This window comes from Streptomyces sp. LS-MS-L19 (assembly GCF_058382285.1).
The window spans coordinates 115344-571989 of sequence record NZ_JBYCLL010000001.1; the positions used below are offsets into that span (position 1 = coordinate 115344).

At 71.6% G+C, this 456646-nt stretch carries 404 protein-coding genes and 1 pseudogene (1 of these 405 running past the window's edge); 208 read left to right on the forward strand and 197 right to left on the reverse strand.

Features of this window, described 5'->3' with window-relative positions; genetic code table 11:
- Positions 1-149: 149 nt before the first annotated feature.
- Positions 150-794, reverse strand: coding sequence for a TetR/AcrR family transcriptional regulator (locus AC2XR2_RS00490; RefSeq protein ID WP_491513863.1), 645 nt, complete (start codon positions 792-794; stop codon positions 150-152).
- Between the two features lie 144 nt (positions 795-938).
- On the opposite strand from AC2XR2_RS00490, the gene AC2XR2_RS00495 reads away from it, so the two are divergent.
- Positions 939-1544 carry a TetR/AcrR family transcriptional regulator gene (locus AC2XR2_RS00495; protein ID WP_491513864.1) on the forward strand — a complete coding sequence of 202 codons (606 nt, stop codon included), beginning with the start codon at positions 939-941 and terminating at the stop codon, positions 1542-1544.
- A gap of 46 nt (positions 1545-1590) precedes the next feature.
- Here AC2XR2_RS00495 and AC2XR2_RS00500 read toward each other — a convergent pair whose 3' ends face one another.
- The 4 genes from AC2XR2_RS00500 to AC2XR2_RS00515 form a co-directional block, all read right to left on the reverse strand.
- On the reverse strand, positions 1591-2958 hold the full coding sequence (locus AC2XR2_RS00500) for a dihydrolipoamide acetyltransferase family protein (RefSeq protein WP_491513865.1): 1368 nt from the start codon (positions 2956-2958) through the stop codon (positions 1591-1593).
- A gap of 5 nt (positions 2959-2963) precedes the next feature.
- Positions 2964-3989: an alpha-ketoacid dehydrogenase subunit beta gene (locus AC2XR2_RS00505; RefSeq protein WP_491513866.1), complete on the reverse strand. Its 1026-nt coding sequence runs from the start codon at positions 3987-3989 to the stop codon at positions 2964-2966.
- A gap of 5 nt (positions 3990-3994) precedes the next feature.
- On the reverse strand, positions 3995-4999 hold the full coding sequence (locus AC2XR2_RS00510) for a thiamine pyrophosphate-dependent dehydrogenase E1 component subunit alpha (RefSeq protein WP_491513867.1): 1005 nt from the start codon (positions 4997-4999) through the stop codon (positions 3995-3997).
- A 96-nt stretch (positions 5000-5095) separates the two neighbouring features.
- On the reverse strand, positions 5096-5551 hold the full coding sequence (locus tag AC2XR2_RS00515; protein WP_381303064.1) for a VOC family protein: 456 nt from the start codon (positions 5549-5551) through the stop codon (positions 5096-5098).
- A gap of 155 nt (positions 5552-5706) precedes the next feature.
- Here AC2XR2_RS00515 and AC2XR2_RS00520 point away from each other — a divergent pair, with 155 nt between their 5' ends.
- The 4 genes from AC2XR2_RS00520 to AC2XR2_RS00535 all read left to right on the forward strand — a co-directional run bounded on the left by AC2XR2_RS00520 (position 5707) and on the right by AC2XR2_RS00535 (position 10009).
- Complete coding sequence (locus AC2XR2_RS00520; RefSeq protein WP_491513868.1) at positions 5707-7014, forward strand: aromatic ring-hydroxylating oxygenase subunit alpha; 1308 nt, start codon at positions 5707-5709, stop codon at positions 7012-7014.
- Positions 7015-7043: 29 nt separating this feature from the next.
- Positions 7044-7835, forward strand: coding sequence for an SDR family NAD(P)-dependent oxidoreductase (locus tag AC2XR2_RS00525; protein ID WP_381303063.1), 792 nt, complete (start codon positions 7044-7046; stop codon positions 7833-7835).
- A 46-nt stretch (positions 7836-7881) separates the two neighbouring features.
- On the forward strand, positions 7882-9618 hold the full coding sequence (locus AC2XR2_RS00530; RefSeq protein WP_381303062.1) for a PEP-utilizing enzyme: 1737 nt from the start codon (positions 7882-7884) through the stop codon (positions 9616-9618).
- Between the two features lie 76 nt (positions 9619-9694).
- A complete protein-coding gene (locus AC2XR2_RS00535) occupies positions 9695-10009 on the forward strand; it encodes a putative quinol monooxygenase (RefSeq protein WP_381303061.1) in 315 nt (104 codons plus the stop codon).
- A 36-nt stretch (positions 10010-10045) separates the two neighbouring features.
- Here the strand turns inward: AC2XR2_RS00535 and AC2XR2_RS00540 are convergent, their stop codons facing one another.
- Genes AC2XR2_RS00540 through AC2XR2_RS00555 form a run of 4 tightly spaced genes read right to left on the reverse strand, consistent with a single transcriptional unit; the run spans position 10046 to position 13016 of the window.
- A complete protein-coding gene (locus AC2XR2_RS00540) occupies positions 10046-11071 on the reverse strand; it encodes an NADP-dependent oxidoreductase (RefSeq protein ID WP_491513869.1) in 1026 nt (341 codons plus the stop codon).
- A gap of 4 nt (positions 11072-11075) precedes the next feature.
- Complete coding sequence (locus AC2XR2_RS00545; protein ID WP_381308936.1) at positions 11076-11291, reverse strand: transposase; 216 nt, start codon at positions 11289-11291, stop codon at positions 11076-11078.
- Between the two features lie 7 nt (positions 11292-11298).
- A complete protein-coding gene (locus AC2XR2_RS00550) occupies positions 11299-11625 on the reverse strand; it encodes a 2Fe-2S iron-sulfur cluster-binding protein (RefSeq protein WP_491513870.1) in 327 nt (108 codons plus the stop codon).
- Complete coding sequence (locus tag AC2XR2_RS00555; protein WP_491513871.1) at positions 11610-13016, reverse strand: aromatic ring-hydroxylating oxygenase subunit alpha; 1407 nt, start codon at positions 13014-13016, stop codon at positions 11610-11612. The genes AC2XR2_RS00550 and AC2XR2_RS00555 overlap by 16 nt, the downstream gene beginning before the upstream one ends.
- A gap of 305 nt (positions 13017-13321) precedes the next feature.
- On the opposite strand from AC2XR2_RS00555, the gene AC2XR2_RS00560 reads away from it, so the two are divergent.
- The 4 genes from AC2XR2_RS00560 to AC2XR2_RS00575 are packed head-to-tail and all read left to right on the forward strand — an operon-like array spanning position 13322 to position 18044.
- Positions 13322-14461 carry a sugar ABC transporter substrate-binding protein gene (locus AC2XR2_RS00560; protein ID WP_491513872.1) on the forward strand — a complete coding sequence of 380 codons (1140 nt, stop codon included), beginning with the start codon at positions 13322-13324 and terminating at the stop codon, positions 14459-14461.
- Positions 14458-15969 (forward strand): sugar ABC transporter ATP-binding protein, encoded by a 1512-nt coding sequence (locus tag AC2XR2_RS00565; RefSeq protein WP_491513873.1) that lies wholly within the window; start codon positions 14458-14460, stop codon positions 15967-15969. Before AC2XR2_RS00560 ends, AC2XR2_RS00565 begins: the two co-directional genes overlap by 4 nt.
- Position 15970: 1 nt before the next feature.
- Positions 15971-17041: an ABC transporter permease gene (locus tag AC2XR2_RS00570; RefSeq protein WP_491513874.1), complete on the forward strand. Its 1071-nt coding sequence runs from the start codon at positions 15971-15973 to the stop codon at positions 17039-17041.
- Positions 17001-18044: an NAD(P)-dependent alcohol dehydrogenase gene (locus AC2XR2_RS00575; protein WP_381308952.1), complete on the forward strand. Its 1044-nt coding sequence runs from the start codon at positions 17001-17003 to the stop codon at positions 18042-18044. Before AC2XR2_RS00570 ends, AC2XR2_RS00575 begins: the two co-directional genes overlap by 41 nt.
- An 87-nt stretch (positions 18045-18131) precedes the next feature.
- Here the strand turns inward: AC2XR2_RS00575 and AC2XR2_RS00580 are convergent, their stop codons facing one another.
- Genes AC2XR2_RS00580 through AC2XR2_RS00590 form a run of 3 tightly spaced genes read right to left on the reverse strand, consistent with a single transcriptional unit; the run spans position 18132 to position 20945 of the window.
- Entirely contained in the window at positions 18132-18902 is a 771-nt protein-coding gene (locus AC2XR2_RS00580) for a ThuA domain-containing protein (protein WP_381308613.1), read from the reverse strand.
- A 3-nt stretch (positions 18903-18905) separates the two neighbouring features.
- Complete coding sequence (locus AC2XR2_RS00585; protein WP_381308610.1) at positions 18906-19670, reverse strand: SDR family NAD(P)-dependent oxidoreductase; 765 nt, start codon at positions 19668-19670, stop codon at positions 18906-18908.
- A gap of 39 nt (positions 19671-19709) precedes the next feature.
- Complete coding sequence (locus AC2XR2_RS00590; RefSeq protein ID WP_491513875.1) at positions 19710-20945, reverse strand: acyl-CoA dehydrogenase family protein; 1236 nt, start codon at positions 20943-20945, stop codon at positions 19710-19712.
- 197 nt (positions 20946-21142) lie between these two features.
- On the opposite strand from AC2XR2_RS00590, the gene AC2XR2_RS00595 reads away from it, so the two are divergent.
- The 5 genes from AC2XR2_RS00595 to AC2XR2_RS00615 all read left to right on the forward strand — a co-directional run bounded on the left by AC2XR2_RS00595 (position 21143) and on the right by AC2XR2_RS00615 (position 26569).
- Positions 21143-22681 carry an AMP-binding protein gene (locus AC2XR2_RS00595; protein WP_491513876.1) on the forward strand — a complete coding sequence of 513 codons (1539 nt, stop codon included), beginning with the start codon at positions 21143-21145 and terminating at the stop codon, positions 22679-22681.
- A gap of 36 nt (positions 22682-22717) precedes the next feature.
- Positions 22718-23323 carry a histidine phosphatase family protein gene (locus AC2XR2_RS00600; RefSeq protein ID WP_381308603.1) on the forward strand — a complete coding sequence of 202 codons (606 nt, stop codon included), beginning with the start codon at positions 22718-22720 and terminating at the stop codon, positions 23321-23323.
- A 175-nt stretch (positions 23324-23498) separates the two neighbouring features.
- The gene (locus AC2XR2_RS00605) at positions 23499-24689 is read left to right on the forward strand and encodes an acetyl-CoA C-acyltransferase (protein ID WP_491513877.1); all 1191 of its coding nucleotides are present in this window, start codon (positions 23499-23501) and stop codon (positions 24687-24689) included.
- Positions 24690-24708: 19 nt separating this feature from the next.
- Positions 24709-25662 carry a PDR/VanB family oxidoreductase gene (locus AC2XR2_RS00610; RefSeq protein ID WP_491513878.1) on the forward strand — a complete coding sequence of 318 codons (954 nt, stop codon included), beginning with the start codon at positions 24709-24711 and terminating at the stop codon, positions 25660-25662.
- 46 nt (positions 25663-25708) lie between these two features.
- On the forward strand, positions 25709-26569 hold the full coding sequence (locus AC2XR2_RS00615) for a 3-hydroxybutyryl-CoA dehydrogenase (protein ID WP_491513879.1): 861 nt from the start codon (positions 25709-25711) through the stop codon (positions 26567-26569).
- 26 nt (positions 26570-26595) lie between these two features.
- On the opposite strand, the gene AC2XR2_RS00620 is transcribed toward AC2XR2_RS00615, so the two are convergent.
- Positions 26596-26958, reverse strand: a complete 363-nt coding sequence (locus AC2XR2_RS00620) for a winged helix-turn-helix transcriptional regulator (RefSeq protein WP_381308594.1) — start codon at positions 26956-26958, stop codon at positions 26596-26598.
- Between the two features lie 83 nt (positions 26959-27041).
- Here AC2XR2_RS00620 and AC2XR2_RS00625 point away from each other — a divergent pair, with 83 nt between their 5' ends.
- Positions 27042-27950 (forward strand): NAD(P)-dependent oxidoreductase, encoded by a 909-nt coding sequence (locus tag AC2XR2_RS00625; protein ID WP_491513880.1) that lies wholly within the window; start codon positions 27042-27044, stop codon positions 27948-27950.
- A gap of 98 nt (positions 27951-28048) precedes the next feature.
- Here the strand turns inward: AC2XR2_RS00625 and AC2XR2_RS00630 are convergent, their stop codons facing one another.
- From AC2XR2_RS00630 to AC2XR2_RS00640, 3 genes are all read right to left on the reverse strand, one after another.
- The gene (locus tag AC2XR2_RS00630; protein WP_491513881.1) at positions 28049-28579 is read right to left on the reverse strand and encodes a cupin domain-containing protein; all 531 of its coding nucleotides are present in this window, start codon (positions 28577-28579) and stop codon (positions 28049-28051) included.
- A gap of 156 nt (positions 28580-28735) precedes the next feature.
- Entirely contained in the window at positions 28736-29788 is a 1053-nt protein-coding gene (locus AC2XR2_RS00635) for a phosphotransferase family protein (protein WP_491513882.1), read from the reverse strand.
- A complete protein-coding gene (locus AC2XR2_RS00640) occupies positions 29785-30789 on the reverse strand; it encodes a C-terminal binding protein (RefSeq protein WP_491513883.1) in 1005 nt (334 codons plus the stop codon). Before AC2XR2_RS00640 ends, AC2XR2_RS00635 begins: the two co-directional genes overlap by 4 nt.
- A 726-nt stretch (positions 30790-31515) precedes the next feature.
- On the opposite strand from AC2XR2_RS00640, the gene AC2XR2_RS00645 reads away from it, so the two are divergent.
- On the forward strand, positions 31516-32784 hold the full coding sequence (locus tag AC2XR2_RS00645) for an MFS transporter (RefSeq protein ID WP_330269373.1): 1269 nt from the start codon (positions 31516-31518) through the stop codon (positions 32782-32784).
- Between the two features lie 72 nt (positions 32785-32856).
- Here the strand turns inward: AC2XR2_RS00645 and AC2XR2_RS00650 are convergent, their stop codons facing one another.
- A complete protein-coding gene (locus AC2XR2_RS00650; protein ID WP_491513884.1) occupies positions 32857-33636 on the reverse strand; it encodes a fumarylacetoacetate hydrolase family protein in 780 nt (259 codons plus the stop codon).
- A gap of 184 nt (positions 33637-33820) precedes the next feature.
- On the opposite strand from AC2XR2_RS00650, the gene AC2XR2_RS00655 reads away from it, so the two are divergent.
- Positions 33821-34852: a LacI family DNA-binding transcriptional regulator gene (locus tag AC2XR2_RS00655; protein WP_491513885.1), complete on the forward strand. Its 1032-nt coding sequence runs from the start codon at positions 33821-33823 to the stop codon at positions 34850-34852.
- Positions 34853-34938: 86 nt separating this feature from the next.
- Here the strand turns inward: AC2XR2_RS00655 and AC2XR2_RS00660 are convergent, their stop codons facing one another.
- Positions 34939-35532 (reverse strand): NADPH-dependent FMN reductase, encoded by a 594-nt coding sequence (locus AC2XR2_RS00660; RefSeq protein WP_491513886.1) that lies wholly within the window; start codon positions 35530-35532, stop codon positions 34939-34941.
- A 271-nt stretch (positions 35533-35803) separates the two neighbouring features.
- Here AC2XR2_RS00660 and eno point away from each other — a divergent pair, with 271 nt between their 5' ends.
- From eno to AC2XR2_RS00690, 6 genes are all read left to right on the forward strand, one after another.
- On the forward strand, positions 35804-37114 hold the full coding sequence (gene eno, locus AC2XR2_RS00665) for a phosphopyruvate hydratase (protein ID WP_491513887.1): 1311 nt from the start codon (positions 35804-35806) through the stop codon (positions 37112-37114).
- Between the two features lie 61 nt (positions 37115-37175).
- The gene (locus AC2XR2_RS00670; protein ID WP_491513888.1) at positions 37176-38180 is read left to right on the forward strand and encodes a VOC family protein; all 1005 of its coding nucleotides are present in this window, start codon (positions 37176-37178) and stop codon (positions 38178-38180) included.
- Positions 38181-38204: 24 nt separating this feature from the next.
- Entirely contained in the window at positions 38205-38756 is a 552-nt protein-coding gene (locus AC2XR2_RS00675; RefSeq protein WP_491513889.1) for a carboxymuconolactone decarboxylase family protein, read from the forward strand.
- Positions 38757-38805: 49 nt separating this feature from the next.
- Complete coding sequence (locus tag AC2XR2_RS00680; RefSeq protein WP_491513890.1) at positions 38806-39906, forward strand: alcohol dehydrogenase catalytic domain-containing protein; 1101 nt, start codon at positions 38806-38808, stop codon at positions 39904-39906.
- A 136-nt stretch (positions 39907-40042) separates the two neighbouring features.
- Positions 40043-40948 (forward strand): LysR substrate-binding domain-containing protein, encoded by a 906-nt coding sequence (locus tag AC2XR2_RS00685; RefSeq protein WP_491513891.1) that lies wholly within the window; start codon positions 40043-40045, stop codon positions 40946-40948.
- 143 nt (positions 40949-41091) lie between these two features.
- Entirely contained in the window at positions 41092-41982 is an 891-nt protein-coding gene (locus AC2XR2_RS00690) for a 3-hydroxybutyryl-CoA dehydrogenase (RefSeq protein ID WP_491513892.1), read from the forward strand.
- Positions 41983-42179: 197 nt separating this feature from the next.
- Here AC2XR2_RS00690 and AC2XR2_RS00695 read toward each other — a convergent pair whose 3' ends face one another.
- The 8 genes from AC2XR2_RS00695 to AC2XR2_RS00730 all read right to left on the reverse strand — a co-directional run bounded on the left by AC2XR2_RS00695 (position 42180) and on the right by AC2XR2_RS00730 (position 49701).
- Complete coding sequence (locus AC2XR2_RS00695; protein WP_491513893.1) at positions 42180-42860, reverse strand: GNAT family N-acetyltransferase; 681 nt, start codon at positions 42858-42860, stop codon at positions 42180-42182.
- Between the two features lie 156 nt (positions 42861-43016).
- A complete protein-coding gene (locus AC2XR2_RS00700) occupies positions 43017-43982 on the reverse strand; it encodes an electron transfer flavoprotein subunit alpha/FixB family protein (RefSeq protein ID WP_491513894.1) in 966 nt (321 codons plus the stop codon).
- Between the two features lie 33 nt (positions 43983-44015).
- The gene (locus tag AC2XR2_RS00705; RefSeq protein ID WP_491513895.1) at positions 44016-44798 is read right to left on the reverse strand and encodes an electron transfer flavoprotein subunit beta/FixA family protein; all 783 of its coding nucleotides are present in this window, start codon (positions 44796-44798) and stop codon (positions 44016-44018) included.
- 25 nt (positions 44799-44823) lie between these two features.
- Complete coding sequence (locus AC2XR2_RS00710; RefSeq protein ID WP_381302562.1) at positions 44824-45999, reverse strand: acyl-CoA dehydrogenase family protein; 1176 nt, start codon at positions 45997-45999, stop codon at positions 44824-44826.
- A gap of 21 nt (positions 46000-46020) precedes the next feature.
- Positions 46021-47247 carry a CaiB/BaiF CoA transferase family protein gene (locus AC2XR2_RS00715; RefSeq protein ID WP_491513896.1) on the reverse strand — a complete coding sequence of 409 codons (1227 nt, stop codon included), beginning with the start codon at positions 47245-47247 and terminating at the stop codon, positions 46021-46023.
- A gap of 60 nt (positions 47248-47307) precedes the next feature.
- A complete protein-coding gene (locus AC2XR2_RS00720; protein ID WP_381302560.1) occupies positions 47308-47736 on the reverse strand; it encodes a PhlB family protein in 429 nt (142 codons plus the stop codon).
- 184 nt (positions 47737-47920) lie between these two features.
- Positions 47921-48808, reverse strand: a complete 888-nt coding sequence (locus AC2XR2_RS00725; protein ID WP_491513897.1) for a helix-turn-helix domain-containing protein — start codon at positions 48806-48808, stop codon at positions 47921-47923.
- Positions 48805-49701 carry a peptidoglycan-binding protein gene (locus AC2XR2_RS00730; protein WP_491513898.1) on the reverse strand — a complete coding sequence of 299 codons (897 nt, stop codon included), beginning with the start codon at positions 49699-49701 and terminating at the stop codon, positions 48805-48807. The genes AC2XR2_RS00725 and AC2XR2_RS00730 overlap by 4 nt, the downstream gene beginning before the upstream one ends.
- A 347-nt stretch (positions 49702-50048) precedes the next feature.
- Between AC2XR2_RS00730 and AC2XR2_RS00735 the strand changes: the two genes are divergently transcribed.
- Positions 50049-51692 carry a peptidoglycan-binding protein gene (locus tag AC2XR2_RS00735; RefSeq protein WP_491513899.1) on the forward strand — a complete coding sequence of 548 codons (1644 nt, stop codon included), beginning with the start codon at positions 50049-50051 and terminating at the stop codon, positions 51690-51692.
- 30 nt (positions 51693-51722) lie between these two features.
- On the opposite strand, the gene AC2XR2_RS00740 is transcribed toward AC2XR2_RS00735, so the two are convergent.
- From AC2XR2_RS00740 to AC2XR2_RS00760, 5 genes are read right to left on the reverse strand one after another with little or no spacing between them, the layout of a single operon-like run.
- Positions 51723-53126, reverse strand: a complete 1404-nt coding sequence (locus AC2XR2_RS00740) for an MATE family efflux transporter (protein ID WP_491513900.1) — start codon at positions 53124-53126, stop codon at positions 51723-51725.
- A 37-nt stretch (positions 53127-53163) separates the two neighbouring features.
- The gene (locus AC2XR2_RS00745) at positions 53164-54192 is read right to left on the reverse strand and encodes a cysteine synthase family protein (RefSeq protein ID WP_491513901.1); all 1029 of its coding nucleotides are present in this window, start codon (positions 54190-54192) and stop codon (positions 53164-53166) included.
- A 32-nt stretch (positions 54193-54224) separates the two neighbouring features.
- Entirely contained in the window at positions 54225-55553 is a 1329-nt protein-coding gene (locus AC2XR2_RS00750) for a type III PLP-dependent enzyme domain-containing protein (protein ID WP_491513902.1), read from the reverse strand.
- A complete protein-coding gene (locus AC2XR2_RS00755) occupies positions 55544-56548 on the reverse strand; it encodes an ornithine cyclodeaminase family protein (RefSeq protein WP_491513903.1) in 1005 nt (334 codons plus the stop codon). Before AC2XR2_RS00755 ends, AC2XR2_RS00750 begins: the two co-directional genes overlap by 10 nt.
- Before the next feature lie 49 nt (positions 56549-56597).
- Positions 56598-57590: a TauD/TfdA family dioxygenase gene (locus AC2XR2_RS00760; RefSeq protein ID WP_381302551.1), complete on the reverse strand. Its 993-nt coding sequence runs from the start codon at positions 57588-57590 to the stop codon at positions 56598-56600.
- 312 nt (positions 57591-57902) lie between these two features.
- On the opposite strand from AC2XR2_RS00760, the gene AC2XR2_RS00765 reads away from it, so the two are divergent.
- The 6 genes from AC2XR2_RS00765 to AC2XR2_RS00790 all read left to right on the forward strand — a co-directional run bounded on the left by AC2XR2_RS00765 (position 57903) and on the right by AC2XR2_RS00790 (position 65334).
- On the forward strand, positions 57903-59456 hold the full coding sequence (locus tag AC2XR2_RS00765; protein WP_491513904.1) for an ABC transporter substrate-binding protein: 1554 nt from the start codon (positions 57903-57905) through the stop codon (positions 59454-59456).
- Positions 59441-60445, forward strand: coding sequence for an ABC transporter permease (locus tag AC2XR2_RS00770; RefSeq protein WP_491513905.1), 1005 nt, complete (start codon positions 59441-59443; stop codon positions 60443-60445). Before AC2XR2_RS00765 ends, AC2XR2_RS00770 begins: the two co-directional genes overlap by 16 nt.
- A complete protein-coding gene (locus AC2XR2_RS00775; RefSeq protein WP_491513906.1) occupies positions 60442-61302 on the forward strand; it encodes an ABC transporter permease in 861 nt (286 codons plus the stop codon). The genes AC2XR2_RS00770 and AC2XR2_RS00775 overlap by 4 nt, the downstream gene beginning before the upstream one ends.
- Complete coding sequence (locus tag AC2XR2_RS00780) at positions 61299-62834, forward strand: ABC transporter ATP-binding protein (RefSeq protein WP_491513907.1); 1536 nt, start codon at positions 61299-61301, stop codon at positions 62832-62834. Before AC2XR2_RS00775 ends, AC2XR2_RS00780 begins: the two co-directional genes overlap by 4 nt.
- Positions 62835-62930: 96 nt before the next feature.
- The gene (locus AC2XR2_RS00785; protein ID WP_381302546.1) at positions 62931-63506 is read left to right on the forward strand and encodes a PadR family transcriptional regulator; all 576 of its coding nucleotides are present in this window, start codon (positions 62931-62933) and stop codon (positions 63504-63506) included.
- Positions 63507-63609: 103 nt separating this feature from the next.
- Positions 63610-65334 (forward strand): acyl-CoA dehydrogenase family protein, encoded by a 1725-nt coding sequence (locus AC2XR2_RS00790; protein WP_491513908.1) that lies wholly within the window; start codon positions 63610-63612, stop codon positions 65332-65334.
- A 94-nt stretch (positions 65335-65428) separates the two neighbouring features.
- Here AC2XR2_RS00790 and AC2XR2_RS00795 read toward each other — a convergent pair whose 3' ends face one another.
- The 8 genes from AC2XR2_RS00795 to AC2XR2_RS00830 form a co-directional block, all read right to left on the reverse strand.
- Entirely contained in the window at positions 65429-66415 is a 987-nt protein-coding gene (locus AC2XR2_RS00795) for an anti-sigma factor RsbA family regulatory protein (RefSeq protein ID WP_381302543.1), read from the reverse strand.
- Positions 66412-67194 carry an MEDS domain-containing protein gene (locus AC2XR2_RS00800; protein ID WP_381302541.1) on the reverse strand — a complete coding sequence of 261 codons (783 nt, stop codon included), beginning with the start codon at positions 67192-67194 and terminating at the stop codon, positions 66412-66414. The genes AC2XR2_RS00795 and AC2XR2_RS00800 overlap by 4 nt, the downstream gene beginning before the upstream one ends.
- A gap of 160 nt (positions 67195-67354) precedes the next feature.
- Positions 67355-68449 (reverse strand): tartrate dehydrogenase, encoded by a 1095-nt coding sequence (locus AC2XR2_RS00805; RefSeq protein WP_381302540.1) that lies wholly within the window; start codon positions 68447-68449, stop codon positions 67355-67357.
- A gap of 112 nt (positions 68450-68561) precedes the next feature.
- A complete protein-coding gene (locus AC2XR2_RS00810) occupies positions 68562-69461 on the reverse strand; it encodes a LysR family transcriptional regulator (RefSeq protein WP_491513909.1) in 900 nt (299 codons plus the stop codon).
- A gap of 42 nt (positions 69462-69503) precedes the next feature.
- The gene (locus tag AC2XR2_RS00815) at positions 69504-70655 is read right to left on the reverse strand and encodes a glycerate kinase (protein ID WP_491513910.1); all 1152 of its coding nucleotides are present in this window, start codon (positions 70653-70655) and stop codon (positions 69504-69506) included.
- Entirely contained in the window at positions 70655-72067 is a 1413-nt protein-coding gene (gene dctA, locus AC2XR2_RS00820) for a C4-dicarboxylate transporter DctA (protein ID WP_491513911.1), read from the reverse strand. The genes AC2XR2_RS00815 and dctA overlap by 1 nt, the downstream gene beginning before the upstream one ends.
- Before the next feature lie 177 nt (positions 72068-72244).
- Complete coding sequence (locus tag AC2XR2_RS00825) at positions 72245-73267, reverse strand: SDR family oxidoreductase (RefSeq protein ID WP_491513912.1); 1023 nt, start codon at positions 73265-73267, stop codon at positions 72245-72247.
- 98 nt (positions 73268-73365) lie between these two features.
- Positions 73366-74415, reverse strand: coding sequence for an aldo/keto reductase (locus tag AC2XR2_RS00830; RefSeq protein WP_491513913.1), 1050 nt, complete (start codon positions 74413-74415; stop codon positions 73366-73368).
- A gap of 75 nt (positions 74416-74490) precedes the next feature.
- Here AC2XR2_RS00830 and AC2XR2_RS00835 point away from each other — a divergent pair, with 75 nt between their 5' ends.
- Positions 74491-75027 carry a TetR/AcrR family transcriptional regulator gene (locus AC2XR2_RS00835; protein ID WP_449351067.1) on the forward strand — a complete coding sequence of 179 codons (537 nt, stop codon included), beginning with the start codon at positions 74491-74493 and terminating at the stop codon, positions 75025-75027.
- Between the two features lie 84 nt (positions 75028-75111).
- Here AC2XR2_RS00835 and AC2XR2_RS00840 read toward each other — a convergent pair whose 3' ends face one another.
- Complete coding sequence (locus tag AC2XR2_RS00840) at positions 75112-76059, reverse strand: ADP-ribosylglycohydrolase family protein (RefSeq protein ID WP_491513914.1); 948 nt, start codon at positions 76057-76059, stop codon at positions 75112-75114.
- A gap of 158 nt (positions 76060-76217) precedes the next feature.
- Here AC2XR2_RS00840 and AC2XR2_RS00845 point away from each other — a divergent pair, with 158 nt between their 5' ends.
- From AC2XR2_RS00845 to AC2XR2_RS00875, 7 genes are all read left to right on the forward strand, one after another.
- On the forward strand, positions 76218-77534 hold the full coding sequence (locus AC2XR2_RS00845; protein ID WP_491513915.1) for an alpha/beta hydrolase: 1317 nt from the start codon (positions 76218-76220) through the stop codon (positions 77532-77534).
- A gap of 122 nt (positions 77535-77656) precedes the next feature.
- Complete coding sequence (locus AC2XR2_RS00850; protein WP_381302530.1) at positions 77657-78181, forward strand: P-loop nucleotide/nucleoside kinase family protein; 525 nt, start codon at positions 77657-77659, stop codon at positions 78179-78181.
- A 297-nt stretch (positions 78182-78478) separates the two neighbouring features.
- A complete protein-coding gene (gene xynC / locus AC2XR2_RS00855) occupies positions 78479-79789 on the forward strand; it encodes a glucuronoarabinoxylan endo-1,4-beta-xylanase XynC (protein WP_491513916.1) in 1311 nt (436 codons plus the stop codon).
- A gap of 93 nt (positions 79790-79882) precedes the next feature.
- On the forward strand, positions 79883-80644 hold the full coding sequence (locus AC2XR2_RS00860) for a ZIP family metal transporter (protein WP_381302527.1): 762 nt from the start codon (positions 79883-79885) through the stop codon (positions 80642-80644).
- Positions 80645-80985: 341 nt separating this feature from the next.
- Entirely contained in the window at positions 80986-81651 is a 666-nt protein-coding gene (locus AC2XR2_RS00865; protein WP_449351081.1) for a response regulator, read from the forward strand.
- The gene (locus AC2XR2_RS00870; RefSeq protein WP_491513917.1) at positions 81648-82808 is read left to right on the forward strand and encodes a sensor histidine kinase; all 1161 of its coding nucleotides are present in this window, start codon (positions 81648-81650) and stop codon (positions 82806-82808) included. Before AC2XR2_RS00865 ends, AC2XR2_RS00870 begins: the two co-directional genes overlap by 4 nt.
- Positions 82809-83082: 274 nt before the next feature.
- Positions 83083-85128, forward strand: coding sequence for a sensor histidine kinase (locus tag AC2XR2_RS00875; RefSeq protein WP_491518382.1), 2046 nt, complete (start codon positions 83083-83085; stop codon positions 85126-85128).
- Between the two features lie 34 nt (positions 85129-85162).
- Here AC2XR2_RS00875 and AC2XR2_RS00880 read toward each other — a convergent pair whose 3' ends face one another.
- The 6 genes from AC2XR2_RS00880 to AC2XR2_RS00905 form a co-directional block, all read right to left on the reverse strand.
- On the reverse strand, positions 85163-86056 hold the full coding sequence (locus AC2XR2_RS00880) for an SMP-30/gluconolactonase/LRE family protein (protein ID WP_491513918.1): 894 nt from the start codon (positions 86054-86056) through the stop codon (positions 85163-85165).
- A gap of 149 nt (positions 86057-86205) precedes the next feature.
- Entirely contained in the window at positions 86206-87180 is a 975-nt protein-coding gene (locus tag AC2XR2_RS00885; protein WP_381302524.1) for a sugar kinase, read from the reverse strand.
- Positions 87177-87797 (reverse strand): bifunctional 4-hydroxy-2-oxoglutarate aldolase/2-dehydro-3-deoxy-phosphogluconate aldolase, encoded by a 621-nt coding sequence (locus tag AC2XR2_RS00890; RefSeq protein ID WP_491513919.1) that lies wholly within the window; start codon positions 87795-87797, stop codon positions 87177-87179. Before AC2XR2_RS00890 ends, AC2XR2_RS00885 begins: the two co-directional genes overlap by 4 nt.
- A gap of 47 nt (positions 87798-87844) precedes the next feature.
- Positions 87845-88990: a galactonate dehydratase gene (gene dgoD / locus AC2XR2_RS00895; protein WP_491513920.1), complete on the reverse strand. Its 1146-nt coding sequence runs from the start codon at positions 88988-88990 to the stop codon at positions 87845-87847.
- Complete coding sequence (locus AC2XR2_RS00900; RefSeq protein WP_381302521.1) at positions 88987-89733, reverse strand: FadR/GntR family transcriptional regulator; 747 nt, start codon at positions 89731-89733, stop codon at positions 88987-88989. The genes dgoD and AC2XR2_RS00900 overlap by 4 nt, the downstream gene beginning before the upstream one ends.
- A gap of 56 nt (positions 89734-89789) precedes the next feature.
- Positions 89790-90533 carry an SDR family NAD(P)-dependent oxidoreductase gene (locus tag AC2XR2_RS00905; protein WP_491513921.1) on the reverse strand — a complete coding sequence of 248 codons (744 nt, stop codon included), beginning with the start codon at positions 90531-90533 and terminating at the stop codon, positions 89790-89792.
- 168 nt (positions 90534-90701) lie between these two features.
- Here AC2XR2_RS00905 and AC2XR2_RS00910 point away from each other — a divergent pair, with 168 nt between their 5' ends.
- From AC2XR2_RS00910 to AC2XR2_RS00920, 3 genes are all read left to right on the forward strand, one after another.
- Positions 90702-92045 (forward strand): ABC transporter substrate-binding protein, encoded by a 1344-nt coding sequence (locus AC2XR2_RS00910; protein ID WP_381302518.1) that lies wholly within the window; start codon positions 90702-90704, stop codon positions 92043-92045.
- Between the two features lie 64 nt (positions 92046-92109).
- Entirely contained in the window at positions 92110-93021 is a 912-nt protein-coding gene (locus AC2XR2_RS00915; protein ID WP_330269325.1) for a carbohydrate ABC transporter permease, read from the forward strand.
- The gene (locus tag AC2XR2_RS00920; RefSeq protein ID WP_491513922.1) at positions 93018-93947 is read left to right on the forward strand and encodes a carbohydrate ABC transporter permease; all 930 of its coding nucleotides are present in this window, start codon (positions 93018-93020) and stop codon (positions 93945-93947) included. The genes AC2XR2_RS00915 and AC2XR2_RS00920 overlap by 4 nt, the downstream gene beginning before the upstream one ends.
- A 62-nt stretch (positions 93948-94009) precedes the next feature.
- On the opposite strand, the gene AC2XR2_RS00925 is transcribed toward AC2XR2_RS00920, so the two are convergent.
- Positions 94010-96058, reverse strand: coding sequence for a glycoside hydrolase family 2 protein (locus AC2XR2_RS00925; RefSeq protein WP_491513923.1), 2049 nt, complete (start codon positions 96056-96058; stop codon positions 94010-94012).
- Positions 96059-96214: 156 nt separating this feature from the next.
- Between AC2XR2_RS00925 and AC2XR2_RS00930 the strand changes: the two genes are divergently transcribed.
- The 4 genes from AC2XR2_RS00930 (at position 96215) to AC2XR2_RS00945 (ending at position 101134) form a co-directional block, all read left to right on the forward strand.
- Entirely contained in the window at positions 96215-97492 is a 1278-nt protein-coding gene (locus AC2XR2_RS00930; RefSeq protein WP_491513924.1) for a cellulase-like family protein, read from the forward strand.
- 32 nt (positions 97493-97524) lie between these two features.
- Positions 97525-98064 (forward strand): GNAT family N-acetyltransferase, encoded by a 540-nt coding sequence (locus AC2XR2_RS00935; RefSeq protein WP_491513925.1) that lies wholly within the window; start codon positions 97525-97527, stop codon positions 98062-98064.
- Between the two features lie 165 nt (positions 98065-98229).
- Positions 98230-99903: a glycosyltransferase family 2 protein gene (locus AC2XR2_RS00940; RefSeq protein WP_491513926.1), complete on the forward strand. Its 1674-nt coding sequence runs from the start codon at positions 98230-98232 to the stop codon at positions 99901-99903.
- Between the two features lie 268 nt (positions 99904-100171).
- Positions 100172-101134 (forward strand): SGNH/GDSL hydrolase family protein, encoded by a 963-nt coding sequence (locus AC2XR2_RS00945; RefSeq protein WP_491513927.1) that lies wholly within the window; start codon positions 100172-100174, stop codon positions 101132-101134.
- Between the two features lie 95 nt (positions 101135-101229).
- Here the strand turns inward: AC2XR2_RS00945 and AC2XR2_RS00950 are convergent, their stop codons facing one another.
- Positions 101230-101769: a lamin tail domain-containing protein gene (locus AC2XR2_RS00950; protein WP_491513928.1), complete on the reverse strand. Its 540-nt coding sequence runs from the start codon at positions 101767-101769 to the stop codon at positions 101230-101232.
- Positions 101770-102569: 800 nt separating this feature from the next.
- Here AC2XR2_RS00950 and AC2XR2_RS00955 point away from each other — a divergent pair.
- Entirely contained in the window at positions 102570-105683 is a 3114-nt protein-coding gene (locus tag AC2XR2_RS00955) for an RICIN domain-containing protein (protein WP_491513929.1), read from the forward strand.
- Between the two features lie 59 nt (positions 105684-105742).
- Here the strand turns inward: AC2XR2_RS00955 and AC2XR2_RS00960 are convergent, their stop codons facing one another.
- Positions 105743-107806, reverse strand: a complete 2064-nt coding sequence (locus AC2XR2_RS00960; RefSeq protein WP_491513930.1) for an alpha-L-fucosidase — start codon at positions 107804-107806, stop codon at positions 105743-105745.
- A gap of 193 nt (positions 107807-107999) precedes the next feature.
- Positions 108000-108914, reverse strand: coding sequence for a helix-turn-helix domain-containing protein (locus AC2XR2_RS00965; RefSeq protein WP_491513931.1), 915 nt, complete (start codon positions 108912-108914; stop codon positions 108000-108002).
- Between the two features lie 106 nt (positions 108915-109020).
- Between AC2XR2_RS00965 and AC2XR2_RS00970 the strand changes: the two genes are divergently transcribed.
- Together AC2XR2_RS00970 and AC2XR2_RS00975 are read left to right on the forward strand one after the other, a co-directional pair.
- Positions 109021-109887: an SDR family oxidoreductase gene (locus AC2XR2_RS00970; protein ID WP_491513932.1), complete on the forward strand. Its 867-nt coding sequence runs from the start codon at positions 109021-109023 to the stop codon at positions 109885-109887.
- 38 nt (positions 109888-109925) lie between these two features.
- Positions 109926-110687, forward strand: a complete 762-nt coding sequence (locus tag AC2XR2_RS00975; protein WP_491513933.1) for a nuclear transport factor 2 family protein — start codon at positions 109926-109928, stop codon at positions 110685-110687.
- A 15-nt stretch (positions 110688-110702) separates the two neighbouring features.
- On the opposite strand, the gene AC2XR2_RS00980 is transcribed toward AC2XR2_RS00975, so the two are convergent.
- Positions 110703-111548 (reverse strand): phosphotransferase, encoded by an 846-nt coding sequence (locus AC2XR2_RS00980; RefSeq protein ID WP_491513934.1) that lies wholly within the window; start codon positions 111546-111548, stop codon positions 110703-110705.
- A gap of 34 nt (positions 111549-111582) precedes the next feature.
- On the reverse strand, positions 111583-112377 hold the full coding sequence (locus AC2XR2_RS00985) for an alpha/beta fold hydrolase (protein ID WP_491513935.1): 795 nt from the start codon (positions 112375-112377) through the stop codon (positions 111583-111585).
- Between the two features lie 62 nt (positions 112378-112439).
- On the opposite strand from AC2XR2_RS00985, the gene AC2XR2_RS00990 reads away from it, so the two are divergent.
- Together AC2XR2_RS00990 and AC2XR2_RS00995 are read left to right on the forward strand one after the other, a co-directional pair.
- A complete protein-coding gene (locus AC2XR2_RS00990) occupies positions 112440-112862 on the forward strand; it encodes a MarR family winged helix-turn-helix transcriptional regulator (RefSeq protein ID WP_449353526.1) in 423 nt (140 codons plus the stop codon).
- Positions 112863-113021: 159 nt separating this feature from the next.
- Complete coding sequence (locus AC2XR2_RS00995; RefSeq protein WP_234021688.1) at positions 113022-113177, forward strand: DUF6131 family protein; 156 nt, start codon at positions 113022-113024, stop codon at positions 113175-113177.
- A 109-nt stretch (positions 113178-113286) separates the two neighbouring features.
- Here the strand turns inward: AC2XR2_RS00995 and AC2XR2_RS01000 are convergent, their stop codons facing one another.
- From AC2XR2_RS01000 to AC2XR2_RS01020, 5 genes are all read right to left on the reverse strand, one after another.
- Entirely contained in the window at positions 113287-115767 is a 2481-nt protein-coding gene (locus tag AC2XR2_RS01000; RefSeq protein WP_491513936.1) for a carbohydrate binding domain-containing protein, read from the reverse strand.
- A 188-nt stretch (positions 115768-115955) separates the two neighbouring features.
- Entirely contained in the window at positions 115956-116834 is an 879-nt protein-coding gene (locus AC2XR2_RS01005; protein WP_491513937.1) for a glycoside hydrolase family 43 protein, read from the reverse strand.
- A 441-nt stretch (positions 116835-117275) separates the two neighbouring features.
- The gene (locus AC2XR2_RS01010; RefSeq protein ID WP_491513938.1) at positions 117276-118190 is read right to left on the reverse strand and encodes a carbohydrate ABC transporter permease; all 915 of its coding nucleotides are present in this window, start codon (positions 118188-118190) and stop codon (positions 117276-117278) included.
- Between the two features lie 15 nt (positions 118191-118205).
- Complete coding sequence (locus AC2XR2_RS01015) at positions 118206-119078, reverse strand: carbohydrate ABC transporter permease (protein ID WP_381307314.1); 873 nt, start codon at positions 119076-119078, stop codon at positions 118206-118208.
- Between the two features lie 130 nt (positions 119079-119208).
- On the reverse strand, positions 119209-120477 hold the full coding sequence (locus AC2XR2_RS01020) for an ABC transporter substrate-binding protein (protein WP_491513939.1): 1269 nt from the start codon (positions 120475-120477) through the stop codon (positions 119209-119211).
- Between the two features lie 390 nt (positions 120478-120867).
- Here AC2XR2_RS01020 and AC2XR2_RS01025 point away from each other — a divergent pair, with 390 nt between their 5' ends.
- Positions 120868-121890, forward strand: coding sequence for a LacI family DNA-binding transcriptional regulator (locus AC2XR2_RS01025; RefSeq protein WP_449351887.1), 1023 nt, complete (start codon positions 120868-120870; stop codon positions 121888-121890).
- Positions 121891-122082: 192 nt separating this feature from the next.
- Here the strand turns inward: AC2XR2_RS01025 and AC2XR2_RS01030 are convergent, their stop codons facing one another.
- Complete coding sequence (locus AC2XR2_RS01030) at positions 122083-122499, reverse strand: hypothetical protein (RefSeq protein WP_491513940.1); 417 nt, start codon at positions 122497-122499, stop codon at positions 122083-122085.
- A gap of 136 nt (positions 122500-122635) precedes the next feature.
- Here AC2XR2_RS01030 and AC2XR2_RS01035 point away from each other — a divergent pair, with 136 nt between their 5' ends.
- On the forward strand, positions 122636-123121 hold the full coding sequence (locus AC2XR2_RS01035; RefSeq protein WP_330269302.1) for a DUF2975 domain-containing protein: 486 nt from the start codon (positions 122636-122638) through the stop codon (positions 123119-123121).
- Positions 123121-123354, forward strand: a complete 234-nt coding sequence (locus tag AC2XR2_RS01040) for a helix-turn-helix domain-containing protein (protein WP_381307328.1) — start codon at positions 123121-123123, stop codon at positions 123352-123354. Before AC2XR2_RS01035 ends, AC2XR2_RS01040 begins: the two co-directional genes overlap by 1 nt.
- Positions 123355-123464: 110 nt before the next feature.
- On the opposite strand, the gene AC2XR2_RS01045 is transcribed toward AC2XR2_RS01040, so the two are convergent.
- Positions 123465-124214 (reverse strand): GNAT family N-acetyltransferase, encoded by a 750-nt coding sequence (locus AC2XR2_RS01045; protein ID WP_491513941.1) that lies wholly within the window; start codon positions 124212-124214, stop codon positions 123465-123467.
- Positions 124215-124721: 507 nt separating this feature from the next.
- Between AC2XR2_RS01045 and AC2XR2_RS01050 the strand changes: the two genes are divergently transcribed.
- The 5 genes from AC2XR2_RS01050 to AC2XR2_RS01070 all read left to right on the forward strand — a co-directional run bounded on the left by AC2XR2_RS01050 (position 124722) and on the right by AC2XR2_RS01070 (position 130952).
- Positions 124722-125030, forward strand: coding sequence for a substrate-binding domain-containing protein (locus AC2XR2_RS01050; protein WP_491513942.1), 309 nt, complete (start codon positions 124722-124724; stop codon positions 125028-125030).
- A gap of 88 nt (positions 125031-125118) precedes the next feature.
- On the forward strand, positions 125119-126429 hold the full coding sequence (locus AC2XR2_RS01055; RefSeq protein ID WP_449353519.1) for an ABC transporter substrate-binding protein: 1311 nt from the start codon (positions 125119-125121) through the stop codon (positions 126427-126429).
- A gap of 76 nt (positions 126430-126505) precedes the next feature.
- Positions 126506-127462 carry a carbohydrate ABC transporter permease gene (locus AC2XR2_RS01060; RefSeq protein ID WP_381307338.1) on the forward strand — a complete coding sequence of 319 codons (957 nt, stop codon included), beginning with the start codon at positions 126506-126508 and terminating at the stop codon, positions 127460-127462.
- On the forward strand, positions 127459-128313 hold the full coding sequence (locus tag AC2XR2_RS01065; protein ID WP_356465776.1) for a carbohydrate ABC transporter permease: 855 nt from the start codon (positions 127459-127461) through the stop codon (positions 128311-128313). Before AC2XR2_RS01060 ends, AC2XR2_RS01065 begins: the two co-directional genes overlap by 4 nt.
- Before the next feature lie 80 nt (positions 128314-128393).
- Entirely contained in the window at positions 128394-130952 is a 2559-nt protein-coding gene (locus AC2XR2_RS01070; protein WP_491513943.1) for a CBM35 domain-containing protein, read from the forward strand.
- A gap of 65 nt (positions 130953-131017) precedes the next feature.
- Here the strand turns inward: AC2XR2_RS01070 and AC2XR2_RS01075 are convergent, their stop codons facing one another.
- Both AC2XR2_RS01075 and AC2XR2_RS01080 read right to left on the reverse strand, forming a co-directional pair.
- On the reverse strand, positions 131018-132157 hold the full coding sequence (locus tag AC2XR2_RS01075; protein WP_449353538.1) for a glycosyltransferase family 39 protein: 1140 nt from the start codon (positions 132155-132157) through the stop codon (positions 131018-131020).
- 146 nt (positions 132158-132303) lie between these two features.
- Positions 132304-133527: a bifunctional glycosyltransferase family 2/GtrA family protein gene (locus AC2XR2_RS01080; RefSeq protein WP_491513944.1), complete on the reverse strand. Its 1224-nt coding sequence runs from the start codon at positions 133525-133527 to the stop codon at positions 132304-132306.
- 80 nt (positions 133528-133607) lie between these two features.
- Between AC2XR2_RS01080 and AC2XR2_RS01085 the strand changes: the two genes are divergently transcribed.
- Entirely contained in the window at positions 133608-133898 is a 291-nt protein-coding gene (locus AC2XR2_RS01085; RefSeq protein ID WP_491513945.1) for a hypothetical protein, read from the forward strand.
- A 229-nt stretch (positions 133899-134127) separates the two neighbouring features.
- Here AC2XR2_RS01085 and AC2XR2_RS01090 read toward each other — a convergent pair whose 3' ends face one another.
- Together AC2XR2_RS01090 and AC2XR2_RS01095 are read right to left on the reverse strand one after the other, a co-directional pair.
- Entirely contained in the window at positions 134128-134634 is a 507-nt protein-coding gene (locus AC2XR2_RS01090; RefSeq protein ID WP_330269293.1) for a SigE family RNA polymerase sigma factor, read from the reverse strand.
- 203 nt (positions 134635-134837) lie between these two features.
- Positions 134838-135599 carry a FadR/GntR family transcriptional regulator gene (locus AC2XR2_RS01095; protein WP_381307346.1) on the reverse strand — a complete coding sequence of 254 codons (762 nt, stop codon included), beginning with the start codon at positions 135597-135599 and terminating at the stop codon, positions 134838-134840.
- Between the two features lie 303 nt (positions 135600-135902).
- Here AC2XR2_RS01095 and AC2XR2_RS01100 point away from each other — a divergent pair, with 303 nt between their 5' ends.
- The 7 genes from AC2XR2_RS01100 to AC2XR2_RS01130 all read left to right on the forward strand — a co-directional run bounded on the left by AC2XR2_RS01100 (position 135903) and on the right by AC2XR2_RS01130 (position 143471).
- Entirely contained in the window at positions 135903-137267 is a 1365-nt protein-coding gene (locus AC2XR2_RS01100) for an ABC transporter substrate-binding protein (RefSeq protein WP_491513946.1), read from the forward strand.
- Complete coding sequence (locus AC2XR2_RS01105; RefSeq protein WP_491513947.1) at positions 137264-138178, forward strand: carbohydrate ABC transporter permease; 915 nt, start codon at positions 137264-137266, stop codon at positions 138176-138178. Before AC2XR2_RS01100 ends, AC2XR2_RS01105 begins: the two co-directional genes overlap by 4 nt.
- A gap of 88 nt (positions 138179-138266) precedes the next feature.
- Entirely contained in the window at positions 138267-139121 is an 855-nt protein-coding gene (locus tag AC2XR2_RS01110; protein ID WP_491513948.1) for a carbohydrate ABC transporter permease, read from the forward strand.
- Between the two features lie 8 nt (positions 139122-139129).
- On the forward strand, positions 139130-141109 hold the full coding sequence (locus AC2XR2_RS01115; RefSeq protein WP_491513949.1) for a DUF8034 domain-containing protein: 1980 nt from the start codon (positions 139130-139132) through the stop codon (positions 141107-141109).
- On the forward strand, positions 141106-141453 hold the full coding sequence (locus tag AC2XR2_RS01120; RefSeq protein ID WP_449353512.1) for an L-rhamnose mutarotase: 348 nt from the start codon (positions 141106-141108) through the stop codon (positions 141451-141453). The genes AC2XR2_RS01115 and AC2XR2_RS01120 overlap by 4 nt, the downstream gene beginning before the upstream one ends.
- Before the next feature lie 18 nt (positions 141454-141471).
- Positions 141472-142377, forward strand: a complete 906-nt coding sequence (locus AC2XR2_RS01125) for an amidohydrolase family protein (RefSeq protein WP_491513950.1) — start codon at positions 141472-141474, stop codon at positions 142375-142377.
- A 125-nt stretch (positions 142378-142502) separates the two neighbouring features.
- Complete coding sequence (locus AC2XR2_RS01130; RefSeq protein WP_491513951.1) at positions 142503-143471, forward strand: aldo/keto reductase; 969 nt, start codon at positions 142503-142505, stop codon at positions 143469-143471.
- Positions 143472-143560: 89 nt separating this feature from the next.
- On the opposite strand, the gene AC2XR2_RS01135 is transcribed toward AC2XR2_RS01130, so the two are convergent.
- On the reverse strand, positions 143561-146254 hold the full coding sequence (locus tag AC2XR2_RS01135) for an RICIN domain-containing protein (protein ID WP_491513952.1): 2694 nt from the start codon (positions 146252-146254) through the stop codon (positions 143561-143563).
- A gap of 266 nt (positions 146255-146520) precedes the next feature.
- Here AC2XR2_RS01135 and AC2XR2_RS01140 point away from each other — a divergent pair, with 266 nt between their 5' ends.
- The gene (locus tag AC2XR2_RS01140; protein ID WP_491513953.1) at positions 146521-148953 is read left to right on the forward strand and encodes an ATP-binding SpoIIE family protein phosphatase; all 2433 of its coding nucleotides are present in this window, start codon (positions 146521-146523) and stop codon (positions 148951-148953) included.
- 6 nt (positions 148954-148959) lie between these two features.
- On the opposite strand, the gene larE is transcribed toward AC2XR2_RS01140, so the two are convergent.
- From larE to AC2XR2_RS01180, 8 genes are all read right to left on the reverse strand, one after another.
- The gene (gene larE, locus AC2XR2_RS01145) at positions 148960-149790 is read right to left on the reverse strand and encodes an ATP-dependent sacrificial sulfur transferase LarE (protein ID WP_491513954.1); all 831 of its coding nucleotides are present in this window, start codon (positions 149788-149790) and stop codon (positions 148960-148962) included.
- Entirely contained in the window at positions 149783-150955 is a 1173-nt protein-coding gene (larC, locus tag AC2XR2_RS01150; RefSeq protein WP_491513955.1) for a nickel pincer cofactor biosynthesis protein LarC, read from the reverse strand. The genes larE and larC overlap by 8 nt, the downstream gene beginning before the upstream one ends.
- Positions 150952-151644: a nickel pincer cofactor biosynthesis protein LarB gene (larB, locus tag AC2XR2_RS01155; RefSeq protein ID WP_491513956.1), complete on the reverse strand. Its 693-nt coding sequence runs from the start codon at positions 151642-151644 to the stop codon at positions 150952-150954. Before larB ends, larC begins: the two co-directional genes overlap by 4 nt.
- Positions 151641-152921 carry a nickel-dependent lactate racemase gene (gene larA, locus AC2XR2_RS01160; RefSeq protein WP_491513957.1) on the reverse strand — a complete coding sequence of 427 codons (1281 nt, stop codon included), beginning with the start codon at positions 152919-152921 and terminating at the stop codon, positions 151641-151643. Before larA ends, larB begins: the two co-directional genes overlap by 4 nt.
- Entirely contained in the window at positions 152918-153820 is a 903-nt protein-coding gene (locus AC2XR2_RS01165) for an amidohydrolase family protein (RefSeq protein WP_491513958.1), read from the reverse strand. Before AC2XR2_RS01165 ends, larA begins: the two co-directional genes overlap by 4 nt.
- Complete coding sequence (locus AC2XR2_RS01170) at positions 153817-154974, reverse strand: aldo/keto reductase (RefSeq protein ID WP_491513959.1); 1158 nt, start codon at positions 154972-154974, stop codon at positions 153817-153819. Before AC2XR2_RS01170 ends, AC2XR2_RS01165 begins: the two co-directional genes overlap by 4 nt.
- Positions 154974-155825 (reverse strand): fumarylacetoacetate hydrolase family protein, encoded by an 852-nt coding sequence (locus AC2XR2_RS01175; RefSeq protein WP_491513960.1) that lies wholly within the window; start codon positions 155823-155825, stop codon positions 154974-154976. The genes AC2XR2_RS01170 and AC2XR2_RS01175 overlap by 1 nt, the downstream gene beginning before the upstream one ends.
- Before the next feature lie 231 nt (positions 155826-156056).
- Positions 156057-156767 (reverse strand): FadR/GntR family transcriptional regulator, encoded by a 711-nt coding sequence (locus AC2XR2_RS01180; RefSeq protein WP_381306787.1) that lies wholly within the window; start codon positions 156765-156767, stop codon positions 156057-156059.
- 308 nt (positions 156768-157075) lie between these two features.
- Here AC2XR2_RS01180 and AC2XR2_RS01185 point away from each other — a divergent pair, with 308 nt between their 5' ends.
- The 6 genes from AC2XR2_RS01185 (at position 157076) to AC2XR2_RS01210 (ending at position 165840) form a co-directional block, all read left to right on the forward strand.
- The gene (locus tag AC2XR2_RS01185; RefSeq protein ID WP_491513961.1) at positions 157076-158383 is read left to right on the forward strand and encodes an enolase C-terminal domain-like protein; all 1308 of its coding nucleotides are present in this window, start codon (positions 157076-157078) and stop codon (positions 158381-158383) included.
- Complete coding sequence (locus AC2XR2_RS01190; protein ID WP_491513962.1) at positions 158380-159138, forward strand: SDR family NAD(P)-dependent oxidoreductase; 759 nt, start codon at positions 158380-158382, stop codon at positions 159136-159138. The genes AC2XR2_RS01185 and AC2XR2_RS01190 overlap by 4 nt, the downstream gene beginning before the upstream one ends.
- Before the next feature lie 62 nt (positions 159139-159200).
- Positions 159201-160271 carry a sugar ABC transporter substrate-binding protein gene (locus tag AC2XR2_RS01195; RefSeq protein WP_381306780.1) on the forward strand — a complete coding sequence of 357 codons (1071 nt, stop codon included), beginning with the start codon at positions 159201-159203 and terminating at the stop codon, positions 160269-160271.
- Between the two features lie 20 nt (positions 160272-160291).
- Positions 160292-161800, forward strand: a complete 1509-nt coding sequence (locus AC2XR2_RS01200; protein WP_491513963.1) for a sugar ABC transporter ATP-binding protein — start codon at positions 160292-160294, stop codon at positions 161798-161800.
- On the forward strand, positions 161793-162833 hold the full coding sequence (locus AC2XR2_RS01205) for an ABC transporter permease (protein ID WP_381306775.1): 1041 nt from the start codon (positions 161793-161795) through the stop codon (positions 162831-162833). Before AC2XR2_RS01200 ends, AC2XR2_RS01205 begins: the two co-directional genes overlap by 8 nt.
- Before the next feature lie 115 nt (positions 162834-162948).
- A complete protein-coding gene (locus tag AC2XR2_RS01210) occupies positions 162949-165840 on the forward strand; it encodes a glycosyl hydrolase family 95 catalytic domain-containing protein (protein ID WP_491513964.1) in 2892 nt (963 codons plus the stop codon).
- A 46-nt stretch (positions 165841-165886) separates the two neighbouring features.
- Here the strand turns inward: AC2XR2_RS01210 and AC2XR2_RS01215 are convergent, their stop codons facing one another.
- A complete protein-coding gene (locus AC2XR2_RS01215; RefSeq protein WP_491513965.1) occupies positions 165887-166792 on the reverse strand; it encodes an AraC family transcriptional regulator in 906 nt (301 codons plus the stop codon).
- A 131-nt stretch (positions 166793-166923) separates the two neighbouring features.
- Between AC2XR2_RS01215 and AC2XR2_RS01220 the strand changes: the two genes are divergently transcribed.
- The 3 genes from AC2XR2_RS01220 to AC2XR2_RS01230 are packed head-to-tail and all read left to right on the forward strand — an operon-like array spanning position 166924 to position 169973.
- Entirely contained in the window at positions 166924-167703 is a 780-nt protein-coding gene (locus tag AC2XR2_RS01220) for an MBL fold metallo-hydrolase (RefSeq protein WP_491513966.1), read from the forward strand.
- Positions 167704-167744: 41 nt separating this feature from the next.
- Positions 167745-168686: an SMP-30/gluconolactonase/LRE family protein gene (locus tag AC2XR2_RS01225; RefSeq protein ID WP_491513967.1), complete on the forward strand. Its 942-nt coding sequence runs from the start codon at positions 167745-167747 to the stop codon at positions 168684-168686.
- Positions 168687-168710: 24 nt separating this feature from the next.
- The gene (locus AC2XR2_RS01230) at positions 168711-169973 is read left to right on the forward strand and encodes a multidrug effflux MFS transporter (RefSeq protein ID WP_491513968.1); all 1263 of its coding nucleotides are present in this window, start codon (positions 168711-168713) and stop codon (positions 169971-169973) included.
- Positions 169974-169982: 9 nt separating this feature from the next.
- On the opposite strand, the gene AC2XR2_RS01235 is transcribed toward AC2XR2_RS01230, so the two are convergent.
- Positions 169983-170966, reverse strand: coding sequence for an acyl-CoA dehydrogenase family protein (locus AC2XR2_RS01235; protein ID WP_491513969.1), 984 nt, complete (start codon positions 170964-170966; stop codon positions 169983-169985).
- Positions 170966-172144, reverse strand: coding sequence for an acyl-CoA dehydrogenase family protein (locus AC2XR2_RS01240; protein WP_491513970.1), 1179 nt, complete (start codon positions 172142-172144; stop codon positions 170966-170968). Before AC2XR2_RS01240 ends, AC2XR2_RS01235 begins: the two co-directional genes overlap by 1 nt.
- A gap of 103 nt (positions 172145-172247) precedes the next feature.
- On the opposite strand from AC2XR2_RS01240, the gene AC2XR2_RS01245 reads away from it, so the two are divergent.
- From AC2XR2_RS01245 to AC2XR2_RS01255, 3 genes are read left to right on the forward strand one after another with little or no spacing between them, the layout of a single operon-like run.
- The gene (locus AC2XR2_RS01245; RefSeq protein WP_449352178.1) at positions 172248-173036 is read left to right on the forward strand and encodes an SDR family oxidoreductase; all 789 of its coding nucleotides are present in this window, start codon (positions 172248-172250) and stop codon (positions 173034-173036) included.
- A 51-nt stretch (positions 173037-173087) separates the two neighbouring features.
- A complete protein-coding gene (locus tag AC2XR2_RS01250) occupies positions 173088-173675 on the forward strand; it encodes a TetR/AcrR family transcriptional regulator (protein WP_330269843.1) in 588 nt (195 codons plus the stop codon).
- 26 nt (positions 173676-173701) lie between these two features.
- Complete coding sequence (locus tag AC2XR2_RS01255; RefSeq protein ID WP_381306753.1) at positions 173702-174859, forward strand: acetyl-CoA C-acetyltransferase; 1158 nt, start codon at positions 173702-173704, stop codon at positions 174857-174859.
- Between the two features lie 26 nt (positions 174860-174885).
- Here the strand turns inward: AC2XR2_RS01255 and AC2XR2_RS01260 are convergent, their stop codons facing one another.
- The 4 genes from AC2XR2_RS01260 to AC2XR2_RS01275 are packed head-to-tail and all read right to left on the reverse strand — an operon-like array spanning position 174886 to position 178328.
- On the reverse strand, positions 174886-175941 hold the full coding sequence (locus AC2XR2_RS01260) for an NAD(P)H-dependent flavin oxidoreductase (RefSeq protein ID WP_491513971.1): 1056 nt from the start codon (positions 175939-175941) through the stop codon (positions 174886-174888).
- On the reverse strand, positions 175938-176708 hold the full coding sequence (locus AC2XR2_RS01265) for a CoA-transferase subunit beta (protein ID WP_491513972.1): 771 nt from the start codon (positions 176706-176708) through the stop codon (positions 175938-175940). Before AC2XR2_RS01265 ends, AC2XR2_RS01260 begins: the two co-directional genes overlap by 4 nt.
- Complete coding sequence (locus AC2XR2_RS01270) at positions 176705-177568, reverse strand: CoA transferase subunit A (protein WP_491513973.1); 864 nt, start codon at positions 177566-177568, stop codon at positions 176705-176707. Before AC2XR2_RS01270 ends, AC2XR2_RS01265 begins: the two co-directional genes overlap by 4 nt.
- A complete protein-coding gene (locus tag AC2XR2_RS01275) occupies positions 177561-178328 on the reverse strand; it encodes an enoyl-CoA hydratase family protein (protein ID WP_491513974.1) in 768 nt (255 codons plus the stop codon). Before AC2XR2_RS01275 ends, AC2XR2_RS01270 begins: the two co-directional genes overlap by 8 nt.
- Before the next feature lie 78 nt (positions 178329-178406).
- Here AC2XR2_RS01275 and AC2XR2_RS01280 point away from each other — a divergent pair, with 78 nt between their 5' ends.
- From AC2XR2_RS01280 to AC2XR2_RS01290, 3 genes are all read left to right on the forward strand, one after another.
- Complete coding sequence (locus AC2XR2_RS01280; protein WP_491513975.1) at positions 178407-179183, forward strand: SDR family oxidoreductase; 777 nt, start codon at positions 178407-178409, stop codon at positions 179181-179183.
- Between the two features lie 36 nt (positions 179184-179219).
- A complete protein-coding gene (locus tag AC2XR2_RS01285; RefSeq protein ID WP_449352183.1) occupies positions 179220-180131 on the forward strand; it encodes an SDR family oxidoreductase in 912 nt (303 codons plus the stop codon).
- Positions 180132-180206: 75 nt separating this feature from the next.
- Positions 180207-181070, forward strand: coding sequence for an alpha/beta fold hydrolase (locus tag AC2XR2_RS01290; protein ID WP_491513976.1), 864 nt, complete (start codon positions 180207-180209; stop codon positions 181068-181070).
- Positions 181071-181150: 80 nt separating this feature from the next.
- On the opposite strand, the gene AC2XR2_RS01295 is transcribed toward AC2XR2_RS01290, so the two are convergent.
- Positions 181151-181432, reverse strand: coding sequence for a GlsB/YeaQ/YmgE family stress response membrane protein (locus tag AC2XR2_RS01295; RefSeq protein ID WP_381305853.1), 282 nt, complete (start codon positions 181430-181432; stop codon positions 181151-181153).
- Between the two features lie 227 nt (positions 181433-181659).
- On the opposite strand from AC2XR2_RS01295, the gene AC2XR2_RS01300 reads away from it, so the two are divergent.
- Positions 181660-182277: an SRPBCC family protein gene (locus tag AC2XR2_RS01300; RefSeq protein WP_449352184.1), complete on the forward strand. Its 618-nt coding sequence runs from the start codon at positions 181660-181662 to the stop codon at positions 182275-182277.
- 36 nt (positions 182278-182313) lie between these two features.
- Positions 182314-184605: an FdhF/YdeP family oxidoreductase gene (locus AC2XR2_RS01305; protein WP_491513977.1), complete on the forward strand. Its 2292-nt coding sequence runs from the start codon at positions 182314-182316 to the stop codon at positions 184603-184605.
- A gap of 67 nt (positions 184606-184672) precedes the next feature.
- Here AC2XR2_RS01305 and AC2XR2_RS01310 read toward each other — a convergent pair whose 3' ends face one another.
- Positions 184673-185779, reverse strand: a complete 1107-nt coding sequence (locus AC2XR2_RS01310) for a hypothetical protein (RefSeq protein ID WP_491513978.1) — start codon at positions 185777-185779, stop codon at positions 184673-184675.
- Between the two features lie 2 nt (positions 185780-185781).
- The gene (locus AC2XR2_RS01315; RefSeq protein ID WP_491513979.1) at positions 185782-186831 is read right to left on the reverse strand and encodes a hypothetical protein; all 1050 of its coding nucleotides are present in this window, start codon (positions 186829-186831) and stop codon (positions 185782-185784) included.
- Between the two features lie 211 nt (positions 186832-187042).
- Between AC2XR2_RS01315 and AC2XR2_RS01320 the strand changes: the two genes are divergently transcribed.
- The 3 genes from AC2XR2_RS01320 (at position 187043) to AC2XR2_RS01330 (ending at position 192523) form a co-directional block, all read left to right on the forward strand.
- Entirely contained in the window at positions 187043-187888 is an 846-nt protein-coding gene (locus AC2XR2_RS01320; protein ID WP_381305839.1) for an RNA polymerase sigma factor SigF, read from the forward strand.
- A gap of 51 nt (positions 187889-187939) precedes the next feature.
- A complete protein-coding gene (locus AC2XR2_RS01325) occupies positions 187940-190381 on the forward strand; it encodes a SpoIIE family protein phosphatase (protein ID WP_491513980.1) in 2442 nt (813 codons plus the stop codon).
- A gap of 168 nt (positions 190382-190549) precedes the next feature.
- Positions 190550-192523 carry a protein kinase domain-containing protein gene (locus tag AC2XR2_RS01330; protein ID WP_491513981.1) on the forward strand — a complete coding sequence of 658 codons (1974 nt, stop codon included), beginning with the start codon at positions 190550-190552 and terminating at the stop codon, positions 192521-192523.
- Between the two features lie 36 nt (positions 192524-192559).
- Here the strand turns inward: AC2XR2_RS01330 and AC2XR2_RS01335 are convergent, their stop codons facing one another.
- Complete coding sequence (locus AC2XR2_RS01335; RefSeq protein WP_449352190.1) at positions 192560-193075, reverse strand: hypothetical protein; 516 nt, start codon at positions 193073-193075, stop codon at positions 192560-192562.
- Between the two features lie 409 nt (positions 193076-193484).
- On the opposite strand from AC2XR2_RS01335, the gene AC2XR2_RS01340 reads away from it, so the two are divergent.
- Entirely contained in the window at positions 193485-194294 is an 810-nt protein-coding gene (locus AC2XR2_RS01340) for a class I SAM-dependent methyltransferase (protein WP_491513982.1), read from the forward strand.
- Between the two features lie 21 nt (positions 194295-194315).
- On the opposite strand, the gene AC2XR2_RS01345 is transcribed toward AC2XR2_RS01340, so the two are convergent.
- Positions 194316-194816, reverse strand: coding sequence for a GNAT family N-acetyltransferase (locus AC2XR2_RS01345; RefSeq protein ID WP_491513983.1), 501 nt, complete (start codon positions 194814-194816; stop codon positions 194316-194318).
- A gap of 269 nt (positions 194817-195085) precedes the next feature.
- Here AC2XR2_RS01345 and AC2XR2_RS01350 point away from each other — a divergent pair, with 269 nt between their 5' ends.
- The 5 genes from AC2XR2_RS01350 (at position 195086) to AC2XR2_RS01370 (ending at position 199196) form a co-directional block, all read left to right on the forward strand.
- Positions 195086-196231 (forward strand): serine hydrolase domain-containing protein, encoded by a 1146-nt coding sequence (locus AC2XR2_RS01350; protein WP_381305858.1) that lies wholly within the window; start codon positions 195086-195088, stop codon positions 196229-196231.
- A gap of 133 nt (positions 196232-196364) precedes the next feature.
- Positions 196365-197561 carry an MFS transporter gene (locus tag AC2XR2_RS01355; RefSeq protein ID WP_381305822.1) on the forward strand — a complete coding sequence of 399 codons (1197 nt, stop codon included), beginning with the start codon at positions 196365-196367 and terminating at the stop codon, positions 197559-197561.
- Positions 197562-197659: 98 nt separating this feature from the next.
- Positions 197660-198502, forward strand: coding sequence for an NAD(P)H-binding protein (locus AC2XR2_RS01360; protein ID WP_491513984.1), 843 nt, complete (start codon positions 197660-197662; stop codon positions 198500-198502).
- Between the two features lie 77 nt (positions 198503-198579).
- The gene (locus AC2XR2_RS01365) at positions 198580-198819 is read left to right on the forward strand and encodes a hypothetical protein (protein WP_330269242.1); all 240 of its coding nucleotides are present in this window, start codon (positions 198580-198582) and stop codon (positions 198817-198819) included.
- Entirely contained in the window at positions 198819-199196 is a 378-nt protein-coding gene (locus tag AC2XR2_RS01370) for a fic family toxin-antitoxin system, toxin component (protein ID WP_491518383.1), read from the forward strand. The genes AC2XR2_RS01365 and AC2XR2_RS01370 overlap by 1 nt, the downstream gene beginning before the upstream one ends.
- A 59-nt stretch (positions 199197-199255) precedes the next feature.
- Here AC2XR2_RS01370 and AC2XR2_RS01375 read toward each other — a convergent pair whose 3' ends face one another.
- Entirely contained in the window at positions 199256-200005 is a 750-nt protein-coding gene (locus tag AC2XR2_RS01375; protein ID WP_491513985.1) for an SDR family oxidoreductase, read from the reverse strand.
- 136 nt (positions 200006-200141) lie between these two features.
- Positions 200142-201047, reverse strand: coding sequence for an AraC family transcriptional regulator (locus tag AC2XR2_RS01380; protein ID WP_491513986.1), 906 nt, complete (start codon positions 201045-201047; stop codon positions 200142-200144).
- A 144-nt stretch (positions 201048-201191) separates the two neighbouring features.
- Here AC2XR2_RS01380 and AC2XR2_RS01385 point away from each other — a divergent pair, with 144 nt between their 5' ends.
- On the forward strand, positions 201192-201518 hold the full coding sequence (locus AC2XR2_RS01385) for a putative quinol monooxygenase (protein WP_491513987.1): 327 nt from the start codon (positions 201192-201194) through the stop codon (positions 201516-201518).
- Positions 201519-201591: 73 nt separating this feature from the next.
- Positions 201592-202569: an alpha/beta hydrolase fold domain-containing protein gene (locus tag AC2XR2_RS01390; protein WP_491513988.1), complete on the forward strand. Its 978-nt coding sequence runs from the start codon at positions 201592-201594 to the stop codon at positions 202567-202569.
- 42 nt (positions 202570-202611) lie between these two features.
- On the opposite strand, the gene AC2XR2_RS01395 is transcribed toward AC2XR2_RS01390, so the two are convergent.
- Positions 202612-203103, reverse strand: a complete 492-nt coding sequence (locus tag AC2XR2_RS01395) for an ATP-binding protein (RefSeq protein WP_330269241.1) — start codon at positions 203101-203103, stop codon at positions 202612-202614.
- Positions 203104-203265: 162 nt separating this feature from the next.
- On the opposite strand from AC2XR2_RS01395, the gene AC2XR2_RS01400 reads away from it, so the two are divergent.
- The 5 genes and pseudogenes from AC2XR2_RS01400 (at position 203266) to AC2XR2_RS01420 (ending at position 212677) form a co-directional block, all read left to right on the forward strand.
- Positions 203266-203646, forward strand: coding sequence for an STAS domain-containing protein (locus AC2XR2_RS01400; RefSeq protein ID WP_381305806.1), 381 nt, complete (start codon positions 203266-203268; stop codon positions 203644-203646).
- Positions 203647-203890: 244 nt separating this feature from the next.
- Entirely contained in the window at positions 203891-208165 is a 4275-nt protein-coding gene (locus AC2XR2_RS01405) for a HAMP domain-containing protein (protein WP_491513989.1), read from the forward strand.
- A 59-nt stretch (positions 208166-208224) separates the two neighbouring features.
- Positions 208225-210684 (forward strand): SpoIIE family protein phosphatase, encoded by a 2460-nt coding sequence (locus tag AC2XR2_RS01410; protein WP_491513990.1) that lies wholly within the window; start codon positions 208225-208227, stop codon positions 210682-210684.
- A gap of 74 nt (positions 210685-210758) precedes the next feature.
- A pseudogene (locus tag AC2XR2_RS01415) lies at positions 210759-210962 on the forward strand (hypothetical protein).
- Between the two features lie 11 nt (positions 210963-210973).
- Entirely contained in the window at positions 210974-212677 is a 1704-nt protein-coding gene (locus AC2XR2_RS01420; RefSeq protein ID WP_491513991.1) for a RecQ family ATP-dependent DNA helicase, read from the forward strand.
- On the opposite strand, the gene AC2XR2_RS01425 is transcribed toward AC2XR2_RS01420, so the two are convergent.
- From AC2XR2_RS01425 to AC2XR2_RS01470, 10 genes are all read right to left on the reverse strand, one after another.
- Entirely contained in the window at positions 212646-214109 is a 1464-nt protein-coding gene (locus tag AC2XR2_RS01425) for an aminotransferase class I/II-fold pyridoxal phosphate-dependent enzyme (RefSeq protein WP_491513992.1), read from the reverse strand. The two genes, AC2XR2_RS01420 and AC2XR2_RS01425, sit on opposite strands and share 32 nt — an antisense overlap.
- A 117-nt stretch (positions 214110-214226) precedes the next feature.
- The gene (locus AC2XR2_RS01430) at positions 214227-216443 is read right to left on the reverse strand and encodes a S9 family peptidase (protein WP_491513993.1); all 2217 of its coding nucleotides are present in this window, start codon (positions 216441-216443) and stop codon (positions 214227-214229) included.
- Complete coding sequence (locus tag AC2XR2_RS01435) at positions 216416-218200, reverse strand: N-acetylglutaminylglutamine amidotransferase (RefSeq protein WP_491513994.1); 1785 nt, start codon at positions 218198-218200, stop codon at positions 216416-216418. The genes AC2XR2_RS01430 and AC2XR2_RS01435 overlap by 28 nt, the downstream gene beginning before the upstream one ends.
- Before the next feature lie 170 nt (positions 218201-218370).
- The gene (locus AC2XR2_RS01440) at positions 218371-219549 is read right to left on the reverse strand and encodes a carboxylate-amine ligase (protein WP_491513995.1); all 1179 of its coding nucleotides are present in this window, start codon (positions 219547-219549) and stop codon (positions 218371-218373) included.
- 129 nt (positions 219550-219678) lie between these two features.
- Positions 219679-220221, reverse strand: coding sequence for a DUF1360 domain-containing protein (locus AC2XR2_RS01445; RefSeq protein ID WP_381305784.1), 543 nt, complete (start codon positions 220219-220221; stop codon positions 219679-219681).
- Entirely contained in the window at positions 220205-221161 is a 957-nt protein-coding gene (locus AC2XR2_RS01450; RefSeq protein WP_491513996.1) for a Rieske (2Fe-2S) protein, read from the reverse strand. Before AC2XR2_RS01450 ends, AC2XR2_RS01445 begins: the two co-directional genes overlap by 17 nt.
- A 48-nt stretch (positions 221162-221209) precedes the next feature.
- Positions 221210-221350 (reverse strand): hypothetical protein, encoded by a 141-nt coding sequence (locus AC2XR2_RS01455; RefSeq protein ID WP_491513997.1) that lies wholly within the window; start codon positions 221348-221350, stop codon positions 221210-221212.
- A 214-nt stretch (positions 221351-221564) separates the two neighbouring features.
- Positions 221565-221858 carry a hypothetical protein gene (locus tag AC2XR2_RS01460; protein ID WP_449352207.1) on the reverse strand — a complete coding sequence of 98 codons (294 nt, stop codon included), beginning with the start codon at positions 221856-221858 and terminating at the stop codon, positions 221565-221567.
- A gap of 63 nt (positions 221859-221921) precedes the next feature.
- Positions 221922-222056, reverse strand: a complete 135-nt coding sequence (locus tag AC2XR2_RS01465; protein WP_449352208.1) for a hypothetical protein — start codon at positions 222054-222056, stop codon at positions 221922-221924.
- A gap of 194 nt (positions 222057-222250) precedes the next feature.
- A complete protein-coding gene (locus AC2XR2_RS01470; protein WP_491513998.1) occupies positions 222251-222688 on the reverse strand; it encodes a MarR family winged helix-turn-helix transcriptional regulator in 438 nt (145 codons plus the stop codon).
- 424 nt (positions 222689-223112) lie between these two features.
- On the opposite strand from AC2XR2_RS01470, the gene AC2XR2_RS01475 reads away from it, so the two are divergent.
- The 5 genes from AC2XR2_RS01475 to AC2XR2_RS01495 all read left to right on the forward strand — a co-directional run bounded on the left by AC2XR2_RS01475 (position 223113) and on the right by AC2XR2_RS01495 (position 226673).
- Positions 223113-223919: an MBL fold metallo-hydrolase gene (locus AC2XR2_RS01475; protein ID WP_491513999.1), complete on the forward strand. Its 807-nt coding sequence runs from the start codon at positions 223113-223115 to the stop codon at positions 223917-223919.
- A 2-nt stretch (positions 223920-223921) separates the two neighbouring features.
- Positions 223922-224338: a nuclear transport factor 2 family protein gene (locus tag AC2XR2_RS01480; RefSeq protein ID WP_491514000.1), complete on the forward strand. Its 417-nt coding sequence runs from the start codon at positions 223922-223924 to the stop codon at positions 224336-224338.
- Between the two features lie 38 nt (positions 224339-224376).
- The gene (locus tag AC2XR2_RS01485) at positions 224377-224757 is read left to right on the forward strand and encodes a nuclear transport factor 2 family protein (protein ID WP_330269223.1); all 381 of its coding nucleotides are present in this window, start codon (positions 224377-224379) and stop codon (positions 224755-224757) included.
- Positions 224758-224880: 123 nt separating this feature from the next.
- Positions 224881-226032, forward strand: coding sequence for an ABC transporter substrate-binding protein (locus AC2XR2_RS01490; RefSeq protein ID WP_491514001.1), 1152 nt, complete (start codon positions 224881-224883; stop codon positions 226030-226032).
- A 311-nt stretch (positions 226033-226343) separates the two neighbouring features.
- The gene (locus tag AC2XR2_RS01495; protein ID WP_491514002.1) at positions 226344-226673 is read left to right on the forward strand and encodes a hypothetical protein; all 330 of its coding nucleotides are present in this window, start codon (positions 226344-226346) and stop codon (positions 226671-226673) included.
- 637 nt (positions 226674-227310) lie between these two features.
- Here AC2XR2_RS01495 and AC2XR2_RS01500 read toward each other — a convergent pair.
- On the reverse strand, positions 227311-227721 hold the full coding sequence (locus AC2XR2_RS01500) for a winged helix-turn-helix transcriptional regulator (RefSeq protein ID WP_491514003.1): 411 nt from the start codon (positions 227719-227721) through the stop codon (positions 227311-227313).
- A 119-nt stretch (positions 227722-227840) separates the two neighbouring features.
- On the opposite strand from AC2XR2_RS01500, the gene AC2XR2_RS01505 reads away from it, so the two are divergent.
- The 3 genes from AC2XR2_RS01505 to AC2XR2_RS01515 are packed head-to-tail and all read left to right on the forward strand — an operon-like array spanning position 227841 to position 230026.
- Entirely contained in the window at positions 227841-228548 is a 708-nt protein-coding gene (locus AC2XR2_RS01505) for a DsbA family oxidoreductase (RefSeq protein WP_491514004.1), read from the forward strand.
- A gap of 56 nt (positions 228549-228604) precedes the next feature.
- Positions 228605-229249 (forward strand): FMN-dependent NADH-azoreductase, encoded by a 645-nt coding sequence (locus AC2XR2_RS01510; protein ID WP_381303390.1) that lies wholly within the window; start codon positions 228605-228607, stop codon positions 229247-229249.
- 36 nt (positions 229250-229285) lie between these two features.
- Positions 229286-230026 carry an NAD(P)-dependent oxidoreductase gene (locus AC2XR2_RS01515; protein ID WP_381303392.1) on the forward strand — a complete coding sequence of 247 codons (741 nt, stop codon included), beginning with the start codon at positions 229286-229288 and terminating at the stop codon, positions 230024-230026.
- Between the two features lie 314 nt (positions 230027-230340).
- Here the strand turns inward: AC2XR2_RS01515 and AC2XR2_RS01520 are convergent, their stop codons facing one another.
- The 4 genes from AC2XR2_RS01520 to AC2XR2_RS01535 all read right to left on the reverse strand — a co-directional run bounded on the left by AC2XR2_RS01520 (position 230341) and on the right by AC2XR2_RS01535 (position 233673).
- On the reverse strand, positions 230341-230634 hold the full coding sequence (locus AC2XR2_RS01520; RefSeq protein WP_381303394.1) for a putative quinol monooxygenase: 294 nt from the start codon (positions 230632-230634) through the stop codon (positions 230341-230343).
- Positions 230631-231419 carry an ATP-binding cassette domain-containing protein gene (locus tag AC2XR2_RS01525; protein ID WP_381303396.1) on the reverse strand — a complete coding sequence of 263 codons (789 nt, stop codon included), beginning with the start codon at positions 231417-231419 and terminating at the stop codon, positions 230631-230633. The genes AC2XR2_RS01520 and AC2XR2_RS01525 overlap by 4 nt, the downstream gene beginning before the upstream one ends.
- Positions 231416-232450: an ABC transporter permease gene (locus AC2XR2_RS01530; RefSeq protein WP_123758529.1), complete on the reverse strand. Its 1035-nt coding sequence runs from the start codon at positions 232448-232450 to the stop codon at positions 231416-231418. The genes AC2XR2_RS01525 and AC2XR2_RS01530 overlap by 4 nt, the downstream gene beginning before the upstream one ends.
- Before the next feature lie 104 nt (positions 232451-232554).
- Positions 232555-233673: a substrate-binding domain-containing protein gene (locus tag AC2XR2_RS01535; protein ID WP_330269201.1), complete on the reverse strand. Its 1119-nt coding sequence runs from the start codon at positions 233671-233673 to the stop codon at positions 232555-232557.
- A gap of 149 nt (positions 233674-233822) precedes the next feature.
- Here AC2XR2_RS01535 and AC2XR2_RS01540 point away from each other — a divergent pair, with 149 nt between their 5' ends.
- Positions 233823-234878, forward strand: coding sequence for a LacI family DNA-binding transcriptional regulator (locus AC2XR2_RS01540; protein ID WP_381303399.1), 1056 nt, complete (start codon positions 233823-233825; stop codon positions 234876-234878).
- 66 nt (positions 234879-234944) lie between these two features.
- Here the strand turns inward: AC2XR2_RS01540 and AC2XR2_RS01545 are convergent, their stop codons facing one another.
- The 7 genes from AC2XR2_RS01545 to AC2XR2_RS01575 form a co-directional block, all read right to left on the reverse strand.
- The gene (locus AC2XR2_RS01545; RefSeq protein ID WP_330269199.1) at positions 234945-235808 is read right to left on the reverse strand and encodes an oxygenase MpaB family protein; all 864 of its coding nucleotides are present in this window, start codon (positions 235806-235808) and stop codon (positions 234945-234947) included.
- 18 nt (positions 235809-235826) lie between these two features.
- Positions 235827-236315, reverse strand: coding sequence for an MSMEG_6728 family protein (locus AC2XR2_RS01550; protein ID WP_491514005.1), 489 nt, complete (start codon positions 236313-236315; stop codon positions 235827-235829).
- A 10-nt stretch (positions 236316-236325) separates the two neighbouring features.
- On the reverse strand, positions 236326-236562 hold the full coding sequence (locus AC2XR2_RS01555; protein WP_491514006.1) for a hypervirulence associated TUDOR domain-containing protein: 237 nt from the start codon (positions 236560-236562) through the stop codon (positions 236326-236328).
- Between the two features lie 108 nt (positions 236563-236670).
- Positions 236671-237279, reverse strand: coding sequence for a phosphatase PAP2 family protein (locus AC2XR2_RS01560; RefSeq protein WP_449352232.1), 609 nt, complete (start codon positions 237277-237279; stop codon positions 236671-236673).
- On the reverse strand, positions 237272-238774 hold the full coding sequence (locus tag AC2XR2_RS01565; RefSeq protein ID WP_491514007.1) for a diacylglycerol/lipid kinase family protein: 1503 nt from the start codon (positions 238772-238774) through the stop codon (positions 237272-237274). The genes AC2XR2_RS01560 and AC2XR2_RS01565 overlap by 8 nt, the downstream gene beginning before the upstream one ends.
- 168 nt (positions 238775-238942) lie before the next feature.
- A complete protein-coding gene (locus AC2XR2_RS01570; RefSeq protein WP_491514008.1) occupies positions 238943-240601 on the reverse strand; it encodes a catalase in 1659 nt (552 codons plus the stop codon).
- A 173-nt stretch (positions 240602-240774) separates the two neighbouring features.
- On the reverse strand, positions 240775-241041 hold the full coding sequence (locus AC2XR2_RS01575; RefSeq protein WP_330269194.1) for a DUF5133 domain-containing protein: 267 nt from the start codon (positions 241039-241041) through the stop codon (positions 240775-240777).
- A 275-nt stretch (positions 241042-241316) separates the two neighbouring features.
- Here AC2XR2_RS01575 and AC2XR2_RS01580 point away from each other — a divergent pair, with 275 nt between their 5' ends.
- On the forward strand, positions 241317-241760 hold the full coding sequence (locus AC2XR2_RS01580; RefSeq protein ID WP_381303412.1) for a DUF4383 domain-containing protein: 444 nt from the start codon (positions 241317-241319) through the stop codon (positions 241758-241760).
- Positions 241761-241790: 30 nt separating this feature from the next.
- Here the strand turns inward: AC2XR2_RS01580 and AC2XR2_RS01585 are convergent, their stop codons facing one another.
- From AC2XR2_RS01585 to AC2XR2_RS01600, 4 genes are all read right to left on the reverse strand, one after another.
- A complete protein-coding gene (locus AC2XR2_RS01585) occupies positions 241791-242546 on the reverse strand; it encodes a DUF4097 family beta strand repeat-containing protein (protein ID WP_491514009.1) in 756 nt (251 codons plus the stop codon).
- Between the two features lie 48 nt (positions 242547-242594).
- A complete protein-coding gene (locus AC2XR2_RS01590; RefSeq protein WP_381303470.1) occupies positions 242595-243716 on the reverse strand; it encodes a DUF475 domain-containing protein in 1122 nt (373 codons plus the stop codon).
- Between the two features lie 111 nt (positions 243717-243827).
- Complete coding sequence (locus tag AC2XR2_RS01595; RefSeq protein WP_491514010.1) at positions 243828-245552, reverse strand: PP2C family protein-serine/threonine phosphatase; 1725 nt, start codon at positions 245550-245552, stop codon at positions 243828-243830.
- 193 nt (positions 245553-245745) lie between these two features.
- Positions 245746-246636 carry a helix-turn-helix transcriptional regulator gene (locus tag AC2XR2_RS01600; protein WP_491514011.1) on the reverse strand — a complete coding sequence of 297 codons (891 nt, stop codon included), beginning with the start codon at positions 246634-246636 and terminating at the stop codon, positions 245746-245748.
- 109 nt (positions 246637-246745) lie between these two features.
- Here AC2XR2_RS01600 and AC2XR2_RS01605 point away from each other — a divergent pair, with 109 nt between their 5' ends.
- Entirely contained in the window at positions 246746-247051 is a 306-nt protein-coding gene (locus tag AC2XR2_RS01605) for a hypothetical protein (protein WP_491514012.1), read from the forward strand.
- A 163-nt stretch (positions 247052-247214) separates the two neighbouring features.
- Positions 247215-247889: a hypothetical protein gene (locus AC2XR2_RS01610; RefSeq protein WP_381303422.1), complete on the forward strand. Its 675-nt coding sequence runs from the start codon at positions 247215-247217 to the stop codon at positions 247887-247889.
- Positions 247890-247919: 30 nt separating this feature from the next.
- Here AC2XR2_RS01610 and AC2XR2_RS01615 read toward each other — a convergent pair whose 3' ends face one another.
- From AC2XR2_RS01615 to AC2XR2_RS01635, 5 genes are all read right to left on the reverse strand, one after another.
- Positions 247920-248354, reverse strand: a complete 435-nt coding sequence (locus tag AC2XR2_RS01615) for a hypothetical protein (protein WP_491514013.1) — start codon at positions 248352-248354, stop codon at positions 247920-247922.
- 123 nt (positions 248355-248477) lie between these two features.
- On the reverse strand, positions 248478-249251 hold the full coding sequence (locus tag AC2XR2_RS01620; RefSeq protein WP_449352304.1) for a chitosanase: 774 nt from the start codon (positions 249249-249251) through the stop codon (positions 248478-248480).
- A gap of 367 nt (positions 249252-249618) precedes the next feature.
- Positions 249619-250065 carry a response regulator gene (locus AC2XR2_RS01625; RefSeq protein WP_381303424.1) on the reverse strand — a complete coding sequence of 149 codons (447 nt, stop codon included), beginning with the start codon at positions 250063-250065 and terminating at the stop codon, positions 249619-249621.
- On the reverse strand, positions 250062-251672 hold the full coding sequence (locus AC2XR2_RS01630; protein ID WP_491518384.1) for a sensor histidine kinase: 1611 nt from the start codon (positions 251670-251672) through the stop codon (positions 250062-250064). The genes AC2XR2_RS01625 and AC2XR2_RS01630 overlap by 4 nt, the downstream gene beginning before the upstream one ends.
- A 41-nt stretch (positions 251673-251713) precedes the next feature.
- Positions 251714-252907, reverse strand: coding sequence for a PP2C family protein-serine/threonine phosphatase (locus tag AC2XR2_RS01635; RefSeq protein WP_491518385.1), 1194 nt, complete (start codon positions 252905-252907; stop codon positions 251714-251716).
- A 500-nt stretch (positions 252908-253407) separates the two neighbouring features.
- On the opposite strand from AC2XR2_RS01635, the gene AC2XR2_RS01640 reads away from it, so the two are divergent.
- Together AC2XR2_RS01640 and AC2XR2_RS01645 are read left to right on the forward strand one after the other, a co-directional pair.
- The gene (locus AC2XR2_RS01640) at positions 253408-253725 is read left to right on the forward strand and encodes a hypothetical protein (RefSeq protein WP_449352237.1); all 318 of its coding nucleotides are present in this window, start codon (positions 253408-253410) and stop codon (positions 253723-253725) included.
- Between the two features lie 266 nt (positions 253726-253991).
- A complete protein-coding gene (locus tag AC2XR2_RS01645; RefSeq protein WP_491514014.1) occupies positions 253992-254900 on the forward strand; it encodes a glycoside hydrolase family 16 protein in 909 nt (302 codons plus the stop codon).
- On the opposite strand, the gene AC2XR2_RS01650 is transcribed toward AC2XR2_RS01645, so the two are convergent.
- Together AC2XR2_RS01650 and AC2XR2_RS01655 are read right to left on the reverse strand one after the other, a co-directional pair.
- Complete coding sequence (locus AC2XR2_RS01650) at positions 254863-255783, reverse strand: LLM class flavin-dependent oxidoreductase (protein ID WP_491514015.1); 921 nt, start codon at positions 255781-255783, stop codon at positions 254863-254865. The two genes, AC2XR2_RS01645 and AC2XR2_RS01650, sit on opposite strands and share 38 nt — an antisense overlap.
- 376 nt (positions 255784-256159) lie before the next feature.
- Positions 256160-257179, reverse strand: a complete 1020-nt coding sequence (locus AC2XR2_RS01655) for an aldo/keto reductase (RefSeq protein WP_491514016.1) — start codon at positions 257177-257179, stop codon at positions 256160-256162.
- Between the two features lie 146 nt (positions 257180-257325).
- On the opposite strand from AC2XR2_RS01655, the gene AC2XR2_RS01660 reads away from it, so the two are divergent.
- On the forward strand, positions 257326-257898 hold the full coding sequence (locus AC2XR2_RS01660) for a TetR/AcrR family transcriptional regulator (protein ID WP_491514017.1): 573 nt from the start codon (positions 257326-257328) through the stop codon (positions 257896-257898).
- Positions 257899-257976: 78 nt separating this feature from the next.
- Here the strand turns inward: AC2XR2_RS01660 and AC2XR2_RS01665 are convergent, their stop codons facing one another.
- Both AC2XR2_RS01665 and AC2XR2_RS01670 read right to left on the reverse strand, forming a co-directional pair.
- A complete protein-coding gene (locus AC2XR2_RS01665; protein WP_491514018.1) occupies positions 257977-259695 on the reverse strand; it encodes a cellulase family glycosylhydrolase in 1719 nt (572 codons plus the stop codon).
- Between the two features lie 220 nt (positions 259696-259915).
- The gene (locus AC2XR2_RS01670) at positions 259916-262387 is read right to left on the reverse strand and encodes an ATP-binding protein (protein WP_491514019.1); all 2472 of its coding nucleotides are present in this window, start codon (positions 262385-262387) and stop codon (positions 259916-259918) included.
- 183 nt (positions 262388-262570) lie between these two features.
- Here AC2XR2_RS01670 and AC2XR2_RS01675 point away from each other — a divergent pair, with 183 nt between their 5' ends.
- The 4 genes from AC2XR2_RS01675 to AC2XR2_RS01690 all read left to right on the forward strand — a co-directional run bounded on the left by AC2XR2_RS01675 (position 262571) and on the right by AC2XR2_RS01690 (position 267130).
- On the forward strand, positions 262571-263026 hold the full coding sequence (locus tag AC2XR2_RS01675; RefSeq protein WP_381303440.1) for a carboxymuconolactone decarboxylase family protein: 456 nt from the start codon (positions 262571-262573) through the stop codon (positions 263024-263026).
- Between the two features lie 250 nt (positions 263027-263276).
- Entirely contained in the window at positions 263277-263735 is a 459-nt protein-coding gene (locus AC2XR2_RS01680) for an iron chaperone (RefSeq protein ID WP_491514020.1), read from the forward strand.
- Between the two features lie 41 nt (positions 263736-263776).
- Positions 263777-264664, forward strand: coding sequence for a PfkB family carbohydrate kinase (locus AC2XR2_RS01685; RefSeq protein WP_491514021.1), 888 nt, complete (start codon positions 263777-263779; stop codon positions 264662-264664).
- A 117-nt stretch (positions 264665-264781) separates the two neighbouring features.
- The gene (locus tag AC2XR2_RS01690; RefSeq protein WP_491514022.1) at positions 264782-267130 is read left to right on the forward strand and encodes a glycosyl hydrolase family 95 catalytic domain-containing protein; all 2349 of its coding nucleotides are present in this window, start codon (positions 264782-264784) and stop codon (positions 267128-267130) included.
- 10 nt (positions 267131-267140) lie between these two features.
- Here AC2XR2_RS01690 and AC2XR2_RS01695 read toward each other — a convergent pair whose 3' ends face one another.
- Positions 267141-267347 carry a hypothetical protein gene (locus AC2XR2_RS01695; protein WP_381303480.1) on the reverse strand — a complete coding sequence of 69 codons (207 nt, stop codon included), beginning with the start codon at positions 267345-267347 and terminating at the stop codon, positions 267141-267143.
- Between the two features lie 248 nt (positions 267348-267595).
- On the opposite strand from AC2XR2_RS01695, the gene AC2XR2_RS01700 reads away from it, so the two are divergent.
- The 3 genes from AC2XR2_RS01700 to AC2XR2_RS01710 all read left to right on the forward strand — a co-directional run bounded on the left by AC2XR2_RS01700 (position 267596) and on the right by AC2XR2_RS01710 (position 275894).
- The gene (locus AC2XR2_RS01700) at positions 267596-272791 is read left to right on the forward strand and encodes a family 43 glycosylhydrolase (RefSeq protein ID WP_491514023.1); all 5196 of its coding nucleotides are present in this window, start codon (positions 267596-267598) and stop codon (positions 272789-272791) included.
- A gap of 209 nt (positions 272792-273000) precedes the next feature.
- Positions 273001-274644, forward strand: coding sequence for a glycosyl hydrolase family 28-related protein (locus tag AC2XR2_RS01705; protein ID WP_491518386.1), 1644 nt, complete (start codon positions 273001-273003; stop codon positions 274642-274644).
- Positions 274641-275894, forward strand: a complete 1254-nt coding sequence (locus tag AC2XR2_RS01710) for an alginate lyase family protein (protein ID WP_491514024.1) — start codon at positions 274641-274643, stop codon at positions 275892-275894. Before AC2XR2_RS01705 ends, AC2XR2_RS01710 begins: the two co-directional genes overlap by 4 nt.
- Positions 275895-275936: 42 nt before the next feature.
- On the opposite strand, the gene AC2XR2_RS01715 is transcribed toward AC2XR2_RS01710, so the two are convergent.
- Complete coding sequence (locus AC2XR2_RS01715) at positions 275937-277142, reverse strand: glycoside hydrolase family 88 protein (RefSeq protein ID WP_491514025.1); 1206 nt, start codon at positions 277140-277142, stop codon at positions 275937-275939.
- Between the two features lie 155 nt (positions 277143-277297).
- Positions 277298-278110, reverse strand: coding sequence for an SAM-dependent methyltransferase (locus AC2XR2_RS01720; RefSeq protein ID WP_381303452.1), 813 nt, complete (start codon positions 278108-278110; stop codon positions 277298-277300).
- A gap of 164 nt (positions 278111-278274) precedes the next feature.
- On the opposite strand from AC2XR2_RS01720, the gene AC2XR2_RS01725 reads away from it, so the two are divergent.
- A complete protein-coding gene (locus AC2XR2_RS01725; RefSeq protein ID WP_491514026.1) occupies positions 278275-279582 on the forward strand; it encodes a PP2C family protein-serine/threonine phosphatase in 1308 nt (435 codons plus the stop codon).
- Between the two features lie 34 nt (positions 279583-279616).
- Here AC2XR2_RS01725 and AC2XR2_RS01730 read toward each other — a convergent pair whose 3' ends face one another.
- Positions 279617-280015: an ATP-binding protein gene (locus AC2XR2_RS01730; RefSeq protein ID WP_123758563.1), complete on the reverse strand. Its 399-nt coding sequence runs from the start codon at positions 280013-280015 to the stop codon at positions 279617-279619.
- Between the two features lie 306 nt (positions 280016-280321).
- Here AC2XR2_RS01730 and AC2XR2_RS01735 point away from each other — a divergent pair, with 306 nt between their 5' ends.
- The 4 genes from AC2XR2_RS01735 to AC2XR2_RS01750 all read left to right on the forward strand — a co-directional run bounded on the left by AC2XR2_RS01735 (position 280322) and on the right by AC2XR2_RS01750 (position 283130).
- Positions 280322-281197, forward strand: coding sequence for a Sco1979 family transcriptional regulator (locus AC2XR2_RS01735; RefSeq protein WP_381303456.1), 876 nt, complete (start codon positions 280322-280324; stop codon positions 281195-281197).
- Positions 281194-281445: a DUF397 domain-containing protein gene (locus tag AC2XR2_RS01740; RefSeq protein ID WP_037708986.1), complete on the forward strand. Its 252-nt coding sequence runs from the start codon at positions 281194-281196 to the stop codon at positions 281443-281445. Before AC2XR2_RS01735 ends, AC2XR2_RS01740 begins: the two co-directional genes overlap by 4 nt.
- 112 nt (positions 281446-281557) lie before the next feature.
- Positions 281558-282376 (forward strand): SAM-dependent methyltransferase, encoded by an 819-nt coding sequence (locus AC2XR2_RS01745; protein WP_381303458.1) that lies wholly within the window; start codon positions 281558-281560, stop codon positions 282374-282376.
- Positions 282377-282389: 13 nt separating this feature from the next.
- Positions 282390-283130: an SDR family NAD(P)-dependent oxidoreductase gene (locus AC2XR2_RS01750; protein WP_491514027.1), complete on the forward strand. Its 741-nt coding sequence runs from the start codon at positions 282390-282392 to the stop codon at positions 283128-283130.
- A gap of 32 nt (positions 283131-283162) precedes the next feature.
- On the opposite strand, the gene AC2XR2_RS01755 is transcribed toward AC2XR2_RS01750, so the two are convergent.
- From AC2XR2_RS01755 to AC2XR2_RS01770, 4 genes are all read right to left on the reverse strand, one after another.
- Positions 283163-283843, reverse strand: a complete 681-nt coding sequence (locus AC2XR2_RS01755) for a response regulator transcription factor (RefSeq protein WP_381303462.1) — start codon at positions 283841-283843, stop codon at positions 283163-283165.
- A complete protein-coding gene (locus AC2XR2_RS01760; protein WP_491514028.1) occupies positions 283840-285084 on the reverse strand; it encodes a sensor histidine kinase in 1245 nt (414 codons plus the stop codon). The genes AC2XR2_RS01755 and AC2XR2_RS01760 overlap by 4 nt, the downstream gene beginning before the upstream one ends.
- A gap of 7 nt (positions 285085-285091) precedes the next feature.
- Positions 285092-287323: an MMPL family transporter gene (locus AC2XR2_RS01765; protein WP_491514029.1), complete on the reverse strand. Its 2232-nt coding sequence runs from the start codon at positions 287321-287323 to the stop codon at positions 285092-285094.
- Between the two features lie 202 nt (positions 287324-287525).
- Positions 287526-288770 (reverse strand): ROK family transcriptional regulator, encoded by a 1245-nt coding sequence (locus AC2XR2_RS01770; RefSeq protein WP_330269162.1) that lies wholly within the window; start codon positions 288768-288770, stop codon positions 287526-287528.
- A gap of 223 nt (positions 288771-288993) precedes the next feature.
- On the opposite strand from AC2XR2_RS01770, the gene AC2XR2_RS01775 reads away from it, so the two are divergent.
- From AC2XR2_RS01775 to AC2XR2_RS01795, 5 genes are all read left to right on the forward strand, one after another.
- Positions 288994-290373 carry an extracellular solute-binding protein gene (locus AC2XR2_RS01775; protein WP_381303468.1) on the forward strand — a complete coding sequence of 460 codons (1380 nt, stop codon included), beginning with the start codon at positions 288994-288996 and terminating at the stop codon, positions 290371-290373.
- Positions 290370-291311, forward strand: a complete 942-nt coding sequence (locus tag AC2XR2_RS01780; protein WP_449352251.1) for a carbohydrate ABC transporter permease — start codon at positions 290370-290372, stop codon at positions 291309-291311. Before AC2XR2_RS01775 ends, AC2XR2_RS01780 begins: the two co-directional genes overlap by 4 nt.
- Positions 291311-292204, forward strand: coding sequence for a carbohydrate ABC transporter permease (locus tag AC2XR2_RS01785; RefSeq protein WP_381308025.1), 894 nt, complete (start codon positions 291311-291313; stop codon positions 292202-292204). Before AC2XR2_RS01780 ends, AC2XR2_RS01785 begins: the two co-directional genes overlap by 1 nt.
- A 25-nt stretch (positions 292205-292229) precedes the next feature.
- Positions 292230-295283, forward strand: coding sequence for an alpha-mannosidase (locus AC2XR2_RS01790; protein ID WP_491514030.1), 3054 nt, complete (start codon positions 292230-292232; stop codon positions 295281-295283).
- Between the two features lie 158 nt (positions 295284-295441).
- Positions 295442-296227 carry a S1 family peptidase gene (locus AC2XR2_RS01795; protein ID WP_491514031.1) on the forward strand — a complete coding sequence of 262 codons (786 nt, stop codon included), beginning with the start codon at positions 295442-295444 and terminating at the stop codon, positions 296225-296227.
- 7 nt (positions 296228-296234) lie between these two features.
- On the opposite strand, the gene AC2XR2_RS01800 is transcribed toward AC2XR2_RS01795, so the two are convergent.
- Positions 296235-298226 carry a S9 family peptidase gene (locus tag AC2XR2_RS01800; protein WP_491514032.1) on the reverse strand — a complete coding sequence of 664 codons (1992 nt, stop codon included), beginning with the start codon at positions 298224-298226 and terminating at the stop codon, positions 296235-296237.
- 161 nt (positions 298227-298387) lie between these two features.
- Here AC2XR2_RS01800 and AC2XR2_RS01805 point away from each other — a divergent pair, with 161 nt between their 5' ends.
- Positions 298388-299512: a glycoside hydrolase family 53 protein gene (locus tag AC2XR2_RS01805; RefSeq protein ID WP_381308016.1), complete on the forward strand. Its 1125-nt coding sequence runs from the start codon at positions 298388-298390 to the stop codon at positions 299510-299512.
- A gap of 157 nt (positions 299513-299669) precedes the next feature.
- Positions 299670-301076 carry a cytochrome P450 family protein gene (locus AC2XR2_RS01810; RefSeq protein WP_330269155.1) on the forward strand — a complete coding sequence of 469 codons (1407 nt, stop codon included), beginning with the start codon at positions 299670-299672 and terminating at the stop codon, positions 301074-301076.
- A gap of 74 nt (positions 301077-301150) precedes the next feature.
- Here the strand turns inward: AC2XR2_RS01810 and AC2XR2_RS01815 are convergent, their stop codons facing one another.
- The 3 genes from AC2XR2_RS01815 to AC2XR2_RS01825 form a co-directional block, all read right to left on the reverse strand.
- Entirely contained in the window at positions 301151-301819 is a 669-nt protein-coding gene (locus AC2XR2_RS01815; RefSeq protein WP_381308011.1) for a YceI family protein, read from the reverse strand.
- Between the two features lie 108 nt (positions 301820-301927).
- Positions 301928-303520: a solute symporter family protein gene (locus AC2XR2_RS01820; RefSeq protein WP_381308008.1), complete on the reverse strand. Its 1593-nt coding sequence runs from the start codon at positions 303518-303520 to the stop codon at positions 301928-301930.
- A complete protein-coding gene (locus AC2XR2_RS01825) occupies positions 303514-303981 on the reverse strand; it encodes a DUF485 domain-containing protein (protein ID WP_381308007.1) in 468 nt (155 codons plus the stop codon). The genes AC2XR2_RS01820 and AC2XR2_RS01825 overlap by 7 nt, the downstream gene beginning before the upstream one ends.
- 510 nt (positions 303982-304491) lie before the next feature.
- On the opposite strand from AC2XR2_RS01825, the gene AC2XR2_RS01830 reads away from it, so the two are divergent.
- The 6 genes from AC2XR2_RS01830 to AC2XR2_RS01855 all read left to right on the forward strand — a co-directional run bounded on the left by AC2XR2_RS01830 (position 304492) and on the right by AC2XR2_RS01855 (position 314754).
- A complete protein-coding gene (locus AC2XR2_RS01830; RefSeq protein ID WP_491514033.1) occupies positions 304492-306033 on the forward strand; it encodes an acyl-CoA carboxylase subunit beta in 1542 nt (513 codons plus the stop codon).
- A gap of 25 nt (positions 306034-306058) precedes the next feature.
- Positions 306059-307759: a fatty acyl-AMP ligase gene (locus AC2XR2_RS01835; RefSeq protein WP_491514034.1), complete on the forward strand. Its 1701-nt coding sequence runs from the start codon at positions 306059-306061 to the stop codon at positions 307757-307759.
- A complete protein-coding gene (locus AC2XR2_RS01840) occupies positions 307756-311730 on the forward strand; it encodes a beta-ketoacyl synthase N-terminal-like domain-containing protein (protein ID WP_491514035.1) in 3975 nt (1324 codons plus the stop codon). The genes AC2XR2_RS01835 and AC2XR2_RS01840 overlap by 4 nt, the downstream gene beginning before the upstream one ends.
- Positions 311731-311752: 22 nt before the next feature.
- Positions 311753-312676: an alpha/beta hydrolase gene (locus tag AC2XR2_RS01845; protein ID WP_491514036.1), complete on the forward strand. Its 924-nt coding sequence runs from the start codon at positions 311753-311755 to the stop codon at positions 312674-312676.
- A 122-nt stretch (positions 312677-312798) separates the two neighbouring features.
- Positions 312799-314031 (forward strand): PucR family transcriptional regulator, encoded by a 1233-nt coding sequence (locus AC2XR2_RS01850; protein WP_381307993.1) that lies wholly within the window; start codon positions 312799-312801, stop codon positions 314029-314031.
- A gap of 81 nt (positions 314032-314112) precedes the next feature.
- Complete coding sequence (locus AC2XR2_RS01855; protein ID WP_381307991.1) at positions 314113-314754, forward strand: cutinase family protein; 642 nt, start codon at positions 314113-314115, stop codon at positions 314752-314754.
- 88 nt (positions 314755-314842) lie between these two features.
- Here AC2XR2_RS01855 and AC2XR2_RS01860 read toward each other — a convergent pair whose 3' ends face one another.
- On the reverse strand, positions 314843-316552 hold the full coding sequence (locus AC2XR2_RS01860) for a hypothetical protein (RefSeq protein WP_491514037.1): 1710 nt from the start codon (positions 316550-316552) through the stop codon (positions 314843-314845).
- A 95-nt stretch (positions 316553-316647) separates the two neighbouring features.
- Complete coding sequence (locus AC2XR2_RS01865; protein ID WP_381302309.1) at positions 316648-317607, reverse strand: helix-turn-helix transcriptional regulator; 960 nt, start codon at positions 317605-317607, stop codon at positions 316648-316650.
- Positions 317608-317818: 211 nt separating this feature from the next.
- On the opposite strand from AC2XR2_RS01865, the gene AC2XR2_RS01870 reads away from it, so the two are divergent.
- Positions 317819-318190 carry an ANTAR domain-containing protein gene (locus AC2XR2_RS01870; protein WP_381302311.1) on the forward strand — a complete coding sequence of 124 codons (372 nt, stop codon included), beginning with the start codon at positions 317819-317821 and terminating at the stop codon, positions 318188-318190.
- A gap of 210 nt (positions 318191-318400) precedes the next feature.
- Complete coding sequence (locus tag AC2XR2_RS01875; protein WP_491514038.1) at positions 318401-319564, forward strand: alanine--tRNA ligase-related protein; 1164 nt, start codon at positions 318401-318403, stop codon at positions 319562-319564.
- Positions 319565-319567: 3 nt separating this feature from the next.
- Here the strand turns inward: AC2XR2_RS01875 and AC2XR2_RS01880 are convergent, their stop codons facing one another.
- On the reverse strand, positions 319568-321916 hold the full coding sequence (locus tag AC2XR2_RS01880; protein WP_491514039.1) for an ABC transporter permease: 2349 nt from the start codon (positions 321914-321916) through the stop codon (positions 319568-319570).
- The gene (locus AC2XR2_RS01885; RefSeq protein ID WP_491514040.1) at positions 321913-322605 is read right to left on the reverse strand and encodes an ABC transporter ATP-binding protein; all 693 of its coding nucleotides are present in this window, start codon (positions 322603-322605) and stop codon (positions 321913-321915) included. Before AC2XR2_RS01885 ends, AC2XR2_RS01880 begins: the two co-directional genes overlap by 4 nt.
- Before the next feature lie 254 nt (positions 322606-322859).
- Here AC2XR2_RS01885 and AC2XR2_RS01890 point away from each other — a divergent pair, with 254 nt between their 5' ends.
- Positions 322860-324239 carry a sensor histidine kinase gene (locus AC2XR2_RS01890; protein ID WP_491514041.1) on the forward strand — a complete coding sequence of 460 codons (1380 nt, stop codon included), beginning with the start codon at positions 322860-322862 and terminating at the stop codon, positions 324237-324239.
- Positions 324224-324916: a response regulator gene (locus AC2XR2_RS01895; RefSeq protein ID WP_491514042.1), complete on the forward strand. Its 693-nt coding sequence runs from the start codon at positions 324224-324226 to the stop codon at positions 324914-324916. Before AC2XR2_RS01890 ends, AC2XR2_RS01895 begins: the two co-directional genes overlap by 16 nt.
- Positions 324917-324970: 54 nt before the next feature.
- Here AC2XR2_RS01895 and AC2XR2_RS01900 read toward each other — a convergent pair whose 3' ends face one another.
- Positions 324971-325423 carry a flavodoxin family protein gene (locus AC2XR2_RS01900; protein ID WP_449353540.1) on the reverse strand — a complete coding sequence of 151 codons (453 nt, stop codon included), beginning with the start codon at positions 325421-325423 and terminating at the stop codon, positions 324971-324973.
- Between the two features lie 99 nt (positions 325424-325522).
- Between AC2XR2_RS01900 and AC2XR2_RS01905 the strand changes: the two genes are divergently transcribed.
- A complete protein-coding gene (locus tag AC2XR2_RS01905) occupies positions 325523-326158 on the forward strand; it encodes a class I SAM-dependent methyltransferase (RefSeq protein ID WP_491514043.1) in 636 nt (211 codons plus the stop codon).
- Positions 326159-326248: 90 nt separating this feature from the next.
- The gene (locus AC2XR2_RS01910; protein ID WP_491514044.1) at positions 326249-326737 is read left to right on the forward strand and encodes a GNAT family N-acetyltransferase; all 489 of its coding nucleotides are present in this window, start codon (positions 326249-326251) and stop codon (positions 326735-326737) included.
- Here AC2XR2_RS01910 and AC2XR2_RS01915 read toward each other — a convergent pair whose 3' ends face one another.
- The gene (locus AC2XR2_RS01915) at positions 326738-329767 is read right to left on the reverse strand and encodes a glycosyl hydrolase (protein WP_491514045.1); all 3030 of its coding nucleotides are present in this window, start codon (positions 329765-329767) and stop codon (positions 326738-326740) included.
- A 78-nt stretch (positions 329768-329845) separates the two neighbouring features.
- Complete coding sequence (locus tag AC2XR2_RS01920) at positions 329846-332377, reverse strand: AfsR/SARP family transcriptional regulator (protein WP_491514046.1); 2532 nt, start codon at positions 332375-332377, stop codon at positions 329846-329848.
- A 115-nt stretch (positions 332378-332492) separates the two neighbouring features.
- On the opposite strand from AC2XR2_RS01920, the gene AC2XR2_RS01925 reads away from it, so the two are divergent.
- Positions 332493-333377 carry an alpha/beta fold hydrolase gene (locus AC2XR2_RS01925; protein WP_381302324.1) on the forward strand — a complete coding sequence of 295 codons (885 nt, stop codon included), beginning with the start codon at positions 332493-332495 and terminating at the stop codon, positions 333375-333377.
- Positions 333378-333505: 128 nt separating this feature from the next.
- Here the strand turns inward: AC2XR2_RS01925 and AC2XR2_RS01930 are convergent, their stop codons facing one another.
- Positions 333506-333742 carry a hypothetical protein gene (locus AC2XR2_RS01930; protein WP_362666239.1) on the reverse strand — a complete coding sequence of 79 codons (237 nt, stop codon included), beginning with the start codon at positions 333740-333742 and terminating at the stop codon, positions 333506-333508.
- A gap of 230 nt (positions 333743-333972) precedes the next feature.
- On the reverse strand, positions 333973-335505 hold the full coding sequence (locus tag AC2XR2_RS01935) for a helix-turn-helix domain-containing protein (RefSeq protein ID WP_381302326.1): 1533 nt from the start codon (positions 335503-335505) through the stop codon (positions 333973-333975).
- Positions 335506-336014: 509 nt separating this feature from the next.
- Between AC2XR2_RS01935 and AC2XR2_RS01940 the strand changes: the two genes are divergently transcribed.
- Positions 336015-336635 carry an L-threonylcarbamoyladenylate synthase gene (locus tag AC2XR2_RS01940; RefSeq protein ID WP_381302327.1) on the forward strand — a complete coding sequence of 207 codons (621 nt, stop codon included), beginning with the start codon at positions 336015-336017 and terminating at the stop codon, positions 336633-336635.
- Between the two features lie 124 nt (positions 336636-336759).
- Complete coding sequence (locus AC2XR2_RS01945; protein WP_381302328.1) at positions 336760-337515, forward strand: dienelactone hydrolase family protein; 756 nt, start codon at positions 336760-336762, stop codon at positions 337513-337515.
- On the opposite strand, the gene AC2XR2_RS01950 is transcribed toward AC2XR2_RS01945, so the two are convergent.
- The 3 genes from AC2XR2_RS01950 to AC2XR2_RS01960 all read right to left on the reverse strand — a co-directional run bounded on the left by AC2XR2_RS01950 (position 337512) and on the right by AC2XR2_RS01960 (position 341252).
- The gene (locus AC2XR2_RS01950; protein WP_491514047.1) at positions 337512-339674 is read right to left on the reverse strand and encodes a S9 family peptidase; all 2163 of its coding nucleotides are present in this window, start codon (positions 339672-339674) and stop codon (positions 337512-337514) included. The genes AC2XR2_RS01945 and AC2XR2_RS01950 overlap by 4 nt on opposite strands.
- Before the next feature lie 69 nt (positions 339675-339743).
- Positions 339744-340307 (reverse strand): dihydrofolate reductase family protein, encoded by a 564-nt coding sequence (locus AC2XR2_RS01955; RefSeq protein ID WP_449352269.1) that lies wholly within the window; start codon positions 340305-340307, stop codon positions 339744-339746.
- A 57-nt stretch (positions 340308-340364) separates the two neighbouring features.
- Positions 340365-341252, reverse strand: coding sequence for a phosphotransferase (locus AC2XR2_RS01960; RefSeq protein ID WP_491514048.1), 888 nt, complete (start codon positions 341250-341252; stop codon positions 340365-340367).
- A gap of 159 nt (positions 341253-341411) precedes the next feature.
- Between AC2XR2_RS01960 and AC2XR2_RS01965 the strand changes: the two genes are divergently transcribed.
- A complete protein-coding gene (locus AC2XR2_RS01965) occupies positions 341412-342152 on the forward strand; it encodes a DUF6193 family natural product biosynthesis protein (RefSeq protein WP_491514049.1) in 741 nt (246 codons plus the stop codon).
- A 65-nt stretch (positions 342153-342217) separates the two neighbouring features.
- Here the strand turns inward: AC2XR2_RS01965 and AC2XR2_RS01970 are convergent, their stop codons facing one another.
- From AC2XR2_RS01970 to AC2XR2_RS01980, 3 genes are all read right to left on the reverse strand, one after another.
- Positions 342218-342658: a VOC family protein gene (locus AC2XR2_RS01970; protein WP_449352271.1), complete on the reverse strand. Its 441-nt coding sequence runs from the start codon at positions 342656-342658 to the stop codon at positions 342218-342220.
- A 65-nt stretch (positions 342659-342723) separates the two neighbouring features.
- Positions 342724-343824 (reverse strand): ABC transporter substrate-binding protein, encoded by a 1101-nt coding sequence (locus AC2XR2_RS01975; RefSeq protein WP_491518387.1) that lies wholly within the window; start codon positions 343822-343824, stop codon positions 342724-342726.
- A gap of 35 nt (positions 343825-343859) precedes the next feature.
- Complete coding sequence (locus AC2XR2_RS01980) at positions 343860-344501, reverse strand: TetR/AcrR family transcriptional regulator (protein ID WP_381302335.1); 642 nt, start codon at positions 344499-344501, stop codon at positions 343860-343862.
- 45 nt (positions 344502-344546) lie between these two features.
- On the opposite strand from AC2XR2_RS01980, the gene AC2XR2_RS01985 reads away from it, so the two are divergent.
- Both AC2XR2_RS01985 and AC2XR2_RS01990 read left to right on the forward strand, forming a co-directional pair.
- Positions 344547-345470 carry an ABC transporter ATP-binding protein gene (locus AC2XR2_RS01985; protein ID WP_491514050.1) on the forward strand — a complete coding sequence of 308 codons (924 nt, stop codon included), beginning with the start codon at positions 344547-344549 and terminating at the stop codon, positions 345468-345470.
- The gene (locus AC2XR2_RS01990) at positions 345457-346218 is read left to right on the forward strand and encodes an ABC transporter permease (protein WP_491514051.1); all 762 of its coding nucleotides are present in this window, start codon (positions 345457-345459) and stop codon (positions 346216-346218) included. The genes AC2XR2_RS01985 and AC2XR2_RS01990 overlap by 14 nt, the downstream gene beginning before the upstream one ends.
- A gap of 121 nt (positions 346219-346339) precedes the next feature.
- Here AC2XR2_RS01990 and AC2XR2_RS01995 read toward each other — a convergent pair whose 3' ends face one another.
- On the reverse strand, positions 346340-347113 hold the full coding sequence (locus AC2XR2_RS01995; RefSeq protein WP_491514052.1) for an SDR family oxidoreductase: 774 nt from the start codon (positions 347111-347113) through the stop codon (positions 346340-346342).
- Between the two features lie 274 nt (positions 347114-347387).
- Between AC2XR2_RS01995 and AC2XR2_RS02000 the strand changes: the two genes are divergently transcribed.
- The 3 genes from AC2XR2_RS02000 to AC2XR2_RS02010 all read left to right on the forward strand — a co-directional run bounded on the left by AC2XR2_RS02000 (position 347388) and on the right by AC2XR2_RS02010 (position 350943).
- A complete protein-coding gene (locus tag AC2XR2_RS02000; protein ID WP_491514053.1) occupies positions 347388-348293 on the forward strand; it encodes an MHYT domain-containing protein in 906 nt (301 codons plus the stop codon).
- 43 nt (positions 348294-348336) lie between these two features.
- On the forward strand, positions 348337-349839 hold the full coding sequence (locus AC2XR2_RS02005) for a metallophosphoesterase family protein (protein WP_491514054.1): 1503 nt from the start codon (positions 348337-348339) through the stop codon (positions 349837-349839).
- Between the two features lie 75 nt (positions 349840-349914).
- On the forward strand, positions 349915-350943 hold the full coding sequence (locus tag AC2XR2_RS02010; protein ID WP_449352277.1) for an LLM class flavin-dependent oxidoreductase: 1029 nt from the start codon (positions 349915-349917) through the stop codon (positions 350941-350943).
- A 37-nt stretch (positions 350944-350980) separates the two neighbouring features.
- Here the strand turns inward: AC2XR2_RS02010 and AC2XR2_RS02015 are convergent, their stop codons facing one another.
- A complete protein-coding gene (locus AC2XR2_RS02015; protein WP_491514055.1) occupies positions 350981-351946 on the reverse strand; it encodes a TauD/TfdA dioxygenase family protein in 966 nt (321 codons plus the stop codon).
- 84 nt (positions 351947-352030) lie between these two features.
- Between AC2XR2_RS02015 and AC2XR2_RS02020 the strand changes: the two genes are divergently transcribed.
- On the forward strand, positions 352031-352564 hold the full coding sequence (locus tag AC2XR2_RS02020; RefSeq protein WP_491514056.1) for a hypothetical protein: 534 nt from the start codon (positions 352031-352033) through the stop codon (positions 352562-352564).
- Here the strand turns inward: AC2XR2_RS02020 and AC2XR2_RS02025 are convergent.
- The 3 genes from AC2XR2_RS02025 to AC2XR2_RS02035 all read right to left on the reverse strand — a co-directional run bounded on the left by AC2XR2_RS02025 (position 352503) and on the right by AC2XR2_RS02035 (position 357505).
- Positions 352503-355157 (reverse strand): MFS transporter, encoded by a 2655-nt coding sequence (locus tag AC2XR2_RS02025; protein WP_491514057.1) that lies wholly within the window; start codon positions 355155-355157, stop codon positions 352503-352505. The genes AC2XR2_RS02020 and AC2XR2_RS02025 overlap by 62 nt on opposite strands.
- 263 nt (positions 355158-355420) lie before the next feature.
- Complete coding sequence (locus tag AC2XR2_RS02030) at positions 355421-355876, reverse strand: MarR family winged helix-turn-helix transcriptional regulator (RefSeq protein ID WP_491518388.1); 456 nt, start codon at positions 355874-355876, stop codon at positions 355421-355423.
- Between the two features lie 90 nt (positions 355877-355966).
- The gene (locus tag AC2XR2_RS02035) at positions 355967-357505 is read right to left on the reverse strand and encodes a glycoside hydrolase family 32 protein (RefSeq protein ID WP_491514058.1); all 1539 of its coding nucleotides are present in this window, start codon (positions 357503-357505) and stop codon (positions 355967-355969) included.
- A 161-nt stretch (positions 357506-357666) separates the two neighbouring features.
- On the opposite strand from AC2XR2_RS02035, the gene AC2XR2_RS02040 reads away from it, so the two are divergent.
- Genes AC2XR2_RS02040 through AC2XR2_RS02055 form a run of 4 tightly spaced genes read left to right on the forward strand, consistent with a single transcriptional unit; the run spans position 357667 to position 362282 of the window.
- The gene (locus tag AC2XR2_RS02040; protein ID WP_381302348.1) at positions 357667-359076 is read left to right on the forward strand and encodes an extracellular solute-binding protein; all 1410 of its coding nucleotides are present in this window, start codon (positions 357667-357669) and stop codon (positions 359074-359076) included.
- Complete coding sequence (locus AC2XR2_RS02045) at positions 359073-360035, forward strand: carbohydrate ABC transporter permease (protein WP_381302349.1); 963 nt, start codon at positions 359073-359075, stop codon at positions 360033-360035. The genes AC2XR2_RS02040 and AC2XR2_RS02045 overlap by 4 nt, the downstream gene beginning before the upstream one ends.
- 16 nt (positions 360036-360051) lie before the next feature.
- Positions 360052-360906 carry a carbohydrate ABC transporter permease gene (locus tag AC2XR2_RS02050; protein ID WP_123758622.1) on the forward strand — a complete coding sequence of 285 codons (855 nt, stop codon included), beginning with the start codon at positions 360052-360054 and terminating at the stop codon, positions 360904-360906.
- On the forward strand, positions 360903-362282 hold the full coding sequence (locus AC2XR2_RS02055; protein WP_491514059.1) for a glycoside hydrolase family 32 protein: 1380 nt from the start codon (positions 360903-360905) through the stop codon (positions 362280-362282). The genes AC2XR2_RS02050 and AC2XR2_RS02055 overlap by 4 nt, the downstream gene beginning before the upstream one ends.
- On the opposite strand, the gene AC2XR2_RS02060 is transcribed toward AC2XR2_RS02055, so the two are convergent.
- Positions 362245-363309 (reverse strand): LacI family DNA-binding transcriptional regulator, encoded by a 1065-nt coding sequence (locus tag AC2XR2_RS02060; RefSeq protein ID WP_381302352.1) that lies wholly within the window; start codon positions 363307-363309, stop codon positions 362245-362247. The two genes, AC2XR2_RS02055 and AC2XR2_RS02060, sit on opposite strands and share 38 nt — an antisense overlap.
- A 95-nt stretch (positions 363310-363404) precedes the next feature.
- On the opposite strand from AC2XR2_RS02060, the gene AC2XR2_RS02065 reads away from it, so the two are divergent.
- Both AC2XR2_RS02065 and AC2XR2_RS02070 read left to right on the forward strand, forming a co-directional pair.
- Positions 363405-364235, forward strand: a complete 831-nt coding sequence (locus AC2XR2_RS02065; RefSeq protein WP_491514060.1) for an aldo/keto reductase — start codon at positions 363405-363407, stop codon at positions 364233-364235.
- Positions 364236-364260: 25 nt separating this feature from the next.
- Positions 364261-364848, forward strand: coding sequence for a DNA polymerase ligase N-terminal domain-containing protein (locus AC2XR2_RS02070; protein WP_356459313.1), 588 nt, complete (start codon positions 364261-364263; stop codon positions 364846-364848).
- A 4-nt stretch (positions 364849-364852) separates the two neighbouring features.
- On the opposite strand, the gene AC2XR2_RS02075 is transcribed toward AC2XR2_RS02070, so the two are convergent.
- Complete coding sequence (locus AC2XR2_RS02075; RefSeq protein ID WP_491514061.1) at positions 364853-365236, reverse strand: VOC family protein; 384 nt, start codon at positions 365234-365236, stop codon at positions 364853-364855.
- A 135-nt stretch (positions 365237-365371) separates the two neighbouring features.
- On the opposite strand from AC2XR2_RS02075, the gene AC2XR2_RS02080 reads away from it, so the two are divergent.
- The gene (locus tag AC2XR2_RS02080; protein WP_381302355.1) at positions 365372-365806 is read left to right on the forward strand and encodes a cupin domain-containing protein; all 435 of its coding nucleotides are present in this window, start codon (positions 365372-365374) and stop codon (positions 365804-365806) included.
- Between the two features lie 9 nt (positions 365807-365815).
- Here the strand turns inward: AC2XR2_RS02080 and AC2XR2_RS02085 are convergent, their stop codons facing one another.
- From AC2XR2_RS02085 to AC2XR2_RS02100, 4 genes are all read right to left on the reverse strand, one after another.
- Positions 365816-368164, reverse strand: coding sequence for a SpoIIE family protein phosphatase (locus AC2XR2_RS02085; protein WP_491514062.1), 2349 nt, complete (start codon positions 368162-368164; stop codon positions 365816-365818).
- A gap of 64 nt (positions 368165-368228) precedes the next feature.
- Positions 368229-368696 (reverse strand): peroxiredoxin, encoded by a 468-nt coding sequence (locus tag AC2XR2_RS02090; RefSeq protein ID WP_449352285.1) that lies wholly within the window; start codon positions 368694-368696, stop codon positions 368229-368231.
- On the reverse strand, positions 368693-369073 hold the full coding sequence (locus AC2XR2_RS02095) for a DoxX family protein (protein ID WP_449352286.1): 381 nt from the start codon (positions 369071-369073) through the stop codon (positions 368693-368695). The genes AC2XR2_RS02090 and AC2XR2_RS02095 overlap by 4 nt, the downstream gene beginning before the upstream one ends.
- Before the next feature lie 71 nt (positions 369074-369144).
- The gene (locus AC2XR2_RS02100; protein WP_381302362.1) at positions 369145-369894 is read right to left on the reverse strand and encodes an AraC family transcriptional regulator; all 750 of its coding nucleotides are present in this window, start codon (positions 369892-369894) and stop codon (positions 369145-369147) included.
- A gap of 54 nt (positions 369895-369948) precedes the next feature.
- Between AC2XR2_RS02100 and AC2XR2_RS02105 the strand changes: the two genes are divergently transcribed.
- Positions 369949-371109: an MFS transporter gene (locus tag AC2XR2_RS02105; protein WP_491514063.1), complete on the forward strand. Its 1161-nt coding sequence runs from the start codon at positions 369949-369951 to the stop codon at positions 371107-371109.
- 3 nt (positions 371110-371112) lie between these two features.
- Here AC2XR2_RS02105 and AC2XR2_RS02110 read toward each other — a convergent pair whose 3' ends face one another.
- From AC2XR2_RS02110 to AC2XR2_RS02135, 6 genes are all read right to left on the reverse strand, one after another.
- Complete coding sequence (locus AC2XR2_RS02110) at positions 371113-371628, reverse strand: MarR family winged helix-turn-helix transcriptional regulator (protein WP_491514064.1); 516 nt, start codon at positions 371626-371628, stop codon at positions 371113-371115.
- Positions 371629-371775: 147 nt separating this feature from the next.
- Positions 371776-372948, reverse strand: a complete 1173-nt coding sequence (locus tag AC2XR2_RS02115; RefSeq protein ID WP_491514065.1) for an NAD(P)/FAD-dependent oxidoreductase — start codon at positions 372946-372948, stop codon at positions 371776-371778.
- Entirely contained in the window at positions 372945-373139 is a 195-nt protein-coding gene (locus AC2XR2_RS02120; RefSeq protein WP_356459322.1) for a ferredoxin, read from the reverse strand. Before AC2XR2_RS02120 ends, AC2XR2_RS02115 begins: the two co-directional genes overlap by 4 nt.
- A 118-nt stretch (positions 373140-373257) precedes the next feature.
- Positions 373258-374478, reverse strand: coding sequence for a cytochrome P450 (locus AC2XR2_RS02125; protein WP_491514066.1), 1221 nt, complete (start codon positions 374476-374478; stop codon positions 373258-373260).
- Positions 374479-374741: 263 nt separating this feature from the next.
- Positions 374742-375464, reverse strand: a complete 723-nt coding sequence (locus AC2XR2_RS02130) for a response regulator transcription factor (RefSeq protein ID WP_449352289.1) — start codon at positions 375462-375464, stop codon at positions 374742-374744.
- Positions 375465-375522: 58 nt separating this feature from the next.
- Positions 375523-376191, reverse strand: coding sequence for a TetR/AcrR family transcriptional regulator (locus tag AC2XR2_RS02135; RefSeq protein ID WP_381302369.1), 669 nt, complete (start codon positions 376189-376191; stop codon positions 375523-375525).
- Between the two features lie 237 nt (positions 376192-376428).
- Here AC2XR2_RS02135 and AC2XR2_RS02140 point away from each other — a divergent pair, with 237 nt between their 5' ends.
- Both AC2XR2_RS02140 and AC2XR2_RS02145 read left to right on the forward strand, forming a co-directional pair.
- Positions 376429-377913 carry an MFS transporter gene (locus AC2XR2_RS02140; RefSeq protein ID WP_381302370.1) on the forward strand — a complete coding sequence of 495 codons (1485 nt, stop codon included), beginning with the start codon at positions 376429-376431 and terminating at the stop codon, positions 377911-377913.
- 354 nt (positions 377914-378267) lie between these two features.
- Positions 378268-378951, forward strand: coding sequence for a response regulator transcription factor (locus tag AC2XR2_RS02145; protein ID WP_330269093.1), 684 nt, complete (start codon positions 378268-378270; stop codon positions 378949-378951).
- 94 nt (positions 378952-379045) lie between these two features.
- On the opposite strand, the gene AC2XR2_RS02150 is transcribed toward AC2XR2_RS02145, so the two are convergent.
- Positions 379046-379735, reverse strand: coding sequence for a TetR/AcrR family transcriptional regulator (locus AC2XR2_RS02150; RefSeq protein WP_381302372.1), 690 nt, complete (start codon positions 379733-379735; stop codon positions 379046-379048).
- Between the two features lie 122 nt (positions 379736-379857).
- On the opposite strand from AC2XR2_RS02150, the gene AC2XR2_RS02155 reads away from it, so the two are divergent.
- From AC2XR2_RS02155 to AC2XR2_RS02170, 4 genes are all read left to right on the forward strand, one after another.
- Entirely contained in the window at positions 379858-380607 is a 750-nt protein-coding gene (locus AC2XR2_RS02155) for an SDR family oxidoreductase (protein ID WP_391197055.1), read from the forward strand.
- A 738-nt stretch (positions 380608-381345) separates the two neighbouring features.
- Positions 381346-382326 carry an ATP-dependent DNA ligase gene (locus AC2XR2_RS02160; RefSeq protein ID WP_491514067.1) on the forward strand — a complete coding sequence of 327 codons (981 nt, stop codon included), beginning with the start codon at positions 381346-381348 and terminating at the stop codon, positions 382324-382326.
- Between the two features lie 129 nt (positions 382327-382455).
- The gene (locus AC2XR2_RS02165) at positions 382456-383235 is read left to right on the forward strand and encodes an NPP1 family protein (protein WP_381302375.1); all 780 of its coding nucleotides are present in this window, start codon (positions 382456-382458) and stop codon (positions 383233-383235) included.
- A 153-nt stretch (positions 383236-383388) separates the two neighbouring features.
- Entirely contained in the window at positions 383389-384414 is a 1026-nt protein-coding gene (locus tag AC2XR2_RS02170) for a questin oxidase family protein (protein ID WP_491514068.1), read from the forward strand.
- Here AC2XR2_RS02170 and AC2XR2_RS02175 read toward each other — a convergent pair.
- Complete coding sequence (locus tag AC2XR2_RS02175) at positions 384411-385400, reverse strand: ArsR/SmtB family transcription factor (protein ID WP_381302378.1); 990 nt, start codon at positions 385398-385400, stop codon at positions 384411-384413. The genes AC2XR2_RS02170 and AC2XR2_RS02175 overlap by 4 nt on opposite strands.
- 112 nt (positions 385401-385512) lie before the next feature.
- Here AC2XR2_RS02175 and AC2XR2_RS02180 point away from each other — a divergent pair, with 112 nt between their 5' ends.
- The 4 genes from AC2XR2_RS02180 to hemC are packed head-to-tail and all read left to right on the forward strand — an operon-like array spanning position 385513 to position 388679.
- Positions 385513-386712 (forward strand): MFS transporter, encoded by a 1200-nt coding sequence (locus tag AC2XR2_RS02180; protein WP_491514069.1) that lies wholly within the window; start codon positions 385513-385515, stop codon positions 386710-386712.
- Between the two features lie 7 nt (positions 386713-386719).
- Positions 386720-387238 carry a hypothetical protein gene (locus tag AC2XR2_RS02185; RefSeq protein ID WP_491514070.1) on the forward strand — a complete coding sequence of 173 codons (519 nt, stop codon included), beginning with the start codon at positions 386720-386722 and terminating at the stop codon, positions 387236-387238.
- Positions 387235-387702, forward strand: a complete 468-nt coding sequence (locus AC2XR2_RS02190) for a GNAT family N-acetyltransferase (RefSeq protein ID WP_491514071.1) — start codon at positions 387235-387237, stop codon at positions 387700-387702. Before AC2XR2_RS02185 ends, AC2XR2_RS02190 begins: the two co-directional genes overlap by 4 nt.
- Positions 387703-387743: 41 nt before the next feature.
- Complete coding sequence (hemC, locus tag AC2XR2_RS02195) at positions 387744-388679, forward strand: hydroxymethylbilane synthase (RefSeq protein WP_330269083.1); 936 nt, start codon at positions 387744-387746, stop codon at positions 388677-388679.
- 30 nt (positions 388680-388709) lie between these two features.
- Here hemC and AC2XR2_RS02200 read toward each other — a convergent pair whose 3' ends face one another.
- From AC2XR2_RS02200 to AC2XR2_RS02215, 4 genes are all read right to left on the reverse strand, one after another.
- A complete protein-coding gene (locus AC2XR2_RS02200; protein WP_381302382.1) occupies positions 388710-389225 on the reverse strand; it encodes a hypothetical protein in 516 nt (171 codons plus the stop codon).
- Positions 389226-389430: 205 nt separating this feature from the next.
- Positions 389431-390273 carry an ABC transporter permease gene (locus AC2XR2_RS02205; protein WP_381302383.1) on the reverse strand — a complete coding sequence of 281 codons (843 nt, stop codon included), beginning with the start codon at positions 390271-390273 and terminating at the stop codon, positions 389431-389433.
- Positions 390233-391054: an ABC transporter ATP-binding protein gene (locus AC2XR2_RS02210; RefSeq protein ID WP_381302384.1), complete on the reverse strand. Its 822-nt coding sequence runs from the start codon at positions 391052-391054 to the stop codon at positions 390233-390235. The genes AC2XR2_RS02205 and AC2XR2_RS02210 overlap by 41 nt, the downstream gene beginning before the upstream one ends.
- The gene (locus AC2XR2_RS02215; protein WP_381302385.1) at positions 391051-391506 is read right to left on the reverse strand and encodes a MarR family winged helix-turn-helix transcriptional regulator; all 456 of its coding nucleotides are present in this window, start codon (positions 391504-391506) and stop codon (positions 391051-391053) included. Before AC2XR2_RS02215 ends, AC2XR2_RS02210 begins: the two co-directional genes overlap by 4 nt.
- 273 nt (positions 391507-391779) lie before the next feature.
- Between AC2XR2_RS02215 and AC2XR2_RS02220 the strand changes: the two genes are divergently transcribed.
- Complete coding sequence (locus tag AC2XR2_RS02220; RefSeq protein ID WP_381302386.1) at positions 391780-392568, forward strand: SigB/SigF/SigG family RNA polymerase sigma factor; 789 nt, start codon at positions 391780-391782, stop codon at positions 392566-392568.
- 27 nt (positions 392569-392595) lie between these two features.
- Here AC2XR2_RS02220 and AC2XR2_RS02225 read toward each other — a convergent pair whose 3' ends face one another.
- Complete coding sequence (locus AC2XR2_RS02225; RefSeq protein ID WP_491514072.1) at positions 392596-392928, reverse strand: ANTAR domain-containing protein; 333 nt, start codon at positions 392926-392928, stop codon at positions 392596-392598.
- A gap of 169 nt (positions 392929-393097) precedes the next feature.
- Here AC2XR2_RS02225 and AC2XR2_RS02230 point away from each other — a divergent pair, with 169 nt between their 5' ends.
- Entirely contained in the window at positions 393098-393901 is an 804-nt protein-coding gene (locus AC2XR2_RS02230) for a VOC family protein (RefSeq protein ID WP_330269076.1), read from the forward strand.
- 60 nt (positions 393902-393961) lie between these two features.
- Here AC2XR2_RS02230 and glgX read toward each other — a convergent pair whose 3' ends face one another.
- Complete coding sequence (gene glgX, locus AC2XR2_RS02235; protein WP_491518389.1) at positions 393962-396058, reverse strand: glycogen debranching protein GlgX; 2097 nt, start codon at positions 396056-396058, stop codon at positions 393962-393964.
- 43 nt (positions 396059-396101) lie between these two features.
- Positions 396102-396596 (reverse strand): pep a2, encoded by a 495-nt coding sequence (locus tag AC2XR2_RS02240; protein ID WP_381307412.1) that lies wholly within the window; start codon positions 396594-396596, stop codon positions 396102-396104.
- 289 nt (positions 396597-396885) lie between these two features.
- Here AC2XR2_RS02240 and AC2XR2_RS02245 point away from each other — a divergent pair, with 289 nt between their 5' ends.
- The 6 genes from AC2XR2_RS02245 to AC2XR2_RS02270 all read left to right on the forward strand — a co-directional run bounded on the left by AC2XR2_RS02245 (position 396886) and on the right by AC2XR2_RS02270 (position 405764).
- Positions 396886-397185 (forward strand): DUF5133 domain-containing protein, encoded by a 300-nt coding sequence (locus tag AC2XR2_RS02245; protein WP_381307410.1) that lies wholly within the window; start codon positions 396886-396888, stop codon positions 397183-397185.
- A 76-nt stretch (positions 397186-397261) separates the two neighbouring features.
- Entirely contained in the window at positions 397262-399238 is a 1977-nt protein-coding gene (locus AC2XR2_RS02250; RefSeq protein WP_491514073.1) for an alpha-1,4-glucan--maltose-1-phosphate maltosyltransferase, read from the forward strand.
- Positions 399235-400953 (forward strand): maltose alpha-D-glucosyltransferase, encoded by a 1719-nt coding sequence (gene treS / locus AC2XR2_RS02255; protein ID WP_491514074.1) that lies wholly within the window; start codon positions 399235-399237, stop codon positions 400951-400953. Before AC2XR2_RS02250 ends, treS begins: the two co-directional genes overlap by 4 nt.
- Positions 400954-400979: 26 nt before the next feature.
- A complete protein-coding gene (locus tag AC2XR2_RS02260; RefSeq protein WP_491514075.1) occupies positions 400980-402344 on the forward strand; it encodes a maltokinase N-terminal cap-like domain-containing protein in 1365 nt (454 codons plus the stop codon).
- Between the two features lie 3 nt (positions 402345-402347).
- Complete coding sequence (glgB, locus tag AC2XR2_RS02265) at positions 402348-404567, forward strand: 1,4-alpha-glucan branching enzyme (RefSeq protein ID WP_491514076.1); 2220 nt, start codon at positions 402348-402350, stop codon at positions 404565-404567.
- A gap of 108 nt (positions 404568-404675) precedes the next feature.
- On the forward strand, positions 404676-405764 hold the full coding sequence (locus tag AC2XR2_RS02270; RefSeq protein WP_491514077.1) for a glutamate--cysteine ligase 2: 1089 nt from the start codon (positions 404676-404678) through the stop codon (positions 405762-405764).
- 5 nt (positions 405765-405769) lie between these two features.
- Here the strand turns inward: AC2XR2_RS02270 and AC2XR2_RS02275 are convergent, their stop codons facing one another.
- On the reverse strand, positions 405770-406003 hold the full coding sequence (locus AC2XR2_RS02275; RefSeq protein ID WP_381307396.1) for a DUF6480 family protein: 234 nt from the start codon (positions 406001-406003) through the stop codon (positions 405770-405772).
- Positions 406004-406155: 152 nt separating this feature from the next.
- Here AC2XR2_RS02275 and AC2XR2_RS02280 point away from each other — a divergent pair, with 152 nt between their 5' ends.
- Complete coding sequence (locus AC2XR2_RS02280) at positions 406156-408060, forward strand: AMP-dependent synthetase/ligase (protein WP_491514078.1); 1905 nt, start codon at positions 406156-406158, stop codon at positions 408058-408060.
- Positions 408061-408145: 85 nt separating this feature from the next.
- Positions 408146-408619, forward strand: coding sequence for an ATP-binding protein (locus tag AC2XR2_RS02285; protein ID WP_330269066.1), 474 nt, complete (start codon positions 408146-408148; stop codon positions 408617-408619).
- Between the two features lie 15 nt (positions 408620-408634).
- Here AC2XR2_RS02285 and AC2XR2_RS02290 read toward each other — a convergent pair whose 3' ends face one another.
- Positions 408635-408994, reverse strand: a complete 360-nt coding sequence (locus AC2XR2_RS02290; protein WP_449351484.1) for a PRC-barrel domain-containing protein — start codon at positions 408992-408994, stop codon at positions 408635-408637.
- Positions 408995-409259: 265 nt separating this feature from the next.
- On the opposite strand from AC2XR2_RS02290, the gene AC2XR2_RS02295 reads away from it, so the two are divergent.
- The 3 genes from AC2XR2_RS02295 to AC2XR2_RS02305 all read left to right on the forward strand — a co-directional run bounded on the left by AC2XR2_RS02295 (position 409260) and on the right by AC2XR2_RS02305 (position 413236).
- Positions 409260-410636 (forward strand): NAD(P)/FAD-dependent oxidoreductase, encoded by a 1377-nt coding sequence (locus AC2XR2_RS02295; RefSeq protein WP_449351483.1) that lies wholly within the window; start codon positions 409260-409262, stop codon positions 410634-410636.
- Between the two features lie 93 nt (positions 410637-410729).
- Positions 410730-410942 (forward strand): DUF4287 domain-containing protein, encoded by a 213-nt coding sequence (locus tag AC2XR2_RS02300; RefSeq protein ID WP_491514079.1) that lies wholly within the window; start codon positions 410730-410732, stop codon positions 410940-410942.
- A gap of 62 nt (positions 410943-411004) precedes the next feature.
- Positions 411005-413236, forward strand: coding sequence for an FUSC family protein (locus AC2XR2_RS02305; protein WP_449351482.1), 2232 nt, complete (start codon positions 411005-411007; stop codon positions 413234-413236).
- Between the two features lie 39 nt (positions 413237-413275).
- On the opposite strand, the gene AC2XR2_RS02310 is transcribed toward AC2XR2_RS02305, so the two are convergent.
- The 5 genes from AC2XR2_RS02310 to AC2XR2_RS02330 all read right to left on the reverse strand — a co-directional run bounded on the left by AC2XR2_RS02310 (position 413276) and on the right by AC2XR2_RS02330 (position 416377).
- Complete coding sequence (locus AC2XR2_RS02310; RefSeq protein ID WP_330269061.1) at positions 413276-413710, reverse strand: VirB8 family type IV secretion system protein; 435 nt, start codon at positions 413708-413710, stop codon at positions 413276-413278.
- A gap of 28 nt (positions 413711-413738) precedes the next feature.
- Entirely contained in the window at positions 413739-414578 is an 840-nt protein-coding gene (locus AC2XR2_RS02315) for a DUF1206 domain-containing protein (RefSeq protein ID WP_491514080.1), read from the reverse strand.
- Between the two features lie 50 nt (positions 414579-414628).
- A complete protein-coding gene (locus AC2XR2_RS02320) occupies positions 414629-414847 on the reverse strand; it encodes a DUF5133 domain-containing protein (protein WP_449351480.1) in 219 nt (72 codons plus the stop codon).
- A gap of 20 nt (positions 414848-414867) precedes the next feature.
- Positions 414868-415728, reverse strand: a complete 861-nt coding sequence (locus AC2XR2_RS02325) for a SigB/SigF/SigG family RNA polymerase sigma factor (RefSeq protein ID WP_330269059.1) — start codon at positions 415726-415728, stop codon at positions 414868-414870.
- 205 nt (positions 415729-415933) lie between these two features.
- Positions 415934-416377, reverse strand: a complete 444-nt coding sequence (locus AC2XR2_RS02330; protein ID WP_330269058.1) for an ATP-binding protein — start codon at positions 416375-416377, stop codon at positions 415934-415936.
- 212 nt (positions 416378-416589) lie between these two features.
- Between AC2XR2_RS02330 and AC2XR2_RS02335 the strand changes: the two genes are divergently transcribed.
- The 3 genes from AC2XR2_RS02335 to AC2XR2_RS02345 all read left to right on the forward strand — a co-directional run bounded on the left by AC2XR2_RS02335 (position 416590) and on the right by AC2XR2_RS02345 (position 419049).
- Positions 416590-416829 carry a hypothetical protein gene (locus tag AC2XR2_RS02335; RefSeq protein ID WP_449351479.1) on the forward strand — a complete coding sequence of 80 codons (240 nt, stop codon included), beginning with the start codon at positions 416590-416592 and terminating at the stop codon, positions 416827-416829.
- A gap of 30 nt (positions 416830-416859) precedes the next feature.
- Positions 416860-418338, forward strand: a complete 1479-nt coding sequence (locus tag AC2XR2_RS02340; protein WP_491514081.1) for an aminotransferase class I/II-fold pyridoxal phosphate-dependent enzyme — start codon at positions 416860-416862, stop codon at positions 418336-418338.
- A gap of 255 nt (positions 418339-418593) precedes the next feature.
- Positions 418594-419049 carry a cyclic nucleotide-binding domain-containing protein gene (locus tag AC2XR2_RS02345; RefSeq protein ID WP_330269055.1) on the forward strand — a complete coding sequence of 152 codons (456 nt, stop codon included), beginning with the start codon at positions 418594-418596 and terminating at the stop codon, positions 419047-419049.
- Positions 419050-419052: 3 nt separating this feature from the next.
- Here the strand turns inward: AC2XR2_RS02345 and AC2XR2_RS02350 are convergent, their stop codons facing one another.
- Together AC2XR2_RS02350 and AC2XR2_RS02355 are read right to left on the reverse strand one after the other, a co-directional pair.
- A complete protein-coding gene (locus AC2XR2_RS02350) occupies positions 419053-420351 on the reverse strand; it encodes an MFS transporter (protein WP_491514082.1) in 1299 nt (432 codons plus the stop codon).
- Between the two features lie 110 nt (positions 420352-420461).
- Positions 420462-421079, reverse strand: coding sequence for a LysE/ArgO family amino acid transporter (locus tag AC2XR2_RS02355; protein ID WP_449351475.1), 618 nt, complete (start codon positions 421077-421079; stop codon positions 420462-420464).
- Positions 421080-421148: 69 nt separating this feature from the next.
- Between AC2XR2_RS02355 and AC2XR2_RS02360 the strand changes: the two genes are divergently transcribed.
- Positions 421149-422039: a LysR family transcriptional regulator ArgP gene (locus AC2XR2_RS02360; RefSeq protein ID WP_491518390.1), complete on the forward strand. Its 891-nt coding sequence runs from the start codon at positions 421149-421151 to the stop codon at positions 422037-422039.
- Positions 422040-422097: 58 nt separating this feature from the next.
- Here AC2XR2_RS02360 and AC2XR2_RS02365 read toward each other — a convergent pair whose 3' ends face one another.
- A complete protein-coding gene (locus tag AC2XR2_RS02365) occupies positions 422098-422802 on the reverse strand; it encodes a TetR/AcrR family transcriptional regulator (protein WP_381307371.1) in 705 nt (234 codons plus the stop codon).
- 124 nt (positions 422803-422926) lie between these two features.
- On the opposite strand from AC2XR2_RS02365, the gene AC2XR2_RS02370 reads away from it, so the two are divergent.
- On the forward strand, positions 422927-424147 hold the full coding sequence (locus AC2XR2_RS02370; protein WP_449351473.1) for a saccharopine dehydrogenase family protein: 1221 nt from the start codon (positions 422927-422929) through the stop codon (positions 424145-424147).
- 109 nt (positions 424148-424256) lie between these two features.
- Entirely contained in the window at positions 424257-424511 is a 255-nt protein-coding gene (locus AC2XR2_RS02375; protein ID WP_123758683.1) for a WhiB family transcriptional regulator, read from the forward strand.
- 126 nt (positions 424512-424637) lie between these two features.
- Here the strand turns inward: AC2XR2_RS02375 and AC2XR2_RS02380 are convergent, their stop codons facing one another.
- From AC2XR2_RS02380 to AC2XR2_RS02400, 5 genes are all read right to left on the reverse strand, one after another.
- Positions 424638-425090, reverse strand: coding sequence for a DUF6098 family protein (locus AC2XR2_RS02380; protein WP_491514083.1), 453 nt, complete (start codon positions 425088-425090; stop codon positions 424638-424640).
- A 71-nt stretch (positions 425091-425161) separates the two neighbouring features.
- Positions 425162-426976 carry a sensor histidine kinase gene (locus AC2XR2_RS02385; protein ID WP_491514084.1) on the reverse strand — a complete coding sequence of 605 codons (1815 nt, stop codon included), beginning with the start codon at positions 426974-426976 and terminating at the stop codon, positions 425162-425164.
- Complete coding sequence (locus AC2XR2_RS02390; protein ID WP_491514085.1) at positions 426973-427674, reverse strand: response regulator; 702 nt, start codon at positions 427672-427674, stop codon at positions 426973-426975. Before AC2XR2_RS02390 ends, AC2XR2_RS02385 begins: the two co-directional genes overlap by 4 nt.
- Before the next feature lie 19 nt (positions 427675-427693).
- On the reverse strand, positions 427694-428437 hold the full coding sequence (locus tag AC2XR2_RS02395) for a L,D-transpeptidase family protein (RefSeq protein ID WP_491514086.1): 744 nt from the start codon (positions 428435-428437) through the stop codon (positions 427694-427696).
- A 41-nt stretch (positions 428438-428478) separates the two neighbouring features.
- Complete coding sequence (locus tag AC2XR2_RS02400) at positions 428479-429864, reverse strand: M1 family metallopeptidase (protein WP_491514087.1); 1386 nt, start codon at positions 429862-429864, stop codon at positions 428479-428481.
- Positions 429865-430004: 140 nt separating this feature from the next.
- Here AC2XR2_RS02400 and AC2XR2_RS02405 point away from each other — a divergent pair, with 140 nt between their 5' ends.
- Positions 430005-430355 (forward strand): DUF488 domain-containing protein, encoded by a 351-nt coding sequence (locus AC2XR2_RS02405; RefSeq protein ID WP_491514088.1) that lies wholly within the window; start codon positions 430005-430007, stop codon positions 430353-430355.
- 18 nt (positions 430356-430373) lie between these two features.
- Here AC2XR2_RS02405 and AC2XR2_RS02410 read toward each other — a convergent pair whose 3' ends face one another.
- Together AC2XR2_RS02410 and AC2XR2_RS02415 are read right to left on the reverse strand one after the other, a co-directional pair.
- Positions 430374-432047: an FAD-binding dehydrogenase gene (locus AC2XR2_RS02410; RefSeq protein WP_449351468.1), complete on the reverse strand. Its 1674-nt coding sequence runs from the start codon at positions 432045-432047 to the stop codon at positions 430374-430376.
- Positions 432048-432064: 17 nt separating this feature from the next.
- Entirely contained in the window at positions 432065-432691 is a 627-nt protein-coding gene (locus AC2XR2_RS02415; RefSeq protein ID WP_330269043.1) for a TetR/AcrR family transcriptional regulator, read from the reverse strand.
- Between the two features lie 115 nt (positions 432692-432806).
- On the opposite strand from AC2XR2_RS02415, the gene AC2XR2_RS02420 reads away from it, so the two are divergent.
- The 3 genes from AC2XR2_RS02420 to AC2XR2_RS02430 all read left to right on the forward strand — a co-directional run bounded on the left by AC2XR2_RS02420 (position 432807) and on the right by AC2XR2_RS02430 (position 435731).
- Positions 432807-433436, forward strand: coding sequence for an alpha-ketoglutarate-dependent dioxygenase AlkB family protein (locus AC2XR2_RS02420; protein ID WP_491514089.1), 630 nt, complete (start codon positions 432807-432809; stop codon positions 433434-433436).
- A 266-nt stretch (positions 433437-433702) separates the two neighbouring features.
- A complete protein-coding gene (locus tag AC2XR2_RS02425) occupies positions 433703-434449 on the forward strand; it encodes an MBL fold metallo-hydrolase (RefSeq protein WP_449351466.1) in 747 nt (248 codons plus the stop codon).
- Positions 434450-434489: 40 nt separating this feature from the next.
- A complete protein-coding gene (locus AC2XR2_RS02430) occupies positions 434490-435731 on the forward strand; it encodes a DUF4032 domain-containing protein (protein WP_381305177.1) in 1242 nt (413 codons plus the stop codon).
- A 1-nt stretch (position 435732) separates the two neighbouring features.
- Here the strand turns inward: AC2XR2_RS02430 and AC2XR2_RS02435 are convergent, their stop codons facing one another.
- A complete protein-coding gene (locus tag AC2XR2_RS02435; RefSeq protein ID WP_330269039.1) occupies positions 435733-436605 on the reverse strand; it encodes a universal stress protein in 873 nt (290 codons plus the stop codon).
- 58 nt (positions 436606-436663) lie between these two features.
- Between AC2XR2_RS02435 and AC2XR2_RS02440 the strand changes: the two genes are divergently transcribed.
- From AC2XR2_RS02440 to AC2XR2_RS02460, 5 genes are all read left to right on the forward strand, one after another.
- Positions 436664-437017, forward strand: a complete 354-nt coding sequence (locus AC2XR2_RS02440; RefSeq protein ID WP_381305173.1) for a VOC family protein — start codon at positions 436664-436666, stop codon at positions 437015-437017.
- A gap of 120 nt (positions 437018-437137) precedes the next feature.
- The gene (locus AC2XR2_RS02445) at positions 437138-438814 is read left to right on the forward strand and encodes an NAD(P)/FAD-dependent oxidoreductase (RefSeq protein WP_491514090.1); all 1677 of its coding nucleotides are present in this window, start codon (positions 437138-437140) and stop codon (positions 438812-438814) included.
- The gene (locus AC2XR2_RS02450; RefSeq protein ID WP_491514091.1) at positions 438811-440271 is read left to right on the forward strand and encodes an ATP-binding protein; all 1461 of its coding nucleotides are present in this window, start codon (positions 438811-438813) and stop codon (positions 440269-440271) included. The genes AC2XR2_RS02445 and AC2XR2_RS02450 overlap by 4 nt, the downstream gene beginning before the upstream one ends.
- Complete coding sequence (locus AC2XR2_RS02455; RefSeq protein ID WP_123758699.1) at positions 440268-440621, forward strand: UBP-type zinc finger domain-containing protein; 354 nt, start codon at positions 440268-440270, stop codon at positions 440619-440621. The genes AC2XR2_RS02450 and AC2XR2_RS02455 overlap by 4 nt, the downstream gene beginning before the upstream one ends.
- A 138-nt stretch (positions 440622-440759) precedes the next feature.
- Positions 440760-443702 (forward strand): helix-turn-helix transcriptional regulator, encoded by a 2943-nt coding sequence (locus tag AC2XR2_RS02460; protein ID WP_491514092.1) that lies wholly within the window; start codon positions 440760-440762, stop codon positions 443700-443702.
- Here the strand turns inward: AC2XR2_RS02460 and AC2XR2_RS02465 are convergent.
- Genes AC2XR2_RS02465 through AC2XR2_RS02480 form a run of 4 tightly spaced genes read right to left on the reverse strand, consistent with a single transcriptional unit; the run spans position 443699 to position 450304 of the window.
- Entirely contained in the window at positions 443699-444931 is a 1233-nt protein-coding gene (locus AC2XR2_RS02465) for an SGNH/GDSL hydrolase family protein (protein ID WP_491514093.1), read from the reverse strand. The two genes, AC2XR2_RS02460 and AC2XR2_RS02465, sit on opposite strands and share 4 nt — an antisense overlap.
- Positions 444928-447270, reverse strand: coding sequence for a glycosyl hydrolase family 95 catalytic domain-containing protein (locus tag AC2XR2_RS02470; protein ID WP_491514094.1), 2343 nt, complete (start codon positions 447268-447270; stop codon positions 444928-444930). Before AC2XR2_RS02470 ends, AC2XR2_RS02465 begins: the two co-directional genes overlap by 4 nt.
- 20 nt (positions 447271-447290) lie before the next feature.
- A complete protein-coding gene (locus AC2XR2_RS02475) occupies positions 447291-449096 on the reverse strand; it encodes an alpha-galactosidase D (RefSeq protein WP_491514095.1) in 1806 nt (601 codons plus the stop codon).
- 29 nt (positions 449097-449125) lie between these two features.
- On the reverse strand, positions 449126-450304 hold the full coding sequence (locus AC2XR2_RS02480; protein ID WP_491514096.1) for an ROK family transcriptional regulator: 1179 nt from the start codon (positions 450302-450304) through the stop codon (positions 449126-449128).
- A gap of 92 nt (positions 450305-450396) precedes the next feature.
- On the opposite strand from AC2XR2_RS02480, the gene AC2XR2_RS02485 reads away from it, so the two are divergent.
- The 6 genes from AC2XR2_RS02485 to AC2XR2_RS02510 form a co-directional block, all read left to right on the forward strand.
- Positions 450397-451665 carry a serine hydrolase domain-containing protein gene (locus tag AC2XR2_RS02485; protein WP_491514097.1) on the forward strand — a complete coding sequence of 423 codons (1269 nt, stop codon included), beginning with the start codon at positions 450397-450399 and terminating at the stop codon, positions 451663-451665.
- Between the two features lie 114 nt (positions 451666-451779).
- The gene (locus AC2XR2_RS02490) at positions 451780-453258 is read left to right on the forward strand and encodes a CAP domain-containing protein (protein ID WP_491514098.1); all 1479 of its coding nucleotides are present in this window, start codon (positions 451780-451782) and stop codon (positions 453256-453258) included.
- Between the two features lie 70 nt (positions 453259-453328).
- On the forward strand, positions 453329-454006 hold the full coding sequence (locus AC2XR2_RS02495) for an AIM24 family protein (protein WP_491514099.1): 678 nt from the start codon (positions 453329-453331) through the stop codon (positions 454004-454006).
- 209 nt (positions 454007-454215) lie between these two features.
- Positions 454216-455256, forward strand: coding sequence for a tetratricopeptide repeat protein (locus tag AC2XR2_RS02500; protein ID WP_491514100.1), 1041 nt, complete (start codon positions 454216-454218; stop codon positions 455254-455256).
- On the forward strand, positions 455253-456233 hold the full coding sequence (locus AC2XR2_RS02505) for a polyprenyl synthetase family protein (protein WP_491514101.1): 981 nt from the start codon (positions 455253-455255) through the stop codon (positions 456231-456233). Before AC2XR2_RS02500 ends, AC2XR2_RS02505 begins: the two co-directional genes overlap by 4 nt.
- An 81-nt stretch (positions 456234-456314) precedes the next feature.
- Positions 456315-456646, forward strand: the 5' end (the start) of a protein-coding gene (locus AC2XR2_RS02510; protein WP_491514102.1) for a threonine ammonia-lyase. Its footprint extends 628 nt past the window's final position; the window shows 332 of its 960 coding nt (coding positions 1-332); the start codon lies at positions 456315-456317; its stop codon lies beyond the right edge, outside the window.

Genomic DNA, 456646 nt, shown 5'->3' on the forward strand with positions numbered 1-456646 from the left:
GTGCGGAACGGTGACGTGCTAGGGAACCCCGGCGCTGTTCACCGACCCTTCCCGAGGGCGACGGGACGACGGGCGGGCTGTTCGCCGACCGCAGGCCACTGCCCTGGTGAACGGCCCGGGCCGGTGGCGCATTGCGCCTGCCTCTGCGGCTAGTCCGCCTTCTGCTCGGCGGCGACGATGCGCAGCGCCAGGGACCGGACCGCCTCCAGTACGGACCGGGAGGGCAGCTGGGACAGCGGTCCGCCCTCCGCCCGCAGGGCGGTGACGAGCATGGTCGTGCTGATCAGGGTGCGGACGGCGAGGGCCTGTGCCGCGTGCCGGGCCTTGGCGGCGCGGGGGCTGCGGGTGGTGCCCTCGGGCAGGTAGTCGTAGCCGCGCTGGATGTGCCGCTGCTCGAACTCGTCCCGGAGCACCTTGACGTTGCCGTTGGCCGAGGCGACCTGGACCTGGTAGAGCCGGGCCTCGTCCGGGTTCTTCTCCACCCACTCCCACACGGCGTCGATGACGCGCACCAGACCCTCCGCGTCACCGGGCTCGGACTCCGGCCGGGCCGCCTCCACGACCGCGTTCAGCTGGTCGAAGACCCGGCGCATGGAGAGCTCGAGCAGTTCCTCCTTGCCGTCGAAGTGGTAGTAGACGGCGGTGGGGACCACCTGGGCCTCGTCGGCGATGTCCTGGACGCTGGTCTCCGCGAAGCCGTTACGGCCGAACACCCGCACGGCGGCGGTGATGATGTGCTGCCGCCTCGAGGGTCGGTGGGCGGGCTGCTTGCCGTTCTTCGTCGTGGCCGCCATCATGCTCCCTGCCCGCCGCCGTGAACCCGCGTTCTCCGGGTCGTTCCGTACTGACAGTGTATCCAGTAACTCCGACCCTCCGTCGGCATAATTCCTGCTGCGCGTTGGCCTCCGGGACACCGCCCGACCGGCATACTTGACAGCATGACGACATCCGGAACGCGCGCAGCTCACCGCCCCTCGCGCAAGCAGTGGGTGATCGAAGCGGCGACGGAGCTGTTCGCCACCCAGCCGCCGGACGAGGTGACGGTGGCCGACATCGCGGCCCGCGCCGAGATGACCTCGGCGGCGGTGTACTACCACTTCTCCTCCAAGGACCAGGTCCTGGCGGAGACCATGCGGGCGTTCGCCGCCGCGCTGCGCGAGCAGTTGCAGACGATCACCGAGGCGCATGAGCCCGGCTCGGACATCGGCGTGGCGGTCACCGCTCTGCTGGCCTGGATGGGCGAGCACCGCTCCGCCGCCACCGTGTTCTTCGTGTCGTCGGCCGGCATGAGCCAGGACGCCGAGGCGCTGCGCCAGGAGAGCCGCACGGAGGTGCTGGACGAGCTCGTGCGGTTGATCCGCAAGGCCCACGGGTCCGTCTCCGACGCCGAGGCGGCGGTGATCGGCCTCGGTCTGCTGGCGCTGCTGGAGACCGCGGCGATCTCGCAGGTCCGGGGGGACGACGTGTACCGGTCGCTGGGGCACCGCGCGTTCGTCCGCGAGGTCGGCGAGCTCGCTGAGCGGATCGCCGAACCGGCCAGCTAGACCAGCCCCCCGGTCGGCCACGCCCCCCGTGACCGACCGGGCCGGCTCACACCAGCAGGCGAAGGGGCTTGCTCAGCAACTCCCCCAGTGTGCGCAGGAATTCGGCGGCCGGTGCCCCGTCGACGGCGCGGTGGTCGAAGGTGAGGCTCAGGGTGAGCACCCGCGTCCGCAGCGGCCTGTCGTCCGCCCACTCGACGCCGTCCCTGAGCCTGCCCACCCCGAGGATCGCGACATTGCCGGGATTGATCACGGGAGTGAAGAAGTCGACGCCGTAGCCGCCGAGCGAGGTGACCGTGAACGTCGCCCCCTCCAGCTGCGCCGGGGAGATCCGCCCGGCGCGCGCGGCCTCGGCCAGGGTCCTGGCCCGGCCGGCGATTCCGGTCAGCGACAGCGCGGCCGCGTCCTCGATCACGGGAACCATGAGGCCGCCCGGTACGGCCACCGCGAAGCCCAGGTGGATGTCGTCGAGCAGATGGATGCCGTCGTCCCGGACCGTCGCGTTGAGCAGCGGGTGCACGCAGAGGGCCAGGGCTGCGGCCTTCAGGAGGAAGTCGTTGATGCTGGGCACCGGCAGGTCGCTGCCGGCCCACTCCTCCTTGAGCCGGTCCCGCAGCGACACCACGGCGTCCATCCGGACCTCGTAGCCGTGCGTCAGCTGGGCCATCTCCTGGAGGCTGGCGTGCATCCGGCGGGCGATGGTGCCGCGCATCCCGGTGAGCGGGATGACCTCGCCGGAGCGGGCGGGGGCGTGCTCCACGGGTGCCGGGGAGCCTGCCGGAACGACTGCCTCCAGATCGGCCCGGCGGATACGGCCGCCCGGCCCGGTGCCGTTCACCTCGGAGAGGTCGATGCCCCGCTCCTTGGCCAGCTTGCGCACCAGCGGCGAGGAGGACGTGCCGCTCGGCGGGAGGGACGCGGCGAGCGCCGCCACGTACTCTTCCACGTCCTCGGAGACGATCCGGCCGCCGGGCCCGGTGCCGCGTACGACAGCGAGGTCGACGTCGGTTGCCGCGGCGACGCGTCGGGCGTTCGGGGAGGACAGCAGGCGGTCACCGACGCCGTCGACGGAAGGGGCGGCGGCCACCCCGGCCGCGGCGAGCGGGGCCGTAGACGCGCGGGTGCCGGGGACGGCAGCCGTGGGCCGGGCGGGCGTGCCCGCGTCCCCCGGTGGCTGCTCGCCCTCCGCCAGCAGCCACCCGATGAGAGCCCCGGCGGGGACGGTGGTGCCCGCCGGGACCACCGGGTGGAACAGTCCCCCGGCCTCCGCCTCGACGTCCACGTCCACCTTGTCGGTGGCCAGCCGCAGCAGCGCCTCGCCCTCCGCGACGGGGGCGCCGGTGGGCACCAGCCATTCGTCGATCGTGCCTTCCTGCATGGTCAGGCCGATCTTCGGCAGCAGAACCTCGACCGCCACGTCGGTCACGACCTTTCGAGCAGGCGCCGGCAGCCCTGGGCGATGCGGGCGCGGTCGGGCACGTACGCCTTCTCCAGGACCGGCGAGAAGGGCACGGGTGAGAAGGGAGCGCCGATGCGCAGGACCGGCGCGTCGAGGTGGTCGAAGACCTCGTCCTGGATCTGGGCGGCGATCTCCGCGCCGAGCCCGCCGAAGGTGACGGCCTCGTGCACCACGAGCACGCGGTTGGTGCGGCGGACGGAGGCGAACATCGTCTCCGTGTCCAGCGGCTGCACGGTGCGCGGGTCGATCACCTCGATCTCCACGCCCTCGGCGGCGAGTTCGTCGGCCGCCGCGAGGGCCTCGCCCACCATGCGGCCGAGCGCGATGACGGTGACGTCGGAGCCCTGGCGCGCGGTGTGCGCCTGGCCCAGGGGGATGCCGTAGATCTCCTCGGGGACCTCGCCGACGCTGCCGAGCAGGACCTTGTTGAGCATGACGACGACCGGGTTGTCGTCCCGGATGGCCGAGACGGTCAGGCCCTTGGCGGTGTACGCGTCGCACGGCATCACCACCTTGAGGCCGGGCACGTGGGCGAGCCACGCCTCCAGGCTCTGGCTGTGCTGGGCGGCGGCGCCGAGGCCCGCTCCCGAGGCGGTGGTGATGGTGAGCGGCACCGACAGGGCGCCGCCGAACATGTACTTCATCTTCGCCGCCTGGTTGACGATCTGGTCGAGGCAGACGCCGATGAAGTCCATGAACATCAGGTCGACGACCGGGCGCAGGCCCTGGGCGGCGGCGCCCACGCCGAGGCCGACCAGGGCGGCCTCGGAGATCGGGGTGTCGATCATGCGGCGGGAGCCGAACTCGTCGAGGAGGTTGTCGAACATGCGGAACACACCGCCGTACCCGGCCACGTCCTCGCCGGCGACGAAGACGTTCTCGTCCTCGCGCATGGCCTGGGCGAGTCCTTCGTTGAAGGCCTTGACGTAACTCAGCTTGCGGGCCCCGGCGTTCGGGGCGACGGCCGGTGCTTCGGAGATCGTGGTCATGGCGGTCATCCCGAGTAGACGTTGAGCAGCAGGTCGGCGGGGTCGGGCAGGGGGCTCGCCTCGGCGTACGCGATGGCGTCGGCGATCTCGTCGCGGGTGCGCCGCCACACGTCGTCCAGCTCGGCGCGGGTCGCGGTGCCGTCGGCGACCGCGCGGGCCTCGATCAGGTCGATGGGGTCGCGCGACTTCCACTCGGCGACCTCCTCGTCCGAGCGGTAGGGGTGCCTGAGGCCCTTGACGCCCTGGTGGTCGAAGAAGCGGTAGGTCTTGGCCTCGATCATCATGGGGCCCGCGCCGGCCCGGGCCCGGGCGACGGCCTCGGCGGCGGCGCGGTGGACGGCGACCGCGTCCATGCCGTCGACGATCACGCTGGGCATGCCGTAGGCGGCGGCCCGGTCGGCGACGTCGGTGAGGAGCATGTGCCCGGACTGCGGGGTGAACTCGGCGTAGCCGTTGTTCTCGCAGACGAAGATCACCGGCAGGCCCAGGATCGCGGCCATGTTGACGCCCTCGTGCCAGGCGCCGATGTTGGTGGCGCCGTCGCCGAAGAAGCTGACGGCGACGCTGTCCTCGCCCTTGTAGCGGGCGGCGAAGGCGGCGCCCACGGCGATCGGGACGCCGGCGCCGACGATGCCGTTGGCGCCGAGCATGCCGCGGCTCAGGTCGTTGATGTGCATGCTGCCGCCGCGGCCGAGGCAGGCGCCGGTGACCCGGCCGTACAGCTCGGCGTACATCGCGCGGAAGCCGACGCCCTTGGCCACGGCGTGTCCGTGGCCGCGGTGGGTGGAGGTGATCTGGTCGTCGTCGCGCAGGGCCGCCATGACGCCGGCGGCGACGGCTTCCTGGCCGACATACAGGTGCAGGAAGCCGGGCAGCTTGCCCGCCTCCATGAGCTTTCCCGCCTCGGTCTCGAACAGCCGGATGCGCACCATGCGTTCGTGCAGGTCCTTGACGACCTGTGTGCTGACCTGCGTGGTTTTCTTCGACGCCGTCGACGCTCGTTGAGCCATCGTCCGCCCCTTCGTCCGAGGGAGGTTGCCAAGCAATCGGACTTACTTGCGCCGGTCTACAGTAACCGGCTGGGGGCACCTTACTGAAGAGCGTCTCTAATTACTATGCCCAGGCTCCGGGCGGCCGCCCCGGCCGTCCACCAACTCGACGACGTTGCCCTCCGGATCGGCCCAGAAGCTGATCCGGCGACCGCCCGCGCGGACCGCGAACGGGTCCGACAGGGGCCGGGCACCGGCGGCCGACAGTGCCGCCACCACCGGGTCCAGGTCGTCGACGTGGAAGGTGAGATACGACAGGCCGGCGCGGCCCGGCGACCAGGGCGTCACAGGTCCCGGCACCGGGGCCGACCGGGGAAGGATCAACTTCACGCACCCTCCCGAGGGCACCCGCAGCCAGACCACCGCCAACGCCCCACCGAGCCCGGCTGGACCGCCAACCGACTCCGGGACCCGCGAGCGGCGCTCGACGCGACAGCCGATCACGTCGCCGTAGAAGCGCTCCATCAGTTCCAGGTCGCGCACCACCACGCCGACCTCGAACGGCAGGGTCATGACCATCGCACCCACCCCCACGGGACACCGAGCGGCAACTTCGACACTTTCTATTGACAGACCACACTAAGTCCTGTTGCAGTTTCGGACACAACCCAGCCGTCGCATCACGAAGCCGGTCACCGGCTCGCGGCTGGGAGGATTGTGAGGACATCGTGGTCCAGACCAGTTCGCCGGAGCTCCGGGAAACAGCCAGCGGGCCCGGGTCACCGGCCCCGGTTCCGGCGGCTCCCCCGACCCCCGAATACGCGTCGTGGATCAGCCAGGACCGGTCCACCGACGCGGCGGCCGTGACGATGCGCAGGGAGGCGGCCGAACTCGTCGAGCGGGTGCTGGCGCACTACCGCGCCAACACGACGCACGAGGCGGACGGCCAGTGGACGGAACCCGTCGCGAACTACCTCGACGCCGACCGCTGGCAGCGCGAGACACAGGCCGTGCACCGCAGCGTGCCGCTGCCGCTCGCCATGTCCGCCGAGCTTCCCGGCCCGAACACCTACAAGGCGATCGACGTGCTCGGCATCCCGGTGCTGATCACCCGTGACCGGCAGGGCGTCGTCCACGCGATGATCAACGCGTGCCGGCACCGAGGCGCCAGGCTCCTCGAGGCCGGCTGCGGGGTGTCGAAGCGGCTCACCTGCCCGTACCACTCCTGGTCGTACGACCTGGCCGGGGAGTTGCGGGGCGTGTACGCCGAGAAGACCTTCGGCGAGGTCCCGCGCGAAGGCCGCAGCCTGGTCAGGCTCCCGGCCGGGGAGCGCGCGGGGATCGTCTTCGTCTCCCTCGACCCGGCGGCCCAGCCCGACCTGGACGACTGGCTCGGGGACCTGCAACCCCTGCTGGAGGGGCTGCGCCTCGCGGAGTGCCACCACTACTCCACCAGCGAGCTGACCAGCCCCAACTGGAAGGTCACCCTCGACGGGTACCTGGAGACGTACCACTTCGCCTCACTGCACCCGAAGACGGTGTTCGAGACGAACCTGTCGAACATGATGGCCCACGACACCTGGGGCCCCCACCAGCGCATCGCCCCGGCCCTGCGCCCCATCGCGCGGGCGGCCGAACTGCCGCCCGAGCAGCGCGACCCCGGGGACTGCGTCGGGCCCATCTACTGGCTCTTCCCCGGCCTCGCCATCGCCGGCGGCTGGCGCCAGAAGATCGCCGTCTCCCTGGTGCTCCCCCGCACGGCGACCGAGTCGGTGACGCAGCAGATCATCCTGCTGCGCGAACCGGCGGTCACCGACGAGGAGCGCCAGGCCGCCGACCGGTTCGGCGAGTGGTTCCACGAGGTGGTCCGCGACGAGGACTACGCGACCACCTACGGAGTACAGAAGGGCCTCGAGGCCCTCGCCGGGACCGACTTCGTCTTCGGACGCAACGAGCCCGGACTCCAGCACTTCCACCGCACCATTCACCAGCACCTGGACCAAGGCGCCTCAGCAGCCGCCAGAGCCACCAGGTGACCTACCAACCAGAATCGCGGGAGAACACCATGGTGGCTACGGGCAGCCTCGACGGACGTGTCGCGGTGATCACGGGCAGCACGCGCAGCATCGGCCGCGCCATCGCCGAGGCCTTCCTGGCCGACGGCGCCACGGTCGTGGTCAGCGGCCGCAGCGAGATCAAGGGCAAGCAGGCCCTGGAGGAGATGAACGCCGGGGACCGGGCCGTCTTCCACCCCTGCGACGCGGGCCGCCAGGAGGACATCGAGGCCCTCGCCGACTTCGCCGCCGAGCGCTTCGGGCGGCTCGACATCTGGGTCAACAACGCCGGCGGCAGCTCCGGCTTCGCCCCGATCCACCAGCTCAGCGACGAGGCCTGGCACGCCGCCCTCGACATGAACGTCAACAACTACTTCTACGGCACCCGCCGGGCACTGCCGAAGATGCTGGACGGCGGCTGGGGCCGCATCATCAACATCTCGTCGGTGGAGGGCAAGCAGGCCAACAAGCCCGCGATCAGCCACTACATCACCAACAAGCACGCCATCCACGGACTGACCAAGGCGACCGCCTTCGAGTACGGCACCCAGGGCATCACCTGCAACGCCATCTGCCCCGGCGCCGTCGACACCGACCTCATGCGGGCCGCGGGTCCCGCCGCGGCGGAGGCCGAGGGCATCTCGTACGAGGAGTGGCTGGGCCGGTTCGCCGAGCACGCCGCCACCAAGAAGATCACCACCGTGGAGCAGATCGCGGCCGTCGCCTCGCTGCTGGCGAGCGACGCCGGGGCGGGTATCACCGGCACGCTGATCAGCGTCGACGGCGGAACGGCACAGTGGTAGACGGGGCACGGGCAGGCGCGGGTACGGACAGCGGGAGATCTCGGTCATGAAGAGCTGGATCACGGACTGGCAGCGCAGTGAGCGGCTGCCGCACTACACCCGGGCCAACGCGGGCGAGACCCTGCCGGACCCCGCGAGCCCCCTGGGCTGGACCCTGGTCTGGGGACGGGGCCTGCAGGGCTGGCGCGACGGCTTCGTCGGGTTCGGCATCTACCGCGAGGAGGAAGTGGCCGGTCCCCGCCCGCCGTTCGTCGGCATGTTCGGCGGCCACTTCTATCTGAACCTGTCCCACATGCGGCTGTTCGGCATCCGTATGGGCCAGACCGCCGACCAGATCGACGCGGCCTTCGTCGGCCAGCGTTCCGACACCCCGGTGTACGTGGCGCACCCGGACGACCAGGACGAGGAGCTGACCGCCAAGGCGGGCGCGACACTCCAGCGGATGCTCGGCCAGACCTCCTTCCCGGAGGCCGACGCCGACCGCGAGCGGCTGCGTGCCCTGCGCCGCTCGCGCCCGGACCTCACCCAGCTGTCCGACGCCGAACTGGTCGCGCACGCACGGTCGTTGCTGGACGAGGTGGAGACGACCTTCCAGCGGCACGTGGAGTCCTCGCTGCCCGCGTCGGTCGGGCCGGCGATCCTGGGCCCGCTGTGCGCGGGCGTGGACCGGCCCGGCGCCATGCTCGACCTGATCGGCGGTCTCGGCGACGTCGACTCCGCCTCCCCGTCGACCGGACTGTGGACGTTGTCCCGTCAGGTGGCGGCCTCGGCGGAGCTGACCGCGCTGTTCGACCGGGGCCCGGCCGCGGTGGAGCAGGCGCTCGACGCCGCGACCGGTGACGTGAAGGCGTTCCGGGACTCCTTCGAGGAGTTCCTCGCGGAGTCCGGCGACCGCGGCCCCAACGAGTGGGACATCCACGCGCTGTCCTGGGAGGCGGCCCCGGTCCAGGCCCTGGCCCTGGTCGACCGGATCCGGCACAGCCCGGCCGACGACTCCCCCGCCGCCCGCCGCGAGCGCCTCACCGAGGGGCGCGAGCGGACGGCACGCGAGATCAGGGCCCTGCTGCCCGAGGAGACGCAGCCCCTGTTCGACGCCGGTATGCACGCCTCCCAGGTGTGGATCCCGGCCCGCGAGCGCACCAAGGCGAACTGCGTCACCGTCGTCAACGAGATCCGCATGGCGGTACGGGAACTCGGCCGGCGCGGCGTCGAGGCGGGCCTGTTCGGCCGCCCCGAGGACGTGATGATGCTGCTGGACACCGAGCTCGACGACTATGTCGCGGCCCCGGAGTCCTTCGGCCCGGTGATCGCGCAACGGCTTGAGGAGTACGCGGGCCTGTACGAACTGGAACCGCCGTTCTTCGTCGCCGCCGACGCGCAGACCGAGATCGACGGCTGGCCGCGACGCGCCGAGGAGCGCACCCCGGCCGCCGTCGAGGGCGATGTGCTCAGCGGGGTCGGCGGCAGCCACGGCACCTACACCGGCACCGTGCGGGTGGTCACCGACCCGGCCTCCTGCGAGGCTCTGGAGCCGGGCGAGGTGCTGGTCGCGCCGATCACCGACGCGGCCTGGACACCGCTGTTCCTGGTCGCCGGGGCGGCCGTCGTGGACGTGGGCGCGCTCAACAGCCACGCCGTGGTGGTCTGCCGCGAACTGGGCATCCCGGCGGTGATCTCCGTCGAGGGCGGGACACGGCGGCTGCGGGACGGCATGGTGATCACGGTCGACGGCGAGCGGGGCACCGTCACCGTCGACAGTGTCCCGGTGGCGCTCGGCAGTTGAGTACGCCGCGGGCCCGTCGCTGACTCCCCATCAGCGGCGGGCCCGCGGTCATGACCGCGAAAGGAACGTGTGACGCATGGCTGAGGCAATCATCGTCGCCGGCTGGATGGACTACGAGCCCGGCGACCGCGACACGATGCTGGGGCATCTCGTCGCACTGGGACACCGGACCCGCGAGGAGGAGCCGGGCTGTCTCGACTACGCCATGACGGCGGACCCGGACGACGGGCGGCGTATCCGGGTCTATGAGCGGTGGGTCTCGCGACAGGCCCTCGACGAGCACTTCGAGGCCGCGCACATGAAGGACTTCAGGGCGGCGTCGGCCGGGCTGACCCGGGTCGGCGTCTCGTTGGACGTCCACACGATCGCCGAGTCCCGGCCCATGCGCTGAGACGGCGCCCCCCGATCGGGGGGCGCCGTCTCTGTCTCAGTCACCCAGCCGCACCAGCATCTTGCCGACATTGCCGCCACCGAGCAGCGACAACAGCGCCCCCGCGGCGTTCTCCAGACCGTCCACGACCGTCTCCCGGGCGGTGATCCGGCCTTCGGCGAGCCAGCCCGCGACCCGTTGCTCGAACTCCGGCCGCAGGTCGTCGTGGTCGCGGACGATGAAGCCGCACAGGGTCAGCCGCTTGAGGACGGCCTGGATCAGATGGTTGATGTCCACGGTCCGCCGGTCGCCGCCGAACTGCGACATCATGCCGCACAGGGCGACCCGGCCGCCGGTGCGCAACGCGTGCAGTGCGGCGGCGAGTTGCTCACCGCCGACGTTGTCGAAGTAGACGTCGATGCCGTCGGGCGCGATCCGGGCCAGTGCGTCACGGACCGGCTCGGCGCGGTAGTCGGCGGCGGCGTCGTAGCCGAACTCCTTCACCAGCAGGGCGCACTTGTCGGGACCGCCGGCGGTCCCGACGACGCGGTCCGCGCCCAGCAGACGGGCGAACTGTCCCGCGGCGGTGCCGACGGCCCCGGCCGCCGCCGACACGAACACGGTGTCGCCGGGACGCAGCGCCGCGATGCGGGTCAGTCCCACGTAGGCGGTGAACCCGGTCTGGCCGAGCAGGCCCAGCCAGGTGGGCAGCGGGGCGAGCCGCGGGTCGATGCGGCCGGCACCGTCGGTGTCGGCCGCGTCCAGCACGGCCCGCTCCCGCCAGCCGAGTTGATGGCGTACGTACGTGCCCGGCGGCACCGACGCGCAGCGGCTCTCCTCCACCACGCCGAGGGCGCGGCCGTCGAGGGGCGAGCCCGGGGTGAAGTTGTGCGTGTAGTGCTTCTCGGTGCTCTCCAGGCGCCCGCGCATGGACGGGTCGACGCTCATGTAGAGGTTCCTCACGAGCAGTTGGCCCTCTCCCAGGGACGGCAGGGGGCGGTCCTCGACGGCGAAGTCGGCAGGGAGCGGTTCTCCGTCGGGGCGGCGCACCAGGCAGACCGCCCGGGTGGTACGGGGTGTCACGGGGTCACTGCTCCGGCTGCGGGGGCGTACGGCGCTGGGCGAGGCGGCCGACCCAGCCGGCCATCTGGAGGTCGGCGTGGCGCAGTTCGCCCGACTGCCAGCGGGCCTGGAAGTCGAAGAGGCCCTGCGCGCCGGTCGCGGGGTCGGTCACCTCGACCAGTCCGTCCTCGGTGAGCCGGTACACATGCCCGGTCAGGGGGTGGATCACTTGCTTGGGCATGGGGGCCTCACTCCTGCACTCGGCGGCGGACGCCGCGCTTGGTCACGGTCACCGGGCCCTGGACCCGGAGCCGGCAGGCGAGCCGGGTCAGGCCGTCCACCGGTCTGCGCAGGGACTCGATGCCCTCGCGTTCCAGCGGGCCCACGGGGGAACAGTTCTCGGCGCCCTCGTCGACCTGGACGAAGCAGGTTCGGCAGGTGCCCTTGCCTCCGCACAGGGTGGGCCAGCGGTAGCCGAGGCGCTGGGCGGCGGTGAACAGGTCCTCGCCGTCGAGGACTTCGAGCTCGACGCCCAGGGGTCTGACCGCCACCCGGTGGGTCACTTGTCCATCCACTGGTCGAGCGTCCGGTTGAAGTGGCGGATGCGGCTCTCCTGGTAGTTGGCCAGGGTGATCCCGGGCTTGCGCATCGCCTTCAGGCCCTGCTGGACGTAGGGGAGGTTCTCGCAGTCCTGGTCGAAGACGGGCCCCAGCACGCCCAGTTCGGGGATGTCGGCGAAGAGCATGTCCTCGGGCACCCAGCGGATCTTCGCGGGGGGCGGCACCTCGCCGGGCTGCTTCGGGGACGACATGAAGATGATCTCGGCGGTGCACGAGTCCGGGTCGAGGCCGTTGGGCCGGAACCGGTAGATGATGTTGGACTTGGCGCCGCCCCAGGGGTTGAAGTTGGGGAACAGCAGGTAGTTGATGGCGTCCAGCAGCTCGGTGTCCGGGGTCTTTGAGAAGTCCTGCGCCGAGGTGGACGCCAGCTGCGCGCGCATGCGCTCGGCGAGGACCTGGCGGGCGGTGCCGCCGGGCGGGATCGGCGGCAGTTCGTCGCCCTCCTGCATGACGAGGTCACGGCCCTGCGCGGCGGCGTAGAAGGCGCGGGAGTCGTAGAAGGTCTCCAGGACGTCCTCCTCCGTCACGGAGTCGGCCACGTGCGGGCTGGGAGCGCCCTGGATGTTGATCATCCGGTTCCAGTTCGGCTGGTCCGCCATGACGTCGTACTGCGAGTTGGCGTCGGCGAGCCACGGCAGCATCTGCGGGTGGGTGGCGATCACGTGGAAGGACTCGATGAACGCGTCCTGGGCGACCTTCCAGTTGCAGGGCAGCACCTTGGCGATGTGCAGCGACTTGTAGCGGTTCTCCAGCGGCCAGATGTAGTAGTCGTCGAAGGTGCCGCGGTAGCTGTCGAAGGATTCGGCGTACGGGTCCATGTTGATGAAGACGAAGCCGCGCCAGGTGGCCACCTGGGCTTCGGGAAGGGCGAACTTCTCGGGGGTGACGTGCGGGAAGTCCCAGGCGCAGGGCGGGGTCTGCATGGTGCCGTCGAGGTTCCAGGCGAAGCCGTGGAAGGAGCAGCGGAACTCGCTGACGTTGCCGCCGCCGGTGCGCAGTTTGCGTCCGCGGTGCAGGCAGACGTTGACGAAGGCGCGGATCTCCTCGGGGGCGGTGCGCACGACGATCAGGGAGTCGTCGCCGATCTCGTAGACCTCGTGGTCGCCGACCTCGGGGATCTCGCTCTCCAGGCAGGCGAACTGCCAGACGCGCCGCCAGACCTGCCGCATCTCGCGTTCGGCCCAGTCGCGGGAGGTGAAGCGGGCGGTGTCGATGTCCTCGCTGCCGAGGTGGTCGTTGTGCTCGTACCGCAGGGCGGCGGGTACCGGGCGGCTGTCCTGGTCGAGGTAGTCCTGGACGCTGGGCCCCGGGCATCGGGCAGTGGCCGGCTCCGATGTTTCGTCCATCATCTCTCCTCCGGCAGAAACTTTAGAAGGAGTGTAGTTACCGGCGACGCTCATGAGCAACAGTCGAGCCGGTCGACGAGCCCGCCCCCCGCACGTCTACGGCCTCACTAGCTGGGAACCAGCAATTTTTTGCGGCGACCCTCTCCCCAAGGCTGCCGGAGCGTGTCACACTCCGACCCACTTGAGGCTGTAGTGCCTCAAAAGTTTCTCAACGGATTTCCCCTTCCGGGACGGTCTCTGCCCTCCCGGCCACGTCCCCGCCGCGCCTCTCGCTCCGGGGCGACACACCACGGGAGTGCTCAACGATGAGTTCCAGACCCCGTCGCGCGGTCCGCCGCGCTCTGACCGCGATCGTCCCCGTCACCGCCCTGCTCGCTCTCGCGGGCTGTGGAAGCGGGACGACACCGGCCGCCGACTCCGCCAAGGCGGCTCCGGACTCCCCCGGCCTGATCGCCGCCCGCAAGGCCGTGGCGAAGTACTCCGCGCACCCGGCCGAGATCCCGGTCACCCAGCCGGTGGGCAAGCCGATCCCCGCGGGCAAGACCATCGACTTCATCCTGTGCGGCGTGCAGTCCTGCCAGGACCTGGCCAACTTCTTCACCGCCGCCGCCAACCAGCTCGGCTGGCACGTCCGTACGATCTCCACCCAGGGCACACCGGAGTCCGTCCAGAGCGCCTACGAGCAGGCGCTGCGCGACAAGCCCGACGCCGTCGTCTCCTCCGGGTTCCCACGCGCCGTGTACGCCAAGCAGCTCGCCCAGCTCAAGGCGGCGGGCATCCCCGTCCTCCAGTCGAACGCCGACGACGTCGTGGGCGACGGCATCTCCCTGCTCAAGAACGGGCCCCAGGACGTCGCCGTCCAGGGCGAGATGCTGGCCTCCTGGGTGGTGTCGGACAGCGAGGCCCAGGCCGACACCGTCTACTTCGACCTGCCCGCCTACACCATCCTCAAGCCCGTCAAGGACACCTTCGCCGCCAAGTACAAGGAGTGGTGCGCGGGGTGCGGGCTGGACACCGTGGACGTGCCGATCACCGCGATCGGCAAGGACATGCCGGACCGGGTGGTGTCGTATCTGCGCTCCCACCCGAAGGTGGACCACGTCGTGTTCTCACTGGGCCTGCTCAACGTAGGCGTGCCGACCGCGCTGAAGACCGCCGGCATCACCGGCAAGCACCTCGCCGTGAACGTCGGGGACGGACAGAACTACCAGTACATCCAGAGCGGGCTCAGCGACGCCGCGATGGCCCTGAACTCGCACGAGGCCTCCTGGCTGCAAGTCGACGCGCTGGCCCGCCACTTCACCGGCCAGTCCATGGACGTGGACCAGAAGGCGGTACTGCCCAACATGCTCATCACCAAGGACAACCTGCCCAAGACCATCGGGGACTTCCCGATCGTCGAGGACTACCAGGCCCAGTTCAAGGCACTGTGGGGCGTGAGTTGAGCAGGCCCGTGCTGCGGGTGGCCGCCCTGTCGAAGCGATTCGGCGCCACCCGGGCCCTGACGGACGTCGACCTCGAGGTGGCGCCCGGCGAGATCCACGCCCTGATCGGGCCCAACGGCTCCGGCAAGTCCACCCTGATCAAGATCCTCGCCGGGTACCACCACGCGGAGCCGGGTGCGGTGGCCGAACTCGACGGCGAGCCCTTCGACCTGAGCCAGGTGGCGGCCTCCCGCCACGACCGGCTGCGCTTCGTCCACCAGGAGCTGGGCCTGGTGGGCGAGATGAGCGCGGTCGACAACCTCGCCCTCAGCCACGGCTTCGCCCGCACCGCCTTCGGCAACATCCGCTGGGCGGAGATGGAACGGCGCACGCACGCCCTGGTCGAACGCTTCGGCCTCGGCATCGACGTCCGCCGGCCGCTGTCGACGGCCACCCCCGTCCAGCGCACCGTGGTGGCCATCGCCGCCGCGTTGCAGGGCTGGGAGGGCCGCCGCGGCGTCCTGGTGCTCGACGAACCCACCGCCGTGCTGCCGCCGGGCGAGGTGGCCCGGCTCTTCGACATCGTGCGCGAGGTCCGCGACGCGGGAGCCGGCGTGCTGTACGTCTCGCACCGCATGGACGAGATCTTCGCGCTCGCAGACCGGGTCACCGTGATCCGCGGCGGACGCCGGATCGCCACCCGGGCGGTCGCCGACCTCACCCCGCGTTCGCTGGCGGAACTGATGGCGGGCGAGGAGATGGAGACCGACCACCGTCCGCCACCCCCTGCCGCTTCCGGCGGCCCCGTGCTGGAGGTGCGCGACCTGTCGGCCGGCCCGCTGCGCGGGGTCGGCTTCGACCTGGCCAGGGGCGAACGCCTGGGCGTCACCGGTCTGGTCGGCTCCGGCCACGAGATCGTGCCGTACGCGGTGTGCGGGGCCCATACCGGGCGGGTGGGCGGCCGGCTGCGGCTCCCGGAACGCTCCGCCCGGTGGACCGAGGCACGTGACGCCCGCGCCCTGGGTCTTCCCCTCGTCCCGGCCGACCGGGCGGCCGAAGGGGTGATCGGCGACTTCTCGGTCGGCGAGAACCTCACCCTGCCGCTCCTGGACCGGCTGCGCACCCGCTCCGGACGGCTGCGCCGCCGCCGTGAGGCCGCCCTGACGGAGGAATGGATCAGCCGGGTCGACGTCCGCACGGCCGGCCGCGGGGCCAGGATCACCACGCTCAGCGGCGGCAACCAGCAGAAGGTCGTCATGGCCCGCTGCCTCGCGCAGCGCCCGCCCGTACTGACCCTGTGCGAGCCCACGGCGGGCGTGGACATCGCCACCCGCCTCCAGCTCTACGACCTGATCGAGCGGCAGGCCGACGAGGGCATGGGCGTCATCGTGTCCTCCTCCGACACCCAGGACCTGCTCGCGCTGTGCACCCGCGTCCTGGTGGTGCGGGACGGCCGGATCGCACGGGAGATCAGCGGGCGGGACATCACCGAGTCCGCGCTCGTGCACGCCATGGAAGGAACCGAGTGAGATGACGTCCGTCCCGACCCGGGTGAGCGCCACCCTGTCGTTCCGCACCATCGGCGCGGTGTACGTGTGGCTGGTGATCGTCGTCCTGTTCTCCGTGTGGGCGCCGGACACCTTCCCCACGGCCATCACGGTCAAGCAGGTGCTCAACGGCAACGCGGTGGCCGGCCTGGTGGCGCTCAGCGTCGTACCGCCGCTGGCCGCCCGCGTCTTCGACCTGTCGGTCGCCTACACCATGTCCCTGACCAGCGTGCTGACCGCCCACTTCCTGGTCGCGACGGGCCTCGGTCCCGTGGCCGCGATCGCCCTGGCGATGGGTGCGGCCCTCCTGGTCGGGGTGGTCAACGCCCTTGTGGTGGTGGTCCTGCGTGTCGACTCGTTCATCGCCACGCTCGCCACCGGGGCGCTCATACAGTCCTTGATCACCATGGTCACCAACGACAGCTCGATCACCGGGGTGCAGCTGCTCGCCAAGCCGTTCGCGAGCATCGCCCAACTGGACGCGGGCGGCATCACCCTGCCGGTGCTGTATCTGCTGCTCGCCGCCCTCGCCATCTGGTTCGTGCTGGAACACACCGCGACCGGACGCCGGTTGTACGCCACCGGGTTCAACGCCGACGCGGCCCGCCTCCAGGGAGTGCGCACCGACCGGCTGCGCTTCGGGACCCTGGTCACGTCCGCGCTGCTGTCCGGTTTCGCAGGAGTGGTCTTCGCGTCCTCGGTGGGGTCCGGATCGCCGACCGCGGGCAGCCCGTATCTGCTGTCGGCCTACGCGGCGGCCTTCGTCGGGGCGACCCAGCTGCGCGCGGGCCGCTTCAACGCCTGGGGGACGGTGATCGCGGTGCTGCTGCTCGGCACCGGGATCACCGGCCTCGGGCTCGCCACCAGCGCCCAGTGGGCCGCGAGTCTGTTCACCGGCTCCGTCCTCATCGTGGCGCTGGTCCTCACGGGCGGCCGGATCGCCCTGCCCACCGTGCTGCGCCGCCGGGCCGGGAAGCTGCCCGGCCCCGAACAACCTCAAGGGAGTACCGATGATGAAAGCCGTGCAGTACCTGCGGGTGGGACACGCTCCTGAGCTCGTGGAGGTGCCGGTGCCCGAACCCGGCCCCGGCCAGGTGCTGTTGAAGGTCACGGCGGCGGGCCTGTGCCACTCCGACATCGCGGTGATGGGCTGGCCCGAGGAGGCGTTCCCCTACGCCCTGCCGATGACGCTCGGCCACGAGGGGGTGGGCACGGTGGCGGCGGTGGGCGCCGGCGTCACCGAGGTGACGGAGGGCGAGGCGGTGGCGGTGTACGGCCCGTGGGGCTGCGGCCGCTGTCACCCGTGCGCCGAGGGCAGGGAGAACTGCTGTCCGCACGCGGCGGAGCTGGGCATCGTGCCGCCCGGGCTCGGCCGGCCCGGCGCGCTGGCGGAGTACATGCTGGTGGACTCGCCGCGCCACCTGGTCCCGCTCAACGGCGTCGACCCGGTGCAGGGTGCGCCCCTCACCGACGCCGGACTGACCCCGTACCACGCGATCCGCAGGTCGCTGCCGAAGCTGCTGCCCGGCAGCACGGCCGTGGTGATCGGCGTCGGCGGCCTGGGCCATCTCGCCGTGCAACTGCTGCGCGCGCTGACTCCCGCGCGGGTGGTCGCCCTCGACACGAGCGAGGACAAGCTCCAGCTGGCGGGCAAGGTCGGCGCCCACGAGACACTGCTCTCCGACGGCGACGCGGCCGCACGGATCCGGCAGCTCACCGGGGGTACGGGGGCGGAGGTGGTCCTGGACTTCGTCGGCGCCGAGGCGACCCTGGCGGTCGCGGCCGCCTCGGTGGCCGTGGCGGGGGATGTCACGGTGGTCGGCCTCGGCGGGGGCACGCTGGCGGTCGGCTTCGGCGGCGGGCTGCCGTTCGAGGTGTCGGCCGCCTTCCCGTACTGGGGCAGCCGGACCGAGCTCATGGAGGTCCTCGACCTCGCGCGCCTGGGGCTCGTGTCGGCCCACGTCGAGACGTTCACGCTGGAGCAGGCGCCCGAGGCGTACGAGCGCCTGCACGCCGGGGACATCAACGGCCGCGCGGTGGTGCTGCCGCACGGCTGAGCCCCGGCAGAAAGAGGGCCGGCGCCTTCCCGGCGCCGGCCCTCTTTGGCGTGTCCGCCCTCGGCCTACGGTGTGTCCGCCGTCCGCCTACGGTGTGTCCGCCATCCGCCGCACGCACCGCCGCAGCACCGTCAGGAACTCCGGCGTCCGCCACGGCCCCACGTCCACGCGGCCGGTGTCGGCCACGCCGAGGTCCTGCATGTCGTAGCGGCCCCGGCAGTGGCCGAGGGTGAAGTAGCAGACCTCGCCGCGGCCGTGCGGCTTGAGGTACAGCACCGGTCGGGGCGCGCTGTCGCGGGCGGCCGTGTCGCCCTCGGCGAAGCCACGGCACGGTCCCGTGTACTCGGCGTGCAGCAACACCTCCGGTTCCCCGTGCAGTTCGCACACGTACAGCTCGTCGGTGACCGTGAACGGATCGATCCCGGCGACCAGCGGGTGCTCGGGCCGGGTCACCCGCACCTCGTACGGCTCGATCGGCGGGTGGGCCAGGAACTGGCTGCCGAGCACCTGCGCCAGGTCCCCGAGGAGCCGGGGGGTGGTGAACTCCCGCGGTCCGTCACCCGTCGACGGCTCGATCACCGCGTTGGTCCCGTGCAGGGCCAGCCAGCGTCCGCCCCGCTCGACGAACCGGGCCAGCGCGGCCCGCTGCGCCGGTCGGGGCCGGACGTCGCAGGTGTAGGTGACCAGCAGATCCGCCGTGTCCAGGGCGGGCAGACAGTCGTAGTCCTGGTACACCGTGGTGCGCACCCGCGGTTGTTCGGCGAGCAGTTCCAGCAGCCGGAGCCGGGCGTGGTCGAAGTCGTGCCAGCGGCCGCCGCAGACCAGTACGGCGTCCAGGCGGCCGGCCGGGCCCGCCACGGCTCAGTACTGGACGCGGGTCAGGAGCCCGCCGTCCACCACGAGGTTGACGCCGACGCAGAAGGAGCCGGTCCGCCCGAGCAGGAACGCGACCGCCGCGGCCACGTCCTCGGCGGTGCCGTAGCGGCCGATGGGCAGCTTGGCGAGGACCTCCTCGTAGACCTCCGGGCGGCTGGTGCGGATGGTCTCCCAGGCGCCGCCGGGGAAGTCGATCGGGCCGGGCGAGACGGTGTTGACGCGGATGCCCTTGGGTGCGAGGGAGTGGGCGAGGGCGGAGGCGTGCTGGACGACGGCCGCCTTGAGCGCGGAGTACGAGTTCGCTCCGGCCGGGCGCGCGGTGTCGGACGCGTTGGTGGTGCCGATGGCGACGACGGCGGCCCGGTCGGAGGCCTCCAGGTGCGGAAGGGCCGCCTCGACGAGGCCCGCGAAGGGGATCAGGTCGCCGCGCAGGCTGGCCTCCCAGGACGTGGGGCCCTTCACGTTGCCCGCCGACACGTTGGACACCAGCAGGTCGAGGCCGCCGAGTTCACCGGCCGCGCGCTCCACGAAGCCCGCGAGGGCGGCCGGGTCGGTGACGTCGACCGGTTCCGCGAACACGGTGGCGCCTTCGGCCCGCAGTTCTGCGGCCGCCTTGGCCAGCCCCTCCTCGCCCCGGGCGCACAGGGCCAGCGCGCAGCCCTCGGCGGCCAGGGTCTCGGCGATCGCCCGGCCGATGCCCCGGCTCGCGCCGGTCACCAGTGCCTTCGCGCCTGTCAGTCCCAGATCCATCGTCGTCACTCCTTTGTGAGAAGGCCTGTTGGAGGTCTCTTAGTTGCCGGGAAGCCGTGAGAACGGCGCCCGGTCCGTCCGCGGCTCCGGCGGCAGCTTCAGCACGCGCTCGCCGATCAGGTTGCGCTGGATCTGGTCGGTGCCTCCGGCGAGGCGGTAGCCGGGGGCGCCGAGCAGGTGCTGGGTCCAGGCGAAGGTGCCCGGATCGCCGGTGTCGGCGCTGATCCGCGCGCCCATGAGCTCGGCGGCCACCTGGCCGGTGCGGGTGAGCAGTTCGGACGCCATGAGCTTGGTCAGGGAAGCCTCGGGCCCCGGTCGGCCGCCGGCGGCGCTCGTGCGGGCGACCCGCTCTACGGTGGCCTCGCGCAGGGCGGCCCGCACGTACAGGTCGGCGAGGAGCTGCCGGGCCAGGGGGTCGGTGGTCCGGCCGAGGGAGCGGGCGAGCGCGAGGACGTCCGGGAAGGTGCCGCCCTTGCGGCGGTTGCCGCTGCCGGAGGCGGTCCGCTCGAAGGCGAGGGTGGTGGTGGCGACCTCCCAGCCCTGGCCCGGCCGCCCGATCCGCAGGGCGTCCGGGACGCGTACGCCGCTGAGGAAGACCTCGTTGAAGGAGGCGCCGCCGCTCATCTGCCGGATGGGGCGCACCTCCACACCGGGGGCGTCCATCGGGACCAGGAAGGCGGTGATGCCGGCCTGTTTGACGACGTCCGGGTCGGTGCGGGCGAGCAGGAGACCCCAGTCGGCGAACTGGGCGCCCGAGGTCCACACCTTCTGGCCGTCGATCACCCACGCGTCGCCGTCCTGACGGGCGCGGGTGCGCAGGGCGGCGAGGTCGGATCCGGCGCCGGGTTCGCTGAAGAGCTGACAGGCCAGCAGATCGGTGCGCAGGAACGCGCGGGCGTACTCCTGGCGCTGCTCGTCCGTCCCGAACAGGGAGACGGCCATCGCGACCAGGCGCACGGTGACGCTGATCAGCTCGGTGGACGGCGGCACCTCGAACGCGGACTCCTCCTGGGCGAAGACCGCCACGTGCGCGGCGCTCAGGCCCGCGCCGCCCTTGTCCGCGGGGAGCGTCAGCGCCTGGTAGCCGGCGTCGAAGCGGGCCCGCTGGTAGGCACGGCAGCGCTCCAGCAGCAGGAGTTCCTCGTCGTGCGGGAGGTTGTGGAACACGGCGAGATCGGCCTCTGCCGCGGACTCCTGGGACCGCGCCGGTTCCAGCACGGTGGCCAGCCACTGCCGGACCTGCCGGCGCCATGGGTCCGGATCGGGCTGGGACATGGCTCCTCCTCGACTACTTACCAGACGACGGATTGAGTAACGGCGAGCGGGACGCCTGCCTTGATGACACCTGAAGCATGCGGGAATGGCTTCATCCGGGATCAGAGTGTTCCGTACTTTCTTGATAAACGCTACAGTCTCAGCATCCCTCTCTCCCGTCGGCATCGGGAGAGGACCGAGGAGCCGCCGGAGGAGCCATGTCGCTGCTGCCACTCGACCGTCGCGCCCAGGACACACCCGACGAGCCCGCCCTGGCGGACGACCTGGGCGTGCTCACCTGGTCCGGCCTCGCCGACCAGGTGGCGCGGGCGGCGGTCCGGCTGCTGGAGTTCGCGCCCGGACCGGAGGACCGGATCGCCGTCCTCGGCGACAACGCGATCCCCACGCTGGTGACCCATCTGGCGGGTCTGCGCGCCGGAGTGGGGACCGTGGCCACCTCCCGGAACCTCACCTCGGGAGAACTGGTCGACCAGATCATCGACGCGGGCGTGACCGGGATCGTCGCCGGACCGGTCGGCGCGGGTGCCGCCCTCGACGCGGCCCGGGAGCTGGGGCTGCCGATCGTGACGCACGGAACCCCGGCGGCCGGGCACGCCTTCGACTGGGACCTCTGGCTGGCCGCCGCGCCCGCCGATCGCACCCTGCCCACGGGCCGGCCCGCCCGGCCGCCGCTCGTCTACACCTCGGGAACCACCGGACGGGCCCGCGGCACCGAGGTGCGCTGGGTCGGCGGCCCGGTCGCCGACAGCGCCGCCTACCTCGCCGCGATGTCCGCCCGGCCCGGCTTCCCGCCGGGCCCCCACCTGGTGTGCGGTCCCCTCCAGCACAACGCGCCGCTGACCTCGCTGCGGCACCTGGCGGCCGGTGAGCCGGTGGTCGTCCTCGGCCGGTACGACCCGGAGACGTTCCTCAGCCGGGTGGAAAGGTGGCGGGTCTCCTCGACGGTGATGGTCCCGACCCACTTCCAGCGACTGCTCGCCCTCCCGGACGACGTCCGCTCGCGCTACAACGTCTCCAGCCTGCGGCAGGTCTCCCACACCGGCTCCGCGTGCCCACCGGACGTCAAGCGCGCCATGATCGACTGGTTCGGTCCGGTGCTGACCGAGTCGTACGGCGCCAGCGAGGCGGGGACGGTGGCCCGGATCAGCAGTGCCGAGTGGCTGGCGCACCCGGGCTCGGTCGGCCGCGTCCGGCCCCCCTTCGAGGTACTGGTCACCGACGACGACGGCCGGCAACTGCCGTCCGGCGAGCGCGGGTTGCTGGCCTTCCGCGCACCGGACGAGCAGGGCGTGCGCTATCACGCGGACCCGGACAAGACCAAGGCCGCCTACCTCTCCCCCGGCGTCTTCACCCTCGGCGACATCGGCTACGTCGACGCCGACGGCTACATCTTCATCACCGACCGGGCAGCCGACGTCGTGGTCTCCGGCGGGGTGAACCTGTACCCGGCCGAGAGCGAGGCGGTCCTGCGGCAGCACCCGGCGGTCGCCGAACTCGCGGTGATCGGCGTGCCCGACCCCGACTTCGGCGAGGCGCTGCGGGCGCTGGTCGTGGTGGCGGGTGACGAGCCGCCGGCCGAGGAGCTGGACCGGTTCTGCCGCGAGCGCCTCGCCGCCTACAAGTGCCCGAAGTCGTACGAGATCGTTCCCGAGCTGCTGCGCAACGCCATGGGCAAGCTCGACAAGCGCGCGATGCGCCGCCCCTACTGGAGCTCGGAACGGACCATCGCCGGCTGAGCCGCTCCCGCTCCCCCGAGAACGCAAGGATCACCCATGACCGAACTCCTCCTCGTCCGGCACGGCCTCCCCGTGGCGGGCGTGTTCGACCCGGGGCTGTCGCCCGAGGGCACCGCCCAGGCCGAACGCCTCGCCGCGTGGCTCGGCCACGAGGACCTCGACGCCCTGTACGTGAGCCCGTTCCGGCGGGCCCGTGAGACGGTGGCGCCGCTGGAACGGCTCACCGGCATGACCGCGACGGTGATCGACGACCTGCGCGAATGGGACACCGACGTGTCCCAGCCGTACACCCCGCCCGAGCAGATCGGCACGGGCGACCCCCGGTCGGCGGCGCTCGCCGAGGGGCGCTTCGAGGACTTCGTGCCCGACCTCGACTGGGACGCGTTCCGCGGGCGGGCCGTGCGCGCCATGGACACGATCCTGGACGCCCACCCCGGCGGGCGGGTCGCGGCCGTGTGCCACGGCGGCATCACCAACACCTACCTGGCGACGGTGCTCGGCCTGCCGACGATGTTCTGGTTCCACCCCGGCTACACCTCGGTCAGCAGGGTGCGGCGCATGCCCGGCGGGCGGATCGTCCTGCACTCGGTGAACGAGACCGCCCACATGATCGCCGACCGCGCCACCGACCCGGTCGCCTGAACCCACTGCCCACGGGCGTCGCCACGGTCGGCTGTACCCACGGCCCACGCGCCGTCGCCCCGGTCCCCTGAAGCCCCAGCCCAGCCGCCGTCGCCCCGGTCCCCTGAATCCCCAGCCCACCCGCCGTAGCCCCCGGTCGCCTGATCCCGCTCCCACCCCCAGGAGGTCCCCGGCCATGCCCGGATCCGTCATCGTCGCCGGCGCCAGGACGCCCATCGGCAAGCTGATGGGCGCCCTGAGCACCCTGTCCGCAGTCGATCTCGGCGCCCACGCCGTCCGCGCGGCACTGGCCGCCGCCCACGTGGACCCGCAGGCCGTGCAGGCCGTCGTCATGGGCCATGTGGTGCAGGCCGGGGCGGGCCCCAACTCGGCCCGGCAGGCCGCGGTCCGCGCCGGGATCCCCTTCTCCGTACCGGCGAGCACAGTCAACAAGCTCTGCCTGTCCGGGTTGCACGCCATCGCCCTGGCCGACCTCATGATCGCCTCCGGCCGTCACGAGGTGGTCGTCGCGGGCGGCATGGAGTCCATGTCCGGCGCCCCGCACCTGCTGCTCGGATCACGCACCGGCTGGAAGTACGGCCCGACCGCAGTGGCGGACGCCCTGGACCGCGACGCCCTCGTCTGCGCCTTCGACGGCGTCTCCATGGGCGCGGCCACCGAGCGGTACCAGCAGCCGTTCGCCCTGACCCGGCAGGAACAGGACGAGTACAGCGCGCTCTCCCACCAACGGGCCGCCCACGCCCGGCAGTCGGGCGCGTTGTCCGAGGAGATCGCGCCCGTCACGGTGGCCGGACGCCGGGGCGAGACGGTGGTGGACGCCGACGAGGGCGTACGACCGGACAGCACCGCCGAGACCCTCGGCCGTCTGCGGCCGGCCTTCTCCGGCACGGGCACCGTCACCGCCGGCAACTCCTCCCAGCTCTCCGACGGAGCGGCGGCCGTCGTCGTGATGAGCGCCGAGCGCGCCCGTCGGGAGGGACTGACACCGCTCGCCGAGATCGGCGCCTACGGCACGGTCGCGGGCCCCGACCCCTCCCTGCTCGTCCAGCCGGCCGGCGCGGTCCGTGACGCCCTCGACCGGGACGGCCGGCTCAAGGCCGCCGACCTGGACCTGTTCGAGATCAACGAGGCGTTCGCCGGGGTCGCCCTCGCCTCCGTGCGCGAACTGGACGTCCCGCTGGACAAGGTGAACGTCAACGGCGGCGCGATCGCCCTCGGCCACCCGGTCGGCATGACCGGAGCCCGCCTGGTGCTGACCCTCGCCCAGGAGCTGCGGCGGCGCGGCGGCGGCAGTGGAGCGGCGGCCCTGTGCGGAGGCGGCGGCCAGGGGGACGCGCTGCTGCTGCACGTACCGGCACAGACCTGAGACCCGGAGCGCACTCACCATGAACGACCGACTCACCCTGACGGTGGCCGCCCGCACCCCCGTGGCCGACGGCGTGGTCAGCCTCACCCTCCGGCGTCCCGACGGCGGTCCGCTGCCCTCCTGGACGCCGGGCGCCCACATCGACGTGGTCCTGGACAGTGACGCGGGCGACCTGGAGCGGCAGTACTCCCTGTGCGGAGACCCGGCCGACCGCGGGGCCTGGCAGATCGCGGTACTGCGCGAGCCACAGGGCCGCGGCGGGTCCGCGTACGTCCACGACCGGCTGCTCGTAGGGGCCGGGGTGCGGGTCCGCGGCCCGCGCAACAACTTCCCCCTGCGGCCCGCCGCCCGCCATCTGTTCATCGCCGGCGGCGTCGGGATCACGCCCATCCTTCCCATGGTCGAGGCGGCCGAGGCCGCGGGCGCCGACTGGAGCCTGCTCTACGGCGGCCGCACCCGAACCTCCATGGCCTTCCTGGACCGCCTCGCCCCGCACGGGGACCGCGTCCTCGTCCGCCCCCAGGACGAGTACGGCCTGCTGGACCTCGCCGCCCACCTCGGGGTGCCCAAGGAGGGCACCCTGGTGCACGCCTGCGGTCCCGAGCCCCTGCTGCGGGCGGTGCGGGAACAGTGCGCGGGCTGGCCGCCCAGCACGCTGGGCGTCGAACGCTTCGCCCCGGTGCAGGCCGCCCAGACCGGTGCGGCCAGGGCCTTCGAGCTGGAGCTCGCACGGTCCGGGCTCACCCTCACCGTGCCGCCGGACCGTTCGGTGCTCGAAACCCTGGAGGAGGCCGGCGTCGACGTCGACTTCTCCTGCCGGGAAGGCACGTGCGGCACCTGCGAGACCGATGTGCTGGAGGGCACGCCCGACCATCGCGACTCGCTGCTGACCGAGGACGAACGGGCCGCCGGCGACACCATGTTCATCTGCGTCTCCCGCTCCCGCGGGCCGCGTCTCGTCCTCGATCTCTGACACCGCCCACCTCCCGCTCACCCTCACCGGAAAGGACGGACCGCTGATGGATCCCGTCACCCGTCTCGGCGTCGTCGGCTGCGGCCTCATGGGCTCCGGCATCGCCGAAGTCGCCGCCCGCCACGACATCGACGTACGCGTCGCCGAACCCACGCCGGACGCGGCCGAGGCGGGCCGCCGCCGCGTCACCGCCTCCCTCGACCGCGGCGTACGGCACGGCAAGCTCACTGCGGAGCAGCGTGATCAGGCCCTCGCCCTTCTGTCGTTCACCGTGGACCTCGGCGACATGGCCGACCGGCAGTTCGTCGTCGAGGCCGTCGCCGAGAACCGTGACGTCAAGACCGAGGTCCTGCGCGTCCTGGACAAGGCGGTCGAGGACCCGACGGCGGTCCTGGCCACCAACACCTCCTCGATTCCCGTCGTCGATCTCGCCGTCGCCACCGAGCGGCCCGAGCGGGTCGTCGGCCTGCACTTCTTCAACCCCGTCCCCGTGCAGCGGCTGGTCGAGGTGATTCCCGCCCTCGTCACCGGCGCCGACACGCTGCGGCGGGCCCGTGACTTCGCCGGGCAGCTGGGCAAGGAGGCCGTCCAGGCGCCCGACCGCTCCGGCTTCGTCGTCAACGCCCTCCTCGTGCCCTACCTGTTGAGCGCGGTGCGGATGGTGGAGTCGGGCGCCGCCCGGCCGGACGACATCGACCGCGGGATGGAACTCGGGTGCGCGCACCCCATGGGACCGCTGCGCCTGCTCGACCTCATCGGCCTCGACACCGCGCAGGCCGTGGCCGAGTCGATGTACGAGGAGTACAAGGAGCCTTTGTACGCCCCACCGGCCCTGCTGCGCCGCATGGTCGCCGCGGGTCACCTCGGCCGGAAGAGCGGACGAGGGTTCCACACGTACGAGAGTTGAACCGCCCCCGGCCGGTTCCTGTACGGCTAGCCGGCGGACACTTCGGCCACTTGGGAGCCTTCGCGGCGTATCCGCTCGACACCCCAGGCCCCGAGCGGCTCAAGGGCGCGATTCAGTGTGTGCCCGTGCTCCGTGAGGGAGTACTCCACGCGTGGTGGCACCTCGGCGTACACCACCCGGTGCACGAGGCCGTCCTCCTCCATCTCCCGCAGGTGCTGCGTCAGCATCTTCTCGCTCACTCCCGGTAAGCCGCGCCGGAGTTCGGCGAAGCGACGTATGCCATGGGCTTCGAGTTCCCAGAGGATCAGTCCCTTCCACTTCCCGCTCACCACGTCGAGCGCGGCGTCGATGCCGCAGATGTAGGGCCCGCATCGGGGTGCCTTGGCCATCACTGAACCCCTTACTAAAAGGTAAGTACCGCAGTAAATAGTGGGTACTTCCGACCCTAGCGGCGCTCTCCGAGCATGGAGGGGTGATCGAACAACCGAACTCCACCAGCAGGCGGAACAGCGCCGTCACCGTGCTCGGGCTGGGTCCGATGGGCCAGGCCATGACCCGCACCCTTCTCACCGCCGGACACCCCGTCACCGTCTGGAACCGGACCGCCGGCCGGGCCGACGGCGTCGTCACCGCCGGGGCGACCCTCGCCGCCACCCCCGGCGAGGCGGTCGAGGCGAGTGACCTCGTGATCCTCAGCCTCACCGACTACCGGGCGATGTACGACATCCTCGGCGACGCCACCGCATCGCTCGCCGGCCGCACCCTGGTCAACCTGAGCTCCGACACGCCCGATCGCACTCGCGAGGCGGCCACCTGGGCGGCGGCCCACGGCGCGGGTTTCCTCACCGGAGGTGTGATGGTTCCGGCGCCGATGGTGGGGACCGAGGCGGCCCACGTCTACTACAGCGGCCGTGAGCAGGTGATGGAGACCCACCGGGCCGTGTTGGCCGCGCTCGGGACACCGAGGTATCTGGGCGCCGACCCCGGACTCGCCCAGCTGATGTACCAGGCCCAACTCGCCGTGTTCCTCACCGGCTTGTCCGCCCTGATGCACGCGACCGCGATGCTGGGCACGGCAGGGCTCAAGGCATCGGAAGCGCTGCCGGAGCTGCTCTCCTTCACCGACTCGATCGGCGCCATCCTCAGGGCCGGTGAGAGGAAACCCGGTGTCGCGCTCGACGCGGGAGAGCACCCCGGCGACCTCAGCACTGTCACCATGATGGGTGCGACCGCCGACCACATCGTCGAGACCAGCGCCTCACTCGGCCTCGACCTCGCGCTCCCCCAGGCCGTGCAGGCCCACTACCGACAGGCGATCGGGAACGGCCACGGCAGCGACAACTGGACCCGCATCATCGACAGCATCCGACAGCGGTACTGACCGGCCGCGCAGGCGGGTGGAGGGCCCGGTGCAGGTGACCTGGGGCCCGTGGACAGGACCTGAGCGCCGTCCGCCTTCCCCGGACACGGCGTCGGCCGTCAGCCGTCGTGCTCGGTCCCGATCAGGACGAAGGCCACCGTCACCGGCCGGCCGCTGAGGTTGCGCCAGGCGTGCCGGGTGCCGTTCTGGATGACGATGTCCCCCGCCGCCAGCGGAGTGCGGGCGCCGTCGTCGAGTTCGAGGGTGATCTCGCCCTGGATCACGATGCCGTAGTCCACGGTCGGCGTCGTGTGCATGCCGTCGGGTTCGATGAGTTCGGCGATGCCGGGTGAGTCGGCCCGCTGTTCCCGGTCGAAGGCGACCGGGTCGAAGGCAGGGTCGGCGAACGCGGACTCCGGTGGGAAGGTCAGGACGATGAAGCGGGTGCCGCCGGGCGCCGGAAGCAGGCTGGTGACCTTCGGTGTCGGGTCCTCGCCCGCCCGGCTGACCGGTTGGCCGGGGTCGGTGGCCCACGGCAGCCGGGAGACCCAGCCCGGCAGGCTGGTGAACTCCCGGCTGCGCGGCACGGGCCCGTCGCTGACGACGACCGACCTGCCGTTCTCGTCATGGCCGGTGACGACTCTGCGCATGGTCTCTCCTCGTTGGGTCGGCCGGATCCGCCGGACGGGCGGTCACGCGGGGTGGCGGGTGCCGGCCGCCGGACGGGCGGTCACGCGGGGTGGCGGGTGCCGGCCGCCAGGCGGTCGGTCACGGTTGGTGGCCGGTGCCGGCCGCCAGGCGGTCGGTCACGCGGGGTGGCCGGTGCCGGCCGCGGTGGGGGCCTCCAGGGCGGTCACCCAGGCGTCCAGCACACCGGTCACCGTGGACGCGGGCGCCCGCAGCAGGGCGGCGGCCACCGTGCGGACGAACAGCCGGTCGCCGTCGTCGGTGAGGTACTCCACCGGGGACTTGCCATCCACCCGGGCGAGCAGCAGTGCGGGCAGCAGCGAGGCGGCCCGCGTCTCCAGGATCGACCGGGGTTCCCAGTCGACCTGCCGGACGTACCGCTCGGCCAGCGCCCGGGCGGACCGCAGGAGTTCGGCGCGGCGACCGGGCACCACGAGGCTCTTGAGGAGCAGGTGGTTGACGCAGAACGCCAGGTCGAAGGCCGGGTCGCCGTACCAGGCGCACTCGGCGTCCAGCAGCACCGGTCCCGCGGGGCCCACGAGGATGTTCTTGGGGCTGACGTCGCCGTGCACCAGGGCCAGGCGGGTGCCGGCCGTGCGGTCGGCCAGGCTCCGGAGGATGTCGGCCAGGCCGGGGTGCGCCGCCGCGGTGGCCAGCAGGTACGGCTCGATGCGCAGGGCGTGGAAGTTGTCGTCCGTGGCGAACTGTGCGGCGAGGGCCGGGTCCCCCGCGCTCGCCGCGTGCAGGGCGCCGAGCAGCTCCCCGAGAGCGGCCGCGGTCGTCACCTCGACCTCTCCGGCAAGGAGTTGGGACTTCCACATGGGGTAGCGCTCGGCGGGCAGGTACGCCATCGCGAAGAGGCCGGCTTCGGGGTCGTGGGCCAGCAGTTCGGGCACGCTGTCCGGCCGGTGCCGGGACGCGAACCGCATCCACGCCCATTCGTAGGCGTTGCGCGAGACCGGTGCCTCCCAGTCGGCGGCGACCCGCAGCCGGGCCAGGGCCCGTTTGACGCACAGCGACCGGCCGGGCAGGTCCACCCGCCACAGGTCGGAGGAGACCCCGCCGGCCAGCGGTGTCCAATGGGCGGCTTCGCCGGGAGCGGCGAGCCCGTGGACGGTCAGGAAGCGGGACAGCGCGGGGTCCGGGCTCTGCGGCACGGGGGCGGCGCTCATCGCCGGTCGGCCGATCCGGCGGGCCGGAGGCCGGGGTCGTTGCAGGGATGTGCCGGTGCCTCGCCGGCGAGGATCCGGACGACCTCCTCCGCGGCGCGGCGGCGCAGTTCCGTGACCGAGGCGTCGGAGGAGAAGGCGACGTGAGGGGTGAGCAGCGCGCCGGGCTGGTCCAGCAGAGCGGCCGGGACGTGCGGCTCGCTCTCCAGGACGTCGAAGGCCGCTCCGGCCAGGTGACCGCCGTCCAGCGCCTTGATGACGGCGTCGGTGTCCACCAGTCCGCCACGGCTGACGTTGACCAGCAGCCCGCCCGGCTTCATCAGCGCGAGCCGGTCGGCGCCGATGAGGTGGTGTGTGCCGGGCGTCAGCGGTACGTGGAGGATCACCACGTCGCTTCGGCGCAGCAGCTCCTCCAGGCCCACCGACTCGACTCCGGGTGCCTCCTTCGGCGGGTTCGGGTCATGGGCCAGGATCCGGCAGCCGAACGCGCCGAGCTTGCGGGCGGTCGCGCGTCCGATCCGGCCGAAGCCGACGACACCGCAGGTCAGCGTGGACAGCCGGCGCAACCGGGCACCGGCGGGGTCCCAGCGCCCCGTGCGGACCTCCCGGTCGAACACGGCCAGACCCCGCGTCCAGGCGAGGATCATGCCGACCGCGTGGTCGGAGACCTCCTCGACGCAGTAGTCCGGCACGTTGGTGACCCATACGCCCCGCTCGGTGGCGGTGTCCACGGCGATGTTGTCGAGGCCGACGCCCAGTCTGGCCACGATCCGCAGGTCCGGCGAGGCGCCGACGGCGGTGGCGGAGACGGGGGCCCAGCAGGTGAGGATGCCGGCGGGCCGGTGCTCGGCCACCAGTGCCTCGACGGTCTCGGCGGAGGAGGGTTCCGCAGGCCCGGACACCAGCGTGTGGCCCGCGCTCTCGATGACGGACCGCTCGACGGAGTCGTCGGGCCAGGCGTAGTCGGTGAGCAGCACGGTCGCTGGGCGGCTCGGTGGTGTCATGGCAGATCGTCCTCGCAGAATCGTACGGCCGCCGCGGACGGCCGGGCTGGGCGCCCGGTCGCGTCCGGTCAGCGGGTCTGAGCATCACCGGGACGGCGGCCGTCGGCTTGTCCGATGGCCCACGGCCGCCGTGGATGAGGGTGAGGTGGGTCGCTGGGCTCGGTCGGGAAATCGCCGGCGCTCTCCGACTCGTGGTCGGAGGGTGCCACCGCTGGGCCCCTGGAACTGGGTCGCAAGACGCCGGGGCACGTCGAATTCACTGTGTCACAGCCACGCGATGCTAACGATAGCACTGTGGGTCTGCACATCGTCAAGAACGCCTCTCCGGGCGGCCCGCCTGCGCCCCACCCCGAAGGGGGCGCACCCGCTCAGCACGGGAAAGCGCCGGCTTCCCGGGAAATTCGCGCACACATCTTGACGCGCCGGGCACTTCCCTTCATGGTTTCTGCCAACCCCGACCGTGCGGCCGACAAGTGTTCGCACAAGGTCCGGTTGTCGAAGACGCCATAGCCACGGACGTCCCCGACGGGCGCTACACGGCTGAATTCGCACGCGGTGTCCGACCGCGCGGTGGCCGCTCGCCCGCATTCCTTCACCCGGCGCCGATATCGCCGTCGCCGACTCGAGTCCGTGTTCAGCTCACCGCTTCCCGTCAGCGCCGTACGCCTTCGTGCGGCGACGGATCCGCCGCGGCCTGCCGCGCCCTCTTCCTCATCAGGAGCCGCAATGACTCACGCAGCGCAAGTCGACACCAGTGCAGTCCCCGTGAAAGCCACCCGGGAAAGCGGCCGTCCGGCCGTCTCCCGGGCCATGATCGGTGTGGGCTTCCTGCTGGTGGTCCTCTCGTACATGGTCAACGCGATGGACCGCCAGGTCTTTCCGCCGCTGCTCCCCGACATCCGTACCGAGTACGGGTTCTCCCTGGAGCAGGGCGGGCTGCTGGCGACGAACTTCACGCTCGGCATGGCCCTGGCCGGCCTGCCCGCGGGCTATCTGCTGGACCGGTTCCGGCGCAAGACCGTACTGCTGGTCAGCATCGTGATCTACTCCGTCGGCACCATGGCCACCCCGCTGGCCACCGGCTTCGCCGACATGACCCTGTACCGGGTGGTATCGGGCTTCGGCGAGGGCATGCAGTCCGCCGCGATCTTCGCCGCGATGGGCGCCTTCTTCGTGCAGCGGCGCGGTCTCGCGTTCGGCGCGATCGGTGTGGGCTACTCCGTGGGCGTGTTCATCGCCCCCCTCATCGGCGTCGAGCTCGCGAGCACCCACGGCACCTGGCACTCGCCCTTCTACCTGTTCGGCACGGCCGGGCTGCTGATCGCCGCCGCATCGCTGTTCCTGCTGAAGGCCGGTCTGACCGAGCACTCCGCGGAGAAGGCGGCCTCGACCGCGACCTACGACCACATGCCGGCCTCCGCCTACAACCGCAACACCGTGGCGCTGGCCGTCCACTCGGTCGTCAGCGGCGTGGCCATCTACGGGTTCCTCGGCCTCTACCCGACGTACCTCATCACGTCGCTGCACTACTCCGCCGGACAGGCCGCCCTGGCCATGAGTTTCCTCGGCTTCGGCGGCATGACAGCCCTCTTCGGCGGCTGGCTCGGCGACCGCGTGAACCAGCGCAATCTGCTGATCCTGAGCCTGCTGGCCGTCTCCGCGATCAGCGTGTGCATCTACGACACGCAGGCGGGCGTCGGCGTGCAGTGCGTGTTCGCCTTCCTCATGGGCGCCTTCGGCCTGGGCTTCATCTATCCCAACAGCAACAGCGTGATGCAGCGGGCCGTCCGTCCGTCGCAGATCGGCCGCGCCTCCGGTCTGTTCGTCACCAGCTACTACGGACCGGCGGCCTTCTCGGGCCTGCTCTTCGCCGCCCTGGTGGACGCCTTCGGCTGGGACCGGGCCGGGCTGCTGCAGGTGACGCTCCTGCCGCTGGCCGGCGTCGTCGCCCTGGTCTTCGTCCGTCCGGGGCAGTTCAACAACGCGGTCCGCTGACACGCTGAAGGGGCTGCCCACCACGACTGGTGGGCAGCCCCTCTTCCATGCTCCGACTGCCGGCTCCCGCGCTCAACGCCCCTCGGCCACAACCGGGTTGCGCAGGACGCCGATGCCCTCGATCTCGACCGCGACCTCGTCTCCGGGGCGGATCGGCCCGACCCCGGCGGGTGTACCGGTCATGATCACGTCCCCGGGCAGCAGCGTCAGGTAGCGGCTGAGATAGCTGACGAGGTCGGGCACGGGGAGCATCAGGTCGGCGGTGCTCGCCGACTGCGTGACACGGCCGTTCACCCGGGTGGTCAACGAGAGCGCGGACGGGTCGAGTTCGGTGGCGATGACCGGTCCGAGGGGAGCGAAGGTGTCCTGCCCCTTCCCGATGAGCAGTGTTCCGTATCGGCTTTCCTTGCGCTGGACGATACGGTCGCTGACGTCGTTGCCGCACGTATAGCCGAGGATGTACTCGTGGGCTTCGGCCGGTTTCACATGGCGGGCTTTCTTTCCGATGACGACGACCAACTCACCCTCGAAATGGATGAGTTCGCCATCGGCCGGATAAACGATGGCGTCACCCGACCCCACGACCGCCGTGCTCGGCTTCATGAAGCACACGGGAACGTCCGGGACATCACGGTCGGTCTCGTCGACATGTGAGGCGTAGTTGTAGGCGAACCCGAAGATCCGGGGACTCTCGACCGGCGACAGAAGGACGACGTCACCCATTTCGTCGAGAACTCCCGAAGGGGTCAGTCCCGTGAAGGGATCGCCCTCGAATCGGGCGATGGTGACGTCATCGGATTCGAGTTCTCCGTAGTGACACGCACCGCCGACGGCATACCTGACGATCCGCACGGACACCTCCGTACTTGGGCAGCCACAGGCGGCTGCACGGCTCATTCAGCAATGCTAACGTTAGCACAATGCGCGTAGGCGCATCCCGTCCCCCGCTCTCCCGACCACGGAGTGCGACACCGGTGCTATCGTTGGCATACGGACAGTGACGGCCACGGGCGAGTCAGCCGGAGGGGACCTTTACGTGATCACGACCAAGGACATCGCCGAACGCCTCGGGATCTCCGTCTCGACCGTCGGCCGGGCACTCGCCGACGACGCCCGCATCAGCGAGGAGACCAAGTTCCGGGTCCGCCGGACCGCCTCCGAGATGGGCTACGTCGGCAACCGGGCGGCGCGGATGATGCGCGGCGCGTCCAGCAACGTGGTCGCCCTGGTGATCCCGGACATCCGCAACAGCTTCTACTCGACCATCGCGCACGAGCTCTCCAAGAACATGGAGGCCGAGGGCTTCCAGCTGATGCTCTCGGAGACCGACGACGACCGGATGGTGGAACTGCGCCATCTGCGGGAGCTGTCCGCGAACCGCGTGGCCGGCGTCATCATCGTGCCCACCGCCCGCCCGCACAACGACTCCGTCAAACTCCTGCGCGCCGTACCGCACTTGCAGCTCCTGCGCCGCCACCCCTCGCTCGGCGCCCAGTGGTTCGGCGTGGACGACCACGAGGCACTGCGCCGGGCCACGGCCCACCTGGTGGAGCTGGGCCATACGCGCATCGCGTACCTGGGCGGCCCGGAGGAACTGCCCACGGGTGCGGAACGCCTGGGCGGATTCCGCGCCGCCCTGCGCGAGGGCGGACTTCCGGACGAGGCCGGGCGCACCGAGTTGGGGCCGCCGTCGTCCGTGGGGCACGGACGCGAGGCGGTGCGCCGGCTGCTTCAGCAGCGGGACGCCCCCACCGCGCTCGTCCTGGCATCGATCCAGCTCACCCTCGGGGTCCTGGAGGAGCTGTCCGCGCAGGGCGTGAAGGTGCCGGGCGAACTGTCCGTCGTCGGGTTCGGGGACGAGCCCGGCTTCTCCTGGTGGGGGCCGGGGCTCACCACGGTCGGCCTGCCGATCCAGGAGATGGCGACCGGCTGCGCGCTGTGGCTGCTGCGTCGCCTCAAGACCGAGCCGGGCAACGACGGCCCCTACACCTCGGTCTCCCCCGGGTCCCTGGTGCTGCGCGGCAGCACGGCACCCCCCGGCGGACGGTCCCCGTCCACGTCCGCCTGAGGACAACGCCCCCGTGACCGGCTGTGCGCGGGAACGTGAAGGTGCCCGGAGCGCTGCGCTCCGGGCACCTTCACGTTTCCGCGCGGTCAGTACGTTCCGCCGCGCAGTCGGCGCATGACACCGGCGGTCCGTCCGAGTTCGTCGAGCATCTGCTCGGCGGCGGCCTCGTGGATCTTCCCGGGCCGGAAGGCGCCGTCGTCGACCTGTTCTCCGATGAAGGGGATGCTCACGGTCGGCCCGATGGGCAGCATCCTGAGGTTGGCCACGACCTGCTTGGCCATCTGCACCGCCCGGGTGCCCGCCGAGACACCGCCGTAGCTCACGAACGCAGCGGGCTTGTGCTGCCACTCCACCACGAGGTAGTCCCAGGCGTTCTTCAAGGGGGCCGGAAAGCCTCCGTTGTACTCGGGGGTGACGAACACGAACGCGTCCGACGCGTCGACGATCTCGCTCCACGCACGCGTGTGGCTCTTCGTGTACTGCCGCAGAGCGGGCGGGTTCGGCTCGTCGTAGAACGGAAGGTCCAGTTCGCGGAGGTCGACCAGGTGCGACTCGAACCAGTCGTACTCCGCGACCCGGGAGGTGAACCAGTCCGCGACGGACCTGCCGACCCGTCCGGGACGCGTGCTCGCCACCACGGTGGTGAGGGTCATGGGTGCCGCAGAGGGCTGGGAGGTCATGTCGGGCTCGCTTTCCTGTCGGGGTTGTGCGAACGATAGCACTGGCTCTCCGAAGCCGAGCAAGAGGCGTGAACTCCGCGACCGGGGTAGGGAACTCTCCTCCAGCTCTTGACAGAACCACCCGCACTTCGCACGATTGCGCTATCGATAGCACTGAGGGTCCGCGCTGTGTCGCCGGGCATGTCAGGGCCTCCCCACGCCCCTTGGTGCCACGACGGGCACGCTCCACGCCCCGTCCTTCGCACTCCCGACTCCGAAAGGTCGCACCGCAATGACAGACACGCGGATCGCCAAGCTCCACGGCCGCAGGGTGTGGGACTCACGCGGGCGGCCGACCGTCGAGGTCGAGGTCCACCTCGCGGACGGCGCCGTCGGCCGGGCCATCGCACCGGCCGGAGCCTCGACGGGGCAGGGCGAGGCCGTCGACCTGCGCGACGGCGGCTCCCGCTTCGGCGGCCTTGACGTCCGCCGTGCCGTCGGCTCCGTCAACACGGAGATCGCGCCCGCCCTCCAGGGGCTCGACGCGGCCGACCAGGAGACCCTCGACCGGCTCCTGGTGAACCTCGACGGCACCCCCGACCGCGGCCGCCTCGGTGGCAACGCCATCGTGGCCACCTCCATGGCGGTGCTGCACGCCGCCGCCGCGTCCGCGGGCGTACCGCTGTGGCGGCACCTGTCGGCCGGCCGGCCGGTCCGGATCCCCCTGCCGGAGATCCAGATCTTCGGGGGCGGCGCCCACGCGGACCGCCGTGTCGACGTCCAGGACTTCATGGTCGTCTGTCCCGCGGCACGCAGCTTCTCCGAGGCCCTCGACTGGACCGCGGAGATCTACCGGGCGGCCGGCAGCCTGATGCGCGAGGCGGGCAAGGCACAGGGAGTGGCGGACGAGGGCGGCTTCTGGCCCGCGTTCGACTCCAACGAGGAGGCGCTGGAGACCCTGACCCGCGCCATCGAGACCGCGGGTTTCACGCCCGCCGGCCAGGTCGGCATCTCCCTGGACGTCGCCGCCTCGCAGTTCGGCGGCGAGGGGCGCTACACGCTCGCGCTCGACGACCGCACGCTGGACACGGCGGCCCTCATCGACATGCTGGGCGACTGGATCGACCAGTACCCGATCCTGTCCGTCGAGGACCCGGTGGGTGAGGACGACCACGAGGGGATGGTGGAGTTCACCCGGCGCTACGGCCACCGCTGCCAGGTGATCGGCGACGACTACCTGGTCACCGACGCCAAGCGGGTGGAGGCCGCCGCCACCGGCGGGGCGGCGAACGCGGTCCTCGTGAAGCCGAACCAGGCGGGCACGGTCACCGAGGCCCACCAGGCCCTGCGCGCCGGAAAGGACGCCGGCTTCGGCACCGTCGTGTCGGCCCGCTCCGGCGAGACCGAGGACGTCACCATCGCGCATCTGAGCGTCGGATGGGACGCGGGCCAGCTGAAGGTGGGCTCGTTCACGCGCTCCGAACGCATGGCCAAATGGAACGAGGTTCTGCGCATCGAGGAGCACCTCGGCGATTCCGCGGAATTCAGCGGCTGGTCCGCATTCACCTTCGGAGATTCTGGCCCTGCCACGACCAAGCCGTAAAACGACCCCGCACTATTACAGTCATCGAAATCAAGAGCCGCAATCGCGCACGGAGCCCAGCATGCTGCCACCCGTCAATCTGCGTCCGAGTTTCAACATCACCCGCTCCAGTCATGTCCGGCTCACGGTCGCGGATCTGGCCGAGAGCCGGAACTTCTACACGAGCGCCCTCGGGCTCGTCGTCAGTGACGAGGACGAGCGCACCTGCCATCTCCGCGGCCTCGCCGAGGCATGCCATCACAGCCTCGTCCTGGAGCTGGACGAGGAGGGCGCGGGTTCCTGCCGACGGATCGGCTTCCGGGTCTTCCTCGACGAGGACCTCGACATCGCCTACGGCTGGTTCCGCGACCGGGGCCTGCCCGCGGAGTGGGTCGACCTGCCGTACCAGGGCCGCACCCTGCACGTCAGCGACCCGGCGGGGACACCGCTGGAGCTCTGCGCGCACATGGAGACCCGCCCCAGGCTGCACATCGACTTCGAGCACCACCAGGGCGCCCACGTACAGCGCCTCGACCACTTCCAGACGTTCGCGCCGAACACGTACGAGCTGACCGCGTTCTACGGCGAACTCGGCTTCCGCAACTCCGAGTACCTGGCCCACGGCGACAAGCTGCTGAGCGCGTTCATGTACCGCAAGGGCACCTGCCTGGACCTCGCGATCGTGGAGAACACCGGCCCCGCCCTGCACCACTTCGCCTACACCGTCTCCGAGAGCCGCGACATCTTCACCGCCTGCGACTGGGCAGGCCTCCTGGGCTACGGCGACGGGGTCGAGCGGGGCCCGGGACGGCACGGTCCCGGCGGGATGCTCTTCACCTACCTCCGTGACCCGGACGGCCACCGGGTGGAGGTCTTCAACAGCCACTACCAGACCATCGACACCGAGGTCGAGCCGGTGCGCTGGGACGCGGGATCACTGAGCACGAACGTCCGCTGGGGGCTTCCCGCGCTGGAGAAGTGGTACTTCGAGGCCTCGCCCTTCGTGGGGGTGAAGCAGCTGCCGCCGGCCCAGGCGCCGCAGCCGATGACCCTCGAGCGGTTCCTGCTCGAACAGTCCGCGCACTGACCCCTTCACCTACGAGGAGACGACATGGCACGCGTTCCCTACCTGCGCCGCGAGGACGCGGACGAGGCGAACAAGCCCCTGTACGACCGGCTCGAAGCCGAACGCAAGGTTCCGACGGCGAACATCTTCCTCGCCCTCGCGGGCGCGACCGAGCAGCTGGACGGGTTCCTGACCTACGCCAACGCGCTGCGCGCCGCCGACCTCAGCCCCAGGCTGCGCGAACTGGCCATCCTGACCGTCGGTCACGCGACCCGCTCCGCCTACGAGGTCGCGCACCACCAGTCGCACGGCCTCAAGGCCGGACTCACCGAGGAACAGCTCGCGGCGGTGGGCGACTTCGAGTCGTCCGACCTGTTCGACGCGACGGAGAAGGCGGTCATGCGCCTCGCCAAGGAATCCACGCTGCACGTCGACGTCTCGGAACGGACGTGGCGTGCCGCGGCCGCCCACCTGACGGACCGGCAGATGGTCGAACTGTCCCTGTCCATCGCCTGGTACAACTCCGGCGTCCGCATCATGGGTCTCCTCGACATCGACCTCGAGGACAATTACCCGAATCCCTTCGCCCATTCATAGGTCCCGGCACCAGACTGCCCATATAAACCGGAGTATTTCAATGGCGAAAATGCTCGCTGCCCGACTGCACGCGCTCGGTGAGCCGATGTCCGTGGACACCGTCGACGTGCCCACTCCGCGGCCGACCGACGTGCTGGTGCGGGTCAAGGCGTGCGGGATCGTGCCGAACATGGCCAATGTGATCAACAACTGGCCCACCTGGTACCCGCACCAGCCTCTGCCCAAGCTGCCGGCGATCTTCGGTCTGGACCCGGCGGGCGTGGTCGAGGCGGTCGGCGAGGCGGTGCTCAACACCAAGCCGGGCGACCGGGTCTACGTGAGCCCGCTGCGGTCCTGCGGCAGCTGTCAGACGTGCCGCGGCGGCGAGCTCAGCCGGTGCCGCTACTTCACCCTGAACGGCTACTTCAGCACCTCCCGCGACGGTCAGCGGATCTTCGACCTCTACCCGTACGGCGGCTTCTGCGAGTACATGACGGCGCCGCAGCACGCGATCGTCAACCTCCCGGACACCATGTCGTTCGAGCAGGCCGGCAAGCTCGGCTACATCGGCACCTCGTACCGGGCACTCAGGTTGGCCGGCGCCGGCCCCGGCCAGGTCGCGCTGATCGACGGGGTCACCGGCACCCTCGGTGTGGCCTCCACGCTCCTCGCGCTCGCCTCGGGCGTCTCCAGGGTCCTCGGTACGGGCCGCAACGAGGAACTCCTCAAGCGGGTCAAGGAACTGGCCCCGGACCGGATCGAGGTCATGCGGCTGGGCGAGGGCTCCACCGGCGCCTGGGCGAAGTCCCGCACCGGCGGCGAGGGCGCGGACTTCGTCATCAGCGCCCTGGGCGCCAAGGCCCCGGTGGAGACCATGCTGGACTCCATGCAGGGGGTGCGCCGGGGCGGCAGGGTGGTCAACGTCGGCGGCGTGGCGGACCGGCTGCCCGTGGACGTGAAGTGGCTCATGGACGAGCAGGTCCAGCTGATCGGCTCCAACTGGTTCAGCACCGCGCAGGGCCAGGAGGTCGCCGACATGGTGGCGACGGGGGCCCTGGACCTGTCCTACCTGATCACCAAGCCGTTTCCCCTGTCCGAGGTCAACGAGGCGATCTCGGGTCGCGCGACGGACCTCGACGGCGGATTCAGCAACTACGTCGTGCTCCCCTGACCGCCGGAGCACCTCGACTCACCCCGCGGTGATCCTGTTCTGCCCTGACACACCACCGCGGGGTGTTCTCGCCACAGGCGGCCGCACCCACAGCCCGCGCCCCCGTCGGCGCGGGCCCGACAGGTCGGAGGAACCGGTGGAACTGCGCTGGCTGGAATCGTTCGTCGTCGTCGCGGAGGAACTGCACTTCGGCCGGGCGGCGGACCGTCTGCACCTGGCGCCGTCGGCGCTCAGCGCCCAGATCAGGGCGCTGGAGTCCCATCTGGGTGTGCGGCTGATCGACCGGGGGCGACGCACCCGCCCGGCGCTGACCAGTGCCGGGCAGCTGTTCCTCGAGGAGACGCGTCTGACCCTCGCCCAGGCCGCGCGGGCCGTGGCGGTGGGCCGACGGGCCGGACGCGGAGAGCTGGGGCACGCCCGGATCGCGTACGTCGCCTCCGCCGCGTTCTCCGGGGTGCTCACCGACGTCCTCGGCCGATGCGCGGCTCCCGGCACCGATCTGACGGTCCAGGTGCGGGAGTTGGAGACGCCGGCCCAGCTGGAGGCGCTGGCCTGCGGTGACATCGACGTCGGCTTCCTGCGCTGGCGGCCGGAGTACCCGTCCGAGGTCACGGCCGCGTGCCTGCTCACCGAGGATGTCGTCGTGGCCGTGCCGGCCGACGCGCCGCTCGCGGCGCACGAGGCGATACCCGCGGCCGCGCTGCGCGAGGAGAGCTTCGTGGCCCCCCACTTCGACGAGGAGTACGGCTGCCGCGACCAGATCCTGGAAGTGGCCGCGCGGGGCGGCTTCAGCCCCCGCTGCGCTCCCCCGGTGCGGGACTACGTCGCCGCGCTGACCCTGGTGGGCGGAGGTCTCGCGGTGGCCCTGGTCCCTGACTCGCTGCGGCGCGCCCACCTCCCCGGGGTGGCCTACCGTCCGCTGGCGGACGTACCGCTGACCACCCGTCTGGTGGGTGCCTACCGCAGGGGTGAGACGGCGCCCGCGGTGCGCGGGGTGATCCGCCGGCTGCGGGAGGCCGCGGTCGCGACCGCCGCCGGCTGATCCGGGCACCACCGCGCCGACGCACCTTTGTGCGCGGATGACGCACTGTTTTCGCAGGTCAAACGGGGTGTGCCAGGCCTAGGCTCGACATCGCGGCGGCGCGATCGGCCGCCATCCAGACGGAGGAACAGGCGGAGGAGCGCATGACAGGGATCAAGCACGTGGGCGTCGTGGGAGCGGGCCAGATGGGTCAGGGCATCACCGAGGTCTGCGCCCGGGCCGGACTGCAGGTGACGTTGTGCGACATCACCGAGGACAGGGCCCGGGCGGGGCTGGCTGGTGTGGCCGACTCCCTGCTCAGGGCGGAGAAGCGCGGTGCCGTCACTCCCGAGGACCGCGCCCTCGCGCTGGCCGGGGTCTCGGTCACCGACGACCTGTCCCGCCTCTCGAAGGCCGACCTGGTCATCGAGGCCGCCGTCGAGGACGAACAGGCCAAGACCGAACTGTTCCGGCAGCTGGACAAGGTCGCCGATCCGGCGGCCGTGCTGGCCAGCAACACGTCCTCCATCCCCATCGCCAGACTGGCGGCTGCGACCGGCCGGCCCGAGGCGGTGGTGGGCCTGCATTTCTTCAACCCGGTGCCCGTGATGCCGCTGGTCGAGGTGATCCCGTCGCTGCACACCTCGAAAGCCACGGAACTGCGGGTGCGTGCCTTCGCGGCCGAGATCCTGGGCAAGAAGACGGTCGTGGCGCAGGACCGCGCGGGTTTCGTGGTGAACTCCCTGCTGGTGCCCTACCTGTTGGCGGCGGTACGGATGGTGAGTGCCGGCACGGCGAGCGCGGAGGACATCGACACGGGGATGACCGCCGGTTGCGCCCACCCGATGGGCCCGCTGCGGCTCGCCGACCTCATCGGGCTCGACACGGTCGCGGCGATCGGTGAGGCGCTGTACGAGGAGTACCGGGAGCCCCTGTACGCCCCGCCCCCGCTGCTGCGCCGCATGGTCGAGTCGGGGCTGCTGGGACGCAAGTCGGGGCAGGGGTTCTTCGACTACCGGGTGGCCGGGGAAGGCCAGGCGCGCAGCACCGGCTGATCCCCGACGGACACGGCACCCCGCTCGCGGCTCTTGCTGACGGACGGCGACCGCGACGGCGTCACAAGCTCATGCCCTTGCTCGACGCGGTCCCGTCGGTCCGGGGCCGGGTGGGTCCCGCCGCCGAACAGAACCGTGCCGCGACCGCCGTTCACCAAGGACGGCTGCTGGTGCCCCTCGGCGGTCGTGCAGGCGGGTCAGGAAGACGTCTCGTGGAGGTCCGCGGGGCTGTCGTCCGCAAGGCCGAACATCGGCAGACAGGGCGACAACCCCGCGATGGAGACACGGACATGGCGGTGCATCTCCCAGCGGGCTCGCGTCAGCCTCAACCGCCGCATGACCGCGGGCCGGCCACGCACCACATGCCGCTCGACGCCGTCGAGTTCGTAACCGTGTCTCATGGACACGGTGAACGAGGACGCGTTGTCCTCGAAGGCACCCGACATCGCCTCGAGGGCGTTCAGGCCGGCGAAGGCCAGGTGCAGCACCGCGGCACGCATCTCGGTACCGATCCCTTGCCGCTGAAACCGCGCCCCGAGCCAGGAGGCGGTACTCACCTGCCGCAACACGGCGAAGTCCCGGGCGGCGACCGTCTGCAGGCCGACGACCCGGCCGTGGTCGAGGACAACGAGGTTCAGGGCCCAGTTCTCGGGTGCCCAGTTCCCCCTGCGCAACCAGTGGTGCTGCACCACCGAGCGCGCCCGGTCGGCAGGAGGCAGGTCGGTCCACGGCACGAGGAAGGGCATGCGGTCCGGTTCGTGGATGCCTGCTGCCGCGAGCTCGCCCAACTCGGCGAGCTCGTCCTCGCCGGGCAGTCGCAGCTCCAGGCGCGGGGTACGCAGACGCAGTCCCACCAGGGGCCAGTGGTCGATCAGCATGCGTGCCATTGTCGAAGACGAGGGCAGCCGCGGTCATCTGCTTTCCACGCTCGGGCAGAGGTGCGGTTCGACCCGTGACCGGGGCGACTGCATGGCGGTGGTGATCCTGCGCCGGAGGCTGCCAGTGCTGACCTCCGGCGTGGGACACGGGATACGTCAGGAGCCCCCGCGGCGGGCTGCCACCTCTCGCGTGAGCTGGGGAGCCACCGAGAAGAGGTCGCCCACCACGCCGTAGTCGGCCACGCCGAAGACGGGGGCCTCGGGGTCCTTGTTGACGGCCACGATCGTCTTGGACGTCTGCATCCCGGCGAGGTGCTGTATGGCCCCGGAGATGCCCAGGGCGATGTACAGCTGCGGGGAGACGGACTTGCCGGTCTGGCCGACCTGGTACTGGTGCGGGTAGTAGCCGGCGTCGACCGCGGCACGGGACGCGCCCACGGCGCCGCCGAGGGCGTCGGCCAGTTCCTCCACCACCTTGAAGCCGTCGGCACCTCCGACCCCGCGTCCGCCGGAGACGACGACGCTCGCCTCGGTGAGCGCGGGGCGGTCGCCGGCGAGCGCGGCGCGGCGGGCGGTGACGCGGGCGGACACCGCCGGGTCGACCGGCGGCACCGCGAGCGTGTGCTCCACCGCGTCCCCGGGGTGCTCCTCCGGGTCGAAGGAGCCCGGCCGCAGCGTGATCACCGGAATCCCTTGGGTCACCTCGGAGCGCGTGGTGTACGCCCCGCCGAAGACGATCTGGGTGGCCGTCCCGGAGGAGTCCAGGTCGACCGCGTCGGTCAGCAGCCCGGTGTCCAGTCGCGCGGCGAGCCGCCCGGCCACCTCCTTGCCGTCGGTCGTCGCGGAGACCAGGACGGCGGCGGGATCGACCGTGCGGACCGCGAGGTACAGGGCATCGACGGCGGGCGAGCCGACGAACTCTCCCGCCTCCGTGGATTCGGCCGCGTAGACGCGCGTGGCGCCGTACCGGGCGAGGGACTGCCTGAGGCGGGCCGTGGTGCCGGGAGCTCCCACGAGCACGGCGACCGGGTCGCCCAACCGGCGGGCGGCGGTGAGGAGTTCGTGCGTGGACTTGTGGACGCGTGCCCCGTCGTGTTCGACGAGGACGAGGACATCGGGCATGGGTGCGGCCTGTTTCTCGGTGGTCGGGGTGGTTCAGAGGAGCTTCTGGGCGAGCAGGTGGTCGAAGAGCCGGCGGGCGGCCGAACCGTCGTCCGTGACGACAGTCCCGGCGGCCCTCGCGGGACGCGGGACGGCCTCCACCACGCGTGTGCGGGTCACGAGGAACGCGGCGTGGTCCGCGTCCGGGAACAGGTCGTCGAGGCCGACCGTCGTCACGGGCTTCTTCTTCGCGGCCATGATGCCCTTGAAGGAGGGATAGCGCGGCTCGTTGATCTTCTCGGTGACACTGACCAGCGCGGGCAGCGGGGCGTCCAGCGTGGCCTCACCCCTGTCGGTCTCGCGCTCGGCGCGCACCCGCCCCGCGTCCAGGGCGAGTTCGCGTACGTGGGTCAGCTGCGGCAGCCCGAGCAGCTCCGCGACCATGGCGGGGACCGCACTCGCCTGTCCGTCGGTCGCCGCGTCGCCCGCGAGGACCAGGTCCACGTCCGTCACCGTCCCCACGGCGGCGGCCAGGACCTTCGCGGTGGTCACCACGTCGGCGCCCCGGAGTCTGTCGTCGCAGACGTGGATGCCACGGTCGGCGCCCATGGCCAGTACCTTGCGGATGGCGTCGAGGGCGGAGTCGGGCCCCATGGACACGACCGTGACCTCGGCGTCGGTCGCCTCCTTGAGGGTCAGGGCCTCCTCGGCGGCGCGCTCGTTGATCTCGTCCAGGACGAGGTCGGAGTTCTCGCGGTCGAGCGTGTGGTCGGCCCCGGTCAGGGTGCGTTCGGCGGCGGTGTCGGGGACCTGCTTGACGAGTACGACGATGTTCACGGTCGTCTTCCTTCGGCCGGCGCGGTCAGCGGAACGCCGGGTAGCCGGTGATCGCCTGGCCGACGACCAGGGTGTGCATCTCGCTGGTCCCCTCGTAGGTGAGGACGGACTCCAGGTTGTTGGCGTGACGCAGCGGCGAGTACTCCAGGGAGATGCCGTTGGCGCCGAGCACGGTGCGGCACTCCCGGGCGATCGCGATCGCCTCCCGTACGTTGTTGAGCTTGCCGACGCTGATCTGTTCGGGCCGGATCCGGTGCTGGTCCTTCAGACGCCCGAGGTGCACGGCGAGCAGCGCGGCATTGCCGAGGGACACGGTCATGTCGGCGAGCTTCTTCTGGGTGAGCTGGAAGGCACTGATCGGCTTGTCGAACTGCACCCGGGAGTCGGCGTACTCGACGGCCGCCTGCAGGGAGTCCCGGGCGGCGCCGACCGCTCCGAACAGGATGCCGAAGCGGGCCTCGTTCAGGCAGGACAGCGGTCCGCGCAGGCCCTCCGCGTGCGGGAGCCGCGCCGAGTCGGGCAGCCGTACGTTGTCGAAGTACAGCTCCGAGGTGACGGACGCCCGCAGCGACATCTTCTGCTTGATGTCCTGGGTCGTGAAACCGGGCGTCCCGCGCGGCACGAGGAAGCCGCGGACGCCGTCCTCGGTCTGCGCCCACACGGTGGCCACGTCGGCGATACCGCCGTTGGTGATCCACATCTTGGAGCCGTTCAGGATCCAGTCGCCGCCCTCACGGACGGCCTTGGTGCGCATGCCGGAGGGGTTGCTGCCGAAGTCGGGCTCGGTCAGGCCGAAGCAGCCGATCGCCTCACCCGCGGCGAGCCGGGGCAGCCACTCCTGCTTCTGCTCCTCGGAGCCCCACTTCCAGATGGAGAACATCGACAGCGAGCCCTGCACGGACACGAAGCTGCGGAAGCCGGAGTCCGCCGCCTCCAGCTCCAGGCAGGCCAGACCGTAGCTGACGGCGTTGGTGCCGGCGCAGCCGTACCCGTCGAGATGCATGCCGAGCACCCCCAACTTGCCGAGCTCGGGGGCGAGTTCGCGTGCGAAGTGGGCGTTCTCGAACCACTCCCCGATGTGCGGGCGGACCCGGTCGGCGACGAACCTGGCGACAGTGGCCTGGATCTCGCGCTCCTCGTCGGTGAGGACGGAAGCGATGTCGAACAGTTCGAGGGGGTCCTTGAGCGGCTTGGCGTTCATGTCGTGCTCCTTGTGATCGAGTTAGGAAATCGGGTGGTCGGAGGGGTTGTTCAGGATCTGCGCGGTGTGCCGGCCCAGGGAGGGCGGGGGCAGGCGGTACTGCGCCGGGGTTCCGCTCAGGCCGATGGGATGCGCGATCTGGCGGAAGGGTCCGGCTTCGGCGCCGTCGGCGGGGGCCGCGGGAATCTCGACGATGCCGGGGAGGCCGAGCTTGTGGGCGAAGGCGAAGGCTTCGTCGAGGGTGTTGACCGGCCCGGCGGGCACTCCGGCCGCCAGCAGGGCGCTGGTCCAGTGGTCGGCGCCCGCGGCGCCGAGCCGCTCGGTCAGGATGTCCCGCAGTGCGGCGCGATGGGCGACCCGGTCGGTGTTCGTGCGGAAGCGGTCGTCGACGGCGAGACCGGGATCACCGACGACCTCGGCCAGTGCGGTGAACTGCCGGTCGTTGCCCACCGCGAGGGCGATCGGCCGGTCCGCGGTCGGCAGGGTCTCGTACGGCGCGATGCTCGGGTGCGCGTTTCCCATCCGGCCGGGCACCACCCCGGCGACGGCGAAGGCCGACGCCTGGTTGACCATGGCCGACAGCAGCGAGCCGAGCAGGTTCACCTCCACGAGCTGCCCTTCGCCGGTGGCGTCCCGGTGCCGTAGCGCGGCGAGGATGCCGAGTGAGGCGTGCAGCCCGGTGATCACGTCGACCAGGGCCACGCCGGCCTTCACCGGCTCCCCGTCCGCGGTACCGGTCACGCTCATCAGACCGCCGACCGCCTGGACGAGGAGGTCGTAGCCGGGGATCGCGGCGCCCGCGCCGCTGCCGAAACCGCTGATCGAGCAGTAGACCAACTCCGGCTGCCGGGCCAGGAGTTCACGATGGCCGAGGCCCAGCCGTTCCATGGTTCCGGGGCGGAAGTTCTCCACCAGGACGTCGGACTCGGCGATCAGGGAGCGGGCCTGCTCGAGGCCGGTCTCGGTGGTGAGGTCCAGGACGACGGACCTCTTGTTCCGGTTGACGCTCAGGAAGTACGTCGAGGTGCCGTCCTGGTCCGCCGGGGGGTGCCAGGCCCGGGTCTCGTCCCCGGTGCCCGGACGCTCCACCTTCACCACGTCGGCGCCGAGGTCGGCGAGGAGCATGGTGGCGTAGGGTCCCGCGAGCACCCGGGAGAAGTCCGCGATGCGCAGTCCGTGCAGCGCCGTCCGCCCCGCCGGGCCGGCCGCACCGCCCCGTCCGTCCGGTGCGTTGCCCTGGGTGTCCATGTGCCCTCTTCTCTCGTCGTACCGCCCGCGCGAACGTGACCTGACCGGTGCCGTGCCGTGTCACCACCAGCGGTCCAGGGACCTGGGCGGGTAGGTGAGTTCGACGACGGGAAGCCCCTGCTCCCTGGGGGCCACGGCCCGCACGACCCGCACTCTCGCCCCGATCCCGGCCACGGTCACCTCCGCCCCGGCGAACCGGCAGAGCAGGGTGAATCCCTCATCCATCGCGACCAGCCAGGTGTCGGGCGGGGACTGGCCGATACGGCGCACCAGGGCCCCGGCGCCCCTGCTGTGCTCCCGCTTGAAGGCGGTGGAGCCGCAGGCCCGGCAGAACGACCGGCGGTAGGCCGGAGTGCCGCACCAGCGACAGCTCTGGAAGAGGAGATCGCCGGGGATCTCCGGTGCGGGCGGGTCGCCGGCCGTGCCCACGGCACCCGCGTCGTCACCTGTCCGGAACTCGTCGGGTTCACGGCGGGTTGTCTGGAGCATCACGGCCTCCTGCGCTCACGTCGGTGAGCGGAAACGGGCGATCGGGATCCGATCTGTCTCCCTCACCTTGGCTCTGCCGCGAATGGCCGGTCAACGACGAGCTGACGCATCTTTGTGCGCGGAACACGTTCGTTCACCGAGGTCAGAGGGCCGGGCCGGATCACGCGGGTACGTCGTCGTGACGTCAGCCGGCCGAGTCGGCCTCGTCCGTGGAAGAGGCCTGGAAGCACTCCTGCGCGCCGCCGGTCACGGGAGTGAAGCAGGCCCGCACGGGGGTTCCGGGGGTGAGCACGCTCATGAGGGTGTGGACGTAGGTGTCCGCCTCCTTCCGGGTGGTCACCCGGGCACTGTGGTGGGAGCCGGGACGGTCACCGGTCGTGATCTCCACGCGGTCGCCCACGGCGGCGCCCCACATGCGGGCCCAGCTCGTGCCGCATTCCCGGCTGTAGCGGATCTGGATCCAGGCGCCCGTAGCGGTCTCGTGCTCGGCGAGGGTCAGCGGCTCGGCACCGCATCTCGTCGTGATCGGGTCCTTGTCGCGACAGGCCGTGCGGCGGCACAGCGGCCCGGCGGCCGAGGGGGACGGCGCCGCCTCCTTGCGGTGGGCCGGGGGGAGGTTGACGAGCACGAGCGTTCCGAGGACGACGGCACAGGTCGATGCCAGGGCGGTGACGACGTGTGCGCGCCGGTGACCGGCCGGGGCGGTGGCAGGTGGGGGTGTCGCGCCCGGCACGGTGGCGGATGCGACGGCTGGGGGCGGCCCGTCGGCTCCGGTGGCCGTGCGCTGTCGAGCCGGTGCGCCCGGTGCCGACGGCGTGTTGTCCGTCCGGCTCGTGCGGGCGATGTCGAGCAGTGCCAACGCGTGGTCGGCCGGTTCGTCCGCGAGATGGCACAGCTCCTTGACCGCGCTGCGCGGTGGCAGGCTCTTGCCGTTGAGGTAGCGCTCCCAGGACGATCTGCTGTAGGTGGTCGCGTGCGCGAGCTGCGTGAGGCTGAGTCCCGTGCGCTGCCGCAACTGCTGCAGTACGGCGGCCAGTCGGGCGCCCGGCGGGGAGGGGGCGCCGGCGGTCATCCCCGCAACGCCTTCCAGGACTGCGGCCCCAGGATGCCGTCGGCGGTGAGGCCCGCGCGCCGCTGGAACGTCTTGACCGCCCGCAGCGTCAGCGGACCGAACATGCCGTCGATCCCGCCGGGTGAGATGCCCGCCCGGCGCAGCAGACACTGCGCCTCGGCGACGTCGGCGCCGGTGTCGCCGTAGCCGATCTCGGTGGTGCGGCCCTGGTTGATACCGGCCGACCAGTGCCCCTCGATCCGGGTGATGCGGCAGGTGTAGGAGGGCGGCGAGGAGGGTGCGGTGCTGCGGGGCGGGGCCGTGATGGCGGCCGGGGTGGCGTCGTCGTCCAGGCGCTGCAGGAGAAGCAGCGCCGCCAACAGGGCTACGGCCAGGGCGGCGACGCCCGCGACGAGGGCAAGGTGCGGGAAGCGACCGGGAGTTGGCTCGGTGGGACGCGCGTGAGGGACCTCGGTGGGACGCGCGTGAGGGACCTCGGTGGGACGCGCGTGAGGGACCTCGGTGGGACGCGCGGTCAGTGCCTCGGTGGGACGACCGGACGGGCCGTCCGTGGCATGTGCGGGCGTGGACGCGCCCGCTGGGGCCGGCGGCTCGGTGTGCGGGTGTGCCGGACTCGCCGTGCGGTGCCTGTCCCAGGTGTCCGCCGCGATCTCGTGCAACGCGAGCAGGGGGACGGGATCGGTGCCGGTGATCCTGGCCAGCGCCTCGACCGCCTCCCGCGGCGGCAGTGACGTGCCCCCCAGATACCGCTCCCACGACCTGGCGCTGTACCCGGTCTTGGCCGCGAGCTGCCGCATCGTCAGCTCGCTGTGGTCCTTGAGCCGGCGTAAGCGGGTCAGCAACTGCCGGGCGCTGGGGTCGAGTTCCGCGGGCAGCGGCTTGGAGCGCGGCATGTGTCCCCCAAAGCGGTCGTCAGCGTGGTCAGGCGCGTGAGCAGCGGCCCCCACCGCTGCTGCGCATTCTGCATGAGCGCGTCACGTCTGTCACAGGTGTCCCACATCGCCGTCCCATGGGGCGCTGTCTTCGCAGGTCAACGGGGTGCTCGTCCCGGAAGAGCGCCATCTGTGGCGCGACCGTGGCGGCCGTCGACTCCCGCCCTCCACCTTTGATCCCGCCATCTGGCCCGCAGGTGCGGGCCCCCCAGCCGGAACCTCGTCCGTACGTCCGCCCGATCGGGACGTTCGCCCCGCGTATGTGCTCGCCCCTCCCCCTCCCGCAACCGAAGGAGAACCCCGCCATCATGGGAAGACTCGCGTTCCTCACCCGCCCCGAAGACACGAACCCACCGCACCCGGTCGCGCACCGCCCCGGAACACCGTGGCGGATCCGCGTCGGAACCTTCGCCGCCACCGCGGCGATGGTCTCGGCCGGCATCGTGCTCGGTGCAGGACCGGCGTCCGCGGCGCCGGCCCCGGTCAGGCTGACCTCCGCGTCCTGCCCCAACGAGATCCTGCAGGGCCAGACCAGCGGCTGTGTCACGGAGTTGCAGAACCTGCTCAACGCGCACGGCGCCGGTCTTCAGGTGGACGGACAGTTCGGACCGGCCACGCTCTACGCGGTCCGTGAGTACCAGGCCGCCACGGCGATCGCGGTGGACGGGCGGGTGGGCCCCGCGACCAAGAGCAAGCTGTACGCGACCGGAGGCTCGGCCCCCGCCCCGGTCAACCTGAACTCCTCCTCGTGCCCGGCGAACCTCGTGCAGGGCGCCAAGGGCGGGTGCGTCACCGAGCTCCAGCGGCTGCTGATCCACCACGGCTTCGCGGTCGACGTGGACGGTGACTTCGGCTCCGGGACCGCGAGCGCCGTCCGCAGCTTCCAGTCCGCCCACGGCCTCACGGTCGACGGCCAGGTCGGCACCAACACCAAGCGCGAGCTGTACGACACCGACGAGTCACCGTCGACGGGCGTGGACCTGAGGTCGGCCTCCTGCCCGGCGAACATCGTCGAGGGGCAGAGCGGCGGTTGCGTCGCCACGTTGCAGTCCCTGCTGAACGGCAAGGGACACAGCCTCGACGTGGACGGCAGTTTCGGTCCGCAGACCCTGGCGGCCGTCAAGGCGTTCCAGTCCGCGAGCGGGCTGTCCGTCGACGGTCAGGTCGGTCCGAACACCAAGGCCGCGCTGTACTCGAACATCGGCGGTGGCGGCGGCAACGGCGCGCCCGCGCCGATCAACCTGACCTCCGCGTCCTGCCCGAACGAGATCGTGCAGGGCCAACGCAGCGGCTGTGTCACCGAGTTGCAGAGCCTGCTCAACCACCACGGTGCCGACCTCGCCGTCGACGGCGACTTCGGCCCGCTCACGGGCAGCGCCGTCCGGGACTTCCAGGCCGAGAAGGGCCTCTCGGTCGACGGCCAGGTGGGACCGAACACCAAGGCCGCCCTGTACGGCGCGGTCACCCCGCCGTCCTCTCCCCCGCCCGGCGGTGGCTACGCCAAGATGCTCGACGTGGCGGCGGCCGAGGTCGGCACGGCCGAGGGCAGTGCCCGCGCGAACAGCTACGGCTCGGCCGTGGGGCTTTCGCTGTCCACCAGCAACTACGCCTGGTGCGCGACCTTCGTGAGCTGGGTGGCCAAGCAGACCGGAGCCACCTCCTACCGCAACACCTATGTCTCGGGCTGGGTCAAGCAGGCGCGGGCCGGCAACTACCACCTCTCCGTGACGACCAACCCGCAGCCGGGTGACATCGTGGCCTTCGACTGGAACGGCGGCAACGACTTCACCGGCGGCCACGAGCACATCGGCTTCGTGCGGACCGTGTCGGGCTCGTCCTTCACCACCGTCGAGGGCAACACGGGCAACCCCAACGGCGGCGGCGACGGCGTCTACGTCAAGTCCCGGTCCACGAACAGCGGTTACGACGTGCTGTTCATCAGGGTCCGCTGAGCCGAGCCGGCCGTCGCCCGACCCGGGAGGTCAGGCGACGGCCGGCTGTCCCGCCGCGCGCAGCGACAGTGCCTGGTGGTAGCGGCGCAGCAGGAGCAGGGCGGTGGCGGCGAGCCCCGTCAGCAGGCCGAGCCAGACGCCGACGGTCTCCAGCCCCGCGAGGTGTCCGAACAGCCAGGCGGCGGGCAGGCCGATCAGCCAGTAGCCGACCAGGGTGATCCGGAAGCCGCTCCCGGTGTCGTCGAGGCCGCGCAGCAGACCGACCCCGATGTTCTGGGCGCAGTCGAAGAACTGCAGGACGGCCGCGATCAGCAGCAGGCTGGTGGCGATGTCGGTCGCGCTGTGCCCGTCGGCGGAGGACGGGTCGAGGAACGGGCGCAGCACCAGGCCGGGGGCGGTGAGATAGACGACGCCGACCACGGCCATCACGGCCGCCGCGCACGCCAGTGCCGTGTTCTTGATGCGCTGGGCCGCGTCGATCCGGTCCAGGGCGAGTTCGCGGCTGACGTTGAGGGACGCGGCGTGCGAGAGGCCGACCGCGATCTGGAAGACGATGTAGATGAGCTGGTTGACGGCGGTGTGCGCGGCCAGCGCGGCACTGCCGAAGGTGCCGATGAGCAGGGCCACGACGGAGAAGAACCCGGCTTCGGAGCCGTAGGTGGCGGCGATCGGCACGCCCAGCCCCGTCAGCCGGCGCAGGGTGGCCGGGCGGGCCTTCCAGATCCGGATGTCGAGCAGCGGTGCGAGCCGGGGGTCGCGGCGTGCGGAGCCGTACAGGGCGAGGCAGGTGAGCAGGTAGACCAGCGAGGTGGAGATGCCGATGCCGGGCAGGCCCAGCTCCGGAAAGACCCATGTGCCGTGGATCAGCAGCCAGTTGAGGCCCGCGTTGACCGCCACCGACGCGATCGTGATGCGCAGCAGGGCCTGGGGGCGGCGCATGCCCACGGTGAACTGACGGATGGCCTGGAACCACAGGCAGGGGATCAGGCCCGGGGCGAGGGTGAGCAGCACCGGCCAGGCGGTGGCCACGACGTCCGGGTCCTGGCCGAGGTGGGCCACGGCGCGGCCGATCAGCAGCATGACGAGGGCGCCGGCGACCCCGGCCAGGGTGGCCAGCGCGAGCGCCGCGCGGACCACGTCCCGGACTTCCCGGGTCGCCGACTCGGAGAGCTCCTCGTCCTCGTCGGCACGGGCGGAGGCGGCGGACACCTGGTTGCCGACCGCGGTGACGAGGCCGACACCCATGGTGCGCAGCTGGTTGAAGACGACCATCGCGAGGCCGCCGCCGGCCAGGGCCTCGGCGCCCATCAGGCCCATCATCACCGTGTCGGTGGTGGTGAGGGCGACCTGGGCGAGCTGGGTCAGGGCGAGCGGCACGGCGAGGGTCGCCAGGGCTCGGCTGTCGCGGAGCAGGGTGGTGAGCGGTGTCGGCATCGGGTGTCGGTTCTCACGAAGGGGTGTCGGCATCGGGTCAGTTCTCGCGGAGTTTCGTCAGCAGTTCGTCGATCTCGCGCTCGACGGCCGGGTCGATGAGGTCGCGGTCGTTCATCCAGTCGTCGTCGAAGACGGTGTCCATGTACTTCTCCCCTCCGTCATTGACCAGCGCGACCATAGTCGTGCCGGGGGCCAGCGAGGACATGCGGGTCAGCGCCTCGTGCACCACTCCGCCCGCCGAGCCGCCGATGAGGAGGCCGATGCGGCGGGCCAATACCCGCGCGGTGGCGAACGCCTCGATGTCGCCGACCTTGACGCCCTCGTCCAGCAGCTCGTAGTCGACCATCGCGCCGATGGTGGCGCCCTCGGGCGTGCCGGTGCCGGACTGGTAGTAGTCGTGGGCGGGCGGCCCGAAGGCGATCGACCCCTTGGGCTCGACCCCGACGATCCGTACCCCGGGCACGGCCTTGCGCAGTTCCCCGCCGGTCCCGAAGAGTCCGCCCCCGGTGCCCACGGCGCCGATCAGGATGTCGATACGGCCGTCCAGCGCGGCGTCCAGTTCATGCGCCACGGGCCGGTAGCCGTCCCCGTTGGCGAGGTTGTTGTGCTGCTCGGTGAAGTAGGTGTTGTCGCTGCCGGCCGCCAGCCGCTCGGCGAACTCCTCCCGGGCGGCCGTGGCCAGCTCCTCGTCCCCGTCCTCGGCGACGTAGACGAGTTCGGCACCGAGCGCCTTCATGCCGCGCAGTTTGTCGGCGGCCGCGTGATGGTCGACGACGGCGGTGAAGGTGTAGCCGCGCTCGGCGGCGATCACCGCCAGGCCGAGTCCGGTGTTGCCGGAGGTGGACTCGACGATACGGCCGCCGGGGCGCAGCAGCCCGCGCTCCTCGGCGTCGAGGACCATCTGCCGGGCCATGCGGATCTTCGCGGTGCCGGTGGGGTTGAACTGTTCGAGTTTGAGCAGGAGTCGGCTGCCGGTGTCGGTGCGGCACAGTTCGAAGAGCGGGGTGTGGCCGATCAGGTCGGAGACCTGGCTGACCACGGCGGGACGCGCGAGCGCCTTGTCCATCGGATGGCTCCGGGGTTCGAGGGGGGCGAGAGTCAGGCGAGTGGAGGGCGGTCGAACCGCCAGCGGGTGCTGCCGTCGGCGGTGTCGAGGACGACCTTCGGGGGGAGCGGAAGCTCGTGGAAGGGGGACTCGTTGGAGTCCATCTGGTATCCGGCGGTGTTGGGGTAGACGAGCAGGTCGCCGACGGCGGGGCGGGCGGGGAAGCGCACCTTGCGCCAGGTGACCATGTCGGACTCCAGGCAGGTGGCGCCGCCGACGCAGGCCGCGTACGGCTCGCCCGGCCCGGTGCGGGAGAGCAGCACCGGATCGGGCAGGTACTCGCTGGCGAACCACTGCTCGGACAGGCTCAGGCTGCTGCCGTCGACGGTGACGACGCCGTAGCCGTCGAGGTCTTTCACGCCCTGGACGCGGAAGACCGTGCAGCCGGCCCTGTCCAGCAGCGCCCGCCCGGGTTCGAGGAGCAGCTTCACCCCGGCCTCGCGCAGTCGCCCGGCGAGACCGTGCGCGGCGAGGACCGCGCGCAGCGCGTCGGGGCCGGCCACCGGCGAGTGGTACGGGTAGAAGTCGCCCGGCGCGAAGGACTTGCCCGCGTGGTAGTGCTCGGGCCGCTGGTCGCGCAGGTAGCGCTCCCAGTGCGGGGCGTCCGTGTAGTCGACCGCGAACCCGCCGCCGATGCTGATCCGGTCGGCTCGCAGGCCGGACGCCTGGGCCTTGAGGCACAAGTCGACGAGTTCGGCGGCCAGTTCGGCGCGCATGAGGGGGTCGTAGCCGGAGAGGTGGAAGGAGAATCCCTCCATCACGACTCCGGCTTCCCGGCATCGCACGAGAGCTGTCTCCAACTCGCCGTCGTCCAGCCCGAATCGGCTGTTCGGCTGGGCGGGCGGGAGGCGTCGGAGCAGTACGCGTGCGGGCCGGCCGATCCCGATGAGGCGTTCCAGTTCGTCGAGGGCGTCGACCGCGATCAGACACCCTTGGAGCACGGCGACCCGCAGGAGTGCGTCGGCCTTCGCGGGACCGGTCACCACGATGTTCTCGCCACGGACCCCGCACCCCAGCGCGTCCCGCAGTTCACCGCTGCCGGCGACGTCGACTCCCGTACCGGACAGGGCGCATCGCTCGATCCACGCGGCTGCCTTGTTCGCCTTCTTCGCGTAGTACACGCGCCCCTCGACGCCGAACTCGTCGAGCACTGCCCTGAAGGCGGCGGCGTTGGTGTCGAAGCGGTCGGGCAGCAGCAGATGGAAGGGGCCGCCGATCGCGTACGACAGCTCGTGCGGCAGTGGGCCGGACAGGATCGCGTCGAGCCACGGGTCCGGGTGGGCCGGCAACGGCGGGGCCGCCGTCACTGCGGTCACGCCCACAGCGACACCCGCGTCCCCAGGCCCTGTTCGACGGCGAGCTGTGCGAACCGGTGGCCGAGGGCGATGTCGGTGACGACGAGCCCGCTGTTGTAGGCGAAGATCCGCTCGTCCGCGGAGCGCCGACCCTGCGCCCGGCCCGCCACGACCTCGGGGAACTCGGCGTCCACGGCGGGGAAGTTACCGTCCGCGTCGGCCATGTCGGTGCCGGTGACCTTCATCTGTGCCTCGCTGGTCGCGATGACGCGGTCCGCCCGCTGGAGCGTGGAGGGCGCGATGCCGTGGCCGACCAGGATCGACAGGGCGCCCGGCTTGAGGTCGTCGGACTCCACGGCGGCCGGGGTGTGCTGCCCCGCGGTGGCGACCACCACATCGGCTTCCGCCGCGGCGGCCCGTACGTCGTCGACCACCTCCAACTCCCGGTCGGGGAAGTGGTGGTGGAGTTGCTCCCGGACCGCGGCGAGGCCGTCCGGGTGGGTGCCGTGGACCATGAGGCGGTCCAGCCCGGGCAGGGTGGTGAGCAGGAAGGGCAGCGCGAGGCGGCCCTGGGTCCCGGTGCCGATGACGAGGGCGCTGCGGCTGTCGGGCGGCGCGCACTCACGGGCGAGGAGCGCGGAGACGGCGGGGGTGCGCAGGGAGCCGATGCGGCCGCAGTCCATCATCGCGACAGGCAGGCCGGTGACGTCGTCGTAGACGGTGAGCGTCGTGTAGTAGTGCTGCTGGTCGCGGGACTTGTCCAGGCCGTGCTTGTACGACGTCTTGATCGCGACGACCTCGCGGACCCCGTCCCGGCCGAGCATGGCGTACGAGACGGAGTGACCGTCCTCGGGTTTGACGGTGAGCTTGCGCGGGTTGGCGGACCTGCCGTCGGCGAGGGTGCGGTAGGCCTCCTCGACCACGGCGACGACGTCGGTCAGCGAGATGTCGATGCCCGCGAGGTCGCTGGTGCTCAGGACGCGCAGGGTCTTGTCGTCCGTGCGTGCGGGGGTTCCGGTCACGGCTGTTCCCTTCGGACCAGGGTGGGTGAGCAAGGAAGTTGACGGTGCATCAGCTGAGCGCGACGAGCGCGGTCTGTCCGTACCCGTGTTCGTCCGCCTCGGTGTACGGGCGGCTTCGGCGGCCGGGGACGCGTACCGAGGCGCGCTTGAGCCAGCGGTCGGTGCCGTCGTAGCGGGCCCGGAACGGGACCCGGCCGTGGACGGCCATGTCGTTGTCGACGACCAGGACGTCACCGGGTTCCAGGGCGACGGCGACCGAGACGCGTTCGAGTTCGGAGGTCAGCCGGTCGTAGGCGGCGCGGTAGTCGGCGGGCGCCTCGTCGAGCGGGGTGTAGGCGGGGTCGTAGCGCAGGGTCGGGCCCGCCTCGGTCTGCCACAGGGCGGGGACCTTCGGTGGCTCGCCCCCCGCGAAGGACCGGGCCGCCGCGTAGGCGTCGTCGGGGAGGACGGGCAGCACCGGGCGGGAGAGCAGCGCGATGTCGTCCGCGCCGAGGCGGACCTTGCGGATGCTCGCGGCGGTGGTGGCGACGGCGTCGTGGTTGCGCATGCAGGCGAGCAGCAGCAGGTGGGCGCGGCCGGGGTGGAAGGCGTCTTCGGTGTGCGGGCTGAGCAGCACCGTGCTGCTCGCGCCGGTCTGTTCGTCCTCGTGGCCGGGCGAGGGCACGATGTTGTGCACGAAGCGGCCCTCCTGCTGCCCTTCCCAGGCGATCGGGTGACCCATGACCGTGGCGAGCAGCAGCAGGATCAGGTCCCAGGCGGCGGCGCGGTCGCCGGCCGTGGCCCAACTCGTCGGGGTGGGGCCGATGCCGCCGTCGTCGACGGGCAGGCCGCGCAGGACGTACAGGCCGTCGTCGGTGTCGACCGGGCGACACACCTGATGAATCGTTTCGCCCAATCGGGTGGCGGACCTCGCGATCCGGCGGAGCAGTTCCGGCCGGGCGGCCGAAGTGCCGTAGTCGGCAAGGATCTTGTGGGCGGTCTCGGTCAGCTCGTCGACGGCGTGCGGGTCGAGCTGCCGGACGGGTGCGGCTCCCGTGAGCATGGCGCAGACATCCCTTTCGGGGGGCGGGTGGGGGGTGCGGTGGAGCTCGGAGCCCCTGTGGGCTTCCTGTGGGTCTGCTGGGCGATCGCTGCGGAAACGTAACAGCCGAAGTTAGGTTAGGCAACCCTCACCTAGGTTCACTGCTTCCTCTGGGCATCGCACGCCTCACGTGCGCCGTTGCGTGCCCCCATGCGCCGATCTGACGCCTCGCCAGAGATCGGGAATGTCCCCGTCAAGGCTTGCGCACTGGTGATTTCTTAGGGTAGGCACACCTAAGCAAACTGCCATGTGAGTGGAACGAGGTCGTACGACGTGAACCTGAACAGACGTCAAGTGCTGTGGGCCGGCGGCGGAATGGGCGCGGCCGTGCTGCTTGCCGCCTGCGGCGGTGGTGACGAGACCTCGGACAAGTCGCCGGCGAAGGCGAACGAGAAGCCCCGGCCCGGCGGCACCCTGCGCGTCGGTGCCCTGGGCCGCGCCTCGGCCATCACCCGCGATCCGCACGGCACTCAGGCCAACGAGAGCGACTACCTGATCATCTCGCTGGTGTACGACACCCTCACGGTCCCCGGCACCAAGCCGAACACCGTTCCCCGCCTCGCCGCGCGCTGGCAGGCCTCGGACGACCTGAAGACCTGGCGCTTCACCCTTGCGAAGGGTGCGAAGTTCCACGACGGCACGCCGGTCACCGCCGCCGACGTCGTGTGGTCGCTCAAGCGGCTGCGCGCAACGCCTTCCGGCGCCTCCCGGCTGCCCGGCATCAAGGCCGAGAACATCAAGGCGGAGGGCGCGGACACCGTCGTCCTGGTGTCGGACTACGCCAACGCCGAACTCCCCCAGCTGACCCGCCTGACGACGTTCGTCCTGAAGCAGGGCACCAAGGACTCCGACCTCGGCAAGGCGCCCGGCACCGGCCCCTTCAAGCTGGACTGGTTCCGCTCCGGCAACGCCCGCCTGGTCCGCAACGACGACTGGTACGGCGGCGAGGTGTACCTCGACGCCGTCGAGGTGAAGATCTTCGAGAGCCCGCAGGCGATGGCCAACGCCCTACTGGCCGGGCAGATCGACGTCGCCTCCAACGTCGGCGCGGTCGCCGCCCGTACGGCCGAGAAGCGGGGCGACATCCAGATCGTGCGCCGCCCCAATGACATGGCGATGCCGATCGTGATGCGTACCGCCGACGGGCCCTTCGCGGACACGAAGGTGCGCGAGGCGCTGCGGCTCGCCGTCGACCGCGAGGCCATGGTCAAGCAGGTGCTCTCCGGCTACGGCACCGTCGCCAACGACGTCCTCGGCACCGGCGACCCGGCCTACGCCAAGGACATCCCGCAGCGGAAGCGGGATGTGGCCAGGGCCAAGCAGCTGCTGAAGGAGGCCGGCTTCGACACCTCGAAGACGTACCGGCTGCTCACCACCGAGGACATCGCGGGACTCGCCGAGTCGGCCACCCTGTTCGCCTCCCAGGTCCGCGAGGCCGGGGTCAAGGTCGAGGTGGTCAAGCAGGAGTCGGCCACCTTCTGGGACAAGACCTGGCTCAAGGGCGACCTGTACACCACCTATTGGGGCACCAACGACTCCGTGGTGTTCTTCGCCAGCAAGACCATGGTGTCCGACTCCGGGCAGAACGAGGCCGGTTGGAAGGACCACGCCTTCGACGCCGCGTACAAGAAGGCGATGGCGACCAAGGACGCGGCGGCCCGCGCCGAGGTCCTCCAGGAGCTCCAGCAGATCGAGTTCGACGCGTCGGGCTATCTGCTGTGGGGCATGGCCGACGGCATCGACCTCGCGGGCGCGGCCGTGCGCGACCTGCCCACCCTGCCCGGCTACGGGCGCGTCCAGCTCGAGCAGGCATGGCTGGCGCGCTGACCGGCGGTGAACCGGCCGCGGCCTCCGAGGCCCGGCCGGTTCCGGCTGTCGTGCGTACGGCCCTGTACGCGGCCGGGGTCCTCGCGCGCCGGATCCTGCTGCTGGCCGTGCTGCTCGCCGCCGTCTTCGCCGCCGTGGAACTGCTGCCGGGTGACGCGGCGAACGCCACCTCGGAACGCGGCGAGAGCGCGGCCGACCTCGCCGCCCGGCGCCACCTGCTGGGCCTGGACCGGCCGGTGGCAAAACGGTTCGGGGACTGGATGACCGGCCTTCCCACCGGCGACCTCGGCACCTCCGCACGCGGCGAACCGGTCGCGGACCTGCTCGCCCACCCGTTCCCCAACACCCTGCTGCTCGGCGGGCTCGCCCTGCTGGTGACCCTCGCGGCCTCGGTCGCGCTCGGCTGCTGGGCGGCGGCCAGGCCGGGCGGCTCGGCCGACCGGGCCGTGTCGGCGAGCGCCACCGGCATCCTCGCGCTGCCCGAGTTCGTCGTCGCGGTCGCCCTCGTCCTCGTCTTCGCGCTGTGGACGGACTGGCTGCCCGCCGTCACCCTGACCGACGCCGACGGCTCGCCCGCCTCCTGGCGGATGCTCGTCCTGCCCGTCCTCGCCCTGGCCGTCCCGCAGATCGGCTGGAACACCAGGATCGTCCGGGCCGCGCTCGCCGACGAGGCCAAGGCTCCGCATGTCGAGACCGCCGTCCTCGACGGACTGCCCCGGCACCGGATCCTCACCCACCACCTGCTGCCCGGGGCGCTGCCCACCATCGCGGCCGGCCTCGCCACCTCCACCGGCATGCTGCTGGGCGGCGCGGTCGTGGTGGAGACCGTCTTCAACTACCCGGGCATCGGCTCCGTCCTCGCCGGAGCGGTCGCCGACCGGGACAGCCCCGTCATCGCCGGGGTCGTCGCCGTCACCGGAGCCGTCGTCACCGGTGTGCTGCTGCTCGCCGACCTCGTACGCGCCTGGGCCTCGGGAGGCCGGACATGACCGCTCTCACCGCACCCGCGAAGGCGCCGACCAGGACTCCCCCGCGCCGCGGCCGCCTTCGTGTCGCCCTCCGGGTGCTCCCGGCCGTCCTGCTCACCGCCCTCGCCCTGGCCGGACCGTGGCTCGCCCCGCACGCCGTAGACGCGCCGGTCGTGGCGCCGTACGCGGAACCGGGCGGCGAAGCCCCGCTCGGCGGCGACCAGTTGGGCCGCGACGTGCTCAGCCGCGTCCTCGCCGGTGGACGCGAACTCGTCGTCACGTCCCTCCTGGTCGCCGTCCTGGTCACCGCGGTCGCCGCCGTGCTCGGCGCGGTCAGCGCGCTGCGCCCGGCCCTCGGACGGATCGTCGAACGCACCGCCGACGTGCTGATGCTGCTGCCCGCGGTGCTCGGCATCCTGCTGGTCACCCTGTCCTGGCCGGACGGCGGACGGCTCGCCGTCGTCACCGCGTCGGTCGTCCTCGGCGTGCCCTACGCGGTGCGCCTGGTCGCCGGGGCCGCCGCGCCGGTGGCGGCCTCCGGGTACGTGGAGGCGGCAGCCGTCGGCGGCGAGAAGCTGGGGTACCTGGTGGTCCGGGAGGTGCTGCCCAATCTTCGGGCCACCCTGCTGGCCCTCTTCGGACTGCGCTTCGTGGCCGCCGTCTACCTCGTCGCCACCGCCGGGTTCCTCCAGGTAGGGCCTCAACCGCCCGCCGCGGACTGGGCGTTGATGATCCGTGAGAACTCCGCCGGCATCGTCCTCAATCCCTGGGCCGTCCTCGCTCCCAGCATCGCCATCGGCCTGCTGGCGCTGAGCGTCAACCTGGCGGCCGCCGCCCTCGTCCCCTCCACCGGCCGGAAGGCGGTACCCGCACTGTGAACCACATGCCTCACTGGTACTCCGAGGGCCAGGCGGCGGACGGGGAGAGCGCGGTCCGGGTCACCGGCCTGACCGTCACCGCGCCCGACGGGCGTCTCCTGCTCGACCGGGCCGGCCTCGAGCTGGCTCCGGGGCGCATCACCGCTGTCGTCGGCCCCTCCGGGTGCGGCAAGACCACCCTGCTGCGGGCCGTGGCGGGCGCTCTGCCGCCGGGCACCGAGCGCACGGCGGGCAGCGTCAGCGTCCTCGGCCAGGACCCGCTCACCCTGAGCGCAGTAGCCCTGCGCACGCTGCGCCGGAGCCGCCTCGCCTACGTCGGCCAGGACCCGGGCTCCGCCCTCAACCCGCGGATGAAGGTACGCCGCCTGCTCGCCGAAGTCGCCGTGGACAAGAGCCCCGAGGCGGTTCGGGCGCAGCTCGCCGAGGTGCGCCTGCCCACCGACGACGGTCTGCCCGACCGCCGTATCGGCGGCCTGTCCGGGGGCCAGCAGCGCCGGGTCGCGCTCGCCCGCGCCCTGGCCCGCCGCCCCGCGATCCTCCTCCTCGACGAACCCACGGCAGGACTCGACCCCGCCCTGCGCGACGAGGTCGCCGACCTCCTGCGCCATCTCGCGGAGCACCACCGGATAGCCGTCGGCCTGTCCTGCCACGACCCGGACCTGGTGACCCGGCTCGCCGACGACGTCGTGGACCTGACCGGCCCCCGCCTGACACACAGCGGGGCACGACCCGCACCCGCCCCGCGCGAGCGGGCCGCGCACGACGGGCCGCCGACCCTCACCGCGTCCGGCCTGCACGCCGCGCACCTCCACCGCGGTCGCCGGGTTCCCGTGCTGCACGGCGTCGATCTCACCCTCGCCGCCGGCAGCAGCCTCGGCGTGGTGGGCGCCTCCGGGTCCGGCAAGACGACCCTGCTGCGCACTCTCGTCGGCCTGCACCGGGCCACCGCCGGCACCGTCAGCCTGGACGGCACCCGTCTCGCCGCCACCGCGCACGGACGCTCCCGCGAGCAGCGCCGCCGTCTCCAACTCGTGCCGCAGGACCCCCTGGGCACCCTGAACCCCAGCCGCACCGTCGGAGCCACCCTGCGCCGCCCGCTGGTGCTGCACCGCCGGGCCGGCCGAACCGAGGTCGCCGACCGCGTCCTGGAACTCCTGGACCAGGTCGGCCTGCCCGCCGCGTTCGCCGACCGCTACCCCCACGAGCTGTCCGGCGGTCAGCGTCAACGCGTCGCGATCGCCCGCGCGTTGGCGGCCGACCCGGACGTACTGATCTGCGACGAGGTCACCTCGGCGCTGGACTCGGACACCACCGTCGCCGTCATGGACCTGCTGGCGGACCTGCGGGACCGGCGCGGCCTGTCCCTCATCCTGGTCAGTCACGACCTGCGCCTGGTCGCCGACCGCACGGACACCCTGGCCGTACTGTCCGAGGGCCGGGTCGTGGAATCGGGCCCCACACCCCGCCTGTTCACCTCCCCGTCCCACCCGGTGACCACAGCACTGGCCACGGGGACACTGCTCAGCGGGTGACGCGGGGCGGGTGGGGGACGCACCCCGAGGTGAGCCGCGTCGCATCGGCCCGGGCGGGACTTGCTATGCAACGAGTTGCATAGCACGATCGTCGGCATGGCGCTCGAACACGCGATCCTGGTGTCGCTCCTGGAGAAGCCCGGGTCCGGCTATGAGCTGGCCCGGCGTTTCGAGCGGTCCATCGGGTACTTCTGGACCGCGACCCACCAGCAGATCTACCGCGTGCTCAAGCGCATGGAGAACGACGGCTGGGTCGACGCCCACGACGTCCCGCAGCACGGACGGCCGGACAAGAAGGAGTACTCCGTCGCCGACCTCGGCCGGGCCGCGCTGTCCTCGTGGCTGCACGATCCGATCGAGCCCGACAGCGTCCGCCACGACCTCGCGGTGAAGATCCGTGGGGCCGCGTTCGACGACCCCACCGCGCTGATCCGGGAGGTGGAGCGGCACCGGCAGGCACACCGCGATCGACTGGCCCACTACCTCGCGGGCCAGGAACGCGACTTCACCGGACCGGAGGCGAAGGCGGCGGTGCCGGACGCGCCGCTCGATGCGGAGACCGAGCTCCAGCACGTCGTCCTGCGCGGCGGCATCGCCTACGAGCGGATGATGATCGGCTGGCTGGACGACGTGCTCGCCACGCTGGCCCGGTTCGGCACGACAGATCACTGACCGCCCCATGCCGACAGCCGCAGCGAACGCCTACGGCTCCGGTTCCCCCGGTCCTCAGACTTCTCCACCTGTCCCACACCCCGAGCTCAAAGGAGTCCTCACCATGCCCGACCCGCTCCTCTTCAACCCCCGCACCTACGACCCCGCGCACTTCGATGCCGAGACGCGCCGCCTGCTGCGGGCCACCGTCGACTGGTTCGAGGAGCGGGGCAAGCGGCAGCTGATCGAGGAGTACCGCACGCGCGCGTGGCTCGGTGACTTCCTCGGCTTCGCCGCGAAGGAGAACCTGTTCGCCACGTTCCTGACGCCCGCCTCCGCCGCCGGGGAGGAGGACGGGGACAAGCGGTGGGACACCGCCCGGATCGCCGCACTCAACGAGATCCTCGGCTTCTACGGCCTGGACTACTGGTACGCCTGGCAGGTCACCATCCTCGGTCTCGGCCCGGTCTGGCAGAGCGACAACGTCGCCGCCCGCGACCGCGCCGCCCAACTCCTCACCGAGGGCGAGGTGTTCGCGTTCGGCCTGTCCGAGAAGACACACGGCGCCGACATCTACTCCACCGACATGCTGCTGGAACCGGACGGCGACGGCGGCTTCCGCGCCACCGGCTCCAAGTACTACATAGGCAACGGCAACGCCGCGGGTCTCGTCTCCGTCTTCGGCCGTCGCACCGACGTCGAGGGCCCCGACGGCTATGTGTTCTTCGCCGCCGACAGCCGTCACCCGGCCTATCACCTGGTCAAGAACGTCGTCGACTCCTCCAAGTTCGTCAGCGAGTTCCGCCTGGAGGACTACCCCGTCCGGGCCGAGGACGTCCTGCACACCGGCCGCGCCGCCTTCGACGCCGCACTCAACACCGTCAACGTCGGCAAGTTCAACCTCTGCACCGCCTCGATCGGCATCTGCGAGCACGCCATGTACGAGGCCGTCACCCACGCGAACAGCCGCATCCTGTACGGCCGTCCCGTGACCGCGTTCCCGCATGTGCGGCGGGAGTTGACCGACGCGTACGTCCGGCTCGTCGGGATGAAGCTGTTCAGCGACCGCGCCGTCGACTACTTCCGCAGTGCGGGCCCCGAGGACCGCCGCTACCTGCTCTTCAACCCGATGACGAAGATGAAGGTGACCACGGAGGGCGAGAAGGTCATCGACCTGATGTGGGACGTCATCGCCGCCAAGGGCTTCGAGAAGGACAACTACTTCGCCCAGGCGGCCGTGGAGATCCGCGGTCTGCCGAAGCTGGAGGGCACCGTCCACGTCAACCTGGCGCTCATCCTGAAGTTCATGCGCAGCCACCTGCTCGACCCGGCGCCCTACCCCGAGGTGCCGACCCGTCTCGACGCCGCCGACGACTCCTTCCTGTTCCGGCAGGGACCGGCCCGCGGGCTCGGCTCGGTGCGCTTCCACGACTGGCGGCCCGCCTTCGCGGCGTACGCACACCTGCCCAACGTCGCCCGGCTGCGCGAACAGGCCGACGCCCTCTGCGAGTTCGTCACCACCGCGGCCCCCGACGCCGAACAGAGCCGCGACCTCGACCTCCTGCTCGCCGTCGGCCAGCTGTTCGCCCTGGTCGTCCACGCCCAGCTCGTCCTGGAGCAGGCCCGCCTCACCGGTCTCGACGAGGACGTGCTCGACGAGCTCTTCGCCGTCCTCGTCAGGGACTTCTCCTCCCACGCCGTCGAACTGCACGGCAAGGACTCGGCGACCCCGCGGCAGCAGGAGTGGGCGCTGGGCGCGGTCCGGCGGCCGGCCGTCGACCCGGAGCGCACCGAGCGGGTCTGGCAGCGGGTCGAGGCCCTGTCGGGCGCGTACGAGATGGCCCCGTAGCCACACCGAGCCGTACGGCAGGACCGTGGGACCAGGTCCGTACTGGTCCCACCGGCTCCCCGCCCCCGGCCGCCGTCACCGGGCCGCGTGCCTGCTAGATCTCGGGGCGGCCGTGAGCGGGGTCGGCGGGGAGTTCGGTGTGCAGGCGGACCGTGGTCCCGGCCTCGGGGGTGGAGCGGATCTCGACGAGGTCGCACAGCTGGTGCACGAGCCACAGTCCCCGTCCGCCCACCTGTGTGGGGACCGGCCTGGAGCGCCCGGCGAGGGGGTCGCTGATGTATCCGGCGTCCCGGAACTCGCACACCAGACGCCGGTTCTCGGCCCAGGTGCGCAGGACGCCCTGGCCGCCTCCGTGCCGGACGCTGTTCACGGCCACTTCGGTGGCGGCCAGGTGGAGCTCGCGCAGGCGGTGACCGCGCAGGCCGAGGAGTTCGGCGCAGGCGGAGATCTTGTCCCGCAGGGCGGGAAGGTCACCGCTCGAGTAGGCGAACTCGTCGTAGGGATCGCAGGGGTGGGTCAGCGGGACGAAGTCGAACGGTGCCTGCCGGTCGAAGTCGGTGGAGGGGGTGGTGCGGCCGTCCGCGCGGATCTCGGGGTGGCAGCGGGCCATCTCCTCGATGGCCGCCTGTTCGCCGGCGAGGTCGTACGGGCACAGCAGCCACCAGGCCGGGCCGTCGGCGAAGGCCCTGTTCAGCAGCCACTCGTGATAGCGCAGCTCCTCCACCTCGGAGCGGGAGCGGGCCTCCGCCCAGGGCGATTCACCGATCCCGCGCACAGGTCGCCCCTGCGCCGTGTACTCCTTGATCCATTCCTGCCAGGCTCCGATGAGGCGACCCGGATGGTGCGCCAGCGGGCTGGTGTCGACGTACTGCACCGCGCGGTCGTCGGGGACCTCGGCGCGCAGCAGGGAGGCCTTGCTCTCGGGGACGGCCACCACCACGGCCTCACCGCCGTCCAGCGCCTCCCTGATGAAGCCGACGGTGCCCTCGAGGAACTCCTCACCGGAACGGTACGGGTACAGCTCGTGCCGGTATCCCGCACCCGGGGGCGAGGACTCGGCACGGGGAGGGGAGGAGGTCACGGCGTCATCACCACCGGAATCGAAGGGTCTGCGAAGCCGGTCAGCTCCCAGGCCAGGCGTACGGTCTCGTTCGTCCCCTCCAGCACCACCTTGCGGTCCGGCAGGTGTCGGGCCGCGTCGGCGAGGGAGCTCATTCCGGCGGCGTCGAGGAAGTCCAGGCCGTGGCAGAGGAGGCGTACCGTCACCGCTTGGCACAGCAGCGTGCGCAGGATGGCGCCGAACGCGGGGGCGCCGTCGGCGTCGACGACCCCGTTGACGGTCCAGCCGTCCTTGCCGGTGCGGTACACCTGGAAGGCGGGTGACGCCGGACGGCTGCCCAGGTGCTGCGGATGCACGCACGGCGCGTGGTCGGGCGCCGGGGCAGTCCCGTCACCGCACTGGTAGGCGCAGACCACCAGGGCACCGCTGTCGGCGGCGAACTCCTCCAGGTCGAGCTCGCTGCGCAACAGCTGTTCCGCGTCGGCCGCGGGCCCTGCGTAGGTCACGTGGTGCAGCACACGCAGCGAGCGGTACCCCTCACGCTCCGCACTCACCGCCTCGCGACGCACCGCCGAGATCAGGGATCCGTCGAGCCGGGCCGGGTCGAGCACCACGGGGGCGAAGGCCGCGGTCGTCCCGGAGAACGGTCCGACGATCAGCACCTTGTCGCCGTAGAGCTCACCGTCGGAGACGAAGGCCCTGCTGCGGTCCCAGACGTCGTCCGCGGGCTCCAGCAGTTGCAGGACGTGGTCACCGGAGCCGACCTCGTCGAGTGCCGCCAACGTGCGCGTCGCTCGCACCACAACCTCCCCTCACCTCACGTTCACCCTACTCAACAGCGCCTCCCCCCTCCTGCCCGTAGCGGCTGACGGCACACGTGACAAAGGCCGGCCGCATCCCGACAGGCGGTGAGGCCCCTGCTGGGATGCGGCCGGCCCTCTTGGCGCGGGCCGGAGGCCGTCAGGCGTCGAGCGCGTCGATCAGGGCCTTGGTCACGTCCTCCGTCGTGGCCGTGCCGCCGACGTCGCGGGTGAGAACGCCCGCGGCGGTCGTCGACTCGATCGCCTTCTGGAGGCGCACCGCCTGCTCCGGCAGGCCGAAGTGCTCCAGCATCAGCGCCGCGCTGCCGACCGCGCCGATGGGGTTGGCCAGGCCCTGACCCGCGATGTCCGGGGCCGAGCCGTGGACCGGCTCGAACATGCTGGGGAAACGCCGCTCGGGGTTGAGGTTGGCGCTCGCGGCCAGGCCCAGGCTGCCGGCGAGCGCGCTGCCGAGGTCGGAGAGGATGTCGGCGTTGAGGTTGGAGGCGACGACGACGGAGAGGTCCTCGGGGCGCAGGACGAACTTCGCGGACATCGCGTCCACCAGCACGCTCTCGGTCTCCACGTCCGGGTAGTCGGCGGCGACCCGCTTGAAGACGTCGTCCCACAGGACCATGCCGTACTGCTGGGCGTTGCTCTTGGTCACCGAGGAGACCTTCCTGCGGTCCCGGGTGCGGGCCAGGTCGAAGGCGAACCGCATGATCCGCTCGCAGCCCACCTCGGTGAACAAGGCGGACTGGACGGCGACTTCACCCCCGGGTCCGCGTCCGCCGAGGTTGCGGCCGCCGAGTCCCGCGTACTCGCCCTCGCTGTTCTCGCGGACGACGACCCAGTCCAGGTCCGTGTGGTCGGCCTTGCGCAGCGGGCTCTGCACACCGGGCAGGAAGTGCACGGGGCGGACGTTGGCCCACTGGTCGAAGTTCTGGCAGATCTTCAGGCGCAGGCCCCACAGGCTGATGTGGTCGGGCACGGTGGGCCAGCCGACGGCACCGAAGTAGATGGCGTCGAAGTCCTTCAGCCGCTCCAGTCCGTCGTCGTCGATCATCTTGCCGGTGCGCTCGTAGAACTCGCAGCCCCAGGGGAACTCCTCCCAGTCGAAGGCGAAGGGGTCCGCCGAGTTCCGGGAGCTGTCGGCCAGGGCGTCCAGGACGGTGCGCCCGGCGGCGACGACCTCCTTGCCCACCCCGTCGGCGGGGATGGCGGCGATGCGGAACGTGCGGGGTGCGGCTGTCATGGGTGCCTCCGGCTCGCTGTCGTGCGGTCGGTTCGAGTCAACACAGCGGCACGGCGGGGCGTCCAAGACCTGCTTTCGATAGGACGTATAGGCGGGGCCGATCGGTCCTGCGTCAGGCGGTGGGTGCCCGCCGGCCGGCCAGCGACCTGGTGAGGGCGAGGAACGTCCGCGCGGCCGGCGTGAGGTGCGCGGGCAGGCTGACCATGGCCACGTGCAGGTGGGCCGTCGGCTCCAGGGGTGCCACCACCGCCCCGCAGCGGCGGGCCAGCCGGGTCCAGGAGGACGGCAGGACGGCGATCCCGACGCCGGTCAGGACCAGCGGCAGGATCGACGTGCGGTGGTCGACGACCGTCACGATCTCCGTACCGGTGCCGCCCGCGGTGATGTCGTCGACGATGTGGCGCATCAGGCTGCCGGTGCGCGAGGCGATGAGTTTCTGTCCGGCCAGGTCCCCGGGCCGGAGCGTGACGTCGTCCTCGATCGTGCCGCCGGGCGCGGCCACGACCACGAACGGCTGGTCCTCGACGTGCAGTACGTCAAGGCCCGTCGGCTGGAGCGGAGTCGCGCTGCCGAGCAGGCCCAGTTCGCAGGCGCCGCTGCGGACCAGGGCGATCACCTCGTCGGGGGTGAAGGCGGCGTGCGTGCTCACGGTCACCGCCGGATACCGGTCGGCGAACCGGTGGATGAGCGTGGTGAGCGGTTCGATGCCGGGCGAGGGCATGGTGGCGACTTCGACCGTGCCGCCGTGCAGTCCGGTGAGCGCGGCGGCGGTGTCGCGTACGGCGGCCAGGTCGCGCAGCACGCGCCGGCTCGGCTCCAGCAGTTCCTGGCCCGCCTCGCTCAGGACGACACCCCGGCCGACCCGGTGGAAGAGGGCGACCCCGAGATCGGCCTCCAGGTTCGCCATGGCCTGCGACAGGGACGGCTGGGCCACGTGGAGGGCGGCCGCGGCCCTGCTGAAGCCGCCGTGTTCGACGATGGCCAGGAAGTACTCCAGTTGCCGGGCGTCCACGGCACCTCCCCGCTCTGTGCTGGTACGACGGGCGGAGCGAGCCTACCTGCTGTTTTCCGCCGCTCCGCGTTCGATCCAGCGGTCGGCGAGGGTACGTCCGCACCGGGCGAGCAGGTGCGCGGACAGGGCGCTGTCCCGCGCGCAGTCCTGGTCGGTCAACTCCGTCAGGGCCTGGACGGAGCGGAAGTGGGCGGCCGTCCGCTCCTCGGGCAGGGTGCAGCGGCCGGCGACGGCGTGCACCTCCACACCCAGGCGACGGGCCCGCCGGGCGAGCGCGACCGGCAGCTTGCCCGACAGGGACTGCTCGTCGAGGCTGCCCTCGCCGGTCACCACGAAGTCGCTCGCGGCCAGCAGCTCATCGGCGCCGAGCAGCGTGAGGAAGTAGTCGGCCCCCGAGCACACCCGCCCGCCGAGCAGCATCCCTGCGTATCCGAGCCCGCCGGCCGCACCGGCCCCTGGGGCGTCGGCGAGACGCGCCGCCTCCGCGGCTCCCCCGGCCCGCAGGTGTCGTACGAAACGGACGAGCGCGGCGTCGAGTTGTCGTACCTCGTCGGTGGTGGCCCCCTTCTGCGGGCCGTAGACGGCGGCGGTGCCCGTCGGCCCGAGCAGCGGGTTGTCGACGTCGGTGGCCAGGACGAGATCGACGCCCGCCAGGGCGGCGCAGGCCTCGGCGATGTCGGCCGTGCGCAGTCCGGCGAGTCCCGCGCCGCCCGGGCCGATCGGCGTGCCGTCCTCGCCGGTCAGGGACGCTTCGAGGGCCTGGAGCAGTCCTGCTCCGCCGTCGGTGGTGGCGACCCCGCCGAGCGCGAGGACGATCGTGTCGGCCCCGCCCACCACCGCGTGGTGGACGGCCTCCCCGACGCCCCGGCTGGTGGCCGTGAGCGGTGCCTTGCGGCCGCCCGGCAGCACGCCGAGTCCGCAGACGGCCGCCGCCTCGACGAGGACGGTACGACCGTGCACCGCGACCTCGGCCGTGAGGGGCCGGCCGGTCGGCCCGGTGACCGCCGTCTTCTCCGGGGTGAAGCGGCCCGCGCAGGCGGCGGCCACGCTCCCCTCTCCCCCGTCCGCCAGCGGCAGGCGGTCGACCCTGGCCCCGGGGGCGCCTTCCCGCAGCCCGTGCTCCAGGGCGCGGGCGGCTTCGTCGGCGCTGAGCGAGCCCTTGAACTTGTCCGGGGCGACCAGCACGGACACCATCAGGGCGTCACCTCCGCGGTGTGCGGGGCGCGGGGGACGGCTACCGGCTCGACCTCGTCGGCCTCAGCGGTCTCGTCTGCCTCGGCCGCCAGCGGTGGCTCCCCTGCCCGGCCGGCCAGTACCGCCCGGGCCCGTTCCAGGTCCAGGCCGTTCTCCCACCGGGCGACGAACAGGGTGGCGACGGCGTTGCCGAAGAAGTTCACCAGGGCCCGGCACTCGGACATGAACTTGTCTATGCCGAAGATGAGCATGATGCCCGCCGCCGGGACGGAGCCGACCGTCGACAGGGTCGCGGTGAGGGCGATGAATCCTCCCCCGGCGACACCCGCCGCGCCCTTCGACGTCAGCAACATGACAGCCAGCAGCCCGAGTTGCTGGCCGAGGGAGAGCGAGGTGTCGGTGGCCTGGGCGATGTAGAGCGTGGCCAGCGAGAGGTAGATCGCCGCCCCGTCCAGGTTGAAGCTGTAGCCGGTCGGCACGACCAGACCGACGGTGGGCCGCTCGGCCCCCATGAACTGGAGCTTGCGCATGAGTCCGGGCAGGGCCGGCTCGGCGGTCGAGGTGCCGAGGATCAGCCAGAACTCCTCCTTGAAGTAGCGGAACAGCTGGAAGATGTTCAGCCGCACGTACAGGGCGAGCACTCCCCCGAGCACGACCACGACGAACAGCGCGGAGGTGACGTAGAAGAGGAGGATCAGCGAGCCGAGGCTGGTCAGCGTGGACAGGCCGAACTTCCCGATGGCGTACGACATCGCGCCGAAGGCGCCCAGCGGCGCCGCCTTCATGACGAAGGACAGGACCTTGAAGACGACCTCGGTGAGCCGCCCCACGGCCGCGATGATCGGCTCGCCCGTCTTCCCGACCAGCTTGATCGCGATGCCGAAGACGACGGCCAGGAAGATCACCTGGAGGATCTTCCCCTCGACGAAGGGCCCGAAGAAACTGTCCGGCACGATGTTGGTGAGGAACTCCCACCAGTGCTGGTGCTCGCCCTGTTCGACGTACTGGCTCGCGTCGCCGGACGTCTTGAGGGTCGCCGGGTCGGCGTGGACGCCGTCGCCGAGCCGGAAGACGTTGATGGCGACCAGTCCGGTCAGCAGCGCCACGAGCGTGCCGATCTGGAAGTAGGCGAGCGCCTTGATCCCGGTGCGGCCGACCTTCTTCAGGTCCGCGACGCCGGCGATGCCGCCGATGATCGTCAGGAAGACGATCGGGCCGATGAGCATCTTCATCGCGGTGATGAAGGTCGTGCCGATCGGCTCCATGTCGGTGGCCAGATCCGGCCACCGCCAGCCGAGCACGATGCCGATCACGATCGCCACCAGCACCTGGACGTACAACTGCCGGTACCACGGCTTCGCCGCGATACGCGCGGCCTGTTCGGCTCGTGCGGTGCCCGGGGTATGCGTCATTGCAGCCTCCCTGATCGCGCGACACCGAGCCCGATCGGCGCGCGCCAGCTTGCGCCACAGTGAACCGGGCCACGGGTCAGGGGGTCCACGACCAAAAATCGATGCCCCGTATAGGCATGGCCTATCGGTATGGGTGCAGGCGGGTGAGGCACCCCCGGTCAACACGGTGCTGACCCGTCAGTTCCCGATGCCGTGGGCGAGGAGGCTCTCGGCGGTGTCCGCGATGGTGTCCTCGATGGGGCGGGCCCGCCAACCGAGAAGCCGTTCCGCCTTGGCGCTCGTGGCGTCGAGGTCCCGGCCGAGCTGGTGCCGGAGCAGTCGCACCTCCGGGTTCACGAGACCGAGCGCCCGGGCGAGCCAGACCGGCAGTTCACGGGTCGGGGCCTTCGCCGCGCGCTCCCCCAGGCGCTCGTGCAGCGTGCGCGCGATGTCGACGACCCGCATGCTGTGCCCGGCGACGGCGAGGAACCGCTCGCCCGCGGCCTTCGGCGAGGTCATGGCGCGCAGATGCAGATCCGCCACGTCGCGTACGTCGACGTAGCCCATCCCGAAGGGGGGACACGCGGGGACCCGTCCTTCGAGCATTCTGCGCACCAGGCGCAGGGAGGGTGGGTCGTCCGGGCCGAGCAGGGGTCCGAGGACTCCCACGGGGTGCACCGTGGCCAGCTCGAGTCCGCCGCCGTCGTCCTCGATGAACCTCCAGGCGGCGCGCTCGGCCAGGGTCTTGGAGCGCTGGTAGGGCGGGATGTCGCTGTCGACGTCGGTCCAGTCCTCCTCCGTGAAGGGGGTCGAGCGCGGCGGGTGCCCGATGCCGATGGCCCCGAAGGCGCTCGTCAGCACGACCCGCCGCACGCCGGCGTCGCGGGCGGCGCGCAGCACCCTCAGGACGCCCTCCCGCGCGGGGATCACCAACTCGTCGTCGGAGGTGGGTGTCTGGCGCAGCGTCGGTGAGGCGACGTGGAGGACGAAGTCGCAGTCGGCGACGGCGTCGTCCCAGCCGTGCGGCTGTCCGAGGTCGGCGGGAACGACGGTGAGACGGTCGTCGTCGAACGGTGCGGCCGCCTGGAGCCAGGAGCGCAGTGCGGGCTCACGCCGAGGGTCGCGGACCGTGGTGCGGACGGTGTGTCCGGCGTCGAGCAGGGCCAGGACGCACCAGCTCCCGATGAAACCTGTCCCGCCGGTGACCAGTACCCGTGTCATCAGTGTCTCCTCAGTTCGTGACGTGTGAGTGGGGCGGTGTCGGCGGGACGGCCGTGCGACGCCGCCGGGCGCGGCCATGCCGCTGGGGGGAAGTGGGGTCATGCGAGCGCCATGCCCGGGACGCGCCTGCGGATGGCCTCCATCTCGGCTTCGTCCGAGACTCCCTGCCAGTCGTACCGAGGGGTGTAGGGCGCCTCCAGGGCGCGCACGTCGTCGTCGGTGAGTTCGACGTCGAGGGAGGCCACGGCCTCGTCGATCTGGCGCGTCGAGCCCGCGCCCACCAGGGGCGCGGTGACGACCGGCTGATGGCGCAGCCAGGCGAGCGCGATCTGTGCGCGGCTCACGCCGTGCGCGTCCGCGACCTTCCCGACCGCGTCGACGATCGACCGGTTGGACGCCTCCTGCTCGGGCGCGTAGAGGAGGTCGGCGTAGGCCCCGTCCGTCTGCGCGCGTGCCGTCGAGCGGGCGTCGTCCCATACGCGGGCGAGGCGGCCGCGGGCCAGCGGCGACCAGATCACCGTGCCGACGCCTTCGTCCAGGCACAGCGGGATCATCTCCCGCTCCTCCTCACGAGCGAGGAGGTTGTAGTGGTTCTGCATCGACACGAACCGCGCCCAGCCGTTCTGCTTCTGCAGGTTCAGTGCCTTCGCGAACTCCCACGCGTGCATGGACGAGGCGCCCAGGTAGCGGACCTTGCCCGCCTTCACGAGGTCGCTGAGCGCTTCGAGCGTCTCCTCCCAGGGGGTGCAGTGGTCGTTGCGGTGAATCTGGTAGAGGTCGATGTAGTCGGTGCCGAGGCGACGCAGCGAATGGTCGACCTCGGTCATGACCGCCTTGCGGGACAGTCCGCGTCCGTTCGGTCCCCGCCGCATCGGATGCCGCAGCTTCGTGGCGATCACCACGGAGTCGCGGTCGGCGAAGTCCTTGAGGGCCCGGCCGAGGATCTCCTCGCTGGAACCGTTCGAGTACATGTTCGCGGTGTCGAAGAAGTTGATCCCCTTCTCCAGTGCGTGCCGCACGAGGGGACGCGCCTCCTGCTCGCCCTTCGACCAGACGGGATGCCCGCGGTCGGGCTCGCCGTAGGTCATCGCCCCGATCGCGACCGGTGACACGTCCAGGCCGGTCGTGCCGAGCTTGATGTACTGCATGATGCCCCTCTACAGTTAGTGGAGAACTCTCCGGATACCGTAGTGGAGAGTTCTCCACTTAGCAAGGGGAGATTTGTGGTCCGCTCTGACGCCCGCGAGAACCGGGCTCGCATCCTCGCCGCCGCCCGGGAGGCGTTCTCCGAGGACGGCGCCGCCTCGATGAACCAGATCGCCCAGCGGGCCGGAGTCGGCGCGGGCACCCTGTACCGCAACTTCCCCACCCGCGAGGCGCTGGTGCTGGCCGTCTACCAGGACGAGGTGACGCGCATCGTCGCCACCGTGCCCGACCTGCTGGCCCGGCGGCCGCCCCTCGAAGCGCTCCGCGACTGGACCACCGACCTCGTCGACGCGATGCGCAAGAAGCACGGCCTCGGCGACGCCCTCAGCCCCGGCGCGCACCAGGCGATCAGCGAGCAGAGCTACGGCCCCGTCATCACCGCGATCACCGAGCTCCTCGACGCCGGGAAGAAAGACGGGAGCATCCGCCCGGACGCCGACCCCGGCGACTTCCTCCAGCTCACCGGCGCTCTCTGGCGCGCCCCCGCGACTCCCGAGGACCGGGCCCCCCGCATGCTCGCGCTCGTCCTCGACGGACTGCGCACGCACCGGTAGGCGCGGGCCCGGACCGGAACCGCGGAAGGTGTCGTCGCGGACGCTCGCCCATGTCTTTGTACGGGCTCTGCGACGTGCCCCGATTCAGCCTGCGAGGCGGTGTGCGAGGTCGAGCAGGTCCGGCAGGCGCAGTACGCGCCCGTCGAAGCCCGGCAGGGGGACGTGGAGCGGCTCGGTCCAGCGGGCGGGGATCGCGTCCAGCCCGTAGTACGCCCCCGCGAGGCCTCCGGTCACCGCGGCGACGGTGTCCGTGTCACCGCCGAGGTCGATCGCCGCGCGCAGCGCGTCCTCGAAGCCGGTGGTGGTGCGCAGGGCCCAGACGGCGGAGCCCAGGCAGGGCCAGACGGCACCGTTGAACTCCGTCGCCTGGTCGGGGTGCCAGTCGGGCGCGAGGACCGCGGCGTAGCGGTCCCGGTGGTCCGGGTGGACGAGGGCCAGGATGTCCGGGAGCGCGGCGAGGGGATCGCGGTCCTCGAGCGTGACGCGGATGAGCTCGTGGAAGATCGCGGTGCCCTCCCAGGCCGCACGGTCGCCATGGGTGAGCGCGGCGATGCGGCGGGCCGCGTCCATGGTGGCTCCCTGACCGGCGGCCGCGAAGTGGACCGCCGCGGTCGACGCCCGCATCAGGGAGCCGTTTCCCGCGGCGCGTTGGTTGACCTGGAAATGGACCGCGGCGGCGAGGTCCCAGGGCATGCCGTTGGTCAGGACGGCCTCGGTCTGCAGGCCGATGTCCTTCGGTTCCGATGCCGCCCACCGCTGGAAGCGGGCGAAGATGTCCGGCGGATCCAGTCCGTCACGCCCCAGCAGCGACTCCGCGACCAGGACGGCCATCTGCGTGTCGTCCGTGGCCTCGCCGGGGTCCCAGCCACCGCCTCCGCACATCTCGCCGCCGGCGCCAGGCGTGGGAAACCGCGCGGAGAACGCCGCCTCGGGACCGAACTCGAAGGGCCCGCCCAGGGCGTCACCCACCGCTGAGCCGACCATCGCGCCGGCGGCCCTCTGCATCCGCTCCCCGCACTCCACGCGCTCCATCGGCGCAGGTTGTCCGTGCCGCAGCGAACGGTTTCGGCCAGACGGGTGGTGTTTTCCTGTAGCACTCACACAGAACGCTCTCCACGGAACGCGGAAGGCCTTTTGTCCCTCCTTCTGTGCATAGGAACCTTGCACGGCCAGGAAAGTCAGGGACTGACATGGGTTTGACCAGTCGAACGACCGTATACACGTTGGTGGCGTTGGCCGCCCTGTGTGTCGGGTTGCTGGTCTGGGTGTGGCCTCGCTTCGCGAAACCGGGGCTGTGGCACGTACTGGGGCGGCTGGGGGCCATCGGCGTGACTCAGGTCACGATCGTCGCGGCCTTCGCGTGCGGGGTGAACTCCTCGTACCAGTTCTTCGGCTCCTGGAAGGAACTGTTCGGTGACGTCGACACCGCCCCCGTCGGCGTGACACAGGCCGCCGGCGGCGAAGACTCGGTGACGGGCATCAGCAACGTCCACGGCGCGCTCGTACAGCCCGCGGGCAACCAGCAGTTGAGCCAGGTGACAGGGCTTCCCGACGGGCCGCCCCAGGTCACCGGGCGGGTCGAGTCGGTGAAGATCATCGGTCGCAGGACCGGCGTGGTCGATCCGGCCTTCGTCTATCTGCCGCCGCAGTACTTCCAGCCGGCGTACCACCGCATGCGCTTCCCGGTGATCGTCGCGCTCAGCGGCTACCCGGGCAGCATCTTCAACCTCGCGCAGCACCTGCGCGTCTCGCAGACCACCGCGGAGCTGGAGCGCAAGGGCAAGATGCAGCCGACGATCGTGGTGATGATCCGTCCCACGATCGCCCCGCCGCGCGACACCGAGTGCGTGAACGTCCCCGGGGGCCCGCAGACGGAGACCTTCCTGGCGAAGGACCTGCCGCAAGCGATCAGGTCCGTCTACCGGGCGGGCCACTACGCCAGCGCCTGGGGTGTCATGGGGTACTCCTCGGGCGGCAGTTGCGCCCTCCAGCTCACCATGCGCAACCCCGGTGTCTACACCACGGCCGCCGCCCTCTCCCCCGACTACCGGGTCAAGGACGATCCCACGACCGGCAACCTCTTCGGTTCGGGCCCGGGGCGTCAGGCCCGCATCGACGGCCACGACCTGATGTGGCGTCTGAAGCACCTGCCCGCCCCCCAGGTCTCGGTGCTGGTCGCCAACAGCAAGCACGGCGAGAAGGGTTACCCGCAGACCCAGGCCTTCATCAAGGCCGTCAAGGCGCCCATGCGGGTCGTCTCCATCCTGCCCGAGAGCGGCAGTCACAACTTCCCCACCTGGGTACGGGAGATGCCCGCCGCCCTGACCTGGATGAACGACCAGCTCACGTTCCCGCAGGACGTCGTCCCCCGGACCCACCCCAAGAGGACGACCGAGGCCGAGGGCTCGCCCAAGCCGGGGCCCAGGGCCTCGCACGAGCCGCTGCGCGCGGAGGGCAGGGAGGAGCGGGAGCCCGCGGCTTCGTCCCGCCCGAGCGCGGGCCGCTAGCGCGCGACGCCCGGTGACGTGCGGCCGGCGGGCGATGGAGACATCACCCGCCGGCCGCCATGACCGGGTCCAGCGTGCGGAAACCAGTTGTCCGCCACCTGGTTTCCGTGAACGATCCGTCCGTGACCACGCTGTTTCTGACGGTCGGCCTGCCGGGGGCCGGGAAGACCACCAGGGCCCGCCGACTGGCCGAGGAGCACAACGCGCTGCGGCTGACGCCTGACGAGTGGATGATTCCGCTGTTCGGCGAGCCGGAGGCGAACGGGAAGCGTGCCGTCCTGGAAGGACGTCTCCTCTCGCTCGCCCTGGACGCGGTGCGGCTCGGAACCGACGTGATCCTGGACTTCGGATGCTGGTCCCGTGCCGAGAGGTCCGCGATCCGCTGGCTGGCGGAGTCCGCCGGGGCATCCTGCCGCCTCGTGTATGTGCCGGTGGATCCCGAGACCCAGCGGACCAGGGTCGCCCTCCGCCAGTCGCTCACTCCGGATCAGACGTTCCCGATGAGCGAAGCCGACCTCCTGCGCTGGAGGACGCTGTTCGAGGAGCCCGACGCCGCGGAACTCGACGGGCGCGAGAGGGACAGTCCGCCTCCTGGTTGGCCGGGGTGGCGCGCATGGGCCGCGGACAGGTGGCCGTCGTTCGTCTGAGCCTCGCCCCGGCGGCGGCGGTGACATCGCCAACGGCCGGGATTCCCCAGGGTCTTGACGACGGAAGGGGGCGCTCCTACGGTCCCTACACCGCACACGATCGGCAGGGGCACCGAAACATTCGACGAACGGGAGCGCTCCCACGCACCTCCCACGCACTCCACGTGCTCACACCCACCTCCACGCCCTGAAGGTGCCACGCCCTCCCGGGGCCTGACCAAGGCAGCGTCCCGAAACTTTCGCCGTGCGGAGTGTCCTCGCAGGAACGCATCAGCGTCACGTCCCGAAGGAGGAGCAATGTCGTTGCACCGGAGTGGTTCCGGCACCGCGGGGCCGGAGTTTCCCAGTCGTCGATCCGTCCTGGCGACCATGGGCGCCTTACCGGTCCTCGCGGCCGCGACACCGGCGGTGAGCGCGCCCCTGGCACCGTCCGCGGCGGCGGCCGCGGTGACCGTCGACCCGTCGGCGACCCGGCAGACGATCCGGGGATTCGGCGGCATGAACCACCCGCTGTGGATCGGTGACCTGACATCCGCGCAGCGGGACACGGCCTTCGGGAACGGTGAAGGGCAACTCGGCTTCTCCGTACTGCGAATCTTCGTCTCGGAGGACCGGGCGAACTGGAGCCGCGAGGTCGCGACGGCGAAGCGGGCGATCGAACTCGGGGCCATCGTCTTCGCGTCGCCGTGGAATCCCCCGGCACAGATGGTCGAGACGTTCGTCCACGGCCAGCAGACCGACGCGAAGCGCCTCCGGTACGACATGTACGGCGCCTACGCCCAGCACCTGAACGACTTCGTCACCTTCATGCGGAGCAACGGCGTGAACCTGCACGCCATCTCCGTGCAGAACGAGCCCGACTACGCCCACGACTGGACGTGGTGGACCCCGGCCGAGATGACCAGGTTCCTGCGGGAGAACGCCGGCTCGATCAGCGCCAGGGTCATCGCCCCGGAGTCCTTCCAGTACGTCAAGAGTTTCTCGGACCCGATCCTCAACGACCCCGCTGCCCTCGCCAACCTGGACATCCTCGGGGCGCACCTCTACGGCACGTCGTTCCAGAACTTCCCCTATCCCCTCTTCCAGCAGAAGGGTGCGGGCAAGGAACTGTGGATGACCGAGGTCTACTACCCCAACAGCAGCGACTCCGCCGATCTCTGGCCTCAGGCGCTGGACGTGGGCGAACACGTCCACCGCGCGATGGTGGACGCCGAGTTCCAGGCGTACGTGTGGTGGTACATCCGGCGCGGGTACGGCCCCATGCGGGAGGACGGGCGGATCAGCAAGCGCGGTGCCGCCATGGCGCACTTCTCGAAGTACGTCCGACCGGGGCACGTGCGGATCGCGGTGACCGCGAACCCGCAGCCGAACGTCTACCTCTCGGCGTACAGGGGGAGCGGTTCCCGGCTGGTCGTCGTCGCCGTCAACAAGGGGACCTCGCAGGTCAGTCAGCAGTTCACCCTGCGCAACAACACCTCGTCCGGTGTGTCCTCCTGGCTGACGGACGCGAGCAGGAACCTCGCGTCCCAGAGCAGGATCACCGTGGCGAACGGCTCCTTCACCGGGCTGCTGCCCCCTCAGAGCCTGACGACCTTCGTGACCGGCTGAGGCTCGGGCACCCGTCGTCGCCACGTCGACCCCGACCTGCCGATACGGGCCGATCTTCGTGACGCCGGGCGTCCTCCGGGTACCGGTAGGGGCATGACTGAAGCGGTACAGGCGGGACTGTGGGGACTTCTGGCGGGTTCGGCGCTGCTCCTGGGTGCGGTACTCGGGTACGGGCTGCGCGTGCCGCAGAAGGTGATCGCCACGGTGATGGCCTTCGGCGCCGGGGTTCTGCTGTCGGCGGTCTCCTTCGAACTGGTCGGTGAGGCGTACGACGAGGCCGGCATCGCCCCGGCGGCCATCGGCACGCTCGTGGGCGCCCTCGCCTACACGGCGGGCAACGTCTGGCTGGCCCGCCGCGGAGCCCGGCACCGCAAACGCTCCGGCACCCAGTCGGCGCAGTCCCAGCCGTCGGAGGCCCAGCAGGGCGGGTCCGGGACGGCGCTGGCCCTGGGCGCGCTGCTGGACGGCGTCCCGGAATCGGCCGTCATCGGGGTCAGTCTGCTGGACGGCGGCGCGGTCAGCCTGGTGACCGTGGCAGCGGTGTTCCTCAGCAACGTCCCGGAGGGGCTGTCGAGTTCGGCGGGTATGAAACGGGCCGGGCGCGGCAAGGCCTACGTTTTCGGGGTGTGGTCGGTGATCGCGGCGGCGAGCACCGTCTCCGCCGTCCTCGGGTACACCGTGGTCGGTGCGTTCTCGCCGGCCGTGATCGCGGCGGTCACCGCCGTGGCCGCGGGGGCGATCCTGGCCATGATCGCGGACACGATGATTCCGGAGGCGTTCCAGGACGCCCACCTGGCGATCGGCCTCATCACGGTGTGCGGCTTCCTGCTGTCCTTCGCGCTGTCCCACGCCTGACCGCTGTCGCCGAGCCGGGTCAGCGGAGCGGTTCCGCCGGTTTGGTGGCCTTGCCCAGGAGCATGTTGCCAGGCTCGGAAGCGAGCCGTGCCCCCGGTGTCCGGCAGGAGTCCGGTCCGCCCCCTCCGCCTGTCCGCCGCTCTCCCCCGTCCGGCTGGAGCACACCCACCGGGTGGCGGGTGCTGCCCCCTCCGCTCCCCCACGGGCCGTTCTCCGTCCTAGGGTCACCATGGTGACCATCCAGGACACCAGCGGTGGCGGCCCCACGGTCCTCACCAAGTACTTCTGCACGTACTGCTTCATGTACTTCTACGGCAAGGCGGAACCGCGTGATCCGGGTGATGGTGGTCGACGACGAGGCCCTGGTGCGGTCCGGTTTCCGGCTCATCCTGAGCGCGGCCGACGACATCGACGTCGTCGCGACCACGACGGGCGCCGAGGCGGTCGACACCGCGCGGCGCGAGCGTCCGGACGTGGTGCTGCTGGACATCCGGATGCCGGACGTGGACGGCCTGACCGTGCTCGGGCGGCTGCGCGCGCTGCCGGGGCCGCCGGTGGTGGCGATGCTGACGACGTTCGACGCCGATGAATACGTACTGACCGCACTGCGCTCCGGCGCGGCCGGTTTCCTGCTGAAGGACACCGAGCCGGATCAACTCGCCCAGCTGGTCCGGACGTTGGCGGCGGGTGGCGTGGTGATGTCACCGAAGGCGTCCCGGGCCGTGTGGCAGAACCACCCCGGCGCCGCGGTGCACGGCGACGAGGAGGCCGGCCGGGTCGGGCTGCTCAGTGAGCGGGAGCGTCAGGTGCTCGTGCTGGTCGCTCAGGGGTTGTCCAACGGCGAGATCGGCGGCCGGATCCACCTCAGTGCGGGCACGGTGAAGGACCATGTCAGCGCGATCCTCACCAAGTTGCGGGTCGGCAGCCGGGTGCAGGCGGCGCTGCTCGCCCAGCGGGCCGGTCTCCTCGACGAGGGCAGTCGGCGGCACCCGGGGTCCGCACGATGACCGTGGCGGCATCCGGAGCCCGGGGGACGGCCTCGGTCAAGCGGCCGAAGGCCTGGTGGGCGCGGATCCCCGGTCCGGTCGTCGACGGCCTCGTGGTCGCCGTCGCGGTGGCGGACGTGCTGTTCAGCCTGGACGACTCGTCCGGCGTCACGCAGGCGTTGGCGGCGCTCGCCTGCCTCGCGCTGGTGGCCCGTCGCCGCCTCCCGCTCGCGGTGTTCCTTCTCACGCTTCCCGCCACTCTGATGCTGGACATCGTGTTCGCCCCGATCGCGGCCCTGTTCACGCTGGCCGAGCGCTCCCGCGACCGTCGGCTCCTCACCGGCTGCGCGCTGCTCTTGGCGCTGGCCGGCGCCGCGCCCTGGCCCCTGGACCTCCTGCCCGATCACGAACGCACCTGGACCGCCGTCTACTTCTTCTACACCCTGGCCACCGCTGTCGCTCCCGTCCTGATGGGCCAACTCGTCCAGACGCGACGGGACTTGCGGCGCCGACTCGTCGAGATCGAGGAGGCCCGGGAGCACGAGCGGCTGCTGCACTCACAGGCCGTCCTGGCCCGGGAACGGGCCCAGCTCGCCCGCGAGATGCACGACGTCGTGTCCCACCAGGTGAGCCTGATCGCCGTCCAGGCAGGCGCCCTGCAAGTCGCCGCCACCGACCCGGACTTCAAGGAAGGCGCCCGCACCATCCGCGCGCTCAGCGTCGACACCCTGGACGAACTGCGCCACATGGTCGCCCTGTTGCGCGCCTCGGGCGGCAGTGCCACCGAGCTGACCCCCCAGCCCACCCTGGCCGATCTGCGCAAGCTGGTCACGACGAGCGGCATCGACGTGACGCTGACCGGCGAACTGCCCCAGAACATCGGCACTCCCGCGCAACGCGCCCTCTACCGCACCGTCCAGGAGGCGCTGACCAACGTCCGCAAGCACGCCCCCGGCGCCTGTGCGGCCGTACGCCTGTGGCACGAGCCCGGGGCCTTCGGCGTCACCGTCACCAACACGCCCCCCACCCGCCCTTCGCTGCCGCTCCCCGGCTCCCGTCAGGGCCTGATCGGGCTCGCCGAGCGGGCCGAACTCCTCGGTGGGACCTTCGAGTCGGGAACGACCGGAGGCGGCGGCTACCGGGTGACTCTGCGGATCCCGGCCGACGGGGACACCTGACCGCGAGAAGCCGGCCGCAGGTCGGCAACGGCGGCTCGCTCACCCTCACCTGCCGCGACAGCCCTGTGACAGCGCAACTCCGCACAGTTTTGGTTAAGTCACGGTCAGAAGCGAAAGCGGAGTGCTAGACATCGGACGGACCTTCTTTGGTCAACTCCCTGTGACCGCCCCGTTGAGGAGAGTGTCGGACGCGAGGCGGAACTGAGCGGATAGGACGACCGTGTCGCACACCCCCACCCCCGTGCGCCGAAGATTCGGTGCGCGCAACCTGCGTGTGGCCCAGAAACTCCAGGCCATCCTCTTGATCCCGGTGCTCGTCGCCCTCGCCCTGGGCGGCGTACGCGTGAAACGCACCGTCGACACCTGGCAGGCCGCCGAGGACGCGGTCCGCGTGGCCGAGCTGGTGCAGGCGGCCAACAAGTACGCCAGCGACGCCATCAACGAACGGGACGTCTCCGTCATCCCTCTGGTCAAGGGTGACCGTGACGCCGGCGCGGTCGTCGCGGCCCGGCGGATCACCGACGAGGACGCCAAGGAGTTCGACGCGGCGGTCGCCCGCATGCCCGAGACCGCCGGTCTTGAGCGCCGGGTCGCGCTCGTCCGCGTCGGTGAGAAACAGCTGCCACTGGTACGGGCCGCCGCCTTCACGCCCAAGCTGACCGGTGTGCAGACCGAGGAGAGCTACCACGCCGTCCAGCACCCGCTGATGGAGATCTCCAACGAGCTGGGCTTCGGCATCACGAGCCAGGCGACCTACGGCCGTACCCTGTACGCCGTCTCGCTCACCCAGGCCGCCGAATCACTGATCCGCGCCATCGGCACCCACCTCCTCGTCGAGGACCGCAGCAAGCTGGCCAAGGGCGAACTCCAGTCCCAGCTCGCCTCGTTCAGCTCCTACGTCTATCTCGAACAGGTCGCGTTGCAGGAGTACGCGGGCTTCGCCGGTACCGAGGAGACAGCCCGGCTGCGCGAGGCGCTCACGGACGCGCAGCAGGAGGGCCAGGAGCGGGTCGCGGAGGCGCGGACCCAGGCCGAGGCGGCCGGCAAGGACTTCGTCGCGCCACCGGGTCTGGACAGGATGACCCGCGCCATCGCCTCCGGCGCGACGGCGGCGCAGCTCGCCGAGCAGGGCATCACGCCGGAGACCTTCTTCGCGGCCTCCACGCTCAGTTTCGACGCCTACCGCAGTGTCGAGGTCTACCTCACCGACACCGCGCTGGCCAAGGCACACACCATCGCCGACGACGCCCGCAACGACGCGATCCTCAACGCCGCGCTCGTCCTCGCCGCCGTCCTCGCCGCCTTCCTCCTCGCGAACTGGGTGGCCCGCACGATGAGCACCAGCATGCGCCGGCTCAGCGCCTCCGCCCACGAGATCGCCGCACAGCGGTTGCCGGCCCGGCTGACTCAGCTCACGCGTGCCATCCCCGGCCGGGTCGAGAGGGACGTGGAACCCATCCCGATCACCACCACGGACGAGATCGGCGAGGTCGCCCGCGCCTTCGACCACGTGCACCGCGAGGCCGTCCGGCTGGCCGCCGAACAGGCCCTGCTGCGCGCCAACATCAACACCATCTTCAGCAACCTGGCCCGTCGCAACCAGTCCCTGATCGAACGTCAGCTCTCCATGATCACCGATCTGGAAGGCAGGGAGGCCGACCCCGACCAGTTGGAGAACCTCTTCCAGCTCGACCATCTCGCGACCCGGGTCCGACGCAACGGCGAGAACCTCCTGGTGCTCAGCGGCGAGGCTCCCGCCCAGCAGTGGGACCAGCCGCTGCCCCTGGTCGACGTGATCCGCGCCGCGGTCTCGGAGGTCGAACAGTACGAGCGCATCCAGCTCGCCGGTGTCCCGGAGACCCAGATCGACGGACGGGCCGTGAACGACCTGGTCCACCTGCTCGCCGAACTCCTGGAGAACGCCACCACCTTCTCCTCGCCGCACGTGCCCGTGCATGTCACCGCCGCCAGGTTGCCGGACGGCAGGATCATGCTCGAGATACACGACAGGGGGATCGGCATGCCCCCTGAGGAGCTGGCGGAGATCAACCGGAACCTCGCCGATCCGCCCACCGTGGACGCGTCGATCTCCCAGCGGATGGGCCTGTTCGTGGTGGGCCGGCTGGCCGACCGGCACGGCATCCGCGCCCAGTTGCGCCCCGCCGACGAAGGTCAGGGCACGACGACACTGGTGATGCTGCCGGACACGATCACCCATCGGACGGCGACGGCGGAACCCGACGCCGACACCATGGCCCTGGTCGCGTTCGTGGACAGCCGCTTCACCGAGGCGACCACCTGGACCGACGAACCGATCTGATCGGCGGTGCCCGGTCGCGGCGGGGCGGCGTACCTCAGTGCCCGCCCCGCCAGAAGCAGGCCTCCGTCCCGCCTACCGGCACCGAGACGCCGAGCACCGCGCCGGAGGCCGGTGTCGGGGACTGAACGCCGTGGCGGGCCGTGGTGATGTGGAGGCGGTTGCCGCCGGGGCGCAGACACACCGAGGTGGGATGCGGGGCGGGTACGTCGAGGGTGGTGAGCAGGCGGCCGTCCGGGTGGTAGCGGCGGACCGCGCCGGCGCCCCACAGGGCGACCCACAGGCAGTCCTCGGCGTCGACCGTCATCCCGTCGGGGCTGCCTTCGTCCTCGCGCATGCGGGCGAAGGTCTCCGGGCCGCCGGACAGGTCTCCCGAGACCGGGTCGACCCGGCAGCGCAGGATGGTGCCGGCGGCCGAGTCGGCGAGGTACATGGTGGTGCCGTCGGCGGTGAAGGCGGGCCCGTTGACGATGGTGAGGCCGTCGAGCACGCGGACCACCGTGCCGTCGGTGTCCGTGCGGTACAGGGATCCGGCGCCGCGGGTGCCGTCGTAGGCCATGCTTCCGGCCCAGAACCGGCCGGCCGGGTCGGCGACGCCGTCGTTCATCCGGCTGGGCACGTGGGTGCGGTCCTCGGGGCGGTCCAGCCACTGGACCTTGCCGTCCTGCGTGAGCAGGGCGATGCCGGTGCCGGCGGCGGCGATCCAGGTGCCGGGGCTGCCGTGGACGGGGGCGACGGCGCCTAGCGGGACGTCGAGCCGGGCCAGTTCGTGCGGGGCGGGGGCTCGGTCGGTGTTCTCCCGCAGTTCGAGGAGGCGGCCGGCCAGGATGTCGACGTAGACGAGACGGCCGTCGACCCAGCGTCCTCCTTCGGCGAGTTCGTAATCACCCTGGACCAGGATCGTCGCCGGTGGGGGTGGGGCGGAGGTCATCGTCGGCTTCCTCGATATGGGCACGGCGGTGCGGTCGGGTTCGGCGCTCGGCCGACGGCGGACGGTCATGTAGTCGGGTTGGCCGCACGGCGGGCCGCCGCGCCGTCGGGTTCGGCGTTCGCGGGCCGCCGTGCGGTCGGGGGCTTCGGTCAGCGGACGGTCGTGCCGTCGGGTTCGTCGAGCAGGGTGAGTTCGTGCCGGGACGGCAGGCCCTCCCAGTCGCCGCGGGTGGCGACGGCGAACGCCGCGGTGGTGACGGCCCGGTGCAGACGGGCCGGGACGTCCGCGTCCAGGAGGAGTCCCGAGAGGTATCCGGCCACGAACGCGTCGCCCGCGCCGACCAGATCGACCGCGTTCACCTGGCGTGCCGCGCGGTCGGTGGTGGCGTCGGCGGTGAACACACTCGCCCCCCGGGCGCCGCGTTTGACGACGACCTCCCCGACACCGGCGGCCAGGAGGGTGCGGACGGCCTCGGGTTCGGGGACATCCGGGTGTTCCAGCACCAGGGGCAGTTCGTCCTCGGAGGCGATGAGCAGGTCCGTGTGGGCCAGGATCGGCCGCAGGGCGGTGCGGGCGCGCTCGCCGGACCACAGCCGGGAGCGGTAGTTGACGTCGAGGCACACCGTGGTGCCCGCCTCGTGGGCCGCGGTCGCGGCGGCCAGTGCCGCCCCGGCCGCCGTGGCGCTCAGCGCCGGTGTGATGCCGGTCAGGTGCAGGATCCGGGTGCCGGGGGTCAGCGCGGGCAGGACATCGGCCGGTGCGAGCGCCGAACCGGCGGAGCCTGAACGGTAGTAGCTGACGCGGGTCAGGGTGCCCAGGCGGGGCTCGGTCAGCAGCAGGCCCGTGGGGCGGCCGGTGTCGTCGACGGCCGCGTGGGAGGTGTCGACGCCCTCGGCGCGCAGGGTCCGCAGCACCAGGTCACCGAGTTCGTCCGCGCCGACACGGCCCGCCCAGCGCACCCGGTGGCCCAGCCGGGCGAGACCGATGGCCACGTTGGACTCGGCTCCCGCGACGGACAGGCCGAGGTCACCGCCGAGTTTCAGGGGGCCGCGGGCGCGCAGGGCGCCCATGGTCTCGCCGAAGGTGACCACCTCGGGCGCGCTCTGTCCGGCCGGCGTCGTCATACGGTCTCCTGGGCGATCGCGGCACGGAACTGAGCTGCCCGCGCGCGTAGTCGGCCGAGATCTCCGCCGTCGGCCGCGTCCCCGATCAGCGGGGAGCCGACGCCCACGGCGGTCGCGCCCCGGTCCAGGTGGTCGCGGGCGGCGGCCGCGTCGACTCCCCCGACGGGCACGAACGGGACCTCGGGGAAGGGGGCGCGCAGTGCGCTCAGGTACTCGGGTCCGCCGAGGGAGGCGGGGAAGAGCTTGATCGCGGCGGCGCCGAGGGCGAGGGCGCGTTCGATCTCGCTCGGGGTGAGGGCTCCCATCAGCACGGGTACGCCGACGCCCGCCAGCCCCTCGACCACGGCCGGGGTGACGAGGTAGGACGCTCCGGCGTCGACGGCGCGTTCGGCGTCCTCGGTGGTGCGGACGGTGCCGGCGCCGACCGGTGCGTCGGGGCCCAGTGCCGCGCGCGCCCGCCTGATCACCGTCAGCGCGTCGGCGGTGGTCAGCGAGACCTCGGCGGCGGCGATGCCCTCCTCGGCGAGGGTGGTCACGGTGCGCAGGGCCGCGGCGGGGTCCTTGCCGCGGACGATGGCCAGCAGGCGGTGGGCGCGCAGGGACTCCACCAGGTTCATGGGATCGGGTTCTCCTTGGATCTGCGGGACGGGGACCTGACGGGCGCTCACCATTCCGTGAACGCCCCGTCCGCGCCCCGCCATACGGGGTTGCGCCAGCGGTGGCCGGTCTCGGCGGCTCGGCGTACCGCCTTCTCGTCGATGTCGACGCCGAGCCCTGGCCGGGTGGAGGCGACGGCGTGGCCGCCGTCGAAGCGGAACGGCTCGGGATCCAGGACGTAGTCCAGCAGGTCGCACCGCTGGTTGTAGTGGATGCCCATGCTCTGTTCCTGGATGAGGAAGTTCGGTACCGCGAAGGCGATCTGGAGGCTGGCGGCCAGGGCGATCGGGCCGAGCGGGCAGTGCGGGGCCAGGGTGACGTCGTACGCCTCGGCCATGGCGGCGATGCGGCGGACCTCGGAGATGCCGCCGGCGTGCGAGAGGTCGGGCTGGGCGACGGCGATGCCGCTGGTCAGTACGTCGCGGAAGTCCCAGCGTGAGTAGAGGCGTTCGCCGGTGGCGAGCGGCACGCTGGTGGACTCGACGAGGCTGCGCAGGTGGGCGGAGTGTTCCGGCAGGACGGGTTCCTCGACGAACAGCGGGTGCAGCGGTTCCAGGAGGGGCAGCAGCCGGCGTGCCATGGCGGTGGAGGCACGGCCGTGGAAGTCGACGGCGATGTCCCGTTCGTCGCCGAGGACTTCGCGGACGGCGGCGACGCGTTCGACGACCTCGGCGGTGCGGGCGGGGGTGTCGATCGGGGCGAGTTCGGCCGAGGCGTTCATCTTCACGGCGGTGAAACCGGCCTTGACCTGTTCCCCGGCCAGTTCGGCCACGTCGCTCGGGCGGTCGCCGCCGATCCAGGCGTACATCCGCACCCGGTCGCGCACGGGGCCGCCGAGGAGGCGGTGCACCGGGACGCCGTAGGCCTTGCCGGCGATGTCCCACAGGGCCTGGTCGATGCCGGCGACGGCGCTGGAGAGGATCGGGCCGCCGCGGTAGAAGCCGCCCTTGGTGAGCACCTGCCAGTGGTCCTCGATGCGCAGCGGGTCCTTGCCGACGAGGTGGTCGGCGAGTTCGTGGACGGCCGCGCGGACCGTGTCGGCGCGGCCCTCGACCACCGGTTCGCCCCAGCCGGTGATCCCCTCGTCGGTGGCGACGCGCAGGAAGAGCCAGCGGGGGGCGACGAGGAACGTCTCAAGTCCGGTTATCTTCAAGGAGTTTCCTCGCGGCGCGGGTCGGTCGTGGTGTGGTCGTCGTCTTCTTGGGCCTGTACGGCGGCCAGGTCGTGGGACGCCTGGGCGAGCAGGGACTCGACGGCGGCCACCGCGGCCTCCGGGTCGCCCGCCTCGACGGCGTCGAGCAGTTCCTGGTGCACGGGGATGGAGTCGGAGAAGTGCCGTGCGCCGTGCACGATGCGGTCGCGCACACGCAGGCCCGCCTCTATGACGACCTCCATCCGGCTGAGCAGTTCGTTGTGCGCGGCCTCCAGCAGGGCGCGGTGGAAGGCCAGGTCGGCCTCGACCATCGCCTCCGCGTCCGCTCCGGCCGCCGCCATGGCGTCGAGGGCCCGCCGCAGGGCGTCCAGGTCGCCGGGGGTGCGGCGGGCCGCGGCGAGCCGGGCCCCGGCGGGCTCGACGATCGCGCGGACCTCGGCGAGGTCGTCCAGGAACCCGTCGGTGGGGGCGCTGCTGCCCTGCCAGCGCAGCAGGTCGCTGTCGAGGAGGTTCCAGTCGGCGCGGGGCCGGATGGTCGTCCCGCGTTTCTGCTTCGACTCCAGCAGGCCCTTGGCGGCCAGCACGCGCAGCGCCTCGCGTACGACGGTCTTGCTGACGCCGAGTTCGGTCTCGAACTTGACCGGGTCCACGACGGAGCCCGGGGGGTAGTCGCCGCGGATGATGCGTCGGCCCAGTTCCTCCACCGCCTGGCCGTGCAGCCCCCTGCCGGGATGGGTCACCACGTTCTCCGTTTCCGTTGCGGTCCTTGCGCCCTGGCCCACCGTGTGGTGCGCGCCGTTCACGAGGACTCCTTCATGACGCTCCATCCTCCATCGACCACGAGGTTCGCGCCGGTCACATAGGAGGCGTCCGCCGATGCCAGAAAGGCGACGGCGGAGGCGACCTCCTCCGGCTGCCCGAAGCGCCCGGCCGCCGTGGCGGCCACGCTGCGCGCCCGGTCGGGTTCCGGGATGCCGTCCCAGGCGGCGGTGAGGATGGGGCCGGGCAGGACTGTGTTGACCCGGATGTCGGGACCGTACTCGACGGCCAGTTGCCTGCCCAGTGAGCACAGCGCGCCCTTCGCGGCGGCGTAGGCGGCGTGGCCGGGCAGGCCGATGACCGCGTGCACCGAGGAGGTCAGCACGACCGAGCCCTGCGACGCGCGGAGCAGGGCCGCGAAGGTCTTCATCCCGCGCCAGGCCGGCTTGAGCAGGACGGCCATCTGGCCGTCCCACTCGTTCTCGCTCAACTCATGGGCGGCTTTGTTGAGTTGGGCGAAGGCGTTGCTGTGCAGCACGTCCAGCCGGCCGTGTTGCTCGTCGACATGACGGGCAAGGTTCCGCCAGTCGGCGGCGGAGGTCACGTCGCAGCGCACGTACTCCGCGCGCCCGCCGCTGTCCTCGATGTCGGCCGCGACCGCCTTGCCGGCCGTGTCGTCCACGTCCGTGACCACGACCACCGCCCCTTCGGCCGCGAGCCGGCGGGCCGTGGCCGCGCCGATTCCGTGCGCCGCCCCGGTGATCACCGCCACGCGCCCCGTCATCCTGCGGCATTCCGTCATCACGTACGTCTCCCCTCGCTGCTGTCCACGAGCCCACCATAGCTCTTTCAATTAATTATGAATATATCTTGACGGCGTGACGGTGCCGCTCCGAGACTGACCGGCACGCACCAAGCAGCTTCGGTACGAAGCCAGGAAGGACCTCCTCCCATGAGCCGCACCACACCCCGCCGCAGAAGCCGGGGCGCACTCGCCGTGACCCTCGCCGCCGCCTCCCTGTTCCTCTCCGCCTGCGGGGGTTCGAGCGATTCCCAGGACAAGGCGCAGGCTCCCGCGAAGCCCGGCCAGAAGGTCGACCTGCGCTTCTGGTCGTGGGTGCCCGGTGTCGACAAGGCCGTCGACAAGTGGAACGCCACCCACCCGGACATCCACGTCAAGCTGGAGAAGATCCCGTCCGGCAGCAGCGGCGGCTACGCGAAGATGCGCGCCGCCCTCAAGAGCGGCAACGCGCCCGACCTGGCCCAGGTCGAGTACCAGGAGATCCCCTCGTTCCTGCTGGAGAACGGCCTGGTGAACCTGTCCGAGTACGGCGCGGACAAGGACAGGTCGAAGTTCGTCGACTGGCAGTGGCAGCAGGGAGTCTTCGGCTCGGCCGTCTACGCGATCCCCCAGGCGTCCGGCCCGATGGGCCTGTTCTACCGCTCCGACCTGTTCAAGAAGTGGGGCATCGCCGCGCCCACCACCTGGGACGAGTACGCCCAGGCCGCCGAGAAGGTCCACAGCTCCGACCCGAAGGCGTACATCGGCACGTTCCCGCCCGGCAACTCCGCCTGGTTCACCGCACTCGCGTGGCAGGCCGGCGCCAAGTGGTTCGGCGTCGACGGCGACACCTGGTCGGTGAACATCGACTCGCCGCAGACCCTCAAGGTCGCCGCCTTCTGGGACAGCCTGCGCACCAGGAAGCTGATCAAGACCGAGCCCGACTTCGCCAACGGCTGGTACAAGGACCTCCAGACCGGCGCCGTCACCTCCTGGGTCAGCGCCCAGTGGGGCGACGCCATCATCAGCGGCAACGCACCTCGGACCGCCGGGAAGTGGGCGGTGGCGCCCATGCCGCAGTGGACGAAGGGCGCGAACGTGTCCGCGAACTGGGGCGGCTCCTCCACGGCCGTCCTCAAGGGCGCCAAGCACATTCCCGAGGCCCTGAAGTTCGCCGAGTGGCTCAACACCGACCCCGCGAGCGTCGACCTGCTGCTCCAGGGCGGATACGGCTGGCCCGCGGGGGCCGACGCGTACAAGGGCTCCTCGCTGGACAAGCCCTCGGCGTTCTTCGGCGGCCAGAAGTACAACGAGGTCTTCGCGCAGGCGGACAAGAACATCGACACCTCGTGGAAGTGGATACCGACGATCGACGCCACCTACCAGCACCTCAACGACGGCTTCCAGGCCGCCCTGGCGGGCAAGGGCACGTTCGTCTCCGCGGTCCAGCAGGCGCAGAAGCAGACCGTCGAGGACCTGAAGAGGAAGGGCCTGAAGGTTTCCACCGGCCAGTGACCGCCTCCGGAGGGCGCGGCACGGCCACCGCCGTTCTCCCCTCCGGACTCCAGAAAGCACCCTGATGCCCACCCGCACCCGAGCGCCCCGCCGCCGCAGAAATCTGGCGCCCGTCGCCTTCGTCGCCCCGTTCCTCCTGCTGTTCCTGCTGACCTTCGCCGTCCCCATCGGCTACGCCGTCTATCAGAGCGTCATGGACGTCGAGCACACCGGGCCGCTGGGGCTCGGCGGCAGCCGTACCGTCTTCGTGGCGCTGAGCAACTACTCCGACGCGTTGTCCGACGACACCTTCGTGCGCAGCGTCGGCCGCGTCCTGCTGTTCGCGGCCGTCCAGGTGCCGGTGATGGTCGCGCTGGCCGCCGGGCTCGCACTGCTCCTGGACAGCGCCTCGGCCAGGGGCGTGCGGTTCTTCCGCGCCGCCTTCTTCCTGCCCTACGGCGTTCCCGGCGTCATCGCGTCCATCCTGTGGGGCTTCCTGTACGTACCGGGCGTCAGTCCTCTCGTGGACGGCATGCGCCACCTGGGGATCTCGGTGGACCTGCTGGGCGGGGACACCGTCCTGTGGTCCATCGCGAACATCGTCACCTGGGAGTTCGCCGGCTACAACGTCCTGGTTCTCGTCGCCCAACTGCGCACGATCCCAGCGGAGTTGTACGAGGCCGCCCGCATCGACGGCGCGAGTGCCTGGATGACCGTCCGGCACGTCAAGCTGCCGATGCTGCGCCCGGCGCTGATCCTCACCACGGTCTTCACCATCATCGGCACGCTGCAACTGTTCGCGGAACCACTGGTGCTCAAGCCCGTGTCGTCGAGCATCGACAGCGCCTACACCCCCAACCTCAGCGCCTACAACGAGGCGTTCACCAACGACAACTACCACCTCGCCGCCGCCGAGGCAGTGCTGCTCGCGCTCGCCGCGTTCGTGCTCTCCTTCGGTTTCCTGCGGCTGATCAACAAGAGAGGTGGGGACGCGTGAGTCTCCAGACACCGGCCCGCACCGTCCCGTCAGGGGGCCCGGCGCCGGCCTCCGACGACGGCACGCCGCCGCGCGGCGGCATCAGCGGGGTCACCACGCGCAGCCGCATCCTGGTCACCGGCCTGCTCGTGGCGGCCGCCGGGTACTTCCTGCTCCCGGTGTACTGGCTGGCCGTGGCGTCGACCAAGTCCACCGGCGACCTGTTCGGCAGCTTCGGACTGTGGTTCTCCCGTCCCCGGCTGCTGAGCAACCTGCACCAGGTGCTCACCTACGACCATGCGATCTACCTGCGCTGGGCCGCCAACAGCGTGCTGTACGCGGGGGTCGGCGCGGTCGTGGCGACGCTGCTGGCCGCGATGTCCGGGTACGCGCTGGCCAAGTTCTCCTTCACGGGCCGCGACACGATCTTCAACATCGTGCTGGGTGGCGTCCTGATCCCCGCCACGGCGCTGGCGCTGCCCATGTACCTGCTGTTCAGCAAGGCGGGCCTGGCCAACACCTACTGGGCGGTGCTGCTGCCGAGCTTCGTCAGTCCGTTCGGTGTGTACCTGTGCCGGATCTACGCCGCGGCGTCCATACCGGACGAGCTGCTGGAGGCGGCCCGCATCGACGGCGCGGGAGAGATCCGCATCTTCACCACCGTCGCGCTGCGCATCATGACCCCCGCCCTGGTGACGATCTTCCTGTTCCAGTTCGTCGGCATCTGGAACAACTACTTCCTGCCGCTGGTGATGCTGTCCGACTCCAAGCTGTACCCCATCACCCTCGGTCTGACGTCGTGGCAGTCCTTCGCCGACCGCCAACCGGCGCTCTACCAGATGACCGTGGGAGGCGCCTTCGTCTCCGTGGTCCCGCTGATGATCGCCATGGTCGTCCTCCAGCGCTTCTGGCGCAGCGGTCTGACCGAGGGCAGCGTGAAGGGCTGAATCCCGGAAACCGAAGGGGGAGGGACAGGTCGCCCCTCCCCCTTCGGGTGTGCCGTGTCAGGTCACTTGTCCCTGGGGTTCACCGCCTCGCGGAAGGCGTCGTGGACGAGCTTGGGCCGCTCGTCGGCGAAGGTGACCAGGCCCATGACGGAGATGCCGTTGTAGGCCTGGTTGTACCCGGCGCGCTCCTTGTAGTCCTTGAGGACCCAGTAGGTGAATCCGGCGACGAACTCGCTGCGCGCGGTCACCTGGGCCCAGTGCGCGGTGAAGCTCGCCGCCTGCCACTCCTCCGTGCCCTGCGTGGTGCTGGGGCCGTGGGTGCCGGCGATGGCCCAGGTGCCGTTCTCGGTGATCAGGATCGGCTTGTCGGGATACTTCGCGTGCACCGCGTCCAGCGTGGGGCCGAGGTCGGCGTCCTTGCCGTAGAAGTAGCCGAAGTACTCGTTGAACCCGATCACGTCGGCGAGGTCGAACGCGGGGTCGTTGCTGGTGTTGGACGCCCAGGTCACGGGACGGGCGGTGAGGTCGACCGATTTCACGGCCGCCTTGAGGTCGGCGAGCCAGGCCCGGTAGACCGGGGCACCGTCGGCGTCGATCTCCGACTCGTTCTGCAGGCCCCACAGGATCACCGAGGGGTGGTTGTGCTGGTTCCACGCCATGGTCAGGGCCAGGGCGCGGGCGAGGCCGTAGCGCTCGGTCTGGAGCTTCTCCTGGGCCGTGTTGAGCCACATGGTGTCGATGTCGTCCATCACCAGCACGCCGTGCTCGTCCGCCCAGTCGTAGACGTACGGGTGGCGGTTGTAGACGCAGTTGCGGATGAAGTTGGCGCCCACCGCCGTGACCTGGCCCAGTTCCCGGTCGTACTCGGCGGGCGTCATCGCCCTGCCGTGGGCGGCCGTCTCCTCGTGCCAGTTGAGGCCCTTGAGGAACAGCGGCTCGCCGTTCAGCCGCAACTGTGCTTCGGCGACGGTCAGTTCACGTACCCCGTAGACGGTGGACAGGGTGTCCACCCGTGGGCCCGAGGTTCTTCCGCCGGTCAGGGTGGCGCGGGCGGTGAGCGTGTGCGGCGAGGCCGGGCTCCAGCGCGGTGCGTGGGGTATCGGGACCGAGACGCGCACGACGCCCGCCGACCGGGCCGCGATCCGGGCCGCGACGACGACAGGACGTCCGCCGCTCCCCCGGCCGGGATCCAGGGTGAGCCGGCCGTCGAAGCCGGTGGGGCCGTGGTTCTCGACGACCGCGTGCGCCTCCAGGCGCCCGCTCGCGGCGGACACGAGCAGTTTGGCGACGGTGACCTGCGGGACCGCCTCGATCCAGGCCGACCGGGTCAGTCCCGCGTAGGGCCAGTAGTCGACGGGCTTGTACGGCAGTTCGTGGTCGTCGGTGACCGGCTGCGGGGTCGTGGACGTGTAGTCGGTGTAGCTCGCCCGACGGAAGACGCGCACGGCGATCGTCTGGCGGGTCCCCGGCCGGAGCGCTCCCGCGACCGGCAGCGCGAACGGCGAGTTGGCGCCCTCGTGCTTGCCGAGATGCCTGCCGTCGAGCCACACCTCGGCGCTGTATCCGGCGGCCAGGAAGGCGATGCGTACGTGCCGGGCACGCCAGGAGGCGGGCACGTCGACGGTGGTGCGGTACCAGGCGTAGCCGTCGTCGAACGCCGTGCCCCGGCCGAAAGGAGCGGTCTCCGAGCCGAAGCCGGGGGTGTCCAGCAGGTCCCAGGCCGACGGGACGTCGATGCGGCCCCAGGAACGGTCGTCGTGGCGCGGGGACTGCCAGCCCTCGTCCAGACCCCGGTCCTCGGGGTCGAAGCGGAAGCGCCACCGCTTGTCGAGGGACAGGTAGTCGCGGGTGGGCTCGTGGGTGCGCCAGCCGTCGAAGGCGGGAAGCACGGTGCCGTACTGGAAGACGACCTGGGTGCCGCCGACCTCGCGCACGTGCGTGCCGGACGGCTCGGTGGCCGGGTGGGTGTCGAGAACCGGGCCGTTCGCGGCGGCCCCGGACGTACCGTCTGCCGCTCGTGCCGTCTCGGGCCAGGCCGGCAGAGCCACGACGGCGGCCGCGCCGAGTGCCGTGACGACGGTGCGCCGGGACGGGTGGGTGGATTCGGTCATGGCAGGCGGCTCCTTGAGGCACGTACGTATTCGTCCGCCCCACAGCCTGGACAACCGGGTCACCCTCGTCAAGGATTATTCATAAATAATGAATTGAGCTACGGTGATGCCGCCGCTCCGACGGCGTCCCACCGCACACGAACGACGGGTGACCGCATGACCACCGCACCGCAGCAAGCCACCACGGGCCGACTCGCCATCACCCTGTGGGACTTCAGCTGGTACACGCAGGCAGGACCCGGCGAGCCGTTCGCCGACCTGGACCGGGCCTTCGCCGAGGCGGTGGACCGGGGCTTCAACACCGTCCGCGTCTGCGCCATGCCCTTCCTGCTGTTCTCCGGACGCGTCCCCGACCCGGACTCGGTCCGGGTCCGCGGCCTGGGCGAGGACTTCGGACAGCGCACCCGCTGGTACGACGTGCGCGGCGGCTATCCGCTGGACGGCCGCCGACGGCTCGTCGAGCTGTTCGAGGCAGCCGCACGCCACGACTGCAAGGTGATCGTGTCCTCCTGGGAGTACCAGCAGTCCCCGAGCTTCGCCGACACCGACGGCTGGCACCGCGCCCTGGCCGCGGTCCCCGGCCCGGACCGCGCCGAGGCGGTGGCCGAAGCGCTCGCCGGACTCCTCGACTTCCTCACCGAGCGCGGACTGGCCGACCAGGTCGCCTACGTCGAGGTGCACAACGAGGTCGACAACTGCTCCCTGGTGCCGCGCGACGGCGTCACCCACTACGCCTACCTGCGCGGCCCCCTCGACCGTGCCGTCAAGCTGCTCCAGGCCCGGCACCCCGCCGTCCCCGTCACCTACTCCCTGGGCGAGCCCTGGCCCGGCGAGATCGACGACCTGCCGGAGGGGGCGCAGATCGCACACTTCCACTTCTACGTCTACGGCGTCCTCGGCGCCCTGTACGAGGCGGCCGGTCTCGGGCACGGCACCGAGGCGGCGCCCGAGACCGCGACCTGGCCCACCCCCGAACTGGCCGCCATGCTGCGCCCCGACGCGCCCGCCTTCGCCGACTACCAGCCCGACGAGCCGTGGCGACTCGCCGCCACCGGCATCCCGCGCGAGCTGTTCTACGCGCACGACTGGGTCGACCCCGACCGCTGGGACCTGTGGCTCTACGAGAACTATCCGGCGCACCGGCAGGCCATGCGGGACACGCTGGCCTCGTGGGTCGACTCCGTCGCCGACTTCGCCGGCCGCCGTGGCATCCCGGCCGTCCTCGGTGAGGGTGTCGTGGGCTACACCCCGCTGCTGACACGCTTCGAGGAGGACGCCGTCGGCAAGGACATCGCGGAGTTCGTCGTCGACCGGTGCCTCGCCGCGGGTTTCCGGGGTGTCGTCCTGACCTCCAACGCGGCCCCGCACCACCCGATGTGGCACACCGACCGGGAGTGGATGCGGCGGGTCAACTCCCGTGTCACCACTGCCTGATCGGGTCTTCGGCCGTCTGTTAGGTTGCGCCGATGGAAGATCTTGGACACATCACCTGGCCGCCCGAGCCGATCAGGACCGAGCGGCTCGTGCTGCGGGAGCCCGAGGCACGGGATCGCCCGGCGTTCGTCGAACTGCTCGCCTCCGCGGAGGTGCACACCTACCTGGGCGGCCCCCGCCGGCGTGCCGAACTCGAACGCGAGCTGCCTGCGGTGCCCGAGCGGTGGCCGGGCAGTCTCGTCGTCGAACTGGACGGCTCGATGATCGGCCATGTCCTGCTCAGGAGAGCGACCGGGCACCGACGGCCGGCCGCGGCGGGGAAGGCCGATCTCGGCTACCTGTTCCTGCCGCGGGCGTGGGGATTCGGGTACGCGGCGGAGGCCTGCGCGGCGGCACTGGCCTGGTTCGACGCCGTCCTGCCCAACGAGCCGGTGGTGCTCACCACCCAGTCCGCCAACGACCGCTCGATGCAGCTCGCGGCGAAGCTGGGCTTCACCGAGGTGGAGCGGTTCGAGGCGTGGGGATCCGAGCAGTGGCTCGGCATGCGGACACCGGCCACGTCGTCCGCGTGAGCCCACTCCAGGGCGTGAGCCCACTCCAGGGCGCGGCGGTCTGTCGCTGATCGGCCACGTCGCGGCAAGTGGGCTGGTTCGTAAGGCAATTATCAAAGACCGTACAACTTCTCCCCAACAACAGGTGTCTGGTGTAGCGACCGCAGGTGTTTTTTGGGGGAAGACTTGATCAAGGTAAGCGTTGTCGTACCGATCTACAACGCCGGTCCCTACGTGGAGCGTTGCGCGCCGTCGCTCGTCAACCAGAGCCTCGGCGCGGACGCGTACGAGGTCGTGTACGTCGATGACGGGTCGACGGACGACTCGGCCGAACGCCTTCGACGGCTGGCCGACGCACATCCGCACGTGAGGGTCTACGAGCAGGAGAACTCCGGCTGGCCGGGCAAGCCGCGGAACGTCGGGGTCGACCGGGCCAGGGGGAAGTACGTCCAATTCGTCGACCAGGACGACGAGTTGTCCTACGAGGCACTGGAGCGGATGTACGCCCTGGCGGAGCGCAACGGTTCGGACATCGTGCTCGGGAAGGTCCACGGCACGATGCAGGGGCCCAGCAACGTGTTCAAGCGGACCGTCGAGAAGTGCACGGCCGCTGACGCGCCGCTCTTCGAGAGCCTGACGCCGCACAAGATGTTCCGCCGGGACTTCCTGCGCGAGCACGGGATCCGTTTCCCGGAGGGGCGGGTCAGGCTGGAGGACCAGTTGTTCATGGCGCGCACCTATGTGCGGGCGAAGACGGTGTCGATACTCGGCGACTACCCCTGCTACCGCTGGAACCGGCGTGAGGACGGCGGCAACAACAGCAGCCGTCGGGTCACCGCCGACGACTACTACGGCCACCTGGAAAGGGTCGTGGAGGCGATCAAGGAGGGCACGGAGCCGGGCGAGCTCCAGGACCGGCTGCTGCGCCGCTCGTACCGGGTGGAGCTGCTGCGGCCGGTGAGCGAGCCCCGGGTGCTCCGGCGCACCGGGAAGGACCTGGAGGAGTACTTCACCACCGTCCGCCGGATGGCGATGACCAGCTATCCGCCGGGGGTGCGCGAGGGGCTCCCGGCGATCAGCGGGTTACGCGCGGAGCTGCTCGTCCAGGACCGGCTGGACTCGCTGATCGAACTGGCCCGCCGCACCGACCGGATCAAGGCGCAGGTCATGGTGGACGACATGCGCTGGCGCAACGACAAGCTGGTCATCCGGACCCGGATCGGCATGGTCAAGGCCGACGGCGAGCCGCTGACCGTCGTGGAGCGCGGCGGACGGACGCTGCTCGACCCCGAACTCCTCGACGGCATCCCGGGGGCGGAGGGCTGGGAGGTCCGCGATCCCTTCACGCACGCGTACGGGGAACTCATCGTGCACGACACCGCCGACAACCACTGGTGGTACCCCGACGGGGAGTTGGCCCCCGCCCTCGAACCGCTCGGCGGTGGCCGCCACCGGGTCGTGGTCGCCGGTGACACGGTCATCGATCCGCTGACCCTCGCCGGAGGCAACCCCCTGGACAGCGGCGCCCACCAGGTCTGGGCAGGCGGCCAACTGCTGGGCGTCGGTCGCCGTCCCCGACTGGCCGTGGCCCCGGGCCCCGCCCGCGTCTCGCTGGGCGCCATCGCCGTGGGCACCCCACCGCGCCTCGTCTCCCCCGGCTGGGGCGGCCCCGGCGGTCAGCTGCGGCTCACCGTCGGCGGCACCGGCCGGATCGGCACCACCCGCCGCGTCGTGCTGCGCACGGCCGCCGACCACCGGGTGCGCCACGGCGTCCGCGTGGTGCTGCGACGCCTCCCGAACGGCGTGCGCGACAACGTCCGCGCCGCGGCACGGCGGGCGGAGCGCCGGATGCTGCGGTAGGCGTGGCGGGACGGGGCCAGGAGCGTCTGGGCCCTGTTCCAGAAGGCCCCGTGGAAGAGGGAGCGGCGTCCGGTGCGTGTTCTCGACGTGCCGGGCGCCGCGGCCGCGGGGGTCAAATCGGTTGACGTTCAGGGGTGGAATGTCGGACGTTCGGCCGTGACCCACCGGACCGGGACGGAGAGATGGCACACGGATGACTTTCCGAGGAGGGAACCCGAACCCAGGGCGCGGGAACAGTGTCCTGGCGCAGGTGCACACCGCGGGGCGGGTGAAGGACCTGGGAAAGGCGGTGCAGTTCAGCTGGCCCGGGGTGTACTTCGAGGGCCGTTTCCGCGGGACCGGGCTCGGGGTGGTGCTCGACTGCGCGGCCGCCGACTACGACGTCCAGGTGGATGGGGCCACCGTCGCCACCCTGGTCACACCCGGCGACACCACGCACTGGATCAACGGCCTGCGGGACGGAGAGCACACGGTTCGGGTCGTCAAACGCAACGACACCCCGGGGCACACCAGCACGTTCGGAGGCTTCGTCGCCGCACCCGGGGGCGCCGTACTGAGCAAGCCGGAACCACGGGACCGCCAGATCGAGTTCATCGGGGACTCCCTCACGGTGGGCTACGGCAATGTCTCGGGCAGCGGGGACTGCGATCCGGAGCAGCTGAAGCGGAACACCAACGCCGATGTGAGCCACGGCGCCCTCACCGCCCGCCAACTGGAAGCCGATTACCAGATCAACGGGCTGTCCGGCCTCGGCATGGTGCGCAACGTCGCCGGCATCTCCCCGGACATCACGTACCGGACGTATGACGACCGTGCCCTGCTGAACGTGGACGGCGATGTCTGGCAGAACCCGGGGACGTGGCGCCCCCAGATCGTGGTGGTCAACCTCGGCTCCAACGACTTCTCCGACCTCACCCCCGGTGAACCGTGGACGCCTGACAGCCTCGCGGCCGCCTACCGCACCGCCTACGGCGAGTTCCTCCGGAAACTGCGGACGCGCTACGGCGTCGAGACCACCCTCGTGGCCGTCGGCTTCGACAGAAACGCCGAGCATGTGCGGCAGGTCGTCGAGGCCCGCAATGATGCCGGCGACCGCGGGGTCCACTACTGGTTCCTCGATCAGGCGGGCCTGGACTTCCTCGGATGTGACGGGCACACCTCGGCTCACGACGACCAGGTGATCGCCGACCGCCTCGCCCCCTTCCTCAGGAGCCTGCGAACGGGATGGTGAGGAAAGGGGCCGCAGGGCCCCGACCGGGCGAACCGGTCGGGGCCCTGTGCGCTCATCTGGCGGACGTCATCCGGTACGGCGGATGCGCGGTCGGGTCAGCGGCGCATGCCGGCGTGCTCGTGGCCTCCCTGCTGGTGGCCGCCGCGGCCCTCGTGACCTCCGCGGCCGCCGTGACCGCCGTGACCGCCGTGGTGGCGGCCCCAGGACTCGTCGTCGACGAAGCGGTCGTGGTCGTTGCGGAGGGTGGCGGTGTCGCTGTGGTTGTCCCACACGTAGTCGCGACGGTCCATGTAGAGGTCGTTGTCGGTGTCGTGGCCCCTGCCGGTGTGGATACGGACCGTGGCCCGGCCCTCGAGACGGTAGTGGTCGAAGGTGTAGGTGACACCGTCCTCGTTCTGCAGGGTCCAGCCGTCGAGGTTGACGTCCCGGCGGGTGGTGTTGGTCAGCTCCACCCACTCCTTGTTCAGCGAGCGGCGCGAGCGGTCGTCATGTCCGGGAGAGTCGTACTGGACCGCGCTGATCTCGACCTTCGGACGCTGCGGCCGGGCGTGGTCGGCCGCCGACGCCGGCAGCGCCACCGCCCCGACGATCGCGGTGGCCGCGAGAGCGGCGGCAAAGGCACGACGGGCGGTCACAGTGGAAGAAGACACAAAGCCCCCTGGGCTGTACGGGCACCTGCCGGCTCCGGGATTCCGGTGCTGAACCGGCGGAACGAGCGGGTGCGGTGTGCGGGTGGCGGCCGGTCGGCCGCACACCCACACCATGGCCCTGTTGTGCAGATCGTGAACGCGATACGCGCACTCCATTACCTTTCGCCCACATTGCCGTGACGCTTGGCTGCAACGTCCATATATGCGGCGAACGCAGTGTGTTGACGCCCTGTCGGATCACCGATTGGTGCGCGCCTTGGCCACTCCCCTCCGACCGCCAGTCCGCGCCACCCCCACGCTCACCGGGCCGTCACCCGAAAGTGAGTAACAGATCCTTTACCGCCGGGCCTGCGGAATTGCCGACGCGGTGCCGCGGATCGGCCGACGGACGGCGACTCCTTGCGGGAAGGGCTTTATCGAACCGGTTCGACGAAAACTGGCACCGTTGCAGATGTTGACAGCCGCACGGCTTGTTCCTACCTTCGCTTCACGCGAACCGGTTCGATGATCTCTCCAAGTTCCAAGGGTTCGCCCTGTACTTCGACGCACGCACCGGCGCGAGCCTGCCCGTGGGCGCCGGGACCGACTACGCCGTCGCCCGGCCCACGAGCGAGTCGTACTCGCCCACACGTCCGGCACGGGGGCCGGCACACCGACAACCAGCCCTATCCCTGAAGGGACGCGAGCCCATGCCGACAACCGGGCAAAGATGCTCGACCGCGAGACGTCTGACCGCCAGACGTCTTCTCCACGGCATCACCAGGACATTGCTTCCGCTGACCGTCATGGTCGGCGTCACCACGCTGACCGCGACACCGGCCTCCGCCGCCACGCCCACTCTCACCGTCGACCTGGGCGCCACCACCGGAGCCTTCCGCGGCGGTGCCTCCGGCGCCCTGTACGGCCTGTACGGCCCGGACGTGCCGACCGACAACCTCATCGAGGGGATGGGGCTGAAGACCACCAACACCAAATACCAGGACGGACAGCAACACCCCGGGTCGGACGCCCTGGAGATCGCCGCGCCCTTCGTCGACAGCGGCGGCGGGGACGAGTTCATCTACATGACGGACGTGTACCGCGCCAACTACGAACGCACCAGCTACCCGGCCTACCAGGCCACCATGAAGACCCAGGTCCAGCAGGCGATGGCCGACCCCCACGCGAGCCATATCGTCTTCATCCCCTACAACGAGCCCGACCTGAACTGGTTCAGCGGCATGCGCACCAACACGACCGCGCAGGCCAACTTCAACGCCGAGTGGCTTCAGACCTACACCTTCATCAAGGGCATCTGGCCCACGGCCCGCCTGGCAGGACCCAACCTCTCCAGCTACAGCGACTCCGCCCTCAGGAGCTTCCTCACCTACTGCAAGGCCAACAGCTGCCTGCCCGACGTGGTGACCTGGCACACCCTGGGCAGCCCGGCGGACGTGCGCAGCACGGTCGACGCCTACCGCGCGGCGGAGACCGCGACGGGGGTCACCTCCCCGATCACCGTCAACCTCAACGAGTACGCCCACCGCTACCACCTCACCGACCCCGGCCAGATGGTCCAGTGGATGGCGGGCATCGAGGACGAGAAGATCGACGGCAACCTGCCGTACTGGAACATCAACGGCAACCTCGGTGACTCCGCCGCGGCTCAGAACACTCCCAACGCCCAGTGGTGGCTGTACAACTGGTACGGCTCCATGCGCGGCGGCAACACCGTCAAGGTCACCAGCACCGGAGCCAACGCCGCGTACACCCTGCAGGGGCTGGCGAGTCTGGACACGGCCAAGAAGCAGGCGCGCGTCATCCTCGCCGGGGGCGGCACCAGCGGTGCCTCCGACACGGTGATCAAGAACATCGACCCCGCGGTCTTCGGCAGCACCGTGCACGTCAGCGTGTTCCAGGACCGCTACAGCGGCTACATCGGCGCGGCAGCGACCCCGACCCGGCTCTCCGACGCCGACGTCGCCGTGGGCTCCGACGGTTCGGTCACGGTCCCGATCAGCCTCGACGCGATGTCCGCGTACCAGGTCATCGTCTCCCCCGGTGGCACCGGCAGCGCAACCGCCTCCGACAGCACCTGGCGGGCCACGTACGAGGCCGAGAACGCCACGCTCAGCGGCAGCGGGTACAACATCAACACCGAGGGCACGACCGGCAATGTGGGCAAGTTCGCCACCTCCGGCACGAAGGACGTCGGCGGCCTGCGCACCGGCTCCACCACGGTGATCTCCTTCCCGGTGTCCGTCCCCACCACCGGTGACTACACCCTCTCGGTGTTCGGCAACAGCTACGCCAAGGACGCCGACGTCAAGGGCCCGACGAACATCTACGCGCGGGTCGACGGCGGCGCCTCGACCAGGATCGACATCCCGGTCGGCTTCCAGTGGGTCGTGTGGGGGCACGCCGACGCCACCGTGCACCTCACCACCGGCAGCCACACCCTCACCCTGGCCACCACCGGTGACAACGGCGCGACCACGGTCGGCGACGCGATCATCGACAAGATCGACCTCCAGTACCAGGACGCCTCCGTCCAGGGCACCACGCTCTACGAGGCCGAGCAGGCCAACCTCTCCGACAGCGCCACCGCCACCTACACCTCGCAGGGCCAGTCCGGCGCCGGCGCGGTGAACCTCAGCGTCGGCAAGTCCGCCACGTTCTGGATCTACTCGGCTCGCGACGGCTACGCCGACCTGACGGCCCGCTTCCGCAACACCGGGCAGGCCGACCTCACCGTCAACGGCAGGACCCTCAACGACCAGACCCTCTCCGGCGCGACGACCGGCGCCTGGTCCACCTCCACCAACCGGGTCCACCTGAGCGGCGGCATCAACAAGGTCAAGGTGACCGGGAGCAGCGGCACCCTCGCCCTGGACGACCTGACCGTCACCCCGTTCGGCGCCGGCTCCGCCGTCACGACCGGCAACGTCGTCACCTACCAGGCCGAGAACGGCACCCTCACCGGCACGGCGACGGTCGACACCACCTACAGCCAGGCCAACGGCGGCGTCGTCGCCGGTATCGGCAACGGAACCGCCAACTCCCTCACCCTCAACGTCAACGCGCCCACGGCCGGCACCTACGCCATGACCATGCACTACGCCAACGCCGAGGAACTGCCCTCCAACCACTACAACCCGGACCTGTACGCCGAGCACGCCGATGTCAGCGTCAACGGTGGCACCGCCACCCGCGTCAACTTCGCGAGCACCCTGCACTGGAACCAGTTCGAGGACTACACGGTCCCGGTGACCCTCGCCAAGGGCGCCAACAGCGTCAAGTTCACCGCCTCACAGCTCTACAACTGGGACGGCACCACGATCGGCGTGGTCTATTCCGGCGGAGGCAGCGACATCGGCCAGCCCATGCGCTCCAGCTCCGCGCCCCATCTCGACCAGGTCTCCTTCGCACCCGCGAGCCTGCACATCGGCGCCGCGGCCGGCTTCTCCTCCACGGCCGTCGCCCAGCACAGCGGGCTCTGCCTCGAGGATCCCGGCCAGTCCACCGCCAACGGCACCCAGTACCAGCAGAACACCTGTGGAAGCGGCCAGGAGCAGGTCTTCGACTTCCACCCCGTCGCCGGTACGACCGACACCTACACCGTCGTCGACCACTCCAGCGGCAAGTGCCTGGACGTCAGCGGCCTCTCGACGGCCAACGGCGCCGCCGTACAGCAGTGGACCTGCCTCAACGGCACCAACCAGCAATTCACGCTCAGGCCGGTGACCGCGCTCGGCAACAGCCACGACTACCAGCTCGTCGCCGTGCACAGCGGCAAGTGCGTCGACGTCAGCACCATTTCCACCGCGCCCGGCGCCCTCGTCCATCAGTGGACCTGCGACACCGGCACCACCCTGACCACCAAGAAGAACCAGATCTGGAGGCTCTCCGGCAAGGACTGACGGCTTCTGCGTCCGCCGGCGCCGACGAGCGGACAGCGTCGGCGCCGGCGGACGGGTCGTCAGGAGACGGGCTGGAACGTCCACAGCAGGTTGGTGCTGGTCACCCAGGTCCACTGCTTGGTCACGGACCCGGAGGGGACCTGTCCGCCGCCGTCGAGGACGAGCCCGGTGGCGCGGTTGGCGATCGAGTACTGGCCGTTGCCGCGGTCGGTGATCTGCCACTGCTGGTTGGGGCCGCCGTTCCAGGCCGCCTGCCGGGCGGGATCCCCGTTACCGGTCGAGCCCCAGCCGTCGGCGACCATGCCGTTGGTGCGGTTGACCAGCCGGTAGTAGCCGGTGCCGAGGTCGACGGCCTGCCATTGGAGGTTGGTGCTGGCGACCGGAGTCCACTGCTTGAGGTTCGAGCCACTGGCGACGTTGCCGCCGCTGTCCAGGGCCAGCCCGTCCGTGACGTTGGTCAGCCGGAAGTACGTGGCCGGATTGAACGTGACCTTCAGCGAGACGATGGCGTCGTTGTTGCCGGTCACCCGCAGGTCGGGGTTGTCCGCGGTGAACGTCCAGGCCGTGCCGGTGAAGTTGTCACCGGACCAGCCCGTCAGCTGGTAGCCCTGGGGCACCCGCAGCGAGGAGATGGCCGAGGACCCCACTCCGGCGGTCGACAGCTGGGAGGAGGTGTAGGTGCCCAGTTTCAGGAGGGTGCTCGCCGCGGCGTAGTTCACGTCCTGGAACACCGTCACCCCGGCTCCGCCGACGGCCGTGGGGACACCGCTGACCTCGACGCACACCACGGAGTCGTTGGCGTCCGGGGCGGTGGCCGGCACGGTGACGTTGATCTGGCCGCCGCTGACGGAGTAGGTCAGCGAGGCCGAGGGGTTGTTCATGAGGTAGACGCGGCTGATCGTGTTGGTGAGCGCCGGGATCTGAAGCACGCCGTTGGTGGGCCAGTTGAAGACGTGTGCGTACAGCTTGCCGTCCTTCTTGGTGGCCCTCCCCCAGGCGGGGTCGGTGGCGTAGGGGCTCGCCAGGGCGCCGCGCACGCTGTCGCCGTAGGTCGCCATCCACGAGGCGAGGCCCTGCAGGATCGTCACGGATCCGGTGGTGACCGAGCCGTCGCCCTTGGGGCCGATGTTCAGCAGGAAGTTGCCGTCCCGCGAGACACAGGTGACGAGCTCCTGCACGAAGTCCTTGACGGGCCGGTAGGAGTTCTCCTTGCTCGCGTCGTAGCCCCAGGCGCCGTTCATGGTGTCGCACCGTTCCCACTGGCGGTCCAGTGGCGCGCTCGGGACACCGAACTCCGCGACGGCGTAGTCGCCCAGACCGAGGTCCCGCTTGACCCGTTCGTTGACGACGAGTCCGGGCTTGCGGGCGATCAGCCAGTTGTAGAGGTCGACTCCGTCCGACTTGAGCCACCAGTCCTGGAGGGTGGGGGCGGCGGGTTCGCCGAACCAGTCGCCGTCGAACCACAGCAGCGCCGGGTCGTAGCGGTCCAGCAGTTCCTGCAGTTGGGCTTTCATGTCCGCGATGTAGCCCGTGCGGGCGGCCGTCGAGGCCATCGTGGTGAGACCGCCGCCGCGGATGGTCTGGGAGGGGTGGTTCCAGTCCAGGATCGAGTAGTAGAGCCCGAACCTGACGCCTCGCGCCTCGCACTCCGTCTTGAGCGCCGCCAGCAGGTCGCCCTGGAAGCCGGCGTAGTCGTGCAGGTTGTACTGCTTGGTGCCGGTGGTGTCGGTGAAGCCGGGGACCCCGGAGTCCCACATGGCGAAGCCCTCGTGGTGCTTGGCGGTGATCACCAGGTACTTCATGCCGGCGTCCGCCGCGAGTTGGGCGATGGTGGCCGCGTCGAAGGCGGTGGGGTTGAAGTCGGCGGACACCTGGGTCTGGTAATCGGCCTTGGACCAGCTCTCGTTGGAGAAGGCCCATTCACCGTGGCCGAGGGAGGAGTAGGACCCGAAGTGGATGAACATCCCGAACCGGGCCTGGTACCACCAGTCCATCTTGGAGGGGACGGTGTAGGCCGCGGCGGTGGTGGGCCACAGGGCCTGCGGCAGCCCGAAGGCCACGACGCCTCCGGCGAGGGCGGCGGCCTTGATCAGAGAACGTCTGCTCAGGGGCGCAGAGGACATGGTGCGGCTCCTGGATCCTGGGGGGCTGGATGAGGCGGGGCGTGACATCGGATGAATTTATAGACCCCGTCCACTGCGGCGTCCAGAGGGGGCGTGACGATTCGTCAATTCATCCTGTTCAGACCGCATATGTGATCTGGAGCAGTCCAACCGTCATGTCGCGATCACGACCCGCGCCTAGGGATTGCTCGGATCAATCTGCCCACACGTCCGCCGCTGCCCGTCCTCGGACCGCCTTGCGGAAGTCGATCGGGGAACTGCCCGTCCGTTGCATGAAGTACTTGCTGAACTGCGAGGGCGTGACGAAGCCGAGGTGGTCCGAGATCTGGGCGGCGGTTTCGTCGCCGTGGGCCAGCCGCCGCTTCGCCTCCAGCACGACCCGGCGGTCGATGAACTCCTTCGCGCCGAGCCCGGCGGCGGCCAGGCTCGCCCGGGCCAGGGTGCGCCCCGAGTAGCCGAGCAGGTCGGCGTAGTCCGCGACGCGACGCGTGACGGTGAAGTGGCGTTCGACCGCGTCACGGAAGCGCAGGTAGGTCTCGTCCGGCTCCGGCGCGGGGCCGGCGAGCGGGGTGGTGAGATGCGACAGCCGCAGCAGCAGGACCGCCAGGAGGTGGCGCAGGGCCGCCACGTGCACGTCGAGCGGCAGCTGACCGAGCGCCCCGAACTCCCGGCTCAGGTGGTCCGCGGCCAGCGTCACCGCCTCGGCGTCGGCGGCGACCGGGACGGTGACGGCCGGTGCGTGCGGATCGTCGACCCGGGCGGCGGTGGCCGTGGCCGGGTCCAGTACGTCCTGCCGGAAGAGGATCAGGGTGCCCTCGGCCTCGGTGAGGTCGCCCCACTGGTGCACCTGCCCCGGGCGCACCCACAGCCAGCAGCCGGGCCGCAGGGTGCAGTCCTCGAAGTCGACGACGTGCCTGAGCTCGCCCGCGCCGAGGGTGAGCAGGTGATGGAAGTCGGGGCGCTGGGGCCGGGCCAGGGCCTGCTCGGGGACCCTGCGCCTGAGCTCCGCCAGCGACATGACCTCGACACCGGCCGGGGTGCCCGCGGGCGCCGCGAACGGGACCTCGGGAATCTCGGACGAGGCATCGTGTCGCTTTTTGACCATCATCAGTCGGAACTTTATCCGGCTTCCCGCCTGAGTCGTTCGTAAGTTGGTCGTGCCGACACGGAAAAGGAACATCCCCCAGGCGAGATCCGGAAAGAAAAGGCACGTCATGTCCGAGCCCTCCACGGAAACCCTCCCCATGATCGCCGTCACCGGTGCCACCGGTCGGCTCGGCGGGCGTGTCGCCCGGCGACTGGCGGCACGGGGTGTCCCGCAGAAACTCCTGGTCCGCAGTCCGGAGCGCGCTCCACAGCTCCCCGGCGCGGTGGTGGTACGGGGCGGTTACGCCGACCGTGAGGCCGTACGCGAGGCCCTCACCGGCATCCGCACCGTCCTCATGGTCTCCGCCTCCGAGAGCGGCGACCGGCCGGCCCAGCACCAGGCGTTCGTGGACGCCGCCGCGGAGGCGGGCGTGCGGCACCTGGTGTACGTCTCCTTCTACGGCGCGGCCCCCGACGCCACCTTCACCCTGGCCCGGGACCACTTCCACACCGAACAGCACATCCGCGCCGCCGGCCTGGCGCACACCTTCCTCAGGGACAACTTCTACGCCGAGTTCGTCCCCGACCTCGTCGGCGAGGACGGCGTCATCCGGGGCCCGGCCGGGCAGGGACGGGCGGCGTTCGTCGCCCAGGACGACATCGCCGACGCGGCCGCCGCGGTGCTGTCCGGGCCGCAGGACCACGTCGGCGCGACCTACGACCTCACCGGCCCCGAGTCCCTCACGCTGGACGAGGCAGCCGCGATCCTGTCCGAGCAGCTCGGGCGTACGGTCACCTACCGCCCGGAGACGGTCGAGGAGGCCTACGCCTCCCGTGCCTCCTACGGCGCGCCGCCGTGGCAGGTGGACGCCTGGATCTCCACCTACACCGCCATCGCGTCCGGCGAACTCGACGGGGTCGGTGACGCCGTCCCCCGCCTCACCGGCCACCCCGCCACACCCCTCGCCCGAGTCGTCCGCGACGCGGGTCGCTGAGCGCCCCTACCTCCATTCATCGAACCGGGAAGACCGTCATGAACCACGTGAAGAACACCGTCCTCCAGGCCACCACCGAGCTGTTCGGCGACAAGGATCCCTCCGCCGTGGACCGCTGGGTGGCCGCGGACTACAGGCAGCACAGCGCCCTCGCCGCCGACGGACCCGACGCCCTGCGCGCGCTGGTCGCCGGTCTCGGTGCGGACTTCCGCTACGAGGGCGCCCGGGTCATCGCCGACGGCGACCTGGTCGCCCTGCACGGCACGTACCACGGCTTCGGCCCGGACCCGCTCGTCGGGTTCGACATCTTCCGGGTCGACGCCGCCGGCAAGCTGGCCGAGCACTGGGACGCCCTGACCCCGCTCGTCGAGGACACCGTCTCCGGCCGCTCCCAGACCGACGGACCCGGCGCGGTCACCGACACCGGCAGGACCGAAGCCAACCGTGCCCTGGTGACCGAGTTCGCCGAGAAGGTCCTCGTCGGCGCCGACTACTCGGTGCTCACCGACTACCTCTCGACCGAGACCTACCACCAGCACAACACCGAGGCGGCCGACGGCCTCGACGGATTCGGCGCGGCCGCGGCCAAGTGGGCCGAACAGGGCAAGAACCTCGTCTACCAGAAGGTCCACCGGGTCATCGCCGAGGGCGAGTTCGTCCTGACGCAGTCCGAGGGCGAGTTCGGGGTGCCCGTCGCCTACTACGACCTCTTCCGCGTGGCCGACGGCAGGATCGTCGAGCACTGGGACGTCATCGCGCCCGTACCGGCCGAACTGCCGCACGGCAACAGCCTGTTCTGAGCGGCCTCCCTCCGGTCATGCCGACAGGGCGGCGGTGAGCACCCCGCGCTGCCCCACCAGCCACGCCTGGACGCGGTCCCAACGCCGCCAACCGCCGCGCTCGGACAGCGCCCGGGTGTAGACCGGGTCGCCGTCGGCCACCCGGCCGGCCACGAAGGCCCGGCAGGACGCGGTGGCCTGTTCGATGACACCGGGGAGTTCAGCCCGCTCCCGCGGGGACAGGCCGTAGCCGTCCGCGAGGATCCGAAGACGCGTGGGGACGTCCAGGTCGGCGGGGTGCAGCACGGCCGCGGACACGGGATCCAGCATGGGGACCCAGTAGCGGGCGGTCATGGCGAGGTCCCACACCGCCCGGCCGGGGGCAGCCAGGTCGAAATCGATCAGGGCCACGGCGTGGCCGTCGCGGAAGACGACGTTCTCCGGGCACACGTCGTTGTGACACAGCATCGTTCCGCCCTCGGGGTCGGCCATGGACCGGGGCCAGTCGACGTCCGGGTCGACCGCGACGGTCGCGCTGGTGTCGTGCAGGCGCCGCAGCAGGGCTCCGACGGATCGCAACGCGCTCTCGGTCATCGCCCAGCGGGGAAACGGCGGCAGCGCGACGTCGCCGGGGATGAACGTCAGCTGCTCGCGACCGTCCGCGGTGAGCCGGACCGGGCCAGGAGCCCCGTCGAACCCGTGCTCCCCGAGTGCGCGCAGATAGCCGTGGAGGGCGGGCGCGGTGGCCGGCGCCGGACGCTCCACCACGGCACCGCGCCGGACCACCGCGCCCGCGTTGGCCATGCCCCCGACCAGGGCCTCGCTCTCTCCCGTCCCGTCCTCTGCCGCTCCGTCATCTCCCGTCCCGTCCTCTGCCGTCATGTCGTTCACGCTACCGGCGGCGGCCGGCGGTATCTCACGACGGATGAGACCCGGCGCTCGTCCGGTCCAGGTGTGCCTCGATCAGGGCGTAGGTGGCGTCCGGTTGTTCGATGTGCGGGAGGTGGCCGGCCTCGGGGACGATCTCCAGTCGGCCGTCGCCGAAGGCCTCGGCGTAGGCCGCGCCGTAAGCGGGGGTGACGACGCGGTCGCTCTCGCCCCAGAGCAGGAGGGTGGGCACCTGGATCCGGCCGAGCCGGGGCAGCAGCTCGGGGTCGTGCATGTAGGGGTCGCCGGCCAGGGCGCGCATGGTGGCCATGTTGGCCTGTCTGCGGGCGAGTTCGGCGCCGGCGATGCCGGCCGGGTCGAGGTGGTAGCGGTCCGCGTCGTGCCAGGAGAGCTCCGCGATGCCGCGGGCGTCGAGGGCGAAGATGTCGGCGATCGACTCCGCATCGACCTCGACGCCCACAGCGTCGATCAGGACGAGGCCGGAGATCGTTCCCGCGCTGTCGCGCGCGGCCATGTCGGCGGCGATCCAGCCGCCGAGGGAGGAGCCGACGACGAGAACGTCACGCAGCTCGCGCTCGCGCAGGGTGTGCAGATAGACGCGGGCGAGGTCGTCGACGCCGGTGAGCCATGCGGGGCGGGGGGTGCCGTCCCAGCCGGGGTGCACCGGCGTGATCGTGTGCGCGGTACGGGAGAGGCGCTGGGCGAGACCGGTGACGGTGGCGGGACCTCCGCCACCGTGCAGGACGAGAACGGGTCTGCCGGTCCCGGCCTCGGACACGGTGAGGGACGGATCGGCGAAGGGGAGGGATGCGTCGGTAGGCATGCCGACCACTCTAACTAAACATCTTTATATAAGCTAGCTTGGTCATGGCGTAGACTCGACGCATGCACGGTGAGCTGCAAGAACTCGGCAGGGCGGTCAAACAGGCCCAGTACCGACAGCACCGGGCGCTGGACAGCGCCCTCTCGGCCGTCGGCACGACACTCGCCCAGTGGGATGCCCTGCGCGCGATCAGCCGCTCCCCCGGGGCGTCCGCCCGTGAACTGGCCGCGGCCACGTTCCAGACCGAGCAGGCCTTCGGGACACTCGCCGGCCGCCTCACGGCCCAGGGCCTCGTGGAGCGCCGACCGGGACGCGGCCGACGCATCGAGCACCACTTGACGGCGGCCGGCGACAGTGTCCTGGCGGCCGGTCACAAGGTCGCCGACGAGGTCCTCGCCGACTGCTTCTCCCCCTTGCCCGCCGCCGAGCGCGCGACCCTGCTCGACCTCCTGCGACGGCTCACTACGCCGTCAGACCCTCACTGACCGCCGGCTCCGGCTACAGCAGGTCGCGGGCGTCGCACGTCATCCGCCACGACGGCCGGCGAGGTGGCGGCGGCGAGGACCGCACAAAATGCGGGGGCCTCCATCGCGGATTCGCGGGTATTCGAACACCAAGAGCAGTACCCGCTACAGGAGGTCGTGATGATCGCCCTTGGTGTAATCCTTCTGATAGTCGGTTTCCTTACCGGCGTCTCGATCCTGTGGACCATCGGGATCATCCTTCTGGTGATCGGCGCCGCCCTGTGGATCATGGGGTCCGCAGGTCACGCCGTTGCCGGCCGACGACACTATTGGTGACGTCGCCGATTCGCAGGCCGCCGCGACGGGCCGATCGCACGACGGCGGGCCGGGATGACCCGGCCCGCCGTCGTCACGCGCTGTATCTCCCTTTCGGGTCGGTAATCGATCAGGGAAGCTTGATCAGCGTGTAGTCGTCGCAGTAGCCCGCGGCCGAGCCCGCGTTCTTGTAGCAGTACACGCCGGCGGAGGTCGTGGTGGCACCGGTCGTGAAGAAGATCGGCTGCTGGGCGTAGGACGTCGTCGAGGTGCGCAGATACGTCTCCGTACCGCCGAAGCTCTTCACGCCGACCGCGACCTCCTCACCGGCGGTGGCCACCTTGGCCCATGCCGCGAGCAGATACGTGTTGCCGGCGGTGAGACCGCTCACCGTCTGGATGGCCCCGCTCGCACTGGCCGCCGTCTGGAGGGCGTAGGTGCCGGTGCGGGCGTTGGAGGCGGCCACACTCGACGCCGTACCGGTGCTCTGGGCCCAGGGGGTCAGCGCGCCGGTCTCGAAGCCGGGGTTGGTGATCGCGTTGGTCGCCGAGGTGAGCGGCTCCACCGCGAGGTCGTCGCAGTAACCCGCCCCGCTGCCACCGGAGTTCTTCCAGCAGTAGACGGTCGCCGAGGTGCTCGACGAGCCGGTGGTGAAGAGGACCGCTGCCTGGGTGTACGACGTGGTGGCGATGTTGGTGTACGTCTCCGTGCCGCCGAAGTTCTTCACGCCGATCGCGAGGGTCTCCCCCGCGTTGGCTACCTTGGCCCAACCGGTCAGCAGATAGGTGGTGTTGGGGCTCAGGCCGGTCAGTGCCTGGTTGGCGCCGCTGCCGCTCGCCGCGGTGGCCAGTGCGTATGTGCCGGTGCGCGCACCTGAGGACGTGACCGAGGAGGCCGTACCGCTGGCCTGCGTCCAGGGGCTCAACGCGCCTGTCTCGAAGCCCGCGTTGGAGAGCAGGTTGCCGCCGGTGCCGTTGTAGGCGCCGATGTTGGGGGCGGCCGTGGCCGAGACCGTGTTGCCGAAGGCGTCCTTGCCGCCGTTGGAGCTGATGACCGCGCCGGCCCGGATCACGGGCGAGGACGGGTGCACCTGGTAGGCGTTGGTGCCGGTGTACGACGAGGAGCCGTTGGTGTTGCCGGGGTTGCGGAACTGCGGGTCGGCGGTGACCTTCGCCGCGTCGGCGGGCTCGGAGGACGGGTGGTTGCCGTAGAAGAGGTTGTTGGAGTAGACGGACGCGCCGGTGGTGGAGAAGTAGCCGCCGGTGCCGTAGTTGAAGACCGCGTTGTTCTTGAAGGACAGCGCGCCGGAGATGCTGGAGCCCGACCGTGAGTACAGGATCGGGGTGTTCAGGCCGCTCTTGTTGACGTAGATGCTGTTGTTGTAGATCAGCGGGACCGCGGACGAGCTGCCGCTCTGGTTGGGCACGCCGCCCACGAAGTGGAAGACGCCGGTGCCGTGGGTGGGGGTGCCCGAGGTGGGGCAGCCCGCGTTGGAGCCGTCATTCTCGCTGATGTTGTAGCGGATCACCGTGCCGTCGCTGGGGACGGTCGAGGTGGGCTCGTTGGCGATGCTGAAGGGCGGCATGACCAGCATGAAGCCGCCGAGGTTCTGGTGGCTGTAGTTGTACTGGAACGTGGTGTTGTGGTTGCCCCAGTCCACGTCGTAGCCGGTGCCGTCGGCGCCGTTGACGTGGCAGTACACCTCGTTGTTCTGGACCACGGTGTTGGAGCTGCCGGACATCCAGATGCCGGCCGAGGCGCCGTTGCAGTACTGGCCCGAGGGCGGGCAGGTGTTCTTCGCGCCGCCGTAGCCCGCCTTGTTGCCGTCGATGAGGGCGCCGTCGTTCTTGACGACGAGGATGTCGTCCGCGCCGTCGTAGGTCATCGTGTTGCCGCGGATGACCGTGCCGGTGGTCAGGCCGGTGCCCTGGCCGTCCCCGTCCGGGGTGACGGCGACGGCGATGCGGTCGACGTGGTCGAAGGTGTTGTTCTCGACCACCACGTCGTCCCAGGTGGAGACGGGAGTGGTGTGGTCGGTCTGGACTCCGACACCCGCGTTGGTGGCGTACCAGCCGCCCGGCCAGCCGCTGATGTTGTGGATGTACATGTCGTGCACCCGGATGTGGTGCAGGATCCCGCCCGAGCTGTTCTCGGCGAGCACGCCGGAGCGGTAGGCCGGCGATGCCGCCGAGTTGACCAGCTCCAGGCCGCCTATTTCCCAGTACTGCTGGTTGAGCAGGTGGATGACGGGACCGGTGGCGCCGTTCGCGTTGATGACGGGCTTGGCGCCGCTGCCGTAGGAGCCCAGGGTGATCGGGCTGCCCGAGGCGCCGGAGCCGCCAGGAGTGAGCTGGCCGGTGCAGGTGGTGCCGGCGGCGAACAGGATGCTGTCGCCGGCGCCGAAGGTGGTGCTGTTGACGCTGCCGACGGTGTTCCAGGGGCTGGCCTGGGTGCCGCTGCCGTTGGTGGCGGCCGAGCAGTTCACGTAGTAGGTGGTGCCGGCCGCCAGGGCGGCGTGGGCCGGGACCAGGAGTGCTCCCGCCAGCACGGCGAGGAGGGTCAGAAGGCGGGACGCCCGGCGGGCCGGACGCGCCGTTCTGCGACGCTTCATTGCGACGCTCCTTACTGGGTGATCGAGTCCTCCGTGCCACGGATCGGGACACGGGGCTTCCTGCGCCGGGCGCCCGCACCGCGAGGCGGGGAGCACCCGGGATTCTTGGCCGCCGCGCGGCGGCAGCGGGCTGACGCGCGGCGAACGCGTCAGCGGGCCTGGGACAGGGACAGTGCCAGGGCCACGGGCTAGCGCGCGGCGAGCGCGTCCGGAGCGGACGTCTGGAGGACGGAGGCCGAGGTCTCCAGGACCGAGGCGTGCCGCATGCCCTGCGGCAGGTTCAGGGAGACCGGCTCCCAGGTGACGCCGTCCCGGCTGCGGGTCGCGCCGTATCGTCCTTCGAGGAAGTGGTCGAAGATCATGATCCAGTCGCCGTCCCGGCGGAACAGGGACGGTCCCTCCGCCAGGGAGGGGGTCACCGGGCCGGTCGGTGTCGTGTACGGGCCGCCGGGGGTGTCGAAGGTCGTGAGGTGGATGTCCTTGTGCGCGGTGGCGATGTCGTTGACCCCGCGTTCGTCCTTGAAGGCCATGAGGTAGCCGCCGCCGTCCAGTTCGCGGACCGTGGCGTCGATGACCGAGTGGCCGGGATCGAAGAACACTCCGGGCCGCGAGAAGGTGCGGAAGTCCTCGGTGGTGCAGTGCCAGATGCGGTGGTCCTGGGTGAGGTGTTCGAAGTCCCGGCCCTCGGCGGTGCCGCCCGGCTCGACGACGGACGACCAGATGAGGTGGTAGAGCCCGGTCGCACGGTGCAGGAAGAACTCCGGGGCCCAGGCGTTGAGGGCTCCCTGCACCCGGGCCATCGCGGGCACGAGTCGCTGTTCGGACCAGGTGAGCAGGTCGGCCGAGGTGGCGTGGACGATGTAGGGGCTGGTCCAGCCGTCGGTGGCGAGCAGGTGGAACAGACCGTCGGGGCCGACCCCGATGAACGGGTCCCGCAGCCGGCCGGTACCGACCGTGCCGCGCAGGACCGGCCGACCGCCGTTCACCGTGGCGAACTCCTCGCCGTCGTGACTGTAGGCCAGGTGGAGCGCCTCGTCGGCGTCGGTGAAGTAGGAGACCACGTACATCGGTGGGGGGTCCTTCCGGGAGGGCGGGACGGGAGGGCCGGCGGCGGCGGGCAGGGCCGACGGTGGCAGCGGGCGGTGCGATGGGGCAGGGCGGTGGCAGCGGGCAGGTGTCGACGGGCAGGGCGGTGGCAGCGGGCAGGTGTCGACGGGCAGGGCGGTGGCAGCGGGCGGTGCGGCGGAGCGGGGCCGTGACACCGGGCGGGTGCCGATGGGGCAGGGCCTGATGGCCGTACGGCTGGATGAAAGGCGAGGGCGTGGGGACCGGCTGTGCTCGGCTTGACGGCACCGAGGCCCGTGGTGCTGTGGCCGGGCGCTCGCGCCGCTGTGGTCCGCGGCGCACGGTCCGGCCCTTGGACGGAGGCCCGCGGCGATGCGGTCGGCCCCTCGCGTCCTGGACCTGTGAGTGGGTTACGGCCCCGGCCGTGAACCGGCGTACCGGTGTCAGGACTTGACGGCCCCGGCGGACATCCCGGCGACCACATGACGTTGCAGGAAGACGAAGATCAGGAAGAGCGGCAGTACGCCGAGCAGCGCGGCCGGGAAGAGGGTCGTCGGCTGCACGGTGTGGGGGTCGATGAACGAGTACGCGTTGACCATGACCGTGCGCTTGTCGGGGTCCTGGAGGAACACCAGCGGGACGATCAGGTCGTTCCACACCTGGAGCGAGACGAAGGTCAGCAGGGTGCTGGTGATGGGGCGCAGCAGCGGCAGGATGATGGTGAAGAAGGTCCGCAGCGCCCCGCAGCCGTCCAGTGCGGCGGCCTCCTCCAGGTCGGTGGGGATGGAGCGGATGAAGCTGGTGTAGAAGAAGACCGCGACCGGCAGGAACATCGCCGTGTAGACGAAGACCACGCCGGCGTAGTTGTCCAGCAGGTTCAGGTCCCGCATCAGCAGGTACAGCGGGGCCACGACGACGAAGACCGGTACCGAGGTGCCCACGATGAACAGCCGGTAGACCCAGGTGGACCAGCCCTGGGTGATGCGGGCCAGCGGATAGCTCGCGAGGGAGCCGAGCACGGTGATGCTCAGGCAGGACAGGCCGGTGATGAGCAGGGTGTTCAGGGCGCTGCGGCCGTAGTGGATCTGGGAGAAGGCGTCCGCGAAGTTCTTCAGGGTGAAGGTGTGCGGGATGCCGAGCGGGGACCGGGCGACGTCGGCCGCGGTGCGCAGCGAGGTGAGCACGGTGAACACGAAGGGCAGCACGAACACCAGCACGCCGAGGCAGAGGAGCACGGTGCCGAGGCTCTTCAGGGCACGGCGCGGGGTGTTTTTGGAGGGGGCCGTGGCGGGGGCGGACGACGGCCGGGGAGCGGCGCCCCCGGTGCCGGTCTCGGGGGAAAGGGTCTGCGAGGTCATGGTCGTGTCCGCCCGTCAGATTCGGCGCTCGCGCAGGCGCAGCAGAGAGGAGGTGGCGCTGGACAGGACGACCACGGTCACCAGGAGGAGTACGGAGATGGCGATGCCGAGAGCGAACTTCCCGCCGCCGAAGACGTTCCGGTAGACGAGGGTGGTCAGGGTCTCGGTGGAGCCGGCCGGGCCGCCGTTGGTGAGGACCAGCGGGAACTCGAAGACCTTCAGGGAGCCGATGAGGCTGAGGGTCACGTTGACGGTGAGCGCGGGCGCCAGCATGGGCCACTCGATGGAGCGGAAGCGGCGCCAGCCGTTCGCGCCGTCGACTGCGGCGGCGTCGAGGAGTTCGGTGGGCAGGCTCATGTAGCCGGCCAGGAAGATGGCGCAGGAGTAGCCCGCGAACATCCAGATGTTGACGGCGGCCACGGCGTACAGGGCGGTGGAGGTGTCGCCGAGCCAGACGTGCTCCAGCGAGTCGAGGCCGAGCAGGCCGAGGAGGGCGTTGATGCCGCCGTCGGGGGCGAACAGGTACGACCAGATGAACGCGGCCATCACCGGGGAGACGAGGGTCGGGGTCAGCAGGGTGACGCTGAGCGCCTTGCGGACCTTCGGCCGGCGGAAGAGCATGCTCGCGAAGAGCAGGCCGAGACCGTTCTGGACGATCACGACGACGGCCGCGTACACGATGGTGTGCCACAGGGCGGCGGTCACGTCGGGGTCGTCGGCCATCGCCCGGTACTGCTCGGTGCCGACGAAGTGGGCGATCGGTCCGCCGAGGCTGTCGGTCATGCTCAGGTAGATCCCGCGGCCGAGCGGATAGAGCATGAAGACGGCGTACACGGCGATCGCCGGAAGCAGGAAGGCGGCCATGGTGGCACGCCGGCGGTGGATCACGGGAGTCCTCCTCTTGAGCGCGGCCCCTGGTCCGTGGGGCTCGGTGGCCGTGGTGGGAGCGGTCGGGAGCCGTTCCTCGCGCTCCCACCACGGCTGACCAGGGGACGGCCGAACACGGCGGTGTCCGGCGCTACTTGGCCTTCGCCGCGGTCTGGATGTCCTTGAGGGTCTGCGCCGTGGACTCCTTGCCCAGCAGATAGGCCTGGATCTTCGAGCCGATCTCGGTCTCGGCGGTGGCGCCGTACCAGGAGTCGGACGGCAGGATCCGGTAACGGCCGTCCTTGAAGGCGGTGGTGAACGCCGTGGTCTCGGTGCTCTCGGGCGTGGTGCCGCCGGTGAACGGCGATTCGGCGTGCTCGGCGTCGAGGTACTTGGCGAGATTCTCGCTCTGCGACCAGAACTTCACGTACTCGCGGGCCGCGTCACCCTGCTGCGACTGGGAGTTGACGGCCCACATGGTGCCGGAGAAGAGCATGCCGTTCGGCTTGGTGCCCGCGCCGCCACCCGGCCAGGGTGCGAACTGGACCGGGAATCCCGCCTTCTTGACGTTGGAGACCTGCCAGGCGCCCTGGTACCAGAAGGCGCTCTTGCCGGCGCTGAAGTTCTGCGGGCCCTGCGACCACTCGTCGACGCCGAGTTCGTTCTTCCAGTTGACGTACCCCTTGTCCTCCAGGGTCTTCAGCTGGTCGAGCGGTCCCTGCCAGTCCGGGTCGAAGGAGGCCTTGCCGCCCGCGAAGTCGGCGTCCCACTGCTTGTTCTTCTGGTAGACGAGGGTCGAGCCGCTCGCCTGGAAGACCGAGCTGCCGGTCCAACCCGACTTGTCGGGCAGGGAGATGGGGTTGATGCCGGCCTTCTTGAGCTTGGCGAGGTCGGCGAGGAAGGTCGGCCAGTCGGCGGGGACCTCGGCGATGCCCGCCTTCTTGAGCAGGTCCATGTTGGCGTACATGCCGATGCCGATCAGCTCCATCGGCATGGCGAGGGTCTTGCCGTCGGACTGCGCGAAGGGCTTGGCGTCGGGGGCTATGGCTCCTGCCCACGACTCCTCGGAGAGGTCGGCGAGGTAGCCGGAGGCACCCCACTTCTTCATCTTGTCCGTGTCGACCATGATGACGTCGCCGGCCTTGCCCCCGAGCAGTTCGGGCTGGAGCTTCTGGACGTACGTGTCGTTCGCGGTGATGTACTCGAAGTCGATCTTGATCTTCGGGTGGGCCTTCTCGAAGGCCTTGTTGATCTCCGCGACGTTCGCCGGTTCGGCGCCGCCGCCCTTCCACGCCTGGACGTGCAGGGTCACCGTGCCGTCGCTGGAGGCACCGCTCGAGCCGCCACCGCACGCGGCCAGCGACATCGCCATCGCGGTGACCGTGGCGGCGATCGCGACACGTCTCCCGGAGTGCTTCATTGCACACCTCTCTCATCGTCGGTACGGACCGACTCGTCAGGTCTTGAGGGGGTTGATTCGGTCGGGCTGGATCCGGGTGGGTGCAGCGCCGATACGACGAAGAAGGGGTCGGTGGACCCGAGTTGCGGCCATGTTGAGCGCCGATGGCCGGGAACTGTAACGCAAAACTTAGGCGACATCTATACGTAACTTTCCGTGCCCGACGGACACGGGTTGCGACATCTCTTTGCGCCTGACCGCAGGGACTTACGGTGGCGCCAGCTCTGCCTTATCGTTACAGTTTCACGGAAGTTTCCGCTGGCTCGTGATTGAGTGAGCTCGTGATTGAGTGGGCCTGGGACGGCCACGGTCCGGCACGGCTCAAGTGCCCGGCGAGCAGAAGGAGTTGGCGTGACAGGGCGGGTGACCATCGCACAGGTGGCCGAGGAGGCCGGCGTCTCCGCGATGACCGTGTCCAACGTCATGAACGGCAAGCCGGGGGCCTCGGAGGAGACCCGCCGCCGCGTCATGGAGGTCGCGGGCCGGCTCGGCTACCGGCCCAATGTCTCGGCCCGCAACCTCAAGGGCGGCCGCAGCGGACTCATCGGCCTCATCGCCCTCGACCTCACCAGCCAGTACGGCCTGGAGATCCTGCGCGGGGTCGCCGACGAACTCGCCGACGCGGAGCAGGAGTTGCTCGTCAACGCCTCCTACCACGACGCGGTGCGGGAGAAGGACCGGGTCGAGTTCCTGGGGCGCGGACTGGTCGACGGCGTCCTGATGATCGCGCCGGTCCTGGAGGACGAGACGGTCAAGCTGCTGCGCCGCCAGAACCTGCCCTGCGTGATCATCGACCCCCGGCGCCTGGACGTACCGCTGCCCCGCCTGAGCGTCGACAACTACCACGGCATGCGTCAGGGCACCCAGCACCTGATCGACCTGGGCCACACCCGGATCGCCTACCTCCGCGGCGAGGAGGACCTCGAGAGCACGTCCGTCCGCTTCCAGGGCTTCGAGGACGCGATGCGGCTGGCCGGGCTGAAGGTGGACGAACGCATGGTCGCCTCCTGCGACTTCTCGTACGCCAGCGGATTCCGTACGGCCACGCAACTGATCTCCGAGCACCGTCCCACGGCGATCGTGGCGGGCGCGGACCTGATGGCGCTCGGCGCCATCGACGCGGCCCGGGCTAGCGGGCTGGACGTGCCGACCGAGTTCTCGGTCGTCGGGTTCGACGACCTCCCGCAGGCGGCGCAGAGCTTCCCCGGCCTGACGACCGTGCGCCAGCCGCTGCACGACATGGGGCAGAAGGCGGCGCGTGCCCTGCTGTCACTCATCGAGGGGCAGAAGCTGCTCATGGAGCACATGGAGGTGGGCACGCGCCTGGTGGTCCGCAACTCGACGGCTCCGCCGCCGCGGGGCACGGCGGGGTGAGCGGGGTGGCGCTCAGGGACTCGAAGCGGCTCCGTGGCCGGGTGAGCCGGGTCCTGCTCTGGGACTCGAAGCGGCTCCGTGGCCGGGTGAGCCGGGTCCTGCTCTGGGACTCGAAGCGGCTCCGTGGTCGGGTGAGCCGGGTCGCGCTCACGGACTCGGACCGGCTCCGTGGCCAGGTGAGCCGGGTCGCGCTCAGGGGCCCGCATCGGCCCCATGAAGCAGCTCCGCGACGCGTTCGGCCGTCTTCTGTGCCGCACGCTGCTTGACCAGGCCTTCTTTCGCGACGGCCCGCACATGCAGCGTGGTGGTCCACTCACCGTTGCGCGTCGCGTCCAGGATCACCACGACCGGGTTCATGTCGAGGTATCCACCCCCGGTGAGCACCCGGAGCGTCACTCGGTCCGCACCTGCCTCCACCGGCTCCGGGACCGTGCCGCCGGCGAGCCGACCGAGCACGGCGCGGGCGCGTTCCACCGCGGGGCCGAACTCCAGGGGCAGTTCGTGGTCGAACTCGGCGACGTCGTTCCTGAGGAACCGCGAGGCGAACTTCCCGCCCTTGTTGATGCGGCCGAGCGCTTCCGCCAGAAGCTCGTCCTCTGTTCGCCGCATCCGACGCCCCTCTTCCCGCCTGCACGGTCGGCACGGCTGCGCCAAGCGTGCCCCCTCGCACCGGGGCTTTCAACACTCTTGCTTCACCTATCGATTTTCGATAGGTTTCCATCGCGATTCGATGGAAGGGTAAGGCATGGGAAAGCTGGCCGTGCGTGCGCTGCGCGCCGTGCTCGTCGTGGTGCTCGTCGGCACCGTCCTGATCCAGGTGCTCATGGTGTGGGCCCTGGCCACCGACCCGGAGGACGGGTCCCTCCCGCTGACCCCGCTGCGCCTGATCACCATGCTCGGCATGGTCGCGGTCCAGGTCACCGGGGTCTGCGTCTGGCGCCTGGTGACGATGGTGCGCCGCGGGACCGTGTTCTCCCCCGCCGCCTTCCGGTACGTGGACGGCATCATCGGTGCGATCACCGCGGCCTCCGTCCTGTGGTTCGCGGTGACCGCCATCAACGCGCCGGGCCAGCGCGACGACCCCGGAGTCAGCGTCATCATGGCCGGGATCGGCCTCGCCATCCTGGGGGTCGCGCTCATCGTCCTCGTACTGCGGACCCTGCTCGCCCAGGCCGTGGCGCGGGATGTCGAAGCGGCCCAGATGCAGGCCGAGTTGGACGAGGTGATCTGATGCCGATCACCGTCGACATCGATGTGATGCTGGCCAAGCGGAAGATGTCCGTGGGCGAGCTCGCGGAGCGGGTCGGGATCACCCCCGCCAACCTCGCGGTCCTCAAGAACGGGCGCGCCAAGGCGGTGCGGTTCACGACACTCGCCGCGCTCTGCGAGGCGCTGGAGTGCCAGCCAGGGGATCTGCTGCGGTGGGAGGCGGAGGTCCGGGCGGGAACGCCACAGGAAGCGTAACGGTCAACGTCGGGACAGAAGCTTGACGGCCGGCGTCGGGACAGGGGCGCCGGAATCCCCCGCGCGACCGACGCCGCCGGGCTTGCGGAGCCGAGGTCCGCCGGCTTCGGTCACCCTGCCGTGAGCGTCTTGCTGTACACCGTGGACGTGCGCCGGACGGTCATGCCGATGCGCTCGTACAGCGGCAGGGCGCCGGTGTCCGAGTGGGTCCACAGCGTGCAGCCCCGCTTGCCCTGCCGGTGGAAGGCACGGAAGGACTCCTGGAGGAGCACGCGCGCTATCCCCCGGTTGCGGAAGTCACGCCGGACGGCGACCCGCTCGACGTACCCCTCGTCGTCGCCCGGCATGTCCAGGGACAGCACGGCGCCGACCAGCTGCTCGCCGGCGAGGGCGACCGCCGACGCCGCGGGGGCGAAGGTCGGCCGCTCGACGGTGTGCCGGGCCCACTCCGCGTAGCTCTTGCGCCGCTGCTGCCACTCGTCGAACGCGTCCTCGGTGAGCCGGTACGCGCTCTGTTCGTCGCCGGCCCGGAAGGCCCGGACCGTGATGCCGGCCGGGGGGTCGGGCACGTGCGGTGCGGTGGGCGTCGCGATCGCCAGGAGCCACTCGGTGACGAGCCGCGCGTATCCACCGGATTCCAGGAGCGCGACCGCCGCATGGTCCTCGTCGGGGACCGTCTGGGCAAGGCGATCGCCGCCCCATTGCCGGGCCCGCTCCTCGGTCCAGGCGAGCAGGAGTCCGCCGAGCCCTCGCCCCCGGTGACCGGGGTGCACGTGGACCGTGGCACGTCGGCCCCTCACCCAGCCCCAGCCGGCCACTTCCCCACCGGAGGCGGCCACTTCCCCACCAGAGGCGGTCATTTCCCTACCCGAGGCGGCCACTTCCCCACCGGAGGAGGTCATTTCCCCACCAGAGGCGTACACGAGCACCGCATCGGACTTCGCGTCCGCGGCAAGCGCGCCGAGGTCGGCGGCGACCCGGTCGGCGCCCGTGGTGGCACGACCGTGAAGATCGACCTCGCACGCGGTCACCAGTCGGTGAACTGCCGTGACATCAGCGGTGGTTGCCGGTCGGCTGCGACAGCCCACCGGCAACTGCCGCAAGGAGGTACCAGACATGGATGAACCCTGCGCCATGCGCGCTTCCCTGTCGACCTGGTTTGCCACACACTGACTCGTCCCGCACGGTCCGGTCGCCAGTGACGAGCCGACCTCTTCGCCGCAACGCCCTCCCGGATTCCCGCCCATGAGCCTTGCGCAGGTGAGGCAGGGTCCTCCCGCCACCCCCGGGCACAAGTGGGCCGGGGCCCGGTAACGCCGTGATGACAACCTCTTGACGGCCGTGTTGTGACCGCTCACAATCCTCCCATGCATGTGACCGGTCACGCAGACTCCGGCCCTCCCCGGCACGACCTGGCGCTGGGCGTGCCGCGCGGCCTGCCCCACGCAGTTGGCGCCGTACGGGGAGACGTCGGCGGCACCGGTTGCGACGTCGCCCCGCACTCGGGGTTCGTCACTCCCGTGCTCACCGCGGTCCGGACGGACCTCCAGGATCTGGGGCGAGCCGCCTGTCAACTCCCGCTCACCCGGCGGGAGTCCGACCACCGGCCGCCCGATCCGGCCCGCTTCGCACCCGAACTCGTCCCGCGCGAGAGCTCGGGCCGAAGGACCGCATGACACGGGCCGTCCCCACGCCCCGCTTCGGCCGTCCCCCCATGTTCCACAGCACAGCTCTTCCCACCCTCGCATGCCTAAGGACAGATCCATGAAAAGAGTCGCCTCCGCCCTCGCCGTCGCGTGTGCGCTCGGCCTCACCGCCACCGCGTGCAGCGACAGCACCGCGGGCGGCACCGGCGCCGCCCCGACCGGCTCGGTCGACGCCACGGCCGACCTGAAGGGCGTCCACCTGACGATGTGGGTGGCGCAGAACAGCGTCGCCGAGCCGAAGCAGGTCATCGACGCCTTCCAGAAGGCGACCGGGGCCACGGTGACCACCCAGGTGATCCCGGACCCCTACGAGTCGAACGTCCCGACCAAGCTCGCCTCGGGCGACAAGCCCGACCTGATGTTCTGGCAGCCCACGGGCAGCACCCTGCCGTTCGTCCAGCCCGAGAAGAACCTGCTCCAGCTGGACAAGGAGGACTGGGTCACCAAGCTCGGCAAGACCGAGCAGGGTCTCGGCCAGGTCGGCGGCCACCGGTACGCGGCGATCGTCACCAGCCCCGCGACCCTCGGCGTCTACTACAACAAGGACGTCTTCAAGAAGGCCGGCGTCACCAAGATGCCCACCAGCTACGACGACCTCCTCGCCACCGCCAAGACCATCAAGGCGAAGGCGGGCGTCGCCCCGTTCTTCGAGGTCGGCGGCGACAAGTGGCCGCTCCAGTGGCAGGTCCAGCTCCAGCTGACCGACCTGCCCCAGAGCTTCTGGGACAAGCTCAACAAGAACCAGGCCAAGTGGACCGACCCGGTGATCGTCGACGCGATCAAGAAGTACAAGTCGCAGGTGCTGGACGGGGGCCTGGCGCAGAAGAACTACAAGACCGCGACCTTCGTGGACCAGGGCAAGGCGCTCCTGGACGGCAGCGCCGCGATGGCCGTCAACGTCACCTCGCTGCAGAGCGAGATCCAGGCCACCTCCAGCACCGCCGAGATGGACCGGAAGCTCGGCTGGTTCCCCGTCTCCAACAGCTCCGACAAGGCCCTGTACTCCCCCGACCAGACCAACGGCGTGGTCGCCTTCAACACGGGTGACGCCAAGCGGCAGACCGCCGCCCGGCAGTTCCTGTCCTTCTGGCTCGGTGAGGACTACCCGGCCTACATCAAGGCGAACAAGGTCGTCTCGGTGGAGCCGTCCGTGCCCAACCCCGACGGTCTGCCGCAGACCGCCCTCGCCCAGGCCCAGGCGCTGTCCTCCGCGACCGGTGTGTTCCAGGTCAAGGCCCTCACCGCACCCGACATGCACCTCGCGCTGGCCGACATGATCTACGGCAAGAAGACGCCGGAGCAGGTCGCCCAGGCCGCCGAGGACCAGTTCACCCAGGTCCTCAAGGCGCGTGGCGTCTCCGGGTTCTGACCCTCCGCCCCCTCTCCAGCACCGCCCCGGCCCGCTCGCAGGCGCACGGTCCGGGGCCCCTCACCGGAGGTGAGACGTGGCGGACACAGCCACCGTCGGCGTCACCGACGTCGAACCCAGCAAGCAGACGGACGGTTCCCCGCGGCGCGGTCCGCGGCGTCGGCCGCGTGCGCAGTCCAACCAGCCGTGGTGGTTCGCCCTCCCCGCGCTCGCCGTGTTCGGTGTGTTCTTCCTGCTGCCGAACCTGCTGAACTTCGTCTACCCGTTCACCAACTGGTCGGCGTTCCACGCGGACATCAGGTTCGCGGGCCTGTCCAACATCCGCAGCATCCTGCAGGACGGCTCGATGCTGCGGGACATCCGGATCACCGTGGAGTACGCCGTCCTGGTCGCCCTCTTCCAGAACGGCTTCGGGCTCGCCCTGGCCCTGCTGCTGGAGCGTGACACCCGGTTCAACCGGTTCTTCCGGGCCGTGTTCTTCCTTCCGGTGCTGATCTCGGCCCTCGCGGTCGGCTACATCTTCCGCGCCCTGCTGGCCCAGGACGGTGCGCTCAACAGCGTGCTGTCCTCGCTGGCGGGCCACCAGGTCGACACCCCCTGGCTGGGATCCACCACCTGGACCCTGGTCGTGGTGACCCTCATCCACGGCTGGAAGTGGATGGGCCTGGCCATGCTGATCTACCTGGCGGGCCTGAAGAGCATGCCGGGTGACGTCCTGGAGGCGGCCCGGATCGACGGCGCCGGCGCCTGGCGCACCTTCTGGTCGATCCGTTTCCCGCTGCTGGCACCGGCGGTCACGTTCAACGTCACCACGGCCCTGATCGGCTCGATGAACACCTTCGACATCGTGCAGGCCACCACCGCGGGCGGCCCGGGCAGCGAGACCGAGGTCTTCAACATCTACATGTTCCGCGTGTTCGGACAGGGCCTGTACGCGCAGGCCTCGGCGATGAGCCTGGTGCTGTTCCTCATCGTCGTCGTCCTCGCCGTACCGGTCATCGTCGGTCTGCGCCGCAGGGAGAACAACCAGTGACCGCCCTTCCCGTCCCCGCTCCCGCGCGGCGCGGCCCACTGCGCTGGGTGCAGCCCGCCGTGGTCCTCGTCGTCGCGGCCGTCACGATCGGCATTCCGCTCTGGCTCGTGGCGGTGACCTCGGTCAAGCCGCAGGCGGAGGCGATCAAGCCCAACCTGTCGCTGCCGCACCACGTGCAGGCCGCCGAGAACTACCGACAGTCCTTCGACCAGGGCAAGATGATCCAGGGCTTCGTCAACAGCCTGCTGGTCGTCGTGCCGTCCGTGGTCCTCGTGCTGCTGCTGGGCGCGGGCGCGGCCTGGGTGTTCGCCCGCCGCAAGGGCCGGCTGGTGGGCACGCTGTACGCGCTGAGCATCAGCGGCCTGCTGCTGCCGCCCGCGGTGATCACCATTGTGATGGAGCTGCGTCAGATGGGCCTGGCGGGCACCCAGCTCGGCATGATCGCCGTCTACACCGGGATGTACCTCTCCACGTCGATCTTCTTCATGACCGGCTTCATCCGGAACCTCCCCGAGGAACTGGAGGAGGCCGCCCGCATGGACGGCGCCGGTCCGGCGAGGGTCTTCTTCCAGGTCATCCTGCCGCTGCTGCGGCCGGTCATCGCCACCGCGACGATCATGGTGATGCTGTTCGCCTGGAGCGACATCTTCTACGCCTTCTTCGTCCTCGGCGGCGGGGACAAGGCGACGCTGCCGCTCAACCTGTACCAGGTCGCCAACGCCCAGCTGTACCTCAACAACTGGCACCTCATCTTCGCGTACGTCGTGATGATGAGCCTGCCCATGGTGGCCGTCTTCGTCGTCGCCCAGCGACGCGTCGTCTCCGGCATCACCAGCGGAGCCGTCAAATAGCCCCGCTACTCCCCCGTATCACCCCACCCGCGCCCGCATCCACGATCCTCCCGCAACGACGCGGGAGGCGGAGGACACTCATGCCCCGAACCCCGCACAGCCCACGACACCCGCGCCGTCTCGTCGCGGTGTCCACCGTCGCCGCCGCCCTGGCCGGCATGGCCCTGACCGCCCCGGTCGCCGAGGCGGCGACGCCCCGGCTCACCGTCGATCTGGGGAAGACCACCGGCGCGGTGATGCACGGCGCGAACGGGACGCTCTACGGTCTCAGCGACGACGGCGTCCCCGGCGACAACCTGCTCGACCCCCTGCACATGACCACCATCGTGCAGAAGGCCCCCGACGGTCTGCAGCACCCCAACGGCGACGCGCTGACGGTCAAGCCGGCCTACGACCGCAGCGGCGGCGGCGACGTGTACATCTACATGCAGGACTACTACGCCCAGTGGCCCTACGAGAACCTCGGCCTGGACGACTACCTGGCCAAGGTCGACACCATGGTCCGCAAGGTCGCCGCCCGCCCCGACGCCGACGACTTCGTGTGGGTGCCGTTCAACGAGCCCGACGGGAACTGGTACGGCGGTCTGGGCAGTTCCGACACCGCCACCTACACCAAGGCCCGCGACCGTTTCGAGAGCGACTGGGCCACCGTCTACCAGAAGATCCGGTCGATCATCCCGGGTGCCAGGATCGCCGGGCCCAACGAGACGCACTACGACACGCGCCTCATGAACGACTTCTACCCCTGGGCCAAGGCCAACGGCGTGCTGCCGGACATCACCACCTGGCACGAACTCGACCCCGGATCCCTGTCCAGCTTCAAGACCACGCTGGCCGCCTACCGGACCCTGGAGAAGAACACCGGCATTCCCGAACTCCCGGTCAGCATCAACGAGTTCGCCAACCGCCGGGACCAGTCGGTGCCGGGCCAGATGGTCCAGTGGCTGTCACTGTTCGAGCGCAACAAGGTCTACGCCGACCAGGCGTACTGGAACATCGCCGGCAACCTCAACGACAACGCCGTCCAGACCAACATCCCCAACGGCACCTGGTGGCTGCTGCGTTGGTACGCGGGTCTGAGCGGCAGGACCGTCGAGGTCACCCCGCCGCAGGCCGACACCACCGACACGCTCCAGGGCATCGGGTCGCTGGACACCGGCCGCAAGCAGGCCCAGGTACTGCTGGGCGGCACTTCCGGCAACGTCGACACCGTGCTGCGGCACATCCCGGCCTCCTTCGGCCGCAAGGTCAACGTGACCGTGGAGCGCGTGGGTTGGAGCGGCTACGAGGGCGCGGCCGCCGCACCGGGCGTGGTCTCCCGCACCACCGCCGCGGTCTCCGCGAGCGGCAGTGTGACCGTGCCGCTCACCGGCCTCGACCCGATGGCCGCCTACCGTGTCACCGTCAACCCGGCCGGCAAGGGCGCGCCCGCAGCGGCGAGCCTGCCCTGGTCGGCGTCGTACGAGGCGGAGAACGCGGCGATCACCGCCGGCACGATCTACTCGCAGGGTTCGCGGTCCAACCCCTACGGCTTCGCCACCTCCGGCACCAAGGACGTCGGCAGCCTCAACCAGCCGACCAGCAAGGTCGCGTTCACGGTCGACGTCCCGAGGACGGGCACCTACGACCTGGACGTCTTCTACGGCAACCAGTCCGGCACGCCCTCCACCCAGACCCTCACGGTCGACGGGGGCGCGCCGGTCACCCTCACCTACGGGTCCACCCTGAACTGGACCTACCGCTCCATCGTGCGCACCCCGGTCACCCTGACCGCGGGCACCCACACCCTGACCCTGGCCAAGGGCACCAGCGAGGTGACCCTCGACAAGATCGACCTGACCGCGTCGGTCACCCCGCGGGACATCTACCCGGCGACGTACGCCGACATCAGCGGCTCCCCGTCGTACGACTACCGCGACTCGGGCACGAGTGGCGCCGGCGCGCTGGTGCTGGACAAGGGTGACAAGGCCGTCTTCGACGTCGATGTCCCGGCGGACGGCTACTACTCGGTGCGTGCGGACTACTCGGCCACCGGCCCCGGCACGCTGAGCCTGGACGGCGCGACCGCCGCCACGCTGCCCCCGACGAAGGGCAAGGGTTCCGGTACGACGCTGCGTGTGTACCTCACGGCCGGCAACAACCGGGTGACCGCGGCGGTCCCGGGATCCGGCAGGCTCACCATCGGCGATCTGACGGTGACGGGCGCGCCCGGTACGCAGGGCGTGACGGCCTACGAGGCGGAGGACGGCCTCCTCGCCGGGACCGCCGCGGTCGCCTCCAACACCTGGACCTCCGGCGGCAAGTACGTCGGGTACATCGGCGACGGGCCGGGCAACACCCTGACCCTGAAGGTGAACGCCGCGAAGGCCGGGCGGTACGTCATGAGCGTGCGGTACGCCAACAACGAGCTGGCCGGGTCCGGGAACTACAACACCAACGTCGTCTCGCGGGCGGCCGACATCACGGTCGGTGACACCACTCAGCGGGTCATGTTCCGCAACAGCTACAGCTGGTCCAACTTCTGGTACCTGCCGGTGCCGGTCACGCTCAAGGCCGGCAGCAACACCGTCACGTTCGCCAACGCCTCGGCCTACGTGCCGGACATCGACCGCGTCACGGTGGCACCGCTGAACGGCTGACCGCGCTTCGGCCGGGGCCCGGCGGGGTCCCGGCCGACCCTCCGGCCCCGGCCGGCCGGGCATCGTCACGGCACCCCGAGTTCGAACAGGGCGTAGCCCGCGTACGAGCCGGAGGCCAGGGCCGCTGTGCCGAGCAGGGTGTACAGGTGGAACGGGCCGAGGCGGCGCAGGGCCAGGGCGGCCGGGACGAACAGGGGGAACAGCGGCAGCAGATAGCGCGAGACGTTGCCGAAGATCTGCTGGCTGCCCAGGACGAGAACGAGGGTGAGGACGGTGTGGACCGTCAGAACGGCCGGGGGACGGATCCGGAACAGCAGCGGGAGGAGGACGAGCGCGAGCAGGACGACGCCGACGCCGATCATGTCCGCGAACGGCCAGGCGAAAAGGTAGTCGGAGCGGCCCACCGGGACCGAGGTGAGGACGTCGAGGGTCTGCCGGCCGAAGTCCCATTCATGGGCCCAGGCCCCTGACTGGAGCCGGAAGTAGCCGGTGTAGTCACCCATCCGGTGGCCGACCCAGCCGAGGTAGGCGAGCAGGCCCAGCGGAGCGAGCGCCATCGCGGCGATCGGACGCCGGATGCCGTCCTCGCGGCGGTGGAGCGCGAGCAGCGCGGCGACGACGACCGCGGCGATCAGGGCCACGGCCGTGGGCCTGTTGAGCCCCGCGGCACAGGTCAGCAGACCGGCGGTGAGCCACCGGCGGCTCATGACGGCATGGCAGGCCCACACGGCCAGGGCGACGTACAGGGAGTCGGAGTAGACCGCCCACTCCACGCCGGAACCGGGCCACACGGCCCAGAGACCGGCCGCGGCCAGCCCGGCCCGCCGGCCGCCGAAACGCTCCGCCACGGCGTAGATCCCGAGGGCGGCGGCGAAGGACGCGAGGATCGAGACGAGCAGGCCGGCGCCGTACGGGCCGAGGCCGGTCAGCTCGGAGACGAGCCGCATCAGTGCCGGGTAGAGCGGGAAGAACGCCGCCGAGTTGCCTTCGAGGGTGATCAGGCCCGTGGCTCCGGGGACCGGGACGAGCTGGGGGTGGTACCCGTGCTCGGCGATCTGCTGGTACCACCAGCCGTCCCAGGTGGCCAGGACGTCCCAGGGGTGGGTGCCGCCGCCGAAGCGCGGGTTCTTCCTCCGGTAGTCGCCGGTGGAGTGCAGCAGGTACATGAAGGCACCGAAGCCGATCAGCTTCAGCGTGCCGTACATGAGCAGGACGGGTCCGTGATGCGCGGCCGTACGGCGCAGTCGGCGCCGACGGCCGGATGTGCGGGGCCGGTCGGGGGCGGGTGGCGGCGGGAGTCTCGCGTTCCAGGTCCAGGTCCGGGGGGCCGTCGTAGGGGTGATGGTTTTGTTCATGCGCGGAAGACCCACATCCGGAACAGCGTGAAACGCAGCAGTGTCGCGGCCAGGTTGGCGGCGAGGAGCACGAGGAGTTCGGTGTGGTGGGCGGCCGCGGGCGCCTCGTGGTGCAGGACGGCCAGCGATCCGGCGGTGAGCGCCAGGCCGATCAGGAAGACCACCAGGCCCCTGCCCTGGTGTCGCAGGGCGTGGCCGCGACCGCCGTGTCCGAAGGTCAGGCGCCTGTTGGCGGCGGTGTTGGCGACGGCGCAGACCAGCAGCGCGAGGGCGTTCGCGGTCTGCGCTCCGGTCAGGGGACGCAGCGCCGCGTACAGCAGAAGATTCGCGAGGGTGCTGACCGCTCCCACGGCGCTGAAGCGGACGAGCTGGCGCATCGGCCCGTCCGTCACCTCGGCCGTACCGCGCCCCAGTACGGCGGCCGGCCGGAAGGCGCCCCGGCCGAGCGCGCCGCCGATCCTGAGGATGCCGCGCAGGTCGGCCAGCGCGGTGGCGAGGAGGTCGACCCGGCTGTCGGGGTCGTCCACCCAGTCGACCGGCACCTCGTGAATGCGCAGGCCCGCCCGCTCGGCGATGACCAGCAGCTCGGTGTCGAAGAACCACCCGGAGTCCTGCACCAGGGGCAGCAGCCGTTCGGCCACGTCCCGGCGCACGGCCTTGAATCCGCACTGGGCGTCGGAGAAGCCGACGGCCAGGGTGGAGCGCAGCAGGGCGTTGTAGCAGCGGGAGGTGATCTCCCTCTTGGGACCCCGCACCACCCGGGAGCCCGGGGCCAGGCGGGTCCCGATGGCGATGTCGGAGTGCCCGGAGATCAGCGGGGCGACGAGCGGCAGCAGCGCGGTCAGGTCGGTGGACAGGTCCACGTCCATGTACGCGAGGACGGGTGCCGGCGAGAGCGACCACGCGTGGCTCAGCGCACGGCCGCGGCCCTTCTCGGCCAGTCTCAGCGATACGACCTCGGGGAACTCCTCCGCCAGCCGGCCGGCCCGCTGCGGGGTGCGGTCGGTGCTGGCGTTGTCGGCGACGGTGATCCGGAAGGGGTAGGGAAAGGTCTCCCGCAGATGAGCGTGGAGCCGCCGCACGCTCGGTTCCAGGTCCGCCTCTTCGTTGAAGACGGGCACGACCACGTCCAGGACGGCCTCCGGATGGTGCGTCGGGACCGGTGCGCGGCGCGGGAGGCGGCTCTCGTCCCGCACGTGAAGTGGCCCGGTTTTTCTCATGGTTGATCCTCTTTTGCGCGCTTGGTCAGGGCATGCTGAAGACACTTGGGGCGAACGGGGGCGTGTTCGAGGGTTACGGCGTGACCAGCGAGGACGAGACCGACGGGTACTCGCTGTTCCACGTCGCCGTCCCCGTGGGCGGGGGCGACGTTGAGGCCGAATTCGAGTTCGAGTTCGATGAGGGGGTCGCGCCGGACGTGCTCCCCGTCGTGACCGGCGCGGTGGGCGGTCCCGTGGTGACGGGGTCGAGGTCCGTGCGACCGGGTAGTCCGGTCGTGGCCGAGGAGGACGGGGGGCTCGGCGAACTGCTGGGCGTCCCGGGCGGCGAGGATGTCCACGGTGTCGTGGTGAGGGTGGGGAGCGGGTCGTGATCCGCCGGTTCCACCTGGGACGGTTCGTGGGGCAGCAGGAACAGCCCGAGACACAGGCCGGCGACGGCCAGCACGGAGCCGGCGGCCCTGCGGGCGGCCCGGACGCGACCGCGGTGACGCACTCCGGCCCGCAGACGCTCCCGGTGCCTCGGCTCGAAGGCGGTCGGCTCGTCGGAACCCCGCATCATCCGGGCCAGTTCCCGTTCGAAGTGATCCATGGGGCCCTCCTTCACTGGACCGGCTCGATGACGTCGGCCAGGAGTCGGCGCAGCCGCGCCACTCCCCGGGCGGCATGGGACCGGGCGGTCCCGACCGGGCAGCCGAGCGCCTCCGCCACCTGTCCTTCGGGGAGGTCCTGGTAGTAGCGCAGCACCACCGCGACCCGCTGCTTCGGAGGCAGTTGGTTCAGCGCGGCCTCCAGCCGGGACCGCTCCGCCACGTCCGCGGAGACGTCCCCGGCCATCGCCGTCTCGGGCAGCTGCTCGACGGGGCGTTCCCCCCACCAGCGGCGTCGGCCCGCGCGTGCCGCCGCACGCACCATCACCTTGCGGACGTAGGGCTCCGGCGCGTCGTCGGCGACCTTGGCCCACACGAACCACAGCTTGACCAGGGACTCCTGCACGAGGTCCTCGGCCCGGTGCCGGTCGCCGCCGACGAGGAGCCGGGCGAGGTGGATCAACGCCGACCAGCGGGCCGCGACGAACGCGTCGAACTCACCGGCCCGAGCCTGCTCCATCCGCACTTTCCCTGCTTTCCGTGGTTGCCTACACCTGGGGAAAGGCACTGGACCGTGGCTCGCGCTGCACTCGCGGGGCGTGATCTGGGTCACGGGAGGCCAGAGGGGCAACCGGGACCGGCAACTCGTCGCCCTGCGACCGGCGTTCGAAAGGGCCCTGCCGCGGTGCGGCAGGGCCCCTCTTGCGCGTCCCGGCGGGAAGGTCAGCCGAACAGGCGGCGCTGGATCTCCCGTCGGTAGTCCTCCAGCGTCCGGTCCAGGTGTACGGCCGTGGCCTCGGCGGCCTCGTCGGGCTTGCCGTCGCGAATGGCCCGGTAGATCGCCTCGTGCTCCTCGACCGCGGCCGCGGTTCCCTCGTTGAAGCTGTCGTGGATGCCGATCGCACTGGACTGGCGCTGCAGTCGGCGGGCGTCGCGCACCGCGCTGCCGAGGAAGGTGTTGTGCGAGGCCGCGGCCAGCGCCGTATGGAAGTCGTCGTCGGCCTGGTTGAAGACGTCGACCTCGCCGTGGACGTACCCGTGCCGGCACTGCTGCATGGCCACCTCGATGGCGCGCAGTTCGGCGGGCGTGGCACGGGTGGCCGCGAGTCTCGCGGCCGCCATCTCCTGAACCCGGCGGAACTCGAACAGCATGAGCACGTGGTCGAGGTCCACGGGCCGGAAGAAACCGCCCCAGCGGCTGGTGACCAGCATGCCCTCGTCGTCGGCGACGAACAGTCCGCGCCCCTTGTGCGCCCGGACCCGGCCGAGCGCCGAGAGGATCTTCACGGCTTCCCGGACGACCGCACGGCTGGTGTCCAGTTGCTGGGCCAGGTCGTTCTCCGTGGGCATCCGGTCGCCGGGGACCAGACGTGACTCGGCGATGAACTCGAGGATCCGCTCCGCCACGACCTCGTAACCGGGCCGGTAGTCGCGCCGCTCCTCCGAGCCGTTCACCGCTGCTGTCACGGCGGGCGTGTCGTTCATGTGTCCTGCCTCCGAGTACCTGCGACGACGGTGACCGATCGGCCTTGAAGTCGCACTCATCGTACCCCAGCCCGGAATGAGTACTACTCATTCGAGGCCATCAATTGGCGATCGTCGGCGAGATTATGGGTGATAAAGCCGATAAGCCCGAGTTCTCAGGCGAAATCGGCGCCTCATCATGCGTGATCTGCCGGAAAAAAGCCGGACACACCCCTTGACGGAGTCTCGGATATGGCGGCTAATTTCTTCCGCGGCGGTTACGACAGAGCCGTCAGCCCTCACGCGAACCGAGTGGAGTCGCTCATGTCCGTCTACAAGCCTTCGGTCCGTCAGGAGACAGGGACCAGCAGGAGACATGCCGCATTGCTGGCGGGCTGCGCCGCCACCGTGCTGCTCACCGTGACCGCCTGCGGCGGCGGTGGCGGCACCAGCGGCACGACGAAGGACGGATTCGCCCAAGCCGCCCAGAACGACGGGGCGTTGACCGTATGGGTGGACGCGACCCGCATGGACGCCGCGAAGCAGTACCAGGCATCGCACCCGGACGTGAAGATGAACATCGTCAGCTACGACGGCGACGCCAACGGGTCCAACTACCTCCAGACGAAGGTCCAGTTGTTCAACCGCACCGGCAAGGGCTGGCCGGACGTCGTCTTCAGCTCCCAGAACAACGAGGCGAGCTGGGCCGTCGACGCGGGCTTCGCGGCGCCCCTGAACAAGGGCCTGGTCCCCGCCGCAACCCTCAGCGGGTTCGCCAAGGGCGCGAACGACGTCTGCACGGTCGACGGCACCCTGTACTGCCTGCGCAACGACCTCTCGCAGGCGGTGCTCTGGTACAACGCTCCGCTGCTGAAGAAGTTCGGCTACACCGTCCCCACGACCTGGGAGGAGTACCAGGCGCTCGGCGAGAAGGTCGCCAAGGAGCACCCCGGCTACCTCGTGGGCGACGCGGGTGACACCTTCACCCCCGAGATCTACATGTGGGCGAGCAAGTGCGGCGCCAACCACATCACCGGCCCCAAGGCCGTCTCCGTCAACACCACCAGCGAGGCCTGCACCAAGATGGCCAAACTGCTGGACGTGCTGATCAAGAACAAGTCCATGTCGATCAGCGGCGTCTTCAGCACCGACTTCGCCAAGAACGAGGCCGACAAGGTCCTGCTCATGCCCGGTCCGGCCTGGTACGGCGGCGCGGTGTTCAAGGACGGCCTCAAGACCCCGGCCAAGCAGATAGCCGTGGCGCCCATCCCGCAGTGGCAGGGCGACACCTCCCCCTCCACCGGCAACGTCGGCGGCGGCACCTGGCTGCTGTCCAAGCACTCCAGCCACCTCGAGGCAGCCACCGACTTCCTGAAGTGGGTCACCACCGACAACGCCTACCAGGGCGAGAAGGCGCCCGGCTTCCCGGCGTACGCGCCGGCTGCCGAGAACTGGCTCAAGGCGCAGGCCGCCTCCGGGTACTACGCCAGTGACCTCACGGCCCTCAAGGACGCCTCCTCGCAGGTGTGGTCCGACTGGGGCTCGGGCCAGTTCAGCCAGGAGGCCATCTGGGCCGCCACCGTCAAGCCCGGCATCACGCAGGGCAAGACCATCGAGTCGCTGCTGCCCGCCTGGCAGGACTCGATCGTCAAGTACGCCCAGGCCGACGGATACCAGGTCTCCAAGTGACCGTCACGCACTCCTCGGCCGGCTCTGTCCGGGGGCGCCCTCGCGGCACCTCCCGGCAGAGCCGGGCCGGCATGGCGTTCGTCGCCGGCTACGTGCTGCTGCTGATCGCCTTCGGCGTCCTCCCGACGTGTTACGCCATCTACTTCGCGTTCACGAACGCCGGCGGCGCCTTCACCGGCATCTCGAACTTCGTCACCACCGCGCAGGACTTCCGCTTCGTCGACTCCCTCGGCCACGTGGCCCTGTACCTCGTCTTCTGGCTCCTGTCGCTCGTGGTGTTCGTGGTCGTCCTCGCGCTCCTGCTGCACCGGCTGTCCTCGGGACCGGTCAGTCAGGCACTGCGCTTCCTCTACTACATCCCCGGCGCCCTCGCCGGTGCCGCGAGCGTCCTGGTGTGGCTGTTCATGCTCGACCCGACGGTCAGCCCGGTCAGCTCCCTGCTGGAGACGCTGGGCTTCCACACGTTCGGCGAGGTCATCGCCCCCGGCAACCTGGCGCTGCTGTTCACGATCATCGCGTTCTGGACCGGGGCGGGCGGCTGGATCGTCGTCATGTACGGCGCGCTCAACAACATTCCCAGGGACGTCATGGAGGCCGCCCGCATCGACGGAGCGAACGGCTGGCAGACCGCCTGGCGGGTGCAGATCCCCATGCTCCGCAAGTGGATCGTCTACATGGTGATCCTGGCCTTCGCGGGCGGCGCCCAGCTCTTCGTCGAGCCGCAGCTGCTCTCCCTCGCGAGCACCGGCGTGGCCGGCCGCGACTACTCGCTCAACCAGCTGACGTACGACTTCGCCTTCCAGATGAACAACATCAACGGCGCCGCAGCGGTCTCGGTGGAGCTCCTGGTCGTCAGCGTGTCGGTCGCCGGTGTCTTCGTCGCACGATCGGGGTTCTTCGATGCCGACTGAGACGCGAACCACTCCCCCTGCCGTCGCCGACGTGATGAGCCGAACGCGACCTGGAGAGCCACGAGCCCGCCACCGCCCCCCGCGGCACGTGACTTCCCGGCTGCTGGCGGGCTCCGTACTCACCGTGTTCGTGGTGTTCTTCGTGCTGCCGGTGCTGTGGCTGCTGCTCGCCGCGACCAAGACCGACCAGCAGCTGGTCCACGACCATCCGCTGTCCTTCGGATCCTGGCACGCGCTGAAGGCCAACTGGCACGCGCTCACCGCCTTCCAGGACGACGCCATCCTGCTGTGGCTGCGCAACTCCGCCCTCTACGCCGCCATCTCGCTGGTCATCACGCTCTGCCTGGCCATCCCGGCCGGGTACGCCCTGGCGATGACCGAGTTCCGCGGCCGCCGCACCCTGCTGATCGCGACCCTGGTCGTGATGCTGATGCCGAACGCCACGCTGGTGGTGCCGCTCTTCCTGGAGATCAACGCGGTGCACCTGATCGGCACGATGTGGTCGATCATCCTGCCGTACTCGTTCTACCCGTTCGGGGTGTACCTGACGTACATCTACTTCACCACCGCCGTGCCCAAGGACCTCCTGGCCGCGGCCCGGATCGACGGCTGCTCCGAGTTCGGTGTCTTCCGTCATGTGGCCCTGCCGCTGGCGACCCCCGTCATCGCGCTCGTCGGGTTCTTCAGTTTCGTCGCCAACTGGACCAACTACTTCCTGCCGTACGTGATGCTCCCCGAGAGCGACCAGATGCCGATCCAGGTGGGCGTCGGCAGTCTCCTCAGCAATGTTCCGTCGTTCAACCCGACCGTCGGTGCCCTCGCGATCCAACGCCCGCAACTGGCACTGGCGACGCTGGTGGCCATCACACCCGTCCTCATCGTGTTCCTGTTCGCCCAGCGCTTCCTGGTCAGCGGAATGCTCGCCGGCGCCACCAAGGAGTAACCGCTCTCATGTCCTTCCGCCCGCACCCCGACGCCTCCGGCGACCCGACACCCGATGTCCAGGCCACGGTCCCCTTGCTCGAACCGCCCGGCTGGGCCGTCGCACAGCGCGCCCTGTTCGACCTCCTCGACCACGCCTGGCGCCGCTTCGCCCGCGACTTCACCGGCCCCGACGGACGGCTGAACTACACCAGGCAGCTCACCACCCGCGACGGTGTCGACGACTTCTACGAGGTCTTCTTCAACTGGCCCCAGCTGTACCTCCTCGGCGGCGCCGACGACCTCCTGCCCGCCAGCGAGAAGCACTGGGAGGGCGTCACCAGGCAGCTGACCGAACTGGACATGCTGCGCGACGAGTACGAGCGCGGCTACGACTGGTTCCACCAGGGCGAGAGCCTGCTGCTGCTGTACTTCCTGTGCATGGCCGCCCCCGACCGCTGGCGTGAGCGCGCCCTGCGCTTCGCCGAGTTGTACGTCGACCCCGCCAAGGGCAACTACGACCCCGAGCACCGCATCATCACCCGCCCCCACAACGGCAGCGACCCCGAGCGCACCGGCCTGTTCGACGGCGACGTCTACCCCTGGCTCCAGAAGGAGGCCGACACCTACGGCTACCCGCTCGAATGGCTGCCCGAGGCCCAGGACGGCCCGTACCCGCTCTCGGCGGACCCGCGCCTCGGCGACCAGATGCGCGACCGGATGGGCGTCGGCGACACCACGATGAACCTCGCCGCGGCCGGACTGGTCCTCAACGCCTGGATCCTGTCCGGTGAGGAGCGCTACCGCGACTGGATCGTCGAGTACGTGGACGCCTGGCGCGAGCGCACCCGCGAGAACGGCGGCCTGATCCCGGACAACGTCGGCCCGGACGGAGTCGTCGGCAGCCTGCTGGAGGGTCGCTGGTACGGCGGCCACTACGGCTGGTCCTGGCCGCACGGCTGGCACAGCCTCGGCCACGCGGCCTGCGTGGCGGCGCTCGCGGCGGCCACGGTCACCGGCGACGACGACTACCTCTCCATGGTCGCGACCTCCCTCGACACCCTGATCGGCCACGCCAAGGTCATGCCCCACACGGAGGCCGACTCCAGCCTGCCCTCCAAGTGGGCGGTCGAACTCGGCCCGGACCGGCACACGCCCACCCTCCATCTGCCGATCCGCCACAACGACTCCGGCTGGTTCGACTACAACCCGGCCACACCCCCGGTACCGGTGGCCCTGTGGCACCACACCTCCTCCGAGGCCGACCGGGCCCGGTTGGAGGGGCTGCGCGAGGCGGACGGCATCGACTGGCGCACGGTGCGGCCGTTCCGGTCCAAGGAGGACTCCGGGCACGAGAAGGCGTGGTTCGCCTTCCTCGCCGGCGACGACCCCGACTACCCCGAGCGCATCCTCGCCACCGCCCAGGCCCAGATCCGGCACCGGCTGCGGCGCATCGACCGCTACCGCGACCTGGACGTGCCCGAGGCCGACATCCACGTCTGGCAGCTGAGCAACCCGGTGGTCACCGAGGCCCTGGTGCACCTCACCTGGGGCGGTCCGCAGGTGCTGTACCAGGGCGGTCTCCAGCAGGCCCGACTGCGCTACCACGACGCCGACGCCCGCCGGGCCGGCCTGCCCGCCGACGTCGCCGCACTGGTCAGCTCCATCGACCCCGAGGCGACCACCGTCGAGCTGGTCAACCTGGCCCCCGAGACCGACCGCACGGTCATCGTCCAGGCCGGCGCGTTCGCCGAGCACACCATCACCGGCGTCCGCTGGACGACCTGCACGGACGACGGCTGGATCGGCGACATGTACGACTACGGCCACTCCGAGCCGGTGGTCTCCGAGGCCGAAGTCCCGTACGACGGCCCCTACCTGACGGTCCGTCTGCCTGCCTCCACGCGCATCCGGCTCACCCTGCGGCTGGGGCTGCGCACCCGCACCCCCAGCTACCGCACGCCGTTCGACGCGTCCAACTCCCGCGACACGACAGGGGAATCGGCATGAAGCGCATCGCCCAGACCATCAGGCTCCGTCCCGAGCACCGCGAGGAGTACCTCCGGCTGCACTCGGCGGTGTGGCCCGGCGTCGAGGCCGCCCTGCTCCGGGCGAACATCCGCAACTACAGCATCTACCTCCACGGTGACGTGCTCTTCGCGTACATGGAGTACATCGGCGACGACTTCGCGGCGGACATGGCGTCCATCGAGGCCGACCCCGAGACCCGGCGCTGGTGGAAGCTCACCGACCCGTGTCAGGAGCCCTTCCCCGACCGGGGCGAGGGCCGCCAGTGGACCGAGCTCCCCGAGATCTGGCACCTGAGCCCGCCCAGCGACGACATCACCGCCTGAGCGGACTTGGACCCCCTTGTGAACGCACCCCTGCTGGTCGACGCCCACCACCACCTCTGGGATCTCTCCCGACGCCCGCAACCCTGGCTCGACGACCCGGCCGCGGCATCGATCCGCCGCACCTTCACCCCCGATGACCTGCGCTCCACCGCCACCCACCCCATCGCGGGCCGTCGACTGCACGGCACGGTCGTCGTCCAGTGCATCGCGGACGTCGCCGAGACCGAGGACCTGCTCGCGCTCGCCGAGCGGGAGCCGCTGATCCAGGCCGTGGTCGGCTGGGCCGACCTGACCTCCCCGGCGATCGGAGACGTGCTCGACCAACTGCTCGCCGGCCCGGGCGGGACGTATCTGCGCTCCCTGCGGCACCTGGTCCAGGGCGAGACCGACCCCAACTGGCTGCAACGCCCCGACGTGGAAAGGGGGTTGGGGGCGGCCCGCGATCGCGGACTGCGCTACGACGTCCTCGTGCGCGCCCACCAGCTCGACCAGGCGATCCGGCTCGCGGAACGCTTCCCCGACCTGCCCCAGGTCCTCGACCACGCGGGCAAGCCGGACATCGCCCGAAAGGACATCGAGGGCTGGGCACGTGGGATCCGACGGCTGGCCGCACACCCGCACGTGGTGTGCAAGGTCTCCGGGCTGATCACCGAGGCCGACCACACCCACTGGACCACCGCCGACATCCGCCCCGTCTGGGACGTCCTGGTCTCCGCCTTCGGCCCCGGGCGGCTGATGTTCGGCTCGGACTGGCCGGTCGCCGACCTGGCGGGCGGCTGGAACCGGTGGGCCGCCACCGTGGACGACCTGCTCACCGGCTGGAGCGAGAGCGACATCGACGCACTCCTCGCCGGGACCGCCACCGCGTTCTACGGCCTCGCGCCCGTCGCCGGACAGGGAGACACGAAGGCCCGAACGAGCTGAACCCACCCCCACCGAACGTCGCGCCGACCCCGCGCAGAACACAGCACCACGGATGGCTGCGCCGCCGGGCTCATCCACGGCCTGCTCGCCGACCACTCCCTGTCACGCGCCCTCAGGAGCATCTCTTGCACCGCCGAAAGATCCCTCACACCCCCGTCGAGGTCACCGAACTCGGCTTCGGCGCCTCGGTGATCGGCAACCTCTACCGGGTGACCGACGCCCATGGTGCCTCGGCCGCCCTCGACGCCGCCTGGGACGCGGGCATCCGCTGCTTCGACACCGCGCCGCACTACGGCCTCGGCCTCTCCGAACGCCGGCTCGGCGCCGCCCTGTGCGACCGGCCGCGCGAGGAGTTCGTCGTCTCGTCCAAGGTGGGCCGCCTCCTCGTCCCCAACGAGCACCCGCGGGGTGTCGACGACGAGGGGTTCGTCGTGCGGGACGACCTGCGCCGCCAATGGGACTTCAGCCGGGACGGCGTCCTGCGCTCCATCGAGGAGACCCTCGAACGCACCGGCCTGGACCGCCTCGACATCGTCTACCTCCACGACCCCGACGACCACTGGCAACAGGCCGCCGACGAGGCCATGCCCGCCCTGGCCGAGCTGCGCGCGCAGGGCGTGATCGGGGCGATCGGCGCCGGCATGAACCAGTCCGCCATGCTCGCCCGCTTCCTGCGCGAGACCGCCGCCGACGTGGTGATGCTGGCCGGGCGCTACACCCTGCTCGACCAGTCCGCCCTCGACGACGTCCTGCCCGCCGCGCAGGCCCACGGCAAGAGCGTCGTCGCGGTCGGCGTCTTCAACTCCGGCCTGCTCTCCCGGGACCGGCCCGCCGAGGGCATGAAGTACGACTACCAGGACGCCCCCACCGACATGGTGCGGCGGGCCCGGGCCATCGCCGAGGTGTGCGAGCGGTACGGCACCACGCTGCCGGCCGCCGCCATCGCCTTCCCCCTCGCTCACCCCGCGGTCGTCAACGTCACCCTCGGCATGCGTACCGCCGAACAGGTCGGGCGCAACGTCGAACTGCACGCCCAGGGTGTCCCCGACGGCCTGTGGGCGGAACTGCGCGCGCAGGGCTTGATCAGGGCGTGAACGTGGACTGACATGCCGCACCCACCACTCGGCGGCCGCCCCGTGAACGGGGCGGCCGCCGGGCGTTCGGTGCCCTTCGGTTCACTCGGTCACTGGATGGTCCACGCCTGGTTCGACTGGTTCAGTGCCATCCACTGGTCGATGGCGGCACCGTTGGCCGTCGAGCCGGCGCTGACTTCCAGGACCTGTCTGGTCTCGAAGTTGCGGATGACGTATCCGCCATTGATGGGCTCGAAGTACCAGAGCTGGTTGTTGCCTCCGTTGTAGGTGTACTGCTGCAGACCGGTCCCTCTGTAGTGCGTCGCGCCGTTGATGTCGAGGACCTTGCCGCTGCTCCTGCTGACGATCTTGTAGAGCTGACCGCTGACCTGGACGATGTTCCACTGCTGGTTGGTGCCGCTGTTGGCCGGCCACTGGACGACGCTCGCGCCGTCGGCGGTGGAGGCCTGGTAGACGTCCGCCAGCTGGCCGCTGTTGACGTTCTTGATGGTGTAGTACGTCGACGGGTTGACGTTCGGCGTGCCGGTCGCGTCCTCCAGCGCACCGCCGGCCTGCTGCACGCTGAAGTCGGAGAAGAAGAAGTAGGCGCCGTCGGTCTTGGCGACCCGCACATAGCGGAACTTCTGGCGGACGTCGATGTTCCCGGTCAGGGTGGACGCCATCGGCAGCGTCGTGGCGCCCTGGCGTCCCAGCACGGTGTAGGTGGCGAACGAGGGGTCGTTCGAGGCGCGGATCTCGAAGTTGCCGCGCGTCTCGGGCTGGTCGATGTCCTGGCGCATCGTCAGGGAGTACTGACCGAGTTGGTAGGCCTGTCCGAGGTCGACCTGCCACCAGGCCGAGGTGTCGGTCCCGGTCGGCGACCACCCGGTGGAGCTGTCGTTGTCGTTGCCCTTGGAGGCCGCCACACCCGAGTTCAGGACGGTGGACGCGGTCGCGGGCTTGTTGTAGGCGAGGTTGAACTTCGCCGCGAGGGACTGGTAGGCGGGCTCCAGCCCGGAGGCCTGGATCACCGACGTACCCGAGGTCGCGTTGCCGGACAGCGTCACGTTGCCGCCGTTGACGTTCTGGTTGATGAAGCCGTCCGTGTGCGACAGCACGTTGTTCGAGACGGTCATGTTGTTCGACCCCTCGTCCAGGTAGACGCCTGCCACCGCGGACCCGCAGGCGGCCGCACTCCGGACCACGTCGTGCACGTAGTTGTTGCTGATGACCGTGCCCGGGTCGTTGGAGAGATGGTAGATGCCGGCGGTGTCGCACAGCCGGTTCAGCACGTTGCCGATCCGGTTGTGGCTGATGCTGTTGTTGCCCTCGGCGTTGGCTGCGGACTGCCACCCCCAGCCGAGCGATATGGCGGCCCACGGGGCGTCGCTGATGTCGTTGTGGTTGATGGTGGTGCTGTTGACGAAGCCCGCGTTGATGCCGGCGGTGCCCAGGTAGTCCTCGCCGATCCGGGTGATCAGGTTGTCGTTGACGGTGACGTTCTTGACGACCTCGCGGGCGTCCTCACCCGCCGGGGACGTGGGCGGGTTGTAGACGGTGTGGTACTCGACCGTCGGGTCGGAGAACTTGCCCACCATGATGCCGTTGCCCGCGATGTCGTACACGGCGTTGCCGGTCACGCTGCTGTCGTGGACGCCGTGGTGCAGGTCGAGGGCGGTGGACCCCATCTGCGTGAAGGTGTTGCCGGTGAAGGAGACGCGGTCGGCGTCCGCGACGTGGACCCCGGCCGGCGGACGGTCGACGTACTGGTGGTTCGAGGGGTCGGCAGAGAGGTTGAAGTTGCCGCCCTGACCGTTGAGCAGACCGTTGTTGCTCGCTTCCGTCCAAGTGGTCCGGGTGAAGGTGATGCCGGAGAAGCGCAGGTCGTGGACCGGGGCGTCGAGGCTGGTGCCCTTGACCTCCACGAGAGTGGGCAGGGTGGGTGCCTGCACGGTGGCGGTGGACATGTCCTCGCCGGAGCGCGGCTTGTAGTAGACCGTCTGCGCGGCCGTGTCGACGTAGAACTCGCCCGGTTCATTGAGGAACTCGTGGGCGTTCTCGAAGTGCAGCGGGGAGCCGTTGGACAGGACCGGGAAGGGCCGCTGGAAGAGGATGCCGGCCTCGTGGTCCTGGAGGGAGACGTCGGCGGTGCCGCCCGCGGTGGTGAACGACTTCAGCCGCAGGTAGTTCTCCGCCCACTGGAGTTCCAGGTTCATCTCGACCTGGCTGAGGTTGCTCCAGTTGGAGATCTGCGAACTGAGCACCTGGAGCAGCTTGTTGGTCTTGTCGCTGCCCTGGAGCTGGAAGTCCGAGCCCAGGTCGGGGTACCGGGCGCGGGTGGCGCGCACTCCGTTGACGTACAGCTGGCGGAAGTTGAGGCTGCCCACGGAGGCCTTGTACTCGCCGTTCGAGGCGGCGGTCCAGCCGGTGATCGTTCTGCCGCTGCTGATCACGGGGGTCTCGCCGTTGTAGGCCTGGTAGACGACCGTGTGGCCGTTCGTGCCGGAGTCGCTCGTGCCCAGCGTGATCGGGCTGGTGAGGCTGTAGGTGCCGCCGCGCAGGTTCACGACGATGTCGTCGGACATGTTCGTGTTCGAGGCGCGAACGGCGGCCTGGGCCGCCTGGATGGTCCTGAAGGCAGCGGCGGTGCTGGTGCCGGAGTTGCTGTCGTTGCCGCCGGTGGGGTCGACGTAGAAGTTCGTCGTGGCCGCTTGCGCCGACTGAACCGGCACCAGGGTCGCGAAGACGACGATTCCGGCCGCGAGTGCCTTGGCCAGTCCGGCGCCTCTGTGCAGGGGTCTCATGTGCGGTGTCCTCTCTGAGCCACGTTGCTCATGAGTTGCATTTATCGTGGACATGCCGGATGCGAGTCAAGATATGTGAGGGGCACATTTTGAGGAGCCCGCTGATCAATTCCTGCAACAATGCAGGTAGATGACCTGAAGGAAGAGATCGGCTGGCCGGAATCAGCAAGAATTGACCAAGTCAAGCGATCAAGGATGAGTAGTACTTATTTCTTCGGGCGACCGCATCGGTTGAGCGAGACGCGTCGGGGCGCGATTCTGTAGGCATGGGCAACCAGTCCGACGTCTCCGGTGCGGCAGAGGACGCGGGCACCGGAGTACCCGAGGACTTCGCCGTCGTGATCGATGCCGGGCTGAGAATCATGGCGTGGAGCGCAGGCGCCCGGGCGCTGCTCGGACATGCGTCCGACGACGTCGTGGGCCTGCCGGCCGCCGAGCTGCTCGCCGCGGACCTGCCCCCCTCCGCCCGCCGGCACCTGTCCGCCGGGGAGCCGTGGACGAGCGACGTGGCACTGCGCCACCGCGACGGCGACCGGGTCCTCGCGCAGCTGTGCGGCACACCGTTGCCGGCCGGAGAGGCGGGCTCGCTCTGGCTCGTCACGGGCGCCGCGGCGACGTACGCCTCCGGTCCGGGCGAGGCGGACGCCGCTCAGCTGTGGGACCGGGCGCTCGCGCAGCTCCCGCTGTCCGTGGCCCTCTACGACCGCCAGGCCCGCTTCGTGGCCTGCAACCAGGTGATGAGCCGGGCCATGGGCATGACCAGCGACGAGATGAAGGGCCTGACCCTCACCGAGATCCAGGCGAGTCACGAGCCGATGGACCTTCTCCAGCGGGAGGTCATGCGCACCGGGGACGCGATCCACAGCGAGCAGGAGCCGGGCCGGGCGCCGGGCGAGCTCCAGGACCACGCCTGGTCGGTCTATCTCACCCCGCTCAAGGACCCCGGCGGCTCTGTGCAGGGCCTGTCGGCGCTGGTGATCGACACCACCGAGCAGTACTGGGCCCGGCGCCGCCTGGAGGTGCTCAACGAGGCCAGTACGCGCATCGGCAGCACCCTCGACGTGACGCGGACCGCGGAGGAGCTCGCCGAGGTGGCCGTCTCGGGATTCGCGGACTACGTCGTCGTCGACCTGCTGGAGTCCGTCGCCCGCGGAGAGGAACCGGAACCGGTCCCGCCCACGGGGCCGGTCGTACTGTCCCGCTGCGCCCACGCCTCGGTGCTTCCGGGCTGTCCCGAGGCCGCGGTGCCGGTGGGTGAGACGGCCACCCGGCCCGCGCACTCCCCGGCGGCCAGGGCCCTGCGCACCGGCCGGGGCACCCGGCTGCGCATGAGCGACCCCGTGCTGCGCGAGTGGCTGGCCGAGTCCCCGGCCCGCGGCGAGGCGGTTCGGCAGTTCGGGATGCACTCGGTGCTGCTGGTGCCGCTGCGCGCCCGTGGCATCACCCTGGGCCTGGCGTACCTGGTCCGGCACCGCACGCCGGAGGCCTTCACCGACGACGACCTGCTGCTGGCCGAGGAGATGGCCGCGCGGGCGGCGGTGAGCGTCGACAACGCCCGCCGCTACACCCAGGAACGCCGGACCGCCCTCGCCCTCCAGCGCAGCCTGCTGCCCGAGCGATTGCCCGCACCGGCGGCGGTGGATCTCGCCCACCGGTACCTGCCGGCCGGTTCCGCGAGCGGGGTCGGCGGCGACTGGTTCGACGTCATCCCCCTGTCCGGGGGGCGGGTCGCCCTCGTGGTCGGTGACGTGGTGGGCCACGGCATCCACGCCTCGGCCACAATGGGCCGGCTGCGCACGGCCGTACGCACCCTCGCCGACGTCGATCTCGCCCCCGACGAACTGCTCACCCAGCTCGACGACCTGGTCGTCAGACTCGACCGACAGGAGGGCCCCGACGCACGGGGACTGCCGAGCGGGGCTTCGGGAGAGGTGGGCGCCACCTGCCTGTACGCCGTCTACGACCCGGTCTCCTGCACCTGCCGCATGGCCCGCGCGGGACATCCGCCGCCGGCGCTGGTGGCCCCTGACGGAACCGTGCGGTACCTCGACGTGCCCGCCGGCCCGCCCCTGGGGGTCGGAGGGCTGCCGTTCGAGGCCGTCGAGGTCGAACTGGACGAGGGCAGCGTGCTCGCCCTCTACACGGACGGGCTGATCGAAGCCGCCGACCATGACATCGACCGGGGGCTCGGCCTGCTGCGGGACGCGCTGGCCCATCCGCCCTCGCGCCTGGAGGACCTCTGCGACCAGGTGGTCCGCAAGGTGATACCCGCCGCTCCCGCCGACGACATCGTGCTGCTCCTGGCCCGCACGTCCGCGCTCGACGCCGACCGGGTGCACACATGGCGGCTGCCCACGGACCCCGCACTCGTCGCCGGGGCCCGCCGCGAGGCCGGCGAACAGCTGGCCGCGTGGGGTCTGGACGAGCTGGCCTTCGCCACCGAACTGATCGTCAGCGAACTGGTCACCAACGCCATCCGCTACGGCAGCGCGCCCATCGAACTGCGCCTGCTGCGCGGCGACACCCTCGTCTGCGAGGTCTCCGACGGCAGCAGCACCGCCCCGCACCTGCGCCGGGCCCGCTCCTTCGACGAGGGCGGACGCGGACTGCTGCTCGTCGCCCAGCTCGCGGAGCGCTGGGGCAGCCGCCAGACCGCCACCGGGAAGACGATCTGGGCGGAGCTGCCGCTGCCGGACTGAGTTCCCTCAACCACCCGGCCGGAGCTCCAGGTTGAGCCCTCCCGACCTGAAGGGCCCGACGTCGAGGGGCAGATCGCCGTAGCCCGCGCTCGCCAGCGCCCGCGGGATCTCCGGGTGCGCCGCGACACGCTCCACGAGCCGGGAGTCGATCTCCAGGCGCACGGTGTCCCCGAGATCACGGACCCGCAGATCGGTCACCGTCAGTCCCGCGTCGGCGAGCAGGGCGCGTACGGCGGTCTCCGCGCGGTCGACGCGGGCAAGGCGGTGCGGGGTGACCTCGATGCCGTAGCGGATCCGGCTGGCGAGGCAGGGGGTCGCCGGCTTGTCCCAGGTGGGCAGGTCCCAGGCCCTGCTGAGCCGTCGTACGGCCGCCTTGTCCAGGCCGGTGTCGAGCAGCGGGGTGTGGATGCCGCGTTCCCGGCCGGCCCGGATGCCCGGGCGGTGCGGGTCGCGGGCGTCGTCCGAGTTGGTCCCGGTGGCCACCTGGTCGTGGCCGTGCTCGCGGGCGAGCGCGGCGATCGTGTCCAGGACCTCCGACTTGCAGAAGTAGCAGCGGTCGCGGCCGTTGGCCCGGTAGCCGGGGCGGGAGAGCTCCTCGGTGCGCGGGGTCAGGTGGACCACGCCCAGGCTCTCGGCGAGCCTGCGGGCCCGGGGGAGTTCTTCCGCGGCCAGGCTCTCGGACACCGCGGTGACGGCCAGGACCCGCTCCGGTCCCAGGGCGCGCACCGCGGCGGCGAGGACGAGCGCGGAGTCGGCGCCGCCGGAGTAGGCCACGGCGAGCGGTCCGATGGCTCGCACCTGGTCCAGCAGGCGCTGTTCCTGTGTGTCGTCACCCATGGGTTCCTCGCTCCTTCGGCGGGTGGTCCTCGGCCTGCCCGCGCAGCGCACGGGCGGCCACCGCACGCAGGGGCAGGCCCAGTTGGGTCGCGGCGGCCACCAGGTCGTCGTGTTCGGGCTTGGCCCGGTGGGGGCCGTGTTTGATCCGCACCGGGTGTCCGTCGACGTCGACGGTCTCGAAGCGGCGCGGCAGGGTGGTGCGGGTCGCCGTCAGGCGGCGGATGCCGAGGCTGCCGGTCTCGGCCAGGACGAGGTCCCGCAGCGCCCGCTCGTGCTCGGGGCTGGTGAGCACGTGCAGCACCTGGGCGGGTCGGCCCTTCTTCATCACGGCTGGGGTGGCCCAGGCGTCGAGCGCCCCGGCGTCCATGGCCCGGGCGATGGTGTGGCCGAGGATCTCGCCGGTGACGTCGTCGAGGTTGGTCTCCAGGACGACGACGTCCTCCTGGCCGGTTCGGGCCGGTTCGCCGAGGGTGACGGCGGTGACGTTGGGCCGGTCGGGCAGGCGTCGGGTGCCCGCGCCGTAGCCGGTGGGCCCGAGGGTCATGGGCGGCGGTGGGCCGTACCGGGCCCCGGAGGCGCGCAGCAGCGCGGCGCCGGTCGGGGTCACCGTCTCCCCCGGCAGGTCGGTGCCGGTGACCGCGGCTCCGGCGAGCAGGGCGAGCGTCGCCGGGGCCGGGCAGGGCAGGACGCCGTGGGCCGCCTCGATGCGCCCCCGGCCGAGGGGCAGCGGCGAGCTGACGACCTCGGTGACGCCGAGGGCGTGCAGGGCGGCGGCGGTGCCGACGATGTCGACGAGGGTGTCGTGGCCGCCCAGTTCGTGCAGGTGGACGGTGGCGGGGTCGGCGTCGTGCAGACGGCCCTCCACCTCGGCCACGACGGTCACCGCGGCGACCGCGAGGGCCGCCACGGGCTCGGGGGTGGCCCGGGAGGCGAGGTCGATCACCTCGGCTGCGTGGCGCTCGGTGAGGCAATCGGTGACGTGGACGTGGACCCGTGTGGCGGACAGGCCGTGGTCGGTGACGCGCTCGGTGGTGAGTTCCCATCCGGTCAGGCCGGTGGCGGCGACGGCGGCTCGGATACGGTCCAGGGGTGCCCCGGCGTCGATCAGCGCGGCCAGCAGCATGTCGCCGGCCAGGCCGGTGAAGGGGTTGATCCAGCAGATCACCGGGCGCCTCCGTGGTCGTCGGGGTCGCGGCGCGACCGGGCGATGCGGTGGACGGCCATCGCGGCCGAGAAACCGGAGTCGATGTTGACCACGGTCACCCCGGCCGCGCAGGACGCGTGCATGGCGAGCAGTGCGGTGACTCCCTCCAGCGAGGCGCCGTAGCCCGTGGAGACGGGGACCGCCACGACGGGTGCGCGGACCAGGCCGCCGACCACGCTGGCCAGTGCGCCCTCCATCCCGGCCACGACGATCACCGCGTCCGCGGCGCCGAGTTGGTCCCGGACCTGGAGGACACGGTCGAGTCCGGCCACACCCACGTCGTGGACGGCGCTGGTGTCCAGGCCGACGGCGGTGGCCACCGCGACCGCCTCGGCGGCGACCGGCCAGTCGGACGTCCCGGCGGCCGCGACGAGGACGGAGAAGTCACCGGTGACCGCGGGGCGCCACAGCAGCAGGCGGGCCTCCGCGTCGTACGTGCCGCCCGCCACGGACGCCAGGACGGCCTCGGCGACATCCGGTGCGACGCGGGTGACGAGCACCGGGCCGGTGTTGTGGGTCAGCAGCCCGGTGACGATGCCGGTGATCTGCTCCGGGGTCTTGCCGGGTCCGTAGACGACCTCGGGCAGCCCCTGGCGGGCCTCGCGGTCGAGGTCGACGCGGGCGAAGCCCAGGTTCAGCACCTCGCTCATGACCGGCCCTCGTCGATGTACGGGATGGTCTGCGGCCCCTCGGGCAGGACGCACACCCGGGCGCCCGGACCCGCGGCGGCCAGGGCCTCGGCGACGGTGGCCGACACGTCCCGGGTCTGCTCCAGATGGGCGGTGGCCAGGTCGGCGTCGCTGAGGAAGCCGGTGTGCATGACGACCCGGCTGCCGGACTGGACGCGCGCCTGGATCTGGACCTGCCACTGGTCGGGGACGGTCTCGGTGCGGGCGCTGATGTCGTCGAACAGTGCCTGCGGGGAGGGGGCGGAGGCGAGGACCTCCCGGTAGGAGCCGTGGTCGGGGAAGCCGTCGCGGCACTCGGCGGCGCAGACGATCGTCCCGCCGGGGCGGACCACCTGGTAGGCGGCGGACATGCCCTTGACGGCCTGGTAGAGGTTCTGGTCCAGCGGGAAGCCGGAGTTGGTGGTGACGACGACGTCGAACGGCGCCTCGACCGGACGCATCGCCATGCGCCTGGCCGCCGCGGTGGCGGCCGCGTGCATCGGCAGCAGATCACCGCCGAACGCGGCCACAATGTCCTGGTCGCGGTTGAGCACCACGTCCAGCGCGAAGGTCACGCCGGTGGCCTCGGCGATGGCGCGTACGTCGTCGTGGACCGGGTTGCCGTGGATGACGCCCCAGGTGGCGCGGGGGTCGCCGATCCGGGCCGCGTCGTGCAGCACGAGGACGGTCTCCAGGGCGGCGAGGCCGGGGGCGACGAGTTTCGGGCCGCCCGAGAAGCCGGCGAAGAAGTGCGGCTCGACGAAGCCGGTGGTGATGCGGACGTCCGCCTCCGCCCACTCGCGGTTCAGCCACACCGGCACGTCCTTGCCGTACGTGCCCATCCAGGTCAGCTGCCCGGCGTCGCGGGCGTCGTGGTTGACGATCCGTACGGTGTCCACGACCTCGTCGCCGAACATCGCGCGCAGCTCGGCCTCGCTGTTGCCGCGGTGGGTGCCGGTGGCGACGAGGATGACGACGTCCTCCAGGCGGACGATGCCGTCGAGTTCGTCGAGGACGGCCGGGATCATCAGATGGCGCGGCTGGGGGCGGGTGCCGTCGCAGGCCGAGATCGCGACCGTCTGTCCGGGCCGGACGCGGTCACGCAGAGGCGGTCCGGCGACCGGGTCGCGCAGGGCCGCGCGCAGCACCGCCGACTGGTCCGCGGCGGCCTGGTGGTGGACGGGTTCGACGACGGTCGCCGCGCTCGGGTCGACGTCGATGTCGAGTCCCGACCGACCGTAGGCCAGACGTACTTTCACGGGGTTTCCTCACGCAGTCTTTCCAGGGGCAGTTGGTAAGCGCGGGCCGCTGTGCGGCCGAACACCTCGGCACGCTCGGCGGCGCTCAGCCCGGAGGTGAGTTCCTCCGTGGTGCGGACGAGCTGCTGGTAGGAGGCGGCGAGCAGGCAGACCGGCCAGTCGGAGCCGAACATCACCCGGGACGGGCCGAAGGCGTCCAGCACGACGTCGGCGTAGGGGCGCAGGTCGGCCGTGGTCCAGCTGCCGCGGTCGGCCTCGGTGACCATCCCGGACAGCTTGCAGAACACGTTCGGCTCGGCGGCCAGCGCACGGACCCGGGTGGCCCAGGGCTCCCGCTCGCCCGAGGCGATGGGCGGTTTGGAGATGTGGTCCAGGACGAAGGTCAGCTCGGGGAGCGCACGGACCGTGTCGAGGGCGGCGGGCAGCTGGTCCGGGACGGTGAGGAGGTCGTAGACCAGCTCCGCGTGGGCCACCGCGGCCAGGCCGCGCCGGACGTCCGGACGGTTCAGCCAGGCCGGGTCCGGCTCGGCCTGCACCAAGTGCCGTATGCCGGACAGGAGTTCGCCGCCGGTGTCCGCTCGCAGGGCGTCCAGGGTGTCGGTCACGTCCTCGGCCGTCAGGTCCACCCAGCCGACGACGCCGGCGACCAGGTCGGACGACGCGGCCAGGGCCAGGAAGTCGGCGGTCTCGTCCACGTCGGGCAGCACCTGGACGAGGATCGTGCGGTCGATGCCGGCGGCCGCGGTGCCCGCCGCGAGGTCGTCCAAGGTGAAGTCGCGGCGCACGGAGGCCATGTCAGGGCTCTCGAGCCAGTCGTGCCGACGGGCCCTCGGTCGCGAGAGGCGCTCGGGCGAGTCGCCCAGGCGCCACACGTGGTGGTGGGCGTCGATCCTGGTCATCGCGCGTCCGTTCCGAGGGCGTCGAGTTCGTCCCACAGTTCCCGCGGGATCTCCCTGGTGGCGTGGTCGACGTTCTCGGTGACCTCCCGCGCGCTGCGCGCACCGACGACCACCGAGGTGACCGCGGGGTGGCGGTACGGGAACTGCAGCGCGGCCGCGGCGAGGGGCACCCCGTGCGCGGCGCACCGCCGGGCGAGATCCTGGGCGCGTCGGAGCACGGCCTCGGGTGCCGGGCCGTAGTCGTAGGTGGCACCCGGTGCGGGGGCGGCGAGGATGCCGCTGTTGAAGACACCGCCGACCAGGACGCCCACCTCGCGCTCGGCGCACAGGGGCAGCAGTGCGTCGGCGGCGGTGCGGTCCAGCAGGGACCAGCGGCCCGCGACCAGCACGCAGTCGAGGTCGGTCTCGCGGACGAGACGGGTGAGCATCCCGGTCTGGTTCATCCCGGCGCCGATCGCCCGTACGCCCCCTTCGGCCCGCAGCCGCGCGAGGGCCGGGTACGCCCCGCGGACCGCTTCCTCCCCGTGGTCGTCGGGGTCGTGGATAAGGACGATGTCGAAGGCGTCGAGTCCCGAGCGCTCCAGGCTCTCGGCCAGGGAGCGGTAGACGCCGGCCGGGCTGTAGTCGCGGACCCGCACGAGCCCCTCGTCGCCGTGGAAGGCCTCGTCCCCCGGGGCGGAGTCGCCTGGCACGAGCAGGCGGCCGACCTTCGTGGAGACGGTGTACTCCGAGCGCGGGCGACCGGATGCGGTGAGGAAGTCGCCGAGTCTGCGTTCGGCGAGCCCGGCACCGTAGTGGGGAGCCGTGTCGAAGTACCGGAGGCCGGCGGCCCAGGCCGCGTCGAGGGTGGCGGCGGCCTGGTCGGCGCCGACCGCCGAGAACAGGCCGGCCAGGGGCGCGGTGCCCAGACCGAGCCGGCTGACGGTGACACCGGAACGGCCGAGTGGGACCTGCTCGGCGTACGGGGGGAGGTCTGTCCCGAGTCTGGGGTGCGGGGCGGTCCCCGCGGTTTGGTGCGGGTCGGTCCCCGATGTCCGGTGCGAGTCGGTCCCCACGGTCCCGTGCGAGTCGGTCCCCGCGGTCCGGTTCGGGTCGGTCCCGGGACGCGGGTGCGGGCCCGTCCCGGTGTGCGGATGCGGGTCGAGGGGGGCCATCAGGCCTGGCCGAGGACGTGCCGCTGGCGGCCGAGCCGGTCGATCTCCACCTCGACGACGTCCCCTTCCCTCAGATAGGGGAAGTCGTTGGCGCCGAAGGCGACCCCGGCCGGGGTTCCGGTGTTGATGACGTCGCCCGGCTCCAGCACCATGAACTGGCTCAGGTACCACACGATGTGCCGCACGCCGAAGATCATGTTCTTGGTGTGGCCGTCCTGCCGCACTTGCCCGTTGACCCACAGCCGCATCGCGAGCCCCTGCGGGTCGCCGACCTCGTCGGGGGTGACCAGCCAGGGACCGAGCGGGTTGAACGTCTCGCAGGACTTGCCCTTGTCCCACTGTCCGCCCCGCTCGTGCTGGAAGGCGCGCTCGGTGACGTCGTCCGCGACGGCGTAGCCCGCGACGACCTCGTCGGCGGCCTCCTCGGAGTCGAGATAGCGCGCGGTGCGGCCGATGACGATCGCGAGTTCGATCTCGTAGTCCGTCTTGACGCTGGTGCGTGGGATCAGCACGGTGTCGTCGGGGCCGACCACGGTGTTCGCGGCCTTCATGAAGACCACCGGTTCCGCGGGCGGCGGGGTCGCGGTCTCGGCGGCGTGGTCGACGTAGTTGAGGCCGACGCACACGACCTTGCCGGGGCGGGCGACGGGTGCGCCGATCCGCTGCCCGGCGAGCTCGATCCGGGGCAGGAGGCCGTCGGCGAGTGCGGTCCGGGCGCGGTCCGGGCCGCCGCCCGCGAGGAAGGCGCCGTCGATGTCGGCGGTGAGCGGGGAAAGGTCGTGGGCGGTTCCGTCGGCGTCCAGGACGGCGGGTCGTTCCAGGCCCGGCGGGCCTATGCGCAGCAATCTCATCGGTTCTCCTGAGGGTGATCGGTCGGAAGAGACGGGGACATACCCGTCGGCGTCGGTCCTGGCATCAGGCGCCGCGTCCGACCGGGTCGGGCGTCAGCGGCACGTCGGCACTGAGGTCATGGCGTCAGCGGCAAGGTCGACGCTGAGGTCAACACGTCCGCGGCAGCGCTGAGGTCACAGCGCCAGCGGCAAGGCCGGCGCTGGCGGCACGGTCCGGCGCCGCACGTGAAGTCAGGTCGCTGCGGCAAGGTCGGCCCCCGTCTCCCCGCCCCAGTGCGCCCGCAGCCACCGCTCCGTCGTCGTGACGTGCAGGAGAGCCGCGGCCTGCGCGAGGGCCGCGTCCCCGTCCGCGAGGGCCTGGTAGATGGCCTCGTGCTCGGCGACGGTGCGCGCGGCGGCGTTGTCGTCGACCAGGCCGCGCCAGATCCGGGCGCGCACGGTGCGGCTGGAAATGCCCTCCAGCAGGGCGGCGAGCGTGGCGTTGCCGGTGGCCGCGACCACTGTGCGGTGGAAGGCGGAGTCGTGCTCGTTGAGCCGCTCCACGTCCTCGCGGGCGGCGCGCATCGCGTCCAGATGGCGCTCCACCTCGCCGAGGGCGGCGGCCGAGATCCGGGTCGCGGCGAGCGCCGTGGCCACCGGCTCGAACAGCCGGCGCACCTCGGTGAGCTCCAGCAGTGTGTCGCCGTGCAGCAGCTCCACGGCGGATCCGACACCGCTGAGCAGCAGCTCCGGCTCCAGGCTGGTCACATAGGTGCCGTCGCCGCGACGGATCTCCAGCACCCGGGAGACGACCAGGGCCTTCACCGCCTCCCGCGTCAGGTTCCTCGACAGCCCCAGCTCGGCGGCGAGCTGCGGCTCGGGCGACAGCTTGGCTCCCGGAGCCAGCTCACCGGACTGGATGAGCTCCCTGATGCGGTCGATGGCCTTGTCGGTGAGTGACATGGATCGCCGTCCCCTCTTGGTGCGTGCGCCAGCGGCACCGTAGCAATACATCCCATGCCTGCGGAAGAGATGGGATGACTGAACCCCCTCCCGAACCCCACAATGATCGACATCAATGCAGGTAATCGACAGGAGTGGCAAATTGTTTCGCTGGAGGTATGGACAGCGAGACCGGGAGGCCCCTTAAATCCATCCCATGTCCGATACCTGTTGCTGCACAGGGGACATGCCTACGACACATGACGACAGGTGGTTTGCCATGACCCCGAACAGACACCGCGGCCCCCGGGCCTGGACGGCCGGGCACCATGACTGAACTGATCAGCTCCGTCGAAGCGGTGGACGTCCGGTTCCCGACCTCGCTCCACCTCGACGGCTCCGACGCCATGAACCCCGAACCCGACTACTCGGCCGCCTATGTGACGGTCCGTACGAGCGGCGGCGACGAGGGACACGGGCTCGCCTTCACGGTGGGACGCGGCAACGACGTGGAGGTCGCCGCCGTCCGCGCGCTGGCTCCCCTGGTGGTCGGTCTGCCGGTGGAAGAGGTCCTCAGCGACCTCGGCGCCTTCTCCCGGCGGCTGACCGGCGACAGTCAACTGCGCTGGCTGGGACCGGAGAAGGGTGCCATCCACATGGCCGCCGCGGCGATCGTCAACGCCGTGTGGGACCTGTACGGCCGCCGTACCGGCAAGCCCGTCTGGCGTCTGCTGTCCGAGCTGTCCCCCGAACAGCTGGTCGACCTGGTCGACTTCCGCTACCTGGAGGACGCGCTGACCCGCGACGAGGCGCTGGACATCCTGCGCCGCGCCGAGCCCGGCCGCGCCGAACGCACCGCCCACCTGCTGGCCTCCGGCTACCCGGCCTACACCACGACGCCCGGCTGGCTCGGTTACGACGACGAGAAGCTGGTACGGCTGTCCAAGGAGGCGGTCGCCGACGGCTTCTCCCAGATCAAGCTGAAGGTCGGCGCCGACCGCGAGGCCGATGTCCGCCGGCTGCGACTGGCCCGTGAGGCGGTCGGCCCGGACATCCGGATCGCCGTCGACGCCAACCAGGCCTGGGGAGTCCGGACGGCGATCGACTGGATGCGCTCGCTCGCCCCCTACGACCCCTACTGGATCGAGGAGCCCACCTCCCCCGACGACATCCTCGGCCACGCCGCCGTCCGCGAGGCGCTGGCACCGATCAAGGTCGCCACCGGTGAACACACCCACAACCAGGTGATGTTCAAGCAGCTCCTCCAGGCCGGGGCGCTCGACATCCTCCAGATGGACGCCAGTCGCACCGCCGGCGTCACCGAGAACGTCGCCATCCTGCTGCTGGCCGCCAAGTTCGGCGTCCCGGTCTGCCCGCACGCCGGCGGGGTCGGCCTGTGCGAGATGGTGCAGCACCTGGCGATGTTCGACTACGTGGCCGTCAGCGGCACCACCGAGGACCGCGTGATCGAGTACGTCGACCATCTGCACGAGCACTTCACCGACCCGGTGCGCATCCGGGACGGCCGCTATCTCGCCCCCACCGCGCCCGGCATCAGCGCGGAGCTCCACGCCGACTCGGTCACCGCCCACCGGTACCCGGACGGGCCCGTCTGGCAGGAGGCGACCACCGCGTGAGCGGATCCGAACTCTCCGGCCTGACGGCGGTCGTCACCGGCGGCGCGTCCGGCATCGGCCTGGCCGCCGCCCGGCTGCTCGCCGCCCGGGGCGCCCGGGTCGCCTGCCTCGACCTCACGCCGGACGAGGTGCCCGCACCACTGGTCGGCATCCGGGCCGACGTGACCGACGACACCGCGGTGCGGTCGGCCGTCGAGGAGGCCGCGCGGGTGCTCGGCGGCATCGACATCCTGGTCAACAACGCCGGTATCGGCGCCCAGGGCTCCATCGAGGACAACTCCGATGACGAATGGCACCACGTCTTCGACGTCAACGTCCTCGGGATCGTCCGGGTGACCCGGGCCGCTCTGCCTCATCTGCGTCGCTCCGCTCACGCGGCCGTCGTCAACACCTGCTCGATCGCGGCGACCGCGGGGCTGCCCCAGCGGGCCCTGTACTCCGCGACCAAGGGCGCCGTCCTCGCCCTCACCCGGGCGACCGCCGCCGACCTCGTGCACGACGGCATCCGCGTCAACTGCGTCAACCCCGGCACGGTCGACACCCCGTGGGTCGGCAGGCTGCTGGAGCGCGCCGCCGACCCGGAGGCCGAACGCGCCGCCCTCCACGCCCGCCAGCCCATGGGACGTCTCGTCACCGCCGAGGAGGTGGCCGCGGCCGTCGCCCATCTCGCGAGCCCGCTCGCCGCCTCCACCACCGGTACCGATCTCGCCGTCGACGGCGGGATGCAAGGACTGCGGATCCGCCCGCGGGGCTGACCGCGAGAACACCCGGAAACCTCCGTTCCCTTCCAGGCTCACCCGCACCAAGGAGAAGAGCAATGACGCTCAGACACACCCGGTACGCCTGTTTCGGCGCACTCGCCGTCCTCACCGTCTCCGCCCTCACCGCCTGCCAGAGCTCCAGCACCTCGGCCGGCGCCGGCGACGGCAAGCCCGTCGTGGGTGTCGACTACCCCCGCTCCGACACCGACTTCTGGAACTCGTACATCAAGTACACGCCCCAGTACGGCAAAGAGCTGGGCCTCGACCTGAAGACCACCAACTCGCAGAACGACGTGGCCAAGCTGACCGCGAACGCCCAGACCTTCATCAGCCAGGGCGTCAAGGGGGTGGCGATGGCCCCGCAGGACACCGCGGCCATCGCGCCCACGCTGGCGCAGATGGAGGCGAAGAAGATCCCGGTCGTCACCGTGGACACCCGCCCCGACACGGGCAAGGTCTACATGGTGGTGCGGGCCGACAACCGCGCGTACGGCGAGAAGGCCTGCCAGTTCCTCGGCACCAAGCTCGGCGGCAAGGGCAAGGTCGTGATGCTCCAGGGCGACCTCTCCTCCATCAACGGCCGTGACCGCACCGAGGCGTTCAACGACTGCATGAAGAAGAACTACCCCGGCATCAAGGTCTTCGGCGAGGCCACCAACTGGGACGGGGCCGTCGCCGCGCAGAAGCTCCAGACCGACCTGACGGCCAACCCGGACATCAAGGGCGTCTACATGCAGTCCAGCTTCGCGCTCTCGGGCACGCTCCAGGTGCTCAAGCAGAAGGGGCTGCTGGTCGGCCCGAAGGACAAGAAGCACGTCTTCATCGTGTCCAACGACGGCATCCCCGAGGAACTCAAGGACATCGCGGCCGGCCAGATCGACGCCACCGTCTCCCAGCCGGCCGACCTCTACGCCAAGTACGCCCTCTACTACCTGAAGGCGGCGATCGACGGCAAGACGTTCAAGCCCGGCAGGACCGACCACGACAGCACCATCATCCAGGTCCGCGACGGACTCCTGGAGGACCAGCTGTCCGCCCCGCTGGTCACCGCCGACGGCGGCACCTACGGCGGCGTCAGCAGCATCAAGAGCGACGACAAGTCCCTCTGGGGCAACAACCTCGGCTGACCGGAAGGCGACACGCAGACATGGTTACTGCTCCGCCCGTCGCCGAGGCGGCGGGGATCACGAAGCGGTTCGGATCCACGGTCGCGCTCAGCGACGCCCGGATCACGATCGCACCCGGGCAGACACACGCGCTGGTGGGACGCAACGGCGCGGGGAAGTCGACCCTGGTCTCGGTCCTCACCGGCCTCCAGGCACCCGACACGGGCACGGTGACCTTCGCCGGCGAGCCGGCTCCCCGGCTCGCCGACCGGGACGCCTGGCGGCAGCGGGTGGCCTGCGTCTACCAGAAGTCCACGATCATCCCCGAACTGACGGTGGCGGAGAACCTCTTCCTCAACCGCCACGACCGCGGCCGGGGCGGCCTGATCAGCTGGCGCACGCTCCGCCGCAAGGCCGAGGAGCTGCTGCGGACCTGGTCGGTCGACGTGGACGTGCGCACGGCGGCGGGTGAACTGGACGTCGAGCAGCGGCAGTTCGTGGAGATCGCCCGGGCGCTGTCCTTCGGGGCCCGGTTCATCGTCCTCGACGAGCCCACCGCGCAGCTGGACGCGGCGGCCATCAACCGCCTGTTCGACCGGATCAAGGACCTCCAGGAACAGGGCGTCACCTTCCTGTTCATCAGCCACCACCTCCAGGAGATCTACGAGATCTGCGACACGGTGACGGTGTTCCGGGACGCCCGGCACATCCTCACCGCGCCCGTCACGGACCTGCCCCGCTCCGAACTCGTCGCCGCCATGACGGGCGACGCCGCTGCGGAGAGCACCGGGAGGCGCCGCGGCGCGTTGGAGACCGGGGTTCCGGAGGTGCTCAAGGTCGTAGGCGCCTCCCTGGACGGCGCCTACGACGACGTGTCGTTCGCGGTCCGCGGCGGCGAGATCGTCGGCCTGGCCGGCGCCGCGAGCAGTGGCCGCACCGAGCTCGCGGAGACCGTGGTGGGCCTGCGCGCCGCCGGTTCCGGCACGGTGGAGATCGCGGGAGCCCGGCCCCGGCCGGGCAGCGTCCCCGCGGCTCTCCGGGCCGGCGTGGGATTCGTCCCACAGGACCGCCACCACCAGGGCTATGTCCCCGGGATGTCCATCGCGGACAACGGCACCCTGACCATCCCGGAACGGCTCGGCCCGCCCGGCTTCATCGACCGGCGTCGCCGTGACCGACTGGCCGAGGACATGATCGAGAACCTGGCGATCAAGACACCGGGGCCCGAGCTGGAGGTCGCCGGGCTCTCCGGAGGCAACCAGCAGAAGGTCGTCATGGCCCGCGCTCTCGCCAGTGACCCCAAGGTGCTGGTGCTCATCAACCCGACCGCCGGCGTCGACGTGCGGTCCAAGGAGTTCCTCCTCGGCAAGGTCGAGGAGACCGCCGAGTCCGGCACCGGGGTGCTCATCGCCTCCGACGAACTCGACGACCTGCGGATGTGCGACCGGGTCCTGGTGATGTTCCAGGGCCGCGTGGTCGCCGAGAAGCCGAGCGGCTGGCACGACCACGAGCTGGTGGCCGCGATGGAAGGAGTGGACCTCGATGTCTGAGACAGCGGCCGCGACCACCGCGAAGACCCCGCCCGACGAACAGCCGGCCGCCCGGAAGGCCGGAGGGCGCAGGATCGCCTTCGCCCGGCTGCGCGACCTGGCCCTCATCCCCGCGATCGTCGTCATCGCGATCGTCGGCCAGATCGTCAACCCGGTGTTCCTCCAGGCCGACAACCTCATCAACGTCCTCCAGACCATGTCCGAGATCGCGGTCCTGGTCCTGGCGCAGACGCTGGTGCTGATCGTCAAGAAGATGGACCTGTCCCTGGAGTCCACGGTCGGTCTGGCCCCCGGTGTCGCCGCCTGGCTCACGGTCCCGGCGGGCGCCACGCACGGCCTGGGGCTGCTCCCGGGCGCCTGGTCGGTGCCGGTCACGCTCGCCGTCGGTCTGCTGATCGGCGCGGTGAACGCCCTGTTCATCATCCGGTTCGGCCTCAACGGCTTCATCGTGACGCTCGGCATGCTGATCGTGCTGCGCGGCATCCTCACCGGCATCTCCGGCGGTCAGACGTTCTTCCAGCTGCCGTCGTCGATGCTGTACATCGGCACCGCACAGTGGCTGGGCATGCCCGCCTCGGTGTGGGTCTGCCTGATCCTGTTCGCCGTCGGGATCGTGGTGCTCGGCTTCACCAGCTTCGGCCGCTCCCTCTACGCCATCGGCGGCAACGTCGACGCGGCGAAGGCGGCCGGCATCCGCACCGACCGGGTGCTGTGGATCGTGATCGTCACCGCGAGCCTGCTGGCGGCGCTCAGCGGTCTGATGCTCTCGGGGCGGCTGGCCTCGGTGGCCTCCGCGCAGGGCAACGGCTACATCTTCACGGTGTTCGCCGCGGCCGTCATCGGCGGCATCAGCCTCAACGGCGGCAAGGGCACGATGTTCGGCGCCTTCACCGGCATCCTGCTGCTCTTCCTGATCCAGAACGTCCTCACCCTCGGCGGCGTCCCCGCGCAGTGGATCGGCGCGCTCAACGGCGCCATCATCCTGATCGCGCTGGCACTCTCCCGGGTGACCGGGGGCAAGGTCCAGGACTAGCCGGTGGAGGCGACCGACTCCCCGGGGCGCCTCCCCCCCCCTCTCCGCCCGGCCACCGCCGGCACACCTGCGCACGGCGCACTCCGCACCATCCCCAGCAGACGTAGGAATTTGCGTGAACGACCCCTCCATGGACCGCCGACGCTTCCTGACCGCCACCGCGATCACCACCGGAGCGGCCGCCCTCCCCGGCGGCCTCCTCGCGGGGAAGGCCGAGGCCGCCGTACCGCCGCAGCTCGCACTCCCCGACCGCGGCATCCACGACACCTCCCCCGCCGCCTCCTGGACCGACGGCTTCCTCACCGGCAACGGCGAGTACGGCGCCGTCCTGCACGGGGCGCCGACCCTGGAGAAGGTGGTCCTCAACTTCCACCGGCTGGTGCTGCCGAACGGCACCCGCACGGTCAAGCCGCCCGTGCTCTCCGGCCGCCTCGACGGCGTACGCGACAAGGCTCTGGCCGGGAACTACGCCGGCGCCAACAGCGACTTCGCCTCCGGATGGGCACTGCGCTGGACACAGACCTACCACCCCGCGTACGAACTGCGCGTCAGCACCCCGGGCATGACCACGGTCGACGACTACGGCCGCACCACCGACTTCCGCACCGGGGAGGTCGCCTCCAGCTGGACCGACCAGTACGGCACCTGGACGCGCCGCGCGTTCGTCTCCAGGGCCGACCAGGTGATCGTCCATGAACTCACCCCCGCACCGGGCCGTACGGTCGACACCACGCTCAGTGTCAACACCGCGCTCGACGGCGTGCCCGGCGGCGTCGGTTTCACCACCCGCGCCACTTCGAGCAACGGCGACGGCTACCTGAACCTGCGCGGCACCTACCCCACGGGACAGGGCGCCTTCGGCTACGAGGGCGTCACGCGGGTCGTGGCGACAGGGGCGGGCTCCTCGGTCACCGTCAGCGGCTCCACGATCGTCGTGGCCAGGGCGACCCGGGTGATCCTGCTGACCAGGCTGGACCGCTACGAGTCGGCCACCGCCTGGAACTCCGAGCCGCTGCATGCCCAACTGGCCACGATCGGCACGGACTACGCCGCTCTGCGCTCGGCGCACACCGCGATCCACACCGAGTTGTACGACCGCTCCCGCCTCGACCTGAACGTCTCCGACACCGACCGCAGGCTCTCCGTCAGCGAGCTCATCGCCCGCCAGAACGCGAACCGGGGCGTCATCGACCTCGCCCTGCTGGAGCGCCTGTACGACTCCGGCCGCTACCTCTTCCTCAGCTCCAGCGGAGTCCTGCCACCCCGCCTCACCGGCATCTGGACGGGTTCCTGGAACGGCGCCTGGGCCGACGACTTCACCACCGACGCCAACATCAACCTCCAGGTCGCCGGCGCCAACATCCTCGACACCACCGATGTCATGCGGGGCTACTTCGACCTGATCCTCGGACAACTCGCCGACTGGCGCACCAACGCCGGCAACCTCTACGGCGCCCGTGGCTTCCTCGCCCCGTCCCGAACCGACGGCGAGTACGGCCACATGCTGCACTTCGACAACAACTCCTTCCCGGGCCAATGCTGGACCGGCGGCGCCGACTGGCTGCTGTACCCGATGCTGGAGTACTACGAGGTCACCGGCGACAGCACCTTCTACGCCACCGAGCTCGCCCCGGCCCTCATGGAACTCGCCCTGTTCTACGAGGACTTCCTCACCCGCACCGACGCGAACGGCAAGGCCGTCTTCGTGCCGTCGTTCTCCATGGAGAACGCGCCCGGCAACACCGGAGTGTGTCTGTCGGTCAACGCCACCGGCGACATCATGGCGGGCAGGCACGCTCTCCAGGCCGCCGTCGACGCCGCCAACACCCTGGGCGTCGAGCAGGGCAGCGGTCAGGGCGTGGCCCGCTGGACGGCGCTGCTGGCCAAGCTGCCCGACTACCGCGTCAACGGCGACAGCGCGCTCGCCGAATGGTCATGGCCCACCCTGACCGACCACTACGACCACCGGCACATCCAGCACCTGTACGGTGCCTGGCCGTTGCACGAGATCAACCCCGAGGAGAAGCCCGCGCTCGTCCGCCCGGCGCTCAAGGCCCTGGAGAGGCGCGGCGACCAGAACATCTCGGCCCACGGCAGCCTCCACCGCGCGCTGGCCGGCGCCCGGCTGAAGGACGGCGGCAAGGTCTACGACAACCTCAAGAAGATCATCGGGAACAACATGGTCTTCAAGTCGCTGATGACCTCGCACAATCCCGACCTCGACATCTACAACGCGGACGCCGCGCACGCCTTGCCGGGTGTGCTCGCAGAGGCCCTGATCTACTCCCGGCCAGGGGTGCTGGAGATCCTGCCGGCCCTGCCCGACCAGCTCACCAAGGGCTCCATCACCGGCGTACGCACCCGCGGCCGGATCCGGATCCACACCTTCGCCTGGGACCTGACCACCCGCGCCGCCACCCTCTCCGTCACCTCGGCGGTCGACCAGACCGTCACCCTCATCAGCCGCCGGGGTATGACGGCCGTGACCACGACCGCGTCCGTCGCCGCCTCGCCCCTGGGCACCCACGCCCGCACGGTGTCCCTGGTCGCCGGAGAGCGCACGGACATCACGGTCTCCCTGCTCAGCGGCTGGTTCCGGCTGGAGAATCGGCGCAGCGGCAAGGCCCTGGACGTCGCGGCCGGAGGCACGGCCGACGGCGCGAAGGTCATCCAGTTCACGCCGTCCGGTGCCACCAACCAGCAGTGGCAGTTCCTGCCCAACGCCGACGGCTCCTTCCGCCTGCGGGCACGGCACAGTGGCAAGGTCCTCGACAGTCCCGGGGGCGGTGCCCAGGGCGCCCAGCTCATCCAGTGGCCGGACGCGGGCAGCGACAACCAGTGGTGGCGGCTCGTCGACGCGGGCGGCGGCTTCCACCGCCTCGTCAACGTCCGCAACGGCACCTGGTGTGCGGACGTCGACGGCGGCTCGACGGCGGACGGCGCCCGTGTCGTCCAGTGGCCCGTCGGGTCCGGGACGAGCCAGGAGTGGCAGATCGTCGGCGTGTGACGGCAGGCGCAGCCGCACGACCGGTCGGAGCCGTGACCTGGCGGCCCTATCCGCCCTGATGGGTCTGGCGGAACGTGCCCGGGGTCGTACCGGTGTGGCGGGTGAAGAACTTGCCGAAGTTGGTGGGTTCGACGAATCCCAGTCGGCGGGCGATCGTCGCCACCGGCTCGTCGGTGTGGGCGAGCAGCCGCTGCGCCTCGAGAGCCACCCGGGCGTCGATGACGTGCTTCACGGGTTGCCCGGTCGCGGCGACACAGGCGCGTGTGAGGGTCTTGACGGTGTATCCGAGACGGTGGGCGTAGTCGGCGGCGCGGCGGGTGGTGGCGTACCCCCGCTCCAGTTCGGCGCGGAAGCGCGCGTACACCTCGCCGCCCGCGTGCGGGTCGCCGCCGTCGTCGGGACGGGGCAGCCGGTCGATCTGCAACAGCACGGTGGCCAGCAGGAGTTGGAGGATCTCCGCCGACGCGGTCCCCTCGGGACGGTCGTACTCGGCCCGCATCTGACCGAGCAGGGTCGACAGGACGGCGTACGCGGGGCGCGCGCCCAACTGCCGGCAGGCAGGCCCGCCCCACTCCTTCACCAGCCGGTCGGCACTGCTGGTGTGGGGCAGGAAGGCCGGTGTGAAGAGGAGCTGGGTGCCGTCGGCGGTGCCCGCCCGCACGAACCGCTGCACCTGGCCTGGGCGGATCCACAGCAGGGTGCCGGGACGGCAGGGGTAGGTCACGAAGTCGACCGCGTGCTCGGCGCTGCCCTCCGTGATCAGCGTGAGGGTGTGGAAGTCGACCCGGTGCACCTGGTCGGCCCGGCTGCCCCGCCGCCGGCGCCGCTCGTGCAGGGTCGCCAGGTCGACGATCTCCAGGCCCGGAACGCGTTCGTGCGGTGGGTTGAAGTCGAGCCGGGGGATGGTTCCCCGCTGTGAGGCGCCCGGGCCCTCGGGATCCACCGCAGGCATCCAATCCTCCAGATGTCCTCGATCTACCATGCCGGGTCTTCAGCGTATCTCGCCTGCCTGCACCTTTGCGACAAGAGTGGAGGGCATCAAGACGGCGCAAGGCCGCCTCCACCACCGCAAGGAGCATCACCATGAACGGCACGGTCACGGTTCTCGACAGGGGCGCGGTCCGCATCCACAGCTACATGTCGCCGGCCGACACCTTTCACACCACCACCCAGCTGATCGAGACCCCGGCGCGGATCGTCGCGATCGACGCGCAGCTGCTTCCCACCTACGCCGAGGAGGCCGTCGCGTACGCCAGGGGCCTCGGCAAGCCGCTGGACCGGCTGATCGTCACCCACGCCCACCCGGACCACTACAACGGCGCCGCCCGCTTCGGCGTCCCCGTGCACGCCCTGGCCCGGGTGACCGAGCAGATCATCGCCCGCGGCGACAGCCACCTGCCGACCGGACAGGTCGTTCCCCTCGCCGAGTTCACCCCCAGCGTGACCCTCGTCCCGGGCACCGAGGTCATCGACGGCGTCCCCTTCGTCTTCGAGGCGGTCTCCGGTGGCGAGGCCGCCGACGAGCTCCTCGTCAAGCTGCCCGAGCAGGGCGTCCTGATCGCCCAGGACCTCGTCTACCACGACGTCCACCTCTACCTGGGCAACAACGACATCGCCGGCTGGCAACAGGCCTTGGACGCACTGGCCTCCGAGAGCGGCTACGACACGATCCTGGCCGGCCACGGCGCCCCCACCGGCCCCGAGGTCTACGAGGACATCCGCCGCTACCTGGACGACGCCCGCGAGCTGCTCGGCGACGACGGCGACGCGTACAAGAAGGCGATCGTGGACCGATACCCCTCCCACGTGGGCCCGTTCATCATCGACATCGCCAACCGGTCGCTGTTCCCCGCCACCGACTGATCCCGGCCCGGAACCCCGACGCCCCACAGGAGAACCGCCCCATGCACGTCCGCACCACCATCACCACGCTCGCCGCGACAGCGGCCCTGCTGACCGCCGCAGCCAGCGCCACGGCGGCGACCGAACCGCTCTCCGAACCGCGTGTCGCCGCCCACTTCGGCCTGGCGGCATCGCAGCAACCCGAGAACATCACTGTCGACCGCACCGGATCGGCGTATCTGACCTTCTCCTTCGCCCGCCAGATCGTCCGCATCACTCCCGGTGGACGACCGCACGTCCTGGCCACGCTGCCCGCGCCCGCGAAGGCGAGCACACCCAACCTGGGCAAGGCGTTCGTCGGGGGCATCGCCCGCGCCGGTGACGGCACCCTCTACGTCACCTACGCCACCGGCACCGCCGACCTGACCGGCATCTGGGCCGTCCGCCCCGGTGGCCGCCCGCACCGGATCGCCGCACTTCCCGCCGACGGGCTGCCCAACGGCCTCGCCCTCGACCAGCACACGCACAGGCTCTACGTCACCGACTCCGTCCACGGCGTCATCTACCGCCTCCCCGCCCGCGGCGGCAAGGCGACCGTCTGGGCACGCGGTGCAGCCCTCCAACCCAGCACCTTCGCCGGCGCCAACGGACTCAAGCTCCACCACGGGGCGGTCTGGGCCACCAACCTCGACAAGGGCACGGTCCTGCGCATTCCGGTCACCGCACGCGGCACCGCGGGCGACATCCAGGTCCGCGCCACCGGCATGCCGTCCATCGACGACTTCGCCTTCACCGGCCACGGCGACACCCTCCTCGCCGCCCGCGACGACAACGAGGTCGACCTCGTCCGCCCCGACGGCACCCACACCGCGGTGCTCACAGCCGCCGACGGCCTGGAGACCCCGACCTCCGTCGCGGTCCACGGCAGCACGGTGTACGTCCCGAGCGCCGCGTACCTCACGAACGAGGACCCCAACCTGCTGCTCGCGCACCTCGACCGCTGACGTCGAGCAAGCCCTGGAACGGACATGGCTGACACCAGCTCTGCTCTCACCGACGCGACATCGCCCGCGCCGCGAGCCCGCCGCCCCCGCCACCTCCCGCTCGTCCTGGTCCTGGGCTCCCTCACCGCGCTCGGCCCGCTCACCATCGACCTCTATCTGCCGGCCCTCCCCCGGGTGAGCTCGGACCTGGGGGTCTCACAGGCCGTCACCCAGCTCACCCTGACGGCCTTCATGGTGGGGATCGCCCTGGGTCAGCTGGTCATCGGCCCGCTCAGCGACACCCTCGGCCGGCGCCGCCCACTGCTGACCGGCCTGTCGGTGTACGTGGTCGCGGGCGCCCTGTGCGCGCTCGCACCGAACCCGGCCGTCCTCGTCGGCATGCGGTTGGTGCAGGGGCTGGCCGGAGCCGCCGGCATCGTCATCGCCCGGGCCGTCGTACGGGACCTGTACGACGGCCTCGGCGCCGCCCGGCTGCTGTCCTCGCTGATGCTGGTCTCCGGCACCGCGCCGATCCTGGCTCCCGTGCTCGGCGCGCAATTGCTGCGACTGACCTCCTGGCGAGGTGTGTTCGTCACCCTCACGCTCCTCGGTCTGGTCATCCTGGCGGCCACCGCCGCCCTGCTGGCCGAGACCCTGCCGCCTCCGGACCGGCGGCACGGCGGACTGCTCGCGACCCTGCGCACGATGAGCGATCTGGTACGCGACCGCCCTTTCACCGGCTACCTGCTCACCGGCAGCCTCGGCTTCGCCGCCCTGTTCGCCTACATCGCCGGCTCCTCCTTCACCCTCCAGGAGATCTACGGCGCCTCCCCGCAGACGTACAGCCTGCTCTTCGGCCTCAACTCGCTCGGCATGGTCGCCACGGGACAGCTCAACGGGAAGTTCCTGCTGGGCCGTTACCCCTCGCACCGGGTGCTGGCCATCGGACTGGCCGCGCTCATTGCGGCGGGCGCCGCCCTCGTGCTCCTGGTCACCACCACCCAGGCCGGCCTGCCCTGGATCGCGGCGGCACTCTTCCTCACCGCCTGCCCGGTCGGCATGATCCTGCCCACGACCACGGCCCTGTCCCTGCAACGCGCCCCGCACGCGGCGGGAAGCGCCTCCGCTCTGCTGGGCACCACCCAGTTCCTCATGGGAGCCCTCGCCCCGGCCCTCGCCGGTCTGGGCGGCAGGTCCACCGCCCTCCCCATGGCGGTGTCGGTGCTCGGCCTGGCCTCCGCCGCGACCGGATGCTTCCTCGCGCTGTGCCGCCCTTGGCAGACCGCTCCCGACCCGCTGGCTCGGTGAGTCCCTGCTTCAGGCGGTGAGAACGCGCGCCCGGCAGGCCGACGGGGTGCCCCAGGCGGTGCGCAGGGCGTGGGCCTTGCGGATCCACAGGGACAGGTCGAGTTCGTCGGTGTAGCCGATGGCGCCGTGGCATTGCAGTGCCGTGCGGGCCGCGAGGTGGACCGTGTCGCCGGCCGCGGCCTTCGCCGCCGCGATGGCCTGGCCGGTGTGCTCCGACGCGGACGCGAGCGAGAGAGCGGCGGCATGGATCAGCGGCTCGGTGAACTCGAGGCTGATCAGTACGTCCGCGAGCCGGTGCTTGACCGCCTGGAAGGAGCCGATCGGCCGTCCGAACTGGTGGCGTCGGCGTACGTGGGACACGGTCCGGTCGAGCAGCGCCCGGCCCACGCCCAGTGCCTGCGCCGCGGTGACCAGGGTGCCGATGTCGGTGGCGTACGCGGCCGCGCGCCGTAGGTGCGGTCCCTCGGCCAGGACGGTACCGCCCGTCGGCCGGGACAGGCGGCGGGCCGGGTCGGCGGACGGCTGGACGGGGCCGGTGGACTCGGCCACGCGCAGCGTGTCGCCGGTGACGACCAGGACCAGGTCGGCCATGTCGGCGTCGAGGGCGTAGGGGGTGTCGTCCACGGGCGGGCACAGGGTCGCGACGGTCTTGCCGGAGGCCATCCCGCGGAGCCAGGTCGCGTGCCGGTCACCGAGCCGGTCGAGCAGGGCGGCCGCCGCCACCGTCTCGACCAGCGGGCCGGGTACCGCGTGGCGGCCCAACTCCGTGAACGCCACCGCGAGTTCGACCGGCAGGAGGCCGAGGCCGTCGTACTCCTCCGGTACGGCGAGGGCGAGCACTCCGGCTTCCGCGAGGCGGCCCCACAGGGCGCGTCCGGGTCCGTGGTCGCCGGTGCTCCAGGCCCTGACGACAGCCGGGGTGTCGGACGCCGTCAGCAGGGCGTCGAGCGATCGCGCGAACTCCCTCTGCCCGTCGTCGAGGAGGAAGCGCATCACCGGCGTCCCTTCGGCAGGCCGAGCAGGCGCTCGGCGATGATGTCGCGCTGGATCTCGTTGGTGCCCGCGTAGATCGGTCCGGCCAGGGAGAAGGTGTGCCCTTCGGCCCAACTGCCGTGCGCGGGCGCCTCGTCGGCATGGTCGGCGAGTTCGCCGTACGGGCCGAGGAGGTCCAGCGCGGTCTCGTGCAGGGCGATGTCCAGCTCGGACCAGTACACCTTGTTCATGCTGGACTCGGCGCCGATGGAGCCGCCGGCGGCGAGGCGTGAGGCGCCGGCGTAGGTGAACAGTTGGTAGGCGCGGGCGCGGATCACGGCGTCGGTGACCCGGTCGCGCAGTGCGGTGTCGGCGGGGTCGGCGCGGTCCCGCCACAGCCGGGTGAGCCGGTCGGCGGCCGCGGTGAAGCGGCCGGGGCTGCGCAGGGTGAGGCCGCGTTCGTTGCCGGCGGTGCTCATCGCGACCCGCCAGCCCTGACCGGGTGCACCGATGACGTCCTCGTCGGGTACGAAGACGTCGTCGAGGAAGAGTTCCGCGAAGGCGGGTTTCCCGTCGAGCCGTCCGATGGGGCGTACGGTCACGCCGTCGGCGCGCAGCGGGAACATCAGGTAGGTCAGACCCCGGTGGGGCTTGCCCTCGTCCAGGCCGTCCCGGTCGCTGCGGAAGAGACCGAAGGCGCGGTCGGCGAAGGCGGCGCGCGAGGACCAGGTCTTCTGGCCGTTCAACAGCCAGCCCCCGTCGGCGCGCCGGGCGGTGGAGCGGAGCGAGGCGAGGTCCGAACCGGCCTCGGGTTCCGACCAGGCCTGGGCCCAGATCACCTCCCCGGTGGCCATCGGGGGAAGGACGCGGGCGCGCTGCTCGGGGGTGCCGTGCTCGAAGAGGGTCGGGGCGAGCAGGTTGATGCCGTTCTGGCCGACCCGGCCCGGTGCGCCGGCCGCGTAGTACTCCTCCTCGAAGACCAGCCACTCCAGTACGGAAGCACCGCGGCCGCCGTACTCCTCGGGCCATGACACCACCGACCAACGATCGTCGGACAAGGTGCGCTCCCAGGCCCGGTGCGCGGCGAAGCCCTCCTCGGTCTCCAGCGAGGGCAGGGGCTGTTCGGGCACGTGGGCGGCGAGCCAGGCGCGAGCCTCGGCCCGGAAGGCGTCCTCGGCCGCCGAGAAGTCGAGGTCCATCAGACTCCGGCTCCTTCCCTAACAAGTGTTTGGTAGGTTACCGTACGGGGCGTCAGCCGTCGAGAGTCGAGCGCGCCGCCGGCCTGTCCAAGGAGGCCCGTCCATGACCACCTCCCCGCCGCCCTATGTGCCCGGCCACCGCCTCCTCGCCGGCCGTGGCGCCGTCGTGACCGCGGCCGCCGGGGCCGGCATCGGCGGGGCGACCGCGCGCAGGCTGCTGGAGGAGGGTGCGAGCGTCGTCGTATCGGATGCGCACGCCCGTCGGCTCAAGGAGTGCGCGGCCGAACTCGCCGACGCCTTCGGGGCGGAACGGGTCGCCGCGCTGCCCTGTGACGTCACCGACGAGGACCAGGTGACCGCCCTGTTCGACCTCGCGGAGGAGCGCCACGGGCGGCTCGACGTCGTCGTCAACAACGCCGGGCTCGGCGGGACCGCCGACCTCGTCGACATGACCGACGAGCAGTGGTCGAAGGTGCTCGACGTGACACTCAACGGCACCTTCCGCTGCACGCGCGCCGCGCTGCGGCGGATGAAGGCAGCGGGTCAAGGCGGAGTCGTCGTCAACAACGCCTCCGTCGTCGGCTGGCGGGCGCAGCGGGGCCAGGCGCACTACGCGGCCGCGAAGGCGGGCGTGATGGCGCTGACCCGGTGCGCCGCCCTGGAGGCCGCCGAGTTCGGGGTCCGGGTCAACGCGGTGGCGCCGAGTCTGGCCATGCACCCCCATCTGGTGAAGGTGACGACTCCGGAGCTGCTGGCGGAGTTGACGGCCCGGGAGGCGTTCGGGCGGTACGCCGAGCCGTGGGAGGTGGCCAACGTGATCGTCTTCCTGGCGTCGGGCTACTCGTCGTACATGACGGGCGAGGTCGTCGCGGTCAGCAGCCAGCACGCGTGAGGCGACAATGACCGGGTGCCGAACAGTGACAGTGACCGTAAGAAGACGGCGATGAGCGGCGGGCCCGAGCGCCGTGAGGAACTCCTCGCCACCGCCGCCGAGGTGTTCGCCGCGCAGGGCTACCGCGCCACCACCGTCCGCAGGATCGCGGACGCGGCGGGGATCCTCGCGGGCAGCCTGTACTACCACTTCGACTCCAAGGAGTCGATGGTCGACGAGATCCTCTCCACCTTCCTGTCCGACCTGTGGGCGCGCTACGACGCCGTGCTGGCCGGCGGTCTCGGGCCCAGGGAGACCATCGAGGCGCTCGTCACCGAGTCCTTCCGGGAGATCGACCGGCATCACGCGGCGGTCGCGATCTACCAGAAGGAGGCCAGGATCCTGCAGACCCAGCCGCGCTTCGCCTATCTGGCCGACTCCCAGGTGAAGTTCGAGAAGGCGTGGCTGAGCACCCTGGAGCGCGGGGTGGCCGAACGGGCCTTCCGCGCCGATCTCGACATCCGGCTCACGTACCGCTTCCTGCGCGACACCGTGTGGGTCGCGGCCTCGTGGTACCGGCCGGGCGGACAGCACAGCCCCGAGGAGATCGCCCGCCAGTACCTGTCGATGGTGCTGGAGGGCATCAACCTGCGGGAATGACCCCCTGAAGCTCTCAAGGAGCGGCCATGGCCGAGGCATACATCGTCGAAGCGGTCCGTACCCCCGTCGGCAAGCGGAACGGCGGACTGGCCGCCGTGCACCCCGCCGACCTGGGCGCACATGTGCTCAAGGCGCTGATGGAGCGGTCGGGCGCCGACCCGGCGGCCGTCGAGGACGTCGTCTTCGGCTGCCTGGACGCCGTCGGACCGCAGGCCGGTGACATCGCCCGCACCAGCTGGCTGGCGGCCGGTCTGCCGGAGGAGGTGCCGGGCACCACCGTGGACCGGCAGTGCGGCTCCTCGCAGCAGGCCGTGCACTTCGCCGCGCAGGGCGTGCTGTCCGGCACCCAGGACCTGGTGGTCGCGGGCGGTGTGCAGAACATGTCGGTGATCCCGATCGCCTTCGCCACCCGGCAGGCCGCCGAGCCGCTCGGTCTGACCCAGGGGCCGTTCGCGGGCTCGGAGGGCTGGCGGGCGCGCTACGGCGACCGGCCGGTCAACCAGTTCGTCGGCGCCGAGATGATCGCCGACAAGTGGGGCATCTCCCGCCAGGACATGGAGGAGTTCGCGCTGCGCTCCCACCGGCGGGCGCTGCGCGCGATCGACGAGGGCCGGTTCGACCGCGAACTCGTCCCCTACGGCGAGGTGTCCCTGGACGAGGGACCGCGCCGTGACACGAGCCTGGAGAAGATGGCGGGGCTGAAGCCGGTCATCGAGGGCGGCAAGCTGACGGCAGCCGTCTCCTCCCAGGTGTCCGACGGCGCGTCCGCGATGCTGCTGGCGAGCGAACGGGCCGTGCGGGAGCACGGGTTGACCCCACGGGCCCGGGTCCACCACCTGTCGGTGCGCGGCGAGGACCCGATCCGGATGCTCACGGCGCCGATACCGGCGACCTCGTACGCCCTCAAGCGGGCCGGCATGACCATCGACGACATCGACCTCGTCGAGATCAACGAGGCGTTCGCGTCCGTGGTGCTGGCCTGGCTGAAGGAGACCGGCGCCGATCCGGAGAAGGTGAACGTGAACGGGGGCGCGATCGCCCTGGGCCATCCGCTGGGCGCCACCGGGGCCAAGCTCATGGTCACCCTGCTGCACGAACTGGAGCGCACCGGCGGGCGGTTCGGCCTCCAGACGATGTGCGAGGGCGGCGGCCAGGCCAACGTCACCATCATCGAACGGCTCTGACGATACGTCAGCCGACTCCGTGCGGGTCAGGGCAGACGCTTCAGTGTCACGAGGGCCTCCGCCATGATCCCGGCCACCAGTTCCGCGCACGAGGGCAGGTCGTCGATGAGGCCGGCGACCTGCCCGGAGGCCATCACGCCGAGGTCCGTGCGGCCGTCCACCATCGCCGCTTTCAGCAGCATGGGCGTGTTGGCGGCCAGCAGGACCTGGCTCCAGGTCAGGTCCTTGCCGTGCTTCATGGCCAGTCCGTCGCGGACCATGGCGCTCCAGGTCATGCCGGACTCCCGCTTGAAGGCGGACGCGTGCCGCAGTGCGCGGACCAGCGCCCGCGCACGGCCCGCGCGCTCCAGGGTGTCGACGAGTTCGCTGCGCAGCATCCGGTGGGGCAGGCCGTCGACCTTGGTGGTGACGGTGATGTCCTGCACGCCCGCGGCCAGGTAGCGGGCCTTGACCGGGTCGGGGACCGTGCTGTCGGAGGTCAGCAGGAAGCGGGTGCCCATGGCGATGCCGGCCGCGCCGTAGGCGAGCGCGGCGACCAGGCCACGGCCGTCGCGGAAGCCGCCGGCCGCGATCACCGGGATGTCCACGGCGTCGACGACCTGGGGCAGCAGCACGGTGGTGGCGACGCTGCCCGTGTGGCCGCCCCCTTCGCCGCCCTGTACGAGCACCGCGTCGGCGCCCCAGGCGGCGACCTTCTCGGCGTGGCGCCGGGCGCCGACCGAGGGGATGACGACCACTCCCGCGTCCCTGAGGCGGGCGATGAGTTCCCGGCTCGGCGCGAGCGCGAAGGACGCCACCCGCACGCCCTCCTCGATCAGGACGCGCACCCGGTCGGCCGCGTCGGAGGCGTCCGCCCGGAGGTTGACCCCGAACGGAGCGTCCGTACGCGACCTCACCTCGCTTATGGCCGCCCGCAGTTGGGGCAGGGGCATGGTGGCGGAGGCGAGGATGCCCAGCGCGCCGGCATTCGCCGCCGCGCTCACCAGCCGGGGTCCGGCCACCCAGCCCATGCCGGTCTGGACGATCGGGTGCCGTACGCCGACGAGTGCGGTGAGCGCGGTGGGGATCGTGCCCTCACTCATGCGGGGACCTCACGTGAGCGCACGTTGCCGGGGTCCAACACTTCGCGGATCAGCCGCAGTTCGTCGGCGTCGGGTTCGCGGGTGTACGGCACCTCGGCCGGGATGTTGAGTGCGAACCCGGTGGCCTCCTGGACCTGTTCGACGGTGACGCCGGGGTGCAGGGAGCGCAGCCGCATGGTGCGGTCCGGGGTCTCGAAGTCGAACACGCCCAGGTCGCTGACGACTTCGGGGATGCGGTGGTAGCGGGTCGCCGAGGGGCCCGCCTCGGCGGCGCGGGCGTAGCCGACCCCGCTGACCATGTCGACGTGCTCGACGAAGACGCGGGGCGAATGCTTCGGGACCCAGTAACTGGTCGGGTTGTTCAGGGTGTTGACGGGGGCACCCCGCACCCCCAGCAACTGCCGCCTGGGGCGCGCCCAGTCGCCGATGCAGGAGATGTTCTGGTTGCCGTGGCGGTCGATCTGGCTCGCGCCCATCATCACGTGCCGGCGGCCGGTGGCGACGAGGGCCAGGTGCTGGCGGTAGGGCAGCCAGCCCTCCACCACCTCGGGTGGGCGGCCGAGTGCGGGAGTGTCGCCGATGAGCAGCGCCTCTCCGTCGGTCAGGAGCAGGTCGGGGGCGAAGGTGAGCCTGGCCAGCCGGGCGCCGAGGGTGGGGACGGTGCCCATGGGGCTCGCGAGGATCTCGCCGGCGTCCCGCCAGACCTCCGCGCAGGCCACCACGCAGTACTCGGCGCGGGTCGTGTCGTTCGTCGTGGGTGCGTTCACGCCCGCTCCTCGTGGAATGCCGTGACCGCCGCCCGGTACGCCTGTTCGTCGCCGGACAGGAAGCGGTCGGTGAAGGCCCGCCAGGTCTCCGGGTCACGGGCGGCCTGCGCGTAGGCGCGCTGGAAGGTCTCGTCGCGGTCGTGGTCGGGGGCGCAGGAGGTGAAGTGCGCCCCGCCCGGAGCCTGGACGACACCGGTCACGAACGCCCGCTTGACCAGGAGGGTCTGCGGGGCGGCGTCCTTGAGCAGGTCGGCGGTGTCGACGATCTGCTCGCAGGAGACGTAGGCGGTGTCGGCGGCCTGGCAGAAGAGGTCGTCGAAGTACGGGTCGGGGCCCAGGTACTGGGCGTTGCCCCGGGTGTCCGCCCGGTTGAGGTGGACCAGGGCCGCGTCCAGGCGCAGGGCCGGGACGGCGACGAACTCCTCGCCGTCGTCGTAGGGCGAAGTGACGGTCCGCAGGCGGGGGTTGACCGTCATCACGTCCGAGCCGAGCGCCGCCCGCACCGGCAGGAACGGCAGTCGCTGCGCGGCCGCGGTCAGGCCCCACATGACCATCGCCTCGTCCAGCTCCACCAGTTCGAAGTCACCCCGCTGCCGGGCCGCGGTGAAGTGCGGCTCCAGGGGGATGGAGTCGAGGGTGGCGAAGGCGGCGACCAGCTTGCGGATCCTTCCGGCGGCGGCGAGGAGTCCGACGTCCGGACCGCCGTAGGAGACGACGGTGAGGTCTCTGACGTCGGTCCGCAGCAGCGCCCGGACCAGGGCCATCGGTTTGCGCCGCGATCCCCAGCCGCCGATGCCGACGGTCATGCCGCTGCGGAGGCGGCCCACGGCCTCCTCGGCGGTCATCGTCTTGTCACTCACCCTCGCTCCCCTCCGACGACGTGGACGCCACGAACGCGTCGCGGTACCGGTCCGAGACGCCGCTGAGGTTGGCCTCGAAGGTGAAGCCCTGCTCGAAGCGGTAGCTGCGGCGGACGTCCACCGGGTCGATGCCGTTGATCGCCGCCTTGGCCAGGCGGATCAGCAGACCGTCCTTGGCCGCGATCTCCCGCGCCAACTCAAGCGCTGCCTCGGTCAGTTGCTCACGGGGCACCACCCGCCAGACCGAGCCGTGCCGGTACAGCTCCTCGGCGGTGACGGTGCGCGAGGTGTAGTACAGGGTCCGCATCAGGTGCTGGGGCACCAGCCGGGCCAGGTGGGTGGCGGCGCCGAGGGCGCCCCGGTCCAGTTCGGGCAGTCCGAAGGTCGCGTCCTCGCTCGCCACGATCGCGTCCGCGTTGCCGACCAGGCCGATGCCGCCGCCCAGGCAGAAGCCGTGCACGGCCGCGACGACCGGGACCTCGCAGTCGTACACCGCGGCGAACGCCTCGTAGCAGCCGCGGTTGGTGCCGATGAGGGCCGCGTGACCGTCGGTGCGCTGCATCTCCTTGATGTCCGCGCCCGCGTTGAACCCCCGGCCGGTGGCGGTGAGGACGACACAGCGCACCTTGGGGTCGGTCCCGGCGGCGCGCACCGCCGCGGCGAGTTCGTACCAGCCCTGGACAGGAAGGGCGTTGACCGGTGGGAAGTCGACATTGACGACGGAAACGCCCTCTTCCGGGGCTGCGGTGGAGACACCCATGAGCGAGTCAGCTACCTTTCCACCAAACGTTTGTTAGGCACGAAGGTAGCAGCGGAGCGCATCCTCCGGGAGGGCCTCATGGCATCGGTCATCGAGCTGGGCGGGCGGGTCGCGGTGGTCACCGGCGGCACCCGCGGGGTCGGCGCGGGCATCAGCCGGGCGCTGCTGGAGGCGGGCGCGGAGGTCGTCGTCTGCGCCAGGCGCCCGCCGGACGAACCGGTGCGGGCCGGCGGCCGCACGGCCCGTTTCCTGCCCCTGGACCTCAGGGACGCCGACGCGGTGACCGCCTTCTTCCAGCGGGTGCGCGAGGAGTACGGCCGTCTCGACGTCCTCGTCAACAACGCCGGTGGCACGCCGTACCGGATGCTCGACGAGGGCGGGGCCCAACGGCACGCCCGGGTCGTCGAGTTGAACCTGCTGGCACCCCTGACCGCGTCTCTCGCCGGGTACGAGGTGATGCGCGAGCAGCCCGGGGGCGGGTCGATCGTGATGATCGGCAGTGTCAGCGGCAGCCGCCCCTCCCCCGGCTCGGCCGCGTACGGGGCCGCCAAGGCGGGACTCGATCAGCTCGCCCGGACCATGGCCGTGGAGTGGGCTCCGCTGGTGCGGGTCAACACCCTTGTGCTGGGCATGGTCCGCACCGAGCTCTCCCATCTCCACTACGGCGACGAGGACGGCGTCGCCGCCGTGGGACGCACCGTCCCGCTCGGCCGGCTCGCCGACCCCGCCGAGGTGGGCGACGCCTGCGCGTTCCTCGCCTCCGACCGCGCCTCCTACATCACCGGCGCGAGTCTCCTCGTGCACGGCGGCGGCGAGCGCCCCGCGTTCCTCGACGCGGCGACCGCCAACCGCTGAGGCACCCGACCGACCCACGACGTGAGGATGATCCCCATGAACGGACTGTGCACCGGACGCGTCGCCGTCGTCACCGGGGCGGGCCGCGGACTCGGCCGCGCGCACGCGCTCGCCCTCGCCGCGGAGGGCGCCGCGGTCGTCGTCAACGACCTCGGTGTCGGCGTCGACGGCACCGGAAGCGAGGCCGGGCCCGCGCAGCGGGTCGTCGAGGAGATCCGGGCGCTCGGCGGGCGGGCGGTCGCGCACGACGGTGACATCGCGACCGGCGAGGGCGCCGCGTCGCTGGTCCGTACGGCCCTGGAGACCTACGGACGGCTGGACGCCCTGGTCAACAACGCCGGTTTTCTGCGCGACCGGATGCTGGTCAACCTCGACGAGGACGACTGGGACGCCGTCATGCGGGTCCATCTCAAGGGCCATTTCCTGCCGTTGAAGCACGCCGCCGCGCACTGGCGGGGGGAGGCGAAGGCCGGGCGGCCTCCGGTCGCGCGGGTGGTCAACACCAGCAGCGGGGCCGGGCTGCTGGGGTCGGTCGGGCAGGGCAACTACAGCGCGGCCAAGGCCGGAATCGTCGGGCTCACCCTGGTCGCGGCCGCCGAACTGGCCCCCTACGGCGTCCAGGTCAACGCCATCGCCCCGGCCGCCCGCACGCGGATGACGGAGGCGACCTTCGCCGACACCATGGCCGCACCCGGCGACGGCGCCTTCGACGCCCCGGCCCCGGAGAACGTCTCCCCCCTCGTCGTCTGGCTCACCTCCCCCGCCTCCACCGGTGTGACCGGACGGATCTTCGAGGCCGAGGGCGGCCGCATCACCGTGATGGAGGGCTGGCACCCCGGCCCGACGGCCGACAAGGGGGCCCGCTGGACCCCGGCGGAGGCGGGCGAGACGGCACTGAAGCTGCTGGCGCAGGCGGAGGCGCCGCGGCCGGTGTACGGGGCACGGTAGGGGGCGGGCCGCCGGCCCGCTCCGGCGCGGTGACGATGGCGGCAAGACGGAGCTCGCGGCTCTAACGTGCCGGACATGACCTCACATCACTCTCACGACTCACACGGCGAGCGGCTCCTGGACATCGACGGTGTCGAGCTGTGCGTCGAGACCTTCGGGGACCCCGCCGCCCCCGCGATCGTGCTGGTCGCCGGGGCGAGTGCGTCGATGCTCTGGTGGGACGCCGAACTGTGCGGGCGGATCGCCGCCGGTGGGCGGTTCGTGGTGCGGTACGACCATCGGGACACCGGCCGTTCGACCTGCTGGCCGCCGGGGAGGCCGACGTACGCGTACCGCGATCTGGCCGAGGACGTGCTGGGCATCCTGGACGCCCTGGGCGTCGAGCGCGCTCACCTGGTCTGTCAGTCGATGTTCGGCGGGATCGGACTCGTTCTCGGCGTGGACCGGCCCGACCGGGTCGCGTCGCTGACGTTCGTGTCGACGTCGACCGGGGCCGACGACCTGCCGCCGCCGGCCGACGACCTGGCCATGCCCGCCGAGCCGGACCTCTCCGACCCGGCCGCGGTCGTCGAGTACGTGGTCGCCGGGGCGCGGGCCTGCTCCGGCGGCTCGCCGTACTTCGACGAGGCCGCGATCCGGGCGCTGGTCGAACGGGACGTGGCGCGTGCCCGGAACTACGCGTCGACGCTGGTGAACCACTACGCCATCGGCTTCGACGAGCCCTCGCGCGGCGGCTTCGGCGACCTCACCGCGCCCACCCTCGTGGTGCACGGCGACCACGACCCGCTGCTGCCCCCGGCGCACGGCGAGGCGCTGCGGGACGCGATCCCCGGAGCGGAGCTGCTGGTCCTGAAGGGGGCGGGGCACGACGTGCCGCGGGCGGTGTGGGACGACTTCGCCGCGGCCCTGGTGCGGCACACGGCCGGCGGCCCGACATAAATCCCGTGTGCCAGGACCCGTACGGGTCCTGGCACACGGGATTGTGGTCGATATGTCGACCTATAGGCACTGGCAGAGCGTCACGCGTGCCGGTGCGAGCGTCCTCGGTTGCCGGCGAAGACACGGTAGAGGGCGAGCAGGATGAGGGAGCCGACTATCGCGGCGATCCAGGTCGAGAGTTCGAAGAACCCGTCGACCGAGTCGACGCCGAAGATCACCTTCCCGAGCCACCCTCCGAGCAGGCCGCCCACGATCCCGATGAGCATGGTGATGATGACACCGCCGGGGTCCTTGCCCGGCATGATGGCCTTGGCGATGGCTCCGGCGAGCAGGCCGATGATGATCCACGCGAGGATTCCCATGGTGTGTGTCCCTCTTCCTTCAGCACATAAGGACTGAGTCAGCACATCGTGTTTACCGTCCGCGCGCATACAAACGTTTCCTGTGAAAACCGGTCCTCCCCGATCGTGCGGAAGCCGGCCCCAGCGGGACGCGTGCGTGTCAGGGCGACTCGAAGGCCGCGATCTGGGAACCGGGAGAGGAGCCCGGGTGCGTACGGCCCGGCTCGCCGACCGGAGGAGAGGCCACGATGGCACGCGCACACGACTCGCGGCGGGCCGTCCCCGACACGCCGGGGACGCGCGACGACGACGGCGTCACGCGTCGCCGCCCCCTGCGGGAGCAACACGTCGAGGAGACCGTCGAGATCGCTGTTCCGGTGCGCACGGCGTACAACCAGTGGACGCAGTTCAGGACCTTCCCCCGGTTCTCGCCCCTGGTGCACGGCGTGGAACAGATCAGACCCACCGTGACCGCCTGGACCATCGGCTACGGCCGGCTGCGCCACCGCTTCCCGGTGGAGATCGTGGAGCAGGACCCCGACGCCTACCTGGCCTGGCGCGGCCTGGACCAGAACCCCTCCCACCAGGGCGAGGTGGAGTTCAGGCCGACGCGCTCGGGCGGTACGGCACTCACCGTCCGGATGCTCCTGGAGCCGCGCGGAGCCGCGAAACTCCTCGTCGGCTCGTCCAAGGGCGCCCAGGTGGCCGCCCGGCTGCTGCGCCGCGAGCTCCGGAACTTCAAGGAGTTCATCGAGGGCCTGGGGCAAGAAGGCGGGGCCTGGCGCGGCACCATCCGCAACGGCCGTGTCCAGCACGAGCACCCGGAACCGCCGAGGAGCCGGGTGGCCCAGTGGCCCGTCGGCTGACCCGCGTACCGGACCCGGCGAGAGAAAGGCGAACCGATGCAGAACCCGCCCGGTGAGGAGCCGGAGAACACCCTCTCCGTGACACCGCCGAAGAAGTGGGCGGCGGGCGTCCCCGCGGTCGTGCACGCCCTCGAGTACTCCCTGGAGCAGACCTCCCCGCGCAGGGCCGGGGTGGACCTGCTGACGATGAACCAGGTGGGCGGGATCGACTGTCCCGGCTGTGCCTGGGCTGATCCGAAGCCGGGGCACCGGCACCGCAACGAGTACTGCGAGAACGGCGCCAAGCACATCAACGACGAGGCCACGACCCGTCGGATCACCGCCGACTTCTTCCGGGAGCACAGCGTCCCGGACCTCGCCGGGCGCTCCGACATGTGGCTCAACCAGCAGGGCCGGCTCACCGAACCGATGATCAAGCGGCCGGGCTCCGACCACTACGAGCCCATCGGCTGGCAGGACGCCCTGGGCGTGCTCGCCGAAGAGCTCACCTCGCTGCACTCCCCCGACGAAGCCGTCTTCTACACCTCGGGCCGCGCCAGCAACGAAGCCGCCTTCGTCCTGCAGCTCTTCGCCCGCGCCTTCGGCACCAACAACCTGCCGGACTGCAGCAACATGTGCCACGAGTCCAGCGGCTTCGCCCTGAACGAGACGCTGGGCACCGGCAAGGGCACCGTCAGCCTCGACGACCTCCACCACGCCGACCTGATCTTCCTCGTGGGGCAGAACCCCGGCAGCAACCATCCGCGCCAGCTCTCCGCCCTGGAGGAGGCCAAGCGCAACGGCGCCCGCATCGTGGCGGTCAACCCGCTGCCCGAGGCCGGCCTGCGGCGCTTCAAGAACCCGCAGAAGCCGAGCGGGGTCGTCGGCCGCGGCACCCAGATCGCCGACCGTTTCCTCCATATCAAGCCCGGTGGCGACCTCGCCCTGTTCCAGGCCCTGAACCTACTGCTCCTGGAGGCCGAGGACGCCCGGCCCGGCACCGTCCTGGACCACGCCTTCATCGACGCCCACACCGCCGGCTTCGAGGAGTTCGCCCAGCACGCCCGCACTGTCGACTGGGACGAGGTGCGGACAGCGACCGGACTGACCCGCGAGGACATCGAGAAGGTCCGCGACGAGGTCCTGCGCAGCGAACGCGTCGTCGTCTGCTGGGCGATGGGCATCACCCAGCACAAGCACGGCGTGCCCACCATCCGGGAGATCGTCAACTTCCTGCTGCTGCGCGGCAATCTGGGGCGGGCCGGCACCGGCGCCTGCCCGGTCCGCGGGCACAGCAACGTCCAGGGCGACCGCACCATGGGCATCTGGGAGCAGATGCCGGACTCGTTCCTCGACGCGCTTCAGAAGGAGTTCGGCTTCGACCCGCCGCGGCCGCACGGGCTCGACTCCGTGAACTCCATCAAGGCGATGCGCGAGGGCCGCGTGCAGGTGTTCCTCGCCCTGGCCGGGAACTTCGTGCGCGCCGCGCCCGACAGCGCGGTCACCGAGGAGGCGATGCGTTCCTGCCGGCTGACCGCCCACATCTCCACCAAGCTCAACCGCTCGCACACCGTGTGCGGGGACACCGCGCTGATCCTGCCGACCCTCGGCCGCACCGAACGTGATGTCCAGGCCGACGGCGAGCAGTTCGTCACGGTGGAGAACTCCATGAGCGAGGTGCACACCTCCCAGGGGCGCCTCGAACCGGCGTCGCGGCTGCTGCTCAGCGAGGTCGCCATCCTGTGCCGGCTCGCCCGCCGCACCCTCGACGGCAAGACGGACATCCCCTGGGACCGCTTCGAGGCGGACTACGGCACAATCCGCGACCGCATCTCGCGCATCGTGCCGGGGTTCCACGACTTCAACGCGCGGGTGACCCGCCCCGGCGGCTTCCAGCTGCCCAACCCGGTCAACGAGGGCGTGTTCAACACCTCCGCCGACAAAGCCCTGTTCACCTGTAACGAGCGGGTGGTGCCACGGGCCCCCGAGGGCCATCTGCTGTTGCAGACCCTGCGCTCGCACGACCAGTGGAACACCGTCCCGTACACGCTGAACGACCGCTACCGGGGCATCCACGGCAGCCGGCACGTCGTCATGGTCAACCCGGCGGACCTCTCCCGGCTCGGTCTGGCCCAGGGCGACCGCGTCGATCTCGTGAGCGTCTGCGCGGACGGCACCGAGCGGCGGGCCGCGGGCTTCGAGATCGTCCCCTACCCGACCGCACCGGGCTCCGCCGCCGCCTACTACCCCGAGACCAACGTCCTGGTGCCGCTGGACAGCGTCGCCGACATCAGCAACCAGCCCGCGTCCAAGGGCATCGTGGTACGCCTCGAACCCGCTCCCGCCTGACCAGAGGCCCCACGCCCGTCTGACCGACCACCGGGTCGTTCCCGTACGACGGCCCGGACCGGGGTGTTCACCCGAACCGCAGGACGCGCGGTGCGAAGGTGCCCTCGGGGCCGTCGGCGCGGCCCACCGACCACACCGTCGCCGTGCCCGGCACCGGTGCCAGCCGCAGCATCGAGGAGTCGCCCTCCCCGGCCACCGCCGGTTCGCCGTACTCGGTGAACGACTGGCCGTCCCAGGCGAGGAAGTCGGGCCCGGAGACGAGCGGGGCACCGCCGGGCGGGCCCCACTTCTGCGAGCGGGCCACCGCGACCCAGGCCAGGCCGCCGGACGTGTCCGGGGCCAGCGAGCTGATCGAGCCGAAGTCGGTGGGCACGGTCACCCGGCTCCACGACTGGCCGTCCCAGCGGACCAGGAGAGGGGGGATCGGCCGGCCGGGCGGGCCGCCGATGAAGCCGCCGGTACCGCCGGCCCACACCTCGGTCGGCGAGACCGCGAGCACGCTGCCCACGGCCGAGCGCGGGAAGCCGTCCACGACGGTCTGCTGCCACTCCTGTCCGTTCCAGTGCGACACGGCCGCCCCCGAGTCGGTGGCGCCCGCCGCCCACACGTCGTCGGCCGCCAGGACGTGCAGGCCGTACACCGCACCGGGCGGCACCGGCAGCTCCTGCCAGCCCTGACCGTCCCGGCGCAGCAGCACCTGTGCGCCGCCCCGTGAACCGATCAGCCAGGTCTCACCGCCGCCGGTGACGACCTTGGTCAGCGCGACGTCGCGCGGTGGCCGGCTCTCCTGCCAGCCGGTGCCGTCGAAACGGAGCAGGCGGGCGCCGCCGGCCGAGTCGCGGCCGACCGCCCAGACGTCGGTCGGCGAGGTCGCGGCGGTGGACAGCAGCTCCCCCTGCCAGCCGATCCCGGCCAGGCTGTGGCGCTGCCAGGCGGTTCCGTCCCAGCGCAGCATTAGAGGGAAGCCGGGCGCCTGGCGGCCCACGGCGTCGGCGCCGACCGCCCAGGCCAGGTCCGGGCCGAGCGCCACGGCTTCGTTCAGCGCGGCCTGCGGGCGTACCTGTGCCGGGACCGGAACGTGTTGCCAGGACGCGGTGTCCGCCGCGGCCGGGGTCAGGATCGCCATGAAGGCCATGGCGACGGCGAGGGCCGCGACGAGAAGTCTTCGTGCCATGGTCAGCCTCTCCTCCGCTCACTCATCAGGTTGGGTGGGGAGCCGTAGATCTCGGCGGTCCCGAAGGACAGCAGCGCGGATCCGGCTCTCGCCAGCGCGACGGGCCTGACCTCGATCGCGTCGGTGCGCTCGGGGCCGTAGAAGAAGGTCGTGCGGTGGCCGTCGACGCGCGCGTACTTCGACTGGAAGGCGTGGTCGCTGCGCACCGGCAGCCAGAGCGCGCCGTCCGGGCCGCGCACCATGCCCTCCGTGTAGGTGTCGCCCAGGGGCGGGTGGGTGGTGCGCCAGGCGTGCCCGTTCCAGGTCAGCAGATAGGTGGCGGCGGCTCCGTCGGTGTACTGGCTGCCGCCGATCGTGACGCGTCCGGACGGTTCGAGCAGGATCGTGTGCACGTTGCTGTCCGGCGGCAGCGGCACCCGCGCGTCCCGCCAGGCGGTGCCGTCCCACCGCAGCACGGTGGCCCCTGTGGTGGTGTCCGCCCACGCCCAGACGTCGGTGGCGGTGCGCGCGGTGATCCCCATGAGGTACAGCACGCCGTCCGGCACGGCCTGGGAGGTCCAGCCGGAGCCGTCGTGGTGCAGCACCTTCAGGCCGGTCTCGTCCTCACCGACCACCCACGCGGCGCCCGGGACCGCGGTGAAGTCCTGGTAGGTCCACAGGGTCTGCGGCAACGGGACGGAGCTCCACCCGGCCGCCGACCGGCGCAGGATCTCCCCCGCGCCCTCGTGGCCGTGGAGGATCCACACCTCGTCCCCGACGAACTGCACCTTGCCGAGCCAGCCGAGCTCACCGGCTCCGGGGAAGCCGGTGTCCCGGCTCCACGCCGTGCCGTCCCACCGGTACAGAAGGGGCCGCAGCCCGTCGGCGGTGTGTTCCCAGCCGGTCGCCCAGGCCTCGGCCGGCCCGCGGGCGGCGAGGTCGGACACGGTCACCGGCGCGGTGGCCGCCGGCACCGGGAGCACCGTCCAGGCCGGGGTCACGGCGGCGGCCGGCAGGACGGCCGTGACCCACGCGACGACCAGGCAGATGATGACCGCACGGAGACGGTTCACGAGACCCTCCAGTACGCGAAGGCCGCACACGCTATGGGCGTTCACACACCGGTGGACAGACGGCATCCGGCCGTTCGTGAAACCCTCCGGAGAGCACTTCCCGCATCGATTTCGGATGGCAGGAGTGGACGGTGGAAGCCGGGGTAGGCGCTGGTTCGTCGGCCCCGGGGTGGCCGGCGGCGCAGGACTCGACTTCGGGAGGGGAACGATCATGGCGGTGACGACCAGGACGGCGATCGAGTCGGAGACCACCGGACTGCCGCAGCTGGCCGAGCCCTCCCAGGTGGCACCCAAGGACGCGCGGCAGTTGTCGCGGCTGTTCTTCGAGCAGCTGGCCGTCCTGGAGGAGGGCACGCCCGAGTACAGCTACGCCCGCAACACGCTGATCGAGATGAACATGTCCCTGGTCCGCTTCGCGGCCGGCCGGTTCCGCAGCCGCGGGCCGGAGGAGATGGAGGACATCGTCCAGGTCGGCATGATCGGTCTGATCAAGGCCATCGACCGGTTCGAGCTGTCCCGCGAGGCGGAGTTCACCTCCTTCGCGATCCCCTACATCGTGGGCGAGATCAAGCGGTTCTTCCGGGACACCACCTGGGCCGTGCACGTGCCGCGCCGGTTGCAGGAGGCCCGGGTCCAGCTGGCCCGTGCCACCGAGGAACTCCGCAGCCGCCTCGGCCGTACCCCGACGGTGAAGGAACTGTCGGAGCTGATGAGCCTGCCCGAGGACGAGGTCATCGAGGCCCGGATCGCCGCGAACGGCTACAACTCCGCTTCCCTGGACGCCACCATCAGCGGCAGCCAGGACGGCGAGTCCGTCCTCCAGGACTTCATCGGCGCCGACGACACCGCCCTGGAGCTGGTGGAGGACTTCCACGCGCTGGCTCCGCTGATCGCCGGCCTGAAGGAACGCGAGCGGCAGATCATCCACATGCGGTTCGTGGAGGAGCTCACGCAGGCGGAGATAGGCGACCGTCTCGGCATCTCCCAGATGCACGTCTCGCGGCTGCTGTCGCGCACGCTGGGCCGGCTGCGCCAGGGGATGCTCGGCGCCTGCTGACGGGCCTGCGCCCCGGCTGACCACGGCCGTCCGCTGTGCCATGCTCGACGCGTGACGTCACAGGAACAGCCGCCTCCGCGGGGAGCGGCCTCCGACTCCTCGGCCTTGGCGAAGGTGGTCGCGCGGCAGCGGGCCGAGATCGTGGACCTCCAGCGCGTCGCGGCCCTGCTGCCGGTGCTCGAGCGGGCCAAGGGCGCGGTCATGGTGCAGGAGGGCTGTTCCGCCCAGGAGGCCTACGAACTGCTCCTCGACCGGTCCGCGGCAGCCGGCCGCACGCTCGTGGAGGAGTGCTGGCTGACCCTGGGGGCCATCCGTCCGGCCCGTCGGCGGCGCGGACGGCGCCGACGGCGACCGGACACCGACAGCGGCGGCTCGGTGTTCGACTCCGCCCAGTACCTGGTCCCCGCCGAGCCGTCCTCGCGCTCCGCGCCCTCCCCCGGCCCGGCCGGCGACCCCGCTCCCCTGCTGGGCAGGCTCGGCCTGGGCCTCGCGAGTGTGCGGGACCGCCACGAGCTGGCCCGTTGCCTGCTGGAACACCTCGCCGAGGGGGCCGAGGCCGATGCCGTGCTGATCTACCTCGGCGCCGGTGACAGTGTCCGGCTGGCCGGGCACGCGGGCATCGACGGGGTGGACGCCGTCCGCTGGCAGCGGCTGGCCGTCGCCGGGCACGGGTCCGCCGTACGGGATCCGCTGCGCGCCGGGGAGCCCGTCTGGTCGGAGGGGCCCGAGCCGTGCGACGCGTACCGGGTGCCCGGCGACACCCTGAGCCGATGGCCCTCGCGGGCCTGGCTGCCGGTGGACATGGGCGGCGAGTCCGACGAGGTCGTCACCGTGCTGCGCGGCACCGACCGGCCCTTCACGGCCGCCGAACGGGAACTGCTCGTGGCCGCCGTGCAGTTGTGCGCGGGCCGGCTGACGACCCTCGACTCGGGGGTGTCCCGCAGGAAGCCGTCCGTCGACAGTGTGCAGCAGATCTTCGACGCGCTGCCGGGGTCGGTGATCCTGCTCTCCCCGCTGTCCTCGGCCGAGGGTGTCGTGGAGGACTTCCGCATCGAGGCCGCGGCACCCGACTCGGTGGACGTGGCCGGCCGTACGGGACGTCAACTCGTCGGCCTGCGGGTGCTGGAGTGCTATCCGACCTTCGCCGGTACGGAGATGTGGAAGGGGTACCTGGACGTCCTCGCCACGGGCCGGCCGTTCGCGGGCGAGCCGTTCACCTACGAGGAGGTGGTGGCCGGCATCCCGCGGCACTCCAGTTTCTCGCTGCGGGTGGCGCGGCTCGGCGAGCACCTCGTCGTCTCCTGGGTCCGGCACGACATCACGGCACGGCAGGAGCAGCGGCTGGCCACCCTGCAACGGCTGGGCAATCTGGGCTGGGCCGACTGGAACCTGATCAGCGACGCCATCACCTGGTCCCCGCACGTGTTCACGATCTTCGACCGGGACCAGAGCCTCGGACCGCTGCGGCTGGAGGAACTGCCCGAGTGCGTCCTGCCCGAGGACCTGCCCGGACTGACGGAGGCGGCGCAGCGGCTGCTGAGCGACGGCACCGCCATCGACCAGCCCTTCCGCATCACGACCCGGGCGGGGGTGCGTCATCTGCGGATCGTCGCCGAGGCCATCACCGACGCCGACGGCACCCCGCTGGAGGTCCACGGCTTCTTCCAGGACCTCTCCGGTCAACGGGACGCGGAACTGGCCCTGCTCAGCAGCGAACGCGCCGTCTCCGCCCAACGCGGCATGCTCCAGGCCGAACGCAGGATGGCGGCCCGGCTTCAGCAGGCGCTGCTGCCGCTGCCCACGGGTCCGGTCATGCTCGCCGGGCTGTGGACCAACGCCTTCTACCATCCGGCCGAGCGGGGCATCAGCGTCGGCGGCGACTGGTACAGCGCCATCGAACTCCCCAACGGAGACGCGCTGTTCGTCATCGGGGACGTCATGGGGCACGGCATCAACGCCGTGGCGACGATGGCCCAGCTCCGCTTCACCGCCAAGGGCATGATCATCACCGGGTCGAGTCTGACGGACGCGCTCACCCGGCTCAACGCCCTCCTGATGCACCTGCGCTCCCCCGCCGACCGGCACACGACCGCGACAATGATCGTGGCGCGCTACCGTGCCGCCGACCGGACCCTCACCTGGGCGCAGGCCGGCCATCTGCCGCCCCTGCTGGTACGGGACGGCGAGGCGCGCACCGTCGAGCGGCCCGCGGGCATCCTCCTGGGCGCCACCACCACCCCGGTGTTCGCGGAAGCCACCTTGCGCCTCCAGGAGGAGGACCAGCTGCTGCTGTTCACCGACGGTCTGATCGAGCGCCCCGGGCAGGACCTCAGCACGGGCCTGAACTCCCTTGCCACCATGGCCGCGGCGATCCTGGACACGTCCCGCCCGGACAGCCTGAGCACCCTGCACACGTCTCTGGCCCACGCCGACCATCCCGACGACGTGTGCGCGCTCCACATCAGCCTGCCGCGAACGCCATCGGCGGACTGACGCACATCGGCGCCCTGCCGACGGCGGGTCCGTGGCCGTGACCTCGGTGACGGAAGTGACCGAATTGCTGACCGTGCGCATCGGCTGGGTTAATCTCGTCCCTCACGGGGGCCGAACTGGCGTGCATCGAATGTGACTTCGGGGGATTCCTTGTCGGGACAGCGGCCCGTGCCGACGGACGACTCGGCTGCCGCGCTGCGGCGCACCGGCGCCTCACCACTGCGGGCGGCCGACCCTGCGCGGGTCGGCCCTTACGTACCCGTGGCCGTGCTCGGCAGCGGGGGCATGGGGCGGGTCTACCTGGCACGCCCCGCCGACGACGGTCCCGGTCTGGTCGCGGTGAAGGTGATCAGACCGGAGTACGCGGAGGATCCCCGGTTCCGGCGGCGGTTCGAGCGGGAGGCGTCGGTGCACGCCCGGCTGCGCACACCGCACGCCCCGCGCCTGTGCGGCACGGGCTTCGAGGACGAACTGCTGTGGATGGCCACCGAGTACCTCCCCGGCTTCGATCTCGCGGAGGCCGTACGGGAGGGCGGCGCCCTGGAGGCGGCCGCGGTGTGGCGGCTGGTGGCCGAGCTGGGACAGGCCCTGGTGGACCTCGGTGCCGAGGAGATCGTGCACCGGGATCTGAAGCCGTCCAACGTGCTGCTGACCGTCCGGGGCGCACACGTGATCGACTTCGGCATCTCCAAGGCCGTGGACGCGAGCGCCATCACCGGCACGGGCAACCGGGTGGGAACGCCGGCCTACATGTCCCCCGAGCACTTACGGGAAGGCCTGTCCGACGGGGCGTCCGACCTGTTCTCGCTCGGCGGGACACTGGTGTACGCCGCGGCCGGGCGCGCTCCCTTCGGCGACGGCACCGGCGTCGACGTCATGCACCGGGTCGCGTTCGAGGAACCGAAATCCGAGGTGATCGGCGAGATCTCGGCGGCGGACGCGGAACTCGGTGCGCTGCTGACCGCGTGCCTCGCCAAGGACCCCGCACGGCGGCCCACCCCGCGGGAGCTGATCGAACACGCCGAGGCACGTGCCGTGCCGGCCGTCTGGCCGGAGCTGCTGGGCGAGGAACTGTCGGCCCGGCAGCGGGCGTACGAGACACTGCACCGGCTGCCGGTCGCGAGCATGGTCCGGACGCGGGGTCCGGAGGGCCTGTCGCCGCGGTCGCTCCGGCATGCCCCGCAACCCGCCCCAGCCGTCCTGCCCCTCCGCCCCGTAACGGAGCCGCCGGGGCAGGCCGTGGCTTCGTGGGAAAAGCCTCCGGTGCCGGACTCGGCTCCGCTGGAACGCTCCTCGGCGCCGGGCTCGGCGTCCCCGGAAGGCTCCTCGGCGTCCCCGGAACGCTCCTCGGAGTCGCCGGAATCGCCTCCGGCGCCTGTCTCGGCCCAGTCGGCACGCCCCGCCGTGCCAATGGCGCCTTCGCCGGAACGGCCCCCGGCGCCTGCCTCGGCCCCGCCCGGACGCTCCTCGGGACCCGTCGGAGTCCTCGCACGGGTCCGGGAGAAGCCCTGGCCGGTCGTGGCCGCGGGTCTCGTGATCTGCGTGGTGGCCGCGTCGGCCGTTCTGCTCACGAGTCCGGACGGCCCCGGCGGCGGCTCCGCCCCGCAGGCCGGAGGCGCCCGGGCCATCGGCGCCGCACCCCGGGGCGCCTCCACCGCGCCCGGCTCCCGGATGTCCGGCGGGCAGTCCCGGCCGGACCTCGACGGCGCCGTGAACGAAGAAGCGAGCAAGGGCGGGGGCGGGGCCGGCGCCGGGGTCGACCGGGAGCAGCCCGCGGCCTCGAGTCCCACCGGCGACGCGGATGGCGACGCCTCCGCCCCCGGCACCGCGCCCGACGTCTCCCCCTCCCCCACGCCGTCCGACGACAGCCCCACCGCGGACCCCGGCACCGCGCCCTGGCTCTCCGAGTGCACCTACTACAACGGCAACGGCCCCACCCGCCTCGGCGACAGCGGCAAACGCGTGCAGGAGGTGCAGTGCATCCTGACCGAGCGCGGCTACGGCGTGGGAAGCACCGGTGTGGACGGTGAGTTCGGGTCCGGCACCGAGGCCGCGGTCGAGGCCTTCCAGAGCGACCGGGGCCTGGACGCGGACGGCGTCGTGGGCCATGACACCTGGAGTGCGCTGCGCAGCGCGGAGTGACGCAGGCCCGGTGGGCGGGTGCCGGGCCGGCGGGGCTCAGCAGCCTCCGCAGGTGTAGTAGATGACGTCCCAGTGGTTGCCTTCGTCGGCGTAGACGTTGCCGGAACCGGAGCGCCACTGCGGGGCCCCGTCGGCGCGCAGGCCGATGTAGGTGAAGGTGTTGTTGATGTAGGTACCGATGCAGGTGGACTTGGCGTAGTCGAGCTTGTAGCCGTTCCAGTGGGAGTACGTCCCGGAGGCGTGGCCGGTCTCGGTGCCGCCGGTGATGTTCAGGGCGCAGCCGCTCGCGGACTTCAGGGTCTGCGCGCCCTGGGCGGTGGCGAGATTCAGTTGCTCGAAGGACGTACAGCTCGGGTTGTTGCGGTCGGAGCAGTTGCCGGACGACGACCAGGTGATGCCGGCCTGCGCGAACATCGATGTCGCGGTCGCGTGACTGATCTTGGTGTCGGCGAACGCCTCGCCGGCGGTGCCGACGACGGCGGCGCCGGGAGCGATGACAAGCGCGAGGGCGGTCATGACCGAGCGGAGCTTCGGGGCCTTGGTGACGTTCATGCGGGACCTTCCTGCGGTGGGCCGGGTTCCTGTGCGGTGGCTGTGCAGGTGGTGCGGAAGGGAATGATGCCCGGGCCGGTCGCGAGTCGGCCAGGGCACAAATCGGCCCCCGGACGGGGCGGTTGCCGCTGGTGCGACGAGGACGGTTGCCGCTTGTGCGCCGATCGGACCACGTGCGGCGCGCCTCGGTGCTGCGGGCGGCCGGGTGGGGAACATCGGTCGGACGGCGGCGCCGGACGGGCCGCCGGGTACCGCCCGCTGCGTAAAGAGGTCCGGAAATGAAACCGTACGACGGCACTCGCCTCGGTCGTCCGCAGGTGCCGGAGCGCCGCCCTTGCTCCCGGCGCACCTGCGGCGGTCTCCAGCCGCTGCACCGCTCCACTCGGGCGGCGATGTGATGGCGGCGTCGATGGGCGACCCGGCAGGCGGCGGCCGTTACGGCGAGGACGTCTTCCGTCCCGAGCAGGAGGGTGAGGGCGAGCGCATCGACTTCGGCGCTGTCGCGTACGACGAGATCACCATGACGCGGCTACGGGCTCTCGGGGTCGGCCCGGGCTGGAGCTGTCTCGACGTGGGGGCGGGGACGGGCACCGTGTCCCGCCGGCTGCTGGAGGAGGCCGGCGTGGACAGCGTGCTGGCCGTGGACCGTGACGTGCGGTTCCTCGCGCGACGGCCGACGCCCGGTCTGGAGGTGACGGAAGGTGACATCACCGCGCCGGGCTTCGCCGCGGGCCGGTTCCGGCTCGTGCACGCGCGGTTCGTGCTGATGCACCTGGCCGACCGGGAGCGGGTGATCGCGAACCTGGCCGAACTGGTCGAGCCCGGTGGCGTGCTGGTGCTCAGCGACGCGGTGGACCTGACGAACGACCGGACGCCCGACACGCCGTACACGGAGGTGATGCGGGCGATGTGGCTGGGGCTGCGCGCCACCATCGGCACCGATGTCTCGTGGGTGCCGTCCTGTCCCCAGTTGCTGCGCGGGGCCGGACTGGTGCGCGCCGCGGCCGAGCTGTACGTGCCCCCGCTGACGCCGGGCAGTCCCATCAGCCGTTTCTGGGCGGACACCTGGGAGCGCAGCCGAGAGGCCATGCTCGCCACCGGCACGGTCGACGACGACACCGTCGACGCGGCGCTCCTCTATCTGGACTCCGACGAATGCGCCGCGCTGTCGGCCGGCATGATGACGACCTGGGGTTGGAAGCCCGGTCCTGCGGGCTGACGGACCGTTGGTCGTGGCCGCTCAGAGTTTCCGCTGCATGCACACCAGTTGGTCCCGTCCGTCCCATGACTCGGTGACGGTGAAGCCGAGGCGTTCGTAGAGCGCGATCGCCCCGGTCCGCCACCGCCACACCGACAACCGCACGCTGTCGACGCCGTGTTCCGCGGCCTGCGCGAGCGCCTCGCCGAGGAGGCGGGACGCGATGCCGCGGCCGCGGAACGCGGGGTCCGTCCAGAGTCTCTTGATCTCCGAGCGGCCGTCGGCGGGAGCGGTCACGACGAGACAGCCCACGGCGGTGTCCGCCACGCGGGCCACCAGTACGACGTCGTCGGCGAACGCGGTCCAGGGGTCGAGGACTTCGGCCCGGTAGCGGTCCGGGAGACTCTCCACATCGGCGACCGCTTCCCCCTTCTCGGCCTCCGTCCGCAGGTGGTAGTCCGCCAGCAACGCGGCCAGACCTGCCTCGGCCGCGGGGGTCCGGCCCGGCGAGCGCACGACGACAACCTCGGGGTGATCGGTCATGGCGTCAGCATCACACAGCGGAGACCGTCTCCATACGGTCGTCCGGGCCCCCTCCCCCTTACCTCCGCTAGTGCGTCGGAGCGACTCGGGCGGCGCCGAACGGGTGGACTCCCCCGGGGGTGACCGGGCGCAGGGTGTGCTCCCAGGGCAGCGATGGTGACGAACCGCTCCCCCGGACCCGGAAGAGGCACCCAGACGTGAGACGTCGTATCCCCGCTCGTCGTATCCCCGCCCGTCGCATCTGCGCCGCAGCCGTGCTCGTGGCGTCCATGCTGGCTCCGATGGCGGCGGCCCCCGCCACGGCGGCGCAGGCGAACCCGCCCCACCGGTGTGTGGACGACGACTGCCCTCCTCGGGAACTCGACCGTGCGCTGGCCTCGCGGCTGGACAAGGCCATCGAGAAGGTCCGGCGGCAGGCCGGCATTCCCGGTGTCGTCGCGGGACTGTGGATGCCGGGCAAGGGCAGCTACGTCCGCGCGACCGGCGTCGCGGACAAGGCCACCGGCGAGCCGATGAGGGCCGACGTCTTCGTCCGCATCGGCAGCGAGACCAAGACGTTCACGGTCACCGCGCTGCTCGAACTCGTCGACGACGGCCTGATCGGACTCGACGAACCGATCTCCGACTACGTCCACGGTGTGCCCGGCGGGCACCGCATCACGCTGCGCCACCTCGCCGAGATGCGCAGCGGTCTCTTCCCGTACACCGAGGACGCGGACTTCCAGCACGACCTGCTGAGCGACCCGGAGCGTTCGTTCACCCCGCGTCAGGTGCTGGCGTACGGCTTCAAGCACAGGAACACCTTCGCGCCGGGCGCGCAGTTCCAGTACTCCAACACCAACCTCGTCCTGCTCGGGCTGGTGGTCGAGAGGGTCAGCGGGCGCCGGCTGGCCGACTTCCTCGAGCGGCGGGTGCTGCGCCCGGCCCGTCTGCCCCACACGCTGCTTCCCGAGCGCTTCGAGTTCCCCCGGCCGCACCCGCACGGCTACACCGACCAGACGCTGAGCGGTGAGGTCGCCGACAGCACGAACTGGAACCCCAGTTGGGCCTGGGCGGCCGGGGCGATGATCTCCGACCTGCACGACCTGCGCCGCTGGGCGAAGATCGTCGCCACCGGCACCCTGCTGCGGCCGAGGACGCAGGCCGAGAGGCTGAAGATGCTGCCCACCGGCCATCCCGGGACGAGTTACGGCCTCGGCATCTTCGAGAGCGGCGGCTGGATCGGGCACAACGGCTCCATCCCCGGCTACGAGACCGTCACCGTGTATCTGCCCTCGAAGAAGGCCACCCTGGTGCTGATGATCAACACCGACATCACGTACCAGGGCCAGGAACCGTCCTCGCTGCTCGCGCGGGCGATCACGGAGATCGTGACCCCGGACCACGTCTACGACCGCCCGGCGCCCCTGCAATAAGGGCGCGGGCCGGGGCCCGGCCGGGGATCAGCGTGTCTCCCGCGTCTGACGGTTAGGTACATTTGTGCGGACCGATGGGCGCGGGACCCGGCACCTGCCCGCCCGTTCTTCCGAGCCCCCGCGGAGCCTTCTCGTGACCGACCCCTCCGTGCGGCGGCGCCGCCAGGCCCTGTACCTCTTCTTCTTCCTCCCGGGCATCTCCCTGTCCTCCTGGGTGACGCGCACTCCGGACGTGCGGGACCGACTCGGCGTGTCCACGGCGCAGATGGGGTTGATCCTGTTCGGCCTGTCCGTGGGGTCCATGCTCGGCATCCTGTGTTCCGGCCGGTTCGTGGGGCGCCTGGGCACCCGGCCCGTGATCATCCTCGGCACCGTCCTGATCATCGCGGCCACGAGCGTCATCGCGGCCGGCAGCGCCGTCCCGTCGGCGCCCCTGGTCACGGCCGGCCTCTTCCTGTTCGGCGCGGGCATGGGGTCGGGTGAAGTGGCGGTCAACGTGGACGGCGCCGACGTGGAGCGGATCACCGGCACCCCGGTGCTGCCGACGCTGCACGGCTGTTTCAGCCTGGGCACGGTGATCGGCGCCCTGGCCGGAATGGCGGCGACGGCGGCGGAGGTCCCCGTGTCCTGGCACCTCGCCGTGGTCACCCTGGCCGCCACGGGGATGCTGCTCCATGCCGCGCGGGCGCTTCCGAGGGGCGTGGGCCTCAGCACGGAGCCCCGCACGGCCGAGGCGGTGAAGGGTGCCGGGCCGCAGGTCTGGAAGGACCGCAAGCTGCTCCTCATCGGTGCCATCGTGCTGGCCATGGCCCTGGCCGAAGGAGCGGCCAACGACTGGCTGCCGCTGCTCATGGTGGACGGCCACGGCCTGGACGCCACGGCCGGCTCACTCGTCTACGTCGGGTTCGCGGCCGCGATGACCCTGGGCCGCTTCTGCGGCACGTACTTCCTCGTCCGTTTCGGGCGGGCCGCGGTCGTGCGCGCGAGTGCCGTCTCCGGTGCCGTCGGCCTCGTCCTCGTGATCTTCTCCGACAACGTGGTCATAGCGGCGACCTCGGTCCTGTTCTGGGGACTCGGGGCCTCCCTCGGCTTCCCGGTGGCCCTGTCGGCGGCCGGTGACTCGGGTCCCGACCAGACCGCGCGGGTCTCTCTGGTCGCCATCATCGGCTACGTCGCCTTCCTCGTCGGACCACCGGCCCTCGGCTTCCTGGGCGACCACTACGGGCTGCGCTCGGCGATGGTGGCGGTCCTGGTGTTCGTCGCCTCCGCCATCCTCATCGCCCCGGCCGCCGACACCCGCGACCGCACAGCCGCGCCCCTCGACGCCTGACCCGGGACACCCGGGGCTGCCGCGAGGGCGCGGCAGAACATCCGGACCGTGCCGGAATCTCCTAGAGACCCGCACCCCCGGCCACGCACGCTGGGGACATGATCGTTGTGACGGGTGCCACGGGCACCATCGGCAGTGAAGTGGTACGACAGCTCGCGGCGCGCGGTGAGAAGGTGCGCGCCCTGACGCGGGACCCGGCGGGGGCGGAGCTGCCCGCCGGGGTGGAACCGGTGCGCGGCCACCACCGTGACCGGGCCTCGGTGGCGGCGGCCATGGAGGGGGCGCGGGCGGCCTTCCTGGTCGGGGTGTTGGGGGCGGACGACTCCGATCATGACCGGGGTCTGGTCGAGACGGCACGGGCGGCGGGCCTGCGCCGGGTCGTCAAGCTCTCCTCGACGGGCACCGGGGACCCGGCGGTGGGACCGTTCGGCACCTGGCATCTGGCCGGTGAGCAGGCCGTCCGGGACAGCGGACTGGAGTGGACGGTCCTGCGTCCCGCGACCTTCGACTCGAACACGCTGGGCTGGGCGGCCGCCATCAGGCACGGGACCCCCGTACCGAACGCCTATGGCGACGGCAGGCAGGGGATGGTCGATCCGCGGGACATCGCCGAGGTCGCCACCCTGGCGCTGCTCGACGCACGGCACGCCGGGCGGACGTACACGCTGACCGGCCCGGAGACACTGAGCGTTCCCGAGCAGATCGACGTGCTCCAGGACGTTCTCGGCCGTCCGATCGCGCGGCACGACCTGTCACCGGCCGAGGAACGTGAGCATCTGCGTGCGCTGGGCCTCGACGACGCGTTCCTGCGGGCCGGGGCATTTATCAGGGGCGGTGGCTGCGATGTCGTGACGCGGGATGTGCCGGAGGTGCTGGGGCGGCCGGCGCGGACCTTCCGGGAGTGGGTACGGGACCACAAGGGAGCCTTCCTGGCGGAATGAGGGGACGTGGGTGCGAGGGGCCGGCGGACGGGCAGGAGAGGCTGACAGCTCCTGGTAACAACTGTTACCATCACGCCATGGCGAAGACACAGCTGGGCGCGCGGATCGACGACGAGATCGTGGAGCTGGCCAAGGCTCGCGCGAAGGACCGCGGGCTGCCGCTCGGGGACTACATCGCCGCTCTCGTGCTCGACGACGCCAGTGGGCTGCGTCGACAGGGGCTGGACGCGGCACGGCGCTTCCTCGACGAGCACCAGGCGGTCTTCGACGAGGTCGAGGACGCCGACCGGGACGTCCCGGGGACGCACGCCGCGTGATGGACCTGTACATCGACGTCCCGTGGATCCTCCAGGTCGCCGAGCTCGCGGGCGCCGGGGATCCCGCCCCCGAGGACTACGGGGTGCCGGTGGCGGCGGTCGCCGGGCACCGCGCCGAGCTGCTGGAGCAGCCTGTCTACGACGGGCCCTACGCGAGGGCCGCCGCCCTGGTGCACGTCCTCGGCCGGTGCCGCTGGCTGGAGCGTTCCAACATGGCGGTGGCCGCCGCGACGGGCGTCATGTACCTGGAGGCCTCCGGCATCCCGGTCAAGCCGACCCGCGAGGACGCCGTCGCCCTGCGGGACCTGCTCCGCGACCCCACCTGCACCGCGGCGAGGATCGCGACGCTCCTGCGGGGCTGGCCGCGGGCCACCTGAGAGCGAAGGGGTCCGGCTTCCCCTCCAGAGAGGCGACGCGGTGTGCTCCTGTCGACACGTCACCTCGCCTCGGCCAGCCAGTGGGCGTCGGGACCGGCGGGGAAGCGCAGCCGGCCGGTCGTGTCGTGCACGGCACGCCATACCGTCTCGGCCACGTCGGTCTCCGTGGTGAACAGCTCCTGGCCGGTGAAGGAGTCCATGGACCTCTTCGCCCACGGTGCGTAGGGCGCCGGCACCAACTCGTCCGGTGAGGCGCCGTTCGTGGCCCGGGTGGCGAAGTTCGTCGTCAGGCAGGCGCCGGGCTGGACCGTCTTCGCCTGCACACCGAAGGGCGCGAGTTCGAGTGCGAGGGACGCGGTGAACCCCTCGACGGCCATCTTGCTCGCCTTGTAGACGGCGGAGAGCGGCATGTGGCCCAGCACCACGCTGGAGGTCACGTTGACCACCACGCCAGAGCCGCGTTCCCGGAACCGGGGCAGCACGGCCTGCGTGGTCGCCATGACACCGAAGGTGTTGGTCTCGAACACGTCCCGTACCCGGGCCATGGGGGTGCCCTCGAACACGCTGATCGAGGGCACGCCCGCATTGTTGACCAGGACGTCGACGGGTCCCGCCGCCTCGAGCGCGGCCGTGATGCTCGCGGGCTCGGTCACGTCGAGTGCGACGACACGCAGCCGGTCCGACTCGGGCAGGAGACCCGCGCGCGGGGTGCGCATCGTGGCGATGACGTTCCAGCCGTGCGCGTGGAAGTGGAGGGCGGTCGCCCGGCCGTATCCGGACGACGTACCCGTGATCAGAACCGTCTTCATGCTGTGCCCCTCGGCGATGTGATGAGATCCGCGGAGACCGGCATTTCGTGCTCCGCGGATGAACCGGCCATCCCATTGAATCGCTCTGACCTGCGGGAACAGTAGAACTATCCTCGCTCCCCCTTGCGCGATCCTCTCAGGGCAGGACACCGGCGGGCGCGCGCACCGCGTCCCGCAGGCGCGCGGCGTCGCGGCTCGGCGGGGCGCCGAACCGGCGGCGGTACTCCCGGCTGAACTGGGAGGGATTGTCGTAGCCGACGCGCTGGCCGACTCCCGTGACATCGCCCGGGTGGGTGGCGAGCAGCAGGCGGGCTTCCTGGAGCCGGATCTGCTTCTGGAACTGGATGGGGCTCATCGCGGTCACCGCCTGGAAGTTGCGGTAGAACGCGGAGGGGCTCATGCCGGACATCCGGGCCACGTCCTCGACCCGGAAGGGCTGCGCGTAGTTCTCGCGGATCCAGCGCACGGCCCGGGAGACATGGCTGAGGCTGCTGTCGGCGAGGCCGAGCTGGCGGACCGTCGCCCCCTGTTCGCCGGTGATCAGCCGCCACAGGATCTCGCGTTTGACGAGCGGGGCCAGTACGGCTCTGTCGCGGGGCTCGTCGAGCAGCCGCAACAGCCGGACCACCGCGTCGAGCAGCGCGGGAGGGGCATCGCTCACGGCGATCCCCGAGGGTGCACCCGCGCCGGTGCGGGGGGTGTCCCCGGGGCCGGCCTGGAGGAGCAGTTCGGCGACGGCGGACGGTTCCAGCGTGAGTCCGAAGCCGAGGGCCGGGTGGCCCGGGTCGGCCCGGGTGAACTGCCCGGTGACGGGGAGGTCGACGGATGCGACCAGGAACTGCCCGGGACCGTACTCGTAGATCCGGTCACCGAGAGCGAGTCGTTTGGCGCCCTGGGCGATGACCGCGAGCACCATGCCGGACATGGAGGGGGTCGGCGGGTCGGACCGGTCGACCTTGGAGACGAGGACGCCGTCGATGGCGGTGGTCCAGTCAGGTCGGACGTGCCGGGCGAGCAGGGTGCGGAGCTCTTCGAGAGGCATGGGGCCATTGCAGCACCATCGCTGGGCACTGCTCCCGTTCTCGGGAGGATCGTGCAAGTGCGGGCGAGCATCGTTCTAACATTTGTGCAGGTCAGACGCGTTGAATGGAGTCACATCACTCCACCGCCGACCGCGAGGACGACCATGATCGCCACATATGGCTTCAGCGCCACCCTGACCGCCAAGCCCGCCGCCGGAGACCGGCTGGTCGAGCTGTTGCTGACCGGCCTGGACGAGGGCAGTCCGGGCGCGAGCGAGCACTGCGTCGTCTACCTGGTCTCGCGCTCCGCGTCCGACCCCGACGTCGTCCACGTCACCGAGGGCTGGACCAGCGAGGACGACCATCACCGCATCTTCGCCGGTACGGCCGCCCAGGCCATCGTGGCGCGGGTCGGCACGCTGCTGGCCAAGGAGCCGGAGTACGCCGACCACGTCCCCGTCGGCGGCAAAGCCGCTTTTGCGCAGCCCTGACCGCCTCTCCCCGGCGCCACCCTCACCAGGCCGAATCCCCGGAACCCCGGAATCCCGACGAAAGGCAACGACCGTGACCATGGCACGCCCCGCCCTGGACCCCGAACTGCGTGAACTCCTGGCCGACATGCCTCTCATGTCCGAGCTCACCCCGGAAGTCCTCGCACACCTGCGCCAACTTCCCTCGACGCCCGTCGAATCCCTCCTCGAGCACCGACAGGTCGACCGGCGGGAGATCACTGTGCCCGCCAAGGACGGGACCCCGATCCCCCTGTCGGTCCTCAGTCCCGCGGGCGGCGATCGCGGCACCGCCGCGCCCTGCGTCTACTGGATCCACGGCGGCGGGATGGTCATGGGCGACCGCTTCTCCCAGATCGACATCCCGCTGGAGTGGCTCGACCGGTTCGGCGCGGTCGTGGTCTCCGTGGACTACCGCCTCGCACCGGAGGCCGGCGGCACCGTCCTGGTCGACGACTGCTACGAAGGGCTGCTCTGGGTCGCGGAACACACCGCCGAACTGGGCGTCGACCCCGCCCGGATCGTCGTCGCGGGCGCCAGCGCGGGAGGCGGCCTCGCCGCGGGGGTCAGCCTGCTCGCCCGCGACCTGGGCGGTCCCGCGATCGCCGGCCAGATGCTGGTCTGCCCCATGCTCGACCATCGCAACGCCACCACGTCCAGCCGCCAGTACTCCGGCACCCCGGGTGTCTGGACCGGCGAGATGAACGCCTTCGGATGGCGCTCCGTCCTCGGCGACCGCGCCGACGCCGAGGTCTCCCCCTACGTGTCACCGGCGTCGGCACAGAACCTCTCCGACCTGCCGACCGCCTACATCGACACCGGCTCCGCAGAGGTCTTCCGCGACGAGGACACCGACTACGCCACCCGCATCTGGGCGGCCGGTGGGCAGGCCGAACTCCACGTGTGGGCAGGCGGCTTCCACGGCTTCGACGCCCTCTACCCGCACGCACACCTATCGACCACGGCGCGCCGCACCCGAACCGACTGGCTCACACGACTGCTGTCCCGCGACCCCGGTGCACAGGGCCACTGACGCGGCGCGTTCGCTCCCCAGGGCCGTCCCGCCGGGTCACCGTCAGTCGGGGAAGTCCGGCAAGCCGTCGAAGAGGGCCAGGCGGACCGTGATGCGCTTGCCGACGGACTCCCGGTGTGCCTCGAAGCCCTGGACCACCGCCATCACGATCTCCAGACCGTGCTGACCGACGCGCCCCGCGTCGGCGGCGCGCGCCAGCGGAAGCGTCGGATCGCTGTCCCAGACCTGGATCTCCAGCATCCCGTCCTGGATGCGCAGGTGCAGCAGCACCGGCCCCGGCGCGTACTTCAGCGCGTTGGTGACCAGCTCGCTGACCACCAGCTGCCCCAGATCCATGGTGCGGGCCGACACCGGTAGTCCCCGTTCACCCTGCACCCGCGCCAGGAACTTCGACGTCTGGCTCCGCGCGTCGGCGATGCAGCCGTCCGCTCCGTCCAGGGCCACGGTCACCTCGACAGGTGCGGCTTCCGGCATCCGCGAACACTCCTCAGGCAGGACCCGCACCCTGCCGACCATCTCCAGTACCCCGTTCATGGGCGCCCGGATACCCCGTCATTCCCGCCTTACTCCTGTGCCGCCCCGGATCCGTGCCGCCCTCGAACGAAAAGCCCGTCCCATGCTTCGCACTCGGGCTTCCTGGGCAACGGTGGCAACAAGGCGTGAGAGCCCCCGTCGAACGCGCAGAGGACGCAACAAGTGGCAGACAACCGGGAAGCAGTGGGTCACGGCAGACTCTCCGTGGTCCGCACCGAGACCGACGACATCACCGTCCTCGTTCTCGAAGGAGAGATCGACCACCAGAGCGTGCCCGGACTGACGCGGGCCCTGTCCCCGGCGGACACCGCCGCCGGTCACCGGGTCGTGGTCGACCTGAGCCGGGTCACGTTCATGGACTCCAGCGGTGTCAACGCCCTCATCTCGGCCTTCCACACCACGCAGGCCGCGCAGGGCTGGCTGCGGCTCGCGGGGGCGCGGGGGGCCGTGCTGCGCACTCTCCAGCTCGTGGGGCTCGACACCTTCGTGCCCTGTCACCCGACCCTGGAGGACGCCCTCGCCGCGACCGACCCGGGCGCCTGAAAAACGGGACGAGTACCCGGGATCACCCCCCTCATGCCAAGTTCATGACCTCTTTTTTCGCTGTGTCACAACGCTCCCGCCGGGCTTTGGCCGCCGCTCGGAACCTGGGTTAATCTTCGACGGATTTCTCATCGGGCAACACCGTGGGGTGCGGGATTGCCGCTGGTGAGCGAGCCTGTGACAGGGCTCGGCGCGGTTCCGAGTCCCCGGCGCGGGGACTCTTGGGGAGCGGAACGAGGGTGCCATGACCAGCACGTCGACGGAGGCCCGGGAGCAGGCTCCCGGCGAGCAGGAACTGCGGCAGTTGCTGGCCGGGCTGACCGCCGTGCGCGACGGCGACTTCGGCACCCGGCTGCCGTCCGACGGACAGGGTCTGCTGGGCGACATCGCCACGGTCTTCAACGGCATGGTCGACCAGCTGTCCGTGTTCACCTCCGAGGTCACGCGCGTGGCCCGCGAGGTCGGCACCGAGGGCACGCTGGGCGGGCAGGCCGAGGTGCCGGGGGTCTCCGGCACCTGGGCGGACCTGACCGACTCGGTCAACGCGATGGCGGGCAACCTGACGACGCAGGTCCGTGACATCGCCCAGGTGGCGACCGCGGTGGCCAAGGGCGACCTGTCCCAGAAGATCGACGTGCCCGCGCGCGGGGAGATCCTCCAGCTGAAGGAGACCGTCAACACGATGGTCGACCAGCTGTCCGCGTTCGCCGACGAGGTCACCCGCGTCGCACGCGAGGTCGGCAGCGAGGGCCGGCTGGGCGGCCAGGCGCAGGTGCCGGGGGTGGGCGGGGTCTGGCGCGACCTCACCGATTCGGTCAATTTCATGGCCGGAAACCTGACGTCCCAGGTCCGCAACATCGCACAGGTGACGACGGCGGTGGCGCAGGGCGACCTCTCCCAGAAGATCACCGTCGACGCCCGCGGCGAGATCCTCGAACTCAAGAACACCATCAACACGATGGTCGACCAGCTCTCCGCCTTCGCCGACGAAGTCACCCGCGTCGCCCGCGAAGTCGGCACCGAGGGACGGCTGGGCGGGCAGGCCGACGTGAAGGGCGTCAAGGGCACCTGGCGCGACCTCACCGACTCCGTGAACTTCATGGGCGGCAACCTCACCGCGCAGGTCCGCAACATCGCCCAGGTGGCCACGGCGGTGGCGCAGGGCGACCTCTCCCAGAAGATCACCGTCGACGCCCGCGGCGAGATCCTCGAACTCAAGAACACCATCAACACGATGGTCGACCAGCTCTCCGCCTTCGCCGACGAAGTCACCCGCGTCGCCCGCGAGGTCGGCACCGAGGGCAACCTCGGCGGACAGGCGATCGTCCGGGGTGTGTCGGGCACCTGGAAGGACCTGACCGACAACGTCAACGTGATGGCGTCCAACCTGACCGGACAGGTCCGCTCGATCGCCCAGGTCGCCACCGCCGTGGCCCGCGGTGACCTCTCGCAGAAGATCACCGTCGAGGCCAAGGGCGAGGTCGCCGCCCTGGCCGACGTCATCAACACGATGGTCGACACGCTGTCCGCGTTCGCCAACGAGGTGACCCGCGTGGCCCGCGAGGTCGGCACCGAGGGACGCCTCGGCGGCCAGGCGCACGTGCCCAACGTGGCCGGCACCTGGAAGGACCTCACCGACAACGTCAACTCCATGGCCAACAACCTCACCGGGCAGGTCCGCAACATCGCCCTGGTGACGACCGCGGTGGCCAACGGCGACCTGTCCAAGAAGATCGACGTCGACGCCCGGGGCGAGATCCTGGAGCTGAAGACGACCATCAACACGATGGTCGACCAGCTGTCGTCGTTCGCCGCCGAGGTCACCCGTGTGGCCCGGGAGGTCGGCAGCGAGGGCCGGCTCGGCGGACAGGCCGAGGTCGAGGGTGTCGAGGGCACCTGGAAGCGGCTGACGGAGAACGTCAACGAGCTGGCCGGGAACCTCACCCGGCAGGTCCGCGCCATCGCCGAGGTCGCGAGCGCCGTGGCCGAGGGCGACCTGACCCGGTCGATCAGGGTGGAGGCCTCCGGCGAGGTCGCCGAGCTCAAGGACAACATCAACTCCATGGTGGAGTCCCTGCGCGAGACCACGCGGGCCAACCAGGAGCAGGACTGGCTCAAGACCAACCTCGCCCGGATCTCCAGCCTGATGCAGGGCCACCGCGACCTGCCCGTGGTCGCCGAGCTCATCATGGACGAGCTCACGCCCCTGGTGTCGGCCCAGTACGGCGCCTTCTACCTGGCCGAGGACACCGTCCGCGGGCCCGAACTGCGGCTGGTGGGCTCGTACGGCTATCCGGACGACGCCGAGCGGCCCACCCGTATCCCGGTGGGGCGCTCGCTGGTCGGGCAGGCCGCACGCAACCGCCGTACCGTCACCGTGGAGGAACTGCCCGAGGGGTACGTCACCATCTCCTCCGGTCTCGGACAGGTGTCGCCGACCGCGCTGGTGGTGCTGCCCATCGTGGTCGAGGAGCAGGTCCTCGGGGTGATCGAGCTGGCGTCCGTCAGCCGCTTCACCCAGATCCACCAGGACTTCCTGGCCCAGCTGATGCCGACCATCGGCGTCAACCTCAACACCATCGTGGCCAACGTCCGCACCGACGAGCTGCTCGACGAGTCGCAGCGGCTGACCGCCGAACTCCAGGCCCGCTCCGAGGAGTTGCAGGTCCAGCAGGACGAACTCCAGCGCTCCAACGCGGAACTGGAGGAGAAGGCCTCCCTGCTGGCCTCGCAGAACCGCGACATCGAGGCGAAGAACCTCCAGATCGAGCAGGCCCGGCAGGAACTGGAGACCCGGGCGCAGCAGTTGTCGCTGGCGTCCAAGTACAAGTCGGAGTTCCTGGCCAACATGAGCCACGAGCTGCGCACCCCGCTCAACAGCCTGCTGATCCTGGCCCAGTTGCTGGCCCAGAACCCCTCGCGCAACCTCACCCCGAAGCAGGTCGAGTACGCGGGCATCATCCACTCCGCGGGCTCGGACCTGCTCCAGCTGATCAACGACATCCTCGACCTGTCCAAGGTCGAGGCGGGCAAGATGGACGTGGCCCCTGAGCGGGTGCCGCTGCGCAAGCTCCTGGAGTACGTCGAGGCGACGTTCCGGCCGATGACGACGCAGAAGAGCCTGGAGTTCACGGTCTCCACCGCGCCCGGCACCCCGGCCGACCTGCTCACCGACGACTCCCGGCTGCGGCAGATCCTGCGCAACCTGCTGTCGAACGCGGTGAAGTTCACCGAGCAGGGCAGGGTGGAGCTGCGCATCGAGCCCGCCGCCGACAGTGAGGTCCCGCCGGGTGTGCACCGCGGCGGACCGATCGTGGCGTTCCGGGTCAAGGACACCGGCATCGGCATCCCGCAGCAGCAACTGGAGACGATCTTCGGGGCGTTCCAGCAGGCCGACGGGACGACCAGCCGCAAGTACGGCGGCACCGGGCTCGGTCTGTCCATCACCCGCGAGATCGCCCACCTGCTGGGCGGTGCGGTCACGGTCGACAGCACGCCCGGCCAGGGCAGCACCTTCACGCTCCATCTCCCGGTGGCGCGCGCCGACTTCGAGGAGCAGCTGGAGAACGGGGGGCGGCCGGCGGAGCCGTCGTACGACAGCCTCGACCCGGAGGAGGAGGCGGCACCGCGCGCGCTCGCGGGCCCCGCGTCCTCCGCCGAGCCGCGCAGGCGGCGGCTGCTGGTCATCGAGGAGCGCCCGCGCGGTCTGCTCACCCTGGTCGCCGAGCGGGCCGTCGCGGACCTCGCCCAGGACCCCGACGATCCGCACGGGGCGATCGACATCATCACGGCGGTGGGGGCGCAGGAGGCGGCGAGCACGCTGGCGGCCGACCCCTGCCACTGTGTCGTCCTCGAACTCGGCATGCCGCACGACGAGGGCGCGGACTTCCTGGAGGCCATGCGCGGCGACTCGGCGCTGGCCAGCGTGCCCGTCCTCGTGCACACCGGGCACCGGGTGTCCATGGGGCAGGAGCAGGGGCTGCGGGCCCTGGCGGGCGACCGGCCGCTGGACTTCCTGTCCAGCCTGGACGACCTGCGGGAGCGCATCACCCTGCACCTGTCCGCCGAGCAGCCCGGTGACGTGCTGTCGCTGGTGCGCTCCGAGGAGCCCCAGCGGCCCGCCGCGCAGGTGGTCGACGACTCCTTCCTCGGCCGTACGGTCCTCGTGGTCGACGACGACGCGCGCAACCTGTTCGCGCTCAGCGGGGTGCTGGAACTGCACGGCTTCCAGGTGCTGCACGCGGACAACGGCCGCAAGGGCATCGAGATGCTGCTCGCGCACCCGGACATCTCGCTGGTCCTGATGGACGTGATGATGCCGGAGATGGACGGGTACACGGCCACCACGGAGATCCGTTCGATGCCGCAGTACGCGGAGCTGCCGATCATCGCGGTCACCGCGAAGGCCATGCCGGGCGACCAGGAGAAGAGCCTGGCGTCGGGAGCCAACGACTACGTCACCAAGCCCGTCGACACGAGCGACCTCATGGCCCGGGTCCGGCGGTGGCTGCCCGCGTGAGATCACGTCGAGCACCCCAGCCGCCCGAGTGACGTCCCCAGCCGAGGAACAGGCCCCCCGTGAGTGATCTCCGTCAGCCGCCCGAGCCGCACAGCGCCGCTGTGGGGGAACAGCCCGCGCTCCAGGGCGGCGAGCCGTCCGCGGGGGCGGAGGGCCGCGAGGAGGCGTCACCCGTCGGCAGGCTGGCGGCGACCGTGGCCCGGCTGCGCCAGGAGGTGCGCGCCGCGCAGGCCGAGGCGGACGGGCGGGCCCTGATCGAACTGGCCAAGGGCATCCTGGTCGAGCGGCTCGGCTGTGGTCCGGCGCAGGCCTCGCGGCAGCTCGCCGAGCTCACCGCGCAGGCGGGGGTGACCCCGCTGGAGTTCGCCGTCGAGGTGATCAACCAGGCCTCACGCGACCGGCTCTCGGAGGTGACCAGCGCCTTCCTCGCCGCCACCGCCGACCCGTCCGCGGGGCGCACCGCCGCCGCCGATCCCGCCGACGGGCACTCCTCCGCCGTACGGCTGCGGGCCGCCGAGAGCGGGGCGCTGGCCGCCGAGGACACCCAGGCGGTCGCCGACTCCCTGCTGGAGCACGCGCTGACCCCGCTGGGCGCGGAGGCGGTGGCCATCTGGGCGCTGGGGGCCGACGGCTCCCTCACCCTGGCGGGCAGCGCGGGGTTCGCCCCGGCCGAGGCGGGACGCTGGCGGCATGTGCCGCCGGGTGTGACGACCGTGGCGCGCCGCGGGCTCACCGAACGCACCGGGCAGTGGATCCGCAGTCTGTCCGAGACCGGCCTGCCCTCCATCGGACAGCACCACCACAGCGACGGCGGCCGGGTCGCCGTACCGGCCGAGGCGGGCGGGCGCATCCACGGAGTGCTGGAGATCGCCTGGCCCGCGCCGCTGGAGTCCCCTCCCGCGGCGATCGTCCGGCAGGTCGAGGCGCTGGCCGAACTGTGCGCGCACACCCTGGAGACGTCCGCGCTCCATCATCCGGACGGCGCTCCGGCCCCGCGCGTGCTGCCGGACGTCACCGAGCTGATGGACCTGGCCGACGGGCTGCACGACCCGGCTCTGGTGCTGGTGCCGCACCTGGGCCCGGACGGGCGTCTCGTCGACTTCCGCATCCACCACGTCAACAGCCGCTTCCTCGATCCGGCCGGACGGCCGCGTGGCGTGGTGAGCGGCGCGCTGCTGCTGGAGGCCTATCCGATGGCCGCGGGGCAGAGTGAGCTGTTCGAGCGGGTGGAGCGCGTCTACGCCACCGGTGAGCCCTTCCGTGCGCACCGGATGCGGCTGACCGCGCTGGTGGACGACGTCCAGCTGGCGGCGGTCGCCGACATCAACGTCAGCCGGCACGGCGGCAGCGTCCTGCTGATCTGGCGCATCGAGGACGAGACGGCCCGCCTGGCGAGCCTGCTCCAGCACGCCCAGCGCCTGGGCCGCATCGGTGGTTTCGAGGAGAACCTGCTGACCGGCGAGATCACCTGGAACGGCCAGCTCTTCCACCTCTACGGCAAGCCCGCCTCCGAGCCCCCCGTGCCGCTGGAGGACCTGCCCGCGCACGCCCATCCCGACGACGCCGTCGCCATCGGCCGGTTCCTGCGCACCCTGCTCCACCAACGCCGGCCGGCGTCCACCGCGTTCCGGCTGCAACGCCCCGACGGCGTCACCCGGCACATCCGGGTGGTGGCGGAGCCGGTCCTCGACTCGGCGGGACAGCTGTACGTCGTGCGCGGCGCCTATCAGGACATCTCCGCGCACCACTGGACCGAGGTGGCCCTGGCCGCCACCCGTGACCAGCTGGCCCACACCGAGCAGGAGGCCAGCGAACGCGACCGGCTCACCCTTCAGCTCCAGCACGCCATCATGCCCCCGGCGCAGGCGCCGCTGGAGGTTCCGGGGCTGGACCTCGCGGTGCGCTACCGGCCGGCGGAGACCCAGCACCTGGTCGGCGGTGACTGGTACGACGCGGTCGTGCTGCCGTCCCGGCTGGTGCTGCTGTGCGTGGGCGACGTCGCCGGGCACGGCATCGAGGCGGCCACCAGCATGGTCGTCCTGCGGAACGCGCTGCGCGGGCTCGCCGTGACCGGTGCCGGGCCCGGCCAGCTGCTGTCCTGGCTCAACATGGTGGCGCACCATCTGACCGGGGCCGTCACCGCCACGGCGGTCTGCGGGCTGTACGACCCCGAGCACAACACCCTGCGCTGGGCGCGGGCCGGCCATCTGCCGCCGGTCCTGGTGCGCGGCTCCGACGCGGCGCCGCTGCCGCTGGTCAAGGGGCTGCTGCTGGGTGCCGTGCCGGAGGCGACGTACGAGGAGCACGAGGTGCAGCTCGCCGCCGAGGACACGCTGCTGATGTACACGGACGGTCTGATCGAACGCCGGGACCGGTCCGTCGAGGAGTCGCTGGCGCAGTTCCTGACCGTTGCGCGGGCGGTCCCGCCCACCCTGGACCAGCAGTTGGACCGGCTGCTCACGCACAGCAGGTCGGACACGGACGACGACACCTGCATCGTGGGCATCCGGGTCGCCTGAGGGTCCGTCGATCCGCCGGGCTTGTGTCCGCGCATACGGGGAACGCGGTTGCTCCGAACGATCGGGGAGACGTCATGCCACGCGTCAAGGAGTACCGCGTCGCCGCGTCCGGCCGGTGGACGGACGAGGAGGAGGGCCGCCGTCGGCTGGTCGGACACCTTCCCGGAGTCCGGGGGCGCGGCCGACCGGGTGCGGCGTGTCCGCGCTGTGCCTCCGTGGCGGGACGGCGCGGGAGCGACGCCCGGCCCAGGTGGCACCGCACCGACCCGAGACCGTGAAGGGAGCCGGCATGGCCGACAGGAAGGGTTCCGGTGTCCCGGACCGGCCGGCGCGGACCGCCGCCGACGTGTTCGGCTGGCGTGAGCTGCGGCCGGGGCAGCGGGACGCGATGGAGGCGGTCCTGCAGGGCCGGGACACGCTGGCCGTCATGCCCACCGGGGCCGGGAAGTCGGCGGTGTACCAGGTGACCGGGCTGCTGCTCTCGGGGCCCACGGTGGTGGTCTCCCCGCTGATCGCTCTCCAGCGGGACCAGATCGCCGGTCTGCTCAGCCACGACGAGGCCCCGGACGCCGTCGCCGTCAACTCCGCGCAGGCGGCCGGAGAGGTCGAGGCCGCCTGGGAGGCGGTCCGGCACGGCGACGCGGAGTTCCTGTTCCTCTCCCCCGAGCAGCTCGCCAAGGACGAGGTGGTCGAACGCCTTGCCCAGGTCGCGCCCTCGCTGTTCGTCGTCGACGAGGCCCAGTGCGTCGCCGCCTGGGGCCACGACTTCCGTCCCGACTACCTGCGGCTGGCCCAGGCGATCCAGCGAGTGGGACGGCCCACCGTGCTCGCCCTCACCGCCACGGCCGCCCCGCCGGTGCGCGAGGAGATCGTGGAGCGGCTCGGCATGGAGGATCCGGCACTGGTCGTGGCCGGTTTCGACCGGCCCAACATCGCGTTGGAGGTGCGCCGCTTCCTGGACGACACGGACAAGCGCCGGATGGTGGTGGAGCGTGCCGCGGCGGAACCCAAGCCGGGGATCGTCTACACCGCGACCCGCAAGGACGCCGAGGCGTACGCGGACGATCTCGCCTCGCTGGGGCTGTCGGCCGCCGCCTACCACGCGGGACTGGCGGCCGGTGAGCGCTCCCGGGTGCACGACGCCTTCCTGGCCGGTGAGACCGACGTCGTGGTGGCCACCTCCGCCTTCGGCATGGGCATCGACAAGAAGGACGTGCGGTTCGTGCTGCACGCGTCCGTCCCCGGCTCGCTCGACGCCTACTACCAGGAGATCGGCCGTGCGGGCCGCGACGGCGGTCCCGCGGTGGCCGCCCTGCACTACCGGCCGCAGGACAGCGGCCTCCAGCGCCTGTTCGCCACGCGCGCGCCGGACGAGGAGACCCTCCGCGCGGTCGCCGAGCACATCCACGAGCAGGGTGGTCCCGTCGAGCCGGAGGCCGTCGCGAAGGAGACGGGGCTCTCGCGCAGACGCGTGACGGCCGCCGTCAATCTGCTGGAGCAGGCGGGGGCCGTGCGCACCGCGGACGACGGTCGGGTGCGCGCCGTCGCCGGGACGACGGCCGGGGAAGCGGCCCGGCGAGGTGCGGAGGAGGCCGGGGCGCGCAGGAGGCTGGAGGAGTCGCGGCTGGCCATGATGCTGGGCTACGCCGAGGCCACGGGCTGCCGACGGCGCTTCCTGCTCGGCTACTTCGGTGAGCCCTACGACACCCCGTGCGGGGCCTGCGACCTGTGCACGGCTCCCGAGTCCAGGCCCGGGGACAGTGTCGTCGACGGGGTGGGGAGCGCGGGCGAGGAGCCCGCCACCCCTGGGGCCGCCCCGTATGCGTCAGGCACGCTGGTGCGGCACGCGGAGTGGGGAGAGGGCACGGTGATGAGCGAGGAGGGCGACCGCATCACCGTGCTGTTCGAGTCGATGGGATACCGGACGCTGTCCCTGGCCGCGATCTCCGGCAAGGGCCTCCTCAGCGCCGCGCCACCACCCGCAGCGTCTTGACCTCGGGGTCGGCGGCGTCCGGGATCAGCACGCCGTGCTCGACGCCGCTGCGCAGATAGTCCAGGACCTCGTCGGTGATGACCTCGCCCGGCGCGATCGCGGGGACACCCGGCGGGTAGGGGCTGATCATCTCGGCGGCGATCCGGCCGGCGGCCCGCTCGGCGGGCACGTGGTCGACCTCGGCGAAGAACGCGTCGCGGGGCAGCATGGCCTGCTCCAGTTCCAGGGCCGAGGGCTCGGGCAGGCGTACCGGCGGCCGGCGTTCGATGGAGTCGGCGCCCTCGGTGAGGGCGCGCAGGGCGTCCAGCAGCGCCTTCTCCGTCTCGTCGTCGTCGGCGTGGGTGATGGACGCGCTGATCCGGCAGGTGTCGGAGCCGCCGACGTCCACGTGCAGTTCGGCCCGCATCCATTCGGCGGCCTGCATGCCGCTGATCCCGAGCTCCCGTACGTCGATCACGATCTTCAGCGGGTCGAACTCGGCGGCGAGGCCCTCGTCCACGACCTCCTGGCCCATGGGCCGCAGCCCCGGCAGGTCCGCGGCCGCGAGCCGGATCCGTTCCGCGCGGCGCAGCGCGGTCTCCAGGAGGCCGTGGCCCTGCTCGACCATCTGGCGGCGCCAGCCGTCCAGGGTCATGTACACCAGGGAGGACGCGCTGGTGGTGCCGAGCAGGTCCTCCCGCTGTTTGAGCGCCTCCGGCGAGACGCGGTCGTACTGGAGGTGGAAGACGGAGCTCTGCTCGATCGCCCCGCCCATCTTGTGGACGCTGGTGACCACCAGGTCCGCCTCGGCGTCCATGCCCCAGACGGGCAGGTCGGGATGGAACGGCAGGTGGGCGCCCCAGGCCTCGTCGAGGATGAGGGGGACGTCGAACTCGTGGCACACCCGGGCCACGCCCCGGACGTCGGCGCAGGTCCCCCAGTCGGTGGGGGTGATCAGCAGCATGCCCTTGGCGTCCGGGTGCTCCTGGAGGCGGCGGCGTACGTCGTCGGGCTCCGGGGGATGGGCGATGTGCCGTTCGCGGTCGAACTTGGGATGGACCCAGATCGGTTCGACGCCGTTGACGACGACGCCCGAGATCACGGACTTGTGCGCGTTGCGCGACAGCAGCAGCTTCTCCCCCGGCCCCGCGACGGCCAGCATCGCCGTCTTGATGGACAGGGAGCTGCCGCACGTGGAGAAGAACGCCTGCTCGGCGCCGACCGCGTCCGCCATCAGGTCCTGTGCGTCGCTGAGCACGCCCTGGGACTGCCGGCGGTCGTCCAGCCCGTTGAGGGACAGGACGTCCGAACGGAACACGTCGAGCCCGACGATCTCCGCGACCCGCGGGTCCACGCCACGGCCCTGCTTGTGGCCGGGCGGACCGAAGACCATGTCGCCGCGACGCCGGAACTCCTCCAGCGCCTCCAGCACGGGCACCCGTGAGTGATCCATGGTTCCTCCCAGATCCGCCCGGCTCCGCCCAGACGGCGAAGCCGTACGGCCCACTCGGTCTGCACACCGTGTTGACCGCAGACGCGTGCCGAAACGCCCGGAACAGCCCCTGAGGGGTCAGAAGGGGTACAGGTGGCGCTCCATCCAGTCCGCGGCGGCCCGGCGGAACAGGCGCCGGTTGTCCGCGCGCAGGAAGTCGTGCCCCTCGTCGCGCAGGACGAGGAGTTCGGCGGGGACCCCGTGCTCCCGGGCGGCCCGCACGAACTGTTCCGACTCCCCCGGCGGCACGTTGGTGTCGTGTTCGCCGTGGACGGCGAGCAGCGGGGCCCGCAGGGCGTCGATACGGCTCATCGGGGACAGGGCGCGCAGCAGTTCACGGTCGCGCTCGGGGTGGCCGTACTTGTGCGCCGCCGACTCCGCGATCCAGGGCTCGGTGCCGGCGAAGAAGGTCAGCAGGTCGGACATGCCGCAGACGGCGACGCCCGTGCGGAACAGGTCCGGGTGCCACACGAGGGAGGCGAAGGTCAGATAGCCGCCGTAGGAGCGGCCCATCACCGCCAGCCGGGTGGGGTCCGCGGGGCCCGCCGTGACCGCGTGCGCGGCGCAGTCCGCGACGTCGTCGAGGGCGGCGAAGCGGCCGGTGCCGAGGTCGGCGTCGACGAAGGACCGGCCGTGTCCGCCGGAGCCCCGGACGTCGGGGGCGAAGACGTCGAGGCCGCGCCCGAGCAGCTCGTGGTAGAGCGGGTCGAACACGGGGCGTTCCTGGTCCTCGGGGCCGCCGTGCAGGTGGATCACACAGGGCGCGGGCTGGTGCGGGGCGCGTCCCGGGGCGCGGTAGTACCAGCCGCCGAGGGGCAGTCCGTCCCGGGCGGTGAGGCGCGTCAGGACCGGGCGTACGGGCGCGCGGCCGGGCGGGACGGCGTCCTCGTCCCGGGAGGACCACGGGGTGCGCAGCAGGGACACGCCCTCGGCCCACCACACCCCGGGGCGGCGCTGGGAACCGGACAGGGCCAGCAGCAGCCGTCCCGTCCCGGCCGCCGCGACCCTGGTGACGACCTCGTGCGGCAGCGGCACCGGCCGCGCCGGTCCGGTGGTGCCCGCGATGCCGTACCCGGCGGAGGTCTCGACGACGTCGAGCTCACTGGCGCCCCGCACGTTCCACGCCAGCACGGCCGTCCGGCCGTCGTGGGCCACCGTCAGCAGGTCGAGGCCGCTGTCCGCGCGCTCCGCGACGACGGTCCTGCCGAGCGGCATGCCGTCGGCGTCGAGAGTGACGGCGAACAGCGCCGCGTACTCCCGTTCGGCGTCGCTGCGCAGCCACAGCGTCCGACCGTCGGGCGAGAACCGGCCGATCCAGTGGTCGCCGTCGGCGACCGGCAGGGTGAAGGTCGTCACCGCGTCGGTGAGGCGCCGGACGACCGCCTCCCGGCGCCCGCGCGGGCCCCGGCGCAGCAGCGCCAGCCGGCCGTCGCGGGTCAGGTCGCACACCCGCAGCGTGGGAGCGTCCGGTTCCGTGGCGAGCAGTACGGGCGAAGCCAGACCGTCGGGATCGACCAGGTAGGCGGACAGGCCCCCGCCCGGCCAGGTCGTCGCCGGGGTCCCGCCCGGCCCCACGGCGTACGCGGTGGTGCCGAGGAGGGTCGCCCGGCCGTCCCGGGCCGTCCAGTGGGTCCCGGCGCTGTTCGTCCGGCCGTCCCGGGCCGGCCGGTTGACCCCGGCGGGGTCCGGCGGCTGCCACCGGCCGTCCCCCTGGGCGCGGGAGGCGGCCGGTGCGGTCAGGGTGACGGCGACCGCCGAGCCGTCGTGGGCCCAGCAGCCCAGGTAGGCGGACGTGTCCGGGTCGGCACCGGCCAGCAGGCGGCGGCCGGTGCCGTCGGGCCGCACGCACAGCACGCGTGAGTGCTCACCGCCGCCCGGGGCGGTGGTGTACGCGATCCAGCGGCCGTCGGGCGACCAGGACACCTCCTTCACCGGGTCCGGGGAGGAGTCGAGCAGCCGGACGCCCTCCCCGTCCACGGGCCCGGCCCACAGCTGGGGGACGCCGCCCCGGTCGCAGATGAACGCGGCCTCGGTGCCGTCGGGACCTGCCGAGGGGTACCAGCAGCCGTGGGCGTGCAGCCGGGTGACGGCGTCCCGGGGGCCTTCCGCCTCGGGCAACGCCATGGGGGCGGGGGCCGCGGCGCGGGCGTGCCCCCACTCCGGTGCGGGCGACGCGCCGCCCTCGGGCCGGTGCGCCGGTGCGGGCACCGCGGTGCGGGCAGGCCCCCGCTCCGGTGCGGGCGGGGTCCGGGTGCCGGGGTCGCCGGTCACGTGATTCCGTGCGTCTGCAGCCATATCTCCAGTAGTGCCACCTGCCACAGGGCGTTGGCGCCTCGTTTGGTCCGGTGCTCGTCGGGTGCCGCCAGGAGTTCGGCCACGTACGGCTCCTGGAAGATCCCCCGCTTCCTGGCCTCGGGCGCCTCGAGCGCCTCGCGCACCCGGTCCAGGACGGGGCCGGCCATGTGCCGGATGGCCGGGACGGGGAAGTAGCCCTTGGGCCGGTCGACGATCTCCCGCGGCAGGAGCTTGCGGCCGGCCTCCTTGAGCACGCCCTTGCCGCCGTCCGCGAGCTTGAGCTCCGGCGGACAGGCCGCGGCCAGCTCCACCAGTTCGTGGTCGAGGAAGGGCACGCGGGCCTCCAGTCCCCAGGCCATGGTCATGTTGTCGACGCGCTTGACCGGGTCGTCGACGAGCATGACGTGGGTGTCCAGCCGCAGTGCGGCGTCCAGCGCGGTCTGGGCGCCGGGACGTGCCATGTGCTCCCTGACGAAGCGGCCCGACACGTCGTCCGGGAGCAGCATGTGCGGCTGGAGGACGCCGGCGAGGTCGGCGTGGGGACGGTCGAAGTAGGTCTCGGCGTACCGCTGCGGCTCCTCCTCCCGGGCGACCGCGGCCAGCTCCGGGTACCAGTGGTATCCGGCGAACACCTCGTCGGCGCCCTGCCCGCTCTGGACGACCTTCACCTCCTTGGCGACCTGCTCGGACAGCAGGTGGAAGGCGACCACGTCGTGGCTGATCATCGGCTCGCTCATCGCGGCGACGGCGCCGTCCAGGGCGGTCGACACCCGCTGCGAGGGCACCGTCATCCGGCGGTGGTCCGTGCCGAACTCCCGGGCCACCAGATCGGAGTAGCGGAACTCGTCGCCCTCCTCGCCGCCCTCGGCCTCGAAGCCCACGCTGAACGTCTTCAGGTCGCGCTGGCCCTCGTCGGCGAGCAGGGCGACGATCAGGCTGGAGTCCAGACCGCCGGAGAGCAGGACGCCGACCGGTACGTCGGAGACCATCCGGCGGCGTACGGCCGTGCGCAGCGCCTCCAGCACCGCGTCACGCCACTCGTCGGGCCCCATCCCCAGGTCCTCGGCGCGCCGGGTGTACGACGGCTGCCAGTAGCGGTGGTCCCGGTGGCTGCCGTCGGGTTCCACCACCCGCACGGTGGCCGGCGGCAGTTTGCGCACCCCGTTGAGGACGGTGTGCGGCGGGGCGACCGTGGCGTGCCAGCTCAGGTACTGGTGGACGGCCACCGGATCGATCGAGGTGTCCACGTCTCCGGCCGCCAGGAGGGCGGGCAGGGAGGAGGCGAACCGCAACCGGCCCGGGGCGGGCGCGAGATACAGCGGTTTGATGCCCAGCCGGTCGCGGCCCAGCACGAGGCGCCCGGTGCGGTGCTCGACGAGGGCGAAGGCGAACATGCCGTAGAAGCGCTCCACGCAGGCGGTCCCCCACTGGCGGTAGGCGTGGAGCACCACCTCCGTGTCGGACGTCGACGCGAAGCGGTGCCCGAGGCGCCTGAGCTCTTCGCGCAGCTCCTGGTAGTTGTAGACGCAGCCGTTGAAGACGCCGGTGATCTCGCCGTCGGCGTCGGTCATCGGCTGGGCGCCGGAGTCGGACAGGTCGATGATCTTCAGTCGTCGGTGCCCCAGCGCCACCGCGCCCCGGGTCCAGATGCCCTGGCCGTCGGGTCCGCGGGCGGCGAGCCGGTCGCTCATGCGCTCGACGGCCGCGAGGTCGGGCCGCCCCCCGTCGAAGCGGATCTCGCCGCTCAGACCGCACATGAGGCGCCGCCCCCTTCCCGGTAGCCCTCGGTCACGAGCCGGGACGGGGATCCCGGGCCGCGCCTGCCGGCCGCGACCCGGGCGGAATTGCTGGACATCGACGAAAACCTTTCCTCGGTGCTTGTCGGACAGAGGTGGAAGGCCGGGCGGCCGCGCCGCGTGGAGCGGGGTCAGCTGCCCAGGACCTCAGGGGCCCCGGAACCCGCCCGGCCCGGGGCGAAACGCCGGACCTTCCGACGGACGACGGAGGCCGGCCTGCGGTGCCGCCGCTCGCCGCGGGTCTCCGCGATCAGCAGGTCGGTGCAGGCCAGCAGGTCCTCTTCGCGTGCCTTGCGGCGCATGCGCTCGGCGGCGCTGCCCTCCGCCAGGGCCGCCTCGGTCAGATCCCTGACCGTCTCCCAGTCGCCGTGGGCCTCCAGCGCGGGACGCAGCCGGGCGAGCAGTCCGCGGACGACGTCGGCGGCGGGGGCCTCCTGGTGGGTCCGGGGATCCACCAGGGCACCCTCCAGGCCGGACCGGGCGGCCCGCCAGGAGGCGCCGCGCAGCCATTCGTGCCGGCCGTCGCAGCTCGCGGCACCGGCCGCGCGGAGTTCGAGGGCCTCGGACACCAGGGCGCGGAACAGTCCGGCGACGAGCACGACGGTCTCCACCCGCGGGCAGGCGTCGCAGATGCGCAGTTCGAGTGTCCGCAGATGCGCGGAGGGGCGGACGTCGTAGTAGATCATTCCGGGGTCGCTGATGACGCCGGTCCGGACCAGGTCGCGCACCGCGGCGTCGTAGTCGGCCGCGCTCCGAAAGCAGCCGACGGGACCGGCGGTCGGCCAGCGCTGCCAGAGCAGGGTGCGCCAGCTGGCGTAGCCGGTGTCGGTCCCCTGCCAGAACGGTGAACTGGCGGACAGCGCCAGCAGGGCGGGCAGCCAGGGCGAGATCGCGCACATCACCCCCACGGCCGTGTCGCGGTCGGGTATGTCCACGTGGACCTGGGCCCCGCAGATGAGCTGCTCGTCCGCCACCCGGCGGTACTCCTCGACCATGTGGTGATAGCGCGCGTCGGCGGTGGGGTGCCCGGAGACGGCCGGGGCGAGGGGTGCCGTGCCCGCGGCCACCACCGCCAGTCCCAGCGAGGAGGCGGCCGCGTCGAGCCGGCGTCTGGTTCTGGAGAGGTCCGAGTACAGGCCGGCCAGGGACGCGTGCACCCCGCTGTTCGACTCCACGGTGGACTGGTGCAGTTCCGTGGTGAAGGTGCGCCGGGGAAGCCGGCGCAGGACCGCGTCGGCCCGTGGCACGAGCAGCCCGCTCTCCACTTCCAGGATGTGGAACTCCTCCTCTACACCGATGCGCGTGTCCACGTTCACTCCTCGGCTGTCGGCAAAGGTCCCGCCGGTCACAGGGGTGACCCCCGAGTGCCCAGAAGATCGAGGAATAAGCGCGCTATGCACTTTTGGAGAACATCATCCGCAGATGGGCGGGTTATACGGTCAGCTGTCGGTGGTCTTGCCGACCAGGGCGCCGTACGCCAGCTGCAATGCGTCGGCCCCGGCCAGCGCCGCCGCCGCGCCCATCGCGGTGCGGGTCGCGCGCGGCCACAGCAGCTGGCCCGCGGTCAGGGTCGACGCCACCCACACGCTCATGCAGTACGGGCAGGTCATCAGCTCGCCCACGGTGTCCTTGCCGGTCTCGGACTGTGCTTCCTCGTGCAGTTCGGCGGGGCCCTGCGGACCGACATACGTCGTGAAGGGGGCGCGCAGCGGGCTCGTCACCGACGCCTTGCTGATCAGCCGGCTCAGCCGGAACGTGGCCACCGAGGTCAGGAGCACGTCCCAGGGCTGCGGCCGGTCGGGCAGGGGGCGCCCGCGGAGCCGTACGAGCGTGGCCCAGCCCGCGGTGTAGGCGCCGAACGCCGTCATGGCCGCGAGGTATCCGCGCAGGGGCCGGTCGTGGGTGCCCGCGTAGGTGCGGCTGGTGCGCCGGAGGAACGCCTGTGCCCGTCGGCCGAGGCGAGTGTCAGTGGATGTGCTCATGGTCTGCCTCGCTCAGGTTCCGCTCCGGCTCACCGCCGTCCGTGTCGTCTGTTTCCTGGCCGCGCAGGCGCACCTCGACCTGCCCCTCGGTGACCCGTGCCTCGAAGGCGGGCTGGGGCGCGATGGCCGGGCCGCGGACGTTCAGACCGTCCGTGAGGCGGAAGACGCTGCCGTGCCAGGGGCACTGGACGCAGCCCTCGGACACCGTCCCCTCGGACAGCGGTCCCGCGAGGTGGCTGCACCGGTCGGCGAGCGCGTGGACGGCTCCGTCGGTCTCCCGCAGCACCATCAGCGGTACGTCGTCCACGCTGCGCCGTACCGGCAGGCCGGGCGGGAGGTCGTCCAGCGCGCCGATCGGGTGCCAGCCCGGCGTGACGAGGTGGGGTACGGCCTCGGCGTGGTTGACGCCGGCGGCCTGCCGGTAGGCGAGGTGGCCGCCCAGCATGCCGCCCGCTCCCACGGCCATCAGGCCCAGGAAGCCCAGGGTCCGTCCCGCGCGCCGGCGGCCAGTGGCGCGGCAGGCGAGCGAGGCGGTGTACAGGCCGACGGCCGCTGTGTTGGACAGCGCGTGCACCAGTCCGACACGCATCTGCGGGCGTTGCAGTTCCGCCCAGTCCACGGCGCCCGTCAGGGCCGCGGGGGCGGCCGCGGCCAGACCTACGCCCACCAGCAGGTCCGCCGCACGGGAGCGGTCCCCGCGCAGGTCGAGGACCGCGGCGGACAGCCAGCTGCCGATCGGCACCTGCACCATCAGGGGGTGGACGGGGTGCCCGAGCCACTTTCCGTGCAGCACGTCCCGGCCGCGCCCCAGCGGCAGGGACCGTACCCCCGCTCCGAGGGCGTCGATCACCGGGTCCGGCCGCTCCTCCCGTTCCAGCCGGTCGAACAGCCGCAGGACACGGTTCTCTCGTGTACGTGGATGACGTCGTCGGTCGCTCATGGGCAGCCGGGTCTCCCCCTGCACGTGCCGCAAACGAGGACGGGGAGTTCAGCCGCCCGGCCTGATGACCGCACGCACACAGCCGTCCGTCTTCTGCTTGAACATGTCGTACGCGCGGGGCGCCTCGTCCTGGGTGCGCAGTTGACGGTCACGGCCAGCCAGCGGTCGGCGCTGTCCGTCGCCGGCCACGGCGTCCGGGCCTTTCGTACGACGACGGCGGCCCCGGCAAGTCCGGCGGCTGCCATCCAGGGGGACTTCCTGCCCGTCATGGGGTCACCTTTCAGCCGTGCGGCTCGGCACTGCCGCCGGGGCACCGCGGTGAGCGCCAAGGCCAGCGAGTACCCCGGTAGCTGCCGGCAAGCCCGGCGGGGGCACGGGCACTGAAGGTGACGACCCGAGGCGGTCAGGACTTGGACAGGGCATGGCGTCCGGGCCGGCCGGAGGTGGCGAGGCGGTGGGTGGGTCGGGCCGGGCCGGTGGGCTCGAGGTTCCGCAGCCACCGCCAGGCCATGGCCAGCAGCGCGGTGAAGACGGCAAGGAGCAGCAGGGAGGTCCACATGGGCCGGCTGCCGGGGGAATCCCACGTCGTCCAGGCCGACGATGCCGTCCACAGGGCGACACCGGCCGCGTAGAAGTTCCGCATGCGCCGCAGTTGCCGCGCGGCGCGAGCCGCCGTGGGGTCGTCAGTGTGTGTCATGCGGGGCCGTGTACCCCGATCAAGGAGGTCCACCGGACGGATGACACACGGGGCGCTCGGCGTTCAGCGATCGAGTGCGGGGAGGTGGGACAGGCCGGAGTCGACCATGATGCGGCCGACCGTCTCGGTCAGGGTGCTGTCCGCACCGATGACGGTTTCCCCGACACCGGGCAGCAGGTATCGCAGCGTGCTTGCCACGATCGGTCTTCGGCTGGAGTCCGAACACCCCCCCCACAGATCACAGAGCCCAATCAATGGACCCGCCGCCTGCACGACGCCGTTCCGCGACGCCCGTAGCGGACGACATGCCCGCACCCGGCAACGGTCCCAGCCGCCTTGTCAGCCCGCACAACTCAGATGATCCAGCCGTGGATTGGGATCAAGGCAGGAACTTACGCGTTCGCGTCGCGGAGCGTGCGCAGGATGCGTTCGAGGTGGCGGCGGTCCTCGGCTGAGAGCGGTCCGGCGAGGTGGTTTCGCAGGTGGGAGACGTGGGCGGTCAGTGCGTGGTTGAGCGCCTCACCGCCCTTGTCGGTCAGTACGGCGAGTGCGGCTCGTCGGTCGGCAGGATCGGGGTCGCGGCGGATGAGCCCTTCCTTCTCCATGCGGTCGGCGAGCCGGGTGAAGCCGCCCGAACTGAAGGACACGGCCTCTGCCAGGTCCGTCATGCGGAGCTGGTGGCCGGGGGTGCGGCCCAGTCGCAGCAGCACTTCGAACCAGGTCTGGGGTATGCCGAGATCACGGTTCACCAGGGGCTTGATACGGCTGTAGGCCTCCACGAAGAGACCGAAGAGTGTCACGTCGTCGTCGTTCACCAGTTGCTCGCTCACTCCTCAAGGATGACAGAAGGGCATGATCGGAAGAATCTGCCGTTGCAATATCTGTTGTAGCAGATATATTGTCTGCATCGGCAGATACTTCACCGTGTCCACCCCGCAGATGTGGAGTCCGTCCCATGGGAAAGCGCGTCCTGGCCGCCTTCGGCGGACACCGCCACCTCCTTCACCGCCGAACGGACCGGCTCAAGCGAGGAGGCCCGGTTGCGGACGCTGTACCGGCAGGCCGTGGCCGAAGGCGACCGGCTCGTCGTCTTGCGGCCGGCGGGCGGAGCGACGTCCGTGGGGGCGCGACCTGCAGGGCGCCCAAGGCTGAACCCCTGCTCGACACGGGCTGCCCCTCTCGACCCGGTTCACGTCGTACACCTCGCCGCGAGGCGATTTCCCCGACCATCACCCCTCACCCGAGGAAGCACGCATGAGCACTCTCTCCTTCAAGGTCCTGGACCTGGACTTCCCGGCCGGCAGCAAGAACAAGACCGCGACCCTGGTCACCGGTGAGCGGGAGGCGCTGCTGGTGGACGCGGGGTTCACTCGCGCCGACGGGCACCGTCTGGCCGCCGAGATCCTCGACTCCGGCAAGACACTCACCACAGTCTTCATCTCCCACGCCGACCCGGACTTCTACTTCGGCGCCGAAGTCGTCGCCGACGCCTTCCCTGAGGCCGTCTTCGTCGCGACCCCGATCGTCATCGAGCACATCGCCCACTCCTACGAGGGCAAGCTCAAGGCCTGGGCCGCGCTCGGCCCGAACCTGCCCACCCGCCTGGTAGACCTGACACCGCTGGACGGTGACATCACCCTGGAGGGCCACACCTTCCAGCTCAAGGGCGGCCCGGCCGGCCTGCCCGACCGCCACTACCTGTGGCAGGCCGAACACCGCGCCCTCCTCGGCGGCGTCCTGCTCTTCCAGCAGGAACACGTCTGGGTCGCCGACACCCCCACCCCCGAATCCCGCACCACCTGGATCAACCTGCTCGACGAAATGGCCGCCCTCGACCCGCACCTGGTCGTCCCCGGCCACCGCCTGCCCGACACCGCCGCCGACGCCTCCGCCATCACCGCCACCCGCGAGTACCTGATCACCTTCGAGGAGGAGCTGGGCAAGGCCGCCGACGGCGCCGCGCTCACCGAGGCGCTGGTGGCCCGCTATCCGGGCAACGGCATGCTCATCGCCGCCCAGATCGGCGCGAAGGTCGCCAAGGGCGAGATGAAGTGGGGCTGACCATGACCGACACCCCCTTCGCCACCTCCACCGCCCCCGCCGACGTCGTCCGCCGCCAGTACCTGGCCTCCGCCGCCGGCGACCTGGACGCCCTGCGCGCCACCCTCGCCCCCGACGTCGAGTGGACCGAGATGGCCGGCTTCCCCCTGGCCGGCACCTACCGCACCCCCGACGGCGTCACCGCCCACGTCATGGAACAACTCGCCAAGGACTGGGACGGCTGGACCGCCCACGACGACACCTACGTCGCCGACGGCGAGAACGTCGTCGTCCTCGCCCGCTACACCGCCACCAACAAGGCCACCGGCAAGCCGATCGACGTCCGCGTCGCCCACCACTTCGTCGTCCGCGGCGGACTCATCGTCCGCTTCGAACAGTTCGTGGACACCGCCCTCGTCCGCGACGCCATGACCGCCTGAACACCCGACCGCATCACTGCACGGCAGGAGAGATCCACATGTCCGCAGCCGACAACAAGGCACTCGTCGTCGCGTTCTACGAGCAGGCCTTCAACGACTACCAGCCCGAGCAGGCCGCCGCCGCGTACCTCGGCGAGACCTACACCCAGCACAACCCCGAGGCGCAGGACAGCCCGCAGGCCTTCGTCGGCTATGTGCACTGGCTGCGCGGGCAGTTCCCCGACCTGCGCCTGGACATCAAGCGCGTGATCGCCGAAGGGGACCTCGTGGTGACCCACAGCAATCTGCACCTCAAGCCCGGCGACCGGGGCATGGCCGTCGCCGACTTCTGGCGCGTCGCCGACGGGAAGATCGTCGAGCACTGGGACGTGATCCAGGAAGTCCCCGAGAAGAGCGCCAACGACAACACCATGTTCTGACCCCCACGGCAGCAGCACGGCACCCGTGCCTTATCCGGGCGCCGTCTGCTCCGCCTGCCTGCCGTGGTCCAGCCGCACGACACAGACAACCGAACAGAACAGACAGAGAGGCTCCCCCCCACCATGACCAGCCTTCCCAGCCGACGCCGCCTGCTTGCCACCGGAGCGGGTGCCGCTCTCGGTCTCGGCGTCGCCGCTGCCTCCGTCACCCCCGCTCGGGCCGCCACCGGCCAAGCCGCCGCGGGCCGCGTGGAATCGGGCGGCACCGAGGAGACCCGGACTCTTGACGAGCTCTACCAGGCAGCCCTCGCGGAGGGCGGCAAGCTCGTGATCTACGCCGGCGGTGACATCTCCAGCCAGGCGGACGGGATCCGCAACGGCTTCAAGAGCCGATTCCCGGACATCGATTTGACGGTGGTCGTCGACTACAGCAAGTTCCACGACGTCCGCGTCGACAACCAGTTCGCCACCGACACCCTGATACCCGACGTCGTACAGCTGCAGACCGTGCAGGACTTCGTGCGCTGGAAGCAGGAACGCCGCCTGCTCGCCTACAAGCCGGCCGGTTTCTCCAAGCTCTACGCTCCGTTCAAGGACCCGCACGGCGCGTGGGTCGCCGTCCAGGTCAGCGCCTTCAGCTACATGTACGGCCCCGCCGCGGTCGGCTCCGACACCCCCAGCGGCCCGCTCGACCTGGCCGACGCCCGCTGGAAGGGGAAGATCGCCTCCTCGTACCCGCACGACGACGACGCGGTCCTCTACCTCTACACCCTCTACGTGGAGAAGTACGGCTGGGACTGGCTCGCTCGACTGGCCGCCCAGGACCTTCAGTTCGCCCGCGGCAGCTACACCCCGTCGGCGGCCGTCAGCAGCGGCCAGAAGGCCATCGGCATCGGCGGCTCCGGCGCGCCACTGTCCACCGGGCCGGTCAAGTGGGTGCTGCCCGAGGAGGCGCCGTTCATGTCCTGGGGACAGCGGGCCGCGATCCTCAAGCAGGCCAAGAACCCCACCGCCGCCAAGCTGTACCTGAACTGGCGGCTCTCCGTCGAGCAGCAGAAGGCCGCCACGAACGGCTGGTCGGTCCGCACCGATGTCACCCCGCCGACCGGGCTGAAGCCCGTCTGGGAGTACCCCAACGGCAACCTCGACGGCTTCCCGCGCTTCATGGCCGACCGCGCGGCGATCGAGCGCTGGAAGCAGACCTTCGCCCTGTACTTCGGTGAGGTGAAGGGCGACCCCTCACCGGGCTGGCTCGGGCTGCACCCCGGAGCCTGACCGCTGACCGGTGCCGCCGGGCCCCGCGCTCCCCCGCGCGATGGGTCGGCGGCCCTCCGATTCCCGGGCGCCTTACAGGCGACGGACAGACGCAGCGACTCCGGCCCTGCCGACGTTCCTCCCCAGTACTTCGCGGTCTCATGATCTGTCCGGTGGGTTCGTCGCGGATCGTCGTTGGTAGTGACAGTGTCGGGTTGGTGAGGGGGCCGACGTCGGTGCCGGGTTCGGTGCCGGGCCCCACAGCTCGATCGGGCATCACGGCGGGCAGATCCACTTCGACGACCTTCTCCGGCGCCCGGAAGTACCAGCGCGTGAAGTACTACGACCAGTCGAAGTCCGCCAGCGTCCTCTTCGGCCCGGAACTCGACCGCAGGCTTTGCGCGGCCCGCAGTCCGGTGCGCAGCCTGCTCGCCCACCCCGGGATCACAGCCACCAACCTCCAGCACACCGGCCCGACCGGCCTGTTCCGGGTGGGAGGCGCCCACGCCAATCGGCTGTTCGCCCAGGACGTCGAGATCGGGCGGTTCTTCGGCCCCGACGGATGGAAGGAGTTGCGCGGACATCCCACGGTCGTCCGCCCCGCCCCTGCGGCGGAGGCCCTGACACCGCACGCCGCCTGTGGATGCTGTCCGAGGAGCTGACCGGTGTGGCCTACGCACCCGCCCCTTCGGCATGCCCCAGTGCCATCTTCGGCCCGCATTCAGCCGCAGCGGTGAGGGAGAGCCCTGAGGAAGTGCGTACTGCCGCGCCACGGGAAGCAGGCGTTTTCAGGAGGGCCTGCTCCGGCTCGACCAGGACGGCTTCGCTGTCGGCCACACGGCTCGGGAGAGTACGCCACAGGCGGTCCACACATGCATGGCCAGCCGGCTAGGAGCAGGCGCGTGGAGGTGTCCGCCAAGTCTGGCAGCGGCACGATGCCAGGGCTGTATCCGGCGTCGATCACGACGCCCCCTGGCTTGACGTCTTCGCCGCGCATAGTGGCGTCCCGGGTGAGCAGGAGCATCGCGACCGGCTTGCGGAGGCTCTGTACTTCGGCGGTCCGTGAGAGGGACTGGAGGGTCTCCGCCGGCTCAGCCGTCGTATATGGGCCGGCAGGCTGACAAGTCGAGACTCGATGCCCGCCTTCGCGCAACGCGCCCGCTTCATAAGTACGTTCGTCACGTCACACCGACATGCCGAGCAAGGTCTGCCGCCTTGCCTGATGTCTCCTCGACGATACGTCGAGCATCCGCGTTGCACCCGGCGCCTACAGCCGATCGCCGATCGCCGATCCTGCGGTCAGGGCCGGGTTGCTGGTGCCGCTGCGCGGGCCCGGTGCGCGCGGATCTCGTCGTGGTGGTCGGTGGCCCAGCCGATCAGGGAGGTCACGATCTCGTGGAGGCCGCGCCCCAACGGGGTGAGGGAGTACTCGACGCGCGGTGGAACCTCCGCGTATGCGGTGCGGGTGATCAGACCGTCCTCGTGGAGCTGGCGGAGCGTGAGGGTGAGCATCCGCTGGGAGATTCCGGGGACCTGGCGCTGCAGGTCGGTGTAGCGCAGCGGGCCGGCCTCCACCACCGCGATGAGCAGCAGGCTCCACTTGTCGCCGACGCGGTCGAGGACCTGCCGGATGAACTCCATGTGCTCGGCGGGGATGCTGGCACAGGGCCCCACCGCCGCCGCGCCGCCCGAACTGCCGCTGACCTCCATGACGCACATTCCTCTCCGGCACGAACACCGATGTGCCTTTTGTATCGACTTCCATACTGGCCCATCATGGCGCTACGCACAAAACGTAGGAATCAAAGCGTAGGCACGGGAGGCGCGTCATGAAGGTCGACATCTGGGCCGAGGTCACCTGCCCCTGGTGCGGGCTGGGCAGCCACCGTCTGGACCGTGCCGTGGAGCGGTTCGAGCACGGCGAGGAGGTGGAAGTCGTCCACCACTCGTTCCCGCTGAGCAGTTCCTTCCCCGTGGGTGAGACGTTCGGCGTCCGTGACGCGCTGCTGCGCCGGCACGGCATGGGCGGTTCCCAGGCGGAGGCGTCCACGCGTCGGATCGAGGCGCTGGCCGCGGCCGAGGGGCTCACCCCCTACAAGGTGTTGGACAACCTGGTCGGCAACACCGACCTGGCGCACGAGTTCCTCGCCCACGCCTCCGCCGAGGGCAGGAACCGCGAGGCCTGGGACGCGATCTTCCGCGCCTACTTCGGCCAGGCCCGCCCCGTCTTCACCATGGACGACCTGCTCGACCTGGGCCAGGAGGTCGGCCTGGACCGCGAGGGCACCCGCCGGGCGCTCACGGAGCACCGCTACCAGCGACAGGTCCGCGACGATGCCGCCCGCGCCCAGCGCCTGGGAGCCACCGGCGCGCCCTTCATCGTCGTCGACGGCAAGTACGGCATCCCCGGGGCCCAGGACAGCGACGGCCTTCTCCACGTGCTGCGCACCGCCTGGGACGAGTCCCACCCCCTCACCACCGACGGCGACGCTCCGGTCTGCGGCCCCGACGGCTGCGCCGTACCGGCACACAGCTGACCTTCACCGGTCACTCCCCGACCCACCCCTGGTCATTTCGAAAAGGCTGAATCTCCATGTCCTACCTGCTGCACATCGACGCCTCCTCGCTCGACGAGGCATCCGTCTCCCGTCAGGTCGCCCGGTCCTTCCGTGACGAGTGGAACGGCGCGGTCGTCCACCGCGACCTGGCCGTCTCCCCCGCCCCGCACCTCAGCGCGGCGGGCATCACCGCCCGCACCACCGACCCCGCCGAGCACACCCCCGACCAGGCGAAGGCCGCGGCAGTCCAGGACGAGCTGATCGAGGAGTTCCTCGGCGCCGACGCCTACCTCTTCACCGTGCCGATGTACAACCTCACGATGCCGTCCGTGTTCAAGGCATGGCTGGACCAGATCATGGTCGCCGGGCGCACCCTGAACTTCGACGGCCCCCCTCCCACCCTCGGCCGCCCCGCCACCGTGATCTCCGCACGCGGCGGCGGCTACGGCCCCGGCGCCCCCAAGCACGGCATGGACCACCTCGTGCCCACGCTGGAAACCGTCCTGGGCCACCCGACCAACCTCGGCCTCGACCTGACGACGGTCCTGCCCGAACTGACCATGGCCCCGTACGTGCCGATGATGGCTCCGCTGCTGCCGATGCACGAGGCGTCCCTGACCAAGGCGCACGACGAGGCCCGCCGCCTGGGCTCTGCCCTGACCGGCCGACAGGCCGCCTGATCCACCCCTGAACCGCCCGAAAGGCGTTTGATCACCATGAGCAACTTCCTGGTCCTCGGCGGCAGCGGCCGCACCGGCGCCCACGTCCTGGAGCACGCCGCCCGGCGCGGCCACCGCGTCCGCGCCCTCGTTCGCAACCCCGACAAGGTGCAAGCACCGGCCGGTATCGAGCTGATCCAGGGCACCCCCGCCAACATCGACGACATCCGTAGGGCCGCCGAAGGCACCGACGCGGTGATCAGCGCGCTGAACAACTCCCGCGCCTCCGACAACCCGTGGGCCAAGCCGGTCAGCCCGCCGATGTTCATGACCGACGCCACCCGCAACACGCTCACCGTCATGGGCGAACAGGGCATACCCCGCATCGTGCTGACGTCCACGCAGGGCGCCGGTGATGACTGGGCGCGGCTCAACCCGCTGGTCAAGGCGTTCATCAACCGGTCGAACATCAAGGCGGGCTTCGAGGACCACACCGGCGTCGACCAGCTCGTCCGCGCCTCGTCCGGCATCGACTGGACCCTGGCCCGCGCCGTCACCCTCACCGGCAAGCTCCTCAGCGGTCCCGTACGGGCCGCCGAGGCCGGCACCGAGAAGCCCGGCGCACGGATCAACCGCGCCGACCTCGCCCAGTTCCTCGTCCAGACGATCGAGGACGACGCATGGATCCGCAGAGCCCCCTTGGTCTGGAACACACGAGGAGCCGGAGCGGCCACGCCGCACCTGCCGGCCGACCGCCGACGTACCCCCGGTGAACAACGCGGTATGGACAGCGCCTGACGGTGCCGGTTGCTGACGAGGGCCATCCGTGAACCGACCGCACGCTTCCATCACATGTGGACATGGTCTTACCTCGGAGAAGGCCGGTGTACGGCTTCGTCGTCAACTACCCGCCACAGCCGCCCAGCAGAAGGTGTCCCCGCTTGCTCGTGCCGGAAGGCGTCCACTTCGATCGCCTCCACTGCGAGCCAGGAGCCCTGCGAGGTCAACGCTGCGGCCGGCCATGCCCCACCTCCCGGCCGGGAGCGTACGCACACCGCGTGCCGGGGGGCGGGGTGCACCTGCGGAGGACGCGCCGGGTCTCCCCCGGACGCTCAGTCCACCGAGTCCAGGTGGGTCAGGACGGAGGCGGCCTCCTCGATGAGCGAGGTGAGGGCGGTGTTGAAGGGGCCGCCGTAGGGGGCCTTCAGATGGGTTCGGAAGGCCTCCTCGTCCCGGTACGCCTCGAAGATCCAGAAGGCGCGCGGGGCCTCCGACTTGGTGTACACGTCGAAGGCGAGGTTGCCTTCCTCCGCACGGACCTTCAGGGCGTACTCCCGCAGCAGGCGGGCGACTTCGGCCGCCGCTCCCTCGCGGGCGGTGAACTCGGCGTACAGGGTCTTCGTCATGACGCCGCGTCCTCACGGCTGATCTTCTTCGCGCCGGTCATGATGGCCACCGCGTCCTCCATCGAGTAGGCGTCGGGGGTGATGACACCCGCGCAGCCGCCGAGGCGCTGGATGTGGATGCGGTCGGCGACCTCGAAGACGTTCGGCATGTTGTGGCTGATGAGGATGACGCCGAGGCCCTGGTCGCGCAGGTCGCGGACGAGCTTGAGGACCTGGCCGGTCTCGCGGACGCCGAGCGCGGCGGTGGGTTCGTCGAGGATGACGACCCGGCCGCCGAACACCGCGGTCCGGGCGACGGCCACCGACTGGCGCTGGCCTCCGGAGAGCGTCTCCACCGCCTGGTTGATGTTCTGGAGCGTGCCGATGCCGAGCCGCTTGATGTGGTCGGCGGCCTGCTTCTTCATCTCGCCGGTGTCGAGCATGCGGAACACCGAACCGAGAACGCCCTTGCGGCGGATCTCGCGGGCGAGGAAGAGGTTGCTGGCGATGTCCAGGGCGGGAGCCACGGCGAGGGTCTGGTAGACGGTCTCGATACCGGCGTCGCGGGCGTCCTGCGGCCGCTTGAAGGTGACCTCCCGGCCTTCGACGAAGATGCTGCCCCTGTCCGGGACCAGGGCGCCCGACAGGCACTTGATCAGGGTGGACTTGCCGGCGCCGTTGTCGCCGATGACGGCGAGGACCTCGCCGGGGTGCAGGGTGAGGTCGACGTCGTTCAGGCCGACGACCCGGCCGAAGACCTTGACCAGGCCCTTGGCCTCGAGAACGGGGGCGGTGGCGGTCGTCACGACTTCACACTCCGGATCCACTGGTCGACGGAGACAGCCGCGATCACCAGGACGCCGACTGCGAGGACTTGGTAGTTCGGGTCGATCCCGGCCAGGGCGAGCCCGTTGACGAAGACCTGGACGATGAGCGCGCCGATCAGCGACCCGAACACCACGCCGCGTCCGCCGAACAGGCTGGTGCCGCCGATCACCACGGCGGTGATGGACTGGAGGTTGGCGTTGAGCCCGCTGTTGGGGTCGCCGCCGCCGACCCGGCCGACCAGGACCCAGGCCGCCACCGCGATGGTGACGCCGGCCAGCATGTAGGCGCTCAGCAGCACCCGGTTGACGGAGATGCCGGCGAGCCGGGCGGCCTCGATGTCGTCGCCCACGGCGTACAGGTGACGGCCCCAGGCGGTGTAGCGCAGGGCGTAGCCGACCACCGCGTACAGGGCGATCATCAGGAGGACGCCGTACGTCAGGTTCAGCTGGCCGATGGCGATCGTCTGGCCGCTCCACATCAGGAGGTTGCCCGGCTGAAGGGAGATGGTCTGGCCCTTGGCGTAGATCAGGGTGATCGCGGTGAAGACGCTGAGGGTGCCGAGGGTGACGATGAACGGCGGCAGTTTGACCTTGGTCACCAGCAGTCCGTTGACGGCCTGTGCGGCGACCGCGACGACGGCTCCGGCCAGCAGGGCGAGCCCGCCGGGCCAGCCGCTGTCGGCGACCAGCTTCGACATCAGCAGCGAGGCGAGCACCATGACGGCGCCGATCGACAGGTCGATGCCCGCGGTCAGGATGATCACCGTCTGGCCGACGGCGAGCGTCCCGATGACGGCCACCTGCTGGGCCACCAGCGAGAGGTTCTGGAGCGCGTAGAAGCGGTCGTTCACCAGGGAGAACACGATGGCTGCGAGCACCAGCACGATCGCCGGGCTGAGCGCCGGCTGGCGGTGCAGCACCGAGTGGACGCGCTGGCTGAGGGTGGCGGGCCGGTTGAGGAACTCCTCCGCCGGTGCCGGTGTGGCTTGACTGTCCACGTGAGTGGTCACAGGGGGTCCTTCCGCTGTCTTCCCCGGTACGGCTCATGGTTCGGGTGGTGCGGGTGCGACGCCGGCGCGCTGACGGCCGCCGGCGCCGCACCGGGGTTCGGGCGTCAGCTGCCCCAGCAGGCGGACGCGGCCTGCTCCGGGGACTGGACGGTCAGACCGCCCAGGGCCTTGTTCGCGACGAGCGCGGTTCCGGTGTCGTAGAACGACTTGCCGTTGGTGACGCTGGGCTTGCTGCCGCCGCGGGCCAGCTTCGCGATGGAGCTCACGCCGAGGGCGGCCATCTTGCCGGGGTACTGCACGGCGTCGGCGGCGAACTTGCCGCTGGTGACGTTCTTCAGGCCGGAGCAGCTGCCGTCGATGGCGTAGATCGCGACGTTCTTCTCCTTGCCCGCGGCCTTGAGGGCGTTGTACGCGCCTTCACCGGCGGGCTCGTTGATCGCGTAGACGACGTTGATGTCCGGGTTGGCCGACAGACAGTTCTCCATCGCGGTGCGCCCGCCGTCGATGGCGCCCTGGGTGGGCTGGTGGCAGGCGATGGTGTACGTGCCGCCCTTGCCGCCGGTGTACTTGCCGGACTTGGCCTCCTTGCCGTTCTCGGTCTTGCTGCCCGGGTCGATGCCCATGCCCTCCAGGAAGCCGTGGTCGCGCTGGATGTCGACGGAGACCACCTGGTTGTTGAACAGGTCGAGCATGGCGATGACGGCGGGCTTGCCGTCCAGTGCCGCCGCCGCGTACTGGCCGTCGAGCTTGCCGGCCTGCTCGTTGTCCGTCGCGTAGGTGATGTCGGCGGTGCTCGCCGGGTTGAGCGCGGTGTCGAGGGCGATCACGAAGAGGCCGGCCTGCTTGGCGCGGTTCAGGGCGGCGTTCACGGCGTCGCCGTTGGTGGTGATGAGGATGCCCTTGTCGCCGCGCGATATGGCGTTGTCGACGGCGGTGATCTGGGTCTGGGTGTCGCCGTCGGAGCTGCCCGCGGCCACCGTCAGGTCCACGTTGTCCTTGGCGGCCTGGGCCTTGGCGTCCTTCTGCATGCTCACGAAGTAGGGATTGGTGAGCGTCTTCAGGATCAGCGAGACCCCGACCTTGTCGCCGCTGCCCGCCGTGGAGCCGCTGTCGGAGGAACCGCAGGCCGCCAGCGTGACGCCGAGGCACATGGTGACGCCGATCGCTGCCGCACGGACGCGCGGACTGCGGCGGCCCGACACCTGGCTGCTGGAGAAGTTCATAGCTGATCCCTTTCGGAGCCGTCCCTTGGCCGACGCTGAGACAACGTTGACTGACGGGGATGCTGGACCCATATGGACGAGGGCGTCAAGGGGCTGGTAGACATACGTCGGCAACGAGTGAGTAACGCGCGACCCGGCTGGAGACAACGATGACTCAGGGCGAACCTCCGCCGCGGTCCCCCCGCAGCCGTCCCACGATGCGTGAGGTGGCGGCCCTGGCCGGCGTGGCGATCAAGACGGTCTCGCGTGTCGTCAACGGCGTCCCCACGGTGGACCCGGCGATCGTCGCCCGGGTCCGTGCGGCCGCCGACCAGCTGGGCTACCGGCCCAACCTGACGGCCAGCAGCCTGCGGCGCGGGGACGGTCGTACGGCCACCATCGGCATGCTCGTCGAGGACGCCGCGAACCCCTTCTCCGCCGCGCTGACCCGCACCGTCGAGAACGTGGCGCGGGAGCGCGGTGTGCTGGTGCTGGTCGGCAGTCTCGACGAGGACCCGGCCAGGGAACGGGAGTTGGCGCGGGCGCTCGTCGACCGCAGGGTCGACGGGCTGGTGATCGTCCCCGCGGGGCGCGACCAGAGCTACCTGATCAGCGAGCAGCGGTCCGGGACCTGCATGGTCTTCGTGGACCGCGAGGCCGGTCTGCTGGACGCGGACGCCGTGGTCTCCGACAACCGGCAGGGCGCGGTGACCGCCGTCGAGCATCTGCTGCGGGCGGGACACCGCCGGATCGCCTACCTCGGCGACCGGGCGTCGATCCCCACCGCCGCGCTGCGATTCGAGGGGTACCGGCACGCGCTGGAGGTCGCGCACGTCAAGTGCGACGACGAGATCGTGCGTCATGTGGAGGCCAGTGAGGCGGCCGCCATGGCCGCGACCGAGGAGTTCCTGTCGCTGCCGAACCCGCCGACGGCGCTGTTCACCAGCCAGAACCTGCTCACCATCGGGGCCGTTCGCGCCCTGCGCGCGCTGGGGTTGCAGCACTCCGTGGCCCACGTGGGCTTCGACGACTTCCCGCTGGCCGACATCCTCAGCCCGGGCGTCTCGGTCATCGCCCAGGACGTCGAACAACTCGGCAAGCGGGCCGCGGAGACGCTCTTCCGGAGGCTGGACGGTGACGAGGCACCCACCCGGACCGTCACCGTGCCGACCCGGCTGATCGAGCGCGGCTCCGGCGAGATCCCGGCGGGGGCGCCCGGGGGCTGAACAGGGAGGAGGACCGGTCGTGATCGCCTGCGACGACTCCGACGGCCGGTACGACCACCCGGTGTTCTAGGAGCCCGGCGAGGGACGCTGGGGGCGTGTCATGGCCCAGCGGATGGCCCGGGTCAGGGCCTGGCCGGTGGGGTGTACCGCCAGGGGCTCGACGAGGGGCAGGTGGGGCAGCCACAGCATGCGGCGGGCCCAGAGGGGGAGCAGGGACACCGCGTTGGCGGCCAGGCCGCCGTAGAAGGGGCGTACCGCGAGCGGGAGCGGGGGTCGGAGGAGAAGGAAACGGGCCGCTGACCGGGCCTCCGGGGTGGCGCGCAGTTCGGGGAGGTAGGCGGTCAGCCGTTCGGACAGTTCACGGCGGTCGCGGGGCGGGGCGATGACGCCGAGGGCCTCCGCGACGCGTGCGGTGTCGGCGACGTACGCGTCGTAGCCCGCGGCGTCCAGCGGACGGGCGCCGTACCGCTCGTGGGCGCGCAGGAAGCTCTCCGTCTCGGCGGCGTGGACCCAGCCCAGCAGGTGCGGGTCGGCCGCGTGGTACGGCACTCCCTCGGACGTGGTCCCGCGGATGCGGTCGTGGATGGCCCGGACCTGGTCGACGGCGCGCTGCGCGTCCTCGGCGGTGCCGTAGGTCGTCACGGCCAGGAAGGTGCTGGTGCGCTGGAGGCGGCCCCACGGGTCGCCGCGGAAGCCGGAGTGGCCTGCCACCGCCGCCATGGCGAGCGGGTGCAGGGACTGGAGGAGAAGTGCGCTGAGCCCGCCGATGAACATCGAGGCGTCGCCGTGGACCGTGCGGACGGGGCGGTCCGGTGCGAACCAGCGCGGGCCGGGGGTGTCGTGGATGCGGGCGCGGTTCGCCGGTCCGTCGGGGCCCGCGACCCGGCGGAACAGGGCCTGGCCCATCTGTTCACGGACCGCGGTCAGCATGATCGGTCTCCCCTCGCCCTACCGCTCGGCGGGCGCGTGCCGCGGGTCCCGGTCCGAGGCGGGCCACACGTAGGGCAGGTCGTCGGGCGTGTCCGGGAACAGGTCGGCGTAGGTCTGCGGGTCCTTGCGGACGAGTGCCGAGCGGTGGCTCTCGTGGAAGGCCTCGTCGCCGAGCCAGGGCGGCAGTTCGCCGTCGGCGTTCAGTCGCGGCTGGTCGCGCACCGCGGTGCCGGGGCGGAGTGCGGGCAGTCCGGCGAGCAGCGAGGCGGCGCAGGTGTCCTGGTGTCCCTGTTCGCACCAGACCCGGCAGACCTCCAGGCCGTACCGTACGAGCGCCTCCTCGTACCCCGTCCACATCCGGACCGCCGGGTGGTGGCGCCAGCCGTAGCCGGGGACGGTCAGACCGCGCAGGACCTGCAGGGCCTCGACCCGCTGCTTGCCCAGCCGGCGCTGGTCAAGGAGCAGGGCCGACCGCCGGAAGTCGGGGTCGGGCAGGAACGTCTGCATCGGGACCGGCTCACTTGCGTCGCAGCGCGGACGGCTTGTGGACCGCCGTCCGGCCGGACTTGGCGCTGCGCACCTCGTACTGCGGGTCCTCGGGCGAGGCGTCCACGGTGCGGCCGGCGGCTTCGGTGCGTCGGGTGATCTTGCGTTCGACCTGCCCCTCGGCGGTGCCGCCGTGGCTGCTCCAGGTGACCTCGTCGCCCTGGGTGAGCTTCTCGCCCTGTTCCTTGTCGTCGCGCTTCTTCGTCATGGTGGTTCCTCCGTGGCGCACCGGTCGACTGCGGCCGGCGGATCGGTTGCTCGTTGCTCCTCTGTTCGCTCTCCTTCCTCTGCTTCCCGTCGAAGGCGGTGTTCGGATTCAGCTCCGCCGGTCCAGCAGTCCCCGCCGGTCCAGTCCCTGTCGGCCGACCGTGGCGAGGACGACCGCGGCCGCGCCGGTGCCCAGGACGGCGCCGGCGACCACGTCGCCCGGGTAGTGCACGCCGGTGTGGATCCGTGAGTAGCCCACCGCGCAGGCCAGCAGGCCGAGCGGCACGGTGACGACGGGCAGGGCGGGTCCCACCGCCGCGGCGAACGCGACCGCGGACGCGGTGTGGCCGGAGGGGAAGGACGCCGACTCCGGCATGGGCACATGCCGTCCGGGGAACGGCGAGTCCACGGCCCGGTGCGGACGCGGCCGTCGCACCAGGCGCTTGCCGAGCAGGTTCGCGCTGGCGGAGGCGACCCCGATGGCCGCGACCCCGAGCGCGGCGGCGCGCCGGGGCCGGCCGGGGAACAGCGCCAGCAGTCCGGCGACCGTGAAGGAGATCTTGGAGTGGTCCGCCGCCGCGGACAGCCGGCGCAGCGCGTAGTCCAGGGTCGGTGTCCGGGTGACGGTCACCGCCTCGTACAGCGCCTGGTCGAGGGCGGCGAGATCGCGCAACAGGTCCCGGGCGACTCGCTGGTCCCACTGGGGTCGGTCAAGCATCGCTCTGCTCCTGGTTCTTGTCGGCCTGGTTCATGTCAGCCCGGTTCATGTCGGCCCGGTCGGTGTCGGCCCGTCTGGTGTCGCCCCGGTCGGTGTCGCCCCGGTTCGCGTCGGCCTGCTTCCTGTCGGCCTGCTGCCCGTCGGCCTGATTCTTGTCGGTCGGGAGGGAGGTTCGGCCGAAAGCCAGCCGGACGACGCGGCGCCAGTCCACCGACGGGGCGGTGTACGGCGCTCCCGGACGGTGCCGTGGTACCCGCATCCGCAGGACTCCCGGCCGTACGGTGCACACCACCGGCTGGGGCAGCATCAGCGCCTCCCCGTCCACGGCCACCGGGATGAGCTCCGTGTCCGCCTCGACGGTCACGCGCCGTGCGGTCAGCGTGGTGATACCGCTGGCCCGTTCACCCCGCAGCGCCAGTTCGGCGGCCTGTGCCGCGCTCGCGATGCGTACGGCGACCACGCCGAGTTCGCCCCCGTCGAGGCGTGGTCTGCGCCCGGCGCCCAGGGGATCGCCCAGCGCGTAGGGGTTGTTGCTCACCAGCAGGGCCTGCGGCTCCTCGAGCCGCTGCGCGCCCACGGTCGCCGTCAGCCGCGCACCGCCCTCGCCGCCCAGCAGGTCGGGCAGCCGCTCCAGGGCGGTGGCCGCTTTGGCGTCCCGGTACTCGGGGCTCTGCACGATCTCCGCGTACGTCCCGAAGGAGACCGTGTTGACGAAGGGCCGCCCGGCCACCTCGCCCAGGTCGACGCGGATCTCCACTCCGTGTGTGAGGGCGTCGAGGCCGGCGGCCGGGTCGTCGCGGTCCAGGCCCAGGTCCATCGCGAAGTGGTTGCGGGTGCCGGCGGACAGCACCATGAAGGGCAGCCGGTGCTCGGCGGCCACCGCCGCCACGAGGGCCTGGGTCCCGTCACCGCCCGCCACGCCGAGCAGGTCCGCGCCCTCCGCGACGGCCTTGCGCGCCAGCGCCGCCGGATCCGGGTCGCTGTCCAGGTCGAGCAGGATCACCCTGGCGCCCAGGGCCTCGGCCCGCTCCACCAGACCGTGTTCGCCGACCTTGCCGCCGCCCGACCGGGGGTTCATGATCAGTACGGGTCTGCGCGGGGGCCGGACCGAGCGGGACCGCCTGCCTCGCGGCGCGCGGAGCCGGCGCAGTGCGCTCCGGGCGCTGGCCAGCGCCGCGCCCCACAGTCCCAGCGCCACCGCGGCGAACGGCCACAGACCGGAGACCGCGTACAGCACCAGGACGGCGACCGGAGCGGCCAACGCCAGCAGGGCGCCGCACACCCGCGCGATCCCCCGGTGCGCCACGGCCCACCACAGGCCGGCACCGGCCAGGGCGATGCCGACGAGGCCCAGCAACAGCAGCAGCCACTGGCCCGCCGCCACCACCGCCGCGACCACTCCCGCCAGACAGAGCAGAGCGAGCCGGGCGAGGTTCTGCGCCTCGAGGCGGGAGCCGTCCGGCACGGCCTCGTCGTTCGCTCTCGTAGCGTTCATGATCCCTCGGGCAGTCCGGTGCGGGGCCTGGCCCGCGCGTGTGGCACCTCGTCCCCACGCCCGGGAACCTGCCCCGCCTCACCCCTCCATGATCCGTACGGCGTGGTGGCCCCACGATCTCATGCCCGGGCAGGACCGGGGCGCCCCCGCACAGGACTGCGGATGCCCTCAGCGGGTCACGACATGCCGCCCGTCCGGGACGCAGTGGGTCATGGTCAGGCCCTCGACGTCACGCGGCGGGTTCTTGCCGAGGTTCGACAGCCGCTTGCGGTCCTCGTCGGTGAGGTCCTGCGAGGCCAGCGGCTCCAGGCCGGCGACGTCCTCCGGGCTGATGCCGAGCCCGTCACCCACCCGCAGGCCCAGCTCGTTCTCGACCAGCAGGAAGTGCCACACCATGCGCTCCTGCACGGGCCGGTCGCACTGCGCGAGCAGGCCGGTGAGGTTCTTCACCAGGTCGTCGCGCTCCCAGTCCTCCAGCAGCAGGTAGCGCTGCCCGGCCTGGAGGTAGTCATTGGTGCGGGGGATGCGCTTGCGGGTGAGCCGCCCGCGGATCTCCGGGCCCTGCTCGTCCTCGGTCGCGTACTGGCCCTCACGCAGGCCGCCGGTGATGGACGGCTCGTAGTTGACGATCGGGTTCTCGCCCCCGCCGTCCACGTGGTACGTCATCTGGCCGTCGCGCTGGTTGGTGCGCACCTCGGCGTTCTTGGCCTGGTTGACAGGGAGCTGGAGGTAGTTCGGGCCGACCCGGTAGCGCTGGGTGTCGCTGTAGGAGAAGGTCCGGCCGACGAGCATCTTGTCGTCGGAGAAGTCCAGGCCGTCGACGAGGACTCCGGTGCCGAAGGAGATCTGCTCGTTCTCGGCGAAGAAGTTCTCCGGCATCCGGTCGAGCACCATCCGGCCCACCGCCTTGGGCGGGAAGTCCTGCTCGGGCCAGGTCTTGGTGTCGTCGAGCGGGTCGAAGTCCAGCTCGGGATGGTCGTGGTCGTCCATCATCTGGACCAGGAGCTCCCATTCGGGGTGGTCCCCGCGGGCCACGGCCTCGTAGAGGTCCTTGGTGGCGTGGCCGAGCGAGTCGGCCTGCACGTTGGCGGCGTCCTCCTCGGTCATGCTGCGCACGCCCTGCTTGGGCATCCAGTGGTACTTGACCAGCTTGGTCCGCCCTTCGGCGTTGACCCACTTGTACGTGTTGACGCCGAAGCCCTGCATGTGGCGGTAGTCCGCGGGGATGCCGCGCGGGCTGAACAGGTTGACCAGCATGTGCATCGACTCGGGGGTCTGGGACATGAAGTCGAAGATGCGGCGCGGCTGCTGCTCGAAGGTGACCGGGTCGGGTTTGAGGGCGTGGATGACGTCCGGGAACTTGATGGCGTCCCGGATGAAGAAGACGCCCAGGTTGTTGCCGACCAGGTCCCAGTTGCCGTCCTCGGTGTAGAACTTCACGGCGAAGCCGCGGGGGTCGCGGGCGGCCTCGGAGGAGTCCCGGCCGCCGATGACGGTGGAGAAGCGGACGGCCAGGTCGGTGCGCTTGCCGCGCTCCTGGAACAGCTTGGCGCGGGTGTACCGGCTGATCGGCTCGTCGCCCCAGCTGCCGTACGCCTCGAAATAGCCGTAGGCGGTGACGCCGCGGGCGTGCACGACGCGCTCGGGGATGCGTTCCCGGTCGAAGTGGCTGATCTTCTCCAGGAACTGGTAGTTCTCCAGCGTGGCGGGCCCGCGGGCGCCGACGGTGCGCTGGTTCTGGTTGTCGTGGACCGGGTGGCCCTGGCGGTTGGTGAGTACCTCGCGGTCGTCGCCGGGAGCGGGACCGGTACCGGACACATCCGTCATGATCAAGGGCTCCTTCGGTTCATGGCCGGTGGCGGGCCCTCGCACAACGGGCGTCCTCCGGCCGGGGGTGGCGGATCACCCGAGTACCCGGTCGGCTCACCCCACTCACGCGTGGGACGCCGGCTCTCGCGACGGGGTGGGCCCGCACGCCGGGCGGGTGCGGGCCCCCGGGGTCACGCGCCCGCCATCAGCGCGTCGTCGTCGGGGCGGACCCCGGACGCGCCGGACGCGGGACGCGCCCCGGACGCGCCGGCCAGTTGACGGCGGGCCGCTGTCAGCGCCGAGTCGATGTCGCGGGTACCCGTGGCGATGCACAGGGTGTAGGACACGTCCTCGAGACGCTGACGTGCCTCGGCGCTGCCGTCCTCCGCATGGAGCACCCGCAACGCCTCGTAGCGCTCGAGGAGATCGGTGAGAAGGACGGGGTGGGCCATGAGCATGGTGTGCTCCTCCAACTGCGCGGTGAACGTGAGGACTGCGCCACGGAAGAGCCTCGGGCGGAACCTTGGGCGGCACGCACCAAGAAGAGCCGCTTCGGCCGCTTCCGCGGTGGGCCTGTGATCCCAAGCACCTGACCGCCGTCTGCCCCCGCCTCTGAGGCCCAAACCACTACCGGCGGCCTCCGGTGCACGGCCGTCCCGAGACGGGTTGTGCCGCCCCGGCGGGGTACTCGCCGGCTTCGCGCGACGATGCGCATCAGGGAGGGCCCGGGGCCATGACCACGCACACACGCACGACCCGTACGCCGGTACGACAAGCCGCTCTCGCGGTGGGGGTGGTGTTCCTGCTCGTCGGTGTCCTGGGGTTCGTCCCGGGGGTCACCACGGACTACGACACGATGGAGTTCGCCTCGCACGACTCCGGAGCCGAACTGCTCGGGATCTTCCAGGTCTCCGTCCTGCACAACCTCGTCCACCTCGCCTTCGGCGCCGCGGGCGTCGTGATGTCCCGCACGGTCTCCGGGGCGGCCACGTTCCTGCTGGCCGGAGGCGCGGTCTATCTGGTGCTGTGGCTGTACGGACTGCTCGTCGGCCATGACAGTTCGGCGAACTTCGTCCCGCTGAACACCGCCGACGACTGGCTGCACTTCTTCCTCGGCATCGGGATGATCGCGCTCGGCATGCTGCTCACCCGCCGCCGGACCACCGCGGCGCGGTGAACCCGGCGTCCGTCGGCGCGCTCCTCGCGGTCAGTCCCGGCGGGCGCCGACGTCACCGTTGACGGTGGTCAGTGTCATGGTGTGGTCCCGGTCTGCGCGCTGGACCGGGACCGCCACCGTGGCGCGGCCGTTGTCGGTGGACGCTGCGACCCGGTAGGCGGGGCTGTCGTGCGGGACGGTGACGTCGACCGAGCCGTTGACCGTCGTCGCCGTGACGCCCGAGGGAACCGTGGCACAGCCCAGCACCACGTCCCCGTTGGTCGTCGCGGCGTGCAGGCGGTGCGCTGCGACGGCCGTCGCGCGCACCGATCCGTTGCGGGTGGACAGCCGCAGGTCGGCGCCGTCGCGTCCGGAACGGGTCAGTGTCACATCGCCGTTGACGGTGGTGAGGTCCAGCGCGGCGGCGACGCCCGCCACGTCGACGCCGGCGTTGCGGGCGGTGGCGGTGACGCGCATGCCGTCCGGGATCTCCACGTACGGCATCCGGGGGCAGTCCCCGTCGTCCGCGGCCCGGTCGGCGCACGTGAGGTCGAGGGTCCAGACGTCCCCGTGGTGCGACCAGTGTCCGTCGACGCGGTCGTCCACCGTGACGTGGTCGCCGTCGGCGGGGCGCAGCCGCAGGCCGTTGTCGGTGGCGATCACCACCTGTTCGGCCGAGGCCGCCCCGCCGGGTGTCCGCGGGCCCTGTACTCCCCCGCCGTCGTCATCGGTGCACGCGCCGGCGAGGGGCAGCAGTGCCAGCATCGCGACGAGGGATGTCGAGCGCCGTTTCGGCCGTGCTTTCATACCTCGTCGGATGCCCCGCTCCCCCGCGGACATGACGGCGGGAACGGGCTACGGCACCGGGACCGAGTCCGTCTCCTGCGCGCCCTCGGCGGCCGCCAGTGCCTTGTTGCGGCGCACCGAGGAGAAGAAGGACCAGCCGATCAGGACCACGCCGACCAGGCCGGTGATGATCTCGTTGATCTGGTACTGGATGGTGACCATGAGGATCACGGCGAGGGCGCCGATCGCGTAGTGGGCGCCGTGCTCCAGGTAGACGTAGTCGTCGAGGGTGCCCTGGCGGACCAGGTAGACGGTGAGCGACCGGACGTACATGGCGCCGATGCCGAGGCCCAGTGCCATCAGGACGATGTCGTTGGTGATGGCGAACGCGCCGATCACACCGTCGAAGGAGAAGGAGGCGTCGAGGACCTCGAGGTACAGGAACATGAAGAAGGCGGCCTGGCCTGCGAGTTGGACGGCCGACCGCGACCCGCCGGAGCGTTCGGCGGCTTCCTCGCGTTCCTCCTCCTCTTCCAGCCGGTTCTCGAAGTATCCGGAGAGGCCGCCGACGACCATGTAGGTGATCAGGCCCGCGATGCCGGAGATCAGGACGGTCTGCGCCTTGTCGGCGTGGGCGCCGCCGTGCTGGTGGGCGTGGGTGGCGAAGGTGAACGCGGTGATCAGCAGGACGACCAGGGCGATGCACACCGACAGCATGTCGACCTTGCCGAGCTTGGCCAGCGGGCGCTCCAGCCAGGCCAGCCACTTGATGTCCCGGTCCTCGAAGATGAAGTCCAGGAAGATCATCAGCAGGAACATCCCACCGAACGCGGCGATCGCCGGGTGCGCGTCGGTCACCAGCTGCTGGTAGCGGTCCTTGTCGGTCACCGCCAGGTGGACCGCGTCGTACGGGTTGAGTTTCGCGGTGATCGCGACGATGACGACCGGGAAGACCAGCCGCATGCCGAACACGGCGATCAGGACGCCGACGGTGAGGAAGATCTTCTGCCAGAAGGCGTTCATCTTCTTCAGGATTCCGGCGTTGACCACCGCGTTGTCGAACGACAGCGAGATCTCCAGTACGGCCAGGATCGCCACGATGCCGAACGCGGCCCATCCGTCGTACAGCACTCCCACGGCCAGGCCGAGCGCGGTGACCGCGAACGCCCACCGGAAGGTCTTCAGAATCACTGTCACCAAGTCCTGTAGTCGGGCCGTCGCCGGAGGCGGGCGCGGGAGCCCGCGGTGTCACGGGCGTTGTCTATCACGGTTGTCCGTCGCCGAGGTGGCGCGGGGGTGGGATCACGTGCCGGTGGGTGCCCGTACCGCGAGAAGGGCGACGTCGTCGTCGTTGGCTTCGTACCGGACCCGGCGCAGCACCTCGTCGGTGAGGGAGGTCAGGGGGCGGTGGGCGAGGGCGGCCGCGTGTCTGCGCAGGCGGTGCAGACCCTCGTCGAGGGTGTGGCCGGGTGCCTCGATCAGTCCGTCGGTGTACAGCAGCAGGGTCGATCCGGGCGGCAGTACGGCGGTCGCGTCGGTGCGGGGGGTGCGGACCCCGGTGCCCAGGAGGATGCCGTGGCCGTCGGTGAGGAAGTGGGCGAGGCCGTCGTGGCTGATCAGCAGCGGCGGTGGGTGACCGGCGTTGGTCCAGGTCAGCTCCCAGTGGCCGTCGTCCCGCGCCTCGACCCGGGCCAGGATCAGGGTGGCCATGCTGACGTCGGTGATGTGCATGACGGCCTCGTCGAGCCGGTCGACGATACGGCTCGGCGGTTCCTTGTGGGCCCAGGCGTAGGCGCGGAGCATGTTGCGCAGCTGGGCCATTCCGGCCGCGGCCTCCAGGTCGTGGCCGACCACGTCCCCCACGGCGAGCGCGGTGGCGCCGTCGGACAGGGAGAACGCGTCGTACCAGTCGCCGCCGACCTGCGAGGCGTCGGGAGCGGGCAGATAGCGGGCGGTCATCTGCAGCCCGGGCACCCGCGGCAGCTGGGGCAGCAGGTGGTTCTGCATGGTCTCGGCGACCTTGCGCTGGCGCTGGTAGAGGCGGGCGTTGTCCAGGGCCAGGCCGGCTCGGCGGGCGATGTCCTCGATCAGGGGCAGATCGGCGGTGGTGAAGTCCACCGGGTCCTTGGCCCGGCCCAGGGTCAGCGCTCCGAGGACCGCGCGGGTGCTGCGGATGGGGACGATGACGGCCGAGCGGATGCCGGTGGCCTCGAACAGGCGCCGCTGCTCGACCGCGATGCCGGAGTCGGGCTCCCGCTGGTAGGTCTGGGGCCCGGCCAGCGCGGAGGCCACCCCGCGCAGCGCCCTCGACAGGGGCATCGGCGACTCCGCCGGGACCGGTGGCATCGGCCCCTGGAGCTCCTCGCGGTGGGCCAGGCCGTCGCCCTCCGCGTGGACGACCGCGGACCGCCACACCTCGTCCCGCTCGGTGATCAGGTCGACGACGACCCAGTCGGCCAGCCGGGGCACCACCAGTTCCGTGAGCCGGCGCAGCGTCTCCTCGACGTCGAGCGTGGAGGTCAGCCGGGTGGTGGTCTCGGCCAGCAGTGCGAGCCGTTGGAGTTCGGGCATCGACTCGCCCGAGGTGTCTGGCCGCGGGCGCCGGCCGACCTCCGGGGGGCGCAGCGCGTGCAGGAGCACGAGCGTGCCGGCTTCCCGGCCTCCGAGGTCGTAGGGCGTAATGAGCCAGGAGACCGGGAGCAGTGTGCCGTCCCCGCACTCGAACCAGTCCTCGTCGGCCTGCGCGGTGCGCCGGTCGTGGAAGGCCTGGCGCATGCTGCACCGGCTCCTCGGCAGGGGGTGGCCGTGGGCGTCCCGGTGCAGCAGGTCGTGCGCGTCACGGCCGATGAGGTGCTCGGCGGGACGTCCCAGCAGCTGTTCGGCGTGGGCGTTCACGGCGATGACGCGGCCCTCTTCGTCCACGACGTACGCCGCGGTCCCGATGGCGTCCAGGGCGGCGACCGGCACGGCGGCGGGAGCCGTCGGTGATCGTTCCCCTGGGGTCTCGGCGTCCTCCGGCCCTGGCATGTCGTCCTCTCCTGGCTCATCGGCCGCATGTGTCGCGGTACGGCATCCGGCGGTGCCGTCCTATCCGGGTGCCCAGGCACCGGTGAATCCAGCCTCACCGTCTACGGCGGCCACGAAACCGGGTTCCCCCGGGGGCCGGGCCTGAGGGTCCGTGCGGGTGCCAGGGCCGAGGAGCGCGGGAGGAGGCGGGGCGTCAGCCTGCCGGGTCGGGTGTTTCGTCGGGTGCCTGCGGCCGGGAGGGGGAGGTGGCGGTCCAGGCGGCAAGGAGGGCCAGGGCTTCGGCGGAGGGGGAGGCGGGTTCGGCGGTATAGACGACGAGGATCTGTTCGGGGTCGCCCTCGACGGCCAGGACGAGGTAGTCCAGGGTGAGGTCGCCGACGAGCGGGTGGTGCAGGCGCTTGGTGCCGCTGGTGTGCGCCTGGACGTCGTGGTCGGCCCACATGCGGCGGAAGGCGTCGCTGTGCAGGGACAGCTCGCCGATCAGCTCGGTGAGCTGCGGGTCGTCGGGGTGGCGTCCGGCGTACAGACGCAGCGCGGCCAGGCAGTCGCCGGCCACCCGCTCCCAGTCGGCGTACAGCGTGCGGGCGGTCTCGTCGAGGAAGACGAAGCGCGCGAAGTTGCGCTCGCGGCGGGGCCGGGCCTCGAAGTCGGTGTAGAGGGCGTGGGCGAGCTTGTTGGCGGCCAGGACGTCCGTGCGCCGCCCCTGGACCACCGCGGGGACGTCGAGCGAGTCCAGGGTGCGGTAGAGGACCTGGGGGACGCGCTGGGGTGCGAGCGGGCGTCTGCGGCGGGCCCGGGTGGTGGCGGTGGGCTGGGCTAGGTCGAAGAGGTGGGCGCGTTCGGCCTCGTCCAGGCGGAGAGCGCGGGCGAGGGCCTCCAGGACGGCTTCGGAGACGCCCTGGGTGCGGCCCCGCTCCAGGCGGATGCAGTAGTCGACGCTGACCCCGGCGAGCCGGGCGACCTCTTCGCGGCGCAGCCCCGGCACACGGCGGGCGCCGCCCTGCGGGGCGAGGCCGACCTGTTCGGGGGTGATCCGGGCCCGCCGGGTGCGCAGGAACTCACGGATCTCGCTGCTGCGGTCCATGGGTCCACCGTACGGCGGTGCCTGGCAGGTCAGCGTGCTGTGAGGGGTACTGGCGGACCCCCGGAAGAGCCGTACCCCGTACGGGGGTCCGGGCGGGAGCCGTGGGTGGTTGCCTGGACAGCGGGCCGTCGCACGGTTCCGCAGCGCCGGGCCGGCAGCGCCCGGCCCTGCCGACGAACGCACCACGGCCACGGTCGAAGCCTGGAAGAGCGTCAACGGACGGCAGCCCGGTGACCCCGCCAAACTCGCCCACGCACTTCTGACGATCGCCGGCCAGGACGAGCCGCCCCAGCGCTTCCTCGCCGGCGCCGACGCCATCGAAGGCGCCACGGCCAAGGCCCGGGAACTCCTCGCCCAGGCCGAAGCCTCCCGCGCACTGGGCGGCAGCCTGGGCCACGACGACACCGGCGCCTGATCCCACCCGTGCTCCGGTGCGACGCGCCGGTGGCGCGCCCCCCGGCGCTTCCGTGCGCTGGGGGCGTGTGGCCGAATTCCCTCTGCTCGCAAGGGACTTGGCCGAGTGCTGGGTATCCGTGGAGGGAGGGGTGGAAGCGGACGTCGTGGGGAGGGCCGGGGCTGTGGCACGTCTGTCGTGGGCGTCCGGCCCGGTCCCGTCCCGTCGGCTGCGGAGGCGGCATCTGGTGCGCCGGCTGCGCGCCGAGGGGCTCTACGGGCCCAGGTTCCGTGATGTGCTGCCCGCTTTCGCCGGTGTCGTGGCGGTCGTGTGCGCGCTGGTCGCCGCGCTCACCGCGGGCTACCGCGCCGTCGGGGTCGAGGTGCCCGTCGCCGGTGTGGCGGTCCTGGCCCTGGTGGTCACGGCCGGGGTACGGCGCGGGCGCCCCGGTGCCCGCCGGCGGCTCGGTTACTACACGGCGGACGAGCTGTTCGCCCTGGACACCGAGGGTCTCGCCCTGGCGGTGGCGCGGATGCTGCGCCGGGACGGGTGGCGGGTACGGTTGCTGCCCGCGCCGGACCGGCCGCGTCTGTGTGCCCGGGACGCGGCCGGTCAGCGGATCGACGTGGCCTTCCGGCCGGTGGCGGAACCCCTCCCGGACGAGGACCTGCCACATCCCCACCCGCACCGCGGCGACCGGGAGTCGCCGCTGCGTCTGGTGGTGCATCGCGGTGTCTTCAGCGCTCGCGACGTCCGGTGGGCCCGGCGGGAGGAGACGATCCGTCTGCTCGACGGCCCCGCCCTCCGGCGCTGGGCAGCGGGCACCCGCCTCGACGACCTGTTGTCCCAGGAGAACTGACGGGCCGTGAGGTCCTGCGGAGGAGTCGCCTCAGATCCGTCCGCCGGTCAAGCGCGTGATCGGACCGTGGGTGTGTCGTCCGGCGCGGCGCCCCACCGCGTACGACGTCGCGCTCAGCACGGTCAGGCCCGCACCGACGCCCGCGGCGATGAGCTTGCGCTGGGCGACCACCGTCCAGGCCGTCTTGGCGACGGCCGCGGCCTGTCCCGAGGCGGTGATGACGGTCTGCCGGCCGGCCTCGACGCTCTTGGCCGCGGTGTGCGCGGCGCCACTGGCGGCCTTGGCCGTACGTTCCGTCGCGGCCTTGCCCGCTGACGCGGCCTCATCCGTCTTCGTGGCGGCCTTGTCCGCGGCCTTGGACGCCGGAGCGGTGGCCTTCGCCGTGGTGCGCCGGGCCTTCGAGGCCGCGGCCCGGGTCGGCGCGGAATCTTGGTTCGTCTGCTCGTTCGATTCACTCATGGACATCGCGTTACCGCTCGCTCGGAGGCCAAACACACTCCGCCGAGAGCGATTTCGCGGCGGCTTCGCGGCGGCCCGACAGGCGTACGGCCCGGCTCGGGGCGGTCCCCTCGCCGGGCCGCGGGCCGGTCAGCCGATGTGGTAGCTGTCGCCGTACACCTTCCAGTCGAGGGGCGGGTTCAGGTCGAGGTTGCCCTGGCGCAGGAAGACGCGTTGCGCGGTGTCGACCCGGCTGGTGTCGCTGTGTGCCTCCTCCTGTTTCATCGCCCACACGCGCGCGTCGAGGAAGGCGTTGAGGTACGTCGTCTCGTTGCCGCCCTGCGCCGGCGGCTTGGCCTGGCGCAGCGCACGTCGGCGGATGCTGCTGAAGCTCGTGGCGTCGCCGCCGTCGCCGTGCATGACGATGGCGTCGTAGTAGGCGAACTGGCCCAGTGCGCGCAGGCCGTCCGTCTTGCCCTGCCGCACGGCGGGGTTGAAGTAGACGCGGTCGCGTTCGTCGTTCTGTGCCTGCTGGAACGCCGTGTCCCGGGCGGCCTTGCGCCAGTCGCCGGGGAAGTCCGGGTCGAGGCCGTCGTGGGAGTCGGTTCCGTCGACGCGGCGCAGGGCCGGCAGGTACTTGGCGAGGACGTTGCCGGGCTTGCGGTCGGCGTACAGCTCGACGAGGTCGAGCATGTCCCCGGTGCCGGAGCAGAAGCCGATGATGCCGGCGGTGTAGCCACGGCCGTCACCTATGTCCTCGATGTACTTGTACTGCGCCTTCCAGTCGAGCGAGGAGTTCTCCGCGCTCGACACCAGCTTCATGGCGATCTCCTTCTTCGCGGGGTCGTCGAGACCCGGCGCGGCCGCGGGTGCCGCCGTGGCACGCGCGGGGCTGAGGATTCCGGCGCAGGTCACCGCGCCCATGAGGGCGAGGACGGTGCGGCGGGAGGTGTGGGTGGTCGGGGGCACTGTGTCAGGTTCCACGGGGACTCCAAGTGGAGGTGGGGGGTGGAGAGTTGGTCCGGACCTGATTGTTAGGAATGTTTCCTACCAGTGCGCGGCGCGATCAGTAACCCACTGCGCCGGAAGTTTGTAGATTCGAACGAACTACGCGTGAGGGAGCGTGAGTTCGACTGCGCCGATCCCCGGGGGATGCCTTGACGGACACGCCGGCGCCACTGGCCGTCGGACGGGCCGGGCCGAGCGGGGCATCGGTGGAATGCCGGGGGTGGCGGAGCTGGAGGTGTACCTACAGCGAGGGGCTGGAGACGCCCGCCCCTCGCCGGGTTCCTCAGAAGTGGCGCGGCAGGCGGACGACCTGGACGAAGAAGTCGTCGATCTGGCGGACCGCGGCGATGAACTGGTCCAGGTCGACCGGCTTGGTGACGTAGGCGTTGGCGTGCAGCCTGTAGCTGCGCAGGATGTCCTCCTCGGCCGCCGAGGTGGTGAGGACGACGACCGGGATGTGGGACAGCTCCGGGTCGGACTTGATCTTCTCCAGGACCTGCCGGCCGTCGTACTTGGGCAGGTTCAGGTCGAGCAGGATCAGGTCGGGCTGCGGCGCATCGGTGTGGTCGCCGCGCCGGTAGAGGAAGTCCAGCGCCTCCTCGCCGTCCCGCACCACATGGAGGGTGTTGCCGATCTTGTTGTCCTCGAACGCCTCACGGGTCATCAGCTCGTCGCCGGGGTCGTCCTCGACGAGGAGCACGTCTATGGGGCTGGCGGCTGGGGTGGTCATGTCAGGGCCTTTTCCTCGGTGCCGATCCCGGACGCCTCCGGGGTCTCGACAAGGGACGGGAGGGTGAAGCAGAAGCGCGTGCCGTCCGTGTGAGCGGTGTCGATCCAGATCCTGCCACCGTGCTGTTCCACGATCTTCTTGCACAGGGCAAGACCGATGCCGGTACCACCGTAGGCGTCCCGGCTGTGCAGCCGCTGGAAGATGATGAAGACCTTGTCCTTGAACTGCTCGGGGATGCCGATGCCGTTGTCGGTGACGGTCATGAGCAGGCTGTCGGGCTCGTCCGGGTCCGTGCCGCAGGTGATGGACACGTGCGGAGTGCGCTCGGGCCGGCGGAACTTGAGGGCGTTGCCGACCAGGTTCTGCCACAGCATGGTCAGCAGGGTCGGGTCCCCGACGATCTCGGGCAGGTGCTCGGGGCGGTCGACCCGGGCACCGGACTCCTCCACGGCCGCCCCCAGGTTGGCCAGTGCCTTGTCCAGCGCCTGGTCGAGACCGACCGGCACCCGTGCGTCGTTGACCCTTCCGACCCGGGAGAACGTCAGCAGGTCGTTGATGAGGACCTGCATGCGCCGGGCACCGTCGACGGCGAAGTCGATGTACTGCCGGCCCCGGTCGTCGAGCGCGTCGCCGTAGCGCTTCTCCAGCAACTGGCAGAAGGACGCGATCTTGCGCAGCGGCTCCTGGAGGTCGTGCGAGGCGACGTAGGCGAACTGCTCCAGTTCGGCGTTGGAGCGGCGCAGTTCCACGGCCTGCTCGTCCAGGTCCGCGGCCTGCCGGGTCAGTTCCTGCTGCTGTTCCCGGGAGGCCTCGAGCTCGGCCACGATGTGCCAGCGCATGCCCTCGACGGAGTTGGCGACGGCGATCAGGTCGGCCGGCCCGCGGCCGGTGATGACGTACCCGAAGTCGCCGCCCGAGACCCGCCTCGACGCCGTGCTCAGTGCCTCCAGGGGGCGGGTCACCTGGATCCGCACCAGGACCGCGCAGCCGAGACCGGCGAGGAGGAAGGCCGCCACCATGCCGCCCAGGATCCAGTCGCGGACCGTGCGTTCGTGGATCAGCTGGGCGCGGCCGTCCTGGACCGCCTCCGTCAGGTCGGTGTCCTGCCGGTCCCACAGGGCCCGCAGGCGGTCGAACTCCTTCCTGCCCTGCTCGGCCTTCGCCTGGTCCAGCGGTTCCGGGCTGCCGGGGGTGACCGAGGCCGCGAGGGGCTCGGCGTAGGTGCGGCGCCAGTCGGCCGCCTGGCTTTCGATCGCCCTCAGGTCGGCCAGCAGTTCGGGGCGGTCGCCGATGAACGTCCGCAGCCGGTCGGCCGAGTTCGCCTCGTCCTGCTTGCCCCGCGTGTACGGGTCGAGGAACTGCCGGTCGGCGGTGATCGCGTAACCGCGAATACCCGTCTCCTGGTTGACCAGGGCTGCCTGAAGCCGGTACGCCTCGCTCTGCGCGGGCTGGACGCGCCGCAGCAGCTGGTCGCTCACCTCCGCCGTCCTGTTCAGCAGGGTAGCGCCCACCACGGTGCCGATCACCACCAGCAGCGTCAGGACGGCCAGCAGCAGGTAGACCCAGCCCTGCACCGTCAGTCGGCGTCCGATCCGGACCGCGCCCATCATGTGCCTCACTCTGTGCTCCGACCCCACGTCTTGCTCACTCAGTTCCAGTTCAGATGGACGACGGCCACATCATCGGCCAGGCCACCGCGGGCCTCGGCCAGGCTCTCGGCCTTCTCGATCAGCCGGTCGACGAACGCCTCCGGGTCCAGGCCCGCTCCCTCCCGGGCGAGGGCCAACAGGCCTTCCTCGCCCAGGCGTTCAGGACCACGGCTGACATGACCCTCGAACAGGCCGTCGGTGAAGAGCATCACCGACGACCCCGCCGGGACCGGCAGTTCCGCGGTCGGCCAGCGCGCGCCGCCGGGGACCATGCCGAGGGCCGGTCCGCCGGGCACCTCCACCCACTCGACGTCCGCTCCGGTCCGTTGCAGCAGACCGTGGTGTCCGGCCCGTACGACATGTGCCCGCTGCTCCCCCGGCACCGCGGCCAGGCTCACGAGGGTGGCGAAGACCTCGTCACGGGCACGTTCGGCCATCAGCAGTTCCTCGAGGCGGGCCATCTGCTCCGCGCCGGTGATCCCGCTGAGGACGAGGGTGCGCCAGGCGATCCGCAGGGCGACCCCGAGGGCCGCCTCGTCCGGGCCGTGCCCGGAGACGTCCCCGATGAGCGCGTGGAGGGTGCCGTCGGCGGCCTGGACGATGTCGTAGAAGTCACCGCCGAGGAGGGTCTGCGCGCGGCCGGGCCGGTAGCGCGCCACCACCCGGACGCCCTCGGCGCGCAGCAGCGGACGGGGCAGCAGTCCGCGTTCCAGGCGGGCGTTCTCCTGGGCCTGGAACGCACCGGCCTGGAGGGCCACGGCGGCCTGTTCGGTCTGCTTGCGCTGGATCGCGTAGCGCACCGCGCGCCCGAACAGTTCGGGCTCCACCCGGCCCTTGACCAGGTAGTCCTGTGCGCCGGCCGCGACGGCGGCGAGGCCGGTCTGCTCCTCGGCGAGCCCGGTGAGGACCACGATCGCCACCTGCTCGGCCAGCCCCTTGACGCGGTCGACCGCTTCCAGCCCCTGGGCGTCCGGCAGGTGCAGGTCGAGCAGGACACAGTCGGGGGTCTCGGTGGCGAGCACCTCGGCGGCCTCGGTCATCGACCGCACCCAGCGCAGGTCCATCTTCATGGTGCCGTCGACGACAAGTTCCTCCACGAGCACCGCGTCGCCGGGATCGTCCTCCACGAGCAGCACCGACGGTTCCCAGAGCTCCCACGCCGTCTCGGCACCGGCTGCCGTCGTCGACACCAACTCGGCAGCCTCAGTCTCCGAGATCACTGTGGTCCCGACCTCCCCAGCCCAAACATGTCGTCTGCCTTCGGACGCCGCCCGGGGCGACTCCGTAGAACGGTCAGAGCGACGATCCGATTCACCGGCCACGCGCGTCCGGCCGCGTGGCCCCCGCGGGGTACCCGTCCCGATGGCACTGACCCCGTGGCCGATCTCACCTCATGGGCACGTCCTCGCCGAGGGGTGGGGGGAAGGACAGGCGGTCGTCGTGGGCGCCTCGGGGCACAGCGGTGTCCCGTGCGGGGGCCGTGCCTCCCGCGGCGCCGTACGTGTGTCGGCCGTCAGCGACGTCGTCATCGTCCGCCCATCCCGAGGTTGCGGTTGTCCTGGCCGCGTTTACCCCCGATCCGCGCGAGCATGCCGGGCGTCTCCCGAACTCGACCGTTCTCGGGTTCCGGCGGCCGCCCCCGGTTCCGATCCACGTCGTGGGGAACCGGGTAGGACGTCAGAAAGGAGTCCCCGTGACCACCTACGTCATCACCGTCCCCGGTACCTTCCTGCGTGAGGTCCCCGACGGCGTCTGCTCGGACGTCGGACGACGACTGCGGCCCCAGGACCCCAGGAACACCGACCTCGGGGAGAGCGAGGAACTGAGTCTGCTGAGCGTGGAGGACGACGGTATGTTCGCCGCGCGGGTCGAGGTCGAGGCCCCCGACCGGTCCGAGGCCGAGGCCGAGGCCGTACGGCTGGTCTCCCGGGCACTGCGGGACAGCGGTCTGTCCGAGCGGGACGCGGCGCTCGGCGCGGCGGTCGTGACGGGCATCGACAGCGAGTTCTGAAGCGGGCCGCGGAGCCGGCCGCGGGGTCCGCGGCCGGCACGGGGGACGGCCGACGCCGGCGATGGCCGCCACGGGCGATGGCGGCCACGGGAGCGCGGGCGATGGGCGACACGGGGGATGCCTGCACGGGGATGGCGTCGCGAGGCTTCGCGGGTGAGGATGTTCCTTCGCGAAGTGCAGTCCGCCCACCGCGGTGCACGGGCCCTTCCGGTGCTCCCCGCGGCAAGGAGGGCCGACTTCGGCCGTCGGCCTGAAGGAGCCTCGGGATGGGTTCACACGCAGCGCCGCACCACCACAGGCGAGTCCTGGTGATGGCCTCGAGCCTCCTGCTCGTGGTCGGCGGCCTGCTGGGCCTCCCCCGGGCATCCGGCGCCCCCGCCGAGACCGACGCCTGCCGCACCACCAGCGACCGTCTGCCCCGCGGCGACTGCGGGCCGTTCTGGCAGGTCCTCGCCGAGGACTTCAACGGCGACCGGGTGCCGCAGGGCTCCTTCAGCGACTGCGAGCACCACGTCGACACGTCCGCGGCCTACTGCGGCGGGCTGACCGGGAAGTACCGCGACAACTGGTGGGCGTATCCGACGGGTTGGCCGGACACCGCCCGCAGCCGGGGTCGGGAGGTGGTGGGGGTCTACCACCCGGAGGACACCGTGAGCGTCGGTCCCGCGGCGAACGGCGACGGCAGGATGTCCGTGCGGATGTGGCGGCCGGCCGACGGGGGCCCCGTCCACGCCGCCGCGCTGGTGCCGCGGGCGGTGATGCAGATGAAGTACGGCAAGTACAGCGCGCGCATCAAGGTCACCAGGCCGGCTCCGGGGTACAAGTCCGCCTGGCTGCACTACGGCGGGGGCTGCGAGATGGACCATCCCGAAGGGGAGTGGACCGGTTCCCTCAGCTCCTTCCACCACCCGTGCGGTGGCGGTGAGCAGGGCTACTTTCCCGGCAGTGACGACTGGACGCAATGGCACACCGTGTCGACCGAGTGGACGCCGGGCCATGTCCGCTTCTTCGTCGACGGCCGGCTGACCGGCCATGACACCCGCGGGGTGCCGGCCCAGCCGCTGTCCTGGGTCCTCCAGAACGAGAGCGCGCTGGAGGGTCCGGGGGCGGCGCCGGGGAGCAGCGCGCAGCTCGACATCACGTGGGTGGCGGCGTACGCGTACGGCTGGAAGTGACGGCCGGCCGGAGCGACGGGGTGATGAGTTCGTCGGCGACCCACCGGGCCACGTGGGCGGGGTACGGCGTCGGCAGGCCGAGGACGATGTGGGTGAAGCCCGCGGTGAGGGCTTCGGTGATCGCGTCGCGGGTGTGGGCGGGGTCGTCGTAGGAGACCGCGAGGTGGATCGAGCGGGTGATCTCGGCGGGGTCGCGGCCGATCTCTTCGCAGTAGCGGTCCAGCAGGGCGCTGCGGCGGGCGGCGTCCTCGATGTCGCCGCCGGGGATGTTCCACAGGTCGGCGTGGCGGGCGGTGGTGCGCAGCGTCGAGGAGGCGCGGCCGCCGATGAGGACCGGGGGGTGGGGGCGCTGGACCGGCTTGGGGTTGCCGAAGGCGCCGGTGAGGTGGTGGTAGGTGCCGTGGGCGTCGAAGGGTTTCTCCTCGGTCCACAGGCGCTTGATCAGCGTGCAGGCTTCGTCGAGGCTGCCCACCGCGTGCGCCGAGTCGTGGAAGGGGAGGCCGTGGGCCTCGTACTCACGCCTCGCGAGGGGGTGGTCGGGGCGGGAGCCGACGCCTATGCCGAAGTCCAGTCGGCCGTCGGAGACGATGTCGACGGTCGTGGCGATCTTCGCCAGCAGGGCGGGCGGCCGGAAGCGGTTGCTGGACACCATGACCCCGAGCCGTAGCCGCCGGGTCTGTGCGGCCAGCGCCGACAGGAGCGTCCAGCCTTCGTAGGCCGGTCCGTCGGGGTCGCCGCCGATCGGCATGAGGTGGTCGAAGAGCCAGGCGTGCTCGATGGCGGGGACCGTGTCCGCCTCGCGCCAGACGCGGAGGATGTCGTGGTAGCCGGTCTGCATGGGGGCGGTCATGATGCCGAAGCTGGGCGGGGGGTGGTGGGGCATGAGGTGGGAAGCCTTTCCTGTACGTCGGCGGCTGGGTGAGGTGTGGGGCGAGCCCACCGCGTGGGGCGGGGTGCGGGGCGTGGGTCGGGGGTCGTGGGTTCGCGCCTGCTCGGCACGACGCTTGGACTACCTGCTTGCGCGGTGTGGCCCTTGAGCCGCCTTCCTGCGCGGTGTGGTCCTTGAGCCCTTGAGCTGCTGTCCTGCGCGGCGTGGTCCCCTTGAGCCGCCGTCCTGCGCGGGCGGGCCATGGGCCACCGTGATGCGCGGCGCGGGCACGCGCGGCGCGGGCCGGGAGCCGCCTTTGTGCACGTCCGCACCCGCGGCGCTCGGCCCCGACTCCCCCGCCCGTCTCGTCCCCTTTCCTACGCGGCAGTGGTCAGCGGCGGCGCAGGCTCGCGTCGAGGAGGGAGGGCGGGGTGTCGAACTTCTCCTCCGGGGCCAGGTCGGTGCCGGGGGCGACGATCTCGTCGATGGCGTCGAGTACGTCGGCGGTCAGGACCGTGTCCGCGGCGGCGAGTTGGGAGTGCAGGTGGTCGACCGTGCGCGGGCCGATGAGGGCGCTGGTCACACCGGGGTGCACGGTCACGAAGCCGAGGGCCAGCTGGATCAGTGAGAGTCCGGCGTCCTCGGCGAGTGTCGCTAGCCGCTCCACGGCGGCGAGTCGCGTCCGGTTGGCCGGGACCGTGGTGTCGAAGCGCTCCGGCAGGAACCCCGAGCGGTGGGTGCTGATGTCCCGGCCCGCGCGGATCGCGCCGGACAGCCAGCCCGAGGCCAGCGGGCTCCACGCCAGCACACCGAGGCCGTACTCCTGGGTGACGGGCAGGACATGGGTCTCGATGCCCCGCTGGAGGATGGAGTAGCTGGGCTGTTCGGTGACGTAGCGGCTCAGATGGTGCTCGCGGGCCGCCCACTGGGCCTGCACGATGCGGTGGGCGGGGAAGGTCGAGGAGCCGAAGTAGCGGATCTTTCCCGCGCGTTGGAGGTCGGTCAGGGCCGACAGCGTCTCCTCGTCGCCGGTCCTCGGGTCCCAGCGGTGGATCTGGTACAGGTCGACGTGGTCGACGCCCAGGCGGCGCAGGCTCGCCTCCAGCTCCCTGACCAGCCAGCGACGCGAACTGCCCTGGTGGTTGCGCTCCTCGCCCATCGGCATGCCCGCCTTGGTGGCCAGGACGAGGTCGTCACGCCGGCCCGCGACGGCCTTGCCGACCATCTCCTCCGACTCGCCGTCGCCGTACATGTCGGCGGTGTCGATGACGTTGACGCCGGCCTCGAGCGCGGCGTCGACGATCGCGGTGGCCTCCTCCTGCGTGGTGCGGCCGATCCGGCCGAAGTTCATCGCGCCGAGCGCGAGGGAGCTGACCTGTACGCCGGTGCGGCCCAGGGTGCGGTACTGCATGAGCGTGATCCTCCGAGGGAGCGGGAGCCCAAAGGGCATGGCTTGGTCGCGAGAGCCCCGCTCTGCCATCATGGGCAAACGGAACCTCGTTCCGGAACGATACGGAACATCGTTCCGTTTTTGCAAGCGACGGAGGAAGCGGCACGGTGAACGACAGCCCGGGGCGCGAGGCCCCGCGCCGGAAGGACGCCCGGCGCAACAAGGAGACCCTGCTGGACGCGGCGGCGGCGGTGTTCGTCGCCAAGGGCGTCGAGGCGCCGGTGCGCGACATCGCCGCCGAGGCCGGTGTCGGACTGGGCACGATCTACCGGCACTTCCCCACCCGCGCGGACCTGATCATCGCCGTCTACCGGCACCAGGTCGACGCCTGCGCCGAGGCCGGCCCGGCTCTGCTCGCGAGCAGCCCGACCGCGCACGAGGCGCTGGAGCGGTGGATCAACCTGTTCGTCGACTTCCTGGTGACCAAGCACGGCCTTGCGGGCGTGTTGCAGTCCGACAACGCCGGGTTCGACACGCTCCACACGTACTTCCTCGACCGCTTGGTGCCCGTCTGCACCCAGCTGCTCGACGCGGCGGCCGAGGCCGGTGAGATCCGCTCGGGTGTCCAGGCGTACGAGTTGATGCGCGGCGTCGGCAACCTCTGCATCGGCGCGGACAGCGACCCGCGCTACGACCCGCGGCGGCTGATCGGGATCCTCGTCGCCGGACTCAGGGTGTGAGCGGGCCCACCGGGAAACGTGCGGAGGCGGTGGCGTCGGCCGCGTGGCCGCGCCCCCGCCTCCTCCGTCGGACCGTTCTCAGGCGGCGGTGCCCCTGACCGCCGTGCCGGACCTGGTCAGCGTGTACGTCAGGACCGCCCCGCTCCAGAAGTGGAAGGTGAGGGTCACGGTGGTGTTGTCGGTGACCTCGTCGAAGAACGCCTTCGGCAACGTGATCGTGCCCGCGGCGTGGTCCGGCGTGAAGGCCACGTTGAACTGCTTGTACGTCGTCCAGGACTGCGGACCTGCGGCGGTGCCGTCGGCGTATACGGCCTCCATGGTCGCCGGCTTGTCGCCGTTGAACGCGGTGGGGATGACCAGGGAGGTCGTCGTGCCGGTCGCGCTCGTCAGCACCGGCTTGTCATAGGTGATGACATGGACGGCCCACGGGACACCGTCCGTGAACCGGAGGGAGAGGACGGCGTTCGTGCCGTACTCCTGCGACGCGGTCAGCCGGCCGAGCGTCGCCGCCGCGATCGTCAGCGTGCTGCCGCTGACGGTGTAGTCCGCGCCCCGGATCAGGGGGCGGTCACCGGCGTCGATCCTCTTCAGCCTGGTGCCGTTGAAATTCAGGGTGATCGTCGCGTCCGTCGCGGGCTTGCCCTTGGGGACGAAGAGCTGATCGGTGGACGCGGTGCCGGAGCGCTCGGTCCAGCTCGAACGTATCTGGGCGTACAGGCTCGGGTCGTTCCACTGCATGGTGCGGCGGTTGAAGCGGCTGCCGTTGTCCCACAGCATCGTGGTCAGGCCCCGATATCGCGCGTAGTAGCCGAGATGTTCGAGGTACTTGAGCGTCTCGCCCTCTTCGACCGTGCCGGGGCCGGAGTCCCAGCCGAGCAGCCCGTACTCGCCGACGACGACCGGGATCCCCTTGGCCACGAAGGATCTGTGCAGCAGGTCGAACGTGTCGGTCAGGTCCTGCTGGGTGGCCGCGTTGAAGGTCGTGTACCCGGCGAGGTTCACGCTGAAGGGCCAGAAGCTGTAGTAGTGGATCGAGGCCACGAGGTTCGGGTCGTCGAGCGCGGCGAAGGTGGCGAGCAGGGTGTCGATCTTGGGCTGGTCCGGGGTGTCCCCCAGGGTCGGCATGACCAGCAGCCGGTCGGCGTTGCGTCCGCCGCTCGCGCGCACGACGGAGTGGAAGGTCGTGTTGAGCTCGTCGATCAGGACGGCGTTCTGCTCGTCGCCGGAACTGCCGTTGAAGAAGGGCTCGTTGATGCTCTCGAAGAGCAGTCGGCGCGGCTCGTCCCGGAAGGCGGCCGCGATCTGCCGCCAGGTGGCCGTGTACTGGGCCAGGACCTCGTCGTGCCGGGTCGGCATGTCCGGCACCCACTGCCACGCGTCGCCGTGCATGTTGATCAGGACGTAGAAGCCGTCGGCCAGGGCCCAGTCGACCACCTCCTTGAGCCTGGCCAGGAACGCCGGGTCCAGGGTGTAGGCCGGAGCCGGGCCCTCGTGCTGGCCCCAGGTGACCGGGATCCGGATGCTCTTGAATCCCTGCGCCTTCAGTCTGCGCAGGAACGCCCGGGTCACCCGCGGGTTTCCCCACGCGGTCTCGTCGGCGCCGATGGCCTCGAAGGTGTTGCCCAGATTCCAGCCGGGCTGCATGGCGGCCACCACGTCCAGCGCGGACGCCGACGCGGCGGAGCCGGTGGACCGGGCGGCGGCCTGGGCGGCCGTCGGGACGGACAGCGCGGTGACGGCGAGGGCCGCGGAGGTCGTCATGACCTGGCGGCGAGTGAGACCGGCTGAACTCGGCATAGAACTCTCCATTGAGTCGAAGGGCTTCCGCCACGTCGGCGTCATCGTCGAAAGCGTCGTCGAATGCGTCATCGTCGAAGCGCTTCGACATGCGGCGGGAGCCTAGCGCAACCGGCTGACGTAGTGAACGGGCTGTTCCGCATGGGAGTTCAAAAGCTCGCGCGTCGAAGCGCTTCCCTGAAGTCCATGGCTTTGCCTGGGGCCTGGACGACGGGTCGCTCTAGGGAACCTCCGGCAGCACCGCCCGCGCCGCCGCCCGGTGTTCCCTCGCCGCGGCGGGGTCCGTTTCGGTGAGGAGAGTTGCCAGACCTTCGTGGGCCTGGGCCTCGGCGGGGCGGTTGCCGAGCCGCTCGGCGAGGGTCAGGGCCTGGCGGTGGAGGTGCAGGGCCTGCTCGGAGAGGCCTGCCAGACGGCAGGTCTCGGCGTAGGGGTTCAGGAAGTGGATCTTCCAGTGCTCCTCGAAGAGTTCGTCCAGCAACGAGAACGCCTGCTCGTGGGCGGCCAGTGCCTCGTCGTAGCGGCCCATCCGGCGCAGGGCCACGCCGAGGCAGTTCAGGCACCAGGCCTCGTTGTGCCGGTGGCCGTCCTCGCGGGCGAGCGCGAGCGCCCGGGTCAGGTGCTCGGTGGCCTCGTCGGGCTCCTCGTCGGCGACGGCCACGCCGAGGGTGATCAGGGCCGTCAGGGTGGGCGGCCACGCCCCGTCGGCGTGCGGGACCTCCAGCGCCGTGCGGGCAAGCTGCGCGGCCTCCTCGCGGTGCCCCAGCTGGAGCAGCGCCCAGGCCTCGTACGCGGTCGCGTGGGCCGTGCCCATGGGGCAGTCGGCGTCCGCGTACAGCTTCCCCGCCAGCCGGAAGAGGCCGAGGGGTTCCTCGACGTATCCCTCGTCCCATCTCAAGTAGCCGCGCCGCATGGTCAGTTCGGCCTCGACGCGAAGGTCACCGGACTCCGACACCAGCGAGGCCGCCGTGTCGTACGCGGCCGCCGCTTCCGCCATCCGGCCCGCGTTGTAGCGGGCGAAGCCCACGTCGCTGTGGGCCTCGGCCAGTTGCAGGGGCTCGCCCAGTCGGCGCGCGGCGGCCAGGGACCGTTCGAAGAGGCCGTTGAGCATCGTGGTGCCGCAGCGCCGGGCGAAGTACGCCCGCATGAAGCGCGGTAGTTCGCACAGGTGCCGGTCGGCGCCCGCGTTCTCCGCCGCCTCGAACGCGGCCAACAGGTTGAGGTACTCGGTGCCGAACCAGATCAGGGCGGCGATCTTGTGGTCGAAGCGCGGCAGTTCGGCCGCGGGGCCGTTCACCGAGGCGGCGCGGCTCAGGCCCGGGAACGGCATCGCGGCGTCCGCGGCGGCGGCCGCGTGCACGTAGTAGTCGAGGACCCGGGTGAGCGCCCGGTCCCGTTCCGTCGCGGAGTCCTGCTCGAGGGTGGTCCGGCGGGCGTGCTGGTGGACCAGGTCGTGGAGCCGGTAACGGCCGGCCGCCGGCTGCTGGACGAGGTGCGCGTCGAGGAGGTCCTCCAGCATGGCCCGCGCGTCGCGCAGCGGCACATCGGCCAGCGCGGCCGCCACGTACTCGTCGAACGACGACCCGGGCAGCAGGCCGAGCAGACGGAACAGCCGGGCCTTCGCACGGTCCAACTGCCGTACGGACATGGCGAACGCGGTGTCGAACTCGCTCGCCCCCTCCGCCATCCGCTCGACGAGGATGCCCACCGTCCAGCCCGGCCGGTGCCGCAGCCGGGCCCCGGTCAGCCGCAGGGCCAGCGGCAGCCGACCGCACAGCCGGAGCACCTTGGCCGTGTTCTCGGGGTCACGGGCGAGGCGCCCCTCGGGGTCGTCGGCCTCGCCGCCGGCGCGGGCGAGGAGTTCGGCGCTCTCCTGCTCGGTGAGGACGTCCAGGGAGACCGGTGGGACCTCGTCCAGGCCCAGCAGCCGGTTGCGGCTGGTGATCAGGGCGACGGAAGGACCGGCTCCGGGCAGCAGCGGGCGGACCTGGTCGGCGTCGGCCGCGTTGTCGAGGACCACGACGGCCCGCCGGTGCGCGAGTTCGGAGCGCCAGCAGGCGGCGAGCTCCTCGACGCCGCCTTCCTGGGGGACCTTCTCGGAGGGCACGTCGAGCGCGGCGAGCAGGGTCCGCAGTGCGCGGTCGGGGTCGAGCGGTGCGCGGCCCGCGGTGAAGCCGTGCAGGTCGAGGTAGAGCTGGGCGTCCGGGTAGTCGGCGGTGAGCCGGTGCGCGGCGTGCACCGCCAGGCAGGTCTTGCCGACGCCCGCCATGCCGTCGACGGCGATCACGCGGCTGTCGGCGATCCCGTCGAGCAGGGCCCCCAGCTGGGCCTCGCGGCCCGTGAAGTCGGGCACGTCGCGCGGGAGGTCGTTGCGGGGTGGCCGCGGCACCCCGGCGGGCGGCGCCGGGGGCGGCACCTGGCGGCTGGTCTTCGGCGGCGCCGGAAGGGGGTTGGAGGCCCGCTCCCACAGGGGGCGCAGCGGGCGGGGGTCCCGCTGGACGAGGCGGCACAGGGCGATCACGGCGGGCCAGGGCGGGACGGTTCGGCCGCTGAGGTAGCGGGACAGCGACGACGAGCTGAGTCCGGCGTCCCGTGCGAGGGCCCGTACGCCCCGCTTGGACAGCTCCTGGAGCAGCCGCAGCCGGGCGGCCAGCTCCTCCTGCGGATCGTGGCCCGCTGTTCTGTCGTGCTCCACCACAGTTGTCCCCCGCCCCCTGTCCCGCCCCGGCAGTAGTTGTCCGGGCCGGATCGTGCCTGTTCAACGCCGTTGCGGCTGTCCCACGGTGTCCCACGGCCGTCGTCCTGACAACCCCTTTCGGCTGAGATGGAATCACGCCCCGCAGGGACGGGGCACAGTCCGACGAAGGAGAGCAGTCAGATGCAGTCCCGTATGCAGAACCCCGCCGTCGTCCTGTCCGACGCGATGCAGCCCATCCAGCAGCTCATGAAGACCGTGCACACCGGCGGCGTGGACGGGCAGACGCTGGAGCTGGTGCATCTGCGGGTCAGCCAGATCAACGGATGCAGCGCCTGTGTCGACGGCGGCGCCAAGACCGCCCGTAAGGCCGGGGTGAGCGACGAGCGGCTCGCCACGGTGGCCGCGTGGCGGGAGGCCCCCTACTTCACCGAGGAGGAGCGGGCGGCGCTCGCGCTCGCCGAGGCGGCGACCCGGCTGGCCGACCGTCCCGACGCGGTGAGCGACGAGATCTGGGACACCGCCGCCACCTACTTCGACGAGAAGCAACTGGCCGCGATCGTGCTGATGGTCGGTGTGACCAACCTGTTCAACCGGCTCAACGCCACGACCCGGCAGATCGCCGGCGCGTGGGGCTGACCGGCGCGGTGCGCGGACCCGCGTGGGGATGACTGGCGCGATGCGCCGTCCCGCGTGGGGCTGACCGCCGCGATACGGGGTCCCGCGTGGGGCTGACCAGCGCGACCCGCCGCCCATCGTGGGGCTGACCGGCGCGATGCGCCGTCCCGCGTGAGGATGTCCCTGAGCCCTGTCCCCGCCCTCTCGCCCTGCCCGCCCCCTCCCCACCACTTGACCACGCCCTGACCGTCCGAGGCCGGAAGGAACCGTCATGACCAGCACGCGGAAGACCACCAAGAGGACCGAGACGTTCACCGACGAGGAGCGCGCCGCGATGAAGGAGCGCGCCCAGGAGCTGAAGACGTCGGCGCGCCGCAGTTCGCGGGCCGACAAGGCGGCGGAGGAAGAGGCCGCCGTGGTCGCGAAGATCGCCGAGATGCAGGACTCGGACCGGGTCATGGCCGAGCGGATCCACGCCGTGGTCAAGGCGAGCGCACCGGATCTGGCGCCGAAGCTCTGGTACGGGATGCCGGCGTACGCCAAGGACGGCAAGGTCGTCTGTTTCTTCCAGAGCGCGCAGAAGTTCAACGCGCGGTACGCGACCTTCGGCTTCAACGACAAGGCGAACCTCGACGAGGGCACGATGTGGCCGACCGCCTTCGCGCTCACGAAGCTCACCGCGGCGGACGAGGCGCGGATCAGTGAACTGGTGAAGAGGGCGGCGGGCTGAGGAGCACGAGCGGGAAGAGGGGTCGACAGATGCACAGGCCGATGAACAGCCCACGTCCCGAAGGGCTGTTCGTCGGCCTGTGCACCTTGGACGTCGTTCAGCTCGTGGACCATGTGCCGGGGTCCAACGAGAAACTGACGGCCCGTGAGCAGGTGGTGGCCGCGGGCGGACCGGCGGCGAACGCGGCCGTGGCCTTCGCCCACCTGGGCGGTTCGGCTCGGCTGCTCACCGGGATCGGGTCCCATCCGCTGGGAGTCGTGATCGCGGCGGATCTGGGCCGACTGGGCGTGGACGTGTCCGACCTGGCGGCCGGCTCGGTCGAGCCGCCGGCCGTGTCGTCCGTTCTGGTCACCGCGTCCAGCGGGGACCGTGCCGTCGCGTCGACCAACGCGAGCGGTGCCAGGCTCGCCCCGCCCGCCGATCTCCACGCGCTGGTGGCCGGCTGCGACATCGTCGAGTTCGACGGCCATCACATGGAGCTGGCGACGGCCGTTGCCCGTGCGGCGCGGACCGCCGGCCGTCGGACCGTTCTCGACGGGGGCAGTTGGAAGCCCGGCACGGAGGAACTGCTGTCCTCGATCGACGTGGCCGTGTGCTCGGCGGACTTCCGGCCTCCCGGCACGGACGGCCCCGAGGACACCCTGCGTTTTCTGCGCGAGCACGGGGTCGCCTGGACGGCGGTCAGCCGCGGCGGGCGGCCGATCGTGTGGGCGGGCCCCGACGGCGGCGGCACCGTGGACGTGCCCGCCGTCCGGGTCGCGGACACGCTCGGCGCGGGTGACGTTCTCCACGGGGCACTCGCCCATCACCTCGCCGGGCGGGGGGAGTTGACCCCAAGGGGGTTCGTCGACGCCTTGCGCGGCGCGGCCGTGGTGGCCTCGCGGGCCTGCTCCTCGTTCGGCACCCGGGCCTGGATGCAGAGCCGGTGAGACACATCGGATCTATCCCGCTCCATTGACGACCAGCAACCTCAACTCTAAGTTGCCTTGCGGGATAGCTCCGATGATTCCTGGCACAGAGCCGAGCCGAGCCTGTCTGGAGGCACCATGTCCTCGCCCGCCGCCCCTGATCCGTCCAGACGCACCGTTCTCGCCACCGGCACCGCCGTCAGCGGCGCACTGCTGACCTCGGGTCTGACCGCACAGACGGCAGCGGCCGCGCCCACCGAAGCCGGCGAAGCCACCGCGGCCGTGTCGGCCCGCGACCCCTGGCACACCGTGCTCGACGACGCCGACCTGGTCTGGCAGCGGATGCCGACGGCCTGGTACGAGGGCCCGTTCCTCGGCAACGGCTTCCTCGGCTCCGGGATCTACGCCGAGCCGGGAGCGGCCTCCACCGCCGTCCGCTTCAACGTCCAGCACTCCGAAGTGCAGGACCACCGACCGGAGTTCGGCTCCCTCTTCGGCCTGGCCCGGCTGCCGATCGGCCACTTCACGCTGGAGCCCGTGGGCGCGATCACCGGTCTCGACTGGCGACTGTCGCTGCGCGACGCCGAGTTGACCGGCACGCTCACCACCGAGAAGGGCACGCTCCGACTGCGTGCCCTGGTGCACAACGACCGCTCGGTGCTCGCCGTCGAGGTGACGCCGAGCGAGGGCGAGCGCGGCTTCCGCTGGGTCTTCCACCCCGCGGAGGCGATCAGCCCGCGCGCCGCCTTCAAGCCTCTCCCGGACGGCTACCGGGGCAATCCGCCCGCCCAGGTCGCCGACCACGACGGCGTCACCGCCGCCGTGCAGCCGCTGCTGTCCGGCGGACAGCACGTGACCGCGTGGCGCGAGCGGAGCAGCGGCCGGACACGGACCCTGTACGCGCATGTCGCGCACTCGTACCCGAAGACGACAGCGCTCGGCCAGGCTCTCAAGACGGTACGCGCCGCCTCCCAACTCCCCTACTCGGCCCTGGCCTTGGACCACCGCGTCTGGTGGCACGCCTACTACCGCAAGAGTTTCCTGTCCGTCCCCGACGCCCGCATCCAGCGCTTCTACTGGATCCAGCTGTACAAGACCGCGGCCGCCGCCCGCCGCGACGCCCCCGTGATGGCGACCAGTGGCCCCTGGCTGGAGCCGACCCCCTGGCCCAACACCTGGTGGAACCTCAACGCGCAGCTGGAGTACTGGCTCATCCACGGCTCCAACCACCTCGAACTCGACGCCGTCACCCGGGCGTTGAGCGAGTTCCGGGCCAATCTCGCGCAGGAGACGCCGACGCCGTACCGCGCCGACTCGCTGGGCATCCCGCGCACCACCGACCCCCAGCTGGTCAACGGCGCGGTCAGCCCCCTCATGGGCTACGGCGTCGGCATCCCCGGCCAGGACCCGCCCACTCCCGAAGTCGGCAATCTGACCTGGGCGTTGCACAACGTCTGGCTGAGCTACCGGCACACGATGGACGAGTCGATCCTCCGTGACGTCCTGTTCCCGCTGCTGCGCAAGGCGATCAACTACTACCTGCACTTCCTGGAACCCGGCCCGGACGGCAGGCTGCATCTGCCCGCGACCTTCTCACCGGAGTACGGCGGCGACTCGCGCGACTGCAACTACGACCTGATGCTCCTGACCTGGGGGTGCCGGACCCTCGTCGAGTCCGCCGAACTCCTGGGCATCGACGACAAGTCGGCCCCCCGCTGGCGGGACGTCCTCGCCAGACTCACGCCGTACCCGGTCGACGGCAACGGCTTCATGATCGGCGCGGACATCCCCTTCGCGAAGTCGCACCGCCACTACTCGCATCTGCTCGCGGTGTATCCGCTGTACGAGGTGACCGGCCGCACACCTGAGGAACGCGCCCTGATCGAACGGTCGTTGGCGCACTGGGTGGGCTTCGAGGGGGCTCTCCAGGGCTATACGTTCACCGGTGCCGCGTCCATGTCGGCGCTGCTCGGCAAGGGCGAGGACGCCCTGAACTATCTCGGCGAGCTGATGACCCGCTTCATCCAACCGAACACCATGTACCAGGAGTCGGGCCCGGTCATCGAGACCCCGCTGTCGGCGGCCCAGTCGCTGCACGACATGGTGTGCCAGTCGTGGGGCGGTGTCATCAGGGTGTTCCCCGCGCTGCCCGCCGCCTGGCAGGACCTGACCGTGCACCGCTTCCGCACCCAGGGGGCCTTCCTGCTCAGCGCGGTCCGCCGGGGCGGCACCACCCGTTGGGTGCGGTTGGTCAGCGAGGCGGGCGCCCCCTGCGTCGTACGGCACGGGATCGCGGGCCCGATCGAGGTGCGGGACGGGCACGGCCGTCCCCTGCGCCACGAGGACGCGGGGGACGGGGCCGTGCGTATCGCGCTGCGGAAGGGCGAGTCGGCGCTCGTCACCGCCAGGGGGGACCGGCCCGACCTGAGCGTCGCGCCCGTGCGTCCGAACGCGGACGCACCGCGCTGGGGGCTGCCCCGCGCGTGAGGGGGGCCGCTCAGGACCTGCGGCCGCGGACGTTCCAGCCGCTGCCGACGCCTGCCAGGTGGAGGGCGAGCACCATCAGGCCGAGCAGCATGATGTTCGTCGAGGTGAAGGTGTCGTTCGTCGAGATGTCCGCGGCGTTGATCAGAAAGGAGATGAAGAACAGGACCGCGGAGATGATGGCGAGCATGTTGCCCATCCCTTCGAATGTCTGGGTCATGACGTTCAGATGTCTGAGGTCATGGCGTTGCGTACCCCCCGATTGCCCCCAACTCCGCTGGGCATGCCGGGAAATGAGCCATGTTCGACCTGTCGGACATCGTTCGGAACCTCTTGACGTGCCCATGGGACGCGATTGACACTCTCGCAACACGACGTCACACAGCCGAAACGGCAGGGTGCCCTCGGTCGAGGCCCCGCCATGCCTCTCGGCCGGGGCCCCGCCATGCCTCAGCAGGGAAACCCCACATGACGTACTTCGCACGTCCGCGCGTCCGCGCGAGACGCCGGGCGGGCCGCCTCACCGGCCTGACCGCGGCGGCACTGTTCCTGGGCCTGGTCGCCCCCACGGTCCCCGCCCGGGCGGCGGACACCGTGGACGTCACCGACGGTCTGGCCCTCTGGTACAAGATGGACGGCGCCTCCGGCAGCACCGTCCCGGACGCCTCCGGCCACGGCCGCGACGGCACCGTGAACGGCACGGCCGACTGGTCGGACCCGGGGCAGGGGCTCGCCTTCAACGGCTCCGACACCTACGTCAAGGTGCCCGACGACGTCATGAAGGGCATGGCCTCGATCACCGTCTCCACGGACGTGCTGATCGACCCGGCGCAGAGCGCGCCGTACTTCGTCTACGGCTTCGGCAACTCCAGCGGCAGCAACGGCGACGGGTACCTGTTCGCCACCGGCAACTCCCTGCGCACGGCGATCGCGAGCGGCAACTGGTCGACCGAGCAGAACACCAGGCCCGGCGACTCGCACAACCTGGCCCGCGGGGTGTGGAAGCAGCTCACCTACACCCAGACCGGTACCACCGGCATCCTCTACGAGGACGGCGTCGAGGTCGGCCGCAACACCTCGGTCACCATCACGCCCGGCTCCATCGGCTCCGGCACCACCAAGGCCAACTACATAGGCAGGTCCCTCTACTCGGGCGACAAGCTCTTCAAGGGCCGGATCCGGGACTTCCGCGTCTACGACCGCGCCCTCGCCCCCGCCGAGGTCGACGAGCTGACCCGGCCGATCGCCGCCGAGGGCGTCGCCGCCGACAAGGCCGCGCTGACCCTCGGCGACACCGGCGCGGTCACGGCCGACCTCGTCCTGCCGAAGTCCGGCGCGGCGGGCGGGTCGACGATCACCTGGGCCAGCGACAACCCCGGCGTGGTCTCCGACGCGGGCAAGGTGACCCGCCCCGCCGCCGGAGAGCCCGACGGCCACGCCACGCTCACGGCGACCCTGAGGAAGGGTTCCGCGACCGACTCCAAGAGCTTCGACATCACGGTCCTGCCGGACTTCGACGACCGGACCGCCACCGACAAGGCCACCGAGAACCTCACCGTCCACAACGTCGACGACGTCCGCGGCAACCTCACCCTCCCGTCCACGGGTGACTACGGCACGGCCGTCTCCTGGTCCTCCGCCGACCAAGCGGTCATCGGGGACGACGGCGTGGTCCACCGCCCCGCGCACGGCGACGGCCCGAGAAGCGTCGAACTGACCGCCACCGTCAGCAAGGGCACGGCGAAGGCGACCCGCACGTTCACCGCGAAGGTCCGCGAACTCCCGGCGGCGGAAGCCCTCAAGGGCTACATGTTCAGCTACTTCACCGGAGAGGGCACCTCGGACGGCGAGCAGCTCTACGCCGCGCTCAGCAAGGGTGACGACCCGCTCAAATGGCGGGAGTTGAACGACGGCAAGCCGGTGCTGACCTCCACGCTCGGCGAGAAGGGCCTGCGCGACCCGTTCATCATCCGCTCCCCCGAGGGCGACAAGTTCTACCAGATCGCCACCGACCTCAGGATCTACGGCAACGGCGACTGGGACGCCTCCCAGCGCACCGGCAGCAAGTCCATCATGGTCTGGGAGTCCACCGACCTGGTGCACTGGACGAACCAGCGGCTGGTCAAGGTCTCCCCCGACAGCGCGGGCAACACCTGGGCGCCGGAGGCGTTCTACGACGCGAAGCTCGGCGAGTACGTGGTCTTCTGGGCGTCGAAGCTGTACGACAACGACGCGCACTCGGGCGACACGTACAACCGCATGATGTACGCGACCACCCGCGACTTCTACACCTTCAGCGAGCCCAGGGTCTGGGTCGACCGCGGCTACTCGGTCATCGACTCCACGATGATCCAGCACGACGGCACCTACTACCGGCTGTCGAAGGACGAGCGGAACAACACCTCCTCCACGCCCAACAGCAAGTTCATCTTCGAGGAGAAGAGCGACTCGATCCTCGGTTCGTGGACCGCGGTCGCGGAGGGCATCGGCAAGGGGGCGATGAGCGCTGCCGAGGGGCCGTTGGTCTTCAAGTCGAACACCGAGGACAAGTGGTACGCCTTCCTCGACGAGTTCGGCGGCCGCGGCTACCTCCCCTTCGAGACGACCGACCTCGACTCCGGCCAGTGGACCCCGGTGGCCGACTACGACCTGCCGGCCAGACCCCGCCACGGCACCGTCCTGCCGGTCACCCAGGCCGAGTACGACCGGCTGCTGCGGTCCTACCAGCCCGACCAGCTCGTGCAGAGCGTCGAGGGCATCGAGGTGAAGACCCGGATCGGTCAGGCACCGGTCCTGCCGGCCACGGTGATCGCCACCTACGCGGACGGCGTCAAGCGTCCCGTCGCCGTCACCTGGGAGGACGTCCCGGCGTCCGAGTACGCGCAGGCCGGCACCTTCACGGTCACCGGCAGCCTGCCGGACGGCGCCGCGATCCCGGTCCGGGCCGAGGTCACGGTGTCCGAGGAGGGCCCCGACGTCCCGGCCGACCTGCTGCTGCACTACGGCTTCGACGAGACGTCCGGAAACATCGCGGCCGACTCCAGCGGTCACGGCTACCACGGCACCTACGTCGGTACGCCCGCCTTCGGCACCGGCGTCGAGGACGGCTCCTTCACGATGTCGGGAGACGCGACGGGGTCGCCGTACGTGAAGATCCCGAACGGCGTGCTGAAGGACGCCGGCAGCGTGACCGTGTCGACGTACGCCAAGTGGAAGGGCGGCAGCAGCTTCCAGTGGCTGTTCGGGCTCGGTCCCGACAGCGACAGGTACCTGTTCGCCACGCCCTCCAACGGCGGAAACAGCCTCTACTCGGCGATCACCAAGGCGAGTTGGTCGGCGGAGTCGAAGCTGACGGCCGGGTCGCAGCTCACCCCGGGCCAGTGGCGGCACGTCACCGTCACCCTCGACGGGGCGACCGGTGCGCTGGTCCTCTACGTCGACGGTGTCGAGGCGGCCCGGACGACGACCACCATCAAGCCGTCCGAGCTGTACGACGCGCACAAGGACTACAGCGGCTACATCGGCAAGTCCCTGTACGCGGGCGACCCGTCCTTCGGCGGTGAGGTCGACGACTTCCGCATCTACGACCGTGCCCTGACCGCCGCCGAGGTCATGGAGCTCAGCGGCAACACCGCGGGCATCGCGAAGGCCACGCACCCGGCGCTCAAGGTCGACGCCATCGTGGACAACGCCGACAGCAAGGTCACGCTGCCGATGAAGGAGGGCACCGATCTCACCGCGCTGGCACCGGAGTTCACCCTCGCACACGGAGCGGCCATCAGCCCCGCCTCCGGCAGCGTGCAGGACTTCAGCAAGCCGGTGACCTACGAGGTGACGGGGTCCGACGGCAGGAAGCGCACCTGGACGGTCTCGGCGGTCGTCATGAAGAGCCCGGTGCTGCCCGGTCTCAACGCCGACCCGAACATCGTGCGGTTCGGCGACACCTTCTACCTCTACCCGACCACCGACGGCTTCGAGGGCTGGAGCGGCACGCAGTTCAAGGCCTACTCCTCCACCGACCTGGTCCACTGGAAGGACCACGGCGTCATCCTCGACCTCGGCCCGGATGTCTCCTGGGCGGACAGCAGGGCCTGGGCTCCGACGATCGCCGAGAAGGACGGGAAGTACTACTTCTACTTCTGCGCCGACGCCAACATCGGTGTCGCCGTCTCCGACTCGCCGACCGGTCCGTTCAAGGACGCCCTGGGTCAACCGCTGCTGAAGGCGGGCCAGTTCAGCGGCCAGATGATCGACCCGGCCGTGTTCACGGACGACGACGGGCAGTCGTACCTCTACTGGGGCAACGGGCACGCCTACGTGGCGCCGCTGAACGCCGACATGACGTCCCTCGACCTCACGAAGACGAAGGACATCACGCCCAGCGGCTACAACGAGGGCACGTTCGTCATCAAGCGGGGCGGCACCTACTACTTCATGTGGTCGGAGAACGACACCCGCGACGAGAACTACCGGGTCGCCTACGCCACCGGCCCCTCCCCCACCGGCCCTTGGACCAAGCGGGGCGTGATCCTGGAGAAGGACCTCTCGCTCGGTATCAAGGGACCCGGCCACCACTCGGTCGTCCAGGTGCCGAACACGGACGACTGGTACATCGCCTACCACCGGTTCGCGATCCCCGGCGGTGACGGCACGCATCGGGAAACGACCGTCGACAAGCTGGAGTTCGACGCGGACGGCCTGATCAAGAAGGTCGTGCCCACGCTGACGAGCATCGACCCGGTGAGCGTCGTGCACGCCGGTGCGGACGGCAGCGGGAAGGAGGGCGAGGCGATCGCGCTGCACGGCACCCTCTCCGGGGCGGGCAGCCCGAAGTGGACCGTCGAGGCGGGTGCGCCCTGCACCTTCTCCGACCCCAGTTCCGCGCGGACGAGCGTCACTTGCACCGACGACGGCACCTTCACGGTCACGCTGACCGGTGGTCGCAGCCACGACACGGCCACCGTGAAGGTCGCCAACGCGGCACCCGTCATCGCCTCCGCGGCGGGTCCGCAACCGGTGCCGGTCGGCAAGCGCGCGGTCGTCACGGCCGGGTTCACCGACGCGGGTGCGAGCGACACCCACACCTGCACCGTCGACTGGAAGGACGGCGGCACACCGCAGCCCGGCACGGTCACCGCGACCGGCTGCAGGGCCGAGCACCTGTACACCCGGGCGGGCATCCGCCGCCCGGTGGTCACGGTCACCGACGACGACGGCGCCTCGGACAGCAGGACGCTCCCGGAGCTGATCGTGTACGACCGCTCCGCCGGTCCGGCGCTCGGTGCCGGTGTCGTCGGCTCCCCGGCCGGCGCCTACCCGGCCGGACCGGACCTGACGGGCAAGGCCGCCTTCTCCTTCGCGGCGGCCTACCTGCCGGGCCCCGTGACACCGGTGGGCGAGGTGTCCTTCGGCTTCGGCCCGGCCAAACTGAAGTTCCGCTCGACGGGCTCCGACTGGCTGGTCGTCACCGGCTCCCAGGCCGTCTACCAGGGCTCCGGCACGGTCAACGGCAGGAGCGGGTACGGCTTCCGGGTCACCGCCACCGACGCCCCGGACACCTTCCGCCTCCGCATCTGGAGGAAGGCGGGTGGTGAGGTCGTCTACGACAACCTGACCGGCGCGAAGGTCAGCGGCCTCGTCGCCGTCGGCAGCGGCCGGCGGTAGTCCCCCTCCACGGAGCCCCGTCGACAGCGCGCCCTGTCGACGGGGCTCCGCTTGTGCAGGGGTTCAGCGACCTGACCCATTAACCTCTGCGCAACCTCTTTCGCCCAGCACAGCGTCGTGGCATGCTCACCGCTCAACGCACTCATGAACATCGTTCACATCCATGAAAACGCATGGGAAGGGCGATCCACATGAACGAGTTCAATGTCATGGGCATGACCAGGCGGTCCCTGCTGGGCAGCGCCGCCGCCGTGGCCCTGACCGCCGGGACCGCGTCCGCAGCCCCACCGACGCCCCTGTGGCGGGAGTACAGCCGCACCCCTTACACCCACCCGCAGATCCCCTACGTCGGACGAGCCGGCTGCCACGCCGGGGCGGAGCGCTTCCCCCGCAGGCGAGTCGTCGCCGACGTCCGCGACTTCGGCGCCGTGGCGGACGGTTCCACCGACTCCGCTCCCGCGATCAACCGTGCCATCGCCGCCGCCGGAAGGGCCGGCGGTGGCACGGTCACCATCCCGCCGGGCACGTTCCGCATCGACGACGTCATCCGCGTGGACCGCTCGAACGTGATCCTGAAGGGCGCGGGCAGCGGCCGTACGACGTTGTACGCGACGAAGAACCTCACCGAGCTCATCGGCACCTACGGCTCGCGCTACGGCGGGGACAAGTCGTCCTGGTCATGGGCCGGAGGCCTGATCTGGCTGGCACCCAGGGCCCGTTGGGAGTCCCTCGTCACGGCGATCCGGGCCAGGGCGTGGCCCTTCGAGGGCTGGACGGGCAACCGGCGCGACGAGTGGCGGACGCTCACGACCATCGCTCCGGCCCGCCAGGGCGCCTGGAGGGTGCGGGTCGCCGACGCCTCCGCGCTGCGTCCGGGCGCCCTGGTCCTGCTGCGGCTCGCGGACGACGGCGACCACACCCTCCTGGAGCACATGTGCGGCGGCGGGCCGGGGCCCGAGGCCTACTTCTGGGACGACAAGACGAAGCTGACGTCGTACGTCCCCTACGAGTGGCCCGTCCGCATCGCCCGCGTGCACGGCCGCGAGGTCACCCTCGAACGCCCTCTGCCGCTCGACCTGCGTCCGGAGTGGCAGCCGCAACTGACCACGCACGTACCTGAGTTGACCGGGGCGGGGGTCGAGGGGCTGACCCTGGAGGCGGTCGAGACCCCGCAGCAGCCGCATCTGCTGGACAAGGGGCACAACGGTGTCGTGCTCCAGTGCGCGTACGACTGCTGGGTGGACGACGTGACGGTCCGTCATGTCGACAACGGCTTCGGTCTGGTGGCCGCCTCCGCGTGCACCCTGCGCCGCACGCGCGTGGCCGGCCGCGGCTCCCATCACCCCTACTTCTGCCGTGAGGGTTCGCACGACAACCTCGTCGAGGACTTCACGATCGAGGAGCGCACCAGCCCGGCGCCCGCGGGCACCCAGCTGCACGGCATCAACGTCGAGGGGCTGTCGTCGTACAACGTCTGGTCGCGCGGGGACATGCGGATGGGCACCTTCGACAGCCATCGCGGCCTGCCCTTCGCCAATGTGCGCACCGACATCACCCTGAACAACAACGGCCGCCACGGCGGGGACGCCAGCGCGGGGCCCCTGTTCGGCGCCCGGTTCACCCACTGGAACGTCCGGGTCACCAACGGCCGGGCGGAGCTGGTGAAGATCGACGGTCTGGCGCCGTACTCGGCGACGGTCGGCATCGACGAGGTCAGGGAGTTCGACCAGATCGACGTGCCCGACTTCGCGGGCGATCTGCACACGCGCCTCGAGCTGTACGGCAGCCCGGGGGCGGTGCGGCCGCGGAACCTGTACGAGGCCCAGCGCGGACTCAAGGGGGTGGTCCGGTGAGCGCGCGCTCCCGGTGGTTCGTGCTCCTGACCGTCCTTGCCGCCTTCACGTCCGGCCTGACGACTCCCGTCGCGGCACAGCCCACGGTCCCGGACACCGCGGTCCTTGACGGCGCCCGTCTCCAGCACACCAAGAAGCGCCTGGGTGATCCTCAACTGCGCGCGGCGGTTCGGGCGTTGACCACGCGCGCCGACAAGTGGCTGGGCCAGGGCCCCTGGACGGTCGTCGACAAGCCCCGGCCCGCCCCCGGCGGCGATGTCCACGACTACCTCAGCCAGGCCCCGTACTGGTGGCCGTCGCAGTCGCCGAGCTCCGACAACCCGTGGGGCTGCCCCTATGTGCAGCGCGACGGCGAGCGCAATCCCGAGGTCGACTCCGGCACCGACCGCCAGGACGTCGAGAAGACCTTCGACTCCGCCTACGACCTGTCCCTCGCCTGGTACTACACCGGCAGGAAGCAGTACGCCGAGAAGGCCGGGCAGGTGCTGCGCACCTGGTTCCTCGATCCGGCCACGCGGATGAACCCCCACCTGGAGCACGCCCAGTTCATCCCCTGCAAGTACGACGGCCGCGCCATCGGCATCATCGACTTCTCGCAGTCCTACACCAGCGTGATCGACGCCATCGCCCTCCTGAACACCGGTGCGCCGGGGTGGAGCCGGAAGGACCGCACCGGCATGGCGCGGTGGAACAGCGACTTCCTCGGCTGGCTCAAGGACAGCGACTTCGGCAGACAGGAGGGCGCCGCCGCCAACAACCACGGCACCTTCTACGACCTGCTGCTCGCCGGCCTCGCCTACGCGACCGGCGACAGGGCGCTGGCCCGCCGGACGGTCCTGGACGCCCGGAGCAGACGTATCGCACCGCAGATCGCCGCGGACGGCAGCCAGCCCCAGGAGCTGACCCGCACCCGGAGCTGGCACTACTCGACCTTCGACCTGGTCGCCTACACCCGGCTCGCGGCCATCGGCCGACACGTCGGCGTCGACCTGTGGGCCTACCAGGGCCCGGAAGGGCAGAGCCTGTTCGGGGCGGTGGACTATCTGCTGCCCGCGGCGACCGGGGACGCCCCCTGGCCGCATCCGGAGCTGGAGTTCCTCCGGTACGCGGCCACCGACGTGGTGCACGCGGCCGCCGACGCGGGTGACGCACGGGCCCGCAGAGCTGTTCCGCGACTGGAGGCACCGCCCGGCGGCGACCTGTGGGCCCTGCGCCCGGCGGCGGAGCAGCTGGACTCCATCGCGGGGTGAGCAGCGCCGGGACCGGGTGAGCGATCCCGGCGCCGAGTGCCGTCAGGACGTCGACAGGTCGATGGCCCGGTCGACGTCCTGCGGCCGCAGCACCCGCAGGATGCCTTCGAGCAGATAGTAGTCGGCGTACGGCAGCGAGATCTCGATCCCGTCCTCGTTCGGCCGGTTGCGGGTGCAGCGGGCGACGACCGCCTCCGCGCGGGCCGAGTTCCGCGTCAGACACGTCTCCGCCAGCGCCGTGAGCAGGCGCAGCGCCACGTCCCGGTAGGAGCCGCGCCCGGTGGCCGCGGACAGGTCGAGCAGACCGCAGGCCATGATCGCGCCGGCCGACGCGTCCTTGATGTCGTACGGCTGCTGCGGCGCCCGGTAGTCCCACACCGGGACGTGGTCCGCGCCGAGCGCCCCGATCGCGAAGTCGGCGAGTCTGCGGGCGGTGGTCAGGAACTCGCGGTTCCCGGTGCGCCGGTACATGGTGGTGAAGCCGTAGACGCCCCAGGCCTGGCCGCGCGACCAGCACGAGGTGGGGCTGTAGCCCTGGACGGTGTTCGGACCGAGCGGTGCCCCGGTGTCCGGGTCGAAGTCGTAGACGTGCGGGGTCGAGCCGTCCGGGCGCGGGAAGACCCGCTGGGCGGTCCTGGCGTGCTCCGTGGCGATGTCCAGGTATCTGCTGTCGCCGGTCTCCCGGCTCGCGAAGGCCAGGAGGTCGAGGTTCATCATCGTGTCGATGATGACCCGGCCCGCGTTCTTCGGATCGGTGAGCGCGCCCCAGGCCCTGATGAAGCGGCCGCGCGGGTTGTAGCGCCGGGTGAGGGAGTCGGCCGCCTGCAGGGCACCCGCCCGCCAGGTCTCGTCGCCGGTCAGCCGCCAGGCGGTGACCCAGGACGGGTAGAAGAGGAAGCCCAGGTCGTGGGTGCCGGTGTCGTACTGACGCGGGGCCAGCTTCGCCGCGGAGGCCAGGGCCCAGGTGCGGAAGTCGTCGTCGTTGCTGTGCAGCCACGCCATCCACAGGGTGCCGGGCCAGAAGCCGCCGACCCAGTCGCCGTTCTGCGAGTAGGTCCACTTCTCGAACTTGGTGCCGACGGGGAAGGCGGTCACGGTCGGCGCGACCTCGCGGAGCTTCTGGACGGCGTAGTCGGCGGCCGCGCGGAGCGTCCGCGGGTTGGGTGCGGCGACAGCCGGTGTCGAGGAGGCTCCGGCCACCGCGGCGCCGGTCGCCGTGGCCAGAACGGTACGGCGGGAAACAGTCATGCTCACGCCTCCAACTCGGTCGGGGGGCACGGGAGTTGGTCGAGCGTGACACAGCGCGGGCACGGCTGTACACCCACGTGAGTGATGTTCAAGAACGTGAACGCGATCGGGCGTTCACGTGTCACGGTCACCCGCTTCGCGGCCGGCCCGCGCGGTCAGTCGCTCTTGCGTCCGACCCCCGCGTACACCCAGAACTCCGACGGGTTCTCCGGGACGTCCTCGGCCGCGTCCGGGCGCCACAGGGGGACATGGACCAGGCCCGGTTCGACCAGGTCGAAACCGGTGAAGAAGTCCCGGATCTCGTCGTGGGAGCGGACCGTGACCGGTGAGGTGGCGCGGGAGCGGTACAGCTGGGTGACGGCCGCGGCCGTGTCCGGGCGGTCCTGGTCGGTCGCGTGGGACAGGGCCAGCCAGCTGCCCGCCGGCAGGGCGTCCCGGAAGGCGGCGACGATACCCGCCGGGTCCTCCTCCCGCGTGACGAAGTGCAGGATCGCGACCATGAGCACGGCGACCGGCTGATCGAAGTCGATCAGCTTGCGCACCTGCGGCGAGGACAGGACGTCCGCGGGCCGCCGGATGTCGGCGTCGACGATGTCGGCGTGCGGATTGTCGGCGAGCAGGGTGGTGCTGTGGGCGACGGCCACCGGGTCCTTGTCGACGTAGACCACCCTGGCCCCCGGGCTCGCCGCCTGCGCCACCTCGTGGACGTTGCCCTGCGTGGGGATCCCCGAGCCGAGGTCGATGAACTGCCGCACCCCGGCTCCGGCCAGGTGACGCACCGCCCGGCCGAGGAAGGCGCGGTTGGCCCGGGCGAGCATCCGCACCTGGGGGTCGATGGCGGTGACGGCCGCCACCGCCTCCCGGTCGATGGCGAAGTTGTGCTCCCCGCCCAGCATCGCGTCGTACATCCGGGCTACGCTCGCCTTGTCCGGATCGGCCCCTGGCGGCAGAGCATCCAAGTCGGTCACCAGAACGTCCTTTCCCACCAGGGTACTTGACGCCTCATCATATAGTTGCCGTGGTAAGCCTGGCGATCAGCGGTCCCCCGCCCGGCGCCCGGACCCCCACCCGGAAAGGCCCCACGACCCTGCGGAACGAACCGCACCGACATTCCGACGACACCCCCACCGCCGTGCCCCCGCCCCGGCGGTCGCCCTTCTCGCCCGCGGCCGACGTCATCGGATCGGAACTCGACCTGGGGCTGACCGGCAGCCATGTCGTGCACGCGCTGACGCCCGGCTTCTGCGACGCGGCGTCCCTGTACCTGCTGGAGCGCTGGCGCCGCGAGGAGACCACGTACGCGGGCGCGGACCCCGCCCAGGTCGAGGCACGCCGGCTGGCCCTGCGGGTGGGCACCGACGCCCCCGAGTCCTGGGAACGCACCCTGCCGGTCGGCGAGGTGCTCGTCTTCCCCCGCGCGACCCCGTACGCCCGCGCCCTGGTCGACGGACACGCGCAGTTGCTCGACTCGGTCGACGAGCACACGGCCGAACGGCTCGCGTTGTCCGCCGGTCAGGACACGCGGATCGGCGAGCTCCTCAAGACGCGCTCGTTCCTGGTGGTGCCGCTGCGGCTGCGGGGCGGGGCGATCGGCTTCGTCGCCTGCTCACGCGGGCCGGGGAGGGGGCCGTTCCTGACCGCGGAGATCGCGGCCGTGGAGTCGCTGGCCGCGCGGGCGGCGGTCGCCCTGGACAACGCGCGCCGCTACGAGCACGAGCGCCGTACCGCCCTCGCCATCCGCAACAGCCTGCTGCCGGGCACCATCCAGGAGGTCGAGGGCTGCCGCATCGCCCACGGGTCCCTGCCCGCGGGACAGGGCTCGATCATCGGCGGGGACTGGTTCGACGTGCTCAGACGCCCCGGCGACCGGGTCAGCCTGATCGTCGGGGACGCGATGGGCCACGGCCCCGAATCGGCCGTCGCGATGATCCAACTGCGCACCGCGGTACGCACTTTGGCGGGCCTCGACATTCCCCCCGCCGATCTCGTACGACGGCTCGACGCGCTCGCCAGTGAGACGCCGGGCGCCTCCTTCGCGACCTGCATCTACGCCGAGTGGGACGCGCGGAACCGCACCTGCACCCTGGTCGGCGCCGGGCATCCTCCCCCGCTGCTGCGCGGCCCGGACGGCCGGACCGCCCCGGTCGCCCTGGTCGGCGCGGGCCTGCCGCTGGGGCTCGGCGCGGGCAGCTACGAGCCGACCGTGCTGAACATCGAGGACCCGGCCCTGCTCGTGCTCTACAGCGACGGCCTGGTCGAGTCCCGGGACGCCGACATAGACCAGGAGATCGCCCGCCTCGCCGGGGCACTCGACGCGGCGGCCGTCGGCCAGGACCCGCTTCCCGCCCTGTGCCGACGGCTGCTCCATGCCGCCTCCGACCCGGCGGGGGCGGACGACCGCACCCTGCTGCTCGCCGAACTCACCCCGATCACGGGTTAGTTCAAGCCGCTGCTCACGCCGATCACGGGGCGGTTCAGGCCGTCAGATTCGCCCATACGGCGTTGCCGCCGGTGAGTCTGGAGCGGTCCACCCCCCAGGTGTCCGCGAGCTCCTCCACCAGGAACAGTCCGCGTCCGCCCTCGTCGTCGAGCCCGGCCCGGCACCGGCGCAGTCGGGGCCCCGAGTGGTCGTGGTCGTGCACCTCCAGCCGGAGGATCCCCTCGGTGACCATCCCGATGCCGCACAGGATGCGGACGCTGAGCGTGTGGCACACGGCGTTGGTGGCCAGTTCCGACAGCAGCAGGACCGCGTCGGAGCGCAGTTCACCGGGCAGACTCCAGGACTTGAGCCGGGTGCCGACGGAGCGGCGGGCGACCCCGACGCTGGAGCGGTGCGCGGGGAGTTCGATCCAGTGGGTTCGTTCCTGGTCCACGGCGTCTAACAGCTGGGGGGACGAAGTCGTGTGGGGGGACACGGTGTTGGCCTTCCGTGGGGGCGGCGGCGCGGCCGGGCGAGACGCATCGGGGGTCGGAGACGGATGCCAACCCGCCGAAGGGTAGGGGCGGTTGGCGTCGCGTGCGCGCGTTCGGCGGCACGGGTCACAGAAGTAATCATGCTCGCACCCAAGTTCAACCTGCAACCAGCTCCCTGATAATTTCAGAAAGCCGGTATCGATCTGGTCGCGTCATCAAGTCGCTGTCAGACTCGTGCCGGTGACAGCCCCTCAGGAGGTCAGGACGTGAGCGAAGGCCGTACGGGCACGGGTGGCACCAGTGCCCCCACCGTTCTGCGCATGATCCTGGGCCGGCGTCTCCAGGAGCGGCGGCAGGACGCGGGCAGGTCGCTGGACGACGCCGCCAAGGCGCTCAGGGTGACCTCGCTCACCATCCGCCGTCTGGAGAAGGCGGAGGTCGCGCTCAAGCCGCTGTACGTGGAGAAGCTGCTGGAGACCTACGGGGCCGAGCGGCAGGAGATCGACGAGTTCGTCGTGCTCGCCGAGCGGGCCAACGAGCCCGGCTGGTGGCACACCTACCGGGACGTGCTCCCGAACTGGTTCAGCGCCTACGTCAGTCTGGAGGCCGGGGCGAGGACCCTGCGCACCTACGAGCCGCACTACGTGACAGGGCTGTTGCAGACCCACGCGTACGCGCGCGGAGTGCTGCGCGGCGGCTTCCCGAACGAGGCCGACGACGACCTGGGCCGGCGCGTGGACCTGCGGTTGCGCCGCCAGAGCCTGCTGGAGAGACCCGACGCGCCCACGCTGTGGGTGGTGATGGAAGAGGCCGTACTGCACCGGGTGGTCGGCGGCCCCGAGGTCATGCGGGAGCAGATCGAACGGCTCCTGGAGGTCGCGGAGCTGGAGCACGTCAGCGTCGACGTGGTGCCGTTCACCGCCGGCGCCCACGTGGGCGCGTGTGCCCCGTTCACGTACTTCCGCTTCGAGGAACCGGAGCTGCCGGACATCGTCTACACCGAGGTCCTCTCCGGCGCGATGTACCTGGACCAGCGCGCGGACGTGGCGGCGCACCTGGAGGCGCACAACCGCATGTCCCTGCTGACCTCGGACGCGGACAGCAGGGCGCTCCTGAACCGCATGCGCAAGGAGTACTCATGACCAGCACCGACTGTCACGTCTACAACGGGATGCCGGCCACCGAACTCGGTGAGCAGGGCTGGGAGTCGCCGTGGAGCGGTCCCAACGGCGGCCAGTGCGTGCAGACCAAGCTCCTGGCCGACGGCCGGGTGGCGCTGCGGCAGTCGACCGATCCGGCCGGACCCGCGCTGATCTACACCCCGCAGGAGATCGCCGCGTTCGTCGCGGGCGTCAAGCGGGGCCTCGCCGACCATCTGACAGCCGGCTGACCCCGGCCCCCTGGTCGACCGTCCGACGGCCGACCGACCCACGACCCGAGCCGGACCTGCCCCGGCAGCGACCTGCCCGACACCCCCACGCACACCACCTGAAAGGGACAGGATGAACGACTCGCACGCCGCACGGGAGATCGACACCAGCCGGCCGCACTCCGCCCGGATGTACGACTACTACCTCGGCGGCAAGGACCACTTCGACGTCGACACGAAGGCGGCCGAGACCGTCGCGGCCACCTACCCCGGCATCTTCACGTGCGCCCGCGAGATCCGCTCCTTCATGCACCGCGCCACCCGTGTCCTCGCCCGGGAGTACGGCGTGCGCCAGTGGCTGGACATCGGCACCGGCATCCCCACCGAGCCGAACCTGCACCAGGTCGCGCAGTCCGTGGCACCCGAGGCGCGGGTCGTCTACGCCGACAACGACCCGCTGGTCCTCAAGTACGCCGAGCGCCTGATGCGCAACACGCCCGAGGGCCGCACGGCGTACGTCCAGGGCGACTTCACCGACCCCGAGGCCATCCTCAACTCCCCCGAGCTGGCCAAGACCCTGGACCTGAACCGTCCGGTCGCCCTGTCCCTCAACGCCATCCTGCACTTCGTGCCGGACGACTGGGACCCGTACGGCACCGTCTCCCGCCTCCTGGACGCCCTGCCCTCGGGCAGCGCGCTGGCCGTCAGCCACTGCACGGGCGACTTCGCCCCGGAGCTGTGGGAGAAGCTCGTCGGCATCTACGCGGCCGCGGGCACCCGGGCCCAAGTGCGCAGCAAGCAGGAGGTGGCCCGCTTCTTCACGGGCCTCGACCTGCTCGACCCGGGCATCTCCCTCACCCACCGCTGGCGCCCGGACGACCCGCAGGGCACGGCCGCGGAGCCGACGGACGCCGAGGTCAGCGCGTGGGCCGGGGTGGGCATCAAGCCGTGACACGATCCACCGTATGAGCATCGAAGATCGGGACCGGCCCGTCGCCCTGGTCACCGGGTCCACGTCCGGCATCGGGGAGGCCGTCGTACGGCGCCTCGCGGCGGACGGGACGCGGGTCGTCGTGCACTCGCGGCGCAGCGTCGAGGCCGGTCGGGCGCTGGCCGCGGAGCTCGGCGGGACCTACGTCCAGGCGGACCTGGGGGTGGAGGAGGAGGCCCGCGGGCTGGTCGAGACGGTACTCGGCCGGCTCGGGCGGCTGGACGTGCTGGTGAACAACGCGGGCATCAGCCGGCCGATCCCGCACGCGGATCTCGCGGCGGCGACCCCGGCGGACTGGCGGCAGCTGCTGGAGGTCAACCTCATCGCGCCCTGGGTGCTGTGCACGGCGGCCCTTCCGGCGCTACGGCGGTCCCCCGGCGGTGGCTGCGTCGTCAACGTCACCAGCCACGCCGGCGTACGGCCCAGGGGGTCCTCGGTGCCGTACGCGGCGAGCAAGGCGGCGCTGAACCACGTGACCCGGCTGCTCGCGGCCGCGCTCGGGCCCGAGGTCCGGGTGAACGCGGTGGCCCCCGGCCTGGTGGACACGCCGATGACGAAGGACTGGGCCGAGGCGCACGAGCTGTGGCGCGACCGCGCCCCGATGCACCGCCCGGCCCAGCCTGCCGACGTGGCCGACCTGGTGGCGTCGGTGATCGGCAGCGGCTATCTGACCGGCGAGGTCATCGTCCTCGACGGCGGCCTGAACCTGACCTGAGAACCGCGGCGGCCCGCACGCCCCTGTCGGTCCTACGGCGCGCCGTCGGGGCCGGTGCGGGCCAGGCCCGTCCGGTAGGCGATGACGACGAGTTGCGCCCGGTCGCGGGCGCCCAGCTTCGTCATGGCGCGCTGCACATGGGCGCGGACGGTGAAGGGGCTGAGGAACATCCGCTCGGCGATCTCCTGGTTGGACAGGCCGGTCGCGACCAGGGCCACCATCTCGCGTTCGCGCGGGGTGAGTGCGTCGAGCCGCTCGGGGTCCTGGGAGGGCGCCTCCTCCGGTGTGGCAAGGAAGCGGGCGACCAGGGAGCGGGTCGCGGCGGGCGACAGAAGGGTGTCGCCGTCGGCGATCGTCCGCACGGCGTGCAGCAGGTCCTCGGCCCCGATGCCCTTGCCGATGAAGCCCCCGGCTCCCGCGCGCAGCGCCTGGGCGACGTACTCGTCGGTCTCGTAGGTGGTGAGGATCAGGATGCGGCTGGCCCGCAGTTCCGGGTCCGCGCAGATCTCCGCCGTGGCGGTGAGGCCGTCCACCTCGGGCATCCGGATGTCCATGACCACCACGTCGGGGCGCAGTTCCCGGGTGAGCCGCACGGCCTCCCTGCCGTCGGCCGCCTCACCGACCACGGTGATGTCGTCGGCGGAGTCCAGCAGCAGCCGGAAGGCGCCGCGGAGCAGGGCCTGGTCGTCGGCGAGCAGCACGCGCAGTGTCACAGCGGGTCCTTGGCGGGTGGGAGGGGAAGCTCGGTGGAGACGAGGAAGCCGCCCTCGGGGCGCCTGCCCGCGGAGAGCCGGCCGCCGACGGCGAGGGCACGTTCCCGCATGCCGATCAGACCGTAGCCGGGCGGGCGGTCGGCGGCCGTGGCTCCGCGCGACGCGGTGGGCGCCGTGGACGCGGTGGCGGACTTGCCGGCAGTTCCTCCGTCGTCCGCGACGGTGACCGTCAAGCGGTCGCGGTTCCAGACGAGTCGCACATGGGCACTGCCGGTGCCGGCGTGCTTGGTCACGTTGGTCAGGGCCTCCTGGACGATGCGGTAGGCGGTCAGGTCCACTCCCGGTGGCAGCGGCCGGGCCGTGCCCTCCTCGTGCACCGACACCTCCAGACCCGCGCGGTGGAAGGACTCCAGGAGCGTGGGGAGCCGGGCCAGCCCGGGTGCCGGTTCGGCGGGCGCGGCCGCGTCCCCGGACTGCCGTAGGAGACCGACCGTGGCCCGCAGGTCGTCGAGCGCGTCGGCGGTGGTCTCCACGAGCTCCTTGAGGCTCTTGCGGGTCTGCTCCGGGCGGCTGTCGAAGAGGTGGGCGGCGACCGTGGCCTGCGCGTTGGCCAGGGTGATCTGATGGGCCACCAGGTCGTGCAGTTCCCGGGCGATGCGCACGCGCTCCTCGCCCACCCTCCGGCGCGCCTCGCTGTCCCTGCCCTCCTCCGCCCGCCGGGCCCGCTCCTCCACGGCCGCGAGGTAGGCCCGCCGGTTCTGCGCCGAGTGGCCCAGCACGCCGGCCACCACCGGGAACGCCGCGACCAGTCCCACCCTGCTCGCGTCCTGCCACGACAGGGCCCCGAGCAACGGGGTGGAGGCGACCAGCAGCGCCGCGGAGATGAGCAGCACCGCGCTCGCCGCCCGCCGTTCGGTGCGCGCTGTGAGCGCGTAGGAGTAGGCGGCGATCACCGTGGGCGCCACGAGGAGCGGGCTCAACAGGAGGCCCAGGGGCGGCCCCAGGACCGCTCCCACCGTCGTGACCGCCATGACGGCGAGGGGCGCCCGGTGCCGCAGCGGCAGCACGGCACAGGTCACCAGGGCGAGGAGGTAGGCGGCGGCAGGCGGCGCCGAGAGCCTGCTGCCGTCGTCCTGGACCATGCCGCCGAGGAGCCACAGCGCGAACGCCGCCGCCGTGATCGCTCCCTCCCGCCACCACGTGTCGCGTGGTCGCGGGGCGCCGCTCCTCGTCCCCGTCATGGCCGGCTCAGTCCCGGCCGACCGGCAGCTGTCGTACCGGAGTGCCCAACTCGGTTGCGGGGCCCGGGACATGACCGGTCAGTGCCTCACCCTCGATGTCCACGTTCGGCAGCACACGGTCGAGGATACGGGGCAGCCACCAGACCCGGCGGCCGAGCAGTGCCAGGACCGCGGGGGCGATCGCCATCCGGACCACGAAGGCGTCGAAGGCGACGGCGGCGGCCAGGCCGACGCCCATGGTCTGGATGGTCGGGTTGCTCATGCCGATGAATCCGGCGAACACGCTCGTCATGATGATCGCCGCGGCGGCCACCACGCGTCCGCTGTGCCGGAAGCCGCTGACGATCGCCTCGCCGGGGGACGCGCCGTGGACGTGGGCCTCGCGCATCCGGCTGACCAGGAAGACCTCGTAGTCCATGGCGAGCCCGAAGACGATGCCGATGATGAGGATCGGCATGAGCGACATGACCGGTCCGGTCTGTTCGATGCCGATCAGGTCAGCCGCCCAGCCCCACTGGAAGACGGCGACGAGGACACCGAAGGCGGCTCCCACGGACAGCAGGAAGCCGAGCGCGGCCTTGACCGGGACCAGGATCGAGCGGAAGACCACCGTCAGCAGGAGCACCGCCAGGCCGATGACCACGGTCAGATAGGGCACGAGGGCGTCGGACATGGCTTCGGAGATGTCGATGTTCATCGCGGTGGTGCCGGTCACCAGGACCTCGGCACCGGTGTCGGCCTCGACGCCGGAGACGGTGTCGCGGAGCGTATGCACCAGGTCCTTGGTCTCACCGCTGTTCGGCGCGGTCCGCGGGACGGCGGTGAGCACGGCGGTGTCCTTGGTACGGCTGAGCACCGGCTCACCGACCGACGCGATCCCGTCGACCGTTCGTACCGTCCTGACCACCAGGTCGGTGGTGGACCGGGTGTCCGGGGCCGCCGACATGTCGACGACCACGGTCAGCGGACCGTTGAAGCCGGGGCCGAACCCTTCGGACAGCAGGTCGTAGGCGCGGCGCTGGGTGGTCTCCACCGACTTGGACTCGTCGCCGGGCAGCCCGAGTTCGAGGCTCAGCGCGGGAAGCGCGACGGCGCCGAGACCGAGTCCGGTGATCATGAGCACGGTGACCGGGCGGCGCAGCACGAACCGCGCCCAGCGGGTGCCGAGACCGGGCCGGCCCGCTGCGGCTGCCTGGCCGGTGCCTCCCGGGCGGGTCCTGCGGACGGCGCGGGACAGCACCCGTCGGCCGAAGAAGCCGAACAGGGCGGGCACCAGGGTCAGTGCGACGAGGACGGCGAGGGCCACGGCGCCCGCTCCCCCGAGGCCCATCCTGGTGAGTTCGGGGATTCCGACGACCCCGAGTCCGACCAGCGCGATGAAGACGGTCGCGCCGGCGAAGACGACGGCGGATCCGGCCGTGCCCACCGCGCGGCCCGCGGCCTCCTCCGGGTCGCTGCCCCGGGCGCGCTCGTCACGGAACCGGGAGGTGATGAAGAGCGCGTAGTCGATGCCGACCGCGAGGCCCAGCATCAGCGTCAGGATGGCGACGGTGGACGTGAGCCCCAGCGGTGCGGCCAGGGCGGAGACCAGGCCGAAGGCGACGGCCACGCCCACGAAGGCGGTGAGCAGCGACAGTCCGGCCGCGACCAGCGATCCGAGGGCGAGGACCAGGACGACGGCCGCCACCACCACGCCGACGAGTTCCGTCGTGCCGCCCATCGCCTCTTCCGCGTCCAGGGCCGAGCCGCCGATCTCCACCGTCAGTCCGGCGTCCCGGGCCCGGCTCGCGGCGTTCTCCAGCGCGGTCTTCGTCTGCGCGGTCAGGTCGACGGCGTCCGCGGTGTAGGTGATCGTGGAGTAGGCGATGGTGCCGTCCTCGCTGACGGCGCCGGTCTCATAGGGGTCGGTGGTCGACGCGACCTGCTGGCCGTTGTCGAGGGAGCCGAGCGCGCCGTCGACGGCCGCCTTGTTCCGCTGGGCCGTCACCCGCTGCCCGTCCGGTGCCTGGAACACCAGACGGGCCTCGGCGCCCTGCGCGTTGTCCTGCGGGAAGCGCTGATCGAGCAGGTCGAACGCCTTCTGCGACTCGGTGCCGGGCATGGAGAGGTCCTCGTCCTCCGCGGCCGGCGCCAGGGCCGCGGCCGCGATCGCAAGGACCACGGCTCCCAGCCACAGACCGCCCACGAGCCGGCGCCGCCGGAAGGCCCACCGTCCGATCCGGTAAAGAAAAGCAGCCACCTGTTGATCACTCCAGACACCGGTAGCAAGGGGGAACGTGCGGAATTCGCACGCCTCCAACCCTTCCTCCCGGCATCCGCCCGGACATCGTCCTGCGTCGCCGTCTTCCCCTGGTGCGCCCGGACCACCCGCTCACGCGACCTGGTGCCGACGCACTACATGCGCGCCCGCCGCCCTCGCCGGGTCCGCCCCCGGGCCTGCGTCAGCCCGTCACGTCCGTCAGCATCCGCCACCCCGGCGCGTAGTTCCCGTGCAGCACCAGTGACGCCGCCCCGACCGCGCCCACCGTCTCGCCGATCACGCTCTGCTCGACAGTCACCGAGCGGATCGTACGGGCGACGGAGGTGCGGTTGACGGCGGCCTCGACCTCCTCGCGGATGATCGGTTCGATGCCGCGCAGGGCCTCGCCGCCGAGGACGACGCGGCTGACGTCGAGGAGGCTGGCGGCGCCGCGCGCGGCCTCGCCGATACGGCGCGCGGCGCGTCGTACGACATCGCAGGCGTCGGTGTCGCCCGCGCGGGCGGCTCGGCGCAGGGCCTTCCAGTCGTGGTGCACGGAGTCGGGCGTGCCGGTGAGGCCGATGCGGTCGCCGGCGGCCCGGCCGTGCAGGCGGAGCAGGTCGTCGATGATCGCGGCCGGGCTGACGTACGGGCCGAGGCAGTCCAGCGCGCCGCAGTGGCAGACGCGGTCGCCGGGTTCCACCGCCATGTGGCCGAACTCGCCCGCGTTGCCCGAATCGCCGTGCAGGACGGTGTTGTTGAGGACGATCCCGGCGCCGACGCCGGTGCCGAGGTAGAGGAACAGGAAGCTGCCCGCCCGGTCGGCGCCGCCGATCCAGCGCTCGCCGATCGCGGCGGCCGTGGCGTCGTTGTCGAGGGCGACGGGCAGCCCGGTGGCCTCGGCGAACATGTCGGCGAGGGGGACGCGGCCCCAGCCGGGGAAGTTCGGTGGGGAGACCACCGCCCCCGTGGTGCCGTCGAGCGGGCCGGGCGCGGCGATGCCGAGGCCCAGCAGGCGGGTGCGGTCCACGGCGCTGCGGTCGAGGAGTCGTCCGGTGGTGCGGGCGACGCGGTCCACGACGTCGGCCGGGTCGCCGGGGTCGGTGAGCCTGAGGCGGCGGCTGCCGATCACCTCGCCGGCCAGGTCGACCACCACGATGACGGCGGCGTCGGGGTCGAGGTGGACGCCGACCGCGCAGGCGCCCTCGGCCCGGATGGTCAGCAGGGTGCGGCGCTTGCCGCCGCTGGAGGGGGCCTGGCCGGACTCCGCGACCAGTCCGGCGTCGAGGAGCTTGCGGACGACGTTGGAGACGGTCTGGTTGGTCAGCCCGGTGAGGGCGGCCAGCTCGACCCTGCTCACCTGGCCCGTGGTGCGGATGGCGTCCAGGACGACGGCCTGGTTGTAGCCACCGACCCGTGGCAGGTTCGTCCCGCTGAGCATGGTCATCCGATCCCCTCACCTCCGCCGTCTGCGGCGCCCCAGGGCGAAAGTTTACATACTCGAAGCATTGACTTCATCCATCAAATGGATTTAGCTGACGCCCACAAAATCCGGCCATCCAGGCCAGTCAGCGCAAGGTGGCGCCGAGCGTGGAGCGCTGTCGGGCTGGCCTCCCGGCCCCAGAAAACTCGCGGCTTTCCCTCAGGTTTCGCGTTCCGGAGGAACCACTGTGCGCTCGAGAATCGTCACCGCCGCGGCCTTCAGCGCCGCCACCGCCCTGGCCGTCACCGGCTGCGGTTCGGGCTCGTCAGGGAGCTCGGCCAAGTCCGTCAAGGTCGTCTACTGGCAGAACCTGGACAGCGCCAACAAGCTCCAGGCAAACTTCCTCGCCTCGATGGTGAAGGAGTTCACCAAGGCCAACCCGGGCACCAAGGTGACCCTCGTCCCGGTGGTCGCCTCCGAGAACGACTACTACACCAAGCTCCAGCTGATGATGCGCTCCCCCGCGACCGCGCCCGACCTGGTCTACGAGGACACCGCCCTGATCAACTCGGACATCGCGGGCGGTTACCTCAAGCCGCTGGACGCCTACACCGCGAAGTGGGCGGACTGGTCGCAATACGCCAAGGCGGCCAAGGGCGCGGTGACCGGCGCCTCGGACGGAAAGACCTACGCGGTCCCGGACGACACCGACACACGCGGGATCTGGTACAACAAGCAGCTCCTCCAGAAGGCCGGGATCGCCGTGCCCTGGCAGCCGAAGACCTGGGCCGACGTGATCGCCGCCGCCAAGAAGATCAAGGCGAAGCTGCCCGGCGTCACCCCGCTGAACCTCTACACCGGTCAGGCCGGCGGCGAGGCGTCCTCCATGCAGGGCTTCGAGATGCTCCTGTACGGCACCCCGGCCGGCGACAAGTCGCTCTACGACGCCTCGCAGAAGAAGTGGGTGGTGGGCAGCCCGGGCTTCAAGGACTCGCTGGACTTCGTGCACACCGTGTACAGCGAGGGTCTCGGCCCGTCGAAGGAGCAGGCGCTGGGCGCCAACTTCGGGACCACCGTGGGCACCGAGCTCATCCCCGAGGGCAAGCTGGCGATCGACATAGACGGCTCCTGGATGCCCAACAACTGGAGTTCGGCCGCGGCCAAGCCGTGGAAGGAGTGGCAGTCGGTGATGGGCACCGCCGCCATGCCGACGCAGAACGGTCAGGCACCGGGCCGTACCAGCATGTCGGGCGGCTGGGCCTGGTCGATCCCGGCGAAGGCCAAGAACCCCGACCTGGCCTGGAAGTTCCTGTCGACCACGCTCCAGACGAAGACCAACGCGGCGAAGTGGAACGTGACCAACGCGAACATCGCGGTGCGCACGGACGTCGCCTCCGACCCGGCGTACCTGGACTCGGTGCCGACCAACAAGTTCTTCACCGAGCTGGTCGCCGACACCCACTACCGGCCCGGCCTGCCCGAGTACAACCAGGTCTCGACCGCGATCCAGAAGGCGATGGAGTCCGTGACGACCGGTCAGGCCTCCGTCGACAAGGCCGCCTCGACGTTCGATAACGATGTCAAAGCGGCGGTGGGCGACGACAAGACCGTGGAGGGCACTTCGTGACCGCCCTCGCCCCGGCGCCCCGCGGGACCGGCGGTGACCGCCGGTCCCGCGGGGCGCCCGCCCTGTCTCCCGCCCCCGCCGTCCGCTCCCTGCTGCGGGGTCTGCCGACCGTCCCGGCCGTGGTCCTGCTGGTGGTGTTCCTGGCCGGGCCCATCGCGTACTGCGTGTACTACGCGTTCACCGACATGCAGCTCACCGGGGCCTCCGGCACGCGCTTCGTGGGCTTCGACAACTTCACCCGGGCGCTGAAGGACACCGACTTCCTCAACGCGATGTGGCTCACGCTCGTGTTCGTGGTCGGCTCAGCGGTGGTCGGCCAGAACACCCTCGGGCTGGCACTGGCGGTCCTGATGCAGAAGGCGACCAGGCCGGTCAGGGCCCTGGTCAACGGGGTGGTGATCGCCGCGTGGGTGCTGCCCGAGGTGGTCGCCGGCTATCTGATGTACGCCTTCTTCTACAACCAGGGCTCGCTCAACTCGCTGCTGGACGCGCTGCACCTGCCGGACCAGAACTGGCTGTACACGATGCCGATCCTCGCGGTGTGCCTGGCCAACGTGTGGCGCGGCACGGCGTTCTCGCTGATGGTCTTCACCGCGGCGATCAACGACGTGCCCCAGGAGCTGGTGGAGGCCGCCGAGATGGACGGGGCGGGGCCCTGGCAGCGGCTGTGGCGGGTCGTCCTGCCGGTCATCAGGCCGTCGATCCTGACGAACCTGATGCTGATCACGCTCCAGACGCTGTCCGTCTTCGGGCTGATCTACACCATGACGCGCGGCGGCCCGGGCAACAAGAGCGAGACGCTGCCGATCTTCATGTACCAACAGGCCTTCCAGAACAGCCTGATCGGCTACGGCACCGCCATCGCGCTCGTCCTGCTGGTGGTCGGCGCCCTGTTCTCCGTCGTGTACATCCGGCTGCTGAAACTGGAGGACGACTGATGGCCGCCGTCGCCACCCCGCCCGCGAGGACCGTGGACAAAGTTTCCGTCGCGCCGAGTTCCCCACGGGGGCGCCGCGTCCGCCCCGGGCGCCTCACCGTCAACCTCGTCCTGCTCGCCGTGTCCGTGCTGTACGTCCTGCCGTTGCTGTGGATGCTGCTCGCCTCGGTGAGCCGCACCAACTCCTTCCGGCTGAAGTGGCCTTCGGCGCTCACCCTCGACAACTTCGACGCGGTCCTCGACGTCGACACCACCTACCGGCCGATGCTCAACAGCCTGCTGCTGTGCGGCTTCGGCACGGCGGTGACCGTGGTGGCGTCGGTGCTGTGCGCCTACCCGCTGTCCCGCTACCGGTCGCGGGTGCGGCGGCCGTTCCTCTACACGATCCTGTTCTCCACGGGCCTGCCGATCACGGCCGTGATGATCCCCGTCTACAGCATGTTCGTGCAGCTGAACCTGATCGACTCGATGCCGGGCACGACCCTGTTCCTGGCCGCGTCCGCGCTGCCGTTCGGGATCTGGCTGATGAAGAACTTCATGGACGGTGTCCCGATCGTCCTGGAGGAGGCCGCCCGCATCGACGGCGCCAACACCCTGCAGGTGCTGTGGCGGGTGGTGCTGCCGCTGATGCGGCCCGGCGTCATGGTGGTCACCATCTTCACGTTCATCGGCATGTGGGGGAACTTCTTCGTCCCCTTCATCCTGCTGCTGTCGCCGGAGAAACTCCCCGCCTCCGTCAGCGTGTTCACCTTCCTCAGCGCCCACGACCAGACGCAGTACGGGCAGTTGTCGGCGTTCTCCCTCCTCTACTCGATGCCCGTCGTCCTGCTCTATCTGCTGCTGGCCCGCAGGCTCGGCGGCGGCTTCGCGCTCGGCGGCGCGCTCAAGGGCTGACTCCCCCCACCTGTACGGAGATCTGATGCACAACGACCGTGACCTCACCGAACAGCGGCTCGCACGAGTGCTCGACGAGCGCGTACGGCCCGCCGTCCACGCCCGGTCCGTCCCCCTCGACGTGGCGGTGTGGAGCGTCGCCGGTGAGCCGGTGCCGGTCCCCGAGGGGCTGGCCGCTCCCTACCGGCCGGCCCGGGTCGGCGACCGGTGGGGGCCCGCCTGGTCGACGAGCTGGTTCAAGGTCAGCGGCACGATCCCGGCCGAGTGGGCGGGCGAGACGGTCGAGGCGGTCCTGGATCTCGGGTTCGCGACCCACTCGGCGGGCTTCTCCGCCGAGGGGCTGGTCTACCGGCCCGACGGCACGGCCGTGAAGGCGCTCAACCCGCGCAACACCTGGCTGCCCGTGGCCGAACGGGCGGTGGGGGGCGCGGAGTTCACGGTGCACATCGAGGCCGCCGCCAACCCGGTCGTCATGCACACCGCTCCGGGCGAGCTGACCTTCGGGCCCACGTCGGTGGGCGGCCGGGCACCCTGGCTGGGCGACCCGGCCGTGGACCCCGGGGAGCCGCTCTACCGGCTGCGGCGTCTGGACCTCGCGGTGTTCGACCGGGAGGTGCACGAACTCGTCCAGGACCTGGAGGTGCTGCGCCAGCTCATGCCGGAGCTGTCCCCCGACTCCCCGCGCCGGTGGCAGATCCTGAGAGCGGTCGAACTCGCCCTGGACGCCGTCGACCTGCAGGACGTCAGCGGCAGCGCGCGAGCCGCACGCGCCGCCCTGGCTCCCGTGCTGGCCTCCCCCGCGCACGCGAGTGCGCACCGGATCTCCGCGGTCGGACACGCCCACATCGACACCGCCTGGCTGTGGCCGCTGCGCGAGACCGTGCGCAAGGTGGCCCGGACGGTCTCCAACGTCACCCATCTCATGGACGACCACCCGGAGTTCAGGTTCGTGATGTCCCAGGCGCAGCAGCTCGCCTGGCTGAAGGAGCACCGGCCCGAGGTGTACGCGCGGGCGCGGGAGAAGGCGAAGACCGGACAGTTCCTGCCGGCCGGCAGCCTGTGGGTGGAGCCCGACACCAACATCAGCGGCGGCGAGGCCCTGGTGCGCCAGTTCGTGCACGGGAAGCGGTTCTTCCTGGAGGAGTTCGGCGTCGAGACCGAGGAGATGTGGCTGCCGGACACCTTCGGCTACAACGCGGCCCTGCCGCAGCTGATGAAGCTGGCCGGGGTGAAGTGGTTCCTGACGCAGAAGATCTCCTGGAACACCACCAACAAGTTCCCCCACCACACGTTCTGGTGGGAGGGCATCGACGGCACCCGGATCTTCAGCCACTTCCCGCCCGTCGACAGCTACAACGGTGAGCTGTCCGGCGCCGAAGTCGCCCACAGCGTACGGAACTTCCAGGACAAGTCCGGCTCCAACCACTCGCTGATCCCCTTCGGCTACGGCGACGGCGGTGGCGGCCCCACCCGCGAGATGCTCGCGCGCGCCGACCGGTTCAGGGACCTGGAGGGCTCACCCCGCGTCGCCTTGGAGGGCCCGGCCGAGTTCTTCCGGCGCGCGCACGACGAGTACGAGGCGAACGGCGGCGCTCCGGTGTGGTCCGGGGAGCTGTACCTGGAGCTCCACCGCGGCACCCTCACCAGCCAGCTCGCCACCAAGCAGGGCAACCGGCGCAGCGAACACCTGCTGCGCGAGGCGGAGTTGTGGGCCGCGACCGCCGCCGTACGGCACGGGCATCCCTATCCGTACGACGCCCTGGACCGGCTGTGGAAGACGGTGCTGCTGCACCAGTTCCACGACATCCTGCCCGGGACGTCGATCGCCTGGGTGCACCGGGAGGCGGAGGAGACGTACGGGGCGGTGGCCCGGGAACTGGAGGAGCTGATCGGGTCAGCCCAGGAGGTGCTGGCCGGGGAGCCCGAGGGCACGGTCGTCTTCAACGCGGCGCCGCACGCCCGGGCCGGTGTCGCGGCCTTCGGGGCGAGCCCACGCCCCGAGACGGCCCACCAGCCCACGCCCGCGCGGCCCGACGGCGACGGGCTCGTCCTCGACAACGGACTGGTCCGCGTCGTGGTGGACGCCGGCGGACTGATCACCTCCGCCTACGACCACACGGCCGGCCGGGAGGCGCTGGCCCCCGGAGCGGTCGGCAACCTGCTCCAGCTGCACCAGGACTTCCCGAACCAGTGGGACGCCTGGGACGTCGACGTCTTCTACCGCAACACGGTCCGCGACCTCACCGACGCCGAGTCGGTCACGGCGGGCGCCGACGGTGTGCGCGTGGTCCGGGTCTTCGGGGCGTCGAGGATCGAGCAGACGCTGACGCTGCCGGCCGGGTCCCGTGCGCTGGTCATCGACACCGTCGTCGACTGGCACGAGCGGGAGAAGTTCCTCAAGGCGGCCTTCCCGCTGGACGTGCGGGCCGCCCACTCGACCGCCGAGATCCCCTTCGGCCATGTCGAGCGGCCCACCCACACCAACACCAGCTGGGACGCGGCCAAGTTCGAGACCTGCGCGCACCGCTTCCTGCACGTCGGCGAGCCCGACTGGGGAGCCGCCCTGGTCAACGACTCCTCCTACGGGCACGACGTCACCCGCGACGTCCGCGCCGACGGCGGAACGACCACCACGGTCCGCCTGTCCCTGCTGCGCGCCGCCCGCTTCCCCGACCCCGACCAGGACCAGGGCACCCACCGGCTCGGCTACGCCCTGCTGGTCGGCGCCGACGTCAGCGACGCGCGGCGCGAGGGATACCGCTTCAACTTGCCGGAACGGGCGGTGCCGGGCAGTGCGACGGTCGCCCCGCTGGTCTCGGTCGACCACGAGGGCGTGGTCGTGGAGGCGGTCAAGCTCGCCGACGACCGCAGCGGGGACGTGGTCGTACGGCTCTACGAGTCCCGCGGGACCCGGGCGCGGGCGACACTGCGCACCGGGTTCCCGCTGGCCTCCGCCGTGGCGACGGACCTGCTGGAACGCCCTCTGGACGATCCGTCGAGCCACCGGCAGACGGAGGGTGGTGTCCGGTTGACGCTACGGCCGTTCCAGATCCTCACACTGCGGTTGCGACGCGCCTGACCTGCGGCGGCGTGGCGGCACAGGCGGACGCCACCGGGACGCAGCAGAAATCACGTGCCGTGTGAAACCAACCCGCTCCCCCGGCTCGTCCTCCCCACCGACCACACCGAGCGGGGCCAAGTCGCGCCCCGCGCCACGCAGTTCAGGGGGAAACCGAAATGACCGCACGCTCCGGCAGATCCGCTCGTCCCGGCTCCCGGGCCGCCGCCGTCGTCACCACCGCCGTGCTCGCCGCGGCCGCGCTCTGGTCCACCGCCGCTCCCGCCTCCGCGATCAAGGGCGGCGGTCCCGCCAGCACCAAGGCCCGGCCGTACGCCATGCTGATCGAGTACAACGGCAGCCAGTTCTGCGGGGGCACGCTGATCGCGCCCACCAAGGTGCTCACCGCCGGCCACTGCGTGGAGAGCGCCGGTGACGTGTCCACGCTACGGGTCATCGGCGGCCGCACCCACGTGGACGGCACCGTGCGGGAGGTCACCTCCTACCGGCTGGACTCGCGGTACGGCGCGCCCGGTTACGCCCACGACGCCGCCGTGCTCACCCTGGACCGGCCGATGCCGTACCGGACCATCCCGGTGGCCGGGCCCAAGGACGGCAAGCTGGTCGCCGCGGGCCGGACGGCCACCGTGGTCGGCTGGGGACGCACCGGCCCCGGCGAGCAGGCCACCCGGCTCAAGCAGGCCAGGCTGGTCATCTCCCCCGTCGCCGACTGCCGGCCCTACACCGATCCGGAGACCGACCCCGCCGCGATGCTGTGCGGCCTGCCGCGCCCCGGGACCAGCGACAGCATCTGCCCCGGCGACTCCGGCGGTCCGCTGATCAGCGGCGGCAAGGTCGTGGGGATCGTGTCGAGCGGCAACAAGTACTGCGACGAGCAGTACCCGGTGTCCGTGTTCGTGCGCGCCGACTCGGTCGCCGCCGACCTGGGGATCCCCACCCGCTGAGCCGCCGTCACAGGAGCTCCGGGCGCCTCCACTCCTCGCCCAGGACGTGGTGGTCCAGGAAGGCGAGGACCGTCTCGTAGAGGAGACCCAGGTGGTTCGGGGCTTCCACGCCGTGTGACTCGTCGGGGAAGTACAGGAACCCGGTGGGCACGCCCTGGCGCCGGAGGTCGTGGAGAAGCTCCCGGGACTGCGCCTCGGGGACCCGGGTGTCCGCGCCGCCGTGCACGACCAGCATCGGAGTCGTCAGCTTCGCCGCGTCGAGGTGGGGCGAGTCGGCGTCGTAGCGTTCGCGGCGGACGCGCGGGTCACCGAAGATCTTCCGGAAGTACGCGTGCATGTCGGTGCCGCCCTGGAAGGACTCCAGGTTCCACAGCCCGCCGTGGGAGACCAGAGCCCTGAAGCGGTCGGTGCGGGTGGCGGCCCGGTTGGCGAGGTAGCCGCCGTAGGACCAGCCGGCGAGGGCCGTCCGGGTCGGGTCGAGGTCGGCGCGGGCCAGTGCGGCGTCGGTGAGCGCGAGGACATCGCGGTACGGCCGGCCGCCGTACTCGCCGCGTCCGCGTTCCTGCATGCGCTGCCCGTACCCGGAGGACAGGGCCGGATCGGGCAGCAGCACGGCGTAGCCCCGGGCGGCGAACGGCCACGGGTTCCAGAGCCAGGGCCAGTCGCTCCAGGACCCCTGGGGTCCGCCGTGGGGCATGACGAGGAGCGGTGCCGGGTGTTCGGCCGCGGCCTGCTCGGGCAGGACGAGCCAGCCGCGCAGGGGGAAGCCGTCGTCGCCGGTCGTGCGCACCTCGGTGAGCGTGCCGGGGAGGGGGCCCAGGTCGCCTCCCGGTGTTCTCAGGGGTGCGGGGTGCTGGTCGGCCTTGGCCGCGTCCAGCCGGACCACGTGGGGGGAGCGGTCGAAGGCGCTGTGCAGCGCGTAGAGGGTGGAGCCGTCGGGCGTCACGCAGAGGGAGGTGTAGGCGCCGGAGGCGGTCAGGCGGGTGACCGTGCCGTCCGGGTCGCGGCGGAAGACCGGGCGGTGGCCCTGCTCGTCGCCGGTGAACCACAGCGTGGTGTCCCCGGGGACCGGTGAGCAGACCGCCCTTCCCGGCCACGGCCAGTTCTCGAAGTCCGGCAGGAGGTCGGTCTCTTCGCCGGACACGGGGTCGACGGCGACGAGGGTGACCTGCCACTCGGAGTCGTACGTCTCCTCCTGCTGGCGTTCGCAGACCAGGCTCGTGCCGTCGGCGGTGAACACGGGGCTGTAGTACTGGTGGCCGGGGCGGGAGAGCGTCCGGCGCAGCACACCGGTGCGTGCGTCGGCCATCACCACGGTGTTCGTGTCGGGAGCGGCCACGGTGGGCGAACGGGTGTAGGCGACCAGGGTTCCGTCGGGCGAGAGGGCCACGTCCCCGGCGCCTTCGAGGCCCTGGCCGCCCGCGTCGACCGGCTCGGCATCCCGGGCGCGGACGAAGGTGTGGGGTTCGGCGGGGCCCAGCTCCCCACCGTCATCGCCCGGGGCCAGTTCGTACAGCACGGCGCTGACACCACCCCGGCGCCGCCGCCCCAGGAGCTCCGCGTGGGTGCGGGCGTCCTCGGCGCCGGGCAGCAGAGCGGCCGTCCAGGCGAGCGCGTCGGCACGGGCGGCGGCGGTGAACGCCGTTGTCCCGCCCGGGTGCCGGGCGATGGGCTCGGCCTCACCGCGCTCGGGGAGCGACCAGACGGACGGTCCCGGCTCTTCGCCGGACTCGCCGGAGCCGCGGTCCGCGAGGAACAGCAGGGTGCCGTCGGCGCTGAACGCGGGGGCGGAGTCGCCCTGTCGGGAGCCGGGCACCCGGCGCGGGGCCTTCTCGCCCGCCGGATCCACCTCCCACAGCTCGGACGTGTACCGGGATCCCGTCTCGTCGAGGGCCTGCACGGAAAGGATCAGACGGGTGCCGTCCGGGGCCAGGGCCAGGTCGGTCGGACGCGGCTGTGCGACGAGCCGGTCGTGGAAGGTGCGCGGTCCGTTGATCATGGCGAGCATTCTGCCCACGCGCGGAGATCACCGCACGGGATTTGTGCACGTACACAGACCACAAGTCCGCATGACAGATGTATTTACAGGGCCGACAACGCCTCTTACCGTGAGCGTTCACAGAACCTATCCCCATGGTCATGTCAGACAAGGAGGTCGGGATGACCGTCAAAGGTCCGCGCCGCCTCGTGAGAGCCGCCATGCTCCTGGCGGCGGCCCTCGCCCTGCCCGCATCCCTGCTCACTACGCCCACCAGCGCCTCCGCCGCGGGCTCGCTCACCATGCTCGGCGCCGATGTGTCGACCGCCCAGCGCGCGCTCGACCTCGGTGCCAAGTACTACGACGCGAGCGGCACCGCCAAGGACCCCCTGGACATCCTCAAGGGCCTCGGCGTCAACTACGTCCGCCTGCGGGTCTGGAACAACCCCGCGAGCGGCTACAACAACAAGGCCAAGGTGCTGTCGTACGCGAAGCAGGTGAAGGCCAAGGGGCTCAAGCTGCTGGTCGACTTCCACTACTCGGACACCTGGGCGGACCCGGGCAACCAGAACAAGCCCGCCGCCTGGGCCGGCCACACCATCAGCCAGTTGCAGACCGACGTCTACAACTACACGTACGACGTCTGCAACAGCCTCAAGTCGCAGGGCACCACCCCGGACAGCGTGCAGATCGGCAACGAGATCAACGTCGGCATGCTGTGGAACGAGGGCAAGGTCGTCAACAACGACTTCACCAACCTCAGCCTGCTGCTCAAGTCGGGCTACAACGCGACCAAGGCGTGCAACAGCGGCACCCAGGTGATCATCCACACCGCCGACGCCGACAGTGACGCCAACGCCCGCTGGTTCTACGACGGCATCAAGGCCAAGGGCGTCAACTGGGACATCACCGGGCTGTCGTACTACTGCCCGTGGCACGGCACGATAGCCAACATGGGCAGTGTCGTGGCCGACATGAAGTCCCGTTACGGCAAGGACGTCGTCATCGCCGAGACGGCCTACCCGTTCACCTCGGCCAACGCCGACAGCACCGCCAACTCCATCACGACCGGCTGCTCGGGCTATCCGCTCACCTGGCAGGGCCAGGCGAGCAACTTCACGGCCGTGCAGAACGCGGCCCGCAGCAACGGCGCGATCGGCGTCTTCTACTGGGAGCCCACCTGGTACGCGGTGACCGGCAACGGCTGGGACCCGACGAACATCTCGGGCAGCGGCAACGGCTGGGACAACATGGCCGTCTTCAACTGGACCGGCAATGTGAACCCCAACATCAAGTGGACCCCGTAGGGGGCGACTTCGGACCGGAGCGGCACCGTCCTCGGGCGGTGCCGTTCGTCGTCGCCCCGGCTGCCCCGAGCGCCCGAGCCGGTAATCACCCCCCGCCATGAAGGCAGTGCAGGGGGTCACATTACTCTGGCGTACGCCCGACCGAGGGAAGGAAGCCATGGGGGTCCAAGTGAACAGCGGCTCGGCAGCCGGTCACGAGTCGCTGGAGTCGATGAGCCTCGAACCGCTGATGACCCGCGACTACGAACGGGATCCGGCGATCGTGTACGAGCGGCTGCGCCGGACCCACGGCCCGGTGGCACCGGTCGACCTGCTGGGCGTGCCCGTCTGGCTCGTGCTGGGCTACGAGGAGTCGCTGGAGGTGCTCCGGGACGACCACGCGTGGCCGAAGGGGCTCGAGAACTGGCGGGCGCGCAGGGAGGGCCGGCTGCCCGCGGACTGGCCGCTCGCGCCCTCACTGGACGTCAACCATGTGCTGATCCAGGGCGGTGAGGGCTACCGCGGGCTCAAGGTGGCCTGGGACACCGCGCTGCGCCCCTTCCAGGACCCCCGGCATCCGGTGGCCAAGCAGCTCAAGGCGAAGATCACCCGGGACGCCGACGAACTGATCACGCTGTTCACCCAGGGCGGCCGCACCGGCTTCGCGGATCTGTCCGCGCAGTTCTCGCGGCCGCTGCCCCTCATGCTCGCCAGTCATCTGCTCGGCTTCCCCGGCTCGCAGCACGACGACGCGCTGATGGACATGTGGCGGGTGCTGGACGCGGGCCCCGACGCGGGACCCGCGCTGGAGCGGCTGCTGGCCACGCTGTCGGAGCTCGGCGAGTCGAAGATGAAGGAGCCGGGCAACGACTTCCCGTCCTATCTGCTCGCCTCCCATCCCGGCCTGAGCGTCGAGGAGTTGTCGCGCGAGCTGATGATGCTGCTCGGGATGACGTCGGACCACGTCGGCATCCTGATCTCCAACACGGTCGTCGAGGTCATCACCGGCAACCTGCCCGCGAGCGCCAGTCTGTCGGCGGGGCTGATCAGGGAGACCATGAACCGGGTGGTGATGCAGAAGCCGCCGCTGATCAACTTCGTGCCGCGGTTCCCGCTCACCGACATGAAGCTCGGCGACTACACCATCGCCGCGGGCGATCCGGTGTGGGTGTCGGTGGGCGCCGCGCACGCGGACCCGGCGTTCGCCGCGAAGGTGTGCCCCGAGTCGACCATCAGCACCCGGGCCCATCTGTCGTGGGGTGCGGGCCCCCGGCAGTGCCCGGCCCGTGAACTGGCCGGTGGTGCGGCGGCGATCGGGGTGAGCAGGCTCTTCGAGCGGTTGTCCGGGCTGGAGTTGTCCCTTCCGGTCGACCAACTGCCGTGGCGTTCCTCGCCGTTCATGCGCGGGCTGCGCTCGCTGCCGGTGCGGTACACGCTCTCGGACGCGCAGGCCCTGCCGGTGCCCTCCGGCCCGCCGCTCCCGGCACCGGCCGGCTCGGGCCCGGACACCCCGGCCGACGGGACCGCCGTACGACCGCGTTCGTCGCTGTGGCGCTATCTGGCGGGGCTGGTACGCGGACGGTGACGGAGGTCTGAGGGACCGAAGGGGGCACGGACTCGGACGCGAGTGCGTGCCCCCTTCGTGCGCCGGAGTTGCCGTCAGCCGACCGGGGGTGTCCGGATCGCCGCGATGTCGAACTGGAGGCGTACCTTCTCGCTGACCATCGCGCCGCCCTCGGCGAGCTTGCTGTTGTAGGTCAGGCCCCAGTCGGAGCGGTTGATGGTGGTGGTGCCGTCGAAGCCGGCGCGCTGATAGCCGAACGGGTCGGTGACATGACCTATGTAGGTCAGTTCCAGGACCACGGGACGCGTGGCGGCCTTGATGGTGAGGTCTCCCGTCATCCGGTACAGGTCCGGGCCCGCGACCTCGACGGCGGTACTGACGAACCGCATGCGCGGGTAGTTCGCGGAGTCCAGGAAGTCCCGGCCCACCAGGTGCCCGTCCCGCTGTTCCACGCCGGTGTCGACGCTCCCGGTGGACACGATGATCTCCGCCTGCGAGCGGGACGGGTCGCGGCCGTCGAAGTAGAGGCGGCTCTGGTACTCCAGGAACGCCCCGCGCACGGTGGTCACCATGGCGTGACGCACGGAGAAGCCGATCCTGCTGTGCGCGGGGTCGATGGCCCATTCCCCGGTCAGGGCCGCCAGTCCGGGGTCCGGAAGGACGGCTGTGGCAGTGGCCGACGACCCGGTGGGGGGCTGGGAGACGTCGGCGGGTTCCGCGCGGTCCGTGCGACGGAACATGGTGCCACGGTTGAACAAGTTCATGCATCACCTAATTACTGCACGCGAGTTGTCGCCGCAAGCCTTGATCGACCGCAGACGAAATATCCACGTGTTCGCCACACGGTTCTCGGAAATGAGGGGCGAAATCGGCTAGTCGACCCCTACGAGGCTGCGTACTTCGAAGTCCTCGTATGTCTCCTTTGTTTCGGGACGGCTGAGTGTCGAACCCAGCCAGCCGAGGAGGAAGCCGGCCGGGATCGAGACGATTCCGGGATTCTGCAAGGGGAACCAGGCGAAATCGACGTTCGGGTAGAGCGAGGCGGGCGCCGAGGAGACGACCGGGGAGAGGACGACGAGGACCACCGAGCAGAGCAGGCCCCCGCACAGACTGAGGAGGGCGCCCTGCGCGGTGAAGCGCCGCCAGAAGAGGCTGAAGACGAGGGTGGGGAGGATCGCGGAGGCGGCGATGGCGAAGGCGAGGAAGGCGAGGGTCGCGGAGTTGGCGCCCCAGGAGATCAGCGCGAGCAGCATGCCGAGGATGCCGATGACGGCGGCCGCGAGCCGGGCCACGGCCAGCTCCTCCGTCTCGGTGGCCCGGCCCTTGCGGATCACCTCGCCGTAGAGGTCGTGGGCGAGGGAGGACGCGGCGGCCAGGGTGAGGCCCGCGGCGACCGCGAGGAGGGTGACGAAGGCCAGGCAGGACAGCAGGGCGGTCAGAACGGCACCGCCCAGGTCGTGCGCCAGCAGCAGGACGGCGGCGTTCCCGGTGCGGTCGTTGCGCGCGATGGTGTCGCTGCCGAGGACGGCGGTGGCGCCGAGACCGAGGATGCCGGCCGCCAGACAGACGAGGCTGACCAGGCCCATCGCCCACACCACCGAGGTGCGCAGGACGTCGACCGACTTCGGGGCGAGCAGCCGCATCATCACGTGCGGGAGGGCGGCGAGGCCGAGCACGATGGCCAACTGGAGGCTGAGGAAGTCGAGTTTGCTGGTGACACTGCCGCCGTAGCGCAGTCCGGGTTCCAGGAACCGTCCGCCCTGACCGCTGTTGTCCGCGGCGGCGGCGAGGAGGTTCCCGACGTTCCAGTCGAAGCGGTGGAGCACCATTACGGCGGTCACGGTGACACCGGAGATGAGCATGACCGCCTTGACGACCTGGATGAACGTGGCGCCCGGCATGCCTCCGATGGCCGCGTAGACGATGACGACGGTCCCGATGACGACGACGCACAGGGTGCGGGTGGCCGCGCTGGGTTCGCCGGTGAACTGCGTCAACAGGGCGACACTGCCGACGAGTTGGGCGACCAGGTAGAGGACGGTGATGGTCAGCGTGCACAGCGCCAGGGCGAGCCGGACCGGCCGCTGCATCCGGGAGAGGCGGATCGCCAGGGTGTCGCCGAGGGTGAACTTGCCGGTGTTGCGCAGGGGTTCGGCGATCAGCAGCAGGACCATCATCCACGCGACGGCGGTGCCGCACAGGTACAGCAGTCCGTCGTACCCGGTCAGGGCGACCAGGCCGGTGCTGCCGAGGAGGGTCGCGGCCGACAGGTAGTCGCCGCACATGGCCAGGCCGTTGCGCAGCGGCGACATCACCCGGTTGCCGAGGTAGAACTCGCCGATCTCGTCGCGCTGGGGGGCGGTCAGCAGCGCGGTGAACAGGGTCACGACGACCACGGACAGGAACAGGACCAGGGTCAGCTGGAGGCTGAGGCGGTCCACGACGGAGGCGCCGAGCGTCACCACGGGCGGAACTCCTCACCGCGCCGGCCGGCGCGCGCCTCGAAGGCACTGTGCCGGCGGCCCCCGGCGCCCTGGCGGCGGTCCTCGCCCTCCTGGTGCCGGACCAGGCCGCGCAGACCGCGGACCACCGGGGTGACGTCCCTGCGCACGTGCACGAGGTAGCGCCACACGATCACGCCCATCAGCACGAACTGCCCGAGACCCAGGGCCAGTCCGATGGTGAGGTGGCCGCTCAGGGGGGTGTTCATGAGGCCGGGCAGGAAGCTGGACAGCAGGACGTACAGGAGGAATCCGCCGACGGCCACGGCGGTGGCCCGGACACCGAACCGGCGGTGGGCGCGGCGGAGCGCCTGATACTCCGGCCGGCCGGACACCGACGGCCGCTCGCCGCCGCCGAGAGCGGCTTCGGGGCCTGTTTCGTAGGGGAACGGCGGTCCGCCGAGCCCCGTGGAATGCCGTGACACATGCACCTTCTTCGCTGCCGCGCCGGTCGCCCGGCAAAGGCACACCGGAGCCATGGTCTGAGCGGACTTGTGGGGAGTTCGTGAATCCGGAATTCACGCGATGCGAATTGCGCGCTTGACGACTTGCCTGGTGGGGGGTTACGGCCGATGGGTCGGGTCGACGACGTGGCCGGGACCGGGATTGTTGCAGCGCCGCCGTTGAACTATCAACCGGCCGGTACAACCCGATCTCGGAGCTGACTCATTCACGCGCTGCGATACTTGTACGCGCCATCCCACGGCCTGCGAAAAGGCGGGCCCACCGAATAGGTCTGCACCTTCTCTCCGGCCAGGTTGTCTCAAATGCAGCGCACAGGGGACTCCCCCGTCGCTGACGGGCGCTTGTCACCCACGGAGCAAGGCCGGCCCTGCGGGACTCACCTCGCGCAAACAGAACGGCGTTGGGCTCGGCACGACCTGGGGGCGCTGCCATATTCGAAGGCCACTTCGGAGGTGGCAGTGACAGTAGAGGTGACGACGACACGCCTGCCCGACCGCACCGCCGACCGCGTCCTCGCGCTGGAGGCCCGCCGGGCGCGGGCCGTGGCCGGGGACCGGCCCAGAAGACGGGGCAAGTTCGGCGCCCGCGAGCGGATCGACCTGCTGCTGGACCCCGGTTCGTTCACCGAGACCGGCCTGTTCGTGCGGGCCCGGCCGACCGGGGACGGCGCCGACCGTCCTTACGGGGACGGTGTGATCACCGGGTGCGGCACCATCGACGGGCGGCCCGTCTGTGTGTTCTCCCAGGACTCCACGGTGTTCGGCGGGAGCATGGGCGAGGCCTTCGGCGAGAAGACGGTGGCCCTCATGGACCTCGCCCTGCGCACGGGGTGCCCGGTGATCGGGCTCAACGACGGTGGCGGCGCCCGCATCCAGGAGGGGGTCGTCTCGCTCGCCCTGTACGCCGAGCTGGTGCGCCGCAACGTGCAGGCGTCCGGGGTGATCCCGCAGATCTCGGTCGTCCTCGGCCCGTGTGCCGGCGGGGCCGCCTACTCCCCCGCCATCACCGACTTCACGGTCATGGTCGACGGCGCCTCGCACATGTTCGTCACCGGGCCCGACGTCATCGAGGCGGTCACCGGGGAACGCGCCACCGCCGAGGAACTGGGCGGTGCCCGCACCAGCAACTCCCTCAACGGCAACGCCCACTTCCTCGCCGCCGACGAGACCGAGGCCCTGGACACCGTACGGGAGCTGCTGTCGTACCTGCCCGTCAACAACCTGGAGCGGCCGCCGAGTTACGCACCCCTGCCGGCGCCCTCCGACATCCCGCTCGACGAGATCGTGCCGGACCGGCTCGGGCAGGCCTACGACATGCGGGACGTCCTGCGGGCGGTCGTCGACGACGGTGAACTCCTGGAGGTGCAGGAGCTGTTCGCGCCGAACATCATCTGCGCGCTGGCGCTCGTCGAGGGCAGGTCCGTCGGGGTGGTCGCCAACCAGCCGCTGCACGCGGCCGGGGTGCTGGACATCGACGCCTCCGAGAAGGCGGCGCGGTTCGTGCGGTTCTGCGACGCGTTCGGCATTCCGCTGCTCACCTTCGCGGACGTGCCGGGCTATCTCTCCGGGGTCCGGCAGGAGCAGGCCGGGATCATCCGGCGCGGCGCCAAGCTGCTGTACGCCTACGCCGAGGCGACCGTGCCGAAGGTGACGGTGGTGGTGCGCAAGGCGTACGGCGGCGGGTACGCGGTGATGGGCTCCAAGCACCTGGGCGCCGACATCAACCTCGCCTGGCCGACCGCGCGGATCGCGGTGATGGGTGCCGAGGGCGCGGTGGGCGTCCTGCACCGGCGGGAACTGGCCGCCGCCGACGACCCCGAGGCGCTGCGGGCCCGGCTGGTCGCCACCTACGAGGACACCCACGGCACGCCCTATCTCGCCGCCGAGCGCGGCTACGTCGATGCCGTGATCGCCCCGCGCGACACCCGCGCCCACATCTGCCGCGCCCTGCGTGCGCTGCGCGGCAAGCGTGCCCCGATGCCGGAGCGCCGGCACGGCAACATCCCGCTCTGACCCGTCTCGCGAGGAGACCAGCCTGATGGACAGCCGCCGTCCCCCGCTCGCCCCCGCCTTCCGCACGCTGCCGGAGTACCTGCGGCACTGGGCCGAGACCACGCCCGAGCGACGGGCGTTCACCTTCGTCGACCATCCCGCGCCCGGCTCGCGGGGCGTCCACCGCACCCTGACCTGGCGCCGGCTGGACCTGCGGGTCCGTGCCGTGGCCGCCCGGCTGGCGGAGGAGGCCGAGCCGGGGGCCCGGGTGGCGCTGCTGTGCCCCCAAGGGCTGGAGTACGTCACCGGGTTCCTGGCGGCGCTCACCGCGGGCCTCGTCGCCGTGCCGCTGTATCCGCCGGGTCTGCCCGGACAGGACGACCGGCTCACGGCGGTGCTGGCCGACGCGCGGCCCGCCGTGGTCCTGACGACGAGCCGACACCTGGAGCAGGTGAGGGAGTTGGGCGACCGGGTCGTCGCCGTGGACGAGGTGCCGGACGCCGCCGCGGGCGACCTCGAGCCGGTGGACGGCGAGGTCGCCTATCTCCAGTACACCTCGGGGTCCACGCGCACCCCGGCGGGCGTGGAGATCGGGCACAGCAACGTCGTCGCCAACGCCCGTCAGGCACTGACCGCCTACGGCGCGGACGCGCACCCGGTGACGTGTGTGGGCTGGCTGCCGCTCTACCACGACATGGGCCTCGTCCTGAGCGTGGCCGCCCCCGTCGTACGGGGCCTGCTGTCGGTGCTCATGGACCCGGTGGCGTTCCTGCACGAACCCGCCCGCTGGCTGCGGCTGTTGTCCGCGCATCCGCGGGCATTGAGCGCGGCGCCCAACTTCGCCTACGACTACTGCGCCTCGACGGTGACCGACGCGCAGAAGGCGGAGCTGCGCCTGGACGGCGTCTTCGCGCTCATCAACGGCAGCGAACCGGTCCGCCCCACCACGGCCGACCGCTTCCAGGCGGCCTTCTCCGAGCAGGGACTCGGGCCGCTGACCCACTGTCCGTCGTACGGCCTCGCCGAGGCGACCGTCTTCGTCAGCGCCGCCCGCCCGGGGCAGCCGCTGCGCCGGTTCGCGCTCGACCGGGACGCGCTCGCCGAGGGCAAGGCGCTGCCGGCGCGCCCCGACGATCCCAGGGCCGTCCTGCTGGCGGGCTGCGGTACCCCGGCGGGACAGCGGATCCGGATCGCCGATCCCCTCTCGCAGGCCGTCCTGTCCGAGGGCGAGGTCGGTGAGATCCAGGTGCGGGGGCCCAACGTGGGCCGCGGCTACTTCCACCACGAGGAGCAGTCCCGGCGCGTCTTCGGCGCGGACGGGTGGCTGCGCACCGGTGATCTCGGGACGGTCCTGGAGGGGCAGTTGCTCGTCACCGGCCGGCTCAAGGACCTGATCGTCGTCGACGGCCGCAACCACTACCCGCAGGACGTGGAGGCCACCGTCCAGGACACGCATCCGGCACTGCGGCGGGACCGGCTCGCCGCGTTCGGGGTGGCGGGCGGCTCGGGTGAGCGGGTGGTCGTGGTCGCCGAGCACACCCGGACCACCAGCCTCGCCGAGCTCGACGTACCGGCTCTGGTGCGGGCGGTGCGCGCGGCCGTGTCCGCCCGGCACGGACTGCGGCTCACCGACGTCGTCCTGGTGGCGCCGGGCACCGTGCCCCGCACGTCCAGCGGCAAGGTGTCCCGGGCGCTCACGCGGGAGCGGTATCTCGCGGGCGCCTACGCGGTGGGCGGTGCCGCGTGAGAGCCGTGGACGCGGGCGCGGTGCGCCGGCTGGTGATGGAGCGGCTGGCCGAGTGGACCGGCACACCGGTCACCGAGGTGCCGATGGACCGGCCGCTGGCGGATCTCGGCATGGCCTCGCGGGACGCGGTCGTGCTGGCCGGAGAGCTGTCCCGGCTGACCGGGCGGGAGCTGCCGGCGACGCTGCTGTGGGAGGCGCCGACCGGGGAGGCACTGGTGGCGCATCTGTGCCGTACGTCCGCCGGGCCCGAACCGGCGCCGGTCACCGCGGCGGCACCTTCGGCGTTCGGGGAGCCAATCGCCGTCATCGGCCTCGGCTGCCGCCTGCCCGGCGGGGTTCACGGCCCGGAGGACTACTGGCGGCTGCTGACCGACGGGGTCGACGCGATCCGGCGGGTGCCCGAGGACCGTTGGCGCGACTTCACCGCCTACCCGCCCGAGGACGCGCTTCCCTACGGCGGCTACCTGGACGACATCGCGGGGTTCGACGCGGACTTCTTCCGGATCACCCCGCGCGAGGCGGCCGTGATGGACCCGCAGCAGCGGATCCTCCTGGAGGTCGTGCACGAGACGCTCGCCCATGCCGCCGTCCCGGCCGCCTCCCTCGCCGGCACCGCCACCGGGGTCTTCGTCGGGGTCTCGGCGCCGGAGTACGGCTCGCTCACCGGCGCCGACCCCGCGGCCGTCGACCCCTGGGCGCCGGCGGGCGGCGCGCTGAGCGTGACCGCGGGCCGGCTGGCGTACGTGCTGGACACGCGGGGGCCTAGCGTGGCCGTCGACACCGCGTGCTCGTCCTCGCTGGTCGCCGTGCACCACGCCTGCGTGAGCCTGCGCACGGGCGAGAGCGACACGGCGATCGCGGCGGGCGTCAACCTGCTGCTCTCCCCCACCGTCACCGTGGCGTTCCGGCGCGCGGGCGCCCTCGCGCCGGACGGGCGCTGCAAGCCGTTCTCGCCGGACGCCGACGGCATCGGACGCGGTGAGGGCTGTGCGGCCGTGCTGCTGAAGCGGCTGTCCGACGCCGAGCGCGACGGCGACCGCGTCCTCGCCGTCATCCGCGCCACCGCCGTCAACTCCGACGGCCGCTCCAACGGCCTCCTGGCCCCCAACCCGGCCGCCCAGCAAGCCCTGTTGGCGTCCGCCTACACAAGGGCGGGGCTGTACCCGGCGCACATCGACTACGTCGAGGCACACGGCACGGGCACGCCGCTCGGCGACCCGATCGAGGCGGGCGCCCTGGGTGCCGTGCTGGGTGCGGGCCGCGACCCCGACCAGCCGCTGCTGCTGGGCTCCGTGAAGTCGAACCTGGGTCACCTGGAGTCCGCCGCGGGCATCGCCGGGCTGGTCAAGACGGTCCTCGCCCTGCACCACGACGTCATCCCGCCGTCCCTGCACTGCTCGGCGGGCAGTGCCCTGGACGACGTACGGCTGCGGGTGGTGTCGGAGGGCGAGCCCTGGCCGCGCTACGGCGGTACGGCCACCGCCGGGGTCTCCGGGTTCGGGTTCGGCGGCACCAACGCCCATGCGGTGCTGGAGGAATGGCGGCCCGGTGTCCTGCCCTCGCGCCCGGCCGAGGAACCCGGGGCCCGGCTCCACGTCCTGTCCGACGTGGACGAGGAGCGGTTGCGGGACACCGCGGCCCGGCTCGCCGACTGGCTCCGCACCGCCTCCGAGCACCCCGCCGACGTGGCCCGCACGCTGGCCGGCCGGGCGGGACGCGGGAGCGTACGGGCGGCGGTGGTCGCCCGGGACCGCGCCGAACTCGCGGACGGACTGGACGCGTTGGCACGGGGGAACCGGTCCGGGGCGTCCATGCACGGACGGGTCGTGACCGGCGACCGGGATCTCGTCGGGCGGGGCCCCGTGTGGGTCTTCTCGGGGTACGGCAGCCAGTGGGCCGGGATGGGGCGCCGGCTGCTGGTCGAGGAACCCGCGTTCGCCGCCGCCGTGGAGAAGCTCGACGCGGAGTGCGGGCTGTCGCTGTACGAGCGGCTGTCATCGGGGTGCGCCCTCGACCGGCTGGAGGTCGCCCAGCCCGTTCTCTTCGGACTCCAGGTGGCGCTCGCCGAGTTGTGGCGTTCCCACGGCGTCGAGCCCGCCGCCGTCATCGGCCACTCCCTGGGCGAGGTCGCCGCCGCGGTGTGCGCGGGCGCCCTCGACGTGTCGGAGGGGGCCCGGATCGTCGCCGTGCGGGCCCGGCTGCTGAGCGGGCTGCGGGGCGGGGCGATGGCGGTCGTCGACCTGGAGGACGGTGAACTCGACGTCATGGCCGGTGAGTTCCCCGACGTGCACGTGGCCGTCCACTCCTCGCCCGGGCAGAAGGTCGTCACCGGTGCGGAACCGGCGGTGGCGCGGTTGGTGCGGTGGCTGGAGGGACAGGGTCGGGCGGCCCGGTCCATGCGGGTGGTCGGGGCCGGTCACTCCCCCCAGGTCGAGCCGCTTCTCGCGGAGTTGACCGAAGCCCTGGCCGATCTGGGCGGTCGCGCGCCCCAAGTGCCCGTCTACTCCACCGTCCTGGACGACCCGCGCGGCGACAGTGTCTTCGACGCCGCCCACTGGGCCGCGAACCTGCGCCGGCCCGTACGGCTGGACCGGGCCGTCGCCGCGGCCGCCGCCGACGGTCACTCCGTCTTCGTCGAGATCTCGCCGCACCCGGTCCTGGCGCGGGCCGTCACCGACACCGCACCCGGCACCCTCGCGATCGGCACGCTCCGGCGGGACGGCGACGGCTGCGCGGACTTCCTCACCCAGCTGGGCTCGCTCTACTGCGCGGGCGAACGGCTGCCGCTGCCGGCCGGACGGGTCGTCGATCTGCCCGCGCCGCGCTGGAAGCATGTCCGGTACTGGTGGACGGACGGGCGGGGGGCGGTTCCCGCGAACGCACCTGCCGCCCCGGCCCACGTGCGGGCCAAGACACCCGACGCGGCGCACGACACCTCCGTCGCCGGCCGCCTGTGCCATCACATCTCCACCGTCACCGGCCATCCCGCGGACCGGGTCACCCCCGCCACCGCGTTGGCCGACCTCGGGCTGGACTCCCTGATGGCGGTGCGGATCCGTACCGCCCTGGAGCGCGAGTTCGCCGTCGAACTGCCCCTGCGCGACCTGCTCGGCGCCACCACCGTCCAGGAACTGGCCGACCGGCTCCGGCCGGACGTGCCGGCCGTGGTGCGCCCGCTCCGCGCCACCGGCGACCGTCCCCCGGTCTTCCTCGTGCATGCCGCCGGCGGCACCAGCGAGGTGTACCGGACCCTGGCCGAACGCCTCGGCGACGAGCGGCCGGTGTACGGCCTCGAACGCCTCGAGGACGCCCGCACGGCGACCGAGAAGGCGCGCCGCTACGCGGAGGCCGTCACCGCCGTCCACCCCCACGGGCCCGTCCTGCTGGGCGGTTGGTCCTTCGGCGGCTTCGTCGCCCAGGAGACCGCGCGCCAACTCACTGCGGCAGGACGGGAGGTGGAGCTCGTGGCACTGATCGACTCCGTGCGGCCCCTCCCCCGGCCCGAGCGCACACCGGGCGACCGGGTCCGCGCCCACTTCGCGGGGTTCGCCCGGCACGTCTCGGAGGTCTACGGGGTCCGGCTGGAGCTGCCGTACGACGAACTCCTCGCGATGGACGACGACGGCGAGCGGATCGACACCGTGCTCGGGATCCTGCGCGCCCGCGCCGAGGTGCCGGCCGCCGCGCTGGAGCACCAGCGCTCCTCCTACCTGGACCTGAGGATCGGCGAGGCCCACCGGCCGGGCCTGTACGAGGGGCCGGTGGTCCTGTACCGGGCCACGGAGCCCGCCCCGCACACCGTGCGTGATCCGGCCTACGAACGCGACGACCAGGCGCTGGGCTGGGACGAGGTGTGCCCGGACCTGACCGTCGTGCCGGTCGCGGGACACCACCTGTCGCTGCTCGACCCGCCGCACGTCGACGAGATCGCCGCGCACCTGGGGCGAGAACTCGCCGCGAGAACCCGCTGAACGTGATCCGAGGAGAGCCGCCATGCACCGTCGCCCCACCTCAGTGTCCCGACGTACCGTCACCAAGGCCGCGGCCGGTGCCGGACTGGTCGCCCTGATCGGCGCCCGGCCCGCCTCCGCGCTCTCGTCGCGCACCGTGGACGTGTCCGTGTCCTCCGCCGCGCTCGGCCGCAGCGCGCCGGTGCGGCTGATCCTGCCCTCGGGCTTCGACGCGCAGCCCACCCGGACCTACCCGGTGCTGTACCTGCTGCACGGCGCCCACGACGACTACACGTCCTGGACCCGGGAGACGGACATCGAGGCGTTCACCGCGGGCCGGGACCTGATCGTCGCGATGCCCGACGCGGGGCCCACCGGCATCCCCACCGCCTGGCGCGGCGGACCCGACTACGAGACCTTCCAGCTGACGGAGGTTCCGGCGCTGCTCGCCCGCAGCTACCGGGCCTCCGGCGTACGGGCCGTCGCGGGGGTCTCCACCGGGGGCTACGGCGCCATGGCGCACGCGGCCCGGCACCCGGGCCTGTTCACCGCGGCGGCCTCCTACAGCGGGATCCTCGACACCATGGCCCCCGGCGTCCCGACCTTGATGGACGCCATCGTGGCCCGCGAGAACCTGGCGCCCGCCTCGCTGTGGGGCAACCCGATCCTGAACCTGCTCACCTGGCGCGACTTCAACCCGCGCGACCGCGCCACCGGGCTGCGCGGCACCGCACTGTACGTCTCCCAGGGCAGCGGCCTGGCGGGCGGCACCGGTGACTGGCTGCCGGAGGCGCTGGAGAGCGCCCTGTGGCCCTCCGCGCAGGGCTTCGCCAACACGCTGGCGCTGCTGCGCGTCCCGGTCACCACGCACTTCTACGCAGGAGGAGGACACAGCTGGGCGTACTGGAAGCAGGAGTTCACCGCGTCGTGGCCGATGCTCGCCCGCGCTCTGGGGGTGCCGGTGTGATGTCGGTACCGTCGGGGCACGGAACGCATCGCAGGGGACGTCCGTCCAACACAGGACTTACCCCTCGCCCCACCGGCAACGGCCCACGGGTGAGCCGCTTCCGGGTGAAAGGAGGGTCCGCCTTGGCCACCCCCGCCCCGCACGGAGTACCGGAGGGCCGCGACGCCACCGCGGTACCGCCCGATCTGGCCGACCTGCTGCGCGCCCAGTTGGAGGAGGTCGCCGACGAGGTCGAGGAGGAGGTCCGCCGGCAGGTCCCCGAGTACGCGCGCCCCGCCGACGGGACCTACCGCGAGCACCTGAGAGCCGGTGTCGTGCAGGCCCTCACGCTGTTCGTCGACCACATCGCCGACCCGCGTGGCCGCGGCGAGGCCATCGCGGAGACCTACTACGAACTCGGGCGCGGCGAGGCCCTGGAGGGGCGCAGCCTGGACGCCCTGCAGTCCGCGCTGCGGGTCGGCGGGCTGCACGCCTGGCGGCTGATGGGCCGTACGGCGGAGGAGCTGGGACTGGACTCCTCGGTGGTCACGGCGCTGGGTGAGCTGGCGTTCCGTACCGTGCACGAGGTCGCGGAGGCGGCGGCGGCCGGATACTCCGAGACCCGCGCGCACAACACGGACGAGCTGGAGCGGCGGCGCCGACGGCTGCTGGACCTGCTGCTCGGCGACGGACCGGTGGCGCTCGCGGCGGTGCAGGACCTGGCGCACGGCGCCCGGTGGTCGGTGCCCCGGCAGGTCGCGGTCGTCGCGCTCGCGGCCACCCCGGACCAGCGGGACGAGGAGTGGCCGCTGGCCGCCGCCGGGGCGCTGGTGGACATGGAGTCACGGCCGCCGCGGATGCTGATCCCCGATCCGGACGGCTCCGGTCGGTTCGGGGGGCGGGCGTTCGGGCTCGCGCTGCGCGGGCGGCCGGCCGCGATCGGGCCTACGGTGCCGCTCGCGGAGGCCGCCCAGTCGCTGCGCTGGGCCACCCGGGCCCTGGGGCTGATGGGGCGCGGGATCCTGCCCCGACAGGGGGTGGTGCGCTGCGCGGACCACCTGTCGACGCTCCTGCTGCACAGCGACGAGCCGATGCTCGACCAGTTACGGACCCGGGCCCTGGCACCGCTGGAAGCGGTGTCGGAGGGGCAGCGCGAGCGGCTCGCCGAGACGCTTCTCGCCTGGCTGCTCAGCGGCAGCAACGTGCCCGACGTCGCCGCCCGTCTCCATGTGCATCCGCAGACCGTGCGCTACCGGCTGCGTCAGCTGGACAAGGTGTTCGGTGAGGTCTTGCACGATCCCGGCGCCCGTCTGGATCTCATTCTGGCACTCACCACGGCACAAAAGAACGAGGAATTCCTGAATTCCCGTCCATAACACCTCCGTCGGTCAAGCGAATACCTTCGGGACATCCTTTCCACAGGCGTTTCGCACGCCCCACCCTCAAAGGATCCCCCCATGCGTATTCGCGTATGCCTCGCCGCGCTCTCCCTGGTCGGCGGGGCCACGGTGGCTACCGTCACGGCACCGTCCGCGACGGCCGCGGCCTGCTCGGACATCGACGTCGTCGCAGCTCGCGGCACGTTCGAGCCGGGCACGCTCGGTTTCATCGTCGGCGACCCGGTGTTCTCGGCCCTGCAACGGAAACTGACGGGCAAGAACCTGTCGAGCTACAAGGTGAACTATCCCGCGGACCTTTCCCTCACCTCGGCCGCGCAGGGCAACGCGGACCTGGTGAACCACGTGAACAGCCAGGCGTCCGCGTGTCCGAACCAGCGTTTCATCCTGGTCGGATATTCGCAGGGCGCGAACGTCGTCGACAATTCCATCGGCATCAGCAGCGCCGGTGCGGTGGTCGGCAGTCCCATCGTGGCGACCCTGCCCGCGGCGGTGGAGCCGAAGGTCGCCGCCGTGCTGCTGTTCGGCAACCCGATCCGGGCCATCGGCAAGAGCGTCACCGGCACGTACCAGAGCCGCACGATCGACTTCTGTGCCAAGGGCGACCCGGTCTGCGAGGCGGGTGGCAACGACACGCTGGCGCATCTCGGCTACACCGCGAACGCGGACGCGGCGGCGGCCTTCGCGGCGGGCAAGGTCTGAGCGGACCGTCCCATGGGGAAGGGCCCGGGAGGAATTCCTCCCGGGCCCTTCCCCATGGGACGCGGGATTCCCTCCCGGGCCCCGGCGCCTATCGCGGATCGCGGGCGAACTCCGTCAGCGCGGTGGACACCGGCTCGGGCCGGCCGTTGTTCTGCACCGGTGCCGCGGTCAGCACGTCGAGGTGCTGGTAGCCGTCGGCGACAACGGGATGCAGCTCGGCGGGGACCCGGCCCGCGAGCAGCCCGTCGCCCGCGAGGACCGTGAGCGTCGGGTTGGCGGTGAGCCCGTCCGGGTGCACGACGAGCCGCTTCACCTGCGGGGAGGTGGACAGCTGGATGTCGGTGACGAGCTTGGTCGGGAAGTACTGCTCGGTGAAGTCCAGCGGCTGGGTGCCCATGCTGCGCGCCAGCTCCTGGATGTCGGTGACCTCCTTGCCCGCGGCGGTGAACGGCGTCCCGTCGGACGACTTGTACCCGGGGTCGTCGGCGTCGCCGACCCGGTCGTAGTCGCGCCAGGTGTAGAGCGGGCCGTGCGGTACGGCGGGGATGGCCTTGTACTCGGTGCCGAAGAGCCCCGGCTGGGCCGAACTCCCGTTGGTGACGGGGAAGTTCTTGTCGGTGACCGGTCCGCCGTCGAAGAAGCCGACACTGCTCTGGAGGAAGGCGAGCGGGACGGACTGGTCGTCCATGAGCGCCCCGAGCACGGCCTCGTTGGTGAGCCGGAAGTCCTTCACGGCGGGTGAGCCGGTGAGGAAGGTGGCGGTGTCCTTGGAGAACAGGAAGCGGTTGGTGGCCTCGATGTTGGTGTTCTGCGGCAGATAGCTCGGCAGGTCCGCTTCGCCGTCCGGGTCCTGTACGGCGCCGACGCCCGCGATGGCGAGCAGGGTCATGGTCTCGGGGTTGAGCAGGACGGGCGCGGACAGCGTGCGCGGGAAGAGCCCGCTGTCGAGTCCGGCCTGGACGACGCCGTAACCGAGGCCGGTGTCGGGCAGGTTGGTGTCGTCCGGGATGCTGCCGCTCAGGTCGGCGAGCGAGGTGGAGACGGTGGTGTCGAGGGCGAAGTACCCGGCGCACTGGTTCTGGCCGGCGTCGGCGGTGGTGGCGGGGTTGCCGTCGAAGTCGGCGGCGGCGAAGTAGCCGGTGATGACACCGCCGAGCGAGTGGCCGCCGCACAGCACCTTGTCCTTGCGGACCCTCTGGTCGGGCAGTTCGGCGGCGAGCAGGTCGTACTGGTCCCGTACGGTCTGCTCGATGCCGAGTCCGGCCATCCAGCCGAGCCTGTCGTTGCCGACGAACCCGGCGAAGGTGCGGCCCCCGACCTGCTTGCCCCGGTAGTAGTAGTCGACGGCGGTGTGCTGGTCGCCGGTGGCGGTTCCGGTGTGGTCCTCCAGGCAGTTGGAGCGCCGGTCCAGGGCCCAGAACTCGATGTGCCGGCCCTGCTGGGCGGCGCGGGTCACGGTGTTGCGGGCGACACTGTCGAAGGCGCCGGCGCCCTCCAGGATGCCGGGCTGGGCGACGAGGACCCGGTCGGCGTCGGCCGAGGACGCCGGGCCCGCGGAGGACCGGTAGCGCAGGTACGACAGCCAGTCGCACGCCGCGGGCCGGGCGCCGAAGGACGCCGGCAGGGGTGCCTTCACACGGACCACGGTCTCGGTCACGCCACCGGCCGACCCGACGGCCGTCTCGGTCCGAGCGCCCTCCACGGAAGCGGAGGCCGACCCGGTGAACGCCCCGGTGGTCAGCAGCGCCGCCAGCGCCGCGGTACGCCACGTTCTTGCTCTGCTGCGACTCGTGTTCATGCCGGGACCGTAGGACGCCACGGGCGGGGTTCTCGGGGGTTGCTCACAAGAACGCAGGGCCTGGTGGACGCTTTGTCACCAGGCGCAGGAAGCCGTCAGTCGTCGCGCAGCGTACGGCCCGGTGAGCGGTCGTAGGAGCGGCGGTAGAGGGTGGCGAAGCGGCCGGGGTGGGAGAAGCCCCAGCGGGCGGCGATGTCGGCGACCGTGGTTCCGGCCTCGGGGTCGGCGGCCGCCAGCTCGTCGTGGGCGTGGGACAGGCGGACCCGGCGGACGTAGGCGAGCGGGGTGCTGCCCAGGTGCCGGCGGAAGGCGTACTGGAGCGCGCGGACACTGATGTGGGCCGCCTCCGCGATCTGGGCGACGGTGAGGGGCCGGTCGGCGTGGCCCTCGATGAAGGCGAGGGCGCGGCGCAGTGCGGCCGGATGGGCGTCCTGGCGGTCGGGGCCCGTCGGGTCGGCGGACGCGGTGTTGGGGAAGGTGGCCAGGACGGTCGCGGCCAGGTGCTGGGCGGCGGTGGCGGCGACGAGCGGCTGGTCGGCGACGGCGGGGTCGGCGAGGACGTGGTCCCGCACGTAGCGGATGGTCGACCGCAGCCGCTCGCCCGCGGCGGGGCTGAGCGGCCGGTGTCCGGTCAGCCGGACCGGTTCCTGGCGCAGCGGGCCCGCGGTCCCCGCGACCTGGGTGAGCAGCTCGGGGTCCAGCATGGTGATGTTGTAGCGGGCCGCGCGGATGCGGCCCGCGTAGGACAGCTCGGGCGGGGCGAAGGACACGACGTCGCCGGGTCCGAAGGAGTCCGAGACGCCCTGGTAGACGTGGTCCTCGATGCTGCCCTCGTGGACCACGCACAGGCAGATCCGGCCCAGCGGGGTGACGGCGTAGCTCATGTCGAAGTCGAGGTCGAGCTCGTCGACGCTGACCGTGTCGATGGCGCTGCGGTGGATGCGGGCGCGGCTGCTGTCCGGGGTGCCGTTGCCGATGCGCATCCTCGCGTAGGCGTGACTGAGGAACTCCTCGGTGCGCTCCAGGTCGTCGCTGTCGAACGTGAGCGTCTCCACGCGGTCAGGTCCTCCACTCTCGGCTCGGCTTCTCCTTGCCGCCTACCCGCGAATGCCACAAAGCTGCGGTGCGCCGTTTCGTTTTCTGTCCTGCCTGGTCACAAGGTGTGCGCTCAGTGGCTCGCGGCCCGCGGACCCGGCTGTGCAGACTGGAGAGTCGGCGACCGGCGGAGTCGTCGTGCGGTAGGGGGAGAGGGCGACAGGGCTGTACATGACGGAACGTGAAGAGCTGGCCGGGAAGATCGAGGAGCTCCAGGAGGAGATCGCCCAGCTCCGGCAAGCCCTTGTCTCCCACGCCGTCGTCGACCAGGCGATCGGGGTCCTCGTCGCGTTGAGCGGTCTGCGCCCCGAGCAGGGGTGGGAGGTCCTGAAGGCCGTCTCCCAGCGCACCAACACCAAGCTGCGGGACATCGCCCGCCATGTCGTGGGCTGGCCCGAGGCCGGCACGCTGCCCCCGGAGATACGACCGGCCCTGCGCATCGCGCTGACCGAGGCGCGCGCGGTCCACGGGGGCCGGCCACTGGTGCGGCGGGAGCACTGGTGCGAGGGCTACGGCGGCACCCTGGCCCGGAAACCCGAGTGACGGGGCGGCGGGCCCGCGCCTAGGGTTGATCGCATGGAGGTCATCAGCCGTACGCACACCGCAGCCGCGCGAGCGACCAGCTCGCCGGCTGCCGACGCCTGACCTCACCCACTCCCCCGGCGGCCGGAAACGGACCGCCGGTGCCGGACCTCTGGTCGTCGCCCGTTCCCGCGGTCGTTTCCGGTCCCACGAGACCGAAGGACCCCCGCCATGGACACCGACCGGACCGTACGCGTCTTCACCGACTTCTACCGGGAGCGCGGACACCACCTGATCACGGGCGGCACGCTGGTGCCGCCGCCCGGCGACCCGGTGCTGTTCACGACCTCCGGGATGCACCCGCTCACGCCCTACCTGGAGGGCCGCCCCCACCCCCGGGGCCGCCGTCTGGTCAATGTGCAGCGCTGTCTGCGCACCACCGATCTCGACGAGGTCGGCGACTCCACGCACCTGACGGTGTTCGAGATGCTCGGTTCGTGGTCGCTCGGCGACTACGGGCACTCCCGGAGCCTCCGCTGGGGGTACGAGCTGCTTCGCGAGGGCTTCGGCATCCCGCACGACAGACTGCACGCCACGGTCTTCGGCGGCGACGAGCAGGTGGGCCCCGACCTCGACTCGCTGCGCACCTGGGAGGAGTCAGGGGTCCCGGTGGAGCTCACCGGGGAGGACAACTGGTGGTCCAACGGTCCCGTGGGCCCGTGCGGCCCGGACTCGGAGATCTTCGTGTGGACCGGCGACGGCCCGCCGCGGGGCACGCCCACGACGGACCCGCGCTGGCTGGAGGTCTGGAACCACGTCCTCATGCGGTACCGCCGTCTCGACGACGGCTCGCTCCAGCCCCTGGAGCGTCCCGGCGTCGACACCGGCATGGGTCTCGAGCGCCTGGTCACCGTCCTCCAGGGCCATGACTCGGTTCACGACTCGGACCTGTTCGAGCCCTGGAGGCGGCTGCTGCCCTGGCCCCTGGACGAGCGGTCGCTGCGCCTGGTCAGCGACCATCTGCGCGCCGGCGTCGTCGTCATCGGCGACGGGGTACGGCCGTCCAACACCGGGCGCGGATACGTCCTGCGCCGTCTGGTGCGCCGCCTGCTGACCACCCTGCGGCGCGAGGAGCCGTCCCGCACCCTCCTGGACCTGCCGGTGGAGCTCCTCCAGCACACGCTGGACCACTTCCGGCAGACCTGCGGGACAGGTCATGTCCAGAGCGTGCTGCTGGAGGAGGAGCGCGGCTTCGACAGGTTGCTGGAGCGCGGGCGCCGACTGCTGTCCGGGCCGAGGTACCGGGGGCCGTTGAGCGAGGAGGACTACGACTACCTCCACGACACCCACGGTCTGCCCCGCGACCTGGTGCTCGGGCTGCGCCGGCAGGAGTGACGGCTACTCCGTGCGCAAGGCCGTCGCCGTACGGGCCCCGGCCGCCCAGCCCGCCGGGAGCAGCGCGCCCAGCAGGGCGATGACCAGGCCGGCCAGGCCCAGCAGGAGCAGCTGCGGGGTGTCGTACACGTCGAGGACGGAGCGCGGCAGGTCGGTGCCCGCCGCGTGCCCCATCACCGGGAGTACAAACCCGTGCAGCGCGTATCCGACGGGCACTCCGACGAGGCCGCCGAGCACGCCGATGCCGGCCACCGAGGCGAGGACGAGACTCACCGTCTGCCGGGGTGACATCCCGAGGGCCTTGCACACGCCCAGGTCGTGGACGCGTTCCCGGGTGTCGAGGACGACGGAGTTGAGCACACCGAGGCCCGCGACGGAGACCAGCATGAGCGTGAGGAGCACGGCCATGGTGTTCAGGATGAGGACCATGTTGTGCTGCTGGGAGGGGGAGTTGGCCACGGCCTCGCCGCCGAGGGGCTGGACCCGGGCGGAGAGCTTCTCGGCGTACGTGGTCGGGGAGACGCCCGTCTTCACGTCGACCAGGAACACCTGGGGCTTGGTCGCCGGGAAGTCGGCGGCGTTCACCTGGATCTCCAGCTGGTCGTCCGCGCTGCCGAAGGCCACGCCGACGATCCGCAGGGCGGCCGTCTCCTTCCCCACCGTGACCCGCACGGTGTCGCCGATCTCCGTGCCGGTGGTCTCCAGGAACTGGCCGGGCACGACGACCTGACCGGTTCCGTCGAGCCAGTGCCCGGAGGTCATCGCGTAGGCGCCGGCGCTGGAGTCGCCGTGGAACAGGGTGGCCCGGACGGTTCCGGTCACCCCGGCCACGGTGGCGTCCTGCTGGGTCTCGCCGTAGTACGAGGCCGTGCCCGGCTGCGCCTCGATGGCGGCGCTCACCTGGGCCGGGTCGGCCTGCCGGGGCTCGGGGGTGCCGGGCGCGGGGACGTGTTCGCCGTGTGCCACGCCGGGGCCGCCGGTGAAGACGGTGACCGCGGCCCGGTCCTCGGGGTCCTGGATCCGGCCGACCTCGTTCAGCGAGGAGGTGAGGCCGACGGCGAAGGTCGCCGCGATCGTGCCGAACGCCACGGCGAGCAGCATCGCGAGGGTACGCACCGGGTGGGCGAAGGGGCCGGCGAGGCCGTAGGTCACGGCCCGTGGCAGGGGCAGGCGGCCCGCCGCGCGGTGCGCCCACTGACCGCGTCCGCTGCGGGGTGCCCGCCCGACGGCGATGGCCTCGACCGTGCGCAGCCGCCCGGCCCGCAGTGCGGGGACGAAGGCGGCGGCCGCGACGACCAGCAGGGCACCGGCCGGGACGACGACGTCCACCCACCAGGCGACGGACAGGGTGGCGGTGCCGTACGCCTGCTCGGTGTCGTCGAGGAGGGGCACGGCCAGCAGGTTGCCGAGGACGACACCGAGGGCGATGCCGACGCCCGCCGGGATGAGGGCCTGGGCCACATAGGCCCGGACGACTTCGCGCGGGGTGAAGCCGATGGCCTTGAGGATGCCGATCCTGCGCAGGCCGGTGCCGACCGCGCCGCTGATGACGCTGCCGACGATGATCACGGACATGACGAGGCCGAGGACGCCGAACGCGACGAGGAAGGGGATGGTCGGGGCGGCCCCGCTGTCGGTGGCCCGCTTGGTGTCCAGGTAGGACCGGGTGCCCATGAGCGCCCCGGCGGGGACGGCGGCGGCGAGTGTCTTCCGGTCGGCGGCGATGTCGCCCTTCGAGCCGGCCGCGTCGAAGCGGTAGAGCATCTGCCGGGTGACGGGTACGTCCTTCGAGCCGAGGGCCGTGATCTGTGCGGGAGTCAGCCATGCGTCGGCGGTCCTGCTGGCGGAGGTGGCGAAGCCGACGACGGTGAGCGTCGTGCCGGACGCCGTCAGGGTGTCGCCCAGCTCGAAGGCGGGTCCCTGGTAGGAGGAACTCAGCACGATCTCACCGGGTTTCCTCACCCACCGGCCCGCCGTGAGGTCCAGGTCGTCCACGGCGGCGTGCGGGCCGGTACGTCCGACGAAGGTCATCGCCGGGGGCTTGCGGCCGGCCGAGTCCGTGACCTGGACGATCACGGTGGGATACGGCCCGGCGCTCGCGGTGACCCCGTCCAGTCCGCCCGTGGCCGCCAGCTGTTCGTCGGTCGCCTTGGCCGGGTCGAACCCGGCGGTGAGGTGGGCGCCCTTCTGCTCGGCGAAGGCGTGGTCGAAGGGCGCGTTCGCGACGACCATGAGCGAGCCGGCGACCACGGCGGCCGCCACGGCCATCATCGTGGCGATCGCGATGACCACGGTCTGCACCCGGCGCCGGCCCACCCCGGAGCGGACCACGCGGACGAGGGGCCCGGTCATCGCACGGCCTCCGCGCGGGAGTCGAGGGCGACGTGACCGTCGACGAGGTGGACGGTACGGCTCGCGCAGGCCTCGGCCAGGGCCGGGTCGTGGGTGACCAGCACGATGGTCTGGCCGCCGCGGTGCAGGTCGACGAGGAGGTCACGGACGTCCTGGCCCGAGGAGCTGTCGAGGGCGCCGGTCGGTTCGTCGGCGAGGAGCAGGGCGGGGCGGTTCACCAACGCCCGTGCCACGGCAACGCGTTGGCGTTCGCCGCCGGAGAGGCGGCCGGGGTAGGCGCGGGCGTGCTTCTGGATGCCGAGGACCTCCATCAGCTCGGTCGCGCGGGCCCGGACGGCGCGCCGCGAGACTCCGGTGAGCTGGGCGGGGAGCTGGATGTTGTCGAGGACGGTGAGGTCGTCGAGGAGGTTGAAGAACTGGAAGACCATGCCGATCCGTTCGCGGCGGAACCGGGCCAGGGCGTGCTCGCCGAGCCGGTCGATGCGCTGTCCGTCGACGGTCACGGTGCCCTCGGTCGGCTTGTCGAGTCCGGCCACGAGGTTCAGCAGGGTCGACTTGCCGCTGCCGGAGGGGCCGGTCACGGCGAGGGCCTCGCCCTGGGCGACGGAGAGGTCGAGCGGTCCGAGGGCGGGTGCGTCGGAGTCGTCGTAGCGCTTGGCCACGCCCCTCAGTTCGATGACTTGGGTCATGGGAGGTCCTCTTCCGGGATGTCGTGGGGCGGGTCCGTGCCGGCGCCGGCGAGGCGCGAGCGTGCCACGCGGTTGTGGCGGCGTGGCGAAGGTACGGACGGGCGGGTCTTCGGCGCGTCGGCCGGAGCACCGAGACAGGGCCCTCCGCGGGGAGGACCCGGGGCGGGGTCATCCCTGCGAAGTACGCCCGGCGGAGGGGGCGCTGGTCATGCGGAGGGACGCGCGCGGGGCTTCTGGCCCACGACAATGGGCGCATGGAGACGGAGTACCTGCGGGGATGGCGTCGGCAGGTGCGTGGCGCGCTGCGGCCGGAGGCGAAGGGCGCGCCGCTGTCACGGCGGTCGGTGTACTTCGACGTGCTGCTGGCCGTGCTGCTGACGGTGGTCGCGCTGGTGGTGGCGGCGCGCTATCCGGGCGACGGGCCGGTGCGGGTGGGGCAGGTCGAGCACGGGGTACCGGCGCCCCCGTCACCGCCGCGGCCACCCGTGCCCGGAGCGGACGCCGGGGAACCGGGGCAGGTCGAGCACGGGGTACCGGTGCCCCCGTCACCGCCGCGCCCGCCCGTGCCCGGGGCGGATGCCGGGGAACCGGCTTCCCCGCCCTGGGTCCTGGTCGTGCTGTCGGCGCTGCCGCTGGCGGCCCGGCGGCGGTATCCGCTGGCCGTGTTCGCGGTGGTGGTCGGCGCGGCGCTCGGCATCGGTGACGACGCCTCCTGGATCAATGTGCTGACCTGTGTCATCGGCACGTACAGCGCCGTCATGTACAGCCGGTACCGGGCGGGGGCGATGACCGGGCTGGTGGTGGCGGCCGTGCTGGCCGGGGTGGCGTTCCGGGCGACGGACCCGGTGCTGCCCGGCTGGTCGAGTCCCGGGGTGGTGCTGCTGGTGGCCGGGGTGCTGGCCAGCGTGGTCCGGTTCGGGCAGCGACGGCTCGCGGCGAGCCGGGACCGGTTCGCCGCCTTGGAGCAGGAGCACGAGGAGGCGACCCGCAGGGCCGTGGAGGAGGAACGCGCCCGGATCGCCGCCGAGTTGCACGACGTCGTGACCCACAATGTGAGCGTGATGGTGATCCAGGCGGGGGCGGCGCGCAAGGTCATGGACGCGGCGCCGGAGCGTTCCAAGCAGGCGTTGCTCGCGGTCGAGGCCGGGGGGCGGGCCGCGATGGCCGAACTCCGGCATGTGATGGGCCTGTTGGCGGCCACGGACACCGGCCGCCCCGACTCCCCCGCCGACGGCCTCGAACCGCAGCCGGGGCTCGGGCAGTTGGGCGCGCTGATCGACCGGGTGCGGGCCGCGGGGACCCCGGTCGGTGTCGCGGTGTCCCTGCCGTCGGAGCCGCTGCCGCCGGGGGTGGACCTGACGGCGTACCGGGTGGTCCAGGAGGCGCTGACCAACACCATCAAGCACGCGCCGGGCGCCGAGGCCGTCGTCACCGTCGGCTGGTCCGACGACCTGCTGGAGATCGAGGTCCTGGACACCGGCGGGGTGCGCGACGGGGTGCCCGCGGACGGTAACGGGCGCGGGCTGATCGGACTGCGCGAGCGCCTCGCGGTCTACGGCGGCGAGCTGACGGCCGGTCCGACTCTCGCCGGGGGCTTCCGGATCAGGGCGGAGCTGCCGTGGCGGACGGTGTGAGCGCGGACGGGTTGAGAGCGGTCATCGCCGACGACCAGGCCCTCGTGAGGACCGGGTTCGGGATGATCCTGGCCGCGGACGGCATCGAGGTGACGGCGGAGGCGGCCGACGGCGCGGAGGCGGTCGCCGCGGTCCGGCGGACCCGCCCCGACGTCGTCCTCATGGACATCCGGATGCCCGGCATGGACGGCATCGAGGCCACGCGGCGCATCCTCGCCGACGACTCCGCCGGCGAGGTCCGGGTGATCATCCTGACCACGTACGACCTCGACCACTACGTGTACGCCGCGCTCGCCGCGGGGGCCGGCGGCTTCCTCCTCAAGGACGTCACGCCCGAGCATCTGGTGGCCGCCGTACGGCTGGTGCGGTCCGGGGACGCCCTGCTGGCGCCCGCGATCACCCGCCGGCTGATCGAGCGCTTCGCCCACCGGGAGGATGCCGTGCCGTCGGCCGAGCTGCGACGCGACCTGTCCGGACTCACGCCGCGGGAGCTGGAGGTGCTGCGGCTGCTCGCGACGGGGCTGAGCAACGCCGAACTCGCCGACCGGTTGTTCCTCAGTCCGACGACGGTGAAGACGCATGTGGGGCGGATCCTGTCGAAGCTGGAACTGCGGGACCGGGTGCAGGCGGTCGTGCTGGCCTATGAGAGCGGCCTGATCACGCCTGGGAGTCCCTGACGGCGGGTGGCTCTCGCCGGTGGGTGGCCGGAGCGCGGGGCCCCTGGCGGCGGGTCACTCCATCAGCCCCGCCGCGACCGTCGCCCCCAGTTCCCAGCACGCCTCGATGTCCGCCTTGGCCGGTTCGCCGGTGACGGTCACCGGTTCGGCCGCACGGCGCCAGCCGAGGCCCGTCGTGATCGACTCGATGCCGCGCAGGGCTCCGGTGACGTCGTTGCCGCCGTGCACGTAGAAGCCGAACGGACGGCCGCGCGTCTCATCGAGGCAGGGGTAGTAGACCTGGTCGAAGAAGTGCTTGAGGGCGCCGGACATGTAGCCGAGGTTGGCCGGGGTGCCCAGCAGGTAGCCGTCCGCCTCCAGCACGTCCGAGGCGGTGGCGGACAGGGCCGCGCGGCGTACGACGCGGACGCCCTCGATCTCCGGGGCCGTCGCTCCGGAGACGACGGCCTCGAACATCGCCTGGCAGTTGGGCGAGGGGGTGTGATGCACGATCAGCAAGGTGGCCACCCTCGCACCCTGCCCTGCCTCGGCTTTCGTCCGCAAGCCGGGCCGAGTCCGGGCGCTGCCGGGCTACGATGCCGGGACACCGCGAGGGGGGAGCAGGTCGTGGCCGAAGAGGGACAGCGGGCAGCAGTGGTCTTCGACGCGCTGGGGCTGACGTACGAGAAGGCGTTCGCCCGATCCGCGGCACATCTGGCCTCCCTGGACTGGCTGCTCGAACGGCTCGCGCCGGGCAGCCGGGTGCTGGACGTCGGCAGCGGTACCGGCCGTCCCACGGCGTCGGCTCTCACCGACGCGGGCCATGAGGTGCTGGGGGTGGACGTCTCCCCCGTGATGGTGGACCTCGCCGCCCGGCAGGTGCCGCGGGCCACCTTCCGTCTCGCCGACATCCGCGAACTACCGCTGGAGGAAGGCGCGTTCGACGCGGTGTGCGTGTACTTCTCGCTGCTCCAGATGTCCCGCGCCGAGCAGTCCCGGGTGCTGGGCCGGCTCGCGCGGGCCCTGCGTCCGGGCGGCAGCCTGGTGCTCGCCACCGTGCCCGCCGACGTGGAGGACCTCGCGATCGAGTTCATGGGGCAGCCGGTCCGGGCCACCAGCTTCGCCGCCGAGGACGTGGTGGCGTTGGTGCGCGAGGCGGGCTTCGTGGTGGAGTTCGAGCAGGTCGTGGAGTTCACGCCGGACCACCCCGAGGGCGCGGCCGAGCCACACCTGTTCGTGTACGGCCGGCTTCCTTCTGCTTGATCCAGCTCGTGCGGCGGGGTGCGGCGGGGTGCTCGGCTCCTCCCGAATTTCGTTGGCCATGACACTTACGGCCCCGTTATAGATGGGGTCATGACGACTTGGACCCTGGCCCGAGAGGCCTTCGACTCGGTCAGCGCGAGCAGTCTGCGCCGTGACTACTACGACGAGGTCGCGAGCCGCTACTGGAAGCGTCCGGCGACGTCCGAGGAGATCGACCGTGGCTTGGCCGGGGACGGTGCCGAACTGCTCACCCCGCCCACCGGCCAGTTCGTCGTCGGGCACTACGGCGAGAAGGCCGCGGCCTGCGGCGGGATCCTGATGCTGGACGCCGAGCGGGCCGAGCTCACCCGTGTCTATGTGCGCCCGGCCTTCCGTGGGAAGAAAGGCGCGAGCCTCCTGCTGGAGCTGCTGGAGGAGGAGGCCCGCTCGCTCGGCGCCGGTCGGATGGTCCTCAACACGCGCCTCGACCTGGTCGAGGCCCGCGCCCTGTATGTCCGCCACGGCTACGCCGCTATCCCGGCGTACTGCACGGGTCCGTACATGGAGGTCTGGTACGGCAAGGACCTCGGATCGGCCTGATCAACGGTCGGCGCCCTGCCCCGCCACCTGCACCCCCGAAACCGGGGCCTGCACGTACGGCACCAGCCTGACCGGTCCCACCAGCCCGTGGTCCTGCCGGGCGACCCCGCCGAACACCGTCGGCTGTACGACCCGGAGCCGGTTGATGAGCGGGGTCGCCACCTCGACCTCGATCGTGTTCTCCCCCCGCCGCAGCCGGGAACCGAGGTCGACGACGGGGTGGAGCCGGTCGGCCGGGGGCAGCCGCCGGCCGTTGACGCTCACCCGGAACGTGTCGCTGACCTGTCCGAGCTCCAACTCGGCGCCGTGCGACGGCGTCCAGTCGGCCGGCAGGGTGACGGTGGTGCGGTAGCGGCCGACGCCCGCGGAGTCGGCCAGCTCCGGGATCTGCGACCAGGGCTTCAGCGTGTCGAGGGTCAGCGTGCGCCGCACACGCTCGGTCCGGGTCGGTTCCGGCCCCGGGTACCAGTCCTCGACGTCCAGCGTCCAGCGGGCCGGCGTGATCGGCGCGGGCACGGCGGGGGTACGGGTGGTGACACTGCGGCCCCGGGACAGACGGGTCGTCCAGGTCCCGGCGGTCCGGGCGCGCACGGTCAGCCCGCGCTGGGTGAACAGCACCGCGTCGGCGTCGGTGGCCTCCGCGTGGGGGCTGCTGCCGTGCCGGTCGCCGAACAGCCCCGGCCGCCCCAGGGCGACGATCATGGTCTGTCCGGACTGGAGGGCGACCCGCAGGGTGATGTCGTCCCCGTCCTCGGTGTACCGGGCGAGCCGGACCGCCTCGCCGGTCCAGGGATCGAGCAGATACGGCACGGTCCGGCCGCCCCGGGTGCGCCGGAGCGTGACGTCGTGGTCGATGGCGGCCACGGGCGGTTTCACCGTCTCGGCGTGCTTGCCGTTGCAGAGGTAGTAGAAGTCCGCGTCGGCGGTGACCCGGTGCGCGTTGAGGAGCGTGGACGGCGTCGCGTGCCGTACGTCGGCGCTCACGCCCAGCGCGGCCAGGGCGTCGCCGACCAGCGCCTTGTCGGTGACCCTGCGGACACGGGGCAGGGCGAGCAGCCGGGTGAGGAGCGCACGCAGTCGGTCCGTCTCGCCCTGGTTCGGGACGCCCGGCGTCAGTGCCTGGTCGAAGGCGCCGAACAGGATTACGGGGAGGCCCGCCTCGGCCAGGGCGAGGATCTTCCGGGCGTCCTCGACGGCGAGGGTGGGCGTGGAGCCGTAGAAGAAGTCGCCCTCGACGAACAGCGCCTTGTAGGCGGGGCCGTCGGGGGCGAGCCGGCCGCCGGAGACGGTGGCGGAGGGCAGGTCGAGCAGGGGGCCGCTGAGGAACTGGTGGGTCCAGCCGAGCGGGACGCCGGTCGCCGTGAACCAGGAGGCGCCGATACCGGTGGCGGTGTAGCCGGTCTGCCGGAACACGGCGACGTCCGCCCGGGCCGTGCCGCTCTGGAGCACCCGGTGGACCCGGCCCAGGTATCCGGAGATGTCCTCGGCGTGCCGCCAGGTGGGCTGGCGCGGCCCCCACGACTCGCCGTAGCCGGCGGCGCCGTTGTAGGGGCTGAAGGCGGCGAATCCGGGCCAGTTGACCCCGGGTGCGGTGGCGTAGGAGAAACCGTGGATGACGGTCTGGTTGACGCCGGCCGCGTAGGCACCGCCCATGGTGCGCAGGAAGCGGTCCCAAGTCGTGCTGTACGCCGAGCCGTTGTAGGCGCCCGCCTCGCAGGACAGGACGGTCCGCCCGGCCATGTCCCGGCCGCCGGCGAGGCAGCGGTAGTCGTCCAGGTTCTTGAAGCCGAGCGACTCGCCCTCCGGGACGTCGAGAAGGGCGGCGGAGGCGATGGCGTCGGTCTGGAGGCCGTAGGGCTGCGAGCGCAGGGTCATGTCCAGGGTGTGCGCCCAGTCCCGCAGGGCCTTCAGGTGGTTGCGGTTGAAGAGGCCGGAGACGGTCTCCCAGAAGTCGTGCCGGATCTGGCGGGTCAGCTGCGCCTCGAACGCGAAGACCTGGTTGCTGTTGTCGAGGACGAGGGCCGGCAGATACGGCAGCAGCGGCCGCCCGGTGTGCTTCTCGAAGGCCTCGGGCAGCCCGGGGGTCCAGTTCAGGCCGTCGGTCTCCAGTTCCACGGAGTCCTCGAAGAAGGAGCCGCCCGCGGCCCGCAACAGGCGCCGCAGGGACGGGGTGAGCAGGTGGTCCTCCCAGTAGGAGGTGACCGCGGTGGTGCCGGCGGCGCTGAAGTGGTCGACGGCGTAGGCGGCCGGTGCCGAGTGGGGGCCGGACTCGGGCTGCTGGCCCGAGCCGCGCACCCAGTAGGAGATGAGCACCCAGTCCCCGCCCTCGGGCGCGGTCCAGGTGAGGGTGCCGTCGGTGACGGTGGCCGTGAGGTCCTGGATGCCGGCCGGGTCGAGGCCGGTCTCCTTGCGGGTGGAGTTGGCGGTGTCGACGCGGGCGGCCTGGACGGCGAGGAGCCGCTGACGGGTGACGCCTGCGGCCGGGGCGTGCACGGGCGGCGGGACGGGGCCCTGGTAGGTGGACCCCCCGGTCAACGCGGCACGTCCGTGGGCGAGTTCCTGGGCGGCGGCCTCGTCGTCCGGGGTCAGTCCCGGGACGGCCACCGGCCAGCTGGGGCCGAGGGTGATGTCGACGGTGAGACCGCGTCTCACGGCCCGGCGCAGCGCGGCCTCGACGCCGTCCCGCCAGGGTCTGCTCCCCCAGCCGTGGTGCGCGGTGTCCAGGACCGACTTGTCCTTGATGCTGTGGTGGACGGCGGCGATCTCGACTCCGCCGAACCCGGCGTCCGCGATCTGGTCGATCTCGCGGGCGATCTCGTCCGGGTCGACCAGTCCGTCAGGCCACCACCAGCGGAACCTGGGGCGTACCGACTTCGCCGGGTCCGCGAACCAGTCGGCGCCCGACCCCACCGCCGGGACGGCCGCTGCCGGGACCGCCGCTCCGAGCGCCGTGGCGGCGCCCGCGGCGAGTCCGGCGGCCACGCCGGCAGCGAGGACCGTGCGTCGCGATATGCGGATGGCTTCATGCATGCGGGTGCCCCAACTTCGCTGTTGAATCGTTTCAATCACGTGCGACGCCGGAACGCTAAGCCTCGGGTTCGGTCAAGGTCAAGATGTGTGCCGGGCGAGTGCGGCGGTCAGTGCGTCCAGGTGGTCCGAGACGGGCCCCGCGGTGAGCAAGCCGCTGGCCGCTCCCGCCAGTTCGCCGTCGGCGGGCGCGAGCGCCTGCTGGGCGCGGCGCATCAGGGGACGGTCGCCGACCTGAACGGCCGCTCGTGCCAGCAGAGTCCACAGCGCCTCGTGGAGCAGGTCACCGGGTGGGGAGGGGACGGAGGCCAACAGACTTACGGCGGACCGCTCTTCGCCGTCGGCGAGCAGCAGCAGGGGGCGGACCCAGGGCTCGTAGGGGCCCCAGTCGGTGTGTGGGTCGGTGTGCGGGTCGGTGTTCGAGTCGACGGTGGCGGGGAGGCCGTGGTGCAGTCGTAGGCACAGCAGGGCGAGGGGCAGCAGGCCTCGCTCCAGGCCCGGCATCCCGGCGCCTTCCAGGGACTTGGCGGCGTTCCGGTACGCGCGCTCGCCGAGGTGCGCGGGCTCCGAGGTCGCGGTGCGCAGGGCGCGGTACCAGGTGGTGAAGACGGCGACCAGGGGCAGTTCGTGGCGTTCGCCGAGGGTTTCGGCGGCTTGCGCGTGTCGTTCGGCCGCCGTGAAGTCGGCGGTGGCGCAGTGGGCTTGGAGCCGGATCAGATGACCGAGGACCTCGTAGGTGAACAGTCCGTGCCGTTCCGCCACGGCGGTGATCTCGGCGCCGATCTCGTCCCTTCGTGCCGCGAGTCCGGCCTGCTCGAAGGTCTGCATGAACAGGCCGTTGAGGGCGAAGACGAGGAGGCCCGCGTCGTTGAGCCGGCGTGCGCTCGTTACGGCCTGCCGGGCCGCCTGGAGGGCGCGGATCCGGTCGGGGAGGGCGCCGCGGGACTCCAGCGCGACGGTGGCCAGCAGCCGGGCCCGCGACGCCTCGTGCGCGGTCGGCGGCAGGTGGAGCAGGGTGCGCTCGGCCGCGGCCACCACGCGCTCGGCCTGGGCCGGGTCGTCGGAGCGGGTCCACACGGCCGGGACGTCGTACACGCCGATCACGCGGGCCGTCAGCTCCGGATCGCCGAGCTGCTCGGCCGCGACCACGGCGGCCGCACGGTGCCGACGGGCCGCTTCCAGACCGCCGCCACCGGTCACGGCGAGGTCGCGCATGAGCCCCGCGGTGGACTCCAGCCGGGTGCCGGCCCGCAGCGGGACCATGCCGGCGTACGACGCGGAGGCCTGCGCCCAGATCTCTGCGGCGGTGTCGGAGGGGACCGGGTCCAGGTGGCCGGCGTGCCGGAGGATGTCCTGCTCGGTGCGGTGCAGGGGGGTGTTCTGGTTGGTGGGGGGTCGGGTGTTCCTGTCGCTGGGGGGCGGGGTGTCATGGCTGGTGGGGTGGGAGGGGGCCTGCCTGCTTCGGGGCGAGGGGTGCTGCCCGCTGCGGGATGAGGGGTCCCGTCCGCTTTGGGGTGAGGTGTCCCGTCCGCTGGGGCGTGAGAGGTCCTGCCCACTGCGGAGTGAGCCGTCCCGTTCGTTTCGGGGTGGGGTGTCCCGCCCACTGGGGCGCGAGGCATCCGGAGTGCCTCGGTGCGAGCCCCGCCCACTGAGGGGCGAGGGGGCCTGCCCGCTTCGGGGAGAGCGGGCCGGGCCGCTGGGGGCCGAGGCATTCTGCCCGCTGAGGGGCGAGGGGGCCTGCCCGCTTCGGGGAGACGCGTCCCGCCCACCAAGGCGCAAGGAGTCCCGCCCGCCGAGGTGCGAGGCGTCCCGCCCGCCGAGGTGCGAAGTGTCCCGCCCGACGGGACGCCCATCGGCCTGTCCGCCGGGGTGCACGAGAGCCTCCTCCGTGCGGCGGAGGCGTGGTCCCGGCTCCACGCCGAGGTGTTCGCGCAGCAGGTGTCGGGCGTGGCGGAGGACGGACAGGGCGTCGGCCTGGCGGCCGGAGCGGTACAGGGCGAGGGCGAGGAGCCGCCAGGCGTCCTCCCGCCAGGGGTGCTCGGCGACATGGGCGTCGAGGTCCGCCACGGCGTCCGCGGCCGCGCCGAGGGCGAGCTGGGCCTCGGCCCGGCGTTCCACGGCGGTCAGCCGCAGCTCGGCGAGCTGGGCGCGCTCGGCGCGAGCCCAGGGTTCCTCGGCGAAGTCGGCGTAGGCGGGGCCGCGCCACAGCTCCAGGGCCTCGGTCAGCCGGGGCACCGCCCGCGCGGGAGGCAGGTCGACGGCCGAGGCTACGGCGGATTCGAACCGCCAGGCGTCGACGTGGGACGGTTCGGCACGCAACGCGTAGCCGGGGCCTTCGGTGACGAGGAGGCGGGCCGGGGCCCGGCGGGGACGCTCGGGTTCCAGCGCGCGCCGCAGTGCGGCGACGAAGGTCCGGACGGTACCCACCGCGTCCGCGGGCGGATCGTCTCCCCACAGGTCCGCCACCAGGCGGGGCACGGGCACGACCCTGCGGCGGGCGACGAGGAGACGGGCCAGCACCGCGCGATGCCTGGGCCCCTTCAGAGCGATCGGCTCCCCGGTGTCGTCCCAGGCGGCCACGGCCCCCAGGACTCCGAACTCGACCACGCGCACGTCCCTCAACGTACACGCGCTCATCCGTTGCTCATTCGCCGCCCGGACCCTGGGGGCATGGCGTCACCGGGCCCTGACGCCTCCCCCGTACCGCCCGACCGAGGAGAGCACCACCGTGAAACCGACCATCCCCGGATTCGACCACCAGCGGGTGTCCGTCGCCGAGGACGTCCGCCTGCACGTGGCCGTAGGCGGCACCGGCACACCCGTCGTCCTGCTGCACGGATTCCCGCAGACCCACCTGATGTGGCGCCACGTGGCGGCGGACCTGGCGGCCGACCACACCGTGATCTGCCCCGACCTGCGCGGCTACGGCGACAGCGACAAGCCCCGCGAGGACGGCCCCGGCACCTACTCCAAGCGGACCATGGCGCAGGACGTCGTCACGCTCGCGCGCCTGCTGGGGCATCCCCGGTTCGCGCTGGCCGGGCACGACCGGGGTGCGCTGGTGGCCTTCCGGGCGGGCCTGGACCATCCGGACGCGGTGTCGCACCTGGCCCTCCTGGACATCCTGCCCACGCTCGACATGTGGGACGCCCTGCACGGCACGTCGGCGGCGGTCGCCTTCCACCTCTACCTCATGGCCCAGCCGCCGGGTCTGGCCGAGCGGATGATCTCCGCGAGCGCGGACGCGTTCTTCGGCCACTTCCTCGACGTCTGGGCGAACCGGCCCGACGCGATCCCGGCGCGGGTCCGGGCCGAGTATCTGCGGGCCTGCCGCGAGGCGGTGCCGTCGATCGTCGCCGACTACCGCGCCTCGGCGGGCATCGACGTCGAGCACGACGAGGCCGACCGGGCCGCGGGGAACCGGCTGGGCATGCCCGTGACCGTCCTCCAGCAGGACTGGGGCGCCGCCCTCGGCTACGACGCCAGGGCCCTGTGGGCGTCCTGGGCCGACGACCTCCGCCATACGACCGTCTCGTGCGGCCACTTCATGGCGGAGGAGACCCCGGCCGACGTGGCCAAGGCGCTGCGGGAGCTCACCGTCCGGGGAGCGTGAGCCGCCGCGGGCGTCCAGCGGGCCCGCGGGGCGGCGCGGCCGGCCACACCGGGCCCGTTTCCCGGGGCTTCCGTACGCGTGCGGAGGGGCCGGACACCCGTCTGTCCGGCCCCTCCGCACCCGCAGGGTCAGCCGCCGTTCAGCCGTGCGCGCAGCAGTCCCTTGCCGATCTCGGCGCCCTTGCGGCTGTCCGCCTGGGCCTTGCGGAACAGGTCGGCGACCTCGGTGTCCTTGCCGCGTTCCGCGTCCTGGATGTAGCTCTCCAGCCGCAGCGCGTTGCTCAGGCACGCCTCCACATACCAGATGAGGTTGTAGTCCTTGTCCGGCGTGCCGGTCGCGCCGCCGGTCTCCGTGCTGCTGGTCATTCCGGGCCTCCTCCAGCGGTAGTCGTTCCGGAGCCGGACGAGTACCCGTCGTACGCGGGAGAAACGCCTCGCGGGCGGCCGCGGCGCGTCGCGCGGGAGGGTGGCGGAAACGCCTCGCAGGGGGCGCGACCGGTCCCCCGTTCCGGTCGTTCCCCCTGCGGTGCGTCGAACTTACGTGACCTGCGGACTCTTGTGAATCGCGCCGATGCCCGCTGTGCGCGGCACAGGACTCACCCGTGCACAGGTGAGTCCGAATGGCCCGGATCGTCCCGCAACGAGACGGGGTGTTCCAGCTCGCCGGTCGCCAGATGGGCCAGCACGACCTCGTAGAGGTCACCGCCGGAGGCGATGAGTTGGCGTTCGAGGACCGGTTCGGCGCTGCGCACGTGTTCCCGCACGGTCTGCGCGTGCACGGCCAGCGTCTGCGCGGCCCGCTCCGCGTTGCCGCCGGCGGCGATCCAGCTGCGCAGTGTGCGGCGCAGATCGCGGGGGTCGCTGTCCAGACGTCCGAGCAGTTCCCGCGCCCAGGTCTCCAGCGCGGGCCCGGCCAGCAGATCACCCAGTCCGGTGCGGGCCTGCCCCGCGCCCGAGGGGGCGTCCTGCCCGTCCGCGAGGCTGACCTGGGTGCTGAGGGCCAGGTGGACGGTCGCGCGGACGGTCAGGTCGGTGAAGTCGGTGCGCAGCAGGGACTCGACGCGTTCCATGCGGGCGCGGACGGTGTTGCGGCTGACGCCCAGCACCTTGGCCGCGCTCACGGCGGTGAACTCGAGGCCGAGGCGGGTGGTGACCAGCAGCTCGGCGCGGGTGTGGTGCGGCAGGGTGTCGAGGGGGCGCAGCAGCCGGGCGGTCCAGGCGCGCAGCGCCGCCGGGTCCATCAGCCGTTGGGGGTGGTTGCGTTCGGCGTACACGGCTGCTTTGTCCGGTCGTACGCGCGCCACGGCGAGGGCGCTCACCGCCTGGCCGTAGGCGGCGGCGGTCCGGGCGAGGCTCTGGCGGGTGCTGCCGCCGAGGAGCGTGCCGGGGTTGCGGTCGACGAGCGAGCGCAGGGCCGTGCCCGCGGCGTCCCCGGTGGTCACGATGATCACGTGTCCGTCCATGGCCGGGCAGCGCACCACGAGGGCCCGGTCGCCGATGACCCCGAGGCACTCCTCGGCGAGCCGGTCGCGCTCCGCCGCGTCGCCCTCGAGGACGTAGACACAGGCCGTGTCGGTGTCGAGCAGGCCGGGCCACAGTCCGGCGGCGACGCGGCGGGCGGCGACGGTGTCCTCCACCATCAGCAACTGGAGTATGGCCAGGCGGAGATCGGAGGTGGCCCGCTTCAGGCGCCGTCCGGCCGTGGCCGTCTCCCGGGCGCGCAGCAGGAGTTCGAGGATCTGGGCGGTGTGCGTGAGGATGTCGGAGGTACGCCGGTCGAAGGGAGACTTGCGGGCCACCGCGAGCACGCCGGCCTTCGCGGGGTCCGGGTACTCGATTCTGAGCAGGCGGAGGTGGGTGTCCTCGTCCGCCGAGGCCGCGGAGGCGATGCGGCCGGCGCGGATGTCCGCGACCAGGGTCTCGTCCAGGGGCATGCCGGGGCCGGCGACGAGGGTTCCGGTGTCGTCGTGGAGGGAGGCCGTGCCGTTCACCGACTCCGCGAGCCAGGCGACGAGCCTGCGCATGTCACGCCCGGTCGGCCGCAGATGGTCCAGGAGTTCCAGCGCCCACGTCGACTCCCCGACGTCCCGCGCCCGACTCCCGCCGGACCCACCCCCCTGACCTGCCACGTCACCCTTCTCCTCGCCCCTCGCGTCCTTCACGACATACCGCTCGGGACGGTACCTCACGCACGGCCGGCGGTCGTCGGGCCGGACGCGGCCAGGTGTGCAGAAGGGGGCATGAAGGTGACGGTCGAGCGGAAAGTGTGGTGGAGCGGCGGGGAGTTGGGCGATGTGGGCGTATGGAGGCGGAGCGCCGGGTGTGGAGCACCTGAGGACGACGAGCCTGACGGGCGGTGGGCGACTGCGGGTGGGTGGGGCTGGTCGCGCAGTTCCCCGCGCCCCCTGACCGCTGACTGCGGGTTCACCGGCCGCAGGTCCCCGTCGACCGCGAAGCCGAACCGGTGCCCTCGCACCACCCCCGCTCCTCCACCTGCACCTGCACGGCCTCCGCTGCCGTCGCGTCGCAGCAACGCGGGCCCGGAGTCGTACGGCGCCACTGGGCCCGGCACCTGCCGGCGGCGGTGCCGCTGCTCGGCCTCCGTCCTCGTCCCCCCGCGACGGCATAAGCTCGGCGGATGGCCAAGTACTTCGACGTGCACCCCGACAACCCGCAACCCCGTGCCATCAGCCAGATCGCCGAGAGCATCCGGTCGGACGCGCTGATCGCGTACCCGACGGACTCCTGCTACGCACTCGGCTGCCGGCTCGGCAGCCGGGACGGCATCGACCGGATCCGCAGCATCCGTCATCTCGACGACCGGCACCACTTCACCCTGGTCTGCCAGGACTTCGCGCAGCTCGGCCAGTTCGTACGGGTCGACAAGGACGTGTTCCGCGCGATCAAGGCGTCGACGCCCGGCAGCTACACCTTCATCCTCCCGGCGACGAAGGAGGTGCCGCGGATGCTCCAGCACCCGAAGAAGAAGACGGTCGGTGTCCGGATCCCCGACCACGTCGTCACCCAGGCGCTGCTCTCCGAGCTGGGCGAGCCGCTGCTGTCCAGCACCCTGCTCCTGCCCGACGAGGAGGAGCCGATGACCCAGGGCTGGGAGATCAAGGACCGTCTCGACCACGTACTGGACGCGGTCGTCGACTCGGGCGACTGCGGTACCGAACCGACGACGGTGATCGACTTCTCCGGCGGCGAGGCGGAGATCGTGAGGCACGGCGCGGGCGACACCAGCCGGTTCGAGTAAAGCCGTCCTCAAGTGGGAGGGGGCCGCGGCGGCCGGTTGGATGGTGCGTGCAAACATGTGCCCGGCCCCGGTTCCGCCGGGCCGGCGACCTGCTCGCCGTCGTATGCGCAGAGAGGCACCCCCCATGACCTCCGTACAGGGAACCGACGTCGACATCCCCACCGAGGACGGCATCGCCGACGCCTATCTGGCCCACCCGGCCGACGGTGCGCCCCGGCCCGCCGTCCTGCTGTTCCAGGACGCCTTCGGACTGCGCCCCCAGCTGAGGTCGATGGCCGACCGGCTCGCCGAGGCCGGCTACACGGTTCTCGTGCCCAACGTGTTCTACCGGCACGGACGCACGCCGGTCTTCGAGCTGCCCGAGTTCATCGACCCCGCCGCGCGGCCGGAGATCTTCGAGAAGATCGTGCCGGTCATGCAGGCGCTGACGCCCGAGCTCGCGATGCGCGACGCCGGGGCGTATCTGCGCTGGCTGGCCGAGCGGCCCGAGGTCGCCGAGGGCCCGGTCGCCCTCACCGGCTACTGCATGGGCGCGCGGCTGTCCCTGCTCACCGCGGGCACCTACCCGGACCGGGTGGCCGCGGCGGCCGGCTTCCACGGCGGGCGTCTGGCCACCGACACCCCGGACAGCCCGCACCTGGTGGCCGGGAACATCACCGCCGAGCTGTACTTCGGCCACGCCGACAACGACCACTCGCTGCCGCCCGAGCAGATCGAGCGCCTCGAGGCCGCCCTGACCGAGGCCGGTGTCCGGCACCGCTGCGAGGTCTACGAGGGTGCCCCGCACGGTTTCACCCAGGCCGACACCGCTTCGTACCACCCGGAGGGCGACGAGCGGCACTGGGCGGCACTGCTCGACCTGCTCAAGCGCACCTTCTAGGACGGGGGCGGCGCCCCGGCGGCGGAGGGAGGCCGGGGTGGATCGCTGCCCAAGTGGCGCCGCAGGAAGCTCACTTGCCGCTCCAGCAGCTGTCGCGTGACCGTCGTGCCGATGGGCTGATGACCGATGCCGGGCAGGAGCAGGAGTTCGTGCGGGCGCCCCGCGGCCTTGAGTACGGCGGAGAGCCGGAGGGTGTTGACCGGAGGGACGTTGGTGTCGGCGAGCCCGTGGACGAGCAGGAGCGGCCGGGTCAGTCGCGGTGCCTCGCGGAGCAGGTCGCAGGCCTCGTACCGCTGCGGGTGGGCGTCGGGATGGCCGAGGAACCGCTCGCGCCAGTGCGCGTGGTAGAGCCGTTGGTCGGTGACGCCCGCGCCGGCCACGGCGGCATGGAAGACATCGGGGCGGCGCAGCACGGCCAGCGCGGCCAGCGCACCGCCGAAGGACCAGCCCCGGAAGGCGACCCGGCCGAGGTCGAGGTCGGGGCACTGGCGGGCCACTTCGTGCAGGGCGGTGACCTGGTCGTCGAGGACGGGTCCGAACAGGTCGCCGTACACCTCGCGTTCCCAGTCGGGCCCGCGGCCGGGCGTACCGCGGCCGTCGGTGGTGAGGACGGCGAATCCCCGCTCGGCGAACCACTGCGAAAGCAGGACCCGCGAGTCCAGTTCCGCGGTGACGCGCTGGAGCGCCGCCCCGCCGTACGAGTCGACGAGCACCGGCAGCGGATGGCTGCCCCGGCGGTACCAGGACGGCAGATGGAGCCGGGCACGCAATGCTCGGAGGCCCAGGACGAAGTGTTCGGCGTGGACGTCGAGGACCGGGCGTTCGGCGTACGACAGGACGGTGACGGCCGGTCGGCCCGTGCGCAGCACCTCGGCGCGCCCGCCGGGCCGTTCTGCGTCCCGGGTGATCCGGACCAGGGTGCCGCCGCCGCGGGCGCCGGAGTGCACACCGGGTCCGGAACTCAGGTGCCGTAGGCCGGACTTGGGGCTGTAGCTCCAGAGGTGGGTCTCGGTGGGGTCGTCGGAGGCCGTGAAGAGGACGTCGTCGCCGTCGACGCCGAGCACGGCTCGCAGCTGAAGTCCCTCGGGCGTGACGTCTGTTCCGTCCCGGGCGAGATGCCGGGTCCCGTTCGTGTCGTGAGGGGTGAGAAGGGCGCCGGACGCCGTGCGGACGGGCAGTCCGGGGACGAGGTGCACCCAGCGTTCGTCGCGCTGCTCGTCCAGGACGGTGGTCCGGCCGTCGCCGGGGTCGATGCCGAGGAGGCGGACGGAGCGCTGGTCCCGGGACTGCACCAGCGCCCACGGCCCGTGCGCGTCCCATCCGGCGCCCACGACGTACTCGTGGGCGACCCGGTCCCAACTCACCTGCACCGGCGGGCCGTCGAGCCCGGAGAGACCGGAGAGACCGGAGAGCCACAGTGTGACGTCGGGGTTGGGTGTGCCGGCGAGGGCGGTGCGGCGGACTTCGCGGTCCGCGCCGCCCGGGTGGGGCCGGTCGGGAGGGGTGGCCGGGTCGGTCAGGTGCCCGCCGTCGGCCGGATCGGCTGTCGGCCAGGGCCGGACCACCGTGCAGTCGGTCCGCGCGAACAGCAGTCGGCTCCCGTCCGGCGACCACCAGTGTCCTCGGGCGTCGTCGAGGGAGGTGGTGGCGGTGTGGGTGGCGACCCCGAACTCGACGTCGGGGCCGGGTGGTTGGGCCACCAATCGGTTCTCCGTACCGTCGGTCTCGACCACCCGCAGGGCGCCGTGCGAGACGTAGGCGATGCGACGGCCGGTGGGGTCGGGCCGGGGATCGGAGACCGGTCCGACGACGGGCAGCCGCCGCGGCTCCCCCTTGCCCGGGTCCACCTTCCAGAGCCCACCGCCCAGGGCGAAGGCGATGACCCCGGCCGCCGTGTCGGTGCCGTACGCCTCGATGCCTCCCACCCGTCCCCTCCGCTCGAACTGCCCGGCTCCGAGGAGCCGTACGGGGTCGGCCAGCAACCGCTCCCTCCCGGAGTCGACATCCAGCGCCCACAGACAGGTCACCGGGTCGTCACCGGTGCGGCCCCGCAGGAACAGCACGGTCTCCCCACCGCCGGAGACGACGAACCGCCCGGGGACACCGCGGGTGAAGCGCAGGGTGCGGACGAGCTGTTCGGGGAGGGTGGTGAGGGGCATGACGGTGTCCTACCACCGGCCCGATTAATAAAACTCAAGTTCGAATAAAGCCGCTATTGGCCGCCGCGCTCAGTGCCTGGTCTCGTACCTGGTCAGCAGCAGGCCCTCGGGGAACGTCCGGGTCTCCACCAGACGCAGGTTCACCCAGTGGTCCAGGGCGGTGAAGAACGGTGTGCCGCCGCCCACCAGGACCGGATGGGTGACGATCGCGTACTCGTCGATCAGCCCGGCCCGCATGGCCGCCGCGGCGAGTGTGGCGCCGCTGATGTCCATGGGGCCGCCGTCGCCGGCCTTGAGCCTGGTGATCTCGGTGACCGCGTCGCCGGTGACCAGACGGGTGTTCCAGTCGACCGTGCGGCTCGTGGAGGAGAACACCACCTTCGGCATGTCCCGCCAGCGGCCGGCGAATTCGATCGCCGCCGGTGTGGCATCAGGTTCCTTGTCGGCGGTCGGCCAGTGGGAGCTCATCGTGTCCCACAGCTTGCGCCCGTACAACGCCAGGCCCGTCGCGGCCACCCGGTCGGACCACCACTGGAACAGCTCGTCGCTCGGCACGCTCCAGCCGAGGTCGTCGCCGGGCGCGGCGATGTAGCCGTCCAGGCTCATGTTCATGGCGAAGGTCAGTTTTGGCATGGCGGCAGCCTCCCGTGAGTCGGTCCTCGGCGTACAGACCAGCACGGGGCGCGAAAATCATCGGTCAGCCACACCGCGGGCAGGTCGGCCACCCCGCGGTGACGAACGAGCCGGGGGCTGTACGCGCGCCGCCCGGATCCGGGCGAGCCATTCCTCGCCCAGGCGACGGCCGTCGGGGAGTTGGTCGTGCCGGTCCCAGCGCCAGGTGGTGATCATCGCGAGGACGAGGAGCCGGCAGTCGTGCAGCAGGTCCTGGTCGGCCCCCGCATAGTGCCCGGCGATCTCATCGGGCGCGTGGGCGAGGTCGAATTCGACGGGGCCACGACAGCAGGTCTCCAGGTCGATGAAGAGCGGTCCGTTCTTCGTGGGGAGCAGGTTCCCCGGGTGCGGCTCGCCGTGCAGCAGCTGGTCGGCGGTGCCGCGCTCGCTGATCGTTCGCCGCAGGCTTCGCAGGGTGTCGGCGAGCAGTTCCCGGTCCGCGTCGGCCAGCGCCGGAGTGCGGTCGTGGTCCGCCAGGAGTCGCTGGGCCTGTTCGACTCGATCGGTGAAGTGCGGGGTCGGGACGTCGAGTTCACGCATGCCTGCGTGCAGGCGGGTGAGCGCGTGGGCGTAGTCGGCGGGCGGGACCTCTGGAGGGGGCACGGGTTCGTGGTAGGTCCACAGCGTGACCACGAAGCCCGCGCGCTCATGGACGCCCGGTGCCACCCGGGGATCGAGCGCGGCCACCGGGCATCCCGCCTCGGCGAGCCGCTGGGCCAGCTCGACTTCCAGCTGTGCGACCTGATCCGCCACCGGGGCCACCCGGGCCACGACGTCACAGGGCAGCAGACGCAGAGTGAGCTTGTTGGAGTCATGGAGAACGATCGCGTCGTCGGCCGTGAGGCCCAGTGACGCGGCGATCGCCCTGGCCGCGGCCACCGCCCGCGGAACCTCCGAGACCCGCATCGTCGCCCGGTCCTCCCCCGTGAGCTCCGCGATGATCGTGCATACGGTCCGACAGGCGCACCGTACCAAGGCGGGCGCGCCGCCCCGAACGATTAATTTCCGGTGCCCCTCGGTACCACTCGGTACCGGGGGGCGACGGATCAGGCAGAATCGCCGACCGTGCCCACACCTCCCGATCCCGCCGTCCTCTACCCCGACATCGCGGTGCACGGCAGTCTCGCCGCCGCGCTCCGGGCCGGGGCGGAGGGCCGCCTCGACGCCGTCCCCGTCACGTCCTCGGAGGCCGAGCCGCTGCTGCACGCGACGGTGCCAAGCACCTTGCCGCACCGGGGGCCGCTCCACATCACCGCGTGGGAGCACCGACGGCGATGGTCGATCCGGGGTGAGGAGCCCTTCCAGACCCTGGCACTCGTCGACGGCCTGACGACCGACCTCGCGGAGCTTGCCGGGGCCGCCCTGGCCTGGCACGACGGAGAAGCGCTGGACGCCGTCCGCCGGGCGGCCCCTTTCGTGCATCTGACCGGCCGGTTCGAGGTCCCCGACAACGACCCGGGGCGCCTGACGGCGTCCGAATGGCAGGGCATGCGGCGGGAGGCCGCCGAACTGACATACGCCTGGCACGAGACGTACCAGGCCCTCGTCGAGGCGGCCCACGCCGAGCCGGCGCTGCGCGCCCTCTACCCCTTCACGAGCCACTGGGCCCTGCGCTTCTCGACCACCACCCGTCCGGCGCTGACCGTCGTCGGACCGTCCCTGAGCGCGAACAGCGACGGCACGTACGGGGTGGGCAGGGGGTTCGTCACCCCGGACCTCGGCACCTTCGCCACGGCGCACGAGGCCGTGGCCATGGCCGTACGCCATCTCCCGTCACCGCTCGGCCCGGTCGCACTCGGCGGCTGACCGCCCCATGGGCGTGGACCGGTACGACCGGTCCACCCCTGCCGTCCCCCCTTCGCCCTGCCGCCTCAGCCGAGCTCTTCCGCCAGGCCGATGACGATCCCCTCCGGGCCGCGGACGTAGCAGAGCCGGTAGATGTTCTCGAACTGCTCGACCTCACCGACGAGTTCGGCGCCGTGGGTGCGCAGGCGGGCGATGACGTCGTCGATGTCGTCCACGGCGAACATGACGCGGCGGATGCCCAGGGTGTTGGCCGGCGCGTCCTCCGGTACCGAGCCGATGGCCTTCGGTGTGTGGAACTTCGCCAGCTCGATCCGGCCGGGAGCGTTCGGGATGCGCAGCATCGCGACGTCCTGGCGGACGTCGTCGACCCCGATGACCCGCTCCACCCAGCGCCCCTCCACCGGGCCCCTGCCCTCCAGCTCCATGCCGAGTTCGACGAAGAACGCGATGACGGCGTCCAGGTCCTCGACGACGATGAGCACGTTGTCCATGCGCCGTACTGCCATGCCGGGCCTCCTCGGTGCGGTCGATGCGGCCACGATGGGCCGACCTGCGGGTCACGCAAGCGATCTCAGCCCACGTGCAGGACTCGGAAGCGGCCGGGGTCCGCCGGGTCCCGGTCCGCCACCTGGATCGGTGCCCCGGTCCACTGCCACACGCTGACCCCCGGCGCCCGTCCGAACCCGATCCGACCCCGGGTGCCCTCGACCGTGACGCCCGGCCAGGACTCGGCGATGCGTGCTCGGTCCGTGCCGTGCCGGCGCAGCACCTCAGCGAGGACGGTGACCGTGTCGTAGCCCTCGTACCCGACGAACGAGGGCGGTTGGCCCAGCCGCTCGCGAAGGCCCGCCTCGACTCGTGCGCCAAGTGGGCTGAGTTTCTCCGGCAGATAGCGCAGGAAGGGGACCCCGGCACCGTCGTCGCCCAGCAGCGTCCTCCACGAGGCGAACTCCGGCTGGCCGGCCGGAGCACCCGTCAGGAGCTCGGCGAGACGCCGGTCGCGGCGGACGGCACGGACGATCGGCACCGCGGGCTCCGGGGAGCCGACCAGGAGAAGGAGAACCGTCGCGCGATGCTCGACGAGCGCGTCGCACAGGGACGTCGGGGCATGTTCCCGCACATCGAGTTCGACGACGGTGCCGCCGCGCGCGCCGAGGTGGTCCCGGAGGATTCGGACTCCGGACGCCCAGTACACGCTCGGCTGGGTCGCCACGGCGATGCGCGTGTGGCCCGCGTCGAGGAGGAAGTCGGCGTAGACGCGCCAACCCCGGGACTGTGGCGGGGAGAGTCGGGCGACCTGGTCCGTCGGCTGCTCGGTGAGTGCGTCGAGGACCGCCGACGAGCACAGGAACGGCACACCGAGCGCGTCCGCGCGGGCCGCGGCGGCGCGAGCGACGACGCTGTGGTACTCCCCGGCCAGCGCCACCACGCCCAGCCCGGCCGACTCCGCCACGGCCGCCTCGGCCCTGTGCGGATCCGCCGCGGTGTCCCGGACCACGAGCTCGAGCGGCCTGCCGCCGATGCCACCGGCGTCGTTGACCTCGCCGACGCCCATCTCGATCCCGGCCAGCAGGTGTTGACCCGCCTCGACCCAGCCCGGTCGCGTCAGCGGAACGAGAACACCGATCCGCACGGGCGGTCCGCCCGCCCGATCCGCCGCGGCCGGTGACATGGCCTCATCGTTGTCCACGTCGTCTCCCCTCCCCCTCACTCGTCACCCCGCGCCGCCCCCAGCACCAGCCGCCGGATGTCCGCCAGGTCGGCCTCGAACTCCGCCGTGAGGTCGACCGGCAGGTCCAGCCAGGGGCCGAGCCTGCTGTGGCCCGGGAGTTCGCTCTCCGGGAGCTGTCCGCGGCGCCCGCGCGGGTCGAGGGCGCCGGGGGTGAAGCGGCCGGACGCCTCCGAGGTGGCGAAGCCGATGACGAAGGTGCTGATCAGCCGCTCCAGTCGGGGCACCTCCGAATCCGGGACCCCGGCCTCGAGGAGGGCGAGGTAGATGATGTCCACCGCGCGCACGGCGTCCGGTGTGACGGCGGGTCGGGAGAAGAGCAGGTGCGCCGCCCAGGGGTGACGCTGGGTCACCTCCCGGCAGGCGTGGGCGAGGGCGTCGAGCCGTTCGTCCCAGGCCGGCTCCCGTGCCCCCTGCGCCGCGTCGGTCGGCAGCAGCGCGGACAGCAGGCGTCCGACCATGCCGTCCAGCAGCGCCGCCTTGTCCTTGACGTGCCGGTACAGCGCCATCGGCGTGACGCCGACCCGCTCGGCCAGCGCACGCATCGACACCGCCTCCAGGCCACGCTCGTCGGCGATGGCCAGGGCCGCGTCCAGGATCTCTTCCCGTCTGCCACTCATGGGTCTACAGTGTAGACGTATACACCGTAGACATGGGGAGGGCAGATGCTTGTCACGAACGACCTGGTGAAGTCCTACGGCCGACATCGCGCGCTGGACGGTTTCGACCTGACGGTCGAGCCGGGCGAGATCGTCGGCCTGATCGGCCACAACGGCGCCGGCAAGACGACCTTCGTGGAGACCGTCACCGGTCTGGTGCGGCCCGACGCGGGCCGCGTCCGCATCGGGCCGTACGACGCGCTGAGCGAGGGCCGGGCCGCGCGGCGGCTGGTCGGGGTGGCTCCGCAGGAGCTCGCCCTGTACGGAAGTGTCACCGTGCGGGAGAACCTGCGGCTGTTCGCCGGACTGGCCGGGCTCCGGGGCCTGCGCCGGGACGCCGGGATCACGCGGGTCCTGGAGGAGCTTCAGCTGTCGGCGGTGGCGGACCGGACCGTGGGTGTCCTGTCCGGCGGACAGCGGCGCCGGGTCCAGGCGGCCACCGCGATGGTCGGCTCACCGCCCCTGCTCCTGCTCGACGAGCCGACGGCCGGCGCCGATCCGGAGACCCGCTCCGCCCTGCTGGCCGCCGTGAGGGCCCGCGCCGACGCCGGGGCCGCCGTCGTCTACACGACCCACTACCTCCCCGAACTCGTCGACCTGGAGGCCACGTTGGCGCTCGCGCGGGCCGGCCGGATCATCGCACGCGGCACCCAGGAGGAGCTCACCCGGCACCTTCCCGCAGAGCTCCGGGTCACCTTCGCCGACCCGGCCGAACCCGACGTCCGTATGCCGAGCACGGATCCCGGCGCCGACCTCGCGGCCCTGCTCGCCTCCGGCCGCACACCCGCCTCCGTCGACGTCCACCGGCCCGGCCTGGACGACCTCTACCACTCCCTGGAATCGACACCACCCGAAGCCACGGCCGGAGACGCCATGGCGCCGAAGACCACGGCGCCCGAGAGGACGGAACCCCACGATGCCGCCGCATGAGTCCGCGACCCGCCTGAGCGTCCTGATCCGCCACAACGCGCTGCTGATGCTGCGCGAACCCGGCCCCCTGCTGAGCCGGACGGTCCTGCCGCTGGTCTTCATGACCCTGCTGCGCCCGCTCTACCTGTCGGCGCAGGGCCGGGCGGCCGGTACCGAACAGGCGGTCGTCGGCACGCTGGTCACCTTCTCGCTGCTCGCGCTCAGCATCTCCGGCAACGCGATCCTCTCCGAGCGTCTCGGCCGCACCTGGGACCGTCTGCGCGGCACGCCCCTGCACCCGGCGGAACTGCTCCTGAGCAAGGCGGTCCCCGTCCTCACCGCGCTGCTCGCCCAGCAGTTGCTGATCGTCGGCTTCGGGGTGTGCGTGTTCGGACTGCGCGTGCCGCATCCGTTCCTGCTGCTGGGGGTCCTGCTCAGCTGGTGCTGCACACTGCTCGGCCTCGGGGCGCTGCTCGGTGTGCTGGTCCGGTCGATGGGTGAGCTCTCCGCCGCCTACGACATCGGCGGCATGCTCCTCAGCAGCGTCGGCGGCGCGCTCGTGCCGCTCGCCGTCCTGCCGGCCTGGGTCGCGGACGTCGCCCCGGTCTCCCCCGGCTACTGGGCCGCGCACGGTCTGCGGGCCGCTCTCGCGGGCGACACCCACACGGCGGCGGTGGCCTGCGGCACGCTGTTCGGCACGGCCGCGGCCTGCGCGACCCTGGCCGCGGTCCGGCTCCAGGGCCGCAGCGGCCGGGTGGTGGCGCTCTAGCCGGGCAGGTTCCTCGGGGCTCCCCCTCAGGCGCAGGTGGGAGGGAGCCGACCCGGGCCACGACCGGCTCGACAGCGCCCGGCGCCGACCGCCGATGGTCGGGCGAGGGGCGCAACCGCCCTTACGCGAGGCCCCCGTTGCTCTTGAGCAGCTGGCCGTTGACCCACTGCCCTTCCCGTGAGCACAGGAAGTCCACCAGGTGCGCGGTGTCCTGCGGGGTGCCGAGGCGGCCGAGCGGGGTGGCTTCGAGGCAGTGTGTCCGGATCTCCTCGGACATCCAACCCGTGTCCACGGGACCGGGGTTGACGGCGTTGGCGGTCACGCCCAGGTGGGCGAGTTCGTGGGCGGCCGCCAGGGTGATGCGGTCCATCGCGCCCTTGCTCGCCCCGTAGGGCAGGTTGCCCACGGTGTGGTCGCTGGTGAGGCTGATGATCCGGCCGGTGCCCGGAGTCGCGGTGCAGCGGCGGCCGAACTCCCGGATCAGCAGCCAGGTCGCCCGGGTGTTGACGGCGAAGTGCCGGTCGAAGCTCTCGACGGTGGTGTCGAGCAGACCGGAGTCCACGGACTCGCAGTGGCTCATGACGAGCGCGGTGACGGGCCCGATCCGGCGCTCCGCCTCGTCGAAGACCCGGGCCGGGGTGCCGGGGTCGGCGAGGTCCGCCTCGATCGCGGCGGTGGCGGCACCCCGCTCGGCGAGGAGCCGCTCGATCGTCGCGGTCGCGCCGGGTTCGACGCCCCAGCTCATGCGGGCGTCATAGGGGGTCCAGTAGGTGAAGGCGATGTCCCATCCGGAGGCCGCCAGTTGGCGCGCGATCCCGGCGCCGATGCCGATGGTGCGGCCCACTCCGGTGATCAGGGCGAGCGGACGAGCATGGGGTTCGGTGCGTGTCGTCACGGGCTGAGATCGTCCCCGAGTGACGGCAGGCCGACAACCGCTTTTCTTGATCGGAACCGGGCGCCCGAGAACACGGAAATGCTGAAAATTGCTCAACTCTGGCACATCCCAGCGCCTCATGAGCCCGCTTGGCCGAAACTCGTCGCCATGTGACTAAAGTTCAACCGCGCCACCGGGGAGTTCTTCGTTTACCCCCGGTAATGCCTTGATTTACGCGATTCACTGCCGCCACTCTTCCTCCACAACCAGCCAAGACTCTGGGGGGAGTTGGCTTATGGAAGGTACGGTTGACGGGTTCCGCTACGGCGTGGTGACCCCGGTCGCCGCGTATCTGATGGCGTGCCTGGGAGGGGCTCTGGGGCTGCGCTGCATCGTGCGGACCCTGCTCAGCCACGAGTCGTGGAAGCCCGGCTGGCTGGCGCTCGGCGCCGCCTCGATCGGCTGCGGCATCTGGACGATGCACTTCATCGCCATGATCGGTTTCCAGGTGGTGGAGACCCGGATCCGCTACGACGTCGGGCTCACGGTGCTCAGTCTCGCGGTGGCGATCGTCGTCGTGGGCATCGGGGTGTTCATCGTCGGCTACCGGGGCGCCAGCACCCTGAATCTGTCCTTCGCGGGCGTCATCACCGGGCTCGGCGTGGCGGCCATGCACTACCTCGGCATGGCGGCACTGCACCTCAACGGGACGATCCACTACGACCCCGCGATCGTCGCGCTGTCCGTGGTCATCGCGATCGTCGCCGCGACCGCGGCCCTGTGGGCGGCCGTCACCATCCGGGGCTTCCTCACGAGCCTCGGGGCCAGCCTCATCATGGGCGTCGCGGTGACCGGGATGCACTACACCGGCATGTCCGCGGTCAGCGTCCACGTGCACAGCAGGCTCGGCGGATCGTGGGCCGGCGACTCACCCACCTCGCTGCTGCTGCCCATGCTGCTGGGACCGGCGATCTTCCTGCTGCTGGCAGGAGTCGTGGTCATGTTCGACCCGCTCCTGGTGCTCGGCGACGGCGACTGGAACCGCCGGCCCGCCTCGGCCCCGCGCACCGCCCCACAGTCCGACTCGCTCTTCGAGGACCAGGACAAGAAGGCGAGCCGGGAGGACCAGGAGCGCCGGGTGGTCCAGGCCCGGGCCCCGCAGGACCCGCACTGGGCGGCACCCCGCGGACCGCAAAGGTGACTCCCCTGTCGGGCCGGTTCTAGATCGTTGTTACGGTGCACCGGTGTCTGACTCCTCACGCGATACCGCCGAAGGCGCCGGCTGGGGCTCCGCCCAACTCGGCGAGTACAAGCGGCTGATGCCGCCCAAGGTCGAGAAGATCTCGTGGCTGAACCCGAGGACGCTGTGGGCCGCCCGCAACGGCGTGGTGGCCTCCTGGTTCGGGGACCCCACGGGCCGTACCCGAAGCCGTTGGGTGGCCCAGCGCGCGGCGGCCGGCGCACCCGCCGACAAGGTGATCCGGCGCGAGGACCCGGAACGCTTCTCGTTCATGGTCATCGGCGACACCGGAGAGGGCGACGACCCCCAGTACGCCGTCGTACCAGGGTTTCTGAAGATCAGTCAGGACACCCGGTTCGCGGTCGTCGCCAGTGACGTGATCTACCCCGTGGGCAGCGCGGACGACTACGACTCCAAGTTCTTCCGCCCGTACCAGGACTATCCGGCGCCGATCTACGCGATACCCGGCAACCACGACTGGTACGAGGATCTCGGCGCCTTCATGCGCGTCTTCTGCGACGACGCACCGCCCCTGGCTCCCGAACCCGCGCCGCGCCCGTTCAGCCGGGCCTGGCTGCGCTCCCTGCTGTGGCACCGGCCGCGCCCCCACGACGGCCAACGCCTCGACCAGGCGCGCCAGTTGCGTGCGGACCCGGCCCAACAGGCCGTCCAGCCCGGCCCGTACTGGGCCGTCGACGCGGGACCGCTGCGCATCATCGGCATCGACACCGGGCTGCTCGGCACCATCGACGCCGAACAGGGCGCGTGGCTGCGCGAAGTCTCCCAGGGCTCCCGCCCGAAGATCCTCATCACCGGCTCGCCCCTGTACGTGGACGGCGAGCACCACCCCTGCGCCATCGAGGGCGGCGGCACCGTCGACGAAATCGTGCGCGACCCGGCGCACCACTTCGTCGCGTCGATCGGCGGCGACATCCACAACTACCAGCGCTACCCGGTCGACGTGGACGGGCGGACCATCCAGTACGTCGTCTCGGGCGGCGGCGGCGCCTTCATGCACGCCACCCACACCATCCCGCGCGTGTCGGTCGCCGACGTCACCGAGCAGGACTTCCGCTGCTACCCGCTGCGCGGCGACTCGCTGGCCTTCTACAGCCGGCTCTACGGCCGCCGCCTGCACCTGCGCCGCTTCTTCACCCTCACCGAGGCCGAGGCCACCGCGGTGATCGCCGAACGGCTCGGCATCCCGCCCATCCGTCTGCCGGGCGAGCCGGCCCGCGTCACCTTCCGCACCCGTCTCGTCGCCAGTCTCCTGGGCGCCGGCGGCCGCCCCGACCGCACCTCGCGGTTCCGGCTCCCGGTGCGCAAGATCTACACGCAGCTGTTCTCGCCCAGCTCGGCGACGTACAGTCCCCCGTTCTTCAAGTGCTTCCTGCGGCTGGACGTCACCCCCGAAGCGGTGCACCTGCGCTGCTTCGCGGCCACCGGCAACCTCGCCCAGGAGATCGAACCGCCCGTCGAGGACGAAGTGATCATTCCGCTGCGCTGATCCGGGAACACGGCAGTAGGCGCCGGGGTTGCCACAGCTGTACTACTTGATTCGTCAAGCTTCCCGGAGGAGCCCGTGCCGTCCACCCCCCGTCCCCTGCGCAAGCTGGGCTTCCTGACCATCGGACTGTTCGACGAGGCGGATCCGCGACGCGGCCACGAGTCGACGCTGGAGATCATCGAACTGGGTGAGCGGCTCGGCTTCGACAGCGCGTGGCTGCGCCACCGCCATCTCCAGTACGGCATCTCCTCGCCCGTCGCCGTCATGGCGGCGGCCTCGCAGCGCACCCGCCGCATCGAGCTGGGCACGGCCGTCATCCCGCTCGGCTGGGAGAACCCGCTGCGCCTGGCCGAGGACCTGGCGACCGTGGACATCCTTTCCGGGGGCCGGATCAACCCGGGCGTGAGCGTGGGCCCGCCGATGCACTTCGACGAGGTCAAGGGGGCGCTGTACCCGGACACGGCCGACGTCGAGGACTTCTCCTACGAGCGGGTGCGCCGCCTCCTCGACCTGGTGCGCGGCAAGCCGGCGAGCGACTTCAGCGGGGTGCGGGGGTTCGAGGTCTTCTCCGATCGCGTCCAGCCGCACTCCCCCGGCCTCGGCCGGCGCCTCTGGTACGGCGGCGGCAGCCTGAGTTCGGCGCGCTGGGCCGGTGAGCACGGCATGAACTTCCTGACCAGCAGTGTCGTCAAGGCAGAGGGCCCAGAGGGGCCGTACGACTTCGCCGAGATCCAGCTCTCGCACATCCGCGCCTTCCGCGCCGCCCACCCCGACGGCGAGGAGGCCCGGGTCTCCCAGGGCCTCGTCGTCATCCCCACCGACTCCGCCTCGCCTCAGCAGCGGGCCAGGTACGAGGAGTACGCGGCGAAGCGCACCCCGCGCACCGCCTCGCCCCAGGGTCCGGCCCGGCTGATGTTCGCGCCGGACATCGTCGGCACGTCGCAGGAGATCGCCGAACGCCTCCACGCGCACGCCGCGTTCCGCGAGGTGGACGAGGTGGCCTTCGCCCTGCCGTTCACCTTCGAACACGAGGACTACGTGCAGATCCTGACGGACATGGCGACGAAGCTGGGTCCGGCGCTGGGGTGGCGGCCGGGGGTGTAGGTCCGCTCGGGCGCCGGGGGCGTCCGCTGCTGCCCCCTCACCACCGCCCCACCTCCGTCCCGGTGATCGCCTGGGACGCCCTGCCGTCCACCCCCACCGGTACGTCCCCGGCGAGCATCACCCGGTGCATGGTCCGGGGGAAGCCGAGGTGGGCGTTGTCGCTGGGGGCCAGGTGGATGGTGGCGCGGTTGTCCCAGAAGGCCACGCTGCCCGGTTCCCAGCGGAAGCGGACCGTGTACTCGGGGCGGACCGCCTGTTCGAGGAGCATGTCGAGGATCGCCCGGCTCTCGGCGCGGGAGAGGTCGGCGATCTGCTCGACGTAGTAGCCGTTGACGTAGAGGATCCGCTCCCCCGTCTCGGGGTGGACGCGTACGAGCGGGTGCAGGGAGGCCACCTGGTGGTCCAGCAGGTGCCGGACGTAGGCGTCGTCGCCGGGACGGGGCTGGTAGCCGACGCCGAGCCGGTGCTCCACGCGCAGCCCGTCGATGAACTCCCGTACCGGGCCCGACAGTCCGGCGTAGGCGGCCGCGAGGTTGGCCCACTGCGTGTCGCCCCCGTACGGCGGGACCGTCTCGGCGCGCAGGATCGTCGCGGCGGGCGGGTCGATCCGGGCGCCGTGGTCGCAGTGCCAGCCTCGCAGCAGCGTGTGCCGTCGGCGTTGCAGCCACTCCTCGTGCTCCATGCCGAACTTCCCGCCCAGCTCCAGCCGGTCGGCCGTCGTCTCGACCTCGGGGAAGTTCGGGGGTGAGGCGCTGCCCCGCTTGCGCAGGACGACGGGCTCACCGAACCGGCGGGCGAAGGCCACGTGCCCGGTGTGGTCGAGCTTCTGTCCGCGGAAGAACACCACCTTCCAGCGCAGCACCGCGGCCCGGATCGCGGCGACCACCGCGTCGTCGAGATCACCGGCGAGATCGACACCGGTGATCTCGGCTCCGATGTGCCCGGCGACCGGGTTCACCTCGATGCCCGCGTCCCACTCCGCCGTGCCGTTGTCCGTCGTCATGCATGCTCCGTAGATCGCCGTGGCCGTCGTACCTCTGAAGCTCCGCACCCCGCGGGGCGCGTCACCCATGGTTGACTGCCCACCGTGGCCACTCCCCCAACTCCCCAGGACCCGGACGCAGCTGTCCAGGAACCGAGCGCGTTCGTACGGCGCGTGCCCACGGGCGAGCGGCTGCCCATGCCCGCCCGCTCGGTGGCGGACTGGGAGACGTTCCGCACCTGCCTCAAGCCGGTCACGGAAGCGCTCTGGGCCGATGCCCACGGGCGCCTGGACGCGATCGGCACCGAGTCCGCCGAGCACGCGAGCGAACTCGGCCCCCTGGTCCAGCGGGTGGAGCGGGCCGTGCCCGGTCTCGACGGGGTCGCCCGGGTCCACGTCAGCCGCTGGGGTGACGGCGCCGCACACCTGCACTTCTGGCTGCTGGCCCGGCCGGCGGGCCTGCTCCAGCTGCGCGGCACCTTCCTGCCGGTGTGGGAGGAACTCCTGCCGTCCCTCCCCGAGGAGGAGCGGCGGCGGAACCACCGGCTGATCGCCAAGAGGGGTGGGTGTCCCAGGGTCACTCCGCGGACTGCGCGAGGTCCAGGTCGAGGGTCGCGGCGTCGGCGTGGCCGAGGGTGAGCCTGGACGCGGCGGGTGGGTAGCCGGCGGCCACGAGTGTGTAGGCGCCGGGTGCGAGGTCGGTGAGTGTGTAGGTGCCGTCGTCGGTGGTGACGACCGAGGCCACGGGGACGCCGTCGGCGTTCAGCAGGGTGACGCGGGTGTCGGCGAGGGGGCGGCCGGTGCGGCCCTGACGGACCGTCCCGGTGAGGGCGCCCGCGGGGTGCAGCGTCAGGTCATGGCGGGCGCTGCCGCTCGCCTCGACCTCGACCGGGACGGCCGCCGGACGGTGTCCCCGCGCGCTGACCTGGAGGGTGAAGTGCCCCGAGTGCAGACCGGCGAGGGTGTAGTCACCGCCCGCTCCCGAGGTGCTGCGGGCGACGACGTCACCCGCCGGATCGAGGATCAGGACGGTCGCCCCGGCCAGCGGCGTGCCCTCCGCGTCGCCCACGACACCGTGCACGCTCGCCGTACCTGGCGTAGCCGCCCTACCCGGCGTCCCCGGCGCGACGGCGTCGCCCGGCAGTGTCACCGTGCAGGACGTCGGCCCGTCGCCGACCATGAGGTTCGTGGCCTGGGGCCGGTGTCCTTCGGCGGCCACGACCAGGGTGTAGGCGCCCGGGTGGGGCCGGGGCATCGTGCCGGTGCCGTCCTTCCGGGTGCGAGCCCGGGCCGTCAGGCGTCCGCTCCGGTCGATCAGGGTGAGCGCGGCACCGGCGACCGGTCGCCCGGAGGGGTCCTGGACACGGCAGACGAGCCCGGACGTGCCGCCCGCGTCCGTCGGGTGGGCCGCACCCGCGGCGCCGCCGCCAGCCGTGGAGACGGGCTCCGCCGCTACCGGCGCCCCCGCGACGGATGCCACCGGCACGGCCCCCACCACGGCTGGTCCCACCGCGACGCGGCCCCGGATCAGGGAAGCCGCCGCGGCCGCCAGTGACATCGCGATGGCCAGCGAGAACACCACAACGAGGCCGTCGTGGAAGGGGTGCGAGATCAGGTGGGGGAAGAACTCCTGCCCCGTCAGCTTCGCCGCGTTGGCCGCCGGGAGGTGGTCGAGGATGCTGCTGCCGAGCAGGTGCTGGATCGGGTTGTAGCCGAGGAACGCGGCGAACAGCACGCCGACGGGCGGGAGCCCGGCGACCGCGTGCGCGGCCTGGGTGGGAACGCCCTGGGCGGTCAGTCCGGAGGACAGCGTCTGCGGCAGGGAGCCGGACAGACCGGCCACCATGAGCGAGAAGAAGACGCCCATGGAGAGCACCATGCCGGCGTTCTGGAAGGTGGCGCGCATACCGGAGGCGGCGCCGCGGGCCTCGGCCGGCACGCTCGACATGATGATCGAGGTGTTGGGCGCGGCGAACAGGCCCCCGCCGAGTCCGTTGAGGAAGATCAGCAGCGCGAAGACCCAGTAGTCGAAGTCGGTGGGCAGGGCGAGCAGCCCGGCGAAGGAGCCCGCCATCACCGCGAACCCGGCGGCGGCGAACAACCGGGCCCCGTACTTGTCGGACAGGTATCCCGACACCGGCCCGGCGACCAGGAAGCCGACGGTCAGCGGAAGCATGTAGATGCCGGCCCACAGCGGGGTGTCGGCGTAGTCGTAGCCGTGCAGCGGCAGCCAGATGCCCTGGAGCCAGATGATGAGCATGAACTGGAGTCCGCCGCGCGCGATGGCCCCCAGCAGAGCGGCCGCGTTGCCGCCCGCGAACGCGGTGTTCCGGAACAGCCGCAGCGGGAACATGGGTTCGGCCACCCTCGCCTCGATCACGCAGAAGGCGACGAGTACGGCCACCCCGCCGATCAGCCCGGCGAGCACCCAGGGGTTGGTCCAGCCCATGGTGTGGCCGCCGTAGGGCTGGATGCCGTAGGTGATGCCCGCCAGCAGCGCGGTCAGGCCGACGGCGAAGGTGAGGTTGCCCCACCAGTCCATGCGGCCCGGGGTGCGCACGCCGGTCTCGTGCAGGGACTTGTACGCCCACACCGTCCCGATCAGCCCGATCGGCACGTTGACCCAGAACACCGAGCGCCAGTTCCACGTCACCAGGGCCCCGCCCAGCACCAGGCCCAGGAAGGACCCGGCGATACCGGCGACCATGTTGACGCCGAGGGCCATGCCCCGCTGCCGGGCTGGGAAGGCGTCGGTGAGGATGGCGGCCGAGTTGGCCATCAGCATGGCGCCGCCGACGGCCTGCACGATCCGCCAGCCGATCAGCCACAGCGCCCCGCTGCCGCCGTGGAACGGGTCCAGGGACAGGACGACCGAGGTCAGGGTGAAGATGAGGAACCCGGAGTTGTAGATGCGGACCCGGCCCCACATGTCGCCGAGCCGGCCCAGGGCGACCACCAGCACGGCCGTGACGAGCATGTAGCCCATCAGCATCCACAGCAGATAGCTGACGTTGGCCGGCTGGAGCGGATCGAGGCGGATGCCGGTGAAGATGCCCGGCAGGGAGATCAGCACGATCGAGCTGTTGATGGTGGCGAGCAGGATGCCGAGCGTGGTGTTGGTCAGGGCCACCCACTTGTAGCGGGGATGCTCGACGCCTATCCACGCGCTGCGTCCCCGATGCCGGACGGGTCCCGTGCCGGCGGTGTGCTGGATCGTTTCATCGGTGGCCATGACTGACTGCCCTCTCTGCTGTTTTCTGCCGGAGCCCGAGGAGCGACGGACGGTGTTCTCGACAGGCCGATCACGAGACGGCCGAGCCCGGGAGGGCCGAGCGCGGGACCGCATGCCGACGCACGCCCCCCGGCACGAGCACGGGCACGGGCGACTCCGTCCCGGGCAGAAGTGACACCGACCTAGGCGCAGGTGACCCCGACCCAGGCACGGTCACGCCGGCCCAGACACAGGTGACACCACCGACCGAAGTCCCGCGAAGCTCAGGCCTCGTCGCCCTCGGCATCCACGAGTGCCGGTTCATCGACAAGTCGACGTACCAGAGGCGCGACCGTCCGCATCGCGGATCCCAGTGCCCGCCGCTCCTCCTCCGAGAGGGTGGCCAGCAGGCGGGCCAGCCGGGCGTTCCGTTCCCTTCTGCGCTCGGCGAGCACCTCCCGACCGGCGTCGGTCAGGGCCACGAGCGTGACCCGGCCGTCGCCGGGATCGCTCACCCGCACCGCCAGGCCCTGGTTCTCGAGCCGCTGCACGAGCTGGGTCATCGACGGCTGCGCGACCCCTTCCGCCACCGCCAGCGCGGTCAGCCGGGCGGGGCCATCCCGCTCCAGCCGACCCAGCGTGGAGGCGGTGGTGAAGCTCATGCCCCTGCGGTCCGCGAGACTCCGGATCACGACCCCCGCGACTTCGGCCAGCGCCCCGGCGATCTCCTCGGGCTCCATCTCGTCCACAGCCCCATTTGTATCACCGACCTATATAGGCAGCCTATTAAAAACCGGTAAGGATCACCCCCAGCGCCCTGGCGGCCCGCCTCAGACCGCGAACTCCCGTATCACCACGTCCTCGAACACCGCCGTACCGTCGATCGAGAACAACGCGACCCCGGTGTCGATCAGATAGGGGAAGACTGCCGAGGAGTGCACGTACCGCCCGTCGTCGACGAACATCTCCACCGAGGTCCGGTCCACGAGGATCCGCAGCCGCACCCGGTCCCCCGAGAAGGGGCTGTGGCTCTCCTGCCACCGGCCGGTCGCGTCCGGGTTCACCGTGCCGCGCCGGTTGAGGAAGGCGTAGTCGCCGTAGACACCGGCGTCGATGTGCCGGCCCCCGTCCGGGGAACGGCGCAACTGCACGCCCGCGCCCCGGAGTTGGTCCCAGCTGATCGCACAGCTCAACTCGTAGGCGATGCCCGTGTAGTCCAGGACGCGGGTGCCTGTGACCTCGAGGTCGCCGAGGTTCACCGTCCGGGACACGTGGTCGGACAGCGCGGCCACCGGCTGTGAGGCCAGGTAGTACACCCCGGACGCGTCCCGCTTCAGCGAGACCTCGCGGACGATCGAGTCGGTGCCGTTGAACCCGTCGCAGTCGATCGTCGGGGCGGTGTTCGCGTAGTCCCAGTTGTTGAGCCACCCGATCGCGTACCGCTTCGCCTCGTCCACCACCCCGCCCGGGGACCGCTTCTCGAAGGTGACGGCCCCGTACCAGTCCCAGCCGTGGTCCAGCCACTGCGGGTCGGAGGCGTCCGCCGTGAAGGTCGTACCGTCGAAGGAGCCGGTCCAGTACGCGTACGTGTTGGGCAGCCCGGAGCCCTTCCCGTTCGCGCTCACGCCCAGCACCCACTTGCGCGTGCCGTCCGCGGCCGTGATCCGGAACAGGTCGGGGCACTCCAGCACCCCGATCCCGTCCTTGATGAAGCCGCTGACGTACGTCCAGGACTTCAGGTCGGGCGAGTGGTAGAACCCGACCTTGTTGTTCTCGGCGAGCGCCATCACCCACCGTCCGCGCTCCTCGTCGCGGATCACCTTGGGGTCTCGGAAGTCGCGCCCACCGGGGTTCGGCAGGACGGGATCGGTGCCGTAGTTGGTGAAGGTGCGGCCGCCGTCGGTCGACCAGTACAGGTACTGCGCCTGGTCGGCGTCCCCGTCGTGCGGGGACATCGTGGCGAGGACGACGACCGCGCCGGCCCCGAAGCCCGCGGTGTTGCCGGTGTCGACGACCGCGGAGCCCGACCAGACGTCCCCGTTCGCCGTCGTGTTCTTGGGTACCGCCACGCCCCGGTCCGTGAAGGAGACCAGGTCGGAGCTGGTGGCGAGGCGCCAGGCGGTACCGACGACACCAGCTGTCCAGTCGGCGTTGTAGAGGTAGTAGTAGTGGTACTCGCCGTCGATCCACACCGGTCGCTGCGGGTCGTTCTTCCACTGGTCGGGGACCGTGAAGTGGTACTCGGCACGGTAACTCGCGCACCCGGCGGCCGACTTGGGCTTCGCCGCGGCCGGCCCCACGGGCAGCAACGCGGCCGTCGCCCCCGCGGCCGATCCCGCGAACAGGGCTCTCCTGGAGATCCCACGCATCACACATCGTTCCTCTCGCTGACGAAACGGCGGCTCATGTGGATCAGGACTGTGGGACCTAACTCGTTAAAGGTCAAGGGTGCGCGGGCCTTGACAGGGCACTGAGCCGCTTCCCATCATCTGGGGCATCAGAATCTGGCTAACACGAGTTAGGCTCTTGGATGACCGACTCGCACGTCACCCGTCGCACCTTGTTGCGGTACGGCGCCTATGGCGCGGGCGCCGCCGCGCTCGCCGGCACCGCCGCGAGCTGGGACCGGCTCACCGGAGCCGACATTCCCGGCCGCGACGACGGCTCCCTCGTCGTCGCCACCCTCGGTCCCGCCTACGGCCCGGAGGCGATCCGCACGCTCACCGAGGGCTTCAAGAAGGTCCACCCCGACATCAAGCTGCGGATCAACGCCGTGCAGGCCACGGACTGGTCGGACTTCTTCGCGAAGATCCTCACCCAGATCGCGGCGGGCACCGCCCCTGACCTCGTCTACGTCGCCACCGAGGGCGTCCAGCTGTTCGCCCAGCGCCTCGGCGTCGCCCTCGACAAGTGGGTGCAGCGGGACGCGGCCGAACTGCGCGAGTACTTCGCCGACGTCCACCCCTCGCTGGTGGAGTCGATGATGTACGAGGGCAGCCTCTACCAGCTGCCGGTCGAGTTCAACGCGGCCGACATGTACCTCAACAGCCAGGTCCTCAAGCGGGCGGGCGCGGGCTTCCCCGCCGCCGACTGGACCCGCGACGACTTCACCGAACTCCTGCGGGACATGAAGAAGTCGAGCGGCTCGCAGTTCACGCCCTACTTCTGGACCAACCGACTGTGGGGCGGAGTGGTCCCCTGGCTCTTCGCCAACGGCACCAACCTGCTCGCCGAGTCCAAGGCCCCGGGCGGCGCCTGGCTGTGGGACGGCTTCTACCCGAGCGCCGAGCGCAGGGGCCGCGGGGGCGGCTTCCGGTGGACGACCCCGCAGGCCACGGACGCGCGGGTCGAGGAGTCGTACGACTATCTCGCCTCCCTCATCCAGGAGGACCTGTGCACCCGCCCCGAGGGAGGCAACGGCCAGAACCTCATCGGGGTGTTCTCCACCGGCCGGGTCGGGGTGACCCCCGCGGGCGGCTTCTGGGCGGGCGGTCTGCATCTCGCGGGTATGCAGCCCGGCAGCTTCGACGTGCAGTACTTCCCGCGCTGGCGCACCCAGCGCATGCAGTTCGGCGCGGCCGGCTACGCGCTCCTGCGCACCTCGAAGAGGCAGGACGAGGCCTGGGAGTTCATCAAGTTCGCCGCCCGCCGGGACACCCTCATGCGGCTGTTCGAGACCAACCAGACGACCCCGGCCCGCCGTTCGATGCTGACCGCGGACCGCTACCGGGAGACGGGTCCCCGGCACTGGCAGGTCTTCTACGACACCCTCGACAAGTTCCCCGACACCGGCCCGATCCCGGCGCCGCCGCAGGTCGCCGAGGTCGAGCAGGTGCTGCTGAAGCACACCGGGACCGCGCTGTCCTCGCGCCGCTCGGTCGGCCCCGCGCTGCGCCGGATGCAGAGCGATCTGGAGAAGGCCATGGAGCGTGAGGTATGACGAACACCGAGATTCCCGCCGTACGACCGTCACGGCCCGCCCCCGCACCCGCCACCGGCGCCGGCACCGCGAGGCCCTCGGCCCGTGACCGCGGCACCCGGCTGCTGGCCACGCTGTTCCTCGCGCCGACCGTCGTCGGCATCGTGGTCTTCACGGTGGTGCCGATCGTCGGCTCGATCGTGCTGAGCCTGTTCCACTGGAACGTCATCGACTCCCCGAGCTGGGCCGGGGCCGCCAACTACCGTGAGGTCTTCACCGATTCGACCGTCCTGGTCTCCTTCCGCAACACGCTCGTCTTCATGGTGCTCGCGGTCGCGCTCCAGCTGCTGATCGCCCTGACCCTGGCGCTCGCGGTGAACGGGCGGATGCCGGTGTGGCTGCGGTCGGTGTTCCGCTCGGCGTTCTTCTTCCCGCTGGTGCTGTCGGCGGCGTCGATCTCGGTGGTGATGAAGTACCTGTTCAACCAGGACTTCGGGGTCGTGAACTGGGCGCTCGGGCTCATCGGGATCGCCCCGGTGCCCTGGCTGACGTCGGAGAACTCGGCGATGGCCGCGGTGATCCTGGTCTATGTGTGGCAGCAGTTCGGCTTCTCGTTCCTGCTGTTCGTGGGCGGGCTCAACAACATCCCCAAGGAGATCCACGAGGCGGCCTCCCTCGACGGGGCGACCGGGCTGCGCAAGCACCTGCACGTGACGCTGCCGCTGTTGTCGCCGACCCTGCTGGTGGCGACCGTCGTCGGGGTGATCAACGCGCTCCAGGTCTTCGAGCAGCCGTACGTGCTGACCGACGGCGGGCCCGGCGACTCCACCCGCACCGTCGTGATGGTGATCTACGAGTCGGCGTTCGAGCAGCTGCGCTTCGGTGAGGCGTCCGCGGTGGGCGTACTGCTGTTCGTGCTGATCATGGCGGTCACCGCCCTCCAGTTCCGGCTCAGCCGGCGTTTCGTCCACTACCAGTGAGCCGGGTGAAGTCCCCATGAGCCAAGCGACGTTGACGATGAGCCGTACCCGGCACACCCTCGCCCCCTGGGCGCGGATCGCCGGACTGACGCTGTGCGCCCTGCTGACCCTGGGCCCGGTCATCTGGACGGTCTCCACCTCCCTGCGCACCCCGGCGGAGTCCTTCGACCTGCCGCCGAAGATCATCCCGACGAACCCGACGGTCGAGTCGTACCGCGGGGTCTTCGACCAGATCGACGTGTGGCTGCTGGCGCTGAACTCGACGCTGGTGACCGCCCTGATCGCGGTCGGCCAGATGATCACCGCGGGGCTGGCCGGTTACGCCTTCGCGCGCCTCGAATTCCGCTTCAAGAAACCCCTGTTCGGGCTGGTCCTCGCGACCATGATGGTGCCCTTGCAGGTCACGATCGTGCCCGTGTTCCTGGTGCTCAAGTCCATGCACCTGACCGACACCCTGCTCGGCCTGATCATCCCGGCGTTCCCGACCGCCTTCGGCACCTTCCTGATGCGCCAGTACTTCCTGGGCATGCCCAAGGACCTGGGCGAGGCGGCGATGCTGGACGGCGCGGGGCCCTGGCGGACCTTCCGGTCGGTGTACGCGCCACTGGCCACGCCCGGCCTCGCGATCGTCGGGGTCCTCGCCTTCAACTACCACTGGAACGAGTTCTTCCGGCCACTGATCCTGGAGACCTCCGGCCAGAACTACACCCTGCCCCTGGGGCTGGTCTCCCTCCAGGGCAACCTCGGCACCGGCTCCATCTCGGTGGTCCTCGCCGGTGTCGTGCTCTCGATGATCCCCGCCGTGGCCGTGTTCCTCGTCGGCCAGCGCCCTCTCCGCGAGGGCATCACCTCCGCAGGAGTCAACCGTTGACGCACGACCCCAACGCCCCCCGCTTCCGGGTCCGTCCGCCCGCCCACTGGGCCAACGACCCGAACGGGCCGTTCCGTTGGCGTGGCCGCCACCACCTCTTCTTCCAGCACAACCCGCAGGCACCCGTGCACACGAACGTCCACTGGGGTCATGTCTCCAGCCCCGACCTCGTCCACTGGGAACACCATCCGATCGCCCTCACCCCGACGCCCGGCGGCCCGGACGAGGCGGGCTGCTGGTCGGGGTGCGTGGTCGACGACGACGGCGTGCCCACCGCCGTGTACACCGGCGTCGACCACCGGCACACCGGTCTCGGCACGGTCTGCCTGGCCCGGGCGGTCGTACCGGACGACGAGACCCTGACCGACTGGAAGCCGCTGCCCACCCCGGTGGTCGCAGGGCCGCCGCCCGGCCTCGACGTGGTGATGTTCCGCGACCCGTTCGTCTTCCGCGCCGAGGGACGGCGCTGGGCCCTCGTCGGCGCCGGCCACGCCGACGGGACGCCGTCGGTCCTGCTGTACGACTGCGAGGACCTGCTCGACTGGCGGTTCGCCGGCGTCTTCCTCGACGGCTGGGACCCGGTCGCCGCCGAGGTGTTCGGCGACAAGGCGACCGGCTGGGAGTGCCCGGCGCTGTACGAGACTCCCGGCGGGGACTGGGTGCTGGTGGTGTCCCTCTGGGACGGGGCCCCGTGCGCCACCGCGTATCTGACGGGCCGGGTCGATGCCGGGCGGTTCGCGCCACGCGGCGGCGGCCGGCTCGACCACGGCCGTGACCTCTACGCCGCCACCCTCCTCCAGGAACCCGGCCGGGCCCTGCTCTGGGGCTGGTCCTGGGAGGCACGCGGACAGGACGAGGTGGACCGGGCCGGGTGGGCGGGGGTCCTCACCGCGCCCCGGGTCATCGACGTCGGCCCGGACGGGCTGCTGCGCGTGGCACCGGCCCCCGAGCTCGAACTCCTGCGTGCCGCCGAGCCGTTCGTCACGGAACCCGGAGTCCGGGCGCCGCTCCCCGGGGCGTACGACCTGACGGTCACCGCCCGCTCCCGCACCACCGTGTCCCTGGCCCGCTCGGCGTCGGGAGCGGAGCTCACGGTGGTGCTGGACCCGGAGGACGGCAACGTGACCCTGGATCGCGACGACTGGCCCCGCACCGGCGGACAGGGACCGGTCACCGTGGGCACTCCCGGCACCCGGGGCCGGGACATCACGGTCCGGCTCCTCGTCGACGGCTCGCTGTTCGAGCTCTTCGTCGACGACCGCGCGAGTGTCACCGAGCGGATCTACCGGCGTCCCGACGACGTGACCGAGCTCCTCGTCACGGGCGAGGGCGCCGCGGTCACCGGATGGGAGCAGGTCCCACCGACGAGCGGCTGATCACCGGGCACGCGAGCCGCCGTACCGTCGCGGGCGGCGTCCTCCCGGTGTCGATGGCGTCCAGGAGCAGCCGGGCGGCGGCCTCGCCCATCGCCCGGTGCGGCAGCGCGACCGAGGTGAGGGGCGGGGTGAGGAAGGCGGCCATGTGCTCCTGGTCGTCGTAACCGACCACGGAGAGGTCGTCGGGGACGGTGAGGCCGAGCCTGGTCGCGGCGTGCAGGGCGCCTGCCGCGACCCGGTCGTTGTAGCAGAAGATCCCGGTGGGGCGCCGGTCCGCGGGGACGCCGTCGAGGAGCCGGGTGGCGCCCTCGTGGCCGCTGGAGATCTCGCCGCCCGTACGCACGATCCACTCCTTCGGGACGGTGATCCCCTCCGCCCGCAGCGCGTCCCTGAAGCCCCGCAGCCGCTCCACCGACGCGATGTCGTCCTGGCCCCCGACCAGCGCGATCCTGCGGTGCCCCTGGTCGAGGAGCAGCCTGGCCGCCGTACGGCCGCCGGCTCGTTCGGCGGGGACGACGGCCGGCAGGGAGCCGTCGTCGGGCACGCAGTTGGCGAGGACGGAGTGGGTGCGGTGCAGGCCCTCGGGGACCCGGACGCGGCGCAGCGACATGGCCGCGTAGATGATGCCGTCCACGCGCCGGTCGAGGAGTTCGGCGACGGCGGCGTCCTCCTTGGCCCGGTCGCCGCCGGAGTCGACCGTCAGGACCAGGTGGTCGCTGCCCCAGGCCGTCTCCATGGCCCCGCGCAGCAGCCGTCCGGCGAAGGGCGAGGAGGCGATCTCGTCGGTGACCAGGCCGATCACCGCCGTACGGCGGCGGCGCAGTCCGCGGGCGACGGGGTCGGGGCGGTAGCCGAGCTCCGCGGCGGCCTCGCGGATGCGTTCCTGGGTGGCGGGCGAGAGGTTGCCCTCGGCGCGGCCGTTGAAGACGAAGGAGACGGCGGTGTGGGACACCCCGGCGAGCCGGGCGACGTCCCGTGACGTGGCACGTGCGGATCCCGCCGGCCGCTGCTCCTCGGTGCTTCCCATGCCGTCCGCTGTCCTCGTCCCCGCCCGTCAGGTTGATCACCGCTCACCCTATCCGTGAGGCTGGGGGGACGACACAGTCAAGGGAAGGTCCGCACGTGATCAGCATCCCGACGCACACCTTGAACGACGGTACGACGGTCCCGGCCGTGGGACTCGGCACCTGGCCGATGGACGACGCCGAGGCGGAGCGCGCCGTCGGCACCGCCCTGGAGAGCGGCTACCGGCTCGTCGACACGGCGACCAACTACCGCAACGAGACCGGTGTCGGTCGTGGCGTGGCCGGCAGCGGCGTCCCGCGCGAGGAGATCGTCGTGACGACGAAACTCCCGGGCCGCCATCACGGCTACGAGGAGACCCTGGCGTCCTTCGAGGAGTCCCGCGCCCGGCTGGGCCTCGCGTACGTGGACCTGTTCCTGATCCACTGGCCGCTCCCCCGCGTCGACAAGTACGTCGACTCGTGGCGGGCCATGATCAAGCTCCGTGAGGACGGTCTCGTCCGGTCGATCGGGGTCTCCAACTTCACGGTCGCCCACATCGAGCGGCTGGAGAAGGAGACCGGGGTCCTGCCGTCCGTCAACCAGATCGAGCTGCACCCCCTCTTCCCGCAGGACGAGCTGCGCGCCTACCACGCCGACAAGGGCGTCGTCACCGAGAGCTGGAGCCCGCTGGGCCGGGGCTCGGACCTGCTGGACGACCCGGCCGTGACCGCCGTGGCCCGGGCGCACGAGGTCACCCCCGGTCAGGCCATCCTGCGCTGGCACGTCCAGCTCGGCGTTCTGCCGATCCCGAAGTCCGGCGACCGCGACCGGCAGCGCGCGAACCTCGACGTCTTCGGCTTCGAGCTGACCGAGGCGGAGATGGCGGCGATCGCCGACCGCGCGCACCGGCGCCTCGGCGGGGACCCGGAGGTGCACGAGGAGTTCTGAACCGCGGGAGGGGCACTCGGGGAGCATGAACGAGCGTCTGCGGGACTACCACGGCAAGCGGAACTTCGGACGGACCGGGGAGCCCGAGGGCCGGGACGGGCCCGTCGGCCGGGAGCCGCGGTTCGTCGTGCAGATCCACGACGCGAGCACGATGCACTTCGACTTCCGGCTCCAGGTCGGTGACGTGCTGAAGTCCTGGTCGGTCCCGAAGGGCCCCTCCGACCTCCCGAAGGACAAGCGCCTCGCCGTACCGACGGAGGACCATCCGCTGGAGTACGAGGAGTTCGAGGGCGTGATCCCCGAGGGCGAGTACGGCGGCGGCACCGTGATCGTCTGGGACCACGGCACGTACGAGCCCCTCAGCCACGACCGCAAGGGGAACCCCGTCGACTTCGCCGAGTCCCTGGAGCGCGGCCACGCCACGTTCCGCCTCCACGGGACCAAGCTGCGCGGCGAGTACGCCCTCACCCGGTTCCGGGAGAACAACTGGCTGCTGGTGCGGACCGCCAAGGGGCCCACCCGCGGTCACGGCACGCCGGATCCACACCGGGCCCGCTCGGCACGGACGGGCCGCACCCTCGCGCAGGTCGCCGTCCTCGACGCGGAGCGCTGAACCTTCAGTCCCTCACGAGGCAGAACTCGTTGTCCTCGGGATCGGCCAGCAGGACGTGGTCCTCGTACCGGGCGCGAACGGTCGCGCCGAGCGCGGTCAGCCGCCGGATCTCCGCCTCCGGGTCCACGGCCACCAGGTCCAGGTGGACACGGTTCTTCCCCCGCTTGCCCTCCGGCACGAGCTGGAACCACAGGCGGGGACCGCCGCTCGCCGGCTCGACCAGCACGGTCGGATCGTCCTCGGCGCTGTCGATGCCGAGGGAGCGCAGCCGGGCCAGTTCCGCCTCGTCGTAGGGTGCCACGGCGTAGTCGTCCAGGGCGGCGGCCCAGAAGCGTGCGACGCTCGCCGGGCGGGCACAGTCGAAGACGACGTCGTGAAGTCGCGCCATCCCTCCATGCTGAGCGTGCCGACCACCGGTGTCATCCGGGTTTTCGGCCCCAACTCGCCTTCCCTGCCTCTATGTTCACAGCGACGCCAGTGCGACACGTCGTCGCTCACGCATCCGAGCCAGGAGGCCTTCCCCATGCGCATCGCGCTCCGTACCGCCCTGACCGGCGCGGTCGTCACCGCCACCGTGCTGGCGGGCGGCACCGCCCACGCGACCCCGCCGGGACCCGGAGTGGTCGGCACGCTGATCGCCCAGAAGACCGTGGGCGACACCGACTACGTCCTGAGAGAGATCACCGTGCCGCCCGGTCAGGCCACCGGCTGGCACTACCACGACGGCCCGGTCTACGGGTACGTCAAGCAGGGCACCCTCAGCCACTACCACGCCGACTGCGCCAGTGACGGCGTCTATCCGCAGGGCACCGTCGTGCGGGAGCCGGGCGGCCCGGGCGACGTGCACCTGGGCCGGAACGAAGGGACCACCACGCTCGTCCTGGAGGTGCTGTACGTGCTCCCGCACGGCTCGCCGTACTCGGAGGACGTGCCGAACCCCGGCTGCTCCTTCCAGTGAGCCCGGTGATCAGAAGTCGAGCGGTTCCAGCGACTGTTCGGCCCAGATCGTCTTGCCGCTGCCGGTCTGCCGGCTTCCCCACCGCTGGGTGAGCTGGGCGACCAGGAGCAGTCCGCGGCCGCCCTCGTCGAAGGCGTGGGCGCGCCGCAGGTGCGGTGAGGTGGAACTGCCGTCGGAGACCTCGCAGATGAGGGTGCGGTCCCTGATCAGCCGTAGCTGGATGGGGGGTTCGCCGTAGCGGATGGCGTTGGTGACCAGTTCGCTGACGACGAGTTCGGTGACGAAGGAGGCCTCCTCCATTCCCCAGGCGGCGAGTTGCTCGGTGGCGGCCTGCCGGGTGGCGGCGACGTGCGCGGGGTCCGGATCGACGTCCCAGGTGGCGACCCGGTCGGCGCCGAGGGCCCGGGTCCGGGCCAGCAGCAGTGCCACGTCGTCGCCGGGTTCTTCGGGCAGTACGGCCTTCAGGACGGTGTCGCACAGGTCGTCGAGGGTGTCGGTCCGCGCCGTCAGCGCGCGGCACAGTTCGTCGGTGGCGTGGTCGACGTCGCGGTCCCGGTCCTCGATCAGCCCGTCGGTGTAGAGGGCGACGACGGCGCCCTCGGGCAGTTCGATCTCCGTGGCCTCGAAGGGCAGTCCGCCGACGCCGAGCGGGGGCCCCGCGCTCAGCGGGACGAGTTGTGCGGTGCCGTCGGGCAGGACGAGGGCCGGCGGCGGATGGCCGGCGGCCGCCGCGGTGAGGCGGCGCGAGACCGGGTCGTAGACGGCGTAGAGGCAGGTGGCGCCCAGTTCGGCGGCGTCGTCCTCACGGTCGTCCGACGCGAGGTGGGTGACCAGGTCGTCGAGGTGGGTGAGGAGTTCGTCGGGCGGCAGGTCGACGTCGGCCAGGGTGCGCACGGCCGTGCACAGGCGGCCCATGGTGGCCGAGGACGGGATGCCGTGGCCGACGACGTCACCGACCACGAGGGCGACCCGGCTGCCGGAGAGCGGGATCACGTCGAACCAGTCGCCGCCGATGCCGGCCAGTGAGCCGGAGGGCAGGTAGCGGTGGGCGACCTCGACGGCGGCCTGTCCGGGCAGCCCGCGCGGCAGGAGGCTGTTCTGCAGGGCCAGGGCGGTGGTGCGCTCGCGGGCGAAGCGGCGGGCGTTGTCGATGCAGACGGCGGCCCGGCTGGCGAGTTCCTCGCCGAGGACGGCGTCGTCCTCGCCGAAGTCGTCGGGGTGGGAGATGCGCACCGCGACCACCACACCCAGGGTGGTGCCGCGGGCCTTGAGCGGCACCGCGATCATGGAGTGCACGCCCTTGCGGTAGGAGCGGCCGGCCGGGGCGCGGGCGTTGCGTTCGGCGACCCAGCGCATGAAGGCGGGTTCGCCGGCCTGGCTGAGGGCCGCCCGGCCCTCCCGCAGGGCTCGCGCGGGCGGTGAGAAGGAGGGGTAGACGTCGGCCTCGCCGAGGTGGACGGCGGCCTCGGGGGTGCCTTCGTGGCCGGATCCGTGGGCGACGCGTCGCAGGACGATGTCGCCGTCGAGCAGGGTCGGTGGTTCGTCGGCGCCGAGCACCCAGTCGAGGAGGTCGACGCTGACGAAGTCGGCGTAGCGGGGTGCGAGCAGTTCGACGAGTTCCTCGGCGGTGCGCACCACGTCGAGGGTGGTGCCGATGGCGGCCGCCGCCTCGTTGAGCAGGGCGAGCCGCTGGCGGGCCCAGTACTGGTCGCTGCTGTCGAAGGCGGCCAGGGCCACCCCGGCCACCTCGTCGGTGCCGTCCTCCCGGACGGGCCACATCTCGATGGTCCAGGCGTGTTCCCGGTTGAGGGCGGGCGCGCCGGTGAAGCTCTCGTAGCGGACCGGCCTGCCCGTCTCCGCGACCTGGCGCAGGTTGGCCAGGAAGCCCCGGCTGTGTTCGGCGTCCTCGACGGTGTCCGAGAAGAAGCGGCCCAGCAGGACCTCCTCGGACACCCCCATCACACGGCAGGCCACGTCGTTGAGGCGCAGGTAGTGCTGGCGGGTGTCGAAGATCGACATGGACATGGCCGCCTGCTGGAAGGCCTGGCCCGCGAGGGTCGGCTCGCCGGAGCCGGGGGGCCGGGCGGTGACGACGTACCCGGTCGGAGAGCCGTCGGTGCCCAGGACGGGACACGCCTCCACGAAGAGCGTGCGGAGGGAACCGTCGCGGTGTCGCAGGACGACGGTCCCCTTCAGCGCCGCCACGGCCGGTCCCGGCGGGTCCTCGGCGAGCAGCTCCCGCGCCGCCCGTCCCACGACCTCCTCGGCCGTGTGTCCCGTGAGCCGCCGGGCGCCCTCGCTCCAGCCCGTCACAACACCTGCGGCATCAGTGACCGCCGTAGCGGAGACGTGCTCCATATCGTCCAGGATGGTCCCTTTGTCGGACCGCATCAACCGAAACGGGGCAACCGGGCCCCGTCCGTCACGTCCGGTGGGCGCGCAAAGCCTCGAGGGCGCGGTCGGCGTGGGTGTTCATGCGCAGTTCGCTGCGGACGACGTCCAGGACCGTGCGGTTCTGTGCGATGACGAAGGTGACCCGCTTGGTGGGGGCCATGGAGAAGCCGCGCTTGACGCCGAACAGCTCGCGCACGGTGCCGTCGGTGTCGGAGAGCAGGGGCATGCCGAGGGTGTGCTGCCCGGCGAACTCCTGCTGGCGTTCGACGGTGTCGCCGCTGATGCCGACCGGCTGGGCGCCGACGGCGGCGAACTCGGCGGCGAGGTCGCGGAAGTGGCAGGCCTCCGCGGTGCAGCCGGCGGTCAGGGCGGCGGGGTAGAAGAAGAGGACGACCGGGCCGTCGGCGAGCAGCTCGGAGAGTTTGCGGGGGGTGCCGGTCTCGTCGGGGAGTTCGAAGTCCTCGACGGTGTCGCCGGTCTCGATCGCCTTGCTCATGCCCGGCCCTCCTCGTTCTTCGCGACGCTGCGCGCCCACAGCACGAGCGGTATCTGAAGGGGCAGCCGTCCGAGGGCCGCCGCCTTCTGCGGTGCGGGGCGGTGGCGCCAGTCGACGGCCATCTTGACGTTGGCGGGGAAGACCCCGACGAAGAACGCCGCGCTGGCCAGCGCGGCGGTACGCCTGGTCTTCGGCAGCGCAAGACCCGCGGCGAGCGCGAGCTCCAGGGCGCCGCTCGCGTAGGTCCAGGTGCGGGGCTCCCCGGGCAGGGCCCGCGGGATCGTCGCGTCGAAGGAACGCGGGGTGGCGAAGTGGGCGACGCCCGCGGTGGCCAGCAGGCCGGCGAGCAGCAGGGGCGAACGTGGGGACCGTGACACGGTTCCTCCTTCGGGGGGCTGCCGCGCACATTACTGGACGGTACAAACACCCCCGACGGCGGCCCGCGCCCCTACGGGGACCGGCGGTTGTGGGTGCCCGGGGTGTAGCCGAGGGAACGGCGGAAGACGTCGATGAAGGCGCTCGCGGAGGACCAGCCGCAGCGGTGGGCAACGGCCGTGACGGGCAGGTCGTCGGCGAGCATGCGCAGGGCGTGGTAGAGCCGTGACTGGGTGCGCCACTGCGGGAAGGTCATGCCGAACTCGTCGCGGAAGAGCCGGCTGAGGGTGCGTTCCGAGGCTCCGGTGGCGGCGCCGAGCGCGGCCAGGGTGCGGGGGTCCGAGGGGTCGGCGTGGACGAGTGCGCAGACCGCGGCGAGGCGTGGATCGGTGGGGGCGGGCAGCCGCAGGGGCTGCCGCGGGGAGGCGCGCAGCTGGTCGCGCAGGACGGCGAGGAGGCGGTGTCGTTCGGGGCTGTCGTCGTCGGGGTCCCGGGTGTAGGCGAGGATCAGCTCGCGCAGCAGCGGTCCTACGGCGAGGACGGTCGGGTCGTCCAGACCGAGCGGGTTGTCGGCGGCGGGCAGTCCGACCAGATGCAGGTCGAGCCGGCCGTGCGCGCGGTGGGCGTGGACGGTGCCCGCGGGGACCCAGATGGCGCGGGTGCCGGGCGCGAACCAGGTGCCGGCGTCGGTGGTGACCTCGAGGACTCCGGAACCGGCGTAGACGATCTGGTGGTCGTCGTGCCGGTGGGCGTCGATGCGTGCGCCGGCCGTCAGCTGCTGGGTGCGGGTGGGTGCCACCGGGGTGTGGCGGATGTCCGACATGACTTGGCAGATTATCGAAAGCGCGCCAGGTGTCGCTGCCGCGAGGCTCGTTCCGTGTCCGAGAACCGATCCCTCACGCTCCTGTCCGTGGGGCACGCCTGCGTGGACGTGTACCAAGGGGCCGTGGCCGCCCTGGTGCCGTTCTTCGTCGCCGAGCGCGCCCTGTCCTACGCCGCCGCGTCGGGCATCGTCCTGGCGGCGTCCTTGTTGTCGTCGGTCGTCCAGCCGCTCTTCGGCGCGCTCACGGACCGGTGGGCGATGCCGTGGCTGCTGCCGCTGAGCGCGCTGACCGCCGGGGCGGGGGTGGCCCTGAGCGGTGTGGTGGGCTCCTATCCGCTCACTCTGGCGGTGGTCGCCGTGTCCGGGATCGGGGTCGCCGCGTACCACCCGGAGGCGGCCAGGGCCGCGCGAGCGCTCACCCCCGTCGGCAATCGGGGGATGGGCTGGTTCGCGCTGGGCGGCAACGTGGGCTTCGCGCTGGCCCCGCTGCTGGTCGCCGCCGTGATCGCCACGGGTGGTCTGGACGCCTCTCCCCTGCTGGCCGTTCCTGCCGTGGCGGGGGCGGCCCTGTGCGCGGCCGCGGTGCGCGGGTCGCGGCCGGACCCGGCCGACGGCCCTCGGGCCGCCGGCCCGGGGCGGGACGACTGGCCGTCGTTCCTGCGGCTGTCGGGCGCGGTGGTGTGCCGGTCGGTGGTGTTCGTCGGACTGAGCGCGTTCGTCTCGTCGTACGTCCGCGAGCGCACCGGGGGCGGGGATGTGTCCGGTACGGCGGCGCTGTGCGTGTTGTACGCGGGCGGTGCCCTGGGCACGGTCGCCGGGGGCCGGCTGGCCGACCGGTACGGGCGTCTCACGGTGGTGCGCGGGGCGTACGCGCTGACCGTGCTCGCGGTGGCGGGTGTGGTGCTCGCCCCCGGCCCGACCGTGTATGTCTTCGTGGCCCTGACCTCAGCCGGCTTGTACGTGCCGTTCTCCCTGCACGTCACCCTCGGTCAGGACTACCTGCCCGGCCGGGTGGGGACGGCGAGCGGGGTCACTCTGGGACTGACGGTGAGCGTCGGCGGGCTGGCCGCGCCGGCACTGGGGGCGCTGGCCGACGCCACCTCACTGCGGACGGCGCTGCTCCCGCTGGTGGTGCTGCCCGCGCTGGGAGGACTGCTGCTGAGGGGGCTCACCGAGCCCACACCGGCCACGCGCCCGCGGCTGCCGGTGCGGTGAGACTCAGGCGGTTCCGGCCGGCGCCGGCTCCTCGTTCTCGTCGTCGAAGGAGTAGGAGAGGAAGTCGTCGACCATCCGGTGGAAGAGACCGGCCAGCTGCCGCAGCTCCTCGGGCGACCAGTCGGCCAGGGCCAGCTGCATGCCGCGGGCCCCGACGTCCCGGATGCGGTCGATGGCCTGCTGCCCGGTTTCGGTGAGCTGGATGCGCTGGGCGCGCCGGTCGTCGGGGTCGGGGACACGGGTGACGTAGCCCGACTTCTGGAGCTGCTGGACGGTCCGGGTGACGTGGGATGCCTCCACGCCCAGCCGGTTGGCCAGCTCCCCGGGACGCATCGGCTCGGTGTCCGCGACCTGCCGCAGCAGGGCCACGGCGGCGCGGTCCAGCGGCACCTCGGCCAGGGACACCAGCCGGTCGTGCTGCCGGGCGCGGGTGCTCAGGTAGGTGACGCGGGTGAGCGCCCGCTCGATCTCGATGACTTCCGGGGACGCGGGGGTGTCGGGGAGCGGCTGTGAGGGCATGCACGCCAGTTTACCATCTTGTTGCGTAACTCAAGTAATCTACGGCGAGCGTTGAGCGGGAGTACGGCGGAGGTACGACGGGACAAGGGCGGCGGGGGGGGCGCCGGCCCCCTCGGCTCCGCCGTCCCCCGCCGTCACCCGCCGCTCTCAGACCCCGCTCCGCACGGCCTCGTGCCAGCTCGCGCCGGTCACGATGGCCTGCCGCCACTGCCGGATCGCCTTGGGCGCCATGCCCACCGCGAGGGCACCGCCGACCCGGTCCCCGCTCCGGTACGCGGCGACGAACCGGCGCTCCGCCAAGTCGCCCTCCACGACGGCGACTTCGTCGTGCCCGCGCAGGTAGCCGTACGCCTGGACCTTCATGTCGTACTGGTCGGACCAGAAGTACGGCACCGGCGTGAACGCCTTGCGCGCCTCCCGGGCGGCGAGCAGGTTGCGGGCGGCGGCCATGCCCTGCTCGGCCGCGTTGGTGCGGTGCTCGATCCGCATCGAGGTACCGAACAGCGGGTTGTACCAGCGGGCCACGTCACCGGCCGCGTACACGTTCTCGGCGGCCTCGCAGTACTCGTCGCACAGCACCCCGTCGCCGATCGCCAGCCCGCTGCCGTCGAGCCAGTCGGTGTTGGGCAGCGAGCCGACGGCCACGAGCACCTCGTCCGCCTCGATCTCCTCGCCGTCGGCCAGCCGGACCCCCTCCCCCGTCACCCCCGAGACCGTGACGCCGCAGCGCAGGTCGACGCCCCGCTCGGCATGGGCCCGGGCCAGCATCCGCCCGACGTCCGCGCCGACCGCGTGGGCCAGCGGTACGGCGGCCGGCTCGAGGACGGTCACCTCGGCACCGAGACGCCAGGCCACCGCAGCGGCCTCCGCACCGAGGAAACCGGCGCCCACCACGACCAGCCGCCGCCCCGGGGACAACCGCTCGCGGAGCGTGAGCGCGTCGCCGAGGGTGCGCAGCACATGCGCGCCCTCCCCGGGCAGGCGGCGCGGCCGGACCCCGGTGGCGACGACCAGTCCGTCGTACGGCACCTCGGAGCCGTCCGCCAGCCGCACCGCGCGGTCGACGAGGTCGAGGCCCGTCGCCGCGACACCGAGCCGCAGGTCCAGGTCGAGGGCGGCCAGGTCGGCTGGGGTGCGCAGGGCGAGCCGGTCGGGCTCCCACTCCGCGGCCAGGACCTGCTTGGACAACGGCGGCCGGTCGTAGGGCGGTTCGGGCTCGTCGCCGACGAGGGTGAGGGTGCCGTCGTAACCCTCACGCCGCAGTGTCTCGGCCGCCGCCAGTCCGGCTGCCGAGGCTCCGACGACGGCGATCCGCCTCACGGCCGGACCAGCCGGATCGCCGCGGCCGGACAGACCGCCGCCGCTTCCTGTACCTCGTCGACGAGTTCGGGGCCGACCTCGTCGGTCAGCAGGATCGCGATGCCGTCGTCGTCCTGGTCGAAGACCTCCATGGCCGCGACCACGCACTGCCCCGAGGCGACGCACTTGTCGGCTTCCAGCTCCACCTTCATGGGATTCCCCTTGCTCAATCGCCTTGTTCTGGTTGCTTGTTCGCGGGTTCGTCCGCAGGCTCGTCCGCGGGTTCGCGCATAGGCTTGTCCGCGCGTTCGTCCGCGGGACGGGGAGCCGTCACCAGGTCACCGGCAGCTCGTGGACGCCGTAGATGAACGCGTCGTGCTTGAACTTCACGTCCTCCAGGGCGCAGGCGAGCCGCAGGGTCGGGATGCGCCTGTAGAGGGTGCCGTAGACCACCTGGAGCTCCATCCGGGCGAGGGGCTGGCCCAGGCACTGGTGGACGCCGAAGCTGAAGGCGATGTGGCGGCGGGCGTCGCGGGTGAGGTCGAGTCGGTCGGGGTCCTCGAACACCTCGGGGTCGCGGTTGGCGATCTCGTTGACCATGATCACGCCCTCGCCGGCCTTGATGACCTGGCCGGCGATCTCGATGTCCTCGGTGACCGCGCGCCGGCGCCCCAGGTGGGTGATGTTGAGGTAGCGCAGCAGTTCGTCGACCGCGGAAGCGACGAACTTCGGGTCGTCGCTGTCGCGCAACAGGGCCAGCTGGTCCGGGTGTTGCAGCAGGGCGGCGGTGCCGAGGGCGATCATGTTGGCGGTGGTCTCGTGGCCGGCGACCAGCATCAGCAACGCCATCTCGGTGGCCTCGCGGTGGTCGATCTCACCGGCGGTGATGCGCTCGGCGATGCTCGACAGGAGGTCGTCCCGGGGGTCGGCGAGCCTCTTGCCGATCAGCGCGGCCAGATACGCGGCGATCTCCCGGCTCGCCGCGCCCCGCTGTTCGGGGGTGGCGTCCCGGCGGACCATCGTCTTGGTGTTGCCCTGGAAGACCTCGTGGTCGTCGTAGGGGACGCCGAGCAGTTCGCAGATGACCAGGGAGGGCAGGGGCAGGGCGAACGCCTCGACCAGGTCGACCGGAGCGGGACCGGCCAGCATGTCGTCGATCAGCCCGTCGACGATCCGCTGCACGGCGGGCCGGAGGGCCTCGATCCTCCTGATGGCGAAGGGGGCCGTCACCATCCGGCGCAGCCGGGCGTGTTCGGGGTCGTCCATCATGATGAAGCTGAGCTTGCCCTCGCCGGCCTCGGGGCTCGCCTTGGTGGGGTAGCCGGGCCGGTCGGTGTCGGCGCTGACCCGGGGGTCGCCGAGCAGTTGTCGCTGTTCGGCGTAGCGGGTGACGAGCCAGGGCTCGCTGCCGTCCCACAGGCGCACCTTGGTGAGCGGCCCCTTCTCCTGGAGTTCCTTCAGGGCGGGGGGCGGGTCGAAGGGACAGCGGGCGGCACGTGGCATGGGGAACTCGGGGACGGTGTCCGCGGCACCGGCCAGGGTGTCGGCCATGGTTCTCCTCGGTGGTGGGGGGCTTCGCCCAAGGGGCGGAGCGCCGGGGCGAAGTGGTCGAGGCCTCGATGAGCACATGCAAACAGAGGGGGCTGACACCTGGCCGCCGGAAGCCTGACGCGAAGCTGACGTGACGCAGGTCACATACGTCAACTGGGCATACACATCTGGGGACTTGTACGCGAAAAGGTGCCACGCACGGGGTGACGGTTGCCGTGTTTGCAGGCCTGCCCTTAGGCCTCCGCCTGTCACGCCTCCGCCTGTCACGCCTCCCCGTCGACGCGCCCCAGCCAGTACCCGAAGCCGCGGCGGGTGTGGATCAGCCCGGGCGGGTCCTGGTCCACCTTGCGCCGCAGCCGGGACACGAGTTGCTCGATCGCGTTGTCGCCGCGGTGGTCTCCCCAGACGTACCGGCCGATCTGCTCCTTGGACAGCACGCGGTGGGCGTTGACCAGGAGGTGGCGCAGCAGCCGGTACTCGGCGGGGGTGAGGTCGAGCAGGCGGGTCCCGCGCCGGGCCTCGCACCGGGCGTCGTCCAGGACGAGGTCGTCATAGGCCAGTCCGTCTCCTCGGGCCGGACCGGCCCCGGTGCCGCGCAGCAGGATCTTCACTCTGGCCAGGAGGTCGGCCACCCGGAACGGCTTGGTGACGTAGTCCCGCTCCCCCAGGCCCAGTTCGGGCACGATCCGGTCCAGTGACGCGTAGTCGACCAGCAGGAGCACCGGTGGGCGGCGGGCCAACGTCGGCCGGACCCGGCCCAGTTCCGCCACGTCCGGCAGGGTGGCGTCGACGACCACGAGGTCGAAGCGTTCCCGGGCCAGCCGCGCCAGGCCGTCGACGGCAGCCGCGACGGCGACGATCCGGTAGCCCGCCAACTCCAGTGTGGTGGAGAGCACTTCGGCGACATCCGAGGTGCCCGCGACGATCAGGAGGCGCTGACCGGCACCGCGGGCGAGTGCCGGTCTCTCGCTGGAACTGCCATGCATGCGGGGACCGTTTCGTGGGGGACGGCGCTCCCCCACCCTAACCCTCTCCTTGCCTAACTCAAGTAACAGGTCCCTGCCGTCCGGTCGGGGTGACCGGGGCCGTCCACATGGCGACCACGACGTCACCGAGGCCGGTGGCCGCGTCGTGCCAGTTGGCGCGGGGGGTCGGGGTGTTCTCCGCGAGGGCCCGTTCGCGGTCGGCGGCCATGTGCACGATCAGATGGCGGGCCATCTCGCCGCGCTCGGCACGGACCTCGGCGGGCAGTTCGGGCAGACAGCGGTTCAGCCCCTCGACGATCTTCTGCAACGAAGGCGAGGTCATGGACTCCTCGACCATGATCTGCTGGAGCACCGGGTCGGTCATGACCTGTGCGCAGAACCGGGCGAACCAGGTGGGGCTGCCCAGCGCGGCCAGATGCTCGGGCACGGGCCGGACCAGGCAGTCCACCCAGTCGCGTACGTCGGTGGAGTCGCCGGCCTCGGCCAGCAGCCGGGCCCGGATCTCCTCGATGCGGACGTGGTGCTTGCGGGCGATCGCCCGGACCAGGTCGGCCTTGGTACCGAAGTGGTAGCCGACCGCGGCGTTGTTGCCCTGTCCCGCGGCCTCGCTGACCTGGCGGTTGGACACCGCGAGGACCCCGCGCTCGGCGAAGAGGCGCTCCGCGGCGGTCAGGATCAGCTCCCTGGTGGCGCTGACCTGTTCCTCGCGTACCGTCCTGCCCGCCATGCTCACCACCGCACCGGGACTTCGCTGAACCCTCCGACGGCCAGCCCCTCGAGCCGCCCGAGGTCCGCCGACGGCGCGGCGAGCTCCAGTGCCGGAAGCCTACGGTGTCCGACCCTCGCCGCATGATCAGGCCGACCGGGCCCGGTGGGCGCTCTCCGGGCCCAGTAAGCTAAGTCAAGCACCTGACTTAACTTTGGCCGAGTCCTCGGCCTGTTCCCCTGCCCTGGAGGCTCTTTCATGTCCGACGCTCCCGCCAGATCCGCCGACGCGGGTGCTGAGACCCCACCGCGGCCGGGCGCCGTGGTGGCCGTGCTGGCCTTCGCCGGAATCGTCGTCTCGCTGATGCAGACCCTGGTGATCCCGATCGTGCCGGAGCTGCCCAAGCTGCTCGACGCGCCGGCCTCGGACACCGCGTGGGCGGTCACGGCGACGCTGCTCGCCGCGGCCGTGGCCACCCCGGTCGTCGGCCGGCTCGGCGACATGTTCGGCAAGCGCCGGATGCTGCTGGTCAGCGGCGTGATGCTGGTCGTCGGTTCGGTGGTCTGCGGACTCAGCGACGCCCTGGTCCCGATGATCGTCGGCCGTGCCCTGCAGGGCCTGTCCTCCGGTGTCATCCCGCTCGGCATCAGCATCATGCGCGACGAACTGCCCGCCGAGCGCCTGGCCGGGGCCACCGCGCTGATGAGCGCCTCCCTGGGCGTCGGCGGCGCCCTGGGGCTGCCGACCGCGGCGCTGATCGCGGACAACTTCGACTGGCACGTCCTGTTCTGGGCGTCGGCCGCGATGGGCGCGATCGCCCTCGTCCTGGTCCTGGCCTTCGTGCCGGAGTCCCGGGTGCGCACCGGCGGCCGCTTCGACGCGGTCGGCGCGGTCGGCATGGCCGCGGGACTGGTCTCCCTGCTGCTGGCCATCTCCAAGGGCGCCGACTGGGGCTGGACCAGCGGCACCACGCTGGGCCTGTTCGCCGCAGCCGTGATCATCCTGCTGGCCTGGGGTTTCTTCGAGCTGCGCACCGCCCAGCCGCTGGTCGACCTGCGCACCACCGCCCGCCGGCAGGTGCTCTTCACCAACCTCGCCTCGATCGCGATCGGTTTCTCTATGTTCGCGATGTCGCTGGTCCTGCCGCAGCTGCTCCAGCTGCCCACCCAGACGGGCTACGGCCTCGGCAAGTCCCTGCTGACCGCCGGTCTCGTCATGGCCCCGTCCGGCCTGGTGATGATGGCCCTGGCCCCGGTCTCGGCTGCGGTCTCCAAGGCCAAGGGCCCCAAGGTGACACTGATGATCGGCGCGCTGATCGTGGCCGCGGGCTACGGACTCAACATCGTGCTGATGTCCGAGGTCTGGCACCTGGTCCTGATCTCCTGCGTGATCGGCGCTGGCATCGGGTTCACGTACGGCTCGATGCCCGCGCTCATCATGGGCGCCGTGCCCGCCTCGGAGACGGCGGCCGCGAACAGCCTCAACACGCTCATGCGGTCCATCGGTACGTCGACGGCGAGCGCCATCGCCGGTGTCGTCCTGGCGCAGATGACGATCGATCTCGGCGGCTACGCGCTGCCGTCCGAGAACGGCTTCAAGACCGTCATGGCGATCGGCGCGGGAGCCGCGCTCCTCGCCTTCGCCATCGCCTCGTTCATCCCCCGCCCGCACGCCGCGACCACGGCGGCCGCCCCCGCACCGGCCGCGGAGGAGACGTCGGCGGGCACGCCCTTCGGCCACTGAGTTCCTCCCCCTGATGGCCGCCGCCCGGCGGCCATCAGGCGTTTCCGGCACGTCCGGTCCCACCCAGAGGTCTTACGAAGGAGTCCTGCCCAGGAATGAGGCGACCCCGGCGCGTACTGCGTTCTCAGTAGCCGTGACTGCCGACGGAGAGACGACGACGAGTCGGCCGGGGTCAGGGAGACTGGAGCCGTTCCAGGACACGACCGGAGAGCCGATGAGCATGCCCCTGCGGCACCACGCCGACGATCATGTCCGTACGGCCGCGAGGGCGACTCCGGAACCGATCGCCGGACGAGGTGGGGCACCCCGGCTCCCCCTGAACCCCACCGCCCCGGAACGCCAGGAACGGACACCATGACCATCCGCGTGCTGCTCGCCGACGACCAGGCCCTGTTGCGGGCCACCTTCCGGATCCTCATCGACTCGTGCGACGACATGGAGGTGGTCGCCGAGGCCACCGACGGCGCCGCGGCGGTCGACCTCGCGCGCGTCCACCGCCCCGACGTGATCCTCATGGACATCCGGATGCCGGGGACCGACGGTCTCGCCGCCACCTCCGTGATCTGCGCGGATCCGGAGCTGTCGGACACCCGGGTGCTGATCCTGACCACCTTCGAGATCGACGAGTACGTCGCCCAGGCACTACGGGCCGGCGCGAGCGGCTTCCTGGGCAAGGACGTCACCGCCGAGGATCTCCTCGCCGGGATCCGGACCGTGGCGGCCGGCGACTCCCTGCTCTCCCCCGGGGCCACCCGCACCCTGATCACCCGCTTCCTCTCGGCCCCCGGCCTCGGCACCCGGCTCGCGGCCGCCGACGACCTGACCGGCCTCACCACCCGGGAACGCGAGGTGATGGCCTGGGTGGCCGAGGGGCACTCCAACGAGGAGATCGCGGAGAAACTCTTCGTCAGCCCCCTGACCGTCCGCACCCACGTCCACCGCGCGATGACCAAACTGGGCGCCCGCGACCGCGCCCAGCTCGTCGTGATGGCCTACCAGTCGGGTCTGGTGCAGGCGCTGCCGCCGGAGGAGCGCTGACCAGTGGTGCAGCGAGGCCGGGAGCGCTGACCAGTGGCGCACCGAGGCCGGGAGCACTGGCCTGGGGACCACCGCCGCCGGGACCGCTGCCGTCTCACTTCTCGGAGAGCTTGTCCAGCCACTGCTGGAGCAGGGCCGACTCCGCCGCGGTGAGCGTGGGCGGCAGATCGGCCCGGAGTCTCGCCGCGAGGGTGGCGGCCGCGACGGACACCTGACGCCCCTCGTCCCGTACGGCGGTGTCGGCGGGCCGGGTCACCGAGTCGAGCACCGCGTCGCGCAGCCGCTCCGCGAACTTCCCGTCGGTGTACTGCTCGGGCCGGGTCAGCATCGACAGGGCCGCGCCGACGTTCGCCGACATGATCATCCGGGTGGCCAGCGCGGGCGGCACCGTCAGCCGTCCCTCGGCCGCGCAGCGCTCGAGGATGCCGTGGAGCAGGTCGTGCGCCTCCTGGGCGGCGGCCGGAGGCACGGTCAGCTCGGGTGAGTACATCAGGCGGTAGTGGCTCGGGTGCTCCAGGGCGAAGCGCATGTGGTTGTCCCAGCCGTCCCTCAGGTCTTCCACTGGATCCTCACCCGGCCGCGCCGCGCGCTTGGACGCGAGGTAGCGCTCGAACCCCCGGTCGACCACGGCGGCCAGCAGACCGGCCTTGTCGCCGAAGAGCCGGTAGAGCATCGGCGCCCCCACCCCGGCCCGCTCGCACACGGCCCGCGTGGAGACATCGGCGGCCGACGCGCCGGCCAGCAGCTCGGTGGCCGCTTCCAGGATCTTTTCCCTCGCATCCATGCCCCCACCGTACGACATTCGTAGCGGCGATACGAGCGGGGGGTTACCGGCGCTACGATTCTGTGTTATCGTCGATACGAATTAGACGTAGCAGCGCTAACAGACCGCCAAAGGATGCAGCCATGACCACTCAGCCCGGGACGGAACAGCGCGTAGCGATCGTGACCGGCGGATCGCGCGGCATCGGACGGCAGATCGCCGAGCGGCTGGCCGCCGACGGATTCGCGGTCGTCGTCGGCTATGCGGGCAACAAGGACGCGGCCGACGAGGCCGTGCGCAGTATCGAGGAGAGGGGCGGCACCGCGTACGCCGCCCGCGCGGACGTCGCCGACGAGACCGAGGTCGCCGCCCTGTTCGACCTCGCGGAGGCGACCTACGGCGGTGTCGACGCGGTGGTCCACTCCGCGGGCCGGATGCCCCTGTCCCCGATCGCGGACCTCGACCTCACCGAACTCGACGCGCTGTACCGCACCAACATCCGCGGCACCTTCGTCGTCGACCAGCAGGCCGCGCGCCGGCTGCGTCCGGGCGGGGCGCTCGTCAACCTCTCCAGCTCCGTCGTCGGCCTGGCCTTCCCCGGCTACGGCGCCTACGCGGCCAGCAAGGGCGCGGTCGAGGCCGTGACCCTGATCCTCGCCCGCGAGCTCCGCGGCCGGGACGTCACCGTCAACGCCGTGGCCCCCGGCCCGACCGCGACCGACCTCTTCCTCGACGGCAAGGACGAGGAGACCGTCGCCCGCCTCGCGGCCCAGCCCCCGCTGGAGCGGCTGGGCACCCCCCAGGACATCGCCAACGTGGTGTCGTTCCTGGTCAGCCCGGCCGGCCACTGGGTCAACGGGCAGGTCCTGCGGGCGAACGGAGGCATCATCTGACCGGGCCGCCGACGCATACGGCGACCACGTCACCCTCTGGGGGCGGCCGTCTGCCGCAGGACGGGCGTCGGCCGCGGGGCTGGCCGTCTGCCGCGGGGCCGCCCGTCGGCCGCGGGGCCGCCCGTCGGCCGCGGGGCCGGTTGTCTGCCGCGGGGTCGCCCGGCTGCCGCGGGGTCGCCCGTCTGCCGTGGGGCCGGTTGTCTGCCGCACGGGGGCGACGGAGGGCGGGGGCAGCCCTCCCGCAGCGGCTGCGAGATCGGACGGCACCTCCATCGACCTGCACCAGGAGGCCCGTGGCCCGCCGGGACACTCGCCTACGCCAGCCGCCGCGTGACGCGTCCCCCTGCGACCGGCACCGCCCACCCTTCCCAGGACCGCCGCCGCCCACCTTGCCCGCCGCTGCCGCCGCCCACCTTCCCCACGACCACCCCCGCACACCGCTCCCGCCTAGCCCCGCGTGACGGTCCCGTGTGTACCGCCGAGACGGTCCCCCCACCAACCACCGCGTGTCGATCCCCCTCCACCGCGGCAGCACGACCCCGACCACCGCGGCGTCACCCCCACCACCGTGACATCGCGACCCCCACCACCGTGACGTCACGACCCCCGACCACCCCCACCCCCCGACTCCCAAGCCCTGGCCCGCGCCCGCGCCCGGCACCCGGCACCCGGCACCCGTTCAGGCGAACCCCGCACCCGAAGCGCGTGGCGGCCGGCGCCCGTGTCGACAACTCACCCGTGACCCTCCCGTTGATCCCGCCCATGCTGGCCACGCCCGGCACCCTGCCGCCCGCCGCACAGGACGCCCGGTGGGCCTACGAGACCAAACAGGACGGTCAGCGGGTCGTGGTCTATCTCGCCGGGGACGGCAGCGCGGTGCTGCGCGCCCGGTCCGGGGAGGAAATCACCGGCGCCTACCCCGAACTCACGCCGCTGGGCAGCGCGCTCGGGCGCACCGCGGCCGTGCTCGACGGGGAGATCCTGGCGCTGGACGAACACGGGCGTGCAGACTTCCAGTTGCTGCAACAGCGCATGGGGCTCGCCCACGCTCCCGGCAGAGCCGCACGCCGGGCGGCCGAAGCGCCCGTGCATCTCGTGCTGTTCGACCTGATGCACCTCGGGCGCCGCTCCCTCCTCGCCTTGCCCTATGTGCAGCGGCGGGCACGGCTGGAGGAGCTGGAGCTCACCGGACCTCGCTGGTCGACGCCCGTCGCCCTCGTCGGCCACGGTGAACAGGCCCTGCGCGCCACGCGTGAGCACGGCCTGGAGGGCCTGGTCTGCAAGCGGTTGGACTCGGTGTACGAACCCGGGGTGCGCTCCCGCGCCTGGGTCAAGATCCGCAACATGCGCAGCGAGGACGTCGTGGTGGGCGGCTGGCTGCCGGGCAAGGGGCGGCTCACCGGCCTGCCGGGCGCGGTGCTGGTGGGTCAGCGGGCAGGAGGGCGGCTGCGGTTCGTGGGCAGCGTGGGCACCGGCTGGAGCGAGGCGGAGCGGAGCGAACTCGCCGCGCTGCTGGCGGCCGCGGCGACCGACGTGTGCCCGTTCGACCCCGTGCCGCCCGCTCCGGGCGCCCACTGGGTGCTGCCCCGGCTGGTCGGCGAGGTCCGCTACAGCACCCGTACCAGGGCCGGGCTGCTGCGTCAGCCCTCCTGGCTGCGCCTGCGTCCCGATCTCGCCCCGGAGGACTCCGCCGCCGACCTCCCGGAGCCCCCTCCATGATCCGAGTATTGGGCGGGCCGTAACCGGAGCGACGCCTTCTACCTCTTGGCGCGGACATGAAAAGCCGGGAAGCTGAACTCCCCAGTAACCCACAGCCGTTGGGCTGCGCCCGGACACGAGGAGGACGCAGTGTCGTCACCGTCGTTGAAGAAGCACCGCACGAGATGGCTCACCGGCCTGGCCGGCGCCGCCGCGCTCGTGGTGGCGTTCCCCTCAGCCGCGTTCGCCGCCCCGCCGCAGGCGCTGCCCGCCAACGCCGAGAGCGCCGAGTACACCTACCAGCCGGCCTTCGACTACGACACGGACGGCTGCTACTCCTCTCCCGCGATCGGCCCCGACGGCACCATCAACGGCGGCCTCAACCCCACGGGTTCACTCAGCGGCGACTGCCACGACCTCTCGGACCTGAACAACACCAACACGTACTCGCGCTACAAGTGCAACAACGGCTGGTGCGCCTACATGTACGGCCTGTACTTCGAGAAGGACCAGGCCCTCGCCAACAGCAGCATCGGCGGGCACCGGCACGACTGGGAGCACGTCGTGATCTGGGTGCAGAACGGCGCGGTCCAGTACGTGTCGACGTCCAACCACGGCTCGTTCACGGTGACCGCGGCCTCCGGCGTCCGTTTCGACGGCACGCACGCGAAGATCGTCTACCACAAGGACGGCATCAGCACGCACTGCTTCCGGCTGGCCAACTCGAACGACGAGCCGCCGGAGAACGCCAAGGGCACCTGGCAGTACCCGCCGCTGGTCGGCTGGAACGGCTACCCGTCGACGGCCCTCCGCGACAAGCTGAGCGCCTACGACTTCGGCAGCGCCAACTTCGGTCTCAAGGACGCCAACTTCGCCGCCCACCTGACGTCGGCGAAGCCGTCGGGGATCTCCTTCGACCCCAACGCCTGACCCCCGCAACGCCCTTCAGGCGCTCGCGGACACCTTCGGGTGCCTTCGGGCGCCTTGGGGTGCCGTCGGGCGCGGGACCTAGGACTCCCGGCGCCGCCGCTTTCCGTCCCGCGCCCGATCCCCGCCGATCTCCCCCGGCATAGCGTCCCGTTCATGGACACGACCGAGATGAGCGACACCAGCGGACACCTGGACGAGGCCCTGGAACGCGTCCACGCGTCCGGCCCGGAGCGGGAGGGCTGGCTGTCCAACCACGCACCCATGGTCGTCGAGGCGCTCGCCGCGCACGGACAGGCCGGTTCGGTGCACCGGTGGCTGGACCTGTACCGGGACAGGCTGGAGGACTTCCCCGACCGCACGGCCCCCGTCACGGACGACAACTGGCGTGCGGCGCTGGGTGATCCGCGTCGGATAGCGGACTGGACCGACCATTTCTCCCGCACGCTCGCCGAACGCCCCTGGAAGGACGTCCTCGCCGAGTGGTGGCCGCGCCTGCTGCCCGGCCTGTACGGCGGTGCCACGCACACCGTCATCCGGGTCGGCCACGCCGTGCGCGCGCTGGCCGCCGAGGAGAACGCGCCCCGGCGCACCGAACTCGCCCACGCGCTGGGTTACTGGGCCGCGCGGCACCAGCCCGTGACCGGCCTCGTGGCACTGCCGGGTGCGGCGACCGCCGGGCAGGCCCTGGACGCCGTACCGGCGATCGAGCCGGGGCACGTGGGGTTCCGGGACCGTCTGGCCGCCGTGCGCCGGCTGCCCGTGTGGGCGGACGACGTCACCGACCCGGACACAGCCAAGGAGCGGCTCACCGAACTCGTCCGGGCCGCGACCCACCGCTACGCCACCCACGGCCACGGTGAGCCGACGATGCTCGTCCACGCGGCGACGGCCCCCAACGCCGTGCTGCGGACCCTGGATTCGCTCCCCCGGGACCAGTGGGCCCCCAGTCTCCACGCGGCCTGGACGGCTTCGGCGGCGGTCACGGCGATGTACGCGCCGGCGGCGCCGGTCCACTACACCCCGCCGGGGCGGCTCACGCCCGAGGAGGTCGTGGAACGGGCCCTCGCCCACGGCGACGAACACGTCATCAAGCTCACCGACACCGCCGTGGACATCGGTGACGAGCAGGCCCTCGCGGCCGCCCTGCGCTCGGTCGAGATGAGCCAGCCGCTGGCCTAGGCGCCTGCCACCAACGCGTCGCCCAAGGGCGTCCGCCCGTACAGCACCTGGAGGCCCTGCCGCCGCGAGCCGAGCAGGCCCGCCTCGCGCAGCACCGACAGATGGGCGGAGACGGTCGACGGGGCGAGACCGTGGCGACGGGCCAGGTCGGTGGTCGAGGCCGGGTCGGTCAGCCCGGCCAGGAGGGCGGCGCGCCCGCGCCCCAGGAGCCGGGCGAGTGCCTCCGGCGGGCGCGGTACGTCGGCGGAGTGCAGGGCGCGCATGCCGCGGGCGGGGTAGATGACCGTCGGCTGCCAGGGCCGGGCGAAGCCGCTCACCACGTCGGGCCAGACGAACACACTCGGCATGAGCAACACGCCCCGTCCGTCGGCCAGTTGGGCGTCCGTCATGTCACCGCGCACCGGGAGGGTGAGCATGCCGTCGGCCCAGTCGACGTCCGGGTGCAGATCGGCGAACAGGGCGTCGAGGCCGGCGTCCGCCACCTGCCGGGAGCGATGGGCGATGTCGGCCTCCAGCACGGCCCGATGGCGCGCCCAGTCCGGGGCGAGCAGCGCCTGCCAGGCCTGCTCGGTGAGATCGGCGAGGCGCCGTACGGTCCCGGCCGGGTCGTCGAGGGCGGCCCGGCCCCGCGGCGACCCGGCGAGGCCCGGGGTGCAGGCGAGCGAGCGGGCCATCTCCTCGTGGGCGAGGGCGGGGTCGGTGGCGCGCACCCGGGCCAGCTCGTCCTCGAAGCGGGGATACGGCTCCTCGGGCGGCGGCCCCAGGAAGTCCGGGGTGTAGCCGCCGACCGGTGGGATGAACAGCCACAGCGGCGACAGGTCGAGCCCCGCCACCGCGGGTGCCGCGCGGCGCAGCCAGGCCCGGTGGTAGCCGTGCCGGGCGGACCGGCGCAGCATGCGCAGCGCCTCGTGGGTCTGGCACAGCGGTGAGACCGCGAACCGGCACCGTCTGAGATCGTCCGTTCCGAGACGCAGGGTCAGCGCCACCACAGCCTCCCCGGCGGTCGTGAGTGATTCGTCCTGGACCGAAAGAGTAGGACCGAGCCGTCCCGCGCAGCACGCTGGCCGTCCCTCTTCCCCTCCCCCGGAAGGCACTTGGATGGGCAGCGTACGTCCGGTCCCCTGGCGCAGGGCCGCCGTCGTCGCGGCACTCATGCTGGCCGCGTTCACCTTCAACACCACCGAGAACCTGCCGGTGGGCCTGCTGTCCCTGATGGCGGACGACCTGCGGGTCTCGCTCACGGCGGTGGGCGCGCTGGTCACCGGCTACGGCCTGGCGGTGGCCGTGGGGTCGCTGCCGCTGGCCCATGTCACCCGGTCGGTGCCGCGCCGGTACCTGATGTCCGGCCTCCTCGCGGTGCTCGCGCTGGCCAGCTGGCTGTCCGCGCTCACCGCCCTGTCGTACGGTCTGCTGCTGGCCGCCCGGGTGGCGACCGCGCTGGCACAGGCGCTGTTCTGGGCGGTGATGGGGCCGGTCGCGGTCGGGCTGTTCCCTCCCGAGCGGCGGGGCCGGATCATCGGACTGCTCTCGGTCGGCGGTTCGCTGGCCACGGTGGCCGGGGTGCCGGCCGGGACCTGGCTGGGCGGGCACAGCGGCTGGCGGGTGCCGTTCGCGGTGCTCGGTGCGCTCGCCGTCGTCTCGCTGGTCACGGTGGCCGTGCTGCTGCCGACCTCACGTCCGCGGGAGAGCCACGCGGCCTACGGCGCCGCCCCGGACCGGCGCCGGTTCGCGGTCGTGCTCACCACCACCGCCCTCTCGGTGACGGGGGCGTTCACCGGGTTCACCTACCTCGTCGCCTTCCTGGACGAGGTGAGCGGGTTCGGACGGGACGCGGTGAGCGCCGTGCTCCTGGCGTTCGGGGCGGCGGGGCTGGCCGGGGTCGCGGCGGTGGGTCCGCTGCTGGACCGGTATCCGCGGGCCACGCTGGTGATCCCGGTGTCGGGCCAGGTCGTGGCCCTGGTCGGGCTGTACGCGGCCGGGAGCAGCCAGGTGGCGACCGTGGTGCTGCTGATGCTGCTGGGCGCCTCGGTGGCACCCGCGTTCATGGCGACGCAGAGCCAGGTGCTGCTGGTCGCGCCGGGGCGCACCGAGACGGCTCTCGCGGCCAACTCGGCGGCCTTCAACGTGGGGGTGGCCGCGGGCGCGCTGCTCGGCGGGGTGCTGCTGCCGCTGACCGGGACCCGCGGCACGTTCCTGGCAGGGGGGTTGCTCACCGCGGTGGCGCTGCTGGTGCTGTCCTGGCCGGCGACCGTCGTCACGCGAGCGACGGTGGACGCGCCCGAGCAGGGCGTCCGATGATGGCCGAATGGATCTTCACGAGGAACTGCCCGCGGCCGTCGACGCGGAGGCCCTGCTCGACCTGGCCGACTCCCATCACGCCCGTCGCGTCCGGCCCTTGGGCACCAGGGAGGCCGCGGATCACCTGGTGAAGGTGTACGCGGTGGAGGCGCCCGGGCGCACGGTCGCCGAGCGGGACACCGAGGCCGCGCTGCGCATCGCCGCGGGCCATCTCCGGCTCGGCCCGCTGCGGGGCTCGCTGGGACTCGCCGTGCTGCTCGTGCACGCGGGCGGGGACGGCGACTACGTGCTGGTCCACACCTGGATCGAGGGCGACATGGCGGACCTGGCGGTCTTCACCGGGCCCGCCGGCGAGCCGGACGCGCTGCGGCCCGGCCGGGCGGGACTCTCGCCCTGCGTCTGGGAGGCGGCCGTACTCGCGCACGAACGGGACGCGTACGCCCGGCGCGTCCTGGACGGGGCCGGGCCGCTCGCCGACCGTCTCACCGCCTGGGCCGAGGACACCCTCACGGATGAGGTCCGATGAACGGGACTCCCCGCGTCCGGCACGCCCACCGCGCCGACCTTCCCCGGGTCGCCGAACTCGCCGCCCGGCACGCGGAGTACGAACAGGCGACACCACCCCCGGACGACCTGCCCGCCAGACTGGCCGGCCTGCTCTTCGACACCCCCGCGCCGCGCCTGCGCTGTCTGGTCGCCGAACTCCCGGACGGCGAACTCGTCGGCTACGCCACCTGCGCGCCCGAACTCTCCACCTGGGAGGGCCGCGAATACCTGCACATGGACTGCCTGTTCCTGCTGCCCGGACACCGGGGTCTCGGACTGGGGGTACTGCTGATGGACGCCGTCGCCGCCGAGGCCCGGGCGCTCGGGCTCGGCGAGGTGCAGTGGCAGACGCCGACGTGGAACGACGGGGCGGTCCGGTTCTACGACCGGTTGGGCGCCCGAGCCAAGCAGAAGTGGCGCTACTCCCTACCCATTACTCCCTGAGCGTCAAACACCGGACCTCCGCAGGGTCTATCGTGTCCCGCATGTCCCTCCCGGAACTGATCCGCATCGTCTCCCGTGACTCGCCGATGGCGCTGGCTCAAGTGGAGCGTGTCAGAAGCGAGTTGACCGCCCTGTATCCCGGTGTGCGCACCGAGGTCGTGCCGGTGAAGACGACCGGTGACAAGTGGATGGGCGACCTGTCGAAGGTCGAGGGCAAGGGCGCGTTCACCAAGGAGGTCGACGCCGCGCTGCTGGCCGGCGAGGCGGATCTCGCGGTGCACTGCGTGAAGGACGTGCCCGCCGACCGGCCGCTCCCGGCGGGCACCGTGTTCGCCGCCTTCCTGAAGCGGGACGACGTCCGGGACGCCCTGATCCACCCGGGCGGGCTCACCCTGGACGAGCTTCCGGAGGGGACCCGGATCGGGACCTCCTCGGTGCGCCGCGTGGCCCAGCTGGCCGCCACCCATCCGCATCTGGAGTGCGTGCCCTTCCGCGGCAACGCCAACCGGCGGCTCGCGAAGCTGGCGGCGGGTGAGGCGGACGCGCTGCTGCTGGCGGTCGCCGGGCTCGAGCGCATCGGCCGCCAGGACGTGATCACCGAGATCCTCTCGCCGGAGACGATGATGCCGCCGATCGGCGCGGGCATCCTCGCGCTCCAGTGCCGTGAGGGCGACACCGAGCTGATCGACGCGGTCAGCGCGCTGGGCGACCCGGACACGTTCCGGGAGGCCACCGCCGAGCGCATGTTCCTGCACGTGCTGCAAGGACACTGCAACAGCCCGATCGCCGGCTACGCGCGCGTGGACCACGGCGGCGAACTCTCCCTGCGGGCCTGTGTCTTCACGCCGGACGGCAAGACGCGGCTGAACGCCCACGAGTGGGCGGGCCGGCTGGATCCGGCCACGCTGGGCACCTCGGTCGCCGTGGCCCTGCTGCGTCAGGGCGCCCGCGAGATCATCGACGGCATCCCGCACTAGCTCCGCCGCACGAAAACCGAGAACGGCGGCTCAGGCCGTGCCCTCTTCGGCCTGGTCCCGCAGGAAGTTGCTGACCTGGCAGGCCAGGCCCTCGCGGCCCGCCCCCGCGTGCGCGGTCCGCTCGTCGAGTCCGATGCCGCCGGCCCACAGCCGGCGGTCGGCCCACTCGTCGTCGACCCGCAGCTGGATCTGCACGTCGATCTGGCTCAGGCTCGTCTCCGGGCCCGCCGCGAACAGCACGGCGGTGGCGCGGCGCAGCGGGTAGACGTCGAAGCCCTCGATGAACTGCGAGTTGCGCCAGTCGATGAAGGCGCTCTCCCCGTCGGGACCGATCCGGACGTCGATCTGGCCGTCCTCCAGGTGGACCGTCGGGTGCTTCTCCCCGCGGTTCTCCACGGTCACGCGGACGCTGAAGTAGGTGAGCCCTTCGGCGGCGTCGTCGCGTCCCCGCGGCGGCTCGGCCGCCTCCAGACGGTGGACGCGGACACGCAGACCGGCATGCTCGTCGTACTCCTGCCAGTCCCCGACCACGTTCGGCTCGTACACAGTGCACCTCTTCGACCTCAGAGAGCTGCTTCCTATCTGTGTGCTCAATGCACTGTCAAATGAGCAGAATGCGCTGTGGCCAGGGAATTCACCCCCTTTGATCGCTGATCAAGCCGTGCGCAGGAAGAATCCGCCAAGCGGCCGGAAAAACCCTTCCGCGGGCGTGCCGCACATCACGTTCCCCACGCATGATCAACATGCGTGATCAACGGGCCAGCCGGCCGAGCAGCGAGGAGGCCGCGGTGATGCCGAGCGCGGCGGCCACGGCCAGCACGCCGAAGTCGAGCGCCAGATGGGCCCGGGTGCCGAGCAGGAGGCCGCGCAGGGCGTCGACTTCGTAGCTCAGGGGGTTCACCTTGCTGACGGCCTGGAGCCAGCCCGGCATGACGGAGAGCGGGTACAGGGCGTTGGAGCCGAAGAAGAGCGGCATGGTGATGGCCTGTCCGATGCCCATCAGGCGGTCCCTGCTGAGCACGATGCCGGCGATGGTCATGGACAGGCAGGAGAAGAAGGCCGAGCCGAGGATCACGATCAGGCCGACCCCGAGGAGCTTGAGCGGGTTCCAGGTCAGGGAAACGCCGAGCAGGGCGGCGATGAGGATGACGACGACGGCCTGGATCAGTGACTTCACGCCGGCCGCGAAGGCCTTGCCGGTGGTCAGTGCCGAGCGCGGGGTGGGGGTGACCAGGAGCTTGTTGAGGATGCCCGCGTCCCGCTCCCAGATGATCTGGATGCCGTAGAAGATGGCGATGAACATCGCGGACTGGGCGATGATGCCGGGCGCCAGGTAGTCGATGTAGGGGATGCCCTCGGTGGGGATCGCCTTGATGCGGGTGAAGGTCTGGCCGAAGATCAGCAGCCACAGGGCGGGCTGGACGGCGCGGGTGTAGAGCTCGGTGCGGTCGTGGCGGAGCTTCTGCAGCTCGACGGCGCACATCGCCACCACCCGGGCGGGCAGCAGCCGCCAGCCCGCGCGGGGCTCCGGCGGCCTCAGCAGCAGGCCGATGTCAGCCGACACGGTTCGCGGTGCGGCGGGTGCTTCGGACATCGCGGAAATCCCCTCCTTCGTCTTCGAGTCCGCTGCCGGCGACGTCCCGGAAGACGTCCTCCAGGGTCGGCAGGGTGTCGGTGCCCCGCTTCTCGGCCAGTCCCCGCCGGAGTTCCTCGGGGGTGCCGAGGGCGCGGATGCGGCCGCGGTGCATGAGGCCGACCCGGTCGCAGTACTGGTCGGCCTCGTCCATGTAGTGGGTGGTCACGAGGACGGTCATGCCGGTCGCTTCGCGTACGGCGTTGATGTGCTCCCAGACGCCGGTGCGGGCGATCGGGTCGAGGCCGATGGTCGGCTCGTCGAGGATGAGCAGCCGGGGCGCGCTGACCAGGGCCTGGGCGAGTTCCAGGCGCCGGACCATGCCGCCGGAGTAGGTGCCCGCGAGCCGGTCGGCGGCGTCGGTGAGGTCGACGGCGGCCAGGGCCTGGGCGACCCGCTCGGCGCGTTCCCTGCGGGACACGTCGAAGACGCGGGCGAACAGGGTGATGTTCTCCCGGCCGGTCAGGTTCGCGTCGGCGGACAGCTGCTGCGGGACGTAGCCCAGCAGGCGCCGTACGGCCATCGCGTCCTCGGCGGTGTCGCGGCCGAAGACGTGGATCATGCCGGCCGGCACCGGGAGCAGGGTGGTGATGCAGCGGATGGCGGTGGTCTTGCCGGCGCCGTTGGGGCCGAGCAGTCCGAAGACCTCGCCCTCCCCCACGGTCAGGTCCAGTGCGTCCACGGCCTTCGTGGCGCCGAAGGCGTAGTCGAGCCCGGTGCAGGAAACAGCGTCGGCTGTCATGACTCCTCGGCCTCCTCGTGCAGGGTGACGGCAAGGGCGCGCAGGGCCGGCAGGGCGGCTCGCAGGGCTTCCTGGTCGGCCGTGTCGAGCCGGGCGACGTGCCGTCCCACGAGTGCGACACGCCGCTGTTTCCAGTCCCTGAGCCGGGTCTCGGCCCGCTCGGTGAGCAGCAGGCGGGCGGCGCGCCGGTCGGCGGGGTCGGTCTCGCGGACCAGGTGACCCTCCTTGACGAGCTGGTTGACGAGGGTGGAGACGGAGTTCCCGGCGAGGTGCAGTTCCCTGGCGGCCTCGGAGACACCGATGCCGGGCCGCGACTCGACCAGGCGCAGCAGCTCGACCTCGGCACCGCGCAGCCGCGGCACGGTCAGTCCGGCGCGCAACCTGCGCCTGAGCAGCCGCTGGACACCGACGAGGGCGTCGGCCAGCTCTTCGGGAAAGGTCTCCTCGTCCATGCGGCGAGATTACCTCTGTGTCAGAGGCAATCTCGACCAAGAGCGAGTCAAGCGCACCCCTCGGGCCCATACACGCGCGCCTCGGGCCCATATCGGGCGATCTGGGCTTTTGTTTTGTTTCACCCGATAGCGGGAATCCGTACAACAGTGCTTCGGACAGGAGGCACCTCCGTGGGGGCCCGCCGAGCGGGTTCCGGATGTCTGTCTCACAGTCCGCGTGCGTTCCTCCCACGGTGTCTGTCCATCCAGCACCCGCTCAGGGAGGTGCGCGACATGACCGTCGCCACCAGAACCAAGCCCCATCCGCACGACGACGCCCCCGACACCAACGCGGCGTTCGAGCGTTTGACGCGGCTGCCCGAAGGCCCGGAGCGCAAGGCGCTGCGGGACGAACTGGTGGAGCTGTGGCTGCCCATGGCCGAGCGGATCGCCGTCCGCTTCCGGGGCCGCGGCGAGTCCCTCGAGGACCTCTACCAGGTGGCCGCCCTCGGGCTCGTCAAGGCCGTCGACCACTACGACCCGGCCCGCGGCAGCGCCTTCGAGGCGTACGCGGTGCCGACCGTGACCGGCGAGATCAAGCGGCACTTCCGCGACCACATGTGGACGCTGCACGTACCGCGGCGGGTGCAGGACCTGCGCAACCGGGTCCGGCAGGCTTCGAAGGAGCTCGCGCAGACCCCCGGCCGGGCCCCCAGCGTCGCCGAGATCGCCGAGCGGGCGCATCTGACCGAGGACGAGGTGCGCACCGGGGCGGAGGCGCTGGAGTGCTTCTCGGCCCTGTCACTGGAGGCGGAGATGCCGGGCACGGACGGCTACGCCCTCGGCGACGCGCTCGGCGGCCCCGACCCCGGCTACGACGTCGTCGTCGACCGGGTCGCCGTCCGGCCCTGTCTGGAAGCGCTGCCTGAGCGCGAGCGGACCATCCTCTACCTGCGCTTCTTCAAGGGCATGACCCAGAGCGGCATCGCCGAGGAGCTCGGCATCTCCCAGATGCACGTCTCCCGGCTGCTCAGCACCTGCTTCGACCGGCTGCGCGAGGAGGTCCTGGCCGACGCCGGCTGATCCCGTCCCTCGACTGCCGGGGCGCCGTCACTCCGGTGGCGCCCCGGGGATCTGTGTCGGCCCGTAGTGCTCGAGGGCCTTTTCGAGCTCGACGCGGATCTCCCGCGGGATGTCCCCGGACCGCCCCCAGATGAGGATGAGGTCGGCGACGCTGCGCAGCTTGATGTTGGTGTGCTGGGAGACGTCCCTCAGTACCGCCCAGCCCTCGTCCGGGGTGACCCTGCCGAGCGCGACGACCATCCCGATGGCCTGGTCCACGACGGCATGGGAGACGACCGCCTCCTTCAGCTGGTCGATCTCCTCCTGGAGCGCGAAGATCCGGTCCGACTCCGCGGCCGGTTCCTCCGGGATGCCTGGCACCCCTCCATCCTGTCACTCGGACGGCCCGGCGCCACCGGGCCGGAGGCCGGAAGGGGCACCGTTTCGGCGGCTCCCGCGGGGTACTCGGCAGGCGGCCACAGCTGTTCCGGAACGACACTGGGTGAAGGACCCACTGGCCGCAGCCCGACGAGAGCAGGACGCGACCGCCATGAACCACGACCCGAGACTCCCCGGCACGACCGCGGACGTCGTCTCCAGCCACCATGTGTTCGGGGCCCCCTGCTGGGTGAGCCTGACCAGCCGCGACCAGCAGACCACGGAGGACTTCTACGGAGCCGTCCTCGGCTGGGAGTGGAAGCCGGCCAAGCTCGGCGAGCGCTTCCGGGTGGCACTGGCGGACGGCACGCCGGTCGCCGGCATCGCGGCGGTGGCGTCGATGTGGCAGATGGCGGTGGCCTGGACGCCGTACTTCGCGGTGCCCAGCGCGGACGAGGCGGTGGCCCGGGTCCAGGAGCGCGGCGGCACGCTGGCGGTGGGCCCGCTGTCCTTCCCGCCCGGCCGGGCGGCCCTGCTCTCCGACCGCGACGGCGCGACCTTCGGCATCTGGGAGGGCGAGCTGATCGCCAACTGGGAGGTGTGGCGCCGGGCCCAGCCGGCCTTCGTGCGGCTGCACACCCGTGACGCGTTCGACGCGGCGATCTTCTACGGCGAGGTCCTCGAGTGGGCGACGGGACGCCCCGGCTGCTGCGAGGTCGACTACGAGGGCGGCGAGGTGGTGCTGCGCAGCGGCGGTGACGTGGTGGCCCGCATCGAGTCGGGAGCCCTGGGCTCGGCGCCCGACCCCACGATCCGCCCGCACTGGCAGGTCCACTTCGCGGTCACCGACGTGACGGCCTGCGCCAAGGCCGCCGAGGCCCACGGCGGCAGCGTCCTGACGAAGCACAGCACCGAGGCCGTGCTGCGGGACCCGGACGGAGCCCGGTTCACGGTGACATCGCGCCGGACACGCTGAGCGTCCCGGGTCCACCCGGCGAAGAGCCCCGCACCCGTCGACCGGGTGCGGGGCTCTTGTTCAGGCGCCCGTGCGGGAGGGCCGGGACAGCAGCACCAGGCTGCGGGCCTCGACCGTCATCTCCGTGCCGGCCTTGTGCTCCGACTCGTCGGCGCCCTGCGGCTCGGCCGTGTCGAGCAGGGTCGTCCAGCGGTCGCCGTACGCGGAGTCCGGGAGGCGGAAGTCGACGGGTTCCCAGTAGCCGTTGAGCAGTAGGAGGAACGAGTCGTCGACCACCCGGCGTCCGCGCGGGTCGGGTTCGGCGATGGCGTCGCCGTTGAGGAAGACACCGACCGAGTGGGCGTCGGACCGCTGCCACTCCGCCTCGGTCATCTCGCGGGCGTCCGGCAGCAGCCAGACCAGGTCCGGCAGCGGCTGCCCCGCGTGCGTCACGGTCTCCCCGCGGAAGTAGCGGCGCCTGCGCAGCACGGGATGCGCGGCCCGCAGTCCGATCACGTACCGCGTGAACGCGGCGAGTTCGCGCTGCTCCTCGCTCAGCGCCCAGTCGATCCAGGAGACTTCGTTGTCCTGGCAGTAGGCGTTGTTGTTGCCGCCCTGGGTGCGCCCGAGTTCGTCGCCGTGGCAGAGCATGGGGATGCCCTGCGAGAGCAGCAGCGTGGCGAGGAAGTTGCGCTGCTGGCGGGCCCGGAGTTCGAGGACGGCGGGGTCGTCCGTGTCGCCCTCCGCCCCGCAGTTCCAGGACCGGTTGGTGCTCTCCCCGTCCCGGCCGCCCTCTCCGTTGGCCTCGTTGTGCTTGTCGTTGTAGGAGACGAGGTCGCGCAGCGTGAAGCCGTCGTGCGCGGTCACGAAGTTGACGCTCGCGCGCGGACGGCGCCGACTGTGCTGGTAGAGGTCGGAGGAGCCGGTCAGCCGGGACGCGAACTCCCCGAGCGTGTGCGGTTCGGCGCGCCAGAAGTCCCGTACGGCGTCCCGGTACCTGCCGTTCCACTCCGACCACAGCGGCGGGAAGTTGCCCACCTGGTAGCCACCCTCGCCCACGTCCCAAGGCTCGGCGATCAGTTTGACGCGGCTGATCACCGGGTCCTGCTGGATCAGGTCGAAGAACGCCGACAGCCGGTCCACCTCGTGGAACTGCCGGGCCAGGGTGGCCGCGAGGTCGAAGCGGAACCCGTCGACGTGCATCTCGGTGACCCAGTACCGGAGCGAGTCCATGATCAGCTGAAGGACGTACGGGTGCCGCATCAGCAGGCTGTTCCCGGTGCCGGTGGTGTCGTAGTAGTGGCCCCAGTCGCCGTCCACCAGCCGGTAGTAGGAGGCGTTGTCGATGCCCCGGAAGGACAGGGTCGGCCCCTTCTCGTTGCCCTCGGCGGTGTGGTTGTAGACCACGTCGAGGATGACCTCGAGCCCGGCCGCGTGCAGCGCCTTCACCATCGTCTTGAACTCGGCGACCTGCTGACCGCGGGTGCCGTGGGCGGCGTAGGCGTTGTGGGGCGCGAAGAAGCCGATCGTGTTGTAGCCCCAGTAGTTGGCGAGACCGCGGTCCTGGAGCACCCCGTCCTGCACGAACTGGTGCACCGGCATCAGCTCGACGGCCGTGACGCCGAGCGAGGTCAAATGACCGATCACCGCAGGGTGGGCGAGACCGGCGTAGGTGCCGCGCAGTTCGGGCGGGACGTCGGGGTGGGTGCGGGTGAGTCCGCGGACGTGCGCCTCGTAGATCACGCTGTCGGCGTAGGGCCGGCAGGGCGGTCGGTCGTCGCCCCAGTCGAAGGCCGGGTCGGTGACCACGCCGAGCATGGTGTGCCCGGCGCTGTCGGCCTGGGGCGTGACCAGTGAGGGGTGGTTGTCCGTCTGGCCGTCCACCGCCTTGGCGTACGGGTCGAGCAGCAGCTTCGACGGGTCGCACCGGTGGCCGAACTCGGGCTGCCAGGGGCCGTGCACCCGATAGCCGTAGCGCTGTCCCGGCCCCACACCCGGCAGATAGCCGTGCCACACGAATCCGTCGGCCTCGGTCAGCGGGACCTCGCTGTGGCCGCCGCGCTCGTCGACGAGGACGAGTTCGACGCGCTCGGCGACCTCGCTGAACAGCGCGAAGTTGGTGCCCTCGCCGTCGAAGGCGGCGCCCAGCGGGTACGGGCGCCCGCTCCAGGCGGGCACCCGCTTCCCGTTCTTGGACGGCTTCCTCCTGGACGTCGGCACGTCAGCACCCGCCGTCGGCGGCAGCGGTGGCCAGGGCCGCGACCGGAAGCTCGCGCGGCACCTGGAGGCCCTCCCGCAGGCTGGGCGCGGGCACGGTCGGCACCAGCGGGACGCGCTCGCCCGCACGGGCCCGCTGGGAGAACCAGATGACCTTGCTGCCGGTCTCCGTGGCGCAGCAGCCCCAGCCGTCGCTCATCGCGGCGATGCGCTCGAGGCAGGCGCGCAGATCCAGGTCCGGGCGCAGATCGCAGTCGTTCTCGCCGATGGCCGTGATGAGGTGCTGGCCGTTCCACCACAGCTCGATCGAGGTGTTCTTGTCCGTCGCGTGCTCGTCGATCGCCTTCAGCAGCAGGACGGCACCGCGGCAGACGGGCTCGACCAGGGTCTCCAGGTCCCAGAGCCGTAGATGGGCGGCCAGGATGCGCCTGACCTGCCCGACCCGTTCCGGGCTGACCTCCACGTCGAGGTGGTAGTAGCAGGGCACTGCGGTCTTCATCGTCGTCGCTCCTCACCGGCGAAGCTCCCGCTCCTCCCGGCCCCCGCGGGGCCGGGCCCCGAAACACACGGAGCGTGAGCGCTGTTCGCTTCAGAGTCACTCCAGAGTGGGAGTGCTACGCCATTCGTGCAACACGAGCGATTCGCGAGGCGAATGAAGCCGGTCGGGGCGGACGAGGCGGCATAAAGGTCGTTGAAGACCCAACAAGACGCTGAGTCGTTACCCGTGCACCATGAGTGAAGATCTCGCGGGTCCCGCATCTCCCCACCTCCGAAAGGTGAACGGCGCCATGCTGCTACCGGCCAAAGCCGAAGTCGCCAGGCAACTGAGGCGCTACCGCGCCTGGGAGCGCCGGATGCTCGCCTCCCCCGCCGACCGCGCCGTCCGGAGCACCTTCGAGGACTCGGGCTACACGCTGTGCGTGCTGATGGGCAAGCGCTGTGCCCGCGAGGCCGCCGACGCGGCCGAGCGCTATCTGCGGAGCAGCGTGATCGCCTATCTGCAGGAGCAGAGCGACCTCCCGCACGCGAGCGCCGCCGTCAGACGGGGTCCTCCGAGATCGGCGGAACGTTCCACCGCGGGGAGGTGACAGCCTTCCGGCGCAGCTTCGATCCCCCGGCCGGGCGCCCTCAGTGCCCGGCCTCGAGCACGACGGAGGCGAGAGCATGAGCACCACCCCGGCCATCGGCCGCATCCCCGTTCGGGACGTCCGTCCTGCCGTCGAGTCGGGCAGGCGCCCGGCGAAAGCGGTCGTGGGAGAGACGTTCGAGGTCACTGCCACCGTGTTCCGCGAGGGGCACGACGCGGTCGCCGCGAATGTCGTCCTCACCGACCCGGAGGGCCGGCACAGTCCCTGGACCCCGATGCGGGAGCTGGCCCCGGGCACCGACCGCTGGGGCGCCGAGGTGACGGTGGACGTCGAGGGGCGCTGGACGTACCGCGTGGAGGCCTGGAGCGACCCGGTGAACACCTGGCGGCGCACCGCCCGCATAAAGGTGCCGGCCGGCCTCGACACGGGACTCGTCCTGGAGGAGGGCGCCGAGCTCTACACCCGTGCGGCGGCGGGCGTCGCGGAGGGCCCGCAGCGGGCGGTGCTGCTGGCCGCGGCCAAGACGCTCGCCGACGACTCGCTGCCGGTCGCCACCCGTCTGGCGGGGGCGCTCACCCCGGAGGTGGACGCGGTGCTGGCCCGCCATCCGCTGCGGGAGTTGATCACGGCGTCGGAGTCGTTGCCGCTGCTGGTGGAGCGGGAGCGGGCGTTGTTCGGCTCGTGGTACGAGTTCTTCCCCCGTTCGGAGGGCACCCCCGAGACGCCGCACGGCACGTTCCGTACCGCGGCCCGCAGGCTGCCGGCGATCGCGGCGATGGGCTTCGACGTGGTCTACCTGCCGCCGATCCACCCGATCGGCACCACCTTCCGCAAGGGCCGCAACAACACCCTCTCCGCCGGCCCGGACGATGTGGGCGTGCCGTGGGCGATCGGCTCGCCGGAGGGCGGCCACGACGCGGTCCACCCGGACCTGGGCACCATCGAGGACTTCGACTGGTTCGTGCGGGAGGCCGCCGCGCACGGGCTGGAGATCGCGCTGGACTTCGCGCTGCAGTGCTCGCCGGACCATCCGTGGGTGCAGAAGCATCCGGAGTGGTTCCACCACCGCCCCGACGGCACCATCGCGTATGCGGAGAATCCGCCGAAGAAGTACCAGGACATCTACCCGATCGCCTTCGACGCGGATCTGGACGGGCTGGTCGCGGAGACCGTGCGGGTGCTGCGGCACTGGATGGGGCACGGGGTGCGGATCTTCCGCGTGGACAACCCGCACACCAAGCCGGTCGTCTTCTGGGAGCGGGTGATCGGTGACATCAACGCCACCGACCCCGATGTGATCTTCCTGGCGGAGGCGTTCACCCGGCCGGCGATGATGCACACGCTGGCGCAGATCGGTTTCCAGCAGTCGTACACGTACTTCACCTGGCGCACCACCAAGCAGGAGCTGACCGAGTACCTGAGCGAGCTGTCGGGTGAGGCGGCCTCCTACATGCGGCCGAACTTCTTCGCCAACACCCCCGACATCCTGCACGCCTTCCTCCAGCACGGCGGCCGTCCGGCGTTCGCGCTGCGCGCGGTCCTGGCCGCCACCCTCTCACCGACCTGGGGCATCTACTCCGGCTACGAGCTGGCCGAGAACACCCCGCTGCGCGAGGGCAGCGAGGAGTACCTGGACTCGGAGAAGTACCAGCTCAAGGCCCGCGACTGGGACAGTCCCGACAGCCTCGCCCCCCTGATCACCCAGCTCAACACCATCAGGCGCAGCCACCCGGCGCTCCAGCAGCTCAGGAACCTCCGTTTCCATGACACCGACAACGACTCGGTCATCGCCTACAGCAAGCGCACGGGTGACGACGCGGTCCTGGTGGTCGTGAACCTCGATCCGCACCACACCCAGGAGGCCACGGTCTCGTTGGACATGCCGCAACTCGGCTTGGAACGGCACGAGTCCCTTTCCGTCCACGACGAACTGACGGGTGAGACCTACCGCTGGGGCAGAAACAACTACGTGCGCCTGGAGCCCGGCCGGGCACCCGCGCACGTGTTCCAGGTCCGTAGGTCGGCGCCTCAGAGCGGAGGATCCACAGCGTGACTGTCAACGAGCCCGTCCACGACACCTTCGAGGACACTCCGGCGAAGGACCGGGACCCCGACTGGTTCAAGCGAGCGGTCTTCTACGAGGTGCTGGTCCGCTCCTTCCAGGACAGCAACGGCGACGGTGTCGGCGACCTCAAGGGCCTGACCGCCAAACTGGACTACCTCCAGTGGCTCGGTGTCGACTGCCTGTGGCTGCCGCCGTTCTTCAAGTCGCCGCTCAGGGACGGCGGTTACGACGTCTCCGACTACACCGCCGTACTGCCGGAGTTCGGTGACCTCGCCGACTTCGTGGAGTTCGTCGACGCCGCCCACCAGCGCGGCATGCGCGTGATCATCGACTTCGTCATGAACCACACCAGCGACCAGCACCCGTGGTTCCAGGAGTCCCGCGCCAACCCCGACGGCCCCTACGGCGACTACTACATGTGGGCCGACGACGACAAGCAGTACCAGGACGCCCGGATCATCTTCGTCGACACCGAGGCCTCCAACTGGACCTACGACCCGGTCCGCGGCCAGTACTTCTTCCACCGCTTCTTCTCCCACCAGCCGGACCTCAACTACGAGAACCCGGCCGTCCAGGAGGAGATCCTCGCCGCCCTCCGCTTCTGGCTGGACCTCGGCATCGACGGCTTCCGCCTCGACGCCGTGCCCTACCTCTACGCGCAGGAGGGCACCAACTGCGAGAACCTGCCCGCCACGCACCAGTTCCTGAAGCGGGTGCGCCGCGAGATCGACGCGATGTACCCCGACACGGTCCTGCTCGCGGAGGCGAACCAGTGGCCGGAGGACGTCGTCGACTACTTCGGCGACTACGAGTCCGGCGGCGACGAGTGCCACATGGCATTCCACTTCCCGGTCATGCCCCGCATCTTCATGGCCGTGCGCCGCGAGTCCCGCTACCCGGTCTCGGAAATCCTCGCCAAGACCCCGGCCATCCCGCAGAACTGCCAGTGGGGCATCTTCCTGCGCAACCACGACGAGCTGACCCTCGAAATGGTCACCGACGAGGAACGCGACTACATGTGGGCCGAGTACGCCAAGGACCCACGGATGCGCGCCAACATCGGCATCCGACGGCGCCTCGCCCCCCTCCTGGACAACGACCGGGACACGATCGAGCTGTTCACCGCCCTGCTGCTGGCGCTGCCCGGCTCGCCGATCCTCTACTACGGCGACGAGATCGGCATGGGCGACAACATCTGGCTCGGCGACCGGGACGCCGTCCGCACCCCCATGCAGTGGACCCCCGACCGCAACGCGGGCTTCTCCACGGCGGATCCGGGCCGGCTCAGCCTGCCGATCATCATGGACCCGGTCTACGGGCACCAGGTCACCAACGTCGAGGCGTCCATGGCCTCGCCGTCCTCCCTGCTGCACTGGACCCGCCGGATGATCGAGATCCGCAAGCAGAACCCGGCGTTCGGCCTCGGCACCTTCACCGAGCTCCAGTCCTCCAACCCCGCCGTGCTGGCCTTCCTGCGGGAGTACGAGGACGACCTGGTCCTGTGCGTGAACAACTTCTCCCGGTTCGCCCAGCCCACCGAGCTGGACCTCCGCGAGTTCGCCGGCCGGCACCCGGTCGAGCTGTTCGGCGGGGTGCGGTTCCCGGCCATCGGTGAACTGCCGTATCTGCTGACCCTCGGCGGGCACGGCTTCTACTGGTTCCGGCTCTCCCGAGTCGCATCCCGCATCGGCCGACGCTCTTGAGCGTGCCGACGAAAGGACGCGTCACCATGCCGAAGACCGCACCCCTCGGCCCCAGAACCGCGCCGGCGAGCGACCTCATGGCCTCGCTGGGCGGGCTGCTGCGCCAGTGGCTGCCGCGCCAGCGGTGGTTCGCGGGCAAGGACCGGCCCGTGAGCGAACTCGGTCTGCTGTCCATGACCGAGCTGTTCCCGGGCTGTCTGCACCTGCTGGTCCACGCCAGTCACGGCGGAGTGCCCGCGCCGGGCTGCGCCACCCCGGCCGGTGACTGCTACCAGTTGCTGCTGGGCGTGCGGAAGCACCTCTCACCGCGTCTCGGCCGCGCCCTGATCGGCCGCGCGGAGCAGGGTCCGCTGGCCGGCCTCACGATCTACGACGCCCTGCACGACCCGCGTTCGGCGCAGCTGCTCCTCGAACGGCTGCGGCAGCCCGGCACGGCCGGACCCCTGCGCTTCGAGGGCGACCCCTCGGTGCCGGTGCCCGCCGGGCTCCCCCCGCGGCTGCTGGAGGCGGAGCAGTCCAACTCCTCGCTGGTGTACGGCGACGAGTTCATCCTGAAGGTCTTCCGCCGGATCCAGCCCGGGGTCAACCCGGACCTGGAGGTGCCGGTCGCGCTGGCCGGGCAGGGCTGCCGCAGGGTGCCCGCGCCGGTGGCCTGGTTCCGGACCACGCACCCGCAGGAGGCCACGCTCGGCGTGCTCCAGCCGTATCTGCGGGACGCCTCCGACGGCTGGACGCTGGCCCTGCACGCGCTGGCCTCCGGTGACGACTTCACCGTGCAGGCGCACGAGCTGGGGCGGGCCATGGCCGAGGTGCACCTCGCGCTGGCCGCCGCGTTCCCCGGTGACGGCGCCCACGGCGACAACGGCTCCATGGCGGCCGCGATGGCCGAACGCCTGGACGCGGCCGCGCACAGCGTCCCGGCGCTGCGACCGTTCGTGCCCGGGCTGCGGAACGCCTTCGGCGCGCTGGCCACCTGCGATGCCGGGCCACCGGCACAGCGGGTGCACGGCGACCTGCATCTGGGGCAGGTGCTGCGGGCGGGCCGCGAGTGGTTCGTCATCGACTTCGAGGGCGAGCCGTCCCGGCCGCTCGCCGAGCGCTGCACCGCGCAGTCTCCCGTGCGGGACATCGCGGGCATGCTGCGCTCCTTCGACTACGCGGCCCGGCAGCGCCGCCCCTGGCGTCCGGAGTGGGCGCGCCGCTGCCGGGAGGCCTTCTGCGCGGGCTACGCCGCCCTCGCCGGCTGGGACCCGCGCAAGAAGCACGGACTGCTGCGGGCGTACGAGACCGACCGGGCCGTCTACGAGGTCCTGTACGAGGCGCGACACCGACCCGACTGGCTGCCCGTTCCGATGGCGGCGATCGAGCGCCTCGCCGTGAGAGGAGACTGAGCCGTGGCCCTGCGTGACACTTCGATGCCCGAGCCGTCCGGACCGGTCGGGCGTGCCCCGGCTCCGGCCCCGGCCCCGCCGCTGGACGCCGGCGACCGGGCCCGGCTGCTGGCGGGCGCCCACCACGACCCGCACGCGCTGCTCGGCGCCCACCCGGTCGCCGGCGGGATCGTCTTCCGGGCGCTGCGCCCGTTCGCCCGCTCGGTGAGCGTGGTGATCGACGGCGAGCGCAGCCCGCTGACCTCGGAGGGCGACGGCCTCTTCTCGGGTCTGCTCCCCCTCGACGCGATCCCCGACTACACCCTGCGGGTGGCGTACGCGGACGGGGAGCAGGAGGTGCACGACCCGTACCGCTTCCTGCCCGCGCTCGGCGAGACGGACCTCCACCTGATCCGCGAGGGGCGCCACGAGCAGCTGTGGAAGGCGCTCGGCGCCGAGCCGATGACCCACCAGGGCGTCACCGGCACCCGCTTCACGGTCTGGGCGCCGAACGCCCAGGGGGTCCGGGTCGCCGGCGAGTTCACCTACTGGGACGGGCAGGCGTTCCCGATGCGCTCGCTCGGCGCGTCCGGGGTGTGGGAGCTGTTCCTGCCCGGGATCGGCGAGGGCACCCGCTACAAGTTCGAGATCACCTCCCGCCACGGCGTCCGGTTCCTGAAGTCCGACCCGATGGCCCGCAGCACCGAGGTGCCGCCCGACACCGCGTCCGTGGTGACCTCCTCGCACTTCGAGTGGAGCGACCAGGAGTGGATGGCCGGGCGGGGCGAGGTCCCGGTGCACGAGGCGCCGTTCTCGGTGTACGAGGTCCATCTGCCGTCCTGGCGCAAGGGGCTGACGTACCGTCAACTCGCCGAGGAGCTCCCCGCGTACGTCAAGGAGCTGGGCTTCACCCACGTCGAGCTGATGCCGGTCGCCGAGCACCCCTTCGGCCCTTCCTGGGGTTACCAGGTCACCGGTTTCTATGCGCCGACCTCCCGGCTCGGCTCCCCCGACGACTTCAAGTACCTGATCGATGCCCTCCACCGGGCCGGCATCGGCGTGATCATGGACTGGGTGCCGGCCCACTTCCCCAAGGACGACTGGGCGTTGGCCCGCTTCGACGGGGACCCGCTGTACGAGCCCGGGGACTGGCGGCGGGCGGAGCACCCGGACTGGGGCACGTACGAGTTCGACTTCGGGCGCGTGGAGGTGCGCAACTTCCTCGTCGCCAACGCCGTGTACTGGTGCGAGGAGTTCCACATCGACGGCCTCAGGGTCGACGCGGTCGCCTCCATGCTCTACCTCGACTACTCGCGCGACTCGGGCCAGTGGAGCCCGAACGTGTTCGGAGGCCGGGAGGATCTCGACGCGGTCGCCTTCCTGCAGGAGATGAACGCGACCGTGTACCGGCGGGCGCCGGGAGTCGTCACCATCGCCGAGGAGTCCACCGCCTGGGACGGCGTGACCCGGCCGACCGACAGCGGGGGCCTGGGTTTCGGCCTGAAGTGGAACATGGGCTGGATGCACGACTCGCTCGGCTACATCAGCCATGAGCCGGTGCACCGCAAGTACCACCACAACGAGATGACGTTCTCGATGGTGTACGCGTACAGCGAGAACTACGTGCTGCCGATCTCCCACGACGAGGTCGTCCACGGCAAGCAGGCGCTGGTGTCCAAGATGCCGGGCGACTGGTGGCAGCGGCGGGCCGACCACCGCGCCTACCTCGGCTTCATGTGGGCCCATCCCGGCAAGCAGCTCCTCTTCATGGGCCAGGAGTTCGCCCAGGGCGCCGAGTGGTCGGAGGAACACGGCCCGGAGTGGTGGCTGCTCGACCCGGCGTACAGCGCCGAGCCGGACCACCGCGGCGTCCGTGATCTCGTGCGCGACCTGAACACCGTCTACCGGGAGACGCCCGCGCTGTGGCAGCGGGACACCGACCCCGGTGGCTTCCGGTGGGTGATCGGGGACGCGGCCGAGGACAACGTCTTCGCCTTCCTGAGGTTCGACGCGCAGGGTACCCCCCTGCTCGCGGTCTCCCACTTCTCCCCCGCGGTGCGCGAGAACTACCGTCTCGCCGTCCCCGAGGGCTTCCCCCTGTGGCGGGAGGTCCTCAACACCGACTCCGCGCGGTACGGCGGCGGCGACGTCACCGCCCCCGACCCGGTCAAGGCGGAGGACGGGGTCCTGCGGCTCACCCTGCCGCCGCTCGCGACGGTGTGGCTGGTCCCGGTCTCCGGCTGAGGTCCGCGGGCGACGCGGAGGTGTCCGACCGGCCCGAGGGGGCAGTCGGGGTCGTACGAGAACGAGCATCCTCGTCGTCGCCAAGGGCCACAGAAAGGGCTGCATCACGTGCGCACCGTCGGAGTGGAGGAGGAGCTCCTCCTGGTCGATCCGGAGACCGGCGAGCCGCAGGCGCTGTCCGCGGCCGTACTCGCGCGGGCCGCGCAGGACGAGCCGGGCCAGGACGTCTTCGAGAAGGAACTCCACAACCAGATGCTGGAGTTCGCCACCCACCCGCAGTCGGGGATGGACGCCCTCCGCGCGGAGATCGTGCGCTGCCGCAAGGAGGCCGCCCGGCTCGCCGGCGAGAGCGGCTGCGCGGTGGCCTCCCTCGCCACCTCGCCGCTGCCGGTCAGCCCGTCCGTCGGCATCGGGCGCCGCTACCAGTGGATGGCGGAGCAGTACGGCATCGCCACCCGGGAGCAGCTCGTCATGGGCTGCCACGTCCATGTGTCCGTCGAGTCCGACGACGAGGCCGTCGCCGTGGTGGACCGGATCCAGCCCTGGCTGAGCGTGCTGGCCGCGCTGAGCGCCAACTCGCCCTTCTGGCAGGGCAAGGACACCGGCTACAGCAGCTACCGCAGCCGGGTGTGGCAGCGCTGGCCGTCGGCCGGTCCGACCGAGCCCTTCCGCTCGGCGGAGCGCTATCACCGGCGGGTGGCCGACATGGTGGCGACCGGGGTCATCCTCGACGAGGGGATGATCTACTTCGACGCCCGGCTGTCCCGGAACTTCCCCACGGTGGAGATCCGGGTCGCCGACGTCTGTCTGCACGCGGACACCCCCGTCCTGCTCGCGACCCTCGCCCGGGGACTGGTGGAGACCGCCGCCCGTGAGTGGCGGGAGGGCCGGGAGCCGGTGACGCACAGCGTGAGCCTGCTGCGGATGGCCGCCTGGCGGGCCGCGCGCTCCGGGCTGTCGGAGGAGCTGCTGCATCCGGCGACGATGCACCGCATGCCCGCCGAGACGGTGGTCCGGGCCCTGCTGGAACACGTCGGGGAGGCGCTCGCCGACAGCGGCGACCTGGACCTGGCCCGCGAGTCGTGTGCCGAACTGCTGGGCCGCGGCAACGGCGCCCGCGTACAACGTGAGCTGCTGGAGCGCACCGGCAGCCTGCGGGACATGGTCACCGAGTGCGTGAAGCTGACCCAGGCATAGGTCCTCTACAGGGCCAGCACGATCGCGTACACCAGGAAGAACGCGGCGACGAGCACCACCAGGAGGAGGATCAGGGTCAGCGGGCCCTTGGCCCAGCCCCTGGTCGGGTTGTGCGTCTCCCGGGGGCCGGCCTCGGGCAGGCTGCTCTCCGCGGGCGGGGTCTCGCCCGGGGGTACGCCGCCGCCCGGCTCCAGTCCGGTGGTGCGCTCGGGTTCGGGATCGGGATTCGTGTAACTCATGGGGTCCGAGTCCCCCGATCTCGGCGAGATCACAGGTGACCGCCTACTTCCGTAATACAGGCACCCCCCGCAGTCTCCTGGGCTAGATTCGAGCACCGCGGATGACCGAGCTCGTCGGCGCAGTCACAGCCCGTACACGTCAGGAGCAGCGCATGCGCGACTTCGCCCTCGCTCCCCGGACCCTGTCGCGCTCCAGCGGCGGTCTGGCCGACAGCGTCTTCGAGAGAGCGGAGCTCGACCCCACCCTGCCGGTCCTCGCCCGCCGTCCCGAGGGGTCCTCGGGGAGCTGGCAGGAGGTCACGGCGGTGGAGCTGCGGGACGAGGTGGTGGACCTCGCGAAGGGGCTGGTCTCCTGCGGGATCTCGCCCGGCCACCGGGTGGCGATCATGGCTCGCACCCGGTACGAGTGGACGGTTCTCAGCTACGCGCTGTGGGCGGTCGGCGCCGAGGTCGTGCCGATCTACCCGACGGCCTCGCGCGACCAGGTCGAGTGGATCCTGCGGGACGCCGGTTGTGTGGCCGTGGTGGTGGAGGACGAGCAGGCCGTCATGACGGTCGGTTCGGTGTGCGCCGCGCTGCCCCGGCTGCGGCACGTCTGGCAGCTGGACGCGGGGGCGCTGGAGGAGCTGGCCGAGCGGGGCGAGCTGATCCCGCTCGCGACGGTCGAGTCCCTGCGCCGCATCGTGCTCCCGGACTCCACGGCGGTGGTCGCCTACACCTCCGGCACCACCGGGCGTCCGATGGGGTGCGCGCTCAGTCACCGCGGCCTGGCGAGCCCCTGCGACACCCTGCTGGAGGGCTGGCGGCAGATCACGGCCGCGCCGGGCGAGCAGCCGTCGGTGCTTGCCTTCCTGCCCTTCTCGCACGTGTACGGCCTCATGATCCAGGGCGTGTGCATCCGGGGCGGCTTCCTCATGGCCCACGAGCCCGACCTGAACGAGGAGGCGCTGGCCGCCTCCCTCCAGTCGTTCCGGCCCACGTACTTCTACGCGGTCCCCTCCGTCTTCGAGAAGATCTACAAGAACTTCCTGCGCGCCGCCCAGCAGTCGGGCCGCGGCGCCCTGTTCGAGCGGGCCGCCGACACCGCCCGTGACTTCGCCCTGGCCTGTGAGCGGCAGCGGCTGGGCGAGGGCCCGGGCCCCGGGTTCGACCTGCGGCTCCAGCACGCCCTGTACGAGCGGACGGTGTACCGCAGACTGAGAGCCGCGCTGGGCGGCCGGGCCCGCCGGGGCACCTCGGGCGGCTCGACCCTCAACCGCGAGCTCTCCCTGTTCTACGAGGGCATCGGTCTCTACGTCCACGACGGGTACGGGCTCACCGAGACCTGCGGCGGGATCACCATGCAGCCGCTGGGCCGGGAGAAGTCCGGGACCGTGGGCAAGCCGCTGCCGGGCGTGGATCTCCGGGTGGCGGACGACGGGGAGATCCTGGTGCGCGGCCCTTCGGTGTTCCAGGGGTACGTCAACGACGAGGCCGCCACCCGGGCCGCGCTGTACGGCGGCTGGCTGGCCACCGGGGACCTGGGCCGGCTGGACGCCGACGGCTATCTGACGATCACCGGCCGCAAGAAGGACATCCTGGTCACCACCAGCGGCAAGAGTGTGGCTCCCGCCGCCTTGGAGCACCGGCTGCGGATGCATCCGCTGATCCACCAGGCGGTGGTCGTCGGGGACAACCGGCCCTGCGTCGGCGCCCTGCTCACCGTGGACCCGGTGTTCCTGGCCCACTGGCGCGGGGTCCTGCTCGCCCAGCAGGATCCCTCGGCGCGGGAGGCGCGGGAGGAGAACCTGCTGCGGGAGGAGATCGCCCGGGCGGTGGCCGCCGCCAACAGCACCGTCTCGCGCTCGGAGTCGATCAGGGTGTTCCGGGTGCTGTCGGAGCCGTTCGACCTGGCCAACGGGCTGCTGACGCCGTCGATGAAGCTCCGCCGGGACGAGATCGTGCACCGGTACGCCGCCGAGATCGACGCGATGTACCAGGCCCGCTCGGCCGGCGCCCGGCGCACCGCGACGGAGGACTTGCTGAGCTGGGACGACTCGGACGACGTGTTCCGCTGACCGGGGCGCCGCCTGGCGCGTTCGGGGAGGTGGGAACGATTGGGCGGCGCGCCGTCGGGAACACGGATCAATGGCACCATGACCGATGTCCGACAGCCCCGCTGACGCCGGGCCGCGCGAGCGGCACGACGCCCGATCCGCGTTGGGAGAGACACTGACTTCCGAGGCGATTCCGAGCCGCACCACCCGTTTCGCGGGCGAACCGCACTGTGTGACGGGTGCGCGGCTCGCTGCCGAGGAATTCCTCTGCGACCTCGGCGAGAGCGTGCCCCCCGCGAGTCCCGAGCACTGGGACGACATCCTGCTGGTCGTGACCGAACTGGCCGCCAACGCCGTCCAGTACGCTCCCGGCCCCTTCGCGCTCAGGATGCGGCGGACGTTCGACGGCGTGCACGTGACCTTGCGCGACACCAATCCGACGCCGCCCGCCCCCCGCTCCTTCAACCCCCGCACGGGCGGCGGCGGCATCGGCTGGCATCTGATCCACGCCCTGTGCGACCAGGTCAGCGTGGTGCCGGACGATCGCGGCAAGGACGTGCACGTCTTCCTGCCGTGGTGAGGTGTCCCGCTCCCCTCAGGCGGTGGCCGTGAGCCGCAGGTAGTAGGCGCCGACCTCCGACAGGTAGGCGGGGTCCCGGGTCTCGCTGTCGGTACGGAAGCGCGGGGCCGCCTTCACCTCCGACCTGGTGCAGGCCACCGTGACCCGGCGGTCCTGGGTGTCGACACGGGTCACGACGCCCACCGGGACCAGGACGCTCCGGCCGAAGACCCAGACGCCCGTGTCCACGACGAGGTGGGCCAGTCCCCCGGGGGCGGCCTGCCGGTCCACGTGCCCGATCGTGCCGTCGCTCGCGACAACACTGAAGCCCGTCAGGTCCTGTCCCTCGACGTAACCGCTGTCCGGCGCGTACGACCAGATGCTGTCGGTGGTCACGCTGCTCCTTCCCTCCCGAACGCTGCACGGGTCCCGCGGTTGGCAACGCACGGGCCCACTGCACCAAATACCCGTCTGCCGCACGCGCATTCGGCGAACGGCCCGTCACAAGCGGTTTCCGGTCCTCCGCTCCGCGCACCTCCTTCACCTTTCTCCCGGTGCGTTTTCAGGTCAGGACGGGCATGGTGGTCCTCGACGCATTCGTCGCGTCCGCACGGGCAGACGAAGGGCGTTCGAGGCAGACCGCCTGGAGCCGCAGAAAGGGATGAACACCGTGACACGACCCAGGATCCTGGTGGTCGGCGCCGGCTTCGCCGGTGTCGAGTGCGTGCGCCGGCTGGAGCGGAAGCTCTCGCCGGACGAAGCCGACGTCACCCTGGTGACGCCGTTCGCCTACCAGCTCTATCTCCCTCTGCTGCCCCAGGTCGCCTCCGGCGTGCTGACGCCGCAGTCGATCGCCGTCTCCCTGCGCCGCAGCAAGAAGTACCGCACCCGGATCATCCCGGGCGGTGCGATCGGCGTGGACCTCAAGTCCAAGATCTGTGTGATCCGCACCATCACGGACGAGATCGTCAACGAGCCGTACGACTACATCGTGCTGGCGCCCGGCAGCATCACCCGGACCTTCGACATCCCCGGCCTCACCGAGCACGCCTTCGGCATGAAGACGCTGGCCGAGGCGGCCTACATCCGCGACCACGTCATCTCCCAGCTCGACCTGGCCGACGCCAGCCAGGACCCGGCGGAGCGGGCGGCGCGGCTCCAGTTCGTGGTGGTGGGCGGCGGGTACGCCGGCACCGAGACCGCGGCCTGTCTGCAGAAGCTCACGCACGCGGCGGTCAAGCGCTACCCGCGCATCGACCCCTCGCTGATCAAGTGGCATCTGATCGACATCGCCCCGAAGCTGATGCCGGAGCTGGGCGACAAGCTGGGGCGCAGCGCGCAGGAGATCCTCAAGCGGCGTGGCATCGACGTGTCGCTGGGCGTGTCGATCGAGAAGGCGGGGCCCGAGGAGGTCACCTTCACCGACGGGCGGGTGGTGCCCACCCGGACGCTGATCTGGACCGCCGGGGTCGTCGCGAGCCCGCTGATCGCCACGCTCGGCGCGGAAACGATTCGCGGGCGGCTCGCGGTGTCGGCCGAGATGACCCTGCCGGGCCATGACGGGGTCTTCGCGCTCGGTGACTCCGCCGCCGTGCCCGACAAGGCCAAGGACGACGACAGCGCGGTCTGCCCGCCCACGGCCCAGCACGCGATGCGCCAGGGCAAGACGGTCGCCGACAACGTCATCGCGACGCTGCGGGGCCAGGCCCTGAAGCCGTACGTCCACAAGGACCTCGGCCTGGTCGTCGACCTCGGCGGCACGGACGCCGTCTCCAAGCCGCTGGGCATCGAACTGCGCGGCCTGCCCGCCCAGTTCGCCGCCCGCGGCTACCACTGGGCGGCGCTGCGCACCAATGTCGCCAAGGTCCGGGTGGCGACCAACTGGACGCTCAACGCCGTCGCGGGCGACGATTTCGTCCGCACCGGCTTCCAGGCCCGCAAGCCCGCCAAGCTGAAGGACTTCGAGTACACCGACGCGTATCTGACGCCGGAACAGGTCCGGGCGCAGGTCGAGGGGACGAAGCGACTCGACCCGTAGGTGTGGCGCATGTCACTTGGGGCCGCCGATCGGTTTCCCGCCGGTCGGCGGTCGTAGGAAGGACAGCACAGCGCCTCCCGAAAGGACACCGCCATGGCCGAGACCGTGAAGGGCCCCGCGAGCTACTTCCCGTCGATTGAGAAGAAGTACGGCCGCCCGATCGCCGAATGGCAGGAACTCATCCGCTCCTCGCCGCTGACCCGGCACATGGAACTGGTCGCCTGGCTCAAGACCGAGCACGGCCTGGGCCACGGCCACGCCAACGCGCTGGTGGCCCACACCCTCGCGGAGGCCAAGGGGAAGTGATCCACTCCGCCGTGCCATGCTGGAAACGGATCATGACGTGACACGGGAGTGAGTACGGCGGAGTGAACACAGCGAGGCTGCGGGACCGGATCGCCGCGTCGGACCCGGGGCTGCTGCGACTGGCCGCCGGTCTGCGCACGGTCGGGGCGATCGCGCTCACGCTGGCCGTGCTCGGCGTGCTGGGGGTGAGCGTCCCGCATCTGGTGGCCGGCGCCATCGCCGCCATGGTCGCCACCTTCGCCATCAGGGAGAAGCAGCGCGCCCCGCAGGCGGTGACGCTCGCCCTGGGCCTGCCGGTGGCGCTGGCCTCCCTGTCGCTGGGTGCGCTGCTGAGTTCCCGGGTGGTGGCCGGTGACCTCTTCTTCGTGGTGCTGATCTTCTGCGCGGTCTACGGCCGCCGCTTCGGCGAGCGGGGCACCGCGCTCGGTCTGATCGGCTTCCAGGTCTACTTCGTGTCCCTGTTCGTCGGCGCCACCGTCTCCGGCCTGCCCGAGCTCTACGGCGTCCTCGGCGTCGCCTTCCTGTGCAGTGCGGCGGCGCGGTTCCTGCTGGTGCCGGAGACCCCGGCGGGCCTGCTGGAGCGCCTGCGGGAGGCCTTCCGGGCCCGGCTGGCCCAGCTGGTGTCCGCGCAGCTCGGGCTGCTCGACGCCGGGCCCGAGGAGATCGACGAGGTGCTGGAGACGGTGCGCGAGGGCACCGCGCGGCTGCACGAGACGGCGCTGATGATCCAGGGGCGGCTGGAGGAGGGGACCGCCGACGAGGCCACGGCTCGGCTGGTGCAGCGGCGGATCGCGGACGCCGAGATCGCCGCCGAGCGGCTCGGTCTGCTGCTGCTGACGGCCCGCAGCGCCGAGCAGGCGGACACCCTGACCCTGCATCTGCCGGGCGCGCCGGCCCCGCGGGCGGGCCGGATGCCCGGCCGGGACGAGGCGATGGCGCAGGTGCGCCGCGATCTGGAGGCGCTGCGGCTGCTGGTGCTGCGCCCGGTGGCCGCCCGGTCCGGTACCGCCCTGTCCCAGGTGCGCAACCGGCTCCTCGGCTACCGCGAGGAGGACAGGCTGCCGCCCGCACCACCGGCCGTGCAGGACGTCTTCCGGGGCATCGGCGAGACCGCCCGGGCGGTCCTGGGCCTCAGGATCGCCCTGGACGGTCCGCAGGACGAGTCGGACGACTCCCCCGCGACGGCCCGTTCGCGCGAGGAGCTGGACGCCGAGGACGCCGTGATGGACGCCGGCGAGGCGGACGGCGAGGCGCAGGAGGAGCTCACGGGACTCAAGCGGCCCACGACCCGGGCCGCGGTGCAGGTGGCCGTGGGGTCCGCGCTCGCCATGGTCGGCGGGGAGTTCCTGTCCAGTCAGCGCTGGTACTGGGCCGTGCTGACCTGCTGGATCGTCTTCCTCAACACCGCGTCCACGGGCGAGATCCTGGTCAAGGGCTACCGGCGCCTGCTGGGCACGGTCCTCGGCGTGCTGGCCGGGATCGTGCTGGCCGGGGCGGTCGGGCAGCACACCTGGACCGCGTTCGCCCTGGTCCTGGTGCTGGTGTTCGCGATGTTCTACACCGCGCCGCTCTCCTACACGCTGATGTCGTTCTTCGTCACCGCCGCCCTGGGCCTCCTCTACACCCTGCTGCACACCTACAGCCTCTCGGTCCTGGTGCTGCGGGTGGAGGAGACCGCGCTCGGCGCGGCCTGCGGGGTGATCGCGGCGGCGTTCGTCCTGCCGGTGCGCACGGACCGCCGTACCAACGACCTGCTCGTCACCGTCCTGGAGCGGCTCGACGAGGTCACCGAGGCCGCCGTGGACCAGCTCAGCGGCGGCACCCCGGTCGAACTGCTCGACCAGGCACGCGACCTGGACCAGGCGCTGGCCGATCTGCGGGCGGCCACCCAGCCGCTCACGCATCCGATCACGCCGCTCCGGGCCCGGCGGGACACGGCCCGCTATGTGGTGGCGCTGCTGGAGACCTGCGCGTACCACGCGCGCTCGCTGGCGGCGACGGCCGAACTGCTGCCCACGCACCCCTCGATCGCGGCGGACCCCCGGCTGCGGCGGGCGGGCCGGCGCATCGGGGACAACATCGCGGCGATCGCCGCGCATGTGGCCGACGAGCACTCCACCGCCGCGGTCGAGACCGGGCCGAGCATCGCGTCGCTCCTGGAGACGGAGGTCCCCGGCACTCCGCGGTTCGGGCGGGTCACCGACCGGGTGCTGCGGCACGTGCAGCGGCTGGACGAGACCCTGGTGGGCCTGGCCCGGCCGCTGCACGTGCCGGTTTCGGCGCCGAAGCGGTAGCGCACGACCCGGCCGTTCAGCAGGGCCGGCGCCTCGCGTTCAGAGGTCCGTGGGCAGACCGCTCACCTCGGCGATGCCGCGCAACTCGTCGTCGAGCCGCCGGCGTTCGCGGATGTAGTCGGCGATCTCGCCGAGGCGCACCGGGTCGTCGGCGGTGTCCGCGTCGGTGACCACCCGGATCGGGCCGGTCTTCTCGTCGACGTGGAGCTCGATCACCTTGTTGTCCATGCGCCCGGTGACGGCGGTGGCGATGACCAGTGCGGCCTCGTCGCGGATCTCCTGGGGCAGCCCGTCCTGTTGACTGTCCTCGAGGGCGAAGTCCAGGGCGGGCAGCTGTTGTTCGTCGATCGCCCGCAGGACCGGGCGGACCACGCTGAGCAGCAGCTCGTAGTCCTCCGAGGCCATGCGGATGCGCAGAAGGTCCAGGTAGACGTCCACGGGCCTACCGTCGGGCGGAAGCTCGGGTTCGTTCATACGCCTCGGGTTCCCCACGAGCCGCCGCTCAGACCTTCCGCCAGCGTGCCATCGCGAACGAGAACACCCCGAACAGCACCAGCCCGACGGCGATCAGCACGAGCAGCCAGGGCCCCAGCGGGGTGTCGGCGAACGAGCGGAGCGTGTCGTCGAGGCCCTTGGCCTTCTTCGGCTCGTAGTCGACCGCGGCCCGGACGGCGAACGCGCCCGCCGCGGCGAACACCACGCCCCGCGCCACTCCGCCGCCCACACCCGTCACGTCGACCAGCTTGCGGACGCGCGGGCCCATCTCAAAGAGCTTGAGTTTGTCGTGGAACGACCGCAGCAGCGCCCGTCCGGCGATCCACACGCCGGCCACCGCGACGCCGACGCCCGCGGCGCCCACGAGCCACTGGCCGCCGGGCCACTCCAGGGCCCGGGCGGTGATGTCCTTGGACTGCTTGTCGCTCGATCCGCTGCCGCCGGAGCCGGAGCCCACGGCGAAGGACAGCACGGAGTACGCGACGAAGGCGTAGAAGAGGAAGCGGCCCGCCGACATCAGCCGTTTGGTGACCTTGCGGCCGTCGGGGCCGACCGAGCCGAAGACGACCTCCGACAGCCGCCACAGGGCCATGCCGACCAGCCCGATGCCCAGCGCCCACAGGACCACCGAGCCGAAGGGCTTGTCGGCGACGGCGGCGAGGGCGCCGCCGCGGTCGGCCTGGCGCTTGCCGTCGCCGAAGGCGATCTGGAGCGCCAGCACACCGACCAGCAGGTAGATCACACCACGGGCGGTGAAGCCCACCCGGGCGGCCCACTCCACCGCGGAGCCGCGCGCCGCACGCCTGGCCCCGAGGCGGCCGGACTGTGCCATGGTGCTCGTGTTCATGTCCACTCCTGGGTTCCTCATGCCCTGGGCGGGCGGTCGCACGGCTACGGTCAGTCGGCCAGTCGGGCGCCTTCGGGGACGGCCCCGAGGAGACGGTGGGCGGTCTCCAGGGCCAGCCGCACGTCCCGGGTGCCGGTCGACACACAGAGCGTGTAGGCGAGGTCCCGCGCCCGCGGGCTCGGCTCGGACACCGTGCGGGCCTCCGCGGCCCGCAGTGCCTCGTACTCCTCGACGAGCCGCCGCAGGAACGCGGGGTCGGGTATCAGCATCTGACTCCCTCCTCGTGCTCTCAGGCCTCGGCCGGCCCGTCGGCGGCGTGCCGCCTCGCCCGGTCGGCCAGCGCCTCGTCGCGCACGCGGGCGCAGCTGCGGCTGATGAGCCGGGAGACGTGCATCTGCGAGATGCCGAGCTGGTCGGCGATGCGGCTCTGGGTCATGTCCTCGAAGAAGCGCATGTAGAGGATGGCGCGTTCACGCTCGGGCAGCCTGCGCAGCCCTTCCTTGGCGGACTCGCGGTCGACCACGACGTCGTACGAGGTGTCGGGGCCGCCCAGGGTGTCCGCGAGGCTGTAGCCGTCGTCGCCGGCCGACAGTTCGGCGTCCAGGGAGAGCGTGCTGAAGCTCTCGAGGGCCTCCAGTCCGGTGGTGACCTCTTCCTCGGTCAGACCGGTGTGGGCGGCGAGGTCGGCGGGCGAGGGTTCGGGGGAGCCGGGGTTCTGGGTGAGTTCGCGTCGGGCCACCCGCACCTTGTTGCGCAGTTCCTGCACCCTGCGGGGCACCCTGAGGGCCCACATGCGGTCGCGGAAGTGGCGCTTGACCTCGCCGGTGATGGTGGGGACGGCATAGCTCTCGAAGGCTCCTCGTTCCGGTTCGAACCGGTCGATGGCCTTCACGAGCCCGAGGGCGGCGACCTGGCGCAGGTCCTCGAGGGACTCGCCGCGGTCGCGGAAGCGGCCCGCGATGCGGTGGGCCATGGGCAGCCACGCGGTGACGAGTTCGTCGCGCAGGGCGTCTCGTTCGGGTCCTTCTTCCAGCCCGGCCAGCCGGGTGAAGAGAGCCATGGTGTCGGGGGCGTCGTCGTGCCGCCGCCTGCCGGAGGTGGTGGGACGGTCCTGGGTGGTGGGACGGCTGGTCGACGTGTCGGTGAGCATGCGGATTCGCTCCTGAAGAACGGGTTCAGGGACTGACCGCGGGAGGTACGCCGCCGGGACCGCAGAAGAGGGGCCCGCAGCAGCCGTACAGCTCCCGCTGGCGCGCCTCCGGTCCGAAGCACGAAACTGCGTCTGCCCTGCTGTATGGGGCCCAAACACCGCCGGCGAAAACTCCGTTTTCCGGGGCTGTCCCAGCAGTGTCGGTTCAGCTCAGGGGCACCATCGCGGTGATGCACTTGCCGCCCGTGGGCAGATCGGTGACCCGGACGTCGTGGGCGAGGCGGCAGACGATGGGCCAGCCGTGACCGCCGGGCCGCCATCGGCCCTGCCGGTCGACGGGCTCCTTGGCGACCGGCAGGGCGGTGCTGCGGTCGCTCACCGAGACGCGGACGCCCTGCCCCTCGACGCTGACGTCGAAGTCGGTGATGCCGCCGCCGTGCAGGATGGCGTTGGTGGTGAGTTCGGAGGTGACGAGCAGCGCGTCCGAGAGGGCCTGCGCGTCGCAGGGGGTGTGGGTGGCTCGGCACCGCTCGGACACGGCCCGCTCGACGGCCCGGCGCGCCTCGGCCGGCCGGTAGGGGCGTGGGGGTGCGTGACGGTACGCCACGGAGGTTTCGGGGGTGGCGTCGGTCCTGTGCTCCTCGCACATGACGTGGCTCCTGATCGGTGGAACGACTGGCTGTCTGTTCGGTGCTGCGGAAGCCGGGCCCGGCCCGGCCCGCGAACACGGTGATCGCGGTGTGCGCTGCGCGCTCCCCGTGTGCCTCTCTCATCGGCTCACCTCTGCCCGCCCGGTCAAACCTTCCTGTTTCGGGCGGATCTCCCGGTGATCCGACGGCATTGCGCGGGTACGCGGACTGCATGACCGATGTCGTGGACTCAGACGAACTGCTGCGCCGCATCCAGCGTGCCCGGGCCTGTGCGGCCGAGGAGGAGCGGTCCTGGCGGGCCCGGAGCGAGGAGCTGGGCTCCGCCGACACGGACGCCGCCCGGGACGCGACCGTCCGCACGCTGGCCTACGAGGCGGTGACCCGGGTGCTGGACGAGGTGCTGAGGCCGGGCAGCCGCGGGCCCTCCGGTGGTCCGGCCCAGGCTGATTGACGCAGGTGCGGTCCGGGCACCCGGGGCCCCATGACTGCCGATCACACGCAAGCACCGGTTCTGGACGCCCTGGCCGACTACCACCGCCGGGGGCGGCTGTCGTTCGCTCCGCCGGGCCACAAGCAGGCCCGGGGGGCCGACCCCGCGGTGCGGGAGGTGCTGGGTGACGCGGTCTTCCTCGGCGATGTGCTGGCCTCGGGCGGTCTGGACGACCGGCTGACGCGGGGGCGGGTGCTGGAGCGGGCCGAGGAGTTGCTGGCCGACGCGGTGCACGCGGAGCACACCTTCTTCACCACGTGCGGGAGTTCGCTGTCCGTGAAGGCGGCCATGCTGGCCGTCGCGGGCCCGCACGAGAAGCTGCTGATCGGGCGGGACGCCCACAAGTCGGTGGTGTCGGGGCTGATCCTGTCGGGGATCGAGCCGGTGTGGGTGGATCCGCGGTGGGACGCCGAGCGCCATCTCGCACACCCGCCGTCGGCCGCCGACTTCGAGCGGGCCTTCGAGGCCCACCCGGACGCGAAGGGCGCCCTGGTCGTCAGTCCGACGCCGTACGGCGGCTGCGCGGCCCTGGAGGACATCGCCGAGGTGTGCCACCGCCGCTCGGTGCCGCTCATCGTGGACGAGGCCTGGGGCGCGCATCTGCCCTTCCACCCCGATCTGCCGTCCTGGGCCATGGACGCGGGCGCCGACATCTGCGTGACCAGCATCCACAAGATGGGCAGCGGTCTGGAGCAGGGGTCCGTCTTCCACCTCCAGGGCGGTCTCGTCCCGCCGGATCTGCTGAAGATGCGCGCCGACCTGCTGGGTTCCACGAGTCCCTCGGTGCTGCTGTACGCCGGGATCGACGGCTGGCGCCGGCAGATGGCGCTGCACGGCAAGGAGTTGATGGGCGGGGCGCTCGACCTCGCGGCCCGGGTGCGGCCGGCGATCGAGGAGATCGAGGGGATGCACGTCAACGACCGGGACGACTTCTGCGGGCCCGGCCTGGCCGACGACTTCGATCCGCTGCCCTGCGTCATCGACGTCACGGGGCTCGGAGTCACCGGGTACCGGGCGGCGGACTGGCTGCGCGAGCACCGGAGCATCGACGCCCATCTCACCGACCACCGCCGGATCGGCATGCAGATCACCCATGGCGACGACGAGGAAACCACCGGCCAACTGCTCGGCGCGCTCCGGGATCTCGCCCGGGCCGCGCCGCACTTGGGTCCGGCCCCGCGGGTGTCCGTGCCACCGCCGTCCGAGCTGCGGATGGAGCAGGTGCGACTGCCCCGGGACGCGTTCTTCGGGCCGGCCGAGAACGTTCCGGTCGCCGAGGCCGCGGGACGGATCGCGGCGGAGCTGATCACGCCGTATCCGCCGGGGATCCCCGCCGTGCTGCCCGGCGAGCTGCTGACCGAACCGGTGCTGGAGTATCTGCGCACGGGCCTGGCCGCGGGCATGAACCTGCCGGATCCGGCCGACGCCGAGTTGGAGACGATCAGGGTGGTAAACGCCCCTTCCGAGTGAAACCGGTCACCCGCCCCGGATTCGATTGCGCGAAATCGCCATGGATGGTTTACGGTTCATCCATACGTGGTGACGGGGTGCAAGCCCTCCTCCGCACCACCTCTGACTGCCCTGGCTGGCCTCCCCCGTCCAGCCAGGGCTTTTCCATGCCATGAGCAGATCCTCACCTCCGCCGAGGTGCCCCGGGCGGCGGCAGCCGCTGAAATGGGCATAGGCACAACACCGGAATCCCTCGCCGGCGAGGAGCCCCGCGTCATGACCAAAGCGACGAAACTGCTGAACGCCCTGCCGCAGCCGCAGCGCCAGAGCCTGATGACGCTCGCCAAGGAGGTCTCCTTCCCCGAGGACCACCGCATCTTCGAGGCGGGCGGCACGGCCGACCGCTTCTGGGTCATCCGCTCCGGGGCGGTCTCGCTGACCCAGCAGGTGACCGCCCACCAGCGGGTCACCGTGGCCGGGCTCGGCGCGGGCGACCTGCTCGGCTGGTCGTGGCTGTTCCCGCCGTACCAGTGGGACTTCGGCGCGGAGGCGTTCAGCCCGGTGCGGGCCTACGAGTTCGACGCGGCGGCGGTGCTGCGGCTGTGCGAGGAGGACAGGCAGCTCGGGATGATCCTGGTGCGGAGTGTCGCGGAGATCCTCGCCCACCGGCTGGAGACGACGCGCGGCAAGCTCATGGAGCAGTACGGCTCGCGCCGCAGGAGTGCCCTGTAGGTCTCAGATCCGGTAGCGGCGCAGCGCCGGCACCGTGAAGGCGAGGCCCAGCATGGTGGCGACGACCAGCAGACCGCCGCCCGCCACCGCGGTGCGCGCGCCGAAGGCGGACCCCGCGGTGCCGTGCAGGACGTCGGCGAGGCGGGGGCCGCCCGCGACGACGACCGTGAAGACGCCCTGCATGCGGCCGCGCATCTCGTCGGTCGCGGCGGAGAGCAGGATCGCCCCGCGGAAGACCATCGAGACCATGTCGGCGACCCCGGCCGCGGCCAGGAACACCACGGCGAGCCACAGGCTGCCGCTCAGCCCGAACCCGGTGATGGCCGCACCCCAGGCCACGACCGCCCCGATGACCATCCAGCCGTGCCGCCGGGCCCGGGAGAACGTGCCGGAGAACAGCCCGCCGACCACCGCGCCGATCGGGATGGCGGCGAACAGCAGACCCAGCGCGAGCCCCTCCCCGTAGGGGGCGTAGGTCTCGGAGGCGAGCTGCGGGAACAGCGCCCGGGGCATGCCGAAGACCATGGCGATGATGTCGGCGAGGAAGGACAGCAGCAGCACCTTGTGCGCGGAGATGTACCGGAAGCCCTCGGCGATCTCGCGCACGCCGGCCCGGCGCGCCAGGGTGGTCGCGAGCGGTGGCAGGGCGGGCAGCCGGTACACCGCCCACACCGTCACGCACAGCGCCAGGGCGTCGATGAGGTACAGCTCCGGCAGACCGATCACCGGGATCAGCACACCCGCGAGCAGCGGGCCCATGACCTGGCCGGTCTGCATGACGGTGGAGCCGAGCGCGTTGGCCGCGGGCAGCTGGTCCGCGGGCACCAGCCGGGCGATGGAGGCGTTGCGGGCAGGGGAGTTGAGGCCCCAGAAGGCCTGCTGGACCGCGAGCAGGACCATCAGGGCGGCCACCGAGTCGAGTCCGGTGACGGCCTGGAGCCAGAACAGGACCGAGGTGACGGCGATGCCGCTGTTGGTGATCAGGAGCAGCTTGCGGCGGTCCATGGTGTCCGCGACCGCGCCGCCCCACAGCGCGAACACGATCAGCGGCAGCAGTCCCGCCATGCTCGCGGCGCCGACCCAGGCCGAGGAGCCGGTGATGTCGTAGATCTGCTTGGGCACCGCGACGGCGGTGAGCTGGCTGCCGACGGCCGTGACGATCGTCGAGCTCCACAGGCGGCGGTAGGCCGGGATGCGCAGCGGGCGGGTGTCCATCGCCCAGCGGCGCCAGCCGCGCCGGGGCGGCGGTGCCTCGTCCGCCGTCGGGGTCTGGGGTTCGGTGCTGCTCTCGCCGGTGTCCACGCGCTTCCTGGTTGCTCGTTACATCTATCGGGGCCAGGGTTCACTATCGCAGCACCGCCCGGGAGTTCAGGACGCGGTGTCTCGCCTGTCGGGACGGGCGCCCGGAGTCTTCATGTTCCGGCCACGAGCGTGAGGCCGAGGGCGATCATCGTCGCGGCGACCAGTCCGTCCAGGACCCGCCAGGCGGCCGGCCTGGCCAGGAAGCGGCTGAGCAGCCGGGCGCCGAAGCCGAGGGCGGCGAACCAGCACAGGCTCGCAAGCACGGCACCGAGGCCGAAGGTCCAGCGCAGCGGGCCGCGGTCGGCGGCGATGGAGCCGAGCAGGAACACCGTGTCGAGGTAGACGTGCGGGTTGAGCCAGGTCATGGCCAGACAGGTCAGCACCGCCCGCCTGCGGGAGCCCGCCGCCTCGCCCTCCGCCTTCAGGCCCGACTCCCCCGGCCTGAAGACCCGGCGGGCGGCCAGGACGCCGTAGCAGAGCAGGAAACCGCCACCGATCCAGCCGACCAGGGTGAGCGCGCCGGGCCAGGCGACCACCACGGCACCGACACCGCCGACGCCGAGGGCGATGAGCACGGCGTCGGACAGGGCGCAGATACCGACGACGGCGAGGACCGCGTCGCGGCGGATCCCCTGGCGCAGGACGAAGGCGTTCTGGGCGCCGATGGCGACGATGAGCGAGAGGCCGGTACCGAATCCTGCGGCAGCGGCGGACAGAGAGGCTGGCATGGCTTCGACGGTACGGAGACGATCACCGCACGTACAGCTAAAGATTCTTACGTATCATTAGTTTTCGTGATGATGACCGAACTCCCCCTGGATCAGGTCCGCACTCTTCTCGCGGTGGTCGACGAGGGCACGTTCGACGCCGCGGCGGCGGCGCTGCACGTGACGCCGTCGGCGGTGAGCCAGCGGGTCAAGGCGTTGGAGCAGCGCACCGGGCGGGTGCTGCTGGTGCGCACGAAGCCGGTGCGGGTGACCGAGTCGGGCGAGGTCGTGGTGCGGTTCGGACGGCAGCTGGCCCGCCTCGAGCGGGACGCGCTCGCCGAGTTGGGGATGCCGGGCGAGGATGAGGTGACCCGGGTCTCGGTCGCCGTGAACGCGGACTCGTTGGCGACCTGGTTCCTGGAAGCGCTGACGCGGGTTCCCGAGCGGGAGCGGCTCTGTTTCGAGCTGCGGCGCGAGGACGAGAAGCGGACGGCGGAGCTGCTGCGGGAGGGGGTGGTGATGGCGGCGGTGACGTCTTCGGAGGAGGCCGTGGCGGGGTGTTCCGTACGGCTGCTGGGGCGGATGCGGTATCTGGCGGCGGCGAGTCCCGGGTTCGCCGAGAGGTGTCTCGACGGGCCGTCGGTGGACGGGCTCGCCGAGGCGCCGGTGGTGACCTTCGACCGGAGCGACGACATCCAGGACGGGTTCCTGCGGGGGCTGGGGTTCGGCGGGGCGAGCCCGGTGCGGCACGCGGTGCCGACGTCGGAGGGGTTCGTGGAGGCGGTCGCGCTGGGGCTGGGGTGGGGGATGGTGCCGGAGGTGCAGGCCGGGGCGCTGCTGCGGGCGGGGCGGCTGGTCGCGCTGGCGCCGGACCGGCCGGTGGACGTGCCGTTGTACTGGCAGCAGTGGAAGCTGGATTCGCCCGCGTTGGCTGCGGTGGCGTCGGCCGTGGCGGCCGCCGCGTCGGAAGCCCTCCGATGAGACCCGCCGTCGTCGGCCGCGGGTCCGTCGTGGCTGCTCGCGCAGTTCCCCGCGCCCCTCACGGGGCGTCGTCCATCCGTCTGTCCACACTGTCCAGGAGCATCTCCAAGGCCGTGGGATAGGCGCTGGTGATCATGTGCTGTGCGAGCAGGGGTGCCGCCTCGGCGATCCTCGGATACCTGTCGGCGGGCAACCGCGCATAGGTCGAACGCCACCTGGCCTCGTCCTCGTCCAGCGCCGCGCTCGGCAGGGCCAGGGACGCCGCGTCCAGGGCCGCGAAGGCCAGGGTCTGGTCGATGAAGGCGTGGTAGATCCGGACCGTGTCGGGAAGCGGGAAGCCCGCCGTGCGCAGGATGCCGAGGACCGCCTCGTCCGCGGCGAGTTCGTTGGCGCGGCCGGTGACCCGGCTCGTCGTCAGCAGGGCGGCCTGGGGGTGGGCCACGTAGGCGGCATGGATGCGCAGGCCCACGTCGCGCAGGTCCCGCCGCCACTCCCCCGTCGGCTCCCAGCCCTCCAGCGCCTGCCCGATCAGCGCGTCGCCGATCGCCAGCGTCAGGTCGTCCATACCGCGGAAGTAGCGGTAGAGCGTGCTCGGGTCGGCGTCCAGGGCCAGGCCCAGACGGCGGGCGGTGAGTCCCGCGCTGCCGTGTTCGCGGAGCATGCGCAGGGCGGTCCGGACGATCAGCTCCTCCGAGAGGACGGTGCCGCTCCTGGTGGGCCGGCGCCGACGGCGTTTCTCCTCGGGGACGACGGGCTTGGGCATCCGTGGCCTCCTTGCGCCGTGCCTTATGCCAACGCCATTGACCTTAAACCAACGCACGGCGTTGTATCTCCCGCAGGGGCCCCGCACATCTGCGACCTTCGACCCGTAAGGGGAGTGTTCTGTCATGCGTGTCCTGCTCGTGGGCGCCGGAGGCGTCGGCACCGCCATCACCCGGATCGCCGCCCGGCGGCCCTTCTTCGACGCCATGGTCGTCGCCGACTACGACCCCGCCCGCGCCGAGGCCGCGGTGGCCGCGCTCGGTGACCTGGCCGGCCGGTTCACCGCCGAGCGCGTGGACGCGAGCGACGAGTCGGCCGTGACCGCCCTGCTGGAGCGGCACGGCTGTGACGTCCTCCTCAATGCCACCGATCCCCGGTTCGTCATGCCCCTGTTCCGGGCGGCCCGCTCCGCCGGGGCGACCTATGTCGACATGGCGATGTCCCTGTCGCGTCCGCACCCCTCACGGCCGTACGAGGAGTGCGGGGTCAAGCTCGGCGACGAGCAGTTCGCGCAGGCCGAGGAGTGGGAGAAGGCGGGCGCGCTGGCCCTCGTCGGGATGGGAGTGGAGCCGGGGCTGTCCGACGTCTTCGCCCGGTACGCGGCCGACGAACTGTTCGACGAGATCGAGGAGATCGGTGTCCGCGACGGTGCGAACCTCACCGTCGACGGCTACGACTTCGCACCCTCCTTCAGCATCTGGACCACCATCGAGGAGTGCCTCAACCCGCCCGTGGTCTACGAGGAGGGCCGCGGCTGGTTCACCACGGAGCCCTTCAGCGAGCCCGAGGTCTTCGACTTCCCCGAGGGCATCGGGCCGGTGGAGTGCGTCAACGTGGAGCACGAGGAGGTGCTGCTCGTCCCCCGCTGGGTCGGCGCCCGCCGGGTCACCTTCAAATACGGCCTGGGCCGCGAGTTCGTCGAGACGCTGAAGACGCTGCACCTGCTGGGCCTGGACCGCACCGAGCCGGTGACCGTGCCGAGCGCCGCCGGGCCGGTCGCGGTCTCGCCCCGGGACGTCGTGGCGGCCTGTCTGCCCGACCCGGCGACACTGGGCGAGCGGATGCACGGCAAGACCTGTGCGGGGACGTGGGTGAAGGGCGTCAAGGACGGTTCGGCGCGCGAGGTGTACCTGTACCACGTGGTCGACAACCAGTGGTCCATGGCGGAGTACGGCTGTCAGGCCGTGGTGTGGCAGACGGCCGTGAACCCGGTCGTGGCTCTCGAACTCCTCGCCGGCGGTGCCTGGTCCGGCGCCGGGGTCCTCGGTCCGGAGGCCTTCCCGGCCCTGCCCTTCCTGGAGTTGCTGACCGCGTACGGCTCCCCGTGGGGCCTCCGCGAGCAGTGACCGGGGTGTCCCACAGGACCCGATTGTTTCACCGCGCATCGACAGGTGACCCGAAAACGAGTAAGGCATCCACGAGGGCACGTACGACTTCGATCGCAGGTGACTTTTGATGGACAACTGGCGAACCCATGCCGCGTGCCGCCATGAGGACCCCGACCTCTTCTTCCCGATCGGCACCACCGGCCCCGCTCTGGTGCAGACGGAGCAGGCCAAGTCCGTGTGCCGGCGCTGCCCCGTCCAGGAGCAGTGCCTCGAGTGGGCCCTGGACACGGGACAGGGCATCGGCGTCTGGGGCGGCACCAGCGAGACGGAACGCCGCGCGCTGGCGCGGCGTGCGAGTGCCGCACGGAGAAGGTCCGGCTGACCGGAACGCTTCAGTGGCGGGCCCGGTGCACCGGCGGATCCGGCCGGTGCACCGGGCCCGTCCAGCGGTCCGTGCCGCGGCGGCCCGGGTCGTCCAGCGGTCCGTGCCGCGGCGGCCCGGGTCCGTTCAGCGTTCCGTGCCGCGGCGCAGTGGGCCCCAGGTGGACTCCTGGGCGTCCACCGCGTCCCGGGCCTCGTCGATGACCCGGGGGTCGATCCAGCACATCGGCCGCACGTCCGCGACGAGCGGCTCGTTGTCCGGTCCCCGGCCCCGCTCGCGTCCCTGGAGCACCCAGGGGCGTACTCCGGGGCCCTTGTCGTGCGGCAGGTGGGAGTAGTCGTAGAGGCGCCGGGCCACCCACAGCCGTGCGGGGCGCCCCTGCCACCACTCCTCCATGTCGAGCGGATTGGCCGAGAGCCCCGGCAGTGCCAGGCCGGTGAGGTCGTCGGTGCTGGACGAACGGGCCAGGTCGACCCCGGGGCCGCGCGACCAGCGGACGTAGAGCCGCTCGTACCGTGCGGCCAGGTCCGCGAGCTCGGCCAGTGTCCGCAGCACCGGCAGCCCGTCCGGCACACCCATCTCGTGACCTCCCTCTTCCGTCGCGGGCCTACGGGGTACCCTCCGGCCACCGGCGGAATCGGGGGACCTCGCTACGGTGTCGGGCCCCCGGGCAGCCGCAGGGTGAAGACACTGCCCTTCCCCGGTTCGCTGGCCACGTCGACCGTGCCGCCGTGGGCGGCGACCAGGTGGCGGACGATGGGCAGGCCGAGCCCCGAGCCTCCGGTACGGCGGCTGCGGGACTTCTCCGCGCGCCAGAACCGGTCGAACACGTGCGGCAGGTCCTCGGGCGCGATGCCCGAGCCGGTGTCGGCGACCTCGAGGAGGACGTCGTCGCCGTCCCTGCGCGCGGCGAGGGTGACCGTGCCGTCGGGCGGGGTGTGCCGCAGCGCGTTGGAGACCAGGTTGCCGAGCGCCTGCCGCATCCGGACCGGGTCGGCGTCCAGCCACAGCTCGCCCTCCGCGCGGGTGCGCAGCTCCGCCGGGGCCGTGACCCGGTAGGCCGCCGCCACCTGCTGGAGGAGTTCGTCGCAGCGCACGGGCTCGCGGTGCAGGCGCAGGGTGCCGGCGTCGGCGGCCGCGAGGTCCTGGAGGTCGTCGATGACGCGCTGGAGGACGAGGGACTCCTCGTGCAGGGAGGCGAGCAGGGCGGGGTCGGGGTCGACGACACCGTCCCGGGTGACCTCCAGCCAGCCGCGGATGTTGGTGAGGGGGCTGCGCAGTTCGTGGGCGATGTCGCTGACCATCGCCTTGCGCTGGGCCTCCAGCCGCTCCCGGCGTTCGGACAGGTCGTTGAAGGCGGCGGCGAGGATGCCGGTCTCGTCGCGGGTGGTGACGGGGACGCGGACATGGAGTTCGGGCGGTTGCTGGGCCGCCGCGGTGAGCGCACGCAGCGGCCGCACCAGCCGGCCGGCGACCAGGGCGGTCGCGGCGACGGTGACGGCGAACACCAGTCCGGCGACCCCGACGACCTTCGCCTTGTTGGCCGGGGACATGTCGAACAGCACGGCGGGGGTGTCCCCGGTGCCCAGGAAGAGTTCCGCGGCCGGTGCCACGTAGGGGTCGAGCTGGGTGCGGAGGGCCTTGTCGAAGCAGGGCTGCGCGAGGCGGGCCTCCTTGTCGCCGAGCTTGCCGGTCACGGACTCGCGCACGTCCACCGCGCCCGGTCCGCTCCCCATCAGCACGGCGTACTCGGCGGTCAGACCCTTCTCGACCAGACAGGCGCGGGCCAGCTCCCGGGCCGCCTTGACCGCCTTCTTCTCCGTCGGGGTGGGGGTGTTGAGCCGTCCGTCCGCGCAGGCGTCCGGCACGGCGTCGGGCGCGGAGCCGCTGTCCGGGTCGGTGAGCAGCATCCGCCCGGTCGGGGTACGGCTCAGGTCGGTCTTCACACCGAACCTGGAGAAGCAGAGCTGTCGTTTGCGGGCCAGCGCGTCGACCTGGACGCGTTCCGCCCGGGTGAGCCGGTACGGGCCCACCGCACGCGGGTCGATGCCCGCGATCTGGGCGCCGCGCTCGCTGTAGGTGTCGGTGTGCAGCGGGTCGACGGCGGCGGCCGCGCTCGGGGGCAGCGCGGTGCCGCGCGGCGCGGAGTCGGCGACGACCCGGCGGTCCGGGGTGGTCAGGGCGATGCGCCGGCCGGTCTTCGCGGACAGCTCACGCACGGTGGCGGTCACGCCCGACCAGTCGGGGTGGGTCGCCGCGTAACCGCTGAGCTCGGCGAGCACGTCCATGTCGTCGGCGAGTGCCTGGCCCTGTTCCTCGCGCAGGGCCTGGGTGGTGGTGGCCACGGCGAGCCACGCGGTCGCGGCCACCGAGCACACGGCGATGAGTCCGGACGTGATCAGCAGGCGGACCAGCAGCCGCTTGTGCAGGGGTATCCGACGGCCCGGGGGTGCCGGCGCGCTCATCCGCGGCCGCCGCTGAGCTTGTAACCCACGCCGAACACCGTCATCAGCCTGGTCGGGCGGCGCGGATCGGCCTCGATCTTGCGGCGCAGGTTCATGATGTGCACGTCCACGGCCCGTTCGGTGGAGGCCCGGTCGGTGCCCCGGGTGACCTCCAGCAACTGGCGGCGCGAGAAGACCCGTTCGGGCTCGGCGACCATGGCCAGCAGGATCTCGAACTCGGCCGGCGTGCACTCCACCGGCGTCCCGTCACAGCGCACCTCGTGCCGTACCGGATCGACGGACAGGCCCGCGGCACGCACGGCGGGATCCTCGCGCCGCTCGGGGTCGGCGCCCCGCCCGCTGCGCCGCAGCACGGTCCGGATGCGGGCCATCAGCTCGCGCGGACTGTACGGCTTGGTCATGTAGTCGTCGGCGCCCAGTTCCAGGCCCAGCAGGACGTCGTCCTCCTCGGACCGCGCGGTGAGCATCACGACGGGGATGTCGGCGTCCCGGCGCAGCACCCGGCACACCCCGAAGCCGTCGATGACCGGCAGCATCAGGTCCAGGACGACGAGGTCGGGGGCGATCCGCCGGGCCGCGTCCAGGGCGGCCCGCCCGTCGTGGACCACGGTGGCCGTGTGGCCCTCCGCGAGCAGGGACCGTCGTATGAGTTCGGCCTGCATCTCGTCGTCCTCGGCGACCAGCACATGTGCGCACACTCGGCGGATCCTAAGCGCTTCAACGGGCCAGGGACGCGCCGTCGCCCATGACGACGACGGGGTGCAGGTCCGGGTCCAGGGTGCGGAGCAGCTCCTTCATGTGCTCCGCGGCGATGCTCACACAGCCGTGGGTGGGTCCGCCGTGGTCGACGTGGAGCCAGATGCCGCCGCCGCGGCCCGCGCCCATCGGGCGGGTCCAGTCCAGGGGTGAGGTGCCGGGCCGCCGGTTGTAGTCGATGGCGATCACGTAGTCGAAGGACCCGGCCAGCGGCTCGCCCTCGAAGCCCGTGCCCGGTGCGGTGAAGCTGGAGGAGCGGTCGTACGGCAGTTTCGTGCCGGGGTCCCTCAGCAGCCCTCCGGCGTCCGTGAGGGTGTAGACGCCGATCGGCGAGTGCAGGTCGCCGGCCAGGTGGTGGTCGGTCCAGCCCTTGAGGGCGTTGTGCGCGGGCCAGCTCGCGCCGGCCCGCCAGCCGGCCTCGGTGCGCTGGTACAGGACGACGGTCGAGTCCGAGGAGTCACGGTCCTCGCCGGTGACGACGACGGCCTGCCGGGCGTCGGCCGGTACCTTCGCCAAGGTCCTGGGCCCGAGGCCGGGTATCTGCTGGGGAGCGATCTCGAGGGAGATGTCCGGAGAGGGGGTGGGTTCCGGGGTCTCCCGAGAGGGCGCGGGCGCGCCCTGTGTGCTGGCCACGGCGCCGCCGCCGCATCCGGTGAGAAGCAGGGATGCGGCGAGCAGGGCCACGTGGGTTCTGCGTGTGATCATGGAACGACTCTGACCGACACTTGTGAGGAACTCGTCAGTTTCTAGGGCCTGTTCGGCTTGCCGGGCGTGGAGAGCCAGGTCCGGAACAGTTCGTCCAGCTTCTTCCCCGAAACCCGTTCCGCAAGTCGCTCGAACTGCGCGGTGGTCCCGTGGCCGTCACGGTGTCCGGCCGCCCAGGCACGGAGGATCCCGAAGAACGCCCGGTCGCCCACGGTCGTGCGCAGCACGTGCAGGGTCATGGCGCCGCGGGCGTAGACGGGGGTGCCGAAGATGTTGGCGCCGCTGCCGGGGTTGCCGGGCGGGAACTCCCACAGTTCGTCGCTCGCGGGCTTCGCGTAGAGCTCGTCGAAGGTCTTCTGGGCGCTGTCCCCGCCGTGCTGCTCGGCGTAGAGCCACTCCGCGTAGGTCGCGAAGCCCTCGTTGAGCCAGATGTCCTTCCAGGAGGTCAGCGACACGGAGTCGCCGAACCACTGGTGGGCGTTCTCGTGGACGAGGGTGCTGAGGTCGGGCGCCCGGTCGTAGACGGGACGGGACTGGGTCTCCAGCGCGTAGCCGACGTTCGGGGCGTGGTCCACGATCGAGCCGGCGGCGCGGAACGGGTAGGGCCCGAAGAGCTTGCTATCCCATTCCAGGACGGAGGGCAGCTTCTTGAGGACGGGGGCCGCGGCGGCGGCCTCGCGCGAGTCGACGGCGTTGTAGACGCGGATCCCGTTCCTGGTGGTGAACTGCTCCACCTTGAACTTCCCGACGGTCGCGGTGGCCAGATAGGCGGCCATGGGCTCGCTCTGGCGCCAGCGGAACGTGGTCTTCCCGTGCGTGGTCCGCTGCGAGAGGAGCACTCCGTTGGCGACCGCGGTGCGCCCTTGGGGGACGGTGATCGTGAAGTCGTACGACGACTTGTCCTTGGGGTGGTTGTTCGCCGGGAACCAGGTCATGGCGCCCTGCGGCTCCCCGGCGACGAACGCGCCGTCGTCGGTGGGGATCCAGCCGTCGAGCGAGCCGTCCGGGTCGGTGACGGGGCCGGGCTTGCCCTTGTAGGAGACGGTGACGGTGAAGCGTTCCCCCTTGCGCAGGGCGTGCCGCGGGGTGACGACGAGTTCCTGGCCGTCGCGGCGGAAGGCGGCCTTGGTGTGACCGACCGTCAGGGCGGTCACGGTGAGGCCCTTGAAGTCGAGGTCGAAGCGGGTCAGGCGCTGGGTGGCGCGGGCGGTGAGGACCGCCCTGCCGTCGAGATGGCGGCTCGCGGGGTCGTAACCGAGCGTCAGGTCGTAGTGCTCGACGTGGTATCCGCCGTTGCCGGCGAGCGGGAAGTAGGGGTCGCCCACTCCCGGAGAACCCGTCGACGGGGGTGCCGCGGCGCCGAGCAGGGCCACGAGGGTGACGGGGGTGGTAACGAGGACGAAGGTGCGTCTGACGGCCTTCGGCACAAGCGCTCCTACAAGTGGGGGGCGGACAACGGCTTCACACTAAAGGCCCCCTCCCCCGCAACTCACCCTTGAGCAGGTCAAGTCGCGGCGCACCTCGCAGTACGCTCCCGACGCACTCACCCTTCGTCGAGAGGCTTCCCGTGAGCGTGCGCATCCGTCGTGTCTATGAATCTCCGGAGCCGGAGGAGGGTGTCCGGGTCCTGGTCGACCGGCTGTGGCCGCGCGGCCTGTCGAAGGACGCGGCCCGCGTGGACGAGTGGCCGAAGGCGCTCACCCCGTCGACGGAGCTGCGCCGCTGGTACCACGCGGGCGAGGGCTCCTACGAGGAGTTCGCCGAGCGCTACGAGGCGGAGCTGACCGCTCCCGAGGCCGCTGAACTCCTGGATCGGGTGAGGGAGTTGGCGCGCAAGGGCGACGTGACCCTGCTGACCGCGTCGAAGACGCCGGAGCAGAGTCACGCCACCGTGCTGGTGCGCCTGTTGGAGTCCTAGCCGACCTGCTGCGCTGCCTCAGCCGACCTGCTTCGCCGCCGCCCGTCCCGCCGCGCGGCCCGAGAAGAGGCAGCCGCCGAGGAAGGTGCCCTCCAGGGCGTTGTAGCCGTGGACTCCGCCGCCGCCGAAGCCGGCCACCTCGCCCGCCGCGTACAGGCCCTCGACCGGCTTGCCGTCGGCGCCCAGGGCGCGGGAGTCGAGGTCGGTCTGGATGCCGCCGAGGGTCTTGCGGGTCAGGATGTGCAGCTTGACGCCGATGAGGGGGCCGGCGGCGGGGTCGAGGATGCGGTGCGGGGTGGCGACGCGGCCGAGGCGGTCGCCGATGTAGCGGCGGGCGTTGCGGATGCCCTGCACCTGGGCGTCCTTGCTGTAGGAGTTGGCGATCTGGAGGTCGCGGGCCTCGATCTGGCGGCGGATCGTGGCGGCGTCCAGGAGCGCCTTGTCCGTGAGGCCGTTCATCTTCTCGACCAGCTGCTCCAGGTTCGGCGCGGTCACGAAGTCCGCGCCCTTGCGCAGGAAGGCGTCGACCGGCCCCGGCGCGCCCTTGCCGAGGACGCGCTCCTTGAGGAAGCCCGCGCGGTCCTTGGCGGTGATGTCGGGGTTCTGCTCGGAGCCGGAGAGCGCGAACTCCTTCTCGATGATCTTCTGGGTGAGGATGAACCAGGAGTGGTCGTACTCCGCGATGTCCTCGGTGGTGCGCAGGTGCTTCAGGGTGCCGAGGGTGTCGTAGCCGGGCAGGCACGGGTCGGGCAGCCGGCGGCCCAGGGCGTCGAACCACAGGGAGGACGGGCCGGGCAGGATGCGGATGCCGTGGCCCGGCCAGATCGGGTCCCAGTTCTGGATGCCCTCGGTGTAGTGCCACATGCGGTCGCGGTTGACCAGGCGGACGCCCGCGCTCTCGCTGATGTCGAGCATCCGGCCGTCGACGTGGGCGGGGACGCCGGTGACCATCTCGGTGGGCGGGTTGCCGAGCCGTTCGGGCCAGTAGCGGCGGACGATGTCGTGGTTGGCGCCGATGCCGCCGGTGGTGACGACGACGGCCTGGGCGGTCAGTTCGAAGTCGCCGATCCGGTCGCGGTTGGAGGCCACTCCGCGCGCGGAGTCGTCCTCGGCGAGCACGGTCCCGCGCACGCCCCGCGCGGTGCCGTCCTCGATGACGAGCTCGTCGACCTGGTGGCGGTGGTAGAAGGTCAGCAGTCCGTCGCGGGCGGCCTGCTTGGCGTACCCGACGAAGGGCTCGACGACTCCGGTTCCGGTGCCCCAGGCGATGTGGAAGCGGGGCACGGAGTTGCCGTGGCCGTGGGCGGTGAGGTCGCCGCGCTCGGCCCAGCCGACGGTGGGCAGGAACTTGATGCCGTGCCCCTCCAGCCAGGACCGCTTCTCCCCCGCCGCGAACTCGACGTAGGCGCGCGCCCAGCGCACCGCCCAGGAGTCCTCGTCGTCGACGCGGTCGAACCCGGCGCTGCCCTGCCAGTCGCTCCAGGCCAGGTCGAAGGAGTCCTTGATGCCGAGGCGCCGCTGCTCCGGGGAGTCGACGAGGAAGAGCCCGCCGAAGGACCAGAAGGCCTGGCCGCCGAGGTTGGCGGCGTTCTCCTGGTCGACCAGCGCGACCCTCCTGCCGCGGCTGGTGAGTTCGTGCGCGGCGACCAGGCCCGCGAGCCCGGCTCCGACGACGATGACGTCGGCATCCATGGCGACCGTCCCTTCCCTCATTCGGTGGTGTCGCTGCCGTCGGTGAGCAGCGCGGTGAGCAGTTGCTTGAGCCAGACGCGGGCCCGCTCCAGGTCCCCGTCCAGCAGCAGTTGGACGGTGACCCCGTCGTAGGCGGCGACCACGGCGTGCGCGGCGCCCTCCACGTCGACCAGCACGGCGGGCAGTTCGGCGTGCCCACGCGCGCGTGCCAGCCGGTCGGCGATCGCCCGCCTGAGGCGGGCCCGGTGTTCGAGCAGGGTCCGGGCGACCTCGGGCGCGCGGGCCGCGTGCACCAGGAAGTCGGTCTTCACCAGCAGCCAGTCCCGGTCCAGGAGCAGCACCTCGGTGACCCGGTCGACGGCGGCCGGGACGTCGAGCCCCGGTCCGTCGAGGGCGAGGGCACCGGAGACCTGCTCCGCGATCAGCTCGGCGCGCTGCTGGTACAGGGCGAAGAAGAGCTCGTCGAGGCTGTCGAAGTTCGAGTAGAAGGCGCCCCGGCTGTAGCCGGCCGCCTCGCAGACCTCCTCGATGGACACCCGCCCGAAGCCCTTGGCGGCGAAGACCTCGAAGGCCGCGTCGAGCAGGTTGGCCCGCGTGCGGACCCGGCGCCTGGTCACGCGCCTGGTCGTCTCCTCCACCGCCATGTCGGCCCTCCGTTCGATACGCGAATGTATCCGATACAGCGGTGTATCGAAAGGGTCGAACACCTCAGCGGCTTTGATGGGAACAGACTTTCGAATGAGGAGTACGCTGGAATGCATGACCAGGCACCTCCAGGGCTCCCTCTTCGACCAGACCGACGAACTCGGACTCGGCCCCCTCGACGGGATCCGCCGTACCGTGCTCGGCCTCGGTGCCTGGATCGACGTGCTGCCCGGCTGGCTGGGCGGTTCCGACGCCCTGTTCGAACAGCTGGCCGCCGAGGTGCCGTGGCGTGCGGAGCGCCGGAAGATGTACGACCACGTCGTCGCCGTACCGCGGCTGCTGGCCTTCTACGGCATGGACGACGCCCTGCCCCACCCCGTGCTGACAGAGGCGCGGGACGCGCTTTCCGCGCACTACGCCGACGAGCTCGGCGAGCCGTTCACGACGGCCGGGCTGTGCTACTACCGCGACGGCCGGGACAGCGTCGCCTGGCACGGCGACCGGGGCGGGCGGGGCGCGAGCCACGACACCATGGTCGCGATCGTGTCCGTGGGCGCGCCGCGCGACCTCCTGCTGCGGCCCGCGCGCGGCGGCGGCGAGACGATACGGCGACCGCTCGGCCACGGCGACCTGATCGTCATGGGCGGCTCCTGCCAGCGCACCTGGGAGCACGCCGTACCGAAGACCACCCGCGCGACGGGTCCGCGCATCAGCATCCAGTTCCGCCCGCACGGCGTGCACTGAGGCCCGCACGGCGTGCGGTGAGAACCCCGCACGGCGTGCACAGCGGGCCCCGTACGGCGTGCACCGCGGCAGAGAGGCGGCTGCTTCGGGGCGCGCGGGGGCTGCCTCCGGCGGACGGTGCCGGAGGCAGCCTCGTCCCGCCGGGACCTGGAGGCGGAAGTCCAGGGGAAGTTGACCGCTGGAAGACCGGTACCCGCCGCTCCGGATCGCCTGAGCGTCTGCTTTGCTGGGGGCCGTCGGGCAGGAACTCAGCGGGCGGGGCGATCATGAGCGCGGGCGTGCAGCAAGTCGCGGACGGCACCTATCTGGTGCACGGCAGCAACACCAACTGGGTGATCCTCACCGAGGGAAGCTCCGCCACGCTCATCGACACCGGCTACCCGGGCGACCGGGAGCAGGTGCTCGCTTCCCTCGCCGAGGTGGGCAGTTCACCGGAGGCCGTCACGGCGGTGCTCATCACGCACGCCCACAACGACCACCTGGGCTCCGCCGAGTACCTGCGCGGCGCCTACGGCATGCCGGTCTACCTGCACGAGGCCGAAGTACCGCACGCGCGGCGGGAGTTCCTGCACCAGGTGTCCGTGGGGACGGTCCTGAAGAACGGCTGGCGGCCCGGTGTGCTGCCGTGGGCGGTGCACGCGATCCGCGTGGGCGGCACGGCCCATGTGCCGGTCGCCTCCCCGCAGCCGTTCCCGGCCGAGGGTGCCCTGGATCTGCCCGGCCGCCCGGTGCCCGTGCCCACCCCGGGCCACACCGACGGGCACTGCGCCTTCCACCTCCCCGAGCGCGGGGTGGTGATCTCCGGCGACGCCCTGGTGAGCGGTCACCCCACGTCCCGGGTGCGGGGCCCCCAGCTGCTGCCCGACATGTTCCACCACGAACGCGCGCGGGCCGTCGCCTCCCTGGACGTGCTCGCCGAGCTGGAGGGCGACGTCCTCGCCCCCGGGCACGGTCCGGTGCACCGCGGTCCAGTCCGTGAATCGGCACTTCAGGCCAGGGAGCGTGCCCTCTAAGGTGAGGTGACGATCACCGGCCGGCGAAGGACACCGCACCATGGCACTGCAGATCAGCGCGACGAACCCGGAGCATCCCGCGCTCCTGCTCGAACTGCCGTGGCACCTGCCGCTGGAGGAGTGGCCGGACGAGGTCCTGGTCCCGCTGCCGCGCGGCATCTCCCGGCACGTGGTGCGGTACGCCCGCGCCGGCGACGAGGTCATCGCCGTCAAGGAGCTCGCCGAGCGCCCGGCGCTGCGCGAGTACGAGCTGCTGCGCGACCTGGACCGGCTGGGCATCCCCGCCGTCGACCCGCTGGCCGTGGTCACCGGGCGCACCGACGACGAGGAGGCCCCGCTGGAGTCGGTGCTGGTCACCCGGCATCTGGGTGGCTCGATGCCGTACCGCTCGATGTTCGAGACGACCATGCGGCCGGCCACCATGCACCGCCTGATGGACGCCCTCGCGGTCCTCCTGGTCCGGCTGCACCTGGCCGGGTTCGCCTGGGGCGACTGCTCGCTGTCCAACACCCTGTTCCGGCGCGACGCGGGCGCCTACGCCGCCTACCTCGTGGACGCGGAGACCGGCGACCTGCATCCGCAGCTCAGCCCCGGGCAACGGGACTACGACCTCGACCTCGCCCGCGTCAACATCAGCGGTGAACTGCTCGACCTGGAGGCCTCGGGGGCGCTACACCCCTCCGTCGACGCGATCGAGTTCGGCATGGAGATCTGCTCGCGCTACGGCAAGCTGTGGGAGGAGCTGACCCGCCGGTCGGTGTATCCGGCGGGCAAGTACCACTTCATCGAGCGCCGGATCCGGCGGCTCAACGACCTCGGCTTCGACGTGGCCGAGATGCAGATCGAGCACGCCCCGAACGGCGACTCGGTCACGTTCGTGCCGAAGGTCGTGGACGCCGGTCACCACCAGCGCCAGCTGCTGCGCCTGACGGGCCTGGACACCGAGGAGAACCAGGCCCGGCGGCTGCTGAACGACCTGGAGAGCTGGATGGCCACCCAGGACGACTACGCCCCGGGCGACCCCCTCGGCGCCCGCCCTGAGGTGCTCGCCCACCGCTGGGTGCGGGACGTGTTCCGGCCCACGGTGCGGGCCGTGCCGCTGGAGATGCGCGGCTCGATGGACCCGGCCGAGATCTACCACGAGCTGCTGGAGCACCGCTGGTACCTGTCCGAGCGGGCCCAGCACGACATCGGGCTCGACACGGCCGTGGACGACTACATCAAGAACATCCTCCCCAAGGCCCGCGAGACGCTCCAGCCCACCCCCGCCACCGCGGAGTGACTCAGGTGTGCGGCACCACGGCCACCGGGCAGTCCGCGTGGTGCAGCACGCCGTAGGCGACCGAGCCGATCCGCGCTCCCACGGCGGTACGGCGGGCCCGGCGGCCGACGACCATCAGCTGGGCCCGCGCGGTCACCGACAGCAGCACCTGCCCCGCGCTGCCCATCTCCACGTGCTCGACCACCGGCACGTCGGGAAAGCGCTCCCGCCACGGCTGGAGCGCGGAGGCCAGGGCCTTCTTCTCGTACGGCTCCAGGCCCCCGGCCTCGTCGAGCAGCTTGAGCGAGCCGGGGCTGTAGGCGAACACCGGCGGCAGAGTCCAGGCCCGCACGGCGCGCACGGTGGCTCCCCGGGCGGCCGCCGTCTCGAAGGCGAACCGCAGGGTCTCGGCGCTGTCCTCCGGGGCGCCCTCCTGGCCCACGACGATCTCGCGGCCCGCGGCTTCCGCGGTGGCCTGGTCGCCGGCCCGGACGAGGACGACGGGCCGGGTCGCCTCGGCGATCACCTGCTGGCCGACCGAGCCCACCAGGAAGCCGACCACCGGCCCGTGCCCGCGGGAGCCCAGGACCAGCAGTTCGGAGTCGGCCGCGGCGGCGACCAGCACGTCGACGCTGCCGCCCTCCACCAGGTCGGTGTCCACCTCCAGGCCGGTGTGCCGCCCCGTCACGGTCCGGACGGCCTCGGTCATGGCGTCCCGCGCCCAGCCCGCCTGGGTGTCCCGGTCCCCGGCGTCGATCCCCTCGTAGGGCTGGAACCGCCAGGCGTGCACCACCCGCAGTCCCGTACCTCGCCGGACCGCCTCCCGGGCGGCCCAGCCCAGTGCGGCGAGGCTCTCCTCGGTTCCGTCGATGCCTGCGGTGATCGGGCGGGTCATGCGGTGGCCTCCCTTTATTGCGGTGACGTCACGGCCCAGTCTTCACTACGCTGCCGAAATGACCTTGGAATGGGAACAAGTCATCGTGGACTCCGCCGACCCCGCCGCCCTCGGGCGCTGGTGGGCCGAGGCGCTGGGCTGGGTGGTGGTCGAGGACTCCCCCGACGAGTTCGAGATCCGCCCCGAGAAGGACCGCATGCCCGGTCTGCTCTTCGTGCCGGTGCCGGAGGCCAAGAGCGTCAAGAACCGTCTGCATCTCGACTTCCGGCCCGACGACCACGAGGCCGAGGTCGCCCGCTTCCTGGCGCTGGGCGCACGGCACACGGACATCGGGCAGGGCGAGCAGTCGTGGACGACCCTGGTGGACCCCGAGGGCAACGAGTTCTGCGTGCTGGGCGAACGCCGAGGCTGACCCCGGCAGGGTCCGGCATAGCTGCGCGAAGCCGGGCGATCGAACATACGATGGGCGGGACCGGGCCGGTGACGACGGGGGGCGCCGTGCCCCGACCGACCGCCCGGGGTGGGGAGACGCATGGCACAGGCCGCCGAATCGGCGCGGACCGTCATCCTGACCGTGGACGACGACCCGGGGGTCTCCCGCGCCGTCGCCCGCGATCTGCGGCGGCGCTACGGCGAGTCGTACCGGATCGTGCGCGCGGAGTCCGGTGAGTCCGCGCTGGAGGCGCTGCGGGAGCTGAAGCTGCGCGGTGACCTCGTGGCGGTGATCCTGGCCGACTACCGCATGCCGCAGATGAACGGCATCGAGTTCCTCGAACAGGCCCTGGACGTGTATCCGGGGGCCCGGCGCGTGCTGCTGACCGCGTACGCGGACACCAACGCGGCGATCGACGCGATCAACGTCGTCGACCTCGACCACTACCTCCTCAAGCCCTGGGACCCACCGGAGGAGAAGCTCTACCCGGTCCTGGACGACCTGCTGGAGGCGTGGCGGTGCAGTGACTTCCGGCCGGTGCCCGCCACCAAGGTGGTCGGGCACCGCTGGTCGGCGCGGTCCTCGGACGTCCGGGAGTTCCTGGCCCGCAACCAGGTGCCCTACCGCTGGTACTCCACGGACGAACCCGAGGGGCAGCGGCTGCTGACCGCCGCGGGTGCGGACGGGCAACGGCTCCCGGTCGTGATCACTCCGGACGGCACCCCTCTGGTCGAGCCGGAGGCGCCCGACCTGGCCGCCCACGTGGGTCTCGCGACGACCCCGACCGCGGACTTCTACGACCTGGTCGTCATCGGCGGCGGTCCGGCCGGGCTCGGTGCCGCGGTGTACGGGGCCTCGGAGGGCCTGCGGACCGTGCTCGTGGAGCGGTCGGCGACCGGCGGGCAGGCCGGGCAGAGCTCGCGGATCGAGAACTACCTCGGCTTCCCCGACGGCGTGTCGGGCGCCCAGCTCACCGACCGGGCCCGGCGGCAGGCGACCAAGTTCGGCGCCGAGATCCTCACCGCCCGTGAGGTGGCGGGCCTGGAGGTCAACGGCGCGGCCCGCACGGTGCGCTTCTCGGACGGGTCGGCGGTGGCCGCGCACAGCGTGATCCTGGCGACCGGGGTGTCGTACCGGCAGCTGGAGGCGCCGGGCTGCACCGACCTGACCGGGTGCGGGGTGTACTACGGCTCGGCGCTGACCGAGGCCGCCGGGTGCCAGGGGCAGGACATCTACATCGTCGGCGGCGCCAACTCGGCCGGGCAGGCGGCGATGTACCTGTCCAGGGGCGCCAAGTCGGTGACGCTGCTGGTCCGGGGTCCTGACCTGTCCGCGTCGATGTCGCACTACCTCATCCAGCAGATCGAGGAAGCGCCCAACATCTCTGTCCGCGCGCGGACCGTCGTCGACGCCGCGCACGGCTCCGACCACCTGGAGCAGCTCACCCTGCGCGACGTCGACACCGGGGAGACCGAACTCGTCGACGCGCAGTGGATGTTCGTGTTCATCGGCGCGGCCCCGCTGACCGGCTGGCTGGACGGCACGGTGCTGCGGGACGAGCACGGGTTCATCCTGGCCGGGCCCGACCTCACCCCGGACGGGCGGCCGCCGGCGGACTGGGAGCTGGACCGGCCGCCGTACCACCTGGAGACCAACATTCCGGGCGTGTTCGTCGCGGGTGACGCGCGCGCCGAGTCCGCGAAGCGGGTCGCGTCCGCTGTCGGAGAAGGAGCCATGGCCGTGATGCTCGTCCACCGGTATCTGGAGCAGTCGTGAGCGGGCGGCTGATGCCGTGCAGCGCGGAGGAGATCAGTTCGCTGTTCCTCTTCGAGAAGCTCAGCGCCGAGCAGCTCGGCATGCTGTGCAGCGCGGGTCGGGTCGAACTCTTCGACCCCGGGCCGGTGTTCGCCGAAGGTGACCCGGCGACCTGCTTCTACGTGATGATCGAGGGCACGGTCGTCATGTCGCGCCGGGTGGGCAGCGACGACATCGAGGTGAGCCGCACGTCCCAGCCAGGGGTGTACGCGGGGGCCGTGCAGGCGTACCTGGGGGACGGTAAACCGCAGCGGTACGTCAACTCGCTGCGGGTGCCGGAGCCGACGCGGTTCTTCGTGCTGCCCGCCGAAGCGTTCGCGAACTTCATGCACGAGTGGTTCCCGATGGCGGTCCACCTCCTGGAGGGGCTCTTCCTCGGTTCGCAGACCTTTCAGCGGGCCGTCGGGCAGCGCGAACGGCTGCTCGCGCTGGGCTCGTTGTCCGCGGGTCTCACCCACGAGCTCAACAACCCGGCCGCGGCGGCCGTACGGGCCACGGCGACCCTGCGCGAGCGGGTCGGCAAGATGCGGCACAAGCTCGCCGTCATCGCCCAGGGCTCCTACAGCCCCGAGGTGATGGCGAACCTCATCGACATCCAGGAGCGCACAGCCGAACGGGTCGCCAAGGCACCCGCGTTGAGCCCGCTGGAGGCCTCCGACCGGGAGGACGTGCTCAGCGACTGGCTCGACGACCACGGCATCCAGGACGGCTGGCGGATCGCGCCGACCTTCGTGCAGGGCGGCCTCGACGAGGACTGGCTCGACCAGGTCGCGGCGACCGTGGGCGAGGAGATGCTGCCGAACGCGATCGGCTGGCTCAACTACACCGTCGAGACCGAGCTGTTGATGGACGAGATCAACGACTCCACGGCCCGGATCTCCCACCTCGTCGACGCCGCCAAGCAGTACTCCCAGCTGGACCGGGCGCCCTACCAGGTGGCCGACGTGCACGAACTCCTCGACAGCACCCTGCTGATGCTGTCCGGGAAGATCGGCCAGCAGATCAAGGTGGTCAAGGAGTACGACCGGAACCTGCCGAGGATCCCGGCCTACCCCGCCGAACTCAACCAGGTGTGGACCAACCTGATCGACAACGCGGTGCAGGCCATGAACAGCGCCGGCGGGGAAGGGACGTTGACCGTCCGGACCGCGCTGGAGCACGACCGGCTGCTGGTGGAGTTCCGGGACACCGGGCCCGGTGTCCCGGCGGACATCCGTGAGCGGATCTTCGACCCCTTCTTCACCACCAAGCCGGTCGGCGAGGGGACCGGGCTCGGGCTCGACATCTCCTGGCGGATCGTGGTCAACAAGCACCACGGGACGCTCCAGGTGGAGTCGTCGCCGGGCGACACCCGCTTCCAGGTGCTGCTTCCGCTGACCGCCGTGGACTCTGACGAGACGACCGAGGAGCCGGAGTGACCGACATCAAGGGGATCGACCCGAGCGTGCCGCCGAGCGGGGACGGGTGCGTGGAGTGCGACGCGGCGGGCGGGTGGTGGTTCCACCTGCGGCGGTGTGCGCAGTGCGGGCACGTGGGGTGTTGTGACTCCTCCCCCGGTCAGCACGCCAGCGGGCACTTCCGGGAGACGGGGCATCCGCTGGCGCGGAGCTTCGAGCCGGGTGAGGAGTGGTTCTGGAACTTCGAGACGAATGAGATGTTCGAGGCGGGGCCGGAGTTGGCCGCGCCGGTGAGTCATCCGGAGTCCCAGCCGGCGCCGGGGCCTGCGGGGCGGGTGCCGGCGGATTGGGCTCGGGTGCTTCGCCGGTGAGCTCGGGGCCGTCTGTCTGATGGCGGCTGCGGGCTGATTGTGGCTGGTCGCGCCCACGCGGCGGAGCCGCATATCGATACAGCCCCGCGCCCCTGGCCAGGTCGACCCGCTGTCAGTGCCAAGTGCCAGGATGTTCTTGTGTCGCAGATCTCCAGCAGTACGCCTCTCGTCGGGCGGGAAGACGAGCTTGCCTGGCTGTCCAGCGTGCTGGAGCGGGCCCGGGGCGGGGAAGCTCGGGCTGTGCTCGTCGCCGGGGATGCCGGGGTCGGGAAGACGCGGTTGCTGGACGAGGTCATAGGGCGGGCCGTTGCGGACGGGATGACCGTGCTCACCGGGCACTGTGTCGATCTCGGCGATGTCGGGTTGCCCTATCTGCCGTTCACCGAGGTGTTGGGGGCGGTCGCTCAGGACGAGCGGTTCGCCGGGGCGTTCGGGGCGTATCCGGTGGTGGAGCGGCTGCTGGGCGGGGGGTCTCCGGGGGACTCCGGCGACCGGCTCCGGTTGTTCGAGGGGGTCGCCGGGCTGCTCGCCGATCTGGCGGACATCGCCCCTTTGCTGCTCGTGCTCGAGGACCTGCACTGGGCCGATCAGTCGTCGCGGGATCTGCTGCGGTTCCTGCTCAGCCGGGGCATCCTCCAGCGGTCCGCGGGCGGGGCCCCGACGCATCGGCTTGCGGTGCTCGCCTCCTACCGGGCCGACGATCTGCACCGGCGCCATCCGTTGCGGCCGCTGCTCGCCGAGCTGGTGCGGCTGCCCGCCGTGGAGCGGCTGGAACTGCGGCCCATGCCCGATGCCGAGGTGGCCCGGCTTGTGCGGGCCCTGCGGGAAGGGCCGCTGCCGGAGACCACCGTGCGACGCATCGTCGAGCGGGCGGAGGGCAACGCCTTCTACGCCGAGGAGCTGCTCGCCGCCACCGGGAGCGGGGACGGCGGTGTGCCCAGCGGGCTGGCGGACGTGCTGCTGATCCGCTTCGAGCAGCTGTCCGACACCGCTCAGCAGGTGCTGCGCACCGCCGCAGTGGCCGGCCGGCGCGTCGAGCACGACCTGCTGCGGGATGCCGTAGGACTGCCCGAGGAGGAGTTGGAGGCGGCTCTGCGGGAGGCCATCGGGCGGCAGTTGCTGGTGCCGGGTGCGGGGGACACCTACGCGTTCCGGCACGCCCTGGCCCGGGAGGCCGTGTACGCCGATCTGCTGCCGGGTGAACGGGCGCGGCTGCACGGGGCGTTCGCCCGGCTGCTGGACGGGCGTGGACCCCGGGGCGAGAGCGCGGCGGAGCGGGCCCACCATTACCGGGAGAGCCACGATCTGGCGCCCGCGCTCGCCGCCTCGCTGGAGGCCGCGGACCACGCCCAGCGGGTGGGGGCGCCCGCCGAGGAGCTACGGCATCTGGAGGCGGCCCTGGATCTGTGGTCGGCGGTGGAGCCGTCCGCGCAGCCGCAGGGCGAGGGGCTCGACCGGGTGCGGTTGATGCTGCGGGCCTCGGCGGCGGCCGCGCACACCGGTGAACTGCACCGGGCCGTCTCCCTCACACGGGCCGCGCTGGCCGGTGTCGGCCAGGAGGCGGACTCCGAACTCGCCGCCCGGGTGCGCTACACCCTCGCCGGGAACCTGATGACCGTCGACAACCTCACCACGGCCTTCGCCTACAGCAGCGAGGCGCTCGACATGATCCCCGCGGATCCCCCGTCCCGTACCTGGGTGTGGGCGGCTGCGACCCATGCGCTGGCGGCCCGCCACGTCGGCGAGAACGAGACGGCCCTGCGGGTCGCGCGACAGGCCCTGGACAGGGCGGAGGAGCTGGGTGTCACCGACGCCCAGGCGGACCTGCTGATCTCCCTGGCGGTCGTCGAGGGCGACGGAAGACGCTCGGTGGCGGGCCGGGAGCGGTTGCGGCAGGCACGGGAGCTGGCCCGCAGTTCGGGCAACGCGCCGGTGGAGATGCGCGCCCTGTTCAACCTCGCCATCGGCACCTACGAGGCCGGGCACCTGGAGGAGTGTCTGCCGTGGATCACGGAGGGACTGGACCGCGCCCGCAGGGCCGGACTGTTGTCGTCACCGTATCCGATGGAGATGCGCTATCTCCATCTGCTGGTGCTGTACACACTGGGCCGCTGGGACGAGTGTCTGCAGGCGGCGAGCACCGATGCCGAGGTGCTGCCCGGGGCCGGTGGGTACCGGCTCGGGCCCGCGTTCTATGTGGCGCTCGCGCGGGGTGACTTCAGGGCCGCCGACCGGGCCCGGTCGCTGCTGGAGGGGCCGTTCGACTGGATGGCCGCGCTCGTCGCGGGCGTCGCGCTGACCGAGGCGGCGGCCCTGCAAGGTGACGCGGAGGCGGCCGTGGAGCGGATGCGGTCCACGGTCACGCTGCTCACCGACGACGCGGGCACGCGTCCCCACGTCACCGTCCGGCTGGCCGCGCTCGCGCTGTCCGCGGTGGCCGACCGGGCCGGCGAACTGCGTCTCAAGGGAGACCAGGCAGGAGCGCGGCGGTGGGCGGAGACCGCGACCGAGCTGCTGGAGCCGGCCAGGGCCCTCGCCGTGCACGGCGGAGTGCCGCAGGGGCCGGAGGGGCAGGCGTGGTTGGCGCGGGCCGAGGCGGAGTGGGTCCGGGCCGTGTCGGGGCCGGACGTGGAGGCGTGGGCGAAGGCGGTCGCCGCGTTCGACTTCGGTGACGTGTACGAACCGGCCCGCTGCCGGCTGCGGTACGCCGAGGCCCTGCTCGCGGCCGACCGGCGCGAGGAGGCGGCGGCCGAGGCACGGGCCGCTCGCGAGGTGTTCGCGCGTCTGGGCGCCAAGGTGCTGCTGGAGCGGGTGGACGAGCTGATCCGGCGCGGCCGTCTCGCCGAGGCCGCGCCCACCGGGGCCTCACCGCTGACGGCCCGTGAGCAGGACGTGCTGCGGCTGCTCGCCCGGGGGCGCAGCAACCGGCAGATCGGCGAGGAGCTGTTCATCACCGGCAAGACGGCCAGCGTGCATGTCTCCAACATCCTCGCCAAGCTGGGCGCGGCGAGCCGCACCGAGGCCGTGGCCGTCGCCTACCGGGAGCGGCTGATCACCCCGGAGACGACGGCGCGGGACTAACGGCGCGCGCATTCCAGGGAGTCGAGGTCGACGGCGTCCGCCATCGCCTGCATCCCCTTGTCGTTGGGGTGGATGTGGTCCCCGCCGTCGAGGAACGGAAGCATCCGTTCGGGGTCGTAGGGGCTGCGCAGGGCGCGGTCGAAGTCGGTGACCCCGTCGAACTCCTCACGGTGGCCGCGGATGAAGTCGTTCACCTGCTGCCGTACGGCCTCGGCGGCCGGGTCCCACTCCGACCAGCCCTTGAAGGGGGCGATGGTGGAGATCACCACGCACTTGCCGGCGTCGTGGGCCCGGTCGACGATCTGGCGGTAGCCGCCGATCAGGTCCTGTGCGGTGACGCCGGTGTGGGCCTTGAGGTCGTTGACGCCCTCGAAGAGGAACACGGTGCGGACGCCCGGCTGGGACAGTACGTCCCGGTCGAGCCGGTTCAGGGCGCTGGGTCCGGCGCCGTCGGCGAGCACCTTGTTGCCGGAGATCCCTTCGTCGGCCACGCCCTTGACGGTGCTGTGCGTTTTCTGGAGGCGGCGGGCGAGGTAGTCGGGCCAGCGGCGGTTCTGGTCGCTGGTGGACTGCCAGCCGTCGGTGATGGAGTCGCCGAGCGCGACCACGGCACCGGTGGCGCCGGCCGTGCGCACCGAGACGGCGTCGAGGTAGAACCACGACCCGATGCTCTCGGTCCAGTGGGCACCGCTCTCCTCGGCGGTGTGGTCGCCCTGGGTGGCGTACGACGTCTGCATGGCCATCCAGTGTCCGGTGACCGGGCCCGCCGCGTCCGGGGTGTGGAGGCTGACGACCAGGTTCGCGCCGGCGGCCAGCCTGCCCGGCAGCGGGTCGCTGTACACGGTGGCGCCGGGTTCCACGACCGTGGACGTCGAGCCGTCGAAGGTGAGTTGACGGTTGCTGCCGTGTACCAGGTCGGGGCCCTTGAGCTGAAGGCCCGCGTAGACGCTGTCGAAGGTCACCGGGCGGTCGCCGAAGGCGTTGGAGAGCCGAATGCGGGGGTCGCGGCCGCCGACACTGGTGTGCACGACCATGCGGTAGCCGCGGTCGGCGGTCGAGTCGCCGATGCGGTAGGCGCTGGAGCCCCAGGTGATCACCCCGTCGGGCGGGCCGACGGCGGCGGGTGCGGGGGTGGCCTGGAGCGCGGCGGCCACGACGGTGACGGCGAGCAGACGGGCACCTCGGGCGGTCCGATACCTCGTCGCGCCTCGGGCGGTCCGGCGCCTCATCGGTCGAAGCCCTTCAGGGTGACGGCGGTGCCCGGCTTCAGTGTCACCGTGCGGGTGCTGCCCGCGTGGGCGACGGTCGTGGTGCGGCCGCCGACGCTGCGGATCCGTGCTTCGGTCGGTGTGCCGTCCCGCCAGCGCAGGTCCACGACGAACCCGCCGCGGGCGTTCGCTCCCGTGAGGGAGCCGGCGGCGGCCCAGGCGTCGGGCAGGGCGGGCAGGAGTTCCAGGTGTCCTGGGCGGGAGTGGAGCAGCATCTCGATCATCGCTGCGGGGGTACCCAGATTCGCGTCGATCTGAAAGATTCCGCGGCCCTTTTCCACCTCGTAGATGTCGAAGAGGTTGAAGGCGGTGCCGTTGCTGCCGCCGCTGGAGGGGCGGAGGTTGTTGGCCACCAACTGGTAGGCCCTGTCCGCGTCCTTCAGCCGGGCCCAGCACGACGCACGCCAGGCGTTGGCCCAGCCGAAGCTCTCCATGCCGCGGGCGGTGAGCAGGGCGGTGGCGCCCTCGACCAGGTCGGCCGGGGTGGAGCCGTCGGGGCGGATGCGGTCGCCCGGGAAGAGTCCGACGAGCGGGGAGAGGTGGCGGTGGGTGGTCTCGCCGAGGTTGTCGGGGGACATCCACTCCTCCAGCCAGCCGGTGGTGGGGCTGACCTGGGGGAGGTAGAGCCGCTTGCGGAGGCCGGCGACCGTGGCGGCGAACTCCGTGTCCTTCTTCAGCTCGGCCGCGGCCGTGCAGTAGTTGCCGAACAGGGTCCACACGAGTTCCTGGGCGTAGGTGATGCCCTTGGCGTCGAGGGGGCCGTGCTCGGGCGACCAGTCGCTGTCGGCGACCAGGACCTCCCGTGAGGTGCCGGGGAGGGTCATGGTCAGCAGCCGTACCTCCCAGAACTCGCAGGCGCCCTTCAGGAGCGGGTAGATGCGTTCCAGGTGGGCCCGCGAGGCGGTGAACTCGTAGTGCTCGTAGAGGGAGTTGCACAGCCAGGCGTTGCCCGCCGGGTGCCACCACCAGCCGCCTCCGCCGAAGGGGTTCGTGGAGATGGCGACCGTCCAGCCGGCGTTCTTGCCGGTCGAGTTGCGGTAGCGGTTGCGGGAGTCGTTGAAGAGCCTGCGGGTGAGGTCGGTCCAGGACGGGAGTTGGGCGACGCAGTAGTCGGTGAGTGCGTCGAAGCAGTCGGACAGCCCGGTGCGGTCGGCCGCCCAGTAGTTCATCTGGATGTTGATGTCGGTGTGGTAGTCGCCCATCCAGTCGGGGTCGTTGCCGTCGAGCCACAGGCCCTGGAGGTTGAGAGGGAGGCTGCCGCGTGATCCCGCGATCATGAGGTAGCGGCCGAACTGGAGGTACTGGGCCTCCAGTTCGGGGTCGGGCACACCGTCCCGGGCACGCGCCCGCAGGCGCTCCCAGGTGTCCAGGGCACGCTGATCGGGGGTGGAGGTGCCGAGGGAGACACCGAGCCGCCCGTACAGGGCGTGGTGGTCGGCCGTGTGGGTGCGGAGCAGGGTGGCCGCCGAGTGCCGGGCGGCCGACCGGACCTTGGTGCGGGCGAGTTGCTCGGGGACGGAGGTCGGATCGCGGAAACCGGCGGCCGCGTCGGGCGCGTAGTCGGTGCCGCCGCTCAGCACCACGGTCAGGTCCCGGCACCCGGCGAAGGTGATGTCCGCGCCGTTCACCCGGATGCGGCCGCCGCTGCCGTACGCGGTGATCGCGGCGCCGTATCGCAGCCCGTTCGGGAGGGTGGCCCCGAAGGAGACCGCGGGCTGTTCGCCGTGCGTGCCCTCCAGCGTGACGGTGCCGGTGTAGTGGCCTCCCCCGCTCTGGGTGAAGTGCAGGACGATGACGTCGTCGGGGTGGCTGGCGAAGATATCCCGTCGGTAGGTCACGCCCGAGCGGACGTACGACGTGGTGTTCACGCCCCGGTCGAGGTCGAGGGTGCGGCGGTAGCCGGAGACGGTGGACAGGTCGTGGTCGGGGAGGTCGACGGTGAGCCGGGCCAGCAGGGTGAAGGAGCCGAAGTCCTGGCGGCCGTAGGGGAACTGACCGTCGGCGTCGAGGGTGTCGTTGCGGCCGCCGGTCCACATCGTGGCGTCGGTGACGAGGAGGAGTTCGCGGCCGGGGTCGTTGCTGGTGAGGGCGCCGAGGCGGCCGTTGCCGACGGGCAGGCCCTGTTCGATCATCGAGTGCTCGTCGGCGGGGGCCTGCCACCAGAGCCGGTGGCGCGGGTCGGCTTCGAGGGCGGGTGCGTCGGTGGGCCGCTGGGGTGCCGCGGTCGCGGTGAAGGTGGGCAGGGCGGCGAGCGCTGCGGTCAGCGCGAGGACACCGCGTCTGGAGGGGGTGGAGGTCATGGCGGCTCCTGGTGGCTCGGTCAGGACTTCGGTACGTCGATCCGGTCTATGTCCGGCGCGTAGCCGTTGGAGCCGCTGTCGAAGGTGATGGTGTTGGCGCCCGCCTTGAGGGTGACCGGCACGTACACGCTCGCCACGGTCCCCCAGTCGCCGGTGGCGGGGAGCTTGTGGCGGGTGGCGCCGCCGCCGTTGGCCGAGACGTCCACCGAGCGGGCGTCACCGCTGATGTAGGAGACCTTGATCTGGTAGGTGCCGGCCTTCGCGACCATCACGTCGTTGAAGGTCAGCTTGCCGCCGAGGTACAAGTTGCCGACCTTCTTTCCGTTCGAGCAGGCGGCGCAGTCGGCGACGGACGCGTTGCCGCCGAGGGTGTTCGTGGCGGACTCGGCTTCGTAGCCGGTGTACGTGAGGGCGGTGCCGCGCGGGGTGACCGTGAAGAGACGGGAGCCGTGGGCGGGCAGGGCCTGGGTGACCTTGTCCTTGTAGGTGCCGAGGTTCTCGTGGTTCCACAGGTCCCGGACGGAGGCCTTGCCGGTGAAGCCGAGGGTGGTGAAGTCGGCGGTGACGGCGGCGGGGGCGTCGGCGAGGTTGAACAGGGCGACCGTGTAGGTGCCGTCGGGGTTCTTGGAGGCCCAGACCTGCTGGGGGTCGGACGGGGTGACCGGCTGGGCCGGCGGGTTGGGGCCCTGGTCGATGGCGATGACCTCGCGGTTGGTCAGCAGGGAGAGGCCGTAGGCGTCGAGGCGGGTGAGGTCGTCGCCGGTGTAGAGGGGGGACTTGGCGATGGCCCACAGGGTGGCGTAGCTCTGCCGTTCGGCCTTGGTGAGGCCGTCCATCGCGCCGTTGCCGACGTCGAGGGAGTCGAGGTCGTTCCAGCCACCGGGACCCGCGTGCCGGGTCCAGGCGGGGGTGTCGTCCCAGCGGTCGTCGACGGAGTTCTCCCAGCTGACGAGCGTGTTGCAGTAGCACTCGACGTCGGTGTCCACGCGCCAGCCCTGGGAGTACTTCTTCCAGTCGGCGGCGTGGCCGATGTCGAGGGACCAGGAGAGTTCGAGGTGGATCGGGCGGCCGGTGGCGGCTATGGCCCGGTGCCAGGCGGCCACGTCGGCGACGTTGTCGTACTGGTCGCCGCTCTTGCCGGAGCCGGGGCCGACGCCGTCGAGCTTGAGGAAGTCGTAGCCCCAGTCGGCGATCAACTGGGCCTGGGAGTCGATGTACTTGCTCGTGCAGGGCTTGGCGAAGTCGAGCTTGTAGGCGCTGTCCCAGCCGTTGGTGGTGCGCAGGTCGTCGTAGACGATGTCGGCGGTGGTGCAGCTCTCCGCATTCCAGATCGGGGTCCTGCCGTCGCCGTACGCCCCCTTCTCCAGGCCTGCCGGGAGGTAGATGCCGGCCTTGAGGCCCTTGGCGTGGATGCGGTCGGCGACGGCCTTCATGCCGCTGGGGAAGCGGACCGGGTCGGGCTTCTGGCGGCCGTACTGGTCGAAGCCGGACTTCCAGGTCTTGTCCATCCACCAGCCGGCGTCGATGTTGACGTACTCGTAGCCGAACTTCTTCAGCTTGGCGGCGAGGGCGTCGGTCTGCTTCAGGACGTTGGCCTCGGTGAGGTAGCTGTAGTCGCCGTCCGGGTTGAGGCCGGGGTACTTGGAGGACTGCATGCTCCAGCTGGACCAGCCCATGTAGGGCTTGGCCGCGAGGGCGGGCGCGGGGGTGGGGGTCTCGGCGGCGTGGGCCGTGGGGACGGCGACCGCGGTGAGGGCGAGGACCAGGAGGGCTCTGGCGGGCATCAGGGCTCGCGTGGGCATGGCGAAGTACGAGGATGACCGCATGGGTCGTACCTCCAATGGGGTGCGGGTTCTTATCGGCTCGTGTCCGGGGTGATGAAGGACTGGATGGCGGTGGCGGCGGCGCCGCGCGCCCACTCCTCGAAGGGCAGCGGGCGGGTGCGGACGTCGCACTGGGCGGCGGAGCCGAACGCGGCCGCGACGAAGGCCTCGCGGATCTGCTCGGCGAACAGGTCGTAGGCGGCGAGTCCCTCGCCGGAGATGATCACGCGCTCGGGGCCGAGGAGATTGGCGACGGTGGCGATGCCCCGGCCGATCGCCTCGCCCGCGCGGGCGTACACCTCGCGGGCTCCGGGGACGCCTTCCCTGGCCAGGGCCAAGGCCTCGTCGGCGTCGGTGAGTTCGGCGCCGGTGGCCTCGCGGATCCGCCGGACGATCGCGGCCTCCCCGGCGATGGCCTCGACGCAGCCGCGGTTGCCGCAGTGGCAGAGCGGGCCGGACGGGTCGACGGTCACATGGCCGATCTCGCCGGCCACGCCATGGGCCCCGGCGACCACCCGGCCGTGCACCACAAGTCCGCAGCCGATGCCGGCGCCGACGGTGACCACGGCGAAGTCGGACAGGCCCGCGCCGGCGCCGAACCACTGCTCGGCGACCGTCAGGGCGCGTACGTCGTTGTCGAGGGTGACCGGCAACCCCGTGGTCATGGCGGCGAGTTCGGCGAGCGGGACGTCGCGCCACTCCAGGAAGGGTGAGTAGCGGACGGTGCCCTCACTCCGGTCGACATCACCGGAGACGGCTATGCCCAGGCCGAGGACGGGGGCCGTGGAGCCGTCCGTCTCGGCGAGGAGTTGTTGGGTGAGTTCCGCGATGCTCGCGAGCACCGTCCTGGGCTCGCGGTCGGGCAGGGGCAGGTGCCGTGCCACCCGGATCCGGCAGCACAGGTCGGTGAGGACGCCGATGATCTCGTCGCCGGTGACCTTGACGCCGATGAACAGGGCCCGTCCGCCGTCGACCCGGACGAGGTTCGCGGGCCTGCCGAGCGCGGGGCGGGCGTCCTCGTCGGCGCCCTCCACCAGGTATCCCGCCTCGATGAGGGGCCGGACGGCCTTGGTGACGGCGGCCGGTGACAGTCCGACACGCCGGGACACCTCCAGACGGGCGAGGGGCCCGTGGGAGAGGACGGCGGTGAACACCTGTGAGGCGGCGGGGGTGTTGGCGGGGAAGGTCTCGGCGCTGGGGGTCGGGCGCATGGTCGGGAACCTAGGGGGATTCTTTTCCGACGTCAATAAAAGAAGCAGGATTGCCTGTGCCGTTGCTGTGTCCAGCCAAGGAGAAGAGCCGGATGACATCAGTGAGAGTGCTTGTCGGGACGGTGGCCGGGGCGGTCCTGCTGCCCCTGCTCGCGAGCCCGGCCCATGCCGAGTCGCCCGCCGGGCCCGCGGTGGATCTCGCGGGTCTGCGGGGGGTGTTGCGTTCCGCGCTGGCACAGGGCGCGCCGGGTGCGATGGCCCGGGTGGAGGACCGGGGCACGGTGTTCGGGGCCGCCGCGGGGGTCGCGGACCGCGGGACCGCGCGGGCGATGGGCGACGCCGACCGGTTCCGCATCGGCAGTGTCACCAAGACGTTCACCGCGGTGGTCCTGCTCCAGCTGGTCGACGAGAAGAAGCTGAAGCTCGACGCGCCGGTCGACCGCTATCTGCCGGGACTGCTCCCCGACGACCGGATCACGGTGCGTCAGGTGCTGGGCCACCGCAGCGGGCTGTACGACTACACCAACGACATGTTCGCCAGGACGGTCCCTGGCTTCGAGGCGGTCCGCAAGAGGGTCTTCACACCCGAGGAGCTCGTGAAGCTCTCGCTGCGCAAGCCGCGCACCAACGCGCCGGGGGCGAAGTACTCGTACTCGAACACCAACTTCGTGGTCGCGGGGATGCTGGTCGAGAAGCTGACCGGGAACCCGGTGCGGACCGAGTACCAGAACCGGATCATCGAGCCGCTGAAGCTGCGCGACACGCTCTATGTGCACCCCGGCACGAAGATCCCGGGCCGGTTCGCGCGCGGGTATCTCACCCCGGACCAGGCGGGCGCGCCGCTCGTCGACGCGACCGAGCAGACCGTGTCGTGGGCGCAGGGCGCGGGCGCGCTGATCTCCAGCACCCGGGACCTGAACACCTTCCTGTCCGCGCTGCTCCAGGGCCGGCTCACCTCGGCGGCTCAACTGGCGCAGATGGAGAAGTGGTTGCCGGCGGGGACGGGTCAGGCGTACGGCCTCGGGCTGCGCCGCCGCGATCTGTCGTGCGGGGTCTCGGTGTACGGGCACACGGGGGCCGTACAGGGCTTCTACACGTACGCGTTCGCGTCGAAGGACGGCAAGCGGACTCTCGCCGCGGTCGCCAACACGTCCAACAACGGCACGGTCCTCAACACCATGCTGCGCACGCTGGACTCCGCGTTCTGCGGCAAGGCGACGAAGGCTCCGCGCGACTTGGTGGGCAAGGCTCCGCGGGGCAGGGCGGGCGGGGTTGCGCGTGGCGAGGCGGGCGGAGTTGCGCGTGACGCGGCTCCGGTCGAGCGGCACGAGGACATGGCGCCGGCGGTCACGGTGGACTGAGGCCGGGCAGCACGAGGACATGGCGCCGGCGGTCACGCTGGACTGAGGCCGGGCGGGAACCCCGGCTTCCCGGTGGGCGTTGCTCCCAGCGAACGACGACACCGGGGCGGCAAGATGAGCGAGTTGGTTCCCGGGGGCAATCTGCCCCTGCCGGAAGGGGCCGTCACCGTGCGGGTGGCCGGCCCCTTCGACGTGTCCGCGCTCGTCACGGACGAGGGCGGCACGGTCCGGTCCGACGCCGACTTCGTGTTCTACAACCAGCCCTCCGCTCCCGGCGTACGGCTCTCCGGCGACGCGCTGACCGTCGATCCCCGGCGCCTGCGCGCGGGTGCCGTGCGCGTCACGGTGGTCGTCAGCCCGGCCGACCCCGCGACTCCCCTGGGCCGACTGCCGGTCCCGGTTCTGGAGGTCACCCGCGTGTCCGGGGGTCCACTGGCCCGGTTCACGCCACCCGCTCCACGCCAGGAGACGGTGCTGCTGCTCGCGGAGCTCTACCGGCGCGGCGCCGGCTGGAAGCTGCGGGCGCTGGGGCAGGGGTACGCGGACGGGCTCGGGGGGCTGGCACGGGACTTCGGCGTGGACGTGCTGGACGAGACACCGACGACCACGGGGGCGGGCGCGTCGGGGCCGACGGGGACGGGGCGTGCGGCGGCCGCGGGGCCGGCGTTTCATGCCGAGCCTGGCTCGCCGCGGCACGGCTTCCCGGCCGCGCCCACCTCCCCGGCGTACGGATCCCCCGACCTGGCCACCCCGCGTGACCGCACCCACCCAGGGGCGCGGGGAACTGCGCGACCGGCCCCCACCGGCCCGCACCCGCCCCCCACCGCCTTCCTCGCCCTGGTCAACTCGGCCCGTACCAGGGCCGGTTCGTCCCCGGTGGCCCTCGATCCCCGCCTCACCGAAGCCGCCCGCGCCCACGCCTCCGCCATGGCCTCCGCGGGACGCCTCGGGGTCGAGGGGGCCGACGGGGTCTCCGTGTTCCAGCGCGTCACCGCCACCGGATTCGCGTACATCACCGTCGGCGAACACCTGGTGTCCGGTCCGCGCAACCCCGCCGAGTTCGTCGAGTACTGCCTGCGCACCGAGCAGCCGCGGCGGACCCTGCTGGACCCGGCCTTCACCCACGCCGGTCTGGCGTTCGTCTCCCGGGGCCGCTCCGGCGACACGTACTGGACCGCGCTGTGGGCCAGGCCCCTCACCACCGCGGACCTCACCCGGACCGCCGACGAGGTGGTCGTCCTCACCAACCGGGAGCGCGCCAGGGCCGGCCTGCCGAGCCTCGCCGTCGATCACCACCTCGCCGGCGCCGCGCAGGCGTACAGCACCGACATGGCGGTCCGCGCCTTCTATTCCCACACCTCCCCCGAGGGCACCCAGCCCTGGGACCGGGCCGCGGCCGCGGGCTCCACCCGCCGCTCGATCGGGGAGAACATCGCGTGCGGACAGCGCTCGGCCCCAGAGGTCGTCGAGGGCTGGATGGACAGTCCCGGCCACCGCGCCAACATCCTGAAGCCCGACTTCACCCACATCGGCGTCGGCTTCGCCGGCGGCGGCCCGGCGGGCACGTACTGGACCCAGCTGTTCGGCGCCTGATCCCAGGCGCCCGATTCCCGCAGCGGACAGGATCTTGGCGGAGGGAATCCCTCCGGGCCAGGATGCCCCCATGAAGGGTGACCTCTTTTCCAGTGAGCACATGGTGCAGCCGGCCACCGCGCCGGGCATGACGGTCGAGAACTCCAAGTGCATCAGGTACGCGGTGCAGGGCGAGATGCTCGCCCGCCAGGGGGCGATGGTCGCCTACCGCGGCAATCTCCAGTTCGAGCGCAAGGGCCAGGGCGTCGGCGGCATGCTCAAGCGGGCCGTCACCGGTGAGGGACTGCCCCTGATGACGGTACGCGGCCAGGGCGAGGCCTGGTTCGCGCACGAGGCCCAGAACTGCTTCATCGTCGACGTGGAACCGGGTGACGAGTTCACCGTCAACGGCCGCAACGTCCTGTGCTTCGACGCCTCGTTGGCGTACCGGATCTCGACCGTGAAGGGCGCGGGCATAGCCGGCGGCGGTCTGTTCAACAGCGTGTTCACGGGCCACGGCAAGCTCGGCCTGGTCTGCGAGGGCAATCCGCTGGTGATCCCGGTCTCCCCGGAGTTCCCGGTGTACGTCGACACCGACGCGGTCGTCGGCTGGACGGCGGGCCTGGGCACCTCGCTGCACCGCTCGCAGTCCATCGGGTCGATGCTGCGCGGCGGTTCGGGCGAGGCGGTGCAGCTGATGCTCCAGGGCTCGGGCTACGTCGTCGTACGGCCGAGCGAGGCGACCCCGCAGAAGGCCCAACAGCACTGAGAGCACCAACAGCACCGACACCGGCGCCTCTCACGGTGATCTGCGCCTCACAGGCAACCCCTCCGCCTCCGTCCCCGTCTTGATCGGCAACAGGTGAGGCCCCGGCCCCCGGGTCGGGGCCTCACTCTCGACGCACTATACGCACCATGTATACGCGGCATGTATACGCGAGCTGTATAGATGGGGTGTATACGGACGGAAAGGCATGCATGTACGGCAAGGCATTCGCCCCGGAGTACCAGGGCGCCCTCACCACCCTCTCCGTGAACTCCTCGCTGGACGACGTACTGGCCGCCGGTACCGAGCAGTTGAGAGCGGCCGAGCGGGCCGGGCGGCACGGTGAGGCGGCGCGCTCCGGGCTCGCGGTCGCCGAGGCGCAGCGCCGGCTCGGGCGGATCGCCGACGCCGACCGGACCTGGAAGGCGAGTTACCGCGCCGCGCGACGGGCCGAGGACACGGCGGGGATGGCGTGGGCGCTGTGGAGCGGCGGCACACTGGCCCGGCAGCGCGGCGCATTCGCCTTGGCGCGCAGGCTGTTGGGGCTGGCGGCCGAACTCGGCGAGCGCGGCGGGGACGTCGTCGTGCGCGGCTATTCGCTCGCGGGTCTGGCCGAGACGGGCCGCATCCAGGGGGACTACGAGGCCGTCGGCCGACTGCACGAGCAGTTGCTGGCCGAGGCCAGGCGGCGCGGCGAGGCCCGGCACACCGTGTGGGCACTTTCGGGCATCGCGCAGATGCACCGCAACACCGGGTCGTACGACACCGCGTTCGCCATGTTCGAGGAGGCGGCCCGGATCGCCGCGGACGCCGACGACCGGCGCGGTCACGCCTGGGCGCAGCGCGGACTCGCCGACCTCGTGTCGGTGCGCGACGGCGACACCGAGCGGGCCCTGGCCCTGCTGTCCGAGGCGGAGACGACCTGCCGCACGATGAACCTCTCCAGCGCGCTGGCCTACAACCACAAGATGCGCGGCAACGTCCTCTACCGGGCCGGGCGTTACGCCGAGGCACGCGAGCTCTACGAACAGGCGCTGGCGGAGTTCCGCGCCATGAGCGAGCCGCGTGGGGAGGCACTGTCGCGGTTGGGGCTCGCCAAGTCCCTGGCCCGCCTGGGCCGCGACCGGGCGGAGACGGCGGCCGAACTGGACGATCTGGCGCGGGTGCTGGAGCGGACCGGGCTGCGGCACGCGCGGGAGATGGTGGCGCGGGCCCAGGAGGAGTTCGGCGTACGGGCGGAGGCGGTACGGTGACGACACTCGCCGCTCCCGAAGTCCTCACCCGTTGCCGGGAGTTGGTGCGACCGGCACTGCGGGAGGCCGTCGGGGAACTGCATCCCTGGGTGCGGGAGATGGCCGCCTACTCCTTCGGCTGGTGCGAGGTCGGCGGCGCCCCGGCCACCGCGTCCGGCGGCAAGGGCGTACGGCAGGCGCTCGCCGTGCTCGGTGCGGAGGCGGCCGGCGCGCCCGCCCGGGCCGGGGTACCGGCGGCGGTCGCCGTGGAACTGGTGCACGTCTTCTCCCTGCTCCACGACGACATCATGGACGGCGACCAGGCGCGCCGCGGCCGTCCCACGGTCTGGAAGGCGTACGGCACGGGCCCCGCGGTCCTCGCGGGCGACGCCCTGTTCGCGCTGGCCGTGGCGACCCTGGCCGACTCCGGAGCCGGTGCCGGTGCCGTGCGCCTGCTCTCGGCCGCGCTCCTGGACCTGGTGCGCGGTCAGGCCGACGACCTCCTGTTCGCCACGCGTCCCTGGAGGGGGCCGGAGCGGGTCCGGCCGCAGGAGTACCGGGTCATGGCCGAGGGCAAGACCGGAGCGCTGCTGGGCTGCGCGGCCGCGCTGGGCGCCCTGCTCGGCGGGGCTCCGCCGGCCGAGGTGGCCGCGCTGGACCGGGCCGGACGGCATCTGGGGGTCGCGTTCCAGATCGTCGACGACGTCCTGGGCATCTGGGGCGACCCCCTGGTCACCGGGAAGCCCGTGCACGGCGACCTGCGGGAGCGGAAGAAGACGTTCCCGGTGCTGGCCGCGCTCGACGCGTCGACACCCGCGGCGGCACGCCTCGCCCGGCTCCTGGAGTCGGACGGCGCCCCGCGGGAGATCGCGGCCCTGGTCGAGGAGTGCGGCGGCAGGTCGGCCGCCGTCGCCGAGGCCCGCCGTCACATGGCGTACGCCGAGACGGTGGAGGCGCTGCGGCCGCTCCTCGACCACCTGCTGAGACGCGACGTCTGACGCCCGGCTCGCCGAGTTGACCTGCGCCGTCCGCGGGGACAGGGTTCGAGGGGACCCCTCTCCTCCGGAAGGAAGACCGTCTTGATCGGGATCACGGACATCGAGCGGCAGGCCGGGCGGATCGCCCCGTACGTCGTCCGCACACCGACCCTGCCCAGCCCCGGCCTGTCCGCACTGCTCGGTGCTCCCGTCACCGTCAAGCTCGAACTGCTCCAGCGCACCGGCTCGTTCAAGGCGCGCGGGGCGACGGCCAGGCTGCTGTCACTGAGCGAGGCGGAACGGGCGGCCGGGGTCGTGGCGGTCAGCGGCGGCAACCACGGGATCGCCCTCGCCCACATGGCCGCCGCCCTCGACGTCAAGGCGACGGTGGTCATGCCGAAGTCGGCACCCGCCCGGTCCGTGGAGCTCGTGGC

Bases quoted from the DNA above. Each gene is read 5' to 3' on its own strand.
- AC2XR2_RS01810 (WP_330269155.1), top strand. From the start codon at position 299,670: ATGGGGGTCCAAGTGAACAGCGGCTCGGCAGCCGGTCACGAGTCGCTG.
- AC2XR2_RS00905 (WP_491513921.1), bottom strand. From the start codon at position 90,533: ATGACGGGGCGCGTGGCGGTGATCACCGGGGCGGCGCACGGAATCGGC.
- AC2XR2_RS00700 (WP_491513894.1), bottom strand. From the start codon at position 43,982: ATGCCCGATGTCCTCGTCCTCGTCGAACACGACGGGGCACGCGTCCAC.
- AC2XR2_RS00635 (WP_491513882.1), bottom strand. From the start codon at position 29,788: ATGAGCGCCGCCCCCGTGCCGCAGAGCCCGGACCCCGCGCTGTCCCGC.
- AC2XR2_RS00680 (WP_491513890.1), top strand. From the start codon at position 38,806: ATGCTCGCTGCCCGACTGCACGCGCTCGGTGAGCCGATGTCCGTGGAC.
- AC2XR2_RS00570 (WP_491513874.1), top strand. From the start codon at position 15,971: ATGACGTCCGTCCCGACCCGGGTGAGCGCCACCCTGTCGTTCCGCACC.
- AC2XR2_RS00610 (WP_491513878.1), top strand. From the start codon at position 24,709: ATGAACGACCGACTCACCCTGACGGTGGCCGCCCGCACCCCCGTGGCC.
- AC2XR2_RS01080 (WP_491513944.1), bottom strand. From the start codon at position 133,527: ATGAGAAAAACCGGGCCACTTCACGTGCGGGACGAGAGCCGCCTCCCG.
- AC2XR2_RS02075 (WP_491514061.1), bottom strand. From the start codon at position 365,236: ATGGCGCGACTTCACGACGTCGTCTTCGACTGTGCCCGCCCGGCGAGC.
- AC2XR2_RS00760 (WP_381302551.1), bottom strand. From the start codon at position 57,590: ATGCTCACGGGAGCCGCACCCGTCCGGCAGCTCGACCCGCACGCCGTC.
- AC2XR2_RS02355 (WP_449351475.1), bottom strand. From the start codon at position 421,079: ATGCCAGCCTCTCTGTCCGCCGCTGCCGCAGGATTCGGTACCGGCCTC.
- AC2XR2_RS01380 (WP_491513986.1), bottom strand. From the start codon at position 201,047: ATGCCTCTCGAAGAGCTCCGCACCCTGCTCGCCCGGCACGTCCGACCT.
- AC2XR2_RS01675 (WP_381303440.1), top strand. From the start codon at position 262,571: ATGCAGTCCCGTATGCAGAACCCCGCCGTCGTCCTGTCCGACGCGATG.
- AC2XR2_RS01615 (WP_491514013.1), bottom strand. From the start codon at position 248,354: ATGTCCATGAGTGAATCGAACGAGCAGACGAACCAAGATTCCGCGCCG.
- AC2XR2_RS02150 (WP_381302372.1), bottom strand. From the start codon at position 379,735: ATGGATGCGAGGGAAAAGATCCTGGAAGCGGCCACCGAGCTGCTGGCC.
- AC2XR2_RS00735 (WP_491513899.1), top strand. From the start codon at position 50,049: ATGGGAAGACTCGCGTTCCTCACCCGCCCCGAAGACACGAACCCACCG.
- AC2XR2_RS02155 (WP_391197055.1), top strand. From the start codon at position 379,858: ATGACCACTCAGCCCGGGACGGAACAGCGCGTAGCGATCGTGACCGGC.
- AC2XR2_RS02310 (WP_330269061.1), bottom strand. From the start codon at position 413,710: ATGAACGAACCCGAGCTTCCGCCCGACGGTAGGCCCGTGGACGTCTAC.
- AC2XR2_RS01485 (WP_330269223.1), top strand. From the start codon at position 224,377: ATGTCCGCAGCCGACAACAAGGCACTCGTCGTCGCGTTCTACGAGCAG.
- AC2XR2_RS00985 (WP_491513935.1), bottom strand. From the start codon at position 112,377: ATGCCTACCGACGCATCCCTCCCCTTCGCCGATCCGTCCCTCACCGTG.
- AC2XR2_RS01445 (WP_381305784.1), bottom strand. From the start codon at position 220,221: ATGAGCACATCCACTGACACTCGCCTCGGCCGACGGGCACAGGCGTTC.
- AC2XR2_RS01340 (WP_491513982.1), top strand. From the start codon at position 193,485: ATGGGCGACCCGGCAGGCGGCGGCCGTTACGGCGAGGACGTCTTCCGT.
- AC2XR2_RS00970 (WP_491513932.1), top strand. From the start codon at position 109,021: ATGTCCGAGCCCTCCACGGAAACCCTCCCCATGATCGCCGTCACCGGT.
- AC2XR2_RS00715 (WP_491513896.1), bottom strand. From the start codon at position 47,247: ATGGACACCCAGGGCAACGCACCGGACGGACGGGGCGGTGCGGCCGGC.
- AC2XR2_RS00840 (WP_491513914.1), bottom strand. From the start codon at position 76,059: ATGGAGCGCGTGGAGTGCGGGGAGCGGATGCAGAGGGCCGCCGGCGCG.
- AC2XR2_RS02135 (WP_381302369.1), bottom strand. From the start codon at position 376,191: ATGGCGGGCAGGACGGTACGCGAGGAACAGGTCAGCGCCACCAGGGAG.
- AC2XR2_RS01030 (WP_491513940.1), bottom strand. From the start codon at position 122,499: ATGCGGCGAACAGAGGACGAGCTTCTGGCGGAAGCGCTCGGCCGCATC.
- AC2XR2_RS01205 (WP_381306775.1), top strand. From the start codon at position 161,793: ATGTCTGAGACAGCGGCCGCGACCACCGCGAAGACCCCGCCCGACGAA.
- AC2XR2_RS00695 (WP_491513893.1), bottom strand. From the start codon at position 42,860: ATGCTGATCGACCACTGGCCCCTGGTGGGACTGCGTCTGCGTACCCCG.
- AC2XR2_RS02100 (WP_381302362.1), bottom strand. From the start codon at position 369,894: ATGTCGGACATCCGCCACACCCCGGTGGCACCCACCCGCACCCAGCAG.
- AC2XR2_RS01375 (WP_491513985.1), bottom strand. From the start codon at position 200,005: ATGAAGACGGTTCTGATCACGGGTACGTCGTCCGGATACGGCCGGGCG.
- AC2XR2_RS02125 (WP_491514066.1), bottom strand. From the start codon at position 374,478: ATGGCCGACACCCTGGCCGGTGCCGCGGACACCGTCCCCGAGTTCCCC.
- AC2XR2_RS01185 (WP_491513961.1), top strand. From the start codon at position 157,076: ATGACTGAACTGATCAGCTCCGTCGAAGCGGTGGACGTCCGGTTCCCG.
- AC2XR2_RS00815 (WP_491513910.1), bottom strand. From the start codon at position 70,655: ATGGTGTCCGTGCTGGTCGCCCCGGACAAGTTCAAGGGCTCGCTCAGC.
- AC2XR2_RS01770 (WP_330269162.1), bottom strand. From the start codon at position 288,770: ATGACCATGCTCAGCGGGACGAACCTGCCACGGGTCGGTGGCTACAAC.
- AC2XR2_RS00630 (WP_491513881.1), bottom strand. From the start codon at position 28,579: ATGCGCAGAGTCGTCACCGGCCATGACGAGAACGGCAGGTCGGTCGTC.
- AC2XR2_RS01475 (WP_491513999.1), top strand. From the start codon at position 223,113: ATGAGCACTCTCTCCTTCAAGGTCCTGGACCTGGACTTCCCGGCCGGC.
- AC2XR2_RS02410 (WP_449351468.1), bottom strand. From the start codon at position 432,047: ATGGATGCCGACGTCATCGTCGTCGGAGCCGGGCTCGCGGGCCTGGTC.
- AC2XR2_RS01335 (WP_449352190.1), bottom strand. From the start codon at position 193,075: ATGAACGTCACCAAGGCCCCGAAGCTCCGCTCGGTCATGACCGCCCTC.
- AC2XR2_RS01385 (WP_491513987.1), top strand. From the start codon at position 201,192: ATGATCGCCACATATGGCTTCAGCGCCACCCTGACCGCCAAGCCCGCC.
- AC2XR2_RS01490 (WP_491514001.1), top strand. From the start codon at position 224,881: ATGACCAGCCTTCCCAGCCGACGCCGCCTGCTTGCCACCGGAGCGGGT.
- AC2XR2_RS02430 (WP_381305177.1), top strand. From the start codon at position 434,490: ATGGCACTGCAGATCAGCGCGACGAACCCGGAGCATCCCGCGCTCCTG.
- AC2XR2_RS01035 (WP_330269302.1), top strand. From the start codon at position 122,636: ATGGGAAAGCTGGCCGTGCGTGCGCTGCGCGCCGTGCTCGTCGTGGTG.
- AC2XR2_RS00720 (WP_381302560.1), bottom strand. From the start codon at position 47,736: ATGCTCCAGACAACCCGCCGTGAACCCGACGAGTTCCGGACAGGTGAC.
- AC2XR2_RS01740 (WP_037708986.1), top strand. From the start codon at position 281,194: ATGACCAGCACCGACTGTCACGTCTACAACGGGATGCCGGCCACCGAA.
- AC2XR2_RS02470 (WP_491514094.1), bottom strand. From the start codon at position 447,270: ATGACCTCCACCCCCTCCAGACGCGGTGTCCTCGCGCTGACCGCAGCG.
- AC2XR2_RS00575 (WP_381308952.1), top strand. From the start codon at position 17,001: ATGAAAGCCGTGCAGTACCTGCGGGTGGGACACGCTCCTGAGCTCGTG.
- AC2XR2_RS01480 (WP_491514000.1), top strand. From the start codon at position 223,922: ATGACCGACACCCCCTTCGCCACCTCCACCGCCCCCGCCGACGTCGTC.
- AC2XR2_RS01285 (WP_449352183.1), top strand. From the start codon at position 179,220: ATGAACGGACTGTGCACCGGACGCGTCGCCGTCGTCACCGGGGCGGGC.
- AC2XR2_RS02220 (WP_381302386.1), top strand. From the start codon at position 391,780: ATGACCGTCGCCACCAGAACCAAGCCCCATCCGCACGACGACGCCCCC.
- AC2XR2_RS02475 (WP_491514095.1), bottom strand. From the start codon at position 449,096: ATGCGGTCATCCTCGTACTTCGCCATGCCCACGCGAGCCCTGATGCCC.
- AC2XR2_RS00670 (WP_491513888.1), top strand. From the start codon at position 37,176: ATGCTGCCACCCGTCAATCTGCGTCCGAGTTTCAACATCACCCGCTCC.
- AC2XR2_RS01595 (WP_491514010.1), bottom strand. From the start codon at position 245,552: ATGCCAGGGCCGGAGGACGCCGAGACCCCAGGGGAACGATCACCGACG.
- AC2XR2_RS02085 (WP_491514062.1), bottom strand. From the start codon at position 368,164: ATGGAGCACGTCTCCGCTACGGCGGTCACTGATGCCGCAGGTGTTGTG.
- AC2XR2_RS01395 (WP_330269241.1), bottom strand. From the start codon at position 203,103: ATGAACGGGGTACTGGAGATGGTCGGCAGGGTGCGGGTCCTGCCTGAG.
- AC2XR2_RS00515 (WP_381303064.1), bottom strand. From the start codon at position 5,551: ATGACCCTGCCGTTCGAGGTCGGCGTGGTGGTGCGCGACCTGGAACTG.
- AC2XR2_RS02090 (WP_449352285.1), bottom strand. From the start codon at position 368,696: ATGAGCAAGGCGATCGAGACCGGCGACACCGTCGAGGACTTCGAACTC.
- AC2XR2_RS01570 (WP_491514008.1), bottom strand. From the start codon at position 240,601: ATGACGGATGTGTCCGGTACCGGTCCCGCTCCCGGCGACGACCGCGAG.
- AC2XR2_RS01405 (WP_491513989.1), top strand. From the start codon at position 203,891: ATGACCAGCACGTCGACGGAGGCCCGGGAGCAGGCTCCCGGCGAGCAG.
- AC2XR2_RS00640 (WP_491513883.1), bottom strand. From the start codon at position 30,789: ATGACACCACCGAGCCGCCCAGCGACCGTGCTGCTCACCGACTACGCC.
- AC2XR2_RS01220 (WP_491513966.1), top strand. From the start codon at position 166,924: ATGAACGGCACGGTCACGGTTCTCGACAGGGGCGCGGTCCGCATCCAC.
- AC2XR2_RS00745 (WP_491513901.1), bottom strand. From the start codon at position 54,192: ATGGACAAGGCGCTCGCGCGTCCCGCCGTGGTCAGCCAGGTCTCCGAC.
- AC2XR2_RS02325 (WP_330269059.1), bottom strand. From the start codon at position 415,728: ATGCTCACCGACACGTCGACCAGCCGTCCCACCACCCAGGACCGTCCC.
- AC2XR2_RS02500 (WP_491514100.1), top strand. From the start codon at position 454,216: ATGTACGGCAAGGCATTCGCCCCGGAGTACCAGGGCGCCCTCACCACC.
- AC2XR2_RS00645 (WP_330269373.1), top strand. From the start codon at position 31,516: ATGACTCACGCAGCGCAAGTCGACACCAGTGCAGTCCCCGTGAAAGCC.
- AC2XR2_RS02210 (WP_381302384.1), bottom strand. From the start codon at position 391,054: ATGACAGCCGACGCTGTTTCCTGCACCGGGCTCGACTACGCCTTCGGC.
- AC2XR2_RS01520 (WP_381303394.1), bottom strand. From the start codon at position 230,634: ATGACGAAGACCCTGTACGCCGAGTTCACCGCCCGCGAGGGAGCGGCG.
- AC2XR2_RS00965 (WP_491513931.1), bottom strand. From the start codon at position 108,914: ATGATGGTCAAAAAGCGACACGATGCCTCGTCCGAGATTCCCGAGGTC.
- AC2XR2_RS01090 (WP_330269293.1), bottom strand. From the start codon at position 134,634: ATGGAGCAGGCTCGGGCCGGTGAGTTCGACGCGTTCGTCGCGGCCCGC.
- AC2XR2_RS02295 (WP_449351483.1), top strand. From the start codon at position 409,260: ATGAACACCGTGACACGACCCAGGATCCTGGTGGTCGGCGCCGGCTTC.
- AC2XR2_RS02190 (WP_491514071.1), top strand. From the start codon at position 387,235: ATGAACGGGACTCCCCGCGTCCGGCACGCCCACCGCGCCGACCTTCCC.
- AC2XR2_RS01235 (WP_491513969.1), bottom strand. From the start codon at position 170,966: ATGCGCTTCCTCCTCGACGACGGGCAGAGGGAGTTCGCGCGATCGCTC.
- AC2XR2_RS01970 (WP_449352271.1), bottom strand. From the start codon at position 342,658: ATGGCAGTACGGCGCATGGACAACGTGCTCATCGTCGTCGAGGACCTG.
- AC2XR2_RS01645 (WP_491514014.1), top strand. From the start codon at position 253,992: ATGGGTTCACACGCAGCGCCGCACCACCACAGGCGAGTCCTGGTGATG.
- AC2XR2_RS02370 (WP_449351473.1), top strand. From the start codon at position 422,927: ATGCGTGTCCTGCTCGTGGGCGCCGGAGGCGTCGGCACCGCCATCACC.
- larE (WP_491513954.1), bottom strand. From the start codon at position 149,790: ATGGGTGACGACACACAGGAACAGCGCCTGCTGGACCAGGTGCGAGCC.
- AC2XR2_RS01020 (WP_491513939.1), bottom strand. From the start codon at position 120,477: ATGAAGCACTCCGGGAGACGTGTCGCGATCGCCGCCACGGTCACCGCG.
- AC2XR2_RS01760 (WP_491514028.1), bottom strand. From the start codon at position 285,084: ATGACGGGGACGAGGAGCGGCGCCCCGCGACCACGCGACACGTGGTGG.
- AC2XR2_RS02495 (WP_491514099.1), top strand. From the start codon at position 453,329: ATGAAGGGTGACCTCTTTTCCAGTGAGCACATGGTGCAGCCGGCCACC.
- AC2XR2_RS01750 (WP_491514027.1), top strand. From the start codon at position 282,390: ATGAGCATCGAAGATCGGGACCGGCCCGTCGCCCTGGTCACCGGGTCC.
- AC2XR2_RS02025 (WP_491514057.1), bottom strand. From the start codon at position 355,157: ATGGCCACCGATGAAACGATCCAGCACACCGCCGGCACGGGACCCGTC.
- AC2XR2_RS02480 (WP_491514096.1), bottom strand. From the start codon at position 450,304: ATGCGCCCGACCCCCAGCGCCGAGACCTTCCCCGCCAACACCCCCGCC.
- AC2XR2_RS00995 (WP_234021688.1), top strand. From the start codon at position 113,022: ATGATCGCCCTTGGTGTAATCCTTCTGATAGTCGGTTTCCTTACCGGC.
- AC2XR2_RS02080 (WP_381302355.1), top strand. From the start codon at position 365,372: ATGCGCATCGCGCTCCGTACCGCCCTGACCGGCGCGGTCGTCACCGCC.
- AC2XR2_RS02440 (WP_381305173.1), top strand. From the start codon at position 436,664: ATGACCTTGGAATGGGAACAAGTCATCGTGGACTCCGCCGACCCCGCC.
- AC2XR2_RS02320 (WP_449351480.1), bottom strand. From the start codon at position 414,847: ATGCTGATACCCGACCCCGCGTTCCTGCGGCGGCTCGTCGAGGAGTAC.
- AC2XR2_RS01295 (WP_381305853.1), bottom strand. From the start codon at position 181,432: ATGGGAATCCTCGCGTGGATCATCATCGGCCTGCTCGCCGGAGCCATC.
- AC2XR2_RS00620 (WP_381308594.1), bottom strand. From the start codon at position 26,958: ATGGCCAAGGCACCCCGATGCGGGCCCTACATCTGCGGCATCGACGCC.
- AC2XR2_RS00975 (WP_491513933.1), top strand. From the start codon at position 109,926: ATGAACCACGTGAAGAACACCGTCCTCCAGGCCACCACCGAGCTGTTC.
- AC2XR2_RS01420 (WP_491513991.1), top strand. From the start codon at position 210,974: ATGGCCGACAGGAAGGGTTCCGGTGTCCCGGACCGGCCGGCGCGGACC.
- AC2XR2_RS01805 (WP_381308016.1), top strand. From the start codon at position 298,388: ATGACCGTCAAAGGTCCGCGCCGCCTCGTGAGAGCCGCCATGCTCCTG.
- AC2XR2_RS02275 (WP_381307396.1), bottom strand. From the start codon at position 406,003: ATGAGTTACACGAATCCCGATCCCGAACCCGAGCGCACCACCGGACTG.
- AC2XR2_RS01345 (WP_491513983.1), bottom strand. From the start codon at position 194,816: ATGACCGATCACCCCGAGGTTGTCGTCGTGCGCTCGCCGGGCCGGACC.
- AC2XR2_RS01870 (WP_381302311.1), top strand. From the start codon at position 317,819: ATGACGGAACGTGAAGAGCTGGCCGGGAAGATCGAGGAGCTCCAGGAG.
- AC2XR2_RS00860 (WP_381302527.1), top strand. From the start codon at position 79,883: ATGACTGAAGCGGTACAGGCGGGACTGTGGGGACTTCTGGCGGGTTCG.
- AC2XR2_RS02215 (WP_381302385.1), bottom strand. From the start codon at position 391,506: ATGGACGAGGAGACCTTTCCCGAAGAGCTGGCCGACGCCCTCGTCGGT.
- AC2XR2_RS00510 (WP_491513867.1), bottom strand. From the start codon at position 4,999: ATGGCTCAACGAGCGTCGACGGCGTCGAAGAAAACCACGCAGGTCAGC.
- AC2XR2_RS01350 (WP_381305858.1), top strand. From the start codon at position 195,086: ATGCTGGCTCCGATGGCGGCGGCCCCCGCCACGGCGGCGCAGGCGAAC.
- AC2XR2_RS02170 (WP_491514068.1), top strand. From the start codon at position 383,389: ATGGACACGACCGAGATGAGCGACACCAGCGGACACCTGGACGAGGCC.
- AC2XR2_RS01510 (WP_381303390.1), top strand. From the start codon at position 228,605: ATGTCCTACCTGCTGCACATCGACGCCTCCTCGCTCGACGAGGCATCC.
- AC2XR2_RS02045 (WP_381302349.1), top strand. From the start codon at position 359,073: ATGACGAACACCGAGATTCCCGCCGTACGACCGTCACGGCCCGCCCCC.
- AC2XR2_RS01170 (WP_491513959.1), bottom strand. From the start codon at position 154,974: ATGGCCCCCCTCGACCCGCATCCGCACACCGGGACGGGCCCGCACCCG.
- AC2XR2_RS01120 (WP_449353512.1), top strand. From the start codon at position 141,106: ATGAAGCGCATCGCCCAGACCATCAGGCTCCGTCCCGAGCACCGCGAG.
- AC2XR2_RS01540 (WP_381303399.1), top strand. From the start codon at position 233,823: ATGACTCAGGGCGAACCTCCGCCGCGGTCCCCCCGCAGCCGTCCCACG.
- AC2XR2_RS00725 (WP_491513897.1), bottom strand. From the start codon at position 48,808: ATGACCGCCGGCGCCCCCTCCCCGCCGGGCGCCCGACTGGCCGCCGTA.
- AC2XR2_RS00675 (WP_491513889.1), top strand. From the start codon at position 38,205: ATGGCACGCGTTCCCTACCTGCGCCGCGAGGACGCGGACGAGGCGAAC.
- AC2XR2_RS01880 (WP_491514039.1), bottom strand. From the start codon at position 321,916: ATGACCGGGCCCCTCGTCCGCGTGGTCCGCTCCGGGGTGGGCCGGCGC.
- AC2XR2_RS02385 (WP_491514084.1), bottom strand. From the start codon at position 426,976: ATGAGCGCGCCGGCACCCCCGGGCCGTCGGATACCCCTGCACAAGCGG.
- AC2XR2_RS00740 (WP_491513900.1), bottom strand. From the start codon at position 53,126: ATGCCGACACCGCTCACCACCCTGCTCCGCGACAGCCGAGCCCTGGCG.
- AC2XR2_RS01745 (WP_381303458.1), top strand. From the start codon at position 281,558: ATGAACGACTCGCACGCCGCACGGGAGATCGACACCAGCCGGCCGCAC.
- AC2XR2_RS01310 (WP_491513978.1), bottom strand. From the start codon at position 185,779: ATGGCACGAAGACTTCTCGTCGCGGCCCTCGCCGTCGCCATGGCCTTC.
- AC2XR2_RS01050 (WP_491513942.1), top strand. From the start codon at position 124,722: ATGCATGTGACCGGTCACGCAGACTCCGGCCCTCCCCGGCACGACCTG.
- AC2XR2_RS01975 (WP_491518387.1), bottom strand. From the start codon at position 343,824: ATGTCACCGGCCGCGGCGGATCGGGCGGGCGGACCGCCCGTGCGGATC.
- AC2XR2_RS01960 (WP_491514048.1), bottom strand. From the start codon at position 341,252: ATGCGGGTCTCGGAGGTTCCGCGGGCGGTGGCCGCGGCCAGGGCGATC.
- AC2XR2_RS01135 (WP_491513952.1), bottom strand. From the start codon at position 146,254: ATGAGACCCCTGCACAGAGGCGCCGGACTGGCCAAGGCACTCGCGGCC.
- xynC (WP_491513916.1), top strand. From the start codon at position 78,479: ATGTCGTTGCACCGGAGTGGTTCCGGCACCGCGGGGCCGGAGTTTCCC.
- AC2XR2_RS01365 (WP_330269242.1), top strand. From the start codon at position 198,580: ATGGCGAAGACACAGCTGGGCGCGCGGATCGACGACGAGATCGTGGAG.
- AC2XR2_RS01860 (WP_491514037.1), bottom strand. From the start codon at position 316,552: ATGAACACGAGTCGCAGCAGAGCAAGAACGTGGCGTACCGCGGCGCTG.
- AC2XR2_RS01100 (WP_491513946.1), top strand. From the start codon at position 135,903: ATGTCCGTCTACAAGCCTTCGGTCCGTCAGGAGACAGGGACCAGCAGG.
- AC2XR2_RS01370 (WP_491518383.1), top strand. From the start codon at position 198,819: ATGGACCTGTACATCGACGTCCCGTGGATCCTCCAGGTCGCCGAGCTC.
- AC2XR2_RS02050 (WP_123758622.1), top strand. From the start codon at position 360,052: ATGAGCCAAGCGACGTTGACGATGAGCCGTACCCGGCACACCCTCGCC.
- AC2XR2_RS02435 (WP_330269039.1), bottom strand. From the start codon at position 436,605: ATGACCCGCCCGATCACCGCAGGCATCGACGGAACCGAGGAGAGCCTC.
- AC2XR2_RS01280 (WP_491513975.1), top strand. From the start codon at position 178,407: ATGGCATCGGTCATCGAGCTGGGCGGGCGGGTCGCGGTGGTCACCGGC.
- AC2XR2_RS01425 (WP_491513992.1), bottom strand. From the start codon at position 214,109: ATGGATCACTCACGGGTGCCCGTGCTGGAGGCGCTGGAGGAGTTCCGG.
- AC2XR2_RS02230 (WP_330269076.1), top strand. From the start codon at position 393,098: ATGAACCACGACCCGAGACTCCCCGGCACGACCGCGGACGTCGTCTCC.
- AC2XR2_RS01545 (WP_330269199.1), bottom strand. From the start codon at position 235,808: ATGCTGACCGCGGTCCGTGAACAGATGGGCCAGGCCCTGTTCCGCCGG.
- AC2XR2_RS02250 (WP_491514073.1), top strand. From the start codon at position 397,262: ATGAGCACCACCCCGGCCATCGGCCGCATCCCCGTTCGGGACGTCCGT.
- AC2XR2_RS01070 (WP_491513943.1), top strand. From the start codon at position 128,394: ATGCCCCGAACCCCGCACAGCCCACGACACCCGCGCCGTCTCGTCGCG.
- AC2XR2_RS01535 (WP_330269201.1), bottom strand. From the start codon at position 233,673: ATGAACTTCTCCAGCAGCCAGGTGTCGGGCCGCCGCAGTCCGCGCGTC.
- AC2XR2_RS01010 (WP_491513938.1), bottom strand. From the start codon at position 118,190: ATGACCTCGCAGACCCTTTCCCCCGAGACCGGCACCGGGGGCGCCGCT.
- AC2XR2_RS01950 (WP_491514047.1), bottom strand. From the start codon at position 339,674: ATGCCCCTCACCACCCTCCCCGAACAGCTCGTCCGCACCCTGCGCTTC.
- AC2XR2_RS00890 (WP_491513919.1), bottom strand. From the start codon at position 87,797: ATGAACCTGGTGGAGTCCCTGCGCGCCCACCGCCTGCTGGCCATCGTC.
- AC2XR2_RS00845 (WP_491513915.1), top strand. From the start codon at position 76,218: ATGGGTTTGACCAGTCGAACGACCGTATACACGTTGGTGGCGTTGGCC.
- AC2XR2_RS02395 (WP_491514086.1), bottom strand. From the start codon at position 428,437: ATGATCACACGCAGAACCCACGTGGCCCTGCTCGCCGCATCCCTGCTT.
- AC2XR2_RS00785 (WP_381302546.1), top strand. From the start codon at position 62,931: ATGGCGCTCGAACACGCGATCCTGGTGTCGCTCCTGGAGAAGCCCGGG.
- AC2XR2_RS01620 (WP_449352304.1), bottom strand. From the start codon at position 249,251: ATGGGCGCGGTGACCTGCGCCGGAATCCTCAGCCCCGCGCGTGCCACG.
- AC2XR2_RS01095 (WP_381307346.1), bottom strand. From the start codon at position 135,599: ATGAACGACACGCCCGCCGTGACAGCAGCGGTGAACGGCTCGGAGGAG.
- AC2XR2_RS01980 (WP_381302335.1), bottom strand. From the start codon at position 344,501: ATGAGTGGCAGACGGGAAGAGATCCTGGACGCGGCCCTGGCCATCGCC.
- AC2XR2_RS02490 (WP_491514098.1), top strand. From the start codon at position 451,780: ATGAGCGAGTTGGTTCCCGGGGGCAATCTGCCCCTGCCGGAAGGGGCC.
- AC2XR2_RS01140 (WP_491513953.1), top strand. From the start codon at position 146,521: ATGGGCAACCAGTCCGACGTCTCCGGTGCGGCAGAGGACGCGGGCACC.
- AC2XR2_RS01790 (WP_491514030.1), top strand. From the start codon at position 292,230: ATGCACAACGACCGTGACCTCACCGAACAGCGGCTCGCACGAGTGCTC.
- AC2XR2_RS00770 (WP_491513905.1), top strand. From the start codon at position 59,441: ATGGCTGGCGCGCTGACCGGCGGTGAACCGGCCGCGGCCTCCGAGGCC.
- hemC (WP_330269083.1), top strand. From the start codon at position 387,744: ATGTCCCTCCCGGAACTGATCCGCATCGTCTCCCGTGACTCGCCGATG.
- AC2XR2_RS00585 (WP_381308610.1), bottom strand. From the start codon at position 19,670: ATGGATCTGGGACTGACAGGCGCGAAGGCACTGGTGACCGGCGCGAGC.
- AC2XR2_RS01800 (WP_491514032.1), bottom strand. From the start codon at position 298,226: ATGATCAACGGACCGCGCACCTTCCACGACCGGCTCGTCGCACAGCCG.
- AC2XR2_RS02130 (WP_449352289.1), bottom strand. From the start codon at position 375,464: ATGCATGGCAGTTCCAGCGAGAGACCGGCACTCGCCCGCGGTGCCGGT.
- AC2XR2_RS01245 (WP_449352178.1), top strand. From the start codon at position 172,248: ATGACCACCTCCCCGCCGCCCTATGTGCCCGGCCACCGCCTCCTCGCC.
- AC2XR2_RS00600 (WP_381308603.1), top strand. From the start codon at position 22,718: ATGACCGAACTCCTCCTCGTCCGGCACGGCCTCCCCGTGGCGGGCGTG.
- AC2XR2_RS00530 (WP_381303062.1), top strand. From the start codon at position 7,882: ATGAAGAGCTGGATCACGGACTGGCAGCGCAGTGAGCGGCTGCCGCAC.
- AC2XR2_RS01000 (WP_491513936.1), bottom strand. From the start codon at position 115,767: ATGAAGCGTCGCAGAACGGCGCGTCCGGCCCGCCGGGCGTCCCGCCTT.
- AC2XR2_RS01175 (WP_491513960.1), bottom strand. From the start codon at position 155,825: ATGAGATTGCTGCGCATAGGCCCGCCGGGCCTGGAACGACCCGCCGTC.
- AC2XR2_RS00730 (WP_491513898.1), bottom strand. From the start codon at position 49,701: ATGCCGCGCTCCAAGCCGCTGCCCGCGGAACTCGACCCCAGCGCCCGG.
- AC2XR2_RS01930 (WP_362666239.1), bottom strand. From the start codon at position 333,742: ATGACCAGCAGCACGGAGACCGGCGGCGCGACCGGCACGCCGGACAAG.
- AC2XR2_RS02360 (WP_491518390.1), top strand. From the start codon at position 421,149: ATGATGACCGAACTCCCCCTGGATCAGGTCCGCACTCTTCTCGCGGTG.
- AC2XR2_RS00935 (WP_491513925.1), top strand. From the start codon at position 97,525: ATGGAAGATCTTGGACACATCACCTGGCCGCCCGAGCCGATCAGGACC.
- AC2XR2_RS02425 (WP_449351466.1), top strand. From the start codon at position 433,703: ATGAGCGCGGGCGTGCAGCAAGTCGCGGACGGCACCTATCTGGTGCAC.
- AC2XR2_RS01505 (WP_491514004.1), top strand. From the start codon at position 227,841: ATGAAGGTCGACATCTGGGCCGAGGTCACCTGCCCCTGGTGCGGGCTG.
- AC2XR2_RS01680 (WP_491514020.1), top strand. From the start codon at position 263,277: ATGACCAGCACGCGGAAGACCACCAAGAGGACCGAGACGTTCACCGAC.
- AC2XR2_RS01695 (WP_381303480.1), bottom strand. From the start codon at position 267,347: ATGACCCAGACATTCGAAGGGATGGGCAACATGCTCGCCATCATCTCC.
- AC2XR2_RS01450 (WP_491513996.1), bottom strand. From the start codon at position 221,161: ATGAGCGACCGACGACGTCATCCACGTACACGAGAGAACCGTGTCCTG.
- AC2XR2_RS01685 (WP_491514021.1), top strand. From the start codon at position 263,777: ATGAACAGCCCACGTCCCGAAGGGCTGTTCGTCGGCCTGTGCACCTTG.
- AC2XR2_RS01855 (WP_381307991.1), top strand. From the start codon at position 314,113: ATGCGTATTCGCGTATGCCTCGCCGCGCTCTCCCTGGTCGGCGGGGCC.
- AC2XR2_RS00495 (WP_491513864.1), top strand. From the start codon at position 939: ATGACGACATCCGGAACGCGCGCAGCTCACCGCCCCTCGCGCAAGCAG.
- AC2XR2_RS01435 (WP_491513994.1), bottom strand. From the start codon at position 218,200: ATGTGCGGTCTGAGCGGCGAGATCCGCTTCGACGGGGGGCGGCCCGAC.
- AC2XR2_RS02330 (WP_330269058.1), bottom strand. From the start codon at position 416,377: ATGTGCGAGGAGCACAGGACCGACGCCACCCCCGAAACCTCCGTGGCG.
- AC2XR2_RS01890 (WP_491514041.1), top strand. From the start codon at position 322,860: ATGGAGACGGAGTACCTGCGGGGATGGCGTCGGCAGGTGCGTGGCGCG.
- AC2XR2_RS01040 (WP_381307328.1), top strand. From the start codon at position 123,121: ATGCCGATCACCGTCGACATCGATGTGATGCTGGCCAAGCGGAAGATG.
- AC2XR2_RS02180 (WP_491514069.1), top strand. From the start codon at position 385,513: ATGGGCAGCGTACGTCCGGTCCCCTGGCGCAGGGCCGCCGTCGTCGCG.
- AC2XR2_RS01275 (WP_491513974.1), bottom strand. From the start codon at position 178,328: ATGGGTGTCTCCACCGCAGCCCCGGAAGAGGGCGTTTCCGTCGTCAAT.
- AC2XR2_RS01045 (WP_491513941.1), bottom strand. From the start codon at position 124,214: ATGACCGCCTCTGGTGGGGAAGTGGCCGCCTCCGGTGGGGAAGTGGCC.
- AC2XR2_RS02465 (WP_491514093.1), bottom strand. From the start codon at position 444,931: ATGAGGCGCCGGACCGCCCGAGGCGCGACGAGGTATCGGACCGCCCGA.
- AC2XR2_RS01180 (WP_381306787.1), bottom strand. From the start codon at position 156,767: ATGTCACTCACCGACAAGGCCATCGACCGCATCAGGGAGCTCATCCAG.
- AC2XR2_RS02145 (WP_330269093.1), top strand. From the start codon at position 378,268: ATGACCATCCGCGTGCTGCTCGCCGACGACCAGGCCCTGTTGCGGGCC.
- AC2XR2_RS00870 (WP_491513917.1), top strand. From the start codon at position 81,648: ATGACCGTGGCGGCATCCGGAGCCCGGGGGACGGCCTCGGTCAAGCGG.
- AC2XR2_RS00825 (WP_491513912.1), bottom strand. From the start codon at position 73,267: ATGACACGGGTACTGGTCACCGGCGGGACAGGTTTCATCGGGAGCTGG.
- AC2XR2_RS00525 (WP_381303063.1), top strand. From the start codon at position 7,044: ATGGTGGCTACGGGCAGCCTCGACGGACGTGTCGCGGTGATCACGGGC.
- AC2XR2_RS01300 (WP_449352184.1), top strand. From the start codon at position 181,660: ATGGCACGCGCACACGACTCGCGGCGGGCCGTCCCCGACACGCCGGGG.
- AC2XR2_RS00595 (WP_491513876.1), top strand. From the start codon at position 21,143: ATGTCGCTGCTGCCACTCGACCGTCGCGCCCAGGACACACCCGACGAG.
- AC2XR2_RS02315 (WP_491514080.1), bottom strand. From the start codon at position 414,578: ATGAACACGAGCACCATGGCACAGTCCGGCCGCCTCGGGGCCAGGCGT.
- AC2XR2_RS01785 (WP_381308025.1), top strand. From the start codon at position 291,311: ATGGCCGCCGTCGCCACCCCGCCCGCGAGGACCGTGGACAAAGTTTCC.
- AC2XR2_RS01360 (WP_491513984.1), top strand. From the start codon at position 197,660: ATGATCGTTGTGACGGGTGCCACGGGCACCATCGGCAGTGAAGTGGTA.
- AC2XR2_RS01815 (WP_381308011.1), bottom strand. From the start codon at position 301,819: ATGAACTTGTTCAACCGTGGCACCATGTTCCGTCGCACGGACCGCGCG.
- AC2XR2_RS01550 (WP_491514005.1), bottom strand. From the start codon at position 236,315: ATGCAGACGTTCCTGCCCGACCCCGACTTCCGGCGGTCGGCCCTGCTC.
- AC2XR2_RS02335 (WP_449351479.1), top strand. From the start codon at position 416,590: ATGACCGATGTCGTGGACTCAGACGAACTGCTGCGCCGCATCCAGCGT.
- AC2XR2_RS00545 (WP_381308936.1), bottom strand. From the start codon at position 11,291: ATGCCCAAGCAAGTGATCCACCCCCTGACCGGGCATGTGTACCGGCTC.
- AC2XR2_RS00955 (WP_491513929.1), top strand. From the start codon at position 102,570: ATGGTCGGCGTCACCACGCTGACCGCGACACCGGCCTCCGCCGCCACG.
- AC2XR2_RS01200 (WP_491513963.1), top strand. From the start codon at position 160,292: ATGGTTACTGCTCCGCCCGTCGCCGAGGCGGCGGGGATCACGAAGCGG.
- AC2XR2_RS01985 (WP_491514050.1), top strand. From the start codon at position 344,547: ATGCTTGTCACGAACGACCTGGTGAAGTCCTACGGCCGACATCGCGCG.
- AC2XR2_RS02445 (WP_491514090.1), top strand. From the start codon at position 437,138: ATGGCACAGGCCGCCGAATCGGCGCGGACCGTCATCCTGACCGTGGAC.
- AC2XR2_RS01320 (WP_381305839.1), top strand. From the start codon at position 187,043: ATGGCGGTGACGACCAGGACGGCGATCGAGTCGGAGACCACCGGACTG.
- AC2XR2_RS02240 (WP_381307412.1), bottom strand. From the start codon at position 396,596: ATGAAGACCGCAGTGCCCTGCTACTACCACCTCGACGTGGAGGTCAGC.
- AC2XR2_RS02420 (WP_491514089.1), top strand. From the start codon at position 432,807: ATGACCAGGCACCTCCAGGGCTCCCTCTTCGACCAGACCGACGAACTC.
- AC2XR2_RS00490 (WP_491513863.1), bottom strand. From the start codon at position 794: ATGGCGGCCACGACGAAGAACGGCAAGCAGCCCGCCCACCGACCCTCG.
- AC2XR2_RS01885 (WP_491514040.1), bottom strand. From the start codon at position 322,605: ATGACCCAAGTCATCGAACTGAGGGGCGTGGCCAAGCGCTACGACGAC.
- AC2XR2_RS01945 (WP_381302328.1), top strand. From the start codon at position 336,760: ATGACCTCCGTACAGGGAACCGACGTCGACATCCCCACCGAGGACGGC.
- AC2XR2_RS01260 (WP_491513971.1), bottom strand. From the start codon at position 175,941: ATGAGTGAGGGCACGATCCCCACCGCGCTCACCGCACTCGTCGGCGTA.
- AC2XR2_RS01005 (WP_491513937.1), bottom strand. From the start codon at position 116,834: ATGTACGTGGTCTCCTACTTCACCGACGCCGACGAGGCGCTCCACCTG.
- AC2XR2_RS01600 (WP_491514011.1), bottom strand. From the start codon at position 246,636: ATGGACCGCAGCAGCGAGATCCGTGAGTTCCTGCGCACCCGGCGGGCC.
- AC2XR2_RS01565 (WP_491514007.1), bottom strand. From the start codon at position 238,774: ATGAACGCTACGAGAGCGAACGACGAGGCCGTGCCGGACGGCTCCCGC.
- AC2XR2_RS01955 (WP_449352269.1), bottom strand. From the start codon at position 340,307: ATGCCAAAACTGACCTTCGCCATGAACATGAGCCTGGACGGCTACATC.
- AC2XR2_RS02380 (WP_491514083.1), bottom strand. From the start codon at position 425,090: ATGGGTGTGCCGGACGGGCTGCCGGTGCTGCGGACACTGGCCGAGCTC.
- AC2XR2_RS00555 (WP_491513871.1), bottom strand. From the start codon at position 13,016: ATGGACGAAACATCGGAGCCGGCCACTGCCCGATGCCCGGGGCCCAGC.
- AC2XR2_RS02070 (WP_356459313.1), top strand. From the start codon at position 364,261: ATGAACGAGCGTCTGCGGGACTACCACGGCAAGCGGAACTTCGGACGG.
- AC2XR2_RS01195 (WP_381306780.1), top strand. From the start codon at position 159,201: ATGACGCTCAGACACACCCGGTACGCCTGTTTCGGCGCACTCGCCGTC.
- AC2XR2_RS01230 (WP_491513968.1), top strand. From the start codon at position 168,711: ATGGCTGACACCAGCTCTGCTCTCACCGACGCGACATCGCCCGCGCCG.
- AC2XR2_RS02340 (WP_491514081.1), top strand. From the start codon at position 416,860: ATGACTGCCGATCACACGCAAGCACCGGTTCTGGACGCCCTGGCCGAC.
- AC2XR2_RS02485 (WP_491514097.1), top strand. From the start codon at position 450,397: ATGACATCAGTGAGAGTGCTTGTCGGGACGGTGGCCGGGGCGGTCCTG.
- AC2XR2_RS02185 (WP_491514070.1), top strand. From the start codon at position 386,720: ATGGATCTTCACGAGGAACTGCCCGCGGCCGTCGACGCGGAGGCCCTG.
- AC2XR2_RS01500 (WP_491514003.1), bottom strand. From the start codon at position 227,721: ATGGAGGTCAGCGGCAGTTCGGGCGGCGCGGCGGCGGTGGGGCCCTGT.
- AC2XR2_RS00960 (WP_491513930.1), bottom strand. From the start codon at position 107,806: ATGTCCTCTGCGCCCCTGAGCAGACGTTCTCTGATCAAGGCCGCCGCC.
- AC2XR2_RS01115 (WP_491513949.1), top strand. From the start codon at position 139,130: ATGTCCTTCCGCCCGCACCCCGACGCCTCCGGCGACCCGACACCCGAT.
- AC2XR2_RS01835 (WP_491514034.1), top strand. From the start codon at position 306,059: ATGGACAGCCGCCGTCCCCCGCTCGCCCCCGCCTTCCGCACGCTGCCG.
- AC2XR2_RS01705 (WP_491518386.1), top strand. From the start codon at position 273,001: ATGGGCATGACCAGGCGGTCCCTGCTGGGCAGCGCCGCCGCCGTGGCC.
- AC2XR2_RS00990 (WP_449353526.1), top strand. From the start codon at position 112,440: ATGCACGGTGAGCTGCAAGAACTCGGCAGGGCGGTCAAACAGGCCCAG.
- AC2XR2_RS01650 (WP_491514015.1), bottom strand. From the start codon at position 255,783: ATGCCCCACCACCCCCCGCCCAGCTTCGGCATCATGACCGCCCCCATG.
- AC2XR2_RS01225 (WP_491513967.1), top strand. From the start codon at position 167,745: ATGCACGTCCGCACCACCATCACCACGCTCGCCGCGACAGCGGCCCTG.
- AC2XR2_RS00930 (WP_491513924.1), top strand. From the start codon at position 96,215: ATGACCACCGCACCGCAGCAAGCCACCACGGGCCGACTCGCCATCACC.
- AC2XR2_RS01875 (WP_491514038.1), top strand. From the start codon at position 318,401: ATGGACACCGACCGGACCGTACGCGTCTTCACCGACTTCTACCGGGAG.
- AC2XR2_RS02000 (WP_491514053.1), top strand. From the start codon at position 347,388: ATGGAAGGTACGGTTGACGGGTTCCGCTACGGCGTGGTGACCCCGGTC.
- AC2XR2_RS02280 (WP_491514078.1), top strand. From the start codon at position 406,156: ATGCGCGACTTCGCCCTCGCTCCCCGGACCCTGTCGCGCTCCAGCGGC.
- AC2XR2_RS01515 (WP_381303392.1), top strand. From the start codon at position 229,286: ATGAGCAACTTCCTGGTCCTCGGCGGCAGCGGCCGCACCGGCGCCCAC.
- AC2XR2_RS01250 (WP_330269843.1), top strand. From the start codon at position 173,088: ATGAGCGGCGGGCCCGAGCGCCGTGAGGAACTCCTCGCCACCGCCGCC.
- AC2XR2_RS02110 (WP_491514064.1), bottom strand. From the start codon at position 371,628: ATGCCCTCACAGCCGCTCCCCGACACCCCCGCGTCCCCGGAAGTCATC.
- AC2XR2_RS00830 (WP_491513913.1), bottom strand. From the start codon at position 74,415: ATGCAGTACATCAAGCTCGGCACGACCGGCCTGGACGTGTCACCGGTC.
- AC2XR2_RS02140 (WP_381302370.1), top strand. From the start codon at position 376,429: ATGTCCGACGCTCCCGCCAGATCCGCCGACGCGGGTGCTGAGACCCCA.
- AC2XR2_RS01585 (WP_491514009.1), bottom strand. From the start codon at position 242,546: ATGAAAGCACGGCCGAAACGGCGCTCGACATCCCTCGTCGCGATGCTG.
- AC2XR2_RS02415 (WP_330269043.1), bottom strand. From the start codon at position 432,691: ATGGCGGTGGAGGAGACGACCAGGCGCGTGACCAGGCGCCGGGTCCGC.
- AC2XR2_RS01575 (WP_330269194.1), bottom strand. From the start codon at position 241,041: ATGCTCATGGCCCACCCCGTCCTTCTCACCGATCTCCTCGAGCGCTAC.
- AC2XR2_RS02015 (WP_491514055.1), bottom strand. From the start codon at position 351,946: ATGACGACGGACAACGGCACGGCGGAGTGGGACGCGGGCATCGAGGTG.
- AC2XR2_RS00885 (WP_381302524.1), bottom strand. From the start codon at position 87,180: ATGACGACGCCGGCCGGACAGAGCGCGCCCGAGGTGGTCACCTTCGGC.
- AC2XR2_RS00535 (WP_381303061.1), top strand. From the start codon at position 9,695: ATGGCTGAGGCAATCATCGTCGCCGGCTGGATGGACTACGAGCCCGGC.
- dctA (WP_491513911.1), bottom strand. From the start codon at position 72,067: ATGACGCATACCCCGGGCACCGCACGAGCCGAACAGGCCGCGCGTATC.
- AC2XR2_RS01845 (WP_491514036.1), top strand. From the start codon at position 311,753: ATGCACCGTCGCCCCACCTCAGTGTCCCGACGTACCGTCACCAAGGCC.
- AC2XR2_RS00710 (WP_381302562.1), bottom strand. From the start codon at position 45,999: ATGAACGCCAAGCCGCTCAAGGACCCCCTCGAACTGTTCGACATCGCT.
- AC2XR2_RS01795 (WP_491514031.1), top strand. From the start codon at position 295,442: ATGACCGCACGCTCCGGCAGATCCGCTCGTCCCGGCTCCCGGGCCGCC.
- AC2XR2_RS01665 (WP_491514018.1), bottom strand. From the start codon at position 259,695: ATGCCGAGTTCAGCCGGTCTCACTCGCCGCCAGGTCATGACGACCTCC.
- AC2XR2_RS01700 (WP_491514023.1), top strand. From the start codon at position 267,596: ATGACGTACTTCGCACGTCCGCGCGTCCGCGCGAGACGCCGGGCGGGC.
- AC2XR2_RS02035 (WP_491514058.1), bottom strand. From the start codon at position 357,505: ATGCGTGGGATCTCCAGGAGAGCCCTGTTCGCGGGATCGGCCGCGGGG.
- AC2XR2_RS00910 (WP_381302518.1), top strand. From the start codon at position 90,702: ATGAGCCGCACCACACCCCGCCGCAGAAGCCGGGGCGCACTCGCCGTG.
- AC2XR2_RS01910 (WP_491514044.1), top strand. From the start codon at position 326,249: ATGACGACTTGGACCCTGGCCCGAGAGGCCTTCGACTCGGTCAGCGCG.
- AC2XR2_RS00590 (WP_491513875.1), bottom strand. From the start codon at position 20,945: ATGTCCCAGCCCGATCCGGACCCATGGCGCCGGCAGGTCCGGCAGTGG.
- AC2XR2_RS02245 (WP_381307410.1), top strand. From the start codon at position 396,886: ATGCTGCTACCGGCCAAAGCCGAAGTCGCCAGGCAACTGAGGCGCTAC.
- AC2XR2_RS02205 (WP_381302383.1), bottom strand. From the start codon at position 390,273: ATGTCCGAAGCACCCGCCGCACCGCGAACCGTGTCGGCTGACATCGGC.
- larB (WP_491513956.1), bottom strand. From the start codon at position 151,644: ATGAGCGAGGTGCTGAACCTGGGCTTCGCCCGCGTCGACCTCGACCGC.
- AC2XR2_RS02060 (WP_381302352.1), bottom strand. From the start codon at position 363,309: ATGGGAAGCACCGAGGAGCAGCGGCCGGCGGGATCCGCACGTGCCACG.
- AC2XR2_RS01165 (WP_491513958.1), bottom strand. From the start codon at position 153,820: ATGACCAGGATCGACGCCCACCACCACGTGTGGCGCCTGGGCGACTCG.
- AC2XR2_RS01915 (WP_491514045.1), bottom strand. From the start codon at position 329,767: ATGCATGAAGCCATCCGCATATCGCGACGCACGGTCCTCGCTGCCGGC.
- AC2XR2_RS01625 (WP_381303424.1), bottom strand. From the start codon at position 250,065: ATGACCACCCCAGCCGCCAGCCCCATAGACGTGCTCCTCGTCGAGGAC.
- AC2XR2_RS01555 (WP_491514006.1), bottom strand. From the start codon at position 236,562: ATGACGAAGAAGCGCGACGACAAGGAACAGGGCGAGAAGCTCACCCAG.
- AC2XR2_RS00660 (WP_491513886.1), bottom strand. From the start codon at position 35,532: ATGACCTCCCAGCCCTCTGCGGCACCCATGACCCTCACCACCGTGGTG.
- AC2XR2_RS01290 (WP_491513976.1), top strand. From the start codon at position 180,207: ATGACCTCACATCACTCTCACGACTCACACGGCGAGCGGCTCCTGGAC.
- AC2XR2_RS00915 (WP_330269325.1), top strand. From the start codon at position 92,110: ATGCCCACCCGCACCCGAGCGCCCCGCCGCCGCAGAAATCTGGCGCCC.
- AC2XR2_RS01255 (WP_381306753.1), top strand. From the start codon at position 173,702: ATGGCCGAGGCATACATCGTCGAAGCGGTCCGTACCCCCGTCGGCAAG.
- AC2XR2_RS01990 (WP_491514051.1), top strand. From the start codon at position 345,457: ATGCCGCCGCATGAGTCCGCGACCCGCCTGAGCGTCCTGATCCGCCAC.
- AC2XR2_RS00925 (WP_491513923.1), bottom strand. From the start codon at position 96,058: ATGACCGAATCCACCCACCCGTCCCGGCGCACCGTCGTCACGGCACTC.
- AC2XR2_RS01240 (WP_491513970.1), bottom strand. From the start codon at position 172,144: ATGGACCTCGACTTCTCGGCGGCCGAGGACGCCTTCCGGGCCGAGGCT.
- AC2XR2_RS01580 (WP_381303412.1), top strand. From the start codon at position 241,317: ATGACCACGCACACACGCACGACCCGTACGCCGGTACGACAAGCCGCT.
- AC2XR2_RS00865 (WP_449351081.1), top strand. From the start codon at position 80,986: ATGGTGGTCGACGACGAGGCCCTGGTGCGGTCCGGTTTCCGGCTCATC.
- AC2XR2_RS00615 (WP_491513879.1), top strand. From the start codon at position 25,709: ATGGATCCCGTCACCCGTCTCGGCGTCGTCGGCTGCGGCCTCATGGGC.
- AC2XR2_RS00690 (WP_491513892.1), top strand. From the start codon at position 41,092: ATGACAGGGATCAAGCACGTGGGCGTCGTGGGAGCGGGCCAGATGGGT.
- AC2XR2_RS01075 (WP_449353538.1), bottom strand. From the start codon at position 132,157: ATGTACGGCACGCTGAAGCTGATCGGCTTCGGTGCCTTCATGTACCTG.
- AC2XR2_RS01940 (WP_381302327.1), top strand. From the start codon at position 336,015: ATGGCCAAGTACTTCGACGTGCACCCCGACAACCCGCAACCCCGTGCC.
- AC2XR2_RS02375 (WP_123758683.1), top strand. From the start codon at position 424,257: ATGGACAACTGGCGAACCCATGCCGCGTGCCGCCATGAGGACCCCGAC.
- AC2XR2_RS01630 (WP_491518384.1), bottom strand. From the start codon at position 251,672: ATGGGCGCGGTCCGGATCGGACGCCGACTGACGGTGCAGGGCTGGGTC.
- AC2XR2_RS01715 (WP_491514025.1), bottom strand. From the start codon at position 277,142: ATGACTGTTTCCCGCCGTACCGTTCTGGCCACGGCGACCGGCGCCGCG.
- AC2XR2_RS02285 (WP_330269066.1), top strand. From the start codon at position 408,146: ATGTCCGACAGCCCCGCTGACGCCGGGCCGCGCGAGCGGCACGACGCC.
- AC2XR2_RS02300 (WP_491514079.1), top strand. From the start codon at position 410,730: ATGGCCGAGACCGTGAAGGGCCCCGCGAGCTACTTCCCGTCGATTGAG.
- AC2XR2_RS00775 (WP_491513906.1), top strand. From the start codon at position 60,442: ATGACCGCTCTCACCGCACCCGCGAAGGCGCCGACCAGGACTCCCCCG.
- eno (WP_491513887.1), top strand. From the start codon at position 35,804: ATGACAGACACGCGGATCGCCAAGCTCCACGGCCGCAGGGTGTGGGAC.
- AC2XR2_RS00505 (WP_491513866.1), bottom strand. From the start codon at position 3,989: ATGACCACGATCTCCGAAGCACCGGCCGTCGCCCCGAACGCCGGGGCC.
- AC2XR2_RS01460 (WP_449352207.1), bottom strand. From the start codon at position 221,858: ATGACACACACTGACGACCCCACGGCGGCTCGCGCCGCGCGGCAACTG.
- AC2XR2_RS00790 (WP_491513908.1), top strand. From the start codon at position 63,610: ATGCCCGACCCGCTCCTCTTCAACCCCCGCACCTACGACCCCGCGCAC.
- AC2XR2_RS02120 (WP_356459322.1), bottom strand. From the start codon at position 373,139: ATGAAGGTGGAGCTGGAAGCCGACAAGTGCGTCGCCTCGGGGCAGTGC.
- AC2XR2_RS01430 (WP_491513993.1), bottom strand. From the start codon at position 216,443: ATGGCTGCAGACGCACGGAATCACGTGACCGGCGACCCCGGCACCCGG.
- AC2XR2_RS00560 (WP_491513872.1), top strand. From the start codon at position 13,322: ATGAGTTCCAGACCCCGTCGCGCGGTCCGCCGCGCTCTGACCGCGATC.
- AC2XR2_RS01305 (WP_491513977.1), top strand. From the start codon at position 182,314: ATGCAGAACCCGCCCGGTGAGGAGCCGGAGAACACCCTCTCCGTGACA.
- AC2XR2_RS00880 (WP_491513918.1), bottom strand. From the start codon at position 86,056: ATGACCTCCGCCCCACCCCCACCGGCGACGATCCTGGTCCAGGGTGAT.
- AC2XR2_RS00805 (WP_381302540.1), bottom strand. From the start codon at position 68,449: ATGACAGCCGCACCCCGCACGTTCCGCATCGCCGCCATCCCCGCCGAC.
- AC2XR2_RS01560 (WP_449352232.1), bottom strand. From the start codon at position 237,279: ATGCTTGACCGACCCCAGTGGGACCAGCGAGTCGCCCGGGACCTGTTG.
- AC2XR2_RS02365 (WP_381307371.1), bottom strand. From the start codon at position 422,802: ATGCCCAAGCCCGTCGTCCCCGAGGAGAAACGCCGTCGGCGCCGGCCC.
- AC2XR2_RS01055 (WP_449353519.1), top strand. From the start codon at position 125,119: ATGAAAAGAGTCGCCTCCGCCCTCGCCGTCGCGTGTGCGCTCGGCCTC.
- AC2XR2_RS01690 (WP_491514022.1), top strand. From the start codon at position 264,782: ATGTCCTCGCCCGCCGCCCCTGATCCGTCCAGACGCACCGTTCTCGCC.
- AC2XR2_RS02345 (WP_330269055.1), top strand. From the start codon at position 418,594: ATGACCAAAGCGACGAAACTGCTGAACGCCCTGCCGCAGCCGCAGCGC.
- AC2XR2_RS01655 (WP_491514016.1), bottom strand. From the start codon at position 257,179: ATGCAGTACCGCACCCTGGGCCGCACCGGCGTACAGGTCAGCTCCCTC.
- AC2XR2_RS02040 (WP_381302348.1), top strand. From the start codon at position 357,667: ATGACCGACTCGCACGTCACCCGTCGCACCTTGTTGCGGTACGGCGCC.
- AC2XR2_RS01215 (WP_491513965.1), bottom strand. From the start codon at position 166,792: ATGCCTGCGGTGGATCCCGAGGGCCCGGGCGCCTCACAGCGGGGAACC.
- AC2XR2_RS00980 (WP_491513934.1), bottom strand. From the start codon at position 111,548: ATGACGGCAGAGGACGGGACGGGAGATGACGGAGCGGCAGAGGACGGG.
- AC2XR2_RS00605 (WP_491513877.1), top strand. From the start codon at position 23,499: ATGCCCGGATCCGTCATCGTCGCCGGCGCCAGGACGCCCATCGGCAAG.
- AC2XR2_RS02030 (WP_491518388.1), bottom strand. From the start codon at position 355,876: ATGGAGCCCGAGGAGATCGCCGGGGCGCTGGCCGAAGTCGCGGGGGTC.
- AC2XR2_RS02260 (WP_491514075.1), top strand. From the start codon at position 400,980: ATGCCGAAGACCGCACCCCTCGGCCCCAGAACCGCGCCGGCGAGCGAC.